This window comes from Bacillus haynesii (genome assembly GCF_014042035.1).
In the GTDB taxonomy this organism is placed as follows: Bacteria; Bacillota; Bacilli; order Bacillales; family Bacillaceae; genus Bacillus; species Bacillus haynesii.
Map to the genome: position 1 here is coordinate 3464045 of NZ_CP059494.1, position 461373 is coordinate 3925417.

Consider the following 461373-nt stretch of genomic DNA (forward strand, 5'->3'; position numbering starts at 1 on the left):
TTCGGGATGTAGTCCAATTTTTCGATGACTTCCAAAACCCGCTTCCTTTTTTCTTCAGATACATAGGGATGATCGTTCAGTACTCTTGAAACAGTTGTTTTTGACACATTACTTAATTTTGCTATTTCGTCAATCGTAGGCATAAAGTCACTTCCTGAAAAAAAGAGTTGTTATGGTATCGATTCCATCATTTAACATATGTCATGAAATATGACAGTTTCCCAAAATAATAAAAATGAGGTGGAATTGATGAAAACCGCAAGTGAAAACATGACTTGCACAAGCAAACAGCTATTTGTCCTTCTGAATGATTTGAAGGAAGGGAAGCTCGCTGGTGAATGCCGTATAGACGACACACTGGCAAATCAAAAATTAAAAGAGATTTTGCAGCAGGACCAATTCAACATGAGCGCCAATTTGTTGAACAGAATGGATTCCCTGCCCTCCAGAGTTGATTTTATGCCGCTTCATCGACTGATCACAGATGAAGAAGTAGAAGATGTGATTCATGCGGTGAAAGACGTGCTACCGACCGGGCAATTTACAAGTGGTTCTTATGTTGGCGTATTTGAAGCTGAAATAGCCGCTCTTTTGAGAAAAAATCATGTCATGGCTTCCTCCAGCGGAACCGATGCCATGATTGTCGCACTAAAGGCTGCAGGTGTTGGACAAGGTGATGAAGTCATTATGCCTGCAAACAGCTTTGCTGCAACGGAAAACGCCGTGCTTGCAGCTGGAGGCACTCCGGTTTTCTGCGATATTGACCCTGTTACATTTTGCATGGATCCTTCTGAAATTGAAGCATGCGTCACTTTGAAAACGAAATGTATTTTGCCTGTACACCTTTATGGAAAGCTGCCTGACATGGAAGCCATAGCAAAAATCGCTGATAAATACGGCATCCCGATTATTGAAGACGCCTGCCAGTCGATCGGCGTTTCCGATCTGGGAAAAAACAGCCTTTGCTCCATATTAAGCTTCAATCCGTATAAAAATCTCGGCACTTGCGGAAAAGCCGGCGCAATTGTGACGGATGATCCATCATTTGCATCCGCATGCATGGAATATATGTATCACGGCTTTGAACTGAATCAAAAAAATAAAAAGGCGGCTGATTACGGCTTTAACGCTAAGATTGATAATCTGCAAGCCGCTATTGGACTGGCAAGGATGAAATATCTTTCATTAAATAATCTGAAGCGCTTATATTTAGCAGATCGTTATATTGCGCATTTGCAGCAGTATGAAGACAGAGGTCTGATCAAATTGCCTCAAATGACCGATGATCATGTGTGGCATTTGTTTACAATTAAAATATTAAACGGAAACCGAGACCAAGTCAAAGACATGATGCTTAAATTTCACAATGTCCAAACAGATATATACTACCCGGTTTTATCCCATCATCAAAACACACCGCTTGTAAAAGCCAATTATCAGCACACATCTCTGCCGGTCACTGAATCAGTGCATAAACAAATGCTTCAACTTCCTCTCTATCCGGGACTCACCGTGGAAGAACAAGACAAAGTAATGGAGGCTTTAATTGATGTCGTATCATGAAACACTTTCTTTTCACACTTTGCAGCATGTAAACAAGCCGAAGTACGCCGTATTTTGCGATTTTGATGAGACATATTTCGCCCACAGCATCACCGATGAATCGAGAAAAGCGCTCATGGACCTTGAAACATTTATTCATTCGCACCATCTTGATCACAAGATTTTGCTCGGCTGGGTGACCGGGAGCAGCCTGTCATCCGTTCTTGCAAAAATGAAGCGGGGAGGCTTTCGATATCTTCCGCATTTTGTCGCCAGTGATCTTGGCACTGACATCACTTATTTCTCTGGAGAAGGCCAAGTCTCTGATAAAGATTGGGAAGCCCGATTGCAAGAATCAAATTTCTCCCATGATCTGGTCGAAGAAATCAAGCAGACTCTCTCTGAAAAATATGAGATTGCGCTTGTGCCTCAGACTCAGCATGGTTTTTCCCGCTATAAAATCAATTATTACTATAGATCGTCGGATGAGAGCACAGATAAGAGGGCGCTTGAAGCCATCAGGCGACTTGCAAGAGAGTATGAAATAGGAGTAAATATCAATCGCTGCAACCCTTTGGCAGGCGATCCGGAAAACAGCTATGATGTGGACTTTATCCCCTTGCGGACAGGCAAACCGTACATTGTGGATTTTATATTGGATAAATTCGCGATAGAGAGGGAGAATTCATTTGCTTTCGGCGACAGCGGAAACGATGTGGATATGCTTAAAAAAACCGGACATGGTTATCTGGTGGGGAATGCGACAGCAGAAGCCAAGTCGCTCCATTCCCGTATGACAGAAGGCAGCTATACGGCTGGAATTTTAGAAGTGCTAAAAGCCCATATCAAACGATAAGGAGTGTCCTTAGATGAAAATCGGAATTATTGGAGCCGGAGGAATTGCAAAAGCTCATGCGAAAGCTCTTTCAACAGTCAAAGGTGCCGAGCTTTCCGGGTTTTTTGATATCAACTCGCTTGCCTCGCGTAAATGTGCGTTTGAATACGGAGGAACTGTATTTAACAGTATGCAGGAGCTGCTGAATCAGTCGACGGCAGTTATCGTTTCATCGCCGAACTTTTGCCATAAAGAACATGCGCTTGAAGCGGTGGCCGCAGGTAAGTATGTATTGTGTGAAAAACCGATGGCTGTCTCAATGGAAGAAGCGGAGGAGATGAAAAAGAGGGCGTCTCAATCTGCTTATATTCCGATCATGGGCTTCAATTACCGCCATCTCACATTTGTTCAGCGCCTAAAAAATATGATATCCGGCAATGAACTTGGAGATATTTTGTCCATCAATGTCCATTTTAAGAAAAACAGCGCCTTGAGAAGAAAAAAATATACTTGGCGCGATCATTCGAAAAGCAACAAAACGAGCGGGGCATTAGGAGATTTGGGTGTGCATTTAATCGATCTCATTCTCTATTTGTTCGACAGCCCGTTTAAACTGGACAGTTTAAAAGTCAAAATGATGACGGTCGTCAAAGAAAAAGAACAAAAACAGGTATATGTTGATGATCATTCTGAAGTATACGGTCAGCTTGAAAATCATGTGTTTGTCAATATGATTACGTCAAAATGCACAAAAGCGGATGAATGCGGCTTTAGCATCGAGGTCAATGGCCAAAACGGCGTATTTTACTATCATTCACGGCAGAAAAATCAGTTTTTGCTGAGAACGGGATTGACGGAGCAGATGATAACAATGCCGGACACGTGGCTGACAGACCCTGAAAATGAATTTTACGGATGGGCCGATTCCTTCAGAGTTCAGCTGATCCAATGGATGAACGGAATTCGGGATCGCAATTTCGCATCTCTTGCCACTTTTGAAGATGGATACAAGACGCAGTTTTATTTAAATGGATTTTTCAATAAAGGTCAGCAGCTGTCCCTTTCAAAACAAGCAAACTAGCATTGGGAAAAACCCTTGCCGGCCGTGCCAAAAGCCGCAAGGGTTTTATGGTCTGCAACGAAGGAGTGAATCTAATGAAAAAAACATTTCTATTCGGTTGTTCGTTTTATTTTCTTGTAGGGATTATCCATATCCTGCTGGGGAGCCTGTCACCGTATATCATTCAAGAATATCATCGGGATCTTCATGATCTATCCTTCCTGATCTTTTTCCAATTTACCGGTTTTCTAATCGGCGTCCTGCTTGCGCCGATATTTGTCAGACGCACCTCTCATATGGCTGTATTGACGTTTGGCCTTCTTCTTATTCTCGTTACGCTTTTAGGCGTTTTTCTTTTTGATGTGTTCATCTTTTTTGTCATCATGGGGTTTTTGCTCGGCTTTGGCGCGGGTACTTTAGAAACGACGATGGGAGCGTATGTGATTGCACAAGATAAAAATGCGAAAGGGATGAATATTTTAGAGGTTTTTTTCGGATTAGGCGCTTTGCTGTTTCCTTTTCTTATTTATATCCTTACGGAACGATATGCCTGGCATTTCCCCTTGTATGCTTTATTTATCTTCGTTTTTGTGCTTGCGTGTATGTGGGTGGTTTATTTGCGCAGAAAAACCCCCGACACTGCTTCTGGTCAAATGGCTTATCAGGAAAAACCGACTGTGTCAGCCATATTTGAAATCGGAAGGAAAGAAAAAAACATTTTCCTCTTTCTCATATTCGCTTTTGTATATGCGGGTATCGAGACCAATTTCGCAAACTTTTTGCCGGCGCTGATGCTGGAAAAAGGAGCAGAAGAAATCAGCGTCATCAGCGTCACGTTTTTTTGGACGGGAATGGTGTGCGGACGTTTATTGACAAGTATTTTTGGCGGACGCTTAACTTCCGTTGCCTTTTTGATCTTCAGTGCCGGAGCCTTGACTGTTTTGCTTTTGATTCTGGCGTGGTTTCCGGTTCATCAATTACAGCTGCTCCTCGTATTTTTCATCGGGCTGTCGGCAGCCGGCATTTTTCCGTGCGCCGTCACTCTGGCCTCGTTGGCTGGAAAGCCTTTTACAGAGGAAATCACCAGTCTCTTCATTTCATCCGCAAGTCTGGGAGGAGCGCTTCTTTCATTCTTGATCGGCTGGGCGATTGATGCAAGCGCAGCCGCTGTTTTTCCGTTTCTGCTGTTCGGTGGATTGGGGGGCTTGCTGCTGGTGATCAGCGCGGTGATTTTTTTATCCGGCCTGCAAAAAAACAAGCAGAGCCATTTGGAGATGTAGACCTTTTAGGAAGAGATTACAAGCTTAGTAGGATTTTTTTCAGCATCCGTTTAAACCGTTCCATCTTTGACCATAATGTTGCTAGAAAAGGTTGAAGAACGGAGAGGAACGGTGGGGAAAATGAAGAAATCAAACATTGCCTGTATGTATATTTTTCTTTTATTAATAGGAGCGCTAGCAAATCTCACGACGGAAGAGACGGCCCAATCATCAGGCGGGAAGCCTGCCGTGATTCCTGATGAAGCGATTCGGCTGCGGATTTTGGCAAACAGCGACAGCGTGAGCGACCAAAGCGTCAAACGCAAAATCAGGGATGAGGTCAATAAACAAATTACCAAATGGGTGGAAAACCTGACCTCGGTTGAGGAAGCGAGACAAGTCATCAGGTCGAAGCTGCCCGAAATCAAAGAGGTTGCCAAGGATGTCATGAAACGCGAAAATGTCCGGCAATCCGTGTCTGTCCGTTTTGATCGAGTTTCATTTCCGACAAAGCTATACGGCAATATGGTGTATCCGGCCGGAGAATATGAGGCTGTTTTAATTACATTAGGCAAGGGAGAGGGAGCCAACTGGTGGTGCGTCCTGTTTCCGCCGCTTTGCTTTCTTGATTTTTCCAATGGGGAAGCCGTAAAGTCGCCTGAAGACGAACAAATCGCTGCCGGGGAAAAAAGCCGGGAAGAAAAAACAGACGCGGCGGATGTAGCGGTATCTGGCAAAGATAAAGAAGACAAAGAAGACAAAGAAGTGAAGTTTTTTCTTGTCGAATGGATTACCGGGCTTTTTTCTTAAAGGGACCGCCTTGCTTTCGTGCAGGGCGGTTTTTTACTGTTTGTTTTTTCATGATGGTTATTCACGCTTTTGAATATGATATAATTTTCCAAAATGGTTCGGGGGAAATACTGCTTTTCGGATATACACCTTTTGCCCCTTTCTGATGCGCTAATCACATTGCGCGGCAGAAGAGAAACTGTCTTATCACCAGTACGGAGTTTATTTGCATACTCATTCAAAGCGTTAGTTCCTGCTAATCAAAATTGAAAAATGAATAGCCGGCTTTCTTCCAAATCAAAAGGTATATTTTACTGTCGCCCTCATAGATTGGATAGAGAAGTTAAAAAACGGGGTGAAAAGATGTTCTACCAATTGAGGTTAGCGGAAACGAAAGACATGAATGCGATCGAAGCATTTTTAAAAAAGGCGGGGACAAGCCATAAAGGTCTTGAGGAAGCGAAGAGCCAGTTTATCATGATGGAAGACCCTCCCGATGAAATCGTCGCCTGCCTCGGAATGGAGGAATTTGAAAACAAAAAAGGGCTGCTGCGCTCGCTTGTCGTGTCTGACAAGCTCAGCCAAGGCCACATCGTTTCCTTGTTTCAAAGCATGCAGGTATTGTGCGAGAAGCGGGGAATCCAAACCCTTTATTTAATTGCCAATAAGCGAACATCGATGGATTTCCTTGAAGTGCTCGGTTTTAAACAAGCTGCGGCAATTCCTGAAGAGCTTGATGGCTCTGAGCATGTTTCAGACTCACTGAACGTAAATGGAGCCGTTTTAATGGAGAAAACGTCAAGTTAGCCGTTAACTTATACACAGGGATATCCACGGATTCAAAAGCGTTATCCACAAAATGTGGACAACGCTTGTTTTCTTTTCTTTCATCTTTTATACTTTCAACATGATTTACATGAATTATTAACGTTTTTAGTGTTTTATTAAGGGAGTTTTGATGTTAATGAAAACAAAAGTATGGACTGTGGATGTAAAACGCGATTTGTCCACAAACTGTCCACAAATTACACAAGCTGCAAGACTGCTTCAACAAAATGAAACGGTTGCTTTTCCGACAGAGACTGTGTACGGACTTGGTGCAAACGCCAAACACAGCGAAGCAGTAGCTAAAATATACGAAGCGAAAGGGCGTCCGAGCGACAATCCGCTCATTGTCCACATCGCTGAAATTGAACAGCTCGCAGAATTTGCAGAGGTTGATTCGCCTCAGGCCGAAATGCTGATGAAGCGTTTTTGGCCCGGGCCGCTGACCCTTGTGCTGCCGTGCAAGCCCGGGGTGTTATCCACAAGGGTGACGGCGGGGCTCGACACGGTCGCGGTCAGAATGCCTGATCATCCTGTGGCGCTTGAGCTGATTAGACAGGCCGGCGTTCCGGTGGCGGCCCCGAGCGCCAATCTGTCCGGGAAACCGAGTCCGACGAAAGCCGAGCATGTCGTCCACGATTTGAACGGACGGATTGCAGGTGTCGTTGACGGCGGTCCTACAGGAGTAGGGGTCGAATCAACGGTTGTTTCATGCACCGGTGAAATCCCGGTCATTTTGAGGCCGGGCGGCGTCACAAAAGAGCAGCTCGAAGAAACGGCCGGCCCCGTCTTGATTGACCAGGGCCTCACCGACGAAAAAAAGGCGCCTATGTCTCCCGGGATGAAATATACGCATTATGCACCGGAGGCCCCGCTTGCCATTGTGAACGGGGGCGTTGAAGATATTCAACGGCTGATCGACCAATATCAGAAGGACGGCATGAAAGTCGGTGTCCTCACAACAGAGGAACGGGCCGGTGCCTATCAGGCGGATGCCGTCCGCATTTGCGGCAGAAGAGACCGGCTGGAAACCGTTGCCGCAGGGTTGTATGACGCTCTCCGCAGCTTTGATGGCGAAGATCTCGGTTTTATTTTTGCGGAGTCTTTCCCTGAGGAAGGGGTGGGCCGGGCGATTATGAACCGGCTGTTGAAAGCGGCAGGCCACCGCGTAATCGAGGCATAGCCTGAGCAGGTTTGTTCTATCCGCCTTTGGACGTGCATAAGCTAGAAAAGCTGGCGTGTCCAAGGGGGAATTGCATGAATGTTGATGTGTTAATAGGCGAAATCCTGACGCTCTCGATCATGGCTTTTGCACTCGGCATGGATGCCTTTTCAGTCGGTCTTGGAATGGGAATGGCCAAGCTGAAAAGGAACCAAATCTTTCAAATCGGCGTCATTATTGGATTGTTCCATGTCATCATGCCGCTTGGCGGAATGATTGCGGGACAGTTTCTTTCGGGTGCGCTTGGTGCGCTTGCGGGGTATCTTGGGGGAGCACTTTTATTGGTGCTGGGCATTCAGATGATTGCCGCATCTTTTAATAAAAGCGGGGAGCAGATCATCTCTCCGCACGGCTTCGGCTTATTCATTTTTGCCGTCGGTGTCAGTCTCGACAGCTTTTCAGTCGGTCTCAGCCTCGGCCTTTACGGGACGAAACCGTTATTAACGATCTTTTTGTTCGGTTTGTTCAGCATGGTGTTAACTTGGGCCGGCCTTCTGCTTGGAAAAAAGGTTCAAACATGGCTTGGCGCCTACAGTGAAGCGCTCGGAGGAGCCATCTTGCTGAGCTTCGGCCTGAAGCTTTTGCTGCCAATTTAATTGAAAGAAGAAAATCTTTTTTCTGTTTTGCATAACATAATGGAACTTAGAAAAAGAGGGGGCGAGCTCCCTTCTTTTTTGATTTCTGGAGCGGATTTTATTATTTTCCGGCTGAATCCTTTATAATATGAACAAAGGAGTGAACAAGATTGAACATATTATTTGTCTGTACTGGAAATACGTGCCGCAGCCCGATGGCCGAAGCGCTTTTTAAATCTGCGGCTGCCGAAAAGAATCTGAACGTCTCCGTCAAATCTGCCGGGTTGTTTGCTCCTGAAAACGGAAAAGCTTCTTTATATGCAGTCGAAGCGCTTTTTGAAAAAAACATCGCCCTGAATCATACATCTTCACAGCTTTCCGAGGAGAAGGTGGAATGGGCGGATCTTGTACTGACGATGACAGAGCAGCACAAGCAGCTGGCAGCACATGAATTTTCAGAGAGCCGAGATAAAATCTATACGCTGAAAGAGTATGTCAAAGGAGAAAGCGGGGACATCATTGACCCGTTCGGCGGTTCCCTCAGCGACTATCAAAAAACGAGGGATGAGCTGGAGCAGCTGCTGAGCAAATTGGCAGAGATGCTGGCGAAGAAATCTCAGGAATAGAAGCGGGCTAAGGAGCGTTTGCAAATCAAGCGGCAGCGGGTACAATAGACATGATCAATCAGAAATATATATCGGCTGTATACTGCTTAACGGTCTCCGCGAGACTTTTGGCGGCACATCAAACGAGGAGGAGTCATTCCAATGAAAGTAATCATTGCTTCAGATCACGGCGGAATCAATATCAGAAAAGAAATTATGGCATTGATGGATGAATTGAACATCGAATACGAAGATTACGGCTGCGAATGCGGTTCAGGATCTGTGGACTACCCGGATTATGCGTTTCCGGTCGCGCAAAAAGTGGCGGACGGGGAAGCCGACAGAGGCATTTTAATATGCGGAACAGGAATCGGCATGAGCATTTCCGCCAATAAAGTAAAAGGCATCCGCTGCGCCCTTGTTCACGACGTTTTCAGCGCGAAAATGACAAGAGAGCACAATGACACGAATGTTCTTGCGATGGGTGAACGGGTGATCGGCCCTGGTTTAGCGAGAGAGATTGCAAAGGTTTGGCTTACGACTGAGTTTTCAGCTGGGCGGCACGCCGTCCGCATCGGAAAAATCGCCGATTATGAAGACAAGCATGAATAAAGGGTGTCGTCAATCATGAAAAATCTCGAACAGACATGGCGTTCTATATTAGATGAATTTCATCAGCAGGCGAATTTGCGCGACGGCCAAATCGTCGTCATCGGCTGCAGCACAAGCGAGGTGGCCGGAAGGCGCATCGGCACTTCGGGAAGCGGGCAAATCGCTGAAGCGGTCTACAAAGGTCTTGAAGAGCTCCGGAACAAAACAGGAATTGCTCTCGCTTTTCAATGCTGCGAACATTTAAACAGGGCGTTGGTCGTCGAGGAAGAAACGGCGAAAGCATACCGTCTTCCCGTTGTTTTCGCTGTTCCTGTTCCGAAAGCGGGGGGTTCGATGGCTTCATATGCCTATAAACATATGAAGGCTCCTGTTCTTGTTGAACAAATAGAGGCTGATGCGGGGATCGACATCGGCGACACGTTTATAGGGATGCATTTAAAGCCTGTGGCGGTTCCTGTCCGCGTCTCTCAAAAACAGCTGGGCGAAGCGCACGTGACGCTTGCGCGGACAAGGCCGAAGCTGATTGGAGGCGTCCGCGCCGTGTATGAAGCGGAGTAGCGGAAGGAAGAGCCGGACAGGCTTTTTTCTTTATCAGAATAATTTTTAAACAAATGATATGTCGAACTATATGATTTGTCTATTCGTTTAATATTCGGTTTTTCCAATAATAAAAAACGATTTTTAAAAATAATCTCTTACATTTGCATGAAAAACCGTGTACAATGAGATGGTATAATTAACGAAATGGAAACAGATAGGAGAGGATCTCGCTGATGAAACATTTACCTGCGCAAGATGAACAAGTTTTTAGCGCCATTCAAGATGAGCGGAAACGTCAACAGTCGAAGATTGAGCTGATCGCTTCTGAAAACTTTGTAAGTGAAGCGGTTATGGAAGCTCAAGGCTCGGTTTTAACAAATAAATATGCGGAAGGATATCCTGGAAAACGCTACTATGGCGGATGTGAGCATGTAGACGTGGCAGAGGATATCGCGCGCGACCGCGCCAAGCAGATCTTCGGCGCCGAGCACGTCAACGTTCAGCCGCATTCCGGTGCACAAGCGAACATGGCGGTATACTTCACGATTTTGGAGCACGGTGACACCGTATTGGGAATGAACCTCGCTCACGGCGGACATTTAACGCACGGCAGCCCTGTCAACTTCAGCGGTGTTCAGTACAACTTCGTGGAATACGGCGTTGATAAAGAGACGCAGTATATTGATTACGAAGATGTCCGTGAAAAAGCGCTCAAACATAAGCCTAAGCTGATTGTGGCCGGAGCAAGCGCATATCCGCGCACCATCGATTTTAAAAAGTTCCGCGAAATCGCTGATGAAGTCGGAGCCTATGTGATGGTAGACATGGCGCATATCGCCGGACTTGTAGCAGCAGGTCTTCACCCGAATCCTGTTCCTTACGCTGACTTTGTGACGACGACAACTCATAAAACGCTTCGCGGACCGCGCGGCGGCATGATTCTTTGCCGTGAAGAGTTTGCGAAACAAATCGACAAGTCGATCTTCCCTGGAATTCAAGGCGGACCGTTAATGCACGTGATCGCTGCAAAGGCTGTTTCCTTTGGCGAAGCTTTAAAAGACGAATTCAAAACATATGCCCAAAATGTCATCAACAATGCGAAGCGCTTGGCTGAAACATTGAAAAAAGAGGGTATCGAGCTCGTATCCGGCGGAACGGATAACCATCTTGTGCTGGTCGACCTGCGCTCTCTCGGCATAACCGGAAAAGTGGCTGAAAATGTACTTGATGAAGTCGGCATTACCGTCAACAAAAACGCGATTCCTTATGATCCTGAAAAACCTTTCGTAACGAGCGGAATCCGCGTCGGCACAGCAGCCGTGACAAGCCGCGGCTTTGATCTGGAAGCGATCGAAGAAGTGGGAGCGATCATCGCGCTCGCTCTTAAAAACCATGAAGACGAAGCGAAGCTTGAAGAAGCAAAACAGCGTGTAGAAGCGCTGACAAACAGATTCCCGTTGTATACCGGGCTTGATTACTAAGATATTTGTGCCGCTCCGAAAAGGGGCGGTTTTTTTCATAAAATTGTCTCCTGATTTTTGTTGAAACAAGCTGTTTTTTTATGTAGAATCAATAGAAGTGTGTGAAAAAAAGGAGCTGAAAACGGATATGGGAAAGGTATATGTGTTTGATCACCCTCTTATACAGCATAAGCTTACATACATCCGGGACGTAAAGACCGGAACGAAAGAATTCAGAGAGCTTGTTGATGAGGTTGCAACGCTGATGGCATTTGAGATTACGCGAGACCTGCCGCTGGAGGAAGTGAATGTAGAAACTCCTGTGCAAATGGCAAAGTCAAACGTCATCGCCGGAAAAAAACTCGGGGTTGTTCCGATTCTGAGAGCAGGGCTTGGAATGGTAGACGGAATTTTGAAGTTGATTCCTGCTGCAAAAGTCGGACATGTCGGGCTTTACCGTGATCCTGAAACATTGAAGCCTGTTGAGTATTATGTCAAGCTTCCATCCGATGTTGAAGAACGCGAATTCATCGTCGTCGATCCGATGCTGGCAACCGGAGGTTCGGCGGTAGAGGCGCTGAACAGCTTGAAGAAACGCGGCGCAAAAAATATCCGTTTTATGTGTCTGATCGCTGCTCCGGAAGGTGTGGACGAAGTGCAGAAGCATCATCCTGATGTTGACATTTACATTGCCGCTCTGGATGAAAAACTAAATGAAAAAGGATATATCGTTCCCGGATTGGGCGACGCTGGAGACCGCATGTTCGGAACGAAATAATGTAAGAAAATCCTGAAAAAGGGTTTTCTTTTTTTGTGTTTTATACCATAATTAAACATGTGTGCGTCTTAAATGAGGCGAATTTGTGAACATTTTGTGAGAGCTGCTGTGAATATGAATAGTTTTTTAACTTTAAACAGATTGACACCTCAGGGGGGCTATTGTATGCTAAAATAGGCTATTATGATAAGGTTTTCATAGCGGTTATCATAATGACCAGTCCTCTGTTAAAATCCTTTGAAAACCCCATATTTGCAGGCGACAGACAGATCACCGGCCCGTGAATTTTCGGACTGTGTGAAGTCTTGAGCAGAACACTACGTTCTGTAAAATGGTCAGACCGCCTAGTTTACCGTAATCGTAAGATAGATTTAAAATTTTCACATCAGGAGCGTATTTGATGACCGATGCGAGTCTTTCATTCCGTAGGCAACAAAAATATGTCTTATATATTTTAGCAGTCTGCGTGTTAGGCTATGGGTTTCTGCCATATCAGGCGATTTTTTTAGGCCTGATTACAGGCACTGTTTTCAGCTATTTCAATCTCTGGCTGCTGACCAAAAGGATGCAGGCCTTCGATAAAGCAGTGGCAAAAGGCAAAATGATCCGTTCTCTCGGGACTGCTTCCAGATTGTGCAACGCCATTATCGCGGCGGCCATTGCTTATAAATACCCTGAATATATTCATTTGGCAGGCGTCATTGTGGGGTTGATGACAATTTATCCTGTCATTATGATAGATTCCTTTATCCAGCTAAAACGTTCATCAATGGAAGAGAGGTGAAAACCCTTTGCACGAATCAAGAGTTGTTAACTTTTTAGGCCTTAACTTTGATGTATCAAGTATCTTAATGATTACTGTGACTAGCATCATCGTCTTTCTGATAGCGGTGCTGACCACAAGAACACTCGCGATCCGGCCGACGAAAGCCCAGAACTTTATGGAGTGGATTGTCGACTTTGTTCGCAATATTATCGGCAGCACAATGGATCTTAAAGTCGGCAGAGACTTTCTCGCCCTTGGCATAACCCTGCTGATGTACATATTTGTTGCCAACATGCTCGGCCTTCCGTTTTCCATAACAGTAGGCCACGAATTATGGTGGAAATCCCCGACGGCCGATCCGGCGGTTACTTTAACCCTCGCCGTCATGGTAGTAGGCCTCACTCATTACTACGGAGTGAAAAGAAAAGGGTTGGGGGAGTATACCAAAGATTTCTTCAGACCAATTCCATATTTAGTGCCGCTGAAAATCATTGAAGAATTTGCGAATACATTAACATTGGGATTGCGTCTTTACGGTAATATTTTCGCCGGCGAAATTCTGCTTGGCCTTCTTGCCGGACTGGCAACCAACTTCTATTCTCAAAGCATTTTCCTGGGGCTGGTTGGAACCATTGGAGCGGTTGTGCCGATGATCTTATGGCAGGCGTTCAGCTTGTTCGTAGGTACAATCCAGGCATTCATTTTCACGATGTTAACAATGGTTTACATGTCTCACAAAGTAAGTCATGAACACTAAAAATAAGACATATCCGATAAGGATAACAATTTAAAGGAGGAACTTTTTCATGAGTTTAATAGCAGCTGCAATCGCAATTGGATTAGGTGCACTTGGTGCAGGTATTGGTAACGGACTTATCGTATCACGTACAGTAGAAGGAATCGCTCGTCAGCCTGAGGCTGGAAAAGAATTGAGAACCCTTATGTTCATCGGGGTTGCGTTGGTTGAGGCCCTTCCGATTATCGCTGTTGTAATTGCGTTCTTAGCGTTCTTCAGCTAAAAGCGAATATTAAACTGGTAAATGGCGAAGATCACTGCAAGAGGCCTTCGCCATTGCTTTATGGTTGCTTGAACTGTCATAACGGCCGGAAGAAACATCCTCCTGAAAAAAGAGGGAGAACATTTTTCGATGGCCTCGGAGAGATAATCTGCAAGAAGGGAGTTGCCGTATTCGATGTCTTTTTTACCACAGGTTATGGGTGCTGGAGTAGGGTTTAACGCCGGAACAATGCTGTTCCAGCTTGTTGCCATGCTGATTTTGTTAGCGCTCTTGAAGAAATACGCTTTAGGGCCGCTATTAAATATAATGAAAGAGCGTGAAGACTACATTACCGGAGAGATCTCCTCTGCCGAGAAAAAGAATGAAGAAGCGAAGAAACTCATTGAAGAGCAGCAGGCGCTTTTGAAAGAAGCACGCGAAGAATCCCAGTCTCTGATTGAAAACGCGAAAAAACTGGGTGAACAGCAAAAGGATGAAATCATCAAGGCTGCGCGCCAGGAAGCAGAACGCATGAAAGAATCAGCCAGAAGCGAGATCGTCAAAGAAAGAGACCAGGCTGTCAGCGCGCTGCGCGAGCAGGTTGCATCATTGTCTGTGATGATCGCTTCTAAAGTGATCGAAAAAGAGCTGGACGAACAAGCCCAGGAAAAATTGATCCAAGACTATCTTAAAGAAGTAGGAGAAAGCCGATGAGCCAATCAGCTGTCTCCAAACGCTACGCAGCCGCTCTGTTTGACATTGCCCTTGAATCCAAGCAGGTCAATGAAATAGAAGAAGAGCTGACCGTCGTTAAGAAGATATTTATTGATCATAAAGACCTCAATGCCGTTCTGAGTCATCCTAAAGTGCCCGCTGAAAAGAAAAAGCAGATTTTAAAAGACTCGTTCGGATCCGTTTCGACTGCAGTCTTACATACGCTTTATCTTCTCGTTGACCGCAGCCGCACGTCAATCGTCCCGGATCTCGCGGACGAATATGTCAAAATGGCGAACAGGTACCGCGGGACGGAAGATGCGATCGTATACTCTGTAAAACCGCTCAGCGAAGAGGAAATTTCCTCTTTTTCTCAAGTGTTTGCAAAAGAAGCAGGCGCCGCTTCACTGCGCGTTAGAAACGAAGTGAATCCGGATCTGATCGGCGGTGTGAAAATCCGCATCGGAAACCGTATTTATGACGGCAGTGTAAGAGGAAAGCTTGACCGGATAGAACGTCAATTAGCAGGCGAAAATCGAAAGAAGGGGTGAAACCTAAGTGAGCATCAAAGCTGAAGAAATTAGCACTCTTATTAAACAGCAAATTGAAAATTATCAGTCTGAAATAGAAGTTCACGACGTAGGTACGGTAATTCAGGTCGGTGACGGTATCGCACGCGTGCACGGCCTTGATAACTGTATGGCAGGTGAGCTTGTCGAATTTTCAAACGGTGTGCTGGGCTTAGCTCAGAACCTTGAAGAATCAAACGTAGGTATCGTTATTTTGGGACCTTACAAAGACATCCGTGAAGGTGACGAAGTCAAAAGAACCGGCCGGATCATGGAAGTTCCTGTCGGTGAAGAGCTGCTCGGCCGCGTTGTCAATCCGCTAGGTCAACCTGTAGACGGAATGGGCCCGGTTCTCACAAGCAAAACCCGTCCGATCGAAAGCCCGGCACCTGGTGTTATGGATCGTAAATCCGTTCATGAACCGCTTCAAACGGGAATTAAACCGATCGATGCGCTGATTCCAATCGGCCGCGGCCAGCGTGAGCTGATCATCGGTGACCGTCAGACGGGAAAAACATCGATTGCGATTGATACGATCCTGAACCAAAGAGATCAGGACATGATTTGTATCTATGTTGCGATCGGTCAGAAAGAATCGACTGTTCGCGGTGTCGTTGAAACGCTGCGCAAAAAAGGCGCGCTTGACTATACCATCGTTGTCACAGCTTCCGCTTCCCAGCCTGCACCGCTCTTGTATCTTGCGCCGTATGCGGGTGTTACGATGGGTGAAGAATTCATGTACAACGGAAAACACGTGCTGGTTGTGTATGATGACCTTTCAAAACAGGCGACGGCTTATCGTGAACTTTCCTTGCTGCTGCGCCGTCCTCCAGGCCGTGAAGCATTCCCAGGGGATGTATTCTACCTGCACTCCCGCTTGCTTGAGCGCGCTGCAAAACTGAGCGACGCAAAAGGCGGAGGATCTTTAACAGCATTGCCGTTCGTTGAAACGCAGGCTGGCGACATTTCAGCTTACATTCCGACAAACGTTATCTCAATCACTGACGGACAGATCTTCCTGCAGTCTGATTTGTTCTTCTCAGGCGTGCGTCCTGCCGTCAACCCTGGATTATCGGTATCCCGTGTCGGCGGATCTGCGCAAATCAAAGCGATGAAAAAAGTAGCCGGTACGCTTCGTCTTGACTTGGCATCTTACCGTGAGCTTGAGTCATTCGCACAGTTCGGATCTGACCTTGATAAAGCGACACAGGCTAAGCTGAACCGCGGAGCCCGTACAGTTGAAGTTCTGAAGCAGGATCTGCACCAGCCGCTCCGCGTCGAAAAGCAGGTTGCCATTCTTTATGCCCTGACTCGCGGATTCCTCGATGATGTGCCTGTAGAGGACATCAGACGCTTTGAAGAAGAGTTCTTTATGTATCTTGATCAAAACCATAAAGATCTCCTCGATTCAATTGCTCAGACAGGAAACCTTCCTGACGACGAAGACATGAAGGCTGCGATCGAAGGCTTTAAACGTACGTTTGCACCTAGCAACTAAACATTTGAAGTGAGAAAAAGATCTTCTTTTTCTCTCTTTTTCACGTAAATTCGAAGTGAATTTGAAAACAAAAAGGTGGTGAAACCTTTTGGCCTCATTACGGGATATTAAATCCAGAATTACTTCAAATAAAAAGACGAGTCAAATCACCAAAGCTCAGCAAATGGTTTCTGCCTCAAAGCTGAACCGCGCTGAGAGTAAGGCGAAATCGTTCGTTCCATACATGGAGAAAATGCAGGAAGTCGTTGCTGATATTGCGCTTGGATACACGGGAACGCACCCGATGATGTCGAGCCGTCCCGTAAAGCGGACCGGCTATCTGGTCATCACGTCTGACCGCGGGCTTGCCGGCGCTTTTAACGCAAACGTTCTCCGCAAAGCGTACCAGAAAATCCAGGAGCGCCATCAGTCAACAGACGAATATGCGGTCATCGCGATCGGGAAAATGGGGCGCGAGTTTTTCAAAAAACGCGGCATCCCGGTCATTTCCGAAATGACCGGAATCAGGGATGAAGTGTCCTTTCCGGAAATCAAGGATTTGGCGAACAGTACGATACAAATGTTTATCGATGAGACCTTTGATGAACTTTACTTGTTCTACAACCACTTTGTCAGCGCGATTTCTCAAGAGGTGACGGAGAAAAAGCTGCTGCCATTATCAGATATAGCGCCAAACAAAAAAAGAACTTCCTATGAATTTGAACCGGACGAAGAAGAAATCTTGGAAGTGCTTCTGCCACAGTACGCTGAGAGCTTGATTTTCGGCGCGATTCTGGACAGTAAAGCGAGTGAACATGCTGCGCGGATGACAGCGATGAAAAACGCAACGGACAATGCGAAAGAGCTTATCGCTGACCTCGAGCTGTCTTACAACCGTGCTCGTCAGGCGGCGATTACGCAGGAGATTACGGAAATTGTCGGCGGTGCAGCTGCCTTAGAATAGAAAAAGCTTGTCAGGAGGGATAGAGATGAAAAAAGGACGCGTTAGCCAGGTATTGGGACCGGTCGTTGACGTTCGTTTTGAAGACGGTCACTTGCCTGAAATATATAATGCGATTAAAGTTACACATAAAGCGCAGAACGAGAATGAAGTAGATATCGAACTTACCCTTGAAGTAGCGCTTCACTTGGGTGATGATTCAGTTCGTACGATTGCAATGGCTTCAACTGACGGTGTTACGCGCGGAATGGAAGCCATCGACCTGGGAGAGCCGATCTCCGTTCCGGTCGGAAACGTGACACTCGGACGCGTATTTAATGTACTCGGGGAAAACATCGATTTGGATGAGCCGCTTCCGGCTGATGCTACCAAAGATCCGATTCACAGAGAAGCTCCAAAATTTGATCAGCTATCAACAGAGGTTGAAATCTTAGAGACAGGTATTAAAGTCGTCGACTTGCTCGCTCCATATATCAAAGGTGGAAAGATCGGCCTTTTCGGAGGAGCGGGAGTTGGAAAAACCGTCCTGATTCAGGAGCTAATCAACAACATCGCTCAAGAACACGGCGGTATCTCTGTATTCGCAGGTGTCGGCGAGCGTACGCGTGAAGGAAACGACCTTTACTATGAAATGAAAGATTCCGGCGTTATCGGGAAAACGGCAATGGTCTTCGGTCAGATGAACGAGCCGCCTGGTGCGCGGATGCGCGTTGCCTTGACAGGACTTACAATGGCAGAGCATTTCCGTGATAAAGAAGGCCAGGACGTATTGTTCTTTATCGATAACATCTTCCGATTCACTCAAGCCGGTTCTGAAGTATCTGCACTTCTTGGACGCATGCCGTCAGCGGTTGGTTATCAGCCGACGCTTGCAACTGAAATGGGTCAGCTTCAGGAACGGATCACTTCTACAAATGTCGGTTCTGTTACATCGATTCAGGCGATCTACGTTCCTGCCGATGACTATACTGACCCGGCACCGGCAACAACGTTCGCTCACTTGGATGCGACAACAAACCTTGAGCGTAAGCTGTCTGAAATGGGTATTTATCCTGCGGTTGACCCTCTGGCTTCAACTTCTCGTGCACTTGCGCCAGAAATTGTCGGAGAAGAGCACTATCAAGTGGCCCGCCAAGTACAGCAAATCCTGCAGCGCTATAAAGAGCTTCAGGATATCATTGCGATTCTGGGTATGGATGAGCTTTCTGACGATGATAAGCTTGTCGTCAGCCGTGCGCGCCGCGTACAGTTCTTCCTATCGCAAAACTTCCACGTAGCTGAACAGTTTACAGGACAAAAAGGTTCTTACGTTCCTGTCAAAGAAACGGTAAAAGGCTTTAAAGAAATCCTTGAAGGTAAGTATGATCACCTTCCAGAGGACGCTTTCCGTCTTGTCGGCCGAATCGAAGAAGTTGTCGAAAAAGCGAAAGAAATGGGTGTAGAAGTATAATCTGGTCCTAGGAGGGTAAAAGCATGAAGACCTTAAAAGTCAATATCGTTACTCCCGACGGCCCAGTATACGATGCGGATATAGAAATGGTAAGCGTTAGAGCAGAGAGCGGTGAGCTTGGTATTTTACCCGGCCATATTCCGACGGTTGCTCCGCTAAAAATTGCTGCAGTCCGTCTGAAAAAAGACGGTCAAACTGAGCTGGTTGCCGTCAGCGGGGGGATAGTGGAAGTCCGCCCTGACCATGTCACCATTCTGGCCCAGACGGCGGAAACATCTGAACAAATTGACAAAGAACGCGCCTTGGCCGCAAAACGGCGTGCCGAGGAACGTTTGCAGAAGCAAACTCCAGATGTTGACATTATTCGGGCAGAGCTTGCTTTAAAACGTGCGATTAACCGGTTGGATGTTGCGAGATAAAGATAAGGATCCTTCCCATATTTAAGGATGGGAAGGGTTCTTTTATATTCATGATCAAACAGAATTGAAAATGTTGAAAAATGTTCACAAATTGTTCGCCTTTTTAGTTTGAATCTATCAAAATAGTAAGCTATGTTCTCTTCCACCAAAAAGAGGACGTAAGACATTCAAGTAAGCTCCTCAACATACGCCTCAGGCAACAGAGGATACTCCATCTATGGGAAAAAGTTCTATCCCTGAACGTCTTAACATGAAACATCAAAACTGTTAAAATGACTTGAAATGACCGGCATCATTCCTTTACCCTACAGCAGAAGAGACTAGGCAGGCCGGAAGCACCAGAACGGCTGAACGTAAGGAGGCGTCATCAATAATGGAAGAGATCGGACAACAGGCTGCTGTCAGTATCATCGTTCATCTTTTTTTTATTGCATTGACTTGGTGGGCTCTTCTGGCGGTCAATATTGATCCGCTTATCAGGAAAGGAAAAGTCATTCAGGCGAGGGTGTTAATGATCATCATTACAATCGCCGTTGGCTCCACCGTCAGCAATTTTTTCTTGGACTATCTTTATTATTCCAGACAGCTTCAAAATTTATTTTCATGATTGAGTAAAAGAATTTTTGGGAATGGACGAATGTGGGTAACGCCGCGTTCCGCAAAATCACCTGGGACCTTGTTTTTCCACGTATGCTTTTCCTGCGATCCGTCAACAATGGAGAGTAGGAGAGGATGATGCGGAATGAAGACAAAACAAACGGTTAATGCCCTCATTTTTATTGTGGTTTTATTTTTAATTGTTCATGTCTTTCAATCGCTTGAAGCAGCGGGCAATACGCCGCTGGAACAGCTGGCTGAAGGTTTGAGCCGCCATGATGTCGAGCTTGAAGAATGGACCCTGCATACAAAAAAGCAGCTTACCCTAAGTGAAAAAGATTTTTTTGCAAAACTGAAACATTTCAAGAAACAGCATCGACAATATCAATGGACTTTAACTCGGGAAGACGATGATACAGTTAAAGCGACAGGTGTTTTTCAGGACAAAAAAAATCACATCAATTCCAAAATACATTTGGTATCCACCCACAAAAACCAGAGACTTGTTTCGTATTTATTGTATGAGCAAAAAGGCGCGGGACCACGGGAAAACTGGAATGCTACATATAAGCAGTTTGAACGGGATGCATTCGACATAATGCGAGAAAAGACCGCAATTTTTACTTGTCTAAAGGGCCATTTAAATGGTATGATGAATGTTGTTTTGCAAAAAAAAGCAAATGAACTAGTACATGAATTTGATGCAAAGTCAGTTGAAGATTTAATCGAACCAAATTTCGTTTCTATTTCTGCTTACACTAACGAGTGGAAAGAATCCATCAAGACAGAAAAACACCTTATGAATCTGCAAGTCTCGCTTAGAAATGCGGGAATGGGCGAAAAACTTACCGTCACGGTTGGCACACCAATCGTCACGACTGAATATTAATATAGAGAAATTGGGACGCGGAGGGGAATACCTTGGAAAAAATCATCGTCCGCGGCGGTCGAAAGTTAAACGGCACAGTCAAAGTTGAAGGAGCAAAAAATGCCGTTTTACCAGTTATCGCTGCATCTTTATTAGCCAGTGAAGAAAAAAGCGTAATATGTGATGTGCCTACGCTCTCCGATGTATATACGATTAACGAAGTGTTACGTCATTTAGGCGCAAATGTACATTTTGAAAATAATACAGTAACGGTTGATGCATCTCGCACTTTGTCTACGGAAGCTCCGTTTGAATATGTTCGTAAAATGCGCGCATCTGTATTGGTGATGGGTCCGCTTCTTGCTCGCACAGGTCATTCGAGAGTGGCTTTGCCTGGAGGATGTGCAATCGGTTCAAGACCGATCGATCAGCATCTAAAAGGCTTTGAAGCAATGGGGGCAAAAATTAAGGTTGGAAACGGCTTTATTGAAGCGACTGTAGAAGGCCGTCTTCAAGGAGCGAAAATTTACCTTGATTTCCCTAGTGTCGGAGCAACTGAAAACCTGATTATGGCTGCAGCTTTAGCTGAGGGCACGACAACGCTCGAGAACGTTGCTAAAGAGCCTGAAATCGTTGATCTGGCTAACTATATCAATGCAATGGGCGGTAAAATTCGGGGTGCCGGTACAGGCACCATTAAAATTGAAGGCGTTAAGGCGCTTCATGGTGCAAAGCATACCATTATTCCTGACCGGATTGAGGCGGGAACGTTCATGGTTGCCGCGGCGATTACCGAAGGGAACGTACTGGTAAAGGGAGCGGTTCCTGAGCACTTAACATCTTTAATTGCGAAAATGGAAGAAATGGGCGTTCAAATCTTGGAAGAAGGAGACGGTCTTCGGATTATCGGTCCTTCTGAATTGAAGCCTATTGATTTAAAAACAATGCCACATCCAGGTTTCCCGACTGATATGCAGTCACAGATGATGGCTCTTTTGATGCGCGCAAATGGAACCAGCATGATCACAGAAACCGTCTTTGAGAACCGCTTTATGCATGCGGAAGAATTCCGCCGTATGAACGGAGATATTAAAATCGAAGGCCGTTCTGTCATCATTAATGGTCCCGTGCAGCTTCAAGGTGCTGAGGTGGCCGCAACGGACCTTCGCGCCGGCGCAGCTCTTATCCTTGCTGGTCTTGTCGCTGACGGTCATACACGCGTAACCGAATTAAAACATTTAGACCGGGGATATGTCAACTTCCACCAAAAACTTGCCGGTCTTGGCGCTAATATTGAACGCGTTAACGATGAAGAAGCAGTTCATATTGAAAATAAAGAAGTTGTATCCGATTTAAATGCATAAATCAACGTGAAATCAGTATGTCATACGGCATACTGATTTTTACGTTTCAAGTATTCTATATCAGTATGCCTCCCATATCTATCATTATGCACAAGAATGGCTTTTAAAATACGCAGCCGCAGTTGAAAAGTACAGTCATATTAGCTTGTCCCCGCCCATAAAATGAAAGAGACAAAACAGAAATGGGGGCACTGATTTGAAACAGCTATTTATTGTACTAGCAGGAATCTGCATGCTGATTTTACTCATACCAACACTGCTTGTCCTCCCTTCTCACGGGGGGCCGGGGACAATCAAAACAGAAAAACACGCTCAGCAACATGAGGAAAAAAAGAAAGTCACCTTAAAAGAGTCTCCCGTTTCAATTCCGGTCTACAGAACGGCTGACCGGAAAGTTGAAGACATTCCGCTTGAAGAGTATGTCATCGGTGTCGTTGCCTCGGAAATGCCGGCTGATTTCGATATCGAAGCTTTAAAAGCACAAGCGCTCGCGGCCCGCACATATATTGTGAGGCAAATGGTATCAGAGCAAGCCGTACAATCGCCGAAAGGCTCGCTCGTCGATGATACGCAGATGTTCCAGGTGTATAAAAACAAAGAGGAACTCCGCAGGCTGTGGAAGAAGGATTACGATTGGAAAATCAAAAAAGTGACCGACGCTGTAGCCAGTACGCAAGGCAAAATTTTAACCTATGAGCATAAGCCGATTGACGCTTCATTTTTCTCGACGAGCAACGGGTACACGGAGAATGCAGGGGCCTATTGGACAAGTGATATTCCCTACCTGCAAAGCGTGAAAAGCTCCTGGGATACAAAGTCGCCGAAATTCCTGAACCATAAAACGTTTACTGTCGCTGAATTTGAACAAAAGCTTGGAGTCAAACTGCCCAGCACAAACAGCATCGGGGAGATCACTGAAAGAACGCCGGGAAAACGCGTAGCGACTGCCGTCATCAATGGAAAGAAGCTTGAGGGAAGAGATATTCGGGAAAAGCTCGGCCTCAAATCGGCAGACTTTGATTGGAAACGCGACGGGAATCAGATTACCGTCACGACAAGGGGTTTTGGACATGGAGTAGGAATGAGCCAATACGGAGCGCATTATATGGCGAAAGATGGCAAGAAAGCAGAAGAGATCGTCAAGTATTATTACAAAGGAACAGCCGTAGCCAATGCTGATGAATTTTTAAATAAATACATGGCGAAAAAATAAAAAAGAGACGTCTGCCTGATTGGCGGCGTCTTTTTGAATGTCATCAAAATTTGGCATTCTCATGAAGTTGAAGTACGCCAAAATATTATACAAATATTTCAAGAATCTGTGCCGGAGGGCTTGCTGAACAGCGTCAAAAGGCCGTGAATTCCGTGTCAACATAAGGGTTCACAGGTTATAAAGTCTATTTTATCCGCTTGTTGTATGCTGAAATGAATAACGAGGAAAAGGAGACATGCCCTATTTATTTCTCCCTGGTGTTCTTCTACGATATTAATGTGTTAACGACTTTATTTCAGAAAGGGGAAAGGGAGAAATGAAGAAGAAACTGACATTGGGCATTTTGACCGCTATGGTTCTTAGCCTTGGTTCGCCTGCTTTCGCAGCTGAGAAAAAACAGGAGGTAACAGTTGCCGAAGATTCGCCTAACGTTGCGATTATGCTTGATGCAAGCGGCAGCATGGCTAAAAAGATCGGAGGGGTCTCAAAATACGAGCTTGCCAAAAATGAGGCGTTCAGCTTTGGTTCTAAGCTTGAAAATGCAAACGTGCTCATGAGAGTTTTCGGTTCAGAGGGAAACAATAAAAATTCCGGAAAGGTACAATCCTGCAATGCAATCAGAGGAGTGTACGGGTTCCAAACGTATGACGAGCAAAGCTTCCGCAACTCATTAAACGGCATCGGACCGACTGGATGGACACCGATCGCAAACGCGCTGCAAGATGCCAAAAACGCGCTTGACCAGCTGAACAACAACGGGAAAAACGTTGTTTACCTGCTGACAGACGGTGAGGAAACATGCGGAGGCAATCCGGTAAAAGTCGCAACAGAACTGCGCAAAGCTAATGCGGTTGTCAACGTGATCGGTTTTGATTATGAAGGAGATTTTCACGGACAATTGACAAGCATCGCAGCAGCCGGCGGCGGTGAATATTTCCAAGCAAAAACTAAAAATGACATCAAAAGAATCTTTACTCAGGAAGCCATTGAGCTTTCTAAATAAACTGGAAAAAAGCTGTGGACATGTTTCCGCAGCTTTTCTTTTGTGATGAAAAGATTGTCAAAAGTCAAGCAAAACACTTTACAAATATTAAGTTATTGTTTCAGAACGTTGAACCCTGCTGAATCCTTTGGAGGGGTAATTTGTCGTAACTGTGATGTTATTGGGACGAAAACAGTCTTTTAGCGGACTTTTTTGATAGGACTTAAGTGAAAGTGTCGATCGATTATCGTAAGTATTATGAAGAATTTGTGAATTTGAAAAGGAGATCCGGCCTATTTATTTCTATCAAGCCTTCTTTTACGATGTTGGTGGACTAGATCTGACACGGAAAATCGGTCCGAAAACAAATGCGGAAAGGAAAGTGAGAAAGGTGAAAAAAAGGTTTACTCTGTTAACAACGTTCACCATGCTTTTGTCATTGGCGCCGGCTGCTGCTTTCGCGGCTGAAAACGGAAATGCAGACAACAGCAAAAAAGATGTCAATGTTGCAGTTGTGCTTGATGCAAGCGGCAGCATGGCACAAAAGGTTGAAGGAGAAAGAAAATTTGATATTGCCAAAGAATCCGTAACCGATTTTGCTGACCTGCTTTCAAGCGATGCGAATGTTATGTTGAATGTATTCGGACATAAAGGCAACAATAAAAACTCCGGAAAAGAAGTATCATGCGGTACGACGGAAACCGTCTATGACCTGAAGCCGTTTTCTTCAAACTCATTCGAAAACGCTTTAAGCGGAATCAAGCCAACAGGCTGGTCTCCGATTGCAAAATCTCTTTATGATGTAAAAGAAGATCTAGCCGATAAAGATGGTAAGAATTATGTCTACATCGTGACAGACGGTGAAGAAACATGCGGAGGAGACCCTGTTCAGGCAGCAAAAGATCTGCGCAAATCCAACATTAAAACGATCGTCAACATCGTTGGGCTGGATGTAAAAACCGTGAAAGAAAAAGCAAAGCTTAAAAAAGTAGCTGATGCTGGCGGCGGAAAATTGATTGAGGCTGACTCAGCTTCTGATTTTAAAAAGGTATGGAAAGAAGAGGGCGTAAAACTGTCTCAGTAACTCTATACGAGAGCGGGACGGCAGCAGTGCCGTCCCGACCTTCTGTTAAGCTAATCGGTCGACATTTCGAGTTCCTTGATGCGTTTTTCTGCATAGCGCGAATCTTTTCTTGAATGGAATATCTCCGCCTTTTCAATCATGACTGCCGTGTTGTATTCCGGAATATGGGCATGGTTTTCGTATACGCCTTTAGGGATCAGGACATTTCCTTCCGGCCAGTAGACCGCCGTGTTTCCGCGTTGTACGCCGGCATATTTTGCCCGTCCTTGGAAAGTTCCGTAGCGATTGAATAGAACGATCGCCTCTCCATCTTGAATATAAAGTTCCTCGGCATCTATTGGATTGATCATGACATCCCGGCGATCTGCCGCATTGAAAGGATCTTTTTCACTATAAATCATCGAGTTGAACTGTTTTCCACGCCTTGTCGTAACGAGAAAGCGTCCTTCAGTTTGTCTGTTTTCAGGAAGATCGACGGGGATTAGGTTACCCCTGCCGTCTGCTGTCGGACAAATCCCGCCTTCACAAAGCCAGGCGCCGCCCCATTGAAAGACATCTCCGCGTTTTTTCAACTGCTGAATCCCGTCATAATTCCGGTTGGCAGCAGCGATTTCTTCACGGATTTCCGCAGCATCGTCAAAATGGATCAGTTCTTTGTCTTCGGGCCGGACCCGTTTGGCAAGATCCACGTAAATTTCCCATTCTGAACGTGCTTCTTCGATGCGAGGTCCTTTAATTTCGGGGCTGAAATAGACCATCCGTTCCGTACTGGTCGAGGTTCCTCCGCCAGGCTGTTCATACCTTGTCATCGCCGGAAGAATGATGACTTCCTCTTTGGCATCGACAAGGGTAGAAGTATTGAAGATGATGTCCTGATGGACTCTCATTTCAACTTCCTGTAATGCTTTTTTGATAAAATCGGGGTTCGGCATCGTCTCCAAAAAGTTGCCTCCGCTTGTATAAAACACTTTTACTTTTCTTTCGCTTTCGCTCGGCAGCAGCATGTTTTCGATCGTCTGGCCGATCGTATCGCCTTGCCAAGTCGGTATGTGGAAGCCCCAAACCTTCTCGATCCGTGCGGCGTTCTCTTCGTCAAAATCACCGCCTGGAAGAACGAAAGGATCGGCACCCATTTCTCCAGAGCCCTGCACACCGCTGTGCCCTCTGATCGGCATAAGGCCGCAATGCTTTCTGCCGATGAATCCTTGTAAAAGGGCGAGATTTGCCACCTGTGAAATGTTGTCGGTTGCAAAACGGTGCTGTGTGAGTCCCATGCTCCAAATGAAAACGCCGGTTTTCGCCCGAGCCAGCAAGACGGCGAATTCTCTCATTCTCTCTTTTGATATACCGGATGACTCTTCAAGCGTCTTCCAATTTTGTTTTCCGATATGCTGCTTAAGCTCAGTGAACCCGTTTGTGTGTGCTTCGATAAAGGCGCGGTCAATGCTTGAACCTGGAGCCTCCTGCTCCATTTCAAACCAATGCTTCATCACCCCGTTCATAAAGGCAATGTCGCCGCCGATATTGACTTGGTATACATCATCGGTGATTTTGGTGCCGAAAAGGGCGCTCTCAGGTATCGATGGAATCCAGTATTTCTCCATCGAAGGCTCCCGGTACGGGTTGATCATAATGATTTTCGTTCCCGCTTTTTTGGCGGCATACATGTATTTTGTTGACACCGGCTGGTTATTGGCGGCGACAGATCCCCAGAAGACGAGGACATCCGTCCCGATCCAGTCTCGGTAGCTGCAGCTTGAGGCACCGATGCCAAGGGACCTTTTTAAAGCCGTTTTGCTTGGCGAGTGGCAGATCCGCGAGGCGTTGTCAATGTTGTTTGTGCCGATAAACCGTGCCGCTTTTGCGGCCGTATAGTAGACCTCATTCGTAATACCTCTGGCTGTTAAATAAAAGGCGAGCTGTCGTTTATCAATCGATTTAATTTTGTCCGCAATTCGGCTGAGCGCTTCATCCCATGAAATTCTCGAGAACGATCGTTCTCCTTTTTTTCTCGACAGCGGATAGGGGATGCGTCCAAGCTTTCTCAGCTCGGTACTGTCCAGCTTTCTCAGCTGTTCGATGTCGGCGGACAGCCATTTGTCCTCGATCGCAGGCATTGTATTTAAGCGGAGGACGTTCAGCCGCGTCGTGCAGAGATGAGGCCCTGTGAGCGTCTGATCGCGGAGTCCGGACACACCGAGCGCACAGCCGTCGCACACGCCTTGCGTCAAAATTCTGTAGGCGTAAGAAAGGCTGTCTTTATTGTCCCACGCTGTTTTCATCGTATCTCTGATATGCTTTGGCTTTATCTTTCCGAGTCCCATCGGCGCCCAAGAGGCCCACAGTTTTGGCGCGGGTTTTTTATTCAGCTTCATCGGACCTTGATGCTTTGTTCTTCCCATTACCTTCTCTCCTTTCCAGCGGATAATGCCAGATCATCCTTTTATCGAGTTTGAGACATGAACCGCCGCTTTTTTCCGCAACTGTTTAATGTCGGTTCTAATGAATATCGAAACGAACAGGCCGATGGTGAACAGTGCCGCAAAAACCGTCAGGCTCTGGCTGTAGCTTCCTGTTGCATCGCGTACCCAAGAAGAGAACATCGGGCCTGCAAGCCCTGCCGCCGCCCAAGCCGTTAAAATGTATCCGTGGATTGCACCGAGCTGCTTTGTTCCGAACAAATCCCCGATATAAGCCGGGATTGCGGCAAACCCCCCGCCATAGCACGTATAGATCAACGCCATCAAAACAGAGAAGACGGCCTTGTCGGAAATGAACGGCAAAAGCGGAAAGGCGATCAGCTGTATGGCAAAAAAGATGGTATACGTATTCGGCCGTCCGATGTAATCAGATACGGAGGCCCAGCCGATGCGGCCTAAACCGTTAAATGCACCCAAAACGCCGACGAGCGCGGCGGCGGCGGCAGCGGACATGCCTGCACTTTCCTGGGCCAGCGGTGAAGCGATTGATATGATGGCGATTCCGCACGTAACATTAATAAAAAGCATCAGCCATAAATAATAAAAGCGTTTCGTTTTAATCGCTTCATTTGCCGTCAGCTGGGAAATATCAGTGCTTTGCGCCCTTCCGCTCTTTCCAGCTGAAAATCCTTCAGGCCTCCAGCCGTCTTCCGGTGGAGCGAGGTAAAGCGAAGACAGCATCATCACAAGAAAGTAGCAGATGCCGAGAATAAAAAAGGTGTTGGCTATACCGACTGCTGAGATCAGCTTCTGCATGATCGGGCTGCTGATCAAGGCCGCAAATCCGAAACCCATAATGGCAAGCCCTGTGGCCAAGCCGCGGCGGTCAGGAAACCATTTAACAAGCGAAGATACGGGTGTAATATAGCCGACGCCGAGTCCGATCCCCCCGAAGACTCCGTAAAACAAATAGAGAAGGGGGAGGGAGCCGATCTGAACGGCGAAACCGGAAAACGTTACGCCTGCTCCGAAGAAAAGAGCGGCGAGCATGCCTGCTTTTTTGGGGCCGTGCTTTTCGACGAAGTGTCCCAAAAATGCGGCTGAAAGCCCGAGAAATAAAATAGCGATGCTGAACGTCAGGCTGATCTGGCTGAGGCTCCAGCCGAATGTTTCAGCGAGCGGGTTTGTAAAGACGCTCCATGCGTATACAGATCCGATTGACAAATGAATGCCTACAGCACATAAAGCAATGAGCCACCTGTTTTTCACTTTTTTCATGTGAGAACCCCCTGGGAAAAGAAAGGCTGTGATAAAGATGGAAGGCTGCCGGGGAGCGATTGTTTGAAATTTGAAAGCGGTTTCAGAAGTTGTTTCGAAGAAAAGGCAGTCTGTTTAAAAAGTGTATATTTTTTGAACTTTTAAAAAATAATATCATGTTTTCAAGCAATCAACAAGATGAAGCTTCCAAATTTGACCTGACAGTTGTGAAACGGCATGATAGACGAGTATAGTAATAGATATGATTAGAAACATAAGAAACAAAGGGGCGGGGTTATTCATGGGGAAAAACATCACAACAAGCCGAAACATTTTCCGTTATGATAATGGAGAACTGGCGCAGCAAGAAGATCAGATGGCGACGGAATTCCCCCTGACTGTCATGGTGAACGGCGAGGAATTTGTCACGCTTGTTTGTTCGCCGGACAGCCTGGAAGAACTGGTGATCGGATTTCTCGCATCTGAAGGGGTGATCCGATTTAAAAATGAGATTAAAAGGTTTACAATAGACGAAAGTCTCGGGTTCGCATATGTCGACCTTGTCAGCTCAAAAAAGCTGCAGCTGAAGGATTACACAAAGCGGGTAATCGGCTCCTGCTGCGGAAAAGGGCGGCATTTTTATTTCCAACAGGACGTCAAAACCGCAAAAACGGCGATTGACGGCGTGACCATTAAGCCTGAGAACTGTTTGAAGCTGATGCGCGACATGCAGAAAAACAGCAAGCTTTTTCACCATACGGGGGGCGTTCATAATGCCGCTTTGTGCACCACCGACAAGCTGATTGCAGTCAGATCTGATATCGGAAGGCATAATGCGCTTGATAAATTGTACGGATATTGTTTGCTTCATCAGGTTCCCGTGCGCGACAAGCTGATCGTATTCAGCGGCAGAATTTCTTCGGAAGTGCTGCTTAAAGCCGCGAAAATCGGGGTTTCCGCGGTCATTTCAAAGTCGGCGCCGACCGAGCTGGCCATTCAGATGGCGGAGGAGCTGAATATCATGACGATTGGTTTTGCGAGAAACCGGTCATTCAATGTATACACGCATCACGAACGAATTCAGTTAACATAAAAGGAGGCAACAGGCGTGAGCACCAACAGTGAACAAGTTTTGGATCAGAAAAGCCGGCCGCTTCGGGATTTAAGAATTTCTGTCACCGACCGCTGCAACTTAAGATGTACGTATTGTATGCCTGCCGAAATCTTTGGACAGGATTATCCGTTTTTGCCAAAAGGCGAACTGTTGTCCTTTGAAGAGCTTGAACGATTGGCCAAGCTGTTTGTTCATCAGTTCGGGGTGGAAAAAATCCGCCTTACCGGCGGCGAGCCGCTGATGAGAAAAGATATGCCTGAATTAGTCGGGAAGCTTGCAGGGATTAAAGGGATTCGCGATATTGCGATGACGACGAACGGCGTTTTGCTGCCGGTTTACGCTGACAAGCTGAAAAAAGCGGGGCTGAAACGGGTGACGGTCAGCCTGGATTCCCTGGATGACGAGCGTTTCAAAGCGATCAACGGCAGAGGTGTCTCCGTCAGCAAGGTGCTGGCCGGAATTGAAGCGGCGAAAGAGGCTGGACTCGGCGTCAAGATCAACATGGTCGTCCAAAAAGGGGTAAATGAAAAGGATATTTTGCCGATGGCCCGCTATTTTAAAGAAAAAGGCCATATTTTGCGGTTTATAGAGTTTATGGATGTCGGAAACACAAATGAATGGAACCGTCAGTCAGTGGTGACAAAAGCGGATATCATCCGGATCATCAATGAAGACATGCCGGTTGAACCGATCGACCCTAACTACAAAGGAGAAGTCGCCAAACGGTACCGATACGTGGACGGCTCAGGAGAAATCGGTTTTATCTCTTCTGTATCCGATGCTTTTTGCAGCACATGCAACAGAGCAAGACTATCGGCGAAAGGCGAGCTTTTCACATGTCTTTTCGCATCAAGCGGGTTTGATTTAAGAACCCTGATCAGAAGCGGGAAGACCGATCAGGAGCTGGCTGAGGCGATCAGCACCGTTTGGCGGAATCGCGATGATCAGTATTCGCTCGACCGCGCTCTTTCAAAAGCGGCTCCGCGGAAAAAGGTTGAGATGTCCTATATAGGAGGATAATTGACTGCTTTTGGGAAGGCCGTCCATTGAAAAGATGGGCGGTTTTTTCATGCTCCGGAGGTATGTTTGACTTGCATATTGACAGGTTTGATACGGGGGAAAAGCGGAAACTTTTTAAAAAACATGGCCTGAAACAGAAAGGATGATTGAATGTTCGGACTGCAGGATATTGTCAAGTTCTTCTGGTCGTTCTTAATCGTTTTTCCCGCCGTGTCGGTGCTTCATGTCTTGGGCCACAGCGTCATGGCGGTGTTGTTCGGCGGGAAATCTTCGCTTGAAATCGGGATGGGCAAAAAATTGCTAAAAATCGGCCCCGTGCAAATCAGAAGTGTTTACTTCATGGATTCCTTCTGCAAATACGGAGATCTAAAATACGATAACCGTTTTACGAATGCGATGATTTATGCCGGCGGATCACTGTTTAACTTAATGTCTATTTTTATTATCAATTTGCTTATTATCAAAGACATCATACCCGAAAATATTTTTTTCTACCAGTTTGTTTACTTTTCAACCTATTATGTATTTTTTGCTTTGATTCCCGTGAGATATTCCGAAAATCATCTTTCTGATGGAATGGCAATTTATAAAGTGCTGAGGTATGGGGAGAAGTACGAGATTAATAACTGAGCATGCCGGCTGCGGGCATATCCCGGAGCCGGCGTTTTTCAGACATGCATCATGTCTTCAGGCAGCTTCTTTAGCTTTCGAACGGATTCGATGAATGTTTCCAAAGGATCACAACCGCTAAAATATTGAAATGCTTCTCGATCCCCGTTGTTCATCACGACGAGATGATCGCCTCTTGTTACCAGCCCTTTTTCGCGGCGAAACGAGGAGATGGTATCATAGCGGATGTCAAGGTGAAAAGGGGCGCCAAACAGAGAAGAGTAAAACATGAGCCGCCTGTCAGTGGCCGCAAGCACGCCTCTGTAAGGAGTGTAACGTGCAGACAGTCTCGCGTTATAAGCGCAAAGAATAATAGATCTGATCTCTTCATTCGGCTCAAGCCTGGTATGCAAAGCTGCTTTTCCTTCTGCTATCTCTTTCATTGAAAAACACTCCTTTCATCAGTAAATACGAAAGAGCCTGTGAAAAAGTTCCGAAGTGAGACGTGAGGGTGATTTGAAAAAAATTTTATTTATTCTTATGATCATTAAGGATATGATAAGAGTTGACAAAAAACTTCCCCTGTAACTATAATAATTACATCGGTGGTGAAAACTTATGGTGAACACCCGTCTTTCAGTGGCCATTCATATTTTGTCTTTAATCGCCGCAAATCCGCGGGAATCTTCGGAAATGATCGCCGGGAGCGTCAATACGAACCCGGTTGTGATCAGGCGCATGATCAGCCAGCTCAAAAAAGGCGGTATTCTGACGTCGCGGCCGGGAGTGGCCGGGGCAACCCTGAAAAGAGATCCTGAAGATATATCTCTGCTGGATATTTACCGCGCGGTTCAGCCACAAGAAGAATTGTTTGCGATTCATGACAAGCCGAATCCAAACTGCCCGGTTGGAAGACAAATTCAAACAACGCTTGACCAAACGTTTCACAGCGTTCAGCAGGCGATGGAGAACGAATTGGCCAGCAAGTCTCTTAAAGACGTCTTAACTCATCTCTTTTAAACAAGAGATGATGTTTCATCATCAACATGTAACTAATTTTGTTACAAATAATCAAATTATTGGAGGAAGCGATTATGAAAATCGGTATTATCGGTGCAAGCGGTAAAGCGGGCAGCATGATTTTAAAAGAAGCGTCAGAAAGAGGACACGAAGTGACGGCAATTGTCAGAAGTGCGTCAAAAGTGGCGGACAGCGGTACAGCTGTCGTTGAAAAAGACATTTTCAACCTGACAGCGGCAGACATCAAAGGACTGGATGTTGTCGTCAATGCATTCGGCGCGGCTCCAGGGCAGGAGCATCTCCATGTTGAAGCTGGAAGAAAGCTGATTGAATTGTTTAAGCAGGTTCCTGAAACAAGATTAATAGTTGTAGGCGGGGCAGGCAGCCTTTATGTTGATAAAGAAAAAACAACCCAGCTGTACGATACGCCTGAGTTTCCTAAAGAATACTTGCCGACGGCTAAAAATCAGGGGCAGAACCTTCAGGATTTGAAAGAAGCGGGCGGACTAAAATGGACGTTCATCAGCCCGGCGGCATTTTTCAACCCGGAAGGAAAGCGGACAGGTTCATATCAAAAAGGTCAGGAAAACTTCATCGTAAACACCGCCGGAGAAAGCTACATCAGCTATGCAGACTATGCTATTGCAGTGGTGGACGAGGCTGAAAAAGGCGAGCATATCAATGAGCGTTTCACCGTTGTCGGAGAAGCCGAATAATAAAAGCCTGTCTCGGTCAATTCCCGAGACAGGCTTTTGATCATCATTCGTAATAATAAGGATCGTATCCGCTGTGTAAATCGGTAAGAATACCTAAAAAGATCAGGAAGAAAAAGGCGACTATGCATAAAATGAAGATCACAATATTGGATAGTAAGAAGAAAAATTGCCATTTCATAAACTTCACATAGTTATCAAGCAAGGCTTCATGCGGTTCTTGCGGCATGTCATCACTCATTTTCTGAGCGGCGTTTGCCGATTTTAGAAGGTAGATCCCCGAAAAAATCATCAGCACACCTGGAGCGGCTCCGATGATAAGCAAAGAAATTCCGAAAAAGGCATAGATGCCTCCGCCGATAATCATAAAAACCCCGGTTATTTTTCCCCATTTTGCAATCGCATCAAGCGATTTTTTCATGCTGTCTGTCATTTCCAAAATAAGAATTCACGCCTTCCCTGTAAATATAGTAATTTCTCTATAGTTATACACTAGGCAAAAAGATATTGAAATGATAAGTATTGATTTTTTATTATATTTTAAAGTGTACATTGGGCAGATGGCCGCTCTGACAACATTATTCCACAATAAAAGCGACTGTGTTATAGTAAATCGTAAGAATCATATCAGCAATAAGTGATGTGAAATGCACCTTGCAAACTGGTATTTTGTGCCGGACCAGAACCCCGCAACCAATTTACCATATTGTTTTAGGGGCATTTTTATTTTTGTGATATTACTGGTGTTAAGAAAGGCGGTTTTTCTATGAAATCTTCTTATTTCTATCGTCTCTTACAAATCGATCATATAAGAAAGCCCGGCGATCTTCCGGATGAACAGCAGCTGGCAGACTCTTTCGTTTTGATCTTTCACTTGAAGGGTGAAGGGAGAATCGATATACAGGCATCAGGCAGGCCGCTCCAAAAAGAAACGCTGTATATTGTTCCGCCTTATGAAACATTCGGAATCACAGCTTCAACAGCTGAAATCAGCGGGTATCTCATCAGGCTGCAGCCCTACAGCTATGACGACCGCCGCCTGACGCTTGAAGCAGACACCGACCCTGACGCTTTTTCCGAACTTCAGATGATGAATGTCCATTCTGTCGGAAATCTGGCTTCCCGCCTTCAGGAACTTTCCGCCTTATGGCCGGCTTCTTCAGCGCTCCAGGAGCTGAAATGCCAAGCAGACCTGCAGCAGCTTTTGTACGATATCTATTCGGCTAAACTGACTCATCCCGAAAACACCGCATCAGCCATAGGAAAAACAAAGGAGTATATTGAAGAGCATTCAGATGCACACCTGACGCTTGATCAACTCGCGCAAATGGCCGGAATCAGCGCGAAGCATTACAGCGAAACGTTCAAAAAGCTGTACGGTCGAAGCGTGACAGAGTTTATCACTGAGACGAGGATGACGAAAGCGAAGCAGCTGATGGCGAAAGCAACCTACAAGCTGAGGGAAATCTCAAGCCAAATCGGGTATCAGGATGAATTTTATTTCAGCAGGACATTTAAGAAGCATACTGGTTTATCCCCGACCGTTTATATGAAAAAAAGGCGCAGGAAACTGGCGGCCTACGGCCAGAATACGATCGGACAGCTTATACCGCTTCACCTCATTCCTTACGCCGCTTCCCTGCATCCGAAGTGGACATCGTATTACTATAAGCATTACGCGGCAGATATTCCGATCCATCTGAGCGCTTACCGCTTTCACGAGCCGTGGGAAGAAAACCTGCGGACATTGTCATCGGCTGCCCCTGAGCTCATTATCAGCATGGACAGCGTGTCTCACGAGGAACGGGAACAACTCCAGTCGATCGCCGATGTTTTCTTTTTGCCTTCACAGGAACAATGGAGAAGGCATTTTATGCTGACCGCATCCCATTTGGATGAAGAAGCGGAGGCTCAGAAATGGCTGCTGTCTTACCAGCGTCTCACCGAGACCGCGAAAGAAACGCTTTATCCGATCTGCGGACGCCGAAGCTTTTTGTTTTTGCGCCTGCATAAACACGAGATTTATCTGGCGCATAACCGCTCTGTTCAAGATGTATTTTTCGGCGACCTTGGCTTTGAATCGGCTGTATCGCTGAAAGAACCGACTGACCGGTCCGTGTCGATCGAAACGATCGCGGCATATCAGCCGGATATCATCATGATTTTCGTTTTTAAAGAGCCCGAGACGCTGGCATTCTACCGGGAGCTGCAGCAGTCGGCTGCATGGCAGGATTTGAAAGCGGTGCGGCATCACCGGGTGTATCAGGTGAATTCGGATCCTTGGCGGGAATACTCCGCATGCAGCCATGAACGAATCATTCGCCAGGCGGTTCGGCTCTTGTCCGGAAAAAATCCATTTTAATTGCCGGATATTATCCATGGTGTTATCGGAGAGGCTTACCTATAATTTTAATTGATAATAGTTATCAATTAAATCAGGGGGTCTCAGTCAGATGAGAAAAATATCAATCTTATTATTTATTCTCCTTCTTGCGTTTAGCGCAGCGGGATGCGGGAACAGCAAAGAAAAGGCGGGCGGCGATGGCAAGAGCACAGCGTCAGCTGAGAAGAGCATCGAGTACCTCGATCATACATACAAGGTGAAGATCCCGGCCGAACAAATCGTCATTACGGGAAGCGTGGAATCGATGGAAGATGCCAAGCTTCTGGATGTTCACCCAGCCGGTGCCATTTCCTTCTCCGGAAAGTTCCCGGACCTGTTTAAGAGCATTACTGACAAAGCAACCGCTGTCGGCGAAAAAATGGAGCCGAACCTGGAGAAAATCCTTGAGCTGAAACCGGATGTCATCCTGGCTTCAACGAAATTTCCCGATAAAGTGGTGAAAAAACTCGATAACATCGCGACGACGATTCCTGTTTCCCACGTTTCTTCAAACTGGAAAGACAATTTAAAGCTGCTGGCTGAACTGACAGGCAAAGAAGATAAAGCGAAGCAGATTATTTCGGATTATGAAGCAGACCTTAAGGAAGCTAAAACAAAGCTTGAGAAAACGGCAAAAGATACAAAAGCGCTCGTAGTCAGAATCAGAAAAGGCAATGTCTTTATCTATCCGGAAGACGTATTCTTCAATTCCACATTATACGGTGAGCTCGGCTTCACAGCTCCAAAAGAAGTCAAGGCGGCAAAAGCCCAGGAGTTAGTTTCTTTAGAAAAACTGAGCGAAATGAATCCGGACTATATGTTTGTCCAATTCTCAGACGATGAGAATGCCGACAATCCGAATGCGCTGAAAGATCTAGAGAAAAATCCAATTTGGAAAAGCATTTCTGCAGTGAAAAATGACCGTGTATTTGTCAATGCTGTAGACCCGCTTGCGCAGGGCGGCACGGCATGGAGCAAGGTTGAATTTTTAAAGGCTGCAGCTGAGAAATTAGCGCAGAACAAATAGAAAAGGTTCCTTGAGCTATGCATTCAAAGCAAATGACCCGCGTCATTATGATCGCCGCTCCGTTTGCCATACTGCTGTCTGTTTTTCTATCGGTATGTTACGGTGCAAAACAGCTTGAGCCCGAGGTGATTTTTTCGGCGCTGCTGCATTTTGATCCGGGCAACACAGATCATCAAATCATTTGGCATTCCCGCCTTCCGCGCGCTGCCGGCGCTCTTTTAATCGGAGCGGCGCTGGCGGTGTCCGGTGCGCTTATGCAGGGTGTCACCCGAAATTACTTGGCTTCCCCGTCGATTATGGGCGTTTCCGACGGGTCAGCGTTTGTGATCACGCTGTTGATGGTGGTGATTCCGGGTTCATCCTCTCTGGAGATGATGGGCTATTCGTTTATCGGATCAGCCGTCGGCGCCGGCCTTGTCTTCGGTCTCGCCTCGGTGATTCCAAACGGTTTTATGCCGGTTCAACTTGCCATAATCGGGACGGTAACAAGCATGCTGCTCAGCAGTCTGTCTGCGGCGATATCGATTTACTTTCAAATTTCCCAGGACGTCAGCTTCTGGTACAGCGCGAGGCTGCATCAATTGAATCCCGAGCTGCTGAAGTATGCCGTGCCGTTTTTTGTGATCGGCATCATTCTGGCGCTCTCTCTCAGCAAAAAAGTGACAGCTTTATCATTGGGGGACGACATTTCCGAAAGCCTCGGCCAGAAAAAGCAGGCCGTCAAATGGACAGCGATGGCAGCGGTCGTCGTTCTGACAGGCTGCTCCGTCGCCATGGCGGGAAAAATTGCTTTTGTCGGACTGGTCGTGCCGCACATTACGCGTTTTCTCGTCGGATCGGATTACAGCCGGCTGATCCCGTGCTCCTGCGTTCTCGGCGGCGTTTTTTTGACGCTGGCCGATCTTCTCAGCCGGCTGATCAACTATCCGTTTGAGACACCGATTGAAGTCGTTACTTCGGTGATCGGCGTTCCTTTCTTCCTTTATTTGATCAAAAGAAAAGGAGGGGAGCAGCGTGCCTAAAAAGGTTGCAGTCATCTATGCTGTTTTTATTGTGCTGATTCTCACAATCTGTTATCTCAGCATAACAGTAGGATCGTTTGCCGTACATCCGGCTGAGCTGTTATCAACATTGCTTCACATCAACCCGAATGAGCAATACGCCATTCTCCTGTTTGAGCTGCGTCTTCCAAGGATTGTGACGGCAGCACTCGTGGGTCTTGGGCTCGGCATTGCCGGTTCCGTCATCCAGGCGATGACAAGGAACGGACTGGCTGACCCGGGAATCCTGGGGATTAATGCAGGTGCGGGGGCGGCGATCGTCGGCTACATGCTGATCTTTCAAGGCCAGACCGAAACGACAAGCCTGCTCGCTGCAATGGGGATGCCATTCTTCGGCTTGATCGGGGGCATTTTGGCGGCAATATTCATTTTTATCTTTGCCTGGCACGGCGGCAACTTGGATTCGGGCAGGATTATTCTCGTTGGAATCGCGATTAATTCGGGTTTCAGCGCTGTTTCGCTGTACCTGTCATTGAAGATGAATCCGAATGACCACGAAATGGCCATGGTTTGGAAAAACGGAAGCATCTGGTCGGCGAATTGGACGTATATTCAAGCGGCACTGCCGTGGCTGCTGCTTCTCATTCCATTCCTGCTGACAAAGTCCGGCCTGCTCGATACCATTCGCTTTCATGAAGATACGGTGAAGAGTCTCGGCGTATCCGCGAATGTTGAAAAAGTAGTGCTGCTAACGGCTTGTGTCGGCATCATCAGCGCCTGTGTGGCTATCTCGGGGAGCATGGCATTTGTCGGCCTGATTGCTCCGCACATTTCGCGGAGGCTCGCCGGCGTCCTGCACCGCCACTCATTGCTGTTAAGCGGATTGATCGGGATGTTTCTCGTATTGTGCGCCGATTTTGCCGGAAAGCTGCTGTTCCAGCCGTCCGAGGTGCCGGCGGGTATCATTCTTGCCATTTTCGGTGTGCCGTACTTCTTATTTTTACTGTTTAAACAAAAAAAGACGGTTCATTAGACGGTTTTTAGCTCTACAAAGAGGGGAAGGGAGAATGACATGGCTCAAGAAAAACTTCAGCAGTCTGTCAATGCTGCTGAATGTATTCCGGTGGCGATACCGGGGACAGAACAGCGGTGCATGCGTTCTCCGGATGGGAGTCGCACATACCGGATTTTTATTGCGAAACCATTTGGGGAAAAGCCGCCCGCAGGATATCCCGTGATTTATCTGCTTGACGCCAATTCCGTGTTTGGAACGATGGTGGAGGCATTGCGGATGCAGTCGCGCCGTCCCGATAAAACCGGCGTCGTGCCGGCCGTTATCGTCGGCATCGGCTATGAAACCGACGCTCCCTTTGACCGGGGGCGGTATTACGATTTTACTCTGCCGGATTCGGGCGCTGAGCTGCCCAGGAGACCCGATGGAGCAGACTGGCCTGAGCCGGGCGGGGCGAAAGCTTTTCTGTCCTTCATCGAACAGCAGTTAAAGCCGGAGATCGAACATGAATTCCAGATTGATATGAAAAGGCAGGCGATTTTCGGTCATTCCCTTGGCGGACTTTTTGTTCTGCAGACCCTGTTTACAAAACCGGCCCTATTTCAAACATATATCGCCGGCAGCCCGTCCATCCATTGGCATCCGTCATTTTTTGATGAAGAGCATGACTTTATATCGAAATTGCAAGAAGCGGATGGCGATGTAAAGGTATTGCTTGGGGCCGGAGAGCTTGAAAAGACGCATAAAAGCGGGATGAACGACAATGCAAAAAGGCTGGCCGACCGCTTGGCCTCCTTGGAAAACCAGGGGGTTCGCGCGGAATACCATGAATTTAAAGGGGAAGGTCATATATCGGTTCTGCCTGTGTTAATCAGCAGAGCGCTCCAGTTTGTCTTCAAGCCTGATTGACAGCGGGGCGCTTCCGGCGCCCCGAGCTTTAAAAAAGATAAGAATGGATAACAGATAATATACCATGAGCATTGATACGGATAAACAATCGAAAACGATTTGACCGTTTGCATTTATTGGTATATTATATTTTTAAACGATAATGATTATCATTATCAATTAGAATTTTAGCCGGCAGAGACTTTTTAAGACTCGGGCGCTGCCGCTTTTTAGAAAGGAAATGATAAGAGTGAAAGGCAAGGTTGCTTTGGTGACTGGGGCTTCGCAAGGAATCGGCAAAGAAGTGGCCCTGTCGCTTGCTGAACGCGGGGTGTTTGTTGCAGCAGCTGATCAAAATCGAAAAGGGCTGCTTGAACTTGAAGCCGAACTTGAACAAAAAGACCTGCAGGGTTCCGGTTTTGCCGCGGATGTGGGCGGCAGTGCCGCCGTCGAGCAGCTTATCGCCCATGTTGAACGCGAGATCGGTCCGATAGACATGCTTGTCAATGTAGCCGGCGTTCTCAGAACAGGTCTGATCCATTCATTGAGTGATGAAGATTGGGAGAAGACGTTCAGCGTCAACTCCACCGGGGTTTTTAACGTATCGCGTGCCGTCGCCCGCCGGATGATTCCGCGCAGGACTGGAGCGATCGTGACTGTCGGATCAAATGCGGCCGCTGTGCCGCGGATGCATATGGCCGCCTACGCGGCCTCCAAGGCTGCTGCTTTAATGTTTACGAAATGTCTCGGCCTTGAACTTGCCGAGTACAACATCCGCTGCAATATCGTATCGCCCGGATCAACGGATACGCCGATGCAGCGGTCGCTATGGCAGGGTGAGGAAGCTGCGCAAGGCGTCATTGAAGGATCGCTTGAAACATTCAAAACGGGAATCCCGCTCGGAAAATTGGCTTCGCCGGCAGATATTGCAGATGCTGTAGTATTTTTGCTGTCTGACGGGGCTCGTCACATTACGATGCACGATTTGCGCGTCGATGGCGGAGCAACGCTTGGAGCCTGATTCAATCTAAAGGAGGTTTTAATGATGATAGAACGTCATGTCGTGTCAGAAGCGCTTGCAGATCAGCTGTTAAAGCAATATCAGGCCGGTGCTTCATTCTTTTTCTCTTCCCCTGAGCGGACCATTCTGGCGGAAGGTGTCTTGGCTTCTGTTTCTCAAACGGAAGAGCAAAGCCTTGCGCAGCGGGCAGAGGAAGTTCTGAAAAAAGCTAGGGAGAACGGGCAGAAAAACCCGATTGTGGTCGGAGCTGTGCCGTTTGATGATGCAAAGCCGGCGCAGTTAACCGTGCCGGTCGAAGCGTGGCATGCAGGGCCGCTGACATGTGAAGAAGATGGTAAAGAGGAGCCTGAACCTGCCCTGTACCCTTATGATATCGAGCAGATTCCAAGCCCGGAAGCGTATATGACCGGGGTCAGACAAGGATTGGCAGGTATAGCAGCAGGAGAATTCAGCAAGATCGTCCTTTCCCGGTCATTGCTGCTGACCTCGCCGATCAAAGTCGATATCGGTCAATTGCTGCGAAATCTTGCCCGCCGCAATACAAGCGGGTACACCTTCGCCGTTGACTTAACCGGGCAGACATCTGAAGCGCCTCGTACCACTTTGATAGGCGCAAGTCCCGAGCTGCTTGTATCGCGGTCCGGGTTCCGCGTTACGGCAAATCCTTTAGCAGGCTCAAGACCTCGGAGCGATGATCCCGAAGAAGATCGAAGACGGGCGGCTGAACTGCTTGCTTCTCCTAAAGACCGTCACGAACATGCGGTCGTTGTCGAAGCGGTTGCTTCCGCGCTCAGGCCGTTTTGCCGAAAGCTGGAGGTGCCGGAACCGTCTCTCATCAGCACGCCGACGATGTGGCATCTTTCAACGGAATTGAAGGGAGAGCTTACAGACCTTTCTGTATCATCATTGGAGCTCGCCTCTGCCCTTCACCCGACGCCCGCTGTCTGCGGCACGCCAACGAATGCGGCGAAAGAAGCGATTAAACAGATTGAGCCGTTTGACCGCGGGTTTTTCACAGGTATGGTCGGCTGGTGCGACGCGGAAGGTGACGGAGAATGGGTCGTAACGATTCGCTGTGCTGAGGCGGAGGAACACGCGTTGCGGCTGTACGCAGGAGCCGGAATTGTCGCCGGGTCGAAGCCTGAAGACGAACTTGCCGAAACGTCTGCAAAGCTTCGGACAATGCTTCTTGCAATGGGAATGAACAGTGAATAACGGAGGGATAAAAGATGTTGAAAGGATGCCCGACATGGCCGAAGGAGTTTGCGGATAAATATCGGAAGGAGGGATGCTGGCGAGGTGAAACATTTGGAGGAATGCTGAGGGAGCGGGCTGAAAAATACGGCAGCCGCATTGCCCTTACATACGGAGATACCCATTTAAGCTATCGTGAATTAGACGAGAGAGCTGACTCTTTGGCTGGCGGTCTATTAAAGCTTGGGATCAAAAAAAATGATCGCGTCGTTGTCCAGCTGCCGAATATCATCGAGTTTTTTGAAGTTTGCTTTGCGCTCTTCCGGATCGGAGCTCTGCCTGTCTTTGCGCTTCCATCGCACCGGCATAGCGAGATCACGTATTTTTGCGAGTTTTCTGAAGCTGCTGCCTACATTATTCCCGATCGTCACGCAAGGTTTGACTACCGCAAGCTGGCAAGGCAGGTAAAGGGAAAGCTGCGAGGGCTTCGTCATGTCATTGTCGCCGGCGAACCGGAGGAGTTTGAAGCGCTGGCGGGCCTTTATGATCAGCCGGCACCTCCACAAAACGTCCATTCAGAAAATGTCGCCTTTCTTCAGTTGTCAGGGGGAAGCACAGGTCTGTCCAAACTGATCCCGAGGACACATGATGATTATATTTACAGCTTGAGGGTCAGCGCAGAGATTTGCAGGCTCGATCACAACAGCGTGTATCTTGCCGCTCTCCCGATCGCTCACAATTATCCGCTCAGTTCGCCGGGAGTGCTCGGTACGCTGTATGCGGGAGGCCGAGTCGTCCTTGCGTCAGGAGGCAGCCCGGATGAAACCTTCCCTCTGATCGATAAGGAGAGGGTAACGATCACGGGACTAGTACCGCCGCTGGCGCTAATCTGGCTTGAAGCTGCTCCGTCACGCCGGGACGACTTGTCAAGCCTCCAGGTCCTTCAAGTCGGCGGAGCGAAATTCAGTGCCGAAGCTGCCAGACGCGTCACATCGGTGTTTGGCTGCAAACTGCAGCAGGTTTATGGCATGGCAGAAGGTCTGGTCAACTATACCAGACTTGATGATCCTGAAGACACGATCGTTCACACCCAAGGCAGACCGATGTCTCCGTTTGACGAGATTAAAATTGTGGATGAAGAAGGACGCGAACTTGGACCCGGACAGACCGGGGAGCTGCTGACTAGAGGTCCTTATACAATCCGCGGCTATTACAAGGCTGAGGAGCATAATGCGAAAGCGTTCACTGAAGACGGATTTTACCGTACGGGAGACTTGGTCAAAGTCAACTCATCAGGCTATTTGATTGTTGAAGGACGAGCTAAAGACCAGATTAACAGAGGCGGGGAGAAGGTTGCCGCGGAAGAAGTGGAAAACCACCTGCTCGCACATCCGGCCGTACTCGATGCAGCGGTTGTCTCAATGCCGGATCAATTTCTCGGCGAAAGATCGTGTGCATATATTATCCCTCGCGACGCTGCACCGACTCAGGCTGAATTGCAATCGTTTTTGAGAGAAAGGGGCCTTGCAGCCTACAAAATACCCGATCGGGTGGAAATGGTTGAAGCATTCCCGCAGACAGGCGTAGGAAAAGTCAGCAAAAAAGAACTGCGTACAGCGATTGCTGAAAAAATGTCTGCAGCTGAGAATGTCAGATGATAAAAAAATGAGAGGATGTGATTTGATGGCCATTCCTGCCATCTTACCGTACCAAATGCCAGAAGCATCAAATATGCCGAAAAACAAGGTGTCATGGACTCCTCATCCGAAGCGTGCTGCCCTTCTCATCCATGACATGCAGCAATATTTTCTCAACGCTTACCGTTACGGCGAGTCTCCGGTAACAGATCTGCTTGCTAATATCAAGAAGCTTCGGAAGCGATGTGCCGAGCTTGGCATACCGGTTATTTTCACGGCTCAACCAGGCGCCCAGACACCGGAAGAAAGGGGGCTTCTCCAAGACTTTTGGGGACCCGGAATCGGTCCTGATCCCGATGAGCAGAAGATCGTGGATGAGTTGAAACCGAATGAAGACGACATCGTTCTGACAAAGTGGAGGTACAATGCTTTCAGAAAAACCAACCTTTTAGGTGTGCTAAAGGAACAAGGTCGGGATCAGCTCATCATCACCGGGATCTATGCCCATATCGGTTGCCTGATGACGGCATGTGATGCGTTTATGCAAGATATTGAAACGTTTTTTGTCGGCGATGCGGTGGCAGATTTCTCATTAAAGCATCATGAAATGGCCATCACATACGCAGCTGACCGCTGCAGCGTCACAATCACTGCGGAACAGCTTCTGAGCCAACTGAAAGATGACGGAAGCGATGAACACGCAAAAGAAAGCTCTCACGCACTGACAAAACAGATCATTCGCGAACAGGTTGCATCGCTTCTTCTTGAATCGCCGGAAAAGATAAGCGACAGCGAAAATTTGATTTACAGGGGACTTGATTCCGTGAGAATCATGAGCCTCGCAGAGCGCTGGCGCCGAGCCGGGCGGGAGGTATCATTTGTGGAGCTTGCGGAGGACCCTTCGATTGAAAACTGGTGGAGACTGTTGTCCTCTTCTAAAGAAGCACCCTTGCCAAATGCAGACTATCAATGAAGGAGGTCACCTTAATGCTTGAATGTCAACATAACCGAAAGCCATTATCAGGAGCGCAAGCCGGCATTTGGTTTGCTCAGCAGCTTGATCCGGAAAATCCGATCTACAATACAGCTGAATACGTTGAAATTAAAGGCCCGCTTGATCAAGAGCTTTTCGAGAAAGCGCTGCGCCATGTCATTAAAGAAGCTGAATCACTGCATGCCAGATTTGGAGAAGATCAAGACGGACCGTGGCAAGTGATCGTTCCGTCGCCAGATTTTCCGCTTCATTACATTGATGTCAGCTCAGAAACCGATCCGGAACAGGCGGCTAAAAGCTGGATGAAGGATGATCTTTCCTGTCCGGTTGATCTGACTTGCGGCCCGCTTTTTACAGAAGCGCTTTTCAAAGCTGCGCAAGATCATTACTTCTGGTATCAACGAACTCACCATATCGCAACAGACGGGTTCAGCTTTACATTGATCGCCGAGCGGCTGTCAAAAATATATACCGCATTGATGCAGAACAAATCGATTGACCAGAGTGGAGCCTTTGGCTCCCTCGATTTGATTTTCGCGGAGGAAACGGCTTACCTTGCATCAGAACAGTATCAGGAGGATCGGCGATTTTGGCTAGAGCGTTTCAGCGATGAACCGGAGGTGGTCAGTCTTGCCGAAAGGGCGCCGCGCACCTCTTCAAGTTTTCTTCGCAGGTCTGAATACCTGCCAAGTGAGCATGCTGATCGTCTTCTGTCTGCCGCAAGCAGAATGGGGGCAACTTGGCACGAAACCGTGATGGCAGCAGCCGCAATTTATGTTCATCGCCTGACTGGGGCAAATGACGTCGTTCTCGGGATGCCGATGATGTGCCGCCTCGGGTCAGCCGCTCTCCATATTCCGGGAATGGTCATGAATCTCCTTCCGCTTCGGATTGGCATGCAGCCGGAAATGAGCGTAGGAGAGCTAGTCAAGCAAATCTCAGCGGAGATGATGAAGCTGCGGCGCCATCAGCATTACCGCCACGAAGAACTGCGCCGGGATCTCAAGCTGCTTGGCGAAAACCAGCGGCTGTTCGGTCCGCAGCTTAATTTGATGCCTTTTGAGAACCGCTTGAATTTTGCCGGCTGTCAAGGCATCGTGCATAATCTTGCCACAGGACCTGTGGACGATCTGTCAATCAACATTTACGGCCGCCCGGACGGAGGCGGATTAAAAGTAAACATGGATGCAAACCCTGCTGTTTATCATGCGGATGAACTTGAACATCACGCTCATCGTTTTCTTACTCTTCTGAAAACGATTGCCGATTGCGAACAAACTCAGCCGGTGGGGACGTTGGACATTCTTCTCCCGGAAGAACGCGCTCAAATATTGATCGAATGGAATCTAACAGAACACGTTCTTCCCAATGAGAGTCTTCCGCAACGATTTGAAAGGATGGCGAAGGAGTGCCCTGAATCTCCGGCAGTTGTTTGCAATGATGAGGTTCTCACCTATTCTGAATTAAATAAAAGGACAAATCAACTGGCTCATCTGCTGACCAATCAGGGGGCGAAACCCGAGACATTCGTTGCTTTGGCGTTGCCGCGCTCAGCGGAAATGGTTATCAGCATGCTCGCCGTTCTCAAGACTGGAGCGGCTTATTTACCTATAGACCCCGATTATCCAGCTGACAGGATCGAGTATATGCTCAACGATGCACAGCCGTTGCTTGTCATCACCAGCAAGGAAGCACAAGACACGATCAGTTCCCAAATGCCGAAGTTAATCCTCGATGAACAAACTGTTATGGAGAAAATCTCCGGCTGTTCTGAAGAAAATCCCGGCAGACAGACTTCCGGTGCTCAGCCGGCATATATGATTTATACGTCGGGATCAACCGGCAGGCCTAAAGGCGTGGTTGTACAAGCTGAAAGCTTATTCAATTTTTTGCTGTCAATGCAGGATATGTTCCTGCTTAATCAAGATGACCGACTGCTGGCCGTCACTACAATTGCATTCGACATCTCAGCACTCGAAATTTATTTGCCGCTGATCAGCGGGTCAGCAGTCGTTCTTGCCGAGAAGGAAACGGTACAAGATCCGTCCGCACTGGCCAAAATGATTGAAACATACGGAATCACAATGATGCAGGCTACACCGACCCTCTGGCATGCTTTGGCCTCAAGCGCCCCGGAAAAGCTCAAAGGTCTTCGTGCGCTTGTCGGCGGTGAAGCTTTGCAAGCGAGCCTGGCCCGGCAATTGCAGCAGCTCGGATGCACATTAACGAACCTTTATGGACCGACGGAAACAACGATTTGGTCTACAGCCGCCGCGCTGGAAGGCAACTGCACAGAACCTCCGGGGATCGGCCGTGCGATTTGGTATACGCAGCTGTATGTTCTAGACGCCGGATTGCAGCCCGTGCCTCCGGGAACGGCTGGAGAACTTTATGTGGCAGGAACAGGGGTAGCGCGCGGCTACTTGAACCGCCATGCTCTCACGGCTGAACGCTTTATTGCGAATCCATACGGGCCGCCTGGATCGCGGATGTACCGGACAGGCGACCTCGTACGCTGGCGCGAAGACGGGTCGCTTGATTATATCGGCCGTGCGGACCATCAGGTCAAAATTCGCGGATTCCGCATTGAAATGGGAGAAATAGAAGCGGTGCTTGCAAATCATCCGGTTGTTAAACAAGCTGCTGCTATCGTTCGTGAAGACCAGCCCGGTGACCCGCGTATATTTGCGTATGCCGTTCCCGCTTCGGGAGAAAGCCTTGATCCTGCCGAGCTTCGCCGCTACGTTGGTGAGACACTGCCCGACTATATGATTCCGTCTGCATTTGTCATACTTGATGAACTGCCGCTTACGCCGAACGGAAAGCTTGACCGCAAATCCCTGCCGGCTCCGGCGTTGAGTATGCATACAGGCGGACGCGAGCCAAGGACTCCGCAAGAGGAAATATTGTGTGATTTATTCGCTGAGGTGCTGGGGGTGCCGCGAGTCAGTATTGATGACAGCTTTTTTGATCTCGGCGGACATTCGCTTCTGGCAGGCAGGCTCGTCGGTCGTATTCGGGAAACGCTCAGCGTCGAACTCGGGATCGGCCGTTTATTCGATGAACCCACAGCCGCCGGACTTGCCAAACAGCTTGATCAGGCGCAGAGCGCCCGTCCGGCATTGCGTAAAAGAGAGCGCCGGCAGGAGATTCCGCTGTCCTTCGCCCAGCGGCGCCTATGGTTTTTGCACTGTTTGGAAGGACCGAGCCCGACCTATAATATTCCGGTTGTCGTTCATTTAACCGGAGGTTTGGACCAAGAGGCGCTGGCAGCCGCTCTGGGTGATGTGGCAGCAAGACATGAGCCGCTTCGAACAATTTTCCCGGATCAGCAAGGGACAACACACCAGCTGATATTGGAAGCGGATCAAGCGCGTCCCGAACTCGCTGTATCCCATGTCAGCGAACATGAGTTGGAAAAAGTTCTGGCTGAGGCCGTCCGGCACCGTTTCCATTTAGAAAAGGAACCTCCGTTTCGCGCCCAGCTATTCGTACTCGAACCGGACAAATTTGTTCTTCTTCTGCTTTTGCACCATATGGTTGGCGACGGCTGGTCTTTAATGCCGCTGACCCGTGATTTGGAAACCGCCTACAATGCGCGTTTGCATGGTGAGGCACCTGTTTGGGAGCCGCTTTCTATACAATATGCCGACTATGCCGTATGGCAGGAACATCTGCTTGGCAGTGAGAACAATCCGGACAGTCTGATTGCCAAGCAGCTCGAGTATTGGTCAAAGGCATTGGAACATCTGCCTGATCAGCTGGAGCTCCCGACTGATCACCCGCGTCCGTCGGAATCAAGCTACAGAGGCGGCACGATTGATCTCAGCATTGACGAACAGCTGCACGGCCGTCTGCTCGGTTTGTCCCGCAGCACCGGAGTCAGCATGTTCATGATATTGCAGTCGGCCCTTGCCGCACTGCTGACACGGCTCGGAGCAGGTCATGACATTCCGCTCGGCAGTCCGATAGCGGGAAGAAACGATGATGCATTAGGCGGAATTGTCGGATTGTTCGTTAATACGCTTGTGCTTCGAACGGATACATCGGGTAATCCAAGTTTTCGGGAGCTTCTGAACAGGGTTAGAAAAGTAAACCTTGCAGCATATGAGCATCAGGATCTTCCGTTCGAGCGCCTTGTTGAAGTGCTCAATCCTCGCAGGTCTAGAGCGAGACACCCGCTGTTCCAAATCATGCTCGCCTTTCAAAATACGCCTGAACCTGAGCTTCACCTTTCCGGCCTCAAGTCAGACATTGAAATTCGCAGCGTCGGCGCAGCCAAATTTGATTTGACGATTGAGCTTCGCGAACATCGAAAAGCGGACGGAACACCTGCAGGTATCGGTGGATTTCTGGAATACAGCACAGATTTATTTGAACGAAATACGGTTCAAACATTGGCGGAACGCCTTGTCACGCTGCTCGATTCAGCAGCAGACGACCCTGATCAGCCGATCGGAAGACTCGATATTCTCCTTCCAGCCGAACGTGAAAACATGCTGGCTGATTGGAGCAAATCGTCCAACAACGTACCTTGTTCATCTTTGCCCGTTTTGTTTGAAAAACAGGCGGCAAAAGACCCGGAAGCCGTTGCGGTTATTTGTGAAAATGACGCGCTCACATACGGAGAGCTCAATAAACTCGCCAACCGGCTTGCTCATTTCCTGATCGCCAAAGGGGTCGGTCCCGAACAATTTACTGCCCTGGCGCTGCCAAGATCTTTGGATATGGTTGTCGGATTGCTTGCAGTGCTGAAAGCTGGCGCGGCATATGTGCCTCTAGATCCGGACTACCCGGCAGAAAGGATAGCGTTTATGTTGAATGATGCACATCCTGCCTGCATTGTAACGAGTTCAGCGGTTGAATCAAACCTTTCTGTTCCCGGATCTGTTGAACGGATTGTACTTGATGATCCTTGTATACAAGAGGAGCTGAAAGGATGTGCTGCTGGGAATCCGAGTGATGCCGACCGCACCGCGCCTTTGCTGCCTCTTCATCCGGCGTATGTCATTTACACATCCGGTTCGACCGGAAAGCCGAAAGGGGTGGTCGTTCCGCATCAAAATGTCGTGCGGCTGTTCGGAGCGACTGACCAATGGTTCCATTTCGGTTCTGACGACGTTTGGACGATGTTTCACTCTTACGCATTTGACTTTTCGGTATGGGAAATTTGGGGAGCGTTGCTCAATGGGGGCCGGCTTGTCGTGGTGCCTCATACAATCAGCCGCTCGCCGGCCGAATTTCTCAATCTTCTTGTTCGCGAGGGAGTAACTGTGCTCAATCAAACCCCTTCCGCATTTTATCAATTGATGCAGGCTGATCGGGACAATGCTGAGACTGGAAAGCTCCTTTCTTTGCGTTTTATTATTTTTGGAGGGGAAGCGCTCGAGTTGAAGAGGCTTGAAGATTGGTATGAACGCCACCCGGATCATTTCCCGCGGCTGATTAATATGTACGGAATTACAGAAACGACTGTACATGTCAGCTATATTTCCCTCGATCAGCAGACTGCAGCACTTCAAGCGAACAGCCTGATCGGTCAAGGGATTCCCGATTTAGGTGTATATGTGCTTGATGAATACCTTGAACCGGTGCCCGCGGGCGTCACCGGAGAGATGTATGTATCCGGGGGCGGTCTCGCACGGGGTTACTTGGGCAGACCCGATTTGACGGCAGACCGCTTTGTCGCTGATCCGTTTGGTCCGCCGGGAACCCGGATGTACCGTACCGGTGATCTTGCCCGCAGGCGCCAAGACGGCTCTCTTGATTATATGGGGCGGGCCGACCAGCAGATCAAGATTCGCGGTTTCAGAATCGAACTCGGCGAGATAGAAGCAGTGCTTGTCCGCCATCACAGAGTGAATCAAGCTGCTGTAGTTGTAAGGGAAGACCAGCCCGGCGACAAACGCCTGATCGCTTACGTTGTCCCGGCGTCTGAAGAAGAAACCGATCCGGCTGAGCTGCGCCGGTTTGCAGCAGGCACTCTGCCGGAGTACATGGTGCCTTCCGCATTTGTGAAAATTGCAGAACTGCCATTGACTCCAAATGGCAAGCTGGATCGAAAAGCGCTGCCTGAGCCTGATTTTGCCGCGGCTGTTAAAGGGCGGGGGCCAAGAACACCGCAGGAAGAAATCTTGTGCGATCTTTTTTCAGAAATCCTCAATGTGCCGCGAGTTGGTATTGATGACGGATTCTTCGAACTCGGCGGGCATTCTCTGCTCGCGGTACAGCTGATGAGCCGCATTCGTGAAGCGCTCGGAGTCGAACTTGGCATCGGCGACCTGCTTGAAGCGCCTACTGTCAGCGGACTTGCTGAACGGCTTGAATCCGGCGGCAGGCAAAGTGCGCTGGATGTACTGCTTCCGCTGAGAACCGGAGGCAGTCAAGATCCCCTGTTCTGTGTGCACCCGGCCGGGGGACTCAGCTGGTGTTATGCAGGTTTAATGACGGCACTCGGCAAGGAATACCCGATATATGGCCTTCAAGCCCGCGGGATCGCAAGGCAGGAAGCGCTTCCTGATACGCTCGACGACATGGCAGCTGATTATATCCGGCACATTCGTACGATTCAGCCAACAGGCCCTTATCGTCTTCTCGGCTGGTCGCTCGGAGGGAATGTTGTGCATGCGATCGCAACTCAGCTGCAGGAACAAGGGGAAGACATATCGCTTCTTGTCATGCTTGATGCTTACCCGAATCACTTCCTTCCAATTAAAGATGCGCCTGATGAGCAGGAAGCATTGATTGCCCTCTTGGCATTGGGAGGATACGATCCGGACAGCCTTGACGGGGAACCGCTGAACCTTTCCAGTGCGATCGATATTCTGCGCCGCGACGGCAGTGCGCTTGCCAGCCTGGATGAGGCTGCGATCTTGAATTTAAAGGAGACGTATGTGAATTCCGTCCGGATTTTAAGGGAATATAAGCCCCGCGTCTTTCATGGCGATATCCTGTTTTTCAAATCAACCGTGATACCGGAATGGTTTGATCCGATCGATCCGGAGTCGTGGCTTCCTTATCTGAACGGAAACATTGATATTCATGATATGGATTGCCGGCATAAAGATTTGTGCCAGCCGGAGCCGCTGGCACAAATCGGACGTCAGGTTGCGGAAAAGTTGGACGACTTGAAAAAAGATACGGATAAGTAGGGAGAGATAACGATGACAAATCCTTTTGAAAATGAACACGGCACATATGTTGTGTTAATGAATGAGGAAGGCCAGTATTCACTCTGGCCCGCCTTCATTCATATTCCGGCAGGATGGGAGATTGTCTGCGGGAAAACGAGCCGCAGCGCCTGTATGGACTATATCAGCTCGAATTGGACCGATCTCTCGCCGAACAGCTTAAAACAGGCTGCAGAAGTACACGGCGGTCAGCAATGAATAGAAGGCCGTTCAATCAAAGGACGGTAGTCAGCATTGTATATGTAACGGCCATGTTTATGGCTGCAATGGATGCGAGTGTCATCAACATGGCATTGCCTGCCATCATGAACGAATTTCAAACATTACCGTCTGCTGCAGGCACAGTTAACATCGGATACTTAGTCAGCTTGGCGGTCTGTCTTCCCGCAGCCGGCTGGCTTGGGGACCGCTTTGGGACAAAGCGTGTTTTCCTAGCCGCACTTTCGATATTTACGGCTGCATCCGCATTATGCGGAATCGCTGACAATCTGGCGGCATTAAACGTATTTCGCGTGATCCAGGGAGCCGGCGGGGGGTTGATTACACCGGTGGGAATGGCGATCTTGTTCAGGACGTTTCCTCCGCATGAACGGGCCAAAATCTCGAGAGTTCTCGTTCTTCCGATTGCTGTCGCGCCTGCGGTTGGGCCGATCATCAGCGGGTTTCTGACAGATCAGCTGTCATGGCGCTGGATTTTTTACATTAATATTCCGATCGGGATGATCATTCTGCTGTTTGGCCTGTTGTATCTTCATGAACATTTGGAGCCGGAAGCGGGCAGATTTGATTGGCTTGGATTCCTTTTGGCGGCGCCGGGAATGGCCTTGGCAGTTTTTGCACTCAGCCAGGGGCCTGTGCGCGGCTCCAGCTCTCCGGATGTGCTTGCTTCAGGAGCCGGGGGAATGATTCTCCTCGTCATTCTCGTTTTTGTCGAGCTGAAGGCTGAGCATCCGTTGATTGAGCTGCGCTTATTGAAGGACCGGGTTTTTGGAATGATGAGCGTCATTTCGCTTTTGACAGCAGGCGGACTGCTTGGCATGCTCTATATATTTCCGCTGTTGTGTCAGGAAGCACTCGGCTACTCTGCGACCGATACTGCCCTGATCACGTTTCCCGAAGCATTAGGCTTGATGCTGGCATCCCAGCTGATGCCGAGGTCGTTGGCAAAGCTCGGGCCGCGGCGGGTTATTTCCGTTGCGCTGTTAGGTGCTGCAGTGCTGTTTGGGCTGCTGAGCCTGACTGGATACGGGTCAAATCTCTGGCTTCTCAGGCTGCTGCTGTTTTTGGCGGGCTTCTTCCTGGGGCATGCGGTTGGTGCGGCGCAGGTTGTTTGTTTTGCCAACATTTCATCATCCTCAATGGGCCGGGCCACGACGCTGTTTAATGTACAAAACCGGCTCGGATCTGCTTTTGGAGTTGCCGTCATGTCGTGCGTCCTTGCCGTGCTCAGTCAGCCCGGCGCAGGCATAGAGCCTGATTTATCAGCCTACCGAACCGCTTTGCTCAGTGCAGCCGGCTTCCTCATAGCAGCATTTTTCATCGCACTCAAGCTCAAGGACGCTGACACAGGCCGCCAAATGGACAGGCATGCTGCAGCATCCAAAGGTGTGGCAGCTTCCGGTAAGTAAAGCAAAAATCCTCCCGTTTCCGGGAGGATTTTTTTAACAGCATGAATTGTACGCTATAAAATCGGCGACAGCAGGATCGAAATGGCTTCTTTGAAGCGGATCGATTTGCTTCTGTTTAAATATTCCTCAAAGGTCAGCTCCCTTGACACTTGCAGATCTTTTTCAAATGATAGGACAAGGCTTCTCGCAATTTCCTCATCATATAAAAAAGCATTGACTTCAAAATTGAGCTTGAAGCTTCGCATATCAATATTTGCCGTGCCGACCGATGAAATTTCTTCATCTACAACGATCGTTTTCGCATGGATAAACCCGTTATCGTAAATAAATACGGAGGCGCCGGCTTTTAAAAGTTCGCCGATGTAAGAATAGGTTGCCCAGTACACAAACGGATGGTCGGGTTTGTTAGGAATCATGATTCTGACGTCAACGCCGGATAGACAAGCGATCCTGAGGGCATCGAGCAGGCTTGCGTCCGGAATAAAATAAGGCGTCTGTATAAGAATGGACCGCTTTGCCGTTGATATCATTTTAATATAGCCGTTTTTAATCTGCTCCCATTCTGAATCGGGGCCGCTGGTGACGATTTGCATGCCGATGTTTCCGTGGGAATCGATGTCAGGAAAGTGGTTTGGCATATATGTAATGTCGTGATGGTGCGAGGCCTGATTCCAATCCAGGATAAAACGCGTTTGAATCGAATGGACCGCCGTTCCTTTGATTCTCAGGTGCGTGTCCCGCCAATAGCCAAAGGCCGGATTCAGACCGAGGTATTCGTCCCCGACATTAAATCCTCCGACATAGCCGATGACGCCGTCGATAATGACGAGTTTGCGGTGGTTGCGGTAATTCATGCGCAAATTGATAAACTTAAAGCGCGACGGGAAAAAGACTTCGACAAATCCTCCCGCCTTTTTCAGCTCTTTGAAAAAGCTTTTCCTGAGGCTTCTTGAGCCCAATTCATCATACAAAACGCGGACTTCAACGCCTTCTTTAGCTTTTTTGATCAACGCGTCCCGCAGCTTTTTGCCAATCTCATCGCCTTTATAAATATAATATTGAAGATGAATATGGTCTTTGGCGTTTTCAATGTCGCGAAGCAGTCTGTCGAATTTCTGGCGTCCGTCCGTTAACAGCTCGACCGCATTGTCTTCCGTAAAAACGGCGTGGTTATTCAGAATGTGCATATAAATCAAGTCTTTGCTGTCCGCCGTCGCTTTATTGCGAAATTCAAACTCGCGGTTTTTCAGCTTGGTCAGCTGCTGTTCCAATATTTTTTCCATCCCGATCCTCTTTCGGTCTTCCCATTGAAAAAGGTGATTCCTGCTCAAATTGTGGCCGAAGAGCAAATAAAGGATAAAACCGAGAACTGGAATAAAGAAGAGTACCAAGAGCCAGGCCCAGGAGGAGCTTGCATCCCGGCGTTCCCTAAAGATCACAACGATTGCCAATAGCGTGTTTAAAACTAATATAAAGCCGAGAAATATCGATGTGATGCTGATATTTTTAATAATATCCATATTGAACCTCACAAGACGGATTTGTATTTATACATTCCATTTATAACAGTTACTCCCCTTTCAAGCAACTATCTCATGTTATACGGGGCGGCAGCCGGAAAGTTTCTAAGAAAAAGGGAGGAAGGCAAAAAACTGTAAAACATGTTGGATCTAAGTTACGATATACATATAAAAAGCGTGATTTAATTAGCGGAACAACGCCTCTTTAACCAAAACGGGAGGGATTGATAATGGATATGGAACGTTTCCATCAAATGCCGGCCTTTATGAAAGAAGAAATGGATAACCTCAAGCGCGTGGCGGCGCCGTTCTTAAAGAAAAGGCTGATTTTTCTTTTTATCGCGATTCCGCTGCTTCTTGCTTCATTGGTTTATCTTTCCTCTTTTTGGGGCCAGGCTTCTTATGGAACCGATTCAATGATAAAAATCGGCTGCGCTGCCGCAGGTGCAGCTTTCGGTATGGCGCTGTTCAGAGAGTCGTCTTACCAAAAAAGAAATGTTCAGCAATCGGTGATGAAATATATATTGGAACGGATGCAAACAAGCGAAGTGCTTTCCGATGAACGGAAAAGCCGCTACGTTCGGGCGGTCAAAGAAGAGCCGTTTACTGTGATGAGAAGCTTTTTGGAATTTTTAAATGAAGAAGAGATCAGAAGGCGCAGGCTGGCTGAATGATTATGGAAAAAAGAGCTGCATGACAGCTCTTTTTTTCGTGCCATGATGATCAGGCTTCATTCAATTCTTTTCCTAATATTTTTAAATCGTACCGAATTCCGTCCATCTCGGCGATTCCGGGAAAGTGTCCCCACTCGGTAAAGCCGTATCTTTTGAAAAGCTTCATGCTCGGTTCATTGTGGGCGAAAATAAACGCCATTAAAGAACGGATTCCAAGCTTTGGAGCAGCTTCAAGCGCTTTTTCAAGCACCGCTGAACCCGCTCCTTTGCCGCGGTGGTCTTCATGAAGATAAATGCTGACTTCGGCAGTTTTGGCGTAGGCGGGCCTTCCGTAAAATGATTCGAAGCTGATCCAGCCGACGATATCCCGTTTTTCATTTTCCACAATATAAAGAGGCCTTGCCTCGGTATGGTTCAAAAACCAGTTCAGCCTTTCTTCAGGTGTGACGGGTTCTGTATCTGCCGTAACCATTCGTGACGCAATGGTGGAGTTGTAAATATCGACTACTGCGGGAAGGTCTTCCCGATTGGCGATCCGTAGTTTCATTCTCTCTATCCTTTCTTCATATGTTATATCTTCGGCGTTTTTTCGGTTATCATGCATAGCGGTCAATTTTCAGGTTTTAGGGCGGTTTTCACATAAAAACGAAGCAGCCGGTGCAGACTAATTTGAAAAAAAGTTTTTTGTAAATGTATATATTTTCTGAAAAGTGTTCAGAATGTTGCTGAGGTGATGAGTAATGAAAGAGGAAGAAAAGAATCGTACTTCCAAAATCACAAAGCTGCAACAGTTTTTTCGTAAACGCTGGGTATTTCCGGCCATCTATTTGACAAGTGCCGTCGTTGTATTAACCGCCGTTCTTTGGTATCAATCGGCTTCTAACAACGATGTAAAAGATCAGCTTGCTGACGATGGTAAGAAATCAGCCTATGATAACCGGGATGACGCGGTAGAAGTAGGCAAACCAGTCGAAAATGTCGCAATGCCGGTTGCTGATTCTGAAAATGTTTCTGTCGTTAAAAAGTTCTTTGAAACTGACGCAACTAAAGAAGAGAAAGAAGCAGCACTTGTAAACTATAATAACACGTACAGCATGAGCAAAGGTATCGACTTGGCTGAGAAAGACGGAAAAACATTCGATGTTTCCGCATCTCTCAGCGGTACGGTCATCAAAGCTGCAAAAGACCCTGTACTGGGCTACGTTGTTGAAGTTGAACATGAAAATGGTTTATCAACTGTGTATCAGTCTCTTTCTGAAGTAAGCGTCAAACAAGGTGACAAGATTGAACAAAATCAAGTCATCGGAAAAGCAGGCAAAAACCTTTACAATGAAGAAGGCGGAAACCATGTGCATTTTGAAATCCGCAAAGACGGTGTTGCGCTAAACCCGCTGAACTTCATGGACAAGCCGGTCTCCAGCATTGAAAAAGCAGTGGAGGAACAAGCGGCTGAAATGAAAGAACCTGCTCAGCCTTCTGTTGAAGAAAAGTCAAAAACAGAAGACAAAGCGAAAGATCAAACAGATGGAAAAGATGACAAAACCAAACGGGAAGATTCGTCTGAAGGGTCAGAAAATCAAGACGGAACCCAGACTGACGATTCAAGCCAGTCATAAGGCACGCTTCCCTCAGGGCGCCTATCAAATACGATAGGCGCCTTTTTTGTTACAATCATAAAAAACCCGTATCAAATCGGCGGAGCCAGCCGTTTATTAAGTAAGAGGCCTCTTTTAAGGAGTGTGAATGCATTCATGAATGAGCTAGAACAGCAAGCGCTGATGAAGTATTGCATGAGAATGACAGGCGATAAATGGGATGCTGAGGATTTAGTTCAGGATACAATCCTGAAGTTAATGGAAATCAATCGAACAGACGCCTCACATGCTTATCAAAAGACGGTGGCAAAGCATAAATGGATTGATCTGCTCAGAAAAAGGAAGCGCGAAAGCTTTCTGTCTGAAGACAATCAGGTAGACGGGCGGGCAGAGCGCATGAAGGCGGCCGATGACTTCGAGCACCTGCTGAAACAGCTTTCCGGTATTTTAACACCGAAGCAATTAACGATTTTTCTGCTCAAAGATGTGTTTTCCTTTCAGCTGCACGAAATCGCCGAGACGCTCGGTAAGCCCGAATCATCCGTCAAGTCGCTTTTATTCAGATCGCGTCAGCGATTAAAAAGGCTTTCACCGGATGATCTGCAAAGGGAAGCAGCGGACGGGGATGACGAACACATTGGCCTGCTTGTTCGGGCGATATTGTATCACAACCCCGATGATCTGCTCGAATTTGCCAAACAGACATGGCTTTTCGGCGCTTCACAGCCGTCCTGCATCAGCATGATGAGGTGTGCTGCCTAGGAGGAAAAAGGCTATGAACACCATTCCTTACGTCATTGAGAAAACGGCTGCGGGAGAAAGATCGTACGATATTTTTTCCAGACTTTTAAAAGACCGGATCATTATGATCGGCTCTGAATTCAACGATGACCTCGCCAATCGGGTCACCGCCCAATTGCTGTTTTTGTCAGCGGAGGACAATGAAAAAGACATTTCGATCTATATCAACAGCCCAGGCGGATCAACTTCAGCGGGATATGCGATTTTGGATACGATGGATTATGTGAAGCCGGATGTCCGCACGATCTGCGTCGGAATGGCAGCTTCTATGGGAGCGATTCTCCTCGCCGGCGGAGCAAAAGGCAAACGGTATGCGCTCAAAAACAGCGAAATCATGATCCATCAGCCGCTCGGCGGCGTCAAAGGACAGGCGACAGACATGGAGATTTCAGCGAAGCGAATCATCAAACTGAGGGAAAAAATCGAGCGCTTCTTTCACGAACGAACGGGCCAGCCCATTGAAAAACTAAAAGCCGACATGGAACGCGATTACTTTATGGATGCGGACGAAGCGAAGGCATACGGTGTTATTGATGCTGTTTTGTAAACTATATTGAACCACAGACTTAGAAACAATAATATATTTGGATTGTTCATATTATTAGTTGTAAGGGGGTTTATTGAATTGTATATTAACAAATATCGTTCATATTTTTCTCCTTAATAATTTGAATGAACTTCCTTAGTTATGGTTTTGTGTAGACGTTCATTATTAAACAATAGAGAGATTTCATGATCATTATTGGATTAATCCAACTTTAAAAACAATTAAGTTTCATGATTGATTAAGTCTTAGAAGATTAGTATTTGAATACGGATTAGCCAAAGCTAGAAAGCTGAAAAGTAAAAGAGATGCATAGTAAAAAGTCAAAGCTTTTACTATGCATCCTCCATTTTTAGGTTTAATCATAAAATGCAGATTTTTGAGCGGTCCAATGATTAAACTTCATTTTAAATAAAATTGAATTTAATTTAATGTTGTACTGTTATATAGTGTTTTAGCTCTCCTACTAAAGTGCGGGTTCCCCAAGTCGTTGCTACGTGCACGTCATATTTGCCTGCTGGAATATTTCTCGTTGAAAAGCTTACTCTAAAGCTGCGTATATTACCACGATCGCTAGCTATAGATTTGACTGTTTCGCCTTTTTTGTTTACAAGAAAAACTGTAACACCGTTATTTAGCTTAGAATATTTCTTGGGCATAGTACCTGTCACAACAATTGAAGTAGCACGTTTTGAATATGTATTAGCATCTGTCTGAAAGTTAATAGCTCCTTTTGAAGTCATTGCAAAAGCTTCTGAACTTCCGGCGAAAAATACAAACATTAAGAGAGTAGTTGTAAACAAAGTCATTACAATTTTTTTCAATTTGAGACTTCCTTTCTTTATTTAATTAGAAACTATTTCCTATATTAATAGATGTTTTTAGAAAAATCAACAGTATAAGGGGAAATTATACATTAACAATAGACTTATATTTGCTAGGGTTATATTATTTTATATGAGGAAACTGTTGCTTTTGGATGGAGAAAAATAAAATTTCATATGCTTAAAAAGCTCCCGGCTTAACTACAGCCGGGAGCTTCGATCTTTTTTATAAAGCGTCAGGACCTTCCTCGCCTGTGCGGATGTTGATGGTGTTTTTAATTTCGTATATGAAGATCTTACCGTCTCCGGGTTCCCCTGTTTTCAGGACGTTTTGCGCCGTCTCGGCCACCTTTTCGACAGGCACTTTGCTGACGACGATTTCGACTTTTAACCTTTCATATACATTGCTTTCGCGTTTGACCCCGCGGTAAAGCTCAGTATGCCCTTTTTGCAGGCCGCATCCGTGTACATTGTAAAACGTAATGGACGTTACGCCGATTTTGGCCAGCTCCGTTTTCAGCTTTTCAAAGTTTGTAGGACGAGTTACAATTTCCACTTTATACATTTGACCGCTCATACCATCACTCCTGACAAATTAATCTTGATACGCTTTTTCGCCGTGCAGCGTCAGATCAAGGCCCAATGATTCTTCATCCTCTGAGGCACGGAGTTTAAAGAAGATACTGACTATCTTAATAATAGCGTATGTGACGATTGCGACAAACAAATATGTTGCAGCAATCGCAATCAGCTGTTTCCAAAGGAGACTGATGTCTCCGTAAAAAAGCCCGTTAGCACCGTCTGCGTTGACTGATGTCGTCGCGAACAAGCCTGTCGCGATTCCGCCCCATGTTCCGCCGAGCCCGTGAAGTCCGAAAGCATCAAGCGCATCATCGTACCCGAATTTTTTCTTGAGCGAAAACACGCCCCAGAAACAGATGATTCCTCCGATGAGCCCGATCCATACAGATGAGAAAGGCGTAACAAAGCCTGCGCCCGGTGTAATCGCGACGAGTCCCGCAATCGCTCCCGAGACGGCGCCGAGCATCGTCGGCTTTTTATTGATCAGCCATTCTGCCAAAATCCAGCCGATCAGCCCTGCAGCCGCAGCCGTATTCGTGTTGATAAAAGCGGTCATGGCGACTTCATCGATCGTCAGCGCGCTTCCGACGTTGAACCCGAACCATCCGAACCAGATCAAAGTCGACCCGAGCAAGGTCAGAAGGAGGTTATGAGGGGCGGTGTCGCTCATATTTCTTCGCTTGCCGAGAACAATCGCAACGACAAGGCCGGCTACCCCGGAAGAAATGTGAACGACGTTTCCGCCGGCAAAATCAATCGCTCCCAGCTCATCAAGCCAGCCTCCGCCCCATACCCAGTGGGCGACCGGCGAATAAACGAAAACCGCCCAGAGCACCGAGAAAAGAATAAAGGCCGGAAAGCGCATGCGCTCCGCAAAGCTTCCGGAAATAATCGCAGTCGTCAGTACGGCAAATGTCAATTGGAACATCATATAAAGCGTATGCGGGATCGTCTCCGAATAATCGGCATTGGGTTCAAAGCCGACACCGTGCAGTCCGATCCAATCCAAACCCCCGATCAATGGGTTTCCGGGAGCGAAAGCGAGAGAATAGCCGAACAAAATCCATATGATAGAAACGATGGCAATTGAAGATAAACTGTGCATAACGGTGCTGAGCACATTTTTGCTCCTTACAAGGCCTCCGTAAAATAAAGCGATGCCCGGCGTCATCAGCCACACGAGCAAAGCGCAAAAGAACATAAATACTGTATCCCCCATCTGCATGTTTCATTCCTCCGTAGTCATTTAGATTGAGAGCAGATCTCTGTTTCTTTCATTATAGTGACAAAAGGGAGATATCATGATGAACATGTCAGATTTCCTTACATGGTTTTTGGGGAGAAAAGCGGACAGGGAGAGGCTGAAATATCCGACAGAAGGGGGATTAAGCGGTTTTTTCAACCTCAACTGCAACGATTCGATGTCCGTCCATTTCTTTTACTTTAAAACGGTACCCTTCACTTTCGATCGTCGTTCCGGGCTTGCTCTCAATATTCTGCGTCAGCATCCAGCCGCCGATTGTATCAATCTCCTCATCTGATAAATGAATCCCGAGCAGGTCGTTTACATCGCTGACCAGTACTTTCCCGTTGAGGAGGTAATGGTCATCCTCGAGTTTCTGAACAGCTGATACTTCTTCAGTATCGAATTCATCGCGAATGTCGCCGACGATTTCCTCGACGATATCCTCAACCGTCACAAGGCCGGATGTTCCGCCATACTCATCTACGAGAATCGCCATATGTGTATGCTCTTTTTGCATTTTGACGAACAGCTGGTAGACGGGAATCGTTTCAATCACATGGATAACCGGATGGATATATGGCTTTAACGGTTTTGTTTCTAAAAAAAATCCGCCTGCAAGCTCCGCCAGCAGCAGTTCTTTTATATTGATCATTCCCGTGATGTGATCCTTGTCTTCCTCCATGACGGGGAAGCGGGTGTGCTTCGTTTCTTTGATGAGCTGTTTCACTTTTTTTACACTGTCGTCAAGAGATAAGACGGTCATTTCATTGCGGGGCACCATAATTTCTTTTGCCGTGCGTTCGTCGAATTTAAAAATATTGTTTACATATCTCAATTCATTTTGGTTAATCTCCCCGCTTTGATAGCTTTCAGATAAAAGCGTTCGCAGCTCTTCTTCCGAATATGCCAATTCGTGTTCACCGGTCGGTTTCAGGCCGAACAGACTTGTGATCATGCGGGCTGAATGATTGAGCAGCCATATAAAAGGAAACATGATTCTATAAAACCAGATCATCGGCTGTGCAAAAAGCAGAGTAACGGCTTCCGCTTTTTGAATGGCGATCGTTTTTGGCGCCAGCTCTCCGATCACAACATTGAGATAAGTGACCGATAAAAAAGCGGCCAAAAATGAAAGAATATGTGTCATCGACTCGTTCAAGCCGATTTTCGAAAAAAGGGGATGCAGTAAGGTCTGCATCGTCGGTTCACCAAGCCAGCCCAAGCCCAATGCCGTCACGGTGATTCCAAGCTGGCAGGCTGACAAGTATTCGTCAAGGTGTGAGGTCACTTCTTTTGCGGCAAGCGCGCCCTTTTTTTTCTGAATGATCAATTGGTCGATCTTTGTCCGCCTTACTTTTACGATGGCGAATTCGACCGCGACGAAAAAACCCGTTAATGCGATTAATCCTGCCACTGCAATCAGCTTCAATAACTCCAATGCCCCGCCTTCTCAAAAAAGAAGGCGCCACCTCCTTTTCTATGAAAAACTCATACTGGCTTCATACCACGTGCCGCAGATCGGCAAACATCATGTTTATTTACGCGGAGGGCGGGCAAAGAAATATAAAACGAATGGGACGGAAGAGGAGGAGACGAAATATGAGAGTTTTTCAGGGAGAGGGTTGGACATGGTATCAGCTTGGCCCTCACGAAAAAGCGACAGCACAAGGGCTGATCCAGCCCGATCATTGGCCGGAATGCCGAAACTGGTTTCAAGGCGTTCCTTCGGCAAACATCAATTGCATTGATATCAATGCTGCCGTTCAAGGCAAGGAAGCAATCTACGGTTCATATATTTACGACCAGGAAGCGGAAGTTCAACAAAACCGGACTGCATTTCATTTTTACTTAACGAAAAACTATTTTTTTACAATGAATTTAGATATCTCGCAATTTGAGGAGGCAAACAGGAGGCCGATCGATCAACACTTGAAGCGTTGTAAAGACGCCCCTGAAGTGTTCCTGGTTCTGCTGGGCGAACTGATGAGAATGTATTTGAAGGAACTGGAGCACTTTGAAGTTCACCTTGGAAAAGTAAGATGGGGGTTTCACCATGACAACAATAAAAGCATCATTGAACTGATTCATAAGCGGCGTCACGAACTGCTCGTCATAAGAAGTTTAATTTTATCGATGAAAAAGGTAGCAATGGGCCTTAAAGAAACTTTTTTAACCAAATCGTTCGATGAAATTGAACAGCGCAGGACGTTTTACGAAATCGACAGAGGCATGTCATTGATCAAAGAGTATGCGAATGAAATCAATTATTTGCTTCATTCCGAGGAAGTCGTGACATCCCACAGAGGCAATGAAATCTTTAAAGCGCTGACAATTTTTACGACGATCTTTACGCCGATGACGGCTTTCGGCGCCCTGTGGGGAATGAACTTCGAAGTCATGCCTGAACTCTCATTAAAGTACGGCTATTTATTTTCGCTGATTTTAATTGCCGTTTCTACCATCCTTGTGTATTGGTATTTGAAAAAGAAAGGATGGACCGGCGATTTATTGAAGGATAAAAAACGATATATGAAAAGGAAAGGGCTCTTTTAAATAGGTTTAAGCCCGGAGTATATCGGAAAAGCACATAATAACCCCATCATAAAGGAGGAATTCCGAATGAAACTAAAGGACATCATGACAACCAATGCCGAATGCTGCGAGCCTTCTGCTCCGATTGCGGAAATTGCCGGTAAGATGCGTGATTACAATGTAGGTTCAATTCCGGTCTGCGAGAACGGAAAATTGACGGGGATCGTTTCAGACCGGGATATTGTCACAAGATGTGTAGCCGAAAATGAAACAGATGCAGCTGCTCGGGATATCATGAGCACCCGGATGGTGACCGGACGCCCGGATATGTCGGCTGAAGAGGCCGGCGATTTGATGGCGGAACACCAAATTCGAAGGCTGCCGATAGTTGAAGATGGCCGTCTCGTCGGAATCGTTGCTTTGGGGGATCTCTCCGTCTCACATGCAGATGAGAAAGCGGGAGAAGCATTAAGCGAAATTTCAAAAACAGCTTAAACAGGTGGAAGGAAGAGCATTTTCAGCTCTTCCTTTTTTTATGGTGCAATATCAAAGCTCCGACTAAGTTTTATTAGTGATTAATCAATAACTTGACTTTAGGTTAAGTTTTCATTAAGAATGTCAATGTTTCTTTCAATCCCTCTTGATAAGGTGTCGCGGGAATTTTTCCTATTCTCTTTTCATATTTTTCCCCGTTTAGAATGAATGCTTCTTCAGTTAAGTACATGATTTCTACTACTTCTTTCATTACTGGATCAAATAATCCGCTTATACGAATGGCATGTTTATTTAATGGCATGACTAATTTATTATTGCCGGTAATTTGGCGTGCGATTTTTATGATTTCTTTACCTGAAATCAGTCCGGCGCCGGGAATGTTCCAGTTTTCACCATAAGAATCGTCTTTACTTGCGATTTCCACAATCATTTTTGCGGCATCAGGTAAATATACGTACTCTCGGGGAGTTTTTAGATTGCCGATAAAAACAGCTATTTTATTTGCTGCCATTCCGGTTAATGTAGGTTGTAAATAAGAATTTTGCGAAGTTTTTCCATAATAGTCCGGCAGTCTGACGATTAATGGTTTGGCATTTTTCCATTTCTTATCGAATATTAAGTTTTCAAAATCTACTCTTATCCTTCCTTTTTTTGTATGGGGCAGTTTCGGATGATTCTCATCTCCTTTGGCAACTTGTCGACCGTAAACATATATTCCATCGACAATCACGATTTTCTTGCCTAAAATATTTGCAGCCTTCATTACACTTTCACCGAGAAGTAGGAGTTTATCTGCCATTTCATGATATTGAACATTGGCACATTGAAATATCACATCTGCATCTTTTGCTGCTTCACTGATGGTCTTTTCATCAAAGACATCACCAAGCTGATAAGTTAATAGCGGTGTAGAATGATGCTCATGTATAAGATTCCTTAGTTTATTTTCAGAACGGCCGAAAGCGATAACCTGAATATTTCTTGACAGCAATTCTGAAACAATGGCTTGACCAGTTCCACCTGTTGCGCCTAAAACAATTGCTTTTTCCATTGAAAATTCCTCCTTGGATTTGTTATTAATCAATCAATAACTAATGCTCAAATAAAAAACCGAAACGAATCGGTTATTTTATTCTGTTTGGCCGTGCATGATCTCCGGCAAATCTAAGAAATAGGAAATGTTGCAAAGTATCCCTCTCGCCAAGAAAGTCGTTACTTCCCTCTCTGCATTCGGTACATTCGCTTCCTGGAACCTTTCCAGCGTATAGCTTCTAATACGAGATAAGCCCGTTTTTGAACAATTTTTTATCGATTCCTCAGTAACTGATAGTCCGATGACCTGTAAGGCCATTTCATTAGGGTGTGATACAGACAACTCTTCATATGCTTTGACCATGTTTGCTACGATTTGTTCGGGGCTGGATTCGACATTTTGAAACGTTTGGAGTATCCTTTCAAAGGCCCGATCGAGTGCGGCAACGAACAACTCTTCCTTCGTCTTGAAAAACCTAAATATATAGGGCTGAGAAATACCGGCTTTTTCAGCAATGAGTGCTGTCGTGGTATTATAATATCCCTTTTCTGCAAACACCTCTAATCCAGCTTCAAGTATTTGCTCCTTTCGGTTTTCCTTACTCTGTCTCATGATATGCCGCCTCCTTTCATTTTGTTATTGATTGATTACTTACTGAGATCGTAACAGATTTCTTTTTAAGATTCAAGCACGTCATTTTAAAAAATGTATGATATGGCGCAGCAGTTTTCCAATCAATCAGAATAGATACGCGGATTCCATCACCGGTCCCGCTGCAGAGGCCAAAATAAGACGTGCTGCCGCTTGGCGTAATGGAGAAGCGGAGCGGTATCAGGCAATATGAGCCCGCTTGCTCCGGTCACCGTGTTTTGTCGGATTTCGGCTTCGGCCCGTTGCAGCGCCCATGGAGAATGATGAATGTCTTCATAGTAGACCCGGTTGTTGTGCGTGGTGTACAGGCGGTATCTTTCAGTCAGCCAGTATTCGATGGACCCTTTTTGGGCGGTGAAGGAATCTGACAGCGGGCGGTAGCTGGCGCGGAAGACCGCTTTTGAATCATCCCTTCTGCTGGAAAATTCAATATGGTTTTCTTCTTTTACAAAATTTATCCCGGCGTGAAAATAAGGCAAGTGGAACATTGTGCGCGCGCCGGCGACGGCTAAGCGCGAAGCGGCGTCAAGACTGAAAAAATAAATACCCGGTACGCCTTTATATGATACATATGTCCGGACATTCAGCTCGGGAAATCTGCTGATGAAAGGAAAGGGCGGCAAAAAACGGGGACGCATATTTGTCAGCAGAAAAGGCAAGATGCCGATCCACGCTTTTCCGTTGAATGTCTCCAATTCCAAGGCCGCCGGGACTTGTCCGCGAATGGTTTCAGGATCAACAGCCCAATGGGCAAATAATACATGATTCCATGTTTGAGTCATCATCCACGGTCCTTCAGGCGGCGGAAAAGGGCGGTGTGAAGTATTTTTTATCATAGAACAGCACTCCTTTGATTCAAATTTTGACACGCTTACAAACACATCCCGAGCCTGGTGTACGGTTTTATGATTTCCCTTTTCGGTTAAATCAAAAACGAGGATACAAAAAACGGAGGAGTGATCTGATTTGTTCAAGCATACGAAAGTGCTGCAGTACCCTGTTAAACCTGAAAGACCCGACCCTGTCTTCGCAAAGAAAATGCAGGAGATACTCGGCGGTCAGTACGGAGAAATATCTGTGGCGATGCAATACCTTTTTCAAGGGTGGAATACGCGGGGAAATGAAAAGTATAAAGATTTGCTGATGGATACGGCGGCAGAGGAAATCGGACACGTCGAAATGATTGCGACGATGATCGCACGGCTGCTTGAGGATGCTCCGGTTTACGAGCAGGAAAAAGCAGCAGATGATCCTGTCATCGGCGCAATTATGGGCGGAATGAACCCTCATCATGCAATCGTTTCAGGACTGGGAGCCATGCCTGAAAACAGCACCGGTGTTCCGTGGAATGCAGGCTATATCGTAGCGAGCGGCAACCTTTTGGCCGATCTGCGTGCAAATGTCAACGCTGAATCGCAAGGCAGACTGCAAGTCGCACGGCTGTACGAAATGACGGATGACAAAGGTGTACAAGATATGCTCGGCTTTCTTTTGGCAAGAGATACGATGCACCAAAACCAGTGGATCGCCGCGATCAAAGAATTGGAAGAAAAAGAAGGCGTCATAGTGCCCGGTACGGTTCCGGCGGAATATGAAAAAGAAGAAGTTTCGCACACTTTATACAATTTTTCGGATGGAGAAGAAAGCGCACAGTTTGATTGGCTGAAAGGGAAGGCGCCGGACGGGGCGGAATTTCATTATGAAAGCGGTCCTGTCGCATATGGAGAAAAACCGGTCTTAAAGCCCGCTCCAAAACGAAGCCACAATACACCTGACTATGGAGAATAAAAAGAGCCGAAACGGCTCTTCAGCGTGTCGACAAACCCTCGCATTCGTTGTCAGGTCTGCGCGTCGGTGCTCACGAATTCCAACATTCGCTCCGCTCCGATGCTCGGCCTTCCTAGACTGCAGGGGCTTTCAATCACGCTGAAAGGATGACAAAAACCCAAAACAAAAAGCCGTTTTGGGTTTTTGTCAACAATCTGTAGAGCCGAAACGGCTCTTTTTGTATTTTTTAAAATGACAAAACACTCCGTAAATATTAAAATAAGTGACAGATTTGCAGATTTTTTTATTGTCAGGTAAGCTTACTATAAAAACAACAGTAAGGAGTTATATCATGAGTAAAGTACTTATTTTTGGCCACAAAAATCCGGATACGGATACGATTTGTTCAGCGATTGCATATGCCGAATTAAAAAAGGAGCTCGGCATGGACGCAGAACCAGTCCGCCTCGGCGAAATCAACGGCGAAACTGAATACGCGCTTGAGAAATTCAATACAGAAGTACCCCGCCTTGTGAACACTGTCGCGAATGAAACAGACAGCGTGATTCTGGTTGACCATAATGAGCGCCAGCAGAGCGTCGATGACCTGGATCAGGTTCGCGTGCTTGAAGTCATCGACCACCACCGGATCGCCAATTTTGAAACGAGCGACCCTCTGTATTACCGCGCAGAGCCTGTAGGCTGCACGGCAACGATCTTAAACAAACTCTATAAAGAAAACGGCGTCGAAATTAAAAAAGATATCGCAGGACTGATGCTGTCGGCGATCATCTCAGATTCCCTCTTATTCAAATCTCCGACTTGCACGGATGAAGATGTCAAAGCTGCAAAAGAATTGGCTGAGATTGCCGGCGTTGATGCTGACAGCTATGGACTCGACATGCTGAAAGCCGGAGCTGATTTGAGCGCAAAAACGATTCCTCAGCTTCTTTCTCTTGACGCAAAAGAGTTTGCGATGGGAAGCCATAAAGTGGAGATCGCGCAGGTTAACACTGTCGATACAAACGACGTTCTCTCCCGCAAAGAGGAAGTTGACGCAGAACTTGCAAAAGTGGTGTCTGAAAAAGGATTGGATTTATTTGTGTTTGTCGTAACTGACATTTTAACAAACGACTCGGTTGTCGTCGCTTCAGGACAAGCTGCACAAGCAGTGGAAAAAGCGTTCAATGTCACATTGGCAGACAACACAGCGACACTGAAAGGCGTTGTATCCCGGAAAAAACAAATTGTTCCGCCGTTAACCGAAGCCCTAAAAGGTTAAGGGAATAAAACACCCGAATCATGAGATTCGGGTGTTTTTTTATACCGTTCTGGATACCGCTTTCCGCAATTTCCGCAAGATTGATTCGTAGAGTGAAATGATCCGTTCAAAAAGCGGCTGCACATACGTTGAGAATCTAAACATAACAAGTGATACGAATAAAGCGACCAAAATGCTGCCTAAAACGTCAACAGGGTAGTGGTGTCCGACCCAAATACGGGAAAAGCCCGTCAATAACCCGAAAGCAATCAGGCAGCTTCCAATTTTTCGATGATAAAGCCAAAAAGCGATCGAAATGGCTAACGCCCCGGTTGTATGATCGCTGGGAAATGAGGCGTCGGCAGCATGGTGAATCAATACGTCCACATGGTGAGCGACAAATGGCCTCGGCTCATAGTAAACCAATGACAGCAAATAGTTTGCCGCCAATCCGAGAATACCCGTCACACCGGCCTGAAGAACGCTTATTTTATAAGAACGGTTTCCGAATATCCAGATCAAAAGCAAAATGAGCGCATACATGTAAATTGCTTTTTCTGTAATCAAAATCATGGCGCTGTCCAGGATGTGGTTGTGGTTTGATAATTGATGAATACGTGTAAAAAGCCAATAGTTCAAAAAATCACCTTTTTAATAGAGTAGTAGTTTTTGGTCAGACAGTTAGGAGACGTATTTGATTTTGTAAAAGTTTCATTGAATAACAGATCGGACTGTATCAGCCTGCATGAAAAAAGCCGGGCATTCCCGCCCGGCGAGGTTGAACAGCTTATTCGGCCATTGATATATCCCGCTTCTCCTTTGCGAGTGCAGGTTTTTGGCTCCACGTGTACAGAAACAAGTTGATGAGCACGAAAACGCCTGAGAATAAATAAATGTTTGAAAAACCGGTTTGTGCCACAACCAATCCGAAAACATAGGATCCGACTGCGATCCCGGTATCAAACAGCGTAAAATAAGTCGCTGTGGCATAGCCGCTCCGGTGAGGCGGCGAAGCCTGAATCGCCAAGGTCTGAAGGCACGGCGTGATAGATCCGTAGCCGATGCCGATGACAGCTCCGGATAGCAAAAGCATCCCGCTGCTGTTTGTAAAGGCAAGCAGGAAAAGCCCGGCGCAAAAAATGATAATGGACGGATAAATGACGACTCCCGGGCCGACTTTATCATACAGTTTTCCCGTAAACGGCCGCGTGATCATCATTGTCACCGCGAACACCATAAAGAAATAGCTGCTTGCTTCAATAAGGCCGAGAGATTTGGCATAAACGGAAATGAAGGAAATCACGCTTGAATAACAAAACGACACGAACAATCCAACCGTTGCAATCCGAATCGCGCCCTTTTCAAACATGTTGGAAAAAGACAGCCTGAACACAGCTGAACGGATGTCGCTTCCTTTAGGAATCCGGACCAGTGCCGTGCAGAGGATGGCCACAGTGACGATTCCTGAAAATAAAATAAACAGATCGGAAAAACTCATTTTATCCAGCAGATTCAAGGCGATAAACGGACCGATGACAACCGCCAAATTCATCGACATGGCAAAATAGCCCAAACCTTCCCCGCGGCGGGCCGGCGGAATTAAATCGGCTGCAATTGCACTCGTCACCGTGGTGATGATGCTGAACCAAATGCCTTGGAAAAAGCGAATGCCAAGAAGCAGGTAGATATCATGAATGAAGATATAAAGAAATGATGCCAAAGTAAACAGCACGACGCTGATGAGTGCCATTCTTTTTTTGCCAAAACGCTCAATAACCGCTCCCGAAAACGGCCTTGCAAAAATCGCGGACAGCATGAAGCCGCTGATCAAAAGGCCGCCCTCTGACTCGGAGCCGCCGAGCTCCTGCATCGCATAGACCGGAAGTACGGTCAACAGTGCGTAAAAATAGACGAATATAAACAAATTAATCAAAACGACCATGATAAAATCCCTGGTCCAAATGGGCTCAGCTTGCTTCATAGGCTACAACTCCTCCTGATGTCCTTCTAATAATTGATTTAACAGCCTTTGGAATATTTTTTTATCCCGTTCTTCAAATACGGAAAGCATTTCCTCTTCAAATTCTTTCATTTTTAATTGAATGTCATCATATTTAATTTTGGCTTCTTCTGTCATCTTGACGACTTTTTCCCGTTTGTCATCGCCCTGTATCCGTTCGACCCAGCCGTTTTTTTCAAGGCGGCTGACGGTTCTCGTCACAGTCGGCGCCTCGACGTGCAAGTAAGTCCATATGTCTTTTTGCGTCATCGGTCCGTAGGTGTGAAGACAGTATAGGATCGACCACTGTGAACCGTAAAGGCCGTACGCTTCGAGCTGTTCATTCGTTTTTTTCGCAACCATCCGCGTGCTTTGATTGAGCTGGTGAATAATCTTTCGATTGATATGTTCCATTCCCGGACTCCTTCAAAATAGTTACCTAGGTAAATAATAAACTTTATTCATTTTACCGGAAGTCAAGATTAGTGTAAAGTTAAAATTTTTGAAGCCCGAAATAAAATTATCAGAGAAACCCCTTGTCCTCCTTGAGTTTTTAGCATAATCCCATTTGAATGCTAATACACTGATACAAACCTAACAAAGAGAGTGTTTGAGGTGAGGGATCGTGGGAGTATTTCAAAATTCTACTTGGAAAAGCATAAAACGAAGAAGCTGCGCAAATAGCGAATTTTTTCACAAGACGGATCTCATTTCACACTTCTCACATCCATTTTAGGGAGGTCGAGTGGTGTGCACGATTACATCAAAGAGCGAACAATCAAGATAGGGAAGTACATCGTGGAGACGAAAAAAACGGTTCGTGTGATAGCGAAGGAGTTTGGTGTTTCCAAAAGTACCGTTCACAAGGATTTGACAGAAAGGCTGCCTGAAATTAATCCTGACCTGGCCAATGAAGTAAAAGAAATTCTTGATTATCATAAATCAATCAGACATTTGCGGGGCGGAGAAGCGACAAAACTAAAATACAAGAAAGAGGAAATCTTTGAAAGAGAACCCGTGCAATAAGGTATAACGGCTCAGAAACGAACAGCGTTTATCAGAATTTCCCGGTATCCTCCGTAAAAAGCCACAAAAATTTTATGAAGAACTTTAATAAGCTCTCTTTTTTTTCTAATATTTATGATAAAATATATAATTAGGGCAGAATGTGGACATTGCTGTGAAACAGATTTCGAGGAGGATATAGATAGATGTTTGCAAGGGATATTGGTATTGACCTTGGTACAGCGAATGTGCTGATCCATGTCAAAGGAAAAGGTATTGTCTTAAATGAACCATCAGTCGTTGCTCTTGACAAAAACAATGGGAAAGTGCTCGCTGTCGGTGAAGAAGCAAGGAGAATGGTAGGACGTACACCTGGGAATATTGTTGCGATACGTCCATTAAAAGACGGCGTCATTGCCGATTTTGAAGTAACAGAAGCCATGCTGAAGCATTTCATTAACAAGCTGAATGTAAAAGGTCTTTTCTCAAAGCCGCGCATGCTGATTTGCTGCCCTACAAATATTACTTCTGTAGAGCAGAAGGCTATTAGAGAAGCTGCCGAAAAAAGCGGCGGAAAGCATGTGTATTTGGAGGAAGAACCTAAGGTAGCCGCAATCGGAGCGGGAATGGATATTTTCCAGCCAAGCGGAAACATGGTAGTTGATATCGGCGGTGGAACGACAGATATCGCAGTCATCTCAATGGGCGATATTGTCACCGCCTCTTCTATTAAAATGGCTGGGGACAAGTTTGATCTTGAAATCTTAAACTACATCAAACGCGAGTACAAGCTGCTCATAGGCGAACGGACAGCCGAAGACATTAAGATTAAAGTCGCAACTGTTTTCCCAGACGCACGTCACGAGGAAATTTCCATCCGCGGCCGCGACATGGTTACAGGATTGCCGAGAACCATTACGGTAACGAGCAAAGAGGTGGAAGAAGCGCTGCGCGAATCTGTATCTGTCATTGTGCAGGCTGCCAAGCAGGTGCTCGAAAGAACGCCGCCTGAGCTGTCAGCAGACATTATCGACAGAGGCGTTATCATTACAGGAGGCGGCGCATTGTTAAACGGTCTTGACCAGCTTCTTGCCGAAGAACTGAAAGTGCCGGTTCTCGTTGCTGAAAATCCGATGGATTGTGTGGCAGTCGGTACGGGTGTCATGCTTGATAACATGGACAAGCTTCCTAAGCGCAAACTGAGCTGATCAGAAGCCTCATTCTTTTTGAGAATGAGGTTTTTTTATGTGAAATGCTTTAAAGGAGCTGAACGGCTGCCGATAAAAAGAGTAGTATGTTTGAATACCATTATAGAACAAATGTTCTATATTAGCAAATATAAATTGCAAGCCTTTCGCAAAAGAGGTTTTTTCGATAGGAAACTCTGGAGCATGACACATATTTGAGGTGAAATGATGTTAAAAGGACTTTATACAGCAACTTCAGCAATGATCACCCAGCAGCGCCGCACAGAGATGCTGACGAATAATATCGCGAATGCAAATACGCCGGGATATAAAGAAGACCAAGGGTCAATCCGTTCTTTCCCGGAAATGCTTTTGAGCCGGATTGAATCCGATTCTTTCAAGGCCGGCGGCGCTTCGCGTTCGTTTTCAACACAGACACCAATCGGTTCTATCAATACAGGGGTTTATATGCAGGAACTGAAGCCCCAATTCTCGCAAGGCGATCTGCAAAGCACGAATGAGCCGACAGATATCGCAATTAGCGAAACTGAAGTTCCGGTTAACGGGGAAACAAACGATAAAGCAGCACTTTTCTACGCGGTCCGGCTTGAAAATGGGGATGTACGCTATTCAAGAAGCAGCCGTTTTTCTTTAAACGAAAATAATGAATTGACAATAAACGGCCGACTCGTCCTTTCAACGGAAAACCGGCCGATTACGGTGGGAAGCGAGAATTTTCAAGTCGCTGAGGACGGAACGGTGACTGAAAACGGCCAAAACCTGGGAAGGATCGATGTCAGAATCGCGCTCGATACGAGAAATTTAGCAAGAGAAGGCGATGATCTGTACCGTACTGAAAACGGTGAGGCGCTGCCAAGCGCAGTCGGCAATCCTGAAGTCACTTATTCTGTCAAGCAGGGGATGACCGAACGGTCGAATGTCGACGTGACGAGAGCCTATACGGAAATGACCGCTGCCTACCGCTCGTTTGAAGCCAACCAAAAAGTTCTTCAGGCTTATGATAAAAGCATGGAAAAGGCGGCCAATGAGATTGGAAGGATCGGATAAATGACCGATCGCGATCAGCGTAAATGGAGGATGTGGAAAAACGATGCTTAGATCCATGATCACCGCTTCAAACACAATGTTTGAACTGCAAAAACAAATTGATAATATCAGCCATAATCTTGCAAACACCGATACAACGGGATATAAGGCGAAAAACACGAGCTTTTCGGAGCTGATCAGGCAGCAGATTGAACAAGTAAACGAGAAAAATAATGAAGTAGCGGCAAGCAGAAAGACGCCGCCCGGACTTCGCCTCGGCGTCGGAGCCGTCATGACCGACCGGCTGACGCATAAACAGGGAAGCCTTAAGGAGACGGGCCGCGATCTTGATATTGCACTGACTTCTCCTTATCAGTACTTCCAGGTCAATGTCGACGGGGAAGTGCAATATACAAGAGACGGGGCATTTTACTTAACGCCTGCGGCGGGGAACGCCAACCAGATGCAACTGGTGACGAAAGAAGGGCATGCCGTGCTTGATGAAAACGGAAATGCCATCCGCTTCAATCAGCGCTATAAACACATCAAAGTCGACGATTCGGGAAGTGTCACCGTTTCGTCAGACAATCAGGGAGAAGCGCCATTGCGTTTTAACCTGGGGATCGTCCGGGCTGTCAAACCTCAGGCTCTTACGGAGGAAGGAAGCAATCTTTTTTCTGTCAGCGATGAATTGAGAGCAACAGCTCTTATCAATCTGAACGGAGCCGGACGGCAGGACATTTCTTTAAAACAGGGGTTCCTCGAAGCATCAAATGTCGATGTATCGAAGGAAATGACCGATCTGATCTCTTCGCAGCGTTCTTATCAAATGAATTCCCGCGCCATCACGATGGGCGATCAAATGATGGGGCTGATCAATTCAGTACGTTAGCACAGCAAAACAGGAGCCGGCCAAACGACGTTTGGTTCAGGCTCTTTTTTATTTTCATTTTCAGCGTTATAAACCGGTTGTGTCTCATCTTTTGTTGAAAAAGATTCCGTTTCATAATATACTTCCAGATGTACAGAATAAGGCACTGACATATCATTCTATACATATTTTTCGAAAAAGGAGATGTCAAGGCAATGCTTGATGCTCAGCAAATTAAAGAAATCATTCCCCACCGCTATCCCTTTCTGCTGGTAGACCGTGTGACAGAAGTAGAGGAAGGAAAACGGGCCGCGGGTTATAAAAATGTGACAGTAAATGAAGAGTTCTTTAACGGACACTTTCCGGATTATCCGGTGATGCCTGGCGTTTTAATTGTTGAAGCGCTTGCGCAAGTGGGTGCCGTGGCGCTTTTGATGAAGGAAGAAAACCGCGGAAGGCTCGCGTTTTTTGCGGGAATTGACAGCTGCCGCTTCAAAAAGCAGGTAAAACCGGGCGATCAGCTTCATCTTGAGCTTGAAGTGCTTCGTTTCCGCGGTTCCATTGGCAAAGGAAAAGGAGTCGCAAAAGTAGACGGAGAAGTCGTGTGTGAAGCCGAATTGATGTTCTCTCTTGGTGAAAAGCAGGAATAATGTAAACAGAATGGGTTTTCGTAAAAGCCCATTTGTTTTTTTATCATGAAAGCGAAAAGGTGATCATTCATGTGGAAAGAATTTAAAAGCTTTGCGATTCGGGGAAATGTAATCGATCTTGCAATTGGTGTCATCATAGGGGGCGCTTTTGGTAAAATCGTAACTTCGCTTGTCAATGATTTGATGATGCCGCTCCTCGGCCTTCTGCTTGGAGGCCTGGATTTTTCCGCGCTGTCGTTCACATTTGTTGATGCTGAAATTAAATATGGGTTATTCATTCAGTCGATCGTCAATTTCTTTATTATTTCGTTTTCCATTTTTCTATTTATCCGATATATCTCGAAGCTGAAGAAGAAGGATGCCGAAGAAGAAAAAGCTGCTCCTGATCCGCAGGAAGAATTGCTTAAGGAAATACGGGATCTGTTAAAAGAGCAGACGAGACATTCTTAGAACTATAAATGAAAAGGCTGTCCGGCGAAGACAGCCTTTTCTATATATTTTGCTTAAATGCTTCAAGAAGCCGGTCTCCGGAATATCCTTCTTTCATTAAATCTTCCAAAATCTTGTCGGAGCCTTTCCTCAGCTTTGAGCTGACCATTTTGCCGTCCAATAAGACGGAAACATGCTCGCCAAGCACCGTGATCTTTTTGACCTTCGCTAACAGCTGTGCGGGGCGGTTGCTTTTTTTCGTGATCGTTACATATGCTTTCACTTCTTTGCCTTCCTGAAGGAGGTATTCGAAAAAATACCGGTATTCTTTCGAAACCAGCCCTTCAACCATCCAGTGGTTTTCTCCGTCTTCTTTATTAATGATAAGGCCGTCGATCAGCGGGAACTCCTCAAGCCGCTTTGATGTTTCATCCTGGCGGACAATTTTTAAATCAATAAGCCTAAAGGTTTTCACTAGTATCACCTCACAAGCTTCCATAGTTGTATAACCATTATAGCACATTCGCTTGGGAGAACTCTTACCCTGGTTTGCTTCTGCAATAGGAGCATATTCATATTTTAAATTTTGCAAAAAGTATTTTATAATGCTTTATTTTTATTTATACTTTAGGTGATATTGAGCAGGAGGTGACTTATGAACCATTTTTACTTAAAGGAAGTATTTGTGATCGCAAGCAATCCAGCTGCTGACTGCCGTCAATATATGCCTATGATTTGCTTTTCAGCCGGTAACAAAAAGCACGAAATCAGCACGTATGCGAATGAAGGCATCGTGTTTCGCTATGAAACAAAGGACAGAATGGAAATATACGAATTTCAAGTAACGCTTAAACAGAAAGAGTTGTCATTCCGTCTGTATGCTTGGGACGGGGGCTCATATGTCCGCGTATACTCAGAGCGGTGGCTGTCATCTCCTGTTTTTTTTCAGTTTCTGAAAAATACGTATTTCTCTAATAACAAAGAAATGATTTTTTTGATTAATGGCAGAAAAAAGCAAAAATTATGACATGAACTCGGGTTTTTTCCGGGTTATTTTTCTTTTATGAGGATTTTGCTTAAAAACCGATCTCTTATAAACTGGGGATACCCGAACAGGAAGGGAGGGACGAAATGTTTAATGAGATCATGCTGGTCGGGCGTTTGACAAAAGACCCCGAACTTCGGTATACATCTGACGGTGTCCCTGTTGCAAATGTGACGCTGGCTGTCAGCAGGCCTTTCAAAAATGCAGCAGGCGAAATTGAAGCGGATTTTGTCAATTGCACGCTGTGGCGCAAAACTGCCGTGAACACAGCCGAATATTGCGAAAAAGGCTCCATCATCGGGCTGAGCGGAAGAATCCAAACCCGCCAATACGTCAATTCAGAAGGCGAAGGCGTCTTTATTACAGAAGTTGTCGCCCGGTCAGTCAGATTTTTGGGAGAAAGCCGAAAAGCGCATGAGCCGGCGGATGCTTAAACCGCAAGATTCCTTCTATAAACGCCTTTCTTAAAAAAAATCAATCAATATCCCCTTTTTTATCCCCCTTTATGGCCGGTTTTCAATGACCGGTTTTTTTATTTTAGACAAAAAATAGACAAATTTAAATTGACGTCCAAAAATTCCGAATGTATAATGTAAGCGAATACAACTACAAATGACTAATACTTGCACAAATGTGCAAAAGAAGGGTGATCTTATGGAAATAAAGGATGATAAACGCCTTCTGATCAAAGTCTGCAAAATGTACTACGAAGAGGATATGACACAGAGCCAGATTGCAAAAGCAACAGGGATATACAGAACAACGGTCGGACGCATGCTGAAAAAAGCGCGTGAGGAAGGAATCGTTAAAATCACGATCGATGACCATGTCGGGACACACTATGATTTGGAACGGGAGCTCGAACAGCTGCTCGGGCTTAAAGAAGTGTACATATGCGAAGCAAAACCGGAACAAACAGCTGAAGACAAGAAGAAACTCGTCGGCAAAGCCGGAGCCGAAATCTTAAAACGCGTTGTGAAAGACGGGGATACGGTAGGCTTCGCATGGGGGACGACGATGGCGGGAATGATCGGGGAGTTTCACGGCGTCAAAAAACGGAGTGCTTCATTCGTGCCGCTTGTCGGCGGTCCGGGCGCCATGGATACGAAATATCACGTGAACAGCATCGTCTACAGCATTGCCGGTGACTTTGGAGGCACGCCCTACTTTATAGATGCGGCAGCCGTTGTCGAAAAAAAAGAAACGAAAGAGGAAATCGTCAAGTCCCACTATTTCAAAAAAATAGAAAGTCTGTGGAACGGCCTTACCGTGGCAGCCGTCGGAATCGGGGCGCCGCTTAGTTCTTCAAATATGATCTGGACAGGATTTTACGGCGACCAGGATATCGAGCGCCTTGAAGAAAAACATGCAGTCGGAGATATATGCTCGCGCTTCTTTGATCGTTCGGGAGCATTAGTAGAAACAGAGATTCATGACAGAACCATCGCGATAGACATCAACCGGTTAAAGGATTTGGAGTATTCCATCGGTCTTGCCGAATCCCATGAAAAAGTTCCTTCCATTATTGGGGCTGCAAAAGGCCGCTATATTAATATTTTAGTGACAACTGCCGAAACAGCCAGAGAAATTGCCGAGGAGGTGAGAAACCAATCATGATCATTTACTTTATCATCGCTCTTGGAGCTGCATGGCTTCTCCAAAGCGTTTTGGGTTTCTGGCAAATCAGGCATTTCAACCGAACATTCGCCGCGTACAGACGTATGGGGAGAGTCGCGGTCGGAAGAAAGACCGGCTTATTCAGAGCCGGAACGGTCGTCCTGTTTGTCATTGACAAACGCAATAAAATTTTGAAGGCATCAAAAATGCAAGGTGTCACCGTCTTTTCAAGAATCAGGCCTTTAAAAGGGTTTGAAGGAAAGTATTTGCTGAAGATCGGACAAGCGGAGCTTGCCCGGCACGACCGCCTCACACGTCTTGCAATTGAAGATGCCTTGAGAACATTCGACATCATCACGAAAGGGGGTGATATCCCGCAGAAGAAAACACGGCTTCAAAAACTAATGAGCTTTCAAATTAAAAAAAGAGGTGAAATATGAAAAACGTAACATGGCTTGCGGAAAAGTTTATGGATTTATTCAGGCATGGCGGAGAAGTGTTTGTCAGTATGCTTACAGACATCGTTCCTTTATTGATTATGCTGCTTGTTGCCATGAATGCCCTGATACGCCTGATAGGAGAAAAGCGCGTCGAAGCGCTCGCGAGGAAGTCGGGAAAAAATCCATTGACCAGATACATGGTTTTGCCTGTCATCGGTACGTTCATGCTTGCAAATCCAATGACGCTGTCGCTTGGCAGGTTCTTGCCTGAAAAATACAAACCGAGTTATTATGCGGCTGCATCTTATTCCTGTCACACGCATAACGGACTTTTCCCGCACGTGAATCCGGGCGAGCTGTTTGTTTTCCTCGGGATTGCCGCAGGGATTACGACGCTGGGGCATGAAACGACAGAGCTTGCTCTCCGCTATCTTTTGGTCGGGATTGTGACAAACTTTCTCAGGGGCTGGGTAACGGATATGACAACGGCTTATGTCGCGAAACAGCAGGGCATTGCCTTGAAAGATTCGATTGATCTTAAATAAGAAAGGCGGGTATACAGATGAGTTCCTATCGTTCGGTTGAAGTTTCAAAAGGGCCGGGAGGGTTTGGCGGGCCTCTGGTGATCACGCCTGATGAAGAGAGAAATAAAATCGTGTACGTTACCGGCGGAAACAAACCAGATTTTGCGGATCATTTAGCTGAGCTGACGGGATGCACCCTGGTCGACGGCTTTAAAACGACTGTACCTGAAAGCGAAATGGCTGCTGTGATCATCGACTGCGGAGGGACGCTGCGCTGCGGACTTTATCCACAAAAGCGAATTCCGACGATCAATGTGATGGCGACCGGGAAAAGCGGACCGCTTGCCGCCCATATTACAGAAGATATATATGTTTCCGGAGTAAAAAAAGAGAATATTAAACTGCTGGGAGCTGTGGAGGAGCCTGAACAGTCTAATATTCCAGAAGAAAAACAAATACAAAATAAACACAACCATTATAGCACAGAGAAAAAAATTAGTGAACAGCAGTCGCCGAAAGGGATGATGGCGACAATCGGGATGGCCATGGGATCGGTCGTCAGCACGTTTTATCAAGCGGGACGGGAAGCAATTGAAACCGTTATCAAAACAATTCTTCCGTTCATGGCTTTTGTGGCTCTATTGATCGGCATCATTAAAGAGTCAGGTATCGGAGACATTTTTGCCAAATATCTATCACCATTTGCAGGCTCACTGCCCGGATTGCTATTAATCTCGCTTGTTTGTTCATTTCCGCTGCTTTCCCCGTTCCTTGGACCGGGGGCGGTGATTGCACAAGTTGTCGGTTCTCTGATCGGCGTCGAGATTGGCAAAGGAAACATTCCGCCGAATTTGGCGCTGCCGGCGTTATTTGCGATCAATTCGCAAGCCGCTGCCGACTTTGTTCCAGTCGGTCTGGGTCTTGCGGAAGCGGAAGTCGAAACGGTTGAAGTCGGGGTGCCGTCGGTGCTGTATTCGCGTTTTCTGACGGGGGCGCCAACCGTTTTCATTGCTTGGCTGGCCAGCTTTGGCATGTATGACAGCTGAGGTTTTCTTAAGGAGGGAGAATAATGGTCATGCTGTATGAAACAAAAATAAACAGAATAGGAGTTCAAGCAGCGGCATTTTCAGATGAAAAGATGCTCATCTTATTTGGCGAAGGTGCTCCGGATGAATTGAAAGATTATTGTTTATCAATTGATATAAATCCTGTAGAAGCCGAATTCAAGGAAGGCGATGAGCTTTTGCTTGGCGGCGAGTCCTACAAAATCACAGCCGTTGGCGGAGCCGTTCGTCAGAACCTGGCGAATCTCGGGCATATTACGCTGAAATTTGACGGGTCAGCTTCAGCCGAGCTGCCGGGAACACTGTACCTTGAACGAAAAGAACAAATGCCGGAGGTTTCAGCAGGAGACTGTATTCAAGTTAAAAGATTCTCATAAGGAGCGGGTGCTATATGGAGATGAATAAAGGAAAAGTGGCATTGATATGCGGCGGCGGACAAAGTCTCGGAGAAGCGCTGTCCTACCGCATGGCAGAGGCGGGATATGACATCGCGGTCGCAGACATCAACGGCGAGAACGCCGAAAGAACGGCTGATTATGCAGCCGGTCAATACGGGGTCAAATCGCTGTGGATTCAAGCGGATTTTACAAAGGAAGCCGATGTAAAAAAAATGATCGACAGGGTCACGGACGAATTCGAAAAAATCGATGTGATGGTGTACAGTGCGGGAATCGCCAAAAGCAATAAGATCACAGATTTTGAGCTAGAAGACTGGGAACGGACCATCGAAGTCAATTTGACCGGGTATTTTCTTTGCGCGAGGGAAACGTCAAAGGTCATGATTAAGCAGGGAAGCGGGTCAATCATTCAAATCAACTCCAAATCGGGAAAAGTCGGCAGCAAGCATAATACAGCTTATTCAGCTTCCAAATTTGGAGGCGTCGGTCTCACTCAAAGCCTCGCGCTTGATCTTGCCGAACACAACATTCGCGTGAACAGCATTATGCCGGGGAATTTGTTGAAATCGCCGATGTTCCAAAGCTTGATCCCGCAATACGCGAAAAAGCTCGGCATTCCGGAGAGTGAAGTAGAGCGCGTGTACACCGAAAAAGTGCCGCTTGGGCGGGGCTGTACGTATGATGACATCGCCAATGCCATCTTGTTTTATGCTTCTGACCAGGCATCCTATATGACGGGTCAATCGATCAATGTAACCGGAGGGCAGGTCATGCATTAAAACACGAAGGGGGACGCAATAATGAACATGCTGATTGATTCAGCGCATATACCGGAGATTGAAAGATTGCTGGATTCATTTCCCGCTGGCGGCGTCACAACAAACCCGACGCTGATCGCAAGGGAAAAGCAGCCCTTTAAACAGCAGATTCAAGATATTCGGCGGTTCCTTCCCGAACAGCTGCCTCTCCATGCCCAGGTGATCGCCGACCAATGGCGGGATATGGTCGATCAGGCGAAGGCGCTCTATAACTGGCTGGATGGAAACGTGTCGGTGAAAATTCCGGTGACAGCTCAAGGACTTTACGCGATCAGAAAGCTTGCGGCTGAAAACATCCAGACCACAGGGACAACGGTTTATACCGCTGCACAGGCTGTACTGGCGGCAAAAGCCGGCGTCTCCTATGTCGCGCCTTATGTCAATCGTATTGATCAGGAGTATGGTAATGGGGCGGGCGTTGTCAAATCGATTGTCGGCTTATTCCACACATACCGTTTAAATTGCAAAGTGCTTGCGGCAAGCTTTAAACATAACCGTCAAATTCTTGCCGTCATGGAAGCGGGGAGTCATGAGGCGACAATCAGTCCCGAGCTTTTAAGCCATTTGGCTGATCATCCGGCTGCAGACCGCGATATCCATGTGTTTCGTGAAGTTTGGCACTCTCAATATGGAACATTTTCAATTTAGCGTACGAGCCTGAGGGCCGGGAAACCGGCCTCAGGCTTTATTTTTGCTTACCATTACTTATATACTCTTGATTTATTCGGCGGAATTGCTTATAATCACTTATAAATAATGAATTTTACTTGCGTAAAGAAGGAATGATCGAGTGTATCAAGAGGAAAGGCTAATTTCCATCATCGACTATTTAAAAGAGCATAAACGGATTTCCGTTGAACAAATTTGTTCTTTATTCGGAGTTTCAAGAGATACGGCAAGGCGGGATCTGGTCAAACTGCAAGAGCAAGGTGCTATTATCAGAACAAGGGGAGGGGCGATTCTGCCTACCGTTCATGATGAAGTCAAAGACTATTCGGGCAGGCTGGGCATGGTTTCCGAAGAAAAAAGCATGATCGGAAAAGCAGCTGCTTCTTTAATCAGAGAGGGCGACCGCATTATTTTGGACGCTTCCACGACTGTCCAATCATGCGCCGAGCATTTGCCGGATGTCAATTGCACGATCATCACCAATTCGATTAACCTTGCAGATGTTCTTTCCTCTAGAAAAGGGGCTGATATCCATCTGCTTGGAGGAAAGCTTCAAAAAGAGCACCGCTTTTTGTACGGCGCATCCGTCATTGAAAAGCTGTCATGCTATCATGTTGATAAAGCACTGATCGGCGTGGTGGGGGTTTCTGAACACGGGCTTACAATCGCCCATGAGGAGGACGGAATGGTGAAGCGGAAAATGATTTCCCAAGCGAAGCAAGTCATAGCGCTTGCCGACCATTCGAAAATCGGGAGAACGGATTTTTACCGGTATGCTGAACTAGGTGACATCGACCTTCTCATTACAGACCGGCTGCCGTCGAAACCGTTTCAGAAGCTGCTTGATGAGCACGATGTGGAGCTGCTCGTGGCTGAACATCACGATACTTAAGGGGGAATACAGCAGATGAAAATGATTGCTGTCGATTTAGACGGGACGTTGTTAAACAGTGAAAGCAAGATCTCAAAGGAAAACATCGATGCGATTAAAAAAGCGCGGGAACACGGGATTGAAGTAGTGGTTGCCACGGGGAGAGCATCCTTTGATGTGCAAGCGATTTTTGAGCCGACAGGTATTAAAACATGGATTATCAGTGCCAACGGAGCGGTGATTCATGATCCTGAAGGCCGTCTTTACCACTCGGTGCCGCTTAACCGGAAACGGGCGGAAGGAATTCTTCAATGGCTTGAAGAAAAGAATTACTATTATGAGGTATTCAGCGATGAAGCGATCTTCACGCCGCAAAACGGCCGCGAGCTGCTTGACATTGAGCTGGACCGCTTGAAAAGCGCAAATCCCGAGGCCGATCTTTCAAGGCTGGAACTCGCGGCTGAACAGCAGCTCAGCCAAAATGGATACGCGTACATCAGCTCCTATACCGACCTGTTTTTAGCCGGAAAGGATGTCAATGTATATAACATATTAGCTTTTTCTTTTCATAAAGAAAAACTGGAAACAGGCTGGCAGCAATTTGAAGATGCACAAGATATTACACTTGTCACTTCAGCCGAGCATAACTTTGAAATTGAGCATCTTCAGGCGTCAAAAGGGCTTGCATTGGAGAAGCTTTCACGCAAGCTCGGCATTTCCCTTCAGGAAACAGCTGCCGTCGGAGACAGCCTCAATGATTTTTCGATGCTGAAGATCGCGGGGAAAAGCTTTGCCATGGGCAATGCGCGCGAAGACATTAAAGAGATGGCTGATGAGGTAACGCTCACTAATGATGAAAATGGCGTCGCTCACATCCTGCATCAGCTGATTGAACAGCAAGTCAAACCGGTTTAATTCGTACATCCTTTCAAATCGGCGTGATGCCGTACACGGCAGCGTAACGATTGAAGGAGTGCGGTTAAGCAGCGGATGTTATTGATCCGCGGGCCGCCGACAATGTCGGCGGCCTTTATTTATTTTAACGCTGCCTCGTGAACGTGGGATATTATTTTCGTTACTTTTTATTCATTGTTTGATCTGGTGATGTTTGTTACTATTTAACTATTATTTCAAATTGTAAGAATGGAAGGTGACTTTTTGATTAGTTTAAATCCTCTTATTAGAAAAAGATACTAGAACTCATTGAAAAAGAGTAAATAACAGGTGATCGATTTGGATAATCAAATGAGTATAATGTATGAGAAAGCAGAGCGGCTTTCAAAGTGGGGGAAAACAAAGGAAGCCTTGAAGGAAGCAGAGCAGTTTTTATCCAACTACCCCGACTCATACGAAGGCTATCAATTGCTTTCAAATATATATTTTAATGCAAAAGAATATGAAAAAGCGGTACAGTTTGCAAAAGAGGCTTTAAATTTAGATCCGATGAACTTTGAAATTTTGGCTGTCTTGACTCTTGCATACTATGAATTGGGAATGTACGAAGAGCATGAGGAAATAAATGAAATAATGATTTCAGAGTACCCCGATTATCACTACACTTATGCAATGCACGCTCAATTTCTTTTCCATGATAAAAATGAGTATGAAAAATCGCGTTTTTATATAGAAAAGGCAGTGGAATTAGAACCTGACGATCCATTTTCTCTTGTCGTATACAGTGAGATTTTGGCGGTGTTTTTTGAGGATGGATTATCAAGGGCGTGTTCAGACAGAGCGCTCGCCCAAAATGCCGATGATGCCATGATCACGGGAATGGCCGCTTCTGCGGCATATAGAAGAGGAGATTATGCACAAGCATTGACTTTAAACAAAAGAGCTCTACAAATCAATCCGAACAATCCAGGGATTGTACCCAATTTAGCGTTATACAACATGTGTAATTTTTGGTTTATGAAATTCCCGTTGAAAATCAGGCGATTCCATGAAAAACTTCGTGTTAAAAAACCGGTGTTGTTTTGGCCGCTTCTTGTCATTGTGACATTGGTCTTCAAGTGGCTTACGATTCCATACCTGTTTCTCGTCTACAGTACACCTTATATGATGAATGGGCTGGCGGGAGCCTTCATGCAGCGAAAATTGCCCGAACAGATGCGAGGAAGTTCGGTCCTCACATTTTTGAGGTACACACCGATTTGGATCCTTATTGTATTGCTGATGATTGTGATAGGGATCATATCATTCTTATGCAGATTGATATTTTAAATGAATGAAAGAGTGGAAATAATGGAAATACGTAAAGATAAACCGGGAACCCTATTTTTTGTTTTTTTTGGACTGCTTAGTTTTGTCGGCACGATGTCTTTGTATGACCGATTTGGGAATCTTCAAATGAAAATGCTGGCGGCTTCCGACAACATGCTTTTTTGCTCTGATGTAAGCATATTTTACAGCTTGTTGCTGACCTTCATTTGTATACCTTACACCGTTAGAAAAGTGATAACATCCAAAGGCTATCAAGGGCGTTTGCAGCCTCCTTTATCCTTGATTCTTCTAGTCGTAGGGCTGACGCTGCTATGCAATGCCTTTTTTCAATATCAAAATATTGGGAAAAACAGCATTGTCATAAGAGAAGGACTAATCTCCAGCACCAAACATTACGATATGGAGGATGTCACTTCTGTCCATGCCTATTATCAAAAAGGGTTAAAAGGCGCACTTTACCTGAAGTATGATCTGACGCTAAACGACGGAAAAAAAATCGATGCCGCCTTGTCTGACGAGTTTTACAATAAAGCGGACGAACTTGACAAGCTCCTGCAGCGGCAAGGAATACATATTGAAAGAAGCGGAATCAAAAAGAAAGATCAGGCCCAGCTGGAAAAACATGCGGGTTCCAAGGCGAACTATAAAGTGATGAAAAGGATCTTAAACGGTACAAATCATAGATAGGAAGGATAAATATGAAGAGGGATGACACGGATAAACGCGCAAAGGTGAAAGTCATTCAGTTTGATCAACATCAACATGCTTTAACCGAATTAGAACAGCGCTGTGAAACTTTTGCTGATGTCGGCGGATTAGAAGACATTAAAAAGAAAATCAACATGGACTTTATTTTGCCTTTGCAAAATCCTGAGTATTTTAAAGCGTTTGGAAAAGCGACGGGAGGAAGCCTTCTTCTGTTTGGCCCGCCGGGATGCGGAAAAACATTTATCGCGAAAGCGATTGCCGGAGAGATCCAAGCAAACTTTATACACTTGGAGCTTCAGGCGATATTGTCCATGTATGTTGGGCAGAGTGAACATAATCTGCATGACATTTTTGAAAAAGCGCGTGATAACAGTCCTTGCGTTCTTTTTATTGATGAGCTTGATTCAATCGGGGGGAATCGGCAGGGAATGAGCCAGTATCATGACAGGGTGCTGGTCAATCAGTTGCTGATAGAATTAGACGGTTTAGGGTCGTTTAATGACGGCGTGTATGTGATCGGTGCAACGAATACACCGTGGTATTTAGATCCTGCCTTACGCCGTCCCGGCAGATTTAATAAGATGGTATTTATGCCGCCTCCATCCGAAGAAGAACGTGTCGACATTTTAAATTTAAAGCTGTCCGGCAAGCCGCATAATCAGATTGATGCACTGAAAATCGCCAAAAAGACTTGCCATTTTTCGGGGGCTGATTTAGAACAGTTGGTCAGCGATGCTTTAGATCAGGCGATCGAACGGTCGCTTCGGCAAGGAAAGCTGTCGCCTGTCCAACAAACAGATCTTGAAACCAGCCTTCAAGGGAGAGTGCCTTCAACGCTTGAGTGGTTTTCAACAGCGAAAAACTACGCCATGTTTAGTGATGCGAATAAAGAATATCAATCCGTTCTTGATTATATGAAGAGGACCAAGCTGAAATAGGTTACCTCCACATTTTAAAGGATCACCCGATCAAAAGGAGAATGACAAAAATGAAAAAGCCGTTTCAATTACCAGAAAAAATGGCCCGATACCGCAGGCAATTCGAACAATCAGCGCGGGATTTTTTGAAGCTGAACACGAGAAAAGGAAAAACAGGCCGATATGAAAGCAAACTGGCCGGCGATCCTTATTTTCCAAAGTCTGAACAGTATCCTGTGGATTCGCAGGGAAAGCCGATGAAACTGCTTGCGCAAATTAATTTTTCAGACATGCCCCGCCTTGAGAATTTCCCGGAATCCGGGATTCTGCTTTTTTTCATTTCGGTCAGTGATGATGTTTACGGTTTGAATTTTGACGATCCGTGTGAACAGTCGAGTTTTTGCATCAAGTATTTTGAGAATATCACCCAAAATGAAGACGAGCTTGTCGACGACTTTTCGTTTGTGAAGCTTGAGGATGAGCTGGCTTTTCCGATTGGATGCGAAGCTTCAATCACGCCTGACATAGGGTTTGAACTTGTCTCTGCGTCTGACTTTCAATTTGAGCGATACGCAGGAACGGATGCTTGGACATTCTTTGAGCAATTCGGCGATCAAGAGGAAACGGTGTTTGATGAATACCATGAAATGCACGGCGGCTTTTCCCATAAGATCGGGGGCTATGCAGCCTTCACGCAAGATGATCCGAGAGAAGGCGATTATCAAGAACATACCGTTCTGCTATTGCAAATTGATTCTGATGAGGACATTGATGCCATGTGGGGAGATGTCGGGATTGCCAATTTTTTTATAAGGCCTGATGATTTAAAGAATAAGGACTTTTCAAACGTATTGTATAATTGGGACTGTCATTAACGAAAAAAACAGCTGTCTATAGCAGACAGCTGTTTTATTTAACCCGTAATAGCCGAAGCGTTCAGGGTAAATAACTCCTCGAGTTCATGCTCAGAAAGCTCGGTGATCCAATTTTCGCTTTGGATGATTTGATCGTTGAGCGATTGCTTCGATTCGAGCATTTGGTCGATTTTTTCTTCAATTGTGCCGGTGGTGATCAGTTTATGAACGTGGACGAACCGTTTCTGTCCAATTCTGTAGGCGCGGTCTGTCGCCTGATTTTCAACCGCGGGATTCCACCATCTGTCATAATGGATGACGTGATTGGCGGCCGTCAAATTGAGGCCTGTGCCCCCGGCTTTTAATGATAAGATCAGAATCGGAAATTCCTTGTTCTGAAACTGCTCCACCATTTTGTCCCGTTCAAGCTTGGATAAACTGCCGTTCAGAAACTTGACCGGTTCGCCGAATGACTTCTCGAGCAGGCGCTTCATCATATCTCCCATCCCGAGATATTGGGTGAAAATCAGGCAGCTTTCATCGCTTTCGCGAATCGTCTTCGTCAGCTCCAGCAGTTTTTCGAGCTTGACTGACCTTCCGTTAAGGAGCTCGCTCCCGGTCTCTTTTAAGTAAAGGGCAGGGTGGCCGCAGATTTGTTTGAGCTTGCCGAGCATGCTTAAGATGAGAGCTTTGCGCTGCATTCCGGCAAGGCTTGACATATGTTCAAACGTATCTTTGACAAGCTGTTCATATAGTGAAGCCTGTTCTGCGGAGAGCGGGATGAACTCTTTTTCTTCCTGTTTTTCAGGCAGGTTGAGCGCGACTTCCTTGTCCTGCTTTGTCCGTCTTAATAAAAATGGTTTGATCAGCTGCTGGAGCTGTTCGATCCGTTTTTCGTCGCGGTCTTTTTCAATCGGCAGGACAAAACGCTTATGGAAGCTGCCGAGGCTTCCGAGATAGCCTTTGTTCATGAAATCGTAGATCGACCACAGCTCCGTCAGGCGGTTTTCCATCGGAGTCCCGCTGAGCGCGATATGATGCAGGCCTTTCAGTTTTCTGATTGAACGGGATTGCTTCGTGTGCGCATTTTTTATGTTTTGGGCTTCGTCAAGGCAGATGCAGTTCCAGGCGACGCTGCTGAGATCGTCAAAGTCGGATTGGGCGAGGCCGTATGACGTCAAGACGATATCGGCATCTTTGTAAGATTCCTGAAACGCTTCACCTTTAGGGCGTTTTGGCCCGTAATGGAGCGCTGCCGTCAGGCCGGGCGCGAAGGTCTCAAGCTCGCGCTGCCAGTTCCCGAGGACGGAAGTCGGTGCAATGATGAGAGACGGCGTTTGTTGCCCCTGTTCTTTTAAATAGGCGAAATAGGCGATCATCTGAATGGTCTTTCCGAGCCCCATATCATCTGCCAGGCAGGCCCCGAAGCCGCAGTTTCTGAGAAAAATCAGCCAGTTCAAACCGTCTTCCTGATAAGCTCTGAGCGTTCCGTGAAAATATTTGCTGACCGGGTATGACGGGAGATCATCGCGCTGGCTCAGCTTTCTGATCATGTTTTTCAGCTGATAGGACAGTTCAAACCGCACATCGCTGAATGCGGAAGCATCGAACAGATCATCATCCTCGCGGGTTTCGCTCCGCTCCGTCAGCTCGCGCGCCAGGATGTCAGACATATGAAGCCCCTCTGTTTCTGCTCGCTCCATCAGCTTTTTCATTTGTTTGATAAAATTCGGATCGATTTTGATCCACTGTCCGCGTATGTTGACAAGCCGTCTTTTATTGGCGACAAGCTGCTCGAATTCTTCCTCTGTGAGTTCGATTCCATTAGTAGCAAAACGCCAGTTGAAGTCCATCAATGCATTCATTCCGACAAAAGACTCGCCGCGGGGAGCCGATGACACTTTCGCTTTCAACAGCATATTGCTGTCTCTCACGATTTGCCACCATGACGGCAGCAGAATTTCAATTCCCATGCTGACAAGTGTTTCGCTTGCTTCTGATAGGAAGATCCATGCTTCTTCTTCCGTTAAAAGCATCGTCCCCGATTCGATCGTCAGCCAGGGCACGATTTGGCGGAATCTGTCTTGTTCACGGGCGATTTTATCAGCGTATGTCTGCCAAGATTTTTTCAGCCTGTTCAAGCCTTCAAAGAACTGAATGGCGCCGCTTTTTTTGTCGCGCAAAAACAGTTCGATTTTCCAATCGTCTCCGTCAAAGTCAGGTTCATTTAAGCGGAGTCCGACAGTAAACGGCACAGGGTTTTCATGCCAGCCGATCGTTTCAAGAAAATCGTCTTCATCGAGAAAGTGTCCCTGAAATGTAGTGACGGCGGGAGAATGTGCGACAATCGATTCCCATTTTGCTTTTAACTCGTCATTGTAGTTGATGTAGTCTTCGACAGCGTGTGAAAACCATTCAGCTGTATAGCCTTCCAAAATCCCTTCTTTATCTTTCCAGCGCAGCACCTCTTGCTTCCATGCTTCATAGTCGGGAAGAAAGTCTTCATCTGCGATAAACTCATAAATGGTGGAAGCCGTTTTCATCAAAGGTTCAGTTTCCTCGGTGAGGATGATGTCGCTGTAAGAATTAAATGAGTTTTTGCCGAGAAATTCGACCGCCATCCACGGGGACAGCAGAACCGCCGGAGTATCTAAATCGGCATCTTCGAGAAACGTTCCGTAAAAAGACGATTCGTGCCACTGAAACAAATGCCTTTCCATTTCATTCCGCGCGAGAAACTGATGATCCCCGTCATGACAAGATAAAATGAATGTATAGTCTTCTGATTGTTCGACATGTATCACGATTTCCTTAAGACTCGCCATCGATCAACTTTCCTTTCTTAAGCTCCTCCTGGAAGGCTCTCAGCCGTTTATAGCGGGCTGAAAACTGCTCCATAAACCGGTTCCAGACATCCTGTTTTTTCGATTTTTTATAAAGGGTGCGCAGCTTTTTTAATTGTTTGACGGCTTCTTTGTAGCTTGAGCGGTTTTTTTGTTCAACCAGCCCGGAAATTTCTCTGTGATAGGAAGGAATCAATGCTTCAGGAGCCGCTGCTGCAATATCTTTCAAGGCGTTCTGCCCGATCTCAGAGATTGAAAAACCGACAAGGCTGTGGATCTCCATCCACTCCGTAAAGCGGTTTTTGTTATATAAAAAATGGCTGTATTCAGTAAACGTATAAGGAAGACACTTTTTGCAATACCGTTCATATACATGCTCTTCTTTTGCGTTTTTGCTGTAATCGCTCAGAAACAGGAAGAATTCGCTTAATACATCGCGTATTTCCCGGTACGGCTTATCCAGTCTGCAGAAGCCGGCTGCAAGCTGCTCAAGGTATTCATACCATTTTTTCAAGCGCTTCCAGTCTTTTTTGGCGGTCATGACACTGAGCCATTGAAACGTATAAGGAAGGATCTCCGGTGAAAACGATCCGGCCTGATCGAGAATTACATCGTCGTTTTTCAGCAGAAATTCAAGATGCAGCCTGCCGAATTGTATTTCAGGGGACGGCTCCCTATCGTTGAGCACATCGAGCTCCTGCTTCAGCCAGTTTGGCCGGGACAGAAGCGCACTCCAGATTTCCCCGAAAATCCGCAGCCTTTCATACTGGAAAATGTCTTTCTTGAGCAGCAGTTCCCGAATCACGCCGGGGGTTTTTTCTAAAAACGGGTCAAGGGAGAACGATAGCGCATATGTTTTCAGTTCATCGATCGAGCTGTAGATCGTATCCATCAGCTGTTCGATATAAGGATTCAGCGTGTAAAAATCCTTTTCCGGATCTATGCGCCCTTTCTCGACGAGCGAATGCATGGCTAGCCATGTCGCGAGAGCCGCGTGTATTTGATACATTTTTTTCAGCTCCGGCTCCGCAGGCGTCCGCTTTTTTAAAGCTGAAAAATACCCGTAGTAAAGGTATTGCATCGTTTGCTGGTTTTTGGGCGTTTGCTCCTCCCATCGTCTGAATTCCGTTTTGAAAAACGAGGTCCATTGATCGAGCGTGTGGCTGCGGGGCTTCATTCCGCGCTGAAGCTGTCCGAGAATCTCCCGGTTTTCGCGGTGTTTTTGCGCTTCTTTCCAAAACTCCGTAAACGTTCCCAATCGATCATATTGTGCATATAGATATAAGTAAACGGCAAGCACATGCCGGCAGATGTTTTGAGCAGGGCAGGAACAGCTGCTTTTTTTAACGTCGGAGAGGTCGATGAAGACCTTTACCGGGACCACGTCCTGGACGTAAGCGTTGACCGTATGCCCGCTCATCGGCTTGACCCGATAGACGGAATCCTGTCTGTATAAAATAAGGGCTTTTTTCATGAGCTGAATGTTTTCTTCTGTGCACGGCAGTACATGCTTAAACTGTTCAGCTGCATCCATGACAACCGTTTTTGAGATCATGTCTTGAAGCATGTCTATCGCTCCTAACCGAATGGCTTTTAAAAAGTTTCCAATCTCTCTATTATAGCTTAATCAATCCGTCCAAAAAAGATTTTCTCTGGAAAAGGACATAAAAACGGACGGGTGTCGAATAATGTAATAGACTATGGCAAATCGATTCTTTACATCATATAATTTGAAATATAATCAGAAATGTTTTAATTTATGGAAGCTGAAAGGAAAAGGATATGGATGACAAGGAATTGAATCAGGAAGAATTTTTGAGAATTCTTATGCATGCGTATGACGTTGGTGAAAAATCAAAAGACATAACGACGAAAGAACTTCTTGAAGATCTCATTCTTCATATCAAAAATGGATATACGACGTAAAAGGTGTGCAAACTGCGGTTTGCACACTTTTTCGTTCAGCAAAATGTGCGCAGGTCCTGCAAAAGTCGATATTTAATACCATATAAAGACGCGGTTTCCCCGGTATCTCCCGTTATTTGTCAGGATTCATTTCTTTCGGAAACGAAATAACCATGTATAATCAAGGGTAGGTGTTTAATTTGCTGAAAATTTAAATAAATACGCGAATTAAAGGGAGGTTTTTATGAGAGATCATATCGGCTTTAAAGATGTGTTCATCATTTTGAAAAAAAGATTCGTTCTGATCGCACTGATCACCATTGCGGCCGCTCTGTCCAGCGCTGCCGTCAACTTTTATTGGCTCACACCCGTCTATCAGGCATCCGCCCAAATCCTCATCAACGGCCGTCAAACATCGAACTTCACCGACATTCAGACCAACCTTGAACTTATCAACACGTACAACGTCATTATGAAAAGCCCGATTATCTTAAACAAGGTTAAAGACGAACTTAACCTTCCGGAAACCGCTGAAGACTTGAAGCAAAAAATCACAGTTATCAGCGAAAATGAATCACAGATTGTCAGTATCTCCGCGACTGACAAGGATTATTCCAAGGCGGCGGACATCGCGAACACAGTCGTTGCCGTATTCCAAAGGGACATTGACGGCATTATGGGTGAAAATACTGAAGTCAGCCTTGTTGCGAAAGCCAATCCCGATCATACGCCTGTTCCCGTCAGCCCGAACAAGAAGTTCAACATCGCTGTTTTTACAGGATTCGGCCTGCTGTTTAGTGCAGGGCTTGCATTTTTGCTCGAGCTTTTGAAAAATACCGTTCGAAATGAAGAAGACATCGAAAAAGAGCTGAACGTTCACGTGTTGGGAAATATTCTGTATGTGAGACCGAAAAAAGGACAGGCCCCGAAGCTGGAAAGCTTTGTCGGCAAAGATCATACGTTCTAAAACGGGAAAACACGGGGAGGTCGCCTATGATCGATATTCATTGCCACATTCTTGCGGACATTGATGATGGAGCAGCATGTATGAATGACAGTATAGAAATGGCTAAACAAGCTGCCCGTCAAGGGATTCATACGATTATCGCCACACCTCACCACCGAAACGGTGTATACGAACATCAAAAAGAGGCCATTCTTGCAGCTGTTTCGGATTTAAAGACGAGGGTGCAAAAGGAAAACATCCCGGTTCTCATTACCCCCGGACAGGAAATCCGCCTGTACGGCGAATTGAAGCGCGATCTTGAGCGCGGCAGACTGCTCAGTCTCGCCGGCACAAAATATTTGCTGATTGAACTTCCTTACCACCATGTTCCGCGGTATGCCGAAAAGCTGCTGTTCGATCTCCAGTTAAATGGTTACATTCCGATTATCGCACACCCCGAGCGGAACCTTGAATTGATGGAGAATCCCGATCTGCTGTACCGCCTCGTCAAAAACGGCGCGTGCGTCCAGCTAACATGTTCAAGTCTTGCCGGCCGCTTTGGCAGAAGTGTCAAACGGCTCGCCCGCCGCTTTCTTGAAGCGAACCTCGTCCACTTTATCGCATCAGACGCCCACAACCTCACGACCCGATCTTTCTTTTTTGATGCAGTAGAAAACGATTACGGCCGCGATTTTTTGAACGTGTTTACAGAAAACGCGGGCCTGCTCCTGGAAAACCGGGATATTCATAAAGAAACACCGCGTCCCGTCAAAAAGAAAAAGCTGATGGGCCTGCTGTGAAAGCTATTCACAAAAGCCCGTCAGCCAAAATGTCAGCGCCGGTTATGCGGCGCTGATTTTTTATATCATCCGATAGAAAGCGGCCGGACGTCCCTCTCTACAACAGCGGAATGACAAGCCCGCCGTAAGCAAAGGCGGCCACGATTAGGAAAGCTGGATGGACGCGGAACTTCGTCAAGGCCACCAAAGAGATTAGCGCGATGACAAGTGATTGAACAAAGCCGATCGACTTGATCGCATCACCGCCGATTTCCCACGTCAAAAGAAGCATCATCATGGCGATAACCGGCTGAACCGACAAGGTCATTCCTTTGACGATTGGCGACTGGCGGTAGCGGCCGATCAGCTTGAGCAGCAAAACGAGCGCGATGGCCGAAGGCAGTACAGTTGCGGCAAGAGCAATGAAGACACCGGGCCATCCGAGCACGCTGTAGCCGACATAAGCGGCGATTTTTGTGGCGATCGGGCCCGGCAGAGCGTTTGCAAGCGCAAGCATGTTTGAAAATTCCTCTTTTGACAGCCAGTGAAAATGCTGAACAACTTCTTCAAAATTAAGCGGAATTGAAGCCGGCCCGCCCCCGTAGCCCAATAAGTTTGCAATAAAGAAAGCCCAAAACAAATAAAAGATGATCATGAAGCGGACACTCCTTTATCCTTTTCCCGGGCCGCTTTTTTTCTTAATTTAAAGTGGAACGCGCCATACGTTAAAAACAGGATGACAATGATGCCGGGGTGGATGGAAAACACTTGAAGACCCAAAAACGCAAGAATAAAGAAAAGCACGCCGGTCAGCAAGCCGAAGCCTTTCAATGCTTTTTGCCCAAATTCGTAAGCCATGATGCCGAGCATGACGGCGATGACAGGGGTGACAGCGCCGATCATGCTGCTTACGATTTTTGAGTGGCTGAGCACATTAACGGCTGCGAATAAGGCGGCCATCGCAGCGCACGTCGGCATGATATGGGCGGCTGTGGCAACGACAGCACCCGGAACGCCTTTGACTTTATGACCTAAATATGCCGACATTTTCGTGGCGATCGGCCCGGGCAGCGCATTGGCAATCGCCAAAATTTCCCCGAATTCATCATCATCGATCCATTTGAACTTAGAAACGGCTTCATGACGGATCAGTGGGATAACGGACGGGCCGCCGCCAAATCCCAATATCCCCGTTCTTGTCATTGCGATGATCAGTTCCCGGTAAGGGTGCTTCATTTTGCGTTTCCTCCTATTCAGTTAAAGCTTCATTCCCATTCGGCTCTTATATCGTTTAATCAGCATCTGGCAGTCGACGCTCACAACGCCTTTCAGGGGATACAGGCGCTTCGTCAAAAATTCCTCCATCTCCTGATCATTTGCGAAAATGCCGTGCATATGCAGCTTGCTCGGCCCTGTCATATGATAGAGGCTTGTCACGGCAGGCTCCTTTTCCAAAGCAACAGCAACAGCCTCTAAATATTGGGGTTCGACTTCAACGTTGAAAAACACCGATACGTGAATCCCGACCTTGACTGGATTGATGACGGCTGTGAATTTTTCAATGATGCCTTCTTCAATCAAGTTGTTGATCCGCGTCTGTACAGCAACTCTTGAGAGTCCCACGCGCTTTCCCAAATCGGTATAAGAGATTCTTCCTTCCTCATGCAAGATCGAAAGGATTTTTTTATCCGTTTCATCAAGAATTAAATTTGGCATATGGTAGTCGAGGCTCACAAATGTCCCTTCCTTTCTGTTTGGTCATTATCATTCGAAATTGCTTGTCAATCGCATTATAAATGAACATTTTGTAAATTGTATCATAATACGGGTTTCGATATGAATCATTTTAACGTTTTTTTAATACTTATTGAAAAAGGGTGTTAGTTTTTCTTCCCTGAAAGTAGCGCCTCTTTTAACGGGCCACTATACTTCAAAAGACAAATGGATGCTTGAAAGGAAGGAAGGAGCTATGGAGAAGCTGAAGATCGGTTCGAAACAAATGGTTGTCAGTCCTCATTATCTCGCTTCGCTTGCAGGCAGCAGCATCATGGAGAAGGGAGGAAACGCGTTTGACGCGGCTGTTGCAGTAAGCGCGTGCCTTGCTGTTGTCTATCCGCATATGACAGGACTCGGAGGGGATGCCTTTTGGCTGATGTATCACAGTGGCAGTGGTGAGATTAAAGGGTACAATGGCAGCGGGCGGTCGGGGCGGAAAGCGGACCGGGATCAGTATAAAGGAGAGCATGCCATTCCGGTCAGGGGCATAAGGAGTGCGATTACCGTGCCGGGGATGGTGGACAGCTGGGCCGAAATACTGGCTGCGTACGGCCGTTTATCGCTTCGAGAGGTGCTGAAGCCGGCGATCATGTATGCAGAAAAGGGTTTCCCGGTCTCGCCTGATCAATGTCAAAACACGGTGAAAAACGCTGAATGGCTTTCCGGTATGCCGATAACTGCAGATATTTATCTTCCGGGAGGAAAACCGCCCTCTCCGGGTGAGCGCTTTGTGCAAAAAGAGCTCGCGCGCACTTTGGCGATGATCGCTGAGAAAGGAAGAGACGCCTTTTATAAAGGAGAAATTGCCCAAGCTTCAGCAGCCTATCTGCAAAACAACGGAGGTATCTTGACCCTTGAAGATTTCGAGCGGCATCAAGGGGAATGGGTGTCTCCGCTTTCATCCACATACAGAGAATATGCGATCTATCAAATGCCTCCGAATTCACAAGGATTTACCGGTCTTATGACATTGAATATTTTAGAAAACTACGACTTTGGCACGATCGAGCACGGTTCTTTCGAGTATTATCATCTGCTCATCGAAGCATTGAAATTAAGCTTTTCCGACTGCAACAAAGTATTGACTGACCCGGAATTCTCCCAAATACCGCTTGGACGACTGCTGGACAAAGGGTATGCGCGGGAGCTGGCCGCAAAAATCGGACTGCCGGCGCTTCAGGTGGAGAGCCAGCCGCTCGGCAGCGATACAGCTTATGCAGCAGCAGTAGATGAAGACGGGAATGCTGTTTCGTTTATTCAAAGTTTGTATTTCGAATTCGGCTCTGGGGTGACAGTTGGAGATACCGGCGTCATTTTGGAGAACAGAGGGTCGTTTTTCTCGCTTGATCCTGACCATGTCAATACGCTGGAGCCGGGAAAAAGAACTTTTCATACGCTGATGCCCGCCATGGCGTTCAGGGGCGGGAAGCCGAAATTCCTTTACGGAACGCAGGGGGGAGAAGGACAGCCGCAGACGCAGACGGCTCTTATTACGAGAATGATAGATTACGGGATGGATCCTCAAACAGCCGTTCATGAACCGAGATGGGTATGGGGCAGAACATGGGGAGAGCGGGTGGAAGGTGTAAGAATAGAAAGCAGAGTGACGCCTGAAGTGATCGCAAAACTGCGAAAGCATGGGCATCATGTAACCGTTGTCGGCGACTTTGACGGTGTGATGGGTCATGCCGGTATCATTGAGATTGATGATCAAGGTTTCCTGAGAGGGGGAAGCGATCCGAGAAGCGATGGGGCAGCAATCGGCATTTAACTACGTTTTCAAAACGCGCAAACGTCAATACGAGGAAAAAACCCCGTGAACAAGGAGGATTTGTCCACGGGGTTTTTTCTATCCGGCTATGAGCGTTGATCCGAGATTTCGATGAAATGCTTAAGCGCCGGATTGCGGTTGTCCTTTCGATGCGCGGTAATCCATTCGGCGCGAAGGGGAAAGTCTTCGATTTCTTTGTATACAACATCAAGGTTAAATAATCGTTTAGCCGCCGTAGGCACGACGGCGATTCCCATTCCGGCCGATACGAGGCCGATCACCATTTGGTATTCTGTAGCTTCCTGGGCGATGTTGGGGATAAACCCGGCTTTTTCACACAAGAAATTGAATTCCGTGTATAAAGAGGGCCACGCTTCTTTGGCAATGACAATCAGTGATTCGTCTTCAAGATCTTTCAAATAAACCCGGGGTTTTTCTGTCAGCGGGTGGTGTTTCGGAAGTGCAAGGACACAGTGGCTTTTCTTCACCGTGTATGACTTCAGTTCGTCGTTTCCCAACGGGGGGTGCAGCACCCCGATGTCAATATGTCCGTTTAGCAGTGCATCGACCTGATTGGGGGTTGAAAGCTCCCGAAGATCAATCTGCACGGACGGGAACCGGTTTCGGTATTCCCTGATGATAGGAGGCATGATCTCGTATGTTGCGGAGCCGACAAAGCCGATCACGAGTCTGCCCAGCTCCCCGCGGGCCGTCCGCTGAGCCATGTCGACGGCCTGATCAATCTGGGAAAGTCCTTCCTTGATTTGTTTTAAAAAGACCCCGCCTGCCGCCGTCAGCCTGACAGCTCTTTTTGACCTCTTCAGCAAGGTGACGCCTATTTCACTTTCTAGTTGTTTAATCTGCTGGCTGAGCGGAGGCTGAGTCATGTTCAGCCGAAGAGCTGCTTTTCCGAAATGCAGTTCTTCGGCAACAACCATAAAATAACGAAGATGGCGCAGCTCCATTAATCACTCATTCCTTTCTGAATGCGATTTCAGTCGTTTTACATATTAATTGTAAGACAAAGAAGTATTGGAAAACAATTTCCACAAGATGTATATTTAATAATACAATAATTTTATTAAAAATTCATTGTAAATGAATGAAAATGGAGGAGTGAGGGCTTTGAATAATGTAGCCGCTAAAAATGAAACTCTTACTGTAAGAGGAGCAGAGCTTGTGGTGGATAGTCTCATTCAGCAAGGTGTCACTCATGTTTTCGGTATTCCGGGAGCAAAAATCGATGCGGTGTTTGACGTATTGAAAGACAAGGGGCCTGAATTGATCGTTTGCCGTCACGAGCAGAATGCAGCATTTATGGCGGCGGCAGTCGGACGATTGACTGGAAAGCCCGGTGTTTGCCTGGTGACTTCAGGTCCGGGAGCGTCTAATTTAGCGACCGGTCTTGTAACAGCCAATACAGAAGGAGATCCGGTTGTTGCCCTGGCGGGTGCTGTAAAAAGAGCGGATCGTCTCAAAAAAACTCATCAATCGATGGATAATGCGGCGTTGTTTCAGCCGATTACGAAATATAGCGCAGAAGTGGAAGATGCGAACAACATCCCTGAGGCTGTAACCAATGCATTTAGAGCGGCGGCTTCTGGACAGGCTGGCGCAGCGTTTCTCAGCTTTCCGCAAGACGTTACGGCCGGTCCGGCAACTGCCAAGCCGGTAAAAACCATGCCGGCGCCGAAGCTGGGCGCGGCTCCGGACGAACAAATCAGCGCGGCCATCGCCAAAATTCACAATGCGAACCTTCCTGTCGTGCTTGTCGGAATGAAAGGCGGAAGACCTGAAGCGATTGAAGCTGTTCGCCGTCTGCTAAGGAAAGTGAAGCTGCCGTTTGTTGAAACATACCAAGCAGCGGGTACGCTGTCTCACGATTTGGAAGATCAGTACTTCGGCCGGATCGGATTATTCCGCAATCAGCCCGGAGATCTTTTATTGGAAAAAGCAGATGTCGTTTTGACGGTCGGCTATGATCCGATTGAATACGATCCGGTCTTTTGGAATGGAAAAGGCGAGCGAAGCGTGATTCATCTTGACGAAATACAAGCTGATATCGATCATGACTATCAGCCTGAAATCGAATTGATCGGCGATATCGCAGAGACGTTAAACCATATCGAACATGATTCTTTGCCGGTTTCTATCGATGAGTCATTTGCACCTGTGCTTGATTATTTGAAGAAAGCGCTGGAGGAGCAAAGCGAGCCTCCTAAAGAAACAAAAGCGGATCTTGTTCATCCGCTGCAAATCGTTCGCGATTTGCGTGATTTGCTGAGTGATGACATAACGGTGACATGCGACATCGGCTCCCATGCGATTTGGATGTCAAGATATTTCCGCACCTACCGTCCGCATGGACTGCTGATTTCCAACGGCATGCAGACGCTTGGCGTGGCTTTGCCGTGGGCGATTGCAGCAACGCTAGTCAATCCGGGACAGAAAGTCGTGTCTGTTTCCGGGGACGGGGGCTTCCTGTTCTCCGCGATGGAGCTTGAGACAGCGGTCAGATTAAAAGCGCCGATTGTTCACATTGTCTGGAATGACAGCACATACGATATGGTTGCTTTCCAGCAGGAGATGAAATACAAGCGGACGTCAGGAGTCGACTTCGGCGGAATCGATATTGTAAAATATGCTGAAAGCTTTGGAGCAAAAGGTTTGAGGGTCAATTCGCCTGACGAATTGGCAGAGGTGCTTAAAGCTGGTCTTGATGCAGAGGGGCCGGTTGTCATTGATATTCCGGTTGATTACAGTGACAACATTCATTTGGCCGATCAGCGTTTTCCAAAAAACTTTGAGGAACATTTTAAAAAAGAAGCCTCTAAGCAATCTTGATCACAGCATGTCCAGTCACAACGAACAAAATCAAGGGAGTGAAAAGAGGAAAATGAAAAGTGCAAGCAAACAAAAAATCATTCAGCCCGTTGATAAGAACCTCGATCAAGTCTATCAGGTCTCAACGATGGTATCTTTATTGGACGGAATTTACGACGGGGATTTTTATATGTCCGAAGCGAAGGAGCACGGAGACTTCGGGATTGGGACGTTCAACCGGCTCGACGGCGAGCTGATCGGTTTTGACGGTGAGTTTTACCGTCTCCGTTCCGATGGAAAGGCCTATCCTGTTCAAGGAAGCGATTGTTCTCCGTTTTGCTCGCTGGCTTTCTTCCGGCCGGATATCTATCACGAAATCAAGCAGCGGATGCCGCTTGAGGCGTTCGAAGAAGAAATGAAACGGATCATGCCGAGTGAAAACCTGTTTTACGCGATCCGCATGGACGGAACCTTTAAGAAAGTCAAAACGAGAACGGTTGAACTTCAGGAAAAACCGTACGTGCCGATGGTTGATGCGGTAAAATCGCAGCCGATCTTTGATTTTAATGATATTAAAGGGACGATCGTCGGCTTTTGGACACCGCAATATGCCAACGGAATCGCAGTTTCCGGTTTTCATCTTCACTTTATTGATGAAGACCGCAATGTCGGCGGACACGTTTTCGATTATGAAATCGAAGAATGCACGGTGCAAATTTCTCAAAAACTCAATATGAATCTCAGATTGCCGAATACGCAAGATTTCTTTAAAGCGGATCTCAATAAACACGATCTTGCAGCCGGAATTGAAGCGGCCGAAGGCAATCCCGAGTAAATGAAAAAGCCCTCTTTGAAAAGAGGGCTTTTTTGCTTTCGCTGAGCTTCCTTAAACCAATGACTCGTATGCTGAGGACCGGAATCCAACGGGCCGTTTTGCTAAAGGGGTCTGACAGGATCGTCTATGTTCCTTTGCAATCCGATCCGTCCCGGACGCTTGTGTTTGCTTATCCGGAAACATGCTATTTGAGTTGGGCGGCAAGGGCTTTTATGGAGATGGTCAAAAAAAATCAGACCTCCGTATATGAAGAGGTCTGATTTCTTCGTTACTTTTTCGTTTCCAGTTTGAGCGGTGCGGGTATCGTTTTTTCAACTTTTTTGCCGTTCAAAATATCGCGGGCCGCTTGTACTGCGAGCTTGCCGATCAATTCGGGCTGCTGGGCGATCGTGGCCGACATGTCTCCGGCCTGAACCGCTTTAACCGCATCTTCATTGCCGTCGAAGCCGACGACAAGAATCTCTTTTCCTGAACTTCTGATCGCTTCAATCGCGCCGAGCGCCATTTCGTCATTATGGGCGAAAACCGCCTGGATATCAGGGTTTCCTTGAAGGAGGTTCTCCATGACGTTCAACCCTTTTGTCCTGTCAAAATCGGCTGTTTGCTTTGCGATGACATTCAGCTTGTCATCAGCGGTCTTATGAAACCCTGAGCCCCGTTCCCTTGTTGCTGATGCACCGGGGACGCCTTCAAGCTCAGCCACTTTTGCGCCTTTACCGAGCTGCTGCACGATAAAGTCCGCTGCCATTTGTCCGCCTTTTACGTTATCTGACGCGACGAGCGTTTCTACTTTTCCGTTTTCAGCGGAGCGGTCAAGAGTGACGACCGGAATGCCAAGCGAATTGGCCGATTGGACTGCCGTTGAGATGGCGGAGGAGTCCGCCGGATTGATCAATAAGGCGTCAACGCCTTGCTGAAGAAGATCTTCGACATCATTCGTCTGCTTTGCCGAATCGTCCTGTGCATCCACGACAATCACTTCAATTCCTTGTTTTTTGGCTTCTTTGACAACTCCGTTCTTTAATGAAACGAAAAACGGATTTTTCAAAGTTGAGACAGATAAACCGATTTTGATATCCGTTCCTTTTTCTTTATTCGGTTTTGCCCATTCCGGCGGCTCGAGCGAGCAGGCGGACAGAAACAGAAGCGCCAATGCGGTGAAAACCGTTAATGTTTTTTTCATCAGTATAGCCCTCCTTAAGCGGATTTCTTGCGGTCCAGCAGGACTGCGATCAAAATGACGACACCTTTGACGACCATTTGGAAAAAGGAAGAGACGCCAAGCAGGTTCAAGCCGTTATTCAACGTTCCGATAATCAGGACGCCGATGAGTGTGCCGGCAATTCGTCCTCTTCCTCCGGCAAGGCTTGTACCGCCTAATACGACTGCGGCAATGGCGTCGAGTTCATAGGAAGTGCCTGCCGTCGGCTGGGCTGAGTTAAGCCGTGACGTCAAGATGGCTCCAGCCAACGCGGATAATAGGCCGGCAAGAGAATAAATCATCATTTTGACGCGCGGAACTTTAATGCCCGAGATCAGGGCCGCTTTTTCATTTCCGCCGATTGCATACGTGCGGCGGCCGAAAGGCGTTTTGTGAAGAATCACCCAGAGGATGATAAAGGCGGCCGCCATTGTAATCGCAGGGACGGGGATGCCTAAAAAGTAGCCGCGCCCGAAAAGCTGGAAGCCGTAGTGATTGCCGAGCCCTGTAATCGGATTTCCGTCTGTGTAAACCATCGTCAATCCGCGGAAAATCGTCATTGTGGCAAGCGTTGCGATGAACGGGGCCATTTTACCTTTCGTGATTAACAGCCCGTTGACCAAGCCGAGCAGGGCTCCGATCAGGCAGCCGATGATGACGGCGAAAACAGGATCGATGCCGCCGGCGATCATTCCGGCGATCAATGCGCTCGACAGCGCCAAAATCGCTCCGACGGAAAGGTCGATGCCGCCGGTCAAAATGACAAAGGTCATGCCAAACGCGATCAGCGCATTAATAGCGACTTGTCTTAACAAGTTTAAAATATTTAACGGTTCTAAAAAGCTCGGATTTAATAATGATACGATGACGACGAGAATGATCAGGCCGAGAAACGGACCGAGCTTTTGCATTACAGAATCGACATTAAGGCTTTTTCTCACAGCCGGTTGAGTTTTCATGTTACCGCCCTCCTGTAGCGAGTGTCATAATTCGTTCTTGCGTGGCATCATTTCTTGATAGTTCACCGCTTAGCGTTCCTTCATGGATCACAAGGACGCGGTCGCTCATCCCGAGAATCTCGGGGAGCTCTGAAGAGACCATGACGATCGCGACGCCGCGGTCTGTCAGCTCGTTCATCAGCTGATAAATCTCCCTTTTCGCGCCGACATCGACGCCTCGGGTTGGCTCATCCAAAATCAGCACTTTAGGACCGATGCCGATCCATTTGGCGATAACCACTTTTTGCTGGTTCCCTCCTGAAAGGTTTCGCGCGTGGGTTTCCGGCGATTCCGTTTTGATTGTCAGCCGCTTGATCAGAAGGTCGACAAATTCCTGCTCGCTTTTTTTGTCGATCCATCCTTTCGGTGAAAAGCTGGCGAGATTCGGAAGGGCGATATTTTCCTTGATGGACGTGTCGAGCACAAGTCCTTCATCCTTGCGGTTCTCGGTAATAAAGCCGATTCCCTTTTGAACGGCATCGCTCGGTTTTTTGAGCGTCGCTTTTTTGCCTTCGATGAAAATGTCTCCCGAGTCAAGCGGATCGAGCCCGAAAACCGCCCTCATCAGCTCGGTGCGCCCGGCTCCCATCAGTCCTGAAATCCCGACGATTTCGCCAGAGCGGACGGTGAAGCTGATATTTTGGAAGACTCCTTTTTTGGATGCATGCTTGACTTCGAGGACGACGGGTCCCGGATTTGGCTGTCTTTCAGGATAGCGTTCGGTCAGCTCCCGTCCGACCATCTTTTTCACCACTTCATGAAAGTCGGTGTCGGGAATCCGTTTCGTGTCCACCGTTTTTCCGTCGCGCATCACCGTGATCCGGTCGCAAATCGTGAAGATTTCTTCCATGCGGTGGGATATATAGACGATGGAGACGCCGTTTTTCTTTAATGATCTGATGACGCCGAACAGTTTTTCAATTTCTCTTTCTGTCAACGCTGCCGTCGGTTCATCCATGATGATCACTTTCGCGTCTGTCATGAGCGCTTTTGCGATTTCGATCATTTGCTGTTGGCCGACGGAACAGTCTCCGGCTTCTTTTTCAAGAGAAATCGAGACTCCGAGTCTTTCAAGTTGTTCTTTTGCTAGCGCTTTCATTTTCTTGTTATTTAAAAATCCAAGTTTGGAAGAAAGCTCTCTGCCGATAAATAGATTTTCCAAAACGGTCATTTCAGGCCAAATGTTCAGCTCCTGATGAATAAAGGCGATGCCGTTCTGTTCGGCTTCCTTTGGATCTGAAAAATACGTTTCTTTTCCGTCGATCTCGATCGTTCCGCTGTCCAGCCTGTGAAGTCCTGTCAACAGATTCATGAGTGTCGACTTTCCGGCGCCGTTTTCTCCCATTAAAGCGTGAACTTCACCTTCCTGAAGTTCGAAAGAAACGCCGGACAGCACCTGGTTTTGGCCAAAAGCTTTAAAAATGTCCTTCATTTTAATATGCATGGGCTATCCCTTCTTTCCAGATGTAGAATGTAAACATCTAAAAGATCACTCCCGCGTGCAAGATGCAATTTGCATAAGGTGTTGCTTCCCCTGTGCGAATGACCGCTTTTGCATGGCTCGTCGCCTTTTTGAATGCTTCGTGCGGGATATAGTCAATTTTCCGGTTTGAAAATTCCGCTTTTAAAAATGCGGCCTGTTCGGGATTGACGCTTTCTATTTCTTCGGCTGCCGTCACTTTTTCGACGGCCATTTCATCGGCGATAAGCTTTGTGACCTCTTGAAATCCGGGCGTACCTAATGTCAGTGCGAGATCGATTTTAGGGACGCCGGGAGGAACGGGCAGACCGGCGTCCGCGATGACGATGGTATCGGTATGCCCGAGATCGGCCAGCAATTTTGCGATATGGCTGTTTAAAATCCCGTGTTTTTTCATGACAGTTCACGCTCCACTTCATTCCGTTTTGGCATGCCGCCTTGTGCGCCGAATTTCAGAACCGACAGGGAAGCCGCCCGGTTTGCAAAGCGCAAGGCAGATTCGATGCTTTGTCCTTCGGAAAGCGCAACGGCCAATCCCGCATTGAAGGTGTCTCCGGCTCCCGTCGTATCAATCGCGTTGACGGGGAATGAAGGAACGACCCTTTCTTCCAGACCATTGTGATAGCGGACCCCGTTTTTCCCTTCTGTGATGAACAGCTTCTCCGGATAGCGCTTTAACGCTTCCTCCCGGGACATGCCCTGAAACAGTACCGAAGCTTCATGCTCGTTTGGTGTGATGTAGGCCGCATTCTCGATCGTTTCCGGGCGAATCGGACGGGCTGGTGCCGGATTCAGCAGGAGGGGAATGCCGAGCGAGCTGCACAGTCCGCTGGCATAATCGACGGTTTCTTCCGGAATTTCCTGCTGAATCATCACGATATCAGCCTGTTTAATTGCAGGCAGCGCCTTTTGAACGTATTCAGGTGTGACATGGTCATTTGCCCCTTTGACGACGATGATACTGTTGTCGCCGTCTGCGAGAACGATATGTGCGGTGCCGCTTTCCTGACCTGTAACCGGTTCCACATAGTCTGTCAAAACACCATTGGCTTGAAAATTGTCGAGGATGGCTTTTCCGTAATGGTCATCGCCGACGCAGCCGATCATATGGACCTCTGCACCAAGCCGGGCCGCCGCGACCGCCTGGTTGGCACCCTTTCCGCCCGGAACCGTTTTAAAAGATTCGCCAAGCACCGTTTCTCCGGCGGCCGGCCGCTTGGGCGATGTCACGACTAAATCCATCGAAGAACTGCCAATCACGCATATTTTACTCATTGTCATTCCGCCTTTCTTGTCGTTTGTCTTTCAATAAAGGCAACCGGCATCTGCACTGCCGATTGTTCAATATATTCATTTTTCATTAATCTCAGCAACAGTTTTGCCGCTTCTTTTCCCATTTCATAGGCGGGCTGCCTGATCGTTGATAAAGAGGGGAAAAGCAATTCGCTTTGCGGAATGTCATCAAAGCCGATAATCTGCAATTCGTCGGGAACTTTGATCTTCCGTTTTAAGGCTTCATGCAAAACGGCTGTCGCCACAATGTCATTGCTTGCGATCACGCCGTCTGTTTCCGGATAGGTGGCAAACAGCTCCGCTGCCCGTTTTTGGGCCTCCGGAAATGAAAATGTCTCGGTTTTCATGACATGAAAATCGATATCGGCCCCGCTTAGCATCTCCAGCGCTCCGTTGAAACGGTCTCTAGCAGTCTGAAGGTTGGCCGGTCCTTTAATCAGCGTAATCTTTTTCGCGTTCCTCCTGACCATTTCAGCCGCTGCGATTCTGCCGCCTTCACGGCTGTCCGCGAATACAGCTGGTGCATTTTCACCCGTCCGGTCAAGGAAGACGATCGGCATGGACAAGTCCTGATAATTTGGTGCATCCGGATAATTGGTCGCTGAAATGACTCCGACCACATGATTTTGTTTAAACGTCTGCAGATAATCAAGTTCTTTTTCCAGATTTTCATCGCTGTTTCCGAAGATGAGCCGAAAGCCGAGGCGGTGAATCTCATCTTCAACACCGCGGGCAAGCTGAGGAAAGAACGGGTTTGTGATATCCGGCAGCAGCAGTCCGATCAGTCTGGACTCCCTTTTATAGAGAGACCTGGCTACTTCATTCGGGTAGTAATTCAGTTCTTCCATCGCTTTTAACACGCGTGTCCTCGTGTCTTCATGGACGTATCCGGTCTCATTTAATACCCGGGAAACCGTAGCGACAGATACTTTTGCGGCAAGTGCGACGTCTTTAATCGTAGCCAAAAAAGACTTCTCCTCTCTATTTGTGTAACCGTTTACATAAAGATTATCATGATCCATTTAAAATCACAATAAAAAAAGACTCAGACACTGAAATTTTTAGCCGGGTTGGGATATAGAGACATATACAAGTGTGTTGAATAGAAAATAACCTTCATTCGGCATAAATTGGCTGATACAGTAACAATGAGAATAGTAAGAAAAATTAAAAATGTTAAAGTTTGATGAATTATCGTTGAAAAAAATTAATGGCTTTTTAAATCTTAGGATTTTAACCTAAAAACTGAAGAAATAAGGTGAATCGAACGGCTCACAAAAAAATTGGATTTGTCAATGAATCCCGCTTTATGCTAAAAGAGATTTTCATTTTTTGATAGGTGGTCTGATTGTCATAGGACGTATTTGTTTTGAAGAGGGAACATTGGTGACTTTTTAACCTGTTGGAAAAGAGCGAAAATACAAAAAGAAGGGAGAGATACCGGTTAAAAGCCCATTTATAGGGGATTCCAGACGGGGGAAAAAAGAGATCCTGAATCCATCCTTCAACCTTTCATCAGAACTAGGGAGAAAAGTACAAAAATCATAATGTCGAATTTTGAAAGCGCATACTTAAAACGCTGGCAAAAAACTGATAGGAATTAAGAACTTTAGATTTCCAAAAATATCAACAAAAAGATAGGCATTAATGACTCGGGTGAGGTGATCTTTGTCACGGAAAATTTCGTCGTCTTCTGTTACATAATGCCGATTGTGATTTCATAGTGAACCTATATACTGATGAATGAATTTACATATCAGATTCCAAGAAGGAGATGTAGACAAACAATGTGGGTAATGCTATTAGCCTGTGTGATCGTTGTTGGGATCGGCATTTATGAAAAAAGGCGCCACCAGCAAAACATCGATGCGCTGCCTGTCCGAGTGAACATCAACGGGATACGCGGAAAGTCCACGGTGACAAGATTAACAACAGGGATATTAATCGAGGCAGGCTACAAAACAGTAGGAAAAACAACCGGGACAGACGCAAGGATGATTTATTGGGACACACCGGAAGAGAAGCCGATCAAAAGAAAGCCTCAAGGGCCGAATATCGGAGAGCAGAAGGAGGTTATGAAAGAAACGGTGGAAAGAGGGGCCAATGCAATTGTCAGTGAGTGCATGGCCGTTAACCCTGATTACCAAATCATCTTTCAGGAAGAATTGCTTCAGGCTAATATCGGTGTGATCGTGAACGTGCTGGAGGATCACATGGATGTGATGGGACCGACTTTAGATGAAATTGCAGAAGCTTTCACAGCAACCATTCCTTATAATGGACATTTAGTTATCACTGATAGTGAGTATACCGATTTCTTTAAGCAAATTGCAAAAGAAAGGAACACAAAAGTCATCGTCGCAGACAATTCTAAAATAACAGATGAATACCTCAGACAGTTTGAATACATGGTATTCCCTGATAATGCGTCTCTTGCGCTCGGTGTGGCTCAAGCGTTGGGCATTGACGAAGAAACCGCCTTTAAAGGCATGCTGAATGCGCCGCCTGATCCGGGAGCCATGAGAATTCTGCCGCTGATGAACGCCAAAAATCCCGGACATTTCGTCAACGGCTTTGCGGCTAATGACGCAGCTTCCACTTTAAATATATGGAAGCGTGTAAAAGAAATAGGCTATCCTACGGATCAGCCGATCGTCATTATGAACTGCCGCGCCGACAGGGTAGACAGAACACAGCAGTTTGCGGAAGATGTCCTTCCTTATATTGAAGCAAGTGAACTTGTGCTGATTGGAGAAACAACAGAGCCGATCGTCAAAGCATATGAAGCAGGCAAAATTCCTGCGGACAAGCTGTTTGATTTTGAGCACAAATCAACGGAAGAAATCATGTTCATGCTGAAAAATAAGCTTGAGGGCCGCGTCATTTACGGAGTCGGAAATATCCACGGAGCAGCGGAGCCTCTCATTGAAAAAATACAAGATTACAAGATTAAGCAGCTCGTTAGCTAGGAGGAAGAAAACACAATGTTTGGATCAGATTTATATATCGCCCTCATTTTAGGAGTCTTACTCAGTTTGATTTTTGCAGAGAAAACGGGAATTGTACCAGCCGGACTTGTCGTACCGGGTTATTTGGGACTTGTGTTCAATCAGCCGATTTTTATGTTGCTCGTTCTTTTTGTCAGTTTGCTGACGTACGTCATCGTGAAATTCGGACTTTCAAAAATTATGATTCTATACGGACGCAGAAAATTCGCAGCGATGCTGATTACGGGAATTCTGTTGAAAATCGGTTTTGATTTTATATATCCGGTGATGCCGTTTGAGATTGCCGAATTCAGGGGAATCGGAATCATCGTGCCGGGGCTGATCGCGAATACCATTCAAAGACAGGGATTAACGATTACGCTTGGAAGTACGCTTTTATTAAGCGGAGCAACATTCGTCATTATGTATGCTTACTATCTAATCTAAAGTTAGGTGTGTCAAATCGATGAAAAAACAACTGAACTTTCAGGAAAAACTGCTGAAGCTGACGAAGCAGGAGAAAAAGAAAACAAATAAGCACGTCTTTATCGTATTGCCCGCTATTTTCTGTTTAATGTTTGTCTTCACTTGGGTCGGAAGCGCCAAAACTCCTTCGCAAATGGGCAAAAAAGAAGATGCCAAGCTCACAGCTACCTTTATGGGCGATATCATGATGGGAAGAAACGTAGAAAAAGTGACAAACTTACACGGTTCGGAAAGTGTCTTCAAAAATGTGAAGCCGTACTTTAATGTGTCAGATTTTATCACAGGAAACTTTGAAAACCCTGTAACCAATGTAAAGGACTATCAAGAGGCAGAAAAGAACATCCATCTGCAAACGAATCAAGAATCAGTCGAAACATTGAAAAAGCTGAACTTCAGCGTACTGAACTTTGCCAACAACCATGCGATGGACTACGGGGAAGACGGTTTGAAGGATACGCTGAATAAATTCTCAAATGAGGACTTGGAGCTTGTCGGAGCAGGCAATAATCTCGAAGACGCGAAACAGCACGTATCCTATCAGGATGTGAACGGTGTAAAAATCGCAACGCTCGGTTTTACAGACGTCTACACGAAGAACTTTACAGCCAAAAAGAACAGAGGTGGAGTGCTGCCGCTCAGCCCGAAAATCTTTATTCCAATGATCGCGGAAGCATCCAAAAAAGCGGATCTTGTCCTTGTTCATGTGCACTGGGGACAAGAATATGACAATGAACCGAACGACAGACAGAAGGATCTGGCCAAGGCGATTGCAGATGCCGGAGCAGATGTCATCATCGGCGCTCATCCCCATGTTCTCGAACCGATCGAAGTGTATAACGGTACTGTGATTTTCTACAGCCTCGGTAACTTTGTGTTTGATCAGGGCTGGTCAAGAACACGTGACAGCGCGCTTGTACAATACCATTTAATGAATGACGGCAAAGGGCGCTTTGAGGTAACGCCTCTCAACATTCGTGAAGCAACGCCGACGCCTTTAGGCAAAAGCGATTTCTTAAAACGAAAAGCGATCTTCCGCCAATTGACAAAAGGAACAAACCTCGACTGGAAAGAAGAGAACGGAAAATTGACGTTTGAAGTCGATCATGCGGACAAACTGAAAAATAACAAAAACGGAGTGGTGAACAAATGAAATTTGTCAGAGCCATTTGGCCGTTCGTAGGTTTAGTTTTGATCATTGCATTTATGTCTGCTTTCAAGTATTCTGATGAATTGTCAAACGATGAAAAAGCTAAAATCTCAACGGAAATCCAAAAAGTGAATCAGCAGGATCAAACAACAGAAAACAAGCAATAACAGTGCAAAAGAGAGTGCCGCCAGCACTCTCTTTTTGTGTGCTGATTCCGGTTATAAAAGACCTGTGAAAAGCGGCCGGTTTGAAAAGGAAACACGACAATTTTCTTAACCGTTCAGTGTATAAAGTTTTATAGAAAATCAGGAGGATATATACATGGTTTTGGGGTTCATGTTTATTGTATTCTTTTGAAGGGAATAAAAACTGACAAATTTCGACTGAAGCAAGATTTAAAAATGCATCACCTTACCAATTCGGGATGGGAACTGCACCTCATGTTCATGACCTCTTTAGAACATTTCCCTTCATCTATTTAATCCGCGCTTAGGTGAAAAAGCTGATCATGCTGTGCTGCGCGTTTCTTCTCGCTATGACGCTGCTGTACACGCAAAAAAAAGCCCTTTAAATATCCCAATTGAATGACGATGAAAGAGGAAAGAAGAGGAGGAACAGATCAATTGATAAAAAAAACGGCAAACAAAAAGTTGATTTTGTTTTGTGGAATTGCGGTGTTTTGGATGTCTTTATTTTTAACGAATCACAATGACGTACACGCCGATACGATCGGCGAGAAAATAGCAGAAACCGCCAGACAGCTTGAGGGTGCGAAATACAGCTACGGCGGAGAGAAGCCGAAAACGGGGTTTGATTCGTCCGGCTTTGTACAATACGTGTTTCAATCGCTCGATATTACGCTTCCAAGAACGGTAAAGGAACAATCGACCCTTGGAAACATTGTCAGCCGTCAGCAGCTCGAAAAGGGGGATCTTGTCTTTTTCAAGAATGCCGAGCTGGAATCGGACGGACCGACCCATGTCGCCATCTACATGGGGAATGATCAAATTATCCACAGCACAAAATCAAACGGAGTTGTCGTGACGAAGCTTGAAGGCAGCTCTTACTGGAGCTCTGGATATCTTAAAGCGAAAAGGATCACAAAAGAGCCTGAGATTTCTATGGACCCTGTCGTCCAAAAAGCAAAAAGCTATGTCGGTGTTCCTTATGTATTTGGAGGCAACTCTCCGGATCTCGGATTTGACTGTTCAGGGTTGACCCAATACGTTTTCAGAGAGGTGCTCGGTGTTTATTTGCCAAGATCGGCGGAACAGCAATGGGCGATTGGTCAAAAGGTGAAGCTTGAAGATATCCGGCCGGGTGATGTTTTGTTTTTCAGCAATACGTACAAACCGGGAATATCCCATAACGCCATCTATGCCGGGGGCGGGCGGTTTATCCATGCGAGCCGTTCAAATAAAGTGACGATCTCTTATTTGTCGGCTTCCTATTGGCAGAAGAAGTTCACTGGAGTCAGACGTTTTGACAACATGTCCCTGCCGAAAAATCCGATTGTATCCGAAGCCATCAGGCATATCGGCGAAGTCGGCTATCAAAAAGGCGGCACATCGCCTAAAGAAGGCTTTGATACGGCGGGGTTTATCCAATATGTTTATAAAACGGCGGCAGGAGTTGAGCTTCCCCGGTATGCTGATAAACAATACAGTACAGGTAAGAAAATTACAAAACAGGAGCTTGAGCCTGGAGACATCGTGTTCTTTAAAGGAACCACTGTTTTGAATCCCGCCATCTATATCGGAAACGGCCAGGTCGTTCTTGTCACCTTGTCTGCCGGTGTAACGACAGCAGATATGGAGACGAGCGCCTATTGGAAAGATAAATACGCCGGAAGCGTAAGGATTGAGTAGCAGAAACAGCAGAAAACCGCTCGAAGATGGACTCGAGCGGTTTTCTTATTTATTGATATTCATTTTCCAGCAGTTTGTTAATGAAGTAAGCGACGCCGTTTTCGTCATTGCTTTTCGTGATAAACGTGCTGATATGCTTTAGCTCATCGATTGCATTGCCCATCGCAATCCGATGGCCGGCTTCCTCAAACATTGACAGGTCGTTCGGGCTGTCGCCGATCGCGTAGATGTCTTTTTTCTCGATTCCATAGTGGCGGGCCAGCTCTTTTAAAGCGCGGCCTTTGCCGGATTCATCAGGCAGAATCTCGATGATATGTCTTCCGGAAGATGTGAGTCCCAGTTTTGGAAAGGCGGAAAGGTCTTCTTTTGCCTTTTTCAGCTTTTCCATATCAAATGAGAAGCACAATAGCTTATAAATATGTTCGTCTCCGTTAAAGATCTCGCGAATGTCGGGCACGGGTTTGATGCCGAATTGTTTAAACTGAGTCAGTGCGCCCTGCCAAAGCGTATCCCTGTCTTCGTCAGGGTTGGCGCTTGTGACGATATCGAGCTCTGCTTCAAGCTTCCGTTCTCCGTCATCAGGAGAAAGCAGCGCATCGTCCGTATAAACCTCAAAATAAATTTGATGATCTGTTAAGTATTGGGCGGCCTTTTTTCCGGCTTCCTTGTCCATTAACGTTCTGCTTAGGAGTTTATAGTTGAAATCGTGAACCGTTCCCCCGTTTGCGGCAATAATCGGAATATCCAAATCGTTCAGAAGCGCTTTTACGTCAAATGTGGCCCGCCCCGTGCAAATGGTTACGATGCAGTCTGAGATGAGCGCCTTTTTGATAGCGGCCCGGTTTTCTGCGGATATTTTGCTTTCGGTATTTAAAAGAGTCCCGTCTAAATCGATCGCAATTAACCTCATTATGTAAAGATAACCTCCTGTAAGAGCAGTTTGCTGTTTTCCGGGAGGTGAAAAACAGCTCTCTTCGGCAGTATTCCCTAAAAGGACATGTTATGTAAAAGGCTAAACCTAAATTTAGATTTTTTCAATAGTAAATCTTGAGTTTCATTAAATAGAAAAAGGATGAATGATATTCATCCTTTTTCAAATTATACATCTAACTGCTGTTTTAATTCCTGCTTGATTTCGTTGAGATTTTCCTGATCAAGCTGGAAATAGTAGACTTTGCCCGGTTGATAATCGCTTCCTTTCAATTGAAGGGTATCGACCGTTTGAATGGACGTCATAAACGGGATCAGTCCGATTGCATCATTCAGCGACAAGTTCATCGATACGTTCTTTCCGACTGTATCAAGGATATCATCGTAAGCCGGAATGGAAGTAAGCGATTTGGATTTGTTGATAATCGATTTGATGACTTCCATCTGGCGCTCGCCGCGCTTCAAGTCCGTATCGGCTTTTCTCGTTCTTACATAAGCGAGGGCTTCTTCTCCGCCCAGCGTCTGCTCACCTGTTTGAAGGTTGACTTTGCCTTTCGTATCCTTTTTAATCTGCCGGACAATATAGTCTTCTTTGATCGTGATCGGTACACCGCCGAGTTCATCAACTACTTCCTTGAAAGCTGAAAAATTGGCTTCCATGACGTAATCAACCGGAATGTCGAGCAGGTTTTCGACGGTTTCTGTACTGAGGTCGCGCCCGCCTAATGAGTGGGCATGCGTGATTTTATCATGGCCGCGTCCAGGGATGTTAACATAGGAATCCCGCGGGATGCTCAATAGTTTCACCGATTTGTCTTTTCTGTTGAACGTGGCAAGAACCATCGCATCGCTTCGTTCTTTGTCCATGCTTTGTCCGGGACGGGCATCAATCCCCATCAACAGGATGGAGAAGTTATCTTTTTTAGGGTTGAACTCTTTAATCCGCTTGACGGACTGTTCTCCTCTGGAAAGGGTGACTTGCGCATCTTTGGAGGCGTTCGCCACTTTGTAGTACGCATAGCCGCCTGCGGCTGCTGTCGCCGTCAGGATTAAAGCAATGAAAAACAATGAGTATTTCACCCATTTTCTTAGTCTCTTTTTCTTCGTTCGCTGCGATCGTAGCATGTATAAGCTCCTCTTTTATATATATTGAAACGTACAATTGTTGAATAAGTCTAAATTTTGATAAAAAAATGGTTTCCCAATCTTGGATTTTACAAGATATTTGCTGTTTTGCATATGGGGATTCTCTGGAAATTCCGCGGGAACTGATCATTTTGCCGCCTTTAATAAGACGATAAAACAGATAAAATGTTTCATATTTTTAAATTCCTTTTAATGGTACTCTGAGTTTCTTGAGGTTTGAAGAAAGCAAGACAAGGTTAAAGATTATAAAAGACGAGCCTTGGAGGAGGATATACTGATGAAAGGAAAAAGATCGAATGCCTGGCTTTATTTTTTTGGAGCCTTGGGCGGTGTGCTCTACGGTTATGATACAGGCGTCATTTCCGGGGCGATTTTGTTTATGAAAGATGAGCTTGAGCTCAATGCCTTTACAGAAGGGCTGGTTGTCAGCGCAATTTTAATCGGGGCGATTTTCGGATCGGGTTTGTCCGGCAGGCTGACAGACCGCTTCGGCAGAAGAAGGGCGATTATGTCAGCGGCTGTGCTGTATTGCATCGGGGGGCTCGGAACGGCCCTGGCACCAAGCACGGAATATATGGTGGTTTTCAGGATCGTGCTCGGCCTTGCGGTTGGCTGTTCCACGACCATTGTTCCCTTGTACCTTTCAGAGCTTGCGCCGAAGGAATCTCGGGGCGCGCTTTCTTCATTAAATCAGCTGATGATTACGATCGGGATTCTGCTCTCTTATTTAATCAACTACGCATTTAGTGATGCAGGGGCATGGCGCTGGATGCTGGGCTTGGCTCTTATTCCGTCAATCGGTCTTTTAATCGGTATCTTTTTCATGCCGGAAAGCCCGCGCTGGCTCTTAACAAAAGGAAAAGAAGAGAAAGCAAGAAGGGTTTTGTCCAAGATGAGGGGAGGAGAGCAGGTCGATCAGGAAGTTAAAGAAATTAAGGAAGCGGAAAAGCAGGACCAGGGGGGCTTGAAAGAGCTGCTGGAACCGTGGGTGCGTCCGGCGTTAATCGCAGGAGTCGGACTGGCATTTCTGCAGCAATTTATCGGAACCAACACGATTATTTACTATGCCCCAAAAACGTTTACGAATGTCGGATTTGAAGATTCGGCGGCCATTTTGGGGACGGTCGGCATCGGAACGGTCAATGTCCTGATGACGCTTGTGGCGATCCGCTTTATTGACAGGATTGGCCGGAAGCCGCTTTTATTGTTTGGAAATGCCGGAATGGTCATCAGTTTGATCGTGCTTTCTTTCACCAATATCTTTTTTGGCAATACCGTTGGTGCGGCATGGACGACTGTCATCTGCTTAGGTGTGTTCATCGTCGTATTTGCCGTCAGCTGGGGGCCGATCGTCTGGGTGATGCTGCCTGAGCTGTTCCCTCTTCATGTCAGAGGGATAGGAACCGGAGTATCGACTTTAATGCTTCATGCAGCGAACTTAATTGTGACATTGAGTTTTCCGGTCCTCATGGAAGCGATGGGCATCAGTTACTTGTTCCTGTGCTATGCGGGCATCGGAATCGCAGCCTTCCTTTTCGTTTTCTTTAAAGTAACAGAAACAAAAGGCAAAAGCCTTGAAGAGATCGAGCAGGATTTACGGGACAAGCACGGCGGAATCACAGAAACCGACACACAGCCGGTTGAACGATAGACCAAAGGATGGGCATGGACCCATCCTTTTTTTGTGAGGAGGCCAGACGATCATGGCTGATCTCTGTTTTCTCCGTCTTCTGGCTGCGAATCGTCATGGCGCGGCAGATTACCCGTTCTGATCGCCCGAAACACGAGAAAGAAAATAACGAAAACAACCAGCCCTCCGACTAGTATTTGCAGCAGCATCTCAACACCTCCGTTTCCTTCTATGTATGAATCATGGCCGCTCTACATGACGGTTAATGAAACGTTTGTTTAAAAAACTGAATAAGAACCGGGGTTTATCTCACACTAAAGTTAACTGAACAATAATGGGAGTGTGACGATTTGAAAGCTGTAACGTTTCAAGGACCTCAGCATGTTGAAGTCAGCAAGGTGGAGGATGCCAAAATTGAAAAAAGCGATGATATCGTTGTCAGAATTACTTCTACGGCGATTTGCGGGTCAGACCTCCATCTTTATCAAGGGAATTTTCCGCTTCCAAAAGGCTTCCAGCTCGGCCATGAACCGATGGGAATTGTAGAAGAAACCGGACCTGATGTAACAAAGGTGAAAAAAGGAGACCGGGTCGTCATCCCGTTTACCGTTGCCTGCGGACATTGCTTTTATTGCGAAAACAAGCTGGAAAGCCAGTGCGACAATGCCAATCCCCATTATGATTCAGGCGGATACTTCGGTTACTCGGAAAAGTTCGGAAACCACCCTGGCGGACAGGCTGAATATTTAAAAGTGCCGTTTGGCAACTTCACGCCGTTTGTCATCCCTGAATCATGCGAGATGGAGGACGAGTCGCTCCTGTTTTTATCAGATGTCCTGCCCACCGCGTATTGGAGCGTGCTTCACGCTGGCGTCAAAAAGGGGGACACCGTCATTGTTCTCGGCTGCGGACCGGTCGGATTAATGGCGCAGAAGTTTGCCTGGATGGAAGGGGCGAAGCGGGTCATTGCAGTAGACTACTTGGACTACCGCTTAAGACAGGCTGAAGCTTTAAACCGCGTCGAAGTATTTGACTTTACAAAATATCCAGATATGGGCGAGCATTTAAAGGAGATTACAAAAGGCGGGGCGGATGTCGTGATCGACTGCGTGGGAATGGACGGCAAAAAATCTCCGCTTGAGTACCTGGAGCAAAAACTGAAGCTTCAGGGCGGCACGCTCGGACCGATTCAAATTTCTACAAAGGCGGTCAGAAAGTGCGGAACCGTACAGATTACGGGGGTGTATGGAAGCAATTATAATATGTTTCCGCTCGGCGCGTTCTTTGTTAGAAATGTTACGCTGAAAATGGGGCAGGCCCCGGTCATTCATTTGATGCCTGAGATTTACAAGAAGATCGAAGAGAATCAATTTGATCCGAAGGAAATCATTACACACCAGCTTCCCCTTGAAGAAGCCGGCCGCGCTTATCATTTGTTCAACGGCCATGAAGATGATTGCATTAAAGTGATTTTGAAGCCATAGCGATGATAAAGGCTGCCGAACTACCGGCAGCCTTTATCGGTGCATTATCTTGCCAGCCATCCGCCATCGACGGCTAACACATGTCCATTCACATAATCGGCTGCCGGCGACGAAAGGAATACGGCGGCGCCGGCAATGTCATCCGGCTGACCCCAGCGTTCGGCCGGAATCCGTTTTAAGATTTCGGCATTGCGGTTTTGGTCCTCGCGGATCTGCTTTGTGTTGTTCGTTGCGATATAGCCTGGTGCAATCGCATTGACCTGGACATTGTGCGCTGCCCATTCATTGGCAAAAGACTTCGTCAATCCCGCTACTGCATGCTTGCTTGCCGTATATGCAGGGACGAGAATGCCTCCTTGAAATGAAAGAAGGGAGGCAATATTGATGATTTTCCCCTGCTTTCGTTCAATCATCTGCCGGCCGATAGCCTGCGTCAGCAAAAATAAGCTGTTCAAATTGACATTGATTACCGCTTCCCAGTTCTCCCGGGAAAAATCAGCCGCTTTTTCTCTGCGGATCGTCCCGGCATTGTTAACGAGAATATCAATCTGATGGCGATCAAGCACCTCTTTTGCAAAAGCCTCAACTTCGTCAAAGTTGCCCATATCAAGCTGATAAGACGTAAACGTTTTGCCGGCTTCTTCGATCAGCTGCTTTGTTTCATCAAGTCCGCTCGTATGTGAAGTGCCGATAATATCCGCTCCCGCTTTTGCAAGCGCTTCGGCAATCCCTTTGCCGATTCCCGTTCCCGGGCCTGTGACAAGCGCCGTTTTGCCTTCAAGTGAAAAATACGATTCAAGATATCCCATCTCACGTTCACGTCCTTACCGTATGACATTCATCGGGACAGCATCCATGTCCTTAAATGTGTAGTTTTCTCCGGCCATCGCCCATATAAAGCAGTAGTTGGATGTGCCGGAGCCCGAATGGACAGACCATGCGGGTGAAATGACAGCCTGTTCGTTGCCGACGACAAGATGCCGTGTCTCAGTCGGTTCGCCCATGAAATGAAACACCTTTGCATCTTCAGCAAGGTCAAGATACAGGTAAACCTCCATCCGTCGGTCATGAACATGCGCCGGCATCGTGTTCCATGTGTTATTGGGTTCAAGAAACGTGATGCCCATCATCAGCTGGCAGCTTTGGATGCCGTCTGCATGAATCACTTTGTATAGATTACGGACATTTGAAGAGGCTTCTTCTCCTAAATGATCGTATGGAAGCTCTGAAAGCGAAGCTTTTTGCACCGGATATTTTTGGTGTGCCGTCGCCGAGATGAAATAAAATTTAGCCCCGCCTTCATTCAAGCTTGAGAAGGAAACGTCTTTATTTCCCAGGCCGATATACAGAAAATCTTTGTGCTCCAGTACGTATTCTTCATCACCGACTTTAACCGCACCGGGCTTGCCGACATTCACAATCCCGATTTCACGCCGCTCCAGGAAGTAGTCCGTTTTCAAAAAATCGCCGGCAGCGAGCGCTAATGACTCCTTCACTGGAACGGCTCCGCCGATCACGACTCTGTCTTCATGCGAATAAAACATGTTCAGTTTGTTTTCAACAAACAATGACTCTATTAAAAAATGCTCGCGAAGCTCTGCGGTTGTGAATCGTTTCGCTTGTTCTGGATGAACAGAATAACGATTTTCCATACCTTCTCCTCCTTGAATTGGACGTTTTAGACTGACTTGAATGAAGTGTCAAAAGTTTTTGGTAACGGTTTCAAACATGAATTTTAAAGTAAATAATGGAAAGCGTCAACAGTCTTTTCATTTTTTTCTGAATATTGTCAAGGTCAATCTTGAAATATTAAAAAATACTCTTCCAAATTTTAAAGGATGTGATATGCTGATGATATAAAGTTTTTGAAATCGGTTTCAAATCATAAGGTTATAGGAGTACTTGAATGAAGGATAAGCAAACAGCGAAAGTAACCATCAACGAAGTAGCCGCACATGCAGGCGTATCAAAATCAACGGTTTCCCGTTATATCAACGGGAAGATTGATGCCATTTCACCGAAAAAGGTGAAAAGCATCAAAAAAGCGATCGAGGAGCTTAATTACCGCCCCAGCCAGATGGCACAGGGGCTGAAGGTGAAAAAAAGCAAAGTTATCGGATTTTTGGTCGCCGATATTACAAACCCGTTTTCAGTTGCCACCTTGAGAGGGGTGGAAGAGGTTTGCGATCAGTACGGGTACAGCATCATGGTCTGCAACACGGACAACAGTCCTGAGAAAGAAAGGGAGATGCTGCACAAGCTGAACGCGCATTACATTGAAGGGCTGATTATTAATACGACGGGAAGGAACAACGATGTGCTCATGGATTTAATCAGCCAGGATGTATCGATTGTGCTCGTTGACCGGAAAGTGCCCGGGCTCAAGATCGATGCAGTTACAACGAACAACCGCGAAGTGACAAGTCAAATCGTCAATCTCATGTACGACAAAGGCTACGCCCAGGTCGGTCTGTTTACCGAGCCGATTAAAGGGATCAGTCCGAGGGAGGAAAGGGTTTCCGCCTATACAGAAATCGCGCTTGAACGCAATGCCGGCGGTACCCCTCTTGTATATGAGGCTGACGTTAAAGACAAAGAATCTCTTTTAAAGTCCGTCAAAAGCTTTTTGGAAATGAAAGAAGGGAAAAAAGCCATTCTTGGAAACAACGGGCTTCTGATGCTGAAAATCATCAGCTGCCTTTATGAGCTTGGCATTTCGATTCCGGAAGACGTCGGAATTGCCGGATTTGATGATACGGAATGGTATAAATTGATCGGTCCGGGCATCACGACCATCGCCCAGCCGTCGCATGAAATGGGGAGGGTCGCCATGGAGCGGATCATCAAACGGATTGAAGGGGATGAAAGTGCACCGCAAACGATTCAGCTTGAGGCGGAGCTTATTCTCAGACAGTCGCTGTAGAACTTGTCAAACGGAAACACTCATGCACCCGAAAACTAAGGGGAGAGTGTTTTTTCGCAATTATTTTTGAAACCGGTACCATTTTGAAAGGAGAGTGAAATCATGTCGCTTGATGTGATGACCTTCGGAGAATCGATGGCTATGTTTTACGCAAATGAAACAGGCGGACTGCATGAGGCTTCTTCGTTTTCCAAGGCTCTTGCCGGAGCGGAAACAAACGTTGCCGTCGGACTGTCGCGCCTGGGCTTTCGGGTCGGCTGGATGAGCAAGGTCGGTGCCGATTCGCTTGGAACCTTTATTTTAAATGAATTGAAAAAAGAAGGCGTCGACATCTCTGAAGTCAAACGCACTGCAGACCGGCAGACGGGCATACTGCTTAAGTCAAAGGTTGAAAGCGGGGACCCTGATGTCACGTATTATCGGAGCGGATCAGCCGCAAGCACGATGAGCATTGATGACTACCCGGCAGAGTATTTCAAGCAAGCCAAACATATGCATGTGACAGGCATACCTCCTGCCCTTTCAAGAGAAATGCGGGGCTTCGCACGCCACGCCGTTCACCAGATGAAAAAAGACGGGAAGACGATTTCGTTTGACCCGAATCTCCGCTTCCAGCTTTGGCCGGACCAGCAGACAATGGTTCATACGATTAATGAGATCGCCGCGCAGGCGGACTGGTTTCTGCCGGGGATCAATGAAGGGAAACTCCTGACAGGCTGCAATTCTCCCGAGGATATCGCTAAATATTATGTGATGCAGGGGGTCAAGGTAATTGTCATCAAGCTTGGAAAAGAAGGGGCTTATTACCGGACGCCGGAAAAAGAAGGTTATGTACCGGGTTATCAGGTGGAGAAGGTTGTTGATACCGTTGGCGCAGGTGACGGTTTTGCCGTCGGCATGATCAGCGGCCTTTTAGACGGACTTCCGCTGGAAGAAGCAGTTCAGAGGGCAAATGCGATCGGAGCGCTGGCCGTCATGGCTCCGGGGGATATGGACGGTCTGCCGTCAAGGGATCAATTGAAAGCTTTTATGGCCGCAGAGGAAAACAACCAAAAAATAGGAGGTTGACCGTAATGGAAATGTCTATGATCGGAAAAGTGCAAGAGCAGCTGGCCGAGGCCGGGCTGATCGCAGTCGTCCGCGCAGGCGATAAGGAGGCTGCTGAGGAAGGCATTCACAGACTGATCGACAAAGGGATTACTGCGATTGAAATCACATATACGACGCCGGGAGCGTCTGAGCTGATTGAAAAATTTGCAGGAAAAGACGGTCTCCTTGTCGGAGCCGGAACAGTGGTTGAAAGCGAACAGGCGAGGGAAGCCGCGGCAGCGGGGGCAAAATTCATCGTCAGCCCGGGCTTTTCGGAAAAACTGGCTGAGGAAGCCGCCTCATTGCATACGTTTTTTATTCCTGGCGTATTAACACCAAGCGAAATTATGGAAGCGGTCTCAAAGGGTTTTCGGATTCTTAAACTGTTTCCAGGAGGGACTTCCGGGATTCCTTACATGAAGAACCTCGCCGGTCCCTTTCCGAAGGTTCGATTCATACCAACCGGAGGGATCCATCCCGGCGATGTGGAGAAATGGCTCGATGCCGGAGCATTGGCAGTAGGAGTGGGAAGCCAGCTGAACAAAGTGTCAGAAGCGGATCTCCAGCGCATCTTTCAGCGGCGGGTTCGGCAGAAATAAAGTGTGCGCAGCGTGAAAAGACTTCAAGTTTTGCAAGATCGACAGCTTTGCTTTTTCATTAATTTTTAGAATGGGAGAAAAAATGATGAAAATTAAAGCAACGATTGAACGTGTGCCGGGCGGCATGATGATCATTCCGCTCTTTCTGGGCGCAACGCTGAATACGTTTGCTCCGGGAACCGCGGAGTTTTTCGGCGGATTTACAGGCGCCCTGATTACCGGAACGCTGCCGATTTTAGGGGTATTTATCTTTTGCGTTGGCGCAACAATAGATTTTCGTTCTTCAGGATATATTGCGAGAAAGGGACTGACGCTTCTGATCGGCAAAGTCGGCTTTGCCGCATTATTGGGTTTGATCGCAGCACAGTTCATTCCAGACGAAGGCATTCAAAGCGGTTTTTTTGCGGGACTGTCCGTGCTGGCGATTGTAGCTGTTATGAATGAAACGAACGGCGGTCTGTATTTGGCGTTAATGAACCATATGGGAAGAAAAGAAGACGCCGGTGCTTTTGCCTTTATCAGCACGGAATCGGGCCCGTTTATGACGATGGTCACTTTCGGTGTGACAGGGCTCGCGGCATTTCCTTGGGAGACGCTGGCTGCAACCGTCATCCCGTTTTTACTCGGCTGCATTCTCGGAAACCTTGACCCTGAATTGCGCGATTTGTTCGGAAAAGTCGTACCGGCGATCATTCCGTTCTTCGCATTTTCACTAGGAAACACGCTCGATTTTAAAATGCTGATCCAATCCGGCCTTTTAGGCATTGTTGTCGGCGTATCAGTCGTCGTTCTCTCGGGTGCTACTCTATATCTGCTGGACCGTTTTGTCGCAAGAGGAGACGGTGTCGCGGGTGTCGCGGCATCATCAACGGCAGGGGCTGCGGTAGCCGTGCCGTACGCGCTTGCCGATGCAAACCCCGTGTTTGCGCCGGTGGCTGATTCAGCGACCGCGATCATCGCCACAAGCGTCATTGTCACCTCGCTTCTGACGCCGCTTGCAACCGTCTGGATCGAAAAACGGACGAAACAAAGAAAACCTCCGAAACAAATGACGATCGATTACAAGTAATTTTGCCGCAGGCGCACCCGGGACATTTTGTCCGGGGCGTTTTTTTATGACTGTTTTCGAATAACGTCACCAAATTGCTAAATTTGACGAATGTAATTTGTGCTAATATCAATATATAGTGTCTGGTCGATAAACCAACACTATATATGCTACTTTTTAGGAGAGATTAGGATGAAAACAGGCTTTAAAGAACAGGGATTATTACAATTGACAGAAACATTTCATGATATCGTCGGGTATGGAGATCACGATATTATGCAGGAAAATGCCAACGTAGACGGCCGCTCTCCGATGGGGCAAATGAGCCGGTTTGCATCCGAAAGTTCCAGACATTATGCGCTCCATTACTTAATGTCGCCGGAAATCAAGAAAGCAGTCGAAGAAAACTTTATATACCCGCACGATTTAGACTATATGCCGAGCGGGACAACGACTTGCTGCCAGATACCTTTGGGCCGGCTGTTAACAGACGGATTCCACACAGGCCACGGCTCCCTCAGGGAACCGAAGGACATTATGAGCGCATTGTCACTCGCATCCATCATTTTTCAATCGAATCAAAATATGCAGCATGGCGGCCAGTCATTCCCGATGTTCGATTACGACCTTGCGCCTTACGTCCGCAAAACGTACGAAAAGCATCTCGCGAAAATCAAACAATATCCGACAACTTTGACAGAAGAAGAGACAAGGGAAAGAGCGTGGGAAGAAACGGACAACACAACTTACCAAGCGTGCGAAGCCTTTATACATAATGCCAACAGCATGCATTCGCGGGGCGGCGGACAGGTTCCGTTTGTTTCAATTAATTACGGTACGGATACGTCAAGGGAAGGCCGCCTTTTGATCAAAAATATTCTTAAGGCGACAAAAGCAGGTCTCGGCAAGGGTGAGACGCCGATTTTTCCGATTCAGATCTTCAAAATGAAAGAAGGCGTCAACGTCGATCAAACAGACCCTAACTATGACCTGTACCGGCTTGCATTGGAAACGAGCGCTGAAAGGCTGTTTCCGAACTTCAGCTTTATCGATTCGCCCGTGAATAAACCTTTTTATGACGGAACGCCGGAAAGCGAAATCGCTTATATGGGATGCAGAACGCGCGTCATGTCCAATATTCATGGAAAAGAAAACAGCGTCGGCAGAGGGAATTTGTCATTCACATCGATCAACATTGTCAAAATAGCGCTGCTGAGCGAAAACGTTGAACAGTTTTTTGCCTTGTTAAACCGCTACATGGATTTAACGATTCAACAGCTGCTTGAACGGTACGCCTTTCAATGCAAAAAAAGAGCAAAAGACTTTAAATTCCTGTATTCGCAAGGCATCTGGCATGAAAGCGAGAAGCTCGATCCTGAGGACACGCTCGGGGATGTGCTAAAGCACGGAACATTGAGCATCGGATTTATCGGGCTGGCTGAAGCTTTGACAGCATTGACCGGAAAACATCACGGGGAGAGCGAAGAGTCGTTTGAACTCGGCAAAAAAATCGTTCAATTGATGAGAGATAAGGCGGATGAAGCCACAGAACAACACAAGCTGAACTTTTCCTTGATCGCCACGCCGGCAGAAGGACTTTCAGGGAAATTTGTCAAAAAAGACAAAGGGGAGTTCGGTTCGATCCACAATGTCACAGACCGGATGTACTATACGAATTCGTTTCACATCCCTGTTCACTATAAGCTGACTGCAATCGAAAAGATCAGAAAAGAAGCGCCGTTCCACTTGATGTGCAATGGCGGGCACATCAGCTACATCGAGCTGGACGGAGACCCGAAAAAGAACATTAAAGCGATGGACATGCTTGTGACCGCCATGCGCCGGTCAGGTATGGGCTATGCATCGATTAACCATCCTGTCGATCACTGCAAGGCGTGCGGATTTACCGGAATCATAGATAACGAGTGCCCTCAGTGCAAAAACCGGGATGAGACTTTGATTGAACGGATCAGACGGATTACAGGATATTTAGTCGGAGATATGTCAAAGTGGAATTCGGCGAAAAGACAAGAAGAAAAGGACAGAGTGAAGCATCTATGAAAGTGATGAATATTATCCATGACAGCATCGTAGACGGAGAAGGACTGAGAACAGTCGTGTTTTTGGCGGGCTGCCCGCATATGTGTGAAGGCTGCCATAATAAACAAAGCTGGAATATCAATAACGGATTTGATATGAGTGTAGACGAAGTATTTGAGGAAATTATGAAAAACCCGCTTACAAACGTCACCTATTCAGGAGGGGAGCCGCTTTTGCATGCAGGCGAACTGATCGAACTGTCTGAGAAAATTAAGCAGCATTCCGAAAAGGACATCTGGCTTTACAGCGGCTATACGTACGAACAAATCTTGAAGAATGAAAAACACAGCGCCTTGCTGGCCTATTGCGATGTCCTGGTAGACGGCCCGTTCGAAATCAAAAAAAGGGACTTGACGCTCCTTTACAGAGGAAGCTCAAACCAGCGCATTATTGAGCTTGCATAATCAGAAACAGAAGCCTGAGGGGCTTCTGTTTTTCCTTTCCGGCATTGACTTCTATTGAGATAACGTCATAATGAATATGAAAAGGTTTATATTTTATCATACATGTCTATCAATAAAAGAAAGCGTTTTATTTACATAAGACAATCGTGAATTAAGGGAGGAGATGGCTTCATGCCGCAATCACCGATATTTCTGCAGCCTGAGTTTAAAGAGAGGATCTGGGGGGGAACGGCTTTGCGCGAAACATTCGGCTATGACATTCCCTCTGATTTGACAGGTGAATGCTGGGCCATTTCCGCCCATCCAAACGGGCCAAACACCGTTGCTTCGGGTCCTTACAAAGGAAAAACGCTTGCCGAGCTTTGGGACGAGCACCGCGAATTGTTCGGCGGTGCAGAGGGAGACCGTTTCCCGCTGTTAACGAAAATACTTGATGCCAATCAGGATCTTTCCGTTCAAGTCCATCCGGATGACTATTATGCGGGAGAACACGAAAACGGGGAACTCGGTAAGACAGAATGCTGGTATATCATCGATTGCAAAGAAGGAGCCGAGATCGTTTACGGCCACACGGCAAGAACGCGGACAGAGCTGGTCACCATGATCAACAGCGGTGATTGGGACAACCTGTTAAGGCGGATCAAAATCAAGCCGGGCGATTTTTATTATGTGCCAAGCGGCACGATTCACGCTCTCTGCGAAGGGACGGTCGTTTTGGAGACACAACAGAGCTCTGATACGACGTACAGGGTATATGATTATGACCGGACCGATCAAAATGGAGAAAAGCGCAAGCTTCACCTGACACAGGCGATCAATGTCACAACAGTACCGCACGTTGACAGCTATGTTGACGAATCGACAGAAACTCAAAAAGGCATTACCATTAAGACCTTTGTTGAAGCCGAATACTTCTCCGTATACAAATGGGAGATCGACGGTGCCGCTGAGCTGACCCAGGATGCCCCTTTCCTGCTATGCAGCGTGATTGAAGGAGAAGGAAAGCTCACTCAGGGCGGCGAATTATTTCCGATCAGCAAAGGAACAAATTTTATCCTGCCGGCGGAAACCAATGACTTCACAATAGAAGGAACATGCGAACTAATCGTGTCACACATATAAAAAGCTTGACGGTCTGTGAAAAAAGGCCGTTAAGCTTTTTTATTGTAAAAAAATATTCCGGCTCGCCGATAAAAAGAGAAAGAAAGTTTTTGAAATTGGGAGGCTCATAGGCGAGGGGAGTAAAGAATGTGAAAAACATTAGAAAAACCGTTATTTTTGCTGCAATCATTTTGCTCGTACATACGGCAGTCCCGGCAATCCCTGCTTTAGCAGCATATACCGATACTTCCGTCTACAAACTTGAAACAACAAAAGAGTTTAATAGCGAAAGCGAAGCGCTCAAAGCAGCCGAACAACTGAAAAAAGACACGGGATGGAAAACCGAGGTCAAACCTTCAGGAAAAAACGGCACAACATACGTTTTGACATCAGGAGGTGTCGAAGGGGAGAGCAGAGCAAAAAATCTGCTTTTGCAGTTTGAAAAAGAAACCGGCCTGAAGGCGACCTATGGTCCAATTGGACAGAAAGAACCTTTTTCCAAAGCGATATCAAAGGAATTTGCCGGTGAAGAAAAAGCCAAGGAATGGGCGCTCCAATTTGAAAAGGAAACCGGTCTGAAAGCAACCTATACACTTGCTGGAAACAGGGAAGCTTACATAAAGGTCACCACGGGAGGAATCGAAGGCGAAGACAATGCGAAAGCCATCCTCGATCGTTTTCAAAAAGAGACCGGCCTCAAAGCGTCGTACGCACCATACGGAGCGGGACAAGCGATCGTCAAGCTTTATTCAGGAGAAATCGCAGATGAGAGCAAAGCGAAAAGCCTGCTAGTCCAATTTGAAAAAGAAACCGCCCTTAAAGGAACGATAGAAACAGTAAAGAAACAACAGACCAGATATAAAATTGTGACAGGTTCAATACAAGGCGAAACAAACGCAAAAAATCTGCTGAAGCAGTTTGAAAAAGAGCTCAAGGTCAAAGGGGCATATGAAGCTGCCGGTCAGCCGGCACAGCTTTACAATGTGAAATCTGGATATTTTAATGACGAAAAGAGTGCGAAAAATGCCGCCGGACAAATTAAAAAGAATACCGGTCTCACCTCAAGCACAGAAAAGGTAAAAGGTACGCGCTTCTGGATCGTAAGCATGAAAAATGTAGACAGTCAAAACCTCAAAAAAGTCGACGCCTTTTTCAAAAAGAAAACGTGGCGTTATACTGCTGCAAAGGCGGGAAAAAAGCAGACATCTTTCAGAATCGTTTCCGTCCCGCTTTCAGATCAAATGAAAGCAAACGACGGCATCCGGTTTTTTAAAAACAAAAACATTCAGGCTTCTGCTCAAAGCGCCGGCAGCACGACCGTCAGCCGCTTTCGGATCGCGTCCGGCGACACAGCCGTCCAAACGCGAATCAATAAAGGACTGGAATTCTTTAAGAAAAACGGTGCGGCGGGAACGGCCGGACCAACAGGAAAAAAAGCGTACAGCCATTATCAGCTGACAACGGAATCCGTTTACGAACAGGACAAAGTGACAAAGGCGCTCAATTTCTTTAAAGAAACAGGCATTCACGCAGAGGCCGTCAAGACCGGCCAGTATGACAGCCGGTACAAATTGAGTTCCGAAGCTCTGATCGGCACGGAAAAATTACAGCAAGCGCTCGGATTTTTCAGCAAGCGGAATATACCGGGCAAGATTGAACAAACGGGTGAGTACGGCTACAGGCAGTACCGGGTGACGACAGGTCAGATCACAAGCAAAGCAGATCTCGACAAGGGATTGAATGTCTTTAAGAAGAACAATGTCAGCGCAACTTATCAAACAAAGTCGGTCAGCCTGTTTCACATCTCGATCAATGAACAATTTACAGGGAAAGACCGTGCGGATGCTGCCGCCAATCGAATCAAAACGAATTACGGCTGGCCGGTGAATGTCGTCAAAGTGAAAAACGGCCCGCAAATCACAACGACTGATTACGGAATCACGCTCAGCCAGATGGTTGACAAACAGATGAAAGTCAGCCCGCAAACGGATGCGCCGGCCTATGTTTCATTGAGCTACATCAATACGGCGAACCAAACAGTAACGGCTGATCTGCTGAATATCAGGTCAAGCCCCCTTGTGACAGGCGGCAACATCATCGGACAGCTGCAAAAAGGGGATAAAGTCAACATCATATCCCAGGAAAACGGCTGGGCAAAAATCAGAATGAATTGGCGAAATGCCAGCAGGGATGAAGTCGAGAGATATGTCAATCCGGAAAATTTCACACAAGACAGCTCGGCATACTTCCAATTTTTAAAACTGTCGCAAACGGCCGGATTGAATGCTGCCGAGGTCAATGCAAAAATCCTTTATAATAAAGGGATTTTGACAGGCAAAGGGCAAGCGTTCATCGACGCGGCGAGAGCATACAGCATCAATGAACTGTACCTCATTTCACACTCGCTCCTTGAGACGGGCAACGGAACTTCCGAGTTGGCTAAAGGAACGATGTTCAACGGCAAAAAGGTTTACAATATGTACGGCGTCGGGGCTTACGACAGCAACCCGCTTTACTACGGCGCCAAATACGCCTATGATCAAGGGTGGTTCACACCTGAGGCCGCTATTATGGGCGGAGCCAAATTCATCGGTGAAAAATACATTCACCACCCGACTTACAAACAGGACACCCTCTATAAAATGAGATGGTCTCCGAATGCCCTTCACCAATATGCGACAGATGTCGGTTGGACTTATAAGCAGGTGGGGAGAATGTACAGTCTTTATGTATTGCTTGATGATTACACATTGTATTATGATATATCGGTTTATCGTTAGGGAGCAGGGACCTGCTTCCTATTTGTTTAGGGGTGTAATGCAACGAAATACCTAAAAAAGGAGGGAGAATTGTGTCGAAATTCACGAACTGCTGTTGCAATTGTCGTTTTGTAAATATTATAATCGTAAATAGACTGACAGAATTATATGAATCTGTTTCATTTGGTGATTCGTTTTCATTTTTTACATTTAAAGGAAACCGATTCATTCGTAGCGATTATTTTTAAATATTTGTGGAAGTGCGGGGAGTTTATTTGAAAATTTTAATGATTACACAAAATTTTTATCCTGAAATCGGCAGTGCAGGTAACCGGATGAAAACCATTTTTCTCATGTTGAAGCAAAAAGGTTATCATGTAGATGTTTTGACAACGGAGCCGACGTATCCTTCCAGAGACATTTATTCTCAAGAAGATTTCTGGAACGAAAAAGATATCGATATAGACCGAAATCGAGTTACACGATTGTCAGTTCAGAATAAAAAATATTCTTCCAACTTCTTTAGCCGCCTTTTCTATTATCTTGAGATAATGCTGAAAATGTTTTTTTACGTTCAGAAGGATAAAAATCAATATGATATTGTGTTTGTAACTTCTCCGCCTATTTTTGTAGCCTTTGTCGGCTTAGCCGCTAAATATCGTTACAATGCAAAGCTGCTGTTGGATGTCAGGGATTTATGGCCAGAATCATTAAAAGGCGTTGGCGTATTTAATCGTTCTTATATTATTTGGTTGTTTGAAAAAATGGAATCTACTTTATACAAAAAAGCTGACCATATCATCATCAACAGTGAGGGATTTATAGACCATTTTAAAAATAAATGTGATGGTCTAACAAAAAAGTTGATATTCCTGCCAAATGCTGCAAGAAAAAAAGAAACGATGCTTGAAAAACGAAAAGGGGACTCAATGTTTAATGTTGTTTATGCAGGCAATATTGGACTGGCTCAAGATGTTACAATTTTAATGCAGCTCGCAAAAAAGCTGAGTGAACATCATATTTCATTAAACGTGATTGGCTATGGAGTGCAGAAACAGGCTTTTACAGATTTTGTCCGGCGCCATAACCTTATAAATGTAAAGCTTATCAAGCCGATGGGAAGACAAGATTGTTTAAACCGGATGTCACGCTGTGATGTGGGAATAGCAACTCTGAATAATTCTAGTGTCTTTGAAACAGTACTTCCGGGTAAAATTATTGACTATTTAACATGCAGACTTCCCGTTGTCGCTTCTTTATCCGGATATTCTAAACAGCTCATTGAAAATGAAAAAATCGGGTTTGTCACAAGCCGTCAATCAGTTGATGAAATGGTAGATTATATTTTAAAGCTTTACAATGATCCAGCACTGCTAGAGGAGATGCAGTCAAATTGCAGAGAATTTATTGAAAAAAAATTCTTGTGGGAAAATAACATTAACAAATTAACGAATTTGTTAGATAAAATGGCTAAAGGTTGATTATGATGAGAACAAAAGTTTGTATGTTTGTTTGGAACCATTTCACAAATGATGCAAGAGTTATGAGGGAATGTACTGCACTGTCTGAAGATGCCTATGATGTTGATTTGATTTGTATCCACGACCCGAAAGATCCTAATCTTAAAACTTTTGAAGAATACAATAAACATTTTAGGGTGCATCGCGTCAAAAGATATCCGGAAAGCCTTCTTTTTTTTCAAATGATCGCTAAGAAGTTAAGGCAGAATAAATTTTTATTGCTGCTGGCAGTTCTCTTATTGCTGTTGTTAGTATATTTGATGCCGATTCCTGTTATCATCTGTACTCTTTTTGCTTTAATTGTTCTCAAAACGAAACTGAAGACAGCGATTGTTAGAGGAAGCATCATTTTAAGAATGATTTTAAAAGGCACAAAGCGGAAATATGACATTTATCATTCAAATGATTTAAATACACTTCCGCAAGGTTATATATGTTCAAAGTTCCGCTTGAAGAAAAAACAACTGATTTATGATTCTCATGAAGTACAAACAAGCAGAACAGGCTACGACAGCAGCTTTTACGGAAAACTGGAAGCTTATTTGATTAAAAAAATAGACGCTATGATAGTCGAAAACCATACAAGAGCGAAGTATAATGAGGATCTTTACGGTTTTTATCCGCATGTTGTGCACAACTATCCATTTAAGCAAACAGAAGTAAATATTGAAAAAATCGACCTCCACAGTCTATTGAACCTTACGGAAAAAGATAAAATCCTTTTGTATCAAGGTGGCATACAAACGGGGAGAGGACTTGAAAACCTTGTTAAAGCGGCTCCGAAATTTATCGAAGGAATTCTTGTGTTTATTGGAGACGGCCGGATAAAACGCGATTTGGAAAAAATGGTTGATGAAATGGGAATCGGGGACAAGGTTAAATTTTTGCCAAAAGTCCCGTTGGCTGAACTTCCGAAGTATACAAGAAATGCCTACTTGGGATTTCAAGTATTAAATAATGTGTGTTTTAATCACTACTCAGCTTCTTCGAACAAATTGTTCGAGTATATGATGGCCGGGGTTCCGGTGGTTGCTTGTGATTTTCCAGAAATCAGAAAGGTTGTTCAAAAAGAAAAAACGGGGATTATAGTAGACTCACATGATCCTAGTTCCATTGCTGAAGGGGTTAACAAACTGCTCAGCTTCCCTGATCTACGAGATGAATTAAGTCAAAACAGTTTTAGAGCCAGAGGTTTATACAGCTGGGAACAAGAAAAAGACGCTTTTTTAACGGTGTATAGAAACCTAAAAATTTAGCGTGTGAAAGTTTTTACTATAATTAATTCATTAGAAATAAAAAGGAGCGTATAAAATATGAAAATTTGCACGATGGGTCTCGGTTATATTGGTCTCCCTACATCTATTATGTTCGCAAAGCACAAAGTAGAAGTCGTAGGAGTTGATATTAAACAGGAAGTCATTGATTCTTTGAACGCAGGAATCATACATATTGAAGAGCCGGGTCTTCAGGAAGCTTTAAATGAAGTCATCCAGGGTGGCACTTTTAAAGCATCATTAATGCCAGAGGAAGCAGATGCATTTATTATTTCGGTGCCAACCCCTAATCGCAATGATGAACATAAATCCTGTGATTTAACTTATGTACTGGATGCGGTTAAAGCGGTCCTTCCTTTCATTAAAAAGGGCAATGTCATTATTGTTGAATCAACAATCGGGCCGCGGAGCATGGATGACTTCCTAAAGCCTCTTGTCGAAAAAGCGGGTTTTGTGATTGGAGAAGATGTGTATTTGGTTCACTGTCCTGAAAGGGTGCTGCCCGGTCAAATTCTTCACGAATTGATATATAATAATCGTATTGTTGGCGGAATTACGCCTGCTTGCACAGAAGCCGGAGCAAAGGTATACAGCACCTTTGTCAAAGGGGAAATTATCAAAACAAACGCAAAAACTGCGGAAATGTCAAAGCTGATGGAGAATACGTTTAGAGATGTCAATATTGCTTTAGCGAATGAGCTTACAAAAGTATGCAACGAACTTGAGATAGATGCACTTGATGTGATTATGATGGCAAATAAGCATCCAAGAGTTAATTTGCATACGCCAGGGCCTGGTGTAGGAGGACACTGCTTAGCCGTTGATCCATATTTTATTGTTGCAAAGGCGCCAGAAACTGCTAGATTAATTGACCTTTCACGTTCCATTAATACTTCAATGCCTTATTATGTAGCTGAGAATGTGAATACTTTAATGGAAAAGAGAGAAGGAAAGATTGTAACTGTGTTTGGCCTCACTTATAAGGGAAATGTAGATGACATTAGAGAAAGCCCGGCCATGGAAGTATTAGAAATTCTACAAGAGCAAGGGAAATATGAAGTAAGGGCATATGATCCGCATGTGAAAAAGGATTTTGTCTTCGACAATATTGAGGAAGCTGTTAATCAATCAGATTTGATTTTAATTTTATCTGATCATGATGAATTTAAAGAATTAGACTGGTCCCGATTGACTAAAATGTCAACTAAGCAAATCTTTGATACGAAAAATATCGTAAAGAATCGTTCAAACGAGTTTAAATATATCAACTTTGGGAACCTCCATGAGTCATTAAATGAAGAGACAATATTGGTATAGCCATAGCTAATAAAAAGTATTGATATGATGCAAAGTAAATCGTAACAACTGGGAGTGAAAGCATTGAAAAAAATAAAAGTTATGACTATATTCGGGACTCGGCCGGAGGCAATCAAAATGGCTCCTCTTGTCCTTGAACTCAATAAATATCCAGATCGCATCGAGTCTTTGGTCACGGTTACCGCTCAGCATAGGCAGATGCTTGATCAAGTTCTTGAAGCTTTTGGAATTCAGCCGGACTTTGATTTGAATATCATGAAAGACCGGCAGACACTTGCAGATATTACTACACGAGCATTATCGAAATTAAATGAATTGTTAATAGAACAAAAACCGGATATTGTGCTTGTGCATGGTGATACAACAACGACTTTCGTCGGCAGCCTCGCCGCGTTTTATAATCAAATTTCTGTAGGACATGTAGAAGCAGGGTTGAGAACCCGAAACAAATACTCTCCTTTTCCTGAAGAAATCAACCGACAAATTACAGGAGTGATTGCCGATTTGCACTTTGCCCCTACAGAAAAATCTAAACAAAACCTTTTAGAGGAAAACAAAGACCCTGCACATATTTATGTGACAGGCAATACGGCGATAGATGCTTTAAAAACGACTGTTCGGGATGATTATCACCATAAAGTACTCGATCAGCTGGGCGATGACCGGATGCTTCTTTTGACTGCTCATCGTAGAGAAAACATAGGCGAACCTATGGAAAATATGTTTCGGGCGATCAAGAGAATCGTTGAGGAGCATGACGATGTTCAAATCGTATATCCCGTTCACTTAAATCCCGTTGTAAGGGAAACAGCTCAAGAAATTTTGGGAAGCATGGACCGTATTCATTTAATTGAACCTTTGGAAGTGATTGACTTCCACAATTTCGCCTCAAAATCATATCTGATTTTGACCGATTCAGGAGGAGTGCAAGAAGAAGCTCCTTCTTTAGGGAAACCCGTTCTTGTTTTGCGGGACACAACGGAAAGACCTGAAGGAATTGAAGCAGGGACATTAAAGCTTGCCGGTGTAGAAGAAGAAGTGATTTACAAGTTGACAAATCAGCTATTAACAGATGAGGAAGAATATAAAAAAATGTCAAAGGCTTCTAATCCTTATGGAGATGGACATGCGTCTAAACGCATTGTCGAAGCTCTTCTCCGATATTTTTCTTGACCTTGTGATACAAGAATAGTCTGCCATATGGCAGACTATCATCGTTGCTTGGAATTTAATTTATATATTCCCTCACTTATACAGAAAGGGAGGAAGAATGATTTGAAACCTGTTTTTTCAGAAACAGCTCCGAATGAAGACGAAAAAGCCACCGAGTTTTTAAAATTAGACGATAATAATCCAATAAAATGGGAATATACAACAGCTGTAGGGGATCGAGTTTTAATTGCAATAAAATCAAGTAATCTAGGCGACGAATACTTGTCTGCTATTGGAAAAAAAGTGATGTATTTAAGAAATGACCTTGAAGAAGAGAGAGAAGTAAATGTTGAAACTTTTGACACTATTCTACTGGGAGATCTTCTAAAAGTCGTATTTGATGCAGAAAGATATATTGAACGGCTCACTCCATATTTATCATCGAACGGAAGCTTCGTGCTATGGACTTTTATAAAAGATCTAAATTTAGAGCATCTCCTAAAATTGGTCATAAAATCTTTTCAGCTTGGATTGCACGTTAAAGTTCACAGAGGGAATAAGTGGCTTGGGTTGAAATTAGAACATTCAAAAGACACGGCCGTAAGCGATATTTCAGAGGCAATATGCAATGTGATCGATACCCTTAATCTTCATGACAAAAAGAAAGTTCAGCCATACGAAAAACAGATATCTTCGCTTTTGAGTGAAGTAGCTGCTCTAAAGAAAGAGCTTGTTGGTGCATATAAAAAAGAAGAAAAATTACTGCAGCAGCAAAAGAAGATGGACAAGCAAACAAAGTATCTGGAGAAACGCTATCAAGCACTTTCTTCATCAAAACTTGGACGCTTAACCCTTTTATATTGGAAAATTAGAAAAAGAAGAGGTAATCGTTGATGTCGAATATTGACCAACGTCTGATGACCATAAAACAAAAAGTAAATAGATTAACAAAAGAAATCGAGGTGGATAGGGCTGCTCTAAACGAATTTAACAGCAAAAAGAGCTTATCTGTTTTAAATTCTAGAAAAAATAAGCTTTCAAGCTTAAGAAATAGCCAAACGGCTAAAAGCACCCCTGTTTCTAGTCAAAACAATATCATGACGCAAACGGAAAAAGAATCCTATTTGAAGTTTTTGGATGAAAACCACAAAAAAGGGTATTATGATGAAATTCAGGAACAAATTAAACAACTTCCTGAGAGCAATGGTTCAAGGTATTACAAGAAACTTGATCTTCAAATAGGAATCATTGCAGATGAATTCTTATTTAAAAGTTTGGAAGACGCCGCGGACTTTCATTATATAACGTATGAAAACTACAAAAACTTTGGCGACAAAATCGACGTTTTTATACTTGCCACCGCTTGGAGAGGACTTGATGGGACATGGAAAGGCCTTGGGAATCCAAAAATTAAAAAAATACGGGATCGAATCCGGAGTATTATTGGGTTTTACAGAAATAAACATATTCCGATAGTCTTTTATTCAAAAGAAGACCCGGTTAACTATCAGTATTATATAGACTTGGCTCAGCAAGCGGATCATATTTTTACTACATGCCAAGAGGTCCTTGATGATTACCGAAGGGATTGTCCTTCTGCAAAAACATTTGACGTATTGGAGTTTGGGGTCAACCCAATCTATCATAACCCAATTGGAACAAGAATGTTCAGAAGGCAGGATATACTGTTTGCAGGATCGTGGTACCACAAGTATCCAAGTAGACAGCATGACAGTCGGATTCTTTTTGACGGCGTATTAAATGCGGACCGTGAATTGACCATCATAGACCGTAATTTTTCATTGCAGCTCCCGGCCCATTTTTATCCTAAGGAATATGTTCCTTATGTAGTCCCGGAGACAGATCATAAAACGTTGCAAAAGATTCATAAAATGTATGACTTTACCCTGAATTTAAATTCTGTAAAAGACAGCAATACGATGTTTGCAAACCGGGTATATGAGCTGCAGGCAATGGGAACGGTTGTGCTGTCCAACTACAGTATCGGAATAAACAGTAAATATCCAAACGTTTTTCTGGCTCCTTCTAAAGAAGAATTGACAGGTTACTTAAACTCATTATCTGCTAAAGAAATTTATGAACTGCAGATGCACGGCGTCAGAAAAGTGCTGAATGGCGAAACGGCCTTTGACAGAGTGAATAAAATAGCGGGGATTACAGGTCTTGAAAAATATGAATTCAATAAAAAGGTGCTTGTAGTTGCACAAGAAGATACATCTGAAATGAGAGAGCAGTTTAATCGTCAATCTTATAAATACAAGACATTCATATTAGAAAAAGATGTGAATGAACAGATTTATGCAGGGTATGATATGGTTGCATTTTTCAGCAGCGATTACCATTACGGAGAATATTATCTTGAGGATATGGTCAATGGTTTTAAATACACGGATTCGGATTTTATTACAAAAGATGCTTACTATCGTTCGCCGCAAGAATATGTATCCGGTGTTGAACATCACTTTGTAAACGAAATGAAAGACCGTTTTCGTACATTGTTCTGGAGAGATTCGTTTGAGTGGCAAGAATTAAAAGATATACAATCAGGAGAGCTTTTAAACGGATACAGTGTCGATCCTTTAGAGATATTCACAGCTCCAGAACGTGAGTCGAAGAAAAACAGCAAGTCCTATAAGCTTTCGGTTATTATTCCGACCTATAATAATGGAGAGCATCTAAGATATAAATGTTTTCAGAGTCTTTCCAGGAGCAGCATATTTGAGGATATGGAGATTATTATCGTTGATGACGGATCAACGGATGAGTATACACCTTATGTCGCAAAAAGACTTCAAGAAAAGTATCCCAATGTAAAAACGCATTTTTATCCACAGGGGGGAAGCGGAAGTGCTTCTAGGCCAAGAAATAAAGGGCTGGAACTGTCAACCTCTGAATGGGTAACATATCTCGATCCAGATAATGAAGCAATAAATGACGGATATGCTATTCTTCTAAATGAGGCTAAAAGATCTTCGTTTGACATGGTAATTGGAGATATGGTGCGTTTATCAGATCAAGAACAGCTGTTTTCCTACTATAAAACAATGATGGGCTTCAATAATGGGAAGGCATCCCGTAAAGGGCCGCATGAGGAATTTCTTAAAAAAACATATTTTAAGGCAATGAGCATCCAGGCACTTGTCGCTAATAGAGAATGGCTTATAGACTCCGGGATTAAGATGGTTGAAGGTGCAATAGGTGAGGATACACTCGTTTTCCATGAAATGATTCTTTCTTCAAAGGCGTTTAAAGTCATTGATTTACCTATTCATATTTACTATGCAATGGTAGAAAATTCTTCAGTAAACAATATTAATAAGAGATTTTTTGAACGGTATGTTCTTCTTGAAAAAGGAAGGATTGACTGGCTTAAGAAAAAAGGCCTTTTGGAAGACTATCAGAATATTAGATTGGAAAACTATGTTAAAAATTGGTATATGACCAAATTATCCATGGTGAAGGAAGAAGAAAAAGATGAAGCAAAAGAACTTCTACTTCAAATATTGAAGCTCTATGAAGGAATGAATTGGAAAGACGAAGATATTTTAAATTTGCTGAATTCAGAAGCTTAAAGGGAAGCTTTTGAAGGATGGGCTGAAAATGTGCTTTTACATAAGAAAACCAGTTTTGATACTATTGTCGCGGTTTTCTTCCTATTTTTTAATAAGCAATAGAGATTGCTCGAAATTTTGATATACTCGTATTTGTCGGCTAAACAAATTCTTTTGTCGGCCGATAAAAGAAAGTGAAAGATTAGAATAATCAAAGAAGAAAGGAGGAAATAAGTGAGAAAAGTATCTTTAAAATTAGCTGTAGTTATACTTTTTATCGGAATGATGAGCTCGCTCTTCATCAATAAGTCTTCAGGTTATACTGATAATTCTACATATAAAGTAGAAACGACGGCCGCATTTATTGGACTGGAAGATGCACAAAAGAACCTGCAAAAGCTTAGAACAAGCACCGGCTGGAATGCGACATATCAAAAAACTAGCGATTATAAAAATGTGTATAACTTGTATTCGGGTGGCTTTCCAACTGAATCTCGTGTCAAGTCAAATGTAGCTGAGTTTAAAAAGGCCACAGGATTAAACGCCGACTATGTTCCCACCGGATCAAAAGATTATTACTACTACGTGTCAAGCGGGGGGTTTCCAACCAAGTCGAAAACGGAGTCGGTAGCTCAATCTTTTACAAAGTCGACCGGCATTTCTGCATCGGTTGTACCGAACGGTACAACCAAAGACTATTATTATCAATTGGTTAGCGGCGGTTTTGTGAGCGAGTCAAAAGTCAAGTCTATTATAAGTGATTTCAAAAAACAAACTGGAATCGATGCAACTTATAAGCCGACTGGAGATCTTGAGAAGTATTATACGTTGACAAGCGGCGGGTTCAAGGGCGAATCGAAAGTGAAGAGCATTTTAAGTGATTTCAAAAAACAAACTGGAATCAATGCAACTTATAAGCCTGTCGGCGATCCTGATAAATATTATATACTGACAAGCGGCGGTTTCAGCAGCGAGTCTGTCACAAAAAACAATCTTGAGAAATTTGAGAGTGAGACAGGCATAAAAGGAAATGTAGAGCCTGCCGGTGATCCAGTCGCATACTTCAATATTAAAACCGGCGGGTTTAGCAATGTGTCTGTCGTGAAAAAGTATATTCAGGAAATCAAAGAGGCTACCAATCTAACTGCTGAATATGAACAAGTGCCAAATTCAACATCTTATAGAATTGTATTTAATAATCTCAAATCTACAGATGCTGAAAAGGCTCAGAAGTATTTAACAGAAAAAAAATGGTGGTTTTCAACGCAAAAAAGCGATAAACAGACGTATGAACGATACAAAATCGTTTCCGAGCCTGTGCTGGGAATGGATACCCTCAATAAAGGGGTGGAATTCTTTAAAAAGAACTCCTGGTATGTGTCATATAAAGAAAACGGGGAAGAGGCATATCAAACTTTTAAAATATACTCTGATCCGATTCTTGGAAAATCTCTGCTTGATAAAGCTTTAGCATTTTTTAAATCACATAATTGGTATGTGAGCTATCGAGATACGGGAAAAGAAGGCTATACCAGCTTCAAAATATATTCTAATCCGGTGCTTGGCATGGATCAAGTCAACAAAGGTCTGGATTTCTTCAAAAAGAATTCCTGGTATATAAGCTATAAAAAGACTGGAGAAACCGGATATTCCTCATATCAGGTAGTATCTAATCAAGTATTGGGAAAGACACAAGCTCAAAAAGGACTGGAATTCTTCCAGAAAAATAATTGGTGGGCGAAAATCGTTAACACTGGAGAAACCGGATATTCTAGCTATAGAATTGAAACCGGAATGAATCTATTTTATAATGACTTGCTTAAAGCTCAGTCATTCTTTAAGGAAAAAGGGTGGTGGAGCAGTTATACGAGCGAACGCCAATACCTTTATAAAATCGTATTAGATAATATCCAAGGATATAACAATGCTTCTGCAACAGCTGATAAAATTAAAAAGGATTTTGGATGGACTGTCAACATCGTCAAAACAAAAGACGGCCCTCAAATCATGTATACAAGTTATGGCCTTACCCTTGCAGAAATGCTGAAAAAGCAAATGAGCGTCAACCCGCAGACAGACTCTCCGGGCTATGTATCGCTTTCTTATATCAATACGGCCAACAGTACCGTAACGGCAGACTACCTAAATGTAAGATCTTCTCCGCAAGTGGCTAGCAATAACATTATAGGTATGCTAAATAAAGGTTATAGAGTCAGTATTGTCGGCACTGAAGGGAATTGGGCAAAAATTAACATGGGCTGGAGAAATGCAAGTGAAGTTGAGACCGCATATTATATTAATCCGAATAACTTTTCAATGGATAGCAAATATTACTTCCAGTTTTTGAAACTGTCTCAATATGCAGGTCTATCAGCCAGTGAAATTAACAGCAAAATATTAAAAGGTAAGGGAATTCTTGAAGGAAAAGGAGCAGCTTTTGTTGAGGCATCTAAAAAATACAGCATTAATGAACTGTATTTGATCTCTCATGCTCTTTTGGAAACTGGAAATGGAACTTCTCAATTAGCCAAAGGTGTCAAATATAACGGAAAAACGGTTTACAATGTGTACGGATATGGTGCATATGATTCTTGTCCGTTGGAGTGCGGATCAAGAACAGCCTATGAGCAGGGGTGGGATACTCCCGAAAAGGCAATCATCGGCGGAGCCGAATTGATCGGCAAAAACTATATTCACAGAAGCGGCTTTCAGCAGGATACACTGTTTAAAATGAGGTGGGCCCCAACGGCCAGCCACCAATATGCAACAGATATCGGCTGGGCTTATAAACAAGTGAATCGGATGTACAGTTTATATACGCTGCTGGATAACTATACGTTATATTATGACATTCCTAAGTATAAATAGGAAAAAAGAGATCAGACGCTACAATGCGAATGGTCTCTTTTTTTACAAGTTTTAAAAAAGCATGTGAAACATCATAATGGCTTAAAGATTATATTTCATCATTTTTTATCATTAATGTGTGGTTCTCGTTATCGACTACAAACAGCTGTTTCTTAGTTTTGAAAAAGTATCGCTTATGGTCTTTGTCAAAACTGAATTCATCATCAGAGAGAGAAAGAGAAGCCGGTTCAACAACTTTAAGGTCATGGAACACGATAGCCGCTGCTTTATGCTTTTCCACCACATAGTCGACCTTTTCATACTCCAGTTGAAGGCCGCTACCTCCACCATCAAATTTGGCTTCCTTTATTCCCCGAAGTTTCTGCAAGTTTTGTTCCTCTTCACCTAAAAATGAAAGAAAATACTGGTAGGATGACTTTGCTGTTTCTGAAAAATAAGGTGAAAAAGCATTTGCAGTCAATGAAACGTTTTTTAAATCTTTTGTCAATAATAGGTCATTCTTTTTCATAAAATAGTTTTTGCCGTTTAATTTGATTTGTGCAACTTTGGAATTCTGCGCTACAAGCGTCACTTTTGTTCCAAATGTCAAAGAAGCGGGTTTTTCCTGTTTTAAAGATTGATCCCCGTAAGTTGAAATCTCCGTTGATTTGACATATGCGGGCTGATTTACTTTTGTTAAACTTTCAGATTTTAATTCGGTTTGCTGCTCTTCGGATTTTTTAGCGTCATGCCCTGGAATCGCTCCGAAAGAAGCAATTGTTCTTAGCGGAGTACTCACAAACATCGTGGCTGCCAATGCTACTAGTAAAATTGAAAGGAAAGCAATTTGAATCATATTGGTGACCGCTTTTGGATTTCTTTTTGAATAACGGCTTTTTCTTTCTTCTTTTTGTTCCTTTTTACGTTCTTCAACATGTTCCAGTTGATATTTTTTCTTTTCCGTTTTAGAAAGTTTATTGAACCAGTCAATAAACTCGTTATATTCTTTGACAACTTTTTTTGTCTCGTCAAACATCCGCATTTCCCCATAATGCATCCAGGCAACGCGATCACACATTTTTTCAACTTGGCCGATGGAATGGCTGACGAAAAAAATCGTTTTTCCTTGCTTTTTAAATTCTTTTATTCGATCAACACATTTTTGATAAAAGGTTTTGTCACCGACCGATAATGCTTCATCAATAATTAAAATATCGGGATCAATATGAGCTGATATCGCAAAACCAAGGCGTGATTTCATCCCGCTTGAATAACTTTTGACTGGCTGATTGATGAAATCCCCAATATCAGCAAATTCGACGATTTGATCGTAAAGCTCATCAATCTCCTTGTTGGTCAGCCCCATCATCAAGCATTTAAGCCTGATGTTATCCTTCCCGCTAAGCTGGTTGTTCAATCCCGCAGCAATCGCAATGAGGGAAGGCTGGCCATTCATTTCAATTTCCCCGCTTGTCGGAGGAATGACCTTCGCCAGCAAATTCGACATCGTCGATTTGCCGGAACCGTTGATGCCGACAAAGCCAATCGTTTCCCCTTCATATACATCAAAGGAAACGTTTCGTATGGCATAAAAACCCTTATCATTATTGTTCGGCAAGAACAGTGATTTTATCTTATCAGACTGTTTCTCATATAGATGATACTTTTTTGAAACATTTCGAAACGAAACTTTTAGTTTCATCGTATAATCTCCTTACTATATTAAAGAAAGTCAACAAACTTATCCCTAAATTTCATATGCAATATTGAACCCACTGTCAATAACAGCAATGTGAAGACCCAGAAATATAATGTGTATTTAACATCCTCAAAAAACCAATGGCCGTTTAAAAAGCTGTTTCTAAAGCCATCTATTATATAAAAGAGCGGATTTAATTTAAGAATCGCCAATACATGCGGCCTGTTGGCCAGTGCGTGTGATACATCCCAAAAAATCGGGAGCAGGAAAAACAGCAGCCTTGTCCCGGCTTGAAGCAAAAATTGATAATCTCTCACCAAGACACTGATTGTCGAGTTAAGCAAACTGAATGAAAACATAAACGCAATCATACAGAACAAATAATAAAAATATTGCAGCCAATGCAACGTGGGAAAAAATCCACTTCCTATAAGTATAAAAATATAGATCAACGTCATCCCAAAGTAGCTGAATAAGTTGGAAGCAATAACAACGGCAGGCAGAGAGCTAACCGGAAAATTCATTTTTGATACTAAATTAATTCTTCGGAAAACACTGTTTGATCCGTCAAGAATTGTCGGGCTGATAAAAAACCATGGGATGATGCCGGCAAGCATCCAAATAATAAACGGATAGTGGTCGATATCTGCCCTGGTGCCTTTTATACCAGTTCCAAAAACAAACCAATAAGCTAAAATCTGTATTAACGGATTTAAAAACTGCCAAACAACCCCTAAATAATTCATTTGATACTTTGACTTTGTTTCATAAACCGCCAGCCGCATAATCAGCGGAAGCGAAGAAAATACTTCTTTAAGAACTTTTACCATAGCATTCATTCTAATCTTCCTTAGAGTTAAAGTTTTGTCTTTTTTTATAGCACCGCTCATTATTGTAACAGATCACGCGCTTTTTTTCACTTTTGACATCGACTCAAAATCGCATTTTCCAGTATATCCAGATTAAACCGATTCGAAAAATTTTTTTGTCAACCATTATCATCTTTCTATACAATTTGCTAATTCTTTTTAGCAATTGCTGTTTCACAATATCTACTATAATAATTAAAATGTTGAGGCGTTCGCCTCAACATTCGTTAACTCAAAACTTTATAGAAGGAATTCATAGCTGTTTTATTATATTCAATGTAATCAAAAGACTGTGAGCTATCTACAGGTTCGGTTCGTACTTTAACTAAGCCTTGTTCAAGTCCGGTAACGCTGTCTTCAACTAAAGTTCCGTATTTTCCGTTTTCTAATACCGTTCTATTCGCAACAATATCAGTCGCCAAAATTTTCATTCCTAGCGTCATCGCTTCTAGTAATACCATCGGCTGTCCTTCATAATGGGAAGACAGAACAAAGCAATCGCACATCTTCAAAAAGCCGAATGGATTGTCTAGCTGGCCAACTAGATATGCATGCTCTTCCAGATCCAAATCGATTATTAATTGTTGAAGATCTTTTCTTAAAGGGCCTTCGCCTAAAATATATAACTTACTGTTTGGATAAGTTTGAACATGTGTATGGAAAGCCTTGATAAGGTTATCCTGAGCCTTTTCTGGAGAGAGTCTCCCCATATTGACAAAATTGAAGTCGCTTTCTGATGGATAAGGAATTAAAGTTTTTCCAACCTTTAAACCAAGAGGTTCAACTTTCTCTAAAGCGTTGCGCTCTATCCACCCTAGCTCTCTATCATGATAAATAACTTTGCAATAAGTACCATGCTGCGTTGTTGCCTCTTCAACGACTTTTACTTCTTTATGATTGAATTTTTTATAATCCTCTATTATACTGCAACCTTTTACATCATATGGCTTGTTAAAAATAAATTCCGTGTCACCTAAATTGATTTGGGCCTCATATTCTACTTGCTTCTCCTCTATAACGACTGTCTCGTCTATAGTTTTAAAAGCATTACAGTCCAACCATCCGATGACTTTTTCATCTATTGAGAAAAGATAGTACGTGCCTTCTTTCGTTTTATGACTCTTTATGACTTTTGCAATTAAACCGTCGAACTCTTCAGCAGTCGATATTTTTTGGCAGCCATTATTGGGATACGCCTTAGACCAAATCATGTAGTCTTCTCCACTTGTTATCGTTGCTAACAAGTTCAACGTTTTTTCCTCTAATGTTCTGTTGTCCAGCCCTTGGATGATATCAGAATGTTTTTTGTAGTTTTTAAGTTTAATCTTATTTTTTTCCTTATTTATAATTGACTGCTGTTCATCCGCACATTCACTATCCAATTCATACTCTTTTACAATTTTCAATGCTGAACTGTCAATCCATCCTATCAAAACATCATTAATGTATATTCTGCTATAGAAAGAGTGCTGTGTTCTAACCTCTTTGTCTACCTCAACAATAATTCCTTTATATTCTTTGCTCGAACTTACTTTTTCAACATCTAAAACTTTGTATGGCTTATTCCAGATGTCGTTTCCTTTAGGGTGCTGAATAATCGCCAGTCTATTCACTTCTTTTTCAGTCAATATACTGTCCGGCAATATTTCAAGAGCACCTTCTTCCAGCCATCCGATGGTACTGCCGTTGATACTCAATTTATATAGTATTCTTCCGTCATTTGTATGGGCTTCTCTTAATATCAAGACTTCCTCATTTTCAAATTCCTTAGCTGGAGTGAGTCTGGTATTTGCCTTATCAATTAAGGTATTTACAACAAAGAAGCCATCGGCATTTACAATCTTTGCTCTTGCTTTAAACCTTTTATTATCCACGATGTCAACATGATTCTTGGATCCATTCTCATGGGGGTTCACCGACTTCGCAGAATCTGATTCAGTATGCTCAATCCCTAGAATTCTTTCGGGATTAATAGAGTTCATAATATAATCAAAATGATCCTCATCAGCATAAATGGATAGATTTTTTTTATTTAGTTCCATTGTTCCTTTTGAAACACTTACCAATTTGTCAAATTTGTTATAGATCGAGAATAGCCCTCTTAAATTGATTCTATGCGGGCGACGCCCGTTAACTAATCTCTCACTATCTGATAGAAGATCATTGTGCATATAGCAAATTTTCTTTTTTGCATCTGCGCAAACTAGGAACTTGGCCCAATATAAACTGTAACCACTAAAGTCAATGACATAATCAAATTTGGATTTTCCAAACAGTCTTTGGTGCTCTCTTACATAAGCATCATTTGGATATAGCTCTTTAAGTCTTCCCTTTGCACCCCTATTATGAATCAGTTTGTCTTTGTATACCTCTGATAATGTATAGACAGGCAAACCAGGTTTAAATATGAATCTGACATTTTTATTCACCTTGTCGATATTATTGAGCACTTCTTTCTGATGGGGTGTTGCCATAAAACAGCTCACATCATATTTTTCAAAATCGATGTTACTCATTAAGTTAATGAAAGAAGTCGTAATACCGTTATTCTTCATTCCGCCGGGGTATATGAGAATCTTTTCTTTTCCTTTATTCAGATCTTTTATCACATTTACTTGCCCGCTATTTTTGAAAATCTTATCAACAACTCTTTTTGTAACATTTCCGTCGTCATAATTTGTGAATTTCGCTTTGTTTTCTTGATATTTTTGTTCAAATTCCGAACTCACTTTATTTATATCTTCGATTGCCTCTGTTAGTTCCCTAACGTTATATAAAACCGGACCCGGAAGGTCTTCATTTTTTATATACTTTCCTCTTTGTTCGTTGTAATCATCTGCATCCCACATGTAAAACAAAATTGGTCGGTTGGTAACGAGAAAATCAAAAAATATGCTGGAATAATCTGTTATCAGTATATCAATAGTACTTAACAGCTGATTTGTATCCACAAAATCTGGAACAAGTTTTCCTTTAAGTTCTTCTGATTTGACAGCCGTACTATATAAGAAAGGATGAACTTTTATAAGAATATTATATTCAGTACCAATTTTGTCTTCCAGATAATTCATGTCTGCTACGATTTGAAATACATCATTTTTTACTTTTGAGACACTTGTCCCTTTCCAGGTTGGGGCGTATAAAATTGTTTTCTTTTCAGTCTCAATCTGTAAATCCAATTCCTTCAGAAACCTTTTGAAGTTTTCAGGAACTGTATTAAGTGTCAAATCAATTCTTGGATAGCCTTCTTCAATAATTTCGCCTGTGTACAACCCTTTTAGTTTATAACTGTTGACAAACATATTTGTAGTATGTTTATTGGGACTTAATAAATAATCTGTACTGATAAAATTCCTTACAACATTTTGCGAATGCGCGGGATTCCCCGGAATATCAAAACCCATGCTTTTGAGCGGTGTTCCATGCCATGTATTGATATACACTTGTTCTTTTTTACATGTGAAAAATGACTGAAAAGTGGAGTTGTTAATCAAATATTTTACTGAGGCTAAGTACTTTAAATATTGCGTTGAATTTCTTTTAACAAATTCAACATTCGGCATATCTTTATACTTCGAAATAACAGGTTCAAGTGCATTAAAATCTTCTACTGACCAAATATGCTTGTAATCCTTAAATTCCGGATTTTTTGTTAAGTATTTAAAAATCGCAAAAGGGCTGTCAGTAATGCTCTTTCCATCTCGGCTTTCGTATAATATTGTGTGATCAATAACATTCAGCTTTTCGTAAAATTTAGCATACTGATTATTTCTTCTATGATTTGTTTTCTTCAAATAGTTTTCGAGAGGATCTTTAATAAATTTGACTTTTCTTTTCAAAATTTTTTTATTCATTCGTTCTCGTATCTCCTTGCTCCTTCAATATTACAGAGGTATTCTTTATGTAACCTTCATGTCATTAAATTAAGCATTTACTGTAATTTTCACACCTTAAGCATTTATGTGCCCTCCAACCCTTATATTGATATATATATAAACGTCTCAGTATAGAGTGAAATTTGGATATGTTGATGATTGACAAGAAAAAAAGAAGTAACAAACATCACTTCTAATAAAAAACTCCAACTTTAAATTCAATGTAAACCTCATAGATAGTATTTCGCTATTTTGAAACCAGATTTTTTGACTATTGAAGATCTGTATGGTAGAACTTATAATAGCATAAGTTTGTTTAAAAGTTAAGACTATTTATTTTGTCAACAGTTATTCAATGGCTAACTGATCAGTTTAAGAAAGTTCCATCATTTTTTATTAACCTTTAGGTTGAAAGCCACTGTATTATACAGTGGCTTTTTTTATTACTTAAAAATCTTCTCTACTACTTTTTCAGACGATCTGCCCTCTTCCAAGTAGCAAAACCTCTGATAAAAAGGCTCAAATATATCAGCCAGGCGATAGCCGGGTGCTTCCGTTTCCCTGATCTTTTCGATGACGGCATCCGTCGTTTTGACGAGCGGGCCTGGAGCTTCTTTTTCAAAGTCAAAGTAGAAGCCGCGCAGCTTGTCGCGATACGTTTCAATGTCGGGAACAAAGAAAATCATCGGACGCTTCAAATTCGCAAAATCAAAGAAGACGGAAGAGTAGTCCGTGATCAGCAAATCAGACACCATGTAAAGCTCGCGGATGTCCTCATAGGATGAGAAATCGTATGCAAAACCTTGGTATGGCTCAAGGTCGAAGTTTTCGGCAACCAAGTAGTGCATCCTGAGCACGATCACATAGTCATCGCCAATTTCCTGTCTCATTTTCGCCAAATCCAAATCAAGGTCAAATTTGTATTTTCCTTTTTTATAAAACTGATCATCACGCCATGTCGGCGCATAAATGATCACTTTTTTGTCAGCCGGCAGCTTCATTTTCTCTTTTAATGAGCGAACCGTTTCGGCATTGTTGTCCGTGTGGAGAAAATCGTTTCTCGGATAGCCTGATTCGATCATCGTTTTATTGAATTGGAATGCACGGGCAAAGATTTCGGTAGAATATGCGTTCGGTGAGATCAAATAATCCCATTTTGATGCTTCCGTCGTGAAATTCTTTTTGTAATTTTCCGTGTTGGTGCCAGGCATATGCACTTCATCCATATCGACGGCAAGACGTTTCAGCGGTGTGCCGTGCCATGTTTGAAGATATGTGGTGTGCTTCGGCTTTGGAATCCATAAAGGCATGCGGCTGTTTACAACCCAATATTCGGCTCTTGCCATGGCAAACAGCCACTTCAGGGTAAACCTTTTGATGTAAGGAATGCCTTTTTCCTCAAAGATATCCGTGTAATCCGGATTTACGCTCCAATACATTTCGTAATCCGGTTTGTTCTCTGTCATATATTCGTAAATCGCGCGCGGATTACAGCTGTACTGTTTTCCGGCGAAGCTTTCAAAGATAACGGTCTTCTTTTTCACTGGTAATTTTCCGGCCAGTCTAAAGGAGAAATAATACGCTTTTTTCAAGCCGTTGCCTATCTTTTTCTTTAGCTTATTTTTTCTCCTGCGGAAAAAGGAAACAGTCCGGTTCTTTTTCCCAACAACGAAATAAACAGCCCTTGTTTTAAATGTATAATCATTCATTCTTAAGCGCATACATCTCTTTTTCTTTTGCGGGTAGACATGAAAACGCGCCGGGCCTTTTTCCGTTTCAATGACCGTAAACTGGCTATTTTGCGGGTTCGTTTTGTTTTTCAGCATTAGCGGTTTTGTTCTCTTGATAGCTTTTTCGCCCGTTTCAGGGTCTTCACCGATAAATTCGATGTGAAACTGGAACATGACAGGCATAGCGTTTTCTTCATAAAGCTTTTTGAGATTGATGTGTACCTTAAAGTTTGCTGTTTCATCATCCTCTAATGGGTATTCGAAAATTTTTTTCTCTTCGGCATCGCCGACCTCTTTTAGAATAAGGCATCTTTGCTTGGCAGTTACCTTTCCATCCTCATTTAGCAAAAAAGCGTATCCTGCAAGGGTGAGTTCTCCATCAGTGTTTAGATCGATATCAGTTATTTCAGCTATTGTTTTTTGGGGCAGAACTTTTAATGAGAGATTTCCTTTCTTGGTTGTATAGGGAAGGAAAAATACCTGCTTTTGCTCATCCCATTTCCAAGATAGTTCAATTGGCTGAAACTTCGTCTGTATTCTTTTCTTTAAAAGGTCAGCTTCCGCTTCACGGATTACTACGTAGAAGTCGATGCATCCTCTGTCTTCGACGTGTTTAGAAAGAGCAGTTAAATGAAGTTCTGCACGGTATATTGCTTTTTCTTTGTCTATCCTTTCACAAAAAGCCGGCAGCTCCGCTTTTGTTTTGCGGTTCACTGCCAACAGACTGATATTATCGGCGGATACTGAATGATCTAAAGAGAAATCGAGGAGAAGCTGCCAATCCTCAATTTTCAGGTTTACTAATTTGAATTCTATTGGAACTTCCTTAACCATAAAATAAGTCTACTCCTCTTTTTTCAAAATCATCGACAGATAATCTTCTGATTATTATACATAAGATGAACTGAATATTCATCCCGCATCAAACAGTTGTCAGGGATTACCTTAGGAGGGCATCCTCCGGCTCTTTTTGCAATGTCCATGAATAGTTGCCTTTTACGGTAATATAAGGTTCAACTTTATATTTTTCCACTAAGAAAGGAGAGGGCATCTCTGCTTGGTCAACAGACAGCCGTTTTAATATTGTAACTTGTTCACGGTTGCTGATAGCCAAATAAAAATCAATTGTTTTAGTGTTATTTGCTCTAATTGTTTTAACATGAAAATGTCGATTAAGATCAATATTAAATCCGTAGACATCTGACCTTGAAACGGGTTTCTCAGGAGAAGAAGCGCATATAACAACGGCATTGTTTCTTCTGTCAAGCCCGACAAGCTTTAAATTGTAGCCTTCATCAACCGGAACCTGAGCCTTGAATTCAATGATCAAATTTGATTCATCTATTTTATGCTCTCTCACAGAGAACGCTTGTTTGCTCGGGAAAGTCCCTTTTAATTCTTGTTTTTCTTTTTTGACCTCAATCATTTTTTGAAGCGCGTCAGACCAACGCTTCATATAATGTTTTGTCGTATACTTATCTGCTGTCTCAAATGCACACTTCGAAAATTTTTCATGAAGTTTTTCGTTTTTCATAAGCAAAACTATTTTTTCAGCAAGCTGTTCAATATTATACTTCTCGACGACGAAGCCGTTTGCATTATCCTTAACAAGGCTTCTTGCACCGTAGTCATAGTCGTAAGTAACAACAGGGCAACCGTTACCGAGAGCCTCCATATTAGAAAGGCCGAACCCTTCAAAATGAGATGTTGAAATTGTAAGCCACGCCTTTTGAAACTCGTTATCTGGGTTATTGGTATAACCTTTTAAAAAGACGTTTTTCTGCAAGTTGCATCTTTCAATTTCCGCTTTTATTTTATTTTCCGCTCCTCCTGAACCGAAAATTTCCAATCTGGCTTCAGGAATTTCATCTACAACAAGCTTAAAAGCTTTAATAGCATGAGTCAGATTTTTCGATTCAACTAATCTTGAAATGATCACCGCTTTATTCTTTTCACTTTGGATTTTTAAAACCTTTTTATCAAGCGATTTGTCCATTGTATGTGGAGTATAGAAGAATGTTCTATGCTCTCCGACTATCCTCTGGAAATCTTCTTTCTGCTCTTCAGTGATAAAAAACACTGCATCAAGATTATATAAATGACTAAATAATTCTCGGTAACGCGGCTTTACGTGAAGTGGATTATCTCCATAATGTTTGCTGTGTATAATTGCAGCGTAATAAGAGGAAGCTGCTTTCTTAACTCTAAATACATGTTTATCTTGCCGTCTACTATCAACCAGGAATAGCTTTGGGTGATCTGTCTCTAATTCAAGAACTTCAATCCAATGCCGCCGCAATTCTGATTCATCGGAAAACTTTAATACGCCATTTTCTGAATACCAGTTAATACTTTTCAGTTGAAGCTCGTTTTGACCTTCGAAAAACTCATAATGTTTATCCAGATAAACATAATTATTATCATTAATAAATTCCTGGCAGTACAAACGGCCGGTCTCTATATTAAAATAAGATACACGGCACAATAACCCTTGTCTTGTATACTCTTCTCTTTTAAATCGTTTTTTTTCATTATTCAAGTAATCTATACTACAAATTGATTTTCCATCTTCGTAAAAGTTAAAGTTAAGGTTGTTTTTTTGTTTGCGGAAAATTTTGCTGAATTTAGCAAAAAAACGATTTTTATTGTGATTTTTTATTTCGTTTAAGCTGGTTTTTTCAGAAAATAAGCGACCACTAGTATTTTTGCTAAGAAAGTCATTATACATATTTAAAATTCGAGTGAATTTCGGGTGGACTTTCTTATTTTCATAAAGCTGGTTTTTTTTAGTTGAAAACTCCTTGTCAAATCCAAATGTTAAAAAGGTTGTAGGCGTCTGAGATAATTTTCCAAACAACTTGGAACGTAGCAGTAGCGACTTTGTCAATCCTCCATAATCGTGAGGAAGATTTCCTGAAATAAAATAATAGGTCATATTAGGAATAGCTATTCCCTCATTCTTCAAGGGATCACTTTGTTTTTCGCCCAATTTTTTTCTCCCTTTCACTGTAAGCTGTCAATTCGAACTTCTCATTTTAATTCAACAAAAAGTACTTCTTAAAAAAAGATAAGAAGTACTTTTCGAAAGAATTATATAACTTACAGTGGCAAAATGCCAGAATTTATAGGCCGGCGATTTCCTCTTTGATTTTCGTCGTCGAAATCCCTTCAGTTCTTGGCAGGTAGACGACTTCACAGTGTTCTTTTAAGAAATCAAATTTTCCTTCCCAGTCATCCCCCATGACAAAAACGTCAATATCATGGTCGATGACATCCTGAACTTTCTGATCCCAGCTTTTTTCCGGGATGACTTCATCGACGTAACGGATGGTTTCCAGGATAAGTTTGCGGTGCTCATAGCTATGGTAAGCTTTTTTCTGTTTTTGAAGGTTGAATTCGTCCGTTGAAATCGCTACGACAAGATAATCGCCTAACTGTTTGGCGCGCTCCAATAATTTGATATGTCCCCAATGCAATAAATCAAACGTTCCGTATGTGATGACTTTCTTCATGTTAAATTACTCTCCTTCCTAATCTATAACTTCACAAACCACTATGATTAACTTTCAAAATTGCTCTATCCGAAAAACACGTATACTCTTCACTAAAAAATTTTTCCGCATGTCTTCACTGATCATTTATTATAGCACATTGCCTATTAAACGTTAAGCATTGTAAATAGCAAATGAAATTCCAAATTTTGTTTTAAGATTTATCTCTTTTCATCTGATTTCTGAAGACAGCGTAAAAAATCTTAATCTGTTGTAAAGTTATTGTTAAGCTTTTATGAATCATCTATGTTAAAATATACGTTAGACCAATGGGATTTTTGGGCTGACCCACTTTCCTAAGACATTCATTTCGTTTAAACATAAATTTGAACTTTTAAATCGGGAGGAGGAGTTGATGTTGCAAACGGAGCGTATTTATAACCTGTCATATGTAAACGCCGATTTATCCGGCTTTTTGCATCATCTTGAGAAATCATACATTAATCGACGGGTTGGGGCTTATATAGCCACCGTCAATCCTGAAATCGGATATGCAGCAGCAAAAGACAGCAGCTACTGCGACGTGTTGTCAGCAGCGGATTTTATTCTGCCCGACGGAATCGGCGTCGTGATGATGTCAAAGCTGACGAATAAGCGATTAAAATCAAGAATTGCAGGCTATGATGTGTTTATCAACCTGCTGAAGATCGCCAACGACAAAAAGAAAAGGATCTTTTTGTACGGCGCGAAGAAAGAGGTCAATCAAGCCGTCGTGGACCGTATCTCATCTGAATTCCCGGACATCACTATTGCCGGTTGTTCAGACGGCTATGCAAATGACAAAGAAGCGGTTGCTAAACGCATTGCGAAAGCCAAACCTGACATGGTGTTCGTAGCCCTTGGTTACCCGCATCAGGAAAGGTTTATTTATAAATATAAGCATCTGTTTCCAAAGGCCATTGCAATCGGGCTTGGTGGAAGCTTCGACGTTTTCAGCGGCACGGTAAAACGTGCGCCGAACTTGCTGATTCGTCTGAACCTTGAATGGCTGTACCGACTCGTGACAAATCCCTCAAGATGGAAGCGGATGCTGAATATCCCGAAATATGCTTTTACCGTTCTGAAAGAAGAAAGGGTTCAAAAACAGAGCTACTATCCTGAACAGGTAAAAGAGCGGTCAAAACAAATTGATGCATAGAAAGAGATTAGGTTGAATCATGAAGATACGTTCTTTGTTTGTCATGTTTTATTCGGGTGTTCTTTCGATGGTCAGCTTTATGCTGACATGGGTAAGACCCCGAAACAGAGCTGTTCTTCTCGTTTCCTTCCCGGATAACGCAAGAGCGCTCCTAAATGAATATAAGGAAATGGTCTGTCCGTTTGAACTGGAAATGCTTTATACACGGCATGCGGTTTCCCTTGCAAATGAATATCCGTCTGTGTCATCATGCTTCATCAATGAAAAAAATCCCTTTCATTTGATGCGGGCCGTTTATAGCATGTTCAAAAGCAAATGTGTCATTACGGATAATTATTTTTTGCTGACAAGTGTGCTTCGTAAACGGCCGCAGACAAAGTGCATCCAAGTTTGGCATGCGAACGGCGCGCTGAAGAAGTTCGGTCTTGAGGATATCGGAAATTGCCGCAGAACATCTGCAGATATCAAGAGGTTTAAAAAAGTATACGCCTCATTTGACTATATTACCGTCGGATCGGAAAAGATGGCGGACATTTTCAAGCGTTCATTCGGCGTTAAGGATGAGCGCATTTTGCGGACGGGAGTTCCCTTGACTGATCAATATTTTAAAGATGAGACGCGTCCTTATGAATCTTTGGACCAAAAAGTCATCCTTTATGCCCCGACATACAGAGACTATAATATGACGAGTGTGAAACTCCCTTTTTCAAAAGAGCAGCTATCTAAAGACTTAAAGGGAGAATTTTTGCTTTTGGTTAAGCTGCATCCTGCTGTCCGTGAGAATATCAGACTTGAAGAATATGAAGGTATGATAAAAGACGTTTCAGACCTTCCGTTAAAAGATCTGCTGCATGTAAGTGACGTGCTGATATCAGACTATTCCTCGATCCCTTTCGAGTACGCCCTGCTCGATAAACCGATGCTGTTTTACACCTATGATTTTGAAGAGTACGATAAAAAACGCGGTTTGATTGACGACTATGAAGCGGTGATCCCGGGGAAGGCCTGCCGCAACCGCGACATTCTTCTTAACGAATTAAAGAACATTCACCATACGTATGAAGAGGTTAAACGGTTTTCAAATGAGTGGAATGAGTATTCAAGTGGTGATTCCAGCAAGAAGCTGCTGAATTTTATTAATGAATTGTGCAGATAAGAATCAAACCGAAGTGTTTAGCATGCATTAAAAAACTGGCATATGAGTGTGCCAGTTTTTTGCGTTATTATATTTCTTCTTTATTCAAAAGGTTTTCTATAAAAGGAACAAGTTTAGTTTTAAGTTCAGGATCCTGCATAGCGAATTCAAGCGTCGTTTGAATAAAACCAAGCTTTTCACCGACGTCATACCGTCTGCCCTCAAAGTCATATGCAAAAACGCGCTGAATTTCATTTAATTTTTGAATCGCGTCCGTCAATTGAATTTCTCCGCCTGCTCCGACTTCCTGCTTTTCTAAATACATGAAGATTTCAGGAGTGAAGATATAGCGGCCCAGGATCGCCAAGTTGGAAGGGGCAGTTCCCGGTTTTGGTTTTTCAACAAAGTTCTTCACTTGGTAACGGCGTCCTTCTTTTGTGAGGGGATCGATGATTCCGTATCGGTGTGTTTCGTCTTCAGGCACCTGCTGAACACCGATGATGGAAGAAAGGGTTTTCTCATATTCATCCATGAGCTGGCGAAGCCCCGGCGTTTCAGCTTGAACAATGTCGTCCCCGAGCAAAACGGCGAAAGGCTCATTACCGATGAAGTTGCGCGCACACCATACGGCATGTCCGAGTCCTTTTGGCTCTTTTTGTCTAATATAATGAATGTCCGCCATATTGGATGCTTTTTGAACCTTTTCAAGTAGCTCTTTTTTTCCTTTTTCCTCAAGATTACGTTCCAGTTCCGGCGCGTGGTCAAAATGGTCTTCGATGGCGCGCTTTCCTTTACCGGTTACGATAATGATATCTTCAATACCGGAGTCGATTGCTTCCTCAACTATGTACTGGATTGTCGGTTTGTCGACAATGGGGAGTATCTCTTTTGGCATTGCTTTTGTTGCCGGCAAAAAGCGGGTTCCAAGACCTGCCGCAGGTATAATGGCTTTTCTTACTTTTCTCATTAATAAAGCACCTTCCTTAAAGTGGATGTGATCATACAATAAACTTTACCACAATTCGAGCATTTTCACACGTATCATAGAACAAAGCAGAGTATGTTTGTTTAGGAAAAAACGTTGATTAAATGGTTTATGTTGCACGGTACGGGCAAATTGCTTGATCAAGTGCTTGATGGATTTCATATTGGCCGATATACTTCAAATGCACTGACAAAACTTGACCAACTTTGTCCTGATCATGTTTTCGTACACGGCGATATGACAGGCCTGAAGGTGTAAAAACCGGAACGTTAAAGCTGGTCATAACGAATGAAGCTACTGAATGATTCTGACGAGTATCAAAGAATGTCAAAAGCCTCAAATCCATACGGTGACGGAAACGCATCTAAGCGCATCGTTGGCGAGATTCTTTATCGTTTTGGCTATCGGCCGGACAAGCCTCTTCCATTTTATGAACATTAAAAAACGAGCTCCGCATGCTATGTGCGGAGCTCGTTTTGTTAATTCTTAAGCGCAAGGCTTTCTTTTAATTCTTTTGAAATCGATTCACGGTCGCTTTCGTCGACCTTATAGTAATAGATTCCGTCAATTTTGGTTCCCTGGCCTTTAAGTTGATGTTGCACGACATTGTTTCGAGCTGATTTGTAGTTTGACTGAATATCCCACATATTGTCAAACGTAAGGTTTGTTTTCACGTTGTCTTCGATGACCTGGAACATATCGCTGAATTTCGTTACGGAAGAGATATTGGCCCCTTTTTTGATGATGCCTTCAATGACTTGACGTTGACGTTCCTGCCTTCCGAAATCTCCTCTTGGATCCTTTTTTCTCATCCGGGTGTAAGCAAGCGCTTCTTCCCCGTTCAACGTGATTTCGCCTTTGCTGAATGAATGCCCGTCATAATTGAAAGCAAATGTGCTGTTCACCGTAATTCCACCAAGCGTATCAACAATATTCCTGAAGCTTTCCATATTCACTTTCACAAAGTAATCTACAGGCACGTCCAAAAAGTTTTCAACCGTATCAACGGTCATTTGGGTACCACCGAAGGCGTAGGAGTGGTTAATTTTGTCCATCTTTCCTTTACCGATGATTTCGGTGTACGTATCACGCGGTATGCTTACCATTTCTGTTGTATTCGTTTTTGGATTCACCGTCATGTAGATGAGTGAATCAGCCCGTCCTTTATCGCCTTCCCTTTCATCAACTCCCATGATTAAGACTGCGATTGGTTCTTTGCTGTTAACATCCACCTGCTTGTCCCGTTTATCAGATTTTCCAATATCCTCATGAATGCTGGCGATGGTTGAAGCTGCCTTATTCCAAAGGTAGTAGGCATAGCCGCCGGTACATAAAACGAATAAGCCAATAATCGTTAAAATAATGAAAAGGACTTTTCTTTTCTTTTTTCTTTTTTCAGCTCTCATCATTTTCCTCACTTTATAGTTTTTATCATCTGATTTGATTATAAATTTTAAAAATAATAGAAACAACTAATTTTTTTCATATCTCTAGTTTTAATATTACAAGTAAATTAAATAGCACTTAAGAATGTTACAAAGAGGCGCTTCCTTCTATAAAATTATAAATGTTTGTCGATAAAAAACAAGAGGTGATGAAAAATGAAAAAACTTGCGGCATTTATGTTCTTTATGCTTCTTCTGGCCGGATGCGGTACTGCCGAACAGGCAAAACAAGGCGAGCAAACCGACCAGGTTCAAACGGAGGACGGTACGTTCGTTGGACAGGCAGACACTCATACGATTGAGGTGAAGATAAACAACGAGCCTGTCAGCTTAAATATTGCCGGTGACTATGAAGGTGACATTGACAAATTAACAGACGGACAAAAAGTAAAAGTGACTTACAAAAAGACCGAGAAAGGACAACTTGAATTAAAGAAAATCGAAAGCGAGAAATAATTTAAGTTTGTCAATGAAGAGAGACTTTTTGGGGTCTTGAAGAAAACGAAGCAAGCAATGCTGTTGACATTTTTCATGATGTTGTTGATCACGCCTTCCGTTTCTTTCGCTGTGAATTCCATATCCGTTAAGCTGACCAACTATGTCATAAGCCTAGCATGGATATTACAAAGTGGGCTGTCAACACATTATGATATCAGCGGCAAGAAAATTTATACCGTGGAGTCTGGGTATACGTCAAACCAATCAATATCAACATTCCTTTCGAGGACTAGCTGGCTGTTAAAAGCGCAGGCTGTAGCGGCTCGTACATATTCGGTCAGGAAAATTGGGAAAACGGTTGTGAATACAACGGTGTTTCAAGTTTACGGCAGATACAGTTGTCTTCAAACTCTTGTAAGGTCGTGAATTAAACGAAAGGAAAGTACTGAAATATAGTGGAAGCCTGATCATAGCGGTATATTCTTCAAGCTATGGGGGGTTACACTGAAGCGAGCGATGAGGTGTGGAGCTTTAAAGTCCCTTATCTCATTGCCAAAAAAGTGAACCCGCAAAGCGAGAGCCGGATCGGGGAATTCATAAGTTCTATTATAAAATTCTATTATTCGAGAACGACTTTAACGATCTATTAAATTAAAATTCAAATCGGAAACAGGAGGCAGCCTCGTCTCTTGTTTTCCTTTTTATTGCCGAATGATTTGAAATATTTGGAGGGGAAGATATTGCGATCTTTATTAAAGGTCCTAACATTTAGTTTTTTAGGACTTATCCTTTTTATACCTTCTGCTCTTGCAGACAACACAGCAACCAGAATTGCAGGAAAAAACCGATACGATACAGCGGTGCAAGCGTCAAAAAAAGGCTGGTCAACCGCCGGCACTGCAGTCATTGTAGGCGGAGGAGCTTATGCGGATGCTATTTCTGCGGCGCCGTTTGCCTATCAAAAAAATGCACCGCTTTTATTGACAAATGCAAATAATCTGTCAAGCGAGACAAAATCTCGTTTAAAAGAATTAAAGACAAAAACCGTTTATATCATTGGTGGGACATCTACCGTATCTAATACAGTAGAAAATCAAATTAAAAGTCTTGGAATCACCGTCAAAAGAATTGTTGGGAAAAACCGGTATGATACGGCAGCAAAAGTGGCAAAATCCATGCCAAGCACTTCAAAAGCGATTGTCGCAAATGGCTTTTTGCATGCTGAACCGGTAGCCATCATACCTTATGCGGCTAAAAATGGCTATCCGATCTTGTTTACAAATAACAGTACACTTAATAGTTATACAGCTGATGCGCTCAAAAGCAAAGGGATTAAACAGACATATGTTATCGGAGGAAATGGCAGTATAAACAGCACATTATATAAAAGACTCCCATCGCCGATCAGAATCGGAGGAGTAAACCGATACGACATTTCTGTGAATATTGCAAAAAAGCTTACTCTAAATACAAGCAATACTTACGTTAGCAATGGGTATTCTTATGCTGACTCTATTGCAGGAGCAGTTCTTGCCGCGAAACAAAATAAAGCGATCATCCTGACAAACGGGGAAAATTTATCAAAAGAGCCGAGAGCTTTTATCGGCAATAAAAATATCAAAAACTTCTCTGTTATTGGGGGAACTTCTTCTGTCACCTCAAAGGTTGTGAACCAACTTAAAAATCCGGCTGTCGGTAAAACGATCTTTATCGATCCGGGGCACGGGGATCAGGATCCTGGTGCAATCGGCAACGGCCTGCAGGAAAAGGACGTCAACCTGGATATCGCCAAACGGCTGAACAGCAAGTTGAACAGTGCAGGCGCTATTCCGGTAATGTCACGGTCAAACGATACGTTCTATTCGCTTGAAGAACGGGTGAAAAAAGGTGCCAATGCGAATGCCGATCTGTTCATCAGCATTCATGCCAATTCATATACATCTTCATCACAAGGCACTGAAACGTATTATGACAAAACCTATCAAAGCGCCAACAGCCAGCGGCTTGCTGAATTAGTTCAGCCGAGGATCGTCAGCGCATTCGGAACAAGAGACAGAGGCGTGAAAACAGCAGGGTTCTATGTGATTAAGTACTCGAAAATGCCGAGCGTTTTAATAGAAACCGCCTTTATCACGAATTCGTCTGACGCAAGCAAATTAAAAACCGTTACACTAAAGGATAAAGCAGCAAAAGGAATCAATGATGCTGTTTCAGCATACTATAGATAAAAGGGGGCTTGCGAGTCCTTTATGTGAAAAAAGAAGCCGAACTTCGGCTTCTTTTTTTATAAATTGAAATATAGTATGATTATTCCATTAATTCAACAAAAAGGAGCGGACGGTGATTAATGTTTAAAGAAAAATAAACAAACTTACCGAAAAATCACACAATTAATACTCTTTAACAAGCCCTTTACAATGGGTTTACGTTCATATGCTACACTGACGCAGAGATCACAAAGAAGAACCAAACCAATCGTGAGGTGTATGTCAGTGAGTATGGACAAAAGCTTAAGAATGTATAATGAATACTCAAGCCAGCATATCTATTCTTGTGCTCTATCTGAAAAAGCAGTCCGGTATTTGAATATAAAACGGGCAATGGATATCGTCCTATCACTCATCGGTCTCGCCATTACACTGCCGGTGATTCTGTTATTCTGTATTTTGATTTCTATAGAGACTCCTGGATCGCCTTTTTACCGCCAAGAACGCGTTGGAAAAGACGGGAAGCACTTTAAGCTGATTAAATTGCGCTCTATGAGAATCGATGCCGAAAAATCCGGTGCGAAATGGGCGCAGAAGGATGATCCGCGCATCACTGCAGTCGGGTCTTTTATAAGAAGAACAAGAATCGATGAACTTCCGCAGTTGATCAATGTGCTGGCCGGAGATATGAGCCTTGTGGGGCCGAGGCCTGAAAGACCGATGTTTACCGCTCAGTTTCACCACGAAATTCCGGGATTTAAAAACCGTTTAATCGTTAAGCCGGGTTTAACGGGACTTGCGCAGGTGAACGGAGGCTATGATATCAGTCCGAAAGAAAAGTTGGTGCACGATCTGTATTACATTCGGAATTTAACGTTTCTGCTCGATTTGAAGGTTATGCTGAAAACGATTAAAGTAGTATTGACTGGCGAAGGAGCCAGATAATACGAGGAAGTTAGGAATATGCTATGTCTACCATTACGAAACAAATATTAAGCGGTGCAAAATGGACAAGTGTTTCAACATTGATCGTCACGGTCATTCAAATTATACAGTTTGCACTGCTCGGCAATATCATGACAATTGCCGAATTCGGTTTGGTCGGAATGCTGACCACCGTAACGATTTTTACACAAATTGTACTCGATATGGGATTCGGGGCCGCTTTAATTCAAAAGGAGAACATCAGTGAACGCCAATTATCGACCTTGTATTGGCTGAATATCCTAACGGGCATCCTTTTGTTTATCGGCCTCTTTTTCCTGAGTCCGTTCATCGCAGACTTTTATCAACGGGACGAACTGGTTTTCCTAGTGCGGATTTTGGCTGTCATGTTTTTAATCGCCCCGGTCGGCCAGCAGTATCAATATATGCTGCAAAAAGATCTGAAGTTTAATGTGCTGAGCAAAATAGAAGCGGGAGTCACCGTTTTGTCATTTGTGCTCCTGCTCGTTTTGGTTTTTCTGATGGATCCGATTGTGGCCTATGCCTTGTCACAAGTTTTTCTTAATTCGGTTAAAGGCATCATGTTTTTTGTTGTATATTTAAAAAAATGGCGTCCTTCTTTCGTTTTTGCATTAGGGGAAGTGAAAGAATTTTTCTCTTTCGGTGCTTTTCAGCTTGCTTCCAGGCTTGTAAACAGACTTGGCGCCAATATCGATATGATTTTAATCGGGCGTTTTCTCGGTGCGGAAGCATTGGGAATCTATAACCTGGCGTATCAGATTATTACGATTCCCGTATTAAAAATCAATCCGATCGTGACGCGGGTAGCGTTTCCTGTCTTCTCAAAGAATCAAGGGGACAACCAAACGTTGCGCGAAGGCTTTTTAAATATGACAAAGCTTCTCGCGCTGATTTCATTTCCGCTTCTGATCGGACTGACGACTGTTTCAGATTTATTTGTTGAAGTCGTCTTCGGAGAAAAATGGCTGCAGGCCGTACCGGTTCTGAACATCCTCGCGATTGTCGGGCTGCTCAGGGTTCTGATGAATCCGAACGGATCGGTTTTGCTGGCGAAGGGGAGAGCAGACCTGGCATTTTATTGGGACAGCGGAGTCATGCTCCTTTATGGGCTGTCTCTTTATGCGGCGGTATTAACGAATGATTTGACGATTACCGCCTGGACCTATGCAGCGATCAGCCTGATCAATTTCTTTATCGGCAGATGGCTGCTCAAATATGTCATCCAGCTGAAGCTGGGCGAATATTTCAAAACCGTTGGAAAACCGCTGGCCTTGACACTGCTCATGGCATTGCTGGCTCTTGTCTTGAGCGTCGGCAGCAGACATCTGCTTCACGGCGCCATGCTTCAGCTGGCAGTTTCCGTCGGGATCAGCGGAATTTTTTACAGTTTTCTGGTCAGCAAGTTTTATCGGCGGGCTATGAGGGCCCAATTAGGAAGATGACAGCAGAAAGGGCGTTTCATCATTGAAGGTTCTTTGGATTACCAGCGTTTATCCAAGCAGTCAAAAACCGGGAGAAGGCGTTTTTCATGAAACACAGGCTCAGGCGCTACAGATGCAGGGCGTTGATGTGACGGTCATATGTCCATTGCCTGTGAACCCTGCTCCCCTCAGGCTGCTGAAAAAAAAATACCGCCAAGTACGAACAGTCCCGGAATATGAAGAAAGAAAAGGCATCCCGGTCTACAGACCGCCGTATACGGCTCTGCCTGGACAGCTAAAATGGGCTCAACCGCATCGCCGGATCGCCAAGTCCGTATTGAGAACGATCGAGAAGCACGGGCTTGCGCCGGATCTTATCCATGCCCATTTCGCGATGCCATCCGGGGGTGCCACTGCCGTTGTTTCACAGAAGCTGAAGGTTCCTTATGTTCTGACTTTGCACGGAAGCGATGTCAATATTTATCCCCATTACAGCAAAGGCGCTTTTCGAGCATTTGAAACAGCTGTGCACTCCGCAGCAAAAGTTTTGGCTGTCAGTGATGCACTGAAAGCCAAAACAAAAGAAATGACCGGTGCTGAAAGCACGGTGCTTCCTATTGGCGTCAACCTGGACCGGTTTCAAAAACCCTCCGCTTCAGCACTTGAATTGAGGGAAAAATTCGGCTTGCCGAAAGACAAAAAATTGCTGACGTTCGTCGGCCGCTTGGTGAAAGGAAAGGGAGTTGCCGAGCTTGCAGAAGCAGTCAGGCAGCTTGATGACAGCTACAGAGCTGTATTCATCGGCGACGGACCGGAGAAGCAGCACATCCGTCAAACCGCCGGCGAAAAAGCGATATTGACGGGGCAAGTCGCAAACCATGAGATATCAGAATATCTGGCTGCATCAGATCTGTTTGTGCTCCCTTCGTATTCTGAAGGGATGCCGACGGTTGTCATTGAAGCGCTCGCCCTCAAGGTTCCGGTGCTTTGTACGGCGGTCGGAGGGGTTCCGTCTTTATTTGGAAAGTACGAGCATCTGCTGATCAAACCGCGCTCTGTCTCCAATATAATAAAAGCAGTTAAGGTATATATGGAGGAGGGAGAATGGAGGGAAGACATCGCTGAGGAGCTGTATCAAACCGTGTGCAAGGATTATGATGCAAGTAAAAATGCTAAAGCATTAAAAGAGAAGTATGAAAATTTATGGCGTCGGGAAAAAAATTAAATCTGTACGAGAAATCTAGAATAAAATCTAAGAAAAGCTTTGTTTAAAGCAGCAACATTGCGTCCATGATGAAAAATATAAAAGAAGAGAGACGCCTGGTTTTTATTAAGATAGAAATAAAAATCATCGCCTAATAAAGCTATTGGATTGAAGGGTTAGCTTAAGGAAGGGGAATGATGATATTGAAAAGAATCGCTGTTATTGGAACAGGATATGTTGGGCTGGTATCTGGAACTTGCTTTGCTGAGGTTGGAAATTCGGTTGTCTGTTGTGATATAGATGCCGAAAAAATTAGGAGTCTCTCTGCCGGTATTATGCCAATTTATGAGCGCGGACTGCAAGAGCTTGTGGATAAAAATGTGAGTGATAACCGTTTGTTCTTTTCAACTGACATTCCCAAGGCGATAAAAGATTCGGAAATTATCTATATAGCAGTCGGGACACCGATGTCAGAAAACGGAGAGGCAGACCTGAAATACGTAAAAGAAGTTGCTGAAACGATTGGAAAATATTTAAACGGATATAAAGTCATTGTTAACAAAAGTACTGTTCCGGTTGGGACAGGAAAGCTTGTCCAATCCATTATCGAGCAGCATACCAATGGCAAACATCCGTTTGATGTCGTTTCAAATCCTGAGTTTCTTCGTGAAGGAACAGCTATTTACGATACGATGAATATGGAAAGAGCCGTCATCGGTGCGACAAGCGAAAAGGCTGCTGCGATTATTGAAGAGCTCCATAAGCCTTTTCAAACGAAAATTGTCAAGTCTAACCTTGAAAGTGCAGAAATGATTAAATACGCTGCAAATGCATTTTTAGCTACAAAGATCTCGTTCATTAATGATATCGCAAATATTTGCGAAAGGGTCGGAGCTGATGTATCAAAGGTGTCTGAAGGTGTTGGACTGGATAGCAGAATCGGCAATAAATTTTTAAAAGCCGGAATCGGTTTCGGCGGCTCTTGCTTCCCTAAAGATACAATGGCTTTACTGCAAATCGCGAAATCAGTCGGCTATCCTTTCAAAATGATTGAAGCCGTCATTGAGACGAATCAAAAGCAGCGCGCCCACATTGTGCAAAAGCTCCTTGATGTGTTCGGCGATTTAAACGGCATGACCATTTCGGTTCTTGGGCTGGCATTCAAGCCAAATACAAATGATATGCGCTCGGCGCCGTCTCTGGATGTCATTCCGATGCTGAGAAGCCTCGGTGCTCATATTAAAGCATACGATCCAATTGCAATTCCGGAGGCAGAACGCTTATTGGGAGATCAGGCCAAATACAGCAACGATTTGTATGATACTGTAAAAGATACTGATGCTTGCCTCATTTTGACAGATTGGCCACAGGTTAAACAAATGGATTTTAAGAAATTGAAAACATATTTAAACCGTCCTGTTCTAATTGATGGACGTAACTTGTTTAAACTTGAAGATATGAGAAGAGAAGGATTTATTTATCATTCAATTGGCCGCCCTGGAGTACAGGGAGAGAAAAGCTTAACAAAAGTATAAAACGCGGGGTGTTATCAATGGAAAAAGTACTAGTGACAGGCGGATGCGGATTTATCGGCTCGCATATTGCTGAACAGCTTCTGAAAGAAAATTACCAGGTTTCAATTCTTGATAATTTAACTACGGGACACCGCTCCAACATTGACGGTCTCCCGATTGACTTTTATGAGCAGGATATAACAAAGCCGGAAGTCATCGACGTCATCAAAAGCATTGATCCCGATTATATTATTCATTTAGCTGCACAAGTAAGCGTAGCGGAGTCTGTCAGCGATTTTTTAAATGATGAAAACATCAATATCAGGGGATCGCTCCATATCATTAAGGCAGCGGGTGAATGCAACGTGAAAAAGATCGTTTTTGCATCATCAGCAGCTGTTTATGGAAATCCGGATTATCTGCCTGTCGACACCCGTCATCAAACAAATCCAGGCTCACCCTACGGGCTGACGAAGCTTACGGTGGAGAACTACTTAAAGCTGGCCTATGATTTGTATGGAACCGAGTATTGCATTTTGCGGTACAGCAATGTATACGGGCCGCGCCAGGACGCAAAAGGAGAGGGCGGCGTCGTATCGATTTTCTCCGATTTGCTGACAAGCGGCAAGGCTCCGGTGATTTTTGGAGACGGAGAACAATCGCGCGATTTTATTTATGTCGGTGATGTGGCTTCTGCCAACGTTAAGGCGCTCAAAGCTCAATCAAACGTTTGTTTAAACGTTTCGAACGGCTTTTCGATCACAGTAAATGAGCTGTTTGCAGAGATGAAAAAAGCGACGAACTCGGCGCTGTCTCCGATTTATCAAGATGAAAGACCAGGGGATATCCGCCACAGCACACTGTGTAATGAAGAAACAAAGAAAATTTTAAACTGGGAACCAAAAATGTTGCTCGCTGAAGGACTGGAAAAGACCATTTCATATTATAAAAAAGAAATGAATACGTAAATCACTGGCTGCTGGCTGATGTCGGCAGCCCTTTTCCAGAAAGAAGCGGAAGGAGGGGGAAAAATGAGTCTCAAACGTTCCGCGGTCAATGTTCTGGTTTGGCTCGCCGCATTGACCGCAGGGTTAGCATTCGTTGTATTGGCCCAATCCAATGCAAAAAAAATCCTGCTGGCGTGTCTAATTTTGATTGCGCTGGCTGTGATCGTTGTGCTCCGGAAGTATTTGTCATCCGAGCAATTGCTGATGCCCGTATTATATCTGCTCATCGCTGCAACTTTTGCCAACAATGCTTTTTTTGCGATTAAATTGGGCTTTTTCAGCCTGTTTCCATATCGAATTCTTCTGATTCTGGCAGGATTCTTATTCATAGCGGAAATGTTGAAAGGCAGCCAGCACCTTGAAAAGTGGAAGCAAGTGCATGTCAAAGGGATCCTGATGTTTTTCGCGTTTTGGTTCTGCTATGGAATGATTTCGCTGCTTTGGGTCAAGTCTGCTACTGATGGCATAAAATATCTGTTCCTATTGGCAATGGGAATGTTTTTTGTTTTTCTGATTGTCATGTTTTTTCAAAAAATGGATCGTATTCTTGCGTTTTATTACATATGGCTGGTCATGACCGTATTTTTAATGGTCATCGGGTTTTACAACCACTTTACGTTCAACCACCTGCCGAGCTCGACCCTTTATAACGGGCCGCACTATAAACAGCACTATCCGACATCCGTTTTTTTCAATCAGAATGACTTTGCGACATTTCTGTCCATTAGCTTTTTCTTTTATTTATCTTTTTTCAAAAACATTAAAAACAGCTACTTAAAAATAGCGGGATTGATCCTTGCGTTCTGTTCGGCCTACTTGATTTTCCTGACTGGATCAAGAGCCAGCATTCTGGGAGTCATAGCCGGACTTGCCGTTTATGCGTTCATTTTGCTGCCAAAGGTGCTTAAAAAATGGGCGCTCATCGCCGCAGCTGCAGGATGTATCGCTTTTGTCACACTGTTTGCAGGAAAGATTACCGGAGCTTTTTATACATACTTTTTGGCTCCGCAAACCACACACGATTTCAGCGAGCCGCTGCCATCCAATGTTGCAAGGGCGAATTTGTTGAAAAACGCCGGGCATTATGTGCTGGATACTTACGGATTTGGCGTCGGCGCCGGCAATGTGCCTTATTATTTGGAGCATCATGCATTATTCGATACGGACCAGGTCGTGGAGGTTCATAACTGGGTCGTTGAGATCATGACGAACTTTGGAGTTGTGATGATGCTCGGTTATTTAACGATGTACATTTATTTAATAACCGTGCTTTACCGATTTTATAAAAGATCGCTTGGAAGGCGGCCAAAGCTTCTCATTGAAGGTTTGACAGCCGCTCTCGTTGCCTTCCTTGTGTCAAGCATCAGTCCGAGTTCCGTCTCGAATTTATATTTCCATTGGGTGTTTCTCGCGCTTGTGATTGCGACGGTTAATACCTTTAGAATCAGCGGAACGGATGACACTGAACAGTATAGATGATTTTTGAAAATCGAATTTAAAAACAGGGAGAAATTCATGTGATGAATTTAATCAAACGTATTGTTGGTAGAGTGAAAAAGTTTATTGTGGCGATTATTGCGCTTCCTCTTATTCTTGGTCTTGTCGGCTATTTTATGCCGAAGGGGAGCGTTGCTCCGTCTGATTACACGGCTACTGTAACGATATCAACCGGGAACTACGGAGAAGCGAAGTACAACAATGCAAAGCAAGTGCCGCTGCTGTTGAAAAACGAAGCTTTTTTAAAGGACATTTTCCCGGAGATGCCGGAAGAGGATCTGGCGCAGTTGAAAGACGATCTGGCGATTGACATCAGAACGGACTCACTTTTTAACTTAAGCTATACAGGGTCTGACAAACAGGAAACATTGGACACTTTAGGTAAAATCAAAGATGCCTATATGAAAGGCGATAAGGCGCTGTTCTCAAAAAGGGAAGAAGTCATCGAAAAGAATATTAAAGCGCTTGAGGGCGAAACAGTCAGCGCTGATTCCAAAGTTGATAAACAGCGGTTTTTGTATGAGCTTGAAACAAGCAAGCTTGATATGAAGGCTGGTGAAGAAATTGAGCCTTTGATCGTGCTTGATAACCAGGCTGCCGGCATGTCGCCTAAAAAAAGAGCGGTATTGGGCGTACTGATCGGTTTGGCGCTGTCATTTTTTATCATTGTCGTTCCGGAAGTTTTCAGAGAACGTTAAATTTTTAATTGGGGATGTGGATCAGGACCATGACGAGGCAAAAACCTTTAATCTCTGTCATTACGCCTTCCTATAACGCGGAGGAATTTATCGAAAAAACCATTCAGTCCGTCTTAAATCAGACGTTTTCCGACTGGGAATTGATCATTGCCGATGATTGCTCAACAGATGGGACAAGAGACATTTTGAAGCGCTATGAAGAAGATGATGAGCGGATCCATGCCATTTTTCTGAAAGAAAATCAAGGCGCTGCAGCGGCGCGAAATGCGGCACTCAGCAAAGCCGAAGGGCGCTATGTCGCCTTTTTGGATAGCGATGATGTGTGGAAAGCAGAAAAGCTGGATAAGCAGCTTGCCTTCATGAGGAAGCATCAGCATGCTTTTACATTTACGGCATACGAGCTGATCAGCCAAGACGGCGAACCGCTTCATAAAACCATTCATGCACCCGTGAGCCTTACATATGATGATGTATTAAAAAATACGATCATCGGCTGTTTGACGGTGATGATTGACAGAGAGCAAACAGGTGATATCCGGATGCCGAATATTAGAACCCGTCAGGATTTGGCGACATGGCTGTCCGTATTAAAGCGGGGGTTCAAGGCATACGGACTGAACGAACCACTCGCCGAATACCGCATCGTTGAAACATCGATCTCCAGTAACAAATGGAAGGCGGCGCGAAAAACCTGGTATGTGTACAGGGAAATCGAACGCCTTCACTTGATGAAAGCGACATGGTGCTTTTTCCATTACGCTAAGAACGCAGTAAAGAAAAGATTATAACGGCATTGACAGAAAAGGTGATTGAAAGTGAAAGCAGATCAAATCATACACGTCATAGTAGCAACAGGTGAATGGGGGCAGGATCAGCTAAGATACAGAAGGCACCGCCTTGCTGAGTTTTTGGCCGGCCGCAAGGAGACGAAGGAAGTCATTTGGGTCTGTCCGTCTGAAAATCCTTCCCGCGAGACATTTACATTGCTTGACAACGGAATCAAGCAATTTGCAGTCAAAGATTTCTTGAAAAAGAAAATATTCAGGTTTGCCCGCTACAAGGATGTTTTCTATCAAAGCAAGCTGAAGCCGCTGCTTGACCGGCTGAAAGAAGACGTTCAGGGGGAAAAGGTGTGCTTATGGTACACATTCCCCGGTTTTCCGCAGCTGTCATCGCTTTATCAATGGGATCAGGTCTTCTATGACTGCAGTGACCTGTGGGCGGCACCGATCAGCGGAAAAAAAAGCCTTGTCTCAGGATTCAGGCAAAAGGTCATTTCTAAAGCCGAAGGCAGAATCATCAATGCAGCCGATATGATTTTTTGCACTTCCGAATATTTGAACCAAAACATAGCTGACCGGCTTCAAGGAGAGACAAAGCCGGTTTTTACAATCGAAAACGGTGTGGAGTACAGCTTGTTTGCGAAAAATAAGCAAAAAGCGGATGTATTGAACGGAAGGGAAGGCACCGTCCTCGGCTTTATCGGCGGAATCAAGCCGAAGCTCGATTTTAAGCTCGTCAAAGAAGCTGCCAAAACCAAAAAAGAGTGGACATTTTTATTTGTCGGTCCTGACGGGACAAACGGAGACGAAGATTTTAAAGCGCTTCTTGAAGAGGATAATGTCATTTGGACGGGCCCCGCCGCGCCGTCGGAAGTACCAGCTTATATGAATGTAGTCGATATCGGTATCATGCCGTATAAACCGTCGCCATATAATAATGCGGTATTTCCTTTAAAGCTGTATGAATTTTTGGCTGCCGGAAAGCCTGTCGCCGGTATGAACCTCCCTTCAACGAAAAAGGTTGAACAGGAACATGTTTACCGTCATCTAACAGGAAACGACCCCGCTGAATTTACAGCGCTGTGTGAAGAGCTGGAGCTTGCGCATGATGATGTCTCCCATGTGGAACTGCGCAGAAAGATCGCACGTGAAAGAGACTGGCATCATCTATTTTTAACGATGCTTGATAAATTGAACTTGAATAAAGATGCATAATTTGCGGCGGGGGATATTAATTCGTGATGTTTCTTTTGGCTGGAGCTTGTTATAATAAATAATGAAATTGTATAATGAAAAGGTATGATCTTTTATACGACCAGACTTCATTTAAAAAGGAGACTTCCTTATGTCTTATGAACGCACTATACTTGCGTTTTTTGTCTCTCTCATTACTGTTTTAATTATTACTCCGCTTGTCAAACGTCTAGCAATCAAATCCGGGGTCGTGGATCAGCCGGATAAACGAAAGATACATGATAAAGTAATGCCGAGAATGGGCGGTTTAGCCATTTTTATAGGAGTATTGACCGGTTCGTTTGCCGGCGGCCTTTATGAAAACAGAATAACAGCAATTACACTCGGTGCTTTTATGATCGTCATTTTAGGCATTGTAGATGACAAATACAATTTAAGCGCGAGAATTAAATTTATCGTTCAAGTATTAGTAGCCTGCATCATCGTCAGTACAGGCTTAAAAATGGAATTTTTATCGATTCCGTTTTGGGATCTTCGCTTTGATTTGGGGTGGCTTGCATACCCACTGACAATTTTATGGATCGTCGGGATCACCAATGCCATCAACTTAATCGACGGATTGGACGGACTGGCTGCGGGTATATCCGTCATCGGCCTTTCGACGATTGCCGTCATGGCTTTTTCTGCCGACAAAATCTTGATCTTCTCTTTGTCGCTGGTTGTCATCGGAAGCACGGTCGGTTTTCTGTTCTATAACTTCCACCCGGCGAAAATCTTTATGGGAGACACGGGCTCGCTGTTCTTGGGCTATGTGATCTCGGTTCTGTCGCTGTTGGGGCTGTATAAAAGCGTGACTCTGTTCAGCGTCGTCATTCCGATCATTATATTAGGAGTGCCGATATTTGACACGACATTTGCGATCATCAGGCGGATTTTAAACAAGCAGCCGATTTCCGCTCCCGATAAATCGCATATTCACCACAGGCTGATGGCCTTTGGCCTGTCCCATCGGAAAGCCGTCATCGTCATTTATTTAATCGGCGTCGTCTTCAGCTTGAGCGCTATTCTTTTAAAAACCGCAACGCTCTGGGTGTCCATCTTCATCATCTTCGGCTTAATCCTGTTCATGCAGATCATCGCAGAAGTGACAGGCCTTGTAAATGAGCAGTACAAGCCTTTTACGAAGTTTTACAGGCGGATGGTGAAGAGGAATTAAATGTGCACAAAAACCCCTGGTTTCCAGGGGTTTTATTATTGCCGCATCTCAGGAAGCCTCATAATAATGGTTGACGTTTTTAAGTTTAGTCCTTGCTTGACTAAGACTCTATGAAAAGGAGAATTTTTTATGGATGATCGTCACCTTGGACAGATCGAACAAATAATGAAAGCACTGTATAAATCCTGGTCTTCAGATTCAAGTTCAAAATGGAGTCAGGATAACCCTGCAAAGGGACAATGCGGCGTAACCGCCTTAGTCGTAAATGATATATTAGGTGGAGAAATAAGGAAAACAAAGCTGCCTGAGGGGTGGCATTTTTATAATTTTATCAATGGTAAAAGATATGATTTAACGGTTTCTCAATTCAAAGAAGACATCCTGTATATGGATATTCCCTCAAATAGAAACGAGGCATTCTCAGATACCAACGAAAAACAGTATAACTATTTAAAGCAAAGTGTTATCAATCATTTGTCGTTTTCAAATAGTAAGTTACATTAGTTTAATAAGAAAGGGGAACCTTTAATATATAAAGAGTTCCCCTTCATTTTATTCAATTTTTAATATTCAACAGAGCAGATCAATAAGAAGAAGCAGACGATTCAGCTGAGCTGTCCGTCCCGTCAGCGGTTGCTGAAGATTCAGACGATGTTCCGCTCGAATCAGCAGTTGAGTCCGGATATAAATGATGGGTCAATTCATTTTGCACGTTTGCCAGGTTTTGCTGGTCAGGCTCAAAGTAGTAAACATCTGCAATCGTAAGATCTTGTCCTGTGATGTTTAATGTTTTGATATCATCGCCGGCAAAGCCGCTGTAAATTTGCTGAAGCGCCAGCGCCTGTGTGATTCTGAAATTCGTCTGAATGTTTTTGCTTGCTTTTTGGGCAATTGTATCAATTTTAGCGAGGTTTTGCGGTTTTGAGATTTGATCAAGAGCGGCTTTTAAAATTTGCTTCTGTCTGTCGTTTCTCCCGAAGTCTCCCCGCTTATCCTGTTTTCTCATCCTTGCGTAGGCAAGAGCTTCCTCTCCATTTAGATGCATGTTTCCTTTTTTAAAATAGATTCTCTTCGATTTGGAGACATCGCTTTTTTCACTAAAGTCAAACGGCACGTCGACATCGATTCCGCCGATTTCATCGATGACATCTTTGAACCCGTCAAAATCGACCGTTGCATAGTAATCGATCGGAATTCCGAGGAAGTCCTCAACGGTCTCGATCGTTTCATCCTTGCCGCCTTTTGCATAGGCCGCATTAATTTTTGTTTTTGTACCGGTTGTGTCGCTGGCCAAATGAACTCTTGTGTCCCGCGGAATGCTCAGCATTTTCATCGACTTCTTTTTAGGATCGAGCGTCACGACAATCAGGGAATCCGTCCGTCCGTGCTCGCCGTTTGTCGAATAATCTTCAACACCCATAAAAAGAATCGAGAACGGCTTTTTTTGAATATTAACGACATCGTCCCTGAGCTTTGACTTCTCTCCACGCTCAAGCTCATCATAAGTGCCGTCAGCCGCGGAAATCGTGTTAATAATTTTATATATGCCCACTCCGCCGACTATGAGAAGTGCGAGCAACATAAGGACTATAAACCGTTTAATCAGCTTTCTCTTTTTATTCTTTTTTTTCCGCACTTTCACTTTAATACGCTCAGCCATATGATGATTCTCCTTTAATTGTTAAAAGCTTCTTCCAAATAGACTTGAATGCCTTCTCTATTCTCACTCTTGCCATTTGTTAATTCGGTTATCCATTCCGTAAATGCCTGTTTTTCGCTTTCCTTGACATACGTTTCAAATTCGACATCGTCGGCATAATGAATGTCTTTTATTTGATAAGGGGACTCGCGAAGCTCGTTTTCAAGCTTGCCGATCCATGTATAGTTCACAGTCGTGTGCATGACCCGCATCAGCTTTCGTTCGACAACGCCGACATGGTTCAGCCCCTCTGACACGGATTTTCCGTAAGCCCGTATCAGTCCTCCTGCGCCGAGTTTAATACCGCCGAAATACCTCGTCACAACGGCGCACGTATCTTTAAGATTGCGTTTCTTCAAAACTTCAAGCATCGGAACTCCAGCTGTCCCGCTCGGTTCTCCGTCATCATTCGCTTTTTGAATTTGATCATTTTCTCCTATGACGTAAGCCGAGCAATTATGAGTTGCATTCCAATGCTGCTTTTTTATGTGATTGATAAAGTTCTGTGCTTCTTCTTCAGTACTGACGCGGCTCAAGTGGCATATAAACCGGGATTTTTCAATCACGATTTCATGGGTCCCTTCACCTGCAACAGTGAGATAACTTTGCAGCATGCCTGCTTACCTCCTGACAAGCCATGCGGCTGTTCTCCTAAATATCGAACAGACTTAGAATTTTGGCGCATATTTTGTTATGATTAAATAGAAATGGATCGGTAACCATAAAAAAACCAAAAAACCAGAATACGCATTCTTTCATTATAATTCGACACGAATTTCAGTTCAATGAAATTTATGATAAAACTAAATGACAATGCTGTTACGGAGGGAAAATGGGTGAGTGTTTCCAAAATGGACTCCAAAGTTTTAGATTCAATCATTATGAAGATGTTAAAAACGGTTGACGGGAGCAAGGATGAGGTCTTTCAAATCGGAGAGCAGTCCCGTCAGCAATACGAAGGCTTGGTAGAAGAGCTGAAACAGATTAAACAGCAGGTCAACGAAGTCATCGATCTTGGAGACAGGCTGGAAGTGCATGCCCGCCATGCGCGGAACCGCTTGTCAGAGGTCAGCAGAAACTTTCATAAATTCAGTGAAGAAGAGATTCGCGAAGCTTATGAAAAAGCCCACAAACTGCAGGTTGAACTGACGATGATCCAGCAGCGGGAAAAGCAGCTGAGAGAGAAGCGTGATGATCTGGAACGGCGCCTTTTGGGGCTTCAGGAAATCATCGAGCGTTCAGAAGGGCTTGTCAGCCAGATTACCGTAGTCTTAAACTATTTAAATCAGGATCTGCGTCAGGTCGGTGTTCTCCTTGAAGATGCGCAGGCCAAACAGGACTTCGGCCTGCGGATTATCGAAGCCCAAGAGGAAGAAAGAAAAAGGGTCTCAAGGGAAATCCACGACGGTCCTGCGCAAATGCTGGCCAACGTCATGATGAGATCTGAGCTGATCGAACGCATCTTCAGAGACAAAGGAACAGAAGAAGGCTTTCAGGAAATTAAAAACCTCCGGCAAAACGTCAGAAATGCTCTTTATGAAGTCAGAAGAATCATTTATGATTTAAGGCCGATGGCTTTAGATGATTTGGGATTGATACCGACGCTCAGAAAATACTTGAACACGATCGAAGATTATCATGGAAAAGCAAAGATTCATTTCCAATGCATCGGAGAATCCGAAGAAAGAAGAATAGCACCGCGGTTTGAGGTGGCACTATTCCGGCTTGCACAGGAAGCAGTGACAAACGCCTTAAAACACTCCGAATCAACTGAAATTCATGTTAAAGTAGAAGTGACAAAAGATTTTGTGACGCTGATTATCAAAGACAATGGAAACGGCTTTGACTTAAAAGAAGTAAAAGGCAAGAAGAACAAATCTTTCGGTCTGCTAGGTATGAAAGAAAGAGTCGATTTGCTCGAAGGCTCAATGACAATCGATTCGAAAATAGGTCTTGGGACATTTATTTTGATTAAAGTTCCACTGTCTTTGTAAAGATAATTGTAAAATAGAGACAAAAGACATATTGACCATAAAAGCGGTGTGTTTAACAATGAGAATGGGGAGGCGTAGCTTGTGACTAAAGTAAATATTGTAATCATTGATGATCATCAGTTATTCCGTGAAGGTGTCAAACGGATTTTGGATTTCGAACCTACCTTTGAGGTAGTGGCCGAAGGAGACGACGGAGATGAAGCGGCTCGCATTGTCGAGCACTACCATCCTGATGTTGTCATCATGGATATTAATATGCCGAATGTGAACGGAGTAGAAGCGACAAAACAACTGGTCGACTTGTATCCGGAATCAAAGGTTATTATTTTATCCATCCATGATGACGAAAACTATGTTACACATGCATTAAAAACAGGAGCCCGCGGCTATCTGCTGAAAGAAATGGATGCCGATACGCTGATCGAAGCCGTGAAAGTTGTGGCTGAAGGCGGATCTTACCTGCATCCTAAGGTTACGCATAATCTTGTGAATGAATTCCGCCGCCTTGCAACAAGCGGTGTATCATCTCACGCTCAGCATGAAGTGTATCCGGAAATCCGGAGACCTCTTCACATTCTTACAAGAAGGGAATGCGAGGTTCTCCAGATGCTGGCGGACGGAAAAAGCAACCGCGGAATCGGCGAATCATTATTTATCAGTGAAAAAACGGTTAAAAACCACGTCAGCAACATCCTTCAAAAAATGAATGTAAACGACAGAACGCAGGCTGTCGTTGTAGCCATTAAAAACGGCTGGGTAGAAATGAGATAAAGGTGGACTTGCCATAAGGCAGGTCTTTTCTTTTGGCAGAAAATCAAACTTTATAATGAAAAAAGCTGCTTTTTCTTTTAGAATAGAAAAGAGTATCTTTCATAAGGAAGGTTTATTTCATGAAAACAGCAGTAGTAACAGATAGCACGGCATATATACCTAAAGACCTGCGTGACCGCTACAATATTTATATGATACCTCTCAATGTGATCTTTGGAGAGACTTCATACAGGGAAGAGATCGATATGAGCTGGAAGGACTATTACAAAGAAGTAAAAGCTCACGAAAATCTCCCGACGACTTCCCAGCCCGCGTACGGCGAGCTGATTTCTCTCTATGAAAAGCTCGGAGAAACATATGATGCGGTCATCAGCATCCATCTTTCCAGCGGCATCAGCGGAACATTCAACAGCGCTGTATCAGCAAGCGGTATGCTTGATGGAATTAAAGTGTATCCGTTTGATTCGGAAATCAGCTGCATGGCTCAAGGTTTTTATGCGATCGAAGCGGCTGAGATGGCGGAAAAAGGAGCGGTTCCGGAAGAAATCATTCGCCACTTGGATCATATGAAAACCTCAATGAGGGCTTATTTTATGGTTGACGACCTTTCACATTTGCAAAGGGGAGGACGTCTGAGCGGCGCCCAGGCTTTTGTCGGAAGCCTTTTAAAAGTAAAGCCGATTTTGCATTTTGAGAACAAGCTGATCGTTCCCTACGAAAAAATCCGGACGAGAAAAAAAGCGATGAACCGTTTATTTGAGCTTTTTGGTGAAGATGCCGAAAAAGGAAAGCCGCTAAGAGCGGTTGTGATTCATGCCAACCGTGAAGAAGAAGCCGATCAAATAATCGAAGAATTGTCGCAGAAATATGCACATGTCGAATTTTATAAAAGCTATTTCGGGCCTGTGATCGGCACCCACCTTGGTGAAGGAGCAATGGGTATCGCCTGGTATACAGTATAAAAGCCAATCTCCGTTTTGCAAAACGGAGATTTTTTCTTTTTCAACGGTTTTGGAGGGGGATTTTTAGATTTTGACTGTTTTACAAGAAAACATCGATGATAGATACTGGATGGCAGATTGGAGGTGATTCATATCGAACATCCGGCAATCTATTCCCGTGAATTGCGGTCATGTATTGAGCAGCGTCACCTTCTGAAAAGTGAACTTCCTTTTCCGGAATCTGTCATTGATTGGCATATCCAAGAAGGCTTGATAAAAACGGAGGAAGGCATTAAAAAAACGAAGAGGGGCTTTATTTGCTTGAGGTGCGGCCAGCACGAACGCTCATGTTTTGCTCGATATCCTTGCTATAGGTGCAGTAAATGTTGCGTGTACTGCCGGTCCTGCGTCATGATGGGCAGGGTGAGCGAGTGTACGCCTCTGTTGACTTGGCACGCGCATGGCAGACATGAATGGGCGCCTGTTCACAAAGAGTGGAAAGGCACGCTTTCAGCAGGTCAGGAAAAAGCGGCCAAATCCATTATCGATGCTATACGAAGGAAAGAGGAGCTTTTAATCTGGGCGGTTTGCGGGTCGGGGAAAACAGAACTTCTCTTTCAAGGGATTGAATTCGCGCTGAACAACAGCTTGAGAGTATGTATCGCCACTCCGAGAACAGACGTCGTGCTCGAGCTTGCTCCGCGGTTTCGCCAAGCCTTTCCAGGGGCGGAAATTGCCGCTTTATACGGAGGGGGCTCAGACGTTGGGGCCCTCTCGCCGCTTATCATTTCAACTACCCACCAGCTGCTCCGCTATAAAGAAGCATTTGACGTGATCATTATAGATGAAGTGGATGCTTTTCCGTATTCTATTGATAACACGCTGCAATACGCTGTTAAAAAATCGGCAAAACGGCAAAGCGCACACATCTATTTGACCGCCACGCCTTCTGCGGATATGAAGAAAAGGGCTGAGAGCGGAAAGCTGCACACCGTCTGTATTCCCGCGAGATTCCATCGCAGCCCGCTGCCTGAACCTATATTGATTTGGTGCGGAGATTGGAAAGGGAGTTTGAAACGAAGAAAAGTTCCTTTTCGCCTCAAAAAATGGCTTTTTAAGCACCAGGAACTGCAGCATCCGGTTTTTTTATTTGTTCCCTCTATCCCTGTTCTTAAATCCGTGGTCAGTCTGCTGAAAAAGGAAACATTTCGCGCTGAAGGAGTTTATGCCGAAGACCCTGACAGAAATGAAAAAGTGAACCAATTTAGAGAAAGTAAGCTTGAGGTGCTCGTGACAACAACGATTTTGGAAAGAGGAGTGACCGTCAAAAAAGCGCAGGTTGGAGTATTGGGGGCAGAGTCGGAGGTTTTTACTGAAAGCGCCCTCGTCCAAATGGCCGGAAGAGCCGGCAGGCATCCCGAGCACACAGCTGGGGACGTCTGTTTCTTTCATTACGGCAGGACAAAGTGGATGAATGCGGCACGGCGTCATATTCAAAATATGAATAAAATGTCTAAAAAGGAAATGTTGATTGACTAGTCTGATATTCATGGTAAAGTATACCTATGAATATAAATTGAGGAGCGGTGCCGGATGCTAGTCAATGCCAAAGAAGCTGTTTTGGAAGAGTTGTTTGATCAGTATATCGATCAGTTGCACATGAGCTGTACGTGCAGCAGGTGCAAGGAGGATGTGCTCGCCTTGGCTTTAAATGCAGTAAAACCGCAATATGTAACAGATGAGTCGAAGCTGGCTTACATAAAAGCAGAGCTCGTTGACAAACAAAAGAATACATCAATGCTCGTCACCTTGGCTGAAGCTGCCAGAAAGGTGAATGACAACCCGCTTTGCGAAAGCAATCGAAAAGGGAGGGAATAAACTGAATTGCTTAATTTGTGAAGCGCCTCTTTTAGATTCTCTCTCATGGCATGCTTTTTTCTTTTTACGATCAGAAGAGAAAATATGCAGGGCATGTAAAGAGAATTTTATCAAGATTAAAGGAACCGTGTGCCCTAAGTGTGGACGGCCCCAGGAGAGCGAAGAGCTGTGCGGTGACTGCGCAAAATGGGAAGCTGATCCGTTAACCCGCTCTCTTTTGAGGCAAAACCGCTCTGTCTATCTCTACAATACCTTCATGAAAGAAGTCCTTGCCCGTTTTAAGTTCAGAGGTGATGCTGAACTGGTCTTCGCTTTTGCTCCTTCATTCATCAATGCTTTCCATCAATATTGTCGCCGCACCCCTGCTGTTTTGGTTCCGATACCACTCAGTGAAGAACGTAAAGCGGAGCGGGGATTTAATCAGGCGGAGCGGCTTGCTTCCTTATTAAAAAGACCCGTTATTCATCCTTTGATCAGAATCGAAAATGAAAAACAATCCAAAAAAAGCAGAAAAGAGCGGATTAAGCCAAAAACCGTTTTTAGAACCGAAAAGGGATCAGTAAAGAATCTGGATATCATATTGATTGACGACTTGTATACGACAGGGGCGACCCTTCATCATGCCGCTGATTGTCTGATGACATCCGGAGAGGCAAAATCTGTATCATCATATACATTAATTAGAAGCTAAATCATTTTTCTTCCCTGCCGATATAAAAGATAGAATTTAAGGATAGGGGTCAAAATTTATGAATCAATTGGCGAATTGTCCAAGATGTAACGCATTGTTTATGAAAAGCAGTTTTCAAACCGTTTGCGCTTCATGCGTGAAAGAAGAAGAGCGTGCGTATGAAACCGTTTATAAATTTCTGAAAAAACAGGAAAACCGGCAGTCTACAATGTTTCAGATCGTAGAAAAAACAGGTGTCGAAGAAGAGTTAATATTGAAGTTTATCAGACAGAAACGCATTCAAATCTCCAATTTCCCGAATCTCGGCTATCCGTGCGAAAGGTGCGGCACGCTTATTCGGGAAGGGCGTTATTGCATGTCATGCGAGCAAGATTTAGCATCGCAAATGAGTCAATTAGACCAGCTGGAGCAGCTTGAAAAACAGAAAAACAATAGTTCTAAAGGCACGTACTATACCTTTAAGCCTAAAAATGACTGATTCCCTAAACTAACTTGAAGCTCAGACGATAAAATGAGTATGATCATAGATAACTATGGCGGAAAGTGAGAGGAATCCCATGAAGATCAACCAATATGGAACACAACCTGTTAATCCTTATCATAAATCATTTGAAAAACAAACAGCTTCTTCACAGGGTGCAGCCCAGCCGGAAGATAAAGTTGAGATTTCTGCGAAAGCAAAGGAGCTGCAAAAAGGCCCTGATTTAATGAAGGAGCGTCAGGAGAAAATTGCCCAGCTGAAAGCAGCCGTTGAGAATGGAACGTACAAAGTGGACGGCAAAGGCATAGCTGAAAAAATGGTCAATTTTTATAAACAGCAATAAAAGGAGGAAGTCAGTTCAGTGAAACGGGTGATTGAAGAGCTGGAGCGCTTATGCGTGCTGCATGAACATCTGCTGTCTCTGTCGGAACAAAAAACGGAGGCCCTGAAGACGAACGAAATAAAGGCACTTTCAGAAATCGTGACGAAAGAACAAAAGTATGTGCAGGCCATTGAACAAACGGAGCAGTCCCGCATTGAAGCAACTAAAAGCTGTATCGGCAGCTCGGACGCGACCATCAGCGCATGTATCAGCAAAGCTGCGGGCGGCGAGAAAAAGGTGCTGGAACAGCTGTATGCCAAGCTCTCACAGCTCGTCATCCGTTTAAAGGATGTGAACGATTTGAACAAGCAGCTGACTTTTCAGTCGCTTCAATTTATCTCGCTTACATTTGATATGCTCCTTCCGAAAGAAGGCGGTTCGAATTACGGAAAAGAGCAGCAGTCAAACCAGACAGGCGGGACAAAACGGCTTTCTTTATTCGACTCAAAAGCTTAGAACGGAGTGAAAAAGATGACAAACCCAACTTTTTTAGGGCTGGAAATCGCCAAAAGAGGCTTGTCCGCGCAGCAATCAGCTCTGAGCGTGACAGCAAACAATATATCTAACGCCAATACCGAAGGGTATTCAAGACAGCGTGTCACATTTAAAGCGTCAACCCCTTATCCGTCCGTTTCAAGAGACTCTGTCGGGCTTGCCGGTCAGATGGGTACAGGCGTTGAGATCGGTTCGGTTGAACGGATCAGAGACAGCTTTCTGGACTATCAATACCGGACGCAGAATACAAAGGCCGGCTATTACAATGCAAAAGTGGACGCTTTTAACCAAATGGAAGGGATTATGAATGAACTGAACGACACCGGACTAAACAAAGTTCTGAATTCATTCTGGAATTCCATTCAGGAATTGACGAACAACGCCCACGAGCCGAGCGCTGCTTCTGTTGTTGGACAGAAAGGGCAGGCAGTCGCTGAGACATTTAACACTCTGTATGAATCGCTGACAACCGTTCAATCAAATTTAGGCGACCAGATTGATCAAAATGTGATGACGATCAACTCGCTTCTGTCACAGCTGAACAGCTTAAACGAGCAAATCGCCAAAGTCGAGCCGAACGGCTATCTCCCGAATGATTTGTACGATAAGCGTGATCAGCTCCTTGATGAACTGTCTTCAATGGTTAATATCAAAGTCAGCTATACGAAAACCGGCGGCAATCCACTTGCAACCGCTGAAGGCATTGCGTCAATAGAAATCCTTGACGTAAACGGCCAGTCTCTGGGCAAGGTTCTTGACGGACCAAACTTTACGACTGAAACTGTCAAAGTGAATTACGACAACGATACAGGCCTTGTGACGGGCGTTTCCCTCGGCGGGACGGATATCGGGATCGATTCGTTTACTGGCAAAGGGTCCCTGCTCGGTTTAATCGAATCTTACGGATATATGTCAAACGGTGAAGAAAAAGGTTTGTATCCTGAAATGCTCGCAGATCTGGATACGATGGCGCTTGCTTTTGCGAAAGAGTTTAATGCAGTCCATCAAAGCGGGTTTACTTCATCGGGAGAACCGGGAGGCATCTTCTTTGAATTTACCGGGGGAGAGGCTGAGCCTGCAAAGGGAGCTGCCGGCAAAATTAAAGTAGCCGATGAGATCATGAATTCAAAAGGCGACAAAATTGCAGCATCGCTGAATGGTGAAGCGAGCGACAACGCCAACGCGACAAATCTCGCTAATGTCTTCACCAAGAAAATTCAAATCGGCGACAAAACGACGACCGTTTTAGACTATTACGCAGGCATCATCGGTGAAATGGGCGTAAAAGCTCAGGAAACCAACAGGCTGGCCAAAAATACAGAAACGCTTGTAAACACGGCTGAATTGAACAGACAGTCTGTTAGCGCCGTATCATTAGATGAAGAAATGTCGAACATGATCCAATTCCAGCATGCTTATAACGCGGCTGCGAGAATGATTACGCTGCAGGACGAAGTCCTTGATAAGATTATTAACGGCATGGGTGTCGTAGGAAGGTAGGTAGAGTTTCATGCGGGTAACCCAAGGGATGATCGCAAAAAATTCTTTGCGCTACATCAATTCAAGCTATGGAAAGCTGGATAAGCTTCAATCCCAGATTTCTTCAGGAAAAAAGATCACAAGGGCATCTGACGACCCAGTCGTCGCAATGAAAAGCCTGAAGTATAACACACAGTTGTCCCAGGTTAAACAATACCAAAGCAATGCCTCGCAAGCTTTTACATGGCTTGAAAACACGGAAACGAACATTACTGAAGGCATTGATATCATGGGGAAAATCAGGGAGCTGACCGTTAAGGCTCAAAACAGTACAAACGGCGAGGATGAATTAAATGCGATCGGGGTCGAAATCGGCCAACTGAAAGATCAACTGATTCAGATCGCCAATACGCAGGTCAACGGCCGCTACCTTTTTAACGGAACGAACTCTGACGTCGCTCCGATCACAAAAAACGCCGATGGTACTTACACATACAATTTTGAAAACTATACAAGCAGCTCTGACGTTCTCATCAATGTTTCGCCAAACGCAACCTTAAATGTAAACTCAAATCCGATTTCGGCTTTCGGCGGACAGTCAAGCAGCGGACAAAACGTCTTTGAAATGATCGAGTCTCTCGAGAACGCTTTAAAAGCGGGAACAATGGAAGGGATGGAAGACGCACTCTCAGATATTGATCAGTTCTCCAATCAAATGAGCAATGAGCGGTCTGATATCGGAGCGCGCTACAACCGGCTTGAATTGATCAATGCGCGGCTGAGCGAACAGGAAGAGACGGCGACAAAGGTATTGTCAGACAACGAAGATGTTGAGCTTGAGGAGATCATTACCGAATTTATTACACAGCAATCGGTTCACAGAGCTGCACTTGCCGTCAATGCGAAAATCGTTCAGCCGACACTGGTTGACTTTTTAAGATAAAAGCGACTCTACCCGAGTTGCTTTTTTTTCAGCAAAAGGAGGATATCATAATGGAGATGCCGAGGCTGATCATGCAAAATATCCCCGGCCGCATCGGTTTAACTACAACGCCACCGGACTTAAAAATGGAACAGCCGCAAGCCGACTTGAAAATCGAGCAGCCGCCGGCCGAACTGGAGATGACAACCACCCCTTCAAAGCTCACGATTGACCAGACAAAAGCTTGGGAAGACTTAGAAAGAAAGCATATATTTAAAAGGATTGAAGAAGGGGCGCAGCAAGGCTATCAAGATTGGCTCGCCGGAATGGCGCGGACCGCTGAAGAAGGAGACGAAATGATGCGGATCGAAATCGAAGGCAATCCGCTGGCAGACCAGGCGAGGCGGAACAGCGAGCCTGAACCGATTCAAATCGGCGTTCATTTTACGCCGTCATTTGACAGGGTGAAGATCGCCTATGAACCTGCTAAAGTGAACATTGAAGCGACGCCGCACAAGCCAATCATCGAAGCAACGCCGAATAAACCGGTTGTTAACTATATGCCAGGCAGTGTGAAGGTTGACATGCTCCAATATCCGGAGGTAAAAATAGATGTGGAATACCCAAAACAAAAGTAATTCAGCAAAGGATCGTGAATGATGATCATTAAAACGAAGTATCACGGAGAAACGCAAATTCAAGAAGACCAGACAATCGTGTTTAAAAACGGCCTGCCCGGATTTACAAGCGAGAAGAAGTTCGTCATCCTGCCGCTGTCCGAGGATTCGCCGTTCGTCGTCCTTCAGTCGGTGCAGTCGGAAGAGCTGGCATTCATTGTCGCCAGTCCGTTCGTCTTTTTCAAAGATTACGGCTTTGATCTTGATGAAACGACGGCTGAACTTCTTGAAATCGAATCTGCCGAAGACGTTGAAGTGATGGCGATTTTAACGATCGAGGAGCCATTCGAAAAATCAACAGCCAATTTGATGGCCCCGATAGTGGTGAACCGCAGAAAAATGCTTGCCAAACAAGTGATTTTGCATGACTCTTCTTATCAGACAAAGCAGCCGATAGGAGGGGAAGCATGCTAGTCTTATCCCGCAAGCTCAATGAAGCGATTCAAATCGGAGACGACATTGAAGTGAAAATCATATCCGTTGACGGAGACCAGGTGAAAATCGGCATCGACGCGCCGAAGCATATCGAAATTCACCGCAAGGAAATCTATTTGGCGATCCAGGAAGAAAACAGCCGCGCCGCTTCCATCTCAAACGATTTGCTTGCGAAATTATCCTCACAAAAAAAGTGAGGATTTTTTTATTTTTGCTATAAACAATTTTAAGGCACCTCCGATATAAAGTATGTAGCAGGAAGGACAGCCTGAATGCTTCAAACATGCACATGGACGTGCAATTAAACACATTTCAAGGAGGAAATACACAATGAGAATCAACCACAACATTGCGGCGCTTAATACGCTGAACCGTCTGTCAGCAAACAATGGCGCAAGCCAAAAGAACATGGAGAAACTTTCTTCAGGTCTTCGCATCAACCGTGCTGGAGATGACGCAGCAGGTCTTGCAATCTCTGAAAAAATGAGAGGACAAATCCGCGGTCTTGAAATGGCTCAGAAAAACTCTCAAGACGGAATCTCTCTTATCCAAACAGCTGAAGGTGCATTGACTGAAACCCACGCGATCCTTCAACGTATGCGCGAACTTACTGTTCAAGCAGGAAACACTGGAACACAGCAAGCTGAAGACCTTAGTGCAATTAAAGATGAAATGGATGCACTAATTGAAGAAATTGATGGTATTTCAAACCGTACTGAATTTAACGGTAAAAAATTGTTAGATGGCACTTTCAAAGATACTGGTGATCCGGCAACTACAAAAAGCTTAGTGTTCCAAATTGGTGCTAATGCTACTCAACAAATTTCAGTAAACATTGAATCAATGTCAGCTACAGATCTAGGAACAGATAATACTGCTCTTAACATCAAAAATCTAGACGTAACAAAATTTGCTACTAACGAAGCTGCTGCACCTAATGACGGTTTCGACGCACAATTGAAAGTCGTTAACGATGCGATCAACCAAGTTTCTACACAACGTGCTAAACTTGGTGCGGTACAAAACCGTCTAGAGCACACAATCAACAACCTTGGTGCTTCTTCTGAGAACTTAACAGCTGCTGAGTCTCGTATCCGTGACGTTGACATGGCTAAAGAAATGAGCGAGTTCACTAAGAACAACATTCTTTCTCAAGCTTCTCAAGCTATGCTTGCTCAAGCGAACCAACAGCCGCAAAACGTTCTTCAGTTGCTTCGTTAATTGCTTAAAAAAGACCTTGGTTTTTGCCCAAGGTCTTTTTTTTTGTAATATCAAACCAAGTAAATTATTAAATCCTTTTTTGTAATATTAGAAAAGAGACACTCAATCATTGACCTTAGAGTGTCTGAACACAGAATGTCTATTAATTAGTGAATTCGCTAATAATAAGTGTTCTTGTACCACTTAGTGCAGAATTCTTCCCTTTTATATAGTAGAGGTGATCCGGTTCGGTATAAACTGTTTGAATTTCTTGTTGTAGCGAGTAATCTACACTGGAAGAGGCAACTACTCTATTTCTTCCATCCGGAGTAATTTCGTAAAGTGAACAAGTACCACCACCTAGACGTGTTGCATAATAAAATATGCACCGGAAATCGCCTTCCCCAACGCCACGAAAAATATCAGCGCTTTGGCGAACTTCACCAGGGTATACAGCTACTCGAGCCAAAACTGCTGCCTTCGAAGACGAGTAAAAACTAAATGACAATACAAAGGCTATTGCCAGCGACACAAATATTTTTTTCATGAACAAATCCCCTTTCTTGTAGATATTGTCAGTTCAATTATAACATTATAATAAATGACAAATTTGAATATTTATTGAAAGATATTTTCGTATCCAAAAGGATTTTATAATGGCTATCATAAGGAAGTTTTATCATGGTCTTTATTCTTAAAATATACTGTGAGTGGCTAGTTTCTATCTACCTTAATTAATTTTTTTCCATAAAGATATTTAATCTCATTCGCCCTTAGCCGATATAAGTTTTAGATCATAGCATAGGGGATGGTAAAAATTGTCGATCGGTAGATTGTCATCTTTAGAACCCATAATTGATGCTTACAAAACACAGATGATGAATAAACAATCTGAAGCTGTGGAACGCCCGCAGCAGACGGACGCTGCAGAATTTACATTTGCTCAGCTTGAAAAAACCGTACAAGGTGCAAACAACCTTTTGGAGCCGTCGCAAGTCCACCTTCAGTTTGTGCTTCACGAAAAATTGGGAGAGTATTATGTGAAGGTCGTGGACAATCGGACGGAGGAAGTCGTTCGTGAGATCCCGCCAAAAGAGTGGCTCGATTTTTATGCAGCGATGGCGGAGTTCATGGGATTAATTGTCGATAAAACTACATAGAACAGGAGTGTTAGATGATATGGCGATCAGAATATCAGGTTTAGCTTCAGGGATGGATGTAGACGATATTGTCAGCAAATTAATGAAAACGGAGCGCGTCCCGCTCGATAAGCTTACACAAAAGAAACAGACTTTGGAATGGCAGCGTGACAGCTATCGTGAAATCAATACGAAAATTAAAGATTTGCAGGAATCAATCAACCTTATGCTCCGTCCCAGCACATACGGCGCGAAAAAGGTGACAAGCTCTAACGAGTCGGCTGTTACGGCAACAGGTACCACGAATGCGGCATCAGGCACGATCCAAGTCAACAAGCTCGCAACTGCTGCCACCTATAAATCTTCTAGCCTTTCAGGGTATACGGGGAGCGATCAAACGTTAACTTTTCAAGTGACATCTCCTGGAGAAACGACTGCGAAAAAGGTTGAAATCAGCGTCAGCAGCACAGATACGCTGGATGACATCGTTTCCAAAGTCAACAAATCAAATTTGGGCGTAACCGCTATGAAAGAAAAGATTTATAACGGTTCTGAATATGTGGAAACGATCGCTTTTACATCAAAAGCAACCGGGGCAGGGGGCAGCATACAGGCAGCTGATGATGGTACGGCGAACTTTATGTCCAATCAGCTCGGATTTTCGCTTGACGCCGATAACAAGCTGACAGCCAGCCAGGTCGGTCAAAACGCCGAAGTTGTCATCAACGGATTGCAGATTGAGAAGACAACGAACAACTTTACCGTTAATAATGTGACATATCAGCTGAAAAATACGACGACCAGCCCCGTTTCGCTTGATGTAGCGACTGATGTAGACGGGATTTATGATAAGATCAAAGACTTTGTCACAAAGTACAACGAACTGATCGATATGGTCAACGGCAAGCTCACGGAAAAGAAATACCGCGACTATACACCGCTGACAGAAGAACAGAAAAAAGATATGACGGAAAAGCAAATTGAGCTTTGGGAAGAAAAAGCGAAAAGCGGATTGTTAAGGGGCGACACGATTTTAAGCGGCGCCACCAACCAAATGCGGACTGATTTTTATTCAAATGTGTCTGTGAACGGCGAATCGCTGCAGCTCACTCAGTTTGGAATTACGACATCAAGCGTTTACAGTCAGCGCGGTCATTTAGAGATCAATGAAGAAAAGCTGAAAGCGAAAATTAAAGAAGATCCGGACAGTGTGGCAAATCTCTTTATGGCAGGAACAAGCAGCACTGAAAACTATAATGAAAAAGGTATCATGAGAAGACTTCAGACTGTTTTGACCGATACGAAAAAGCAGATTGAGGATAAAGCCGGAAATTCAGCAATGACAAACAATCAATTTACAATCGGGAAAAACTTGAATACAGTTGAATCTGACATTTCGTCAATGAACGCCCGCCTGAAACAAGTCGAAAATCGCTACTACACAAAATTCACGGCGATGGAAAAAGCGATTCAAAAAGCGAACGAACAATCGACATACTTATTACAAATGCTTGGACAATAATATTGTGGAGGATCAAGAATGGCTTTAAACAACCCGTATGCAGCTTACCAGCAAAATTCAATCAACACGGCGACCCCTGGAGAATTGACGCTTATGCTATTTGACGGCTGCCTTAAATTTATGAAGCTGGCGAAACAGGCGATTGAACAAGAGGATATGGAAACGAAAAATACGAACCTTGTCAAAGCTCAAAAGATTATCCAGGAGCTTAATATCACCCTTGACCGGAAAGTCGAATTGGCTGCGTCAATGGGGGCGATGTACGAGTATATCCACCGCCGCCTGGTTGAAGCGAACATTCACAATGACAAAGATATCGTGACGGAAGTCGAAGGGTATGTTAAAGATTTACGCGATGCCTGGAAGCAGGCGCTTCAAATCGAACGGCAGGGCCGGTTCGGATCGGGCGGGCTGGCATAATGGAAAAGATTGAGCTGCTATACAGCGAAACAAAACAAATGCTCGCTCAAATAAAAGACGCCCCGGAAAGCGATGAGCTGGTTCAGGCAATTGAAGATTTTCTTGAAAAACGCGATGGCTTGATCAAAGAGATCAAGCCGCCTCTTTCTGAGACAGAAAAGCAGCAGCTGCGGCAAGTGACGGATATGGAGCCATTGCTCATGGCCGAGCTGAAAAGGCTGCAGCAGGCTGTCAAACAGGAGCTGCTTCAGGCGAAGCAGAAGCGTGCCATGCATCATTCTTATATCAATCCGTACGCCAACATGACGATTGACGGCACATATTATGACAAGCGCAAATAGGTGATCGCTTTGACAAGCACCGACGATTACATGCTCTTAACGACTTATTATCAGCTTTTGTTTACGATTGAAGAGGGGTTTTGCTATTTAATAGAAGCGAATCAAGATTTGGCAAAGACAGAAGGAGAGCGGATTTTTAACGATTTAATCTATGCTTTTTTTCAGTTGGATTCGTCGCACGCTGTTTTGCTGTCGATTTTGGAGACAAGCTGTGCCAAATCTTCGATTCGCTTTTTTGACAGAGTCTTTCGTGAATTTGACAGCTTGATTTACTACAATTATCCGTCTGCCGAATTTCAGCATGACTTAACCCATCATTTTTTACCGCTTTATCGGGAATGGATGAACACGATCCACCAATGCATGAAACCTTACGTCATCCATTAATGGCATACATCTGAACGGCTTGTGCAGGTGTATGCCTTTTTTTTATAAAGTAAAAGTGGCGTTCTGATTTTATTCGCGTGTGAATATATTTAAGATTTAATAAAGGGGGTCAGATGGAAGGAGACAATCTTCGTCAAAATTCACGGATTTTTCACATAATTTTTACGTTTATGCAGGAATTCAGCAGGGAAAAGACGAAATGTATTTACATATCCTTAATATAAAGGAGGCGTTCTTTTGATGGAGTACAACGTCAGAGGAGAAAACATTGAGGTAACACCAGCGTTAAGAGAACACGTCGAGAAGAAAATTGGAAAGCTTGAACGTTATTTTGAAAATAACGTTGATGCGATTGTTCACGTCAACTTGAAATTCTACAACGATCAGGAATCAAAGGTGGAAGTGACAATTCCAATGACAGACCTCTCTCTCCGTGCGGAAGTTCACCACGAAGATATGTACAATGCAATCGATCTCGCAACGAACAAATTGGAACGTCAAATACGCAAGCATAAAACAAAAGTTAACCGGAAATTCCGCGAAAAAGGTTCTCCGAAGTATGTTTTTGCAGAAGGAAACGGCATCGGAACGGCCGTGCAGGATGACATTGAAGATGAACAGCCGCAGGTTGTCCGTCAAAAGCGCTTTAATCTAAAACCGATGGATAATGAAGAAGCGATTTTACAAATGAATATGCTTGGACACAGCTTCTTTGTATTCACGAACGCCGAAACCAATCTGACCAATGTGGTCTACCGAAGAAACGACGGAAAATACGGTTTGATCGAGCCGAACGAATAAATATATCAAGTCCCCTCCCGGATCTTCCGCAGAGGGGATTTTTTCCGTTTCCCCGCGGTAAATTGTTTGGAAATGACAAAAGGTATGATATGATATTGCATATATAAAAATTACTGTTTACTCATACTTAAACAAGGAAATTAAAGAGGAGCGTTATTCTATGCTTGGAATTTTAAATAAAGTGTTTGATCCGACAAAACGCACGCTCAGCCGTTATGAAAAGAAAGCGAACGAGATTGATGCGCTCAAGGCAGATATGGAGAAGCTTTCAGACGAAGCTTTGAAACAAAAGACAATCGAGTTCAAAGAGCGCCTTGAAAAAGGCGAAACGGTTGACGATCTTTTGGCTGAAGCGTTTGCCGTTGTCAGGGAAGCTTCCCGGCGTGTGACAGGCATGTTCCCGTTTAAGGTTCAGCTGATGGGGGGCGTTGCCCTTCATGAAGGGAATATCGCCGAAATGAAAACTGGGGAAGGTAAAACGCTGACTTCCACAATGCCCGTTTATCTGAACGCTCTGTCAGGGAAGGGCGTTCACATCGTGACGGTCAACGAATACTTGGCGAGCCGCGATGCTGAAGAGATGGGAAAAATCTTTGAATTTCTTGGGATGACAGTCGGTTTAAACCTGAACAGCCTGTCAAAAGACGAGAAGCGCGAAGCCTATGCAGCAGATATTACGTATTCAACGAATAATGAGCTTGGCTTTGACTACTTGCGCGACAACATGGTGCTTTATAAAGAGCAGATGGTTCAGCGTCCGCTTCATTTTGCGGTCATCGATGAAGTCGACTCCATTTTGATCGATGAAGCAAGAACGCCGCTCATCATTTCTGGACAAGCGGCCAAATCCACTAAGCTGTACGTTCAGGCCAATGCGTTTGTCCGCACGCTAAAAGCGGATCAGGACTACACATACGACGTGAAAACAAAAGGCGTTCAGCTGACTGAAGAAGGGATGACAAAAGCTGAAAAAGCATTTGGCATCGAAAACTTGTTTGACGTTCGCCATGTCGCCTTAAACCATCATATTGCCCAGGCCCTGAAAGCCCATGCGGCGATGCATAAAGACGTCGATTACGTCGTCGAAGACGGCCAGGTCGTCATCGTCGACTCTTTCACAGGCCGTCTGATGAAAGGCCGCCGCTACAGCGACGGACTCCACCAGGCCATTGAAGCGAAGGAAGGCCTTGAGATCCAAAATGAGAGCATGACGCTCGCGACGATCACCTTCCAGAACTATTTCCGAATGTATGAAAAATTAGCCGGAATGACGGGTACGGCAAAAACGGAAGAAGAAGAATTCCGCAACATCTACAACATGCAGGTTGTAACGATTCCGACCAACAAGCCGATTGCCCGCGATGACCGCCCTGATTTAATTTACCGGACCATGGAAGGGAAATTTAAAGCTGTTGCAGAGGATGTCGCCCAGCGCTATATGGTCGGCCAGCCGGTTCTTGTCGGTACGGTTGCGGTTGAAACATCTGAATTGATTTCAAGGCTGCTTAAAAATAAAGGAATTCCGCATCAAGTGTTGAACGCGAAAAACCACGAGCGGGAAGCTCAGATTATCGAAGATGCCGGGCAAAAAGGCGCGGTTACCATCGCGACGAACATGGCCGGACGCGGTACGGACATCAAGCTTGGCGAAGGCGTAAAAGAGCTTGGCGGACTGGCCGTCATCGGTACGGAGCGCCATGAATCACGGCGGATTGACAACCAGCTGCGCGGACGTTCAGGCCGTCAGGGGGACCCTGGTATCACCCAATTTTATCTTTCCATGGAAGATGAATTAATGAAACGCTTCGGCGCAGAACGGACGATGGCGATGCTTGACCGCTTCGGAATGGACGATTCGACGCCGATTCAGAGCAAGATGGTTTCAAGAGCGGTCGAATCTTCACAGAAGCGTGTGGAAGGCAACAACTTTGATGCCCGTAAGCAGCTTCTGCAATACGATGACGTGCTTCGCCAGCAGCGTGAGGTCATCTATAAACAGCGGTTTGAGGTCATCGATTCCGATAACCTTCGCTCCATCGTCGAAAATATGATTAAAGCTTCACTTGAGCGGGCTGTTGCTTCATACACGCCGAAGGAAGATCTCCCTGAAGAGTGGAATCTTGACGGCCTTGCCGAGCTTGTAAATGCGAATTTCCTTGATGAGGGCGGAGTCGAGAAAAGCGACATTTTCGGAAAAGAGCCTGAGGAGATTACAGAGCTCATTTATGACCGCATCAAGACGAAATACGATGAGAAAGAAGAGCGTTACGGCTCTGAACAAATGCGCGAATTTGAGAAAGTCATCGTTCTCCGCGAAGTGGATACGAAATGGATGGATCACATCGATGCGATGGATCAGCTCCGGCAAGGAATTCATCTGCGCGCTTACGCTCAGACAAACCCGCTCCGCGAATATCAGATGGAAGGCTTTGCAATGTTTGAAAACATGATCGCGGCCATCGAAGATGATGTAGCCAAATTCGTCATGAAGGCTGAAATCGAAAACAACCTTGAGCGCGAAGAGGTCATTCAAGGACAGACGACAGCCCATCAGCCGAAAGAAGGCGATGAGGAAAAACAAGCGAAGAAAAAACCGGTCCGCAAAGCGGTGGATATCGGACGCAATGATCCTTGCTACTGCGGAAGCGGAAAAAAATATAAAAACTGCTGCGGAAGAACAGAATAAAAAGAGGTGCACGCCTCTTTTTATTTTGAACCGGCTGAAATATTTGATGAGGTGAAAGAATAATGGAATTGGCAGAAATCAGACAGGAACTTGAAAATATGGCTACTCGGTTAGCGGACTTCAGGGGGTCTCTTTGACCTCGAAACAAAGGAAGCAAGAATCAGTGAACTAGACGAGCAGATGGCTGACCCTGACTTTTGGGGAGATCAGCAAAAAGCACAGACGATCATTAATGAAGCGAATGCGTTAAAAGACTATGTCAACACGTACAAAAGTTTAAGCGAATCTCATGAAGAACTGCAAATGACACACGATCTTTTAAAAGAAGATCCTGACCAGGACCTGCAAAATGAACTGGTAAATGAGCTGAAAAGCTTAACAAAGCAGTTTAACGAATTTGAGCTGCAGCTATTGTTAAGCGAGCCGTATGATAAAAACAATGCGATCCTTGAGCTTCACCCGGGAGCCGGCGGCACCGAATCACAGGATTGGGGTTCAATGCTTCTCAGAATGTACACCAGGTGGGCAGAGCGCCGCGGATTTAAGGTGGAAACCCTTGATTACCTTCCAGGAGATGAGGCGGGAATCAAGTCTGTCACTCTCCTGATCAAAGGCCACAATGCCTACGGTTATTTAAAAGCCGAAAAAGGCGTGCACAGACTCGTCAGAATTTCTCCGTTCGACTCTTCAGGGCGCAGGCACACGTCGTTTGTGTCTTGTGATGTCATGCCTGAATTCAACGAAGAAATCGACATTGAGATCCGCACGGAAGATATTAAAGTCGACACGTACAGGGCAAGCGGCGCCGGCGGCCAGCACGTCAATACGACAGACTCCGCCGTCAGGATCACCCACCTGCCGACAGGCGTCATCGTCACTTGCCAGACGGAGCGGTCACAAATTAAAAACCGCGAACGTGCCATGAAAATGCTGAAATCGAAGCTGTATCAGCGCAGAATCGAGGAGCAGCAGGCACAGCTTGACGAAATTCGCGGCGAACAAAAAGAAATCGGCTGGGGAAGCCAGATCCGCTCATACGTTTTCCACCCGTATTCTCTAGTGAAGGATCATAGAACGAACACGGAAATGGGGAACGTGCAGGCGGTCATGGACGGAGACATTGACTCTTTCATCGACGCATATTTGCGTTCCAAGCTTTCCTAAATTGAAGAAAGGCACATCCATATTATGCGGATGTGTCTTTTTTGCGGGTAAATCTCCTGAATATGTACAGCCTAAACCTTAAAAAGCTTTGTGCCTCTGCCGCTTTATCCGTTTAATACGTTATTTGGCTGTTATTTACTTACAATAAGCTAAATGCTATACTCTCGATTGGTAACGAATCGTGCGGGGGATGACAGGTATGAATATGGATAAAACGAAATATCAATTGTTTACGGCGCTGCGTGACTACGGCTATATCCTGTTTGGATCGGCCGTCGTCGCTGTGACATTTAATATGTTTCTGCTTCCCAACCGGATTGCAGCCGGCGGAGTCAGCGGCATCAGCACCATTTTGCAATCGTTCGGCTTTGAAGCCGCCTATGTGCAGTGGGCATTTAATATTCCTTTATTTATTGCCGGGGTACTCATACTCGGAGGAAAATTCGGCATCAAGACGCTTGTCGGGTCTGTTTTTCTCCCGTTTGTCGTATATGTGACGCGGGACCTTGCTCCGGCGACAGAGAATCCGCTCTTAGCTGCCATTTTCGGCGGTGTCGGCATCGGAGTCGGGATCGGGATGGTCTTTCTCGGAAGAGGCTCGACGGGCGGAACTGCGCTGGCCGCGCAAATCATTCATAAGTACACCGGGCTTTCGCAAGGCAAATGTTTAGCGCTGATTGACGGAACGATCGTCCTGTCCGCGATGTTTGTGTTTAACATCGAACAGGGATTGTATGCGATGCTTGGCGTTTATATATCAAGCAAAACCATCGATGTTATCCAGGTCGGATTGAACCGTTCCAAAATGGCGATGATCATTACCAACCGGGAAGAGGAAATCCGACATGCGGTACTGAATAAAATCGACAGGGGGATTACGAAAATATCAGCGGTCGGAGGCTATACAGATGATGAGCGGCCCATTCTGATGTGCGTGGTCGGCCAGACCGAGTTCACAAAGCTGAAACAACTTGTGAAACACATTGATGAGTCTGCATTTGTCATTGCGATGGATGCTTCAGAGGTGCTTGGCGAGGGTTTTAAACGCGCGTAATCGAGGTTATAATAAAGGTTGACTTGTTAAAGGAGCTGACTTAAAAAAATGAAAATGAAGCTGTTTACTCTGTTTATGGCTGTTTCTTTTGTTCTGGCTGCCTGCGGCGGCAATAACAACGAAAGCAAAGAGAAAAACACAGGCGGGCAAGCAACTGCAACGGACGGGGAAGAGATTTACCAGCAAAACTGCACAGGCTGCCACGGTAAGGATTTGGCCGGCGGTTCGGCCCCGAGCTTGAAAGAAGTTGGCGGCAAGTATAAGGAAGGCGAAATTAAGGACATCGTAGTCAACGGCCGCGGCGGAATGCCTGGCAATCTTGTAGACGAAAAAGAAGCTGAGGCGGTCGCGAAGTGGCTTTCAGAGAAAAAATAAGAATGCCTTGCCAGTCAGGAGGCGATGAGAACCTTCTTCACATACAGGTGAAAAAGGTTCTTTTTTTGTTTAAGAGGTCTTTATGCCTATTGGAAAACCGAGAGAAATAAGATCTTTTGTCTTAAAAAAGGCCCAAAGTACAAATTTTTTGGCTGATTTTGCGTTTTTCCTATAACTTAGGTCGGCATTGAAACAAAACTGTAATATCATTTTGTCTAATCTTGACGTATAATGGGTGTTGTTGAAAAAGGGCTTGTATTATATTACTTACCGTGAATTTGGCAGGGACACAAAACGACATGCCCTTTCGAAGAGTATGACCGTATAAACATACATAAAAGATTAGGTGATTACATGATCGAAATAAAAGATGTATATAAGACTTATTCCAACGGGGTATCAGCGCTGAACGGAATAAGCATCTCTATATATCCCGGAGAATTTGTTTATGTTGTAGGACCAAGCGGAGCAGGTAAATCAACCTTCATTAAAATGATATACCGCGAAGAAAAGCCTTCCAAAGGAAAGATTGTCATAAACAATAAAAATTTGGCGGACCTCAAAGAAAAAGAGATTCCTTTCATCAGAAGGAAAATCGGCGTTGTATTCCAAGACTTTAAACTGCTGCCGAAGCTGACCGTGTTTGAAAATGTTGCATTTGCTTTAGAGGTCATCGGGGAGCGCCCAGAGGCGATCAGAAAAAAAGTGCTTGAAGTGCTTGACCTTGTTCAGCTGAAGCACAAAGCAAGGCAATTCCCTGATCAGCTGTCCGGAGGAGAACAGCAGCGGGTTTCAATTGCACGGTCAATCGTCAACGATCCTGATGTCGTGATCGCTGACGAGCCGACGGGAAACCTTGACCCTGAGACGTCTTGGGAAATCATGAAGACGCTCGAGGAAATCAACAACCGCGGAACAACAGTCGTTATGGCGACTCATAACAAAGAAATCGTAAACACCATGAAGAAACGGGTCATCGCAATCGAAGACGGGGTCATTGTGCGTGATGAAGCTAGAGGGGAGTATGGTTCTTATGATTAGAACTCTCGGACGGCATTTGCGCGAGAGCTTAAAATCTCTCGGGAGAAACGCGTGGATGACTTTCGCATCCATCAGTGCTGTAACTGTTACACTTATCTTGGTCGGCGTGTTCTTAGTCATCATGCTGAACGTATACAATATGACATTAAAAGCCGAACAAGAAGTCGAAGTCAAAGTACTGGTTGACTTGACGGCCAACCAGGATCAAAAAAATACATTGGAAAAAGAAATTAAAAAAATACCAGAAATCAGCAATGTCAAATACTCATCTAAAGATGAAGAGCTTAAAAATCTGAAAGACAGCTTTGGCGAAGACGGGAAATTCTTTGCGATGTTCGAGCAGGAAAATCCGCTGAACGATGCGTTTGTCGTTAAAACAACAGACCCTCAAGATACGCCGAAAGCTGCCAAGAAGCTTGAGAAGCTGACTAATGTCTATAAGGTGACATACGGGCAGGAGCAAGTAGACCGCCTGTTTAAAATCAGCAATGTCGCCAAAGTAATCGGGATTGCATTGGTCATCGGCCTGCTGTTTACGGCGATGTTTTTAATTTCTAATACGATCAAAATTACGATTTTTGCGAGACGCAAAGAAATCGAGATTATGAAACTTGTAGGCGCGACAAACTGGTTCATTCGCTGGCCTTTCTTCATTGAAGGTCTGCTCTTGGGCGTATGCGGTTCTATCATTCCGATCGCTATTTTGCTCGGAACGTATCATCATGCCGTTCAGTGGATCGCTCCGAAAGTTCAGGGCACATTCATACAGCTCTTGCCGTACAATCCGTTCGTCTTTCAGATTTCAGCGATCTTGGTGCTGATCGGAGCCGTTATCGGTGTATGGGGAAGCTTGATGTCGATTCGCAAATTCTTAAAAGTTTAAACCGGCGTTTTCGCCGGTTGTATCATGTTTAAAGCTGGGATGCCTGCAAAGCGCCGGGCTCCCTTGATTCTGAAGGCAAGGAGGAACCAAGGTTGAAAAAAAAGCTTATGACGCTGGGGCTGACCGCTGTGCTCGGATCGTCGGCATTGCTGATCCCCCTAAAAAGCAACCATGCTTTAGCTTATGAAGACTTGGAGAAAAAAAAGAGCGACGTTCAAAGCAAAAAATCTGAAAACGAATCAAAGCTCGAAAAAAAGAAACAGGAGCTTTCAGAGCTTGAATCAAAGGAAGCAAGCCTGAAAAGCGAGATCGAGAAAATCGACCGTCAGATGACGGACACGAATGAAAAGCTGGAAAAGAAAAATGAAGAAATCGATCAAACAAAGAAAAGCATCGAAGAGCTGAAAAAGCAAATCAAAAAACTTAAAGAAAAGATTGAGAAACGCAATAAAATATTGAAAGACCGGGTTCGCTCCATGCAGGAAAACGGCGGTTCCGTTCAATACATAGACGTGCTTCTCGGCTCGAAAAGTTTTGGAGATTTCATCAGCCGCGCGGGTGCGGTTTCGACAATTGTTGAAGCTGATAAAGATCTGATGGAAGAACAAAAGCGCGATCTTCAGCTTGTTGAGGAAAAGGAAACAAAGCTGAGCAAGGACCTTGAAAGCCTTGAAAAAGCGCTTAAAGACCTGGAAGATTTAAAAAAGACGCTCGACAAGCAGCAAAAAGAAAAAGCAAACGTCATGAAAAAAGTGAAGCAAGATAAAGATCACGCACATGAAGAACTTGGTTCACTTGAAAATGAAGCAGAAATTTTAAAGCGTCAGAATGAAGCGATCAAAGCCGAAGAGGCGCATCGGAAAAAGCAGGAAGCGGAAGCGAGCCGCCGGGCTTCAAGCGGCCAATCGGAAGCCTCTTCATCTAAACCGTCGGCACCAAGCAGCTCAGGCTTTATCCGTCCTGCTTCCGGCACATTTACTTCCGGGTTCGGGAATCGTTCGCTCGGGAATCACTTCGGCGTAGATATTGCCAAGCGCGGTTCAGGTGTTCCAATTTATGCGGCAGCCGCCGGAACGGTCTATAACGCCCATTACTCGTCCAGCTACGGCAATGTTGTGTTTATTACCCATAACATCAACGGGCAAACATATCAGACGGTCTACGCTCACATGTCTTCAATTAAAGTGCAGACAGGCCAGCGTGTTGAACAGGGGCAAGTGATTGGAACGATGGGAAATACAGGCCAATCCTACGGGCAGCATCTTCACTTTGAAATTCATAAAGGCCTTTGGAACAACGCGAAATCCAATGCTGTTGACCCGGCCAATTATATACCGCTTTAAAAATGAAAGCCGATTCGTCCGGAAATGGACCGAATCGGCTTTTTGTCATTCAAATTTGGGTTATCCCAAAATTTATTCTTGTCAGAAAATAACACAAGGTATAGAATGAAAGTGACATCTGTCGACAGTCGACAATTTGGAATAGGGGATGATCCAATGAAAGTATTCAACATTGCCAGCATACCCGGTGACGGTGTAGGAAAAGAAGTCGTACCTGCTGCACAACGAGTTTTGAAAGCGGTTTCGGATGTTCACGGGGGACTCTCATTTCGATTTACGGAGTTTCCATACAGCTGTGAGTATTATTTGGAACACGGGGAAATGATGCCTGATGACGGCTTGGAGCAGCTGAAAGAGTTCGACAGCATCTTCCTTGGGGCGGTAGGAAACAGCAAGCTTGTCCCCGACCATATTTCCCTATGGGGGCTGCTCATTAAAATCCGCCGCGAATTTGAACAGGTCATCAACATTAGACCTGCGAAATATTTGCAAGGTATCAAGTCTCCGCTGGCCAATCCAAAAGATTTCGATCTGCTTGTCGTCAGGGAAAACAGTGAAGGGGAATACAGCTCGATCGGAGGCAGAATTTTCAGAGATGAAGATGAAATCGCCATTCAAAATGCCGTTTTTTCAAGAAAAGGGGCGGAGAGGGCGATGCGCTTTGCGTTTGAGTTGGCGGCTAAACGGAAAAAGCATGTTACAAGCGCAACAAAATCGAACGGAATCGTTTATTCAATGCCTTTTTGGGATGAAGTCTTTGAGAACACTGCAAAAGACTACCCCGATATTACCGCTGATTCGCAGCACATTGACGCCCTGTCGGCCTTTTTTGTAACGAAGCCAGAGAAGCTTGACGTCATTGTTGCCAGCAACTTATTCGGTGATATTTTGACCGATATCGGGGCGGCGATTATGGGAAGCATAGGTGTGGCGCCGGCCGCTAATATCAATGTAAACGGCAAATATCCGTCCATGTTTGAGCCTGTGCACGGGTCTGCTCCGGATATCATCGGCAAAGGAATTGCCAATCCGATCGGCCAAATTTGGACGGCTAAAATGATGCTCGATCATTTTGGGGAAGAAGAACTCGGTGCAAGATTGCTTGACGTGATTGAAGATGTTCTAAAGAGCGGCTGCTTAACGCCTGATATCGGCGGTTCAAGTACGACGGATGAAGTGACAGAAGAAATCATCAAGCGCGTGAGGACCATATAAGCGAAAGCTGCCGGCACTCCGGCAGCTTTTTTTTTTGCTGTGCAATGGGAAATCGATTACATGATACGGGCGGTTTTGGCGCATACTACATCAAGCAACAAAACATAGTGCAGGCAGAAGAGGAGGTATAGGATGAATCAGAAGATTGCACGGCTGATCATTGCGCTCAGCCTGTTATGCGGCTTGGTAACAGGCGCCGGCCCGATTCCGTTTCATGATGTCGTTCCAAAAGCATCAGCGGCTGAAGAAGCTGCAGCCAAAAGCGCCGCTAGAAACGAATTGGAGAAATTTGAGAAAGCATATGACCTGATTTCAAATGAATATGTGGAGCAGGTCGACAGGGAAAAGCTGTTGGAAGGAGCCATACAGGGCATGCTTTCAACATTGAATGACCCATACTCGGTTTATATGGATAAACAGACGGCAAAGCGGTTTTCAGATTCCCTTGATTCCTCTTTTGAAGGAATCGGCGCAGAAATCGGAATGGAAGACAGGAAAATCATTATCGTCTCTCCTTTTAAACAGTCTCCGGCAGAGAAAGCCGGATTAAAGCCGAACGATGAAATCATCAGCATCGACGGGGATTCCATGGCCGGAATGGATTTGAATGACGCCGTATTAAAGATCAGGGGCAAAAAGGGATCAACGGTTACGCTGAAAGTTCACCGACCAGGCATGAAAGACCAGCTGACATTTACGATTAAGCGCGATGAAATTCCGCTGGAAACGGTGTTCGCTTCCATTAAAAAAGTACAGGACAAACCTGTTGGCTATATCGCAATATCTTCCTTTTCCGAACATACGGCAAAAGATTTTACTGCTGAACTGAAAAAGCTTGAGAAAAAGGGAATAAAAGGGCTCGTTTTGGATGTAAGAGGAAATCCGGGCGGATACTTGCAAAGCGTGGAAGACATTTTAAAACATTTTGTGACAAAAGATCATCCTTATATACAAATCGCCGAAAGAAACGGAAATAAAAAACAATATTTCTCGAAATTAAAAGAGAAAAAACCATATCCTGTGAGCGTGATCACGGACAAGGGCAGCGCTTCGGCGTCAGAAATTCTTGCAGGTGCATTAAAAGAAGCCGAGGGCTACCACGTGGTTGGCGATCCTTCCTTTGGGAAGGGAACCGTCCAGCAGGCGGTCCCGATGGGAGACGGAAGCAATATTAAGCTGACGCTGTACAAATGGCTGACACCTAAAGGAAATTGGATCCATAAGCAAGGAATTCAGCCGACCGTTCCAGTTACACAGCCTGAATATTTCTCGGTGGGGCCTGTACAGCTGAAGGAGCCCCTCAAGCCGGATATGAACAACAGTGAAATTAAGCGGGCGCAGCTCCTGCTGAAAGGACTCGGGTTTGCCCCCGGCCGGGAAGACGGCTATTACAGTGAAAGCACAAAAAAAGCCGTCATGGCGTTTCAGGCAGAAAACAAGCTGAAACAAACGGGGATCATTGACCAAAAAACGGCAAATACAATGAACCTGCGGATTGAAGAAAAAAAGATGAAAGAAAAGAACGACCTTCAGCTGCAATCCGCATTAAAAGTGCTGTTTAACAAAAAGTGAGGGCATGGGATGTCCTCACTTTTTTTATTCTCGGAAAATAAATTCTCAATCTTTTTACCTAAAATTTTTGTTTTTTCATAAAAAAAACATTCATAATGAATAGAATTGACCCGATAACATAAGTGTATGGGAGACTTTATAAGGATGTAAAGATGCAGTAAAAATGTAACTTTTGCAAGTTGTATAACAAAGGAAAACTTTTTAAAATAGAACCAAAGCTTTTTCAAGAATTATAATGTGTGCATTTTTTTTGCGGAGAATGTTAGCGCTGTTTGCGTTCTTCGTCTCTGTTGGTGGAGTCGTCTGACGCTTGCGCTTTTCTTATATATAAATAATAAATGGGGGTACACGATTGAAAAGGGCAAGTATTGTGAGAGAGAAAAAATACTATGAATTAGTGGAGCAGTTAAAAGTTCGATCACAAGACGTTACGTTTTCCGCTACAAAGGCAGTAGGATTGCTTATGCTGTTCAGCAGATACCTCGTGAACTACACTTCGGTCGAAAGTGTGGAGGATATCAATGAGGATTGCGCGGAACTTTATTTCAACTACTTGATGGACAACCACAAGCGGCTCGGCATCAATCTGACCGATATCAAGCGGTCAATGCAGCTGATAGGAGATATTCTTGATGTCGAAGTCAATCATTACCTGAAAGACTTTTCTTTGTCGAATGTAACGCTTTGGATGAGCCAGGAGAAATAAACCTCACGTTTACCATACCCAAGCATTTTATTATTTGTTAGAATAATAATAAAATGCACCAGCTTGCCTAAAGGTGCCAGCATTTGTCGTCACGAATGCGCTTGAAAAGCACCGGCGTTAAAGCATCATGACGAAAGTTTCTGCGGCTGACGGCTCAGGCATCCCGCCTGAACGGCCGCCCGTCATTTCCTCGTGCCGACGCTTTAGACAAGCTGGGATTCCCTAAAATATCCAACGTTAAAAAGCTGTCGTATTTAAGGCGGCCTGAAATGCTTGGCTGAGGCGGTGAACGTTCCCTTGTCTGTTGAAGAAAGCTTAATTGAACTTTTAAAAGGAGCAGGATTGTTCTTTTTGCACCCGCTCTTCTATTTTATGATGATCATGAGCCTTGCTTACGGCTATGCCCGGATCAAACGTGAAAGAAAGACATTCCATACGCGTATTGAAGATATTTATGACGAGTTCAAGTTTACATATTCCAAGGGACTATTGGCAGGACTCGTGCTGTCCATTGTTTCGTTCGGCTTAGGGCTGTATCTCCCGGTGGGCATGCTGGTTTTAATAGCGGCGGTCAGCGTTGTCGCAGCTTTAACTTTCAGACAGAGTCTGCTGTCAGCGGCGTATACGCTTGGCGTTAGCATTGTCGCCGGTTTATGTATTGAATACACCGGTTTCGGAGTGCTTGACGCGTTTCTGCCGCAGCTGTCCCTCGCGAATTGGCCGGCTGCTGCCGTCCTGCTCGGACTTCTGTTGGTGGCGGAAGGAGTGCTTGTCTACAAAACGGCACATATCAAAACTTCCCCTGCAATCGTCATGAGCAGAAGAGGGCTCCCAATCGGACAGCAGATTGCGGGCAGAACCTGGCTTCTGCCGTTGTTCATTCTCATTCCGGGACATGCGATCGAATCATCGGTTCCGTGGTGGCCCGTTTTGTCATTTAACGGCGGCTTTGAGCTCCTGTGGATTCCGTATTTCATCGGCTTCGGGCAAAGGGTTCAAGGATCGCTTCCGATTGAAAGCATTAAAATTACAGCGAGGCGCATCAGCGTGCTTGGTATCATCATTCTGCTGATCGCGGCAGGAAGCGTATGGTGGACGCCGCTTGCCGCTCTTGCAGCCGCAGCAGCGATCGCAGGAAGAGCCTTTTTATCCTGGAAACAGCGGATGAACGACAATTCCGCCCCTTTCCATTTTTCAAAGAGAGACCAGGGGCTGATGGTCCTCGGGATTATTCCGAACACGCCGGCAGCCGGTCTCGGTCTCAAGATTGGCGAAATCATCACGAAGGTCAACGGGATTGAAGTGAAAAATGCTGCGGACTTCTACGAAGCGCTTCAGAAGAACCGGGCTTTCTTCAAACTTGAAGTCGTCGGTTTAAACAATGAAATTCGTTTTGAACAAAGAGCTTCATATGAAGGGGAGCATCATGAGCTCGGCATCATCTTTGTAAAAGAAGAGGATGCGGTGATGAAGCATGCCGAGGCAGCAGCCTCAGCGGAAACAGAATAATTGATTTTAAAAAAGCGCCGCTTTCAGGCGCTTTTGCTTTTGCCTTGTGCGAAACTTTTTGGTTGTCTTTTACAAAACGTTCCGCTAGGATGATGGATAGAACTGATTGAAGGAGAATGATTGATGAAAAAGGCTTTTCTCGCCGGAGCTTTCATTTGTTTGATTGCCGTATTGGTTTCGGCTGCGGCCGGAGATTGGACGTTGATTTTCAAAGTTTCAGGAGCCGCCGGCCTAGGCGCAATTCTGTTGTCTGCTTTATGTTCGGGCGTATTTGTCAGCGGTGACCGTTTCAGGGGAAATCACGATTCGGAAACGAAAGAGCACAGGGATTGGAACGGCAAGCTGGCAAACGCGCTCGCCATTTTTGCGATGCCGAACCTCCTGGCTGCCGGAATCTCGTTCTTTTTCGCCTTTTAACGTCTGATTCCGAATAACGCGGCATGATGATGGACAAAATGAATGAGTGTCCATGTTTGTCCGTTTCTTTGTTCTTTAATATAATCGAATAAGATCAAGAAACGTGAGGAGGGTTTTTGTGTTTACAAAAGCCGTTTTTGCACTGATATTTCCTTTCTTGCTTGTCTTGTTTTTTACAAGGGTGACCTATAACCATTACGTCGGGATTGCGCTCACTGCAGCGCTGTTGTTCGCTTCATATTTAAAAGGTTATACGGAAACCTTTTTTATTGTAGGACTTGATATCGCCTCGCTCGTGGCCGGTTCGCTCTATGTGGCGAAAAAGGTGGGCGAAAAGAAGGAAGACTCATAGAACCGTAAGGATGATTGCCGTGAAGCCCTGCTTTTGATGCCAAAAAGGAGGGGTTTTTTGATAGATCAGGAATGGCCGGCTTTTGTGGAAAAACACAAAAACCGAACTTTAGTTCGTATTTTTGCTTCGGGTGTGTTAAAATAATAAACAGGAAGATTTCGTAAAGAAACGGAGGCTTTTTTGTGAAAGACCGCTTTGAATTAGTCTCGAATTATCAGCCCCAGGGGGATCAGCCGAAAGCGATTGATCAGCTTGTCAAAGGAATTAATGAAGGCAGAAAGCATCAGACACTTTTAGGGGCAACCGGTACAGGAAAGACGTTTACGATGTCAAACGTGATTAAAGAAGTCAACAAACCGACTCTTGTGATCGCCCACAACAAAACGCTCGCCGGGCAGCTGTACAGCGAGTTTAAAGAATTTTTCCCCAACAACGCAGTCGAATATTTTGTCAGCTATTATGACTATTACCAGCCTGAGGCTTACGTGCCCCAGACTGATACATTTATCGAAAAAGATGCCAGCATTAACGATGAGATTGATAAATTAAGGCACTCTGCCACGTCTGCTCTTTTTGAACGCAAAGATGTCATCATTGTGGCGAGTGTCTCTTGTATTTACGGCTTGGGTTCTCCGGAGGAATACAGGGAACTGGTGCTTTCGCTCAGAACGGAAATGGAAATCGAGCGCAATGAGCTGCTCAGAAAGCTCGTTGACATCCAATATGCGCGGAATGATATCGACTTTCAGCGCGGAACATTCAGGGTGCGCGGCGATGTCGTCGAGATCTTTCCGGCTTCAAGGGATGAGCACTGCATCCGGGTTGAATTTTTCGGGGACGAAATCGAACGGATCAGAGAAGTGGATGCCCTGACAGGCGAAATTTTAGGGGAGAGGGAACACGTCGCGATCTTCCCGGCTTCCCACTTCGTCACACGCGAAGAAAAGATGAAGAAAGCGATCATAAACATTGAAGAGGAGCTGGAAGAGCGCCTCAAAGCGCTTCGTGAAGAAGGCAAGCTCCTTGAAGCGCAGCGTCTGGAGCAGCGAACGAGATACGATTTGGAAATGATGCGCGAAATGGGCTTTTGCTCGGGCATCGAAAACTATTCAAGACATTTGACGCTTCGTCCGGCAGGATCGACTCCATATACGCTGCTCGATTACTTTCCGGATGATTTCCTGCTGGTCATAGATGAGTCGCATGTCACCATGCCGCAGATCAGAGGAATGTACAACGGAGACCAGGCGAGAAAACAAGTTCTCGTCGATCACGGATTCAGGCTTCCTTCCGCTTTGGATAACCGTCCGCTCAGGTTTGAAGAGTTTGAAAAGCACATTCACAACATCGTGTATGTGTCGGCTACGCCGGGGCCTTATGAACTTGAGCATACGCCTGAAATGGTAGAGCAGATCATCCGACCGACAGGGCTGCTCGATCCGATCATTGAAGTGAGGCCGATTGAAGGGCAGATTGATGATCTGATCGGTGAAATCCAGCAGAGAATCGAGCGGAATGAACGCGTCCTCGTCACTACGCTGACGAAAAAAATGTCCGAGGATTTGACGGATTATCTGAAGGAAATCGGAATCAAGGTCACGTACCTCCATTCTGAGATTAAAACGCTGGAGCGAATCGAGATCATCCGCGATCTTCGTCTCGGCAAGCATGACGTTCTCGTCGGCATCAACCTGCTGAGGGAAGGACTCGATATTCCGGAGGTTTCACTTGTCGCCATCCTTGACGCAGACAAAGAAGGCTTTTTGCGTTCTGAGCGTTCGCTCATCCAAACGATCGGCCGCGCCGCCAGAAATGCCGAAGGCCGCGTAATCATGTATGCCGACAAAATCACCAACTCGATGGAAATCGCAATCAATGAAACGAAGCGCCGCCGCGAACAGCAGGAGGCCTATAATGAGAAACACGGCATTACGCCGAAAACGATCAACAAAAAGATCAGAGACGTCATCCGGGCAACTCATGCTGCTGAAGAACAGGAAGAATATCAAGTGAAAGAGGAGTCGAAGCTTTCGAAGATGACGAAGAAAGAGCGGGAAAAAGTGATCGCTCAAATGGAAAGCGACATGAAGGAAGCCGCAAAAGCGCTTGACTTTGAACGTGCCGCTGAGCTTCGCGACTTGCTCCTAGAGTTAAAATCGGAAGGATGAATAGAGAATGGCAACGAAACGAATTGAGGTGAAAGGTGCAAGGGCCCACAATCTGAAAAATATCGATGTCTCTATTCCGAGGGATCAGCTTGTCGTGCTGACAGGTCTTTCGGGATCAGGGAAATCATCCCTTGCGTTCGATACGATATATGCAGAAGGGCAACGGCGCTATGTCGAGTCTCTCTCCGCATATGCCCGCCAGTTTTTAGGACAGATGGACAAACCCGACGTCGATGCGATCGAAGGCCTGTCGCCGGCGATCAGCATCGATCAGAAAACAACGAGCCGGAACCCCCGATCGACAGTCGGAACGGTGACGGAAATCTATGATTATCTCCGGCTGCTGTTTGCCAGAATCGGAAAGCCGGTTTGCCCGGTTCACGGCATTGAAATTACCTCGCAAACGATCGAACAGATGACGGACAGAATTTTGGAATATCCCGAGCGCACGAAGCTCCAGGTGCTCGCGCCAATCGTCTCTGGAAGAAAAGGTTCGCATGTGAAAGTGCTCGATCAAATCAGAAAGCAAGGCTATGTAAGAGTCCGGATCGACGGCGAAATGAACGACCTTTCAGAGGACATCGAGCTCGAAAAGAATAAAAAGCATTCGATCGAAGTCGTCGTCGACCGCATCGTCATAAAAGAAGGCGTAACCGCCCGTCTCACAGACTCGCTCGAAACGGCGCTCCGCCTCGGCGAAGGCCGGGTGATCATCGATGTGATCGGACAGGAAGAGCTGCTTTTCAGCGAACATCATGCCTGCCCGCACTGCGGTTTTTCAATCGGTGAACTGGAGCCGAGAATGTTCTCTTTCAACAGCCCGTTCGGCGCGTGTCCGAGCTGCGACGGCCTCGGGTCCAAGCTGGAAGTCGATGTAGAGCTCGTCATTCCAAACGATGAGCTGTCGTTAAAGGAGAATGCGATTGCACCTTGGGAACCGCAGAGCTCCCAATACTATCCGAAGCTGCTTGAAGCGGTATGCAGCCACTATGGAATCGATATGGATGTTCCGGTCAGAGAGCTGCCGAAGCATCACCTTGAAAAAATCCTCTACGGCAGCGGAGGCGAGCAGATTTATTTCAAATATGAAAACGACTTCGGACAAGTCCGGGAAAACTACATTGAGTTCGAAGGCGTCATCCGCAATATCGAAAGGCGCTATAAAGAAACCAGCTCGGATTACGTTCGTGAACTGATGGAAAAATATATGGCCAATCAGCCGTGCCCTTCATGCAAAGGCTACCGTCTGAAAAAGGAATCCCTTGCCGTGCTGATAAACGGCCTTCACATCGGTAAGATAACCGAAATGTCGGTTTCTAACGCCCTTCAATTTTTCCGTGAACTTGAACTTTCGGAAAAAGACATGAAGATCGCCAACCTCATTTTACGGGAGATTGAAGAGCGGCTCGGATTTTTGAATAATGTCGGGCTTGACTATTTGACGCTCAGCCGCGCAGCCGGTACTCTGTCGGGGGGAGAAGCGCAGCGGATCAGGCTTGCAACGCAAATTGGCTCAAGGCTGACCGGTGTCCTCTATATCCTTGATGAGCCGTCAATCGGTCTTCATCAGCGCGATAACGACCGTCTGATTGAGACGCTCAAAAATATGAGGGATATCGGAAACACATTGATCGTGGTCGAGCATGATGAAGATACGATGCTTGCTGCCGATTATTTAATCGATATCGGACCCGGCGCGGGCGTACACGGGGGAGAAGTGATCTCCGCCGGAACACCGGAAGAAGTGATGAACGATGATCAATCGTTGACAGGGCAGTACCTCTCAGGGAAAAAATTCATTCCTCTTCCTGCCGAGAGAAGGAAGCCTGACAACCGTTTTATCGAGGTAAAAGGAGCAAAGGAAAACAACTTGAAAAATGTTTCCGTGAAGTTTCCGCTCGGCGTGTTCACAGCTGTTACCGGAGTATCGGGATCAGGGAAAAGCACGCTCGTCAATGAAATTCTCCACAAAACGCTGGCTCAGAAACTGCATCGGGCGAAGGCAAAACCGGGAGAGTTCAAAGAAATAAAAGGCATCGAGCACCTCGATAAAGTGATCGACATCGACCAGTCTCCGATCGGCCGGACGCCGAGGTCAAACCCGGCCACATATACCGGTGTGTTCGATGATATCCGCGACGTGTTTGCCCAGACGAATGAAGCGAAAGTCAGAGGATACAAGAAAGGGCGCTTCAGCTTTAACGTCAAAGGCGGACGCTGTGAGGCCTGCAAAGGCGACGGAATTATCAAAATCGAAATGCACTTCCTGCCCGATGTATATGTTCCTTGTGAGGTTTGCCATGGTAAGAGATACAACCGTGAAACGCTTCAAGTCACGTACAAAGGTAAAAATATTTCTGACGTGCTTGAGATGACGGTCGAGAATGCCGTTCAATTTTTTGAGAACATCCCGAAAATCAAGCGCAAGCTGCAGACCCTCTATGATGTCGGTCTTGGCTATATTACGCTCGGACAGCCGGCTACAACGCTTTCCGGGGGAGAAGCGCAGCGGGTCAAATTGGCATCTGAACTTCATCGCCGTTCAACGGGAAGATCCCTTTATATTTTGGACGAGCCGACGACAGGACTGCATGTCGATGATATCGCAAGGCTTCTGGCCGTTCTTCAGCGCCTGGTCGATAACGGAGATACAGTGCTTGTGATCGAACACAATCTCGATATTATAAAAGCAGCTGATTATTTGATCGACTTGGGTCCTGAAGGCGGAGACGGCGGTGGGATGATCGTGGCTGCAGGACCTCCCGAAGAAGTCATGAAAGTCGAAGGGTCATATACCGGCCGCTATTTAAAACCGATCATTGAACGCGACAAAAACAGAATGAAGAAGCGGCTTCAAGAAAAAGAAGCTGTCAAACCGTAAAAAACATGCTGCCGATGTCACATCGGCAGCTTTTTCAATGGCCGAATGATCAGCGGCAAGCTTCGTTCAAAAGATTTTCATTGCTCTTTTACTCAATAGCTGTTATAACGTAAAAAAACAAACAATAAAGGGGGATGGGGTGATGAAGATCGATCGCATGGATCATCTGGTCCTGACGGTAAAAGACATTGATGCGACATGTGAATTTTACAGCCGTGTGCTGGGGATGGACGCGGTCACTTTTCAAGAAGGAAGAAAAGCGCTGGCATTCGGCAGGCAAAAAATAAACCTCCACGAAGCCGGAAAAGAATTTGAGCCGAAAGCACAGCACCCGGTGCCCGGATCCCTAGACCTGTGTTTCATCACAAATACAGGCATTGATGATGTGATTCGTCATTTGGAGGGGCTGTCCATTAAGATTGAAGAAGGCCCCGCAGAGCGTACGGGCGCTGAAGGGCCGATTATTTCGGTTTATATCAGAGATCCCGACGGAAATCTGCTTGAAATATCAAACGAACTTCGCCAGAACGATTAACGTTCAGTCCGGCTGATGTGTTTGGTCGCTTCAATCATACTGTTTAAAATGTGAGTGCTGCTGCTGTTCAGCAGAACCTTTAAATAGCGGATTTCGCTGGAAAGCGGAGGAGCGGAATTGATCGCTTCCAATCGGTTCACGATCTCCTGATTCATCCTTTTTTGTTCCTGAATCAGACTAAGAAGCTGGGAGGCGGATGAGGCGTATACTTCCGATTTCTGTTTCATAACGCTCGCTCCTTTTCATTGGCTTTGCCACATATTTTAAAGGGTTATAAAAAAAGAATCTATTCATAAAATCTAAAAAAATCAATTCGCGAAGTTTGACGCACGCCGATCGAATGAAAATGAAACCTAAAGGCCATGATACACGTAAACTGAGTATAAGGTCACTGTACATTAGACTTACAAGAACGGTTTACATCGATAAGGAGTGTTACGTATGACGAGAAACAACGCGCTGATTTCAGCAATTTGTTATTTTAGTGTTTTTTTTGCCCCGCTTATTTTGCCAATCGCTGCGTATTTTATAACAGATGATCAAGAAACAAAAAAGCATGCGATGCGTTCGCTTATTTCGCATATTATTCCGTTTATAAGCGTAGTCATATTGGCAGCAGGCGCGATCAGCGGTACGCTTATCTTTAATGATGGCGGTTATTTGGCGGTCATTTTCATGATCGGAGGTTTCGTTTTTTTCGGGATCATCAGTTTGATTATTGTGGTCTGGAACGTTGTTCAAGGGATTAAAATGCTGACTCAGGCCTAAAAGAAGGAGAACGGGGGAGCTTTTCATGAAACAGGAGAAAGAGCGAATTTTAAAATTGGTCGAGGAAGGAAAGCTGTCTGCGAAAGAGGCGCTGATCCTGATCGAAAAACTTGAAGAAGACTACAGGGAAACCGAGAGCAAGGTGACAGCTCTGTCTGAGGATGTCATTGATTCGGAGGACTTCTACAGCGAAAAGAAAAAAGAACCGAAGCCTTCGATCGGTTCCAAACTGTTCGAATGGATTGATACCGCTGTAAAAAAAGTAAAAGAAGCAGACTTGGATTTGAACTTCGGGCATTCGTTCGATGTCCAGCATATATTCCAGTTCAAAGACACCGATTTTTCGACTCTTGATATTCAGCTTGCCAACGGCAGCGTCAACCTTGTACCATGGAGCGATTCCGACATCAGAGTCGAATGCCAGGCAAAAGTGTACCGGGCCGAAAATCAGGATGAAGCAAGGCAGGCTTTTCTCCAGCATATCGACTGCGGTGTGGAAGGCGATAAGTTCACGATCCGTACGGAGAAAAAAACAATGAAGACCAACCTTACCGTCTATATACCGGACAAAGAGTACGGCAAAATCCGCTTTAAGCTGTTTAACGGCCCGGTCAGAGGGGAACATTTAAACGTAAAAGAGCTGTCCGCCAAAACGACGAACGGTGTGCTGTCGTTCTCTGCTCTCACGGCAGGAAAAGCTTCATTGGAAACTGCGAATGGACAAATCAAACTCACCGACCATACTTGCGGAGAGATTGAAGCGGAAACCATCAATGGATTGATCGATCTTAAAGGTTCATGCGAGGCGCTTGACCTGCAGAGCTTTAACGGCAATATCGCTGCAACAGTCAAAAATTCGCACTGCCGGACGGCATATGTGAAAACAACGACGGGAAGCGTAGAGTTGAATGTTCCCCGGGACTGCGCTGTAACAGCGGAGCTGAAAAGCAATCTCGGTTCTCTGTCTCATGATCTGTCAGATGCGGAAATTTTAAAAGAAAAAAACGAGACAATCCAGAAAGAAATGTATCTAAAAGCAAATCAAAATCATGATTATAGCATGACCGTGTTTTTGGAATCGAAGACAGGATCGATCCATTTAAATCATACACAGGAGTGATACAATGAAAAGGCTATTTCGATCCGAAACAGACAGAAAGATTGCCGGGGTCGTCGGGGGTCTTGCTGAATATTTAAATATGGATGCGTCATTGCTGAGAATCATTACGGTTCTATTATTTATATTTTCGACCGGATTTCCCGTCCTGCTGATATATATAGTCTGGGTATTCCTAGTACCGAATGAAGGGGAAGTCGACAGATGATACGATGGATCATAAACGTTCTTGTCAATGCCTTATTATTAATCGTCATTGCCGGTTACTTTGATGCGGTTCACGTCAGAAGCATCGGGGCAGCCATTACGGCAAGCTTGATTTTATCCATCTTAAATATGTTTGTGAAGCCGGTGCTGGTGATTTTGACGCTGCCTGTCACAGTGATTACGTTAGGTTTATTTTTGTTTATCATCAATGCGATCACTCTTTATATGACGGCATCCATTATGGGGGACAGTTTTGACCTGGACGGCTTTGGGACAGCCATTTTTGCGTCGATTGTCCTGTCGGTTTTCCACTTGCTCATTCAAAAAGCAATTATCGAACCGATGTCCAAAAAATAAGCTGAAGTCTGATGAATCATCAGGCTTCTTTTTTTTTGTCCGAATGTCTCTTTCATAAAAATGATCTGTAAAGGCAAAATACGAAAGGGAGGTAGACGATGAAAAAGTACAGAAATCGCCAAACCCTTTTGTTGTTGGCCGCAGTTTTACTTTTTGCCTTGCAGATGCCGCTTTCGTCCGCATCGGGAAAAGAACATATTCAGCCTCGTTCACCGGTCATCAGTCATACTCCTGTTGAACAGGTGAAAAAAGGAGACGACTTATATTTTTCCGCGCATGCTGCGGCCGCCGACACGGTCATTCTGTATTACAAGCAGCATGCCGAATTGCCGTATCGGGCGATTCCGATGGAAGTAGAGCCGGGCAAACAGAACGGCTATATTGCCAAATTGGAAAGCGAATCCATAGCATCCGACAAAGTCCAGTATTACATTGAAGCTCAAGCCGGTGATTTCTCTGTGAAGACCGATGTGTATACTGTCGCCCTGAAAGGCATGCGTACGGATACACAAAAGCTTCCGGAGCTGCTGATCACGGAAATGGTTGTCGACACGTCAAACACCGGTGCAAAAGACGGCTATGAATTTATTGAAGTTTATAACAATACCAATAAAGCTGTTCATCTGAACAGCTACAAAATCAAATACAGACATCCCGAAAAGGGCAAGGAATCAGATGCCATCTGGCCTTTTGAACACGATGATGTGACGATTCCTTCCGGCCAAACACACGTGTTTTGGGTAAAAAACCGCTCAAACGGGCATTTGACAGAAGAGGATTTCAATCAGCATTACGGTGTTCACCTTCGTAAAGGGAAATCGCTATCTGTTCTCAAAGGGAGCGGCATGGCGAATACCGGGCCGAGGGAAGTGATCATCTGCACAAACAGCGGGGAAGAGGTCGCATCCGCCCGTTATCAAAGCGAGCAGGATAAAACAGATGTCGCTAAAAATAAAGCGCTTCTTTATCGATATCCGCTGGACGGAACGAAGCATATGAAAATCATATCGGCCGGGGAAGAAAAACCGTCGCCTGGTTCGCTTCTGAAGGCGCAGGTTCCTTCACAGACGGTGACGGTTATGCCGGATAGAGAAAAACCGGAGATCCATGATATGACGGATCATCAAGCGGTAAAACCAGGTGAAACGATCCAGCTCTTAGCCGATATGAAAGACAATCGGCAAGTGAAACAGGCGCAGTTTTTCTACCGCATGAATGATGATGAGCCGTTTACTGAAGTCCGTGTTGAAAAAAGCCGCAATGACGGCCTGTACCGCCACAATATCTATTTTGCCGAACTCATTGGCAAAGAAAAAGTGGAGTACTATATGCGGGCAGGTGATGGATCAAATGTTACGGCGACTGAAAAGAAAACGATACCGCTCGAACAGCGCATTTTGAAGGGACTCAGGCTGAATGTAAGCGAAGGCGGAACCGTTTCCGGAAAAATGCTGCTGAAAGCCACATCAGAAAAGCCGCCTTCTGAAACGACAATTCGTATTGACGGGATTGAACAAAAGGAAGGTGAACCGGCGCTTGAAAAAAAAGCCTACTTTGCTTTCGATGTCAATCAAACGAATCTGTATTTTAAAAATGCTGTAACGATCGGCAAGAGGATTCAAAAAGTTTTTGACGATTCGCGCCGCCGGTATGCGACAATCACGGTCCCGGTTTCTCCGGAGGAATTTAAAAAAGGAAAGCCGTTTGCGATTAAAGTTCGTTCAGGCACGAAATCAACACCATTTGAACAAACTGCAGAAGAAAACAGGGATGATTTTGTCCTCAAGAATCCCCGCCTCATACTAGCGGATGGGACCATCATCCGCGATGAGCGGTACGACGATCCGAAAGCCGAGCTTCCGGCCGGTGACGGCCCTGGAGCACATGAATGGTATGAATTCCATTTTTCGATTCCGGAAGCCAAGTTGGCATCGCTCGCCAGTCAATGGCATACACGCGCCTGGGATGAAGGGCAGCACATCGTTGAAGCGGAGAATGGCGAAGAAAGGCTCATCCGCAGGGTGACGGTCGATAACACAGGTCCTGAGATCAAGACGTCATTAGAAGACGGCAGGACATATAAAGGGTCGTTTGAGATCAATGCGGCCGCACACGATAAATGGAGCGGGATGAAAAGCATAAAAGCCTTTCTTGACGGCAAAAAGATTGCGCTTCCCTATCTCGTATCTTCTGCCGGCCTGGATGCGGGAAAGCACGAGTTGAAAATAAAAGCGGAGGACAGCGCCGGCAACCTGTCAATCGTGAAAAAGGCATTTTATATTAAAGAGGAAAAGCCGGACAAGCCCGCCCGGGTCAAAAATGCACCCGGCAGCACACATGCTAAGCTGGCTGTCCGCGTCAAGGACCCGACAAAAGATAAGATGAAAGTGTCATTTCATCAGGGATTTCAGTACACAGTAAAAGACGAAGAGCATGTTGATGTGTCAGCGAACGAAAGCGGGACGGAACCTCCGCAAAGCTTTGCGGTCAGGGGGGAAAAGGCGCTGACAAAAGAAGAGCGCAGCGGCATGTCCGCACTTGACGGTAAAGGTTTTGAAACCTCGTCAACAACAAAGTTTCCGTACCATCGCTTTGATGTAAAAGTGGATGAAAATACGGGGCCGAACGACAAGGTGGAAGTGCTGTGGCGCGGGAGTTCACTCCCCGGCAGAAAAGTCTCCATGTTCGCCTGGAATTGGACCAGCAAGAGATGGGAGACGCTGACATACCATGTTGCAAAGGATGACAAACCTTTTACCCTCAAAGGAAGCATCAAAGCTGCCGATTATATTCGCCAATCCAAGGCGAGCATCATCATTCAGGATCAAATTCAGCTTTCGCAAAATGACTATACATTTGTGTGGATGTCTGATACGCAATATTATTCGGAAAGCTATCCGCACATTTTTGAACGTCAAGTCAAGTGGATCGCAGAACAAAAGGACAAGCTGAACATTCAGTACGTCTTTCATACGGGGGATCTTGTGGATGAAGCGGATCAGCCGCTGCAATGGAAGCGCGCCGACCAGTTCATGAAAGTTCTCGACGACAATCAAGTTCCATACGGCGTGCTGGCGGGCAATCACGATGTCAGCCATAAAGACCGCTCTTATTTGAAATTCGGCAAGTACTTCGGGGAAAGACGCTTTAAACAAAAACCGCATTACGGCGGGTCTTATCAGAATAACAAAGGCCATTACGACCTCATTTCCAGCGGGGGCAACGACTATATCATGGTGTCGATGGGGTGGGGAATCGGAAAAAAAGAACTGCAGTGGATAGATGATGTTCTGAAACGCCATCCCGACCGAAAAGCGATTTTGTCATTTCACGAGTTTTTGCTTGTCAGCGGAACCAGAAGTCCAATCGGGGAGAAAATATTTGAACAGATCATCAAGCGGAATCCGAATGTGATCGCCGTGTTAAGCGGTCACTATCACAGCTCAAACTTAAAAATCGACAAGCTTGATGATGACGGGGACGGCAAAGCGGATCGCAAGGTTTATCAAATGCTTGCCGACTATCAGGGCGGTCCTGAAGGAGGCCAAGGTTATTTACGAATTCTCCATGCGGATCCGAAGCATGACACGATCCATGTCAAAACGTATTCGCCATATCTTGACGACTATAATTTTTATGATCCGCACCAATTCGGCCCGAAAGACGAGTTCAACATCAAAACGGATCTGAAACCGCGGAAGAAAAAGGTTAAAACCGATTATTTTGAGCTGAATGTCTTTTCAAACAAGGAGATTGGAAAAGCGAAAACGGTGAAAAGCGGAAAGACAGCTTCAGTGATATGGAAGGATTTACAGCCGAATACAACCTATTTCTGGTATGCCGCAGCTTCTGATCAATACGGCGGCAAAAGCAGGTCTCAGATGTGGAAATTGACGACAAAAGATGACGGCATGAAATCCTTTTTAATAGATCAAACAGCCGGGGCGGGCTCAGCCCGGCGGCAATTGTCGGGGAGCCTCCCGCCGGCCGGCATGATTTTAAAGCAAGGGACACTTGAGCCGTCATCTGAAAAAAACATCCCAATTGTTGAAATCGGCTTTTGGCTGGCGGCAGTTTTCATTTGCGAACGTAAAAAGCATTTGTTTTCCTAAGGGGAGCAAATGCTTTTTAGTTTGTCACGTCTTTTTCCAGACGGGTTGCCGTGTCGGTTTGTTTTTTTCTATAAAGCGATAAAACGCTGACAGAAGCGATGACGGCAAGTGAAAGGACGGCGGCAGTAAAGTAGAGGTTGAAAAACCCCGCTCCCACACTTTCATGGATCGCTTCGCTTATGATATCTTTCACTTTCGGGTCGGGAATTTGGCTGAGTGATTCGTTCAGACGCGATACGTCCGTCTCACCGCCTGTAAACCCCTTGATTGGCATCCCTGCATCATTCAGCTTATGTTTGATAAGTGTGCCGATATTTTCATAGCCGGCCGTTATATATCCTGCATACAGTGCGGGCGCCAAGGTCATCCCCATCTGCCTGACGAGTGATAATGTACCGAGGGCTGTCCCGTAATCCTGTTTTGCTGTCTCGGATACAAGCATATTTAACGGCGCGCCTAACAGAAAACCAAAACCGACCCCTGCGATGATGCTTGCCAAAACAAATTCCCACTTCTCTGTCACCCAGACGGATAAGAGTAAAAACCCGGCGAACGAAATGACTCCCGAGAGCCATGCCGCCTTTACCGGTCCTTTTCGGTCGGCGATGATTCCGCCGAGCCCCGCTCCTATCCCTGAAGCCAGTGCCAGAGGCGTCATCCAGTACCCCGCTTTTTCAGGAGCGACATGCAAATATTGTTCCGCATATGCAGGAATAAAAATAACAGCTGCCAAGAGTCCGCCGGATAAAAATCCGATAAAAAGCGTCCATTGAAACACCTTGTTTTTTAATAAGCTGTAGGCAAGTATCGGGTCGCCGCCCTTCAGCTCTATGCGTTTTTCGTAAAAAATGAGTCCCGCAAAAAGCGCGCAGCCGATCAGAAGAAAAAAGTAAACCTTTGGATCGGACAGGACGGCAGACAGGTTCTGTCCATTAATATTTGTTATTCCGTACATGACAGCTAAAATCGCAAGAGACAACAGCACTGTTCCGGCCAGATCGAGCGGCTTCTGTGTTCCGCCTTTTGTTTCCTTCATCAATGGAACGCTGAGGATGATCAGCGCTGCGGCAATCGGAAGGTTGATCAAAAACAGCCAGTGCCAGCTTCCCGTCATATCTAAAATAAAGCTGCCGATATTCGGACCGAGCACTGCCGCGATTCCGTTCATCGCACCTAAAAGCCCCAGAGCGGTTCCCTGTTTTTCTTTAGGTAGCGCAGTGAGAATATGCGAGCTTCCGATAATAAAAATTCCGCCGCCGCCAAGCGATTGAATCAGCCTTGCCAATAAGAACATCGGGAAGTTTTGGCTCAATGCAACCAGCAGCGAACCGATGCCAAACAGCAAGACCTCGATAATAAACAGCTTTTTGCGCCCGTACCGGTCAGACAGCTTTCCGACGATCGGAACGCTCACTGCCAAACCGAGCGTATAAAGCGTGATGCCCCATGCTCCCCATGAGGGGGATACTTGAAAGGAATCGTTGATTGTTGTCAGTGCGGCTGAAATGATGCCGTTGTCTAAAGCAGCCATAAACACGCCGATCGTAAACAATAATACGGCCCACTTTTGGTTCACACCATTTATCCTCCTTTTTCATTAACTTAAAATAAATAATTCACTTTGAATGAACTATTTTAATCATCCATAAAAAAACACGTTTTGTCAAAAGAAATTTTTCAACAAAAAAAGCTGCGCCGGTTTCCGGGCAGCTTGTCTATTCATCGTCAGCTTTTAACGCTTTTTCAAGAATTGTAAGGCCTTCATTCACTTTGATTTTTTCCTGTTCATTCAGCTTCAGCAGCGCTTTTTTGAGCTTTTCGTGCCCTTTTTTGTAAAGGCTTCGAAAAATCCCCTTCGCATCTTCGGTTAATTCAACAACAATCGTTCGCCGGTCTTGCTCTGAATGTGTTCTTTTGATGAAGTTCGCCTGTTCAAGGCGGCTGAGCAGTCCGGTCATATTCGAAAGGGAAGCTCCCATTTTTTCGGCAATTTCGGAGACTTTCAATGTGCCGTGGTTGTTCAGAAGCATTAAAACCTTCATTTGCGGCATGCTGAGATCGAGCTTCATCCATTCGGAGACATCCCCCAAGCCGGCAGCGGTCAGCACTTTCATATAAAGAACCCATGTCTCTTTCTCTTCCGGGGTCAAAATGTCTTCGTTCAGCACGGTTGTATCATGAATATTGTATTTCAACGGTTCTTCACTTCCTTTTCACGTTCCTCTTTACATACTACTGATTTTTCGCTTTGAAAGAAAGCACTTCATCGAAGTGTCAAGGCGCCATTTTCAAAAAATGTTTTAGGTTCATTTTGAAAGTGATAGAATAAAGCTGAATGTCTAGTTCTTCATCTGAGAAGAGGAGGGTGCATCAATCGTGCCGAAAGTTCGAACAAAAGATGTGATGGATAAATTTAAGCTTGAGCTCATCAGCGGAGAAGAAGGGATCAACCGCCCGATTACGATGAGCGATTTATCAAGACCGGGCCTTGAAATGGCTGGTTATTTTACATACTACCCTAAAGAGAGGGTTCAGCTGCTGGGGAAGACCGAGATTACCTTTTTTGAAAAGCTTCCAGAGGAAGAAAAAAAGCAGCGGATGCTGTCGTTATGCACGGAAATTACACCGGCGATCATCCTTTCCCGTGATTTGCCGATTCCGCCTGAACTCGTGGAGGCTTCCGAAGAAAACGGCGTGCCTGTGCTTCGTTCCCCGTTGAAGACGACGCGCCTGACGAGCCGTCTGACAAATTTTCTTGAAAGCCAGCTGGCTCCGACAACTGCGATTCACGGCGTCCTCGTGGACGTTTACGGCGTCGGGGTGCTGATTATCGGAAAGAGCGGCGTTGGAAAAAGCGAAACGGCTTTGGAGCTTGTCAAAAGAGGCCATCGTCTTGTGGCTGATGACTGCGTTGAGATCAGACAGGAAGACCAGGATACATTGATCGGAAGCGCGCCTGAATTAATTGAGCATCTCCTGGAAATCAGAGGTCTTGGCATTATCAATGTCATGACGTTATTTGGCGCGGGGGCGGTCAGAAGCTTTAAGCGGATTACCCTTGTGATGAGCCTGGAGCTTTGGGAGCAAGGAAAGCAGTATGACCGCTTAGGGCTTGAAGAAGACACAATGAAAATTATTGATACAGACGTTCCGAAGCTGACAATTCCGGTTCGTCCGGGAAGAAATCTTGCCGTCATTATCGAAGTAGCCGCAATGAACTTCAGACTGAAGAGAATGGGGCTGAATGCCGCGGAGCAATTTACTCATAAGCTTGCGGATGTGATTGAAGATGGTGAGCTTGAAGAATAGGAGTTGACAATATGAATGAAACGATTGAACCTTTAAATCCGATTGCTTTTCACCTGGGGCCGATCGCTGTCCATTGGTACGGCATTATCATCGGCCTTGGCGCTTTGCTGGGCTTGTGGCTGGCGGTCAGGGAAGGCGAACGGAGGGGACTGCATAAGGACACCTTTGTCGATTTGGTGCTTTTTGCGATCCCGATTGCGATTTTATGTGCAAGGGCATACTATGTCATTTTTCAATGGGGTTATTACAGTGAACATCCGGACCAGATTATTCAAATATGGAACGGCGGCCTTGCGATCCACGGCGGACTGATCGGCGCCGTGCTGACGGGTATCATTTATGCGAAGGTCAAAGGGCTTTCGTTTTGGAAGCTGGCTGATATCGCTGCTCCAAGCATCCTGCTGGGTCAGGCGATCGGCCGCTGGGGAAACTTTATGAACCAGGAAGCGCACGGTGAGGCGGTGTCAAGAGCGTTTTTAGAAAACCTCCACCTGCCTGATTTTATCATTAATCAAATGTATATTGACGGACAGTACTACCAGCCTACCTTTTTGTATGAATCACTGTGGAGCTTCACGGGAGTCGTCGTTCTGCTTCTTTTAAGAAAAGCGAATTTAAAGAGAGGCGAGCTGTTCTTAATCTACGTCATTTGGTATTCGATGGGACGCTACTTTATCGAAGGGCTAAGAACTGACAGCCTGATGCTGACGGAGAACCTTCGCATCGCACAGGTTATTTCGATCGTACTGATCCTCTGTGCGGCTGCGCTGATAGCCTACAGACGTTTCAAAGGCAGAGAGATTAAACGTTATCAGGAGATGTAGCGATTTTACAAAGGGGAGACAGCAATGAAGGGAACTTTAAAAGCCGGTGCTGTAGCGGGGCTGAAAACGACGTGGACGCTCGGAAAAGTGATTTTTCCTGTCACGCTGATTGTCAGCCTGCTGCAGCATACACCGGTGATGGACTGGTTGATCAAGCTGATCACGCCGGCGATGGGAATTTTCGGGTTATCAGGGGAAGCGGCGATACCGCTTGTGCTCGGCAACATGCTGAACTTGTATGCCGGAATTGCAGGGATTTTAACGCTTGATCTGTCGGTTAAAGAAGTGTTTATTTTAGCGGTGATGCTGTCGTTTTGCCACAATTTAATTATCGAATCGACCGTTGCTTCAAGGGTCGGAATTAAAATATGGCTTATTTTACTGGTGCGCATCGGTCTCGCTGTTTTTTCGGCCATTATCATCAATCTTGTCTGGCATGGCGGGCAGGATGCGGCCAAATACGGCTTGATCTCAGCGAAAAGCGCTGCGCCTTCCGGCTGGTTTGAAATTGCGCTTGAAGCCGTGACCAAGGCGGGTCTTGGTGTCCTTCAGCTTGCAGCCATCGTGATACCGCTGATGATCATCATTCAATATATGAGAGACCTCGGCTGGCTGAATACTTTTTCAAGGTGGTTTGCACCGCTGACGAGAATGCTCGGAATGAAAGAGAACACTTCAATGACGATGGTTGCCGGGCTGACGATCGGCCTTGCATACGGGGCCGGTGTTATGATCAAAGCGGTCGAAGAAGACGGCGTCAGCAAAAGGGATGTAACGCTTGCTTTTATTTTTCTCGTCGCCTGCCACGCGGTTGTTGAAGACACACTCGTATTTATCCCGCTCGGCATTCCGGTCTGGCCTCTTTTGTTGATCAGGCTTATAACCGCGATTCTGCTGACGATCGCGATATCGCGCATCTGGAGAAAGCCGGGTTATTCCGTTCGCAGAAAGGAAGCTTTGTATGAAAGTTAATACGGTTTTATTTGATTTGGATGGAACGCTCATCAATACAAATGAGCTGATTATCGCCTCATTTTTGCACACGCTCGATCATTATGCACCGGGACGCTATAAACGGGAGGATGTCCTTGCTTTCATCGGACCTTCCCTTTATGAAACGTTCTCAAGCATTCAAAAGGATAAGGCTGAAGAAATGATCACCATGTACCGGACATTTAATCATCAGATGCATGATGAACTGGTAACCGAGTATGAGACGGTTTACGAGACGCTTGAACGCCTTGCGGAAGAAGGGTATAAGCTCGGCATCGTCACGACAAAGCTGCGGGACACCGTCATCATGGGGCTTAAACTGACGGGGCTTGATGCCTTTTTCGAGACGGTTGTGACGCTGGATGACGTCGAGCGGCCGAAGCCTGATCCCGAGCCTGTTTTGCTTGCCCTTTCCAAGCTTGGCAGCCGTCCGGAAGAAGCCATCATGATCGGTGATAATTACCACGATATTTTAGCCGGGAGGAATGCCGGAACGAAAACAGCAGGCGTTGCATGGACGATTAAAGGAGAAGAAAGCCTGGCCAAACACGAGCCTGATTTTATGCTTCAGCAAATGAGCGATCTCCTTCACATTCTTGGAGTGGAGAAAGTTTGAGAAAGACGAAGCGCTACCCGGTGTCCGGCGCTAATTCCTTATGGCACATCTATCAGACTGTTCCGTTTTTTAAAGTGGTCAAAAACTTTATCATCATTCAGGCGGCGCGCTATACGCCGTTTCTTGGAATGAAAAACTGGATGTACCGGACGTTTTTGCGGATGAAAATCGGAGAGAAATGTTCATTTGCTTTAATGGTCATGCCGGATATCATGTTTCCTGAAAAAATCTCAGTCGGGCGAAACACCGTGATCGGCTATAATACGACCATTTTGGCGCACGAGTATTTAATAAAAGAATATCGGCTCGGCGAGGTTATCATCGGCGATGAAGTCATGATCGGAGCCAATACGACGATCCTTCCAGGCGTCGAAATCGGAGACGGCGCAGTCATTTCTGCCGGTACGCTCGTTCATAAAGATGTGCCTCCGGGCGCTTTTGTCGGCGGCAATCCGATGCAGCTGATCTATACAAAAGAAGAAATGGAAAAAAGATTGGAGCCCCCCGCTAAATAAAGAGCGGGGGCTTTTATTTGCAATCAGCGTTAAAATTCATGATTGTTCCTTTCCGTAATATGCTTCACACCGATCCATTTCTTTCCGACTTTTGAGTACCTTGTATTTGTCATCGTAACGGAACTTGTACTGCTGTCGGTTCTGAAGATGGCCTCTTTCATGTTTGTAATCGTACAGTTATCAATATTGACCACGGCTTTAAATGTCGAGCCTCCGAGCTGGCGAATGAATTTACCTCCTTGATCGGCAGTGAAATTTTTCACGGTAAATGTGCTCGCTTTATTAATTTGAAAGATTTTGTCCGCGGCAAGCCGGGCCGATCCTCCGTTAATCGTGACACTTCCTTCGCTTTTGACAGTCAAGGCATCTTCGCCGACATCTTCCCAAACAACATTGTTTATGGAGGCGTTTCCATAAGTGTGAACACCATCAGCAGCAGGAGCGCCTAGCACGACATTTTTGAGCGTTGCACCATCCTCCACTTTGAAAATCGGTTTTTGATCTTCGCGCTGGCTGCCGTCCCCCAGCTCCGGACCTGCAATCAGCCGCTTGCCTTTTCCGTCATACGTTTGGCCTTTCCCGACTACGATCGTTTTGTGAACGACCTCGGCGGCCAAAGCTTTTTCAGGCAGAGCCTGTCCAAACCCGCATACGAGCAAACCAGACAAAATAATTGTACCTGCTAATCTCTTCATCATTTCCATCCTCCTCAAGAAATATTTTTGATACAGATGTTTGTCTCCCTTAGATGAAAATAATTTCTGGTCCTTTTGCAATAAGATGAGACACCTATTTCGGTACTATCATATATGCGAGTTTGCTGAATGTAAACAAATAATTTGAATATTATGAAAAAACAGTAAATTAAACACACGCGATAATGTTATTTTCTGTATGTTGGATTTGTCAAAAGGGTAAAGCGGCTTATTTTATTGAGGGTTGAAAGAACTAAAAAAAGGCAGGGATTAATCTGCCTTTTTAGGCGGCGATCACGATCGCCTGACTGCCCATCTGTTTCCATGATTTCTCGAAATTTTCTCTGTCTGTTTTTCTGTTTTTATATCCGTACGGATCATTCAAATAAACGTAATCCTCATCATAGCCTGTCACGGCAACACTGTGAACGCTGTACGTCACATCGACTTTGCCTGACGGTGTATTCCATGTTTCCATATCGTTGACTGGGGTGAAATGTACAGTGGTGATGACCCAAACCGGTCTGCCCTGATTCAGCTGTTCATAAATTTTTCCCGGCTCACTCCCCGTCAAATCGACCGCTTTAGTACCTGCGTATGAATAGGCCAAATCGTAAATCGGACCATGGTAGACACTCAGTCCGGGTCCGTTTTCCATATCTCCGACAAAGCCGTCGTTAGGATTTCCCTTTAAGCCGTTTTCATATTGCAGAGGCACTCTTTTCACCTCATTGGCAAGTTCAGTTTTTGTGACACTATATCCGCTGTAGTTTAAGATCATTGCCAGGCTGGCGACTTCACAGCCGTTATAAAGCTTCGGCGAGTCCATTTGGTTGATCAGCGGAACGTCAAGCGGCTGACGCTCTCCTTTATTGTTCCCATTGTCAGCAGCAGTTTTATGGCTGCTGTGCAACATTTCGGCTAACGGGCTTAACGCATCTTTAGAAAACAGAATAAGAACGGCGGTCATAAGAACTGCTACGAAAAAAATATAAAAAAGAGTTTTGAAAAATTTCATTCTGAGTCTCCTGTCTTCCCGTTGCTGGTTTGGTTAAGGCAAAGATTTGCGATCGTATATATATTATAACATCAAGATGTTTATTACATAAAAGTTATCATTTCCTATACGGTGTCAGAGTCTATTTTAAGAGAGGCTGTTGATTTTGATTCTTTTATCTGTTAGCATATTATCATATTAGCGAACTAAAGGATTCGGAATTTTCCTTCAAACCGTTATGGGGGTGCAATTGTAAATGTTTATGTTTGAAAAACCGCATGGCATGCGGGATACGCTGCCTGTGCTTTACGAAACAAAGAAAAAGGTGCGCTCTTCATTAACAGAGGTGATGGCCTTGTGGGGGTATCAGTTCATGGAGACTCCGGCCCTTGAATTTTATGATACGGTCGGTGTGCAGTCGGCCATATTGGACCAGCAGTTGTTTAAACTCCTCGATCAGGAGGGGCAGACGCTCGTGTTGAGGCCTGACATGACGGCTCCGATCGCCAGGGTGGCGGCCTCAAAGCTTCATAAAGATGATCATCCGCTCAGAGTGGGCTATGCTGCAAATGTGTTCAGGGCACAGGAGCGTGAAGGCGGGCGCCCCGCCGAATTTGAGCAAGTCGGCGTTGAACTGATCGGCGATGGATCTACAAGTGCTGACGCTGAAGTGATTGCGCTCGTCATTTTTTCGCTTAAAAATGCCGGCCTGACTTCATTTAAAATCTCAATCGGCCATGTCGGGATTTTAGACGCCCTTTTTGTGGAGGTTTTAGGGAATGAAGAAAGGGCTCATGTCCTACAGCGCTATTTATACGAGAAGAACTATGTCGGCTACCGGGAGCATGTAAAATCCCTCAATTTATCCTCAATTGATAAAAGCAGGCTGCTGGAGCTTTTGGAGCTGAGGGGCGGTATTGAAACGTGCATCAGAGCGGCATCCATCATCGATTCTGAAAAAGGAAAACGTGCGGTTTCAGAACTGGAGACGCTTTGGGAGACGCTCGGCGACTATGGTTGCACGGACGACATTAAGTTCGATTTAGGCATGGTCAGCCATATGAGCTACTATACCGGTGTTTTGTTTGAAATCTATGCTGAAAACGTCGGCTTTCCGATCGGAAACGGCGGCAGATATGATCAGCTACTCGGCCGCTTCGACTCACCCGCTCCGGCAACCGGTTTCGGCATCAGGACTGACAGGCTGCTGGAAGCATTGAAGCCGGCGGAAGAACAAGAAAAAATCGATGTCGTCATCTTCAGCACGGAACAGAGAAAAGAGGCAATCAGATTTGCCGAAGAAGAACGAGGTAAAGGCAAAAAAGTCGTCATGCAGGACTTAGCGGGAATCGGAGATATTGATCAAATGACGAAGTCTTTTCAAAACGTGACCTATTTTATCGGGGCCAGAAAGGAAGAGAAGCATGGGTAAGGAATTGACGATTGCGATGCCGAAAGGGCGGATATTTGAGGAAGCGGCCGATATGCTTCGAAAAGCAGGCTATCAGCTTCCTGAAGAATTCGACGATTCGAGAAAGCTGATCATTCAAGTGCCTGAAGAAAATCTTCGCTTTATCCTCGCCAAGCCGATAGATGTCACAACATATGTCGAGCACGGGGTGGCCGATGCCGGAATCGCCGGCAAAGATGTCCTGCTAGAAGAAGAACGCGATGTCTATGAGGTTCTTGATTTAAACATCAGCAAATGCCGTCTTGCCGTAGCCGGCCTGCCCGAGACAGCGGCCGACAGCGTTGCGCCCCGGGTTGCGACCAAGTACCCGAATGTCGCATCAAGCTACTTCAGGGAGCAGGGGGAACAAGTGGAAATCATCAAGCTCAACGGTTCGATTGAACTTGCTCCGCTGATCGGGCTTGCCGGCCGAATCGTTGATATCGTATCAACAGGGCAGACTTTGCGGGAAAATGGGCTAGTTGAAACCGAAAAAATTTGCGACATCACGTCCCGCTTAATCGTAAATCCTGTCAGCTACCGAATGAAAGACGCAGTCATCGATGAAATGGCTTCAAGACTTTCTCTTATTGTGGAAGGGGAAAAAGCAAAATGAAGATCAAATCCATCAGCGGAAATACGCCGGTTTCATTAAAGCGCACCATTGACGCCGGAACGGAGGAACAAAGAAAAGCAGTCCGCGGCATTATCGAAGAAGTGAAAAAGAACGGGAATTCAGCTGTTTCCGCATTCACAAGGCAATTTGACGGAGCGGATGTGGCCGACTTTCGCGTTTCCGAAGAGGAAATCAAGGAAGCATATAGCACGCTCAATCAGCGTGATCTCGAGATTATTCAGGCGGCGATTTTCAACATTAAAGAATATCATGAACGGCAGCTCACAACATCATGGTTTTACCACCGCAAGGACGGAACGATGCTCGGCCAAAAAATTACGCCGCTTGATTCAGCGGGGGTGTACGTGCCCGGCGGAACGGCTGCTTACCCATCATCCGTTCTGATGAATGTCATTCCGGCGCTTGTTGCAGGCGTCGATCGCATTGTCCTTGTTTCACCTCCGGGAAAAGACGGCAAATTGTCGGCGGGAGTGCTGGCGGCGGCTGCAGAGCTTGGCGTTACAGAGATTTACAAAATGGGTGGTGCCCAGGCGATTGCCGCATTGGCTTATGGAACGGAAACCATTTCCCCCGTCGATAAAATAACGGGACCCGGAAATATTTACGTCGCCTTGGCTAAACGGGAAGTATTCGGCCAGGTTGATATCGATATGATCGCAGGCCCAAGTGAAATCGCCATACTTGCTGACAGTACGGCAAACTACCGGGAAATCGCCGCTGATCTACTTTCACAGGCTGAGCATGATGCGATGGCATCGAGCATTCTTGTCACCAATTCAAAGACGCTTGCCGAATCCGTTTTAAAAGAGGTTTACGAACAGCTCGAACATCTTCCGAGAAAAGAGATTGCACGGCAGTCGATTGACAACTACGGCCTGATCTATGTTACAGAGACGATGAATGAAGCAGTTTCCGTCATCAATGAGCTCGCTCCTGAACATTTGGAAATTTTAACAGCTCAGCCTGATGCGCTGCTCGGACAGATCAAACACGCGGGCGCCATTTTCCTGGGCCGCTACAGTTCAGAGCCGGTGGGCGATTATTTTGCAGGCCCTAATCATGTCCTGCCGACTAACGGTACAGCCAGATTTTCAAGTCCGCTAAATGTGACAGACTTCCAAAAGCGCTCCAGCATCATTTCCTACAGCAGGGAAGCTTTCCGCGCAAATGCTGAGAACATTGCGGCCTTTGCCAGATTGGAAGGGCTTGAAGCCCATGCAAGAGCAATTGAATCCAGAAACCGGGAGGAAGACTGATGAGAAAAGCCGAACGGGCAAGAAAAACCAATGAAACTGATATTAAATTATCCTTTCATATTGACGGAGAAGGAAAAGCTGATATTCAAACGGATGTCCCGTTTATGACACATATGCTCGATTTATTTACAAAACACGGGCAGTTTGACCTTTCAATTGAAGCGAAAGGCGATGTTGAAATTGACGACCATCATACGACGGAAGATATCGGAATTTGTCTCGGACAGGCGCTTTTGGAAGCGCTCGGAGATAAACAAGGAATCAAACGCTACGGTTCGAGCATGGTGCCGATGGATGAAGCGCTCGCCCAGGTTGCGATTGATCTGAGCAACAGGCCGCACCTCGAGTTCAGAGCCGAATTCCCGAGCCGGAAAGTTGGAACATTTGATACAGAGCTTGTCCATGAATTTTTGTGGAAGTTTGCCCTGGAAGCACGAATGAATCTTCATGTCATCGTTCATTACGGTACGAACACCCACCATATGATCGAGGCGATTTTTAAAGCGCTGGGACGTGCGCTTGATGAAGCGACATTGATCGATCCGCGGGTCAAAGGAATTCCATCAACGAAAGGAATGCTGTAAATGATCGGTGTCATAGATTACGGAATGGGAAACCTGTACAGCGTTTCTAAAGCGCTTGAACGGATCGATGCCCCTTATTTCGTGTCCGAGCATCCGGATGAACTTAAGAAAGCGGACAGTTATATCCTTCCGGGAGTCGGCGCTTTTCGGGATGCAATGAAGATTTTAACCGAAACCGGCCTGAAAACATTTATTCAAGATACTGCAAGCGAAGGAAAACCTCTTCTCGGCATATGCCTCGGCATGCAGCTTTTATTTGAAGAAAGCGAAGAACGCGGGGCGTCAGAAGGGCTCGGCCTTTTGAAAGGAAAAGTCGTTAAACTGAAAGACTGTGATCAAGCGGGAAATCGCTTAAAAGTGCCTCACATGGGCTGGAATCTTCTTACGGTCCACCGCGACTCGCCGCTATTGCCAAAAGCGAAAGAAGGATTCGCGTATTTCGTTCACTCGTATTATGTCAGCGGAATCGAAGTGGAGGCTTTGCTTGCCAGCGCCGAATACGGTGTGCGTGTGCCCGCTGTCGTCGGTCTTGGCAATGTATACGGCGCCCAGTTCCATCCGGAAAAAAGCAGTACGGTCGGCATGTCGATCTTAAAGCGGTTCAAGCAGTTTACACAAGAACAGAAGGTGAAAAAATGAGCGAGTTTACTGTATACCCTGCCATTGATATGAGAAACGGCAAGTGCGTCAGGCTCCTCCAGGGAGATTACGAAAAAGAAACGATTTACGGTCATTCCCCTCTGGAGATGGCCTCCCTGTTTGCTGAAGCGGGGGCAAACTGGATTCATCTTGTCGATTTGGACGGGGCAAGGGAAGGCAAAAAAGTGAACGACAGCCACGTCATAAGCATTGCAGCTGAGCTCAACGTTAAAGTGCAGATCGGCGGCGGCATCAGAACTGAAAAAGACGTCTATGACTACTTGTCGCAAGGCGTTGAGAGGGTGATCCTAGGCAGCTCTGCCGTATCAAATCCCGAGTTTGTCAAAAAAATGCTGAAAGCCTACGGTCGGCATATCGCAATCGGTCTTGACGCAAGAGACGGATTTGTTTCGACTGAGGGGTGGCTTGAGACCTCCTCCGTTAGAGCGGAAGAGCTTGGCCGTGAGCTGGCAAATGAAGGTGCAGAAGTTTTTATCTTTACTGACATTGCAACTGACGGAATGCTGTCAGGACCGAATATCAACAGTACAGTAGAGCTTGCGAAGGCAACCGGCAAACAAGTCATTGCCTCCGGCGGCGTCAGCTCTCTCGCCGATCTTGAGGCGCTCGCTTCCCGCGCTTCGGAAGGCGTCTGCGGCGCTATTGTCGGAAAAGCTCTTTATACCAACCAATTTACTGTGGCTGAAGCGCTTGAAAGGGTGGCCGCAAAGTGATCACAAAACGAATTATCCCGTGTTTGGACGTAAAAGACGGACGCGTTGTCAAAGGTGTACAGTTTGTTGAATTGAAAGATGCCGGCGACCCCGTTGAACTGGCGGAAGTATATGATCATGAAGGCGCCGATGAGCTTGTTTTTCTCGATATATCGGCTTCCCATGAAGGGAGAAAAACGATGGTTGACGTCGTTGAAAGAGTAGCGGCCAAGCTGGCGATCCCGTTTACCGTCGGCGGCGGCATCAATCGTTTGGATGATATGAAAACGATCCTGCGGGCCGGAGCCGATAAAGTTTCCGTCAATACGGCTGCCGTTCTCCGTCCGGAACTGATAACGGAAGGCGCTGACTTTTTCGGCTCTCAATGCATTGTCGTCGCGATTGATGCAAAATACGATCCGGAAGCTGATCTGTACTATGTTTATACACACGGCGGACGGAAAAAGACGGACCTTGAGGCCGTTTCATGGGCGAAGGAAGCCGTTCAGCGAGGAGCTGGTGAAATCCTGCTGACAAGCATGGATTCTGACGGAGAAAAGAACGGGTTTGACTGCAGACTCACAAAGCTTGTGTCAGAAGCTGTTTCAGTCCCGGTCATTGCATCCGGAGGCGCAGGTCATGCGGACCACATATATGATGCGTTTGCAGAAGGCCGGGCGGACGCGGCTCTTGCCGCATCTATCTTTCATTACAAAGAAACATCTGTAAAAGAAGTAAAAGCTTATTTAAAAGAGCGCGGGGTGAATGTAAGATGATCAAGGCAGACGAGTTGACATTTAATGAAGCCGGCTTGATCCCGGCGATTGTTCAGGATGCAGCGAGCAAGGAAGTGCTGACACTTGCTTATATGAATAAAGAATCGTTTGAAAAAACGCTGGAAACAAAGGAGACATGGTTTTTCAGCAGATCGCGCGAAGAGCTCTGGCATAAGGGAGCGACGTCAGGAAACATTCAGCGTGTGAAAGACATCAGGCTTGACTGTGATCAGGATGCGCTCATCGTGCTGGTCGAACCTGCGGGGCCGGCCTGTCATACAGGAAGCTACAGCTGTTTCTCGCCCGGCGAACATATCAGACAGACTGATGGCGGCCGCTTTGACATCATCAATGAACTTGAAACCGTCATTGCCAAACGGCAGGCTGAAATGCCTGAAGGCGCATATACAACATATTTGTTCCGTGAAGGCGTTGACAAGATTTTGAAGAAGGTTGGCGAAGAGGCAGCAGAAGTCATCATCGCTGCAAAAAACCGTGATCCTGAAGAGCTGAAATGGGAAGCGGCTGACCTTCTTTACCATCTGCTCGTTTTGCTGAGGGAGCAGTCCCTTCCGCTTGATGATGTGCTTGGAGTCCTGAAAGAGCGCCATGAAGGATCTGAATCATAAGCACATTGCTTACAACCAAAAGGCAGTTTGCCTTTTGGTTGTTTTCCCGATAGGGGAGCTATTTGATGTTTAATTTCATCACGATTTGCTCTCCGATCGGCCCCGTTTTTCTTTCCCCTGTGTCGGCAAATCCGGCTTTAACATACAGGTGCTGGGCCGCGGTGTTTTTCACGTTCACAACCAGCACGACTTCATGACAATGGGTGAACTCCTTGGCGACAAACTCAGGAAGTTTAAGCATTCCTTCTTTTGCAAAACCTTTTCCCTGGTGCTTTCTGTCGACGGATAACGCCGTTAACAGCATGGCGTCCGGGTTGTCCGAATAATCTTTTACCCGCTCGGTCGCATGCAGGATAAAGAATCCGACAGGCTCGCCTTCGCTTAAAATCACGATTGGAAACTGACCGTCCGTCCGTTTTAAAACCTCTTTCGGAAGCGCGGTAAATCGATGCTGTTCTTCAGGAAGCTCGAATTCGAGAAGCGCAGCTGAATGTTCTTCTGAGAAATGCTTCAATTCTATTGATCCGCCTTTTTCCATCTGATGAACCCCCTTTCTATTATCATACAATGAGAACATACATTCGTCACCATCAAGTGCTAAAAAAAGATTTTGCGAGGGTTAAATTGAAAAGCGTACTTCCGATATAAAACGCACCTTGAGCCTTCTGAAAGCCCTATGCGATCCGGTGCTCCAAACGTCCGGAATAGAATGGTGAAAAAACCATATGTGGAAAATGAAGAGAATTTTCTCGAAACTTGTTTTTGGCCTGTTAAGCCTGCTGGAAACTATGTTATACTACTCACGGTATATAGTTTGAAATGGAGGGTATCTGTGGGAAAGTACACTTCTGAACATCATAAAGATTCGAGAATTGTCCAACTGTTCCAAGATGGGCAATATTTTTATCATAAAGGGCTCAAAGCATACAGAGAGCGAAATTTATCCCGCGCGAGCAAGCTCATTCAGAGAGCGATTTTTCTTGAACCTGAAAACACGGGAATGCTGTCCCAACTTGCGGTTATTTATACGGAAATGGGCTTTTATCAGCAATCAAATGAACTTTTGGACTTTATCCTGAAGAACATCAATGAAAAAATGACTGAATGCTACTATTTTAAAGCGAACAACTATGCGCACCTCGGTCTTTTTCACGAAGCCTATAAAGCAGCGGAGACTTATTTAAAGGAAGATCCTGACGGCGAGTTCAGCGAGGAGAATGCGGAGCTCCTTGATTTATTGGATATGGGAGAGGAAGATCAGGGCTATTCGCAGTTCGATCAGGACGACCTGATTTTGAAACAGGATCGGGCGAAATCACTGCTGGAAAATGGACAGCTTCAGGAATCGATCGCGATGCTTGAAGAAATCATTTCCGATTACCCTGAGTTTTGGTCGGCTTATAACAACCTTGCACTGGCATACTTTTATGCCGGCGACGTTCAGAAAGCCAAAACGACGATTTTTACGGTCTTGGAAAAAAGCCATGGAAACCTGCATGCTCTTTGCAATCTTCTCATTTTTTATCACTATGAACGACGGGACGATAAGGTCGAGGCGCTTTCCGAACAGCTTTCCAATATTTATCCGATGCTGTTTGAGCAAAGGTATAAGCTCGGCGCCACGCTATCCCTCGTCGGCAGATACGATCTCGGGTTTAAATGGCTGAAATCACTCTACCGTATGGGATTTGAAGGAGATGAAACCTTTTATTACTGGCTCGCCTGCTCGGCTTATTACACCGGCCGCGCTCAATTTGCCCGGTCTGTATGGAAAAAGATGCAGGAAGAGTATCCGGATGACGCCCGCATGGAGCCGTGGAAAGAACGGAAGGAAAAGAAACCTGTCCAGCGTCCGCTTGAAGAGCGCCTTGCCGCATATTATATCAGCGGAAGAAAAGGGGAAAAAGCTCAGCTGAAAGCGGTGCTTGATTCACAGATGGCAAAAACGCCGTTTGAAGATCAGTTTGTCAGACTTGTGCTTTACGGGGAAAGCGGTGCAGCCGTTGATTCAAAAGACGCGCTTCTTGCTTACAGGACTGCAAAAGCAATTGAACAAGCGGATCAGTCAGCGATTGAGCAGGAGGCCATGTGCTTTTGGATTTTCTATGTCATTCAGCAGATCAGGGCTTACGGCCTTCAACTGAAAAATGCCGGCGGGCTTGCCGCGGCGATCTATTATATTTGGAAGACGGAGCATCAGGAGCGCCTGACAAAAGCTGAAACTGCGAGAATTTTCCAGATTTCGCCCGGAACGCTTTCAAAGTATGAACGTACATTAAAAGAACATCTATAGAAACAGGTGTGAACTTCAATGTTCAGCCTGTTTTATTATGTGAGCAAAAAAATAGCGATTATTCATGATATTTTATAGGATATGGGTAAGGAAGATATAAGAAGGGAATCTTATTTAACAGGAATGGACTGCTTGCCAGCATAAGATTCATGAAGGAGTGAACATTGTGTCAGAAGAAAAAATGTATGACGTCATTATTATAGGAGCAGGTCCTGCGGGAATGACGGCAGCCGTTTATACGTCAAGGGCGAACCTGTCGACTTTGATGGTTGAAAGAGGCGTTCCGGGCGGACAGATGGCCAATACGGAGGATGTCGAAAACTATCCGGGATTTGAAAGCATTCTGGGACCCGAGCTTTCAAATAAAATGTTTGAACATGCGAAAAAGTTCGGTGCAGAGTATGCGTACGGCGATATTAAAGAAGTCGTCGATGAAGGAGACTATAAGATCGTCAAAGCAGGATCAAAAGAATTTAAAGCGCGCGCGGTCATCATCACAGCAGGCGCCGAATATAAGAAGCTCGGCGTACCTGGCGAAAAAGAGCTGGGCGGCCGCGGTGTTTCTTATTGTGCGGTTTGTGACGGCGCATTCTTTAAAAACAAAGAGCTGGTCGTTGTCGGAGGAGGAGACTCCGCTGTTGAAGAAGGCGTGTACTTAACCCGTTTCGCTTCGAAAGTAACGATCGTCCACCGCCGCGATAAGCTGAGAGCGCAAAGCATCCTTCAGGCGCGGGCGTTTGACAACGAAAAAGTCGACTTTCTCTGGAACAAGACGGTCAAGGAAATTCATGAACAAGACGGAAAGGTCGGCAAAGTAACACTGGTCGATACGGTGACGGGTGAAGAAGAAGAGTTCCGGACTGACGGGGTCTTTATCTACATCGGCATGCTGCCGCTTTCAGAGCCGTTCAAAAACCTCGGCATTACAAATGAAGAGGGCTACATCGTGACAAATGAACGGATGGAAACAAAAGTAGAAGGTATTTTTGCAGCGGGCGACATCCGCGAGAAAACCCTTCGCCAAATCGTAACGGCAACAGGCGACGGAAGCATTGCCGCACAGAGCGTTCAGCACTATATCGAAGAGCTGAAAGAGAAAGAAAAGGCTGTAAAATAACGCATTTTAATCGTCATCATGATTTAACCGCCCTGTAACACCAGTGAAACAATTATTCGTTATGATAGGTATAGTAATTGACCCCCTTTTATAATGAATTTTATTGGCACGGATGATCTTATCCGTGTCCTTTTTTTGTTTTATTTTTCCACAAAGAGAATTTTTTACAAATTTCACAAGTTGTTCAAATTTCAATATTGAAACGGCCGTTTTTGCTGTAAAATAGAATAAAAGAACGGTTTTCGCAAGCGCTTCCATTCGCTGAAAAAGCTGTTTCTTTAAGTTTTACCCGGAAAAAGCCTTAAAACAGCCCGGAAAAAGGCGATTTTCGCGGCGGAACTGCATGTTCATTGTGAGCGGGGACAGGAAACGGTATAATAGAAAAAAGAATTGAAGGAATAAAAGGATGGGTGACAGACTTTGCAAAGAGTGACGAATTGTGTGCTGACTTCAGGTGATAAAGTCCTGTTGCTGCAAAAACCCAGACGAGGCTGGTGGGTAGCCCCCGGCGGCAAAATGGAAAGCGGGGAAACCGTCAGGGACGCCGTCATCAGGGAATACCGCGAAGAGACGGGACTGTATGTGCTGAACCCGCAGCTGAAAGGAATATTCACCTTTATCATAAAGGAAAATGATCAGGTCGTATCTGAATGGATGATGTTCACATTCGTCGCCGATCATTATACAGGCAAGCATGTAGAAGAGTCAGAAGAAGGCATTATCAAGTGGCATCAGGCGGGGGACGTCGGAAGCTTGCCGATGGCGCCGGGCGACGTCCATATTCTTGATTTTATGCTAAAAGGCAAAGGACTGCTTCACGGCACCTTTACGTATACGCCTGACTTTGAATTGCTGTCCTATCGCCTCGACCCGCAAGGCGAATAAACATAAGAGGGGGAGAGAAGCATGAATGCGAATGGAGGCCATGATATACAGCTTGTGATCATAACCGGAATGTCAGGGGCAGGAAAAACAGTGGCGATTCAAAGCTTTGAAGATCTCGGTTTTTTCTGTGTCGATAATCTGCCGCCATCTTTGCTGCCGAAATTTTTGGAGCTGATGAAGGAATCAAGTTCAAAAATGAGCAAAGTCGCCCTTGTTATGGATTTGCGCGGCCGCGAGTTTTTTGACAGCCTGATTGCAGCGCTTGACGAAATCGGGGAAACGTCCTGGATCACCCCGCGAATTTTATTTTTAGATGCCAAGGATTCGGTTCTCGTTTCAAGATATAAAGAGACAAGAAGATCCCACCCCCTTGCGACAACGGGCCTGCCGCTTGAGGGCATCCAAACGGAACGGGAGCTTCTCGAAGAGCTGAAAGGCCGCTCTCAAATCATTTATGATACATCCGATATGAAACCGAGGGACCTGCGCGAAAAAATCGTTCAGCATTTTGCGGCAGATCACGGACATACCTTTACGGTGAATGTGATGTCATTCGGGTTTAAATACGGATTACCGATCGATGCGGATCTAGTGTTTGACGTAAGGTTTCTTCCGAATCCGTACTATATCGACAGCATGAGGCCGCTGACGGGGAAAGATCAGGAAGTATCTTCGTATGTGATGAAATGGAACGAAACGCAAAAGTTTCTTGAAAAACTGACCGAGTTGCTAAGCTATATGCTTCCGTCATATAAGCGCGAAGGAAAAAGCCAGCTTGTCATCGCGATTGGCTGCACCGGCGGACAGCATCGTTCTGTGACGCTTGCTGAATACCTTGCCGATTATTTTAAAAAGGACTACTACACTCATGTTACTCACCGGGACATCGAGAAGAAAAGCAGAAAATAGCATGGCAGATCAGAAAAAAATCGCAATCTTTGGCGGAGGAACAGGCCTTTCGGTATTGCTCAGAGGATTGAAGCAACAGCCGGTTGACATTACGGCGATTGTGACGGTCGCAGATGACGGCGGAAGCTCGGGGAGGCTGCGCGATGAGCTTAAAATTCCCCCGCCGGGGGATATCAGAAATGTGCTCGCTGCACTGTCTGATGTCGAACCGCTTGTTGAAGACCTGTTCCAGCACCGCTTCTCTAAAGGCGGCGATTTAATCGGCCATTCATTGGGAAATTTGATTTTGGCGGCGATGACGAATATAACCGGTGATTTCTTTCACGCCGTCACTGAAATGAGCAAAGTCTTAAATGTGAGGGGAAGGGTTCTGCCCGCGGCTAATACCAGCGTTGTCCTTCACGCGGAAATGGATGACGGACAGATCATATCCGGGGAATCGACGATTCCGTCTTACGGGAAGCGGATTAAACGGGTGTTTTTAACCCCTGAAAAAATCGAACCCGTTCCGGAAACGATTGACGTGATCCGCGGCGCCGACCTGATTATTCTCGGCCCAGGAAGCCTGTATACGAGCATCTTGCCAAATCTTCTCGTTCCGAAGATAAGGGAAGAGATCTTAAACGCCCCGGCAAAAAAAGTTTATATTTGCAATGTGATGACCCAGCCGGGAGAAACGCTGTATTACAGTGCAGCCGACCATGTAAAAGCGCTTAACCAGCATATGGGCGGTCCGTTTATCGATACGATCCTCGTCAACAATGAGGAAATCCCGGACAACATTCGGGAACGCTATGCGAAGGAGCAGGCTCAGCCCGTTCAGTTTAACATTGATGATCTGTCTGCGATGGGGCTTGAGGTCATCAAGGACCAGATTGTGACATACGAGAATGGCGTGATCCGTCATGATACACATAAAGTCGCTTCGCTACTTTTTGATTTGTTAAAAGAATAGCAGGCCTTGGAATGGGGGTGTCTATAATATGTCATTTGCATCGGAAACGAAAAAAGAACTTACAAACCTTGAAGTAAAGGATTGCTGCGCGAAAGCAGAGCTCTCTGCCCTCATTCGGATGAACGGTTCATTGTCTTTCTCTAACCGAAAAGTGGTTCTCGACGTCCAGACCGAGAATGCGGCCATCGCCAGAAGAATTTACACATTGCTGAAGAAACAATACGATGTTTCCGTTGAACTGCTCGTTCGAAAGAAAATGAGACTGAAAAAAAACAATGTCTACATCGTACGCCTGATCGAAGATGCCAAGCTGATTCTCGAGGACTTGAAAATACTCGGAGACAACTTTGTCATTGCCCGAAACATCTCTGAAGACTTGGTCAAAAAACGATGCTGCAAACGGTCTTATATGAGAGGGGCATTTTTAGCCGGGGGTTCTGTCAACAATCCCGAGACATCTTCTTACCACCTCGAAATTTTTTCGCTGTACAAAGAGCATAATGATTCATTGTGCAGGCTCATGAATCAGTTTCATTTAAACAGCAAAACGCTTGAGCGGAAAAAAGGATACATTACGTATCTGAAGGAAGCCGAAAAAATCACCGAGTTTTTGAATGTGATCGGCGCGCATAATTCGCTGCTCCGTTTTGAAGACGTCCGGATCGTGCGCGATATGAGAAACTCGGTCAACCGACTCGTCAATTGCGAGACCGCCAATTTAAACAAGACGATCGGCGCTTCTCTGCGGCAGGTGGAAAACATTAAGCTGATCGACGAAAGAATCGGGCTTGATGCGCTACCGGAAAAGCTGAGGGAAATCGCCCAGCTCCGCATTGATTATCAGGAAGTAACCTTAAAGGAACTCGGGGAAATGGTGTCGAGCGGAAAAATTAGCAAATCGGGCATCAACCACCGACTTAGGAAACTGGATGAAATAGCTGAGCAGCTGCGTTCAGGACAATCTGTCTCTTTAAAATAGGGAATGGGGGAGATCGTATGGTTCAACAAAAAGTGGAAGTTCTTTTAAAAACGGGGCTTCAAGCGCGCCCGGCGGCATTGTTTGTTCAAGAAGCCAACCGTTTTCAATCAGATATTTTTCTGGAAAAGGGAGATAAAAAAGTGAATGCCAAAAGCATCATGGGGCTGATGAGCCTTGCTGTCAGCTCCGGATCGGAAGTCACGCTGATCGCAGACGGATCCGATGAACAAGATGCCCTTGATGCACTGACTGCATATGTTCAAGAGAAAAAAGCTAAACCTTTATGAGGTTTGGCTTTTTCTCATCAATTCAAAGCGGAAAAGGAGAATAACCGATGACGACGATGCTCAATTCGCTGTTTAAAAGGATCGGATACAAGCCCGGTCAGCAGGTGACATTTGCTGACTTGCCCAAGTTTTTATCCCTGCTGGCTTTACAGTTTCCTTTTGAAAACGGCGCGGTTTTAAGAAACGAACGGATTGCGATGACGAAAACAGGGCTGACGGAAGCCTTGCTGAACAATAAAAGGGGCGGTTTATGCTATGATTTGAACGCTTTTCTTTACTACGTGCTGACAGAGCTCGGCTTTTCCGTTCACATGGTCCGCGGGACGGTTTTTAATGCAAAAGAGCAGGCGTGGGCGCTGACGGGAACGCATGTCGCCGTTATTTTGCGGGAAGGTAATGAAACCTATTTGCTGGATACTGGATTCGGCATCAACCTGCCGCTTGCACCCGTTCCGTTCTCAGGTGAACCCATCACCTCAAAAACAGGAGCTTACCGTATCAGGAAAACAAAGACAGATAAAGGAGATTACCTTCTTGAAATGGATAAGGGAGAGGGATGGCAGATCGGCTATGCATTTTCGCTGACGCCAATCGATGAAACAGGGCTTACGTGTGTGCGGGATGCAATTTTCGATGAGGAAGCGTCGCCCTTTAATAAAAACCCGCTCGCTTCCAAGCTGACAAAGGACGGAAAGTTAATTTTGTCGAAGGATCACTTCACAAAGCAAACCGGGAGCGGTTTGACGAAAGAAGATGTGAATGCCGGAGATTTCCAAACGATTTTCGTTCAAGCATTTTTTGACTGAAGAACCGCTGTACGCATCAATTAAAATAAGCGGACGCCTGTCTGAAGCGCCCGCTCGTTTTCTGTTTCACTCTTCTATTTTCAGCTGAAAGCCGTCCAGTGTTTCTTCGGCTTCGCGAAAAAGCTGCAAATATGCTTCGGCTTGATCGCCCAAGTAAATCCGGCTTTTCTCGACATTCTTCCACTCGATCAGCAAAGGCATGCCGACCCAGCCGGTCAGACAATCCCACAGCGCATCAAGATTTTCGCCATAGTAGTCCGGAAGCTCCAGCTGTTCTTTTAATTCTTTGTGAAGATCTGATACACTCGTGATCTTTTCTCCGTATAAAATGACTTGTTTCATATGATCATCTCATTCTCGTAAACGTTTTATAGTGGTCAGTCGTTTTATAAACCAGTCTGTCGTTAGAATAGACGATCCGGTCTGACCCCCGGAATCCCGATGTATAGTTGATGTCGGCTTCTCTCCATACGCGTCCGGAAGCATCTGGAAGCAGCTTTTCCCTGTTTTGAAAGATATCGCCGCCGATGCTTTTTCCAGGCGCTACTTCTGCCAGATTGCCTTTTTGCGGATCCCAGCCTAATTTTGCCGCCTCGGCTTTTGTGATGAAGTTGTCAGGCAGCCTGCCGTATTTCACGATATAGTCGGCAACGCCTTCAAACGTATTGATGATTTCATTTGACTGAACGGTGCCGCCTTTTTCTGCCTGCGGAACTTCAGCTGAGCTTGTAAAAAGGTTCCCTGCCAGAAAGCCCAGCGCGAGAACAATCCCAAGCGCAAGTGTTGATAATATTTTTTTCACGGATAAAGTCCTCCCTGTCTTTAGACTTTATAACATAAACATGAAGAATGTGCCTTCATGGAATTGAACAGCCTCATTTCCATATTTCGTCTGCAATCATATTGAATTGTACCTCAAAACATGCTTGAAATCATTATATGATTGTAAATTTTCCATGAAGCCGAGGACGTGAACAGATCGCCGCGTTGACTCCCGGAATGTTAGAAAACTATCAAGATCTGAAGAAAAAAAACTAACTGTTTTTCGTCAGTTCTTTTCAATGGAAATATGAAATAGGCGGTAAAGTTCCTTTGCGCCGGCGGGTGTTACAGCAACCGCTCGTGTGCGCGGGCGCCGCTCGATCCAGCCCATGCGGATAAAGGCTTCAAGCAATGCGGAGCCTAAGGCGCCGGCAATGTGATGCCGCCTTTCACTCCAATCCAGGCATTTATGGCAAAAAGAGCGCCGTTTCTTTTTGACTTCCCCAACATCGATGCCAAGCTCCTTCAAAAATACCTCCCCTGCTTCAGTCACTGTAAAAGCCGTCTCTTCTTCTTTCAACACGCCCATCTCCACGAGCCGCTCCGCAAGTATGACGCCGAGCGATCCAGCCAGGTGATCATAGCATGTCCGTGCTTTTCTGACCGCCCGATCTTCGGCTGACTGCCGGAAAGAGCGAATTTCCGCAGGGGGCGCTATGTTGAGCAAGGTTTCCAGCGATTGTGCAATCTTTTCATTTTTGAGCCGGTAATAGCGGTGGCGTCCTTGTTTCCGGCATGTCAGCATCTCGGCGTCAAGCAGCTTGGAAAGGTGAAAGCTTGCTGTCTGCTGCTTGATTCCCGCATAACCAGCCAGCTCGGTAGCCGTATAAAACCGGTCATCAAGCAATGCGGTTAAAATCGCTGCCCGCGATGGATCGGTGACAAGTTTGGCGACCTCGGCGATATTCGGATTCACGTTCATTACACTTCCTCCTAAAATGTAATCCATACTTCGATGTTAATTGAAGTATTGAAGAATTACAATAAAAGCATAAAAGGAGGAGACGCATATGCATCAAGACAGCAAAATTATTCAGCCAAGCATTTTATACTACGGAACACCCGTCATTTTGCTCAGCACACTGAACGAAGACGGTTCCACGAATCTCAGCCCGCTATCATCTTCTTGGGCGCTCGGAGATTCGATCGTACTCGGTGTCGGCATCGATGGTAAAGCTTTGGAAAATTTAGAGAGACAAGCCGGATGCGTCATCAATGTGCCGGATTCATCTTTATGGAGAAATGTAGAACGGCTGGCTGCCTATACAGGAAAACGATGCGTTCCGGAAGAAAAAAAGCGGCACGGCTTTACATACCTAAAAGAAAAATTTGCAGCCGGCGGATTTACGGCAGCGGATTCCCTGGCTGTGAAACCTGACAGAGTCGCCGATTGTCCGCTTCAAATTGAAGCGGAAGCCGTCAATATCCGCATTCCGGAACATTCCCCGTATTTTGCCGTCATTGAAACAAAAGTGCTTCATGTGCATGCACATGAAGCGATTATAAAAGGGGAACACCACATCGATCCTCAAAAATGGGGGCCTTTAATTTATCTTTTCAGGCACTATTTTGGTTTAGGACGCGAGCTCGGCAAAACATTCCGCGCCTGAATGTAAAGATTGCGCGTTATCTCAGTTCTTTGACTATATTCTTTGGCTGTCTGCCCTCAAGGCCGTCAATCAGGTTTTGGACGGCGCTTTTCAGCATGTTGACGTGTGTGACAAGGGTGGATGATCCAATGTGGGGAACGAGGGTCACATTGGAAAGGCTTAGGAGCGGATTGTCTTTTTCAATCGGCTCCTTTTCAAATACATCAAGTCCGGCTCCTTTAATCCAACCTTCTTTCAGCGCTTGAATCAATGCTTGTTCGTCAACGGTTTTGCCGCGGGAGATGTTGATGAAAATGGACGACGGTTTCATTTTTCTGAATTCAGCTTCGCCGATGAGGCGGTATGTCTCATCTGTGAGCGGTGTGATCAGAACAATGAAATCTGAGCGTTCCAACAGTTCATGAAAGCCCGTATAAACCGCGCCGGTTTTTTTCTCTGTATCGGGTTTGCGGCTGCGGCTGTAATAGAGTACTTCCATATCAAAACCCAAGGCCGCCCGTTTGGCGACTTGTTCGCCGATTCGTCCCATTCCGATGATGCCGAGTGTCCGGTGATGGACATCGCATCCGAACAAGCTTTCATCATCCTCTGATTTGGTCCAATTTCCATCGCGGACGTAGCGGTCGAGCTCAGCGATTCGCCGCGCTGAGGAAAGGATCAGACCGAAAGCGAGGTCTGCGACTGTGTTGTCAAGAATATATGGCGTGTGAGTGCCGATGACCGATTTTTCTTTCATTGCTTCAATGTCAAAGTTGTCATAGCCGACGGAGTTGTTGCTGACGATTTTTAACTTCGGTGCATTGCATAATAATTCATGGTCAATTTTTGTTCCTGAGGTCAAAAGGCCGTTCGCTTCCTTGATTTTTTCGAGCAGGGTTGATCTGGGAATACGCTCGCGCGAAGTCCAAATTTCATATGTGCAATGTTCGGCGAGCATTTCTTCGATTTCTTTTGGGACAGGTTTTGTGACATATACAAACGGTTTCATCTGCATTCTCCTTCCGCGTTATCGTCTGCTTCCATTATAGAGGAAAAACGGTTTCTATAAAAATCAAAGATTGTTCCGGGTAAACGCAGGACTATCAGCTCAATTATCGTTGTTTAGAAAATCATAGAATCTTATTTCAGTTTTTTAATTTATTTTAATGCATTTTTATAACTATAAATCCAAATATTTGATATTCCATTTTGCTTCCAGTTATATTTTTATAGGTGAAGAACAGTGTAGATTTTATTATTTTAGAAAGATATAAAATTAGATTTTTTAAAATATTCAGTACATTTTTAGTGAATTTTTTGATTCGAATCCAAATCAGAAATCCATGTGCTATAATTCGGCTGTAACAATATCAAGGTCATATGACTATGAAAAGGAGTGAGAGAAAAATGGCGATTTTAACTTCCATTTTGAAGCACAATCAGTCTTTTGTAGAGGAAAAGGGGTACGAGTTTTACGAAACGACAAAATTTCCTGAGAAAAAACTTGTGATTTTGACATGCATGGACACACGTTTATTAGAACTGCTCCATCATGCAATGGGTTTAAGAAATGGAGACGCAAAAATCATTAAGAATGCGGGGGCCGTTGTTTCTCACCCTTTTGGAAGCGTCATGCGCAGCATTCTTGTGGCTGTCTATGAGCTGCAGGCTGAAGAAGTCTGCGTGATCGGCCACCATGAGTGTGGAATGGCAAGCCTGGACGCTTCATCTATCCTTCAAAAGGCCAAACAGCGGGGTGTCGATGATGGCTGTCTCGAACTCCTGCAGCATTCAGGCATCGATTTGGACACATGGATGACCGGCTTTGACAGCGTTGAAGACAGCGTCAGCCACAGCGTGAACATGGTTCGGAATCATCCGCTGATGCCTTCAGACGTTCCGGTGCACGGATTGGTGATTGATCCAAAGACCGGCCGTTTGGATGTTGTGGAAGATGGTTATTCACGTGAAGACGTTTCGCTTTCGGAAATGGGATGATTAAATGGGGAGGATAGATTGAATGTTACGTTTTTCAGGCAGATTTGAAGGATACAGCCTTAAGCGGTTTCAAAAAGATATTGTAGCAGGAATGGTCGTTGGAGTCGTCGCGATTCCGCTTGGCATGGCTTTTGCCATAGCCTCAGGAGTGAAACCGGAACACGGTCTTTATACAGTGATTGTCGCCGGTATTTTGATTTCGCTTCTCGGCGGGTCGAAATACCAGATTGGCGGGCCGACAGGCGCCTTTGTCCCGATCCTGTTCGCTATTGTACTCCAATACGGATTTGAGAATCTGCTGATTGCCGGTTTTATGGCCGGAGTGATTTTGGTTATATTAGGGCTGCTAAAACTCGGTAAGATCATCAAATTTATTCCGCGGCCGGTGATCATCGGATTTACGGCCGGAATCGCGGTGATTATTTTCACCGGAGAAATCGCCAAGTTTTTAGGATTGAGAAATGTTGAGAAGCATGAGAGTTTTTATATGAATATGAGAGAGGTTGTCATCAACCTGAATACACTCAGCTTTTACAGCATTTTGACGGCTGTCGTATCGCTCTTCTTTGTGCTGTTCACGCCAAAGATTCTGCCGAAAGTGCCGGGAGCGCTCGCAGGCTTGCTTATATCGACGGTCATGGCCACGATGCTGTTTCCTGAACAGGTGGTGACGATCGGCTCAGCTTACGGCGAAATTCCGCGCAGCTTGCCGAGCTTTCAATTTCCTGAATTGTCATTGGAAAAAATCATTTACCTGCTGCCTCCCGCTCTTGCGATTGCGATGCTCGGCGGAATCGAATCGCTGCTTTCCGCGATGGTGGCAGACAATATGAAGGGGACAAGGCATGACAGCAATAAAGAGCTTGTCGGCCAGGGGGTTGCGAACATTGCCGCACCGCTGTTCGGCGGAATTCCGGCGACAGGTGCGATTGCTCGTACGGCGACCAATATTAAAACGGGTGCCGCTTCTCCGATTTCAGGTATCGTACACGGCGTGTTTGTTTTATTGGTCCTGCTTTTGTTTGCGCCATACGCTTCCCTTATCCCGCTTGCAAGCATGTCGCCGATTTTGATGGTGGTCGCTTGGAATATGAGTGAGCGGAAAGAGTTTGCAAATATTTTGAAAATTAGGAATTCTGATTCGGCCGTGCTTGTCGTTACATTTCTTTTAACAGTTTGGCAGGACCTTGTGTTTGGGGTGGCGGCCGGGATCCTGCTGGCGATCATCACCTTTATCGCCAAAATGAGCAAATCGTTCCGCATTAAAAAGGATGTGTCTGAATCGATCGTCCAGTCGGCTGCTGCAGAGGAAGAAAAGAAATTTCACCGCTCTGTCAGCATCTATTCGGTTGAAGGCCCGCTGTTTTTCGGCTCATCGAATTCATTGGAGGATTCAATTTTGGACAAAGGCCACCCGCCAAAACTCCTCATCCTGCTTATGAACAAAGTAGACTACATGGATTCTTCCGCAGAAGGCAGCCTGATGACGATCGTCAACCGTGTCCACCAGCAAAACGGCAAAGTGATGATCGTCGGACTTCAGCAGCAGCCGCGTGAGCTACTTCATAAAACAGGGCTGTTTCATAAAATCGGCAAAAAGCATTTTGTCGACAGGCCTGAACAAATATTTGACGTGACATAACCGTAGAAAAACCGCCTGTTCCAGCCGGACCGAAGCAGGCGGTTGCTTTTATTCGGCAGCTTTTACATATGTGCCTTTTTTCATCGTGGCTATTGCCGTTTCTTTCATCAGAAGGACGTCCTTTGAAAGTGTGGAGGCGGGGACTTTTCTTCCGTTAACGGCGACTTTTGGATCGATCCATCTCACCTTTAATGTTTGATGAAAAGTAAAATCACCTTCGTTTCCTTGTTTAACGTGCTGGTTCGCTGTGCTGAGCTTTTCCAGCGTTTCCCGGAAGCGCGCTTTTTGCTTTAGCATCGCAAGCAGTTCCGTGTCGGTTTTGAAAAAATCGCGTCCCGTGATCATTCGCATATCAAGCGCCTCTTTTAGCATTTGGCTGAGCGTACAGAGCGCATATACATTGAGGGGATTCATAAAGAAGTCAATCACTTCTTGATAGTAAAGGCTGGCGAACCATTCGGCATGCTCCACCGAAGTGCAGCAAATTTCGCCTTCAACAACGGTCAGTCCCGTTTCTAAAAATCGTCCAATCTCTTCTTGATCGCCAAATCCATAGGCTAAAGAGTCGCGAAGCGTGTAATCGATGCGATCCGCGCATAATGAAGGAGCCGGCTGCTCCAGCAGCGTCCATTTTTGCTCGTCATATAAGATGGCTTCATCTTTGAATCCGTATGTATGCAGAATCCGGGGGATATCAGATTGTTTAACCCATTGCCGAAACATCTGTTCATGGTAATCTTCGTTTTCCATGTTAAATACATCATCAGCCACATGGGAAAATGCCGTATGGGAAACATCGTGAAGCAATCCTGCAATTTGCTCTTCCAGGCTTCCGCCAAGCCTGCGGATCAAAAGCATAACCCCGATGCTGTGTTCGCAGCGGCTGATGTTCCATGCGGGATTGACGAGAAAGCAAGCCCCGCCCTGATGAATCCCTTTCAGACGCTGAACGGCTTTTGAATGAATGAGGTCTGTCAGCACAGGCTCCAAATCTGCCTCCCCGTAAAGGCGGTCATTAATCTTCATGATGCTCTCCTGGAAATCGTTCTGTCAGTTTGCAGCGGTGGGCATCCATCATGTCTTCCAATGAAACATCGTATATGCCGGCAAGCATGATCAAATTACCCATCACATCGCCCATTTCTTCGATCAGGTCTTTTTTCAGCTTAGCAGCCGGCTGTTTTGCTTCGTCAGGACGGTCCCTTCCGATTTCGTATGCTCTGACCGCTCTCGCCAGTTCACCAGCCTCTTCCATTAAAAATCCCATCCGGATGAAGGGGCCGTATTCGCTCCATCCCCTTTTCCGGTAAAATGCCTTTGTCCATTGCTCCGTGTCTGTGATTGTCATAAGTCATACACTCCCATTTAAAAATTCAATTATATTATCGCACACGGAACAAACAATATATAGTACAATGTTAATTGCTTTTATCAATATATGGAGTTGGAGTGAGCGGAATGAAAACGGTATGCGTATATTCAGGATCAAATATGGGGGCGGATCCGGAGTACAAGAAGAAAGCTGCAGAGCTTGGCTTTTATATTGCCGAGAAGGGGCTTCGCCTTGTTTACGGCGGATCGAGAATGGGATTGATGGGCGTGATTGCGGATACCGTATTGGAAAACGGAGGAGAAGTCGTCGGCGTTATGCCGAAAGGCCTTTTTACAGGGGAAATCGTTCATCAGCAGTTGACGGAGCTGATCGAAGTGAGCGGCATGCATGAGCGCAAAGCGAAAATGAGTGAATTAGCTGAGGGCTTTATCGCGATGCCCGGAGGCTTCGGTACGTTTGAAGAGCTGTTTGAAGTGCTTTGCTGGGCGCAGATCGGCATCCATCAAAAGCCGATCGGCCTTTACAATGTGAACGGCTATTTTGAACCCCTTCTTAAAATGCTTGAATACAGCGTTCAAGAAGGCTTTTCGAACGACTCACACCTTCAGCTGATTCATGCTTCGGCAAGCCCTGCGGAATTGATCGGGAACATGAACGATTATCGATACCCTGTCCTCGAGAAAAAGTGGAAGGATTTATAGAAGCCTTTACATATAGCGAATGGGACAACATAAAAAAAGCTGCCGGAGTCACCGGCAGCTTTTTGGCTGTTTACTTCTGTGCGTCGATATTGCGTGTGAGCACTTTATCGATCAAGCCGTATTCTTTTGCTTCTTCAGCCGTTTTGAAGTTGTCGCGGTCTGTATCGCGCTCGATCACTTCAAGCGGCTGTCCAGTGCGCTCTGCAAGAATTTTGTTCAGCTTGTCGCGCAATGAAAGAATGCGCTTCGCCGCGATTTCAATTTCAGTCGCCTGACCCTGTGCTCCGCCAAGCGGCTGGTGGATCATGACTTCGCTGTTTGGAAGAGCGTAGCGCTTCCCTTTCTCGCCGGCTGCAAGAAGGAACGCACCCATAGATGCCGCCATTCCCGTACAAATCGTAGAGACTTGCGGTTTAATAAACTGCATGGTGTCATAAATCGCCATACCGGCTGTGATGGAGCCGCCAGGGCTGTTGATATAGATGCTGATATCTTTTTCTGGATCTTCGGCTTCAAGGAATAGAAGCTGAGATACGATGGAGTTCGCAACATTGTCATCGATTGCTGATCCCAGCATAATGATACGGTCTTTCAACAAGCGTGAGTAAATGTCATACGCTCTTTCCCCGCGGTTCGTCTGTTCAATGACTGTAGGTATTAAATTCATAATGCTCCTCCTTCACCTTAAAAGGTAAGTATGTAGTTTAATCATACATTTTTGGTCAATAAAGGTCAAACAAAAAGCAGCCTTCATACAAAAGACATACTGGGGTTTATTTTTCCCATTTTAAAGGACGTTCAAACAAAAAATCAACTTTATATAGAAAATTCGAGTCTAAGTCCGTTGGAAAGAAGGAAGTCGGTTATAGGGTATGTGAACTTGGACAAGAGCAGCCTGGCAGATCAGCAGAGACTTGAGCTCCAAAATAAGAAGAAATCGAAGCTGATGGTATTTCTTTAATGGTGGTTTCTCGGAGGCGTTGCCGCTCACAGAATTTATCTGGGCGAGAGAAAAGGCTGCGCTGTAGCCATGTTGCTTCTCGGCTGGATTAGATTATTCATTTGGCCTTTTATTGACGGCATTATCTGCCTTGTCAAAACGACGGACGAAATAAATGAAGAAATCGAACAAAAGATTATAGCTTCTGTATGATCTAAACCTGCATCATGATGATGCGGTTTTTTCGTTTCGTGCTAGAGATTGTGATTGACTTTTTAAAGAACAGCCCTTATAATATGAATTGCTGACGTTAAAAAATTATATTGTGCGCTCGTAGCTCAGTTGGATAGAGCGGTGGTTTCCGGTACCACGTCTGCCGGGGGTTCGAATCCCTCCGAGCGCGTTTTCAAGACAAGGGTTTGGCATTTGCCGCCCTTGTTTTTTTGTGAACACTTTAGTCGTATTTGACTCACCCGAAGCATATATCAATTGGAGTCACTCGTAATGATTAGACGAAGGGGCGGGGTTAAATGGACAAAAAACACAATTATTTTATACCATCAGGGCTGTTGATTGGATTAGGCATCGGGATATTATTCGACCATCCGGCTCCGGGGCTTTTAATCGGCCTCGGTGCGGGGATCTTGTTGTCTGCTGTTGTGCCGAAACGAAACGAAGAGTGAGCTGTAAAGGCTCACTTTTTTTTGCGCTCTCAAAAAAAGGCGGCTGTTTGGCCGCCCGTTGTTGTTTAATGTTTAATCATGGATTGAACGCATATGTTTGATCTTAAGATTTTCAAAGACGGCCGTTCCATTTTCGGTAAAGAGCGTGATGCCTGTATCATTCAGGTCGGGAAATGCAAGGTTTGAGTGCGTCGTTTCGCCGTCATCAATAAATGCTTCGACAGTGTTTTGATCTACGATGATTGTGAAATGTACCCGCTTTTTTTCCGGATCAAACGGTGCTTTGCTTTCCAAATAGGTGCTGGTGCTGTCAGGCTGTCCCGTAAACCCTCTATTCACAAAAGAATATCCGCCTTCAGCAGAAATTCCTACATCGATATGGCGTTTCCGATCCGCAGATTCTCTGAGCCTGAATCCCGCATTTTTAAGATCGGCCCACGAGATATCCGCCTCAAGCTGATAGGTATTTCCCTTAATCTGAAGCGTTTTTGATCCGTTTACTTCGATGCGCTCAAACTCATCGGTTGATTCGGTTAATTCATCCAATTGACCGATTGGCTGAGAGGCGAGGCTGTATTGATCTCCGCCTTTATGTTTAAGCTGAATTTGCCGGACGATCGAATCGGTTCCGTTAAAACCGTCTTTCCATGTTGGCGTCCGGTTTGCATAATCCCAGTTATTCATCCACGCCAGAGCATAGCGTTTCCCGTACGGATCGTTTGTTTCGCCATCCTCAAATGTCACGCCCGCATACCAGTCAAATCCGTAATCAAGCCACTGGGGTTCTGCTTCGTCTGCCCTAAATTCGTTGCCGTTGAAGCTGCCTGTCCAGTATGCATAAGTATTCGGCTTGCCGGCACCTTTCCCGTTTGCGCTTGCTCCGAGAACCCATTTATATGTTCCGTCATCCGCCCGCATCCTGAACAGATCCGGACATTCGATGATGCCGATATTTTCTGTTTGAAAACTACTTGTATAACGCCATTCCTTCAGATTTTGTGATTCGTAAAAGCCGACTTTCGTTCCTTCAGCCAGCGCCATCACCCATTTATCATCCTCTTCATCCCAGATCACTTTCGGATCTCTGAAATCGACGGTGTCCGGATTAGGCAAGACCGGCTCTTCACCGTAAGGTTTAAATGTTTTTCCCCCATTTTGGCTGTACCATAAAAATTGTTCTTCCTTCCCGTCATTGGCCGACGGCTGCGTCATAATCGCCACGATCGCCCCTTTGCCGAAGCCGGCTGTGTTTTGTGAGTCGACAACGACAGAACCGGACCAAGGATCGCCATTTTTATTCGTATATTTCGGAATGGCAACCCCTTGATCCTGCCAGTGGACGAGATCATCTGATACAGCGTGGCGCCACTCTGTTCCATTGCCATCCGGATAGTCCCGGTTATAGAGGTAGTAGTAATGATATTCTCCATTGAAATAGACGGGCTTTTGAGGATCGTTTTTCCATTTGTCAGGGGTTGTCAAATGGAAGGCCGCACGGTATTCCGGTGTTTCCGGGGCTTCGCCCTTTTTTTCTGTTTCCCGGACTGAAGCCAATATTATGATGAAGATTCCAAGACAAACAGTTAAAATGCTAATCCGCTTATATACTGTCTTCTTCAAGAAAATTCCCCGCTTTATTCTAAGATGACACACGAAAGAAAATGCCGATGTTCACCGGCATTTTCCTTCGTTCGTTTTATTTGTTTACCGTTAATTGTCCTTGTTCAAGGATGCTGTTTTTGACAACGGATGTTTTTGATCCTTTGATTTTCAGCAAAAAGCTTGGTGCAAATGTGGCGTGATGCTCGTTCGAAATCCCTCTGTTTGTGATGTAGCTCGTGATGACGACTTCGTCGCCTTTTTTCTGCGGTACGGCAAAGTGTGAATAAGTAAATGTGATGTCATTGTAATCCAGGTCCATGTGTAAAACAAGTCCGGATTTGTTTAAAGGCTTGAATGGCCCGGTTAGTGAACCTGATACATAGCCGAGCATATAAATGTCTTTTGCACCAATGCCGTCAATTGTCATTTTTGATCCTCTTGAATCTGTGAACAGATACCATTTTCCGTTCATTTTGAAGAGATTGGCCCGTTCGATTTCATCAGTCACCGTATTGGAGGTGATCAAAGGCTTCATGACTTTTTTCAGCGTATAATCGTTATTTAATTCGATGATTCCGAGTGCGCCGTTAGCCAATGAAGCGTTCTTTTTGTTCGCTCCTTGAAGCAGCTTGCTGCTTTCTTCTCTAAAGAACTTCTTGCTGCCGCCGTAGTAGGCTCTGTTGAATAGAGAGTCTTCTCCCTGATAGCCGGTTTTTGTTCCCGTATTGGCTTCAAATACGAGATATTTGCGGCCGTGATCTTCCACATAATGCGGGTCTCTCAACGTATGGTTGTCGCCGGAGCTGTAGTTTCCTTCATCAATGAATTGCTGAACGTTTTGGTACACTGTGCCGTCGGCCCCGTCAAAGACCGATTTATGATCTTCTACACCGTCAATTTTGAGCGTGTCCGAATCCGGCTGAGAGAAATTGACTTGAGCTGTTGTCAGCGTCTGCTTGCCGTATTGCGTGCCGGAGAAAGCCGTGTAAAACAGTCGGACTTTTCCGTCTTTTGTCAGCGTGGCGGAACCTGACCACTCTTGTGTTTGATACTTAAGGTACGGATCGTTAGGAGCGAATTTGTCGCTGTCTTTAAACACTCTGCCGGCGTTTTTCCAGCTGTCGATGGAAGTTTCGCCTTTCTTTTGATAGAACAAGTAGATGGATGTGTCATCGACGTCTTTCGGATCGCCCGCCAACGCGAAAACAAGATTGTAGCCGTGGTATGTAGCGACTGTCCCGTCGGCATTTTGCAGCGGCCAGCTGTCCCATACGTCTAAATCTATCAGCTCTCCCTTTTTGTTATAGCCTTTTGCTGAAGGGATGTTTTTGATCGTTTTCGGATCGAATTGAGGAACTTTAAATTGTTCACTCTTTTGCTGCTCGGGAATTTTCAGCATGTCATGTCTTGTGATATGAGAAAATCCGTAGCTCTTCTTGTAATCTTGCGTTTCTTTTGCAAAGGTTTGTGGCGCACCTCCAGCAAGCAGAGCCGCTGCAACGGTTAAGGCTGATGCTTTTTTAACGATGTTTTTGATGTTCATCAATATTTCCTCCCTTTTTCAATATGTTAATAGATTGCTCCTGATAACATGAACGTTCCGAGTTATCCCTCCTAACTGTGGCATCGTCCTGAAGAACAGAAAAAAGACCTAAAATGTGCAAGGTCATATAGGCAAAAGATAGATTTCGCCCTTCACACATTTTAGGTCTTGCCTGCTTAGACAGTAACAATCCCGACGATATTGAATTACCATCATTCTAATATACTTATCTCTGGGACTCAACTGGTCTAAGATCCTCTTTTCTCATCCATTTTTATGCAATCGACACCGATTTTAAGCGAAAAGACACCTTTTTTATATGAATCTATAGTCTGTATAAGGGGGGAATCGTCAATCATTGAAATCAATATACATCGGTATAGTTTCCCAAAAGGCATCTGGAATTGCGAGCTTCCGCTGATCATGTCTTGACAGGGTTGTTTGAATATCGTCCTCTTTTCCGGCTAGAACTTTTTGCAGCCAATCCGGATCCATCAGGAGACCCCGGCCGATTCCGATGAGATCGGCTCCTGTTTCCAGCGCTTGAAGGGCGTCTTCCGGTGTGCGTACTTGCCCGGCTCCGATCAGTGGGAGACGGTCTTGGACTGCTTCTTTGATCAGTTCCATTCGTGTATGGGATTTGTCTGCACCACGGCGCGGCAAGGACCGGAAATCAATTAGAGAAACGTGCAGGTAATCCAATGCTTGTTCCCGCAGTACATTGACGAAAGACAACGTTTCAGCCATTGTAATTCCAGGTGTTTCCGGCTCTTCGGGCGAAAACTTGTAGCCGATGATAAAGGATGGTTTATGGCAGCTTTCCGCAACGCGTCTGATTTCTTCTATGATCTGAAGCGGAAACCTCATCCGTTTCTCTAAAGTGCCGCCCCAGCTGTCATTGCGCCGGTTGTAATAAGGGGAGAAGAACTGATGGATGAGAAACCCGTTTGCGCCGTGAATTTCGACTCCGTCAAACCCGGCTTCTATCGCTCTTCGCGCCGCCTGGCCGAAAGAATGGATAAGGTCTTGAATTTCTTGATCAGACAGCGCCCTTGGCACCGGTGCATTCGGTTGATTCGGAGCGACAGCGCTGGCGCTGACTGTTCGTTCTATACCTTTGGCACCGGAATGGAAGAGCTGCAGGATTGCTCTCGCTCCGTGTTTCTTTAAAGTGGCTGCAAGCCGGGTTAGTCCTGGGATTTGATCATCGTTCTCAGCTCCGGGGATGCCGGGAAATCCGGTTCCGGGCTGTACGGTTGTCGCAGATGTGATGACCATGCCGACACCTGTTGCCCGCGCGGCATAATAGACCAGTTCGTCGTTAGAAATGAATCCTCCCGGCATAGAGGATGAATGCCCCATTGGCGGCATGATGATCCTGTTTTTCAATTGGATTCCGTTTTTAAAAGTAAACGGGGCGAATAAAGAAGCGTATTGTTTTTTCATGTTTTTTTCTCCTTTTTGATATAACAATAGCAACCACTGTGAGGCTCCACAAGAACGCAATTTTTTTATATATGCTTTATAAAAATAAACCGTAAGATCATTCTCTTGAATGCTCTGGCGTCCATATGGTAGGATCAAGTCAAAATTGGCGAATGAGGCAATGGAGGAATTGCTATGAATTCAGCTGTCGACCATAAAGAATGCTCTTCTTTAATTCAGGGAGTATTGAAAATTTTCTCTGGTAAATGGTCATTTTTGGTTCTCGCCGAACTCATTCAGGGCAAGCGGCGATTCAACGAGCTTAGAAGGAACTTGGGAAACGTCAACACTAAAGGATTAACTGACACATTAAGACATCTTGAAGAAAGCGGTATGATTTCCCGGAAGGTGTTCCCCACGGTTCCTATTACTGTCGAATATGCCTTAACAGAAAAAGGTAAAGCGTTCCACAGCATTTTTAAAGAGATGGCCGCGTGGGGGGAAAAGTGGATGGATGAACGTGAATAATAGCCGAAGAAATAACGAAACCCGACTTGTCAGAGTCGGGTTTTTTTCGATTTAAAATGACTTCAAAACATGCTCTTTGTACGTTTTCGCGCTTTTGGCGAGCTCGCTTTCGCCGGTTGAGCCCGCCCCGTAAAACACGTACGGCGGAAGATAGGTTGTGCTGATAAAATTGCTTGTCGCCTGAAAAGGGCGTAACAGTTCGCTGATCGTATAGTGATTTGACCCGCCGGCCTGATAGGCTTCTTCGGGAGCGCCTGCTGATACCGCGACCATGAATTCTTTGCCGCGAAGCGCTGTGCCGTTTGTTCCGTATGCCCAGCCGTAGAGAAGAACGTGGTCCAGCCATTTTTTTAAGAGCGGCGGCGAGCTGTACCAATAAAGAGGGAACTGGAAGACGATCCGATCGTGTTCTTCACAAAGTTTTTGTTCTTTTTCCACATCAATGGCCTCGTCAGGATATTCCTGATAAAGGTCGCGAAAAGTAATGCCGGGTACGTCTTTCAATGTGTCTGCAAATGCTCTGTTCACGACTGACTGCTCCATATTCGGATGAAATGCGAGCACCAATACTTTCATTTTTCCATCTCCTTCTTCCATTTTATTCATCTTAAACGAACAGCAATCGCGGATTCAACAAAAATGCTCCGTCCCCATTCAATCAATCGTGCCGTGACAAAGGTCTGATGTAAGCCGAGAGACACAGAATTTGCATGTGATGGAGGAAGGTGCGAAAGGTCAAAATCCGAGTTTCTTCATTTATATATAAACATAAGCAAAAAGTCTCTAACCTCGGGTTTAAAGACTGCCATGAAAAAATAAGGCAAACAGGTGAAAACGGAGCTATAGACATGTATCATCATGATCGTGCGATATCTATTAATGTGATTATTCCGAATTTTTGGCAAGTTGAAATGGAAATGTTGATCTACAGCCGGATGAATGGTTTAAGTCAGAAGCTTCCGTTATCTTCTAATAACAAATATGAATGCAGGATGAATTAATGATTTTTTGTCCTCATCAAAAACGCTTCTACTTCTTTGACGGTCAGTCCCATTTCTTTGGCTTCCAGCATTAGGGCTCTCCATTCATCGATATTGGCTTGGGTCAGCTCCCTGTTTCGATAAAACGCCCGTTCTTTCTTTTTCTGCTTGAGGCGGTGTGTGAATTGGAACAGTTCTTCCTGGTTCATCCCCGCTTGCACGGCCTGTACAAGGTGGGTTCTCCACTCGTCTTCATGCTCAGTCCGGCGATAAAGGATCACTTCGGTATCAAACAATTCCTTTAATTCGACTTTCAGCGCACGGGAGATTTTTTTCAGGAATTCGACTGACGGATTTCTGTGAACACCGCGTTCAATTTTGCTCAAATATGATTTTGATACGCCTGCTATATCAGCAAGCTGGTTAATGGAGTAGCCTTTTCTTTTTCTGTACATTCGGATGACTCTTCCGATCATACTGATTCCTCCCCTTCCCCTTGCCATTCATATAAAAACGCTTTCCTGTTCATTATAAGAAATAATTTGTTCTTTATAAAATTCAAAAATTTAAGATATCGACAGAAAACAAAAGAAAACGAACGAATTTGTTCTCTAAAAAGAACTATATAGCTAAATTCAGCATTTTTCAATTCAAATTTTTTCTTTTATAATCCAATCATTAACAAACGGCAATTCCTGAGGAGGCAGTCAAGCATGAAAGAAAATATTGATTTTAGAGAACTGATTGCAATCTTACGAAAAAGAACGGTTCTTATTCTCGTTTTGACAATAGGTGTAACATTGACGACCGGAATCATTCAGTTCTATGTGCTGACACCTGTCTATCAGGCATCGACGCAAATTTTGGTGCATCAAGTAGGAGAGAAAAAGGGGAGCGCCACGTACAGCGATATTCAAATCAACCTTCAATACACGCGGACATTCCAAGCGCTTTTGAAAAACCCGGTGATTTTGGAGCAAGTCAAGAGAGAGCTTGATTTACCTTACTCTGCCGGCCGGTTGGGTGAAAAAATTGCAACGAGCAGTGAAAGCGAATCAGAGATTATTAACATTTCGGTTCAAGATGAAAATCAGAAACGGGCGGCCGATATAGCGAACACTCTAACAGCGGTACTCAAAAAAGAGATTAAGCAAATTATGAACACCGATCGGGTAACCGTCCTGTCAAAAGCCGACATCGTCGATTCGCCGACCCCTGTCAGACCGAATTACAAAATGAATATTTTGCTGGCATTCGGCGCCGCATTAATGACCGGAATCGCTTTGGCGTTCTTTTTGGACTTTATCGATGATACGGTTGCAAGGCCGTCTCAAGTTGAAAAGGAAGCAGGATTTATTTATTTGGGAAGTATTGAGCAAATGAAACATAAAAAAAGTCTGTTTCGCGGGGACCCCGATATGAATATCCGCGTGAAAGCAGGAAGGAGTGAGCCGCTTGGGTATTAGAAAAAAACGCTCTCGCAAATATCAATCGGCGCTTGTCGCATTGCATCAGCCGAACACACCGATTGTCGAACAATATCGGACGATCAGGACGAACATTGAGTTCTCATCTTTTGAGAAGCCGTTTAAGTCATTGCTCATCACATCGGGCCTGCCGGGAGAAGGCAAATCATTCTCGGCTTCAAACTTGGCGGTCGTATTTTCGCAGCAGGAAAAAAAGGTCCTTCTGATCGACGCGGATTTAAGAAAGCCGACGATCCACAAAATTTTTGAGCTCGATAACCATTCAGGCGTCACAAATGTATTGATGAAAAAAACGACGCTGGAAAATGTGGTGCAGCAAAGCCAAGCGGAAAATCTCCATGTGCTGACAAGCGGTCCGATTCCTCCGAACCCGTCCGAGCTGTTGTCATCGCAGGCGATGGAGGACCTGCTTGCGAAAGCGTACAACCAATACGATTTAGTCATCCTTGATTCACCGCCGCTTTTGCCGGTCGCAGACGCGCAAATATTGGCGAACCAGGTGGATGGAAGCATCCTTGTCATCCTCAGCGGAAAAACAAAGCTTGATAACGCGATCAAGTCTCGGGACGCGCTGAATTCTTCAAAAAGCGAACTGCTCGGCGCCGTGCTGAACGGGCGGAAAGTGAAAAAAGCGCGCCAATATAATTACGCAACCATGTAATCTTTTGAAGCGGCTGCACCGCTTTAGGTGATGTCTCCTTGCCTTTACCGATGGAGGCACTCGGCTCTACCGTGGGCAGACTTCCCGTCTGCCTTAGACGCAAGTCGTCGATGGCGGGGCGTGAGGACGGGTTAAATGCCCATTTTTATTTGATGTATGTGCTCGGTTTAGATTTGAAAATCGCACGTATCTTTTTAGCTGATGGGATTTTGCCCTGAAAGATCCCATCAGCTAGAAAGATACATTAGGAGGTAGGAAATTGACATATCGGAGAAGGCTTTCCATTATTACCGCACTCGATTCGTACTTGGTTTTGCTGTCCATCTTTATCGGATATCAGCTGATTTTGCCATCATATGATTTATACCCTTCGGAAATGCTGCTGATGACTTCACTGATACTGCTTGGCGCTCAGCATTTATTCGCCCATTGCTTCCACCTTTACAAAAAAGTGTGGGAGTACGCAAGCATCGGTGAATTGTATGTGCTGCTTAAATCGATTACATTGTCCCATCTCGTGACGGTGGTCCTCGAACTGTTTTTCTTTCAAAACGTTCCGGTTCGACTTTTATGTTTAAGCTGGCTGTTTCAGCTGATCTTGATCGGCGGGTCGCGGATGATGTGGCGCATCATCAGGGAACAGGTGAACAAAGAAAGCAAAGGATCTCTAAGGGCGCTAATCATCGGAGCGGGCTCTGCCGGCAGTTTGATCGCAAAACAGCTTGTGCAAAAGCCGGAATTGAACATTAAGCCCGTCGCATTTATCGATGATGACAAAACGAAATACCGGCTTGAAATCATGGGTCTGCCTGTTTTAGGCGGAAAAGAGCAGATCATGCAGGCGGTCCGTCAATGGAGCATCGACCGGATCATCATCGCCATTCCATCTTTAAGCGTCACTCAGATGCAGGAAATGTACAAGGCGTGTGCGCAAACGGGTGTCAAAACGCAAATCATGCCGAAAATAGATGAAATTTTGCTTGGCAGACATCCTGTCGGCCAGCTTCGCGATGTCAAAGCAGAAGATTTGCTCGGAAGGGAGCCTGTCCAGCTTGATACAAGCGAAATCTCCAATACGGTCACGGACCGAATCGTTCTAGTGACGGGGGCCGGAGGTTCAATCGGCTCGGAAATCTGCCGACAAATCAGCAAATTTAAACCGAAATCGATTATTTTAGTCGGGCACGGAGAAAACAGCATCCATTCGATCCTGCTTGAACTGCAGGAGACGTTCGGAAAGCATGTCGACTATTATCCTGAAATCGCTGACATACAGGACAGAGAAAAAATGTTTTTGCTGATGGAACGCTACAAACCGAATGTCATTTATCATGCAGCTGCACACAAGCATGTTCCGCTGATGGAAAAATGCCCGAAAGAAGCTGTCAAAAACAATATCCTCGGCACGAAAAACGTTGCTGAAGCAGCCGACGAAACCGGAGTAGAAACTTTTGTCCTGATCTCGTCAGACAAAGCGGTCAACCCTGCCAATATCATGGGGGCAACGAAGCGGTTCGCGGAAATGCTGATCATGAATCTCGGCAAAACGAGCAAAACCAAATTTGTCGCCGTCCGCTTCGGAAATGTTCTCGGCAGCAGGGGAAGCGTCATTCCGATTTTCAAAAAACAAATCGCTAAAGGCGGCCCGGTCACTGTCACACACCAGGACATGACGAGGTACTTCATGACGATTCCGGAAGCCTCAAGGCTGGTTATTCAAGCGGGGGCGCTTGCCAAAGGAAGACAGATTTTCGTGCTCGATATGGGTGAACCGGTCAAAATCGTCGATCTCGCCAAAAATCTCATCCAGCTTTCAGGCTATACGACAGACCAGATCAAAATCGAATTTACAGGCATTCGGCCGGGAGAAAAAATGTACGAAGAGCTGCTGAATCAAAATGAAGTGCTGGCAGAGCAGGTTTTCCCGAAGATTCATATCGGCAAGGCGGTCGACGTTGAATGGACGGTGCTGAAGACATTTATGGATGAATTTATGTATTTGTCAGACCGCGAGCTGAGAGAACGCTTGTTCAAAGCGATCGGCCAGCATGAGAAAAAGCTGGTGACAGCGCACTAGGGGGAAGGACATGACAAGAACGGTTTTATTTTGCGCTACTGTGGATTACCATTTCAAGGCCTTCCACCTCCCGTATTTAAAATGGTTTAAAGAGCGGGGGTGGAACGTTCATATCGCCGCAAAAGGAGATATGACACTGCCTTATACAGACAAAAAATTTGATATCGATATCAGGCGTTCTCCTCTGAATGCAAGCAATATCGCAGCCTATAGAGAGCTGGCCCGCATCATTGACGCAAACCGGTACAGCATCATTCATTGCCACACGCCAATGGGAGGCGTGCTGGCAAGGCTTGCGGCCCGGAAACAGAGAAAAGAGGGAACGAAAGTGATCTATACCGCTCACGGTTTTCACTTTTGCCAAGGTGCACCTTTGAAAAATTGGTTGCTGTATTATCCGATTGAAAAAGGGCTGTCCGCTTTGACCGATTGCCTGATTACGATCAATGAAGAAGATTTTGTCCTTGCAAAAGGCTTACGAAAGGGGCTGCGCACGGAAAAAATCCACGGCATCGGCGTCGATACGGAGCGGTTTCATCCTGTCAGCGAAACAGAGAAAATGCTGCTCAGGAAAACATACGGTTTCAAAGAAGAGGACTTTATTCTCATATATCCCGCTGAGCTGAACGCGAATAAAAACCAGGCGCTGCTCATCGAAACGGCGGCTGCTTTAAAAGACAGAGCTCCGAACTTAAAGCTCGTGTTTGCAGGAAAAGGGCAGATGGAGGAAAAATACCGGAGTCTCGCTGAACAAAAAGGCGTTTCTTCGCTCGTCACGTTTGCCGGTTTTCAAAAAAACATCCACGAATGGATTCAGCTTGCAGACGTGTCTGTCGCTTCAAGCATCAGGGAAGGGCTCGGCATGAACCTCCTTGAAGGAATGGCGGCAGGAAAGCCCGCCGTTGCAGCGGACAACCGCGGACACCGGGAAGTCATTCAAGAGGGTGTGAACGGATTTTTGATTCCGCAGGGAGACGCCGGAACGTTCAGCGACCGGATTTTACAGCTGTACCGCCTGCCTTCTTTGCGAAAAAAGATGGGAGACGCGGGGAGACGAACGGCCGCCGCTTTTTCCCAGCAGCGTACCGTCAAAGAAATGGCGGGCATTTACTCTTCCTTTATGGATAACGAAACAGTTGAAAGGAGGCTGAAAGGATGACAGGGGGTCAAAAGCCGAAAGTTTCTGTCATTATGGGAGTCTACAATTGTGAAGACACGATCGCAGAGAGCATCGAGTCGATTTTAAATCAAACCTATAAAAATTGGGAACTGATTATATGTGACGATGCTTCGACAGACGGGACATATGCTGTTGCCAGGCGGTATGCCGATCATTACGCAGATAAGATCAAACTGATCAAAAACGAGAAGAATCAGCGGCTGGCTGCTTCGTTAAACCACTGTCTCCAATATGCCGGCGGGAAATATATCGCGCGCCAGGACGGAGATGATATCTCTTTACCAAGGCGTTTTGAAAAGCAGGTCGCGTTTCTGGAATCACAATCTCATTATCATGTCGTCGGAAGCGGCATGATGGCCTTCGACGAAAACGGGACCAGAGGCGTCAGAATGCTTCCTTCCTCTCCAGGACCGAGAATCATGGCGAAAGGAACGCCGTTTTGCCATGCGACGATCATGATGAGAGCGGAAGTCTATAAGGCGCTGGACGGCTATCGGGTCAGCCGGAGAACAAGAAGGATGGAAGATATCGATTTGTGGCTCCGTTTTTTCGAGGCGGGCTACACGGGCTACAACCTTCAGGAAGCTTTATACAAAGTAAGGGAAGACGAATCGGCGTTTAAAAGGAGAAAGCTCAGCTACTCGATTGATAATGCGTTTATCGTCTTTGCCGCCTGCAGACGGCTGAAGCTCCCGCTCTCAGACTACATTTATATTATGAAACCCATCATCAGGGGGCTCATGCCTCCTTTTATCATGAACAAATATCATAAAAGAAGATTGATGAATGAAGGCGGAGGGGTCGTAAAACATGAATGACGGAAGCGTGAGACCAAAACGGGTGCTTCACATCGTAAGCGGAATGAACCGCGGCGGCGCGGAGACGATGATTATGAATATATACCGCCATACAGACAGGCGGCATATTCAATTTGATTTTATTTCCCACCGGGAAGAAACGTGCGATTATGATCCGGAGATCATCACGCGCGGCGGCCGTGTGTTTTATGTACCGAGCATCGGGCGGTCGGGACCTGTCGCCTACATCAAAAACATCAGAAGGATTTTGGTTGAGAAAGGGCCGTATGCCGCCGTACACGCCCATACGGATTTTCAGACGGGGTTTGCCGCATTGGCGGCCAGGCTCGCCGGCGTTCCGGTCAGGGTCTGCCATTCCCACAACACGGCCTGGAAGCCTAACCCCCGGTTTTGGGATACATGGCAGCTCCTTGCATTCCGACGCTTGATTTTCTCCAGTGCTACGGCTCTGTGCGCTTGCGGCAAAGATGCCGGGCGTTTTTTATTCGGCGGAAAAAAGATGGGCGAAAACGCGGTCCATCTTTTGCAAAACGGGATTGAACTTGACCGGTTCAAAGAAGCGAGCGGCGTTTCGAAGACGGATGCAAAAAAGAGCTTCGGCATCAAGGAAGACGCACTGGTCATCGGGCATGTCGGCCGTTTTTTTGAACAGAAAAACCACGCGTTTCTGCTCGGGCTTGCCGCTCATTTTAAGAAATCGGGCACGCCTTTTCAAGCGGTGTTCGCAGGTGACGGTCCGCTGCGCAGACAGATCGAAGAAAAAGCCGCCGCTCTCGGTGTAAAAGACGACATTCTGTTTCTCGGCGTTGTCGAAGATATCCCGGTTCTCATGCAGACGTTTGATGTATTTGCCATGCCGTCTTTGTTTGAAGGGCTCCCCCTCGTTCTCGTCGAAGCGCAGGCGTCAGGTCTTCCTTGTATTGTGTCAGATCACATTACGGAAGAAACCGATTTGGGACTCGGCCTGGTGAAACGTCTCAGCTTAAATGCCGGTTTTGAACGGTGGGCTGAGGATATCAGCCGTGCTGCTCAGGCGAAAAAGCCTGCATGGCCGGAGATTGAGAGAAGCCTGGCAGAGAGAGGCTATGATGCAAAAGCAAATTTGGCGAGACTGATGGACATCTATTCAATCTCCGCAGCAGAAGGACAGTGAGTGTATGGCTGTTTACATGTTGAATATGGGGATTGTTTTCATCTGGTCATGGTTTGCGAAAATGTACGGCAGGGAAGATCACAGGCTGCCGACGGGCTATCGTCCGAATGCGCTCCTCACCGTCGTTCCGCTCGCGGCTTTGATTATCGTTGCCGGCTTAAGATACAAGGTCGGAACGGATTACCACACATATATGCTGCTTTACGAATTAGCCGGAAAATACAACAACCTTTGGGAGATCTTCGGTTTCGGAACAGACAAGTCGTCGACTGATCCCGGATTTACCGCACTCTTATGGACATTAAACCAGATTTCAGCTGATCCGGCGCTCATGTTTGCCGTCGTTGCCGCGATTACCTATATCTATATCGTCAAGACGCTTTATGTGTATGGAAGGCCGTTTGAGTTGAGCATGTTTCTCTTTATCGGCATGTTTCACTACTATGCTTCCTTTAACGGCATTCGCCAATACATGGCGGCAGCCATTCTGTTTTGGGCGGTCCGGTATCTGATCGATGGGAAGCTGGTGCGCTATATGATCGTCGTGCTGATCTGTTCGCTTTTTCATTCTTCGGCTTTGATCATGATTCCGGTTTATTTCATCGTCAGAAGAAAAGCGTGGTCGCCTGTCCTCTGGTGCCTCATGCTCTTATTTTTGGCCGGGACTTTTCTGTATCAAAAATTTCTGTCCGTATTCCTTGTCGTGCTTGAAAACAGTCAATACGGACATTACGAAGAATGGCTGATGAAAAATACGAACGGCATGAACGCCATTAAAATCATCGTTCTTCTTCTCCCGCTCGTACTTGCATTCTGCTTCAGGGAGCAGCTTAGAAAGCGCTGGCCCGAAATCGATTATATCGTCAACCTTTGTCTGATCGGTTTCCTGTTCGGAATTTTGGCGACAAAGGATGTCATTTTTGCGAGGTTCAACATTTATTTCGGGCTCTATCAGCTGATTCTCGTTCCTTATTTTGTACGGATTTTCGAACCGAAATCGAACGCCCTTCTTTATGTTTTGATTTTGATCTGTTACTTCTTATACAGCTTTATGCTCATGCCGTTCGACTCGTCGGTATTGCCGTACAGAACGATTTTTGAACGTTGAATAGCGGAATAGGCCGTTTAGGTCTTGTGAAAATTTCGACAAAGGAGTCATCACATTGGAAAATCCAGCAGTTAGTCTACTGGTCGCTGTTTATAATACAGAAGCTTTTTTGCCGAATTGTTTGCAGTCGCTGATCAGCCAGACCTTAAAAAATATCGAAATCATTATCGTCAATGACGGTTCAACAGACGGAAGCCAGAAGATCATTGATCATTATGCCCGAAAGGACGGGCGCATCAAAACGATTCAGCAGGAGAATCAGGGCCTCGGCGCTGTCCGCAATAAAGGCATTGAAGCGGCGTCAGGCGAGTACTTGGCATTCATCGACTCCGATGACTGGATTGAGCCGGACTATTGCCAATCTATGTATGAAAAAGCGAAGGATAAGGATGCCGATCTTGTCATCTGTGATTATGCCGTCGAAATTCAGGATACCGGAAAAACGGTCTGCCCGGACATCGGGAAAAACTATGAAGGAAAGCCGAAAGAGGCATTCATGAAAGACTTGTTAAAGGGTAAAGTAAGCGGCTTTTCCTGGAACAAGCTCTACAGACGGGACCTGATTGAGCGGCATAAGCTCGTTTTCCCACTGCGCGACGAGCTGGAAAACATCGAAGATCAGTACTTCAGCTTCAGATGCCTTTTATATGCGAATACCGCGGCGTTCGTGACAAAGCCGCTTTATCATTACAGGGTCCACCTGTCATCCATCGTCCAAAAGTATCAGGCGGGGCTGTTTGAAGACGGACTCGCTCTTTATGAAGCAAACCTGGACTGCCTGACAAAGCACGGAGAGCTCCCGGCTTTAAAGGAGGCGCTGCACGTCTTTATCGTCAACCACGGCTGCATCAGTATTTTAAATGAATGCAAGAGTCGCAACAAAAACCCTTCAATAGAAAAATACAAAAATATCCGCAGCATATGCGCCTGTCCGGAATTCAGGGGGAAAATCCCCGCGGTGGACATGTCGGCATTCGATTCCAAGAAGAAGCTTCTCCTTATGCTGATTCGCTTGCGGTTGATGCCGGCAGTGTATGGATTTGCGGCAATTTACCAGAAAATGATCGAGCACAGAATGAAGAAATAGGCGGTGAGGAAATGACCTTTCAGGAACTGAAGATCAATCTTGCAGAATGGCTTTTGCTCAAGGTGAAATATCCTTCTGAATATGTGATGGGAACGCCGGGTTTAAGGCGCTTTGATCAATATAAAGGCAAGAAAAAAATCATTCTGACTTTAATTCCGTCCCATGATAATTTGGGAGATCACGCGATTGCCCTGGCAAGCCGGACATTCATAGAAAACGAGTTTCCCGATTTTGAATTAATTGAAATCGGCATCAACGATATTTACAAACATGCAAAAGCGCTCATGCGCATCCGCCACCCCGAGGATATGGTGTTCATCATCGGCGGAGGAAACATGGGGGATTTGTACCGCAATGAGGAATGGACGAGGCGCTTCATTATCAAAACATTCAAGCATTATAAAATCGTCCAGCTCCCAGCAACCGCGCACTTTTCCGAGACGCCCCGCGGTAAAAAGGAACTGAAAAGGGCGAAAAGAATCTACAACTCCCATCGCCGGCTGTTCATGATGGCGCGCGATGATACAACCTATCAATTCATGAAACAGCATTTTTCAAACCAAACGATTGTGAAGCAGCCTGATATGGTGCTTTATTTAAAGAAAGAACAGCAGTCTGCAAGAGAAGGTGTGCTCGTTTGTTTAAGGGAGGATAAAGAAAGCTTTCTCAGGCCGGAAGAGCGTAAAAAGCTGCTGAAGGCTGTCGGTGACGAGTATGGCGGTGCAACAACTTTTACAACGACGATCGGCAGGAGGGTCAGCCGCGTGTCCCGCGAGAAGGAGCTGAACAGGCTTTGGGATCAGCTGAGAGGTGCGGAGGTCGTTGTGACAGACAGGCTGCACGGCATGATTTTTTGTGCGATAACAGGAACGCCATGCGTTGTGATCCGCTCTTTTGATCATAAGGTGCTTGAAGGCTTTCGCTGGCTGAAAGACATTCCTTCGCTGAAGCTTGTGGAAAATCCCGATGCGGCAGAGGTTCTCGGCGCAATCGAAGAGCTGATCAAGACCGGTGATTCGCATCGTGAGACTCCGTCAAGGGATCATTATTTCGCAGATTTAAGACAGAAAATTATGGGTGATATCCAATGAAGCCATTTATCAGTATCATTGTTCCGATGTACAATGTCGAAGATTATATAGAAGAATGCGTCGATTCGTTGCGCAGGCAGACGCTGAAAAATATTGAAATCATCCTTGTCGATGACGGCTCTCCCGACAGATGCGGGGAGATAGCCAGAAAGTACTGCAGCATGGATGCCAGAGTGAAAGTGATTCATAAAAAAAACGGCGGGCTGAGCTCGGCGAGAAATGCCGGTCTTCAAGCCGCGACAGGAGATTATGTCGGGTTTGTCGACGGTGATGATTTTGTATTGCCTGCCATGTTTGAAAACATGTACGCCACTGCCAAAAAAGACGACCTCGATATCGTCATGTGCGGGTATCATAAACATTCCGATACGGAAGACACCTACTTCCCGCCGCCGCTGCCGAGCGATCGCCTCTTGTTGAGCTGGGATATTAAACGCGAGCTCAAAAAGGCGCACGAAACCCGCTTCATCTGGTATGTGTGGCGGAATTTGTACAGGCGCGACCTGCTGAAGAAAAACCAGCTGTACTTTTTTGAAGACATTCGTTTTGCAGAGGATTCGCCGTTTAATTTGTACGCCTTTTATGCAGCGAAGCGGGTGAGAGCGATCGATGACGGCTACTACATGTACAGGTGCAATCCGGATAGCCTGACAGAGGTGCCGTTTAAACCGTACATGGATGAAAGCCTGAAAAGGCAGTACCGGGCGAAAAGGAGATTCTATGAGACGTTTCAGCTTTTGGATGAATGTGCGGACGATCTGGAAACGTACACATGCAAACATCAAATTCCGATGCTTTTAGCCAATGCCTGTGCGGAACCGAAGCCTTCAAAGCAGGTGAGGCGGCATATTAAAGACATTTTGTCTTACCGGATGGTGCAGTCGTGCGTCAAAGCCACGTCTCTCCGCAGCCGCAACCTGTTAATCGGCCAGCGGCTCGTTTTATTGCTATGCAAGCTGAATATTCCGATTCTGCTCGAATTGTTTTTTAAACGAAATCTGCCCAGTAAGGGATGAGCCTTTTGAATAAGACATTTGTTTTGAATCTCGGCGCCAATGTGGCGTCTTTTTTACTATCGGTGCTGTTTTCGATGTGGCTGACGCCTTATGTCATCAAGAACCTCGGTGTTGAGGCGTTTGGGTTTGTCCATCTCACGCAGAATATGATCAATTACTTTTCAATTATTACGGTCGCCCTGAGCGCGGTCGTTGTCCGGTTTTTTTCTGTTTCCGCCCACAGGGGAGCACTTGACGAAGCGAGAGGCTATATGAATACCTATATCGTTTCATCACTGGTGCTTTCAGTCATCTTGTTTTTTCCGCTTGGCGGCACGGTGTTTTTTATCGATCAGATCATTCGCGTTCCCGCCGGTCTTTTGGGAGATGTGCAGATCGCACTTTTGATCGGGAGCCTGCTGTTTCTATTGACCTTTGTGATGTCGGGATTTGCCGCCGGTCCGTTTTTTGCCAATAAAATCTATATTACGAGCATGATCCAAGCCGTCCAAATGCTGATTCGCGTCTTGAGCGTATTGTTGATTTTTGCGTGGTTTGCACCGAAGATCTGGCATATTCAGCTTGCCGCTCTCATCGCAACCGCTTCGGCGTGCATCCTGTCGATCTTTTTCTTTAAGAAATTGATTCCATGGTTTACGTTCCGGGTGAGGGATATGTCGTTTGCAAAGTGCAAAAAACTGCTCCAGGCGGGAGGATGGAGCTCCGTCAGCCAAGTCGGCATCCTGCTGTTTCTGCAAATCGATTTAATGGTGGCGAATGTGATGCTGGGGGTTTCCGAATCCGGCATGTACGCGGCGATCATTCAGTTTCCGCTGTTATTGCGGACGCTTTCGGGAACGCTTGCGGCCGTATTTTCACCTACGATTACACTCTATTATTCAAAAGGCGATAAAGAAGGGCTTGTCCGCTATGCCAACCAGGCCGTCAGGTTTAACGGCATCCTGCTCGCTTTGCCGGCGGCGCTTCTGGGCGGGCTAGCAGGCCCGTTTCTGTCGCTGTGGCTCGGCCCTTCATTCGAACATTTGAAATGGCTTTTACTGATACATGCGGGTTATTTGGTTGTTTCATTAAGCCCGGCGCCGCTGTTTTATATCTTTACCTCCTATAACAAGCTGAGAACACCGGCGCTGACCACGGTTGCCTTCGGCGTTGTCAATTTGCTGCTTGCCATCGTGCTGAGCGGCCCGGCGGGTCTCGGCCTTTACGGAATTGCGCTGGCCGGTGCGGCAGCTTTAATGCTGAAAAACGTCGTCTTCACTCCGATTTATGCGTCAAAGATTACGGGTGAAAGAAAAAGAGTTTTTTATAAAGGCATATACAGGCCGGTTGCCGGCGCTTCATTTACCTTGGCTGTCTGTTACGCTCTTCAATACTTATTTGCGATCGACAGCCTGCTGTCCCTGTTTGTCACGGCGCTGGCTGCGACGGGGGCATACGGCCTGTTTGCCTATTTCGTCATGTTGACGAAAGCGGAACGGCATATTGTCACAACGAAGCTGCAAGCATTTCGATGCTCTTTATCCTTCCCGTTTCAAAAGGGATTTTTTAAATAAAAGAAAGGGGTGCGTTTTTCGTGCTAGCGAAACGGTTTTTCGATCTTGCATTGTCGGTTATTTTGCTGGTCGCACTCAGCCCGGCCATGATCCTGACGGCTTGCCTCATCAGATGGAAAATCGGCTCGCCTGTTTTATTTCGCCAAACCCGGCCGGGGCTGAATGGCGAGCCTTTTACATTATATAAATTCAGAACGATGACTGATGAAAGAGATGAAGCAGGCAATCTGCTAAGCGATGAAAAACGGCTGACAAAGACGGGGCGGCTGATCAGAAAAACGAGCCTTGACGAGTTGCCGCAGCTGATCAACGTCATCAAAGGAGACCTCAGTCTCGTCGGGCCGCGGCCGCTTTTGATGGAGTATATTCCCCTTTATACGAAGCGGCAGTGGAGACGGCATGAAGTCAAGCCGGGCATCACGGGCTGGGCGCAGATCAACGGGAGAAATAAAGTGACATGGGAGGAAAAATTCGAACTCGATGTCTGGTATGTGGATCATCGTTCTTTTTTGCTTGATCTCAAAATCCTTTTGTTGACTGTCGTAAAAGTCTTGAAGTCGGAAGGCGTCAGCCAAGACCGGCATGTGACAGCAGAAAAATTTAGGGGGAGAAGGAATGCCTGATGCAAAACGTGGTGATCATCGGAGCCGGCGGCCATGGGAAAGTCGTCCGGGATCTTGTAAAAGAGCGGCCGGATACGGCGCTTGCCGGTATTCTTGATGACCGGTATGAGGAGCTTCATGTCGAGAACGGTCTGTATCGAGGGCCTTCAGCCGCCGCAGAAGAACTTGCGCGATTGCATCCGGACGCGAAGTTCGTCCTAGCTGTCGGCCAAAACGGCATCAGACAGCAGCTGTATGATCGCCTTGGGCTTCCGCTTGAGCGGTATGCGGTCTTGATTCATCCGTCCGCTGTGATCAGCGGTTCGGCCCGGATTCAAAACGGCACCGTTGTCATGGCGTCGAGCGTCATCCAAGCGGATGCCGACGTCGGCATCCACACGATTGTCAACACAGGTGCGATCGTCGAACACGACAACCGGATCGGCAATTACGTTCATCTTTCGCCGGGAACGGTGTTGACAGGCGGCGTGACAGTTATGGAAGGCGCTCATCTCGGAGCGGGAACGGCGGTCATTCCCGGAAAGACAATCGGACGCTGGAGCGTGACGGGAGCGGGATCAGCCGTGATTCACGACATTCCTGATGATTGTACCGCTGTCGGAGTCCCTGCAAGGAAGATCAAATAACAGCAGTAAAAAGGGTGAAAAACATGAGTCAGAGTAAGCGAATTTATTTATCTCCGCCGCACATGAGCGGAGACGAGGAGCGCTATGTAGCTGAAGCGTTTCGGACAAACTGGATCGCGCCTCTCGGTCCACTTGTCGATACATTTGAAGAAAAGCTTGCCGCCTATGCGGGGACGTCCGGAGCCGCGGCAGTCAGCTCAGGAACAGCCGCAATCCATCTGGCCTTGAAATTGCTCGGCGTCGGCAAAGGCGATAATGTCTTCTGTTCTTCTTTTACGTTTGTAGCGAGCGCCAATCCGATTATATATGAGCAGGCCGAACCGGTTTTTATCGATTCTGAACGGGATACTTGGAACATGTCGCCCGAAGCGCTTGAACGGGCGCTCGACGAAGCGGAGCGTGCCAGGAATCTCCCGAAAGCCGTCATCGTCGTTAACTTGTACGGCCAAAGCGCGAAAATGGACGAGATTATGGCCATTTGCGGTCGATTTGCTGTGCCTGTCATTGAAGATGCGGCTGAATCGCTCGGTTCTGTTTATAAAGGCAGAAAAAGCGGAACCTTCGGACGCTTCGGCATCTATTCGTTCAACGGTAACAAAATCATCACCACATCGGGCGGAGGAATGCTTGTCAGCGATGATGAAGACGCTTTGAAGAAGGCACGCTTTTTAGCCACTCAGGCGCGCGAGCCAGCCATTCATTATCAGCACGAAAAAGCGGGCTACAATTACCGGATGAGCAATGTCCTGGCCGGAATCGGCATCGCTCAGCTTGCCGTTCTGGATGACCGGGTCCATGCCAGACGGGCGGTCTTCAAGCGCTATCAGGAGGCGCTCTCCGGTATCGAAGGTATAGAATTCATGCCTGAAGCCGGCATGTCTAACCGCTGGCTCACGACATTAACGTTTGACACAGCAAAGATTCAAACAACACCGGCGGACATCATTGAACAGCTCGCAAATGAAAACATTGAAGCCCGGCCGTTATGGAAGCCTTTGCACAGACAGCCCCTTTTTAAAGGTGCGGCCTTTTATCCGCACGATGACAAAGGCTCTGTCTGCTGCGACTTATTTCAGCGCGGGCTCTGCCTGCCGTCAGGATCAAGTATGACACCGGCAGAGCAGGATCGGGTAATTCAAATCGTTGCCGACCGGATTAAATATAAATGAGGTGCTAAACATGGCGATTACATATTCCATGGACAGCTTAAAGGATAAGCTGGCAGAAATTTTGGATGTCATTCCAAGGCATTCATCAGTCGTTTACTTGGACTACCCGCTCTACGGAAACGTCGGGGATCTATTGATTATGAAAGGAACGGAAGCTTTTTTTGAAGCATACGGCATCAAGGTGCGCGAAAGATGGAATGCAGAAAATTTCATTCCGGGCCGCCGGATTCCAAAGGAGGCCATCATTGTTTGCCAGGGGGGCGGCAATTTCGGTGATTTGTACCCTCACTTCCAGCAGTTCAGGGAACGGGTGGTCGAACATTACCCGGACAACCGGATCGTCATTCTGCCGCAGTCGATTTATTATGAACATGAAGAAAATGTTAAAAAAACGCGTGACATTTTAGCGGCTCACCCGGATCTGCACTTATTCACGAGGGAAAAGGCATCATTTGAATTTGCCGTCAAGCATTTCGAAGGGGTGAAAAACATCAGAATGATGCCCGACATGGCTCACCAGCTCTGGCCGATTGCAGCGCCTGCCGAAAAGCCGTCTGAGTCCGTTCTGCGTCTGATCAGGACCGACAAAGAAGCAAACAGCAGCCTCCAGAAAGCAGGGGAGCCGGACACGTACGATTGGAACGTCATCTTATCAGAAGGCGACAAACGCGGAATCAAACGCCTGCAGACGATCAATGTCCTCAACAAAAAAGCGGGCAATCCGCTGCCGATCGCTTCTTATTGGAAACGCTATTCTGACAGCCTCGTCGACAAATCAATCCGTTTCTTCAGCCGCTATGAATCAGTCGTTACTTCAAGGCTGCACGGCCACATCTTATCGTGTCTGCTCGGAAAAGAAAACGTAGTAATTGACAACTCCTACGGAAAAAACGCAAATTACTACAACACATGGATGAAGGACATCCCGAATACAAAACTGATTCAACACAATCCGGCAGAAGCAGAAAAACCGCCTGTTCACGTATGACAGGCGGTTTTTTTGCTATGCTTCTTGGCGCTTTACTTTGTTGTAGGCTTCATCCAAATGCTGAATCCGTTTTAAGACGACCGCGTTTTTTGTCAGCTGGTCTTGGACAAGCGTTGACACGACTGAACGGTAGTAGCTGTTCATCGCGTGGATTTTATCCTCATTTGGATGCATTTCAATATGGGTTTTAAAATTTTCTATGAAATAGGGCACAGAGAAAAGTTCTGTCAATGGTAACACTCCTTTTTTAAGTCTATACGGTACGGAACCGATCGTGTAAACTAATAGTGGGAGGGGAGATATGATGAACTTGCATGTACAGCAGCAGCAAACGGCAAAACTTCACTTGACGCAAGGGCTTGCCCAAGCCATTCATATGCTTCAGTATTCGTCGGCCGAGCTGAACAGCCGGATTGACGAACTCTCATTGGAAAACCCCCTGATCGAACGAAAAGACCTCGATATTCCCCGATCATTTTACCATAAAACGAATCGTCATTTGCAAAATGAAGGAATAAGCCATTCTGAGACGGCGCATTCCCGAGAAGATGTCAAAAGCGCCTTGAAACGGCAGGCGCTCGATCTCCGGCTGTCAAGCCGGGAAAAGCGGATTTTTAGCTATTTGGTCGATTCCCTTGATCCAAACGGATATGTGACAGAGGACATCGCCTTTATCGTTTCTGAGCTGGCTGTCACCAGAGAAGAAGCGGAAGAAGTCTTGGGCAAGCTGCAGACTCTTGATCCGGCAGGCATCGGAGCGCGGTCGCTTCAGGAATGCATTCTGATTCAATTAAAGCGTCTGCCAAAGGAGACGGCAAAAGCGGAAAAAGTCATTTCCTCATACTTTGACCTGTTTGCCAAAAAGGGATGGAAAGAGCTGTCGGAGAGAGCGGGGCTTTCGCTTTCAGAGCTTCAGGACATACAAGACCTTGTCGCAGAACTGTCGCCTCGTCCCGGATTGATGTATGGCACGGATGAAGGCGAAGTCTATATCGAGCCTGATTTAATCATTTCAGCAGAGGATGGAAAGTTGGTACTTGAGCTCAGCAGCCGTTCTTTTCCCGACATCCAGCTTAACGCGTTTTACGAGCCGTTTTTGCAGCGTCAGTCAAAAGACGAGGCGACCGCTTATATTTCTGAAAGGTTCAAGCAGTGGAAATGGCTCGACAATGCCCTCAGGCAAAGACGGGAAACGATGCGGAAGGTGATGGCGGAAATCATGGTGCGGCAAAAAGATTATTTTTTAAAAGGGAAAGACGAACTGAAGCCGCTCACATTAAAAGAGATCGCCGATGCCCTCGGCGTTCACGAATCAACAGTAAGCCGCGCAGTCAAAGGAAAAATCGTGCAGACGCCTTTTGAGCTTTGCGAGCTTAAACGGTTTTTTTCGGCGAAGGTAAAGGACGCTGCTGACGGGCATACGTCAAGTCACACAGTCAAAGCGCATCTGCGCCGGCTGATCGATGAAGAAGATAAAATGAAACCGCTTTCAGACCAGAGGCTGGCCGACCTTTTAAACGAAAAGCATGGCGTCGTCATATCGAGGCGGACTGTCGCCAAATATCGTGATCAGCTCAATATACTGCCTTCGTCTGTCAGAAAGAGATATCAATAAAGAAGCCGTCCGGCACGAACACCGGCGGCTTTTTTTTTTACGGGATCATCCACGAAAACAGATGATGCTGCAGGAAAGTGATCATGCAAACCAAGAACAGAAGAAACAGACTGTGTTTTAGTGTAAAGCGAAGCAAGTCGGATTCTTTTCCTGCCAGTCCGACGGCTGCGCAGGCGACCGCAATCGACTGCGGAGAGATCATTTTTCCTGTGACACCGCCTGAAGAATTGGCCGCCACAGACAGCACCGGCTCCATTCCGACCGACTGTGCTGTCACTTTTTGCAGACTGCCGAACAGCAAATTGGCCGACGTATCTGAACCGGTTATAAACACGCCGAGCCAGCCGAGAACGGGAGAAAAGAATGCGAACATTGAACCCGTCATCGCAAGGGACATGCCAAGTGTTGTGCTCATGCCCGAAGAGTTGGTGACATAGGCAAAACCGACAACGGAAGCAATCGTTAATATCGGCTTGCCGAGCTCTTTCAGCGAATCTGTAAACACGGCACCCCATTCCTTCCAAGGCATGCCTGTGACAAACTTTGTCAGTACGGCGGCAATCAGGATCGCCGTTCCCGCCGATCCGGCGAGATCAAGTTTATAAAGTGCTTCAAGCGGTTTTCCGGAGCCATCGAGAATTTGATTGTGCAAAAAAGGCACGCCGGGTGCAAACGTCAGCCTGCCGCCGATGTCATTGATGAACAGCAGCAATGGATTTGAACCTTCATAATGGCCTGTCAGCGCCTGTTTGACAGCTGGAATTCCCCAGACGGAGACCATTGCGGTGAGCAGTAAAAACGGTGTCCACGCCTTGAAAATCTGTCCCGCCGAGTATGAGGCCTTTTGATGTTCAAGCTGATGAGCCTCCGCCGCAGCGGCCATTTCCTTTTCGTGCGAAAATCTGAATGTCGTCTTCGGTTTCCAAAATTTTAAGAAAACAGCGAGTGCGATAAGCGATACGATGGCTGACAAAATATCCGGGAGCTCAGGTCCCAGGAAGTTTGAGCTTACATACTGCGTAACGGCAAAAGAGACACCCGACACGAGAATCGCCGGCAGCACTTCCCATGCCCTTTTGAAGCCGCTCATGATGATGATCAAATAAAACGGGATAAAAACAGATAAAAACGGCAGCTGGCGTCCGACCATTTTTGAAATGTCCATCGCAGGAATCCCCGTCGGCCCTTCAACCGCAATAATCGGGATGCCGATCGCCCCGAAAGCGACAGGCGCCGTGTTGGCGATCAGGCATATGCCTGCCGCATACAACGGATTGAAGCCGAGGCCGACAAGCAATGCAGCCGATATCGCGACAGGGGCGCCGAAGCCTGCCGCTCCTTCCAAAAATGCCCCGAATGAAAACGCTATCAAAAGTGCTTGCAAACGCCGGTCATCTGTAATCGACAATACCGAGCTCCTGATGATTTCAAATTGGCCGGTCTTCACTGTAAGCTTGTACAAAAAAACTGAAGTCACGATAATCCAGCCGATCGGAAGCAGGCCGTAAACCGCGCCTTGCGAAGCCGACATTACAGCCTGATGAGCGGGCATGCCATATACGAAAACGGCCAGCACGAGCGCAATCAGCAAAGTCGTCACACCCGCTGTATACCCTTTCATTCTTTTGATTGCCAGAGCCCAGAAAAAATACAAAATCGGTATAAGCGCTGCAAGCGAAGAAAGCAGCAAACTGTTCCCCAATGGGGTATAATCTTGCGTCCATCCCATCTCCAATTCCCCCTTTGTTCGTCAAAAAAAGCCTCATCTAATCATCTGATGACATGATGATAAGACTGATCATTTAGCATTATATTTCTCAATGTCATAAATTACAATCTTTTTTTGCATGAAGCCGAAGGCTATATGTTCCGGACAGAAAGAACGGTATAATAAAAAATAGCGCATCATGCCCAGTCTGGTTACGAGGTGAAAAAAGTTGAAATACAAACAAATCAAGACGAAAAAAATATACGAAGAAGTCGCAGAAGCGCTTCTAGAATCGATTAAAAGCGGAGAGCTTGAGCCCGGTGACAAGCTTGACTCCGTCCAGGCGCTCGCCGAAAGCTTTCAGGTCAGCCGTTCGGCCGTCAGGGAAGCGCTGTCTGCGTTAAAAGCGATGGGGATGGTCGAGATGAAGCAGGGGGAAGGGACGTATGTGAAAAGGTTTGAGCCTGAGCAAATTTCCATCCCCCTTTCGGCAGCGCTTTTGATGAAAAAGAAAGACGTCGCTGAACTGCTCGAAGTCCGTAAGATTCTTGAAATCGGGGCTGTTTCCAGTGCGGCTCAAAAACGCACGGAGGATGATCTCGGACGCATGCAGGCAGCACTTGAGGATATGAAGCTGGCGGACGGGAACGGCGAACTTGGCGAAAAAGCCGACCTCGCGTTTCACCTTGCGCTTGCCGGCGCCTCGCAAAACGATCTGCTGAAAGGCTTGATGAATCATGTGTCATCGCTCTTAATTGAGACGATGAGGGAGACGCGCAAAATTTGGCTGTTCTCGAAGAACACAACCGTTAAGCGCCTTTATGAAGAACACGAAGCCATCTATCAGGCTGTGAAGGAAAAAGACGGCCAAAAAGCAGAGCAAGCGATGCACAATCATCTGACAAATGTGGAAAATGTGCTGGCCTCATATTTTGAAGAAACGAAACAGGCCGACGAGCCGGCCATATAAGCAGCTGCAAGAGTGAAAACGAAAAAGAAACCCCTTTCAAAAAATTTTACCAAGGTGTAAGATGGAGAAAGAGGGTTTTCTAACCAAGTCATCAGATGACCTGATTTATCGGGTTGGAGAGGGGATCAAGATGAAAGTATCACTGTTTATCACGTGTTTGGTTGACATGTTTCAGTCAAATGTCGGAAAAGCGACGGTTGAACTGCTGGAGCGGCTCGGATGTGAAGTGGATTTTCCCGAAGGGCAGATCTGCTGCGGCCAGCCTGCGTACAACAGCGGCTATGTCAAAGATTCCAAAAAAGCGATGAGACGGATGATTGAGACGTTTGAATCAGCTGAATACGTCGTCAGCCCTTCAGGATCGTGCGCTTTTATGTTCAAAGAGTACCCGCACCTTTTCCGGGATGAGCCGGCCTGGGCGGAAAAAGCGCAGCGGCTGGCTGACAAAACGTATGAGCTGACCGATTTTATCGTCAATGTATTGAAGGTTGAAGATGTCGGGGCGACACTCGAGAAAAAAGCGACTTATCATACGTCATGCCATATGACAAGGCTTTTGGGCGTCACGGACGCGCCGATGAAGCTGCTTCGGCATGTGAAGGGACTGGAGTTCACGCCGCTGCCGCGCAAGCATGACTGCTGCGGATTCGGGGGGACTTTTTCGGTGAAGATGTCGCAAATATCCGAACAGATGGTCGATGAGAAAGTGGCGTGTGTCGAAGAAACAGCCGCAGATGTGTTAATCGGGGCGGACTGTGGCTGCTTGATGAATATCGGCGGGCGGATCGGGAGAAAGAACAAGCCGATTGAAGTCATGCATATCGCAGAAGTGCTGAACAGCAGATAAACAGACATCCGGTCATTTCACAGATAGAGGGGGACATTCGTTATGGCAATGAAGATCGGAACGCAGAAATTTAAAGAGCGCGTGTCAGACGGGCTCGATAACGAGTTTATGAGGGGGGCTGTTTCAAGTGCGCAGGAGCGCTTGAGAGCGCGCCGTCTTGAGGCGGCAAAAGAGCTCGGGAACTGGGAAGAATGGCGGTCTCTGGCCGAAGAAATCAGGCAGCACGTGCTGGAAAACCTGGACTACTACCTTGAACAGCTCGCCGAAAATGTCGCCAAAAAAGGCGGGCACGTATTCTTTGCACAGACGGCTGAAGAAGCGACAGGCTACATCCGCGACGTCGTAAAAAAGAAAAACGGAAAAAAAATCGTTAAATCAAAATCAATGGTGACCGAAGAAATCAACATGAACGAGGCACTTGAAAGCGACGGCTGCGAAGTGGTCGAAACCGATTTGGGCGAATACATCCTTCAAATCGATGATCACGATCCGCCGTCTCATATCGTCGCACCTGCTTTGCATAAAAACAAAGAGCAAATCCGCGACGTCTTCAAAGAGCGGATCGGCTACCGCAACACCGAAAAGCCGGAAGAGCTTGTCATGCACGCGCGCGCCGTGCTCAGAAAGAAATTTCTCGAGGCTGATATCGGCATTACGGGCTGCAATTTTGCGATTGCCGATACGGGATCTGTCAGCCTTGTCACAAACGAGGGAAACGGGCGTCTCGTCACGACCATTCCGAAGACGCAGATTACCGTGATGGGGATGGAGCGGATCGTCCCCTCATTCGACGAGTTTGAGGTTCTCGTCGGCATGCTCACGAGAAGTGCGGTCGGACAGCGGCTGACGAGCTATATCACGGCGCTGACAGGGCCGCGGCTGCCCGGTGAAGTGGACGGACCCGAAGAATTTCATCTCGTCATCGTTGACAATGGGCGTTCGAACATTCTCGGAACGGAGTTTCAATCCGTCCTTCAATGCATCCGCTGTGCGGCCTGCATCAATGTCTGCCCCGTTTACCGTCATGTCGGCGGGCATTCTTACGGTTCGATCTATTCAGGTCCGATCGGGGCCGTATTGTCGCCGCTGCTCGGCGGATATGACGATTATAAAGAACTGCCGTACGCCTCTTCGTTATGTGCGGCTTGCTCTGAAGCATGTCCGGTGAAAATCCCGCTTCATGAGCTGCTTCTAAAGCACAGGCAGCGCATCGTTGAAAAAGAAGGGCGCGCGCCGATATCCGAAAAGCTGGCGATGAAAGCGTTCGGCTTGGGAACTTCTGCGCCATCCCTTTATAAAATGGGCTCCAAATGGGCGCCGGCAGCCATGAAGCCGTTTAAAGAAGACGGCAAAATAACGAAGGGACCGGGTCCTTTAAAACAGTGGACCCAGATTCGCGACTTCCCCGCACCGAACAAGTCAAGGTTCCGCGACTGGTTTGAAGACAGACGGAAAGAGAAGGGGGAAGACAGATGAAAAACGGAACAATCCAAAACAAAGACGGCTTTTTAAACCGGATTGCGGAAAGGCTCGGCCGCAACAGGCGCTCGGCAGGCGTCACCGTTCCCGATTATACCTACCAGCCGCAGCACCGGGTATATCAAGGCTATACACAGGATGAGCTTGTCGGCGTCTTAAAAGACCACTGCCGGAAAATTCATACGGAGCTGATTGAAACAGATGTCATCGGCTTGCATGATGCCTTGTATGAACAGGCATCGCGATTTGGAGGCGGGCCTGTCATCATTCCGAAAGATGACCGTTTTAAAGAGTACGGACTGTCAGGCCTGTTAACAGACAAGTGGCCGAATGAGGGGACAAAAGTGTGGGAATGGAATGCAGAGGCCGGAGATGAAAATATCCAGCGGGCCGAACAGGCTAACATCGGCGTGACATTCAGTGAGATCACGCTTGCTGAATCCGGAACGGTCGTCCTCTTCAGTTCAAAAGACAAAGGGCGTTCCGTCAGCTTGCTGCCGACGACATATATCGCGATCGTGCCGAAAAGCACCATCGTCCCACGGATGACACAGGCAAGCGCAATCATCAAACAAAAGGTTGCAGACGGCGACGTCATCCCGTCCTGCATCAACTATGTCACTGGACCGAGCAATTCAGCCGACATCGAAATGGACCTTGTAGTCGGCGTCCACGGCCCGGTAAAAGCGGCATATATTGTCGTGGCGGACCGGTAACTAAACGATAACAAAAAGATTAGCCTCATGAGCTAATCTTTTTTATTTTGCGATATGACAATTCTGGTGCATACTGTTTTAACGCATCGCTCCACTTTTTTTGCCGGTCATAAAATAGCTGTAGCTCGTTATATTGAAATGCCATTTTTATCGGATTGCCGGCTCTGCATATCCCATTTCTGTTGCTGGTTCCAGCCGCTTGCATCTCATTTATCATTCTCGGAAACACCCTGAAAGAAAGAGTCTATTAAAAATTTAAGGTAATGTTAAGGATAAGATTATTTCCCGATAATGTTCACTCACTATAATGGAGAATAGTGAAGGAGTGACTCGTATGCGGGCAGTGTGTCTGAACGAATTTATCAGTCTTTTTAAAAGCGTCAAGTCGATTATTGTCATTATTATTATGTTTTGGGTGAGCTATAAGACTGCGGGATTGATTGAACAGGCGCCTGCGGACTTCGTGCGCGAATTGGATTTAGGTAGTGATGCAAACGCAATCGGAACGGCCGTTATCGTCTTTGCTCTCGGTTTCCTGTTTATCTCGGGGCTTTCCCATGACATGATCAACCGCGAAGTCCATACCCGGACGGTCAGATTTCTCGTGACGAAAACGTCGCGGATCAAGATCATTCTGGGAAAGTTTTTTGGCGTCTGGCTGTTTTGGTTTTTCTGCATGCTCGTTTCGTACACCTTGGTGATGATCGCTTCAAAAGAATTTTTATGGATGAGTTATGCAGACAGCGTGGCTTTTCTTACAGCTGCAATCTCTTTGAACCTTTTATTTTCGATTGTGATTTCAAGGCCCGCCATGTCCATGTTTTTCGGAATCGTGTTTGCCCTCGTTTTTCCCGCGGTCAGTTTATGGGCTGTTTATTCAGAGAACGGCATGATCACCTGGTTTAAATATTTAACGCCGTACTATTACTCCGTACTGGGCGGTTCTTTTATTTTCATCAACTTTGTCTACGCCGCCATCGTTCTGTGCGGTGCGATCGTTTTGTTTAAAAGGAGAGATTTATAATGAATGTGGTGATCGAGGCAAAAGGGCTGATGAAAAGCTACGGCGCTAAAACCGTCGTCAACCATGTCGACCTTCAAGTTGAAAAAGGAGAGATTTACGGATTCCTCGGCCGCAACGGTGCGGGGAAATCTACGTTCATGAATATGATCACAGGCATTATCCAGCCGACAGCCGGCAGTTTTCTGCTGTTAAATGAAGATTCGATTGAAAACGTCAAGCATCGCATCGGCGTTTTACCCGATTATTTGACCCTCTATGATTCAATGACAGCGGTCGGGCATTTGAAGTATTTTGCAAAGCTGAACGGACAAGCCGTATCGACTGAGCGGTGCGAAGAAGTCTTAGAGAGAGTAGGGTTCACTGAGCATACTGAAAAAAAAGCGGGCGCGTATTCATTCGGTATGAAAAAAAAGCTCGGCATCGCCCAGGCGATCATCCATGATCCCGAACTCATCTTTTTGGATGAACCGACATCAGGTGTTGATGCCGAATCGGCCCTGCACATTCAAAAGCTGATCATAGATTTGCAAAAAGAAGGTAAGACGGTATTTATGACGTCACACAACCTGCATGAAATCGAGAAAATCTGTACCCGAATCGCGATTATGAAAAACGGCCGCATTTTAATGGAAGGCACGCTCGATGAATTAAGAAGGCATTTCATGTCGAACATAAGCGTTCACATCCGCCATTCGAATATTCCCGAGCAGCATTTCGGCCTGATCGACAGTTTTCTTGAGTCAGCTGGTGAAAACGTTCAATTTAAGCATCATGAGATTTCGATTAACGTCAATTCGGAAGAAAAAATTCCCGCCATTGTCAGAGTATTAACGAATTGCAAGGTGGGAATCTACAGAATCCACGTCGATGAACCGTCGCTTGAAGACATCTTTATGGACAGCTCAGAGGAACGCGTTGTTTCTTGACACCATGGCAAAATAATATTTCAGAAAGACTTTGATTGGCATGAGTTTGGGATTGTTTCCGGCATCATGCCTTTAATCTTGCTGACGCGAATGGCGTCGGTGGATAGATCCATTTATGAAAACAAAAAAACGCCTTTGAATAAAGGCGTTTTTCATAAGAGGCGCTCGGTTTCTAGTATTTCCACAAAATCGACATGTCGCCGGTCGTTTCTTCATCAATGACATTTCCGTCTTGGTCCATCTTGACGAAATACCTGCCTCCGTTTGTTACGTTTTTGTACTCGGTTTCCGATGTACCGTCATCGTTTTGTGTGAATTCAAATTGAACATCAGCGATAAGAGTGTTGCTGTTGAGGTCGACATAGTAGGAATGGAAGCTGACATGGCTCCAGTCATCTTTTTCGGCAGGAATGTCTGATATGACGCCGATTTTTTCAGCAGGATCATTGGCAATCACACCGTAATCCTTCTGCAAATTGCCGGTTTCGATATCAGCGTCGTTTAAAATCTCTTTCATCTGGCTAAATTCAGCATCTGTAGGTGTTGTATACCTGTCTTCAGGAATGTCTTTCGCAAAGCTTACGGACGATGAACCAAAGACGAGCGTCAATACGGACAAGATCATCATAAACGAAAGTTTTTTCATGTTCTCTTCCTCCTTTAGCTGATGTTATGATTCGGTTCACACTTTATCATCGTTAAAATATTTTGTAAAGTTTGAATAGTATTTCAATTTAACTATTTTTTTCGGGGGATATCCGCCGATTTTTACATTTTTCCTCTTTTGGAGAATGCTCCATCATCATGAAAGTTGTGCATATATTCCCTTGCATTATCCAATAGAAAAGGCAATTTCCCTTGAAAAATGAGAAAAATTTTAATTTTTATTTTTTGGCATTGGATTTGATGTTGACAAAGTCAAGATCGGCACGTATATTATATGAATATATTTCAGGCAGAAGAAAACACAAGGAACGGGAGCAGTAAAAGATCGACATTGGCAAAGAGAGCTGCGGGTAGGTGCGACGCAGACCAATGAACCTTTGAACTCGCCCGGGAGTGGACTGGCTAAAGGATGGACATCAATTCCTGAGGACATTACGATTAACCTTCGTTAACAGGTTTGCACAGCATGGCTGTGCTTCGGAAAGCTGGATTCTTGGCATAGAATCAAAAAGAGTGGTACCGCGGTAAGCTTCAAAGCTCATCGTCTCTTTATCTTCAAATCGAAGAGGGAGACGGTGAGCTTTTTTTATTTTAATAGAGGAAGTGAACATAGATGGAGAAAGACATGCAGAAGCTCGAGCGCACGATGACATCGCGGCACATTATGATGATGGCATTGGGAGGAGCAATTGGAGCAGGGTTATTTAAAGGAAGCAGCAAAGCGATCGATTTGGCGGGACCTTCGGTTATGATCGCTTACTTGATCGGCGGCGTAATTTTGCTGTTTATTATGCAAGGGCTCGCTGAGATGGCTGTCCGAAACAGTGAAGCCAGAACATTCAGGGACCTGGTTCAATCAATATTAGGGCCGTATGCCGCTTATTTTTTAGACTGGATATACTGGAAAATGTGGGTTCTCAATATTGCGGCAGAGGCTGTTGTCGCCGCGATATTTTTGCAGTATTGGCTGCCGGGGCTGCCGATCTGGGTGCTGGCGCTGTTCGTTTCACTCGTCATTACGAGCGTGAATTTACTTTCTGTCAAAAGCTTTGCCGAGACGGAATACTGGCTTGCTCTACTTAAAATCACAGTGATTGTCGTCTTTATTATATCCGGATTTATCTTGTTATTTTTCTCTTTTGGACAACATTCAGCTGTTGGTTTTACTCATTTGACAGACCATGGCGGCTTCTTCCCGAATGGCGCCGGAGGGCTGATTACAGCCATGCTTGTTGTGATCTATTCCTACGGTGGAACCGAAATTATCGGGGTGACCCTGGCGGAAACTAAAAATCCTGAGAAGGTCGTGCCTAAAGCCGTGCGTGGAACGTTAACGCGCATTATTGCTTTTTATCTTCTGCCGTTTTTCGTGATCGTCAGCTTGATTCCATGGAATCAAGTCAACGGAGTGTCGGAGAGTCCTTTTGTCATGGTCTTTAAGATGATCGGCATTCCCGGAGCGGATCATTTGATGAATGCGGTCATTTTACTGGCGGTCATTTCTTCTATGAACTCAGGGCTTTACGGCGCCTCCCGAATTTTGTATACACAGGCGTCAGACGGAAGAATGCCGAAAATCTTTTCGAGGCTTTCCGTGAGAAAGGTGCCGGTTTATTCGATTCTTTTATGTACTTCTTTCTTGTACTTGGGCGTATTATTTTCACTGTTTGCCGGCAGCCAAACGTTTGAATATTTGATGGGGTCTCTCGGCTATACCGTCCTTGTGATCTGGATGCTGATTGCAGCCGCCCATTTGAAATCGAGGAAACGGTATCAAACAGCGGGGAACGGCTACTATGTTAAATGGTTCCCTTATACGACTTGGGTGGCAATCATTTCGCTGACAGCGATACTGATCGGTGTCATCCTGACCACGTCGATTGTCATTACATTGGTGACGGCGGGGATCTATTTGCTCATTAGCGCTGCTTATTTCTTTAAAGGAAGGAACCAGACAGCCAGCTAAACGCCCGCTTCTTAAAAAAAGGCTTGCCTCCGCAGGGAGGCAAGCTCAGCGTGTCGACAAACCCTCGCATTCGTTGTCAGGCCTGCGCGTCGGTGCTCACGAATTCCAACATTCGCTCCGCTCCGATGCTCAGCCTTCCTAGACTGCAAGGGTTTTCAATCCACGCTGAAGGGATGATAAAATCCCAAAACAAAAATCCCGTTTTGGGATTTTGTCAACAATCTGGGCTTGCCTCCGCAGGGAGGCAAGCTTTTTATACATTAGTTCGATTTTTTTCGAACTAATTTCTTTCATTCACCGGAACGATTATGTTATCGTCTAATTACATGACCACTACACTTCAGGAAGAAGGAAAGACAATGTCAGAACAGCATTTCAAAAATACGAAGTATTCCGTATTAAATCTGTCTCCTATCGTACAAGGCGGAAATGCGGGACAATCTTTTAAACAATCTATGGATTTGGCGCAGCATGCCGAAAAATGGGGATACCACAGGTTCTGGCTGGCTGAGCACCATAATATCGAAGGCGTGGCAAGCTCGGCCACCTCTGTTTTGATCGGCTATATCGCCGGGGGCACTAAGAAGATGCGCATCGGTTCGGGAGGGATTATGCTGCCGAACCATTCTCCGCTCGTCATCGCCGAACAGTTCGGAACGCTTGAATCCCTTTATCCCGGCAGAATCGACTTAGGACTGGGGCGCGCTCCGGGGACGGATCAATTAACCGCCCGCGCATTAAGAAGAAACATAAGCAGCGGGGAGGATTTTCCCGAGCAGCTTGAAGAACTCCGGCAGTATTTTAAGCCGTCCGGCAATGTAAGGAATCACGTGCGCGCCATACCGGGTGAAGGGCTTGATGTGCCGATTTGGCTTCTCGGTTCAAGCGGATTCAGCGCCCGGCTTGCCGGGGAACTCGGTTTGCCGTTTGCATTTGCGGCTCATTTTTCGCCGGCCAATACGCTGCCTGCCTTGGAGCTTTACCGGAGTTCGTTTAAGTCCGGCGTCTTGGAGGAGCCTTATGCGATGGTCGGGGTTACCGTTATTGCAGCCGATACGGACGCGAAAGCGCAGCGCCTTGCCACGTCGCACTATCAGAAGTTTTTGGACCTTGTCCGCGGCGCCCCGACACAGCTGAAGCCGCCTGTTGATGATATGGAACAGATTTGGACGCCGCGTGAAAAAGCGATGGTGAATGAGCAGCTCAGCTCAACGATCATCGGCGGGCCGGACAGTGTGAAAGAAAAGCTCGAAGAATTCATTCGGACGACTCAGGCGGACGAGATCATGATCAATTCAGAAACATTTGACCATGCTGACAGACTTCGCTCGTTCGAAATCATTGCAGATGTATGGAAAAACGGATAAACGCAAAAAAGCAGCGGAACAGGAAAAACCTGTCCGTTGCTTTTTTTATTGGTGAATACTTATTTTAGCAATATATTTATTTTTGAAAATAGACACAATATAATCCAGAAAAACGCCTGGAGGAAATCGAACAGCTTTGAACAAAATGAAAGCGCTTTAAAATCAAAAGCCCTTTTCAGAAAAGGGCTTTTTTTCATGAGGCACGTTTTTATGAAATATGTATAATATAGAAATCAGCAGGGACAATAATTCAAACAGAAGTGTGAACATTCGCGCGAATGTTGTCGATGAATTGATTCTTAACAGTTGAATAAACAATTTAACCCTGTTACAATAATGAATGTAAGCAGGAGCAATTTTTTTTGGCTGAGGTGGGACGTTTTCAGTCACTGCGGGACATTATTTGTCCAGGACGAGATGAAAGGAACGTTTTGTCATGAATCAACTAATACAGGCTCAAAAAAAATTATTGCCGGATCTTCTCGATGTCATGCAGAAAAGGTATAAAATTTTGCAGTACATAAGGCTGACTGAACCGATCGGCAGAAGAAGCCTTGCCGCCAGCCTCGGCATCAGCGAGCGGATTTTAAGGGCGGAGGTTCAGTTTTTAAAAGAACAAAATCTACTAGAGATTAAAACAACCGGCATGATATTGACACTTGAAGGATCCAACCTGCTGAAAGTTCTCGAAGATACGATGAAGGACGTTTTAGGTTTAACCCATTTGGAAAATACATTAAAAGAGAGGTTGAACCTCGACGAAGTCATCATTGTATCGGGAGACAGCGACCAGTCCCCATGGGTCAAAAAAGAGATGGGGAGAGCGGCCGTCGCATGCATGAAAAACAGGTTTACGGGGGAAAATATCGTCGCCGTAACCGGAGGTACGACACTTGAGGCCGTGGCAGAAATGATGACGCCTGACTCGAAAAACCGCAAGCTGCTTTTTGTTCCGGCAAGAGGCGGGCTCGGCGAAAATGTCAGGAATCAGGCCAATACGATTTGCGCCCATATGGCCGAGAAAGCTTCCGGTACATACAGACTGTTATTTGTGCCGGGTCAGCTGAGCAAAGAAGCATATTCTTCTATCATTGAGGAACCTTCTATTAAAGAAGTGCTCCAGACGATTCAATCGTCCAGTATGGTGATCCATGGAATCGGGGATGCTAAAACAATGGCAGAACGAAGAAATACACCAAAGGAAGATTTGAAGAAAATAGAAGAAAATGAGGCCGTTGCAGAAGCGTTCGGCTACTATTTCGACCGCCACGGGGAAGTCATTCACAAAGTGCACAGCGTAGGCATTCAGCTCGAAGATCTCGATTCGATCCCGAACATCATTGCGGTGGCGGGAGGCTCGTCAAAAGCGGACGCCATAGAGGCGTACTTCAAAAAGCCGCGCAACACGGTTTTGATCACTGATGAAGGAGCCGCAAAACAGTTATTAAGGGAAGCTTCTTCCCTCAATATAAATTAAATATCTCTTATTTACTTAAAGGAGGAAATCATCATGGCAGTAAAAGTCGGTATTAATGGTTTTGGTCGTATTGGACGCAATGTATTCCGCGCAGCATTAAATAATCCTGAAGTTGAGGTTGTGGCAGTTAACGATTTGACAGACGCTAACATGCTTGCTCACCTATTACAATATGATTCAGTACACGGAAAATTGGACGCAGAGGTTTCTGTTGACGGAAACAACCTTGTTGTTAACGGTCAAACAATCCAAGTTACAGCAGAGCGCGATCCTTCTAAACTAAGCTGGGGAGAGCAAGGTGTTGAAATCGTTGTTGAATCAACTGGTTTCTTCACAAAACGCGCAGATGCGGCGAAACATTTAGAAGCCGGTGCGAAAAAAGTTATCATCTCAGCTCCTGCGAGTGAAGAAGATATTACAATCGTTATGGGTGTTAACGAAGATAAATACGATGCGGCTAACCACCATGTTATCTCTAACGCATCTTGCACAACAAACTGCCTTGCGCCGTTTGCAAAAGTTCTTAACGACAAATTCGGCATCAAACGCGGTATGATGACAACTGTTCACTCATACACAAACGATCAGCAAATTCTGGATCTTCCGCACAAAGACTATCGTCGTGCGCGTGCGGCAGCTGAAAGCATCATTCCTACAACAACTGGTGCAGCGAAAGCCGTTTCTCTTGTACTTCCTGAACTGAAAGGAAAACTGAACGGCGGAGCAATGCGTGTTCCAACACCAAACGTATCACTTGTTGACCTGGTTGCTGAACTTGACAAAGAAGTAACAGCAGAAGAAGTAAACGCAGCGTTTAAAGAAGCAGCAGAAGGCGAACTTCAAGGCGTTCTTGGCTACAGCGAAGAGCCGCTTGTATCTAAAGACTACAACGGCAATGCAAACTCTTCTACAATCGATGCTCTTTCTACAATGGTTATGGAAGGCAGCATGGTTAAAGTTATTTCTTGGTATGACAACGAAAGCGGATATTCTCACCGTGTTGTTGACCTTGCCGCTTACATCGCAAAACAAGGTCTTTAATCCGGAAACCAGAATCAGACTTGGTTCTTGATGAGAGAAGCGCTATAATGAAAGCGGACAAGGGAAGGGGACACACACTCCCTTTCCCTTTTTCCATATCGGCGCCTTTTAAGCCGCCCCGGGGATTTCCGTTTTCAGGCTTGTAAAACATTAAAAGGAGGATCTCCTAAAAGCCATGAACAAAAAATCAGTAAAAGACATTGATGTAAAAGGCCGCGTTGTTTTCTGCCGTGTTGACTTTAACGTTCCGATGAAGGACGGAAAAGTGACGGATGATACGAGAATCCGCGCCGCACTTCCGACGATTCAATACTTAACAGAGCAGGGAGCGAAAGTTCTTCTTGCAAGCCATTTGGGCCGTCCGAAAGGCCAGGTTTCAGAAGAGCTTCGCTTAACGCCGGTAGCCGCACGCCTTGGCGAACTAATCGGCAAAGAAGTGAAAAAAGCGGATGAAGCTTACGGCGACGCCGTCAAAGCGCAAATTTCCGAAATGAAAGACGGAGATATTCTCGTATTGGAAAATGTCCGCTTCTATCCGGGAGAAGAAAAGAATGATCCTGAGCTGTCTAAAGCGTTTGCCGACCTGGCTGACGTTTATGTCAATGACGCATTCGGAGCGGCTCACCGCGCCCATGCTTCAACAGCAGGTATCGCTGAACATCTTCCGGCTGTTGCAGGCTTCCTCATGGAAAAAGAGCTTGAAGTGCTGGGCAAAGCACTGTCCAACCCTGAGCGTCCGTTTACAGCGATCATCGGCGGCGCAAAAGTAAAAGACAAAATCGGCGTGATCGAAAGTCTTCTTGAGAAAGTAGACAACCTGATCATCGGCGGCGGTCTTGCTTACACGTTCGTCAAAGCGCTGGGCCATGAAGTAGGAAAATCCCTGCTTGAAGAAGATAAAATTGAATTGGCTAAATCTTTCATGGACCGCGCCAAAGAAAAAGGCGTGAACTTCTACATGCCTACTGACGTGCTTGTTGCTGACGATTTCTCAAACGACGCCAACACGAAAATCGTGCCGGTCAGCGAAATCCCTAGCGACTGGGAAGCGCTTGACATCGGCGAAGAAACAAGAAAAACATATGCTGACGTCATCAAAAACAGCAAGCTTGTCGTTTGGAACGGACCGATGGGTGTATTCGAAATCGACGCGTTCGCTAAAGGAACAAGAGCTGTCGCTGAAGCTTTAGCAGAGGCAAAAGATACATACTCTGTCATCGGCGGCGGAGACTCTGCAGCTGCTGTAGAAAAGTTCGGCCTGGCTGACAAAATGAGCCACATTTCAACAGGCGGCGGAGCTTCCCTTGAGTTTATGGAAGGAAAAGAACTTCCTGGCGTCAAAGCATTGAACGACAAGTAAGCAAAATATACAGCATAAGGAGTGGAGCACATGAGAAAACCAATTATAGCCGGTAACTGGAAGATGAATAAAGTGCTTTCAGAAGCTGTCAGCTTCGTTGAAGAAGTGAAATCTTCCATTCCCGCAGCAGATAAAGCAGAAGCTGTTGTCTGTGCGCCTGCACTGTTCCTTGAAAAGCTTACATCAGCTGTAAAAGGCACAGATCTGAAAGTCGGCGCGCAAAACATGCACTTTGAAGAAAGCGGTGCTTTCACGGGTGAAATCAGCCCTGCGGCTTTGAAAGACCTTGGAGTTGAATACTGCGTCATCGGCCACTCCGAGCGCCGCGAAATGTTTGCTGAAACGGATGAAACGGTCAACAAAAAAGCGCATGCTGCATTCAAATACGGCATCGTGCCGATCATCTGCGTAGGTGAAACGCTTGAAGAGCGCGAAGCAAACAAAACAAACGAGCTTGTTGCAGACCAAGTGAAAAAAGCACTTGCAGGCTTAACAACTGAACAGGTAGCTGCTTCCGTGATCGCTTATGAGCCGATCTGGGCGATTGGAACCGGCAAGTCTTCAACTGCACAAGATGCAAACGAAGTATGCGCGCACATCCGCAAAACCGTTGCATCAGAATTCGGACAAACTGCAGCAGACAGCGTCCGCATTCAGTACGGCGGAAGCGTAAAACCTGCGAACATTAAAGAATATATGGCCGAATCCGATATCGACGGCGCTCTTGTTGGCGGAGCAAGCCTAGAGCCGCAGTCTTTCGTGCAATTACTGGAGGCAGGTCAATATGAGTAACAAGTTAGCCGCGCTCATCATTTTAGATGGGTTTGGACTAAGGGACGAAACCGTCGGAAACGCCGTAGCCCAAGCGAAAAAACCGAACTTTGACCGCTATTGGAACAAGTATCCGCACCAGACGCTGACAGCTTCAGGAGAAGCGGTAGGTCTTCCAGACGGCCAGATGGGCAACTCGGAAGTCGGCCATCTGAATATCGGCGCAGGCCGGATCGTTTACCAAAGTCTGACGCGCGTGAACGTTGCGATCCGCGAGGGAGAATTCGAACAGAACGAAACATTCCTTGCCGCGATGAAGCACGCCAAAGAAAAAGGCACAAACCTCCACTTGTTCGGACTGCTGTCTGACGGCGGAGTTCACAGCCACATTCACCATTTGTACGCACTCTTGAAGCTTGCGAAAAAAGAAGGCGTTGAAAACGTCTATATCCACGGCTTCCTTGACGGCCGCGATGTAGGCCCGCAAACAGCCGAGAAGTACATCAAAGAGCTTCAGGAGCAAATCGAAGAAATCGGCGTCGGCGAGATCGCAACATTGTCAGGCCGCTACTATTCAATGGACCGAGACAAGCGCTGGGACCGCGTCGAAAAAGCGTACCGTGCCATGGCATACGGAGAAGGACCGAAATATCAAAATCCGCTCGATGTCGTGAAAGATTCTTATGAAAACGGAATTTACGATGAATTCGTCATTCCGTCAGTCATCACGAAAGAAAACGGCGAGCCTGTTGCGACAATCAAGGACAACGATGCGGTCATTTTCTACAACTTCAGACCTGACCGGGCGATCCAGATTTCCAACACGTTCACCAATGACGACTTCCGCGACTTCGACCGCGGAGACAAGCATCCGAAAAACCTTCATTTCGTTTGCTTGACACATTTCAGTGAAACGGTTGACGGATATGTGGCATTCAAACCGGTCAATCTCGACAACACTGTCGGCGAAGTTTTATCCCAAAACGGGCTGAAGCAGCTTCGCATCGCTGAAACTGAAAAGTATCCGCACGTTACATTCTTTATGAGCGGCGGACGCGAAGAGAAATTCCCGGGTGAAGAGCGAATCTTAATCGACTCGCCTAAAGTTGCAACATATGACTTGAAACCTGAAATGAGCGCATATGAAGTAAAAGATGCGCTTGTCAAAGAAATTGAGGCTGAAAATCATAACGCGATCATCCTCAACTTTGCCAACCCTGACATGGTCGGACATTCAGGAAAAGTCGAGCCGACGGTCAAAGCAATCGAAGCGGTTGACGAGTGCCTCGGCGAAGTCGTTGATGCGATTCTTGCAAAAGGCGGCCACGCGATTATTACGGCCGACCACGGTAACGCAGACGTGCTGATTACCGAAGAAGGCAAGCCGCACACCGCACATACGACAAACCCGGTTCCTGTCATCGTCACAAAAGAAGGCGTGACATTAAGAGAAGGCGGAATCCTCGGGGATCTGGCGCCAACTCTTTTAGACTTGCTGGATGTTGAAAAACCGAAAGAAATGACAGGATCGTCATTAATTCAAAAATAAGCATTGAAGGAGAGAAACAAACATGCCATACATTGTTGATGTTTATGCACGTGAAGTATTAGACTCCCGCGGTAACCCGACGGTTGAAGTTGAAGTATACACTGAATCAGGAGCTTTTGGACGCGCGCTTGTTCCAAGCGGAGCATCCACTGGTGAATACGAAGCTGTTGAGCTTCGCGACGGCGACAAAGACCGCTACCTTGGAAAAGGCGTTTTAACAGCCGTTAATAACGTGAACGAAATCATCGCACCTGAGCTTATCGGCTTTGATGTGACAGAGCAAGTATCAATCGACAAATTGCTGATCGAACTTGACGGAACTGAAAATAAAGGCAAGCTCGGCGCCAACGCCATCCTTGGTGTATCAATGGCCGTTGCCCGCGCAGCTGCAGATTTCTTGCAAATTCCTCTATACCAATACCTTGGAGGATTCAACTCTAAAACGCTTCCTGTACCGATGATGAACATCGTAAACGGCGGAGAGCATGCGGACAACAACGTTGACATTCAAGAATTCATGATCATGCCTGTCGGTGCGGAAAACTTCCGCGAAGCACTTCGCATGGGAGCACAAATTTTCCACAGCCTGAAATCAGTCTTGAAAGAAAAAGGCTTGAACACAGCTGTAGGTGATGAAGGCGGATTCGCTCCAAACCTTGGTTCTAACGAAGAAGCGCTTCAAACAATCGTTGAAGCGATCGAAAAAGCAGGATTCAAACCTGGCGAAGAAGTGAAATTGGCAATGGATGCTGCATCTTCTGAGTTCTACAACAAAGAAGACGGCAAATACCATCTTTCTGGCGAAGGCGTTGTAAAAACGTCAGCTGAAATGGTTGACTGGTACGAAGAGTTGACTTCTAAGTACCCAATCATCTCAATCGAAGACGGCCTTGACGAAAACGACTGGGAAGGCCACAAACTTCTGACTGAGCGTCTTGGCTCAAAAGTTCAGCTTGTCGGTGACGACCTTTTCGTAACAAACACGAAAAAGCTTGCTGAAGGAATCAAAAACGGTGTCGGCAACTCTATCCTGATCAAAGTAAACCAAATCGGTACATTGACTGAAACGTTCGATGCGATCGAAATGGCGAAACGCGCAGGCTACACTGCCGTTATCTCTCACCGCTCAGGTGAAACTGAGGACAGCACAATCGCTGACATCGCTGTAGCAACAAACGCAGGACAAATCAAAACAGGTGCTCCGTCTCGTACGGACCGTGTTGCGAAATACAACCAGCTTCTTCGCATCGAAGATCAATTGGCTGAAACTGCGCAATACCACGGTATTCAATCTTTCTACAACTTGAATAAGTAAGCATAAAAAAAGCTTGGCTGCAGATGCGGCCAAGCTTTTTTACTTGAAGTTCCATAAAAACCCTGACAAGAGCTGTCGGGGTTTTTGATTATAATAGGCTGTATCAATTACGATTGGAGTGTTATTGGATGCAGTCGAAAACAGTTTATCTTTATGCATTTCATACAATGTCAGATTGGGAATATGGATATTTAATGGCTGAACTGAACTCGGGGAGATATTTCAAAAAAGATGCAGCACCTTTAAAAGTCATGACAATAGGAGTGAATAAAGAAATGGTGACTACGATGGGAGGGCTGCGCATAAAACCGGATATCTCCCTTGATGAGTGGACGCTTGAGAGTACGGATCTATTAATTCTACCGGGAGGGAATACTTGGGGCGAAGAGATTCATCAGCCGATCTTGAAAATGGCCGGCGAAGCTTTAAAGCTTGGCGCGATGGTTGCCGCAATTTGCGGTGCAACAGTGGGACTGGCGAATAGCGGATACTTGGATTCAAGAAAGCATACAAGCAATGACTTGGCATATATGAAAAAGGTCTGTCCTCATTATAAAGGAGAACCATTTTATGAGATGGGACCCGCGGCATCTGATGGGAATCTTGTTACTGCATCAGGAGCGGCTCCTCTCGAATTCGCGAGGGAAGTACTGAAAAAATTAGACGTGTTTTCATCGGATACATTGGATTCATGGTATCAACTCAATAAGACCCACCAACGTGAATACTTCTTCAAGCTAATGAATTCAATCAATAAATGAGCTGAAAGACCAAGAATTTAGTCGATGTCGAAGCAAGGTTTTTCGGCGGAAAAGCTAAATTTCATGAGTGAAAAAGGTTTTTTCCTTAATTTTATGTTCTCCTTGATATGGTATAATCTACCTCGTATAAAAAGCTTTGCTCACTCAAGGGAAGTCTTGCTCATCCCCTTCTGAAAGGGGGTGATAAAAATGACAGCATATGAAACAATCTCTTTAATGATTGCTTTTGGCATGCTGATTGCCATGTTGTCAGAGAACAAAGAAAAATAGACCGCCCCTTGAGCCTGGAAAGTGATAGGGAGTGGTCTATTTTAGATCAATCTGAGCAAGCCCCTTCGAAGGGCCGGCTTTTTGTACAAGCCGAAGTGTTGGAGCACTTCGGTCTTTTTTTAGTATATGCATCATGCTTCCTTGGATATCTATATCATAAAGAATTTTCATTAATTTGTAAATGGCGATAGCAAATTGTTGTTTTAATGAATCGGCAAATTATTTTCTATCCCAGGAATAAAGCATATACAGAAGCACAAGCACCATTTTATCTAGCACTGTTTACAGCCTTGGGCTCCAACAACCCTTCAGCCTAAGAAAAAACCCACCGTCATCACAGATTTTTCACAGGCTTCAGAAACCAGGCGGGAAGAAAACCGCTGATGCCAATGATCAAAAAACCAATGATCGACAACAGCGCAATCGAGATGGGGGAGAGCGCTTGCTGAAGGCTGTAAGCCGTACAGGAAAGCAGCACGCCCAATCCTAAAGCAATGAGGAAGACTTTTTGATTCGTGAAAAACAGCGTTTCAGATCTGTTGAATTTGATATAAATTAAAGGAAGACCTGTATAGCCTCCGACAATAAACGTAAAAAGCACCGCTCCCGCTAATTGAAAAACGGCTGAATCGCCGGCTCCAAATATTTCGCCAAAAGAAATCGACCAATTGCTCAGCATGACAAGTCCGAAAAGGTAGAAACCACTCAATAAAAACTTAGTCAAATCACCCCTCCTTACTATGGTAAAAAATCATATTCATACAAAATTATGTTAACCCAATGAATTCAAAGTGTCTAGAAGGGTGATCACCCCGGTTTGCGGAATTGTAAAGTGGCTGCCGAGCGCGGTTCTCTTTATCCGGATGCAACTGAAACAGGCTTTTTCAATGGATAATCCCACCTGAAACAGAGCAAAAAACGGTCTTTAGCACAATCCAAAGCTGATTTATAGGAATTTCATATTGACTTTGGGTTAATTCATTATATAATCTAATTGATAATGAAAATCATTTGAGAAAAGGGGATCAAACATATCATGAAACGTTTTAAATGGTTTGCACTGTTCGCTGCGCTTATCCTTTTATTAGCTGCCTGCGGAAATCAAGATAAAGATCAATCTGCGGAGAAGAACGACAGCAAAGATTCCTATACTGTAAAGCACGCAATGGGAACAGCGACAATTGACGGCACACCGAAAAAAGTCGTCGTACTCACGAATGAAGCGACAGAAGCAGCGCTGGCACTTGGCGTTAAACCTGTCGGCGCCGTTCAATCCTGGCTGGGAGATCCATGGTATGACCATATTAAAGATAAAATGAAAGGCGTAGAGAACGTCGGAACGGAGGCTGCGCCGAATATTGAAAAAATCGTGAGCCTGAAGCCTGACCTAATCATCGGCAACAAAATCCGTCAAGAAGAAGTATACGACAAGCTGAAAGCAATCGCGCCGACTGTATTTGCCGAGACATTGTCAGGGGAATGGAAAAACAACTTTAAGCTTACAGCCGAAGCGCTCAATAAAAAAGCTGAAGGCGAAAAAATCATCGCTGACTTTGACAAGCGCGTTGAAGACATTCATGAAAAACTCGGCGATAAAGTGAAGCAAAAAGTCTCTCTCGTCCGCTTTACAGATGCTGATACCCGCATCTATCACAAGGGATCATTTGCCGGAACGATATTAGATCAACTCGGTTTTGCAAGGCCTAAAGGCCAGGAAGCCAACGATCTAGGACAAATGGAAGTGACAAAGGAACAAATTCCTGATATGGACGGGGATGTGCTTTTTTATTACACGTATGAGACAGGCGATGACAAAGCAAGCGCCATTGAGAAAGACTATGTCAACGATCCGCTCTTTAAAAACTTAAGCGTCTCCAAAAAAGGAAACGTCCATAAAGTGAGCGATGCCGTCTGGAATACAGCCGGGGGCGTCCTTGCAGCGAATCTGATGCTTGATGATATTGAAAAATACTTTTTAAAATAATCAAAAAAGCCAAACGGATCAACGCATTCGTTTGGCTTTTTTTTGATGCTGCCTTAATATTAAATCCCTTCTTGCGATAAATATAGTATAAAATGACTAAGAGTGTTTTCATTTGATAGGAGGAAAGTCATGAATTTTTGCAAGGAATGTGGAAGGGAACGAACAAAAAATGCGCTGTATTGCAAGCACTGCGGCGCGCGGACGGACGAGGAACGAGCTTCCGGCCCGACGGCAAGGTATCAGCGTGCGATGACGCGAAAAAGAATCATCACCATGGTGGCAATCGCGGCCTGCTTGATTTTATTGTTTGCCGGCTATAAAACCGGTGAAGCACTTACTTCAAAGGAGAAACTGATTTCTGAGTTTGAAGCTGCTCTCGATCAGGAAGATGCCAAGAAGGCAGCAAAACTGCTGCAATCATCAGACGTTGATCTGACGGTCACGGAGAAAAATGTCAAGCCGCTCATTGATTACTTAAAGGAACACCCGGATGAAGAAAAAGAATTGATCACATCTTTAAAGAACGGTACCGGCCATCCATTGATGACGATCGAAAAAAAGGGCAGGCGTTTTTGGATCTATGACCGCTATGTCCTGAACACGGCGCCTGTCTATTTAACGGTTAAGACAAACTATAAAGATACCGGCCTGTTTGTTAACGGCGAAAAGGTCATAACGACAGAAAAAGAAAACTTCGAAAAAAAAATCGGTCCGTTTGTTCCTGGTATATACGAGGTGAAGGCAAAGCTGAAAAACGGAATCGCCGACCTTGAAAAAGCGGAAAAGGTCGTTGCCCTCCAAGGCGATGTGAAGGTGAATGCGGACCTTGACGGGCACATGGCAAAGCTCGTCTTTGGAGAAGGCTATGAAAACTTGAAAGGAACGCTCTGGATCAATGATCAGGAGATGAAGATCAACCCATTCAAAGGAACTGAATTCGGCCCCGTGCTGACTGACGGTTCAATGTCTGCTGCGGTTGAGGCGCAATTTCCGTGGGGGAAGCTGAAAAGCGAAAAAACGCCGATTGAAAGCGGGGAAATTGAAGTCAATCTTGCATCAGACAAAGGATTTATGGATGACATGATGACCACGGTCGTCAGTCATACAAAGGAAGCAGCAAAAGCCTTTGCAAGCGGCAATGTCAGCGGCATGACACTGGCCGCGCCATCTTATCAAACCCGCCTGAAAGAGGTGACGGACGGGCTGAAAAGCAGCAGCACCTACTATAAAGGCACCTACTTATCTACCGTATTTGATCTTGATTCGTTCCGGTTATACAAAGAAGACGGGCAATGGAAAACAGAGGTCAAAGGGATTGAAAAACACAAATCGGCCTATTATGACGACTACAGTGGGCCTGAACTGGAAGAAAACGATAACGGCTATACGTACATATTGGTCTATTCCGAAGGCAAGAAAAAGTGGTTTGTCGAAAAAAGTGATCCTGAAGCCGTTATCGATATCGAGCATCAAAAAGAAATCAAAAATGACAATCCGAAGGAATACACATCGGCATGGGCCTCGGCAAAAGGGGCTGTGAACAATGCATCAGCAGGCGAAGAGCTTACTGACCAAAAGGTTGCTTCCGCCATTGAATCGTATTTATACGGTCTTCAAGACGCCATCAATTCAAACGATTTCGGCCTTGTCCGTGACAGCTTGAAAGAAGGAAGTCCGCTGTACAATGATCAAAAGAAGCTTGTCGCTAAACTGTACAACAGCGGGACAGAGGAGGAAATTGTCCAATTCAACGTGAAGAGCTGGAAGCAAAACGGACGGGAGGCAACGATTCAGACAACGGAAAAAATCAATATCATTAAAGGCGGAAAAGAACAGGTAAAAACGTATCATTGGACATATCATGCCGCCATCGAGGACGGCAGATTGCTCTTGACGTCAATAGAATAAAAAAAAGCCTTTTTCCTTTGAGGAAAAAGGCTTTTTACTTCACTAAAACAGCCGTCCCAATATAGAGCCTCCGATCCTTCCGATATATTCAAGAAACAAATCTCCCATGATCCGGACAGACATAAATGTCAGCAAATAGACGATCAGTGTCGCGTAAATCGTATCAACAGCGCCTGCCGCTTTTTCGTGATAGCTCGAGATGACAGCCGGCGGAATTAAAAAGGCGATGCCGCAGAGGGCAAAGAAAAGAACGTATATAAACAAACCCGTTTGCATGAATGATAAAAGCAAAGCGGCGAGCAGAAGGACCACGAAAGGAATAAGCACTGTTCCGAACCGTCCGAGCACTTCCTTAAAAGTGACTTGCACACCCCGAATGCGCACACCTGCGTATGTAAAAGCAAATAATAAGAAAATATAAATAGCAAAGGTAAAAGCGGGCTTCACGACGATATCAAAAAATGTCGGCATTGCATAGGAGCGGGCGAATATTCCGGAATAGTCCCCCAGGGAGTCAAAAAAGCCTTTGAGTCCGAAATAAAACATCAGCGGCACGGCAAGCGCAAATATCACCATTGTGATGATGCTGTTGAGAACGTGCTGTTCTCCAGCGTTTTTCATTTCGACATAAGGTCGTTTCAGCACCTTTAAACAATAGGAAAAGTACATGGAAGACGCTTGTTTCGCCGCCTCCGTATACCTCGCCGCCTGCGGCGTTTCAGCTGCCCCTTTGCTGCCATCACTGCCGCCGGCCAAACTTGTCCCGCACTGCTCGCAAAATTTTCCGCCATCTGTATGATGGCCGCACTTTGAACATGTCATAAAAATAAAATCTCCTTTAAAAATAGTTATTTTGACCTATAAAGGTTCATTATAAATGAAAGTGCTGGAAGATGTCATTGTTTTTTGAAAGTTTAAGCGGTCAGCGTCGGAGGTAAAAATCGATTACCTGCATTTTTACATAGAGGAAGGAGTGTCAAACTGTGTTTGCTTTTATCATCCACGTTTTTGTATCATTGTTCGCCGTCACAAATCCGATCGGCAATGTTCCGATCTTTTTGGCGCTCACAGAAGGCTACGAAGCAAAAGAACGCACTGCAATGGCGAGAAAGGCTGCGATTTTATCGTTTCTGATTCTGATCGCGTTTCTCATATTCGGAGAGTTCATCTTCAGGCTTTTTGACATCAACATCCATGCGCTGCGAGTTGCCGGCGGCATTTTTATATTCGGAATTGCTTACAACTTGCTGAATGCAAAGCAGTCCCATGTTCAGTCGCTCCATCATGATGAGCATCGCGAGAGCAAGGAAAAAGAGGATATCTCGGTGACGCCGCTCAGCATTCCGATCATTTCGGGGCCCGGAACGATTGCGACGGTGATGAGCCTTTCGGCCGGCAGCCGCAGCTTTGTTCATTTTGGCGGTATGATCATCGGTATTGCAGCCGTCCTCTTGCTGACGTTTGCGTCCTTTCATTATTCGACGCTGATCAGCAACAAATTAGGGCAGACGGAGATGAATGTGATCACCCGGCTGATGGGCCTGATTTTGGCTGTTGTGGCAGTCGGCATGATTGGCACGGGTTTGAAAGGGATGTTTCCGGTTTTGGCAGGTTGATTGGAGGAATAGAAAAAAAGCTGCTTCATCTTTGCAGCTTTTTTCTGTTTATAAAGGTTTTGGCACATGCTTAAAGATCTCATCGCTTTCCAAAAACGCGATCAGATTATCAAGCCACTCGCAGTAATCGATCCATTGTTTTGTTTCAGCCAGCAGCTCGTTGATTTTAGCTTCGGTTTCGGGTGAAAGGCCTTCTTCCTCAAGGGCTTCCAATAGCTCTTTTCTGATTTTCTTCCCGATCATCCGGTTCTTTTTGACGACTTTGCTCCAGTTGGCCGTAAACAATGAAATAAACGTTTGATAATAGTCTTGTTCGACATCGTACAGATCTTTGCGAACGCCTTTTTCAAAAACTTTTTCAGCGATATTTAAATCGAGCATTTCGCGGACGACCTGGCTCATTCTCGTTTTGCTCATGCCCGTTTCTTCTGACAATTCATTTAAAGTCATCGGCTTTCTGTTCATATAGATGATCCCGAGCACGCGGCCGACAGTTGATGATATACCGTACGTATTCATGTTTTCCGCGATTTTTTCTATGAAATGTTCTTCCGCTTGTTCAATCACTTTTAAAGCGTTTTCCTCCAAAGCACCTCATCCCTTCGGGCAGCCAATTTTATTGTCAATATATCATAATTTTATTAGCGGTTGAAAACACTAAGACGATAGCAAAACAAAGAAATCAGCCGTAATTTTAAGAATAACCGGCAAATGGATGCCATGAACATATTTTTTTATGTCTTATATATATAATTTAAACACTTTGTAAACTTTTTATTTTATAAAGTGTATTTTATAATGAATGAGATGTTGAAATTTTAAAAAAACAATTGGAGGTGTGCGTTTTGCTGAAGCTAGAAAATGTATCAAAGGTTTATAAAGGCGGAAAAAAAGCAGTCAAGGACATTAACCTTGATATAGCAAAAGGTGAATTTATCGTCTTTATCGGACCGAGCGGCTGCGGGAAAACAACGACGATGAAAATGATCAACCGTTTGATTGAACCGACTTCAGGAAGCATTTACATCGACGGAGAAAACATAATGGATCAGGACCCGGTGGAGCTGCGCCGAAAAATCGGCTATGTCATTCAGCAAATCGGACTCTTTCCCCATATGACGATTCAGCAGAATATCACGCTCGTTCCAAGGCTTTTGAAATGGCCGGAAGAAAAACGGAGGAAGCGGGCGGAGGAACTGCTTCAGCTCGTTGATATGGGGCCGGAATATTTGAACCGCTATCCACATGAACTAAGCGGCGGACAGCAGCAGAGAATCGGCGTGCTGCGGGCGCTTGCGGCAGAACCGCCCCTCATTTTAATGGATGAACCGTTCGGAGCGCTGGACCCGATCACCCGTGATTCGCTTCAGGAAGAGTTCAAAAAGCTGCAGAAAACGCTGGACAAAACGATTGTCTTTGTGACTCACGATATGGATGAAGCGATTAAGCTAGCCGACAGAATTGTCATTCTTCGCGCCGGCGAGATCGTTCAAGTCGGAACGCCTGACGACATTTTGCGGAATCCGGCGGATGAATTCGTTGAGGAGTTTATCGGAAAAGAACGGCTTCTTCAGTCCCGCCCTGACATCGAACATGTCGAACAAGTGATGAACCCGAATCCGGTCACAATTACGAGTGAAAAAAACCTGACTGAAGCGATTCAAGTGATGAGGGAGCGCCGCGTCGATTCACTGCTCGTCGTGGACGAACGCAATGTCTTAAAAGGATATATCGATGTTGAAATCATCGATCAATACCGGAAAAAAGCCGTCACGGTCGGAGAGGTTGTCAATGAGAATGTTTACTCCGTTCAAAAAGGCACGCTCATCAGAGATACCGTCCGAAAAATTTTGAAAAGGGGATTCAAATATGTTCCCGTTCTTGATGAAGAAGGGCGCCTTGTCGGAATTGTCACAAGGGCAAACCTTGTCGATATCGTGTACGACTCGATTTGGGGAGACGAAGAAACCCTTGTCCAACGTTAAATGCAGGGAGGTGCATCAATCATGAATCAGATTGTCCAATTTCTCCAGCACAACGGCGGGGAAATGCTTTATAAAACATGGGAGCACTTATATATATCCATTGTCGCGGTGCTGCTCGGCATCATTGTCGCGGTTCCGCTCGGTGTCATTTTAACGAGAATGAAAAAAGGGGCCGGCATCGTGATCGGCGTTGTCAACATCATCCAGACACTGCCGAGTTTGGCGATCCTGGCGTTTTTTATTCCGCTCCTCGGAGTGGGAAAGATTCCGGCGATTGTCGCGCTGTTTTTCTATTCAGTCCTACCGATTCTGAGAAACACTTACACGGGCGTAAAAGGCGTCAATCAAAATTTGCTTGAATCAGGAAAGGGAATCGGTATGACTGCATGGGAACAAATCCGCCTGGTCGAACTGCCGCTGTCGGTGCCGGTGATCATGGCAGGCATCCGGACATCGACCGTTTACTTAATCGGCTGGGCGACGCTCGCGGCTTTTATCGGCGGCGGCGGTCTCGGCGACTATATTTTTATCGGGCTCAACCTGTACCAGCCTGAGTACATTATTGCCGGAGCGGTGCCGGTTACGTTACTGGCCATCGTGATCGACTATATGCTGTCGAAAACCGAAGACAAAGTCACGCCTCAAGGATTAAAAGGGATGAAGGAAGTATCATAAGGAGTTGGCTCTTATGCAAACAAAAAAACTGAGACGGCTCGGCGCCGTCATGCTGGTCCTCTCGCTTTTGATCAGCGGCTGTGCGCTGCCGGGTCTTGGCGGGGCTTCCGATAAAACGATCAAAATCGGGGCGCAAAACCTGACCGAATCCGAAATTCTTGCCAATATGATCTCGCTTTTGATCGAGCATGATACAGATCTCAATACGGTGCTTGTCAAAAACCTCGGCTCAAACTATGTGCAGCACCAGGCTATGCTCGGCGGAGACATCGACATTTCAGCGACGCGCTATTCGGGAACCGACCTGACAAGCACGCTTGGAAGGGAAGCGGAGAAAGACCCGGAAAAAGCGCTTCGCATCGTACAGCAGGATTTTAAAAAGAAATTCAACTACAAATGGTTCGATTCTTACGGATTTGACAATACGTACGCTTTTACAGTCACGAAAGAACTCGCTGAAAAAGGGAACTATGAAACGATATCCGATCTAAAAAAAGACGCGGATAAACTGAAGCTTGGCGTTGACAATGCCTGGCTGAAACGAAAAGGAGACGGATATCCGGGATTTAAACAGGACTATGGATTTTCATTCGGCTCGACCTTTCCAATGCAGATCGGACTCGTTTATGACGCCGTCAAAAACGGCAAAATGGATATCGTTCTTGCCTATTCAACGGACGGCAGGATCAAAGCCTATGATTTAAAGCTGTTAAAAGACGATAAACGCTTTTTCCCGCCGTATGACTGTTCGCCGGTCGTGCCGGAAAAAGTGTTGAAGGAACATCCAGAGCTTGAAGGGACCATCAATAAACTGATCGGAAAAATCGATACTGAAACGATGCAGGAGCTCAATTACGAAGTCGATGGAAAACTGAAAGAGCCTTCTGTCGTCGCAGCCGAGTTTTTAAAGAAGCATAATTATTTTGAGTAAAGGAGGGGCTGACAAATGGAAGTGCTGCAGCAGCTTTGGACGTATTACGCGCAAAACGGTGGCTATGTGCTGGGGGAATTTTACCGCCACTTTTTAATGTCGGCATACGGCGTATTATTCGCCGCCGTCGTCGGCATTCCGGCCGGTATTGTCATCGCCAGATACCGGAAAATCAGCAAATGGGTCTTTTCCATCACCAATGTCATTCAAACGATTCCGGCGCTTGCGATGCTCGCCGTCTTGATGCTTGTCATGGGACTCGGCGCCAACACGGTGATTCTTTCATTGTTTTTGTATTCGCTTTTGCCGATCATTCGAAACACATATACGGGAATCGTCAGCATTGAGCATGCCTATCTTGAATCAGGGAAGGCGATGGGTATGACGAAATTTCAAGTGCTCCGGATGGTGGAGCTCCCTCTCGCCTTGTCAGTCATTATGGCGGGGCTCAGAACCGCGCTCGTCATCGCGATCGGTATCACGGCCATCGGCACGTTTGTCGGCGCAGGCGGCCTCGGGGATATCATAGTCAGGGGAACAAATGCGACCAACGGAACAGCGATCATTCTGGCAGGCGCGATCCCGACGGCGCTGATGGCGATCATCGCCGATCTGTTCATGGGCTGGCTCGAGCGTGCGCTGAGTCCCGTTAAACATCATAAAGGCAAGACGCCGAATCCGGATGCCGCTTAAATGGCAGCCGAAAAAAGCCGAATTTCTGCTAAAAGGAAATTCGGCTTTTTATGATTGGCGCTTTTTCGCTTCATTGACCAAAAAATGAAAATACTGTTCGAGGGTGAGCAGGTCTTCGCGGGACAAACAGTCCCATTTCCCGGGCTCAAACAGCCACAGGTCTTCGACACCGTGCTTGGCCGCGATGTCCTGCATCGTGACATAGCCGCGCGGCTGTTCGCGAATCTCGTCAGCCCTCATATAACCGGCGATATCCATGAGCTGCTCGTACGGCATTTTCAGAGCATCGGCCAATTTTCTGATCGTCGCGGGCTTAGGAACGCCGCGGTGGCCGTTTTCAATTCTGGATATGGCTGCGGCGCTCACACCGGCATACATGGCAAGCTGATTAACCGACAGGCTTCTTTGTTCCCTCAGCTCTTTGAGCCGCTCGCCGAACATTGTCATCGCCATCCCCCCGCAAATTCATGATATGAACATTTTAATACAAATGTTGACTAAAGGAAATACTTAGGCAGGAAAAATATTGACAAAAGTTAACGGAAGGGATAAAATAACAGCAGGATCGTAAACAGACGAAAATGAGGGGAGTGCGCTGCGGAGAAGGTATTCAGTTTTTGTTTCGGCTGCTTGCTTCCTGCACGAGAAAGTCGAAATATTTGTCCAGGTTTTCGATGTCTTTTTTTGAAAGCACCTTCCACTTTTCGCTGTCAAACAAAGAAAGGTCCTCTAAATCGTACCGTGAAACGATGTCGTAAATGGAATCATAGCTGCTTCTTGCTTCCTGAACTGTGGACGCGCTGATGTAGCCTGCAGTTGCCATCAGTTCCTCATACGGGACTTTCAAAGCGTCCGCCAGTTTTCTGATCGTCGCCGGCTTCGGGACGCCGCGCTTTCCGTTCTCAATTCGCGAAATGCCGGCCGAACTGACGCCGGAATACATCGCCAGCTGATTGACGGTCAGTTTTTTCCGTTCCCTTAATTGTCGTAAATGGTTTCCAAAGTTCGTCATGGCCAAAACCTCGCAATCTCTTATTATAAAATATTTTAGTACGAATATTGCCTATAGGAAACATATGGATGATAAAAGTATTGACAAAAGTTAACAAATCATATATGTTCAATGTAGATAAAAAGAAACATAAGAGATTAGAAAGGGGAGTAATCATGGTAAAAAAGATTCATATCAAAAGAGATTTTGTTCTCCAGTATATGATTGAACACAATCTCTCCTTAAATCAGCTTGCCATTGAAATCGGCGTATCCCCAGCGACACTCAGCAGAGTTTTGAATGGCGAAAGGAGGCCCGGACAACTTGTGATCGGAAAGATGATTCAGTATTTCAACAAAAAATTTGAAGATCTCTTTTATTATAAAGATGTTGACAAAAGTCAATAAATAAAGGAAAAAAGGAGGCTTTTCAAACGTGAAAAATACGGGAATTGTCCGGAGAATCGATGAGCTCGGCCGGGTTGTTCTCCCGGTCGAAATGCGCAGAGTGCTGAATATCAATGAAAAGGATCCACTCGAAATATACACCGACGGAGAAAACATCGTTTTGACAAAATACGCCGCCAACATGGCATGCTTGATGACCGGCGACATCACCACGAAAAATAAAACGTATGCAGGCGGCAAAATCGTACTCAGCCCGCGGGGAGCGGAAATGCTCCTGGAAGATATGATGACAGCCTTGTCAGAAAAGAAATAAATGTGTTTACATATTCCGCCGGAAAGGGAGCATAGCCGCTCCCTTTTTTTGTATACCTTATTCCGGCGCTGGGAAAAAATAAGAAAAGCTGTTCGAAACGCTCGTGACATGCGCTTGCTTTTCATGTAAAATAAAACTATTGTCAGCCAGTTTGTCTGGAGGTGTAGGTTATGGCCGCATTTTTAACGGTCTTATTAGTGATTGTAAGTATCGTATTAATCGTTGTCGTTTTACTGCAATCAAGCAAAAGCGCCGGATTATCAGGCGCGATTTCCGGCGGAGCCGAGCAGCTTTTCGGAAAGCAGAAAGCAAGAGGACTTGATTTGATTCTCCACCGGATGACGGTCGTTTTAACCGTGCTTTTCTTTTTCTTAACGATTGCGCTTGCTTACTTTGTATAAGACAATGAAGCATGAGGTCTGATGTTCAAGTCAGGCCTTTTTCCTATTTGCAGGTCTTGGTATGACGGGACCGGCCGATTGATAAAGTTTGTTTCAAGACTAAACGTGGAAGAATACATATGAAAAGGAGACAGTGAATCATGAAAATCGTCAAACCACAACCTTTCACATTTAAAGGCGGAAAAAAAGCCGTCCTGCTGCTGCACGGATTTACGGGCAACACGGCGGACGTGAGAATGCTCGGAAGATATTTGAATGAAAAAGGCTACACATGCCATGCGCCCCAATATAAAGGCCACGGCGTGCCTCCGGAAGAACTTCTCTCCACAGGTCCGGAAGACTGGTGGAAAGACGTCATGGACGGGTATGAATTTCTGAAATCGGAAGGGTATGAACAAATCGCCGCTTGCGGACTGTCTCTCGGAGGAGTTTTTTCATTGAAATTGGGTTACACTGTACCCATAAAGGGAATTGTTCCAATGTGCGCGCCGATGTACATCAAAAGCGAAGAGACGATGTACGAGGGTGTGCTTGAGTATGCCCGCAATTATAAGAAATTTGAAGGCAAGACAGCGGAGCAGATTGACGCTGAAATGGAAGAATTCAAAAAAACGCCGATGAACACGTTGAAAGCACTGCAGGATTTGATTGCCGATGTAAGAGAGCATGTGGACATGATCTATTCGCCTACATTTGTCGTGCAGGCGCGCCATGATCATATGATTAATACGGACAGCGCAAACATTATCTACAATGAAGTTGAAACAGATGATAAGCAGCTGAAATGGTATGAAGAATCCGGTCATGCCATCACATTGGATAAAGAACGCGAAACACTGCACGAGGATGTGTATCAATTTTTAGAAACGTTGAATTGGCAGACATAAGGAGGTCTGGTTAGTGGAAAAAGAAGAATTTATGGATAAGCTTCTCTCCTTTATGAAAGAAGAAGCGTATAAACCTCTTACAGTTCAGGAACTGGAAGAGATGCTGGAAATCACCGATTCTGACGAATACAAAGAGCTTGTCAAAGCTCTTGTTACCCTTGAAGAAAAAGGGCTTGTCGTCAGAACGAGAAGCAACCGCTACGGTTTGCCCGAAAAAATGAATCTGATCAAAGGGAAGGTGTCGGCGCACGCGAAAGGCTTCGCGTTTGTCCTCCCCGAAGATTCCTCGCTTGACGATGTCTTCATTCCGCCGTCTGAGCTGAACACGGCAATGAACGGAGATACGGTGCTCGTCCGCTTGAGTACAGAGACCGGCGGTACAAAAAAAGAAGGAGCCATCATCCGCATCATTGAGCGCAACATTCAGAAGATTGTCGGCACATATACAGAGACGAAAAACTTTGGCTTCGTCATTCCCGATGATAAAAAAATCACGAATGACATCTTTATTCCGAAGCACGCCAAAAATGGCGCCGTCGAGGGGCATAAAGTCGTCGTCCGCCTGACAAGCTATCCTGAAGGCCGAATGAGTGCAGAAGGGGAAGTCATCGAGATTCTCGGTCATAAAAACGACCCCGGAATCGACATTCTTTCCATTATTCATAAGCACGGCCTCCCGGGAGACTTTCCGGCTGAGGCGATGGAACAGGCCGGCAATACGCCTGATACAATCGATGAGAAAGATCTTGAAGGCAGACGGGATCTGCGCGATCAAACGATCGTCACGATCGACGGTGCAGATGCCAAAGACTTGGACGATGCCGTTACCGTCGCAAAACTCAAAAACGGCCATTATAAACTCGGCGTCCACATTGCCGACGTCAGCCATTATGTAACAGAAGGGTCTCCAATTGACCAGGAAGCGTATGAACGCGGCACGAGCGTCTACCTTGTCGACCGGGTGATTCCGATGATCCCGCACAGGCTGTCCAATGGAATCTGCTCTTTAAATCCGAAAGTCGACCGGCTGACATTGTCGTGCGAAATGCTCATTAATCCTCAAGGGCAAGTCGTCGAGCACGAAATTTTTCAAAGCGTCATCAAAACGACCGAGCGGATGACTTATTCTGACGTGAACAAAATTTTAGTCGATGATGATGAAGAGCTGAAACAGAAGTATGAGGCGCTTGTCCCGATGTTTAAAGACATGGAAGACTTAGCTGCGATTCTGCGCGGCAAGCGGATGGAACGCGGAGCCGTCGACTTTGACTTTAAGGAAGCGAAGGTTCTCGTTGACGAAGAAGGAAAAGCGAAGGACGTCGTTTTGAGAGAACGGTCGACTGCTGAAAAGCTGATCGAAGAATTTATGCTTGTCGCCAATGAAACGGTCGCCGAGCACTTTCATTGGATGAATGTTCCGTTTATTTACCGGATTCACGAAGATCCAGATCAGGAAAAACTGCAGAGATTTTTGGAGTTCGTTACGACATTCGGCTATGTCGTCAAAGGGACGGCCGGAAGCATCCATCCGAAAGCGCTGCAAAGCGTGCTTGAAGAAGTCAGGGACCGTCCTGAAGAAGCCGTGATTTCGACGGTTATGCTCAGGTCGATGAAACAGGCGAAATACGATCCGCAAAGCCTCGGACACTTCGGCTTGTCGACTGAATTCTACACGCATTTCACGTCTCCGATTCGCCGCTACCCTGACTTGATCGTCCACAGGCTGATCAGGACGTATTTGATTCAGGGCAAGACAGACGAAGCGACAAGGGAAAAATGGGCCGAGAAACTGCCTGAGATCGCCGAGCATACGTCAAATATGGAACGCAATGCCGTAGATGCAGAGCGGGAAACGGACGATCTGAAAAAGACCGAATTTATGCTCGATAAAATCGGCGAAGAATTTGACGGCGTCATCAGCTCCGTTACGAACTTCGGCATGTTCGTCGAGCTACCGAACACGATCGAAGGGCTTGTCCACGTCAGCTTTATGACGGACGATTTCTACCGCTATGATGAACAGCACTACGCGATGATCGGCGAGCGCACGGGCAATGTCTACCGGATCGGCGATGAGATTACAGTCCGCGTCGTTGACGTCAATAAAGACGAGCGGAACATCGATTTTGAAATCGTCGGCATGAAAGGCTCCCGCCGCCGGCAGAAGCCGGAGCCAAAACAGAAAAAGGCTCCAAAAAAGGATGCTCCAACGGCTGACAAAGGGGAATGGTTCACCAAGCCGAAAAAGAAAAAAGTAAAGAAAAAACGCGGTTTTCAAAACGCGCCGAAACAAAAACGCAAGAAAAAGAAAAAATAGACGGCACACGTCAAAAAAAGGGCGGCGAAATTGTAAGACGAACGTTCATTTGATAGAATAATACGTATTCGCCGCCCTTTCGAATGTGAGATTGAAGGCGGGAGGAGGTTGCCGTATGCCAAAGGGAGAAGGGAAGGTTGTTTCCCAAAATAAAAAAGCAAATCACGATTATTTTATAGAAGAAACATACGAAACAGGCATCGTGCTTCAAGGTACGGAAATCAAGTCCATTCGCGCCGGACGAGTGAATTTAAAGGACGCGTTCGCCAAAATTGAGCGCGGAGAAGTGTTCCTTCACAATATGCACATCAGCCCGTATGAGCAGGGGAACCGCTACAATCATGATCCGTTGCGGACGAGAAAGCTTTTGATGCATCGCAAGCAGATCAACAAATTGATCGGTTTGACGAAAGAGCAGGGATACTCGCTCGTACCGCTCAAGATTTATTTGAAGAACGGCTTTGCGAAAGTGCTGCTCGGACTCGGAAAAGGGAAGAAGAAATTCGACAAACGCGAAGACTTGAAGCGCAAAGACGCCAAACGCGAAATCGAAAGAGCGTTCCGCGATAGGCAAAAAGGCTTGATCTAAAGCCAGAACTCATGTTATCCTATAGAAACGTGATCACAGACATTACCATTTGGAATTGACTCGTGATCTTGTTATAATAGTGATGCAGCCAGTTATCCGGCTTCCTTTTCATCCAAGGGGACGTTACGGATTCGACAGGGACGGATCGAGCTTGAGTTGCGAGCCGAGAGGCGATCTCGTAAAAACGCACCTAAATATAACTGGCAAATCTAACCAGAACTTAGCACTAGCTGCCTAATTAGCGCAGCGAGCTCTTGCCCGCATCGCCTATGTGCCGGTTAAGAGCCCATAACGAAGTAGGCTACGCTTGCGCTCCCGTCTGAGGGCGCAGGAAGAGACTTATCAGACTAGCTCTCCGAGGGCCTGCCCGCAGGCACGAAGATGAGCGAAACTAAATATGCAGGGCTACGCTCGTAGACGCTGGAGCAATCGACGTTTCTGGACGTGGGTTCGACTCCCACCGTCTCCACCATACATATGATGGTGGTTTTTTTGTTTTTTGGGGAGTTTTTTTTGTTTGTGTAAGGGCGGGGAACGGCTTAATGAACATATGAATGATACTGCGGAATACGTTGGGCTTGACGGCATCGGTCCTTATACCATGAGAAAAACGTTTGGTTACTGGAACTATAAAAAGCTTTATTGAAATAATCAAAAAGGCCCTCTTGAAAGAGGGCTTAGTTTATAAATTCCAACTTTTTAATTGTTATTCATCATCATCATTATCCATTTCCCATATTTTCTGACCGTCTGCTAAATATACTGCACTTGGTGGATCATCATAAAGGGAAATTTCAACCAAGGAGCTTTCCCCTTGCCTTAACCAGTCATATACACTGCCTTCGTTATTCGTAGGGTGGGATATAATGTTATTCACTATAAAGGCAACTGCATAATATTCTGTGTAATTGATATCATCATCTTCTAATCCATTATCTGTCTCGTAAAGTGTGTCTGGATTTCCGATAATTTTTAATCCATTTTTCCATTCTAATCGCAGTTCTCTACCACCATATTCATCTAATGTTTTTATTAATGAGTTATATTCCATGAGTATCAATCCTTTTCTTATGGTTCTAATGGTTTTGCAGGAACTATGTGAGCACCGTCTTTTGAATAATGTATTGTTCCTCTGGTAGTTTCAATATATTTACCAGTTTTCATGTCATATGCTTTACCTATTTTTTGGCCGAAGTCAACAACTTCCCTTCCTTGGGAATTCTCCCGTGCCAGCATATTTATCAAGCAACTCTTGAGCTTTTTTATTATCCCCATAGAAGATACTCTTGGTTCTGCCATTTGCAACTTCTTGTTTGTAGTTTGGTGTTCCTGGAATATGTTTTTCTTGGGCTTCTGGTTTAACTTTTGCAGAAAACCATTTACTTCTCGGTACGGACCTTTTGGTACGGATTGTTTGCCGTAGGAAGATGTTTTATCTACCTTCGCAACTTTCTTTCCCGCCACAAGTTTACCACTATATAGAAACGAATTGGTGAGTAATCCCTGGATATCCACGAATGAATCGAATGGAATAGGTTATTTTTCCTGTTCTGTATTGAGATAAGGCAAGGAGTAGATGAAAATTGAAGGAATGCAGAATGTCATGTCGAATTTAGCTGGTATATACGCTGGCCAAAAGGAGGACTACCATGCTCATCATTGAATCGCTAATAGGATACGTTTGTTTTTTTACTGTTAATGCTATTTATGATACATACATTAAAAAAGCCAAGACTCCGTTTGGACACTTGGCTGTGATTTCGCTTGTTCAGACCGCGATTGCATTAGGTCTTTTCTTTATTTTTTCATGATCGTGAAGAGGCGGGCGCACACCCACCCACCCACCCATTCTGTGGTTTTCGGTTTATTCCTTCGGAAACTTCACCTCCGGATATGACGGATTCGGCTTGCTGATTAAGTCGCCGCCGGTTCCTTTTAAATGCTTGTTGAAGAAATCCAAAACGTACCGGTTCACGATGTCCGCGCTTCGTGCGCCGTCGATGTCGCCCGTCATGCCGAGCTGCTTCAAAAGTTTTGAATAAAGCTGCAAGTCGGTGAAGTTGTAATGCTCCGTTTCTTCAATATAAACCATTGACGCTTGATCGATGATTTTGTATTCCTTTTTTCTTTCCTCAATCATCTTGTTGAATTCTTCTTTTGTTAAGCCTGAGTTTTTGATTTCTTCATCAGAAATTTTTCCGCTGAGCGCCTTGTTTTTGATGTTCATAAAGCTGCTCGATTCCATGAACAGAAACGGCTTTGAGATCGCCTGCTTGCCGTTGACATTGTACAGTGAGCCGTCCATGTTGATTCCGGCTTTGATTCCGGGATTTGAATATGCGGCGTTAAACGCCGTGGCGCCGCCGAATGAGTGGCCCATCATCCCGATGTTGTCCATATCGATTTTTCCCTCAAAGGCATCGCGATTCAGTTGATCCAACTGGCGGATGACAAAGTCGGCGTCCTGCGTCCAAATGTTCCCGAGCTTGCTGCTGTTTTCGGAAATTCCGTTCATAAATTGCTCGGTTGTTAAGCCTGTCACCCGTCCGTCGGGAAAAGCCGTTGCCATCGTACTGTATGTATGATCGATCGCAACTGCGATATATCCGTGGCTTGCCAGGTGCTCGGCTTGGGAAGCGTGCAGCAGCCGGCTTGTTCCGAAGCCGTGGCTGATCACGACGACTGGATACCGGTCTTCAGCTGATGAAATCGTGGCGTTTTCGTATGAGTTTGTTTTGATGTAACGCCAATAGTCCAAAGCAAACGCGGGAAGGCCGAATCCATCGGCGAACCTCTCGATATATTCGTGAAATGTGCTCGAATCTTCGGGAAAGAGAGGTGCCTGTTTCTGTCCATTCAAACCTTGGGCGGGGTACCATACTTGGATTATCAGTTCTCTTTTATCGTGCGGAGTTTTTGTCAGCGTTTCTTCTCTGCCGCGGTCAGTCAAATGGAACGTTTTCGTCCCGACCGAATAAGCGCCGTCAGGCTTAGGCAAATTGAAAACGGGCAGGTAGACAGACAGGAAGAGGGAGACCGCCAGCATGGCGAATGTTAGAGCATACAAGCCATATTTCAGCGGCTTCCACACCCTGATGTGAAGCCTTTTTCCGAAGATCGCAAAGAAGGCGAGGGCGGCGGAGGTCAGATAGATCAAAATCATTTGCCATCTGTATCCCTCAAAAAAAAGCTGTCCCGCCAATACGCCAATGCTCGTAAAGCCGGCTGCTGCCGCAAGCTTTCTCGGCATTTTTTGCTGAAACAGCATGACAAAAGACAGCAGAGTTAATAATATTTCGAAAGTTCTCATGATTTTCTCCCTTATGTAAGATGTGGGTCTTATACATAACGAATGTGTGGTTTGATTGGTTGCAAAATATTCCTTGGGCTTCATTAAAAAAAACCGCTGGATTCCCCAACGGTTGCAGCTTATGATTTTGTGGATCGCAATAAGCTAGTTGTCCTTTATCTGTTTCACGTGAGCAACAATTCTGTCTCTCTCCGTTTCTTCCAATGTGTAAATCTGCGGGGAGAGAGGCACATCAAACCCGGCGTGAGAGTGATAAAAGTCAAAGAGCAGCGTCCCGGCCGGCTGTTTTTGCTGATCGGAGATGACGACCCAAAACACACGTGAGCGGCAGTTGTCAGCGCCCCATTTTTCCATGGACTGTCTAAAGTTCAAGCCTTTTCCGATAAAGAAATCGCCTTTTCCCGCTTCTTGAATCGTTGTAAAACCGGACTGTTCGAGACTTTCAAATACAGGAGGCAGCAGGTGGTCCAAGTAGACCCCGTAAGTCGCGTCTTCCAATTCGGGAAACACCTTTAAAAGCGCGTCGCGATGATCGTCAAGCGTTTGTTTCCAATTTGCGGCGACGTAGTCTTGTACCTGTTCGCCAATTTCTTTCATCGACATGTCGGGTCTGAAACGAACCTGATCCATGAACAAAAACCTCCTTTTAATCACTGAAAATCAAGTATATAACATTTTTGCGAATCCATTGAGTCCTGCAATGAAAAAAATTCGGTTTAAAATGGATTGTCAATATAAAAGCGAGCCGGACCTCTGCCGCGAATAAAGGATTTTATCAATTGTAAAAAACGAAACGGCAATCATGATTTCAGCCGAAGTCGTCAGCAGAACGTCGTCCAGCAATTCGTCCGCTGTAAAAATGGCGGCCCATAAACATCCGATTGTGATCATTTCGGCGGCAAAAAACGTGATCCGCCGATTGATGCCCAGCAGCTTCATACTGTGGATGAGCAGCTTTTCAGCCGGTTCCAGGACAAAGGTCAGCGCGGAATAACATAGCGTAAACAGTAGCAGTGATCCGACTGTTTGGTAAAAAGCGCCCGGCAGATGAAACAGGATCGAAATGCCGAGAAAGTGGGCGAAAAAAACGAACATAACCGATAAGCAGCAGATAATGAAATGTTTCATGATACAACTCCTTTAACATATGTACACAGCAGCCGAAGGCCTGCAGGATATGTCTCCTGCAAGCCTGGCTGGTTATTTCTTATCAAATTTCACGACCGGATGCTTTTCTTTAGAGAGCATTTTCGTAAACTCGCTGCCGACGTCAAGGTGCTGACGGACAAGCTCTTCCGGAACGAGCGCGAGCCATTGGTTTAACGAAACGTCAGCATAGTGGTCGTCTTTGAAAATTTCGAGGAAGCGAAGCGGTTCGTCTCCTGTATTTTGGACGTAGTGTCCCATTGCAAACGGCACATAGCCGACATCTCCGGCCTGGTAATTAAATGTTCTGGCATGCCCGTCGGACGCGAAAACGGTCATTTTCGCTTGTCCGGAAATGTAATACTGCCATTCGTCTGTATTCGGATGCCAGTGCAGTTCCCGGATGCCTCCAGGTTCGACTTCCACTAACGCAGAGGCGATCGTTTTCGACGCTTTGAAATTCGTGGAATCGGCAATCCATACTTTGCCGCCGCTAGATACAATCGGTTCCTGTTCAAGCAAATTGTAGCTGAAAGATTGAGGAACCGTTCCGTTCGGGCTTTCGACTTTGTCTTTCTCAAGACATCCAGGGATCGCTTCTTGGAAAATATACTTTTCTTGATCTGGGAGAGAGGCGACGACGTCTTTTGAAATGCCGAAGTTTGCGGCAATGACTTCATCAGGCGTATGGGCCAGCCAATCTGTCACCTGGAAGGTGCTGTTTTCAGAGAAAGAACCGTCATCGAAGACCAGCAGGAATTCACAGCCGTCTTCAAGTGCTTGGATTGAATGCGGCAGACCTGACGGGAAGTACCAGAGATCTCCTTCTTTCACATCTTCAATAAAGTTTCTGCCGTCTTGGTCAACAGACGTAATCCGTGCTTTTCCGTACAGCATGTACGCCCATTCGGCTTCCTTATGCCAGTGCAGTTCCCTGATGGCTCCAGGTTTCAGCCTCATGTTGACAGAAGCAAGTTTGTCTGAAATCGGCAGCTCGCGAACCGTGACTTCCCGTGCATATCCGCCTTTTTCAAGACGGTTATGGACATCGGAAAATGAAAATTTCATGTTTGGCACCGTTCCGTGGTCGGTTTCAGGCGGCACGAGCATGTCCGGATTTTGGCGGTCGCGCTCTACATTGTGCGGAATTTTCGTTTCCGCCCCTTTTTCTCCTCTGATCGGCTGTGGAATTTGTTTGTTTTTTTCCATGTGATATCCCCTCTTTCTAAAAATGTAAAGGAGAGCTGAAAGGCCTTTCGTTTTTCCCCTTCTGTCATGTTAAGTGAAAAAAGTGAGGCCGATGTCAATCATCGGTGTCATTTTTTTCTTTGATCAATTCGATCAGTTCATCGATTTTCTTTTCAAAACGCGTGAGCAGGTAAATTGCCAATACAGCTGGAAAGCCGACATTGCCGATTTGTTTCGCTGCCTCCTCAATGAATGCACTGTCCATTCTTACCACCTCCTATGTTAAGAAGTGACGAAAGTTTGAAAAATGTAAGCAAAGAACTATTTTCTCTGGATGGGAACTTATGTTTGCATGTTAATAGAAGAGATGAGTTTACTTTTTTTTCATTTCTTTCATCTAAATAAATAGGAGGCGGTTTTTATGATTGATCAAACGTTACTGCGTGCGAAAATCAAGGAGATTACAAGGCATCCGCTTGTGAAGCATTTTTTGAGCAACCCCCGGTATGAGCGGCTTTTCAACCACGTTTTGGAACATCCGGATTCTGAAGAGGCAGAGTGTCTCGATCGTGAATTTAAGCGATTTTACAAAAACATCCGCATGATCAAATACATCAACTCGATGATCCGGATTTTCTCCGTCGACTTTGATAAAAGAGTCCGGAAAAACCGAGAGCGTTTTCCATTGATGATCGACGACAGTCCGAATTTGCCCGAGCCGCCCCGAGGGGATCTGTTAGACGATGTCTTGGAACAGGAAGAGGATTTAAGCGAACATCTGCAAGACCCGATGCTTTATGAAGCGTTTTTGCAATTGACGGACAAGCAGAAAAAAGTGCTTGCGCAAATTTATATTCATGGGGTATCCATGCAGGAAATTGCTGACTCTTTGGGAGAATCAAGGCAAAATATTTCAAGAATTCATAAAAGGGCACTCGAAAAGATAAGAGAGCTGCTGAATTCTAAAGCAGAGGGGAATGATAACAGTGAGTCTGCACGATGAAAAAGAGATCGAGAAATTGCTGGAAAATTTCACGCCGATGATCAAAAGCAAATTAAACAACACATCCTATCAAGAGAGGGAGGATCTTGAACAGGAGCTGAAGATGAAGATTTGCGAAAAAGCGGAGATGCTTTTATGTCAAGAAGTGCCTGGATTTTGGGAGTTTATAACAGAATTGCTGAAAGTCCTTTAACCTGAGCTGTTTTGCTTGCGTAAAGCCGCCGGAAGTGGTAAAATTTCTAACATTTGATTAATGGAATGTTCAAGCTGCTTCATTGAAATCATGATGATGATTTGTTTTAATATGAATGAAGGTTTGACAATGTAAATGGATGGAGATTCCATTTTTGATCTTATAAAAACATGCATCAGATAGGTGGTAAGATATCATGAGTAATCAATACCGAGTATTGTTGTATTATAAATATGTTCATATCGACAACCCCGAGCAATTTGCCGAAGATCACCTCAAGCTCTGCAAAGATTTGGGCCTGAAAGGGCGCATCCTTGTGGCGGGTGAAGGAATAAACGGAACCGTGTCAGGAACCGTAGAGCAGACAGAACGCTATATGAGTGAAATGAAAAGCGATCCCCGCTTTGAAGATATGGTGTTTAAAATCGATGAATCAGAAGGGCACGCTTTCAAAAAAATGCATGTCCGCCATCGCGATGAGCTGGTGACGCTCCGCCTCGAAGATGATATCGATCCGAATGAATTAACAGGAAAATACCTTGAGCCAAAAGAATTTTATGAGGCGATGCAGCGGGAAGATACGATAGTTGTCGACGCACGGAACGACTATGAGTACGATTTGGGACACTTCCGCGGCGCGGTCAGACCGGACATTAAAGCGTTCCGCGAATTGCCTGAATGGATTCGCGATAACAAAGAAAAGCTCGAAGGCAAGAAAATATTGACTTACTGCACTGGGGGAATCCGCTGCGAAAAATTTTCAGGATGGCTGAAAAAAGAAGGATTTGAAGACGTGTCCCAGCTTCACGGCGGCATTGTGACGTACGGAAAAGACCCTGAAGTTCAAGGTGAACTGTGGGACGGGCAGTGCTATGTTTTCGATGAAAGAATCAGCGTTCCGGTCAACCAGAAAGAGCATGTCATTGTCGGCAGGGATTATTTCACCGGCGAGCCTTGCGAGCGCTATGTCAACTGCGCCAACCCTGAATGCAACAAGCAGATCATCTGCTCTGAAGAAAATGAACACCGCTATTTGCGGGGCTGCACGCACGAGTGCCGGGTTCATCCGCGCAACCTGTATGTCAAAGAGCACGGCCTTTCAGAAGAAGAGGTGCAAGAGAGACTCGAAAAGCTGAAAGAAGAGGAACATGCAGCGCAGTCATAAAAGCTGTAAACAAAAGTATTATATAAAAATCGAAGGTGCCGCGAGCATCTCCGAAATGGCATTGCTCCTTCAAGGGAGTCGGCTGTTGTTTTAAATGAAGGAACGCCTTGGTCTGAAAAATCGGGGCGTTCCTTTTTTTATTCGTGAATTGCAAGCAGAATGAAAATATTGCAGGCGATCAGACTGCTGAACGAAAGTATCAATTAACGCTTTTGATCGAGCCCTGCGTCGTAAAACTTCCGTATGGGAAGTTTGCATCCTGTCTGCAAGCATTATTCCCGGCTATAGTTTATTGGAGCGGCTGAATCATGGGATGATCCAGCATAAGCCGAGTTTTTCTGAATATTTGCCTGAAAACGTCCCATACTATCCAATAACAATACAAAAAAGGCAGGTAGCAAAAGAGATGACAAAAACCCTTTACATTACCGCTCACCCGCATGACGAAAGGGCATCATACAGCATGGCGGCGGGAAAAGCTTTTATCGAATCTTACAAAGAAGCTCATCCGGATGATGAAGTCATACACCTTGATCTTTATCGGGAAAACATTCCGCAGATTGATGCAGATGTTTTCAGCGGTTGGGGAAAATTGCAGTCGGGATCGGGCTTTGAACAGCTTTCTGAACACGAAAAGGCAAAAGTCGGCCGTTTGAATGAGCTGAGCGAGCAATTTATCGCGGGAGACAAATACGTGTTTGTCACGCCGCTTTGGAATTTCTCTTTTCCGCCGGTGATGAAAGCGTACTTTGATGCGGTTGCTGTAGCGGGAAAGACGTTTAAATATACCGAACAGGGACCAATCGGCCTGTTAACCGATAAAAAAGCCCTGCACATTCAGGCGAGAGGCGGCTACTATTCAGAAGGGCCGGCTGCGGAACTTGAGATGGGGCACCGCTATATCAGCATTATGATGCAGTTTTTCGGAGTTCCGGAATTTGAAGGTTTATTTATAGAAGGTCATAATGCAGAGCCGGATAAAGCTGAAGAAATTAAACGAAATGCGATTGCCCGAGCCAAAGAATTGGGCCGGACCTTTTGAAAAAACCGCGGAAGTGATCCGCGGTTTTGTTTTATTTGTTTAAGAACACCGTTTGATTCGTTTCGCTGCTTTTTTGCGCGGCTTCGATAATGCGGATGACGTCGCGTCCTTCTTCCGCCGTGACAGGCAGGCTGCCGCCTTCAAGAATACTTGAAGCAAGCTGCTTGTAATAGGTTAAGTATGAACCCGGGAGCGTTTCCACGTTTTCCTTAATGAACTCGTCGCCTTCGACTGTGGCCAGTTCCCCGTAATATTCGGGTTGATCAGCTCCCCACTCATCGCCTTCAGGTTTTTGACCCGCTCTGAGTGCATCCTCCTGGCCGTCAATACCGTATTTAATAAAGCTTCCTTTTGAGCCGTGGATTTGATAGCGGGGGCCGTTGGCCGGAACAATCGAGCCCGAGTGGAGAATCACTTGGCGCTGATCATAGTGAAGGACGACATGGAAGTAATCGTCTGTTTCCGCATTGGCTCTCTGCGCGGTCACTTGAGCGGTGACGCCGTTCGGCATGCCGAATAAATGAAGGGCTTGATCGATCAAGTGTGAACCCAAATCGTACAGTGCCCCTGAGCCCGGTCCTTTCTGTTCTCTCCAACGCTGTCTGACATTCGGCCGGAACCGGTCGTAGGAGGCGTGGAATGTGTTGACCTCTCCAAGGCGCCCTTCTTTGATGAGCTGTTTGATCGTCAAAAAGTCGTTATCCCATCTTCGGTTGTGGTAGACGCTGAGAAGCACGCCTTTTTCTTTCGCGGCATTGATGAGCTTTTCCGCTTCTTCCGCCGTGGCTGTCATCGGTTTTTCAAGGACGACATGCTTTCCGGCGCGGATGCACTCTTTCGCCATTTCGTAATGAAGGCCGCTCGGCGTCGTCACGATGACGAGATCAATGTCCGGGTCATTTGTGATGTCTTCGATCGTACTGACAGCTTCCGCTTCGGGAAGGTCCTGTTTGACTTGTTCTTTCCTCGAAGTCATCACCTTTCGAATCTCATAATCTTCTAACACCGATAATAAAGGCGCATGAAACACGGAACCTGACAAACCGTATCCTAATATCCCTGTGCGAACCTTGTTCACCATTCATTCTCCTCTCCCATGTTTGTTTTTAATATGTAATCAACACACCTTTATTTTACCCTGTTTGCCTATAGGAACAAACCTAAAGACCTTGTTAAACATGAGAACGGAAGATTTTGTCACCATTTTGTTCATTTAAAAGAGGCGTCAGGTTATCGTTAAATACAAAAGGTGATGGGGGAACTTTGAAAATGGAGCTTGATTGGGGCGTTTTTTATGAACCGGCATCCGCTGAAGGAAGCTTGAAAAACCTTTCGTTTGCGGTAAAGGTGTTTGCTGTAGAGGGCCATACAAATGCGGCGGGAAACCCTGATTGGCCAATGCTTCCGCAGCTCACCGTTCCGTTACCGGCAAAAAACGGCGAGCCTTTGGGGCTTTCATTCATCGCCGGCCGTAAACAGGATCTGAAGCTTCTGGCTTGGACTGAAAAGCACATGTTATCTCTACAAGTATGAGAGTAAGCATATGCTGCGGATCTTTGCTGCATCATATGCTTTTTGCTTGCTTCCATTATCGTTAACTGGTAAACTATTAAATAGTTAACCGGTTAACGATGATGGAAAGGATATGATGACAGTGGAAAACAAAACGTATGAGCAGGCATTTCAAGCCGTTCAGGATTTTATTCTCAAGAGAGAAAAGCGGGCTCAGCATGAACAGCAGGCGTTTGCCAAGGAAGCTTTTCAAGAAGACGACAGCATGCGGAAGCATTGGACCCTGACCCAGCTTCACATTATCTCGCTTATCGGCGAAAGCGAAGCAGACGTCAACAACGCTTTCCTGGCAGCGAAGCTCCAAATATCAAAGGCGGCAGTGACAAAAGCGGTCAATGTGCTCACAAAGCACGGGATGATCGAATCGCACAAAAAACCGAACAACAACAAAGAATTGTATTACACATTAACAGACGAGGGGAAAAAACTGGCCGACGTTCATGACAGGATGCACGAAATTGCAAAGCACCGCTACATCGAGCTGTTTGATCGGTTTTCCGAATCCGAGCTGGAAACCGTCATCCGCTTTTTAAACGAATGGTCAAAACACATTTAATCAAAAGGAGCAGCGAATGAATAAAAATGAAGCCCAACAGTTTTTAAGCAACATGTATCAGGACATCGTGTCGGAAATGAATACTGAAAAAATTCCCGATTATTTCAGCGAGGATTATGTTCAAGTAACCGACGGCAGTCAAATTGACCTTGTGCAGTTTAAAGATCACATGCGGACGCTGAAAAAGGTTGCCCGCGCCATAAGGGTATCGCCTTTTCATGAGTTTTTGTATGACGAGCGCCTCGAAAGTGCAGCGGTCAGGTATACGGTCGAGGTTGTCAAAAAGAATGGAGACCGGGGGAGAATTGATATCATCGCGATATTTAAAATGAATGGTTTTAAAATCGTTCAATGCCACGAACTTTCACATGCGAGCGAAGGTAAGGAGGGGTTTGAAGAGCTGGCGAAGATCAGTGAGGCGGCAATTGAAAAAGCCTCCTCTCGGGAGGAGAAGGCTTTTTCACAAGATTAATGTTTGGCATCAAACGTGATATTGAGCGACAAGGGTCCGCGTGTGTAAAGCCCTGTCTCGCGGTAAACGAAATTTTCCTCCAGCTTGATATTTTTCAGCTGATCCAGGACGATATTTGCGACAAGCTCGATTTCCGTCTTCGCAAACCCCGCTCCGACACAGTTGTGGACGCCTGAACCGAATGCGAGATGTCTGGCTGCGCCGCTGAATGCGCTTTTGACTTCCAGGTCGCTGCGATGGATGTTGAACTCGTCGGGATTCTCAAACGCTTCAGGATCGCGATTTGCCGCGCCTATCATGCAAAATACAGTCGTCCCTTCTTTGAGCTCGACCCCGGCAATCACCGCGTCTTGTGAAAGCTGGCGCGGAATAAGCTGCACAGGCGGCTTGTAGCGCAACGTCTCTGCGATGGCCTGAGGCAGGAGCGTGCGGTCTTCCAGCACGTCATTCATTTGATCGGGATGATGAAGCAAATGATAAATCATTAATGCGAGCGTCTTGTCCGCCGGTTCTGTGGCGGCAAGCAATATATTGAGAATCAGCGCACGGATGTCCCGGTCAGACATCGCCACTCCCTCGTATTCGGAAGTGCAAAGGATGGATATTAAATCATGTCCGGGATTTTTGCGCCTTTCCTCGATAATCGGATTCAAATATTCAGCGAGCTGTTCACTGCATTTGAGGGACTGTTCCCGATCCTCAGGCGCCTGATTCAAACTGGTAATGAAATCGGCGACGCCGCTGTGCCAGTTTCTCACCGTTTGGTGGTCGTTCTTTTCCAAACCTAAAATGTCCATCGTCACGCAAACGGCGAACGTTTTGCCGAAATCATTGACAAGGTCGATCCGTCTTTTCTCAAGATGAGGGGCCAAAAGCCTTTGTGCATTTTCTTTGATGAGCGGTGTGAGGTGATCAAGGGATTCCCCGATAAAACGGCGCAGAACGATTCTCCTTTTCGCCGTGTGCTCTTTGCCTTTCATCTGGGCGAGCACAGGTCCGCGCATGACGGGCTCGGCTCGTTTGGCAAGCGATTTCGTTGTAAAGACATCCTGATTCTGGAGCACGCGGCGCACATCCTGGTAGCGGCTGATAAAATAGCTGTCCAGCGACTCTTCATAATGGACGGGATCAGATTCCCGAAGGTATGAGAAATATTGATACGGATTCTCGTGATATTGTTCTGACAACACGCTGAATGTTTTTAGCGATTGATTCATACTCGTTCCTCCTGCATGCTTTTAGATTCCACACTTTCGTCCGCTTCGGAAACCATAAGATATCCTTGATTCGGGCGCATTTTGACGGCAAATTCGTTACGGGAGATCTGTTCGCCGAGCCTCCATGGGCGGTGATAAGCAAGAAGCGTCTCTTCGACGCCTAATATATCAGGGGCGGCGATGAAAAACGGAAGTTCAGCGATGACGTATTCAACAGCCAGCTCCAGCATGTCTGCGCTGACCTCCCGGACATCCATCCGAATACCCCGGGCCCTTCCGAGGATAGCCGCATGCGACATCTCCAGGCAGGCTTTCCGAAAATGCGGCTGGTCGAAAAAGGCATCTTCGACTTCCATCCGCAAACGCTGGTATGCGGTCTGGTTCGTGAAATCGGAAAATGTATGGATGGCCTCGGGGTTGCCACCATGCGCTTCCAACGCCTTTTCGGCGAATCTTCGGTTCCGTGAGACTTCTTTCCTGACTTTCCGTTCGGCCTTCCCAATTGGGGTACCGAGCGCTTCGAGAAGGTTGGCTGCTTCCCTTCCCGCCAAAAGCACGGATACATGTTGAAATTCACGGACGGCCCAGCCGATAAGCCGATAAATATAATCTTCGGAAAATCGGCTGTTAAACGGGCTGATGCCAACGAGAACATGGCGTCTGCGTTTTAATATTTCATTGCAGTTTTGGGTAAGAGTTTCGGTTTTGAATGGCCGGTGTTTGCTCTCCATTATAAGCTCTGTCATTGATTTCCTCCTTAACGGACATAGAATGACTTCTTTTGCAATCAATGATGGATACGTGCGGCTTATCGAGCTGGGAATAGGCTGGTTTCACTTCGGTATGAATCGAGAAGAAAACAGCGATGGTGCGAGTCGTGATGAGGGGTGTAGCATTTGTTCAATTGTTAAAGCAGGGCAAGAGTTTAAGCTCAAAATCAGGCAAGGTACAACATAAAAGTTTACTAGTAAACAATAGTCATTTTATCCCTAACTTTTCCAACTGTCAACACAATTCAAATTCAAAATATGAAAATATTCGTAACGTTTTTTGTGAATCTGAGGAATTGTGATCAGAATAGAAAGGGTAAAACCTTTTTTATGGCATTTTTCGAGTGAAGGAACCCGATAAGTAAAAATATGTAAAAAACTTTAAAGCTCCAATAAGAAATGTTCGTTGACAATAATAAAGGGGTCATCTACAATTAATATTGTTAACTGGTGAACGATATTAACAAGATTGTTAACTGATAAACAAAAATAAGGCAGGCGGTTTGACATGAGACCAATGAAATTAAATGCTTCTTTCATTATGTATTTTGTGTGTATCAGTGCCTTTTTCGCATCATTGAATCAAAACATTTATTCACCCATCATTCCGTTAATCAGAGACTCGTTTCACGTTTCCGTTTCGATGGTAAACCTGTCCGTCTCGCTGTTCATCTTCATTACAGCTGTGATGCAGATCATTGTCGGCTCAATTGTTGATTTTAAAGGGGCGAGATTTGTGATGTTGGCGAGCATGATCGTAACGGTCATCGCCACAATTGGCTGCGCAGCCGCCCGGGACTTTGGCCTGTTTCTTTTTTTCAGGGTGCTGCAGGCTTTGGGGACGGCTGCGCTTCCATTAATCGCGGCAACCACAATCGGATCTCTGTTCCAGGGAACGAAGCGGGGCAGTGCGATGGGGACTTATCAAATGCTGCTTTCCCTTGCACCGGCAGCGGCGCCTATTCTCGGCGGTTTTATCGGGGAACGTTATAATTATCCGGGTATTTTTTGGTTTTTAACGGTAATGTCTGTTCTTTTGCTTTTCGGAAATGCGTTTTGCTTTCCGCAGAGTCATGCGGAGAAAAAGACCAATCTCAGCATGGGCAGCCTGTTGTCGCATTATAAGGACATATTTAAAAACGGGACGGGAAATGCCGTTTTGGTATTAAGCTACCTTATTTTCTTTATTTATTTTTCAATTATCGTGTATTTGCCGATTTTGCTGACCGATCATTATCACCTTGATCTGCAGATCGTCGGCTTGCTGTATTTGCCGATAGCGGTCAGCACGATTGCCGGCAGCGTGCTGTTTAAGTGGTTACAAAAGAGATTATCGCTCAGACGCCTGTTTTTGATCGGTAATCTGACCGCTGCAGGCAGCGTCGTCTGTTTTGGCATTACCCATTCGTTTTCGCTTGTCGCCATGTCGGCGGCCCTCGTTCTTTTCGGCGTCACGATGGGGCTGATTCCGCCGCTGTTCTCGACGATGATGGCGAATGAATTTGAGGAGAATCGCGGCAGTGCGATGGGCATGTTTAATTTTATCAGGTATACGGGAATGGCCTGCGGTCCCGTTATATCAGGCGTGTTATTGGGAATGTCATCTTCTGTTTTCGTTTTCGGCTGCTTCGGTATCGTCTATGCCGCGGCCGCCCTTTTGATGATCGCGGTCATGCGAAAAGCAGCTCACACAAAGACGCTGCAAGAACCAAACAAAAAAGCTGCCAGGTCTTAAAACCGGGCAGCTTTTTGATTACAGGTCCGTTCTCCACATTTCTTCTTTCACTTGCCTTTTCTCAGACACATAGGCGAACATCGTTAGCGTCAGTCCGCACATGGTCATAAGTGCACCGCCTGTGGCAAGGTATGTGTAGGACTCTGACGCATTAAGAATGAGTCCGCCGATCCATGCCCCTAGCGAGTTGGCCAAGTTAAATGCAGCGATGCTGACAGAGGTGGCGATCGTTGTTCCGTGTTCAGACGCAGCCACGACTTTTGTTTGCAAAAGAGGTACTGTTCCGAACGCGCCAGCTCCGAATAAAAATGTCACGATGATGGCGCCGGCAGGATGTCCGCTGACAAAAGGGAAGGCCGCAAGAATCGCCATGAGCGCGACCATCACGCCGATCATGGAGCGGGTTAACAGGTGAAACGGAACCTTTCCGGCGTAGAAATTGCCGACGACCCCGCCAAATCCATAGGCGAAAAGGGCGGCTGTAATGCCGAGGCTGCCGAAACCGGCAGAATGCCGCAGCATCGGTTCAATAAACGTGTAGGCGATGAATACGCCTGAATAGCCAAAAATCGTAATAGCAAAAGAAAAAAGAACTTGTTTATTTTTAAACACATCCCATTCATGGATCAATTTAGGGACAACTTTCGGTTTTCTGTGCGGTACCGTCAGCCAAATGCCGGCGAGGCCGATCAATCCGAGGGAGGCGATCATCAGAAAAACGATCCGCCAGTTGAAAAGGTCGCCTAAATAAGAACCGAACGGAACGCCGAGCATCAGGGCGATGGTCAAGCCGCCGTTCATTGAAGCGGCAGCGGCGGCCCGTTTTTCGGGCGGCACCATTTCGCTGACGAACACCATCGTCGTTGCAAAAAATGCACCATGAATGGATGCGGATAGAATTCTTGAGATCAACAAAACGGTGAAGTTCGGTGCCAGGAAACTGAGCGCATTCGACAGTACAAACACACTCATCAAGCCGAGCAAGACCGGTTTGCGCGGCATTTTTACCGACAATATGGTGACGATCGGCCCCGTCAAACAGACGCTTCCCGCGTATGCCGTTACCAATAAGCCGGTAGACGAAATCGGAACAGAGAGATCCTTTGAAATGGAAGTCAATATACCCATAACGACGTACTCTGTAAAGCCGATGGAAAATGTGCAAATCATAAAAATTGCGATGATCAGTTTGACTGGTGCGTGCAGTGTTTTTTTCATCCTGACCCCTCCTTTTAAAAAACATGAGTTTATATATTAAAAGATCAAAAGACGAATTTCAACCGTTTTTTGCGAATCAATATGTTCCTCAAACGGTATGTCGGCGACACAAAAAGCGCCATCATCATGATGCCAGCGCTTTCGTAAAATCTGACATTTTATTTTCAAAATCAAAGGTTAAACATTCCCACATTCTTGACCCCGACGGCCGCCAGCTGTTGGCGGTTTTTATTTATCGTCCGATTGAACAGCTTCTATCCTAAATGGTTTTTGAAAAAAGCGCTTACAAAGAAAATCAAAATATGTTACTCTTAAAACAAACATATTCAAAAATAAACAAACGAAAACGGAGTGATACGCATGGTGAAATATTTATGGTCAGAGGCTGAGGCTGCATCGCTGCGTCCCGGTCTTGACGAACTCGTCTACCGTTCCAACCTGATCGGCTCTGACCGCTCGGTCTGCAACTGGGGCGGGGGAAACACATCGATGAAAACGACAGAAAAGGATTTCAGAGGCAGGGACATCGAGGTGATGTGGGTGAAAGGCAGCGGCTCGGACTTGGCGACGATGTCAGCGGGCCAATTTACCGGGTTGAGGCTGGATGATATTCGTCCGCTGATGGAACGGAGCAGCATGACCGATGAAGAAATGACGGCATATTTGTCCCATTGCATGATGGATGGAAAGCATCCGCGGCCGTCGATCGAAACGCTTCTTCATGCTTTTTTGCCGTTTCCGCATGTCGATCACACCCACCCCGATGCGATCATCAGCATCTGCTGCGCTGATAATGGAAAAGAGATCGCAGAGGAGATATTCGGCAGCCGATTTGTATGGGTGCCTTATGTCAGACCTGGCTTCACTTTATCGAAGATGATAGCAGAAGGCGTAAAAAACAACCCGAATGCAGAGCTTGTTTTAATGGAGAAGCACGGGCTCGTCACATGGGGGGAAACGGCGAAAGAAAGCTATGATCAGACGATTGCCGTGATTCGCGAAGCGGAAGCATACATTAAAAGCCGTTCGGAAGATCATCAGCCGTTTGGCGGACATATGGTCGAGTCGTTTGCACAGGAGGAGCGAAAACGGATTTTAGCCGATATCTTGCCGGTTATCCGCGGCGCTGTCAGCGGAGAAAAACGCATGCTGCTCACCTGGTGCGATGCAGATGATGTGCTCGAATTCGCGAACAGCAGGCGCGCTCCGTCGCTTTCACAGGTCGGTGCCGCTTGTCCGGATCACCTCGTTCATACAAAGCGGGTGCCTGCCTATATTCCGTGGAATCCCGCTGAACAGGACACAGAAGAGTTAGTCGAACTTATCAAAACCGAGATTACTGGATTTAAAGAGTCGTATGCAGCCTATTTTCAACGAAACCGGCATGAAGGAGACGAGATGTTTGAACCGGCGCCGCGCGTGATACTGATCCCGGGAATCGGCATGGTGGCAGCAGGAAAAAGCCTGGCGATGGCGAAGGTCAGCCGAGATTTATACCGTCGGGCGATTGCCGTCATGAAGGGAACGGAAGTCCTTGGAAACTTTGTATCTCTCAATGAGGAAGAATCCTACAATGTTGAATATTGGCCGCTTGAGCTTTATAAATTAACGCTTGCTCCGCCGGAAGCCGAGTTTTCCCGCAAGATCGCATTTGTAACGGGGGGAGCGGGCGGAATTGGCAGCGAGACCTGCCGCCGCCTTGCTTCAGAAGGTGCGCATGTTGTGGTTGCTGATATTAATATGGAAGGTGCAGAAAAAACAGCCGCAGAGATTAATGAACAATATGGTACAGAACGAGCTTTCGCCGTCCGCATGGATGTGACGAAAGAAGAGGACGTTCAGGCGGCCTTCGAGGAAATGGCCCTCAAATACGGCGGGATTGACATCCTTGTCAACAATGCGGGGCTTGCGACATCCAGCCCGCTTGATGAAACGACTCTCGAAGAATGGAATCTGAATATGAATGTACTCGGAACAGGATATTTCCTCGTCGCCAGAGAAGCTTTTAAGCAAATGAAAAAACAGGGTTCAGGCGGCAACATGGTGTTTGTCGGCTCGAAAAATTCCGTTTATGCAGGCAAAAACGCTTCGGCATACAGCTCTGCAAAAGCGCTTGAAGTTCATTTGGCGAGATGCATCGCCGCCGAAGGCGGACCGTACGGAATCCGTGCGAATTCAGTTCTTCCGGATGCGGTGCTTCAAGGGTCGGCCATCTGGGACTCCAAGTGGCGCGAAGAAAGAGCTGCCGCCTATGGGATTGAACCTGACCTGCTTGAAGATCATTACCGCAAACGTACGGCTCTTTCCGTCAACATTTATCCCGCTGACATTGCCGAGGCGATCGCTTATTTTGCTTCAGAAAAAACGGCAAAAACGACGGGATGCATGCTGACGGTGGACGGGGGAGTGCCGGCCGCATTTTCAAGATAATAGGAAAGGAGCGGCTTCGGCCGCCCTTTCAGAAAACAAAGGGGGAAAAGGGAGATGAAGGGCGAGACCCATTGGATCATACCGGACGGTTTTATTCCTCCGGAAAGTTCCGGAAGCTTAACGAGCCATGAAGCCATTTGTGTTTTAAATTGCCATGAAGAAGACGCAAACCTTGCGATCACAGTATACTTCGAAGATCGTCCGCCGCTCGAAGGCATTTCCGAGACGGTTCATGGCAGGAGAACGAAGCATATTCGCACAAGTTCTTTACACAGATCAGGAGAACGCATTCCTGAAAATATTCCTTATGCGATCGAGATCGCAAGCGATGTACCTGTGATCGTCCAGTACAGCCGGCTGGACACAACCCAGCCGGAACTTGCGTTAATGTCAACCATGGCATATCCGTTAAAAACAAGGGGGATGGGCGTACATGATGAATGACCGGGCCTACGCTTTATTTGAAGAACAACAGAAAGACAGGGGAATCAGACTTTCTGAAGCAAAGGAAAAATTGAAAGCGCTTAAAATCGAGACGCCTTCATGGGGATACGGGGACTCGGGCACGCGCTTCAAAGTGTTTCAGCAAGAGGGCGTACCAAGGGATCCGTTTGAAAAAATGGAAGATGCATCAGTCGTTCACAAATTAACCGGAACATGTCCTTCCGTCGCCATCCATATTCCGTGGGATCAAGTTGATGATTACGGAAAGCTGAAAGCGCACGCCGAGCAGCTTGGCCTTGCCATCGGCGCCGTGAATCCGAACTTGTTCCAGGACGATGACTACAAATTCGGAAGCGTCACAAACGTTAAAGCGGACATTCGCCAAAAAGCGACTGAGCAATTGCTCGAATGCGTCGGTATTGCAAAACAAACAGGCTCTAAGGAAATCAGCCTCTGGCTTGCCGACGGAACCAACTATCCCGGTCAGGGCGACATCAGAAAACGGAAAAACTGGATGTATGAGTGTCTGGCCGAAGTATACGAAGCTCTTGACGATGATATGCGGCTCTTAATTGAATACAAGTTTTTTGAACCGGCTTTTTATCATACAGACTTGGCGGATTGGGGGATGGCTTACAATTTGGCGCAAAAGCTCGGGCCGAAGGCTGAGGTGCTCGTCGACACCGGCCACCATGCCCAGGGGACGAACATCGAGCACATTGTCGCTTACTTGCTTGACGAAAAACGTCTCGGAGGCTTTCATTTCAACAGCCGCAAATACGCTGATGACGATTTGATCGTTGGCGCGCACAACCCGTACGAACTGTTTCTCATTTTTTCTCAAATTTTGGACGCCTGCCGTGATTCTGACCCGAACGTCCGGAAGACGGCCGAACATATTTCGTATATGCTTGATCAATGCCATAATCTTGAACCGAAAATCCCGGCTGTGCTGCGCTCGGTCATGAATGTGCAGACTCAATTTGCAAAAGCGCTTTTGATCAACTTCGATGAAGTGAAGAAAGCGCAGGAAGATCATGACGTGCTTGCCGCAGAAGCTGCGATCCGCGAAGCATTTGAAATCGATGTCAAACCGCTCCTTTACGCCGTGCGGGAGGAAATGAACGTTCCGCTTGATCCGCTCAAGGCTTATGAGGAAAGCGGGTATGTGGAAAAAATACTGGCACGGGGCAAAGGCGGTGCAAGCTGGTGACAATTCTCGCTTTTGATCTTGGTGCGTCGAGCGGCAGAGCTTATGCAGGTCATGTAGACGGCGGTCTGATCAAAGCTGAGGAAATTCACCGTTTTCCAAATCAGCCCGTTCAGGCAGGAAAACACCTTTATTGGGACATTCTCAGGCTGTATCATGAAATCAAACAGGGCATTTTAAAGGCGAAAAACGGCTGCGGACGAATCAGCTGCATCGGAATTGATTCATGGGCGGTAGATGTCGGTTTTCTCGATCGGAACGGAGAGCTGATAGGGAACCCTTATCATTACCGCGACCCTTACACGGACGGAATGATGAGGGAGGTGTTGAATGAAATCGGAAAAGAAGAGCTGTTTTCCAGAACCGGTATTCAGCTTTTGCCGTTCAACACCATCTTTCAGCTCCGGGCGCTGAAAAAAGCGAATTCACCGCTGTTGGAACACGCGGAAACGCTTTTAATGATTCCTGATTTGCTGCGCTATTTTTTAACGGGCGAGAAAAAAAGCGAATTTACAAATGCGACGACAACTCAGCTGTTCAACCCGAAAACGTCTGACTGGGATTGGGATCTCATCAGCCTTCTGAGGCTCCCGGCCTCGATTTTTCCAAAGGATATAGCAAAACCCGGAAGCGAAGCGGGGAGGCTGTCACAATCAGTGTGCAGCGAATTGTCGGTGTCTGCCGTACCGGTCATTGCCGTCGGCGAACATGACACGGCTTCTGCAGTCGTCGGCGTTCCCGCTGAAACGGATGACTTTGCATATTTGATATGCGGCACCTGGTCGCTGATCGGAACCGAACTTGACACTCCGCTGATGACAAAACAGGCGCTCGATTGGAATTTTACAAATGAGGGCGGTGCCGGCGGCACATTCCGTTTTTTAAAAAACATTATGGGATTGTGGCTGTTCCAGCGCTGCCAGGCGGATTGGGAAAAAGACGGGAGCACCTATTCGAGCGCCGAGCTTGTCAAACTTGCCGGACAGTCAGAAGCATTCAGGTCGGCTGTTGACCCGGATGACCCGGTGTTTCTCAATCCCGTGCATATGCCTGAGGCGATCAGGGAGTACTGCCGTGCAACAGGGCAGCACGTGCCGGAAACGCCCGGACAGATCATCCGCTGCGTGCTTGAAAGCCTTGCATTTAAATACCGGTTCACGCTTGAACGGATTGAAACATTGACAGGAAAAGAATATGACGGACTTCACATGGCGGGCGGAGGGATTCGAAATGAACTGCTGTGCCAATACACGGCGAATGTACTGGCCAGAAATGTATGGGCCGGACCGGCAGAGGCAAGCGCCATCGGCAACATTGCCGTACAGGCCATCGCGCTCGATATGTTTTGGGATATTCAGAGCGCCCGGAAATCAATCAAGGCTTCCTTTCCTCAAAAAACGTATGTACCGGAAGATACAGAAGCGTGGGAGGCGGCATACCGCCGCTTTACAAGTCAGGTTATCGGCGCCGCTTCCCGCTGAAAACATTTCCTGTATCGGCGCTGATGCGCTATCATGAAAGTAACAGTGACTTTTACCAAAAAAGGAAGGAAGTAAACGGATGCTTGTAGCTGAAAGACACCAAAAAATCGTCGAGCTTGTCAATCTGCGGTCGAGCGTACGCGTCACAGAACTGAGCGAGCTTTTTTCCGTCACGGAAGAAACGATCAGGCGCGATTTGGAAAAGCTTGAGAAGGAAAATAAGCTGAAAAGAAGCCATGGCGGCGCAGTCAGCGTGCAGACTGAAGAAGCAGAGGTGCATTTTCGCGAGCGCGAAATTACAAACGTAAACGAAAAAAAGATGATTGCATTTGAAGCCGTCAAGCACGTGAAAAGCGGGGAACGGATTATTCTTGATGCCAGCACGACGGCGTGGTACATGGCAAAAGCGCTTGAAAATATCCCGCTGACCGTCATCACCAATTCAGTCAGAGTAGCGATTGAACTCAGCAAAAAAGAAAAGGTGACGGTCATTTCAACCGGCGGGATGCTGCTGCCGCAATCGATGTCATATGTCGGCCCTTTGGCTGAGCGCTCCCTTGACATGTATCACGTCAACAAAACATTTCTGTCTTGCAAAGGCGTCGACCCTGCGAGCGGCTTGAGCGATTCAAACGAAATGCAGGCGCTGTTGAAAAAACGAATGATCGAGATTGCGGACGAAACAATTTTGATGGCGGACAGCAGCAAATTCGGAACCCGTGCTTTCTCGCAAATTGACCGCCTTCATGACGGATACAGGGTCATCACAGATTCAGGGATTGACAAAGAAAACCTTGCCCTCTTGAAAGACATAACAGAGAACATCACGATCGTCGGCTGAAATCAAGCTTTTCAAGCACTTGATTTTAAAATCAGGCGCAAATGGGATAAAATAGAAGAGTAAAAAAGGAAAGGAGATGTTTTTGATGGCGAAAAAGATTTTGATCGTAACGGGCGACGCAGTTGAAGCGCTGGAAGTGTATTATCCTTATTACCGCTGTCTTGAAGAGGGCTATGAAACGACGATTGCCGCACCGAAAAAGAAAAAGATTCATACGGTTGTTCATGACTTCCTGGATTGGGATACATACACCGAGAAGCCGGGCTATTTAATTGACGCGCATGCTTCATTTGATGAGATTGATCCGTCCGAATACGACGGCATCATCATTCCGGGCGGACGCGCACCGGAATTTATCCGAATGTACGATTCCCTGCTGAAAATCGTTGCTCATTTCTTTGAGGAAAATAAACCGGTCGGCGCGATTTGTCATGCGAGCCTGATTTTCACAAGCCTGAGAGAACATCTGAAAGGCCGGGAGCTGACGGCTTACATCGCCTGCAAACCGGAAGTCGAAGCCGCGGGCGCGACTTATGTCGAGGAGAAGCTTCATGTGGACGCCAACCTGGTCTCAGGTCATGACTGGTCCAATCTGCCGGAGTTTATGAGAGAATTTTTTAAAGCGTTAAACAAATAATATGCAGGGATGACCCCGCAGCAGTTCGGGGTTGTCTCTTTTTTTAGACATGTTCCGCTTCGCATTTTATAATGGTACCAATGGGGATCTTGGACAAAATATAAAGGAAAGAGAGGTGTTCCGATGGCAGATCATCATGAACACGCGTTAAATCCCAAAAGCTCTAAAGGAAAAGAACAAATCACAAACCGCTTAAAGCGGATTGAAGGACAGGTCAGAGGCATTCAAAAGATGATTGAAAATGACCGCTACTGCGTCGATATTCTCGTTCAAATCTCAGCTGTGCAAGCCGCGATGCAAAAGGTGGCTTTCAGCCTGCTTGAGGATCATACCCACCATTGCGTCGCAAACGCGATTAAAAGCGGTGAAGGCGAAGAGGCCATTGAGGAACTGCTTGATGTGTTTAAGCGGTTTTCAAAATCATGAACGAAAAAGAGAAAATCGTTTTCTTGAAATACCCTACAGGGGTATGGTAATATAAAACCGATCGATATCATCAAACCATAGGAGGTTTTCAATATGGAACAAAAAACACTGAAAGTCGAAGGCATGTCTTGCAACCACTGTGTTCAGGCAGTAGAAGGAAACGTCGGAAAGCTTGGCGGAGTAGAGTCTGTTAAAGTGAATTTAAACGAGGGCAAGGTCGAAGTTTCGTTTGATTCAGGCAAAGTATCGCTGAAGGAAATCATCGATACGATCGAAGATCAGGGGTATGATGTCGCAGGCTAATGTATACCTATAAGGGGTATATAAGGAGTGAAGGATATGGACGGACAAAAAGAAGCCACCCTCCAAATCTCTGGCATGACCTGTGCCGCCTGTGCGGTGCGGATCGAGAAAGGGTTGAAAAGGCTTGACGGCGTTCAGGACGTAAATGTGAACTTGGCGCTGGAAAAATCAAAAATCGTTTATGATCCGGGGCAAATCGAAGTCGGACAGCTGGCTGAGAAAGTCGAATCGCTCGGCTATCAAGTTCCTGCGGAAAAAACCGAATTTGCGGTTTCCGGCATGACATGTGCGGCTTGTGCCAACCGGGTTGAAAAGCGCCTCAACAAGCTGCCGGGCGTCAAAAACGCCGCCGTCAACTTCGCCATTGAGACTGCGGCAGTCGACTATCATGCCGGTGCGGTTTCGCCGGAGGAGATGATCGAAGCCGTTGAAAAGCTCGGCTACAAGCTCGAACTGAAAAAAGACCGAACTGCGGACGGTCGGGCGGAACAAAGAGAAAAAGGCATTCAGCGTCAAACCGGCAAATTTATTTTTTCAGCCATTTTGTCGTTTCCGCTGCTCTGGGCAATGGTCAGCCATTTCAAATTCACGTCATTTATATGGCTGCCGGCGATGTTCATGGATCCCTGGGTTCAGTTCGCTTTGGCGACACCGGTTCAATTTATCGTCGGGAAGCAGTTTTACACAGGGGCTTATAAAGCGCTGCGGAACAAAAGTGCCAACATGGATGTGCTGGTCGCTCTCGGCACGTCTGCCGCCTATTTCTACAGCTTGTATTTAAGCGTTGAAAGCCTTGGTACGAACCGGGATCCGGGCGGCCTTTATTATGAAACAAGCGCCATCCTCTTAACTTTGATCATTTTAGGAAAGCTGTTTGAAGCGAAAGCGAAAGGGCGTTCATCCGAAGCAATCAAAAAGCTGATGGGGCTGCAGGCGAAGACTGCGACCATCGTCAGGAACGGCGAAGAGATGACCGTGCCGATTGAAGACGTTTTGGCAGGCGACATCATGTACGTGAAGCCAGGTGAAAAAGTACCGTCAGACGGAGAGATTGTCGAAGGGCGTTCTGCGCTGGATGAATCGATGATCACCGGTGAAAGCATTCCTGTTGACAAGACGGTTGGAGATCCGGTTATCGGTGCTACAATCAACAAAAATGGATTTTTAAAAGTAAGAGCAGAAAAAGTAGGCAAAGATACTGCGCTGGCGCAGATTATAAAAGTCGTGGAAGAGGCGCAAGGTTCAAAAGCGCCGATTCAGCGGCTTGCAGACCGGATTTCCGGGGTTTTTGTGCCGATTGTCGTGGCGATCGCGGTCATCACATTTTTCGTCTGGTATTTGGCGGTTAGCCCCGGCGAGTTCGGCACGGCGCTGGAAAAGCTGATTGCGGTGCTTGTGATCGCATGTCCGTGCGCGCTCGGTTTGGCAACGCCGACATCGATCATGGCAGGATCGGGCCGTGCGGCTGAATTCGGAATCTTATTCAAAGGCGGCGAACATTTGGAGACGGCTCACCGCTTGGAGACGATTGTGCTAGACAAGACGGGGACGGTTACAAATGGAAAGCCTCAGCTGACAGATGTGCGCCCTGAACCATGGATCGATGAAACATCGTTTCTCAAGCTTATCGGTGCTGCAGAAAAAAGCTCTGAACATCCGCTTGCTGAAGCCATTGTCGAAGGCATCAAAAGGAAAGGGATAGAGCCGGCCTCAGCAGACAGTTTTGAAGCGGTACCCGGCTATGGTATCGAAGCTGCAGTCAACGAAAAACGGATTTTGATCGGTACAAGACGGCTGATGGAAAGCCGTAATATTGACATTCGAGAGGCGCACAGCGAAATGGAAGCGCTCGAAACGCAAGGAAAGACGGCGATGCTTGCCGCCATCGACGGTCGGTTTGCCGGGCTGATCGCCGTCGCCGATACGATTAAAGACACGTCGAAGAGAGCTGTGAAAAGGCTGCATGATATGGGGCTGGAAGTCGTCATGATCACCGGGGACAACCGGCGGACGGCAGAAGCGATTGCTGCAGAAGCCGGCATTCAGCACGTTATCGCCGAAGTTCTGCCTGAAGGAAAAGCGGATGAAGTGAAGAAAATTCAGGCAGAAGGCAAAAAAGTCGCGATGGTCGGCGACGGCATCAATGATGCGCCGGCACTGGGAGCGGCCGATACCGGAATGGCGATCGGAACGGGGACTGATGTCGCCATGGAAGCCGCTGACGTCACCTTGATCCGCGGCGATTTAAACAGCATCGCTGATGCGATCCTCATGAGCAGACTGACCATCAAAAACATTAAACAAAACCTTTTCTGGGCGTTTGCCTACAACAGTATCGGCATTCCGTTCGCGGCCGTCGGGCTTTTGGCCCCGTGGATCGCAGGTGCCGCGATGGCGTTCAGTTCAGTTTCAGTTGTTCTGAATGCACTCAGGCTGCAAAAGGTGAAGCTTGATTGGAGGAATCCGTCTTGAAGGATAAGACAGTGCTCGTTTGGACGGTTTCAGCGGTTGTTTATGTAGGAATTGTCATGCTCGTTTACAGTTTATTGGCGGGTCAGGAACCGATACCCGATGAAAAGCCTCATGACGGTCATGTTTTAGAAGAGCATAGCAAATGATTTGCTGAGAAAGCCGGATGTTAAAGAACATCCGGCTTTTTGTATTAATATCTGTCATTGCTCATACACATCAAAATCTTTTCCTGGACGATTTTTTTCATGGCTTCTTTGGCGGGGGCCATATATTTTCTTGGATCGCTTGCTTCGGTGTGTTCATGCAGATAACGGCGCAATTTATCTGAAAAAGGAATTTTTAATTCAGTCGCGATATTTACTTTTGCACATCCGAGCTTGATACACTTTCTTACATCTTCTTGAGGAATTCCTGAGGCGCCGTGCAGGACGAGCGGAACTGAAACCCGTTTTTGAATCGCGGCCAGCCGGTCAAAATCGATATTGGGTTCTTTTGAGTAAAGCCCGTGGGCTGTACCGATTGCCACCGCCAGCGAATCGATTCCGGTTTTCTCGACGAACTCTTTTGCTGCATCGGGATCGGTGTAATAAGCGTCGGCTTCATCCACGATCAAATCGTCTTCCTGTCCGCCGAGCCTTCCGAGCTCGGCTTCTACAGTGGCATCTTTTTGCCGGGCATATTGAACGACACTCGCTACAATTGCGGTATTTTCGGCAAATGGTCGGTGCGAAGCATCAATCATGACAGATTTTGTCCCTAATGATAAAGACTCGCGAATATCTTCAATTTCTTCATGATGATCGAGATGGAGGGCGACCGGGATCGAGCAGCGAGCGGCGGCAGTTTCTGCAATCGCTTGAATATAATCGCGGCCTGCATAGCTGAAGGTTCCGGGAGTAGCCGCAAGAATCACGGGGGACCTTAAGGCTTCAGCAGCTTCTGTCACGGCCTGCACGGTTTCAAGGTTGTGAATGTTAAAGGCCGGCACCGCATAGCCGTTTGTCTGTGCGTCCAGCAGCATTTTCTTCGTATTTGTCAGCATATCGATTCCTTCTTTCTAATCAAAATTAGGATATATAGCTCGAGAAGGTGCTCAGAATGTCGTCAGGACTCGAGGCATCAAGCAGCTGCTGCCTCGCATCTCCGTGAACAAGCATGCGAGACACCGATGATAATAGATTGAGATGTGTGCTGCCTGCCTCGGCATCGGGTATCAATAAAGCAATGATAAATGTGACAGGCGTTTGATCAAGCGCGTTCCATTCGATTCCTGCCTGGTTTTGAATGATGATGACAGATGCTTCTGTGATGTCCTTCAGTTTTGCATGGGGGATGGCGAAGCCGTCGATAAAGCCGGTCGTGCTTTCAGCCTCTCTTTGTGCCAATCCGTGAATGACCGCTTGTTTTGTTTTGGCGGCTCCCGATTCATATGCGATCTGAGCCACCCGGTCAAAAGCTTCCGCTTGGGAAGATAACGTTTCTTGAAGATAGATGTGCTCTTTTTTGATTAAAGCTGCTGTGCCCATGTTTGATCAGCCTTTCTCTTTTTCATATGTCCGTTTTTGGTAAAAGCCGAATAAGAAGGCGCCGATAAGCGATCCGATGATAATTGACAGCACCCACTGAAAGGCTCCTGTTACAACGGGAAGTACAAGGAATCCGCCGTGCGGGGCAGGTACTTGAACTGCGAATGAGTATGTTAATATCGCTGAAACCGAAGAGCCGATCATCAAAATCGGAATGACAGGGATCGGTTTTTTTGCGGCGAACGGAATAGCGCCTTCGGTAATATGAGTGGCGCCGAGAATAAAATTGACAAGCCCTGCATTTCGGTCCTGCTGGCTGAAATATTTGCGGAAAAGCAAAGTGGCAAACGCAATGACGAGCGGCGGTGTGATACACGCGGCGGAGACGCCTGCCATGAAATATTGGTTCCCTTCAGCGAGAAGAGCAGTTCCGGTGACATAGGCTGCTTTATTGACCGGACCGCCCATGTCAAATGCGCTCATACAGCCGATGATCAAGCCGAGAATGATGGGGTTCGCCCCTTGAAAATCGGCTAAAAAGTCCTTCATCCCTTCATTGATGGCCGTCATCGGCTCCACGAGGAAAAACATGACCGCACCGATCAGAAAAATGCCGATAACCGGATAAAGAAAAATTGCTTTCAGCCCTTCAAGGGACTGAGGCATTTTTTTCAGTGCATACGAGAGACCATAAATAATCAGTCCCGCCAAAAAACCGGATACGATGCCGCCCAGAAAACCCGCTCCACCCGTACTGGCGATCATGCCGCCGATAAAACCGACGATCAGGCCGGGGCGTTTAGCCATTGAATCGGCGATATAGGCAGATAATATCGGAACCATCAGCTGGAAGCCGAAGGCGCCCGTTTTATTCAGTAATTCGGCAAAAGCGTTGTAGCTTGGATGTTCAGGATCCGCTGAATGGATGCCGAATAAAAAGGATAGTGCAATCAAAACCCCTCCGCCGACGACAAATGGGAGCATGTGGGAAACCCCGTTCATCAAATGTTTATATATTTTACGGCCGATAGAAGTGGCTTCGCCTGTTTTAGGTTCATCCTCTGTTTTTGCCGCTGTTTGTCCGCGGTAAATCGGCGCTTCGCCGTTCATCAGCGTCCGAATTAAAGATTCTGCATCACGGATGCCCCGCGCAACCGGGACGTCAAGGACACGTTTACCTGCAAAACGCTCGGCGCCTACATCCTTGTCTGCCGCGACAATGACCCCGTCGGCTTGTTTAATGTCTTCTGTCGATAGTTCGTTTTGAACGCCGATTTGCCCGTGTGTTTCGACTTTGATTTCTACACCCAGTTTGGCGGCAGCCTGTTTTAAGGCCTCTTCAGCCATAAATGTATGGGCAATTCCTGTTGGACAGCCGGTTGCCGCGATGATTTTAAACTTTTTCATAAGAAAACCCCCTTTATAAATGAGTGATTTGAATTTGTGAAGCTGTTTGATCGAGTTCGGACACATCACCGAGTCCTTTCGAGAATGCCGTCAAGGACCCGGCGGCAGAGGCGTACTTAAGTGCTTCAGGAACGGAACAGCCAAGCTCCTGTTTTCCGACGAATACGGCAAGCATGGCATCGCCAGCACACGCGGTATTGACAACTTTGCCTTTGGCAGCAGTCGCTTTTAAGGTTCTTTGGCGGTCCAAATAAAGGGCGCCATCTTTGCCGCGGGAAATGAGAACCCTTTCAGCGCCGCGGTCGAGAAGCTCGTTTCCGTAATGGATGATGTCTTCTTCGGACAGCGCTTTCTTCCGGCTGAAAAAGGCGGCCAGCTCCTGTTCATTCGGTTTAATCAGGTAAGGATGGTATGAAAGACAATCTAATAGGATGGGAGAACTGATATCCAAGATCAATTTCAGATTGTTTTCGGCGGCAATCTCGGAAAGCGAAAGGTACATGTCATCGGGGACTCCTCTCGGAAGACTGCCTGATATAAATAAGAAACGGCCGGGCGGGATTTGACGGATTTTGTTGATCAGCTCCTGTTTTCGGCCTTCAGATATGAGCGGTCCTTTGTTTACGATCTTAAATTCCCGGGTGGCATTGATAAAAATATTGATCCGTGAGATGCCTTCCACTTCGACAAAGTCTGTGACGATTTTTTCATTCAGCAGTTCGTTTTCAATAAAACGCCCTGTAAATCCGCCTGTAAATCCAAGCGCAGTATTGTCAAGACCGAGGCGTTTGAGCATAAATGAAATATTGACGCCTTTTCCGTTTGGCTGATAATCTTCATCTTTAGTGCGGTTGACGACATCGGGAAGCAGCTCGTCGGTTTCAACGAATAAGTCGACTGCGGTATTCATCGTGCATGTATAGATCATGCTGTATCCCCCCTTTATCTGTGGCTTCACAGACATTATGTCACAGATAAAAGGGGGGATGTTTACAGGTTGTGTAAAGGTTTTCAGCTATGAGCGGTGCGGATGACGTATGAGTCCAGCATGATGCGGGAGAGGACTTGCAGAGGGAGGCGAGAGCGGACTTCATAATCGGGAAAAAATGATTGTTCACCTTTAAACCCGACCAGTACGATCTCTGATAATTTCGCAAGACGCGAATCAATCCTGGTCGTTAATGTGATGGTGGAAATGGCTTGCAATTTGAAATTTTGAGCGGCTTCAACAAGCTCTTCTGTCTCACCGTTCAGGGAAACAAAAAGGCCGAGGTCTTTTTTGGCAAGTGTTTTTGACTTGCCTCTGATAATATTCGGGTCGCTGTGCATCTCGCAGTTTTTGCCGAGCAGCTGAAGCTTGATCGTCATCTCGGTCCCAATCATTTCAGACAATCCTCTTGCGAAAATATAAACTTTTTCGGCATTGCTGATTTTTTGAATGGCATCTTCGATCAACCCGATATCAAGCATTTTAATCGTATCCAGAACTTCTCTTTCATTCTTTAACACGGCCTGTTTAATTTGGCTGTCAATATCATCCATTAGCGGAGCGTGCCCGAGGTGGTGTTTCTCTTTTAATGCATACTTAAAAGAAGTGTAGCCGTCATATCCGAGTTTTTTCATTAACCTGACAATCGTGGCTGTTGAAACATTTGCATCCTCGCTTAATTTGACAATCGATAAAGTGGCGATGACATCCAAGTGCTGATAAATGTACTCGAGCAAATGCCGTTCTGAATCACTGAGCGACTGATATGTGTCAGAAGTCATTTGAAACACGCTGTCTTTCATAATAAAACCCCCTTTTATAGTCATATTGTATCAGTTTAGCAAGGGGGGAGGAGAAAAAATAAACATTTCCGACATAAGAACATCCGGCCCGAGAGCCGGATATTTCAAGTTAAGAAGCGATTTTTCTGCATGCTTCCGCACATGCAAAACAGCTTTCAGCACAAAGCTGGCAGTGGTCATGCTTGTGCAAGCTGCATTCATTGCCGCAAGCTTCGCAAACCTTTGCGCAAAGCTGGCAAATGTCTTCGGCATACGGGCTGTTGCGCGTCATGGCTTGAACTGCGAAACCGCACATCTCTGCGCATTCCCGATCAAGACGGATGCATTCGGCCATCATCCCCGCGTCTTCTTCCATCAGACATTTGTCAAAGCAATGATTGCAGGCTTCAAGACATTCCCGGCAGGCTTTGATGCATTCCTCATATACAGATTCCACGAAACACACTCCTTTTTCTGCGTTTTTCCTTCGTTGTACCCTGCTTTAAAATCGGGAAAACATACGAAAAAACTGCTGTACATCGTGTACAGCAGTTCGTCGGTTATTCGGCGAGACCTTGATGGATCCGGTCAAGGTTTTCTTTCATCATCTTATAATAGGAATCTCCCGCTTCACCGGGCTTTCCGATCGAGTCGGTGAAGACTTTTGCTTTAATCGGCACGCCCGTTTCCGCTGACAGGCTTTCCATGCTGCGCGGGTCAACGCTTGTCTCCACGAATAAGGCCGGAACGTCCTTTTTCTTCACGGTGTCAACGATTTTTTTCATCTGACCGGGAGTTCCTTCATTTTCGGTATTGATTTCCCAAATATACTCTCCGTCGACGCCGTAGGCCGAAGTGAAATATTTAAAAGCCCCTTCGCTTGTCACAAGGATGCGGCGCTCTTTCGGTATATCTTTAAAGCGGTTCACCGCTTCATCATGAAGCTTTTGCAGCTTGCCGATATAGGCTTCCGCGTTTTTCTCGTAGTCTTCTTTATGGTCGGGATCGTTTTTGATCAGCGCATCTCTTGCGTTTTTTGCATATTGAATCCCGTTTTCTATATCGAGCCATGCATGAGGATCTTCTTCCGTTTCTTTTCCTTTAGCGGTGAGATGCTTTGGCTTGACCCCTTTGCTCAGCTTGTAGACAGGGGCGCCATCACCGTCTTTTTCAGCTGTTTCCAGCAGCTTGTTAAACCAGCCGTTCCCAGTCTCCAAATTCAGGCCGTTGTAAAAGACGACATCGGCGTCCGTCGTTTGTTGCACGTCTTTAGGCAACGGATCATACTCGTGCGGGTCTGTTCCGACAGGTACAATGCTGTATAAATCGATGTGATCCCCTCCGACTTGTTTGACGATGTCATAGAGAATGGAGTAGGTGGTGACGACCTTCAGCTTTCCGTTTTCTTCACTGCTGCTTTTCGAGGAGCAGCCGGCGGCGAGAAGCAGAATCAATGCCGCCGCAAATGCTAGTGTTTGCTTCCATTTCATGTTTTGTTTTCCCCCTTTATTTGGCGGTTATTGTTGAAGTGCTGCCCGTTTTCTTCTTGATTTCACTGCTCTCCAAAGTACGCCTTGTTTCGGTGAAAACGTAAAGGAAAGTCCGAATAAAATCGTAGCCACGAGCACGATTGCCGCTCCTGAGGAGAGGTTGTACGTATAGCTTAATCCAAGGCCGATGACCGCTGACAAAGCGCCGAGGAAAGCGGACAAATAGATCATCACCCACAGCCGGTCTGTCAATAAATAAGCGGTTGCGGCAGGCGTGATCAGCATCGCGACGACGAGGATAATGCCGACGGTCTGAAGCGATGCGACCGTAACCATTGTTAAAAGCGTCATTAAAAAGTAGTGGATCAGCCGGTTCGGCAAACCGTAGACGGCCGCCATCGTCGGGTCGAAAGAGGTGATGAGCAGCTCTTTGTAAAACAAAAAGACAGCGGTAAGAATAATGACTCCGATGACGAGCGTGATCCACATGTCTGATGAACGAACGGCCAGCACATTTCCGAATAAGATGTGGTACAGATCGCTTGAGCTTTTGACAAGCGTGATTAAAATGATCCCGACGGCGAAAAAGGCCGTGAATACGATGCCGATGGCCGAATCGTTTTTAATCCGGCTGTTTTGGCTGACATAGCCGATTCCGAGAGCCGTCAGGATGCCCGTAAAGACGGCGCCGAAGAAAAAATTGACGCCGAGCATATAAGAGATGGCGACGCCCGGAAGAACCGCATGTGAAATCGCATCTCCCATCAGCGCCATTCCCCTGAGAATGATAAAGCAGCCGATGACGCCGCAAATGATGCCCACCATAATCGAGGTGAACAGCGATTTTTGCAGAAACGAATATTCCATCAAACCATGGATAAACTCCATCACATCGCACCTCTTTTCGATTGCAGGAACGGAAGCTGAGATTCGTAGGCTTTCATCATCACGTCGGGATTGAGGATGTCGGAGACAGGGCCTTTTTGAATCAGCTCTTTGTTCAGCAAAATTAATTCATTGAAGTAGCTGTCCGCTTTGCTTAAATCGTGATGGACGACAAGAACGGTCTTTCCTTCATCACGAAGTTCCTTTAAGATGCTGACGATCATTTCTTCGCTCGTCACATCAATTCCGACGAACGGTTCGTCAAGACAGAACAGCTCTGCTTTTTGGGCGAGCGCCCGGGCGAGAAAAACGCGCTGCTGCTGCCCGCCTGACAGTTCACCGATCTGGCGCTTGGCATATGCTTCCATCCCGACTTTTTCAAGACAGTGATATGCCCAGTCTTTATCGCGTTTTTTCGGACGTCTGAAAAGGCCGAGTTCAGGATATGTGCCGAGGATGACGGTGTCGAGGACATTGATCGGGAACGTCCAATCCATATCATTCCGCTGCGGAACATAGGCGATTTGCTTGCGTACATCTTTGAGCGGTTTTCCCAGCAGACGGACGTCGCCTTTATCTTTTGGAATCAATTGGAGCATGGATTTTAGCAGCGTTGATTTTCCTGCGCCGTTCGGTCCGATAATGCCCGCCATCATTCCTTGATCGAGCGAGAAAGTGATATTGTGAAGCGCTTCTGCGCCGTGATAAGAAACATATAAATCTTTTACGGTAATTGCGGGTTTCATAGCTTCATTAACCCCTTTCTATGTCTATATGAAAGTTAACCTGCATACAATATTTTTGTTTCGGCAATTTTTTATTACCTAGTGACATTTTTTTTACCTAATGCAACTTTTGATTGAATTCTAATATATCATTTCTAAATTGTAAAGCGCTAAAATTGCTGAAAAACGGTAAAAGCCATGCAGATCAAGCTGCATGGCTTTTAAAAAATTTCTCATTTGCCGATTTATCGTTCAAATTGAAATGCATCGATTGCAACTTTCCCTTTGAAGACAAAATAGACGCGGTGGGTGCCTGCAGATTTTCGGACGGAAGCTTTTACCGTTTTCCAGTTTTGCAATCCGGATGTGTCAGGCACTTTTAACGAACCGATTTGTTTTCCTTTTTGAGGATGGTCGAGGAAGATGCCGATTTCGCCGCCGCTGCTGCTTGCAACCTTTGCTTTTATCCTTTTTTCGCCTTTGAAGCGGACATCATGGAAGGCGATCCACGCGTTTGTTGTACTGTTTTTTACCGCATCCCCGCCGTATTTGGATTCTTCGGTGATGAGCACGCCTTTGTAGTCGTCGTAGTTTTCAGCATTTGTCTGCCGGCGCAAGTTCCGTTCCCGAATCGTTTCACCCTGGACGAAAATCCGCTTTGTCTTGCGGATGTCCGCCGCCGAGCTGCCGACTGATATTTTGTAAGCCCCTCTTTCAACGGCAAACGTTTCTCTCGTCACATCCCAGAAGGTAAGGTCTGTCTGTTTCAGCTTGAATGTCACGGTTTTCGTTTCTTTCGGTGCCAGTTCAACCCGCTGAAAGTCTTTCAGATCCAGATTCGGTTGTTTAACACGCGTTTTAAATAGGGGAGAAGTATAGAGCTGAACGACTTCCTCCCCTTTTCTCCCGCCTGTGTTGGTGACGTTAACGCGGATCGTGACAGATCCGTCTTTTTTGATGCTGTCAGAGGAAACGTTTAAACCGCTGTAGCGGAACGCTGTATAGGATAACCCGTGGCCGAACGGATACAGCGGCCTGCCTTCGAAATATTTATAGGTTCTTTTCCCTTTGATGATATCGTAATTCATCATATCCGGAAGTTCTTTGACTGAGGTGTGCCAAGTTTGCGTCAGCCGTCCGCCCGGATTTTCATCTCCAAAGAGAATGTTCGCCAATGCGCTTCCCGCTTCCTGGCCTCCGTGAGCGGAATATATGATCGCAGGAATGTGCGCTTTAGCCCAGTTGAGAGCGAACGGATAGCTGCCCGTTACGACAAGCACCGTATTGGGATTGGCTTTAGAAACGGCTTTCAGCAGATTTTCCTGGGCGGGAGGGAGTGTAATGTCTTTCCGGTCTTCGGTTTCCCGGCCGTTGATGTAAGGATTGTTGCCGACGAACACGACGGCTTTGTCCGCGGCTTTTGCCAGCCGAACCGCTTCATCCGTACCGCTCTTGATGATCGTCTTTGAAAACTTTTCCGCTGCTGTTGCCGGCTTTTCGGCGGCGGCTGTTAATGTCCCGTCTTTTCCGGCTGTGAGATATTTGCCGTTTGCCGTATTTTTGATGGCAAATGTCCCGTCAGGCTGCTGTTCAAACTGGAAAGTTTCTTTGACAGTCCAGCCGTTCGGCTGTTTCTGATCAGCGATCAGCTTGCCGTCATCCTGAAGCGAGACATAGAGACCGTTCGCTTGGGCACGAAGGGTGAAGATGCTTTCTCCCCAATCCGCCGCATCGAATGCCGCGCTTTTCTCAAGCTTGTCAGCCGATGCTGTGAGCGGTTGTTTGCCGTCCCGGCCTGCGGTTACAAACTTTCCGGTCAGCGCGGATTTGAATCCGCTTTGTTCCAGCCCTTCGGCAAAGGAGACGCGGTCTTTGCCGATTTTGTCCGCGATTCCGTCAAGCGGGGTTTTCCGATATGGCATCGTTCCGCTGTACCAATCTTCGTAAAGCGCATCTCCGAACGGACCGATGACTGCGATGTTTTCATTCTTACGGGTATTGAAGGGAAGCAGGTCCCGATCGTTTTTCAGTAAAACGATGGCTTTTTCAGCCGCTTTTTTCGCCAGCTGCTGGTGCTTTGGACTGTTGATGACGTCATCTGTCAAGCGGCTGTACGGATTGAGTTCGTCCGGATCGAATTCGCCCGTGCGAAAACGGATGCCGAACGTGTTGGCCAAGGCTTGATCGAGGTCTTTTTCAGAAATAAGGCCTTGCTTTAAGGCGCCAGTTAAGGCGCTTTTCGTCAGCTCGGGATTTTCTCCCTGATCCGTAAAGTTGTCAATGCCGGCTTTTACGGCATGGGCATGCGCTTTTTCGTGGCTGTCATAATACCTATGATCATTGACGATTCCTGAAGGATCAAAGGCATCGCTGACGATGAAGAAATCGTCTCCGGCCCATTTTCGTTTGACTGTGCTGTTGAGCAGCGGGCTCAAAATGGCCGGTTTATCGTTGACAGAATTGTAGGCTGGCATCAGGCTGTATGCGGCTTTTGCGGAAATTGCTGTTTCGAAGGGCTTCAAATAATACTCATGCATGTTCCTGGGATCAATGCTTGAGGAGCTGAATCCCCGGTCTGTTTCGTTGTTATAGGCAAGAAAATGTTTTAAGGTTGGTACTGTTTTCAAATAGAAGGGATGATCACCCCTTAACCCGGAGGCATAGGCGGTTGCTATTTCCCCTGTTAAAAAAGGGTCTTCGGAATAGCCCTCTTCATTTCTCCCCCACCTTGGATCCCGCAGTAGATCGACGACAGGCGCCCAGACGTTGACGCCGTTTGCCGCAGGATCAAGGTGGTGGAAGCCGCGGACTTCATCACCGACCGCTGAGCCGATTTGTTTGATTAACGAGCGGTCCCATGTATGCGCGAGCCCGACAGCCTGCGGGAAAACGGTCGCTTCCCCAAGCCAGGCGACGCCGTGAAGCGCTTCTGTGCCCGTTTTAAAAGCGGGAATGCCGAGCCGGGGAATGGCAGGCTGATATTGATGCATCAGTGACACTTTTTCCTCAAGGGTCAGCCGTGAAAGCAAGTCGCTGACCCTTTTTTGAACAGGGAGACTGGGATCTTGAAAGGGATACTCATATTGATCAGCTTGGGTTTTAGCGGCCGCGGGCTGCGGCGGATCAAAACCGGCGGCGGAAAGGATCATGCACATTGCGACCAACATGATGATGCGGACCTTTTTCAGCATCCTGATCACTCCTTTTTAGAAATAAATGAAGACATCCCGATCCATTTCTTTTGGCTGAATCGCTGTTCCCTCCTGAAGCGCTTCCGCAGCTCCGTTAATAACCGAGGTGACAGAAAGACCGCGGATGAGCAGCTTCCATTTCTTTTGGACGCCTGTTGTTTTTACGGTAATCGTATTTTCATGTCGTGAAGCTCTGACTGTCATTGCTTCGCACTTTTCATTGTAAATCGTCTGTTCGGCTGTGCAGCCGTCTTTTAATTGGTAAAGGCAGAACGTCACATCGTCGAGATAATCATAATCAGGTCGCCCGGATTCCTGCCCGAGCGGCAGCAGCGTGTTTTCCCTGACAAACAGGGGAAGCCCCATATAACCGTACTGTTCTTCTTTCCATTCTCCGCCTTCCGTCTCCTTTCCCGTCAAAAGGTGTGTCCAAGTGCCTTTTGGCAAATAATAACGGACAGCGCCGTCTTCCTGAAAAACGGGCGCGACGAGCAGCCTTCCGCCGAGCATGTACTGTCTGTCAAGCCAGTGGCAAGTGTTATCTCCGGGAAATTCGAGGAGCATCGCCCGCATCATTGGAATGCCTTCAGCGTGCGCTTCATGTGCAGCGGCGTACAAATAAGGCATCAGCCTGTGCTTCAGTTTGACAAAATACCGCATGACATCGGCCGCTTCTTCGTCAAACAGCCACGGAACGCGGTATGATTCGCTCCCGTGCAGGCGGCTGTGCGTGGACAAGAGGCCGAATGCGGTCCAGCGCTTATACAAATCGGCTGTTGCCGTGCTTTCAAATCCGCCGATATCATGGCTCCAGAAGCCAAAGCCTGAAAGGGAAAGCGACAGGCCGCCGCGTAGGCTTTCAGCCATTGAATCATAGCTGGCAAAACAATCCCCGCCCCAGTGTACGGGAAATTGCTGGCCGCCGGCCGTCGCCGACCTTGCAAACACGACCGCTTCCCGTTCGCCGCGCTTTTGCTTCAACAAGTCAAATACGGTCTTGTTGTATAAAAAAGAATAATAATTGTGCATTCTGTCGGGGTCTGATCCGTCAAAGTAAACTGCGTCTCTCGGAATCCGTTCTCCGAAATCGGTCTTGAAGCAGTCGACCCCCATGTCGAGCAGGCTTTCAAGCTTTGAACAATACCAGTCACGCGCTTTTTTATTGGTGAAGTCGACGATTGCCATTCCGGCCTGCCACCGGTCCCACTGCCACACATCTCCGCGGCTGTTTTTCAAGAAGTAGCCGTTTTCTTTTCCTTCCTGAAAGAGCTTCGATTTTTGAGCGATGTAAGGGTTGATCCAGACGGATATTTTCAGACCCTTTTCTTTCAGGCGGCTGAGCATGGCTTCAGGCTGCTTAAAATATCGTTCATCCCATTCGAAATTGCACCATTCAAATTCTTTCATCCAGAAGCAGTCAAAATGAAACACGCTGAGCGGGATGCCGCGTTCCTTCATTCCGTCGATGAAGCGGGTCACGGTCTCCTCAGAATAGTCGGTTGTGAACGATGTTGACAGCCAGAGGCCGAAAGACCAGGCCGGGGGAAGCGCCGGTTTTCCCGTTAACGCCGCATAGCGTTTCAAAACATCCTTTGGTTCGGCGCCGCTGATGACAAAATAGTCAAGCGATTCTCCTTCGACCGAAAACTGCGCTTTGGATACGACTTCAGAACCAATTTCATATGAGACGAGCTCGGGATGATTGACAAAAACACCGTACCCTTTGTTTGACAAATAGAACGGCACATTTTTATACGCCTGCTCCGTGCTTGTTCCGCCGTCCTGGTTCCAGATGTCTACGGTTTGGCCGTTTTTCACGAAAGCCGTAAAACGCTCGCCTAGGCCGTAGATCAATTCGCCGACGCCGATGTTGAGCTGTTCCCTCATAAAGGTGCGCCCGTCATCGCTCGTGATATAGGCGAGGCTGCTCGATTCGCTTGCGGTCAGGCTCTGTCCATTACGTGAAAATTGGTAGCCCCATCCGTTTTTGCTCACTTCGACGCATAGGCTGCCGCTTTGGAAGGTAAGCGCCTCATCGTGTTCGGAGATGACCGGTTCAACGTCTGTCATATGCAGCTGAAAATCGGGTTTCCGAGGCGTTTCCCCTTGAAAATGGAACACTTGCACACGGATCACGTCTTCAAGGGGACTCGAAAATCTCACGGTGAGCATGCGGGTGTCCAGCGTGTCTCCGCGCTTTTGAACCGCTTTGACAGGCCCGTATACGGTCAATGATTGCTGATCAATCCTTCGGTCGTAGGCTTCTTTTGGCGTGTTGATGTGATATCCTTCCCGCGTCAGCCAGTAGCCGTCTGAAAATTTCATGATCGAAAACACCCTTTCTTTTTACTTGATGGATCCGTTGATAAGTCCTTTCACAAGCTGCTTTTGAAGCAGTATAAAAATGATGATGACAGGCAGAACCGATAAAACGGCAAATGCCATCAGATCATTCCACTGGATTCCGTATTGGCTGATCACATTGTAAATGCCGGCCGTCAGCGGCCACAGCTCCTGATTTCGGTTGAATGTCATGCTGTAAATCAAATCTCCCCATGTGAAAAAGAAGGAAACCGCTCCGCTGACGGCAATCCCGGGCACACTGATAGGCAAAATAATGCGGATGAATGCGGTAAAACGGCTGCAGCCGTCGATTTTGGCCGCATCCTCAAGGTCCTTGGGGATTCCGAGAAAAAAGGTTCTGAGCATTAAAACCGAAAAAGGAACACCGAGCGTTGCCCCCGTCAAAATCGGTCCGATATACGTATTTAACATGTTCAGTTGATTAAAGGCGATAAACAGCGGAGTCAAAACAACGGTGGCAGGCAGCATTTGCGTGATGAGAAACAGTAAAATAAACATTTTTTTGCCCTTGATCCGAAAGCGCGCCAAGCCGTAGGCGGAAGGAACGGCCAATATGAGAACGATGACGGCAGCAGTCCCGGAAATCAGCAGGCTGTTCAAAAAGTATCCGGCGATGCCTGAAGTGAACACAGCTTCAAAACCGGCCGTCCGGAATGTCTCGGGCCACAATAAAGGCGGTGTTTTAAACAATTCTGCATCGCTTTTGAAAGCCGTGGCGATCATCCAGTAAACGGGGAATAAAAAGCCGGCCGTAATGAGGACGCCGATGATGTTAAAGAGCCATTCCTTTTGCTTCGTTTTCATGACATCACCTCATCTTTTTTGATCAGCCGCAAATAGACAAGACTGACCAAAAGAAGAATAAAAAACAGGACATTGGCGCTTGCTGCTCCCATGCTGAATTGAAATTCGTCAAAGGAGTAGCGGTAGCTGACGGTTGACAGGACTTCAGTTGCGTGCACCGGGCCGCCTCCAGTCATCACAAACACAAGGTCGAACACTTTGAACGTATAAATGAAGCCGAGCATCATGACGACAGTGATTACCGGCCGCAATAAAGGCAGGGTCAGATGGATGAATTTCTGAAAAGCATTTGCGCCGTCAAGGCTTGCGCTTTCATAGACGTCTTCCGGAAGGGAGCTGAGACCGGCGGATATGAGCAGCATGTTAAAGGGAATGCCGACCCAGATGTTGGCGATGATAACGGACCAGATGGCAATGTTCGGGTCTGACAGCCAGGGGATTGGATTGTCGATCACTCCCCATGATAGGAGGAGTTGATTGAACACTCCTTCATTTGAAGCCATCATAAACTTGAATAAAAGCGCCGTAACCGTCAGCGGAATGAGCCAGCTCACCATCATCAATCCCCTGAGAAACGGGGCAAGCCGGAACTTCATGCTGAAAAACAAAGCGAGCAAAAAGCCGATTGCAAACTGAAAAACGACGCTTCCGGCCGTGTAAAGCAGCGTGTTTTTTATAGATGCCCAAAATACTTTATCCTGGGCAAGCCGCTGATAATTGTCGATTCCTATAAAACTGATATCCTGTGAGGCTATATTTGCAAGCGACACGTTTTGAAAGCTGAGAATCATGTTGTAGATGAGAGGATAACCGATAAGAGCAAGCATAAAAAGAACTGCCGGAAACAAATAGAAGTACCCTTCCCATTTACGGACGATGGTTCTGATCATGTCAAAACTCCTTCGTGCGCTTAAAGCTAGTTTAAGGCACTGATTTTTTGTGCGGCCTCATCCAGCGCTTCTTTCGGCGTTTTGCTTTCGCTCAATGCTTCCTGCAGGGCCGTCTGCAAAGCTTCCGAAATTTTCGGCCAGTCTTTCGAAGGGCCGCGGGCTGATGCGATCTCCATGATCGGAATGAAGGCTTTTAAATTGTCATCTGTTTTCCAATGGCTGGATGATTCGAGCAAATCCTTACGCGGCGGGAATACACCTGTTTCCACTGTCAGCGTTTCGAGCCGCTCAGGGTCGATCAGCCAAGTGATAAAATCCCAGGCGCCGTCGGTGTTTTTTCCTTTAACGACCGCAATGTTTTCCCCGCCGAGGGCGGAAGCGAATGTTTGATCTTTCGGGATATAGGTAATTCCGTAATTTAAGTGCCCGGCTTCTTTCAGCCGTTCAATGTTCCAGGAGCCGTTGATCATCATGGCGAGCTGACCTGCTGCAAACTGTCTGGCCAGATCATCCTGGGTGGCGTTTAACACTTCCTTGCTCATTGCGCCTTCCTTTACCAGGTCCGTTAAAAACTGCAAAGAAGAGGCTGCTTCTTTTGAATTCAGTTGTTTTAGATCTGCTCCGGAAGACAAAAGAAACGGATAAAATTGAAAAGCGCTTTCCTCTGATTTGACAGCTGACAGGGCAAATCCTTTCGTTTGGCCTTTGCTCGTTTTCTTCGCTGCTTTTTTCAGGTCGCTCCACGTTTCAGGCGGCTCGGAAATCCCTGCATCCTTCAAGAGGTCTTTGTTGTAAAACAAGGCAAGCGCGTTGCTTGCGAAAGGGATGCCGTAGTACTTCTCTTCATATACGGCTGATGATAGCGGCCCCTCATAAAACTGGTCATCCTGCCCCCATTGATCGATTTTCTCCGTCAAATCTTCGAGCACGCCCATGGCGGCGAATGAGGCATTGTCGACATTGTCAAGGAAAACGGCGTCAGGCATAGCATTGCCGGCTGCCCCGACAGACAGCTGCTTTTTCACTTCATTAAAAGGAATGTACTCCGTTACAACTTTGTACCGGTCCTGAGACCGATTGTACTGTTCGACAAGCTCATGATAAAGCTCCTGCTGCTTACCGGTGAAGTAATCCCAGACTTTTATTTCTTCCGCATGCTTTGCGCCGGTGCCGGTGTCGTTGCCGCTTTTGCAGCCTGCCGAAAAAACGAGAAGAAAGGCGAGGCAGATGTTCATCAGAGACGATTTTTTCAAAAACGTTCACTCCTTATGCAAAAAGCTTGTTAGTTTAGTAGCTAAACTAAGTATATTTGGGCATCGCTTCCGATATGCCAGCAGAGTTTTGCACAAGCGAAAAGCAGGGTAAACACGGAAACAGCCCTGATGCGTATGAGAACAAAGATCGATTGACACATTTTTCGGATGAAGCATATAATAAGGGTATATAATATATGCGTATATGCTCATATATAAAATAAAGCCCGGCGCTGAAAAAGAAAGGTGAGAGAGATGGAAAAGGTGAAGCAGGAATACATGTTAAACGGTCTCGACTGCGGCAATTGCGCACAAAAAATCGAGCATGAAATAGCCGGTATGAAGGGGATTGAAGCGTGTTCTGTCAATTTTGCAACAAGCACGCTGACTGTCAAAGTCGACCAAAACAGCGGCGAAGACATTCCTTCAAAAATAAAGAAAAAAGTAACCGAGATTGAGCCGCACGTCAATGTGACGTTGAAGGAAGGGACAAAACAGGCTCCCTCCGAAGGCGATGGACGGTTTAAAAAAACGGTTGCAAGACTGGTTGCAGGAACCGTTCTCGGTGCGGCGGGCTTTCTGCTTCCCGGCGGGTCCGCAGCTGAGTGGCTTCTCTTTTTCCTTGCTTATCTAATCATCGGCGGTGATGTCGTATTAAGGGCCGTCAAAAACATCTTTCGCGGCCGGGTTTTTGATGAGCACTTTTTAATGACGATCGCCACTCTGGGTGCATTTATTATTCAGCAGTATCCCGAGGGTGTGGCGGTTATGCTGTTCTATCAAATAGGCGAGCTGTTCCAGGGAGCCGCGGTCAGCCGCTCCCGGAAATCGATCAGCGATTTGATGGACATTCGTCCCGATTATGCCAATCTTCAAACAGAAGGCGGAACGGTCAAAGTATCTCCCGATGAGGTCAAAGCGGGCGATGTCATCATCGTCAAGCCCGGAGAGAAAGTGCCGCTTGACGGCAAAGTGCGAGCAGGCAAATCGCTTGTCGATACGTCCGCATTAACCGGAGAATCCGTTCCGAGAGAAGCCGCGCCAGGCGCAGAGGTACTGAGCGGATTTGTCAACAAAAACGGCGTGCTTGAAGTGGAAGTGGACAAAGAATACAGTGAATCAACCGTTTCAAAGATTCTTGACCTCGTCCAGAATGCCAGCAGCAGAAAAGCGAAAACAGAGAATTTTATCACCAAATTCGCCAAGTACTACACACCTTTTGTTGTCATAGTCGCGCTTCTTCTCGCTTTCGTCCCGCCGCTGATCATTTCCGACGCCATGCTGTCGGATTGGGTGTACCGCGCTCTCGTCTTTTTGGTCATTTCTTGTCCGTGCGCGCTCGTCGTTTCCATTCCGCTCGGCTTTTTCGGTGGCATCGGAGCGGCGTCAAAAGCAGGTATACTCGTGAAAGGCGGCAATTATTTAGAAGCGCTGAATGATGTCAAATACGCCGTTTTTGACAAAACAGGCACTTTAACAAAAGGCGAATTTGCCGTTGTTAAACTGTCGCCGGCAGGCCGTGTCAAAGAAGATGAACTCCTTGAATATGCGGCGCTTGCCGAACATTTCTCAGGCCACCCGATCGCCGAGTCGATCCGGGAAGCATACGGGAAGGAAGTCCAAGCGGATCGCATCAAGGATTACAGTGAGACGGCCGGCTTCGGCGTCAGAGCGGTTGTAGACGGAGCCGTCATGTTGGCCGGCAATGCCAAGCTCATGAAGAAAGCCGGTATACAGTATCAAGAGGAACGCGAAATTGGAACCGTTGTTTATGTAGCCGCCGGCGATACGTTTATCGGCTCGATTGTCATCGCAGATGAAATCAAAGAGGATGCCAAGCGTGCGATCTCTGCTTTGAAAAAAGCGGGTATTAAAAAAACGGTGATGCTGACGGGCGACGCGAAAGAAACCGGCGAGGCGGTCGGCTCGGAACTGTCCATTGATGAAGTGCATGCAGAGCTTCTTCCGCAGCACAAAGTGGACCGCATTGAAGCATTTGACAAGCAAAAGCTTCCAAAAGAAAAGCTGCTTTTCGCAGGAGACGGCATCAACGATACGCCGGTTTTGGCGAGAGCGGATATCGGAGTTGCCATGGGAGGCCTCGGCTCTGATGCGGCAGTCGAAGCGGCTGATATTGTGATCATGACCGATCAGCCTTCAAAAATTGCTGAAGCCATCAACATTGCCAAGCGGACGAGAACGATTGTCTGGCAGAATATTATCTTTGCACTCGGTGTTAAAGGCATTTTTCTCATCCTGGGTGCTTTTGGTATCGCGACGATGTGGGAAGCCGTCTTTTCAGACGTCGGTGTTACCCTTCTGGCCGTTTTAAATGCGATGAGGGTATTAAAAGTGAAAGAAATGTAACTTTTTTACCACCTAATGAATTGGAAATTCCTTTTTTAGCATCTTCACGAATGCGGCTTGTCTTGTTAAAATGAAAGAGGTTATCAAACTGGCATACTAAAAAATAAGAATAATGAGGTGTCTAAGTGAAGAAGAAACAGCAGTCACCGATGAAATTTGCAGTGATTATGACAGTCGTGGTCGTTTTTCTGATCGGCGCACTTGTCGTAATCAACAATCAAACCCAAAATGCTTCGCAAACCTTTGATGACAAGCCTTCAACTGAAGGACAGCCGCTTCTAGGCAACAAAGATGCGACTGTAACGATCACGGAATTCGGAGATTACAAATGTCCCAGCTGCAAACAGTGGACTGAGACCGTCTTTCCGGATTTGAAAAAGGATTACATCGATAAAGATCAAGTTAATTTTTCATATATTAACTTCGTCAATGAACAGCACGGCAGAGGCTCTGAATTGAGCGCCCTCGCTTCCGAGCAAGTATGGAAGGAAGATCCGGATTCATTCTGGAAATTCCATGAAGCACTGTACAAAGCACAGCCTGACAATGACACGATGGAAAACGAGTGGGCGACACCTGCAAAATTGGCGGACATCACGGAAGCGAATACGAAAATCAAACGCGATAAGCTTGTCAGCAGCTTAAATGACAAAACGTTCTCTGAGCAATTAAAAACGGACAATTCGCTCATCAGCAAATACAGTGTAGACTCGACGCCGACGATCTTTGTCAACGGCATAAAAATCGACAAACCGTTTGATTATGACAAAATCAAAGAAACGATCGACAAAGAGCTGAAAGGCCAGTCTGATGAAAAATAAACTGTTTTTTCTGTACGGCGCTTGGATCGTCTCATTAACGGCGACGCTAGGCAGCTTGTACTTCAGCGAAATCCGTAAATTCATTCCTTGCGAACTGTGCTGGTATCAGCGGATTATGATGTATCCGCTCGTGCTGATCCTCGGAATTGCGACATTTCAGGGCGATGCCCGCGTGAAAAAATACGTGCTGCCGATGGCGGTGATCGGCGCAGGCATTTCCCTGATGCATTACATGGAACAAAAAATTCCCGGATTCAACGGCATTAAACCGTGTGTCACAGGAGTGCCTTGTTCAGGGCAGTATATCAATTGGTTCGGTTTCATCACGATTCCGTTTCTCGCCCTTATTGCATTTATTTTGATTATCATTTTTATGTGCTTTCTCAAGGGGAAAGACGAGTAAAAAGAGCATTGTCTGACAATGCTTTTTTTTTTACATGTTCAATAGAATAAATGTTATAATATTTGGAAATTATCAAATGGATGAGAAGGATGATGAGGGTGGAGTTTAAGATTCGTAAAATGAAAAAGCAAGACATCCGTCAAGTACAGCGGATTGCCAAAACAAGCTGGAATCATACGTATGAAGGGATAATCCCTTTCGATATTCAAGAGAAATTTTTGCAGAAAGCGTACAATGATGAGAGAATGCAGCAGCGTTTGGAACACTCGTTAATGCTCGTTTCAGAAGCGGACGGAAAAATCGTCGGCTTTGCCAACTACTCCTTTGCCAGAGAAGGAGGGGAAGCCTATCTCGCGGCCATTTATTTAGCTCCGGAATACCAAGGAAAAGGCATCGGAACCGCATTACTGGAAGAGGGGATAAAACATTTGGAGGGAGTGAAAAAGATCTTTGTAGAGGTTGAAAAAGAAAACCGCACCGGAAAAAACTTTTACAAGGCGAAGGGTTTTGAGGATGTCTCCGAATATGATGAAGACTTTGAAGGGCATATCCTCAAAACGGTCCGAATGGCCTTGCACGTATAATACCAGCTTTCACTTCGTGACTTGGACATAGTAGTATAACAAAACCGCCATAATGAAGGCGATGGCTATTGTAAGCAATTTATGTTTTGTCTTTTTCAGCATGCGGGCCGCTCCTTTCCAAATGTTTTGCTTTCTCAATCAAAGCTGTGATGAACGCCTCTTTTCCTTTTGTGTAGGAGGTGCGGTCATATGGAAAACGCCGCGCCAAGGTTTTTTTCAATGTTTCATATTCTTGCCGTTCGACGGAGTGCTTTCTTAAATAATTTCGGAATCTCAGCTGATTTTTCCATTCTTCGCTTTGAAAAACGTATACGTGCAGATGGTGTGTGCCTGCCCTCCACATTCCTTTTCGAAAAAAGCGCCTGGCCGGGAAGGCTTCGTGAAATACATGCTCATAACCGAGCTGCTGAAGCGGTTTGATCCATGCTGAAGCTTCGCTGAGACTGTTGATGCCGGCCATCAGATCGAGCACCGGTTTTGCAGCAAGGCCGGGAACAGAGGTGCTGCCGATGTGTTCGATTCCGAGAACTTTTTTTCCGAGGACATCCGTGAGCCGCTGTTTTTCAGTTTCAAATTCGTGCGCCCACTCGGCTTTCGCTTTTTCGATGATGATCTCCTGTTCCATGTTTCCACCCCTTTAAAAACGTCTTTCTATATTATAAGATATTTTGATTCAGATAGGGTTGATTTAAAGGTTGTAGAAGTTATAAAATCAAAAAGATTGAAGTTTAGTATGGAGGACATCTTAGATGGCTTGGGAAGTGTTGAGCATCATCGGAACCGTCGCTTTTGCGATCAGCGGAGCGATCGTTGCAATGGAAGAAGAGTATGATATTTTAGGAGTTTATATATTGGGGATTGTGACGGCGTTCGGCGGAGGGGCGATCAGAAATCTGCTCATCGGAGTCCCGGTGTCCGCCTTGTGGGAGCAGGGGAGTCTGTTTCTAATCGCTCTTGTGTCGATCACGATCGTTTTTTTGTTTCCGAAGCTCCTGTTAAAGCATTGGAGCACCTGGGGGAGCTTTTCAGACGCGATCGGTCTTGCCGCATTTGCGATACAGGGAGCGCTTTATGCCGTTCACATGAATCATCCGGTCAGCGCGGTGATCGTTGCGGCGGTCTTAACAGGAAGCGGCGGCGGAATGATCCGTGACCTTTTGGCCGGAAGAAAGCCGCTTGTGCTGAAAACCGAGATCTACGCCGTTTGGGCCGCTTTGGGCGGATTCATTATCGGCATGGGCTGGGCGGAGAAGCCGCTCACGTTGTATATCCTGTTTGCTTTGCTGGTCGCTTGCCGTGTATGTTCGTACATGTTTAACTGGAAGCTGCCGAACCGTTCGTTGCGGTCCCACAGCTGAAATAGAAAAAAAGCCGATTTTTCGTTGATTGAAAAATCGGCTTTTTATATTGATTTGACCAAAGGTTATATGATAAGATGAAGTGTATTTTAACATAAAATTTCAATTATTATATTATTATCCAATTTTATTTTATCATGAATCTTTTTAGATGTCAAATCTTTTTAGGGAGTGGTCAGCGTGCAGGAAAACGGTCAGGAATGGCTGGAAGAGGAAAAACGAATCCGGCTTGTTTTAAAGGAATTGGATCAGAAGCTTCATTCTCTAAAGGGAAAGACCGGCGGATTGAAGGAGGATATCATCGATTTACGGAAACATTTCTGGAGCGATGTCACCGTAAACTTAGCCGATGAAAATGAAGCGGTTGAAACATTTTTTAGCATTAAACAGCAGGCTGAGGTTTTGGCTGAAAGGGAAAGGAGCCATAAGCAATTTTACAGCCAGTTGAAAAACCTGTTAAAAGTGAAAGAGTCGCCTTATTTCGGCCGCGTAGATTTTTTGGAGGACGGCGAAGAAAACGCTGAATCCGTCTACATCGGACTCGCCTCTTTAATGGATGAAAAAGAAGAGCGGTTTTTAATTTATGATTGGAGAGCGCCAATTTCCAGTCTGTTTTACAACTATGGTCCCGGAGCGGCTCAATACGAAGTTCCGGACGAGACGGTCAGGGGAACGATTGAGCTGAAAAGGCAATTTCTCTTCAAAAACGGCCGGCTGAAAGCGATGTTTAATACGGATATGGCGATTGGGGATGAAGTCCTTCAGGAAGTGCTGGGGCAGCAGGCCGATATCCAGATGAAAAGCATCGTCGCTACGATCCAAAAAGAACAGAATCAAATTATTCGGAACGAAAAAAGCCGCTTTTTAATTGTTCGGGGAGCGGCGGGCAGCGGAAAAACGTCGGCGGCATTGCAGCGGGCCGCATATTTGCTGTACCGCGGCCGCGGGCAGATCGAGTCGAGCCAGATGCTGCTATTCTCTCCAAACCTGCTTTTTAACAGCTATGTCGCCAATGTTCTGCCTGAGCTCGGAGAGGAAAACATCCAGCAGACGACGTTCCAGGAATTTGTGGCGAGTCGCCTTGGAAAGCAGGTATCGTGCGAGACTCCGTTCGATCAGCTCGAATATTGTTTAACCGCTTCAGACGATGAGAAGCAGCGCATCCGGATGAAATCGATTGAATTGAAATCCAGTCTGGCCTTCAAAGGCATTATCGATGATTATGTCAAATGTTTGGCAAAAGGGCATCTGGATCTGGTGTTTAAACATATCGCCTTTCGCGGAAAAAGGATCATCACAAGCGATCAGATACGGGAATTTTTCGCTGCTCTTGATCATGAAGACACGCTGTCCAACCGGATTGAACAAACGGGAAAATGGCTGTTACAGCTGCTGAACAAATATGAACGCCAAGAAAGAAAAAAAGACTGGGTCATCGAAGAAAGCGAGCTGCTGGATAAAGAGGAATACTTAAAGGCCTATAAACGTCTTCAGGAGGAACAGCGCTTTACGGAGAATACATTTGACGATTATGAAAGGGAACGAAACCTCCTCGCCGCCATCATTGCCGAAAGGGAGTTCAAACCGCTCAAGCAAGCGGTAAAAGCGTTCGGCTTTATTGATTTTAAGGGAACATACCTTCAGCTTTTTTCCGGACGCTATGCCCCGCAAACGCGGCCTGATGACTGGCAAAGCATTTGCACATTCACTCAGAAAAGCTTTCGTTTTGAGAAGCTGCCGTATGAAGATGCCGTCCCTTTTTTATATATGAAAAACCAGCTGAAAGGCGGGGGAAAAAACATGGCAATCCGCCATTTATTCATCGATGAAGCCCAAGATTACACGCCTTTTCAGCTTGCTTTTTTGAAGAGCTTGTTTCCAGCGTGCAGCATCACGATGCTGGGAGACTTAAATCAGGCAATTCTTGCCCATTCCTATCACGACAAGACGCTTCTATCGGGAGGTGTGTTTGAAGGCGAAAAAACGGAGATCATCACCTTGAAGCGCAGCTACAGGTCGACGAAAGAAATTGTTGAATTGACAAAGCACATCATCGAAGGGGGCGAAGAGATCGAAGCCTTTAACAGGAACGGCAAAAAACCGACTTTGACAATATCAGCCGACTCTCATGCACACCATAAAGAGATGGCTTCCCTTATGACTGCCCTTCAAAAAGAAGGACTTGAGTCGATTGCAGTCATCTGTAAAACCGTCCGGGAATGCAGGGATGCGTTCCGGCATCTTCAGCAGCATACAGAGCTTAAACTGATCGATAAAGAAACGAGAACGTTTCAAAAAGGCGCGGTCGTCATTCCCGTCTATTTGGCAAAAGGAATCGAATTTGATGCCGTCGTCATTTATGACGCTTCTGAAAAGCAATACAAAAAGGAAAGAGAGCGGACTTTATTTTATACGGCGTGCACGAGGGCGATGCATGAGCTCCATCTCTTTTCTCTTGGAAAGGAAACGCACTTTTTAAACGGTGTTTCAAATGATATGTACACGAAAAGAGAGTGACGCTGTCACTCTCTTCTTCCATCATATATATCAGTCCTGACGTCCAGCACGTTGTTGTTGATGGACACATGGTATTTGTCTTGCCATTCGATTTTGGCATGTTCTTCTTCGTATCCCCAATAGATATTCTTTCGTTCACCGGTGGCAACCGTTGTCAATTCCCCCCTGACAGAAGGGGAGTTCGTTCCCCCGCCTTGATTCACTCTATACAAATTCAGGTTGTATGCTTGATTCGGCGAAGCGGAAGACTGAAACCAATTTCCTTTCGGCAGATGATTCATCGAGTAAAAATGCGTATACACGATATATCCAATGGTAATGGCGGACGCAAGCAAAACAGCCAAAATGGCAAACAAGGCGCTTCGGCGCGAAGGCTTCCTCTGCTCTTCTAATCCGTCAATATAAAGCTCCAATTTGTCTCATTCCTTGATGAAAATTGTTTTTTTATAGTTTAAGGAAAAAATCGCATTCTGTCTATTTTGAAGCCGGCTTAGCCCAAGAGTGCCGCGATCTCATCCATCACAAACCCTATTTCCTCCTTTGTGTTGTAAAAATGCGGAGCTATTCTGATGATGTTGTTTCGTGCTGAGACGATGATATGTTTTTCCCGCAAGAGGGATTCAATACGGCCCGCTTCTTCGGCATACACCGAGATCAGGCTTGTTCTGTTATGTACGGTCCCGGGTCCTTTGATCTTCAGCCCTTTTTTCGCACCGTATTGCAAAGAGAATGCCGCGAGCTGCCGCAGGTAGGGCTCGATCCTGTCGGGCTCTGCTTCAAGCAGCAGCTTCAATGCCGCGTCTGCCGCATAAATGCTGATAAATGCCGGTGTCCCCGACTCGAAGCGTTTCGCACCTTCCGCAAAGCCTGAATTTAAGGCAAATGGTGTGTTCCTTCCGAACCAGCCGGCCGTTTTTGGCTCAAATTGTCCGCAAAGTTCGCGTTTCATATACAAAAAAGCTGTTCCGGGAATGCCGAGCATGTATTTGCGCGTCCCCGCGGCAAGGATGTCGATATCCATGTCTTTGACATGAATCGGAATGTGGCCGGCGGTTTGATAGGCGTCGACGAATAAAAGCGACCCTTTTTGATGGACAATCTCGGCAATCTGTTTTATGTCTTGCTTAAACCCGTTCCGATAGCCGGCATGAGGTACACACGTCAAGAGCGTCTGATCGGTAACGTCTTTTTCGTATTGTTCCAAGTTGATCATTCCGTCTTCGCTCTGAATGATGATGAGGTGATCCTTGAAGCGGTCTTGCGCAAGCCAAATTTGGCCGACAGCAGGAAAATCGATATCCGTGAAGGCGATCTGCCTTCGGTGCAATGGCTGCGGCAATGAAGCGGCAACAGCAGCCACAGCGTCAGATACTGACGGCAAAACGGCTATCTCTTCTTTTTCGGCGCCGATCAGCCGGGCGAATTTTTCCTTAGCCTCATCTATCTTGCCGAGATGTGCTTTCCAGTCTGCACCAGAAGTTAAAAGGCCGTTCTGATACTCATCAATCGCTTTGGCAACAGGCAGAGCCAGCGCGCTTCCAGAGCATGCGGCAAGGTGAACATGATCAGACAATATCGGGAATAAAGAACGGAAATTGTGGAATGGATGCTTCATGATATCCCTCCTCATTATTAAAGCTTCGTGCCGGGCTTTAAAAAACCTCTTTTTCACGGTTGCCATAAAGCGGTCAGAAGCCTTTTTAAGGGAATGTTTTTAACGCGGCAGTTGTTTGAAAACTGCCACATTTTCGGGAAGCAGTATTCCGGGGGCGTCAAAAGCCCCCATGCTCCGGTGAATCAGTGTTCAGTGTGATTGCTTTCTTTCATTGTCTGATTTATGATTCAATTAAAGCAGTTCAAACAGATGAAAAGGAGCCGAGAGGATGAAACATTACGGTGCAATAGAAGCAGGAGGCACAAAGTTTGTTTGTGCAGTTGGAACAGAAAACGGAGAAATCATAGACAGGCTGACGATCCCGACAGAGACGCCTGAGGAGACCATTGGAAAGCTGACCGATTTCTTCAGCAAATATCAGCTCACATCAATGGGGGTGGGTTCTTTTGGACCTATATCCGTTGCAAAAGATAAAGAGGATTACGGATACATAACCAATACGCCGAAATTAGCCTGGAAGGGGTACCCGTTTATTCCCGAATTGGAAAAAAGGCTCGGCATTCCGGTTTCGTTTACGACTGATGTAAACGCTGCCGCGCTTGGCGAGCTGACGAAAGGAGCGGCGCAAGGCTTGGAAAGCTGCTTGTATATTACAGTCGGCACAGGAATTGGAGCAGGAGCGATTGTCGGCGGCCGGCTCGTGCAGAGCACGCTCCATCCTGAAATGGGTCACCTTCTCATTAGACGGCATCCGCAGGATACGTTTGAAGGAATCTGTCCGTATCACAAGGACTGCCTTGAAGGGATGGCATCGGGTCCGGCGCTAGAAAAGCGATGGGGGAAAAAGGGCAAGGATTTGGCTGAAAACGAGGAAGTTTGGGAGCTTGAAGCCGACTATTTAGCACAGGCTCTCATGCAATATATTTTGATTCTGTGCCCTGAAAAAATCATCATGGGCGGCGGTGTCATGAAGCAGCAGCAGCTGTTCCCGTTGATTCGCAAAAAGCTTGCCGAATATATGAACGGATATGTCGACCTGCCTGATCTTGAAGAATACATCGTGCCGCCGGGTCTCGGCGACGATCAGGGAATCACAGGAGCGCTCGCTTTGGCTCATACAGCCGGTTGAGCAAGTTGTTTTGTAAAATCCACCCAGTGTGAGATAATAAAAGCGGTGCGTTTAAAAAGCATCTAGAAAAAAGGAAGGTGGTCGTTCAAAATGGTAAGCAGTTTAAAGGACACTGTAACATTACATAACGGTGTGAAAATGCCATGGTTTGGACTTGGAGTTTTCAAAGTTGAAGAAGGCAGCCAAGTCGTTGAATCTGTGAAAGCAGCCATTAAAAACGGATACCGGAGCATTGACACAGCCGCTATCTATCAAAATGAAGAAGGCGTCGGCAAAGGGATTAAAGAATCAGGCGTTCCCCGCGAAGAGCTTTTCATCACGTCAAAGGTATGGAACAGTGACCAGGGATATGAAAAAACATTGGCGGCTTTTGATGAAAGCCTTCGAAAACTCGGCCTTGACTACCTTGATTTATATTTGATTCATTGGCCTGGAAAAGACAAATATAAAGATACGTGGCGCGCGCTTGAAAAGCTGTACAAAGACGGCAGAGTGAAAGCGATCGGCGTCAGCAACTTCAATGTGCACCATTTGGAAAGCTTATTGGAAGATGCGGAAATTAAACCGATGGTCAATCAGGTTGAATTCCATCCGCGGCTGACTCAGGCTGAGCTTAGGGACTACTGCAAAAAGCAGGGCATTCAGGTGGAAGCATGGTCTCCGCTCATGCAGGGAAAACTCCTCGATGATCAGGTGCTGACTGACATCGCTAAAAAATACAACAAATCCGTCGCTCAAGTCATCCTGCGCTGGGATTTGCAAAGTGAAGTCGTCACCATTCCGAAGTCAATCAAAGAACACCGCATTATTGAAAATGCCGACATTTTTGACTTTGAATTGTCAGCGGAAGATGTCGAAAAAATCAACGCTCTTAACAAAGATGAGCGCGTCGGTCCGGATCCTGACACAATGGTTCACGGATTCGAATAACCATAAGAAAATCCCGGGTTTTTATGAACCCGGGATTTTTTTATTTCTCATGAATGGCCAAACGGCCTTTCGCTTGTTTTCTTCTGCTGCCGTCAAGCCGTCCGCGTCGGTGCTGCTTAATAAAGAATGAGAGAACCAATCCGATTCCCGACAATGCGGCCGCGGTCATAAACGCCAGATTGACGCCGTGAATCATCGCCGTATCCGAAGACGGACCGGCAGGATCGGTAAGCGCACGTTGTGTCATGATGGTGATCAGAACAGCCGTCCCGATCGATCCTGACATCTGTCTCATCGTATTGTTCATGGCCGTTCCGTGAGGAATCAAATGGCGCGGGAGCTGGTTCAAGCCGGCTGTCGTAACAGGCATGAGCACCATCCCCATGCCGACCATCCGAATCGCATAGACGGTAGACAAATACGCAAAAGGCGTCGTCTTTGTCAGATGGGTCAAGAGCAATGTGGTCACGAAGATCGCTGTCAAACCGGTGATACTCAAGATCCGTGCGCCGATTTTGTCAAAAATTCTTCCGGTAATCGGAGACATCAGCCCCATCACTACTGCTCCCGGAAACAGCATCATTCCCGATTCCATCGCTGTGAAATGGCGCATATCCTGCATATACATCGGCACGATCGTCGCCGCTCCGATCATCGACATAAAGACGACCATCCCGATAATCGTCGCCAGGGTAAACATCGGATATTTAAATACCCTGAATTCCAAAATCGGTTCTTCCAAATGGAGCTGCCTCCAAATGAACCAAAACAGCGCAACGCTGCCGACCGCAAAGCCAGCCAGCACGTCAGCACCCGTCCAGCCGGCAACACCGGCGCTGCTGAAGCCGTACAAAATGCCGCCGAAGCCAAGCGAAGACAATATGATGGAAGTAACGTCCATCTTAGGCGATGTCTGTTCGGTGACATTTTTTAAAATAAAGTGTGCGGCAATCATGTCGATAACGGCGAACGGAAGCAACAGGTAAAACAATACTTCCCAAGGATAGCGATCGACGATCCAGCCTGACAGGGTCGGTCCGACAGCGGGAGCGAAGGCAATTACAAGCCCGACCATTCCCATCGCTGATCCGCGTTTTTCCTTTGGGAAAATCAATAAAAGCACCGTCTGCATCAATGGCATCATAATGCCCGCACCGGCCGCCTGCACGACGCGTCCCGCAATCAGCGCCGGAAAGCTGAATGACAAGGCGCAGATCAGCGTCCCAGCCGTAAATAAAGACATTGCCGCCATGAACAGCTTTCTCGTCGTGAATTTTTCAATTAAAAAAGCCGTAACTGGAATCATGATCCCATTCACGAGCATAAAAACGGTCGTCAGCCATTGGGCAAGCCCCGGCGTAATGTTTAAGTCCCTCATGATCGGAGGCAGAGCCGTCGTCAAAAGCGTCTGATTCAAAATGGCGATAAATGTCCCCATAATCAAGACGGCAACAATCGGCAATTGATTTGTCTTGTGCTGTGTTTCACTCATATTAAAACCTTCTTATTTATCATTTTTTATAACACTTTATGAAATAATCGGTACTCGAAATAACTTCTCTTTTCATTTAGGGTAACGAAGGAACTGCAAAACCGCAAGTTCATTTTTAACATTCGGTATATAATACCCAGCTGTCCCTCAATTTAAACAGCCCCTTTAAGCCGGGGAGAATCCGGCTTAAAGGGGACGGATTATTTTTTGTAAAATCTCAGCAAATCACCGTTAATAATCTTATCGGAAAGGGAAAGCTCTTCATTCGCTTTCTCTATGAGAGGGCCGCATTTGTCCTCTCCGTCGTTGATCATATCCCCGGTTTTTTTGCTGTAGCACGTATTTTTCGTGTAGATATAATCATCTGTAATAAAGCTGCCGTTTCTTAACACAGCGAAAGGCATTCTTTCTTTCGAAAACAGGTCATTTCCGAATTGAATCATGCCTTTTGTATCAATTCCGAGCAAGTGGAGCAATGTCGGTTTGACATCAATCTGGCCGCCTGTTTCAGATATCGTTTTCGGGTCTTGATCCGTTACCCCCGGAATGTGGATAATCAGCGGCACCCGCTGCAGCTGAACGGTATCGTAAGGGGTGATTTCGTCTTTGCCCAAAAATTGAGCTAACGCATCGTTGTGCGCTTCTGATATGCCGTAGTGATCTCCCATGAAGACGATCACAGAATTGTCGTAAAGGCCGTTTTTCTTCAGTTTTGCAATGAAATGCTTCAATGCTTCGTCTTCATAGCGTACAGTCGTGACATACCGGTTTAAAATCTCACTCTCCGAATCGTATTCATCAATCAGCTTATCCTCATCATCAATTTGAAACGGAAAATGGTTCGTCAATGTGATCAGGTTGCTGTAGAAGGGCTGCGGCATGTCTTTCATCAAGTCGGCCGATTGCGTTAAAAACTCCTTGTCCTTCAGCCCCCAGCCCGTTGAATTTTCAGGTGTCACATGAAAATGGGAGACGTCATAAAAGCTGTCGATGCCAAGGGCTTTGTACATGACGTCCCTGTTCCAGAATTTTTTATGGTTGGCGTGGAAAACCGATGTTTTGTAATCGTGATTCGCCAGTGTTTTATACATCGAATTGTACGCATTTTCGCTCTTCGTAAAAAACACTGAACCGCTCAGAGACGGATAGAGCGAATTGGCGACAATGAATTCCGAATCGGACGTTTTCCCCTGTTCGGTCTGCTGATAAAAATGGTCGAAATAATAGCTTTTTTGAATGAACTTGTTCATGAACGGCGTGATCTCCTGGCCGTTCACCTTTTCATTGATGACAAACGTCTGGGTGGATTCAAGCGTTACAAAGATGACGTTTCGTCCTTCAGCAATCCCGAACATATCTTGGTTCGGTTTGCTGTAGTCGGCATTTGTGTAGTTTTCGATCGTTGCCAGGCTGTTTTCATCAGCGACCGCTTTTTGTGTCAAATTAAAGGTCTGTGAAATGCCGTCCAACAGATGAAACTGATATAAGCCGATATTTTTTACAAGCACTTCCCTGTCGTAGGAGTAGCTTAAAAACTTCGGCTGATCCAGCTCTGACAGGGCGAGATTAAACAGCACCGTTCCGGCGGCTGCCACATAGTAGATCTTAACGGCTTTAGCGGAAAGCTTTTTGCCGGTTCTTTCGCGCGTTTTTGCCAGCCAGACCATGAGAGCCAGGTCCAGGAAAAGCGCGATGAAAACCGGATTGAACAGTTCCTGAAAACTGCTTCCAAGCCCCCCGAGGTTTTTTGCCTGGAACAGGACGGGAATGGTGATGAAATCGATGTAGAAACCATAAAAAATGCTGTTTGCAATCAAGATGCCCGTCAGGACGACATTAGCCCCGATTAAATAGAGGCGCTGCGTTTTTTCGCGAAAAAAGAGGCTGATGCCGAGTACAGGGATGAGAAAGCTAAGCGGGTTGATAAACAGGATCAGTTCCTGAAGTGCGTTGTCGATTTGTAAATTAAAGCCCAGCTTGTAGATGAAGTACGTCTTCATCCACATAAAAAATATGGATAGGCATAAAAACCACTGCTTTTTAAAAAATTGTTCTTTCATATAAATAGCTCCTCACATATAATCCCCGCAGGTAAAGAACACCAAGATAAAATGACTAAAAAAAGCATAATATAGCAATCGGTCAAACCGTCTCTTTCGTCAGGCGATCAAGTTCGCAATAAAATAGCACGAAACAACGGTGAGCACAGCAAGAACGCCTTGTTCTGCCTTCCCGCCGGTTTTAATATAAAGGGGCAGCCGAACCTTAATGGCGGACGGAAAGAAAAGTTTGATGCCGTTTACAGTCCCGGCATCAAGGAGCAGATGGCTCGCCATTCCGGCCATCAATCCGAAAAGTATGCTCTGATCTGTAAAATATAAATGTGCCGCAAATGCCGTAATGAGCAAAAAGAGCAGGCTGTGTGTAAACGTCCTGTGCCCGAAGACAGAACTGATCACTGCTGATAAAATCGGAAGCCTTCTGCCTATCTTGCTTTTTGTATGGCAAATATCCGGAATCAATGCTCCGATAACACCAGAAGCTGTCATGAACACCGGATCATATCCGTAAAAATAAGCAGCAGCCGTACAAGAAGCGACCCCTCCCATGATGTGTGTTTTTCCTGTCATATCGCTTCTCCTTTAAGACCTATAACAATTTCCTAATGAAAACTATATCAAGAGTTCTGACGGCCTTCAAGACAGATGGTGACAACTTGTCAGCTAAAAAACCGCATTTTCTTGAGGCAATCGGCACGTTTTCATCTAAAATATGGTGTTTTCAGTTAAAAAACACCTTCCAAGGTTCTGCATAATTTTAAAATGATAAGCCAAATTAAAATTGTACCACATTTTTAAAGAGGTGATTCATTTGGGTATTCTCTTCAATAAAGATAGAGGAAATAAGGAAAAGAACCAAAACGCCGTTCGGGGGGCGCTTGAAGATGCAGGGCAAGCGCTGAAAGGAGACCCTCTGCAAGAGGCGGTCAACAAAAAGAAAAATAACCGATAAATGACAGATGGAAGGGCCCGTCTTCCATTCTTCAGAAGGCTGCCAAAAAAGGCGGCCTTTTGTCGCGGCTGTCCGCTTTTTTCCATCACTTCCCTTTGACAGATTAAAATTTCTCTGGTAACCTCTTTTCAGAATATGTGATAAATCCTCACTCTTAACTCTTAGTGAGGTAGAGGTTGCGCGGATGATGAGTCGCATGTGTGAGGCTGATGGGGCCGATGATCATATGCAAAAGGCATCAGCGCCGAAGCATAAGGAAGCCATTCATTCTTTATGCTGGGTCTGCATTGAATAAGTGCAGGACTGCCGCGGTTTTTTCCCGCGGAGGGCTATCCGGAGATCAAGAGTGTATGTTTAACCAAAGCATGGACTTTTGTTCATGCTTTTTTTATTTTGAATGATCTCACGGTCTGGTCCGGCATATTTTTTATAAAATGCTCGGAGGTTATATTTTATGGAACAGACAAAAAAATGGGGCTTCTGGCTTCTTACGGCTTTTGTTGTCGGCAATATGGTCGGCTCAGGGATTTTTATGCTCCCCAGCACACTCGCTCAGACGGCAAGCCCGCTCGGCGTAACGGCGGCATGGCTGGTGACGGGCGCGGGGGTGCTGATGATCGCCCTTGTATTCGGTCATTTATCCATTCGCCGCCCGGATCTTAAAGCAGGTCCGCAAAGCTATGCAAGAGCTTTATTCTCAGACCCTAAAAAAGGGAATGCGGCAGGTTTTACAATGGTTTGGGGGTATTGGGTGGCAAGCTGGATCAGCAACGTGGCCATCATTACAAGCCTTGCAGGCTATATGACGACTTTCCTGCCGATCTTAACTGACGGACGCGAGCTGGTTGAACTCGGCGGACACTCTGTCACACTTGGCCAGACCTTGACATTTATCGTGTGTACGATTTTGTTATGGGGGACGCATTTCATCTTAGTCTCCAGCATAAATGGAGCAGGCAAGCTGAACTTTTTAGCGACTTTTTCCAAAGTGCTTGGGTTTGTCCTGTTTATTGTTGCAGGTTTATTCGTTTTTCAAACGGCATTATTCGAATCATTTTATTTTCCGATCGAATCAGAAGGCAAAAGCATAGGGCTGGGCGGACAGGTTCACAATGCGGCGATTTCAACGCTGTGGGCGTTTGTCGGCATCGAGTCTGCGGTGATTTTATCAGGGCGCGCATCATCCCAGCGCGATGTGAAACGCGCGACGATTACCGGACTGTTAATTGCGCTCGGTATTTATATGATCATCACTTTAATTACGATGGGCGTCATCCCGCACGATCAGCTCCAGGCATCAGATAAACCGTTCGTTGATGTGCTGCACGTGATCATCGGCAGCTTTGGCAGCGTGATGATGGCGGTCTTGGCAATCGTTTCTTTGTTCGGATCGATGCTCGGCTGGATTTTAATCGGCGCAGAGGTTCCGTATCAGGCGGCAAAGGCCGGTGATTTTCCTGTTTTCTTTGCGAAAACGAACAAAAAGGGAAGCCCAGTCAATTCATTGATCGTCACAAACGTGATGTCGCAGATCTTTATTTTCTCAACGATTTCGGGAACGATCAGCGAGGCCTTTACGTTTTTAACAACGTCGGCGACGCTCGCTTACCTTGTGCCTTATCTCGTAGCGGCTGTTTTCAGCTTGAAGCTCATCCTCAAAGGGGAGACATACGGCGAGCTGAAAGGGTCAAGAACAGGGGACGGCATTATCGCCTTGGCCGCTCTGGCGTACTCTTTATGGGTCATCGTTTCAGGCACGTCTGACTTGACCACCTTTATCTTGGGAATCGGGCTGTTTTTCGTCTTAGGTCTATCATGAAAATGATAATCGTTATCGGTTAAAAAGATCGAAAGGAATGGCATCGAGTGAGCTCTTACAAAAACATACATCATATCAACAGCGCGGATGGCCCTGATGAAGAACAGAGACCGATCAGCCGTCCGCTCGGAGCTGTTTTTGTCCTGACCGGCGGAATCATGCTGCTGCTTTTTGGCGCCGCATTATCGATTGCGCTCGGTGCGGCTGATATAAAGCTTGGAACGGTATGGGACGCTATTTTTCATTTTGATGCGAAAAATACGGCCCATCAAATTATTCAGGAACTAAGACTGCCAAGAACGGTAAGTGCGGCTCTTGTGGGCGCCTGCCTGGCGGTTTCCGGTGCGGTGATGCAGGGGATGACGAGAAATCCTCTCGCATCGCCGGAAATTATGAGCGTCACGCACGGGTCAGCTTTCGCAATTGCTGTCGCGTTTGCTTTTTTTCCAGGAACCACATCGGTCGGGCTGATGATCTGGTCATTTGCCGGTGCAGGTCTTGGAGCGGGGCTCGTTTTTGCGATCGGAATGTTTTCAAAAGGCGGTCTTACGCCTGTAAAGCTGGCTTTGGCTGGTACGGCTGTCGGCACGTTCCTGAGCGCTCTTTCTACGGGCATCGCGATCCATTTTGATGTGGCGCGCGACGTCAGTTTTTGGTATGCCGGAGGTGTCGCCGGTACGAAATGGCTCAGCATTCAGTTGTTGATTCCGGCGGCAGCGCTCGGTTTGGCTGTCGTTTTTGTCATCGCACGCTCCATTACGGTTCTGAGTCTGGGAGAGGAGCTGGCGAAAGGGCTCGGTCAATATACGAAGACGGTTAAAGCGATCGGCATCGTGTCGGTTGTTCTGCTGACGGGTGCTGCTGTATCCGTTGCCGGGGCGATCGGTTTTATCGGATTGATCATTCCGCATATTACCCGCTTTCTGGTCGGGGTTGATTATCGCTGGATCATTCCATGCTCAGCGGTGCTTGGCGCAGTTCTTCTGATCTATGCGGATATTGCGGCAAGGCTGGTCAACCCGCCGTTTGAAACACCTGTCGGAGCAGTAACGGCGCTTGTCGGCGTACCATTCTTTCTCTATCTGGCCCGCAGGGAAAGGAGTGGACTGTAATGCTCAGGAAAAACAACAGACGGGCGGCTGCGGTGATGCTCGTCATGGCCGTGCTGACGGTCGCCGTGTTTTTATTAAGCATGAACATGGGAGAAATCCGCATCGCACCGCTTGATACATTGAAAACACTGTTCGGCTTCGGAACGCCGCAGGATGAACTTGTATTATTTGAATTCCGTTTGCCGCGCATGGTCCTCGCCATGCTGATCGGTGCGGGGGTTGCTGTCTCCGGAGCCGTCTGGCAGGGGATATCCCGGAATGATCTGGCCGATCCGGGGATATTGGGCATCAATACGGGAGCAGGTTTTGCCGTTGTGCTGTTCATCTTCTATTTTCAGGGAGACGTTGGCAACCTGCAAAAAGGATTCGTTTTTTCCCTGCCGATTTTCGCGTTTTTGGGAGCCTGTTTTGCAGTCGTTTCCATCTATTTGCTGGCGTGGAAAAAAGGCTTGAATCCCATTCGCCTCGTTCTGGTCGGCATCGGAGTGAATGCGGCGTTTTCGGCGGCCATCTTAATGCTGCAGCTTAAAATGGACCCGAATGACTTTATGCAGGCGGCTGTTTGGCTGTCAGGAAATATATGGAGTTCAAACTGGAGCTTTGTCTCGGCCGTGCTGCCATGGATCGTCGTGCTGATTCCTTTTATCCTCTATAAAGCGCGCTATTTAAACGTGCTGAATCTCGGTGATCAGCTCGCAACAGGGCTCGGAACGGCAGTTGAAAAGGAGCGGCGCACACTGCTTCTGTCAGCAGCCGCGCTGAGCGGCGCGTGTGTAGCGGCTGGAGGAAATATTACGTTTCTCGGTCTCGTGGCTCCGCATATTGCCAGAAGACTTGTCGGGCCAAAGCATCAGCTTTTAATCCCGGCTTCCGCGTTGACCGGAGCATTGCTCTTTTTACTGGCGGACTTAATCGGAAGAATGATACTGGCGCCTTCGGAAATTCCCGTAGGGCTTGTCATTGCCGCTTTAGGCGCGCCGTACTTTATCTATTTGCTCATGAAAACAAATTGAAGAAGGGAAGGGTGCAAGGTGTCTCTTTCAACAAACAACCTGGGGATCGGCTACGGCGAACAGATGATTGTCGAAAACCTAAACCTCCACATACCAAAAGGAAAAGTGACGACCATGATCGGTCCGAACGGGTGCGGCAAATCAACGATATTAAAAACGATGGCGCGCATACAGCGTTCGAGAAAGGGCGCCGTTTATTTAAACGGCAAAGCGATCCACCAAATGTCGACGAAGGATATAGCCAAACAGATGGCGATTCTTCCGCAGACGCCTGAGGCGCCAGGCGGTCTGACCGTATATGAGCTCGTTTCTTACGGCCGTTTTCCTCATCAAAAGGGAATGGGCAGGCTCTCGGCCGATGACCGCCGCATGGTTGAATGGTCTCTCGAAGTGACAGGAATGATGCCTTTTTATGACCGGCCGATCGAAGCCCTTTCTGGGGGACAGCGCCAACGCGTCTGGATTGCGATGGCTCTTGCCCAGGAAACGGAGCTCTTGCTGCTTGACGAACCGACAACCTATTTGGACTTGGCGCACCAGCTTGAAATTCTGCAACTGCTGGAAAAGCTCAACAAAGAAGAAGGCCGAACGATTTTGATGGTTATTCACGACCTCAACCATGCCGCCCGCTTTGCCCATCATATGGTGGCGCTGAACCGCGGTGCGATTGTCAAAGAGGGCGCTCCTCATGAAGTCATGACATCAGAAGTATTAAAAAAGGTGTTTCAGATTGATGCTGAAATTATTTTAGACCCGCGCACGGGAAAGCCGGTGTGTCTGACTTACGATCTATTGAAAAAAGAAGAGGATCAGAGGCTGGCAACCGGATGACAGACATCGGACAGATGTCTGTTTTTTTATTCCATGATTTCGTAAAGTAAAAAATCATTTCTAAAAAAGTTTATTTTTACTTTAAAATCAGAAAACGGGTGCCGATAAAGATATAATAGATGGTAAGATGAGGATATCAAAACATGATATAGACAGAAAGGAAAGAAGGATTTTGGAAAATGCGACAATTTTGATTGTGGATGACGAAGACGCCATTGTTCAAATGGTCAAGCGCGTCCTCACGAAGGAAGGATTTTCAGAAGTTCTGACCGCGAGCAGCGCAGAAGAAGCGCTCGACATCGTGAAAAAGGACACCGTACACTTAATACTTCTCGATGTCATGATGCCGGGACAGACAGGATTTGATGTATCCCCTGAAATCAGGCGGCACACCAACGCCCCGATCTTCTTTTTAACGGCGAAGACATCTGACCTCGACAAACTGTCAGGTTTTGCCTACGGGGCCGATGATTATATTACAAAACCTTTTAATCCTCTGGAATTAATCGCCAGGATTAAAGCGCATTTAAAAAGAACGTATATACATAAGGAAGTCGCAGCTGCTTCGATATCTTCAGCCTACGAATATGAACGCTTTACATTTCACCCCGACTTTGCGGAGCTGATCGTGGACGGAGAAACGGTCAGCTGCTCGGCGCAGCTGCTCCAGCTTCTCCAATATTTTTGCGATCATCCGAACAGGGTGCTTTCCAAGGACCAAATTTATGAAAAAGTGTGGGGCGTTCCATCCTACGGAGACAGCAACACCGTCATGGTACATATCAGAAAGCTAAGGGAGAAAATCGAAAAAGACCCGAGCAGTCCCGAATATATCGTCACGATTCGCGGTCTTGGATATAAGTTCGTTCCCAATCCTGGAAGAAAAGAGAGCGAAGGATGAAGCTCAGGGGTAAGCTCGTTCTCCATTTTGTCAGCCAGATTTTCCTGATTCTCGGTCTTGTCCTCGCCACTCTGCTGCTATCCTTCATCTTTTTCGCTCTCCGGTTAAGCGAGAGCGAAGCGGATACAGGCTTGGCAAAAGCCACATCAGACACGTTTGAAAGCTGGGTCAGCGTAGACGACAATAACAATTGGCAGATTGAAGATATCTTGAAATCGGCTATCGACAAACAGGGAGGATGGCTTCAAATATTAGACGGCAAAGAGAAAACCGTTTATTCCTACCGTCTTCCTTCGGAAATTCAGAGGCAGTACCACAGGGAAGACCTGGTATCAGTTTTTGACAAAAAAAGAATCAAAAAATATCAAGTCAACTTCTGGTCTGCCAATTTCAATGATGAAGACTACGTGATTTTATTCGGCTGGGAATCGAAAAGCGATACGATCCTGTCCTATTTGGATAAAGAAGAAAAGGATATGGCGGACCTTTCTTCCTATAAAAAAAGCACGCTTGATTTCATTAAGAAAAACAAAGGGTCCGTCTATCTGTTCAGCGAAAAAGGGAAAATGTTGGACTCGATCTACCAGGATATAGACTACAGCCAGGGAATCAATGAGCTGGAGCTTTTAAAATACGGATCAAAGCCATGGAACTACGAGCACGAGTTTTCATACAGGCGCTTAAGTGCGACAGAATGGCTGATCGCCGCTACGCCGAACCCGATTTTTAATCCGGATCATGAGTTCAACAGGACGATGATCGGACTCGCTTTAAAAATCGTGCTGCTCGTGATCGGCGTTCTGATCGTATTGATGTCTTCCATGACCATTTGGTATTCTTTCAGATTTGGCATGCCGATCATCCATACGATTAAATGGATCGTCAACCTTTCAAAAGGGCGATTTGAAGAACCGAGAAACCGGAAAGGCCGCCCGCAAAGCCGGAACAAAAAAGGAAAGCGAAAACAGCCGTATCGACTGTTCACAGAAGTGTTTGAATCGATGGAGCAGCTGACGGAAACGCTGAAAAAAGACGAGCAAAACCGCAAGAAAATCCAAACGACCCGGGAGGAATGGATCGCAGGGCTCTCCCATGATTTAAAAACGCCGCTTAGCACGATTTACGGCTACAGTATGATGCTGGAGTCTCCAAACTATGAGTGGTCAAAAGAAGAAATCCGCGAAATCGGCCAGGCGATGAAAGAAAAGTCGGACTACATGTCACAGCTAATCGAAGACTTGAACTTAACGTACAGGCTGAAAAATGACGCCTTGCCGATTAAACGCCAGACAGTGAGGCTTGTGCCATTTTTAAGGAGCTTCGTTGAAGAGTTTAAGCGCCATTCGTTTTCGGAAGGGTACAACGTGTCTTTTGAATACAAAGAAGAAGATACCGAGTTTGCGATAGACAGAGGCTGGTTCAGAAGAGTCTTGGAAAACCTCCTCGCCAACGCCGTCAAGCATAACAAAAAAGGCACTGACATCAAGGTGATCCTTGAAGAATCCAAGCAATATATTATTCTTAAAATTCAAGACAACGGAAGAGGCATGGACTCTGAAACCGTCTCAAATTTATTTAACCGCTACTACAGGGGAACGCATACAAAAGATGCGACAGAAGGAAGCGGTCTCGGCCTTGCCATTTCTTTGGAACTTGTCCATCTGCACGACGGCTGCATCGCAGTTGACAGCCGGACAGGCCGCGGGACGGAAATTACGATGGAATTTAAGAAAAACCCTAAAGCCGCCAAATAAGCGGTAAGAAAAAGAAGAAGCCGAAGGCAGTTGCCTTTAGGCTTCTTTTATGTTGAGAAAATAATGGAAAAGAAGGCGCGGTTAGTATAAAATAAGATTAAATGTTAACGTTCACATTATATTGCAAACAAAAATGTTAACGTTCACATTTATAAAAAAAGAAAGGTGGAGATTCTGTGAAGCCGTTTTTGAATGACGATTTTCTTTTAACGAATGAAACGTCGAAAGTGTTGTACCACCATTATGCAAAAGGGATGCCGATCATCGACTACCACTGCCACTTGAGTCCGAAGGAGATTTACGAAAACAAAACGTTTAAAAACCTGACCGAAGCATGGTTGTACGGCGATCATTACAAATGGAGAGCAATGCGGGCCAATGGAATATCCGAAGAGTTTATTACAGGAGATGCGTCAGATGAAGAGAAATTCAGCGCCTGGGCAAGAACGGTTCCGATGACGATTGGAAACCCGCTCTATCATTGGACCCATTTGGAGCTGAGTAGGTTTTTCGGCATCGATGAACGGCTTGATGAAAAGAGCGCGCCGCATATTTGGGAACGGGTTAACGAACAGCTGGCCGGAGAAGGATTCGGCGCCAGAGACTTAATCGAAAAATCAAACGTTGAAACGGTTGTCACGACAGATGACCCGGCAGACAGTCTTGAATATCATGTAAAGTTGAAAGATGAAGGCTTTAATGTAAGCGTTTTACCCGGATTTAGGCCAGACAAGGCGCTGGAAATCAATCAAGAAGGCTTTGCCTCCTGGGTGAGCAAGCTTGAAACAGCAAGCGGCATGAAGATAGCAAATTATGACGATTTTTTGAAAGCGCTTAAAAACAGAATTGACTTTTTCCATGAAGCAGGCGGACGGATATCGGATCATGCCATTAATCAAATGATGTACACGGAAACAGATGAAAGCGAAGTGCACCCGATTTTTGCAAAGGTGATGAACGGGGAAAGCGCCTCGCCTGAGGAAGAGTGCAAATTCAAATCCTTTACCCTGAACTTTTTGGGAACATGCTATGCAGAGAAGGGCTGGGCGATGCAGCTCCACATTAACGCCCTCCGCAACAACAGCAGCAAAATGTACCGGAAGCTCGGGCCTGATACGGGATATGATGCGATTAATGATCAGGACATCGCAAAGCCTTTGTGCAGCTTCCTCGATTCTCTTGACCGAAAAGATGCGCTGCCAAAAACGATCTTGTATTCTTTAAATCCGCGAGACAATGTCGTGATTTCAAGCCTTTGCGGAAGCTTCCAGGACGGCCGGATACCGGGGAAAATCCAGCACGGTACCGCCTGGTGGTTCAACGATACGAAAGACGGCATGCTCGAACAGATGAAATCGCTCGCCAACATCGGACTATTGAGCCGTTTTATCGGTATGCTGACTGATTCGCGCAGCTTTCTTTCCTACACAAGACACGAATATTTCAGGCGCCTGCTCTGCGATGTCATCGGCACATGGGTTGAAAACGGCGAAGCACCGGATGATATCGAGCTGCTGGGCCGGATCGTCAAAGGGATCTGCTACGAAAATGCAAAACACTATTTCCAGTTTGAAGTGAAAGATCGTTTGAAAGCTTAGAATCACAAAATGGCTAGCAGAGGAGCTGCTTTTTCATGGAAATATCGACGAACAAACAAACCGAAACAGTCGCCGTCACTCAAGAGAAATTAAGTTTAAAAGAAAAGGTTTCTTACGGTTTTGGAGATTTTGGGAACGGATTTATGTTTGACCTTGGACAGCTCTATCTTCTGAAGTTTTTTACGGATGTTGCCGGCATTCCGGCGGCGGCAGCCGGAGGCATTTTTCTTGTGAGCAAACTTTTTGCCGCTTTTGTCGATCCGATTGTGGGAACATCGATCGACTACAGGAAGAATATCGGCCCGAAAGGTAAATTCAGGCCGTATCTGCTATACGGAAGCTTTGTGCTCGCGATTTTGACGATATTGACCTTCATCTCGCCGAATCTGTCACCGACGGGCAAACTCATATACGCTTATGCGTCATACATGCTTTGGGGTCTCGGCTATTCCTTTGTCAACATCCCTTACGGCTCGCTCGGGGCGGCCATGACGCAAAACTCGGTGGAACGAACTTCACTTGCTTCCTTTCGACAGGCCGGCTCACTGGGCGCCCTGTTTGTGACGAGCATCGTTGTCATCCCGATGATTGTCAGGTTTGACAACCCTGCGGTTGCTTATCCGGTCGTCATGGGACTGATGTCTTTTCTAGGTGTGTTGTTTTTCTACATTTGCTACAGGAACTGTCAGGAACGGATTGTCGTAAAAGATGAGAAGTACAAACAGGAAAAAGTGACATTCAAAGCGATATCAAAGACGTTTTTTACGAACAAACCGCTCCTTACGCTTATATTCATGACAATTTTCACGATTTCAGCCTATAACCTTAAATCCGCGATGCTGATTTACTTCGCGCAGTATAACCTCGGCAACGCCGAACTGATGGCTTACATGAATTTTATCATCATCGGCTCATCCTTTATCGGCGTCATCATGCTGCCGAAGCTCGTGAAGCTGTTCGGGAAAAAGCATACCGCCATTTTGGGGCTCGCGGTTTCCGTCTGTGCTGATCTGATTAATTTTTTCGTGCCGGGCAATGTCTTTGTTTTTACGATTCTCGCAAGCATCGCCTTTATCGGCATCAGCATTCCGAACGGAATCACCTGGGCATTCGTATCAGATGCGATCGATTACGGCGAGTGGAGAACAGGGGAACGGAAAGAAGGAACGGTATATTCGCTGTTTAACTTCTCGAGAAAGCTGGCTCAGTCGCTCTCCGGCTTCCTGTCAGGGATCGGTCTCAGCATCATCGGCTATGTGCCGAATGCGGCCCAAAAAGCGGGGACGCTGCTCGGCATTAAAGCGATTCTCCTTTTGTATCCGGCAGCGGCGCTGACGGCGGCCATTCTCGTTCTCGGCTATCTGTACCGTTTGACAGACCAGAAGCACGCCGAAATGATCGCGGAAATCGAAGCGAGATCATAGCGGAATTTCACTTTCTAAAAAGCGCTTTTGATATGGTAAACTGATGGTAACAACAGCAGGAAAAGGCGGGTAAAAAAACAATGTCAGTAACGATTAAAGATATCGCCAGGCTGGCGAATGTATCGCACACCACAGTATCCAGAGCGCTGAACAACAGTCCGCTAATAAAAGAGAACACGAAAAAGAAAATACTCGACATCGCAGCCGAAATGAATTATAAACCGAATTTTAATGCGAAAAGCCTTGTCACGCAAAAGTCTTTTACGATCGGCCTGTTTTTAACAAGCCTGACAGACGGGACGTCTTCCAGTTTCTTTGCAGACATCCTGCGCGGCGTCAACAAGGTGATCGATGAAAACTATAATATGGTTGTCAGAGGGATCGACGATTATCATGATTTGTCATCCATTCACCGCAACCGCTATGACGGCATGATTTTAATCAGCCAAAGCGAACAGGATCAGGCTTTTATTGAGCATGTCCTCAAACAGAATATTCCGGTCGTCGTGCTGAACAGAAAAATCGAAGGGCACTCCGTCGTCAATATTTTGGCGAATGAACACGAGGGCGCTTTCCTCGCTGCTTCATACTTGATTAAAAACGGCCACAGACGGATCGCCATGGTGCAGGGGAAAGAAGGTTTTAAATCCTCTCAAGAAAGGAAAGGAGGATTTCTTCGCGCGCTTCGCGACTCTAACCTTGACATGCCCGGCGAATACCTCGTTCAAGGCGATTATACGATGCAAAGCGGTTTTCGCGCGGCTGAAACGCTGCTAAAGCTGAAGAACCCTCCGACAGCCCTGTTTTGCGCCAATGATGATATGGCGATCGGCGCGATGAACGCCCTTTATGCAAACGGGAAACGCTGTCCTGACGATATGTCGATTATCGGCTTTGACGATAGCGGATTTTCGGCGTATACGACACCGTCATTGACGACGGTAAAAAAGCCGACGGAAAAAATCAGCATGCTTGGTGCGGACAGCCTGTTGTCACTGATCGAAAACCCGCAGGCAGAAGGCAGGCAGACGCTGATCAGCACGGAGCTGATCATTCGCAATTCAGTTAAACATCTATAGCATCATTTTTGATGCGCTGCAAAATGTGAACGTGTGCAAAAATGAGGAGGGATTGAAATGGAGAGGCTGTCCAAACGGATAAGGTCTAAGCCGAGCCGCCCCGAAAGGATTTTGCAAATCGGGGAAGGAAACTTTATGAGGGGGTTTATTGACTGGCAGATTCATAGATTGAATGAAGAAACCGATTTTAACGGCAGCGCCGTCGTTGTGCCTCCGCGCCGCGGTTCTGTAACGGCCTTTCAAGAACAGGATGGACTTTACACGCTTTATCTTGAAGGTTTCCGGGAAGGGCGGGAGGTTCGCGATTCTGCTGTCATTACATCAATCAGCAGAGTCGTCAGCAGCTATGAGCACTATAATGAATTTATAGAGCTGGCCGATCTGCCGGATTTGCGGTTTGTATTTTCAAATACGACAGAGGCCGGCATCATTTATATCGAGGAAGACCGGCTGTCCGATCGTCCGCAGAAAAGCTATCCAGGGAAGCTGACTGCACTGTTATACAGACGATACCTGACTTTTCAGGGAAGCAGGGAAAAAGGGCTGGTGATCCTCCCGTGTGAGCTGCTTGAAGATAACGGGAAAAAACTGAAAGACATTGTGCTGCGCTATACAAACGCGTGGGCGCTTGAACAAGGGTTCATCGATTGGCTTGAAGAGGCAAACGTGTTTTGCAATACGCTTGTGGACAGGATCGTACCGGGCTTCCCGAAAGAAAACGCACACCGGCTTGAAGAGGCGGCCGGCTATCATGATTCCTTGATGGTGACGGCGGAGCCGTATCATTTGTTCGTGATTGAAGGGCCGAAATGGCTGCGAGACGAGCTCCCGCTTCATGAGGCGGGCCTGAATGTCGAGTTTGTCAAAGATGTGACGCCGTACAGGGTGAGAAAAGTGAGAATCTTAAACGGCGCCCATACCGCGATGACGCCGGTCGCTTATTTAGCAGGTCTTGAGACGGTTCGTGAAGCAGCTGAAGACGAGCTTATCGGATCATTTGTGAAAGAGCTGATCCAGCGGGAGGTACTCGAGACGATCGATATGCCCGGCAGTGAGCTTGACGCCTATGTGGAAGAGATTCTCGACCGCTTTAAAAACCCGTTTATCCGTCACAAGCTTATCGATATTTCCTTAAATTCCTTTGCAAAATTCAAAGTCAGAAATTTGCCCGTCTTAATGGAATATGCGGAACGAACAGGCAAACTTCCGGCTCGAACCGTATTTGCTTTAAGCGCTTTAATTTATTTTTATCAAGGAAGACGGGAAGATGAGGCCATACCGCTGTCTGACGACGATGAGGTGCTGGCTTTCCTCAAACGGCTCTGGACAGAAGAGACAGACGTTTCGAACATCGCATTCCATGTTCTCGGGTTTGAAAAAGTGTGGGGGCAAAACCTGAACGACATGCCCGGATTGACGGACAAGACGGCTGAATATTTAAGGGACATGAAACAAACGGGAATGTGGAAGGCACTGAAAAAAATGATGAACAGCCAAATGGCTGAGCTGGGGGACATGTGATGAAAGACTGCTTGATGATCAATCCTCAAGATAATGTCGGCATTGCGTTAAGAGAATTGCAGACCGGTGAAACGATCTCTGTCGGAGAACGGATCATCGTGATCAAGGAACCGATTTTGAAAGGCCATAAGTTTGCTTTAAAAGACATCGTTGAAAATGAAGACGTCATCAAATACGGCTTTCCGATCGGGCACGCCACTGAAATGATTCAGACGGGAGAGTGGGTGCACACGAAAAATGTGAAAACGAATTTGGGCGGTGTCGAAGAGTACAGCTACAAGCCGAAGTTTACGGAAAACCGCTATCAAAAAGAACCGCTCACATTTAAAGGCTTTAAACGAAAAAACGGAAAAACGGGGATTAGAAACGAGCTATGGATCGTGCCGACCGTCGGCTGTGTAAATGGCATTGCAGAGCTGATCATCAAAGAATTTAAGGCTGAGGTCGGCTCCATCGCCCCTTTTGAAAGCGTTCACGTATTAAAGCATCAGTACGGCTGTTCACAGCTTGGCGACGATCATATCAACACGAGAACGATTTTGGCGAATGCCGTCAAACACCCGAATGCAGGCGGTGTCCTTGTGCTGGGACTCGGCTGTGAAAACAACAGCATTCACGAATTCCGCGAAGCGCTCGGCGATTACGATCACAGCCGGGTCAAGTTTCTGCTTTCCCAAGAGGTATCAGACGAAGTCACGGAAGGCGTCAAACTGTTGAAAGAAATTTATGAGCATGCAAAAGGTGACCGGCGGGAAGATGTTCCGCTTTCTGAACTGACAATCGGTTTGAAGTGTGGCGGATCTGATGGATTTTCCGGCATTACCGCGAATCCGCTGCTCGGCCGGCTCTCCGATTTTCTGATCGCCCAAGGGGGAACGGCGGTTTTGACAGAAGTGCCTGAAATGTTTGGGGCGGAAACGCTTTTGATGGAACGAGCTGAAAATGAGGAAGTGTTTCATAAAATCGTCCGCTTAATCAACGATTTTAAACAATACTTTATCGATCACAAGCAGCCCGTCTATGAAAACCCGTCTCCGGGCAACAAAGCGGGCGGCATTACGACATTGGAGGATAAATCGCTCGGCTGTACACAAAAAGCCGGCACCTCAAAGGTGACGGATGTCCTTGAATACGGGGATGTTTTGAAAAAGAAAGGGCTGAACCTGCTGAGTGCTCCGGGAAATGACCTTGTTGCTTCATCCGCACTGGCTGCTGCAGGGTGTCAAATCGTTCTATTTACGACAGGTCGGGGCACACCTTTTGGCACCTTTGTGCCGACGATGAAAATTTCGACAAATACAGCGATTTATGAGGCGAAGCGCCATTGGATCGATTTTAATGCGGGAAGGGTGCTCGAAGACCGATCAGAAGATGACGTTTTGAAGGAGCTGACAGCATATTTGATCGAAGTCGCGGGCGGCAGGCAGCTGAACAATGAGATAAACGATTTCAGGGAGCTTGCGATATTTAAAACAGGCGTCACATTGTAAAGGGGGAGGTAACGTGAGTCTGCAGAAAATAAAAGACGAGATTCTAAAGAAGCTGAAGGTTCCGGTATTTCCTAATCGCTCATTTGATGTTACAGCGTTTGGGGCTGACGAAAGTGGAAAAAACGATTCGACGGAAGCGATACAGAAGGCGATTGATCAAGCCCACCAAGCCGGCGGTGGAAGAGTAGCGGTTCGTGAAGGCGTGTTTATTTCCGGTGCGCTCAGACTGAAAAGCAATGTGGAGCTTCATATTGCACAAGGAGCGGTGATCAAATTCAGTCAGAACCCTGAAGATTATCTCCCCGTTGTGCTGACGAGGTTTGAAGGAGTCGAGCTCTATAATTATTCACCGCTCATCTACGCTTATGAAGCTGAAAATATTGCGATAACCGGAAAGGGCACGCTTGACGGCCAAGGAGATGACGACCATTGGTGGCCGTGGAAAAGGGGAACGAACGGCCAGCCTTCACAGGAAAAAGACCGGAATGCTTTGTTTGAAATGGCTGAGCGCGGTGTCCCAGTCACTGAGCGGCAGTTTGGAAAAGGGCATTATTTGCGGCCGAATTTCATTCAGCCGTATCGCTGCAAACATATATTGATTCAAGGTGTCACCGTGCTGAATTCGCCGATGTGGCAAGTTCATCCTGTGCTTTGCGAGAATGTGACAGTGGACGGCATCAAGGTCATCGGACACGGCCCGAATACCGACGGAGTCAACCCGGAATCGTGTAAAAACGTGGTGATCAAGGGCTGCCATTTTGATAATGGAGACGACTGCATCGCCGTCAAATCGGGAAGAAATGCCGATGGCCGAAGGATCAACATTCCGTCAGAAAACATCGTCATTGAACATAACGAAATGAAAGACGGGCACGGAGGGGTCACGATCGGAAGCGAAATTTCCGGCGGCGTGAAGAACGTCATCGCAGAGGGCAACCTTATGGACAGCCCGAACTTGGACCGAGCCCTCCGCATTAAAACAAATTCAGTGCGCGGCGGCGTTCTTGAAAACATCTACTTTCACAAAAATACGGTCAAAAGCTTGAAGCGTGAAGTGATCGCCATCGATATGGAATACGAAGAAGGAGATGCCGGAGATTTCAAGCCAGTCGTCCGCACCGTTGATGTTAAGCAGCTGAAAAGCAAGGGCGGACAATATGGGATCAGGGTGCTGGCATACGACCATTCTCCGGTCACCGGACTGAAAGTGGCTGATTCCGAGATCGACGGCGTCGATGTTCCGATGGAACTGAAACATGTGAAAGACCCTGTTTTTTCGAATCTGTATATTAACGGAAAACGCTATGACTCACACGAATCATAAACAAAAATCCTCTGCCGATCGGCAGAGGGTTTTGTTAAATGGAGCGGATAATTCCGCCTTCCACTCTTTGAGCGGAACCGTTGATGGCCGCAGCTTTTTCGGAAGCGAGATAGACGATCGTACTCGCCACTTCTTCCGGTTTTGCATAGCGCTGAATCAAAGAAGTCGGCTCATTCACTTTGAAATAATCTTTGACAAAAGTGTCTAAATCGGTTTTCTCCTGAGCTGCGGCTCCCTCCATATAATTGGCGACGCCTTCCGTCCAGGTAGGTCCCGGAAGGACGGAGTTGACCGTCACATTTGTCCCTCTCGTCATTTCGGCCAAACCTCTTGATAAACTGATCAGAGCGGTTTTTGTCATCGAATAAGGGATCATGTGGGGAAGCGGTTTGATGCCGGCTTCGCTTGCCAAATTGAGAATCCTCCCCTTATTCCGCTTCAGCATGGCTGGCAAAAACGCGCGGCAAAGCCTAACAGCGCTTAGAACGTTTACTTCAAAATAGTTGAGCCACTCTTCGTCTGTCACCTCTGTAAAATCCTTCACTTCAAAGAAGCCCATATTATTGACGAGGACATCAAGCTCCCCGATTTCAGCGGTTTTTTCGACCAGTGCCCTGCTTTCTTCAGGATCGGATAAATCAGCGGCAATTCCGTGAACATTTCCGTGCCGGGAAAGCTCATCAACGACCGACTGGACCTTTTCTTCTGTCCGTCCGTTTACGATGACCTCGGCGCCTTCCGCCAAAAAGGCTTCCGCCGTTGCTTTTCCAATACCAGCAGTAGAACCCGTTACGAGCACGAGTTTGTTTTTCAGCTTTAAATCCATATGCCATCAATCCTTGTTTCAGAGTTAAGATGAAAAAAACATCTAATAAACAGTATATCGCAGCTGGATACCGCGGTCGAAAATCGTGCTTGGCGCTTTATTGTTCCCTGCCTTTTAAAACTTTATGAATATCTTCCATCGGACGGAGCCAATTCCTTTTCATCACTTCAGCCGCCAATTTCGAATCGTTTTTTTCAAAAGCGGCGATGATTTCCCAATGCTCGGCGGCGGACTGCATTTTCGGAGCAGCCGGCCGATTGAAAAACACATACTTCATCCGTCTGACATGAAGCTGCAGCACGGCGGAAAATTGAAGAACATACGGGTTTTTAGCCGCTTCTGTAATCAAATGGTGGAACTGTTCGTCGAGTTCAGCAGCATCGTGATTCCGCTCCTCCTTAAACGCGGCTTCGTATTGAGCCGCGAGTTTTTTCAGCTCGGCAATCTCTTCTTCGGTCAAAAGCGGCGCGGCCAGTTCCGCCGCCAGAGCCTGAAGGTGTGCGAGCGGGGGATAGACGGCCAGCGCATCATCGGGATGAATGAGCGTGATCTTTGTTTCTTTTCCTGGCTTCATTTCTACAAAGCCCTGCGATTCCAAGAGCTGAAGCGCTTCTCTGACCGGTGTGCGGCTGACGCCGAGCGCTTCGGCCAGATCGACGTCCGTGACTTTTTCGCCGGGTTCAAGGGTTCCGTCAACAATCCAGCGCTGCAATTGGTGAAACGCTTTTTCCTTTGCTGAAAGTCTGACCTGAGGCGTATAGTTTTTCGGTATCGGCATAAAACCACCCTTTCTCTATATGCAATATATCGTAAATGATTTAGAAAAAACAACGTTTTCGGTTGAAAATCTCCTTTTCAGAATCTCATATACAGACCTGTGTCGATTATAGTATAATAATTCCGAAATTAGGATACGAATGAGTCAGAAAGGTGCTGCCGATCAGCAGCTTAAGAGGGGAAGCCGGCGAGAGCTCCGCGAGCAGTTCGGACAGGCCGGGAGCGATGAACCAAAAGCCGGAATAACCGCCTGGATGATGACCGCGTAATCTGCAAGGACAGATGCGGTATAAACGATGTGCACTTTTTTGTACGTTCTTGGTTTGCTGCATCTTTACTGAGTAGAGATGTTTTTATTTTATCCCGAGGAGGAAGCAGGATGAAGAAGTTAGGGCTTTTATTGCTGTCACTGCTGTTGGCCGCCGGCGTCCTTAGCGGCTGCGGTCAAGCGCAAAAACCGGCAGACCAGCAAAAACAGGAGAAGGCGGCTGAAGCGTTTCCGGTCACCATAAAAGATGCCTCAGGGCAAGAGGTCAAAATTGAAAAAGAACCGAAGAAAATCGTCTCTCTGATGCCGAGCAATACCGAAATTACATATGCCCTCGGCCTGGGAAAAAAAGTCGTCGGCGTGACGGATTTTGATACATATCCAAAAGAAGTGAAAAACGTTGAAAAAATCGGGGGCATGGAATTTAACACGGAAAAAATCATTTCGTTAAACCCCGATTTGGTTCTGGCCCACGCTTCCGGCATGCAGAGTGCCGAAGAAGGGCTGAAGCAGCTAAAAGGTGCAGGAATTACGGTGGTGACTGTAAATGATGCGGCCTCTTTTGAAGAGGCGTACCGGTCGATCGAAATGATCGGAAAGGCTGCCGGCGCAGAGGATCAAGCAGCGAGCCTGGTCAAGAGCATGAAATCTGACCTGGCTGACATAAAAGAAAAAGCTGCAGGCATATCTAAAGCCGGTCAAAAGAAAGTGTTTGTTGAAGTGTCTCCGGCTCCGGACATTTATACGACCGGAAAAGGCACCTTTATGGATGAAATGCTTGAAGCGATCCATGCGGAAAATGCCGCTTCCGCGCAGAAAGGCTGGGCCAAGATAACGGAAGAAGCGATCGTCAAGCTAAATCCCGATGCGATCGTGACGACAAACGGTGAATCCGCTGTCAGCGAAATTAAAAAACGAAGCGGCTGGAGCGGTATAAAAGCCGTCAAGAATAACGAAGTATACGACGTGGACCCTGACCTCGTGACCCGTCCGGGGCCGCGATTGATCAAAGGGGTCGAAGAGCTTGCTGAACATATTTACCCTGACGTTTTTAAGAAATAACCGCATCGCGGCATATGCCTTCAGCCTGATGTTTTTGTCGGCAGCTGTTCTTATGGGAATCTCTATCGGATCTTTGGAGATTCCCATTCCTTCTATTATCAAGGTTTTTTTGGACGAATGGTTTGGTATTCAAGGGTTAAATCCCGATCCGACGGAGGCGAACATCATCATGAAAATCAGGCTGCCGAGAGTGGTATTGGCCGCTCTTGTCGGCGCGGGTCTGGCTGCAGCGGGGGCCGGGTTTCAAGGGCTTTTGAAAAACCCGCTCGCAGATCCGTATACGCTCGGCATTTCGTCAGGCGCAGCCGTCGGTGCAGTGGTCACGTTGTTTTTTGGGATTCAGCTGCCGGTGATCGGAAGTTTTACATTGCCGTTTTTAAGCGTTGCCGCGGCTGTTGTCGTGATTTTTTTGGTTTTGTTCTTTGCGCGGCTCGTACACCCTTCGTTGACCTTGTCCGCTTTGATTTTAACAGGGATCATCTTCAGTTCGTTTTTGGGTGCGCTTATTTCTCTCATGATCGCTTTGACCGGCGATGATTTAAAACCGATCGTCCACTGGCTGCTCGGCAGCGTATCGATGAGGGGCTGGGGCTATGTCGCATTGTTTCTGCCCTTTTTTGCTGCGGGCGCTGCCGCGCTTTTGATCAGCGGGAGAGAACTGAATGTGATGACGTATGGCGAGGAAAAAGCGAGACTCCTCGGCGTGAATGTGAAGCGCAGTAAATATGTCGTTTTGTTGGCGGGAGCTATTTTAACTGGCAGTGCGGTTGCTGTGTCTGGAACCATTGGCTTTGTCGGCCTCGTCATTCCGCATTTTATCCGGCTTCTGTCGATTACGGATCACCGTCATCTTGTGCCGCTCTCGATGCTGAACGGCGCTTCGTTCCTTGTGCTGTCAGATCTTTTGTCGAGAACCATCATTGAGCCGTCCGAGCTGCCGATCGGCATTATTACTGCATTGGTAGGAGCACCTGTTTTCGGCTTTATTTTGATTCGGCGCTACAGGGGAGGGCGAGTTCATGATTGATGTCATCCGTGTGTCCGGCGGCTATGGAAAAACGGATGTCTTACAGGACATCAGCTTTGCTGTAAAGCCGGGTGAATTTTTAGGAATTCTTGGTCCGAACGGCAGCGGAAAAACGACTTTGCTGAAAATGTTGTCGGGAACAATTCCCCCTCGAAGCGGCGAGGTGCTGCTTGAATGCCGTTCAGTCGGGGCGTACGAAACGAAGGAGCTCGCTCGCAAAATGGCGGTCCTTCCTCAAAAAACGGAGCAGGCCTTTTCCTTTACAGTGGAGGAAACGGTACAGTTTGGCCGCTACGCGTATCAATCAGGCCTTTTTCGGCAGCTGACAGCGGAAGACCATGATATCGTGAAGAGGGTGATGAAGCAGACAGACACACTTCGCTTCGCCCAGAAATCCATTCATGAGCTGAGCGGTGGAGAGCAGCAGCGGGTGTATTTAGCGCAGGCACTTGCCCAGGAACCCGAATATTTGCTGCTTGATGAACCGACGAGTTTTCTCGATTTGTCATTTCAAAAAAGTCTGCTTGATTTAATGAAACAAGAAACGGCTGCATCCAAACTCGCAGTGGTCGGGGTGTTTCATGATGTGAATATTGCGAGTTTATACTGTGACCGCCTGCTGTTGTTGAAAGATGGAAAAGCGGAAGTTCTTGACCGCCCGGAAGCTGCCCTTTCTGCCGAGCGTATCGGACGAGTGTATGATACGGGTATCACAGCGCTGGACCATCCTCAGCGTGAAAATCCGCAGTTTACGATCAAGGCGAAAACCATCCCGCAGAAAACCGAGCCTCTCTTTTTAAAAGAGCGAATTGAACTATATTTGCCGCACGGCATCGCATTTTTGGCAGACCGCCCGCTCCGTCTTCTGTCCTCTGAAGGGGGCTTTGCTTGGAGACGAAAACTTGTTTTCGTAAGCGAAAATAACTCTGGATGGCCGCATGACCTGTCAGCCTTTGAAGATGAAACGCTGTTTATCCAACATGATGCTGAATTGGCTGACTGTCATATTGTGTCGGAAAGCGGTGATCTTTGCATCGTCGGTATGAAAGATACGGTGGGGCGTTTGATCATGTGGGTGTTAGTTGACGGCTGTTTGCAAGATGGTCAATTTGTGAAGGCGATAAACGCTGCAGCAAATGCCGCAGCCCAGCACCATGTGCTGTGCAGTGATGTGCTTGTAGCGGCCACTCAATCTGGCCGGGCAGCGGATCAAACCGCTTTTTTGACACAAATTCAAAATAAAACAGCGGCTTGTGTGAAAGCTTTAAAAGATTAATTTGACCTGTCTTTGGACAGGTTTTTTTATTGTTTTAAAACGCATCAGCTGAAGGTAAGATTTTATTCTTTTATCCCAAATCTAAAAAATGTGTTGCTTAATGAATCATAACACCTTTATAATAAAGTTTGTGAAAGCGTTTTACTATTTTTCTGTTTAAAAATGCAACAGAGGGGAGCGAAGCCACTTGAAAGTAGAGGGAATTATCCCTGCCATACTGACACCGCTTACAAAAGAACAGGCTTTTCATCCGGGTGCAGCAGAAAAGCTGGTGAATCATTTAATTGATTCAGGCGTCCATGGCATTTTTGCTTTAGGAACAAATGGCGAATTTCATTTATTTTCGCAAGAGGAAAAGCTTCAAATTGCCGAAACAGTTGTAAAAGCGGTTAATAAACGAGTGCCGGTTTTCATCGGAGCTGGAGAAAACAGTACTGAGGCGACCATTTCCTTATCCAATCAAATGGCGGATATCGGAGCGGATGTTCTTTCGATTATTACGCCATACTTTGTCGCACCTTCACAGGAGGAATTGTATCAGCATTTCCGGACGATTTCTGAAAATGTCGCGCTTCCTGTCCTGCTCTACAACATTCCGGCGAGAACAGGCGTATCATTGGAGCCCGAAACGGTTGAAAGGCTGGCGGCATTGCCGAACATCATCGGCATTAAGGACAGCAGCGGCAGCTTCGCCAATATTAAGGCGTATCTTGAGCGTACAAAGGAACAGTCCTTTTCCGTCCTGGCAGGAACCGATTCATTGATTTTGGACACATTGAAGGCGGGTGGAACAGGAGCTGTAGCTGCCACAGCCAATGTGCTTCCGCAAACCGTTGTTTCAATCTATGAATCTTTTAAACAAGGAAACATTGAAGAGAGCGAGCATTATCAACAGCAACTGCAGCCGCTTCGTGATACGTTTTCATTCGGTTCACTGCCGGCGCCGCTAAAAAAAGCAGCGGAGCTTGCCGGCATCGACGTCGGACCGCCTAAAAGTCCGATTGCAGAGCTGTCGGGAGAGCAGTTACTAAAAGTGAAAAAGATGCTGGAAGGCTACGGAATTGTAGCAAAACTGGCAAAGGAGCAGTGAGGTTATGAAGACGCTTTATCATTTTCAAACGGCCGCCCGAATTGAGGCTGGTGCACATTCACTCAATTTGCTTGGTGATCACTTAGATCAGATCGGATTGAATCAGATTCGTTCGGTGTTTATTTTAACTCAGCCGTCGATCGTTTCTCTCGGCTATGCAAACCAAATCAAAGACATACTTGCCGAAAAAGGCATCTCAAGTGAAATCAACACGGATATACAGCCTGAACCGACGGAACAAAATATCGAAGAGGTTTTTCAGCTTTTTTCTAAAGGAGTCCATGACGCGATTTTAGGAATTGGCGGAGGCAGTGTGCTTGATGCGGCCAAAATCCTCTCTGTTCTGAAAACAAATGAAAAACCGATTTCAGCTTTGATTGGCACAAATCTCGTTGAAAAGCCCGGCGTTCCGCTTGTGCTGATTCCGACAACATCCGGAACAGGGTCAGAGGTGACGCCGAATGCGATTGTGACGTTCCCGGAGAAAGAATTAAAGATTGGTATGGTCAGTTCCTTTCTGCTGCCGTCGCTTGTAATTTTAGATCCGGTTTTGACGACCGGTCTTCCAAAGGCGATCACAGCTGCAACCGGAATGGATGCATTTACACACGCACTCGAATCCTATATTTCCAACAAAGCAAATCCATTCAGCGACATGTTTGCGCTTGAATCGATGAGACTGATTTCCTCCAGTATTCAGGAGGCCTACCATCATGGAGATAACCTGGAGGCGAGAGAAAAAATGCTCATTGGCGCCATGTATGGGGGAATGGCCTTGACAAGCGCAGGAACAGCGGCGGTTCATGCGATGGCTTATCCGCTCGGGGGGAAATACAAAATTTCGCACGGTGTAGCCAATTCAATGCTGCTTCCGCATGTAACGGCCTTTAATGCGGATCATGTGACTGACCGCCTTGCGGATGTGGCTGGCGTGATTGGAATCGAGTCAGAAGGTTCGAAGGCCAGCCAAGCAGAGCAGGTCATACGGAAAATTGAAGAGTGGACCGCCGATTTGGATATTCCGCAAAATTTGAAGACATTCGGGGTATCAATAGAGGATGTACCATCGCTTGCTGAGGCGGCAGCCGACGTCAAACGGCTCATGGATAACAATCCAAAGCCAATGTCCATTGCGGAGATTGAAGCTGTCTATTTGAAATTGCTGGATATGTAGGCTGCCGGGATCTGTATATGGTTTTCACCATGGGCCTGTAAGAGGCTCACAAACAAAGGGGGAGTTTGGGTGGATGTCTTAAGCGCTTCGGTCATAACGTTTATTTTGGCAGTGATTGTGGTTTACATTCTCTTTACGACATGGCTGACGATGCGGTTTCGCAGTAAATCCAGTTCGGAATTCAACAATGCTGCCAAAACGCTGCCGGCGATTGTTGTCGGCATTCTGCTGATGAGTGAATTCATCGGCACCAAATCGACAATCGGGACCGCTGAATCAGCTTATACACATGGTTTGGCAGCTTCATGGTCGATTGTAACGGTCTCGATTGCGTTTTTTATTTTTTCCTACTTCTTAGTAGGGAAATTTTATAAAACAGGCCAATATACGATCTCTGGGATTATTAGTGAAAAGTTTGGCCGTTCGACCAAGCTTGTCGTTTCTATTATTATGATTGGGGCCCTTTTACTTGTGAATCTTGGAAACTATTTAAGCGGATCGGCGGCCATTTCGTCTATTTTAGGTCTTCCGCTGATGACGTGTGCGATCATTACAGCGATTGTCAGTACCTTTTATTTTACGTTTGGCGGAATGAAAGGCGTTGCCTGGGTGACGATTCTGCATTCTCTTGTTAAATATGCGGGAGTTCTTATCACTTTAGGGGTTGCACTCTATTTGACAAAAGGCTGGGAGCCGATGACGCAGCAGTTGCCGGAGCATTTCTTCACTTGGGACGGCAGTATCGGATGGGGGACAATCGGCGCCTGGTTTATCGGCAACATGGGGGCGATTTTTGCGACTCAGTTTATTATACAGGCTATTACCTCATCGAAAAGTGAGAAAGATGCAAAGAAGTCGACACTGTATGCAGCGCTGCTTTGTCTGCCGCTTGCGATTGCCATTGGAGTCATCGGCGTTGCTGCACGGTATTTGTACCCGGATATTGATCCAATTTACGCATTCCCGGTGTTTATGCAGCACATGAATCCTGTGCTGAGCGCGGTTGTGGCGACATCCCTTGTGGCGTCTATTTTCGTTGGCGTTTCGACGGTTGCGCTGGCGACAACGACGCTGATCATTGATGACTTTTATGTACCGAAAGCAAAACCAACGCCGGAACAGCGCATGAAAATCACGAGATATGTTTCTATTATCGTCGGTTTTATTCCGCTGCTCGGGGTTGCGCTGGCACCGGAATTGTTAACGCTTTCTTTCTTTACGAGGGCGCTTCGGACATCAATTGCCGTTGTAGCGGCGATGGGCTTTTATTTGCCATATTTTAATTCAAACCGCGGAGCAACCATTGGCTTGGCGCTTTCCGGCATATCGACGACGGTATGGTATTTGTTGGACAATCCGTTTGGCATCGATAACATGTACATCGCCATCATTGTTCCGTTTATTGTGCTCGTATTAGACCGTCTGATCAGCTCACCTGCGAAAAAAGAGTCAAATGTGGAGGAGGAATTGTGATGAAACAAAGTGAAGTTTCCCTGCCGATAGATGGGCGCATCAGAGAAAATAAAACCGACTCGGCCAGAAAGGATGCGTTTTTGCCGACAGACTGCCCGCAAAACCATGCAGCCAACCTGCTGGAGCTGGATAATGGCGATCTGTTGTGCGTCTGGTTTGGTGGAACGCAGGAAGGCATCCCGGATATATCGGTTTTCATGTCAAGGCTTGAAAAAGGAAGCGGTGAGTGGACACAGGCAGAAAAGCTGTCAGATGATCCTTCCCGCTCCGAACAAAACCCTGTGCTTTTCCAAGAGCCTGACGGCCGGCTCTGGCTTATGTATACGGCGCAGCTTTCCGGCAATCAGGATACAGCGGTTGTCAGATACCGGACATCGGATGACAGAGGCCGGACATGGAGCGAGATTGGTACGTTGTTTGGCGAAGCCGGGACTTTTATCCGCCAGCCGCTCATTGTTCTGGATAACGGCGATTGGCTGCTGCCCGTCTTTTACTGCATCACTCTGCCGGGCGTGAAATGGACTGGAAACCGTGACATCAGCGCGGTGAAAATTTCATCTGATAAAGGCAAGTCGTGGGAGGAAGTGAAGGTGCCGGGCAGTACTGGTTGTGTTCATATGAATATTGAAAAACTGCAAGACGGCACATTGCTTGCGCTGTTTAGGAGCCGTTTTGCAGACTCGATTTATGTGAGCCGGTCTATTGATAACGGCCGCACCTGGTCAGAGCCCGAGCCGACCGAGCTGCCGAACAACAACTCTTCGATTCAATTTACAGCGCTTCAAGATGGGACGCTTGCTCTCGTATACAATCATATGAATGCGAATGAAACGACCGAAAGAAGAGCATCTCTATACGATGAAATTGAGGATGAGGATGATACAAGAACAGGTGTTGACACAGAAGCGCGTCCAGCCTTCTGGGGAGCGCCAAGGGCGCCGATGACATTGGCGCTTTCACGGGACGGCGGCATCACATGGCCTGTCAAAAGAAACATCGAAGTCGGCGATGGTTATGCGATGACGAACAACTCAAAAGACAAGCTTAACCGCGAGTTTTCCTATCCGTCGATCAAGCAGGGGAAAGATGGTGATCTGCATATTGCCTTTACGTACTACCGTCAGGCGATTAAATATGTACGTGTCCCGAAAACGTGGGCCTCAGCCGGCCAGGAATAAAGCCGTTTGAACGAGCGCGCGGCACTGGAATGAATTGTATCCCTATATCGCATCATTTATAATTTAAGTTCGAGGGGGCTGTCCCAATCGTTTGAACGGACTCCCTCACTGTCTCTTTGACCTGAGAGAGAATGAAAGAGGGGATCCATTTCATGAAAATTAAAGTGCTTGGCATTGCGCCGTATAAAGGCTTAGGGGATTTATTGACAGAGCTCGCGAAGGAAGAACAAGACATTCAATTTCAGCTGGAGGTCGGCGATTTGCGCTCCGGCGTTGCGATTGCAGAACAAGCTGAATCGCAGGGAATCGATATTATTATGAGCCGCGGCGGTACAGCCTCGCTCATTCAGCAACACGTGCACATCCCTGTCGTGGATATCCCTGTTTCCGGGTATGATCTGCTGCGGGCGCTGACGCTCATCAAAGATTATCAAGGAAAAACAGCCGTCGTCGGCTTTGAAAATATTACCCAAGGGGTTCGCACCATCAGCGAGCTTTTCGGAATAGAAGTTGATTTATATACGATTAAAGAAGAAATGGAAGTATGGGATCTGCTGAGGGACATTCAGCAGCAGGGAACACAAATTGTATTGGGAGACGTCATTACCGATAAAGCGGCAAAGGAGCTGGGTATGCAAAGCATGCTGATCACGTCCGGCCGTGAATCCGTTAAAGAAGCGTTTCACAGTGCAAAGCAAATGTACCGGCTCTTTAAGGAGGCATCCGAGGAGCAGCGGATGTTTAGAGAGATGATCGATCAGGAAGAAAAAGGGATGCTCGTTATTGGTGACAACAGCCGGATCCGCTTTGTGAACAAAACGGTGAAAAATTGGATTAATGAGGGGCTTCTTGAACCTATAGCACCTGCCGATGCCATCCATGAATGGTGGGAAGAGCTGGCTTTTGCCGTACAGTCAATAAGAGAGGGCAAACAAAGCGGGTATTTCCAATTAGAAACAGGAGAAGTTGTCTGGCATATGAAAGGCTCCCTTCTTTCAAAAGGGGAGCTGCTGATTGCCATTGAACAATCAGCGTCATTCTGCCGTGATCATCGGCATCTTGCATGGTCGCTTGCAGCGCCCGTACATTCACTGCAGCCATTTTCATCATTTACACAACAAAGCAGGTCCATGAGGGACACGGTTCAGCAAGCGCAGGCATTCAGCCAGACGCATAAACCTATTTTACTGTACGGAGAGGAAGGAACGGGTAAATCAGATCTCGCCTTTGCGATTCATCAAATGAGCCCTCGGCAGCAGCATACGTTTGTGACCATTCACTGCAGCAAGGTGAAAGAGTACGCATTGCTGAAAGACCTTCCGGCTGTTCAGCACGGGACGATTTTTCTTCGAAATGTCGAGCATCTGCCGCTCGAAGTCCAGCATGATCTCTTCGTGCAGTGGATGAAGCCGGATCAGCAAATCCGCTGGCTCGCCTCTTCATCTGCCGATTTATTTGAAGAAATGAAAGCAGGGCGATTTGACCCTGATTTATACAGCTGTTTACAAGGATTGACGCTCTATGTCCCGTCGTTATCAGAGAGGGTGGAAGACATGGAGGACATGAGCAGACTGTTTATTGCTGAATTTAATTCAGCTTATGGCACACAAGTGGTCGGACTTGCGCCTGAGGTGATGGACGCGTTTCACAAGCAGACATTTCGGGAGAATGTCCGGCAGTTTAAGCGATTACTTGAAGAGCTTGTGCTGACGGTAAAAAGCGGATATATCACATTGGCTGAAGCCGCACCGCAGCTTGACCGTCTGTCCAACGAGAACAAGGAAGAGAGCTTAAAAGGCTATTTGGAAGGAACGCTTGAGGACATCGAACGGCGCATCATTCAAGCGGTGCTGCAGGAGGAGAATATGAATCAATCCAAAGCGGCGAAGCGATTGAATATCAACCGCACCACCTTGTGGAGAAAACTGAAAGAATAGCATGAGACCGAGGTGTCGATATGACAAACGTACGATGCAAAAAAGGAGCGGACATCATCCGAAAAATATTGATTGTCGCTGACGATTTGACGGGTGCCAATGACACAGGCGTTCAGTTTGTTAAAGCCGGACTGAGCGCAGCTGTTCTTTTTGACCAGTCCGGTGCAAATCCAGTGGATATCAAAGAAGATGTCATGATTTTAGATACGGATACGCGCGGTGCGTCGCCGAGCGAGGCTTACAAAGAAGTCAGTTCAGCATCGCATCCGTTCGCACACCTTGAATCACACCTTTTTTTAAAGAAAATTGACTCCACATTAAGGGGAAACATCGGGGTCGAAATCAAAGCGCTGATGGATTTGGGGCGTTTTGATGCAGCGGTCATCGCCCCTGCTTTTCCTGATGCAAGGCGGATTACTGTGGATGGCGTGCATTATGTCAATGGGCTGCCTGTCCATGAAACTGAAGCAGCCATTGATCCGAAAACACCGGTTGCAGAATCACGGATCGCTGAATTGCTTTTCAGGCAGACGCAAATTCTGCCAAAAGCGGTAGGCATCGAAACGCTTCGCAAACCTGATGAACAAGTGCAGAAAGACCTTAAATCGTGGATAGCCCAAGGGCATGAATGGTTTGTCTGCGATGCAGAGACAAATGAGGATTTGCGCCGCATCGTGCAGGTGTTCATGAACAGCGGCCAGTCCATATTATGGGTCGGCGCTGCCGGACTGGCCGGTGCACTCGCCCCGCATGTCAGAAAGAAGCCGCTCAAGACAGACAGACGGAATGAGCCGGTGATGATCGTATCCGGCAGTGCATCGAACACAACAAATGGACAGCTCGCATATTTAAGAGGGCAGCAGGATCCCGTTGATGTGTGCATTAATCCGCTGAACGTATTAAATGGATGTGAAGCACGGGAGCAGAAGCGCGCGCTCGATCAAGTGCTGGCTCATCAAGGGAAAGATGTTCTGCTTTATACTGATGCGAAGCCGGAAACTGTGCAGCGCATCATCGCTTTTGGGAGAAGCCAAGGCCTTGACCGGCAGACTGTAGGCGAACGGCTCTCCCGTTTTCTTGGTGCAGTTACAACTGAAATCGTCAAGATGACAGGGTTAAAACGCCTCGTTTTGACAGGCGGAGACACAGCGCGTGCGATTTGCAACGAGCTTGGTGCAGACGGCATTCAGCTGCTTGGTGAAATTGAAGCGGGCATACCGCTCGGCAAGCTGCTCAACACAGATATATATGCGGTGACAAAGGCGGGCGCCTATGGTCAAATCAATTCTGTTCTAAGAGCCGTTGAGGTGCTGAGAAATTTAGAGGAGGAAGACAGATGGCAAAACCAATCATTGCGTTGACGATGGGGGATGCGGCAGGTGTCGGCCCGGAAATTATCATCAAGGCATTTGAGCAAAACAGTTTGCATGAAAACGGAACATTGTTTGTGATTGGGGATTACAGCATTTTAAACAGAGCGAAGACGTTCATTGGCTCAGACGCAGACATTGTAAAAATCAGCGAGCCGGAAGAGGCAGCTGATGTAAAGCCCGGCGTCATTCCTTGCCTGGACCTTCAGCTGCTGACAGATGATCTGAGAGTCGGCGAGGTGTCGGCTGAAGCGGGAAATGCAGCGTTCCGCTATCTTGAAACGGCGATTGCCCTTGCCAACGAGAAGCGGATTGACGGCATTTGCACAGCGCCTTTAAATAAAGAAGCCCTCCATAAAGCGGGGCACATGTACCCGGGCCATACCGAAATTTTAGCGGAATTGACGCAAACAAAGGACTATGCGATGATGCTGGCTGCACCGAACCTGAAAGTGGTCCATGTCACGACCCATGTCGGTCTGCTTGACGCCATTCATCTCATTGATGCGAAACGGGTGTACACGACAATTCAACTGGCGCATGACACGCTCATTCGCGCAGGTATTCCACAGCCTAAAATCGCCGTGTGCGGCATTAACCCTCACGCCGGTGAGAATGGTTTGTTTGGACATGGAGAAGAGGAAGAGAAAATTGTCCCTGCTGTTGAACGCGCACAAAGTGAAGGTATACAGGCATTCGGCCCGCTGCCCGCTGACACGCTTTTCTTCAGAGCAGTGAGAGGCGACTTTGATATAGTGGTGGCGATGTATCATGATCAAGGACACGGCCCGATTAAGGTGCTTGGCCTTGAAGCAGGTGTGAACATTACAGTCGGCCTGCCGATTATCCGTACGAGTGTTGACCACGGAACAGCCTTTGATATTGCGGGAACCGGCAAAGCCGATCCTGCCAGTTTAGAAGAAGCGGTGAGACAGGCGATCATGCTGTCCGGTACGCGTGAGCGGCTTGCATAAAAAAGAAGAGCCTTCAAAAAGGCTCTTCTTTTTAGTTCATGTAGGTGCCGCCGTTAATATTAATGGTTTCGCCCGTCATAAAGTCAGATTTGTCAGAGGCTAGGAAGGCGACAACGTTTGCGACATGCTCTGGTGAGCCAATCATTTTCAGCGGAATCCGTTCGACGACTGCTGCACGATACTCCTCGCTCCACTGCTTGCTCATATCCGTTTCAATCGGCCCCGGGCAGACGGCGTTGACATGAATGCGGTGTGAAGCGAGCTCCTTTGCCAAATGCATCGTTAAATAGTTGATGCCTGCTTTCGATGCACCGTATGCAGGAGAGGCATTGTGATGCGGTGTTTTGCTCGTCGTTGAGCTCATGTTCACGATTTTTCCGCCGCCCTGCATGATCATTTCCGGGATGATAGCCTGACACATGAGAAAGGTGCCGGTTAAATTCAAATCTATCACTCTTTTCCACTCTTCAAGCGACGTATCAACGGTCGTTTTGCGCAAATTAATGCCGGCATTGTTGACCAAAATATCGATTCGTCCAAACTGCTGTTTTGCCTCAGCGATGAGAAGCGAGGCTGTTTCTGGCAAACTTGCATCACCTGCAACATAAGAAGCGCACTTTCTCTCGGTATTCAATTGTGTGCACAGGGACTTGAGCAATTCTTCGTTTGTCCCATTGATGACGATATTTGCTCCTTTATCCGCAAGCGTCTCTGCAATGGCTCTGCCGATGCCGCGGCTTGCACCGGTGATAATGGCCGTTTGCTGATTCAATTCCATCCTCATCCCACCTGTCTTTGAATAAAACCGTTTACATTTCTATTATAAAAGTGAGTGTTTCTTTATTCAACAAAACTTTGTTTTTGGATGATTGTTCCTGAATTTTGTGTTTCATAATGAAACGATCTATGCAGCTGTTATAAACAGGGTATACTATAAGGAAAAGTGATCAAGAGAGGAGTATGAAATGAAACTATATACAAAAACAGGCGATCAGGGAAAAACGAGTTTAATTGGCGGAAAGGCGGATAAAGATCATCTTAGAGTGGAAGCGTATGGCACACTGGATGAAGCAAACAGTTTCATCGGGCTGGCTCAGTCTTATTTAAAAGCGGAAGAAGCGCTGTTTCAAGATATTCTGTCAGAGTTGATCGCCATCCAGCATGAGCTGTTCGACTGCGGCAGTGATTTAGCGCATGTCAATGTTCAGGAAGAAGGCAAGCTGAAGGCTGAATCGATCACGATGCTTGAAGAACGGATTGACGCCTATGTCGAGGAAGCGCCGCAGCTGACCAAGTTTATTCTTCCGGGCGGAACAGAAGCGGCATCATTTTTGCATGCAGCGAGAACGGTCATCAGAAGAGCTGAACGAAAGATTGTCGCTTTGGCCAAAGAAGAAGACATTCCGCCGCTTGCGCTGCCATACGTCAACCGGCTGTCCGATTATTTATTTGCGGCGGCGCGCATTGTCAACCACCGGCTCGGGGAAGTCGATGTTGAATATGAACGAAGCGCTGACGTATTCCGGACAAAGAAAAAATTATGAATGAGCCATTCACCAATTGTTATCGAACAGAAACGGGCCAATTGATCAGATCAAGCCGTTTTCCGGCAGGGGAAAACGGCTTTTTGTCGTAAACTTTAAGTAAGCGTTTTCAAAGAGAGGGAGTGTTCAAGTGGTCAATCGGGAGGCAGCTGCTATACGGCTGACGGTTTCGAAGGATGGAGACGGCGAATTTCAAACCGTTCAAGAGGCGATCGATGCTTTGCCAGAGTACAGTCGGGAACAGAAAGTAATATTCATCAAAAAAGGGGTTTACAAAGAAGTCGTTCATATTCCGGCTACAAAGCCGTTTGTGAAGCTGATCGGCGAAAATCGTTACGAGACTGTGATTACGTATGACAACTATGCGGGGAAAGAAAAGGAAGGAGGAGGGAAATACGGTACGACCGGAAGTTCAAGTGTGTTTATATATGCGGATCATGTTGAAGCCGAAAATCTGACGTTTGAAAACTCGTTCGACCGCACAAAAGTCGACACGACCGGCACGCAAGCGGTGGCGGTTTATACGAAAGGAAACAGGATGACGTTCAAACATGTCAGGTTTATAGGAAGACAAGATACACTGTTTGTCAATGACGGTACGCAATATTTTTATCAATGCTATATAGAAGGTGATGTCGACTTCATTTTCGGAGGAGCAAGAGCTGTATTTGAAGAGTGCCAGATTCATAGCGCTGACCGGGGGTCCGCTACCAACAACGGTTATGTGACAGCTGCGAGCACGCATATCGCGAAGCCGTTCGGCTTATTGTTGACAAACTGCAGACTGACAAGCGATGCCGCGGCTGGAACGGTATACCTCGGGCGTCCTTGGCATCCGGGAGGAGACCCCGACGCCATCGCCAGTGTGTTATATCACCGCTGCGATTTAGGCGCACACATCAAGCCTGAGGGATGGACGGATATGTCAGGCTTTTCTGCAGCCGATGCCAGATTGTACGAATACGGGAATACGGGTCCGGGTGCGATTTCGCATGAGGCCCGAAGGCAGCTTGCCGATCATGAGGCTGAGAAATGGACAGTTGAAAATGTACTGGACGGCTGGAATCCTAAGGTGAAATCATAGCAGAAGAAAGTGCAGAAAGACCGCTCTCTGGCTGGGATGAGCGGTCTTTTTATGCGAGCGGGTCCGATGTGCCATACGACCCTGGTCGTACGGCAAAATCAATCTGTGACTCGTTTTGTCGAAGCCTGAAATTGACTATAGTGAAGACATGAACGAGAAAGGAGGAGCAAATATGAATATAAATGGGAAGTCCATCATCGGCTTTTTTCTAATCCTTTTTGGCGTCTCCATGTTCTTCGGCGGAGGCCATTTCGGCGGATTGGTTACAGGTGCTATTGGGGCATTGCTTCTATTCTATTCCGTGAAAAAATGGAAGGAAGGCCGCCAGTTTGCCGCGGTACTGGCTGCGATCTTCGGCATCATGTTTTTGGGAGGGTCATTGCCGTTTCTGATCGGCATCGCGCTTGCTGCAGCCATGGTTTATTTCGGATGGAAAATGATGAAGCAGGATGACAAACAGGATGACATCCTTTATTCAGAGAAAACGGAGCCTGCCGCTGCTTCATATGACACAGGCTTTGATGCAGAGTGGGAAGAGTTTTTGAAAAAGAATAAATAAATATTTTTGGGAGGACGAGATCATGGCTTTAAAAAGAATCAGAGACATGTTTGTCGCATCAGTAAATGAAGGATTGGATAAACTTGAGAACCCCCGGGTGATGCTGAATCAATACGTACGCGACATGGAAAGCGATATTGCCAAGGCGAAGCATACCATCGTTAAGCAGCAGACAATTGAACATAGTTTTAAAGGAAAAGTGGAAGAAGCCGAAAAGCTTGTTGTCAAGCGAAGAAACCAAGCTCAGCTAGCTTTCGATGCAGGTGAAGAAGAACTTGCTAAAAAGGCGCTCTCAGAAATGAAGTATTTTGAAGAAAAAGCTGCTGAATACAAGGACGCTCACCAGCACGCGAAAAAGCAGCTTGCCGAATTAAAGGAACAGCTGGAGACACTTGAGGTTAAACTGCGCGATATCAAAGACCGCAAGCATGCGCTGATTGCCAGGGCAAACGCGGTGAAAGCGAAAGAACATATGAATGCATCATTTAATAAAATCGACAGCGAAAGTGCCTACCGGGAATTTATGAGAGTGGAAAACCGCATTGAAGAGATGGAAACAAAGGTGAACAGCTATGCTGAATTATCCGCTTCATCAAGCAGCCCATTCGGCCGCCTTGAGTATGCAAGAGAGGTGGAAGAAGAGCTGGAAAAAATGAGGGCTGAAAAGACAGGCTTGGAGAAGCAGACACATGCGGGAAATGCATAAACGAATAGGGGCTCTCACAGGCCCCTTATGCAATTTTTGATTTCTTTCAAAGTTCATTTTCCTTATAATAAGGAGCATACACTTATTAGCCGAAAGGATTATCCACATGAAAAAAACGGTTGGAAAACTGCTGATCATCGCCGGCATTCTCATCCTTGCCGGCATGATGTTTAATGGGCGTGAAGGCTTTTCTTTCTTCGGCTTCGATGACGAGTCAGCCCGCACATACCATGCACAGGCAAAAGACATCGATAAAATTGACATTGATGCAAAGAGTATAACAGTCAACATTCAAGCTGAAAACCGCGATGATATAAAAGCCGAGATTTCAGGGAAAAACGTCCGGCTTGATTCGTCAGAACAGGGGCGTACACTTCAGCTTTCCGCTCATTCGAAAGGCTTTTGGCCGTTTTTCTGGAAGAAAAATGAGCTGATTGTCAAGGTCCCTTCTGATTATCAAGATGATCTGGCGATTTCTTCGGGAAGCGGAAATGTCAAACTGTCCGGCGGCGGTCTGCATTTGCGAAATGTAGCCTTAAAGTCGGGAAGCGGCAGCCTCAAGGCCGATGACCTTCAGGCGCAAAACCTTTCTGTAAAAGGGACGTCAGGGTCGGTCAGGCTGGAAAACGTTCAAACGGCAACTGCTGACATCCGCTCCACATCCGGTAATACAAAACTTGAAAATGTCACCGGCAGACTCAGCATCAAACAGACTTCGGGCAATTTGCGTGCTTCTTTTACAGAGATTAACGATCCTCTGAGCATCAAACAGACATCCGGAAACACCAAGCTCAAACTTCCCGATGATGCTGATATCAGTCTTGAAGCCGAGTCGACAAGCGGGAACATCAATCATTCCTATTCATTTGACAAAGTGACCAATGAGAAACGGACGCTGACTGGAAAAAAAGGAAATGGAAAAAATAAAATCGACATCTCCATCACGAGCGGGAATGTCTCAATTGAGTAATCGACAAGAAGAAAGGGGGCTCGAGTCAGCATGCGTCTTACAAAAAACCAGTTGATCGGACTGATCATTGTTCTCTTCGGAATCAGCATATTTTTGCAAAACAGCGGGCTTGGAGACGCGTTATTCTGGCCGCTCGCTTTCCTTTTTGCCGGGTATTTTCTCCACAAATATTCCCGCCGCTGGCTCGGGTCTGTCATGTATATTTTTGCAGGCTTTCTGCTGTTAAAAGACATCTTCAGCATTACATTCAGCCTGTTCGGCTTTTTCTTTGCCGCTTTCTTAATTTATGCGGGGTACCGGCTGGTGACAAATCAGCCGGTATTTGACCGTCATAAGCCGAAAGGAAGAGGAAAGGAAAAGGCGGATTCCAAGCCGCTTCAGGAGAAGAACAGCCCGGGACAGCGCAGCTTCTTTTTCGGTGATGTAAAATTGATGAAAACACCTTTTGACTTAAATGACTTGAATATCTCCGGGTTTATCGGTGACGTGAAAATCGATTTGTCAAAGGCGATTATTTCAGAGGGAGAAAACACCATCGTCATCACGGGGTTGATCGGAGATGTCGATATTTACATTCCGTCCGATCTTGAGGTGTCCATCAGCTCTTCTGCATTCGTTGGAGACATTGACGTCATCGGCGGCCGAAAAAGCGGCATCGGTAATCAAATCTATACCGAGACAGAGAATTACGAGCAGTCGGCACGACGGGTCAAAATTTCGATTTCGCTGTTTATCGGCGATGTGGATGTGCGGTTCATATGAGAACAAACAGACTTGCAAACATTCAATGGCGCGCCGTCCGCTTATCCCTTGGTGTCAGCTTTACGATTTTTATTGCAGTATTGGGCTTTATGCTGTTTTACTACCAGCTGGATCCGAGTGTACTTATCGTTTCGAGGTGGTTCGGGATTCCGTTTATCGCGCTTCTCGCATTGATCAGCGCCGCTGTTGGATTCGGCTCAGGTTATATGTTCGGCAATCAGCTGAAAAAACGGCTTGAAAAGCTGATCGAGTCTATTCTAAAGTACGAAAACGGCAACTTTGCCTACAGGATTCCGTCGCTTGGAGACGATGAGATCGGGCTGGCCGCCGACCAGCTCAATGAGATGGCCAAACGGATCGAAAGACAGGTTGCCTCTTTGCAAAAGCTGTCCAATGAGAGAGCGGAATGGCAGGATCAAATGAAAAAATCGGTGATCTCCGAAGAGCGGCAGCGTCTCGCGCGCGAATTGCATGATGCGGTGAGCCAGCAGCTGTTTGCGATTTCCATGATGACTTCAGCCGTATTGGAGGGAATCGACGCTGCCGCTGACGAAAAGCTCGCCCAAAGGCTGAAAATGGTCGAAAAAATGGCGGCCGATGCCCAGAATGAAATGCGGGCGCTGCTTTTGCATTTACGACCTGTTACGCTTGAAGGGAAAGGTCTAAAAGAAGGGCTTGCAGACCTTTTGGAAGAATTTAAAGCGAAACAGTCGATTGACATCGATTGGGAGATCGAGGATGCGGGCAAACTTCCGAAAGGTGTGGAAGACCACCTGTTCAGGATCGTTCAAGAAGCGCTCTCAAACGTGTTCCGGCATTCAAAAGCGACAAAAGTCACCGTCAGACTTCTGCTCAGGAACAATCAGCTCCAGTTGAAAGTCATTGACAATGGTGAAGGATTTAAGATGGACGCCGTCAAAACATCTTCGTACGGGCTGAACTCGATTAAGGAAAGAGCCAGCGAAGTCGGCGGAGTGGCCGAAATCATTTCATTTACGGGAAAAGGAACACAAGTTGATGTAAAGGTTCCGATTTTTGAACAACAAAAAGGAGAGGCTTAAAAGGTGATTCGAGTATTGTTAATTGATGATCATGAGATGGTAAGAATGGGGCTGGCCGCTTTCCTGGAATCCCAGCCTGATATTGAAGTGATTGGAGAGGCTTCAGACGGAAAGCACGGCGTTGAATTGGCGCTTGAAACCAAACCCGACGTGATTTTGATGGATCTTGTAATGGAAGGGATGGACGGAATTGAGGCCACGAAAGAAATCTCCCGGCAGCTTGCCGATCCGAAAATCATCGTTCTGACGAGCTTCGTTGATGATGACAAGGTCTATCCGGTCATCGAAGCCGGAGCGCTCAGCTATTTGCTGAAAACGTCGAAAGCGAGTGAAATCGCCGATGCGATCAGGGCTGCGAGCGTAGGAGAACCAAAGCTTGAAGCCAAAGTCGCAGGAAAAGTATTGTCCAAGCTGAGACACTCAGCCGGCGAACAGCCCCTTCATCAATCGCTGACGGCAAGAGAATTGGAAATCCTCAAACTTGTAGCAGAAGGCAAAACAAACAAAGATATTGCCGAAGAATTATTTATCACCATTAAAACAGTTAAAACGCATGTGACGAACATCCTTTCCAAGCTTGAAGTCGACGACCGGACACAAGCCGCAGTCTACGCCCACCGAAACAAACTTGTCGACTGATCAAACAAAAAAACAGCTTTCTCAAGAAAGCCGTTTTTCAGCCGTTCCAGTATTTTCGGTCCTCAGCGGCAGGAAGAGTGAATGAATCTGTTTCAACCGTGCGGGCGGTAAGTTGGGCGGTCTCGTTTTCTTCGCGTGCATGTTCGCCAGCTGTGCCATTTTGGCAGATGATGTCGAGCCGCTCGGCCACTATGGCGTTGTGTTTCTCCTGCAAGTCGATCAATTTGCCGATGCCTAGCAAAATGAATCCGCCAATGAAGCAAAAAAACGGAGTGGTGAGGTATGTGCCGATCGTAAAGAAAAGCATCGACTGCGAATCCTCCATAAACGGATCATAAGCGACATCACTGATAATGAATCCGGACAGAATGATAGCCGCTGCAATCAAAAAAATGCCTGTCATGTGCAATATCCGCTTCAAGCTCATCACCCTTTCAAACACATTCTATCAGAAAAACGGGCCGCTATCTGCTTTTTGTCGCACCTTTTGTCCCAAAGTCCTGAATCGTCGCTTTGATATGATAGTCGATATAGGCTTCGCTGAAGTGCTTATCCCAATTGGATCTGTCTCTTTCCCATTCCTTCGGAAAATTGATCCGCGCATTGTCGGAAAGATCGGTGACGTCCGTTTTGATATCGTGCTGCAGGACATGGATCAGCTGTTCAACCCGCTTTTCGATGTCTTTTTGAACCGATTTTTCTATGTTTTTAATATATTGATCATTAAAAGAATCCTCTCCAAGATACCAGTCCTCTGACAGCCTTCCTTTAATATTGGCATTGATGACAAATTTGTACTTTCCGTTCTGCCTCATCGTCCGTACACGGTGGGTCATCGAAAACACTTCATACGAGAACAAATGTCCATCATGACTTGAGTCGATCACCCCGCCGATGACATTACCCGTTAATAAATTCAGCGCTTCGATCTGAGGGGGCGAAAGGTTTGCATGGTATCTGTTGTTTTTGATGACGGCGCCGCCTTCAAGCTGGAGCTGCCCTTTCTCGGTGACAACCTTCGGCATGATATAAGATAAATCAGACTGCATTTTGATCGAAATGTCGTTCAATGTGACAGGCTTCAGCAGCTTGATCGTTGAAGCTCTGTTTTCAGAGATGCTGTGGATCACGTCAGACGCGGGATCACCTGCATCATCAACCTTCAATATGCTGTCGGCAGCTCCGGGCGTCATATAGACTTCACTGCTCCTTCTGATGCTGTTGTCCCTAATAAATTGATTGATCAACGCTTCCAGCGAAATTTCGGATACAAGCTCCTCCGAGAAAATCAGGACTTGCAGATGCTGCGAGAATACCGGGAAATTTTTCAAAGCGGTGGAACGGATGGTTTGATGAACCGTGTTTCCTGAGGTGGACACCACTTTGGTCGGGTCCTGAGCGCTGCCGTCTTGTCCGATTTTTTTAGGAACAATAAACTGATACGTTAATTTCACCTTTTTATCGTTCTCGCCTTTATCCACACCAAGACCGATGGCAATGCTGAGCTCTTCGATCTGCCTGCTGTCCCAGCAGCCTGTTAAGAGGAGAAGCAGGGACAAGGCTGCTAACATTCCCTTTTTTTTCACGAAGATGTAAACCTCCTTTTGACGGACACGAGCAAAAAGATCAGCAGCGGGAGCGCACAGAAAACAACGATAAAGATATACCCAAGGTAATCGCTGAAGGCGACCACCTGATTGGTGTCCTGGGGTACAAGAGATGCCAGATAGATAATGGCGCCGATGAAGAGGACATTTTTTTTCACAGGCCATCCGAACACGTTTTCAAGTCCTGAAGCGGCAAAGTACGTATAGACGACAAACGTTGTGAAAAACTGGATCGTCCAAATGACGAGCAAAAAAGATTCGAACCGTTCGATGAAAATTCCTCTTATCTCAAAAGACTGAAATAACGAGATCGTCGGCCATGTCAACGTCATAACCTCAGTCGCGGTCAGCGCCCCGACAACGACCACAAAGGTGAGGGTATATAAGAAAAGCGGGATCCCAAATCCGATCGCAGATGCCTTAAAAAGCTTTTCTTTGTTTTTGACGTATTTCGGCAGAAACATCATCAGCTCCACCCCTAAAAATGAAATGGAAACCACCGTCAAAGCTCTGCTGACCGGTTCCAATCCAAGGCCGAGGACCGGCCGCAAATGGTTCAGCTGAAACATATTCAGGCTCAGTCCGTAGACGATTAAAAGAATGACAATGGTAACGGACAGGAAGAACGGGAATATCTTTGACATATCGCTGATACCCCCGACGACCAAATAAATCGCACAGACGATAAAAGCAAAAATCGTCACGCTCATCGGCGTGAACTGAAGAAGGAAAAACTTTGCCATTTCCGCCATTGCTCTCGCTTCAAAGCTGGCCACGCCCATGAAGTATAAAACGATTAAAAGGTTGAGAATATTCCCGATCATAAAGCCGCAGCCTTCTCTTGTGTAATCAAAAAAAGACAGGACGTTGTGTTTTTTAACGATTTTGGCATTGATGTAGATAATGAGAAAAAAGACGAGCCCTTCTAAGAGTAATACGATCCATCCGTCGGGCGACAGCGTCTTTTGCGTCAGCGCCCTGGGCAGCGTCAGCAGGCCTGCACCGAGCATTGTGCTCGTAATGATCGAAGCGGCTTCATACGTGCTAATCCGATCGTGCTGATTTTTTGGATTCATTTTTAGGGTTCACCTCCCGGTCTTTTGTTGGCAGACGAATGATGGCTTCATCCGTATGTTTTAAGCTGAAAAAATGGTTCGGGTTAAAATACGGGATGCCGAAGCTTCTTTGCCTGACCAAATGGGTGAAGATGACGAGCATGCATAATATAATCCCGTAAAGCCCGAACACGGCTGCAGTCACCATGGAAATAAAACGAAGCACACGAAACGACAGACCCATGCCGTACTGCGGCACAGTAAAAGAAGCAAGGGCGATAATGCTGACGATGATCACCATCACGGAGCTGACGATATTAGCTTCGACCGCCGCCTGGCCGATGACGACGCCTCCCACGAGGCCGATCGTCTGGCCTAGCGGATTGGGAAGCCGCAGCCCTGCTTCCCGTAAAAGCTCAATCGTCACTTCCATAATCAGCGCTTCAAGGAGCGGAGGAAACGGCACATTTTCGCGCGTGCTTGCGATCGTAACAGCGAGAGCCGTCGGCAGCATACCTTGATGAAAAGACACAAGCGAAATATAAAACGCCGACAGGAACAGGGTGATGAAAATTGAGCTGAACCGGAGAAATCGAATCAAGGTGGTAGCGATCCACCTTTCATAAAAATCGTCCGGGGACTGCATCACCATTCCGAAAGAAGCAGGCACGATCAAGGCAAATGGCGAGTAATCAACAAAGATTGCGATCCGTCCATTAAACAACGCTGAAGAAACCTTGTCAGGCCTTTCGGTGTTCTGGATCTGCGGAAACGGCGAGTACTTATTATCCTCGATTAACTCTTCAAGAACGCCCGAATCTTGAATATCATCCAGCCGAACCTTCTTCAGGCGTTTTTTAAGATCTTTAATGATCGAATCGTCCGCTTTGCCCTGGATATAGAGAATGGTCGCGTCTTTAAACTTGCTCTTGCCGAGCGGGACTTTTTCAACGGTCAGTTCTTTATCCGGGACACGCTGCCTGACCAGGGCCACATTTGTATCGACATCCTCGATAAAACCGACTTTCGGGCCTCTGACGACGTTTTCCGTATTCACTTCTCCAAGGCTTCTTTTCTTTTTCTCGGCTGTCGGCAATGTAAAAATAACATTCATGCCATTGATCAAGAGCAGGCACTTTCCTTTGAAGATCGCGTTGATTGCGTCTTTCTCTTTTGTGACAGGTTCCGCATTCAGCTTATTTAAACGGAGCCGGACATCCTCCAATGAATAAGAGCTGTCATCGGAGACCAGCAATTTCGCAGCTTTCTGGATTTTCTTGTCGTCATTCAAATCTTTAAAGTACAAAAAATAAAAAATAATTCCGTTTTTCAGCATTTTTTTATTTTGAATCAGATCATCGTTGTGCTCGAGATGGGGAAGGAGCATTGCGAGATTTTCATGGATGTGTTCTTTGAATTCCGACTGAGTCATGATCGTCACCTACCCTGGTGTTTCTGGAGTTTGATATAGGTTATCTTTTCCTGTTAAAAAAACAATATACTGTGTTACAGTAGTGTTTGGTGAAATTTTCATTGAACAGAGACGGAGTGAGAAAAGTTGGCGCAGATCAGGCTTACGGGGAAACCGGAAGAGATTGAACGCATTATCCAATCTTTTTCTAAGCATTATGAGGTTTCATATGTATCGAAAGAATACGGCAAGACAAACCCGAAATATAAATATGCAAAAGATTCCCGAGTTTATATTGAGCTAAAATTAAAATAAAGATAAAATTTAAATGGAAGGGTTTTATCGATTTTTATCGAACTATAGAATATCGCAGATTTATAGAAGGAAGGGATACGAAAGTGGACTACAGAATTGAAAAAGATACGATGGGTGAAGTCAAGGTTCCCGCTGATAAGTTTTGGGGAGCCCAAACCCAAAGAAGCAAGGAGAACTTTAAAATCGGTTCTGAGAAAATGCCGCAGGAAATTGTGTATGCGTTTGCAATCTTGAAAAGAAGCGCTGCGATTGCCAATGAAAAGCTTGGAAATCTTGAAGCGGAAAAAAGGGAAGCGATTGTTTCCGTATGCGATGATATTTTAGAAGGAAAGTATGACAGCCATTTTCCGCTCGTCGTCTGGCAGACCGGCAGCGGAACACAGAGCAACATGAATATGAATGAAGTCGTGGCAAACAGGGGAACGGCTTATTTGCAGGAAAAAGGATCAAGCTTGAAGATTCATCCGAATGATGATGTCAACCGCAGCCAAAGCTCTAACGACACATTCCCGACAGCGATGCACGTGGCTGCTGTCCTCGCCATTCACGATAAACTGATCCCGGCGATTGACCGCTTGAGAAGCACGTTGCATGAAAAAGCTGAAGCGTTCAAAGACATTGTCAAAATCGGCCGCACTCATTTGCAGGATGCGACACCGCTGACATTGGGACAGGAAATCAGCGGCTGGGTATACATGCTGGACCGCTCTAAAGAGATGGTTCTTGAAGCGGCTGAAAAAATCCGCGACCTTGCCATTGGCGGAACTGCCGTGGGAACAGGCATTAATGCTCACCCTGAATTCGGAAGCACCGTTGCCCAAGAGATCAGCGCCCTGACCGGACAGACATTCAAAAGCTCGCCTAATAAGTTTCATGCGCTGACAAGCCATGATGAACTGACACACGTGCATGGGGCACTAAAAGCGCTTGCGGCAGATCTCATGAAAATCGCCAATGATGTCAGATGGCTTGCAAGCGGACCGCGCTGCGGAATCGGCGAACTGCTTATTCCGGAAAATGAGCCGGGAAGCTCGATTATGCCTGGAAAAGTCAACCCTACGCAAAGCGAAGCGCTGACAATGGTCGCATCCCAGATCATGGGGAATGACGCAACGATCGGCTTTGCTGCAAGCCAGGGGAACTTTGAGCTAAACGTCTTTAAACCGGTGATTATTTACAACTTCCTGCAATCCGTTCAGCTTCTTGCCGACGGCATGAATTCATTCCATGACAAGTGTGCGGTAGGAATCGAGCCTAATCGGGAAACAATTGAAAAGAACCTAACCAACTCTCTCATGCTGGTTACGGCTTTAAACCCGCATATCGGATACGAAAATGCGGCGAAAATCGCGAAGCTGGCCCATAAAGAGGGGCTGACACTGAAAGAAGCAGCTCTCAAGCTGAACCTTTTAACAGAGGAGCAGTTCGACGAAGTTGTAAAACCTGAAGAAATGGTGAAACCGAAAGCATAAACAACAAACCGGCTGCATGCATTGCAGCCGGTTTTGTTTTGCGGATCATCCGTGCGGATGGTGCATGTCTTTTTTGATCAATTCAGCGAGTTTGTCCGTTTCTTTTCGAATCGCGGGATATTCCTTCAAGTTGGATATCATGCCTTTGATGATGACGTTTTTGCGCTTTTCTTTTCTCAGCTCTTTCTCCAGAATATCCAGGCTTTCGGCAAGGTCGGCAGGAGGAGCGCCGTTGTACTGCTTGTTCGCTTTGACGCGCATTTCATTGAGCAGGGCGTCCTTCAGCGGATCAAATGTGTAAAACGGGCCGAACCATTCGTCTGCTTTTTCGAACGAGATCAGCGGCTGGTCATTGCGCTTGATCATCCCCTTCGCCAAATCATCGAGGCGGTTCAGCATGTGGTCGGCAAGAGACTGCAGGTCGAACGAATGGTGCAGCAAAATCATCAGCTCAAGGTAGACATCGCTCATTCCGTTGATCATAAAGCACAGTTCGGCGCTGTACGGTTCAATGTCTTTGCCGTAAATGTTCTGGATGTTTTCGATGTGCAGCCTGAGCGTGGTTCTCCGCATTTTTTTCGCAAACGCTTCAATTTCTTCATTGATCGGCATTGACCGCTCATTAAACTGCATCGTGATAAACTCTTTATGCTCCAAAATGTTTTCGAAAAAAACGACGAGCTGCATCCGGTACACATCGCGCGGATTGTTATGCTCCGTTTTGATTTTCTGGATTCGGGTAAAGATTCTTTCATAGTAGTAGTGAAGGACTGAAAGGAGGAGCGCTTCCTTTGATTTAAAATAAATGTAGAAAGCTCCTTTTGACATTTGGCACTCTTTTGCAATCTCCTGGACTGAAGTAGAACTGTATCCTTTTTTTGCGAAAAGTTTGATGGCTGTTTCAATAATGACTTTCTCTTTTTGTTTCATGGCTTTCACCTTCCTGAAAGATCGAACCCGAAAGCGGCTTTCGGCGAACCGGGGTGACTGATGGGTCACTTTTTTTGCTCCGTTATATTTTTAACTAGATTGTAACTTGTTTTTTTGTTTGATATTATTTATATTATAAAGTAAGGTGACCGAGTGGTCAAAATTTGTGGAGAAAGGGTGAATGTTGATGAAAGAAATCGATGACATGATCAGGCGCCTGCGCAGCAGGGGAATTAAGGTAGACAAAGTCAAATATCCAAAGCACGTCCTGTGCGAAAAGAAATGGATGAAAAAGCCAAAAAACACGATGAAGCCGAGCTACCGGGATTTCAACGGCTATTCGTTTATATGAAAAAAGACTGCAGCGTCTACAGTCTAATTTCGCGGAACGGATATTGAGTAGCACACACCGGTTTGATCATTCCGAATGGTCATGTCAGCATGGTGGAGCGTTAAGATTCGTTTAACGATGCTGAGTCCAATGCCGAATTCGCCTTTCTTCCCTTTATTAAAAGGCTCATATAGGCTGGAAAGCATCTCTTCTTCAATGTGTGGTCCGTCATTTTTAATGGTGATCAACGTATGTTTTTTCGTCGACCTGACGCTGATTTCAATGCATGACTCCGCATAGCGGATCTGGTTTTCAAGAACGTTTTCCAACAGCTTGCTCCATTGTTCTTGATCGCCCGTCAACATTGTTTCCTCTTCAAGATCAATCTTCCAGTTCAATTCTTTTTTGGACCATCTCAAGCGTTCAACAACTTCTTTAATGACCTCTTGTATATCAAAAGTTCCGTACTGTCTTTCTTGTCTCAGCAAATAATCAAGCTTTGTTAAATAAAGAAGATCTTTGATTTTCTTTTCGAGTTTTTCCGCTTCGCCTTCAATGACTTCAATCGTGTTTTCCAAATCTCCTTTAGGGTAAATGCCGTCTTTGATCGACTGGGTATACCCGCGGATGACCATGACCGGCGTTTTCAGATCGTGGGAGATGTTTTGCAGGAGCGTGCGTTCTGTCTCATCTTTCTGGATGAGCTTTTGCCGCATGTCTTCAATAGTGTGCCCCAGCTTGCCGATTTCGTCTTCCCTGTCGACAATCACGGGATCATCCCAATCCTGTTTAGAGATTTGTTTGACGTGCTTTTCGAGCGTGACGAGCGGTCTTGATAAATATTTCGCCAGCCAGATTGAAGGAATCCAGCTCAGCAAAATGACGACGATCAAAATAAACAGCAGCTGCTTAAACAGCGTATGTGACAAATCGTCCCTGTATGAATCAAGCGCATAGGACAACAGCAGAAACGTCTGGTCCTGGGTCTGGATTTTTTTGAGCACAAAGAAAACGTGCTCTCCATTGACATTCTCCGAATACCTTTTCGATGACTCGTCCTGTCTTTTGCCGAGCTTCTGAACCTTCTCGATAAATGAATCGGGGAGAATCTGCGGGCTCTGATAGACGGTTCCTTTCTCAGGCAGCAGGACGTGCTGAACGTGGCGGTTTGTACTTCGCGATCCGCCGCTTCCGCCGAAGCCTCTTTCCGGTGAATCGGAAAATCCGTATTCCGTCAGAACATGCTGTTCATTTTCAATGTTTGTATAAATTTCATCAGTAAAAAAGTTCTGCAGTGTCGTCGAGAATAAAAACGTCAGCAAAATCGAGACCGTTAACAGGATGCCGCAAATGACACTCCAAATTTGAAAGGCGAGTGACCTGTTCTTCATGATTTCAACATCCTGTAGCCGAACCCGTAGATGGTTTCCACTTTCAGTTCGGGCATTTTCTTGCGCAGCCTTCTGACAAGATCGTCGACGACGCGGTCGGTTCCGAAGTAATCATCTCCCCAGACGCTGGTGAGGATATCCTCCCTTGAAAAGGCGCGGCCCTGGTTGTTTATAAATAGAAGCAGAAGATCAAATTCCTTTGACGTCAAATTGATCATGCTGCCATTTTCATAGACTTCTCTCAAGTCTTCATAGACTTCATAGCAGGAAACCGGCGTTCCTTTTTTCTTCTCTCTCGGTTCTTCTTTATATATCAGCTTGAGCAGCTTTTGGACGCGGATGATCAGCTCCCTGGGGAGAAACGGCTTAGATATATAGTCACTGCTTCCCAGCTCAAGCCCCAGCACTCTGTCAATATCGGCATCGCGCGCAGAAATGAAGATGACGGGGACTTCCGGATCTTGTTTTTTTATTTCTTTTATTAGCGTATACCCGTCGATATCTGGTAACATGATATCGAGAATCCATAAATGAGGTGACTGGCCTATTTTTTGCCTGGCACTTTCGCCGTTTAGAAAAGAAGTGACGTGCCAGCCTTCACTCTCTAAGTATTTTGTCAGCAATTCATTTAAATTCTCTTCATCTTCAACTAGATAAATGGAGTATGACAAGGGCGGTTCACATCCTTTCTACGTCATTATACTAGTTTTAACATAAGACTGGTCAATTTTCATAATTTCACATATTCTTTTCATTTTTATCCCACAATGTTTTCGTAACATATTTATCAGGGAAGAAAGGGAATGAACACAGAGTGAACGACGGCCGGGTCTCTTTTTTTGTGGATGTTAAAGCTTTTATGCCATTTGCGATAGTTGAAGACAAGAAAAATAAAGGAAGTGTACGCTTATGGATTTTAGACGCGATGACGAACAAAAACATGCAAATGAAGAGCAGCTTCACGAAGAAGCGCAGACGCCGCAAACGGCAGGTTCTGAGGAGCAGCAGTCAGAACAGCCGGCAAAGGAGCCCGAGCTGATTTTAAAGAAGGATACAGACGATCAGTCAGATCTTACGAATAAAGAAACCGCTGCAGCCTTGGAAGATGCCAGGGAAACGAGAGCGGTAAAAGAAAAACGGCGTAAGGCTTCGTGGCTGAGCCCGATTTTGGGCGGCATCATCGGGGGCGGCTTAGTGCTTGGAATCTCCCCGTATCTGCCGGGCGATCATCCGAGCGAAACCGCCGGAACCGGACAGACAGAGCCAAAGCAGTCGCAGAATTTCACCACAAAACCTGTCACGAACGCAGATAACGTTCCTGATATGGTGGAAGATTTGGAACCTGCGATCGTCGGAGTTTCAAATATTCAAACGAGCTTCGGCTTCTCTGAAGACGACGTGGAGGAGAGCGGCACGGGATCAGGCGTCATCTTTAAGAAAGACGGCGGAAAGGCCTACATTATCACAAACAACCACGTCGTTGAAGGCGCTTCGAAGGTGACCATCTCCTTATACAACGGTAAGACCGCAGATGCCAAGATTATCGGCAGCGACGCTTTGACTGATCTGGCCGTTTTAGAGATCAGCAGTAAAGGCGTTGATAAGGTTGCAAGTTTCGGAGATTCCGCAAAACTGCGCGCCGGCGAAAAAGTAATTGCGATCGGGAACCCTCTCGGCCTGCAATTTTCAAGAACGGTTACAGAAGGCATCATCAGCGGTGTCAACCGGACGATTGAAGTCTCCACATCTGAAGGGAATTGGGATATGAACGTCCTTCAGACAGATGCGGCGATCAACCCTGGAAACAGTGGCGGGCCTCTGATTAACAGCAGTGGGCAGGTCATCGGTATCAACAGCCTGAAGATTAGCCAAAGCGGTGTTGAATCGCTTGGTTTCGCGATACCGAGCAATGATGTTCAGCCGATCGTTGACGAGCTTTTGGAAAAAGGAAAAGTGGAACGGCCTTTCCTAGGTGTGCAAATGATCGATATGCAGCAGGTGCCTGAACAGTATCAGCAAAATACGCTTGGCCTTTTCGGAGACCAGCTCAATAAAGGCGTGTACATCGATAAAGTATCGCCGAAATCGCCTGCGGCTGACGCGGGTATGAAAGCCGGCGACGTCATCACCAAAATGAACGGCAAAAACGTCGAAACCACTTCAGACCTCAGAAAAATTCTTTATACAGAAGCAAAAGCAGGAGATACTGTCACATTTGAGGTGCTGAGAAATGGAAAGCAAACAACAATGAAAGCAAAACTTGCGAAAAGCAAATCATAAATAAAAGCCATGGCGTCTGCCATGGCTTTTTCATATTACTTGTCCAAAAATGAAGAAAGCATCCAAATTTGCTTATCAATTTCCTCTGTCAGGGCGATATAAAGGTCAGCGGTAGAATGATCTGATTTGTCTTCCGCCAGTTCGATGGTATGCTGAATTTCATCGCGGATTTGACGGTAATCGCTGACAAGTGCGGAAACCATTTCTTCGGCCGTTTTTTCGGAACCGTTTTCCGCGATTGTGCCGTGGTCAAGGTATTCTTTCATTGTGGCGAGCGGCTGTCCGCCGATGGCCAGCAAGCGTTCCGCGACTACATCTGCTGTTTCTGCGGCATGGTTGTAAAGCTCTTCGAATTTTTCATGAAGGGTAAAGAACTGCGGCCCTTTTACATACCAGTGAAAACGGTGAAGCTTCGTGTAGAGGATGAACCAGTTTGACAAATTCGTATTCATTGAGTTTTCAAGTACAGGATTTTGCTGTTTTAATTGTTGAGAGATCATGTAACATTTCCTCCTCGTGTTTTTCATTTGTTAATTATATTATAACAAATATAAAATTAAAATCAATACTAAATTATAATTATTTTAAATAACCTTATTTAAACAATTTTTTAATGACCGCACGTTCCCAAATTCGCCAAGGCAGGGCGCTGTGGAGAAGGATCAGGAGGCGGACGCCCTTGCCGATCGGATAGCGTAGCCTGTTCAGCCGCTTTTTTGCAGCGAGGCGGCAGATCAGTTCAGCCACATCATCAGGGTTTCCGTAATGTTTGCGGCTCGCCGCAATGTAGGAAGAGATCCGCTCAAAATATGTACTGTACCGTGATTCGGCTTCAGGTTTAGTGACCTGCGCGGCAAACGATGTCTCCCAAATCGCCGTCTGATACGATCCCGGCTGAACGACGGCCACATCGATCCCGAATGGACGGAGTTCGAGACGGAGGCTTTCTGAAAAGCCTTCAACCGCATGCTTTGATGAAGCATATGCCGAGAAAGCGGGGAAAGCGATCCGCCCGCTGATGCTGCTCAGATTGATGATTTTGGCGCCGCTGTGTTTCTTCATATAAGGAAGGACCGCTTTCGTGACCGCCAGCAGGCCGAAAACATTTGTCTCATACTGTTTTCTGTAGTCGTCAAGAGAAAGCTCTTCAGCAAATCCGCCGTATGCCGTTCCTGCATTATTGACGAGAACGTCGATCTGTTCGTACCGTTTCAGCTCTTCGGAAAATGATGAAATCGATTGTTCGTTTGTGACATCAAGTTCAGCGACGGCAATCGATGACTCGATCGAAAGCTCTGCTATGCGGTTCCGCAAAGCTTCCGCTTTTTCCGGATGGCGCGCCGTTGCGATTACGAAATGAGTGCCGGCGAGTTTTAAAGCGGTCAATAAACCAAATCCGCTTGTCGCGCCCGTTACGATGGCGATTTTATTGTTCAATGAGTTTCCTCCATTCAAAATTTTGGTTTGTTGACAATAAAAGGCTTGTCAGCGACAGTTTATCATTGATAAAATTTAAAAAGTGCTAAAAGACCTATTTTTATAAAAATTGCAAGCGAGAAAGAAGGCAGGGTGACACGATGAATGTTAAACGATCCCTCCTGTTCATTATTGTACTATGTCTGACGCTGTTTTTTCATAGTTCGGCTCAAGCAGGAGAAAAAAACAAACCGGAAATCAAAAGCGTTTCCGCCATATTGATCGATGGGAAATCGGGGCAGGTCCTCTATGAAAAAAACAGCCGCAAAAAAATGTATCCAGCCAGCATTACCAAAATTGCCACGGCGATTTATGCAATAGAAAACGGAAATTTAGAAGATCGTGTGAAAGTCAGCAAAAATGCCGCTCAAACAGAAGGATCAAGCGTATATCTGGAAGCGGGGGAGTCGGTACCGTTAAAACGGCTGCTCCAAGGGCTGCTGATGAATTCGGGAAATGACGCCGGTACGGCGATCGCGGAACATGTCAGCGGAAGCGTGAAACAGTTTGCGGATGATTTGAACGCGTTTATCGCTGAGCATGCCGGAGTGCATGACACTCATTTTATGAATCCTCACGGACTGTTTGACAAAAATCATTATACGACGTCCGCCGACATGGCGAGAATTACCGAGTACGCCATGAAAAACAAAACGTTTCGAGCGCTTTTTTCGGAAAAGCAAACGGCTTGGCACGGACAGACGTGGGACACAACGCTGAAAAACCATCACCGGATGCTGACAGGTGAGATTCCTTACCAAGGTATAACCGGCGGCAAAACAGGGTTTGTGAATGAATCAAAGCATACCCTTGTCACGACGGCAACGCGGGGCAGCCTTGATTTAATCGCGGTCGTCATGAAGGCCGACAGCAAGAAAATGATGTACAGCGATACAAAAACGCTTTTGGATGAGGGATTTCGCAATTACGAGACACAAGAACTCAAAAAGGGAGAAGCGTTTACTGATCAGAACGGGACGAGCCATGAACTGAAGGGCCCTTTATACGTTACGAAAAAGAAAGGCGAAGTTCTGAGCGAAAATGTAGACAGCGACGGAATCCTTAACATTAAAGGGGAGGACGGCAGGCTGCTTCAGGCCCTGCAAATCGCAGAACCATTCAGCGCGGAAATGACAAGCGGTACAGATGGTGTTCACGGTCAACCGCAAAGTAAAGGCGGATTGTTTTTATTTGTGTTCGGCCTAATCGGCTTATTGACGGCAAGCTATGCGGTCAAGCGGATGAGGCAGCTGTAATATGATAAGGGAAGAGGCGCGCCGGCTCACAAGCCGGCCGTTTTTTATTTGCCCTGAAAAGGCAAATTTATCTTATAATGGAAACAAGCCAATGAAAGGGGACGGGAACAATGACATTTCATCAACTGAAGGATACGTGGGATCTTGAGGTTTTCTTTAAAGGCGGGAGCGGCTCCGCCGAATTCCGCCAATATTTAAATGAGATTAAAACACTGCTTTCAACTTTTAAACGCTCTGCCGAGGCTCTTACCGTTTCAAAAAGAAGCCTTGATGAATTGAAAGAAACCCTGGCGCTTTTTGAAACAATTGATGTTAAAATCCGCGAAGCAGACGCTTTTGTCGGATGTCTCCAAGCCCAGGACATCACGGATTTAAAGGCGAATGCCCTTAATTTTGAGGTCACCCAGCTCGCTGCCGATGCGCAGAAGGCGCTGGTCGTGCTTGACAGCAAATTTGCCGTTGTCCCAAATGAAGAATGGGAAGCGATCCTTCAAGATGAAGGCATTTCCGATATCGCTTATATTTTGAATGAGAGAAGAGAGCGGGTAACGGAAAAGCTTAGTTCCGAACAGGAAACATTGATTCAAGGCTTGTCTGTTGACGGATATCATGCCTGGGGCGATATGTATGACAGCATCGTCGACCAAATTCAAATTCCGTATGAAGAAGATGGCGAGACGAAAATTCTGTCTGTCGGACAGGCACAGAACCTGACATCTAAACCTGATAGAAAGATCCGCCGCTCTGTATCGGAAAATTTGGACCACGGTTGGGAACAGCACGCTGATTTGCTTAGCAGCACCCTGAATCACCTCGCCGGTTTCAGACTGAACGTCTATGAGGCGAGAGGCTGGGACAATGTATTGAAAGAACCGCTGGACATCAACCGCATGAAGCAGGAAACCCTTGATGTCATGTGGCAGGTCATTATTGATCATAAAAAGCCGTTTGCAGACTATCTTTTCCGGAAGGCGTCTATGCTCGGGCTGGATAAACTGAGCTGGTATGACGTCGAAGCGCCGCTCGGTTCAGCAGCAAAGGAATATTCGTATTCAGAGGCAGCAGCTTTTATTACCGGGCAGTTTAAAACGTTTGGAAAAAAGCTCTCCTCCTTTGCCGAAAAGGCGCTCAGAGACAGATGGGTTGAAGCTGAAGACAGGGGAGGCAAACGCCCGGGCGGCTTTTGCGCCAATTTTCCGGACAGCGGGGAATCGAGAATATTTATGACATTTTCAGGAAGTCAGTCGAACGTTTCCACCCTGGCGCATGAGCTTGGCCATGCCTTTCATCAGGAATCCATGCTGGACGTCAGGCCGCTGAACAGGGCGTACGCGATGAACGTGGCGGAAACCGCGTCCACTTTTGCAGAAATGATCGTGGCTGATGCGGCGTTAAAACAAGCCGGTTCAGATGAAGAAAAACTCGTCCTTCTGGAAGATAAGGTTCAGCGGAGCGTCGCCTTTTTCATGAACATTCACGCAAGGTTCCTATTTGAAACCCGCTTTTACGATGAACGAAAAAACGGCGTCGTATCCGCCGGAAGGCTGAACGAGCTGATGGAAGAAGCGCAGAAAGAAGCGTTTTGCGGTGCGCTTGGCGAGTATCATCCGTATTTTTGGGCATCAAAGCTTCATTTTTATATTACGTCTGTCCCGTTCTACAATTTTCCTTATACGTTCGGCTATTTGTTTTCGCTTGGCATTTACGCGCAAGCGCTGAGAGAGGGGGCGGCATTTGAAGAAAAATATATCGCCCTCTTAAAAGATACAGCCTCCATGTCTGTTGAGGAACTGGCCATGAAGCATCTCGGCGCCGATCTGACAAAGCGGGATTTCTGGGAAGCGGCCATTCAGCCGGCTGTCCGCGATGCAGAAGAATTTTTAGCGATGACATAAAAGGCTTCCGCTAAGAGATTGAATGAGTTTCCGCAAAGTGGACATAGCTAAGAATAATGTGCATAGAGGAGATGAACGGTATGAACCAATTTCGGATGGCCGTTATCGCTCTCGTCATGATCCTGATGACCGGCTGCCGTTCCATAGCGGAAGAACATGCAGAAGGCAAGGAGGCCGTTCCCGATAACGCCCCTGTTTCAGATGCGGAAAGCGTGCCTTACGATACATTTGCATTGGAAGTAAGCTATGGCCGTGGAAAGCACAATACGTTTGAAGCCGTATACGACAAACAGGAGCGGGAAGAAGCATCAATTAAAGACCATCTGAACGGAGCGGACCGCGAAGGGGAAGAAGCTTTAAACGAAATGAAAATGGTTTTAAGCGAGCTTTCGGTCGCCAAATCCGATTCAAAGCAAGACGTGATCAGCAATGTGCTCGAGGCTTTCAATCTTGACGAACGATATGACCGGTTTCATCTGCGGGTGAAATGGCCGGATGGTACGTCGAGAATCTATAACGGAAAATAAACAAAAGAGCATTTCCGCCATTGGAAATGCTCTTTTTTGCTTACGATTTTAAAAAGTATTTTTCGATGTCATCTAGGAACAGATACGCTGCTTTTACACCGCCGGCCGTCGTCCAGATCGCATCGTCGACTTCATGGGCGTTTCCGGTTTTTACAGCGTTCAATTTTTTCCAAAGCGGATCGCTTGTCCAATCGTTTTGCCACGTTTCAGCTTCTTTTTTGCTTTCGGCAGGTTTATATGTGAAATAGAACAGGACATCCCCATCCATGTCAGGGATCGATTCTTTATTTTCCGTCATAAAAACAAATTTGTCGTCTTGTTTCTCAAACAGTTTTTCCTGTTTTTCAGGATACTTGAATCCGAGCTGATCCAGGATGATTCCCGGGAAAGAATCTTTATAGTAAATCCTTGATTGGCCGGCCATAAATCTGACAACCGACACCCGTTTCTTTTTCTTGTCGCCGAGCTTGTCGCTTAATTCGCTGACTTTTTTATCGAAATCTTCTAAAACTTCTTTGCCCTTTTCTTCTTTGTTTACAGCTTTCGCGTAGAGGGAGAAGTTGTCTTTCCATTCGCCGCGCAGTGTTTCAGAAAAGACTGTCGGAGCAATTTTTTCAAGCTTGTCGTATATTTTTTCATGCCTCATTTTATTCCCGATAATTAAATCAGGCTTCAGCTCGGCAATCGCTTCGATATTCGGTTCGCCTTCGAGTCCGACTTGCTTAACGCCTTTCATATCGGCTTGAATATGCTTATACCAAGGGTCACCTGTCCAGGATTTGACTGCACCCACAGGTTTGATTCCGAGTTCCAAAAGCGCTTCGGTTCCTTCATTTGTCAGGACGACGACTCTTTTTGGGTCTGCAGGCACTTGGTCTTCCGTACCCATTGCATGTTTAACGGTGATCGTATCTTTATTCTCTCCGCCCTTTGCAGAGTCATCCTTGCCTCCGCCGCAGGCTGCAAGAATTGAAATCGCTAACAAAGCGATAAATCCAACAACTGACCATCTCTTCATGTGTGTCCTCCTTATGTATGTAAGTCATTCAACCTGATCATAATTTTTGCTCAGAATTTTGTCAATTGTTAATTGAAAATGATTTTCAAGATCATTGTTATCTGATACAATAACCAGTAGATGTTTCAGTCAAACTAGGAGAATTTTAATTTATGCTCTTAAGAACGAATAAATATAGAACAATCGCACTACTGTCGTTTATTTTGGTGCTGGTTGCCGCCGTTTGCGCCAGTATCGTATACGGTTATACGAATACTTCATGGTCGATGGCTTACAAGGCTTTTACCGACTTCAGCGGCTCTAATGAACATCTGGTCATCAAAAACGTGCGTTTGCCGCGCGCGCTGATTGCTGCAACTGTCGGCGCTTCCCTCGGGGTTGCCGGCGCTTTAATGCAGGCGATGACAAAAAATCCGCTTGCTTCCCCTGGAATTTTCGGTGTGAACGCAGGTGCCGGTTTCTTTGTTGTAGGAGCGCTGTTCTTCTTTCACGTCGGTTCGCTTCAGGCGATTGCATGGATCTCGTTTTTCGGTGCAGCCTTTGCCGCGATTGTTGTCTATTTTGTCGGCTCTCTCGGAAGGGAAGGGCTGACGCCGGTTAAGCTGACGCTTGCAGGGGCGGCGATGTCAGCGCTGTTCTCCTCCCTGACGCAAGGCATGCTTTCCGTTAATGAAGCAGCGCTTGAGCAGGCATTGTTTTGGCTTGCGGGCTCTGTCCAGGGGCGCGATCTCAGCCTCTTGGTCTCCGTCCTTCCTTATATCTTACCGGCATTTATCATCAGCTTTTTACTCGGATCTAAAATCAATGTCTTAACGATGGGGGAGGAAGTGGCCAAAAGCCTCGGCCAGAAAACGTGGCTGATTAAAGCGCTGATGGCGGTTTCGATTGTCCTGCTTGCCGGGGGATCTGTCGCCGTGGCCGGGCCGATCGGTTTTATCGGTATTGTCATCCCGCATTTTGCAAAATTTATCGTCGGCCACGACCATCGCTGGGTTCTTCCGTACTGCGCCGTGCTGGGAGCGATCCTGCTCGTATCAGCAGACATTGGTGCAAGGTACCTGATCATGCCTGAAGAAGTACCTGTCGGTGTCATGACGGCCATCATTGGAACACCCATTTTTGTCTATATCGCGAGAAGGGGGTTCCAAAAATGAAAAATTACCGCACGCTGAGAATCGGAAAAGGCGGCATTTCACTGTTGATCGGCAGAAAAGCGCTGTTTTCGTTCATGATCCTATCGGTGTTGACGGCTTGTGCCGTCGTCCTCAGCGCCGGCATCGGTGAACGTTTTATTTCTCCAGGCGCCGTCGCGAAAACGTTTTTGGGCATGGGTGATCCGGGCGATGACCTGATCATCATGTCCTTCAGGATGCCGCGGATTTTGGTCGCTCTGTTTGCCGGAATCTGTCTGGCGGCAGCCGGGTCGATCCTCCAGGGTCTGATCCGCAATCCGCTCGCTTCGCCGGATATCATCGGTGTGACCGGCGGGGCTTCAGTCGCCGTTGTCTTGTTTTTAATGCTGTTTTCCGATAAAAACAATGCGCTTACGGTCAGCATCAGCTGGCTCCCGGTCGCCGCATTTATCGGCGCGGCTCTCGCCGGAATGCTCGTTTATTTTCTTTCATATAAAAATGGCTCTTCGACTTTCAGGCTCGTTTTGATCGGAATCGGATTTTCGATGCTTGCCCAGTCGCTGACGACATTGTTTATGATAAAAGGACCGATATACAGAATGTCCCAGGCGAACGTCTGGATTACCGGATCAGTATATGGGTCCAACTGGCAGGATGTGAACATTTTATTGCCGGCTGCGCTTGTCCTTTTGCTGATATCCGCAGCCGCTGCCAGAAACGTCAACATCCAGACGCTCGGCGAAGAACTGGCGACAGGAGCGGGCAGCTCGGTTCAGCGGAACCGCTTTTTGCTCCTGCTTCTGAGCACGGCTTTTGCCGGAATCGCCGTTGCCTTTGCCGGAACTGTCGGATTTGTCGGTTTGATGGCCCCGCATATCGCAAGAAGGCTTGTCGGATCATCATTCGGCGCCCTCTTGCCGGTTGCCGCGCTGATCGGAGGATTGCTCGTGCTGATTGCCGACATCATCGGACGCACGCTTTTTTCTCCCGTTGAAGTGCCTGCCGGTGTGTTTACTGCAGCGATCGGCGCCCCTTACTTTATCTACTTGCTGTATAAAAGCAGAAACCAATAAAAGGAGAGATTTCATTTATGAGTGCCATTTCAACAGAAACGTTAAGCTTAGGTTATGGAGAAACAATCATTATTGATGAGTTAAACTTAACGATCCCAAAAGGTGAAATCACCGTATTTATCGGCAGCAACGGCTGCGGTAAGTCGACTCTCCTTCGGTCTCTCGCACGTTTGATGAAGCCAAAGGGCGGTTCAGTGCTCCTCGAAGGCAGCTCCATCGCCAAACTTCCGACCAAAGAAGTGGCAAAGGAGCTGGCCATTCTTCCTCAAGGTCCTTCGGCTCCGGAAGGCTTGACCGTTCTCCAGCTCGTTAAGCAGGGGCGGTATCCTTACCAAAACTGGCTGAAGCAATGGTCAGCAGAAGATGAAGAGGCCGTGCAAAGGGCTTTGAAAGCGACAAGAATGGAAGAACTGGCTGAGCGCACAGTCGATTCCTTGTCCGGAGGCCAGCGGCAGCGCGCCTGGATCGCGATGACGCTCGCCCAGGAAACGGATATCATTTTACTGGATGAACCGACGACATACTTGGATATGACGCATCAAATCGAAATTCTGGACCTTTTGTTTGAATTAAATGAACACGAAAAGCGCACGATCGTGATGGTGCTGCACGATTTAAACCTCGCCTGCCGCTACGCTCATCACCTCGTCGCGATTAAAGATAAAAAAATATATGCCGAAGGCCGGCCTGAATCAATTATCAACTGCAAACTTGTACAGGACGTTTTTGAAATGGACTGTGAAGTGACGAAAGATCCGCTTTTCGGAACACCGCACTGCATTCCGTACGGAAGAGGAAGATGCATCGTCCAGCAGGTGGTTCAGTCCCATGCTTAATTTAACAAAAGAGGAGCTTGAGTCATTGCTTCGTTTTCGCCTTGGAACGAAGCAGACCGGCTCCTTATTCTCTGTTAAAGGAAACATGCTCCTTGATGAGGATTTTTTAGGACGTTATGTAGAAGATATTAAAGACAGGCTGAACGCTCCGAATCAAAAAGTTGCGGCTTCAATGCTCGTCAAGCGCAGCGGTATGCTTGCTGCGCTGCATTTCTATCTGTTTACGGTTTGCGGAAAACGCTTGCCAGCCGCTCCTGCTTCCGTATCGTGGGAGCTAGAAGCCGATGATCAAGGTTGGACGCCGTCGTTTTATTTTCACAAAGGTGCTGAGCTTATCGAAGCGGACCGAACCGAAGAACTGAAAAAATTGACCGAAGATATCTTCAGGCGTCATCTTGGCGGCCTGATCGCGGCCTGTCGGCGGGCATTCTCTATTTCAAAGCACATTCTTTGGGAAAATATTGCGGTTTATCTGTATTGGATGTATGACATGCTTCAAGAAGACCCGAAGCTCAAGGCACGGGCGGCGCAAGATTTTCATTTTCTTCTTTATGAAGCTGAGCCCGGCCTTTTTGAAGAAGGTGCGGACGAAAACCCTCTCAAAAGGTTTTATCCCGGACAGCATGCGGAGGATCGGACACGCACGACTTGCTGTCTGTATTATGCAACAGACAAAAACGGCGTCAAATGCAGGACATGCCCGAGAAATAAACGTAAAGAAAGGGTGTCGTGAGTGGAAAAACTCAGGGAGCAGCTGGACGGACTTGTTGAGAAATATACGGAGCTGCTTTTGGGCGAAACGGACGAAGAACTGAAAGAACAGGTGAAGATGTGGATCATCTACAGCCATATCGCCAAAAGCATGCCGCCCCTCGCCAAGCATTGGAACGGCGCTTATCCGGATGCAAAGCAGGAGATAAAAGAAGTAATCCGCCAGATTAAAGAACGAAATGAGGCGCACCGGGCGGCAAATCAGAAAAAATAAGCAGAGAGATTCCTCTGCTTATTTTTTGTTTATTGGTTTTGCTGATATGGCGACTGGTCTTGCAATGTAGAATGGAACTGCTGATAGGACTGCTGGATTTTCTGGGCATCTTCAGCCTCTACCTTGTACCATCCGTTTTGAAACATCACCTGGTACAATCTGCGCTGAACGTTTTGAGCCTCGTTAAACAGCGGCTGAACGGCCTGGTAAAGCGATTCATGGCTTAATTCATTAAGCGCCGTCGAGTATGCTGACGTCATATATTTTTCGGTTGTCAGCAGTTCGTTGACAAAATCCCTGTCGTTCATCGCGCTGGTCTTCGGGACAGGGGTTTCCTGATTGCCGATTTTCTGTTGGTTTTGCTGATTCATCATTGACCTCCTATTGCATGTATGCTGACGGATTTTGCGTTTGATTTTGACGAAGCTGCTCCAATATCACATTGTAATGGTGATGGTGCATTTGTCCGACCCTGTCGAGTTCTGTTTTAAGAGACTGATCCTGGCATTGATCCGCCATAAAATGCGCTTTTTTCATCGCGAGCAAGTTCCAGTTCAGCATATCCTGCAAATACAGATGATCCTTTGTTGAAATGACCGGCGGCGGTGTTGTCATTCCTTGCTGATGTTGCATGCGTCTGCCTCCTTTTAGCATTCGTTTATTTTTAGATTTCCTAACACCAGGAAAATTTATACCGGATGCTTAAAGGGGCTTAATGATCTTCAGGAACATCCATATTATGCTTTTTATATTGCTGGTTTTGGCTTGTCCGTTTTCCGCCCGCATCCGCCTTTTTATAATCCGGACCTGCATTGCCTTTTATGCTTGCGGCGCTGACTGCGGCTGAAGATGGATTTTTTCTTTCACGTACCAAGGCCTTCACCTCCTCTCTATTGGTTTGTCCCAAAAGCGGGGAAACATGTAAACGCGGCAAAATGATACCCGATGAAAAAATTTCAGAAATTTTGCACCAAGTTATTGAACTCGCTTCCAAAATCTTTTAAGATGAAAGAAGACAGGAGAGTTTTATTTTTTTGGAGTAAAAATGAATGAGTATTCATTCAAAGGTGGGGGAGGATCTTTCATGGTCAAGCATATTCGAAAAGCCGCCGTTATCGGTTCAGGTGTAATGGGTTCCGGAATCGCGGCTCACTTAGCCAATATCGGGATTCCTGTTTTACTGCTCGATATGGTGCCGCGTGAATTAACAGATGAGGAAAGGAAAAAAGGCCGCACCCTTGAAGACCCGGATGTGCGCAATCGGCTGGCACGGTCAGCCGTACAAAAGCTGCTAAAGCAAAAACCGGCTCCGCTGACATCAAAGAAGAATATCAGCCGTATCAGCACAGGGAACATGGAAGACGATTTTGAAAAAATTAAAGATGCCGACTGGATTATTGAAGTTGTTGTCGAAAACCTGGAGATTAAGAAGCAAGTGTTTTCAAAGGTCGATCAATACAGAAAACACGGAAGCATCGTCAGCAGCAATACATCAGGCATCTCCGTCAGGCAGATGGCGGAGGGAAGGTCCGCTGATTTTAAAAAGCACTTTTTAGGAACGCACTTCTTCAATCCGGCCCGCTATTTAAAGCTCCTTGAGGTGATTCCGATTGACGAAACGGATCCCGGCGTGCTGGCCTTTATGAAGAAATTCGGCGAAGACGTTCTTGGCAAAGGGGTTGTTGAAGCGAAAGACACGCCAAACTTTATCGCCAACCGCATTGGAACCTACGGCTTGCTTGTGACGGTTCAGGAAATGCTGAAAGGCGGCTACACGATAGGCGAAGTCGATTCGATTACAGGTCCGCTGATCGGACGCCCGAAAAGCGCAACCTTCAGAACGCTCGATGTCGTCGGCCTTGATACATTTTCACACGTAGCCAAAAATGTCTATAACCAAGTCACGGGCGAAGAAAAAAACGTTTTCAGGCTGCCTGAATTTATTGAACAAATGCTCGAAAAAGGCTGGATCGGAAGCAAAGCGAAACAAGGTTTTTATAAAAAAGAAGGAAAAGACATCCTTGAGCTTGATCCGATGACGATGAATTACAGCCCACGTCAAACATTAAAAACATCGGGACTTGAAGCGGCCAAGCAAATGAAAGGCGCAGGAGCGAGATTGAAAGCGCTTATTTACTCCGATGACAGAGCGGGAAGCCTCCTTTGGAACATTACAGCTCCGACGCTTGTATATTCGGCAGAGCTGACAGGAGAAATCGCTGACAGCATAGCGGCGGTTGATCAGGCGATGAAATGGGGATTCGGCTGGTCGGCAGGGCCGTTTGAAATGTGGGACAGCATCGGTGTGAAAAACGCGGTGCAAAAGCTTGAAGCAGGGGGCTGGAAGGTCGCGGACTGGGTGAAGGAAATGCTCGCAAAAGGACATGAGACCTTCTACCTTAAGGAAAACGGAAAGACGTTCTATTACTGTTTTGAAAGCGGCGAATACAGGGCGCTTCAAGAAAACAAGAAAACGATCCATTTGTCATCACTCAAAGAAACAAAAGGCGTCATCAAGAAAAACAGCGGGGCAAGTTTGATCGATTTAGGCGATGATGTCGCACTGCTCGAATTTCATTCGAAAAGCAATGCAATCGGCCTTGACATCATCCAAATGCTTAAATTTGCTCTCGAGGAAGTAGACGCCAACTATAAAGGGCTTGTGATCGGCAACCAGGGCAAGAATTTCTGCGTCGGGGCCAATCTCGCGATGATGCTGATGGAAGCTCAAGACGACAACTATATGGAAATTGATATGATCATCCGTCAGTTCCAGGAGACGATGATGAAAGTGAAATACAGCTCCAAGCCGGTCGTCGCTGCCCCATTCGGCATGACGCTTGGCGGGGGGACTGAGCTTTGTCTGCCTGCTACCCGTGTTCAAGCCTCAAGCGAGTCATACATGGGCCTCGTTGAAACAGGCGTCGGTCTGATTCCGGGGGGCGGAGGCAATAAAGAGCTTTATTTAAATTACTTGAAGGGGCTGCCTGAAGGCGTTAAACCGGATATCCAAGAGGCCGCCATCAAGACGTTTGAGACAATTGCCCTTGCAAAAACGTCGACTTCGGCTCAAGAAGCGAAAGAGCTGAACATCTTAACCGCAGAGGATCAAATCAGCATCAACCAGGATCACTTGTTATACGATGCCAAAAAACTCGTCCTGACTCTTTCCGAAAGCGGCTACCGTCCGCCGGTGAAAAAGAAAGTCCCGGTGACGGGCGAAACCGGCTATGCGGCGCTCCTGCTCGGTGCTGAATCGTTAAAACTGTCCGGCGCCATCTCTGAACACGATATGAAGATAGCGAAAAAGCTGGCGTTTGTCATCGCGGGCGGCAGGGTTCCATTCGGCGCTGAAGTAACGGAAGAATACTTGCTCAATTTGGAAAGGGAAGCATTTTTGAGCCTTGTAAGTGAACCGAAATCACAGGCGAGAATGCAACATATGCTTGTGAAAGGCAAACCTTTGCGTAATTAAGGAGGGAAAACAATGAAAGAGGCAGTTATTGTATCGGGAGCGAGAACCCCGATCGGAAAAGCAAAAAAAGGCTCATTGAGGACTGTCCGTCCCGATGATTTAGGCGCATATGCCGTGAGAGAGACGCTGAAAAGAGCGGGCGGTTATGAAGGGAATATCGATGATTTAATCATCGGCTGCGCTACGCCGGAAGCTGAACAAGGCTTGAATATGGCACGCAATATCGGCGCGCTTGCCGGTCTGCCACACACAGTTCCGGCCGTTACGATCAACAGATATTGTTCATCAGGACTTCAATCAATCGCTTACGGGGCCGAAAAAATCATGCTTGGAGCAGCCGACACAATCATTGCCGGCGGCGCTGAATCGATGAGCATCGTGCCGATGATGGGGCATATCGTCAGACCGAACGCGGAGCTGGCGGAAACGGCTCCTGAATATTATATGGGAATGGGCCATACGGCTGAACAGGTTGCCGTCAAATACGGCGTTTCCAGGGAGGATCAGGATGCATTTGCCGTCAACAGCCATCAAAAAGCAGCCAAGGCGATTGCGGAAGGAAAGTTCGAAGATGAAATCGTCCCGGTGGACGTCACCATCAGAGAAGTGGATGAACATCACAAGCTGAAGGAGCGGACGTTTACTTTCTCTGCCGATGAAGGTGTACGCCCGGGGACAACCAAAGACGTTCTGTCAACGTTAAAACCGGCGTTTTCGGCGGACGGATCGGTTACGGCAGGGAATTCATCTCAGACGAGCGACGGGGCTGCCGCAGTGATGATCATGGACAGGGAAAAAGCGGACGCACTCGGGTTAAAGCCCCTCGCAAAATTCCGTTCGTTCGCAGTCGGCGGCGTTCCGCCGGAAGTGATGGGCATCGGGCCTGTTGAAGCAGTCCCAAGGGCGCTGAAGATGGCGGGACTTGAGCTGTCAGATATCGGTTTATTCGAATTAAATGAGGCGTTCGCATCACAAGCGATCCAGGTCATCAGGTCGCTTGGCATCGATGAAGAAAAAGTCAATGTCAACGGCGGAGCGATTGCGCTCGGACATCCGCTCGGCTGCACGGGAACAAAGCTGACGCTGACATTGATCCACGAAATGCGGCGCAGAAGCGAGCAATTCGGCGTTGTGACAATGTGTATCGGCGGAGGCATGGGAGCAGCAGGGGTATTCGAATTAGTTTAATCACAAGGGGGATGGAACAATGGAACAAACAAAAGATCATATGAAAAAAGGCGGCGCCTTTCTAATTGAAGAGGTAACAGCTGATCAGATGTTCACACCGGAAGATTTCACAGATGAACATAAAATGATCGCCAAAACGACTGAAGATTATATTCTCGGAGATGTTCTGCCGTACATCGACGAAATTGAAGAGCACAATTTCGATCACTCTGTCAGGCTTTTGAAAAAAGCCGGCGAACTCGGGCTTCTCGGAGCTGACGTTCCTGAAGAATATGGCGGACTCGGACTCGATAAAATCAGCTCGGCGCTGATCACCGAAAAATTCTCAAGAGCGGGGAGCTTTTCGTTATCGTACGGGGCACACGTGGGGATCGGCACGCTTCCAATCGTATTTTTCGGAACCGAGGAGCAAAAGAAAAAGTATCTGCCGTCCCTTGCAACAGGGGAAAAATTTGCAGCCTATGCCTTAACAGAGCCGGGCTCCGGGTCTGATGCATTAGGGGCAAAAACAACGGCCGTTTTGAATGAGGCGGGAACCCACTATATATTAAATGGCGAAAAGCAATGGATTACAAACTCAGCCTTTGCTGATATTTTCGTCGTCTATGCGAAAATAGACGGCGAACATTTTTCGGCCTTCATTGTAGAAAAAGATTACGCAGGCGTTTCCACAGGGCCTGAAGAGAAAAAAATGGGCATCAAAGGCTCATCGACCCGCACGCTCATCTTAGACCAGGTCCAAGTTCCGAAAGAAAACCTTTTAGGGGAACCGGGAAAAGGGCATGTCATCGCCTTCAATATTTTAAATATCGGCCGCTATAAGCTGGCTGTCGGGACAATCGGCGCTTCCAAACGGGTCATCGAGCTGTCCGCTTCATACGCCAATCAGCGCCAGCAATTTAAGACGCCGATTTCAAGATTCAGCTTAATCGGGGAAAAAATCGCCAATATGTCAGCCAAACTTTATGCGATGGAAAGCTCTGTTTATCGTACGGTCGGGCTGTTTGAAGACAAAATGGGCACTTTGAGCGAAGAAGAGCAAAAAGACGGGCGCCAAGTCGCGAAATCGATCGCTGAATATGCAATCGAATGCTCTCTTAACAAAGTATTCGGATCTGAAACGCTTGATTATATCGTTGATGAAGGCGTTCAAATCCACGGCGGTTACGGATTCATGCAGGAATACGAAGTGGAGCGGGCTTACCGCGATTCACGGATCAACCGGATTTTTGAAGGCACAAACGAAATCAACCGCCTCATCGTCCCGGGCACCTATATGAAAAAAGCGATGAAAGGCGAGCTTCCTCTGTTTGAGAAAGCAAAGGCACTTCAGGAAGAACTGATGATGCTCATGCCTGAAGAACCAGGTGACGGCGTTCTCGAACAGGAAAAGTATCTGCTGAGAAACGCCAAAAAGACCGCGCTCATGATTGCGGGACTCGCCGCGCAAAAATACGGAAAAGGGCTCGACCAGGAGCAGGAAATCCTCGTTAACATCGCCGACATTGTCAGCCAGGTCTACGCGATGGAAGCAGCTATTTTGCGTACTGAAAAAGCCATCAAGGCAACCGGCGAAGACAAGAACGCCCAGAAAATTCTTTATACGCAGATTTTTGCACAGGAAGCTTTTCAGGAAATTGAAAGCCATGCCAAGGAATCGCTCATCGCGATGGAATCAGGCGATTCGCTGCGCATGATGCTGTCCGCGCTCCGCAAATTGACGCGCTTTACGCCTGTCAACGTCATTGAGAAAAAGCGCCAGGCAGCTAAGGAAGTCTTTGAAGCTGAGAAATATATCGTATAAACGAAAGCCCTGCTTTAGGCGGGGCTTTTAAGCTTCTATAGAATCAAGCACTGTTTTAGGTTTTTCATTCGATCTATGTTAAAATTACCTCGATTAAATGAGAGGGGTGTATGTATGGCTTTGGATTTTTACTGGTATCCGAAATGCGGGACATGCCGCAAAGCGAAAAAATGGCTCGAAGACCACGGAAAAGAAATCAATGGGATACATATCGCAGAACAGCCGCCGAGCAAGGAAAAACTGAAAGAGCTCTACGAGAAAAGCGGGCTTGAATTGAAGAAGTTTTTCAACACGAGCGGCCAAAAATACCGCGAACTCGGCCTGAAAGACAAGCTGCAAAGCATGTCTGAAGATGAGCAGCTGGAACTGCTTGCATCAGACGGTATGCTGATCAAACGCCCAATTACGACAGACGGCAGTAAAGTAACGGTCGGTTTTAAAGAAGATCAGTTTAAGACATACTGGTTATAACACATCAAAATATGATATCTTCAATGTAGGATCGATTAAAACACTTTATGGAGGGGTTAGCATGAGCACACCGAAAGAGTTGCGTTATTCAGAAGAACACGAATGGGTGAAAACCGAAGGAGATAAAGTCAGAATCGGCATTACAGACTTTGCACAATCTGAGCTTGGAGACATCGTATTTGTCGAGCTTCCTGAAGTGGGAGACGAAATCAAGGCGGACGAGCCTTTTGGCAGCGTTGAATCCGTAAAGACCGTTTCTGAGCTGTATGCCCCGATCAACGGAAAAGTGGTCGAAGTGAACGAAGATTTGGAAGACAGCCCTGAATTCGTCAACGAGTCTCCGTATGAAAAGGCATGGATGATTATTGTCGAGCCGTCTGATGCTTCTGAAATCGAAAATCTGATGACAGCCGAGCAATATGAGGACATGATAAAAGAAGACTAAGGATTATTCAGGATAGCTGTTCGTCGTTTGGATACTCTATATCAAGAGGGGGTGTCCAAATTGACGCTGAAAAAAGAACGTATTGATATTACAGAACATGTGGAAAGCCGATTAAAAAACGGTGGAACGCAGCTGTATCATGAAAATGAGCTGATCGGCCGAATGACCGGCAAGGATCAATACGAGTTGAAATCTGGATATTCATTCCAAGATGAAAAGTTTTACAAAATGGCGGATACCGTAAGCGGACCGGATGCTAAATATGTAGACTGTGATGACCACCAAGGCTGGTGTTAATCAAGTCAGGCGGTGAATATTCACTGCCTTTTTTTACAAGTAAATCTTTAAAGGTGATCCATATGCCGGAAAATGAAAAAGTCATGATTGTCGAAGGGAAATCAGATAAGCAAAAAGTGAAGCATGTCATCGAAGAGCCCGTGGACATCATTTGCACAAACGGAACGATCAGCCAGGCAAAACTCGATGAATTCGCCGAGACGCTGTTTGATAAAGACGTTTATATCCTGGTGGATGCCGATGAATCAGGCGAAAAGCTCCGCCGTCAGCTGAAGAGGGAGCTCCCCCAAGCTTCGCATCTATACATCGATAGAGTATACAAAGAAGTCGCTTCCGCCCCGAGTCAGCATGTTGCAGAAGTATTATTTCGTTCAAACATCCGGGTACATACAAAATATCTATTATAAAAAGTATTGAGGTGCGGTTCAACAGATGCAAGAACTTCAAGAAAAAGAGCTAAAACGGCTTGAGCATGAAACCTGTCTTCTATATGTATACACGCCGTTCTGCGGAACGTGTCAACTGGCCGGAAGAATGCTGGAAGTCGTTGATGAAATGATGAAGGACGTTCCTTTTTATAAAAACAATCTCAATTATTCCCCGTCATTTGCCAAGGAGCAGGAAATAGAAAGCGTTCCGTGTTTTATCCTTTACAAAAACGGGCGAGTCGTCAAAAAAGAATACGCTTTTCACTCCGTTTCCTACTTATATGATACGATTAAACAAAATGTTGTGGATTAAGGGCGGTTTTGACATATTTCTCGGGAAATAACCAGCAAAAACTTGTCGAGCAATTCCTAAAGGAACTCCTGCGGCAGACAGAGAATCTGTAAGTATGACCAATTTACAGGAGGTTATACAGTTGGAGAAAATGGGATTGATAGAAAGAGAGGACAAGGCTCTTTTTTTAAAACCTCTATTATCTACAACGGCTTTGCTGATTACGTTTCAAGGCGAGAAAGAAGCTTTTACGTTAGCGATCAACGAAAAAGGGGAAATGGAAAAATCTTCTCCTGTAGAAAAAGCTCATTTGACCTTTTTTGGAGAGCAAAGCGAGATTATTGACCTTCTACACGGTGACATTTCGTTGCAGCATCTCGTACAGCGCGGCACTGTTAAAGTTAAAGGCTCTTTCAGAGCTTTATTGAAGCTTGAAGCGATTTTATGGCTGACGGACGGCTTCTTTAAAAACAGCGATCTTTATTCATAGACTTATTAAAAATTTGAAAAATCGGCACATTCCGTGTATAAGTCAGACAGGGACGGGCGTTTGCGTTCGTCTCTTTTCGCCGTAGGCCGATTGTCTTAAGAAAAATAGTTGACAACTATTTTTCCGCATGATATCCTACTTTAAGAATTCCGATCATAATAATCAAAAAATAAATATATGTTTCTCTTATCCAGAGAGGTGGAGGGAAGTGCCCTATGAAACCCGGCAACCATCAACACGTGTTGAAATGGTGCCAATTCACGCGAAGCATTATGCTTTGAAAGATGAGAGAAAGGCCCAGACTATTCAAAAGCCTTTCTGCTCATGTGTGCAGAAAGGCTTTTTTCATTGTTTGATCAGGAATTTAGACAACTATGAGAATTGAGCAAGAAAGCAGGTGATGGCTTTTGATAAATCTTCAAAATGTTTCAAAGATTTATCGGTCAAAGCATGGAGATGTCAATGCTGTCCAAGATGTCACCCTTACGATTAAAAAAGGTGAAATCTTCGGAATTATTGGATATAGCGGAGCTGGAAAAAGCTCCTTGATCCGTCTCTTGAACGGACTTGAACAGCCGACTTCAGGTACGGTTGAAGTAGCCGGCAGAACAATCAGCGAGATCAAAGGGAAGAAGCTGAGGAATGCAAGGCAGGAAATCAGCATGATTTTCCAGCATTTCAACCTCTTGTGGTCAAGAACGGTGCGCGACAATATTGCGTTTCCGCTGGAGATCGCCGGTGTCAGCAAAGCAAAACGTCTGAAAAGAGTCGCTGAACTGATTAAGCTTGTCGGTCTTGAAGGCAAGGAAAACGCCTACCCTTCACAGCTTAGCGGAGGGCAAAAGCAGCGCGTCGGCATCGCACGGGCGCTCGCAAACAATCCGAAAGTTCTCTTATGCGATGAAGCGACATCAGCGCTTGATCCGCAGACGACTGACTCGATCCTGGGTCTTCTGTCCGATATCAATGAAAGGCTCGGGCTGACCATTGTCCTGATTACTCATGAAATGCATGTCATCAGGAAAATCTGCCACAGAGTGGCCGTCATGGAAAACGGAAAGGTCGTAGAAGAAGGCGATGTGCTGAACGTATTCCTCAAGCCGAAGGAAGAAATGACAAAGCGCTTTGTTCAGCAGGTAACAGAACCGGTGGAAACAAAGGAAACGCTGAAGCATTTCCTCGAAGAAACGACATCCGGACGGACGATCAAGCTCACCTTCGTCGGTGAAGCAGCCGAATCGCCGCTGATCACGCAGATCATTCGGAAGTTCAATGTTGAAGTCAACATCCTTCAAGGCAAAATCTCGCAAACTCAGGACGGCGCATACGGTTCATTGTTCATTCATGTCGACGGACATGAAAACGAGGTCAATGATGTGGTCGATTTCATCAAGAGCCGCCAGGTAGAAGCAGAGGTGATCACGAATGTTTGAAAAACTGTTTCCAAACGTAGATATGGAGCAGCTGTGGGAAGCTACGTATGAAACGATATATATGACAGGAATTTCCCTATTGTTTGCTTTTATCATCGGAGTGATTCTCGGTATGCTGCTGTATTTGACTTCAAAAGGAAACATTTGGCAGAACCGGGTCGTTAACGGTGTAATATCGGCAATTGTCAATGTGTTCAGGTCTATTCCTTTTATTATATTGATTATTCTGCTGCTCGGTTTCACAAAGTTTTTAATGAACACGATCCTGGGGCCGAACGCCGCACTTCCGGCTTTGATTATCGCATCGGCTCCGTTCTATGCCCGCCTAGTTGAAATCGCTTTGCGCGAAGTTGATAAAGGTGTGATTGAAGCGGCGAAATCAATGGGAGCCAAAACATCGACGATCATATTTAAAGTGCTCCTGCCCGAATCGATGCCGGCGCTGATCTCAGGCATTACGGTTACGGCGATTGCACTGATCGGTTCGACGGCGATGGCCGGAGCAATCGGTTCAGGCGGACTCGGGAACCTTGCCTATGTAAACGGTTTTCAGATGAACAATCCCGATATTATACTCATCGCCACTATTTTCATCTTAGCTATTGTGTTCATCATCCAGTTTATCGGGGATTTTATAACAAATAAATTAGACAAACGTTAGGGAGGACATCAACATGAAAAAAGGTTTATTAACAGCTTTATTCATCATTTTTGCAGGCGTTTTGGCCGCTTGCGGATCTTCCAGCAGCGAAGGAGATAAAGACAGCAAAGTCATCACAGTCGGAGCGACGCCGACGCCTCACGCTGAAATCCTTGAAGAAGCAAAGTCGCTTTTGAAAGAAAAAGGCTATGAGCTTAAAATCAAAAATTTCACGGACTACAAACTGATCAACAAAGCGCTCGCAACGAAAGATCTCGATGCGAACTACTTCCAGCACGTCCCGTATCTTGAACAGGAAATGAAAGAAAATAAAGATTACGATCTTGTCAACGTCGGTGCAGTACACCTTGAGCCATTCGGCATTTACTCTAAAAAGTATAAATCTTTAAAAGACCTTCCTGACGGTGCAAAAATTATTATGAGCAACAACGCCGCTGAACAGGGCCGCATGCTTGCAATGCTTGAAAATGCGGGACTGATCAAGCTGAAATCAGGCATTGAAAAAGTGGATGCGACAGTAAAAGATATTACAGAAAACAAGAAAAACCTAAAAATCAAAAACGATGTGGCGCCTGAAATGACGGCAAAAGCATACGAAGCCAATGAAGCTGACGCAGTGTTCATCAACGTGAACTATGCGATCCAAAACAAGCTGAATCCGAAAACTGATTCAATCGAACTTGAGTCTCCAAAAGACAATCCTTACGCTAACATCATCGCCGTCCGCAAAGGCGACGAAGATTCTGACAAAGTGAAAGCTCTGATGGACGTATTGCGCTCTGATGACATCAAAAAGTTCATCGACAAAAAATATCAAGGTTCTGTCATTTCTGTATCTGAATAAATAAAAGAACACCCCGGTTTCCAGAAAACCGGGGTTTTTTCGCGTATTTTTTGAAAAGAGGCTCATAATAAAAAAAGACTACCAACTGAAAATGGAGGAACAAAACGTGAATCAGCATGAATCAGAAGGCATTATCGAATCCGCACTGCACGAATATAAGGCGGGGATTGGCATCTTTTCCGAAAAAATGCCCGGAATTGCCGCCAAATACAACGAATTTACCGAAGAATGCTTTAAAAAAGGCGTGCTCAGCGAAAAGGATAAGCAGCTGATCGCACTGGGCATCAGTGTCAATACGCAGGATGAATATTGCATTATTTATCACATCAAGGGCTGTCTGGATTGCGGAGCGTCGGAGGAAGAAATTCTTGAAGCAGTCGGTGTAACTGCAGCATTTGGCGGAGGCGCGGCCATGAGCCAAGCCGTCACGCTCGTTCTGCAGGCGATGGAAGAATTCCAGCAAATGAAGCATTGATTTTTCGTCCGTGAAAGCATATTGAAAGCACACACATCTTTGCAGAGTTTGTATATAACTGGTACTATGTAAGAAAATCTCTGAAAGGATGATTCATTATTTGTTCAAGCCAAGATCAGCTTGACCTTGAATTCACGGCCGAAATGGAAAAAGCGATGCACAAGTCGCATGGAATGGGATATGAGGAGTACAGCAGAAGCCATGTGAACCGGCTTGAAGTTGAGAAAAGGCGCGAAGAGCAGTATCAAAAAAGCAAGCAGATCATATCAGACTTACACATGATCGGATAAAACGCGGAGGGCGGATGTCAATCCGTCCTTCTCTATGTTCCAGAAGCCGCTTGACCATAATTGCAGGAAAAGGTAAAATTTAAATATGAATACATGATCATATATTTAAAGGGGGGATTTATGATGGCTCATTCTCACGGTCACACAGGCCACAGCCACCATGGCAGCCGATCAGCAAATCAAAAAGCGCTGTTCATCAGCTTCGGTTTGATTTTTACTTTTATGATGATTGAAGTGATAGGCGGGATATTGACGAACAGCCTCGCTTTGCTGTCAGATGCGGGACATATGCTCAGCGACGCTGCAGCGCTTGGTTTCAGCCTCTTGGCGTTTAAAATTGGGGAAAAGGCCGCAAGCGCGAGCAAAACATTCGGCTACAGGCGCTTTGAAATTTTGGCTGCGTTTATCAATGGCCTCACCTTGCTTTTGATTTCACTTTATATTTTTTGGGAAGCATATAATCGCTTTTTCAGCCCGCCGGAAGTCGCCGGGAGTGGTATGCTCGCGATTGCAACGATTGGTTTGTTCGTCAACATTGCTGCAGCCTGGATATTAATGAGAAGCGACACAAGCGGGAATTTAAATATGCGGAGCGCTTTTTTGCACGTCATCGGCGATATGCTGGGCTCTTTCGGGGCGATCATCGCGGGCCTACTTATGCTTTTCTTCAATTGGAATATTGCCGATCCAATCGCGAGTGCCGCCGTCGCGGCTTTGGTTCTTGTCAGCGGGTGGCGGGTGACGAAAGAATCGGTGCATATATTAATGGAAGGAAAACCGAAAGACATTGATGCGGAAGCTCTTAAAAACGGCCTGCTTTCCATTCCGTCAGTCAGGGAGGTTCACGACCTCCACATTTGGTCGATCTCATCTGATATGCCGTCATTAAGCTGTCATATCGTGGCAGACGAAAACAGTGACAGGGATAGAATCTTAAAACAAGTATCAAAATATCTAAAGAAAGAATGCAACGTGGACCATGTGACGGTTCAAATAGAAGGGGAGCGCTGTTCCTGTCATGAGCCGTGCAGCCTGGGAGCAAACCGTTCCCGCTCGTAATGACGGATATGCCGCTGTTTTTCAATAGCTTGGTAATTGTAAGGTCCGCATCTCTGACTCGGGAAGTTTTCTTGCCCCAATCTCTTTAAGAACAAAACGTTTTTTGTTAAACTTGAGAACATGTACACGAAAGATAGGAAGACTATTGTTGTATTCAATTTTCATTTGTTATAAAATTAGAATGAGAATAAATTGAGAATGATGATTATATATATTGGAGGTATATTTCATGGCTGCTTCGACATTAACAATCAAAGATCTTCACGTTGAGATTGAAGGAAAAGAGATTTTAAAAGGTGTAAACCTTGAAATAAAAGGCGGGGAATTCCACGCTGTAATGGGACCGAACGGAACGGGTAAATCAACTTTATCCGCGGCGATTATGGGACATCCTAAATACGAAGTGACAAAAGGAAGCATCACGCTTGACGGCAAGGATGTTCTGGAAATGGAAGTGGACGAGCGCGCTCAGGCCGGTCTGTTTTTGGCTATGCAGTATCCGAGTGAAATCAGCGGTGTTACAAATGCCGATTTTCTCCGTTCAGCGATCAACGCGCGCAGAGAAGAAGGCGACGAGATTTCTTTAATGAAATTCATCCGCAAAATGGACGAAAACATGGAATTTCTTGAAATGGACCCTGATATGGCGCAGCGCTACCTGAACGAAGGTTTTTCAGGCGGTGAGAAAAAACGCAACGAAATCCTTCAGCTGATGATGATCGAACCGAAAATCGCGATTCTTGACGAAATCGATTCAGGTTTGGATATCGACGCCCTTAAAGTCGTTTCAAAAGGAATCAACAAAATGCGCGGCGAGAACTTCGGCTGCCTGATCATCACGCACTATCAGCGCCTCTTGAACTACATTACGCCTGACCACGTGCACGTCATGATGCAGGGACGCGTTGTGAAATCCGGCGGACCTGAACTTGCACAGCGCCTTGAGGCTGAAGGATATGACTGGATTAAGCATGAGCTTGGAATCGAAGACGAAACTGTCGGTCAAGAAGCGTAAGCGTTAGGGGGATAAACATGACATTGGAAACTAAACTATCTGTAGATCGGGAATATGTCAAAAGCTTCTCTGAGAAGCACCAGGAACCGGCATGGCTGCAAGATCTACGCTTAGAAGCGCTTGCAAAAGCAGAAGATCTGCCGCTGCCGAAACCTGATAAAACAAAAATTGCAAATTGGAATTTTACACGGTTTGATAAGCATACTGTAGAAAATAAACCGCTTGATTCTTTGGATGATCTTTCAGATGAGGTCAAATCGCTGATCGATCTTGGAAATGAAGACAAAACGCTTTATGTCCAAAGAGACCAGACGCCGGCTTACCTTTCTCTTTCAAAAGAGCTGCAGGATAAAGGCGTCATCTTTACAGATATTCATACTGCGTTCCGCGAACACGGCGAGCTTGTCAAAAAATACTTTATGAAAGACGGCGTAAAAGCCGATGAGCATAAATTAACTGCATTGCATGCAGCGCTTCTGAACGGCGGAGCCTTCCTTTACGTTCCGAAGAACGTCGAACTGGAAGCTCCGGTGCAAGCTGTTTATGTCCATGAAAGCAATGATACAACGCTCTTCAACCATGTGCTTGTCGTTGCAGATGACAACAGTTCAGTCACATATGTAGAAAACTACATCAGCACGGTGAACCCTAAGGAAGCGGTCTTTAACATCGTGTCAGAAGTGATCACAGGCGCGAATGCCCGCGTGCAATACGGTGCAGTCGACAACCTCTCCGCAGGGGTAACGGCTTATGTCAGCCGCCGCGGAACTGCACTTGGACGCGACAGCAAAATTGAATGGGCGCTCGGTTTGATGAATGATGGAGACACCATTTCTGAAAACACGACAAATCTGCATGGAGACGGCACATTCGGCGATACGAAAACGGTTGTCGTCGGCAGAGGAGAACAGACTCAAAACTTTACAACGCAGATCATTCACCACGGAAAGCATTCAGAAGGCTATATTTTAAAACACGGCGTTATGAAAGATTCCGCATCTTCGATCTTCAACGGTATCGGAAAAATTGAGCACGGCGCGTCAAAATCAAATGCAGAGCAGGAATCACGCGTTCTTATGCTGAGTGAAAAAGCGCGCGGCGACGCAAACCCGATCCTTTTAATCGATGAAGACGATGTAACGGCAGGACACGCTGCATCCGTCGGCCGCGTCGATCCGGTTCAGCTCTACTATTTGATGAGCCGCGGAATTCCAAAAGAAGAAGCAGAGCGCCTCGTCATTTACGGCTTCCTCGCACCGGTTGTCAATGAACTTCCGATCGAAGGCGTGAAGAAGCAGCTGGTCTCTGTGATTGAAAGGAAAGTAAAATAATGAATGCTAAAGATATTCGCGAACAGTTTCCGATTCTCAGTCAACAGGTCAACGGACATGATCTCGTTTATTTGGACAGCGCGGCTACCTCGCAAAAGCCGCGCGTCGTCATCGAGACGATTGATGAGTATTACAACTCTTACAATTCCAATGTCCATCGCGGCGTTCATACATTAGGAACGAAAGCAACGGATGGTTATGAAGGAGCACGTGAGAAGGTCAGGAAGTTTATAAACGCGAAATCGATGCAGGAAATTATTTTTACAAGGGGTACGACAACGGCCCTGAACACGGTTGCGCTCAGCTATGCCCGCGCAAACCTCAAGCCCGGTGATGAAATCGTCATTACACCGATGGAGCACCATGCGAATATTATTCCGTGGCAGCAGGCTGTCAAAGCAACCGGCGCCACGCTGAAGTACATTCCGCTTCAGGAAGACGGAACCATTTCCCTGGACGATGTCAGGGAAACGGTGACGGAAAATACAAAAATCGTCTCAGCTGCGCATGTTTCAAACGTTCTCGGTACGATCAACCCGATTAAGGAAATGGCCAAAATCGCGCATGACAACGGCGCGGTCATGGTCGTAGACGGTGCGCAAAGCACGCCTCACATGAAAATTGACGTCCAGGATTTGGACTGCGATTTCTATACGTTTTCAGCCCACAAAATGTGTGGTCCGACCGGAATCGGGGTATTGTATGGAAAAAAAGCATTGCTTGAAAACATGGAACCTGCAGAATTCGGCGGAGAAATGATCGATTTTGTCGGTCTTTACGAATCGACTTGGAAGGAGCTGCCTTGGAAATTCGAAGCCGGCACACCAATTATTGCCGGTGCGATCGGATTGGGAGCGGCGATTGACTTCCTTGAAGACATCGGACTTGACGAAATATTGGCGCATGAACACCGTTTGGCGGCATACGCTCTGGAGCGCTTTAAAGAGCTTGAAGGCGCTACTGTCTATGGTCCGGCTGAACGTGCAGGACTTGTGACCTTCAACCTTGAAGACGTTCATCCGCACGATGTGGCAACCGTACTTGATGCAGAAGGGGTCGCCGTCAGAGCCGGCCATCATTGCGCACAGCCTTTGATGAAATGGCTGAACGTTTCCGCCACTGCAAGAGCAAGCTTTTATCTGTATAATACGGAAGAAGACATCGACAAACTGATTGAAGCTCTTCAGAAGACAAAGGAGTATTTCACAAATGTCTTTTAATGTGAACTTGGATACACTGTATCGCCAGGTGATAATGGATCACTACAAAAACCCGAGAAACAAAGGGGTTTTAAATGACAGCATCGTCGTTGACATGAACAACCCGACATGCGGGGACCGAATCAGACTGACGATGAAGGTAACGGACGGTAAAGTAGAAGATGCAAAATTTGAAGGTGAAGGATGCTCAATCTCAATGGCTTCTGCGTCCATGATGACCCAGGCGATCAAAGGGAAAGACGTGGAGACCGCCCTTCAGATGTCACAGATCTTTTCAGATATGATGCAGGGCAAAGACTACGACGATTCGATCGATTTAGGCGATATTGAAGCCCTGCAAGGCGTTTCAAAATTTCCGGCCCGGATTAAATGTGCAACATTGTCATGGAAAGCCCTTGAAAAAGGTGTTTCCAAAGAAAACAGCGATAACGAATAAAGATTGGAGTGAAAATGGATGGCTAAGAAAATGCCGGATATCGGCGAATATAAATATGGTTTTGCCGACAAAGACGTTTCCATTTTCCGTTCAGAGCGGGGATTGACAAAAGAAATCGTTGAAGAAATTTCACGCATGAAAGAAGAGCCAGAGTGGATGCTCGACTTTCGCCTGAAATCTCTTGAACACTTCTACAATATGCCAATGCCGCAATGGGGCGGAGATTTAAACTCATTAAACTTTGATGAAATCACGTACTATGTAAAACCTTCTGAGCGTTCAGAAAGATCATGGGACGAAGTTCCTGAGGAAATCAAACAGACATTTGACAAACTCGGAATCCCTGAAGCTGAGCAAAAATATTTGGCCGGTGTATCCGCGCAGTATGAGTCAGAAGTCGTTTACCATAACATGAAAGAAGACCTTGAGTCTCAAGGGATCGTCTTCAAAGACACAGACAGCGCCCTCAAAGAAAATGAAGACATTTTCCGCGAGCATTGGGCAAAAGTCATCCCGCCGACTGACAACAAGTTTGCGGCCTTGAACTCAGCGGTATGGTCAGGCGGATCATTCATCTACGTGCCAAAAGGCGTAAAAGTTGATACTCCGCTGCAAGCATACTTCCGCATCAACTCAGAAAACATGGGGCAGTTCGAACGGACGTTAATCATTGTAGACGAAGGCGCTCACGTTCACTATGTAGAGGGATGTACAGCACCTGTATATACAACGAATTCCCTTCACAGCGCGGTTGTTGAGATTATCGTTAAAAAAGGCGGATACTGCCGTTATACAACGATTCAAAACTGGGCGAACAACGTCTTCAACCTTGTGACAAAGCGTGCGGTCTGTGAAGAAAACGCGACGATGGAATGGATCGACGGAAACATCGGCTCCAAGCTGACAATGAAATATCCTGCCGTTATCCTGAAAGGCGAAGGTGCGCGCGGTATGACGCTTTCTATCGCCCTTGCAGGAAAAGGACAGCATCAGGATGCCGGTGCGAAAATGATTCACCTTGCACCGAATACGTCATCCACAATCGTTTCAAAATCGATCTCAAAACAAGGCGGAAAAGTCACATACCGCGGAATCGTCCACTTCGGACGCAAAGCCGAAGGCGCCCGCTCAAACATCGAGTGCGATACGCTGATCATGGACAACAAATCAACTTCTGATACAATCCCATACAATGAAATTTTGAACGACAACATTTCATTGGAACACGAAGCGAAAGTATCAAAAGTATCTGAAGAGCAGCTATTCTACTTGATGAGCCGCGGTATTTCTGAAGAAGAAGCAACAGAAATGATCGTCATGGGCTTCATCGAGCCGTTCACAAAAGAACTGCCGATGGAATACGCAGTCGAAATGAACCGTCTTATCAAGTTTGAGATGGAAGGGTCTATTGGTTAATAATTAAAGATAAAATTTGAAATCGATTAAGATTTGATTGCTAGCACAGGAAATATAGTATGACCGTAGATATAATAAACTCCATTGATCGGCCTTTAATCTGCAGTGGAGTATGTATCTGCGGTCTTTTTTTAGTTGAGTGCCTCGATTTTAGCCCTCCTCTTAGATTCCTTTTAATGCAAAACAATTTATTTTGATAGTAGAATAGTAATCTAAAACACCTTCTGATAAGATTAGGATTAGATATTTAAGGGGGAATTAGGATGCAGCAAGCAGAAAGAAAAAACCGATATCACGAATTAACTTATAAAAGAGGATTTTTAATAACAGATAAAGAGGTATCCCCGCCAAATGATTATTGGAAAAAGAAAAAATTTGATAAATTCTTAATATATTTCGATCCGTTAAATGATTTAACTCATTTTCAACAAAACGGCAAATGGATAATGGTATTAGGACATGTTATTGATGTTTTAAATAATACTATGGATAAACATTTTATATGTGGAAAGTTACTGCAGAAATTAAGCCTGTCTGAAAACGATTTTTATGATTATTTAGATGAATTATCAGGAAGGTATTTTATTATGTTTCATAATAGAGGAACAACGAAAATCCTTTCTGATGCAACGGGTATGAGAAGTATAATCTATTCAAACAAACAGACTGTAATCGCTTCCCATGTGAAAGTTGTGGAATCGATTATTGGTTCAAATCCTTCACAAGTAATAAAGAGAGATTGGAAAAAGAAATTTTCTAGCTATGCTTTTCCAGGCCATTTCACTCCTTTTGAGGATATTTATTTTTTGACACCTAACACATTATTAGAAATAGAGACTAAAAGAGTGAAAAGATTTTTTCCAAGAGAGCCATTGGAATTGAAAAATGCGAATGATATTGCAGCAGAGGTTTCAGCTCTTGTTAAAACACAATTGGCTCAACTATCTAAAGGAAAAAATAAACTTATTTTTTCTCTCACTGCAGGAATTGATAGTAGATCAACATTGTCTTTAACAAAAAACTTCATCGACAAGATTCAATTTTTCACTTATTATAAGTTATCGAAGAACCTTCCAGATGGCGTTAAATCATTGGAAATTGACAGGAGATTAGTGGGGGATATTGTTAATAACCTTAATTTGAACCATATATTTATCCCCTTAAGAGAAGATGAAAAAACGGAAGATTATTTGGAGTTTATCGAAATGATGAAGAATAATACGATTAGCCCCCATAGTTATAGGTTGGCTAAATTTTATTATGATAATTTTCCAAAAGAAGCACTGCATATCCGATCAAATATTTTAGAAATAGGCAGATATTTTTATAGGAATAAGCTTGATTTGCCTGAAATCGCCGATGCTAAAGCCCTTGCGCGATGTTATTCTCCAGCAGCTTCAGATGATTTGGAAGTTCAATCTTTATTTTCTGAATATTATAATGTTGTTGAAATGGAAAATATCTTTAACTATGATCCATTTGATATATTCTATTGGGAGTATAGGATGGGGGTTTGGCATTCGCAGATTCTTTTGGAAAGTGATGTAGCACACGATACATTTATACCATTTAACTGTAGACGAATTTTAAAATTAATACTCTCTGCTTCTGCTTCAGATAAGAAAAATAACACTGTTTTCCATCGGATGATTTCAACCAATTGGAATGTTTTGAACTATTGGGGAGTTAATACATTAGTAAAACCTATAGATAGACTTGATAAACAAGCTGATGACTATGGGCTGTCCCTTGAAAGCTTAGAACTAAATAGCAGTTCAATACTTGGTGGCCATAGTGTTGATTTTAAATATAAGAACCTGGGCTATAAGGCAAAGTTTTATATTGACAAAAGCGACCCGAAAAAAGGAGATCACGTTGATGCGAGCGTCCCTTTATATACACCAGGAGATAGTCTTTATCATTGTATAGTTCAGATACGGTCACCCTATGAAAATAGAAAAAATCAAGGAAGGCTAAAGTATCAATTGTTGTTAAATGATAACATGATTCTAGAAGAGGATATTGCTTTGTGGAAAGAAAGCAATCAAATAAATATTCATTTTAAAACCCTAAATGAAAGGTCAACACTTACTATTAGGATAATTGCAGTAAAAGACTGTGAAAAATGGAACTGGGGAAAAGCAGGAGCTATTATAATTGAGAGAGTCGTATTAAGAAAAAGTGACAAAAAAATCGAATTAATAGATGCAACGAGCCCATTTTCAAATATTATAAAAAAATAGAGATTATTTGATTACTATTACCGGCAGTCGAAGAGATTCATTGTTTAAGCCTGCAAACAATTAATACAGTTCATGAAGGGGGATCATGTCCCCTTTACCATCGATTTTCATTTTTGTTTCTTTCTTGTTAAAAAGGCAAAGTGTTTTTTGATCAGGTTATGGTTATTAGGCATAGTAGTTAACTGTTGCTAAAAGATTAAAAGGAGAAGTTTTGTACATTAAAATTAAGGATTCCGAGTACTCAAAGAGCTATACATTTTTATAACATGGCTTTCTGACAGTCTGGAGAAGATAAAAGAAAACCAAAAAATCTCCACTCCGCCCAAACCTTTATATTTGAAAAGCTTAACTCAAGAACGTTTAAAATTCTTTATAAATGCACGCCTGAAGATATCGATATATTCTTCAAAGTAAATTTGCAATTATTCAATTATTTGAAAACCGAGATTTATAACCAAGGAATTTTTGAATGTTTAATGCAGAAAATACCAACTGATGGAGGCTGCACACAAAGTTGGTAATTTACATTCTTACCACTTACAACGGCAGGAATTTTAACTTAAAGGGATGTTGAGTTCGCTGTTTTTATCTCTGTTATTTATGCTGATTTTTAAATATTGTAGGTTGGTTTACTTACTTCTCTGACCATTTTAATCATCTGATATTTACAATTATTGGAAATTATAAATATTTTCATTAAGTGAAACTCCTACTATTAATCAGAAAGGGTTTTTTCATGAAAGTAGCTATAAGGGCTTTGGTCTTAGCCGTGATTTTAATTGGGCAGTTTTTTTTTGACAGTACAGAAGCCTTTGCTATGCCTTCCAAAGGCGCGGTGAAGTTCAGGACGGATGCCAATACATATACGAAATCAGCCACTTCGATCGTTGTGACGGGAAAAAGTCCTGTTACGGGGACGATGATTGCCGTCAGGCTGATCAATAAAAAAGGAACTGTCCTGATCTATCGAGATGTTCATTTAACACGCGGAAAACCTCATTTTCGGGTGAGCTTCCCGACGAAAAAGCTGAAGCCAGGCAAGTATGACGTCTGGGTGGATGCCGTCAAAGGAAAGAAGTGGCACGGGGAATTGAAGCGCTACATTGTCATCAAACATTGAGCTCCTTTATGATGAACGGAGGGCTGTGTAATGACTGTCGTGGGTTTTTGCGTATTATTATGTTCTGCATTTATCCATGCATCGTGGAACTACCTTTCTAAAAAAGCCGATGGAGGCGTTCCGTTTATCTGGCTGTTCACAGCGATTGCAGCCGTTGTCTACACGCCTCTGGCCATAGGTGTTGTCATATATGAAAAGCCTGAGATTGGCATCTGGCAGCTTGTCATCATCATGGCGAGCATCCTTGCTCACTTGGGCTTTTTTCTTGTTCTTCAAAAAGGGTACAAAAAGGGCGATCTTTCTCTCGTCTATCCGATTGCGAGGGGGACAGGCCCGCTGCTAACCTGCGTGCTGGCGGTCGCCGTTTTTGGCGAGTCATTGACGCCGCCCGCTATTATAGGGATTCTTTTGATTGTGATCAGCATTCTTTTTTTCACGGGGGGAGTCAAGCGGTTGAAAGAATCAGGCTCGCTCACACCGGTTTTTTACGGGCTGGCGGTCGGCAGTATTATTGCCGCATATACCCTCCTTGATAAAGGAGCGGTCAGCCGGTTTCTCATTCCGCCATTGCTGCTGGATTATTGCAATACGCTCGGCCGTCTCATCATCTTGACTCCTTTTGCCGCGAAAAGCTGGAGTGAAGTCCGGTTTGAGTGGAAGCATCACCGGATGGAAGCGGTCGGGGTCGGGGTTTTTAATTCTTTGGCTTATATTTTGGCGCTGAGTGTTATGGTATTTGCTCCGGTCAGCTATGTGGCACCGGTTCGGGAAATCAGCATTTTAATCGGAACGGTGATGGGGGCGGTTCTTTTGTCTGAAGGTTTCGGACGACTGAGGATCATCGCGGCTGTCTTAATGGTGCTTGGCGTGATATCGGTAGCCGTTGGTTAGGTTGTGTTCCATCGGTGTGATCCGTTATATTTGTAGAATAAACAGAAATGAAAAAGGTGTTAGTCATGAAATCTTTTATTGTAGTCGGAGCGGGCATCCTCGGTGCTTCAGCCGCTTATCATCTTGCAAAAAAGGGCGCGGATGTGACGTTGATCGACCGCGGAGAGCGGGGAAGGGCTACAGATGCCGCGGCTGGAATCGTCTGCCCCTGGCTTTCGCAGCGCAGAAACCAGGCATGGTACAAGCTTGCAAAAGGCGGTGCGGCGTACTATGCCGATTTAATCAAGCAGCTTGAAGCTGACGGAGAATCGGAGACGGGGTATAAACGGACAGGCGCTATCAGCTTGCATACAGACGAGCGAAAGCTGGAGAAAATGGAAGAACGGGCGCATCTAAGACGCAAGGATGCGCCTGAAATCGGCGAGATCACCCGTTTATCCCATGAGGAAACGAAGCGTTTATTTCCGCCTTTGGCAGAGGGGTACGGCTCGGTTCATATCAGCGGAGCCGCGCGCGTGAACGGAAAATTGCTGCGCCGCTCACTTGTGAACGCTGCACAAAAATACGGAGCCTCTGTTGTAGCAGGAAACGCTTCATTGCTCTATGAAGGAAACCGGGTAACAGGAATCTCTACAGCGGAAAAGAAAATATACGCTGATCAGGTGCTGATCACAGCGGGAGCATGGGCGGACGAGCTTTTGAAACCGCTCGGCGTTCGTTTTTCAGTCAGCCATCAAAAAGCGCAGATCGTTCATCTTCGTCTTCCTGATGCGGATACCGGCAGCTGGCCTGTTGTGATGCCTCCGAATGACCAATACATACTGGCATTTGAAGACGGCCGGATCGTTGCCGGCGCTACTCACGAAAATGAAGCGGAACTGGATGATCTGCGGGTAACGGCCGGCGGCCTTCACGAAATTTTTTCAAAGGCGCTTGCCGTTGCGCCGGGTTTGGAATTGAGCGAGCTGCTTGAGACGCGCGTAGGATTCAGGCCATTTACACCGGGCTTTCTCCCCGTGATCGGCTCATTGCCGAACATTTGCGGGCTGCTCGTTGCCAACGGTCTCGGCGCTTCAGGGCTTACGTCAGGTCCATACCTTGGCGCGGAATTGGCAAGGCTCGCCTTGGGAGAAGAGCCTGAGCTTGATATCTCTTTATATGATCCGGCCGGCGCGCTTGAAAGTTAAATTATCATGCAGAAAAAAGTTCACTCGAAGCTAGAGTGAACTTTTTTTCTTGTTTACAGTTTTAAAATAGAAAATTTTTCAATATAAATCCATGGAGGAAAATTTTAGAAAACCATCTGACTTTCTTCGAAGTGCATGCAGTTTTTTTGGAGCGGCAGGCGTTCCGTTGAATCGGCTGCCTCTGATTCCCGAACAAATTTGGAAAATGAAGGAGGGTTGCCATGATCCAGTTTGACTTTGAGTATTACAGGCCCCAATCTGCGCAGGAAGCGGTAAAGCTCTTTCAAAGCCTGGAGCGGGATGGGAAAAAGCCGGCGTATTTTTCCGGCGGAACAGAACATTTGACGCTCGGACGGCTGAATGTGATCCATACAAATGCCGTTATCGATATTAAAGACATACCTGAATGCAGGACTTTGCAATTTGAACGGCATCACCTTGCTTTAGGCTCAGCATTAACATTGACGGAGGTTACGGAAAACGGCGGCTTTCCGCTGTTGAGCAAAGCAGCGAGAGAAGTGGCCGACCATACGGCGCGCAATAAGATTACGCTTGGCGGCAATATTTGCGGGCAGATCTTTTACCGCGAAGCGGTGCTGCCTTTTTTATTAACCGACAGCAAAGTGGTGACAATTGGAGACGAGGGGGAAAAGCGCTATTTGATTCACGACGTATTTGATCAGGAGCTGAAATTGAACAAGGGAGAAATCCTCATTTCGCTTTTGATTGAAGAACGCTATCTTCATCAGCCTTTTGCAAGCATAAAAGTGAGGCAGCAATGGGATACGGGATATCCTTTGGCGACGGTTTCGGCTCTCGAAATAGACGGACGCGTCCGCTGTGCATTCAGCGGTGTCTGCCCTTTTCCGTTTCGCTCCACTGAAGTGGAATCTGCGTTGAATGATGAGGCACTCCCTGTCGATCAAAGGGTGGAAGAGGCGATCAACCGCTTTCCCGGCCCTGTTTTGGACGATGCGCAAGGTTCCGCTGAGTACCGCAAGTTTGTCATCAAACATACGCTGTTTGACATTCTCGGCATGCTGAAAAAGGAGACGTTTTGACAAGCGCTTGAATCCAATATTTGCAGGTCCGTGGGAATCCATGAATTTGAACTAGCCGTAAAATCGTGCTGAACAAAAAAAAGAGCGCCGGGCAGGCGCTTTTTTTGTTCAATTCAAAACGCCTGAGCCCCAAATATCCTCCGCCCATTCAGGGTGATCAATGAATGGATTGCGGTTATGCTGGTATTGCTGATAGATGATGTCGTTCCGCTTTCTTTCGAGGGCATCGACAGGGTCTTCATGGTGCCATTTCAATAAAACCGACATTTTTCCGTGGTACGGTTTAGATCCGTTGTTCGTTGTGTCGTTCATTTCAAGATCCGGATGACCGTCGTCCCCTTCATAGCGGACCGCCATATAGAAAATCATTCTGGCGACATCGCCTTTAATGCTTTTGTCAGGTTCCCAGGAATCGCCGTCATAGCGGTTTCCGGGGGAACCGGGATATGGACTGCCGCCTTCGTCAAAATCAAGGTTTCCGCGGGCGGCGTTTATTTGCACATCGCTGGGCCTGAGGTGATGCAAATCTGTTCCGGGTCCTTTGCTTGTCCCAAAATCGCCGTGCGATTTTGCCCATACGTGCTCGCGGTTCCAATCGCCCGTTTGCCCCCCGTTCGCCTGTTTAGAGCGCGACTCCCTGGAATATAAGAGAATCACGTTGTTTCGATTGGCCGGATCTTCGTCCGTTGTTTTCAGCGCTTCCCATACCTCGCTGTAAGACAGCTCTCTATGATCGTCGATCGTGTCGTGAAGCGCTTGTTTTAAAGCTTCACCTGTTTTGCCTTGCGCCTGTTCGTAGTAATCCGCCGGAGCCGAGGACTGGGCGTGTAAGGAAAACAGCTGAAAGGCTTCTGCGTTTTGGGTGGGCGCGCACATCGCTGACAACATCAAAATAAACGGTATGAGACACTTTCGGTTCATCTTTCGATTCCCTCCTTTTCATTTCTTTCATTATCCAATCTTTTCATGAAAAGGAAATATCATTTTGGTTACGGTTTTCTTACGGTCTTGTAAATGAAGCTTTCCACCTTTCGAGGGCTTCCAGACCGGCTTTTTCTTTCAGCTGTTTTTCCGCTGTTCGGACGCCTTCTTCGATGGCCGCGCAGTGTCCGAATAAATAATAGCGCAATGCGGCATTCATGATCACTTGTTTTCTTTCGTATTCGGTATCTGCCGATTCGTCTCCGGCGAGAACGGCGGTTATTTTTTCCGCCTGCTTCTCAGCAGACAGCGGTTTGTTGAGCTTTGCTTCATCTGCGTAAAGTCCGTATTCTTCCGGTTTTAATATAAAGGAATCGATCGCGCCGCTTTTTATCGCAAACACAAAGCTGCCTCTGTGGACCGGCACGTCTTCCGAGCCTTCCGCCCCCTGGACAATGAACACTTCTTTGTACGTCAAGCGCTGAAAAACGGGATGCATTTTCTGAATGGCCGTCCGGTGAAACGCGCCCATCATGAGCTTGTCGGCATCAGAGAAGTTGACCAGTTTTTCTGCTGTATTCAACACGGTGCGGACGCCGATTTCCTCCCGGATTTTCCTCATCCGAACAAACGGTTTACAAAATGTTTCGGCGGCGGCGAACCCGATTGAGGCCTCTTCCAGTGAGTGTGCCGTTTGCACCGGATTGGTCTCAGAAGGGATTCCGAGCTTGTCCAGGACATCTTTTATGCTCGTTCCATACTTGGGCGGCAATGCATCACTGCCGTGAAGAAACGCAGGGATCCCGTTTCCTGCGAGAAGGAGCGAGACGGGAATGGTTGCTAAAAAAGAAAGTCTTCCTGTGTAAGGTCCCGCAAAATCGATGACCGCATCTTTTACAGCTTTGGAAAGGCTCAGTGTTTCCGAGCTGTTCCGCAATGCTTCGGTAAACGCGAGCAATTCCTCAGGGGACTCTGTTTTGATCCGCTCCGCTATTAAAAATGCGGCGGTCTGAGCGGGGCTGGCATTTCCCGTAACCATCGCTTCTGCAGCCTGTTTGGCCTCTTCATAAGTTAAATCGCGGGCGCCCCTTTTTCCTCTTGCGACTTCTTTAATCCACTGCTGCAATGTGAACTCTCTCCTTTACATGCTGATCTTTCTTATGACTTTACATGAAAATGCAGAAAAGGAACAGTGGAGATTGTCAGCTTAATGATTGACAGAAAATGTGACGATTTTCTGGATGAGTCGTGTTAATTTAGGTATTTTAACTGAAAACATGCTGAAATTCAGAGGATTTTTCAATGCTATCCGTGCTGTGATCATTTAATATGTTAAAAAAGTTAACGCGAAAGAAGGGGATGAACGAAAATGGGAATGCCGGCTTACAAAGCAGAAGAGGTGAAAAAGAACGAAAAACGCAAAAAAGAATTTCCGCATATTTATGTCATTCTTGCTGTCATGATTGGTCTAATGGCGCTTATGACATATGTTATTCCAGCAGGCGAATATGAACGGGTGGAAAGTCCGGACGGCAGGGAAATGATCGATCCAGCGTCCTACAAACGGGTCGAACAGACGCCGGTTGATATTCTTGGCTTGCTTACGGCGGTTCCGAAAGGGATGACGGAAGCGGCTCCGATTATTGTGTTTACATTTGTGATCGGCGGTGCATTTGCCGTTCTGAGGAAAGCGTCTGTCATTGAGCTCGGTGTCCATCTGCTGGCCGATCAGTTCAGGAACAAGCCGGTTTTCGTTACGCCTGTCTTAATATTCGTTTTTTCGGGCATTTCCTGTTTTATCGGGACGCCTGAGCTTTCCATCGTTTATGTCCCTGTCATTCTTCCTCTGCTGCTGTCCTTCGGATATGACCGGATGACAGCAGCAGCAATCGCATTGTGCGGGACGATCGCCGGCTTTACGAGCGCTTTGACAAACCCTTTTACGGTGGGGACCTCACAAATGATTTCCGGTCTCCCGCTTTATTCCGGGATGGGGTACAGGGCGGTCATCTTTGTTGTCATTACGGCGATTGCCGCTGTATATGTGCTCAAATATGCAGAAAAGGTCAGGGCGCATCCTGAAAAAAGCCTGACGGGCAAGGAAGCAGTCGAACAGGTTCCGGCTTTTAAAGCAGGCGGACGGGTGAAATGGGCCGGCATCGCGGCGCTTGGGTTGTTTGTAGGCTTGATTGGCTGTGTGATTTATTTCAGGTGGGACATGCTGACAATGGCGGGCTATTTCCTGGCGCTCGGCATCATTCCTGCTTACATTGCCGGTATGAGCTCGAGAGACATTGCCGAGTCCTTTAATGAAGGTTTTAAAGAAGTGCTCGTCGGTGCGATGATTTGCGGCATTGCAAGAGCTGCAGCGGTCGTTATGGCGGACGGGCAGATTATGGATACGATGGTTTACGGCTTGTCCCATGCGGTCTCACAGCTTCCTTCTTATTTAACGGTGACGGCGATGCTATTGACGCAGATGCTGTTTAACTTTTTTGTTCCAAGCGGAAGCGGACAGGCATTAATTATGATGCCGATTATGGCGCCTTTGGCTGATATCGTCGGAATTACGCGGCAGACGGCGATTCTGGCCTTCCAATTCGGAGACGGTTTTTCAAACATCGTCTTTCCGACATCAGGTTACTTTATGGCGACGCTTGCGATCAGCCGGATTGCCTGGAACAAATGGCTGAGATTCATCCTTCCGCTGTTTTGCCTCTGGATGGGAGCGGCCATGATTTTCCTGATGTTTGCTAATGCCGTTGGCTGGTCGTAAATGGATAAAAAGGCGGGGAATCCTCCGCTTTTTTTATTTTCCTATTCTCCCTTGAGAAGAAAAAATATGCAAAAATATGAAAAAACTAGACTTTAAACCTATCTGTGGATATACTAATTTAGTAATTGTTCGAATTTAAGATTGTCCGGTATTTCCGGGCTGAAGGAAGGTATCCGCGGATGAAAAAGATGGCCAGACTGTATATTCTCATGCTGAACGTATTCATCGTTATGCTTGGTATAGGCTTGATTATTCCACTCATGCCTACGTTTATAGAAGAATTCGGCGCGTCAGGCAGCACGCTCGGATTGCTGATTGCGGCTTCGGGGATTACCCAGCTGCTGTTTTCGCCCGCTGCCGGGGAAATGACTGATAAATACGGAAGACGGAAAATGATCATTTTAGGCATCGGTGCGTTTGCGGTTTCCCAGCTGCTTTTCGCCTTGGCGAGCCAGATGTGGCTGCTGTTTGTTTCCCGCCTTCTCGGCGGAGCGGGAGCCGCGTTTTTGGTGCCGGCCATGTTTGCCTACATCGCTGACATCACGTCAGAAAAGGATCGAAGCAAAGGGATGGGGCTGATCAGCGCCGCGATGTCTCTAGGCTTTGTCATCGGTCCGGGAGCAGGCGGATATTTGGCGGCGTTCGGGCTCACCTTCCCGTTTTACGTGTCAGCCGGATTAGCCGGCTTGGCGACGGTTTTATCGCTTCTTGTCCTTCCGGAAACGCTCAGTCAAGAAAAGATGCTTGAAAAGCGCCGCTCCGCTCAAAAGCGCGAACCGCTTCCTAAGCAAATGGCGCGCGCGCTGCGATCGCCGTATGCTTTTCTGTTTGTCCTCGTGTTCATCTTGAACTTCGGAATCATGAATTTCGAGGCGGTATTCAGCCTTTATGTCGATCATAAGCACGGCTTCACACCGGGAGACATTGCCTTTGTCATTACAGCGGCAAGTTTGATCGGCGTATTCGTCCAGGCGGTGGCTCTCGGGATGCTGACGAACCGCTTCGGCGAAAAAAAGCTGATGAACATGACGCTGATCGGTTCTGCCGGAGCGCTTGCCGTCTGCTCGATTGCCGGTTCGTACTGGCTCGTTTTCGGAGCAACGATTGTTTTCTTCATGCTGACGTCCATCCTCCGTCCGGCGATTAATACGCTGATTTCAAAAATGGCCGGTGATGAACAGGGCTTTGCCGCAGGCATGAACAATGCGTTTATGAGTCTTGCCAACATCGTTGGACCGACGGTGGCCGGTCTGTTATTCGATGTGAACGTAGAAATTCCATATATTTTTGGTGCGGTCGTTCTCGTGCTCAGCTTTTTGGCGGCAGTCAGCTGGGGACGGAAGCAGCAGGCACGCACAATTCCCGAAAAAGTATAAGGGAGCCGGCACATATGCCGGCTTTTTTCTATAGTGAAATGCTCAAATCACCAGCTTTACATCCTCCGATTGCCGCGCGGAAAAAAACTGTTGAAATTTCTTATAACCCAAACAGCATTTGAATTCTGAGCGCCAGTCTCAAGCGCAGGGTCGTGTCCGCATCTTTCAGACTTTTCCCGAGCAGTTCCTCGCATTTTTCAAGCCTGTAGATGACGGTGTTTCTGTGGATGTACAGGCGCTTGGCTGTTTCAGAAATCTGACAGTGCGTTTCCAGATAGACGGACAATGTTTGCAGGAGCCCTGGGTCATCCTTCGGCAGGCTGGCAAGCTGATGCAGCGCATGCGTGTAAAATGTCTTCAAATCATCAGCCGGAATCATGCGCAAAAGCTCTGACACGTCTTTCATATGATACGTCTGAATGAACTCGGTGCTGCCTGACAAATGGCCGGAGTGGAGCGCGTCGACGGCTTCTTTGCAAATGTGCGGAACGTCGCTCAGCTGATGGCTGAGGTTGCTGATTCCGAAAGAGATCGTCCGCTGAAAATGCTCATATGCATGGCGCTGAAACGTCTTTAAAAATCCGCCCACGGCTGCATTCATTTCAGCCCAGCTGTCCGTCGCCTCGGCCAGCAGGAAGCATACGTTTCCTTTTGTGAAAAGGTGCGGGGGAAACGGGAACTCAACCAGCTCTTCTTCCAGGCGCTCGAACACGGAATCTGATTCAAGCTGATTCTCCGTGAAGCTGAGTGATTTTTCGCGGCGGTCCAATTTGCCGGCGATGCACACATATTTTTGATCCCACTTGAGCTGAAATTCTTTGGCCCGGTTTTTGATTTCTTCAGCCGAAGAAAAGGCGCCGTCTAAAAAATTGCTGAAAAACTCGTTCCGCGCTCTTCGTGAATATTGCTTGAGCGCATTTTCCTTCATCAGCTCAAAGGCGATGACATTGGCGGCTTGTTCGAGTGTTAACAGCAAGCCTTTGTCTGAAGCGGTAATCATTCCACAGATAACGAGGAAGCCGCTTTTTTTTTCATGAGTATAGATTGGAAATACCGAATAGGTTTGTTTGTCGGAAAGCGTTGAAAAGCAGGAGAACCCCGTTTTGCTTCCTTTTTGAAATATTCCTTCATAAAGCGAAAACGTCCCGGCTGCTTCCGCTTTTGAGGAGGCGATCGGCTTGAGGTGCTGATTGAATAAAAGAACGGGAAGGTTCAAAATAGCAGAGACGTTATGCAAGAGCGATTGAATGCTTTTTCCGCTCATAATATGGCTTGTGAACTTTTTTTGGGCGGTGATGGCCTGTTCGAGTTCTGCCGTCCGTTTGTCTAAAATATGGCTCAGTGTATGATTGACAATATCACCGAGGCGGACATCTTCATTTAGCTCGATGATCGGAAAAGACTGCTCGTCGGCAAGCTTGATCACCTCTTCGGGTATTTCCTGCAAAAAACGCGTTTTGATGCCGAGTCCGGCGCAGCCCCGCCTGATCATCTTTTCAATCAATTCCTTCAATAAAAAAGGCCGGTCTTTCAAATGATAAGCGGTCGTGACGAGGAGCTCGCCATGATGCAGATAATCGGCAATATCTGGTGCATCCATCATATTGATGTGTTCGATGTTCCGGGTCCCGCCCGTTTTTCCGGCGGCAAGCATTGCGCCATTA

The 461373-nt window shown here is 46.2% G+C and carries 452 protein-coding genes, 1 tRNA gene, 1 other RNA gene, 2 pseudogenes, 2 riboswitches and 1 other annotated feature (2 of these 459 only partly in view); of the genes and pseudogenes, 334 read left to right on the forward strand and 122 right to left on the reverse strand.

What is annotated here, in order from left to right; translation table 11 throughout:
• Nucleotides 1-143, reverse strand: partial view of a LacI family DNA-binding transcriptional regulator gene (locus H2R00_RS17105; RefSeq protein ID WP_154998377.1) — the 5' end (the start) only. The gene continues 847 nt to the left of window position 1, outside the view; 143 of the gene's 990 nt are visible here — the first part of the coding sequence; it begins with the start codon at nt 141-143; the stop codon falls past the left edge of the window.
• A gap of 106 nt (nt 144-249) precedes the next feature.
• On the opposite strand from H2R00_RS17105, the gene H2R00_RS17110 reads away from it, so the two are divergent.
• The 28 genes from H2R00_RS17110 (at nt 250) to H2R00_RS17245 (ending at nt 25564) form a co-directional block, all read left to right on the forward strand.
• Complete coding sequence (locus H2R00_RS17110; RefSeq protein ID WP_182069917.1) at nt 250-1563, forward strand: DegT/DnrJ/EryC1/StrS family aminotransferase; 1314 nt, start codon at nt 250-252, stop codon at nt 1561-1563.
• Nucleotides 1550-2398: an HAD-IIB family hydrolase gene (locus H2R00_RS17115; protein ID WP_154998373.1), complete on the forward strand. Its 849-nt coding sequence runs from the start codon at nt 1550-1552 to the stop codon at nt 2396-2398. Before H2R00_RS17110 ends, H2R00_RS17115 begins: the two co-directional genes overlap by 14 nt.
• Nucleotides 2399-2411: 13 nt before the next feature.
• A complete protein-coding gene (locus H2R00_RS17120) occupies nt 2412-3458 on the forward strand; it encodes a Gfo/Idh/MocA family protein (protein ID WP_182069918.1) in 1047 nt (348 codons plus the stop codon).
• 74 nt (nt 3459-3532) lie between these two features.
• Complete coding sequence (locus H2R00_RS17125; protein WP_182069919.1) at nt 3533-4717, forward strand: MFS transporter; 1185 nt, start codon at nt 3533-3535, stop codon at nt 4715-4717.
• Nucleotides 4718-4837: 120 nt separating this feature from the next.
• Entirely contained in the window at nt 4838-5506 is a 669-nt protein-coding gene (gene spoIIR / locus H2R00_RS17130; RefSeq protein WP_182069920.1) for a stage II sporulation protein R, read from the forward strand.
• Nucleotides 5507-5848: 342 nt separating this feature from the next.
• Nucleotides 5849-6292 carry a GNAT family N-acetyltransferase gene (locus H2R00_RS17135; protein WP_154998365.1) on the forward strand — a complete coding sequence of 148 codons (444 nt, stop codon included), beginning with the start codon at nt 5849-5851 and terminating at the stop codon, nt 6290-6292.
• A gap of 157 nt (nt 6293-6449) precedes the next feature.
• The gene (locus tag H2R00_RS17140; RefSeq protein ID WP_182069921.1) at nt 6450-7493 is read left to right on the forward strand and encodes an L-threonylcarbamoyladenylate synthase; all 1044 of its coding nucleotides are present in this window, start codon (nt 6450-6452) and stop codon (nt 7491-7493) included.
• Between the two features lie 74 nt (nt 7494-7567).
• On the forward strand, nt 7568-8128 hold the full coding sequence (locus H2R00_RS17145) for a manganese efflux pump MntP (RefSeq protein WP_023857078.1): 561 nt from the start codon (nt 7568-7570) through the stop codon (nt 8126-8128).
• 149 nt (nt 8129-8277) lie between these two features.
• Nucleotides 8278-8733 (forward strand): low molecular weight protein arginine phosphatase, encoded by a 456-nt coding sequence (locus H2R00_RS17150; RefSeq protein WP_182069922.1) that lies wholly within the window; start codon nt 8278-8280, stop codon nt 8731-8733.
• Between the two features lie 141 nt (nt 8734-8874).
• Nucleotides 8875-9324 (forward strand): ribose 5-phosphate isomerase B, encoded by a 450-nt coding sequence (rpiB, locus tag H2R00_RS17155; protein ID WP_020453266.1) that lies wholly within the window; start codon nt 8875-8877, stop codon nt 9322-9324.
• Between the two features lie 15 nt (nt 9325-9339).
• Nucleotides 9340-9882: a TIGR01440 family protein gene (locus H2R00_RS17160; protein ID WP_154998359.1), complete on the forward strand. Its 543-nt coding sequence runs from the start codon at nt 9340-9342 to the stop codon at nt 9880-9882.
• Nucleotides 9883-10097: 215 nt separating this feature from the next.
• A complete protein-coding gene (gene glyA, locus H2R00_RS17165; RefSeq protein ID WP_003186018.1) occupies nt 10098-11345 on the forward strand; it encodes a serine hydroxymethyltransferase in 1248 nt (415 codons plus the stop codon).
• A 127-nt stretch (nt 11346-11472) separates the two neighbouring features.
• Nucleotides 11473-12102 carry a uracil phosphoribosyltransferase gene (gene upp / locus H2R00_RS17170; RefSeq protein ID WP_003186017.1) on the forward strand — a complete coding sequence of 210 codons (630 nt, stop codon included), beginning with the start codon at nt 11473-11475 and terminating at the stop codon, nt 12100-12102.
• A 400-nt stretch (nt 12103-12502) separates the two neighbouring features.
• Entirely contained in the window at nt 12503-12886 is a 384-nt protein-coding gene (locus H2R00_RS17175) for an ATP synthase subunit I (RefSeq protein ID WP_152846752.1), read from the forward strand.
• A gap of 7 nt (nt 12887-12893) precedes the next feature.
• A complete protein-coding gene (atpB, locus tag H2R00_RS17180; RefSeq protein WP_182069923.1) occupies nt 12894-13625 on the forward strand; it encodes a F0F1 ATP synthase subunit A in 732 nt (243 codons plus the stop codon).
• A gap of 49 nt (nt 13626-13674) precedes the next feature.
• Nucleotides 13675-13887 carry a F0F1 ATP synthase subunit C gene (gene atpE / locus H2R00_RS17185; RefSeq protein ID WP_003186014.1) on the forward strand — a complete coding sequence of 71 codons (213 nt, stop codon included), beginning with the start codon at nt 13675-13677 and terminating at the stop codon, nt 13885-13887.
• A 174-nt stretch (nt 13888-14061) separates the two neighbouring features.
• On the forward strand, nt 14062-14580 hold the full coding sequence (atpF, locus tag H2R00_RS17190; RefSeq protein ID WP_043925150.1) for a F0F1 ATP synthase subunit B: 519 nt from the start codon (nt 14062-14064) through the stop codon (nt 14578-14580).
• On the forward strand, nt 14577-15131 hold the full coding sequence (locus H2R00_RS17195; RefSeq protein WP_152846291.1) for a F0F1 ATP synthase subunit delta: 555 nt from the start codon (nt 14577-14579) through the stop codon (nt 15129-15131). Before atpF ends, H2R00_RS17195 begins: the two co-directional genes overlap by 4 nt.
• Before the next feature lie 7 nt (nt 15132-15138).
• Nucleotides 15139-16647 (forward strand): F0F1 ATP synthase subunit alpha, encoded by a 1509-nt coding sequence (gene atpA / locus H2R00_RS17200; protein ID WP_154998356.1) that lies wholly within the window; start codon nt 15139-15141, stop codon nt 16645-16647.
• Between the two features lie 88 nt (nt 16648-16735).
• Complete coding sequence (gene atpG, locus H2R00_RS17205) at nt 16736-17590, forward strand: ATP synthase F1 subunit gamma (protein WP_043925147.1); 855 nt, start codon at nt 16736-16738, stop codon at nt 17588-17590.
• A gap of 25 nt (nt 17591-17615) precedes the next feature.
• Nucleotides 17616-19037, forward strand: a complete 1422-nt coding sequence (gene atpD, locus H2R00_RS17210) for a F0F1 ATP synthase subunit beta (RefSeq protein ID WP_154998354.1) — start codon at nt 17616-17618, stop codon at nt 19035-19037.
• Between the two features lie 23 nt (nt 19038-19060).
• On the forward strand, nt 19061-19456 hold the full coding sequence (locus tag H2R00_RS17215) for a F0F1 ATP synthase subunit epsilon (RefSeq protein ID WP_003186004.1): 396 nt from the start codon (nt 19061-19063) through the stop codon (nt 19454-19456).
• 373 nt (nt 19457-19829) lie between these two features.
• Nucleotides 19830-20063 (forward strand): DUF1146 family protein, encoded by a 234-nt coding sequence (locus tag H2R00_RS17220; protein WP_003186001.1) that lies wholly within the window; start codon nt 19830-19832, stop codon nt 20061-20063.
• A 135-nt stretch (nt 20064-20198) separates the two neighbouring features.
• The gene (locus H2R00_RS17225) at nt 20199-20942 is read left to right on the forward strand and encodes a YwmB family TATA-box binding protein (protein WP_154998352.1); all 744 of its coding nucleotides are present in this window, start codon (nt 20199-20201) and stop codon (nt 20940-20942) included.
• Nucleotides 20943-20974: 32 nt separating this feature from the next.
• Complete coding sequence (murA, locus tag H2R00_RS17230) at nt 20975-22285, forward strand: UDP-N-acetylglucosamine 1-carboxyvinyltransferase (RefSeq protein WP_154998350.1); 1311 nt, start codon at nt 20975-20977, stop codon at nt 22283-22285.
• 196 nt (nt 22286-22481) lie between these two features.
• Nucleotides 22482-23498, forward strand: coding sequence for a stage II sporulation protein D (gene spoIID / locus H2R00_RS17235; protein WP_182069924.1), 1017 nt, complete (start codon nt 22482-22484; stop codon nt 23496-23498).
• 316 nt (nt 23499-23814) lie between these two features.
• The gene (locus H2R00_RS17240) at nt 23815-24501 is read left to right on the forward strand and encodes a VWA domain-containing protein (RefSeq protein WP_043925142.1); all 687 of its coding nucleotides are present in this window, start codon (nt 23815-23817) and stop codon (nt 24499-24501) included.
• 370 nt (nt 24502-24871) lie between these two features.
• Complete coding sequence (locus H2R00_RS17245) at nt 24872-25564, forward strand: VWA domain-containing protein (protein WP_182069925.1); 693 nt, start codon at nt 24872-24874, stop codon at nt 25562-25564.
• A gap of 50 nt (nt 25565-25614) precedes the next feature.
• On the opposite strand, the gene H2R00_RS17250 is transcribed toward H2R00_RS17245, so the two are convergent.
• On the reverse strand, nt 25615-27966 hold the full coding sequence (locus H2R00_RS17250) for an FdhF/YdeP family oxidoreductase (protein ID WP_182069926.1): 2352 nt from the start codon (nt 27964-27966) through the stop codon (nt 25615-25617).
• A gap of 33 nt (nt 27967-27999) precedes the next feature.
• A complete protein-coding gene (locus tag H2R00_RS17255; RefSeq protein WP_182069927.1) occupies nt 28000-29262 on the reverse strand; it encodes an L-lactate MFS transporter in 1263 nt (420 codons plus the stop codon).
• Between the two features lie 280 nt (nt 29263-29542).
• Between H2R00_RS17255 and fdhD the strand changes: the two genes are divergently transcribed.
• The 3 genes from fdhD (at nt 29543) to H2R00_RS17270 (ending at nt 32005) form a co-directional block, all read left to right on the forward strand.
• Complete coding sequence (gene fdhD / locus H2R00_RS17260; protein WP_182069928.1) at nt 29543-30334, forward strand: formate dehydrogenase accessory sulfurtransferase FdhD; 792 nt, start codon at nt 29543-29545, stop codon at nt 30332-30334.
• A gap of 15 nt (nt 30335-30349) precedes the next feature.
• On the forward strand, nt 30350-31375 hold the full coding sequence (gene moaA / locus H2R00_RS17265; RefSeq protein WP_182069929.1) for a GTP 3',8-cyclase MoaA: 1026 nt from the start codon (nt 30350-30352) through the stop codon (nt 31373-31375).
• A 150-nt stretch (nt 31376-31525) separates the two neighbouring features.
• Nucleotides 31526-32005, forward strand: a complete 480-nt coding sequence (locus H2R00_RS17270; RefSeq protein ID WP_182069930.1) for a hypothetical protein — start codon at nt 31526-31528, stop codon at nt 32003-32005.
• A 38-nt stretch (nt 32006-32043) separates the two neighbouring features.
• Here H2R00_RS17270 and H2R00_RS17275 read toward each other — a convergent pair whose 3' ends face one another.
• On the reverse strand, nt 32044-32427 hold the full coding sequence (locus tag H2R00_RS17275; protein WP_234112364.1) for a GRAM domain-containing protein: 384 nt from the start codon (nt 32425-32427) through the stop codon (nt 32044-32046).
• Nucleotides 32428-32602: 175 nt separating this feature from the next.
• Between H2R00_RS17275 and H2R00_RS17280 the strand changes: the two genes are divergently transcribed.
• Both H2R00_RS17280 and H2R00_RS17285 read left to right on the forward strand, forming a co-directional pair.
• Complete coding sequence (locus tag H2R00_RS17280; protein ID WP_020453242.1) at nt 32603-33004, forward strand: Rrf2 family transcriptional regulator; 402 nt, start codon at nt 32603-32605, stop codon at nt 33002-33004.
• 74 nt (nt 33005-33078) lie between these two features.
• The gene (locus H2R00_RS17285) at nt 33079-33720 is read left to right on the forward strand and encodes an NAD(P)-dependent oxidoreductase (protein WP_154999355.1); all 642 of its coding nucleotides are present in this window, start codon (nt 33079-33081) and stop codon (nt 33718-33720) included.
• A gap of 43 nt (nt 33721-33763) precedes the next feature.
• On the opposite strand, the gene H2R00_RS17290 is transcribed toward H2R00_RS17285, so the two are convergent.
• Nucleotides 33764-34150 carry a DUF5362 family protein gene (locus H2R00_RS17290; RefSeq protein ID WP_234112363.1) on the reverse strand — a complete coding sequence of 129 codons (387 nt, stop codon included), beginning with the start codon at nt 34148-34150 and terminating at the stop codon, nt 33764-33766.
• Nucleotides 34151-34483: 333 nt separating this feature from the next.
• Here H2R00_RS17290 and btr point away from each other — a divergent pair, with 333 nt between their 5' ends.
• The 12 genes from btr to H2R00_RS17350 all read left to right on the forward strand — a co-directional run bounded on the left by btr (nt 34484) and on the right by H2R00_RS17350 (nt 53692).
• Nucleotides 34484-36079: a bacillibactin transport transcriptional regulator Btr gene (btr, locus tag H2R00_RS17295; protein ID WP_182069931.1), complete on the forward strand. Its 1596-nt coding sequence runs from the start codon at nt 34484-34486 to the stop codon at nt 36077-36079.
• Between the two features lie 91 nt (nt 36080-36170).
• Nucleotides 36171-37127: an iron-hydroxamate ABC transporter substrate-binding protein gene (locus H2R00_RS17300; RefSeq protein WP_154999352.1), complete on the forward strand. Its 957-nt coding sequence runs from the start codon at nt 36171-36173 to the stop codon at nt 37125-37127.
• A 17-nt stretch (nt 37128-37144) separates the two neighbouring features.
• Nucleotides 37145-38149, forward strand: coding sequence for a FecCD family ABC transporter permease (locus H2R00_RS17305; protein WP_182069932.1), 1005 nt, complete (start codon nt 37145-37147; stop codon nt 38147-38149).
• Entirely contained in the window at nt 38142-39161 is a 1020-nt protein-coding gene (locus H2R00_RS17310) for a FecCD family ABC transporter permease (RefSeq protein WP_154999350.1), read from the forward strand. Before H2R00_RS17305 ends, H2R00_RS17310 begins: the two co-directional genes overlap by 8 nt.
• Nucleotides 39162-39200: 39 nt before the next feature.
• Nucleotides 39201-40049 (forward strand): alpha/beta hydrolase, encoded by an 849-nt coding sequence (locus tag H2R00_RS17315; protein WP_182069933.1) that lies wholly within the window; start codon nt 39201-39203, stop codon nt 40047-40049.
• 220 nt (nt 40050-40269) lie between these two features.
• Complete coding sequence (locus H2R00_RS17320; RefSeq protein WP_234112361.1) at nt 40270-41049, forward strand: 2,3-dihydro-2,3-dihydroxybenzoate dehydrogenase; 780 nt, start codon at nt 40270-40272, stop codon at nt 41047-41049.
• A gap of 24 nt (nt 41050-41073) precedes the next feature.
• Nucleotides 41074-42264, forward strand: a complete 1191-nt coding sequence (gene dhbC / locus H2R00_RS17325) for an isochorismate synthase DhbC (RefSeq protein WP_244958339.1) — start codon at nt 41074-41076, stop codon at nt 42262-42264.
• Between the two features lie 14 nt (nt 42265-42278).
• Complete coding sequence (locus H2R00_RS17330; protein ID WP_182069936.1) at nt 42279-43901, forward strand: (2,3-dihydroxybenzoyl)adenylate synthase; 1623 nt, start codon at nt 42279-42281, stop codon at nt 43899-43901.
• Between the two features lie 25 nt (nt 43902-43926).
• Nucleotides 43927-44853: an isochorismatase family protein gene (locus H2R00_RS17335; RefSeq protein WP_154998282.1), complete on the forward strand. Its 927-nt coding sequence runs from the start codon at nt 43927-43929 to the stop codon at nt 44851-44853.
• 14 nt (nt 44854-44867) lie between these two features.
• Nucleotides 44868-52025 carry a non-ribosomal peptide synthetase gene (locus H2R00_RS17340; protein ID WP_182069937.1) on the forward strand — a complete coding sequence of 2386 codons (7158 nt, stop codon included), beginning with the start codon at nt 44868-44870 and terminating at the stop codon, nt 52023-52025.
• Between the two features lie 12 nt (nt 52026-52037).
• Nucleotides 52038-52262, forward strand: coding sequence for an MbtH family protein (locus tag H2R00_RS17345; protein WP_154998286.1), 225 nt, complete (start codon nt 52038-52040; stop codon nt 52260-52262).
• Nucleotides 52259-53692: an MDR family MFS transporter gene (locus H2R00_RS17350; protein WP_182069938.1), complete on the forward strand. Its 1434-nt coding sequence runs from the start codon at nt 52259-52261 to the stop codon at nt 53690-53692. The genes H2R00_RS17345 and H2R00_RS17350 overlap by 4 nt, the downstream gene beginning before the upstream one ends.
• Nucleotides 53693-53745: 53 nt before the next feature.
• Here H2R00_RS17350 and cls read toward each other — a convergent pair whose 3' ends face one another.
• Complete coding sequence (gene cls / locus H2R00_RS17355) at nt 53746-55194, reverse strand: cardiolipin synthase (protein ID WP_182071105.1); 1449 nt, start codon at nt 55192-55194, stop codon at nt 53746-53748.
• A gap of 248 nt (nt 55195-55442) precedes the next feature.
• Here cls and H2R00_RS17360 point away from each other — a divergent pair, with 248 nt between their 5' ends.
• Nucleotides 55443-55886: a YwnF family protein gene (locus H2R00_RS17360; protein ID WP_154996080.1), complete on the forward strand. Its 444-nt coding sequence runs from the start codon at nt 55443-55445 to the stop codon at nt 55884-55886.
• Nucleotides 55887-55935: 49 nt separating this feature from the next.
• Here the strand turns inward: H2R00_RS17360 and H2R00_RS17365 are convergent, their stop codons facing one another.
• Nucleotides 55936-56433 (reverse strand): GNAT family N-acetyltransferase, encoded by a 498-nt coding sequence (locus tag H2R00_RS17365; RefSeq protein ID WP_154996078.1) that lies wholly within the window; start codon nt 56431-56433, stop codon nt 55936-55938.
• Between the two features lie 193 nt (nt 56434-56626).
• Here H2R00_RS17365 and spoIIQ point away from each other — a divergent pair, with 193 nt between their 5' ends.
• The 3 genes from spoIIQ (at nt 56627) to H2R00_RS17380 (ending at nt 58829) form a co-directional block, all read left to right on the forward strand.
• The gene (spoIIQ, locus tag H2R00_RS17370) at nt 56627-57502 is read left to right on the forward strand and encodes a stage II sporulation protein SpoIIQ (protein WP_154996076.1); all 876 of its coding nucleotides are present in this window, start codon (nt 56627-56629) and stop codon (nt 57500-57502) included.
• 135 nt (nt 57503-57637) lie between these two features.
• Nucleotides 57638-58243, forward strand: a complete 606-nt coding sequence (locus tag H2R00_RS17375) for an RNA polymerase sigma factor (RefSeq protein ID WP_182069939.1) — start codon at nt 57638-57640, stop codon at nt 58241-58243.
• Between the two features lie 13 nt (nt 58244-58256).
• Nucleotides 58257-58829, forward strand: coding sequence for an ATP-dependent Clp protease proteolytic subunit (locus H2R00_RS17380; RefSeq protein WP_003185937.1), 573 nt, complete (start codon nt 58257-58259; stop codon nt 58827-58829).
• A 425-nt stretch (nt 58830-59254) separates the two neighbouring features.
• Here the strand turns inward: H2R00_RS17380 and H2R00_RS17385 are convergent, their stop codons facing one another.
• The 4 genes from H2R00_RS17385 to H2R00_RS17400 form a co-directional block, all read right to left on the reverse strand.
• Nucleotides 59255-59650: a hypothetical protein gene (locus H2R00_RS17385; protein WP_182069940.1), complete on the reverse strand. Its 396-nt coding sequence runs from the start codon at nt 59648-59650 to the stop codon at nt 59255-59257.
• 226 nt (nt 59651-59876) lie between these two features.
• The gene (locus tag H2R00_RS17390; protein ID WP_003185936.1) at nt 59877-60227 is read right to left on the reverse strand and encodes a P-II family nitrogen regulator; all 351 of its coding nucleotides are present in this window, start codon (nt 60225-60227) and stop codon (nt 59877-59879) included.
• Between the two features lie 18 nt (nt 60228-60245).
• Nucleotides 60246-61457: an ammonium transporter gene (locus H2R00_RS17395; RefSeq protein ID WP_154996072.1), complete on the reverse strand. Its 1212-nt coding sequence runs from the start codon at nt 61455-61457 to the stop codon at nt 60246-60248.
• A gap of 160 nt (nt 61458-61617) precedes the next feature.
• The gene (locus H2R00_RS17400; protein WP_182069941.1) at nt 61618-62916 is read right to left on the reverse strand and encodes a hemolysin family protein; all 1299 of its coding nucleotides are present in this window, start codon (nt 62914-62916) and stop codon (nt 61618-61620) included.
• Between the two features lie 161 nt (nt 62917-63077).
• Between H2R00_RS17400 and H2R00_RS17405 the strand changes: the two genes are divergently transcribed.
• On the forward strand, nt 63078-64031 hold the full coding sequence (locus tag H2R00_RS17405) for a magnesium transporter CorA family protein (protein WP_182069942.1): 954 nt from the start codon (nt 63078-63080) through the stop codon (nt 64029-64031).
• Nucleotides 64032-64097: 66 nt separating this feature from the next.
• Nucleotides 64098-64505, forward strand: coding sequence for a CBS domain-containing protein (locus H2R00_RS17410; protein ID WP_154996067.1), 408 nt, complete (start codon nt 64098-64100; stop codon nt 64503-64505).
• A gap of 103 nt (nt 64506-64608) precedes the next feature.
• Here H2R00_RS17410 and H2R00_RS17415 read toward each other — a convergent pair whose 3' ends face one another.
• The 3 genes from H2R00_RS17415 to H2R00_RS17425 all read right to left on the reverse strand — a co-directional run bounded on the left by H2R00_RS17415 (nt 64609) and on the right by H2R00_RS17425 (nt 67025).
• Entirely contained in the window at nt 64609-65556 is a 948-nt protein-coding gene (locus H2R00_RS17415; RefSeq protein ID WP_182069943.1) for an SDR family NAD(P)-dependent oxidoreductase, read from the reverse strand.
• A 78-nt stretch (nt 65557-65634) separates the two neighbouring features.
• The gene (locus H2R00_RS17420; protein WP_182069944.1) at nt 65635-66150 is read right to left on the reverse strand and encodes a TetR/AcrR family transcriptional regulator; all 516 of its coding nucleotides are present in this window, start codon (nt 66148-66150) and stop codon (nt 65635-65637) included.
• A gap of 149 nt (nt 66151-66299) precedes the next feature.
• Entirely contained in the window at nt 66300-67025 is a 726-nt protein-coding gene (locus H2R00_RS17425; protein WP_154996061.1) for a YqjF family protein, read from the reverse strand.
• Between the two features lie 130 nt (nt 67026-67155).
• On the opposite strand from H2R00_RS17425, the gene H2R00_RS17430 reads away from it, so the two are divergent.
• Both H2R00_RS17430 and H2R00_RS17435 read left to right on the forward strand, forming a co-directional pair.
• On the forward strand, nt 67156-67977 hold the full coding sequence (locus H2R00_RS17430) for a manganese catalase (protein WP_182069945.1): 822 nt from the start codon (nt 67156-67158) through the stop codon (nt 67975-67977).
• Nucleotides 67978-68308: 331 nt separating this feature from the next.
• Nucleotides 68309-69238 (forward strand): manganese-dependent inorganic pyrophosphatase, encoded by a 930-nt coding sequence (locus H2R00_RS17435; RefSeq protein ID WP_154996057.1) that lies wholly within the window; start codon nt 68309-68311, stop codon nt 69236-69238.
• A gap of 39 nt (nt 69239-69277) precedes the next feature.
• Here H2R00_RS17435 and H2R00_RS17440 read toward each other — a convergent pair whose 3' ends face one another.
• The 3 genes from H2R00_RS17440 to H2R00_RS17450 all read right to left on the reverse strand — a co-directional run bounded on the left by H2R00_RS17440 (nt 69278) and on the right by H2R00_RS17450 (nt 71630).
• Nucleotides 69278-69856 (reverse strand): undecaprenyl-diphosphatase, encoded by a 579-nt coding sequence (locus H2R00_RS17440; protein ID WP_154996055.1) that lies wholly within the window; start codon nt 69854-69856, stop codon nt 69278-69280.
• A 148-nt stretch (nt 69857-70004) separates the two neighbouring features.
• A complete protein-coding gene (locus H2R00_RS17445) occupies nt 70005-71198 on the reverse strand; it encodes an MFS transporter (RefSeq protein WP_154994719.1) in 1194 nt (397 codons plus the stop codon).
• A 3-nt stretch (nt 71199-71201) separates the two neighbouring features.
• Nucleotides 71202-71630, reverse strand: a complete 429-nt coding sequence (locus H2R00_RS17450; protein WP_076793628.1) for a MarR family winged helix-turn-helix transcriptional regulator — start codon at nt 71628-71630, stop codon at nt 71202-71204.
• Nucleotides 71631-71966: 336 nt separating this feature from the next.
• Between H2R00_RS17450 and spoIIID the strand changes: the two genes are divergently transcribed.
• From spoIIID to mscL, 6 genes are all read left to right on the forward strand, one after another.
• Complete coding sequence (spoIIID, locus tag H2R00_RS17455; RefSeq protein ID WP_003185911.1) at nt 71967-72242, forward strand: sporulation transcriptional regulator SpoIIID; 276 nt, start codon at nt 71967-71969, stop codon at nt 72240-72242.
• 185 nt (nt 72243-72427) lie between these two features.
• Entirely contained in the window at nt 72428-73429 is a 1002-nt protein-coding gene (gene mbl / locus H2R00_RS17460) for a cell shape-determining protein Mbl (RefSeq protein ID WP_003185909.1), read from the forward strand.
• A gap of 207 nt (nt 73430-73636) precedes the next feature.
• Complete coding sequence (locus H2R00_RS17465; RefSeq protein WP_182071106.1) at nt 73637-74476, forward strand: flagellar hook-basal body protein; 840 nt, start codon at nt 73637-73639, stop codon at nt 74474-74476.
• A gap of 43 nt (nt 74477-74519) precedes the next feature.
• Nucleotides 74520-75347 (forward strand): flagellar hook-basal body protein, encoded by an 828-nt coding sequence (locus tag H2R00_RS17470; protein WP_154994717.1) that lies wholly within the window; start codon nt 74520-74522, stop codon nt 75345-75347.
• Between the two features lie 194 nt (nt 75348-75541).
• On the forward strand, nt 75542-75976 hold the full coding sequence (fabZ, locus tag H2R00_RS17475) for a 3-hydroxyacyl-ACP dehydratase FabZ (protein WP_003185902.1): 435 nt from the start codon (nt 75542-75544) through the stop codon (nt 75974-75976).
• Between the two features lie 69 nt (nt 75977-76045).
• A complete protein-coding gene (gene mscL, locus H2R00_RS17480) occupies nt 76046-76426 on the forward strand; it encodes a large conductance mechanosensitive channel protein MscL (protein ID WP_154994715.1) in 381 nt (126 codons plus the stop codon).
• Nucleotides 76427-76466: 40 nt separating this feature from the next.
• Here mscL and H2R00_RS17485 read toward each other — a convergent pair whose 3' ends face one another.
• Nucleotides 76467-76880 (reverse strand): YwpF-like family protein, encoded by a 414-nt coding sequence (locus tag H2R00_RS17485; RefSeq protein WP_154994713.1) that lies wholly within the window; start codon nt 76878-76880, stop codon nt 76467-76469.
• A gap of 180 nt (nt 76881-77060) precedes the next feature.
• Between H2R00_RS17485 and H2R00_RS17490 the strand changes: the two genes are divergently transcribed.
• The 15 genes from H2R00_RS17490 (at nt 77061) to H2R00_RS17560 (ending at nt 88574) form a co-directional block, all read left to right on the forward strand.
• Nucleotides 77061-77432, forward strand: a complete 372-nt coding sequence (locus H2R00_RS17490) for a hypothetical protein (protein ID WP_154994711.1) — start codon at nt 77061-77063, stop codon at nt 77430-77432.
• A 104-nt stretch (nt 77433-77536) separates the two neighbouring features.
• A complete protein-coding gene (gene ssb / locus H2R00_RS17495) occupies nt 77537-77884 on the forward strand; it encodes a single-stranded DNA-binding protein (RefSeq protein WP_154994709.1) in 348 nt (115 codons plus the stop codon).
• A gap of 220 nt (nt 77885-78104) precedes the next feature.
• Nucleotides 78105-79067: a sugar-binding transcriptional regulator gene (locus tag H2R00_RS17500; protein ID WP_154994707.1), complete on the forward strand. Its 963-nt coding sequence runs from the start codon at nt 78105-78107 to the stop codon at nt 79065-79067.
• A complete protein-coding gene (locus tag H2R00_RS17505; protein ID WP_154994705.1) occupies nt 79064-79507 on the forward strand; it encodes a transcriptional regulator GutM in 444 nt (147 codons plus the stop codon). Before H2R00_RS17500 ends, H2R00_RS17505 begins: the two co-directional genes overlap by 4 nt.
• Entirely contained in the window at nt 79504-80052 is a 549-nt protein-coding gene (gene srlA / locus H2R00_RS17510) for a PTS glucitol/sorbitol transporter subunit IIC (RefSeq protein WP_043925087.1), read from the forward strand. The genes H2R00_RS17505 and srlA overlap by 4 nt, the downstream gene beginning before the upstream one ends.
• 17 nt (nt 80053-80069) lie before the next feature.
• A complete protein-coding gene (srlE, locus tag H2R00_RS17515; protein WP_176276682.1) occupies nt 80070-81077 on the forward strand; it encodes a PTS glucitol/sorbitol transporter subunit IIB in 1008 nt (335 codons plus the stop codon).
• Between the two features lie 23 nt (nt 81078-81100).
• Nucleotides 81101-81472, forward strand: a complete 372-nt coding sequence (locus H2R00_RS17520) for a PTS glucitol/sorbitol transporter subunit IIA (protein WP_154994702.1) — start codon at nt 81101-81103, stop codon at nt 81470-81472.
• A 14-nt stretch (nt 81473-81486) separates the two neighbouring features.
• Nucleotides 81487-82272: a sorbitol-6-phosphate dehydrogenase gene (gene srlD, locus H2R00_RS17525; protein ID WP_154994700.1), complete on the forward strand. Its 786-nt coding sequence runs from the start codon at nt 81487-81489 to the stop codon at nt 82270-82272.
• A 21-nt stretch (nt 82273-82293) separates the two neighbouring features.
• Complete coding sequence (locus H2R00_RS17530) at nt 82294-82959, forward strand: transaldolase family protein (RefSeq protein WP_182069946.1); 666 nt, start codon at nt 82294-82296, stop codon at nt 82957-82959.
• A gap of 142 nt (nt 82960-83101) precedes the next feature.
• Entirely contained in the window at nt 83102-83872 is a 771-nt protein-coding gene (locus H2R00_RS17535; RefSeq protein ID WP_154994696.1) for a transcriptional regulator GlcR, read from the forward strand.
• A 15-nt stretch (nt 83873-83887) separates the two neighbouring features.
• Nucleotides 83888-84766, forward strand: coding sequence for a Cof-type HAD-IIB family hydrolase (locus H2R00_RS17540; protein ID WP_154994694.1), 879 nt, complete (start codon nt 83888-83890; stop codon nt 84764-84766).
• Nucleotides 84767-85084: 318 nt separating this feature from the next.
• Nucleotides 85085-86074, forward strand: a complete 990-nt coding sequence (locus tag H2R00_RS17545; protein WP_182069947.1) for a tetratricopeptide repeat protein — start codon at nt 85085-85087, stop codon at nt 86072-86074.
• A 21-nt stretch (nt 86075-86095) separates the two neighbouring features.
• Nucleotides 86096-86761 carry a hypothetical protein gene (locus tag H2R00_RS17550; RefSeq protein ID WP_182069948.1) on the forward strand — a complete coding sequence of 222 codons (666 nt, stop codon included), beginning with the start codon at nt 86096-86098 and terminating at the stop codon, nt 86759-86761.
• Nucleotides 86762-86772: 11 nt separating this feature from the next.
• A complete protein-coding gene (locus tag H2R00_RS17555) occupies nt 86773-87720 on the forward strand; it encodes an ATP-binding protein (protein ID WP_182069949.1) in 948 nt (315 codons plus the stop codon).
• 50 nt (nt 87721-87770) lie between these two features.
• Complete coding sequence (locus H2R00_RS17560; RefSeq protein WP_182069950.1) at nt 87771-88574, forward strand: YwqG family protein; 804 nt, start codon at nt 87771-87773, stop codon at nt 88572-88574.
• Between the two features lie 38 nt (nt 88575-88612).
• On the opposite strand, the gene H2R00_RS17565 is transcribed toward H2R00_RS17560, so the two are convergent.
• Both H2R00_RS17565 and H2R00_RS17570 read right to left on the reverse strand, forming a co-directional pair.
• Nucleotides 88613-91378 carry a DEAD/DEAH box helicase gene (locus tag H2R00_RS17565; RefSeq protein ID WP_182069951.1) on the reverse strand — a complete coding sequence of 922 codons (2766 nt, stop codon included), beginning with the start codon at nt 91376-91378 and terminating at the stop codon, nt 88613-88615.
• Nucleotides 91365-92963, reverse strand: coding sequence for an SWIM zinc finger family protein (locus tag H2R00_RS17570; protein WP_182069952.1), 1599 nt, complete (start codon nt 92961-92963; stop codon nt 91365-91367). Before H2R00_RS17570 ends, H2R00_RS17565 begins: the two co-directional genes overlap by 14 nt.
• Before the next feature lie 215 nt (nt 92964-93178).
• Between H2R00_RS17570 and H2R00_RS17575 the strand changes: the two genes are divergently transcribed.
• From H2R00_RS17575 to H2R00_RS17585, 3 genes are all read left to right on the forward strand, one after another.
• On the forward strand, nt 93179-93322 hold the full coding sequence (locus H2R00_RS17575) for a YwzD family small protein (RefSeq protein WP_003185866.1): 144 nt from the start codon (nt 93179-93181) through the stop codon (nt 93320-93322).
• Nucleotides 93323-93545: 223 nt separating this feature from the next.
• The gene (locus H2R00_RS17580; protein WP_154994680.1) at nt 93546-94268 is read left to right on the forward strand and encodes a YveK family protein; all 723 of its coding nucleotides are present in this window, start codon (nt 93546-93548) and stop codon (nt 94266-94268) included.
• 26 nt (nt 94269-94294) lie between these two features.
• On the forward strand, nt 94295-95047 hold the full coding sequence (locus H2R00_RS17585) for a tyrosine-protein phosphatase (RefSeq protein ID WP_154994678.1): 753 nt from the start codon (nt 94295-94297) through the stop codon (nt 95045-95047).
• A gap of 97 nt (nt 95048-95144) precedes the next feature.
• Here H2R00_RS17585 and chrA read toward each other — a convergent pair whose 3' ends face one another.
• Genes chrA through chrS form a run of 3 tightly spaced genes read right to left on the reverse strand, consistent with a single transcriptional unit; the run spans nt 95145 to nt 96742 of the window.
• Nucleotides 95145-95681, reverse strand: coding sequence for a chromate efflux transporter ChrA (chrA, locus tag H2R00_RS17590; RefSeq protein ID WP_154994675.1), 537 nt, complete (start codon nt 95679-95681; stop codon nt 95145-95147).
• Nucleotides 95678-96262 (reverse strand): chromate efflux transporter ChrB, encoded by a 585-nt coding sequence (gene chrB / locus H2R00_RS17595; protein ID WP_154994673.1) that lies wholly within the window; start codon nt 96260-96262, stop codon nt 95678-95680. The genes chrA and chrB overlap by 4 nt, the downstream gene beginning before the upstream one ends.
• Nucleotides 96263-96283: 21 nt before the next feature.
• On the reverse strand, nt 96284-96742 hold the full coding sequence (chrS, locus tag H2R00_RS17600; RefSeq protein WP_202604308.1) for a chromate efflux transcriptional regulator ChrS: 459 nt from the start codon (nt 96740-96742) through the stop codon (nt 96284-96286).
• Nucleotides 96743-96995: 253 nt separating this feature from the next.
• Between chrS and ggt the strand changes: the two genes are divergently transcribed.
• Nucleotides 96996-98573, forward strand: a complete 1578-nt coding sequence (ggt, locus tag H2R00_RS17605) for a gamma-glutamyltransferase (protein ID WP_182069953.1) — start codon at nt 96996-96998, stop codon at nt 98571-98573.
• An 86-nt stretch (nt 98574-98659) separates the two neighbouring features.
• Here the strand turns inward: ggt and alsR are convergent, their stop codons facing one another.
• Nucleotides 98660-99538: an acetoin biosynthesis transcriptional regulator AlsR gene (alsR, locus tag H2R00_RS17610; RefSeq protein ID WP_154999535.1), complete on the reverse strand. Its 879-nt coding sequence runs from the start codon at nt 99536-99538 to the stop codon at nt 98660-98662.
• Nucleotides 99539-99698: 160 nt separating this feature from the next.
• On the opposite strand from alsR, the gene alsS reads away from it, so the two are divergent.
• Complete coding sequence (gene alsS / locus H2R00_RS17615; RefSeq protein WP_154999536.1) at nt 99699-101417, forward strand: acetolactate synthase AlsS; 1719 nt, start codon at nt 99699-99701, stop codon at nt 101415-101417.
• Nucleotides 101418-101469: 52 nt separating this feature from the next.
• Nucleotides 101470-102231, forward strand: coding sequence for an acetolactate decarboxylase (gene budA / locus H2R00_RS17620; RefSeq protein WP_154999537.1), 762 nt, complete (start codon nt 101470-101472; stop codon nt 102229-102231).
• A gap of 268 nt (nt 102232-102499) precedes the next feature.
• Here the strand turns inward: budA and rbsB are convergent, their stop codons facing one another.
• The 6 genes from rbsB to H2R00_RS17650 are packed head-to-tail and all read right to left on the reverse strand — an operon-like array spanning nt 102500 to nt 108168.
• On the reverse strand, nt 102500-103414 hold the full coding sequence (gene rbsB / locus H2R00_RS17625; protein WP_020453176.1) for a ribose ABC transporter substrate-binding protein RbsB: 915 nt from the start codon (nt 103412-103414) through the stop codon (nt 102500-102502).
• 14 nt (nt 103415-103428) lie between these two features.
• Complete coding sequence (gene rbsC / locus H2R00_RS17630; RefSeq protein WP_043926529.1) at nt 103429-104391, reverse strand: ribose ABC transporter permease RbsC; 963 nt, start codon at nt 104389-104391, stop codon at nt 103429-103431.
• Between the two features lies 1 nt (nt 104392).
• Nucleotides 104393-105874, reverse strand: a complete 1482-nt coding sequence (locus H2R00_RS17635; protein ID WP_154999538.1) for a sugar ABC transporter ATP-binding protein — start codon at nt 105872-105874, stop codon at nt 104393-104395.
• Between the two features lie 37 nt (nt 105875-105911).
• Nucleotides 105912-106307, reverse strand: coding sequence for a D-ribose pyranase (gene rbsD, locus H2R00_RS17640; protein ID WP_154999539.1), 396 nt, complete (start codon nt 106305-106307; stop codon nt 105912-105914).
• The gene (gene rbsK, locus H2R00_RS17645; protein ID WP_182069954.1) at nt 106304-107185 is read right to left on the reverse strand and encodes a ribokinase; all 882 of its coding nucleotides are present in this window, start codon (nt 107183-107185) and stop codon (nt 106304-106306) included. The genes rbsD and rbsK overlap by 4 nt, the downstream gene beginning before the upstream one ends.
• A gap of 2 nt (nt 107186-107187) precedes the next feature.
• Nucleotides 107188-108168, reverse strand: coding sequence for a LacI family DNA-binding transcriptional regulator (locus tag H2R00_RS17650; protein ID WP_182069955.1), 981 nt, complete (start codon nt 108166-108168; stop codon nt 107188-107190).
• Between the two features lie 822 nt (nt 108169-108990).
• Here H2R00_RS17650 and pgsB point away from each other — a divergent pair.
• From pgsB to H2R00_RS17675, 5 genes are all read left to right on the forward strand, one after another.
• Nucleotides 108991-110172, forward strand: coding sequence for a poly-gamma-glutamate synthase PgsB (gene pgsB, locus H2R00_RS17655; RefSeq protein WP_003185833.1), 1182 nt, complete (start codon nt 108991-108993; stop codon nt 110170-110172).
• A gap of 15 nt (nt 110173-110187) precedes the next feature.
• Complete coding sequence (pgsC, locus tag H2R00_RS17660; protein WP_003185831.1) at nt 110188-110637, forward strand: poly-gamma-glutamate biosynthesis protein PgsC; 450 nt, start codon at nt 110188-110190, stop codon at nt 110635-110637.
• Nucleotides 110638-110656: 19 nt separating this feature from the next.
• Nucleotides 110657-111826, forward strand: a complete 1170-nt coding sequence (locus tag H2R00_RS17665) for a CapA family protein (RefSeq protein WP_154999542.1) — start codon at nt 110657-110659, stop codon at nt 111824-111826.
• Complete coding sequence (locus H2R00_RS17670) at nt 111823-111990, forward strand: hypothetical protein (RefSeq protein WP_003185826.1); 168 nt, start codon at nt 111823-111825, stop codon at nt 111988-111990. The genes H2R00_RS17665 and H2R00_RS17670 overlap by 4 nt, the downstream gene beginning before the upstream one ends.
• Before the next feature lie 456 nt (nt 111991-112446).
• The gene (locus H2R00_RS17675; protein WP_182069956.1) at nt 112447-113691 is read left to right on the forward strand and encodes a C40 family peptidase; all 1245 of its coding nucleotides are present in this window, start codon (nt 112447-112449) and stop codon (nt 113689-113691) included.
• Nucleotides 113692-113740: 49 nt separating this feature from the next.
• Here the strand turns inward: H2R00_RS17675 and H2R00_RS17680 are convergent, their stop codons facing one another.
• The gene (locus tag H2R00_RS17680) at nt 113741-114601 is read right to left on the reverse strand and encodes a Cof-type HAD-IIB family hydrolase (RefSeq protein WP_154999544.1); all 861 of its coding nucleotides are present in this window, start codon (nt 114599-114601) and stop codon (nt 113741-113743) included.
• A gap of 188 nt (nt 114602-114789) precedes the next feature.
• Nucleotides 114790-115746, reverse strand: a complete 957-nt coding sequence (locus tag H2R00_RS17685; protein ID WP_182069957.1) for an LCP family protein — start codon at nt 115744-115746, stop codon at nt 114790-114792.
• A 298-nt stretch (nt 115747-116044) separates the two neighbouring features.
• Between H2R00_RS17685 and H2R00_RS17690 the strand changes: the two genes are divergently transcribed.
• Nucleotides 116045-117418, forward strand: a complete 1374-nt coding sequence (locus H2R00_RS17690) for a sugar porter family MFS transporter (protein ID WP_154999545.1) — start codon at nt 116045-116047, stop codon at nt 117416-117418.
• A 50-nt stretch (nt 117419-117468) separates the two neighbouring features.
• Here the strand turns inward: H2R00_RS17690 and H2R00_RS17695 are convergent, their stop codons facing one another.
• Nucleotides 117469-117606, reverse strand: a complete 138-nt coding sequence (locus H2R00_RS17695; protein WP_023857161.1) for a hypothetical protein — start codon at nt 117604-117606, stop codon at nt 117469-117471.
• A 141-nt stretch (nt 117607-117747) separates the two neighbouring features.
• Here H2R00_RS17695 and H2R00_RS17700 point away from each other — a divergent pair, with 141 nt between their 5' ends.
• Nucleotides 117748-118881, forward strand: coding sequence for a zinc-dependent alcohol dehydrogenase (locus H2R00_RS17700; protein WP_154999546.1), 1134 nt, complete (start codon nt 117748-117750; stop codon nt 118879-118881).
• 44 nt (nt 118882-118925) lie between these two features.
• Here the strand turns inward: H2R00_RS17700 and kduD are convergent, their stop codons facing one another.
• Nucleotides 118926-119690 carry a 2-dehydro-3-deoxy-D-gluconate 5-dehydrogenase KduD gene (kduD, locus tag H2R00_RS17705; RefSeq protein ID WP_154999547.1) on the reverse strand — a complete coding sequence of 255 codons (765 nt, stop codon included), beginning with the start codon at nt 119688-119690 and terminating at the stop codon, nt 118926-118928.
• A 15-nt stretch (nt 119691-119705) separates the two neighbouring features.
• Nucleotides 119706-120533 (reverse strand): 5-dehydro-4-deoxy-D-glucuronate isomerase, encoded by an 828-nt coding sequence (gene kduI, locus H2R00_RS17710; protein WP_154999548.1) that lies wholly within the window; start codon nt 120531-120533, stop codon nt 119706-119708.
• A 254-nt stretch (nt 120534-120787) separates the two neighbouring features.
• Here kduI and H2R00_RS17715 point away from each other — a divergent pair, with 254 nt between their 5' ends.
• The 15 genes from H2R00_RS17715 to H2R00_RS17785 all read left to right on the forward strand — a co-directional run bounded on the left by H2R00_RS17715 (nt 120788) and on the right by H2R00_RS17785 (nt 142607).
• Complete coding sequence (locus H2R00_RS17715; protein ID WP_154999549.1) at nt 120788-121804, forward strand: LacI family DNA-binding transcriptional regulator; 1017 nt, start codon at nt 120788-120790, stop codon at nt 121802-121804.
• 102 nt (nt 121805-121906) lie between these two features.
• On the forward strand, nt 121907-122872 hold the full coding sequence (locus H2R00_RS17720; RefSeq protein WP_182069958.1) for a sugar kinase: 966 nt from the start codon (nt 121907-121909) through the stop codon (nt 122870-122872).
• Between the two features lie 5 nt (nt 122873-122877).
• A complete protein-coding gene (locus H2R00_RS17725) occupies nt 122878-123492 on the forward strand; it encodes a bifunctional 4-hydroxy-2-oxoglutarate aldolase/2-dehydro-3-deoxy-phosphogluconate aldolase (RefSeq protein WP_154999551.1) in 615 nt (204 codons plus the stop codon).
• A gap of 85 nt (nt 123493-123577) precedes the next feature.
• Nucleotides 123578-124561, forward strand: coding sequence for a 2-keto-3-deoxygluconate transporter (kdgT, locus tag H2R00_RS17730; protein WP_154999591.1), 984 nt, complete (start codon nt 123578-123580; stop codon nt 124559-124561).
• Between the two features lie 171 nt (nt 124562-124732).
• Nucleotides 124733-126601 carry an anaerobic ribonucleoside triphosphate reductase gene (locus H2R00_RS17735; RefSeq protein ID WP_154999552.1) on the forward strand — a complete coding sequence of 623 codons (1869 nt, stop codon included), beginning with the start codon at nt 124733-124735 and terminating at the stop codon, nt 126599-126601.
• Nucleotides 126598-127044 carry an anaerobic ribonucleoside-triphosphate reductase activating protein gene (nrdG, locus tag H2R00_RS17740; protein ID WP_076793671.1) on the forward strand — a complete coding sequence of 149 codons (447 nt, stop codon included), beginning with the start codon at nt 126598-126600 and terminating at the stop codon, nt 127042-127044. Before H2R00_RS17735 ends, nrdG begins: the two co-directional genes overlap by 4 nt.
• A 171-nt stretch (nt 127045-127215) precedes the next feature.
• Entirely contained in the window at nt 127216-128166 is a 951-nt protein-coding gene (manA, locus tag H2R00_RS17745; RefSeq protein WP_182069959.1) for a mannose-6-phosphate isomerase, class I, read from the forward strand.
• A 128-nt stretch (nt 128167-128294) separates the two neighbouring features.
• Nucleotides 128295-130925: an N-acetylglucosaminidase gene (locus H2R00_RS17750; RefSeq protein ID WP_182069960.1), complete on the forward strand. Its 2631-nt coding sequence runs from the start codon at nt 128295-128297 to the stop codon at nt 130923-130925.
• A gap of 254 nt (nt 130926-131179) precedes the next feature.
• Entirely contained in the window at nt 131180-132385 is a 1206-nt protein-coding gene (locus tag H2R00_RS17755) for a glycosyltransferase family 4 protein (RefSeq protein WP_244958253.1), read from the forward strand.
• A gap of 2 nt (nt 132386-132387) precedes the next feature.
• Nucleotides 132388-133680 carry a glycosyltransferase gene (locus tag H2R00_RS17760; RefSeq protein WP_182069961.1) on the forward strand — a complete coding sequence of 431 codons (1293 nt, stop codon included), beginning with the start codon at nt 132388-132390 and terminating at the stop codon, nt 133678-133680.
• 57 nt (nt 133681-133737) lie between these two features.
• Nucleotides 133738-135015, forward strand: coding sequence for a nucleotide sugar dehydrogenase (locus H2R00_RS17765; RefSeq protein WP_182069962.1), 1278 nt, complete (start codon nt 133738-133740; stop codon nt 135013-135015).
• Between the two features lie 63 nt (nt 135016-135078).
• Nucleotides 135079-136188, forward strand: coding sequence for a non-hydrolyzing UDP-N-acetylglucosamine 2-epimerase (gene wecB, locus H2R00_RS17770; protein WP_182069963.1), 1110 nt, complete (start codon nt 135079-135081; stop codon nt 136186-136188).
• A gap of 102 nt (nt 136189-136290) precedes the next feature.
• Nucleotides 136291-137061 carry a hypothetical protein gene (locus H2R00_RS17775; RefSeq protein ID WP_182069964.1) on the forward strand — a complete coding sequence of 257 codons (771 nt, stop codon included), beginning with the start codon at nt 136291-136293 and terminating at the stop codon, nt 137059-137061.
• Nucleotides 137061-139760, forward strand: coding sequence for a glycosyltransferase (locus H2R00_RS17780; RefSeq protein ID WP_182069965.1), 2700 nt, complete (start codon nt 137061-137063; stop codon nt 139758-139760). Before H2R00_RS17775 ends, H2R00_RS17780 begins: the two co-directional genes overlap by 1 nt.
• A 213-nt stretch (nt 139761-139973) precedes the next feature.
• The gene (locus H2R00_RS17785) at nt 139974-142607 is read left to right on the forward strand and encodes an N-acetylglucosaminidase (RefSeq protein WP_182069966.1); all 2634 of its coding nucleotides are present in this window, start codon (nt 139974-139976) and stop codon (nt 142605-142607) included.
• Nucleotides 142608-142695: 88 nt separating this feature from the next.
• Here the strand turns inward: H2R00_RS17785 and tagH are convergent, their stop codons facing one another.
• The 6 genes from tagH to tagD form a co-directional block, all read right to left on the reverse strand.
• Nucleotides 142696-144288: a teichoic acids export ABC transporter ATP-binding subunit TagH gene (tagH, locus tag H2R00_RS17790; RefSeq protein WP_182069967.1), complete on the reverse strand. Its 1593-nt coding sequence runs from the start codon at nt 144286-144288 to the stop codon at nt 142696-142698.
• Between the two features lie 20 nt (nt 144289-144308).
• Complete coding sequence (locus H2R00_RS17795; protein WP_182071108.1) at nt 144309-145124, reverse strand: ABC transporter permease; 816 nt, start codon at nt 145122-145124, stop codon at nt 144309-144311.
• A 257-nt stretch (nt 145125-145381) separates the two neighbouring features.
• Entirely contained in the window at nt 145382-149008 is a 3627-nt protein-coding gene (locus H2R00_RS17800; protein WP_182069968.1) for a CDP-glycerol glycerophosphotransferase family protein, read from the reverse strand.
• 464 nt (nt 149009-149472) lie between these two features.
• Nucleotides 149473-151593 (reverse strand): CDP-glycerol glycerophosphotransferase family protein, encoded by a 2121-nt coding sequence (locus H2R00_RS17805; RefSeq protein WP_182069969.1) that lies wholly within the window; start codon nt 151591-151593, stop codon nt 149473-149475.
• Between the two features lie 106 nt (nt 151594-151699).
• Complete coding sequence (locus tag H2R00_RS17810; protein WP_412056319.1) at nt 151700-153748, reverse strand: alpha-glucosyltransferase N-terminal domain-containing protein; 2049 nt, start codon at nt 153746-153748, stop codon at nt 151700-151702.
• 133 nt (nt 153749-153881) lie between these two features.
• A complete protein-coding gene (gene tagD, locus H2R00_RS17815; RefSeq protein ID WP_023857183.1) occupies nt 153882-154271 on the reverse strand; it encodes a glycerol-3-phosphate cytidylyltransferase in 390 nt (129 codons plus the stop codon).
• Nucleotides 154272-154668: 397 nt separating this feature from the next.
• Between tagD and H2R00_RS17820 the strand changes: the two genes are divergently transcribed.
• Together H2R00_RS17820 and H2R00_RS17825 are read left to right on the forward strand one after the other, a co-directional pair.
• Nucleotides 154669-155448: a WecB/TagA/CpsF family glycosyltransferase gene (locus H2R00_RS17820; protein WP_182071110.1), complete on the forward strand. Its 780-nt coding sequence runs from the start codon at nt 154669-154671 to the stop codon at nt 155446-155448.
• A 19-nt stretch (nt 155449-155467) separates the two neighbouring features.
• The gene (locus H2R00_RS17825; RefSeq protein WP_182069970.1) at nt 155468-156604 is read left to right on the forward strand and encodes a CDP-glycerol glycerophosphotransferase family protein; all 1137 of its coding nucleotides are present in this window, start codon (nt 155468-155470) and stop codon (nt 156602-156604) included.
• 67 nt (nt 156605-156671) lie between these two features.
• Here H2R00_RS17825 and galU read toward each other — a convergent pair whose 3' ends face one another.
• A complete protein-coding gene (gene galU / locus H2R00_RS17830) occupies nt 156672-157550 on the reverse strand; it encodes a UTP--glucose-1-phosphate uridylyltransferase GalU (RefSeq protein ID WP_182069971.1) in 879 nt (292 codons plus the stop codon).
• A 257-nt stretch (nt 157551-157807) separates the two neighbouring features.
• Here galU and H2R00_RS17835 point away from each other — a divergent pair.
• A pseudogene (locus tag H2R00_RS17835) lies at nt 157808-158009 on the forward strand (UDP-N-acetylglucosamine 2-epimerase (non-hydrolyzing)); the annotation flags it as partial.
• Between the two features lie 38 nt (nt 158010-158047).
• Here H2R00_RS17835 and tagU read toward each other — a convergent pair.
• Nucleotides 158048-158974 (reverse strand): polyisoprenyl-teichoic acid--peptidoglycan teichoic acid transferase TagU, encoded by a 927-nt coding sequence (gene tagU / locus H2R00_RS17840; protein ID WP_182071111.1) that lies wholly within the window; start codon nt 158972-158974, stop codon nt 158048-158050.
• A 195-nt stretch (nt 158975-159169) separates the two neighbouring features.
• Here tagU and H2R00_RS17845 point away from each other — a divergent pair, with 195 nt between their 5' ends.
• The 14 genes and pseudogenes from H2R00_RS17845 (at nt 159170) to H2R00_RS17910 (ending at nt 173661) form a co-directional block, all read left to right on the forward strand.
• On the forward strand, nt 159170-159469 hold the full coding sequence (locus H2R00_RS17845; protein WP_182069973.1) for an acidic lipoprotein LytA: 300 nt from the start codon (nt 159170-159172) through the stop codon (nt 159467-159469).
• A 233-nt stretch (nt 159470-159702) separates the two neighbouring features.
• A pseudogene (locus H2R00_RS21320) lies at nt 159703-160011 on the forward strand (SpoIID/LytB domain-containing protein); the annotation flags it as partial.
• Between the two features lie 180 nt (nt 160012-160191).
• Nucleotides 160192-161679, forward strand: coding sequence for an N-acetylmuramoyl-L-alanine amidase (locus H2R00_RS17855; RefSeq protein WP_182069974.1), 1488 nt, complete (start codon nt 160192-160194; stop codon nt 161677-161679).
• Between the two features lie 270 nt (nt 161680-161949).
• The gene (locus H2R00_RS17860; RefSeq protein WP_411809869.1) at nt 161950-162603 is read left to right on the forward strand and encodes a sugar transferase; all 654 of its coding nucleotides are present in this window, start codon (nt 161950-161952) and stop codon (nt 162601-162603) included.
• A 23-nt stretch (nt 162604-162626) separates the two neighbouring features.
• A complete protein-coding gene (tuaB, locus tag H2R00_RS17865) occupies nt 162627-164066 on the forward strand; it encodes a teichuronic acid biosynthesis protein TuaB (RefSeq protein WP_182069976.1) in 1440 nt (479 codons plus the stop codon).
• Between the two features lie 22 nt (nt 164067-164088).
• A complete protein-coding gene (gene tuaC, locus H2R00_RS17870) occupies nt 164089-165270 on the forward strand; it encodes a teichuronic acid biosynthesis protein TuaC (protein WP_182069977.1) in 1182 nt (393 codons plus the stop codon).
• A gap of 182 nt (nt 165271-165452) precedes the next feature.
• The gene (gene tuaD, locus H2R00_RS17875; RefSeq protein ID WP_182071112.1) at nt 165453-166784 is read left to right on the forward strand and encodes a UDP-glucose 6-dehydrogenase TuaD; all 1332 of its coding nucleotides are present in this window, start codon (nt 165453-165455) and stop codon (nt 166782-166784) included.
• A gap of 17 nt (nt 166785-166801) precedes the next feature.
• Nucleotides 166802-167731 (forward strand): NAD-dependent epimerase/dehydratase family protein, encoded by a 930-nt coding sequence (locus tag H2R00_RS17880; RefSeq protein WP_182069978.1) that lies wholly within the window; start codon nt 166802-166804, stop codon nt 167729-167731.
• A 63-nt stretch (nt 167732-167794) separates the two neighbouring features.
• Entirely contained in the window at nt 167795-169249 is a 1455-nt protein-coding gene (gene tuaE, locus H2R00_RS17885) for a teichuronic acid biosynthesis protein TuaE (RefSeq protein WP_182069979.1), read from the forward strand.
• A gap of 41 nt (nt 169250-169290) precedes the next feature.
• Nucleotides 169291-169965, forward strand: a complete 675-nt coding sequence (gene tuaF, locus H2R00_RS17890) for a teichuronic acid biosynthesis protein TuaF (RefSeq protein ID WP_182069980.1) — start codon at nt 169291-169293, stop codon at nt 169963-169965.
• A 29-nt stretch (nt 169966-169994) separates the two neighbouring features.
• Nucleotides 169995-170753, forward strand: coding sequence for a teichuronic acid biosynthesis protein TuaG (gene tuaG, locus H2R00_RS17895; protein ID WP_182069981.1), 759 nt, complete (start codon nt 169995-169997; stop codon nt 170751-170753).
• A gap of 27 nt (nt 170754-170780) precedes the next feature.
• Entirely contained in the window at nt 170781-171962 is a 1182-nt protein-coding gene (gene tuaH / locus H2R00_RS17900; RefSeq protein ID WP_182069982.1) for a teichuronic acid biosynthesis protein TuaH, read from the forward strand.
• 130 nt (nt 171963-172092) lie between these two features.
• Nucleotides 172093-173157, forward strand: coding sequence for a glycosyltransferase family 4 protein (locus H2R00_RS17905; RefSeq protein ID WP_154999577.1), 1065 nt, complete (start codon nt 172093-172095; stop codon nt 173155-173157).
• Nucleotides 173158-173286: 129 nt separating this feature from the next.
• Complete coding sequence (locus H2R00_RS17910; RefSeq protein WP_182069983.1) at nt 173287-173661, forward strand: YunG family protein; 375 nt, start codon at nt 173287-173289, stop codon at nt 173659-173661.
• Between the two features lie 79 nt (nt 173662-173740).
• Here H2R00_RS17910 and H2R00_RS17915 read toward each other — a convergent pair whose 3' ends face one another.
• Entirely contained in the window at nt 173741-174817 is a 1077-nt protein-coding gene (locus H2R00_RS17915; RefSeq protein ID WP_154999579.1) for an LCP family protein, read from the reverse strand.
• 14 nt (nt 174818-174831) lie between these two features.
• Nucleotides 174832-175470: a YigZ family protein gene (locus H2R00_RS17920; RefSeq protein WP_076788730.1), complete on the reverse strand. Its 639-nt coding sequence runs from the start codon at nt 175468-175470 to the stop codon at nt 174832-174834.
• Nucleotides 175471-175692: 222 nt separating this feature from the next.
• Between H2R00_RS17920 and degS the strand changes: the two genes are divergently transcribed.
• The 15 genes from degS (at nt 175693) to hag (ending at nt 187223) form a co-directional block, all read left to right on the forward strand.
• Nucleotides 175693-176850 (forward strand): two-component sensor histidine kinase DegS, encoded by a 1158-nt coding sequence (gene degS, locus H2R00_RS17925; RefSeq protein ID WP_003185733.1) that lies wholly within the window; start codon nt 175693-175695, stop codon nt 176848-176850.
• Between the two features lie 81 nt (nt 176851-176931).
• The gene (gene degU, locus H2R00_RS17930; protein ID WP_003185730.1) at nt 176932-177621 is read left to right on the forward strand and encodes a two-component system response regulator DegU; all 690 of its coding nucleotides are present in this window, start codon (nt 176932-176934) and stop codon (nt 177619-177621) included.
• A 119-nt stretch (nt 177622-177740) separates the two neighbouring features.
• Entirely contained in the window at nt 177741-178583 is an 843-nt protein-coding gene (locus H2R00_RS17935) for a DegV family protein (RefSeq protein ID WP_182069984.1), read from the forward strand.
• 123 nt (nt 178584-178706) lie between these two features.
• A complete protein-coding gene (locus H2R00_RS17940; RefSeq protein ID WP_182071113.1) occupies nt 178707-180101 on the forward strand; it encodes an ATP-dependent helicase ComFA in 1395 nt (464 codons plus the stop codon).
• A gap of 54 nt (nt 180102-180155) precedes the next feature.
• Nucleotides 180156-180440 carry a late competence protein ComFB gene (gene comFB, locus H2R00_RS17945; protein ID WP_182069985.1) on the forward strand — a complete coding sequence of 95 codons (285 nt, stop codon included), beginning with the start codon at nt 180156-180158 and terminating at the stop codon, nt 180438-180440.
• A complete protein-coding gene (locus tag H2R00_RS17950) occupies nt 180397-181131 on the forward strand; it encodes a double zinc ribbon domain-containing protein (protein ID WP_182069986.1) in 735 nt (244 codons plus the stop codon). Before comFB ends, H2R00_RS17950 begins: the two co-directional genes overlap by 44 nt.
• Before the next feature lie 58 nt (nt 181132-181189).
• Nucleotides 181190-181609, forward strand: coding sequence for a TIGR03826 family flagellar region protein (locus H2R00_RS17955; protein WP_154999584.1), 420 nt, complete (start codon nt 181190-181192; stop codon nt 181607-181609).
• 79 nt (nt 181610-181688) lie between these two features.
• Nucleotides 181689-181955: a flagellar biosynthesis anti-sigma factor FlgM gene (gene flgM / locus H2R00_RS17960; RefSeq protein WP_003185713.1), complete on the forward strand. Its 267-nt coding sequence runs from the start codon at nt 181689-181691 to the stop codon at nt 181953-181955.
• 18 nt (nt 181956-181973) lie between these two features.
• Nucleotides 181974-182450 carry a flagellar protein FlgN gene (locus H2R00_RS17965; protein ID WP_106071063.1) on the forward strand — a complete coding sequence of 159 codons (477 nt, stop codon included), beginning with the start codon at nt 181974-181976 and terminating at the stop codon, nt 182448-182450.
• Between the two features lie 15 nt (nt 182451-182465).
• Entirely contained in the window at nt 182466-183989 is a 1524-nt protein-coding gene (gene flgK, locus H2R00_RS17970) for a flagellar hook-associated protein FlgK (RefSeq protein ID WP_176276612.1), read from the forward strand.
• Nucleotides 183990-183999: 10 nt separating this feature from the next.
• Nucleotides 184000-184911 carry a flagellar hook-associated protein FlgL gene (flgL, locus tag H2R00_RS17975; RefSeq protein WP_182069987.1) on the forward strand — a complete coding sequence of 304 codons (912 nt, stop codon included), beginning with the start codon at nt 184000-184002 and terminating at the stop codon, nt 184909-184911.
• Nucleotides 184912-184961: 50 nt separating this feature from the next.
• A complete protein-coding gene (locus H2R00_RS17980; RefSeq protein ID WP_182069988.1) occupies nt 184962-185528 on the forward strand; it encodes a DUF6470 family protein in 567 nt (188 codons plus the stop codon).
• A 21-nt stretch (nt 185529-185549) separates the two neighbouring features.
• Nucleotides 185550-185981: a flagellar assembly protein FliW gene (gene fliW, locus H2R00_RS17985; protein ID WP_182071114.1), complete on the forward strand. Its 432-nt coding sequence runs from the start codon at nt 185550-185552 to the stop codon at nt 185979-185981.
• Nucleotides 185975-186199 carry a carbon storage regulator CsrA gene (gene csrA, locus H2R00_RS17990; protein ID WP_003185697.1) on the forward strand — a complete coding sequence of 75 codons (225 nt, stop codon included), beginning with the start codon at nt 185975-185977 and terminating at the stop codon, nt 186197-186199. The genes fliW and csrA overlap by 7 nt, the downstream gene beginning before the upstream one ends.
• Nucleotides 186200-186332: 133 nt before the next feature.
• Complete coding sequence (gene hag, locus H2R00_RS17995; RefSeq protein WP_146874673.1) at nt 186333-187223, forward strand: flagellin Hag; 891 nt, start codon at nt 186333-186335, stop codon at nt 187221-187223.
• A gap of 142 nt (nt 187224-187365) precedes the next feature.
• Here the strand turns inward: hag and H2R00_RS18000 are convergent, their stop codons facing one another.
• Complete coding sequence (locus H2R00_RS18000) at nt 187366-187749, reverse strand: hypothetical protein (protein ID WP_182069989.1); 384 nt, start codon at nt 187747-187749, stop codon at nt 187366-187368.
• A 271-nt stretch (nt 187750-188020) separates the two neighbouring features.
• Between H2R00_RS18000 and flaG the strand changes: the two genes are divergently transcribed.
• The 22 genes from flaG (at nt 188021) to H2R00_RS18110 (ending at nt 211713) form a co-directional block, all read left to right on the forward strand.
• Entirely contained in the window at nt 188021-188362 is a 342-nt protein-coding gene (flaG, locus tag H2R00_RS18005) for a flagellar protein FlaG (protein ID WP_152846406.1), read from the forward strand.
• A gap of 19 nt (nt 188363-188381) precedes the next feature.
• The gene (locus H2R00_RS18010; RefSeq protein ID WP_182069990.1) at nt 188382-189863 is read left to right on the forward strand and encodes a flagellar hook-associated protein 2; all 1482 of its coding nucleotides are present in this window, start codon (nt 188382-188384) and stop codon (nt 189861-189863) included.
• An 18-nt stretch (nt 189864-189881) separates the two neighbouring features.
• Complete coding sequence (gene fliS / locus H2R00_RS18015; protein ID WP_043926679.1) at nt 189882-190283, forward strand: flagellar export chaperone FliS; 402 nt, start codon at nt 189882-189884, stop codon at nt 190281-190283.
• On the forward strand, nt 190283-190624 hold the full coding sequence (fliT, locus tag H2R00_RS18020) for a flagellar protein FliT (RefSeq protein WP_182069991.1): 342 nt from the start codon (nt 190283-190285) through the stop codon (nt 190622-190624). Before fliS ends, fliT begins: the two co-directional genes overlap by 1 nt.
• Nucleotides 190625-190633: 9 nt before the next feature.
• A complete protein-coding gene (locus tag H2R00_RS18025; protein ID WP_043926677.1) occupies nt 190634-191011 on the forward strand; it encodes a DUF8042 domain-containing protein in 378 nt (125 codons plus the stop codon).
• A gap of 240 nt (nt 191012-191251) precedes the next feature.
• Complete coding sequence (hpf, locus tag H2R00_RS18030) at nt 191252-191812, forward strand: ribosome hibernation-promoting factor, HPF/YfiA family (RefSeq protein WP_043926676.1); 561 nt, start codon at nt 191252-191254, stop codon at nt 191810-191812.
• A gap of 160 nt (nt 191813-191972) precedes the next feature.
• Complete coding sequence (gene secA / locus H2R00_RS18035; RefSeq protein ID WP_154997334.1) at nt 191973-194498, forward strand: preprotein translocase subunit SecA; 2526 nt, start codon at nt 191973-191975, stop codon at nt 194496-194498.
• Nucleotides 194499-194560: 62 nt separating this feature from the next.
• A protein-coding gene (prfB, locus tag H2R00_RS18040; RefSeq protein ID WP_097366454.1) for a peptide chain release factor 2 occupies nt 194561-195662 on the forward strand; the annotation gives its coding sequence in 2 pieces (ribosomal slippage) (nt 194561-194632 and nt 194634-195662; 1101 coding nt in all).
• Nucleotides 195663-195861: 199 nt separating this feature from the next.
• Nucleotides 195862-196716, forward strand: a complete 855-nt coding sequence (locus H2R00_RS18045) for a YitT family protein (protein WP_182069992.1) — start codon at nt 195862-195864, stop codon at nt 196714-196716.
• Nucleotides 196717-196764: 48 nt separating this feature from the next.
• The gene (gene cccB / locus H2R00_RS18050) at nt 196765-197091 is read left to right on the forward strand and encodes a cytochrome c551 (protein ID WP_043926672.1); all 327 of its coding nucleotides are present in this window, start codon (nt 196765-196767) and stop codon (nt 197089-197091) included.
• A 354-nt stretch (nt 197092-197445) separates the two neighbouring features.
• Nucleotides 197446-198132: a cell division ATP-binding protein FtsE gene (ftsE, locus tag H2R00_RS18055; RefSeq protein WP_154997343.1), complete on the forward strand. Its 687-nt coding sequence runs from the start codon at nt 197446-197448 to the stop codon at nt 198130-198132.
• Entirely contained in the window at nt 198125-199015 is an 891-nt protein-coding gene (gene ftsX / locus H2R00_RS18060) for a permease-like cell division protein FtsX (protein ID WP_154997346.1), read from the forward strand. Before ftsE ends, ftsX begins: the two co-directional genes overlap by 8 nt.
• A 92-nt stretch (nt 199016-199107) precedes the next feature.
• Complete coding sequence (locus tag H2R00_RS18065) at nt 199108-200358, forward strand: murein hydrolase activator EnvC family protein (RefSeq protein ID WP_154997349.1); 1251 nt, start codon at nt 199108-199110, stop codon at nt 200356-200358.
• A gap of 156 nt (nt 200359-200514) precedes the next feature.
• Entirely contained in the window at nt 200515-201573 is a 1059-nt protein-coding gene (locus H2R00_RS18070; RefSeq protein ID WP_154997352.1) for a tartrate dehydrogenase, read from the forward strand.
• A gap of 132 nt (nt 201574-201705) precedes the next feature.
• Nucleotides 201706-203145, forward strand: a complete 1440-nt coding sequence (gene ctpB / locus H2R00_RS18075; RefSeq protein ID WP_182069993.1) for a carboxy-terminal processing protease CtpB — start codon at nt 201706-201708, stop codon at nt 203143-203145.
• A gap of 352 nt (nt 203146-203497) precedes the next feature.
• Nucleotides 203498-203851, forward strand: a complete 354-nt coding sequence (gene swrA / locus H2R00_RS18080) for a swarming motility protein SwrAA (RefSeq protein WP_003185659.1) — start codon at nt 203498-203500, stop codon at nt 203849-203851.
• Nucleotides 203852-204148: 297 nt separating this feature from the next.
• Nucleotides 204149-205360, forward strand: coding sequence for a PDZ domain-containing protein (locus H2R00_RS18085; protein ID WP_182071115.1), 1212 nt, complete (start codon nt 204149-204151; stop codon nt 205358-205360).
• Nucleotides 205361-205483: 123 nt separating this feature from the next.
• Nucleotides 205484-205777 (forward strand): DUF5316 domain-containing protein, encoded by a 294-nt coding sequence (locus tag H2R00_RS18090; RefSeq protein ID WP_182069994.1) that lies wholly within the window; start codon nt 205484-205486, stop codon nt 205775-205777.
• A gap of 118 nt (nt 205778-205895) precedes the next feature.
• Nucleotides 205896-206129 (forward strand): CsbA family protein, encoded by a 234-nt coding sequence (locus H2R00_RS18095; RefSeq protein WP_043926665.1) that lies wholly within the window; start codon nt 205896-205898, stop codon nt 206127-206129.
• A 182-nt stretch (nt 206130-206311) separates the two neighbouring features.
• On the forward strand, nt 206312-208297 hold the full coding sequence (gene uvrB, locus H2R00_RS18100; RefSeq protein ID WP_154994620.1) for an excinuclease ABC subunit UvrB: 1986 nt from the start codon (nt 206312-206314) through the stop codon (nt 208295-208297).
• Between the two features lie 7 nt (nt 208298-208304).
• Nucleotides 208305-211178 carry an excinuclease ABC subunit UvrA gene (gene uvrA / locus H2R00_RS18105; protein ID WP_154994622.1) on the forward strand — a complete coding sequence of 958 codons (2874 nt, stop codon included), beginning with the start codon at nt 208305-208307 and terminating at the stop codon, nt 211176-211178.
• 142 nt (nt 211179-211320) lie between these two features.
• A complete protein-coding gene (locus tag H2R00_RS18110) occupies nt 211321-211713 on the forward strand; it encodes a VOC family protein (RefSeq protein WP_220462693.1) in 393 nt (130 codons plus the stop codon).
• On the opposite strand, the gene H2R00_RS18115 is transcribed toward H2R00_RS18110, so the two are convergent.
• Nucleotides 211710-211940 carry a hypothetical protein gene (locus tag H2R00_RS18115; protein WP_154994626.1) on the reverse strand — a complete coding sequence of 77 codons (231 nt, stop codon included), beginning with the start codon at nt 211938-211940 and terminating at the stop codon, nt 211710-211712. The genes H2R00_RS18110 and H2R00_RS18115 overlap by 4 nt on opposite strands.
• Nucleotides 211941-212154: 214 nt before the next feature.
• Here H2R00_RS18115 and H2R00_RS18120 point away from each other — a divergent pair, with 214 nt between their 5' ends.
• The 5 genes from H2R00_RS18120 to H2R00_RS18140 all read left to right on the forward strand — a co-directional run bounded on the left by H2R00_RS18120 (nt 212155) and on the right by H2R00_RS18140 (nt 218274).
• The gene (locus H2R00_RS18120) at nt 212155-212481 is read left to right on the forward strand and encodes a DUF4870 domain-containing protein (RefSeq protein WP_043926660.1); all 327 of its coding nucleotides are present in this window, start codon (nt 212155-212157) and stop codon (nt 212479-212481) included.
• 25 nt (nt 212482-212506) lie between these two features.
• A complete protein-coding gene (locus tag H2R00_RS18125) occupies nt 212507-213601 on the forward strand; it encodes a DUF4097 family beta strand repeat-containing protein (RefSeq protein WP_154994628.1) in 1095 nt (364 codons plus the stop codon).
• 4 nt (nt 213602-213605) lie between these two features.
• The gene (locus tag H2R00_RS18130) at nt 213606-213806 is read left to right on the forward strand and encodes a PspC domain-containing protein (RefSeq protein ID WP_145651223.1); all 201 of its coding nucleotides are present in this window, start codon (nt 213606-213608) and stop codon (nt 213804-213806) included.
• On the forward strand, nt 213803-214162 hold the full coding sequence (locus tag H2R00_RS18135; protein ID WP_182069996.1) for a phage holin family protein: 360 nt from the start codon (nt 213803-213805) through the stop codon (nt 214160-214162). Before H2R00_RS18130 ends, H2R00_RS18135 begins: the two co-directional genes overlap by 4 nt.
• A 98-nt stretch (nt 214163-214260) precedes the next feature.
• On the forward strand, nt 214261-218274 hold the full coding sequence (locus H2R00_RS18140) for a lamin tail domain-containing metallophosphoesterase family protein (RefSeq protein ID WP_182069997.1): 4014 nt from the start codon (nt 214261-214263) through the stop codon (nt 218272-218274).
• 16 nt (nt 218275-218290) lie between these two features.
• Here H2R00_RS18140 and H2R00_RS18145 read toward each other — a convergent pair whose 3' ends face one another.
• Complete coding sequence (locus H2R00_RS18145) at nt 218291-219805, reverse strand: MFS transporter (protein ID WP_483398310.1); 1515 nt, start codon at nt 219803-219805, stop codon at nt 218291-218293.
• 184 nt (nt 219806-219989) lie between these two features.
• Nucleotides 219990-220469, reverse strand: a complete 480-nt coding sequence (locus tag H2R00_RS18150) for a MarR family transcriptional regulator (protein ID WP_154994160.1) — start codon at nt 220467-220469, stop codon at nt 219990-219992.
• A 181-nt stretch (nt 220470-220650) separates the two neighbouring features.
• Between H2R00_RS18150 and hprK the strand changes: the two genes are divergently transcribed.
• From hprK to H2R00_RS18175, 5 genes are read left to right on the forward strand one after another with little or no spacing between them, the layout of a single operon-like run.
• Nucleotides 220651-221583, forward strand: a complete 933-nt coding sequence (gene hprK / locus H2R00_RS18155) for an HPr(Ser) kinase/phosphatase (RefSeq protein WP_043926653.1) — start codon at nt 220651-220653, stop codon at nt 221581-221583.
• Nucleotides 221584-221594: 11 nt separating this feature from the next.
• On the forward strand, nt 221595-222407 hold the full coding sequence (gene lgt / locus H2R00_RS18160) for a prolipoprotein diacylglyceryl transferase (protein ID WP_154994162.1): 813 nt from the start codon (nt 221595-221597) through the stop codon (nt 222405-222407).
• Nucleotides 222408-222431: 24 nt separating this feature from the next.
• Nucleotides 222432-223379: a nucleoside recognition domain-containing protein gene (locus H2R00_RS18165; protein WP_154994164.1), complete on the forward strand. Its 948-nt coding sequence runs from the start codon at nt 222432-222434 to the stop codon at nt 223377-223379.
• Entirely contained in the window at nt 223369-224016 is a 648-nt protein-coding gene (gene ppaX, locus H2R00_RS18170; protein WP_182069999.1) for a pyrophosphatase PpaX, read from the forward strand. Before H2R00_RS18165 ends, ppaX begins: the two co-directional genes overlap by 11 nt.
• Nucleotides 224013-224531, forward strand: a complete 519-nt coding sequence (locus H2R00_RS18175) for an acyltransferase (protein WP_154994165.1) — start codon at nt 224013-224015, stop codon at nt 224529-224531. The genes ppaX and H2R00_RS18175 overlap by 4 nt, the downstream gene beginning before the upstream one ends.
• Before the next feature lie 29 nt (nt 224532-224560).
• On the opposite strand, the gene H2R00_RS18180 is transcribed toward H2R00_RS18175, so the two are convergent.
• Nucleotides 224561-225229, reverse strand: coding sequence for a pectate lyase (locus H2R00_RS18180; protein ID WP_154994167.1), 669 nt, complete (start codon nt 225227-225229; stop codon nt 224561-224563).
• A gap of 280 nt (nt 225230-225509) precedes the next feature.
• On the reverse strand, nt 225510-226244 hold the full coding sequence (locus H2R00_RS18185) for a C39 family peptidase (protein ID WP_154994169.1): 735 nt from the start codon (nt 226242-226244) through the stop codon (nt 225510-225512).
• Between the two features lie 235 nt (nt 226245-226479).
• Here H2R00_RS18185 and H2R00_RS18190 point away from each other — a divergent pair, with 235 nt between their 5' ends.
• The 8 genes from H2R00_RS18190 to hisIE are packed head-to-tail and all read left to right on the forward strand — an operon-like array spanning nt 226480 to nt 232907.
• On the forward strand, nt 226480-227655 hold the full coding sequence (locus H2R00_RS18190) for an ATP phosphoribosyltransferase regulatory subunit (protein WP_182070000.1): 1176 nt from the start codon (nt 226480-226482) through the stop codon (nt 227653-227655).
• A complete protein-coding gene (gene hisG / locus H2R00_RS18195) occupies nt 227648-228289 on the forward strand; it encodes an ATP phosphoribosyltransferase (RefSeq protein WP_182070001.1) in 642 nt (213 codons plus the stop codon). Before H2R00_RS18190 ends, hisG begins: the two co-directional genes overlap by 8 nt.
• Nucleotides 228286-229566: a histidinol dehydrogenase gene (hisD, locus tag H2R00_RS18200; protein WP_182070002.1), complete on the forward strand. Its 1281-nt coding sequence runs from the start codon at nt 228286-228288 to the stop codon at nt 229564-229566. The genes hisG and hisD overlap by 4 nt, the downstream gene beginning before the upstream one ends.
• Nucleotides 229566-230150, forward strand: a complete 585-nt coding sequence (gene hisB, locus H2R00_RS18205; RefSeq protein ID WP_043926643.1) for an imidazoleglycerol-phosphate dehydratase HisB — start codon at nt 229566-229568, stop codon at nt 230148-230150. The genes hisD and hisB overlap by 1 nt, the downstream gene beginning before the upstream one ends.
• Nucleotides 230151-230789: an imidazole glycerol phosphate synthase subunit HisH gene (gene hisH / locus H2R00_RS18210; RefSeq protein WP_182070003.1), complete on the forward strand. Its 639-nt coding sequence runs from the start codon at nt 230151-230153 to the stop codon at nt 230787-230789.
• Complete coding sequence (gene hisA / locus H2R00_RS18215; RefSeq protein ID WP_182070004.1) at nt 230786-231523, forward strand: 1-(5-phosphoribosyl)-5-[(5-phosphoribosylamino)methylideneamino]imidazole-4-carboxamide isomerase; 738 nt, start codon at nt 230786-230788, stop codon at nt 231521-231523. Before hisH ends, hisA begins: the two co-directional genes overlap by 4 nt.
• Entirely contained in the window at nt 231520-232278 is a 759-nt protein-coding gene (gene hisF / locus H2R00_RS18220) for an imidazole glycerol phosphate synthase subunit HisF (RefSeq protein ID WP_182070005.1), read from the forward strand. The genes hisA and hisF overlap by 4 nt, the downstream gene beginning before the upstream one ends.
• The gene (gene hisIE, locus H2R00_RS18225; protein ID WP_182070006.1) at nt 232275-232907 is read left to right on the forward strand and encodes a bifunctional phosphoribosyl-AMP cyclohydrolase/phosphoribosyl-ATP diphosphatase HisIE; all 633 of its coding nucleotides are present in this window, start codon (nt 232275-232277) and stop codon (nt 232905-232907) included. The genes hisF and hisIE overlap by 4 nt, the downstream gene beginning before the upstream one ends.
• A gap of 58 nt (nt 232908-232965) precedes the next feature.
• Here the strand turns inward: hisIE and H2R00_RS18230 are convergent, their stop codons facing one another.
• Complete coding sequence (locus H2R00_RS18230; protein WP_182070007.1) at nt 232966-233445, reverse strand: GNAT family N-acetyltransferase; 480 nt, start codon at nt 233443-233445, stop codon at nt 232966-232968.
• 294 nt (nt 233446-233739) lie between these two features.
• Between H2R00_RS18230 and H2R00_RS18235 the strand changes: the two genes are divergently transcribed.
• The 8 genes from H2R00_RS18235 (at nt 233740) to H2R00_RS18270 (ending at nt 241138) form a co-directional block, all read left to right on the forward strand.
• Nucleotides 233740-235200, forward strand: coding sequence for a tetratricopeptide repeat protein (locus H2R00_RS18235; RefSeq protein ID WP_154999452.1), 1461 nt, complete (start codon nt 233740-233742; stop codon nt 235198-235200).
• Nucleotides 235201-235366: 166 nt separating this feature from the next.
• Entirely contained in the window at nt 235367-236317 is a 951-nt protein-coding gene (gene trxB, locus H2R00_RS18240; protein WP_154999453.1) for a thioredoxin-disulfide reductase, read from the forward strand.
• A 420-nt stretch (nt 236318-236737) separates the two neighbouring features.
• On the forward strand, nt 236738-237202 hold the full coding sequence (locus H2R00_RS18245) for an 8-oxo-dGTP diphosphatase (RefSeq protein ID WP_154999454.1): 465 nt from the start codon (nt 236738-236740) through the stop codon (nt 237200-237202).
• Nucleotides 237203-237223: 21 nt separating this feature from the next.
• Complete coding sequence (rapZ, locus tag H2R00_RS18250) at nt 237224-238111, forward strand: RNase adapter RapZ (RefSeq protein WP_154999455.1); 888 nt, start codon at nt 237224-237226, stop codon at nt 238109-238111.
• 1 nt (nt 238112) lies between these two features.
• A complete protein-coding gene (locus H2R00_RS18255; RefSeq protein WP_154999456.1) occupies nt 238113-239066 on the forward strand; it encodes a gluconeogenesis factor YvcK family protein in 954 nt (317 codons plus the stop codon).
• A 28-nt stretch (nt 239067-239094) separates the two neighbouring features.
• Nucleotides 239095-240045 carry a DNA-binding protein WhiA gene (gene whiA, locus H2R00_RS18260; protein ID WP_154999457.1) on the forward strand — a complete coding sequence of 317 codons (951 nt, stop codon included), beginning with the start codon at nt 239095-239097 and terminating at the stop codon, nt 240043-240045.
• 17 nt (nt 240046-240062) lie between these two features.
• Entirely contained in the window at nt 240063-240332 is a 270-nt protein-coding gene (locus tag H2R00_RS18265; RefSeq protein ID WP_043926631.1) for an HPr family phosphocarrier protein, read from the forward strand.
• Nucleotides 240333-240379: 47 nt separating this feature from the next.
• The gene (locus tag H2R00_RS18270) at nt 240380-241138 is read left to right on the forward strand and encodes an arylamine N-acetyltransferase (protein WP_182070008.1); all 759 of its coding nucleotides are present in this window, start codon (nt 240380-240382) and stop codon (nt 241136-241138) included.
• A 66-nt stretch (nt 241139-241204) separates the two neighbouring features.
• On the opposite strand, the gene H2R00_RS18275 is transcribed toward H2R00_RS18270, so the two are convergent.
• The 3 genes from H2R00_RS18275 to H2R00_RS18285 all read right to left on the reverse strand — a co-directional run bounded on the left by H2R00_RS18275 (nt 241205) and on the right by H2R00_RS18285 (nt 242882).
• Nucleotides 241205-241480 carry a barstar family protein gene (locus H2R00_RS18275; protein WP_182070009.1) on the reverse strand — a complete coding sequence of 92 codons (276 nt, stop codon included), beginning with the start codon at nt 241478-241480 and terminating at the stop codon, nt 241205-241207.
• A 4-nt stretch (nt 241481-241484) separates the two neighbouring features.
• Entirely contained in the window at nt 241485-241940 is a 456-nt protein-coding gene (locus tag H2R00_RS18280; protein WP_154999460.1) for a ribonuclease, read from the reverse strand.
• Between the two features lie 246 nt (nt 241941-242186).
• On the reverse strand, nt 242187-242882 hold the full coding sequence (locus H2R00_RS18285; RefSeq protein ID WP_182070010.1) for an ArsR/SmtB family transcription factor: 696 nt from the start codon (nt 242880-242882) through the stop codon (nt 242187-242189).
• Between the two features lie 88 nt (nt 242883-242970).
• On the opposite strand from H2R00_RS18285, the gene H2R00_RS18290 reads away from it, so the two are divergent.
• The gene (locus H2R00_RS18290) at nt 242971-243570 is read left to right on the forward strand and encodes a flavin reductase family protein (RefSeq protein ID WP_154999462.1); all 600 of its coding nucleotides are present in this window, start codon (nt 242971-242973) and stop codon (nt 243568-243570) included.
• A gap of 16 nt (nt 243571-243586) precedes the next feature.
• Here H2R00_RS18290 and H2R00_RS18295 read toward each other — a convergent pair whose 3' ends face one another.
• On the reverse strand, nt 243587-244558 hold the full coding sequence (locus tag H2R00_RS18295; protein ID WP_154999463.1) for a 2-hydroxyacid dehydrogenase: 972 nt from the start codon (nt 244556-244558) through the stop codon (nt 243587-243589).
• A gap of 398 nt (nt 244559-244956) precedes the next feature.
• Between H2R00_RS18295 and H2R00_RS18300 the strand changes: the two genes are divergently transcribed.
• Both H2R00_RS18300 and H2R00_RS18305 read left to right on the forward strand, forming a co-directional pair.
• Nucleotides 244957-245547, forward strand: coding sequence for a beta-class carbonic anhydrase (locus H2R00_RS18300; RefSeq protein WP_154999464.1), 591 nt, complete (start codon nt 244957-244959; stop codon nt 245545-245547).
• A gap of 22 nt (nt 245548-245569) precedes the next feature.
• The gene (locus H2R00_RS18305) at nt 245570-247189 is read left to right on the forward strand and encodes a SulP family inorganic anion transporter (RefSeq protein ID WP_154999465.1); all 1620 of its coding nucleotides are present in this window, start codon (nt 245570-245572) and stop codon (nt 247187-247189) included.
• Between the two features lie 48 nt (nt 247190-247237).
• On the opposite strand, the gene H2R00_RS18310 is transcribed toward H2R00_RS18305, so the two are convergent.
• Nucleotides 247238-248215 carry an HD domain-containing protein gene (locus H2R00_RS18310; RefSeq protein WP_182070011.1) on the reverse strand — a complete coding sequence of 326 codons (978 nt, stop codon included), beginning with the start codon at nt 248213-248215 and terminating at the stop codon, nt 247238-247240.
• Nucleotides 248205-248537, reverse strand: a complete 333-nt coding sequence (locus tag H2R00_RS18315; protein ID WP_182070012.1) for a MazG nucleotide pyrophosphohydrolase domain-containing protein — start codon at nt 248535-248537, stop codon at nt 248205-248207. The genes H2R00_RS18310 and H2R00_RS18315 overlap by 11 nt, the downstream gene beginning before the upstream one ends.
• A 110-nt stretch (nt 248538-248647) precedes the next feature.
• Here H2R00_RS18315 and H2R00_RS18320 point away from each other — a divergent pair, with 110 nt between their 5' ends.
• Nucleotides 248648-249223 carry an LOG family protein gene (locus H2R00_RS18320; RefSeq protein WP_154999468.1) on the forward strand — a complete coding sequence of 192 codons (576 nt, stop codon included), beginning with the start codon at nt 248648-248650 and terminating at the stop codon, nt 249221-249223.
• 70 nt (nt 249224-249293) lie between these two features.
• On the opposite strand, the gene clpP is transcribed toward H2R00_RS18320, so the two are convergent.
• Nucleotides 249294-249890 (reverse strand): ATP-dependent Clp endopeptidase proteolytic subunit ClpP, encoded by a 597-nt coding sequence (gene clpP, locus H2R00_RS18325; RefSeq protein ID WP_003185550.1) that lies wholly within the window; start codon nt 249888-249890, stop codon nt 249294-249296.
• A 333-nt stretch (nt 249891-250223) separates the two neighbouring features.
• Between clpP and H2R00_RS21325 the strand changes: the two genes are divergently transcribed.
• The 3 genes from H2R00_RS21325 to H2R00_RS18340 all read left to right on the forward strand — a co-directional run bounded on the left by H2R00_RS21325 (nt 250224) and on the right by H2R00_RS18340 (nt 250846).
• Nucleotides 250224-250376, forward strand: a complete 153-nt coding sequence (locus H2R00_RS21325; protein ID WP_234113266.1) for a hypothetical protein — start codon at nt 250224-250226, stop codon at nt 250374-250376.
• Nucleotides 250377-250490: 114 nt separating this feature from the next.
• Nucleotides 250491-250566, forward strand: a tRNA-Arg gene (locus H2R00_RS18335).
• A 127-nt stretch (nt 250567-250693) separates the two neighbouring features.
• Nucleotides 250694-250846, forward strand: coding sequence for a hypothetical protein (locus tag H2R00_RS18340; protein ID WP_182070013.1), 153 nt, complete (start codon nt 250694-250696; stop codon nt 250844-250846).
• Nucleotides 250847-250918: 72 nt separating this feature from the next.
• Here H2R00_RS18340 and H2R00_RS18345 read toward each other — a convergent pair whose 3' ends face one another.
• The 3 genes from H2R00_RS18345 to H2R00_RS18355 all read right to left on the reverse strand — a co-directional run bounded on the left by H2R00_RS18345 (nt 250919) and on the right by H2R00_RS18355 (nt 255437).
• A complete protein-coding gene (locus H2R00_RS18345) occupies nt 250919-252466 on the reverse strand; it encodes a glycoside hydrolase family 32 protein (RefSeq protein ID WP_182070014.1) in 1548 nt (515 codons plus the stop codon).
• A gap of 76 nt (nt 252467-252542) precedes the next feature.
• Nucleotides 252543-253991: a levansucrase gene (locus tag H2R00_RS18350; protein WP_182070015.1), complete on the reverse strand. Its 1449-nt coding sequence runs from the start codon at nt 253989-253991 to the stop codon at nt 252543-252545.
• A 351-nt stretch (nt 253992-254342) separates the two neighbouring features.
• Nucleotides 254343-255437: an NADH-dependent flavin oxidoreductase gene (locus tag H2R00_RS18355; RefSeq protein ID WP_182070016.1), complete on the reverse strand. Its 1095-nt coding sequence runs from the start codon at nt 255435-255437 to the stop codon at nt 254343-254345.
• Between the two features lie 174 nt (nt 255438-255611).
• Between H2R00_RS18355 and H2R00_RS18360 the strand changes: the two genes are divergently transcribed.
• Entirely contained in the window at nt 255612-255944 is a 333-nt protein-coding gene (locus tag H2R00_RS18360) for a winged helix-turn-helix transcriptional regulator (RefSeq protein ID WP_154997063.1), read from the forward strand.
• Nucleotides 255945-255995: 51 nt separating this feature from the next.
• On the opposite strand, the gene H2R00_RS18365 is transcribed toward H2R00_RS18360, so the two are convergent.
• Together H2R00_RS18365 and slrR are read right to left on the reverse strand one after the other, a co-directional pair.
• A complete protein-coding gene (locus H2R00_RS18365) occupies nt 255996-256520 on the reverse strand; it encodes an NAD(P)H-dependent oxidoreductase (RefSeq protein ID WP_182070017.1) in 525 nt (174 codons plus the stop codon).
• Nucleotides 256521-256941: 421 nt separating this feature from the next.
• Entirely contained in the window at nt 256942-257400 is a 459-nt protein-coding gene (slrR, locus tag H2R00_RS18370; protein WP_154997059.1) for an HTH-type transcriptional regulator SlrR, read from the reverse strand.
• A 237-nt stretch (nt 257401-257637) separates the two neighbouring features.
• Between slrR and H2R00_RS18375 the strand changes: the two genes are divergently transcribed.
• From H2R00_RS18375 to H2R00_RS18445, 15 genes are all read left to right on the forward strand, one after another.
• Nucleotides 257638-258390 (forward strand): YveK family protein, encoded by a 753-nt coding sequence (locus H2R00_RS18375; protein WP_043928450.1) that lies wholly within the window; start codon nt 257638-257640, stop codon nt 258388-258390.
• A complete protein-coding gene (locus tag H2R00_RS18380) occupies nt 258380-259072 on the forward strand; it encodes a CpsD/CapB family tyrosine-protein kinase (RefSeq protein WP_182070018.1) in 693 nt (230 codons plus the stop codon). Before H2R00_RS18375 ends, H2R00_RS18380 begins: the two co-directional genes overlap by 11 nt.
• Before the next feature lie 259 nt (nt 259073-259331).
• Nucleotides 259332-261149: a polysaccharide biosynthesis protein gene (locus H2R00_RS18385; RefSeq protein ID WP_154997052.1), complete on the forward strand. Its 1818-nt coding sequence runs from the start codon at nt 259332-259334 to the stop codon at nt 261147-261149.
• A gap of 10 nt (nt 261150-261159) precedes the next feature.
• Nucleotides 261160-262308 (forward strand): glycosyltransferase family 4 protein, encoded by a 1149-nt coding sequence (locus H2R00_RS18390; protein ID WP_182070019.1) that lies wholly within the window; start codon nt 261160-261162, stop codon nt 262306-262308.
• A complete protein-coding gene (gene epsE / locus H2R00_RS18395; RefSeq protein WP_182070020.1) occupies nt 262305-263147 on the forward strand; it encodes a glycosyltransferase EpsE in 843 nt (280 codons plus the stop codon). The genes H2R00_RS18390 and epsE overlap by 4 nt, the downstream gene beginning before the upstream one ends.
• Entirely contained in the window at nt 263140-264300 is a 1161-nt protein-coding gene (locus tag H2R00_RS18400; RefSeq protein ID WP_182070021.1) for a glycosyltransferase family 1 protein, read from the forward strand. The genes epsE and H2R00_RS18400 overlap by 8 nt, the downstream gene beginning before the upstream one ends.
• Nucleotides 264301-264304: 4 nt before the next feature.
• Complete coding sequence (locus H2R00_RS18405; RefSeq protein ID WP_154997045.1) at nt 264305-265408, forward strand: biofilm exopolysaccharide biosynthesis protein EpsG; 1104 nt, start codon at nt 264305-264307, stop codon at nt 265406-265408.
• A gap of 55 nt (nt 265409-265463) precedes the next feature.
• The gene (locus H2R00_RS18410) at nt 265464-266495 is read left to right on the forward strand and encodes a glycosyltransferase family 2 protein (protein ID WP_154997042.1); all 1032 of its coding nucleotides are present in this window, start codon (nt 265464-265466) and stop codon (nt 266493-266495) included.
• An 11-nt stretch (nt 266496-266506) separates the two neighbouring features.
• A complete protein-coding gene (locus H2R00_RS18415; RefSeq protein ID WP_154997040.1) occupies nt 266507-267586 on the forward strand; it encodes a polysaccharide pyruvyl transferase family protein in 1080 nt (359 codons plus the stop codon).
• Nucleotides 267583-268602, forward strand: coding sequence for a glycosyltransferase (locus H2R00_RS18420; RefSeq protein ID WP_182070022.1), 1020 nt, complete (start codon nt 267583-267585; stop codon nt 268600-268602). Before H2R00_RS18415 ends, H2R00_RS18420 begins: the two co-directional genes overlap by 4 nt.
• Nucleotides 268599-270155 (forward strand): MATE family efflux transporter, encoded by a 1557-nt coding sequence (locus H2R00_RS18425; RefSeq protein ID WP_244958254.1) that lies wholly within the window; start codon nt 268599-268601, stop codon nt 270153-270155. Before H2R00_RS18420 ends, H2R00_RS18425 begins: the two co-directional genes overlap by 4 nt.
• A 20-nt stretch (nt 270156-270175) precedes the next feature.
• Nucleotides 270176-270778, forward strand: a complete 603-nt coding sequence (locus H2R00_RS18430) for a sugar transferase (protein ID WP_154997033.1) — start codon at nt 270176-270178, stop codon at nt 270776-270778.
• Nucleotides 270778-271404 (forward strand): acetyltransferase, encoded by a 627-nt coding sequence (locus H2R00_RS18435; protein ID WP_182070023.1) that lies wholly within the window; start codon nt 270778-270780, stop codon nt 271402-271404. The genes H2R00_RS18430 and H2R00_RS18435 overlap by 1 nt, the downstream gene beginning before the upstream one ends.
• Before the next feature lie 23 nt (nt 271405-271427).
• Nucleotides 271428-272573: a DegT/DnrJ/EryC1/StrS family aminotransferase gene (locus H2R00_RS18440; protein WP_182070024.1), complete on the forward strand. Its 1146-nt coding sequence runs from the start codon at nt 271428-271430 to the stop codon at nt 272571-272573.
• Nucleotides 272574-272583: 10 nt separating this feature from the next.
• Nucleotides 272584-273561 (forward strand): polysaccharide pyruvyl transferase family protein, encoded by a 978-nt coding sequence (locus H2R00_RS18445; RefSeq protein WP_182070025.1) that lies wholly within the window; start codon nt 272584-272586, stop codon nt 273559-273561.
• Between the two features lie 15 nt (nt 273562-273576).
• Here the strand turns inward: H2R00_RS18445 and yvfG are convergent, their stop codons facing one another.
• Complete coding sequence (gene yvfG / locus H2R00_RS18450) at nt 273577-273792, reverse strand: protein YvfG (RefSeq protein WP_182070026.1); 216 nt, start codon at nt 273790-273792, stop codon at nt 273577-273579.
• Between the two features lie 70 nt (nt 273793-273862).
• Here yvfG and rpoN point away from each other — a divergent pair, with 70 nt between their 5' ends.
• A complete protein-coding gene (gene rpoN / locus H2R00_RS18455; protein WP_182070027.1) occupies nt 273863-275176 on the forward strand; it encodes an RNA polymerase factor sigma-54 in 1314 nt (437 codons plus the stop codon).
• Nucleotides 275177-275213: 37 nt separating this feature from the next.
• Here rpoN and lutP read toward each other — a convergent pair whose 3' ends face one another.
• Nucleotides 275214-276905, reverse strand: coding sequence for an L-lactate permease LutP (gene lutP / locus H2R00_RS18460; RefSeq protein WP_182070028.1), 1692 nt, complete (start codon nt 276903-276905; stop codon nt 275214-275216).
• 208 nt (nt 276906-277113) lie between these two features.
• Between lutP and lutR the strand changes: the two genes are divergently transcribed.
• From lutR to H2R00_RS18490, 6 genes are all read left to right on the forward strand, one after another.
• The gene (gene lutR, locus H2R00_RS18465; protein ID WP_326096965.1) at nt 277114-277854 is read left to right on the forward strand and encodes an L-lactate utilization/bacilysin biosynthesis transcriptional regulator LutR; all 741 of its coding nucleotides are present in this window, start codon (nt 277114-277116) and stop codon (nt 277852-277854) included.
• Between the two features lie 130 nt (nt 277855-277984).
• A complete protein-coding gene (locus H2R00_RS18470; RefSeq protein ID WP_020453014.1) occupies nt 277985-278701 on the forward strand; it encodes a (Fe-S)-binding protein in 717 nt (238 codons plus the stop codon).
• A 42-nt stretch (nt 278702-278743) separates the two neighbouring features.
• Nucleotides 278744-280177: a LutB/LldF family L-lactate oxidation iron-sulfur protein gene (locus H2R00_RS18475; protein WP_182070029.1), complete on the forward strand. Its 1434-nt coding sequence runs from the start codon at nt 278744-278746 to the stop codon at nt 280175-280177.
• The gene (locus H2R00_RS18480) at nt 280174-280896 is read left to right on the forward strand and encodes a LutC/YkgG family protein (RefSeq protein WP_182070030.1); all 723 of its coding nucleotides are present in this window, start codon (nt 280174-280176) and stop codon (nt 280894-280896) included. Before H2R00_RS18475 ends, H2R00_RS18480 begins: the two co-directional genes overlap by 4 nt.
• Before the next feature lie 334 nt (nt 280897-281230).
• On the forward strand, nt 281231-281920 hold the full coding sequence (locus H2R00_RS18485; protein WP_154997015.1) for an ABC transporter permease subunit: 690 nt from the start codon (nt 281231-281233) through the stop codon (nt 281918-281920).
• Nucleotides 281920-282846, forward strand: a complete 927-nt coding sequence (locus tag H2R00_RS18490) for an ABC transporter ATP-binding protein (protein WP_182070031.1) — start codon at nt 281920-281922, stop codon at nt 282844-282846. Before H2R00_RS18485 ends, H2R00_RS18490 begins: the two co-directional genes overlap by 1 nt.
• A gap of 172 nt (nt 282847-283018) precedes the next feature.
• Here H2R00_RS18490 and H2R00_RS18495 read toward each other — a convergent pair whose 3' ends face one another.
• Complete coding sequence (locus H2R00_RS18495; protein ID WP_154997011.1) at nt 283019-283492, reverse strand: hypothetical protein; 474 nt, start codon at nt 283490-283492, stop codon at nt 283019-283021.
• Nucleotides 283493-283807: 315 nt separating this feature from the next.
• Nucleotides 283808-284064, forward strand: a binding site (T-box leader).
• A 61-nt stretch (nt 284065-284125) separates the two neighbouring features.
• On the opposite strand from H2R00_RS18495, the gene H2R00_RS18500 reads away from it, so the two are divergent.
• The 10 genes from H2R00_RS18500 (at nt 284126) to H2R00_RS21555 (ending at nt 295389) form a co-directional block, all read left to right on the forward strand.
• Nucleotides 284126-285478: an amino acid permease gene (locus H2R00_RS18500; RefSeq protein ID WP_182070032.1), complete on the forward strand. Its 1353-nt coding sequence runs from the start codon at nt 284126-284128 to the stop codon at nt 285476-285478.
• Between the two features lie 359 nt (nt 285479-285837).
• Complete coding sequence (locus tag H2R00_RS18505) at nt 285838-286845, forward strand: LLM class flavin-dependent oxidoreductase (protein WP_154997007.1); 1008 nt, start codon at nt 285838-285840, stop codon at nt 286843-286845.
• Between the two features lie 436 nt (nt 286846-287281).
• Nucleotides 287282-288322 (forward strand): sugar-binding transcriptional regulator, encoded by a 1041-nt coding sequence (locus H2R00_RS18510; RefSeq protein WP_043925534.1) that lies wholly within the window; start codon nt 287282-287284, stop codon nt 288320-288322.
• Nucleotides 288323-288355: 33 nt separating this feature from the next.
• The gene (gene gap, locus H2R00_RS18515; protein WP_154997005.1) at nt 288356-289363 is read left to right on the forward strand and encodes a type I glyceraldehyde-3-phosphate dehydrogenase; all 1008 of its coding nucleotides are present in this window, start codon (nt 288356-288358) and stop codon (nt 289361-289363) included.
• A 175-nt stretch (nt 289364-289538) separates the two neighbouring features.
• The gene (locus tag H2R00_RS18520; protein ID WP_154997002.1) at nt 289539-290723 is read left to right on the forward strand and encodes a phosphoglycerate kinase; all 1185 of its coding nucleotides are present in this window, start codon (nt 289539-289541) and stop codon (nt 290721-290723) included.
• Between the two features lie 30 nt (nt 290724-290753).
• A complete protein-coding gene (gene tpiA, locus H2R00_RS18525; RefSeq protein ID WP_003185464.1) occupies nt 290754-291515 on the forward strand; it encodes a triose-phosphate isomerase in 762 nt (253 codons plus the stop codon).
• The gene (gene gpmI, locus H2R00_RS18530) at nt 291508-293043 is read left to right on the forward strand and encodes a 2,3-bisphosphoglycerate-independent phosphoglycerate mutase (RefSeq protein WP_154996998.1); all 1536 of its coding nucleotides are present in this window, start codon (nt 291508-291510) and stop codon (nt 293041-293043) included. The genes tpiA and gpmI overlap by 8 nt, the downstream gene beginning before the upstream one ends.
• A gap of 22 nt (nt 293044-293065) precedes the next feature.
• Entirely contained in the window at nt 293066-294358 is a 1293-nt protein-coding gene (eno, locus tag H2R00_RS18535) for a phosphopyruvate hydratase (RefSeq protein ID WP_154996996.1), read from the forward strand.
• A 128-nt stretch (nt 294359-294486) separates the two neighbouring features.
• Nucleotides 294487-295119 carry a type 1 glutamine amidotransferase family protein gene (locus H2R00_RS18540; RefSeq protein ID WP_154996995.1) on the forward strand — a complete coding sequence of 211 codons (633 nt, stop codon included), beginning with the start codon at nt 294487-294489 and terminating at the stop codon, nt 295117-295119.
• Nucleotides 295120-295308: 189 nt separating this feature from the next.
• Nucleotides 295309-295389, forward strand: a complete 81-nt coding sequence (locus H2R00_RS21555; protein ID WP_003185456.1) for a putative holin-like toxin — start codon at nt 295309-295311, stop codon at nt 295387-295389.
• Nucleotides 295390-295723: 334 nt separating this feature from the next.
• Here H2R00_RS21555 and H2R00_RS18545 read toward each other — a convergent pair whose 3' ends face one another.
• A complete protein-coding gene (locus H2R00_RS18545; RefSeq protein WP_154996993.1) occupies nt 295724-296113 on the reverse strand; it encodes a hypothetical protein in 390 nt (129 codons plus the stop codon).
• Nucleotides 296114-296425: 312 nt separating this feature from the next.
• Between H2R00_RS18545 and H2R00_RS18550 the strand changes: the two genes are divergently transcribed.
• Complete coding sequence (locus tag H2R00_RS18550; protein WP_154996991.1) at nt 296426-297373, forward strand: ABC transporter substrate-binding protein; 948 nt, start codon at nt 296426-296428, stop codon at nt 297371-297373.
• Between the two features lie 129 nt (nt 297374-297502).
• Nucleotides 297503-299281: a zinc ribbon domain-containing protein gene (locus tag H2R00_RS18555; protein WP_182070033.1), complete on the forward strand. Its 1779-nt coding sequence runs from the start codon at nt 297503-297505 to the stop codon at nt 299279-299281.
• 42 nt (nt 299282-299323) lie between these two features.
• Here H2R00_RS18555 and H2R00_RS18560 read toward each other — a convergent pair whose 3' ends face one another.
• Complete coding sequence (locus H2R00_RS18560) at nt 299324-300103, reverse strand: zinc ribbon domain-containing protein (protein WP_182070034.1); 780 nt, start codon at nt 300101-300103, stop codon at nt 299324-299326.
• 161 nt (nt 300104-300264) lie between these two features.
• Between H2R00_RS18560 and H2R00_RS18565 the strand changes: the two genes are divergently transcribed.
• The gene (locus tag H2R00_RS18565) at nt 300265-300897 is read left to right on the forward strand and encodes an NAAT family transporter (protein ID WP_154996985.1); all 633 of its coding nucleotides are present in this window, start codon (nt 300265-300267) and stop codon (nt 300895-300897) included.
• A 48-nt stretch (nt 300898-300945) separates the two neighbouring features.
• Here the strand turns inward: H2R00_RS18565 and H2R00_RS18570 are convergent, their stop codons facing one another.
• Entirely contained in the window at nt 300946-301485 is a 540-nt protein-coding gene (locus tag H2R00_RS18570; protein ID WP_182070035.1) for a GbsR/MarR family transcriptional regulator, read from the reverse strand.
• 257 nt (nt 301486-301742) lie between these two features.
• Between H2R00_RS18570 and H2R00_RS18575 the strand changes: the two genes are divergently transcribed.
• From H2R00_RS18575 to H2R00_RS18590, 4 genes are read left to right on the forward strand one after another with little or no spacing between them, the layout of a single operon-like run.
• Complete coding sequence (locus H2R00_RS18575; RefSeq protein WP_154996213.1) at nt 301743-302882, forward strand: betaine/proline/choline family ABC transporter ATP-binding protein; 1140 nt, start codon at nt 301743-301745, stop codon at nt 302880-302882.
• Between the two features lie 21 nt (nt 302883-302903).
• Nucleotides 302904-303557, forward strand: a complete 654-nt coding sequence (locus H2R00_RS18580; RefSeq protein WP_154996216.1) for an ABC transporter permease — start codon at nt 302904-302906, stop codon at nt 303555-303557.
• A 13-nt stretch (nt 303558-303570) separates the two neighbouring features.
• On the forward strand, nt 303571-304488 hold the full coding sequence (gene opuCC, locus H2R00_RS18585; protein WP_176276515.1) for an osmoprotectant ABC transporter substrate-binding lipoprotein OpuCC: 918 nt from the start codon (nt 303571-303573) through the stop codon (nt 304486-304488).
• Between the two features lie 15 nt (nt 304489-304503).
• Nucleotides 304504-305181 carry an ABC transporter permease gene (locus H2R00_RS18590; protein ID WP_182070036.1) on the forward strand — a complete coding sequence of 226 codons (678 nt, stop codon included), beginning with the start codon at nt 304504-304506 and terminating at the stop codon, nt 305179-305181.
• A 48-nt stretch (nt 305182-305229) separates the two neighbouring features.
• Here the strand turns inward: H2R00_RS18590 and H2R00_RS18595 are convergent, their stop codons facing one another.
• Both H2R00_RS18595 and H2R00_RS18600 read right to left on the reverse strand, forming a co-directional pair.
• On the reverse strand, nt 305230-305628 hold the full coding sequence (locus H2R00_RS18595; protein ID WP_176277045.1) for a helix-turn-helix domain-containing protein: 399 nt from the start codon (nt 305626-305628) through the stop codon (nt 305230-305232).
• A 163-nt stretch (nt 305629-305791) separates the two neighbouring features.
• On the reverse strand, nt 305792-306193 hold the full coding sequence (locus H2R00_RS18600) for a transcriptional regulator (protein WP_182070037.1): 402 nt from the start codon (nt 306191-306193) through the stop codon (nt 305792-305794).
• A gap of 152 nt (nt 306194-306345) precedes the next feature.
• Here H2R00_RS18600 and H2R00_RS18605 point away from each other — a divergent pair, with 152 nt between their 5' ends.
• The 7 genes from H2R00_RS18605 to ssrA all read left to right on the forward strand — a co-directional run bounded on the left by H2R00_RS18605 (nt 306346) and on the right by ssrA (nt 311558).
• Entirely contained in the window at nt 306346-306579 is a 234-nt protein-coding gene (locus H2R00_RS18605) for a helix-turn-helix domain-containing protein (protein WP_085959538.1), read from the forward strand.
• A gap of 28 nt (nt 306580-306607) precedes the next feature.
• The gene (locus H2R00_RS18610) at nt 306608-306892 is read left to right on the forward strand and encodes an AbrB/MazE/SpoVT family DNA-binding domain-containing protein (protein ID WP_154996226.1); all 285 of its coding nucleotides are present in this window, start codon (nt 306608-306610) and stop codon (nt 306890-306892) included.
• A 170-nt stretch (nt 306893-307062) separates the two neighbouring features.
• Entirely contained in the window at nt 307063-307293 is a 231-nt protein-coding gene (gene secG / locus H2R00_RS18615; RefSeq protein ID WP_154996228.1) for a preprotein translocase subunit SecG, read from the forward strand.
• Nucleotides 307294-307433: 140 nt separating this feature from the next.
• Complete coding sequence (locus H2R00_RS18620; RefSeq protein WP_182070038.1) at nt 307434-308180, forward strand: alpha/beta hydrolase; 747 nt, start codon at nt 307434-307436, stop codon at nt 308178-308180.
• A gap of 13 nt (nt 308181-308193) precedes the next feature.
• Nucleotides 308194-310497, forward strand: a complete 2304-nt coding sequence (gene rnr / locus H2R00_RS18625) for a ribonuclease R (RefSeq protein ID WP_182070039.1) — start codon at nt 308194-308196, stop codon at nt 310495-310497.
• 115 nt (nt 310498-310612) lie between these two features.
• The gene (smpB, locus tag H2R00_RS18630; protein WP_009329604.1) at nt 310613-311086 is read left to right on the forward strand and encodes an SsrA-binding protein SmpB; all 474 of its coding nucleotides are present in this window, start codon (nt 310613-310615) and stop codon (nt 311084-311086) included.
• A gap of 116 nt (nt 311087-311202) precedes the next feature.
• Nucleotides 311203-311558: a transfer-messenger RNA gene (gene ssrA, locus H2R00_RS18635) on the forward strand.
• Nucleotides 311559-311792: 234 nt separating this feature from the next.
• Here ssrA and H2R00_RS18640 read toward each other — a convergent pair.
• Entirely contained in the window at nt 311793-312137 is a 345-nt protein-coding gene (locus H2R00_RS18640; RefSeq protein ID WP_182070040.1) for a YxxD family cognate immunity protein YxxD, read from the reverse strand.
• A 17-nt stretch (nt 312138-312154) separates the two neighbouring features.
• Complete coding sequence (locus H2R00_RS21560) at nt 312155-312550, reverse strand: polymorphic toxin type 50 domain-containing protein (protein WP_268298602.1); 396 nt, start codon at nt 312548-312550, stop codon at nt 312155-312157.
• Between the two features lie 185 nt (nt 312551-312735).
• Here H2R00_RS21560 and H2R00_RS18650 point away from each other — a divergent pair, with 185 nt between their 5' ends.
• On the forward strand, nt 312736-312897 hold the full coding sequence (locus tag H2R00_RS18650; protein WP_176276510.1) for a hypothetical protein: 162 nt from the start codon (nt 312736-312738) through the stop codon (nt 312895-312897).
• Nucleotides 312898-312950: 53 nt separating this feature from the next.
• Here the strand turns inward: H2R00_RS18650 and H2R00_RS18655 are convergent, their stop codons facing one another.
• The 5 genes from H2R00_RS18655 to H2R00_RS18675 form a co-directional block, all read right to left on the reverse strand.
• Nucleotides 312951-314396 (reverse strand): alpha/beta hydrolase family protein, encoded by a 1446-nt coding sequence (locus tag H2R00_RS18655; RefSeq protein WP_182070041.1) that lies wholly within the window; start codon nt 314394-314396, stop codon nt 312951-312953.
• 144 nt (nt 314397-314540) lie between these two features.
• A complete protein-coding gene (locus H2R00_RS18660) occupies nt 314541-315026 on the reverse strand; it encodes a DUF6022 family protein (RefSeq protein ID WP_182070042.1) in 486 nt (161 codons plus the stop codon).
• Between the two features lie 99 nt (nt 315027-315125).
• Nucleotides 315126-315524, reverse strand: coding sequence for a YrvL family regulatory protein (locus tag H2R00_RS18665; RefSeq protein ID WP_182070043.1), 399 nt, complete (start codon nt 315522-315524; stop codon nt 315126-315128).
• 72 nt (nt 315525-315596) lie between these two features.
• Nucleotides 315597-316751: an oxalate decarboxylase gene (locus tag H2R00_RS18670; RefSeq protein ID WP_154996244.1), complete on the reverse strand. Its 1155-nt coding sequence runs from the start codon at nt 316749-316751 to the stop codon at nt 315597-315599.
• Between the two features lie 94 nt (nt 316752-316845).
• Nucleotides 316846-316995, reverse strand: a complete 150-nt coding sequence (locus tag H2R00_RS18675) for a YvrJ family protein (protein ID WP_076788815.1) — start codon at nt 316993-316995, stop codon at nt 316846-316848.
• A gap of 156 nt (nt 316996-317151) precedes the next feature.
• On the opposite strand from H2R00_RS18675, the gene H2R00_RS18680 reads away from it, so the two are divergent.
• From H2R00_RS18680 to H2R00_RS18695, 4 genes are all read left to right on the forward strand, one after another.
• Nucleotides 317152-317733: a sigma-70 family RNA polymerase sigma factor gene (locus tag H2R00_RS18680; protein WP_144654518.1), complete on the forward strand. Its 582-nt coding sequence runs from the start codon at nt 317152-317154 to the stop codon at nt 317731-317733.
• Nucleotides 317708-317926 (forward strand): sigma-O factor regulator RsoA, encoded by a 219-nt coding sequence (gene rsoA / locus H2R00_RS18685; RefSeq protein ID WP_031305046.1) that lies wholly within the window; start codon nt 317708-317710, stop codon nt 317924-317926. Before H2R00_RS18680 ends, rsoA begins: the two co-directional genes overlap by 26 nt.
• A gap of 196 nt (nt 317927-318122) precedes the next feature.
• Nucleotides 318123-319091: an oxygen-dependent tRNA uridine(34) hydroxylase TrhO gene (trhO, locus tag H2R00_RS18690; RefSeq protein WP_154996246.1), complete on the forward strand. Its 969-nt coding sequence runs from the start codon at nt 318123-318125 to the stop codon at nt 319089-319091.
• A gap of 406 nt (nt 319092-319497) precedes the next feature.
• Entirely contained in the window at nt 319498-320133 is a 636-nt protein-coding gene (locus tag H2R00_RS18695; RefSeq protein ID WP_154996248.1) for an FMN-dependent NADH-azoreductase, read from the forward strand.
• Nucleotides 320134-320164: 31 nt separating this feature from the next.
• Here H2R00_RS18695 and H2R00_RS18700 read toward each other — a convergent pair whose 3' ends face one another.
• The gene (locus tag H2R00_RS18700; RefSeq protein WP_182070044.1) at nt 320165-321214 is read right to left on the reverse strand and encodes an oxidoreductase; all 1050 of its coding nucleotides are present in this window, start codon (nt 321212-321214) and stop codon (nt 320165-320167) included.
• 188 nt (nt 321215-321402) lie between these two features.
• Here H2R00_RS18700 and H2R00_RS21565 point away from each other — a divergent pair, with 188 nt between their 5' ends.
• The 3 genes from H2R00_RS21565 to H2R00_RS18720 all read left to right on the forward strand — a co-directional run bounded on the left by H2R00_RS21565 (nt 321403) and on the right by H2R00_RS18720 (nt 322733).
• Entirely contained in the window at nt 321403-321666 is a 264-nt protein-coding gene (locus H2R00_RS21565; protein ID WP_261763406.1) for a hypothetical protein, read from the forward strand.
• Between the two features lie 121 nt (nt 321667-321787).
• Nucleotides 321788-322261, forward strand: coding sequence for a MarR family transcriptional regulator (locus H2R00_RS18715; RefSeq protein ID WP_182071117.1), 474 nt, complete (start codon nt 321788-321790; stop codon nt 322259-322261).
• 16 nt (nt 322262-322277) lie between these two features.
• The gene (locus tag H2R00_RS18720; RefSeq protein ID WP_182070045.1) at nt 322278-322733 is read left to right on the forward strand and encodes a nuclear transport factor 2 family protein; all 456 of its coding nucleotides are present in this window, start codon (nt 322278-322280) and stop codon (nt 322731-322733) included.
• Here H2R00_RS18720 and cypX read toward each other — a convergent pair.
• Both cypX and H2R00_RS18730 read right to left on the reverse strand, forming a co-directional pair.
• Nucleotides 322730-323950 (reverse strand): pulcherriminic acid synthase, encoded by a 1221-nt coding sequence (gene cypX / locus H2R00_RS18725; protein ID WP_182070046.1) that lies wholly within the window; start codon nt 323948-323950, stop codon nt 322730-322732. The two genes, H2R00_RS18720 and cypX, sit on opposite strands and share 4 nt — an antisense overlap.
• Entirely contained in the window at nt 323947-324696 is a 750-nt protein-coding gene (locus H2R00_RS18730) for a tRNA-dependent cyclodipeptide synthase (RefSeq protein ID WP_154996268.1), read from the reverse strand. Before H2R00_RS18730 ends, cypX begins: the two co-directional genes overlap by 4 nt.
• Nucleotides 324697-325228: 532 nt before the next feature.
• On the opposite strand from H2R00_RS18730, the gene H2R00_RS18735 reads away from it, so the two are divergent.
• The gene (locus H2R00_RS18735; protein WP_182070047.1) at nt 325229-326455 is read left to right on the forward strand and encodes an MFS transporter; all 1227 of its coding nucleotides are present in this window, start codon (nt 325229-325231) and stop codon (nt 326453-326455) included.
• An 18-nt stretch (nt 326456-326473) separates the two neighbouring features.
• Here the strand turns inward: H2R00_RS18735 and H2R00_RS18740 are convergent, their stop codons facing one another.
• Nucleotides 326474-327673, reverse strand: coding sequence for an MFS transporter (locus H2R00_RS18740; RefSeq protein ID WP_182070048.1), 1200 nt, complete (start codon nt 327671-327673; stop codon nt 326474-326476).
• 360 nt (nt 327674-328033) lie between these two features.
• On the opposite strand from H2R00_RS18740, the gene H2R00_RS18745 reads away from it, so the two are divergent.
• The 10 genes from H2R00_RS18745 to H2R00_RS18790 all read left to right on the forward strand — a co-directional run bounded on the left by H2R00_RS18745 (nt 328034) and on the right by H2R00_RS18790 (nt 338063).
• The gene (locus H2R00_RS18745) at nt 328034-330103 is read left to right on the forward strand and encodes a bifunctional aldolase/short-chain dehydrogenase (RefSeq protein WP_182070049.1); all 2070 of its coding nucleotides are present in this window, start codon (nt 328034-328036) and stop codon (nt 330101-330103) included.
• A gap of 54 nt (nt 330104-330157) precedes the next feature.
• Complete coding sequence (locus H2R00_RS18750) at nt 330158-330547, forward strand: sensory rhodopsin transducer (RefSeq protein ID WP_182070050.1); 390 nt, start codon at nt 330158-330160, stop codon at nt 330545-330547.
• Nucleotides 330540-331760 (forward strand): L-rhamnose isomerase, encoded by a 1221-nt coding sequence (gene rhaI / locus H2R00_RS18755; RefSeq protein ID WP_182071118.1) that lies wholly within the window; start codon nt 330540-330542, stop codon nt 331758-331760. Before H2R00_RS18750 ends, rhaI begins: the two co-directional genes overlap by 8 nt.
• On the forward strand, nt 331757-333238 hold the full coding sequence (locus tag H2R00_RS18760; protein ID WP_154996280.1) for a rhamnulokinase: 1482 nt from the start codon (nt 331757-331759) through the stop codon (nt 333236-333238). Before rhaI ends, H2R00_RS18760 begins: the two co-directional genes overlap by 4 nt.
• A gap of 79 nt (nt 333239-333317) precedes the next feature.
• Nucleotides 333318-334079 carry a DeoR/GlpR family DNA-binding transcription regulator gene (locus tag H2R00_RS18765; protein ID WP_182070051.1) on the forward strand — a complete coding sequence of 254 codons (762 nt, stop codon included), beginning with the start codon at nt 333318-333320 and terminating at the stop codon, nt 334077-334079.
• An 85-nt stretch (nt 334080-334164) separates the two neighbouring features.
• A complete protein-coding gene (locus H2R00_RS18770) occupies nt 334165-334716 on the forward strand; it encodes a DJ-1/PfpI family protein (RefSeq protein WP_003185255.1) in 552 nt (183 codons plus the stop codon).
• Between the two features lie 123 nt (nt 334717-334839).
• On the forward strand, nt 334840-335142 hold the full coding sequence (gene csoR, locus H2R00_RS18775; RefSeq protein WP_003185252.1) for a copper-sensing transcriptional repressor CsoR: 303 nt from the start codon (nt 334840-334842) through the stop codon (nt 335140-335142).
• A 93-nt stretch (nt 335143-335235) separates the two neighbouring features.
• Complete coding sequence (gene copZ, locus H2R00_RS18780) at nt 335236-335445, forward strand: copper chaperone CopZ (protein WP_003185250.1); 210 nt, start codon at nt 335236-335238, stop codon at nt 335443-335445.
• A gap of 36 nt (nt 335446-335481) precedes the next feature.
• The gene (locus H2R00_RS18785; protein ID WP_182070052.1) at nt 335482-337917 is read left to right on the forward strand and encodes a heavy metal translocating P-type ATPase; all 2436 of its coding nucleotides are present in this window, start codon (nt 335482-335484) and stop codon (nt 337915-337917) included.
• Complete coding sequence (locus tag H2R00_RS18790; protein ID WP_165569694.1) at nt 337914-338063, forward strand: hypothetical protein; 150 nt, start codon at nt 337914-337916, stop codon at nt 338061-338063. Before H2R00_RS18785 ends, H2R00_RS18790 begins: the two co-directional genes overlap by 4 nt.
• Nucleotides 338064-338107: 44 nt before the next feature.
• Here the strand turns inward: H2R00_RS18790 and H2R00_RS18795 are convergent, their stop codons facing one another.
• From H2R00_RS18795 to H2R00_RS18860, 14 genes are all read right to left on the reverse strand, one after another.
• Complete coding sequence (locus H2R00_RS18795; RefSeq protein WP_182070053.1) at nt 338108-338959, reverse strand: tagatose bisphosphate family class II aldolase; 852 nt, start codon at nt 338957-338959, stop codon at nt 338108-338110.
• A 25-nt stretch (nt 338960-338984) separates the two neighbouring features.
• Nucleotides 338985-339443, reverse strand: a complete 459-nt coding sequence (locus H2R00_RS18800; RefSeq protein WP_154995275.1) for a PTS sugar transporter subunit IIA — start codon at nt 339441-339443, stop codon at nt 338985-338987.
• A 6-nt stretch (nt 339444-339449) separates the two neighbouring features.
• Nucleotides 339450-340850, reverse strand: coding sequence for a PTS fructose transporter subunit IIC (locus H2R00_RS18805; RefSeq protein ID WP_182070054.1), 1401 nt, complete (start codon nt 340848-340850; stop codon nt 339450-339452).
• A gap of 13 nt (nt 340851-340863) precedes the next feature.
• The gene (gene pfkB, locus H2R00_RS18810; RefSeq protein ID WP_182070055.1) at nt 340864-341778 is read right to left on the reverse strand and encodes a D-tagatose-1-phosphate kinase; all 915 of its coding nucleotides are present in this window, start codon (nt 341776-341778) and stop codon (nt 340864-340866) included.
• An 83-nt stretch (nt 341779-341861) separates the two neighbouring features.
• The gene (locus tag H2R00_RS18815) at nt 341862-342641 is read right to left on the reverse strand and encodes a MurR/RpiR family transcriptional regulator (protein ID WP_003185233.1); all 780 of its coding nucleotides are present in this window, start codon (nt 342639-342641) and stop codon (nt 341862-341864) included.
• Between the two features lie 109 nt (nt 342642-342750).
• Nucleotides 342751-343077: a four-helix bundle copper-binding protein gene (locus tag H2R00_RS18820; RefSeq protein WP_234112282.1), complete on the reverse strand. Its 327-nt coding sequence runs from the start codon at nt 343075-343077 to the stop codon at nt 342751-342753.
• Nucleotides 343078-343180: 103 nt separating this feature from the next.
• Nucleotides 343181-344110 (reverse strand): metal ABC transporter substrate-binding protein, encoded by a 930-nt coding sequence (locus tag H2R00_RS18825; RefSeq protein ID WP_182070057.1) that lies wholly within the window; start codon nt 344108-344110, stop codon nt 343181-343183.
• A 27-nt stretch (nt 344111-344137) separates the two neighbouring features.
• Entirely contained in the window at nt 344138-344998 is an 861-nt protein-coding gene (locus tag H2R00_RS18830; RefSeq protein WP_003185227.1) for a metal ABC transporter permease, read from the reverse strand.
• On the reverse strand, nt 344998-345741 hold the full coding sequence (locus tag H2R00_RS18835; protein WP_154995265.1) for a metal ABC transporter ATP-binding protein: 744 nt from the start codon (nt 345739-345741) through the stop codon (nt 344998-345000). The genes H2R00_RS18830 and H2R00_RS18835 overlap by 1 nt, the downstream gene beginning before the upstream one ends.
• A gap of 224 nt (nt 345742-345965) precedes the next feature.
• Nucleotides 345966-348911 (reverse strand): glycoside hydrolase family 3 C-terminal domain-containing protein, encoded by a 2946-nt coding sequence (locus H2R00_RS18840; protein ID WP_182070058.1) that lies wholly within the window; start codon nt 348909-348911, stop codon nt 345966-345968.
• Nucleotides 348912-348926: 15 nt separating this feature from the next.
• Nucleotides 348927-351236, reverse strand: a complete 2310-nt coding sequence (gene yicI, locus H2R00_RS18845) for an alpha-xylosidase (RefSeq protein WP_182070059.1) — start codon at nt 351234-351236, stop codon at nt 348927-348929.
• 21 nt (nt 351237-351257) lie between these two features.
• A complete protein-coding gene (locus tag H2R00_RS18850; protein ID WP_182070060.1) occupies nt 351258-352079 on the reverse strand; it encodes a carbohydrate ABC transporter permease in 822 nt (273 codons plus the stop codon).
• Nucleotides 352076-352969, reverse strand: coding sequence for a carbohydrate ABC transporter permease (locus H2R00_RS18855; protein WP_154995256.1), 894 nt, complete (start codon nt 352967-352969; stop codon nt 352076-352078). The genes H2R00_RS18850 and H2R00_RS18855 overlap by 4 nt, the downstream gene beginning before the upstream one ends.
• A gap of 26 nt (nt 352970-352995) precedes the next feature.
• Nucleotides 352996-354222, reverse strand: coding sequence for an ABC transporter substrate-binding protein (locus H2R00_RS18860; RefSeq protein WP_182070061.1), 1227 nt, complete (start codon nt 354220-354222; stop codon nt 352996-352998).
• Nucleotides 354223-354477: 255 nt separating this feature from the next.
• On the opposite strand from H2R00_RS18860, the gene H2R00_RS18865 reads away from it, so the two are divergent.
• The 4 genes from H2R00_RS18865 (at nt 354478) to H2R00_RS18880 (ending at nt 358397) form a co-directional block, all read left to right on the forward strand.
• A complete protein-coding gene (locus H2R00_RS18865) occupies nt 354478-356589 on the forward strand; it encodes a heavy metal translocating P-type ATPase (RefSeq protein ID WP_182070062.1) in 2112 nt (703 codons plus the stop codon).
• Between the two features lie 125 nt (nt 356590-356714).
• The gene (locus H2R00_RS18870; protein WP_154995250.1) at nt 356715-357410 is read left to right on the forward strand and encodes a thioredoxin domain-containing protein; all 696 of its coding nucleotides are present in this window, start codon (nt 356715-356717) and stop codon (nt 357408-357410) included.
• Nucleotides 357400-357813 (forward strand): disulfide oxidoreductase, encoded by a 414-nt coding sequence (locus H2R00_RS18875; RefSeq protein WP_048350388.1) that lies wholly within the window; start codon nt 357400-357402, stop codon nt 357811-357813. Before H2R00_RS18870 ends, H2R00_RS18875 begins: the two co-directional genes overlap by 11 nt.
• Before the next feature lie 98 nt (nt 357814-357911).
• Nucleotides 357912-358397: a GNAT family N-acetyltransferase gene (locus H2R00_RS18880; RefSeq protein WP_182070063.1), complete on the forward strand. Its 486-nt coding sequence runs from the start codon at nt 357912-357914 to the stop codon at nt 358395-358397.
• 79 nt (nt 358398-358476) lie between these two features.
• Here the strand turns inward: H2R00_RS18880 and H2R00_RS18885 are convergent, their stop codons facing one another.
• Nucleotides 358477-359022 (reverse strand): GrpB family protein, encoded by a 546-nt coding sequence (locus H2R00_RS18885; RefSeq protein ID WP_182070064.1) that lies wholly within the window; start codon nt 359020-359022, stop codon nt 358477-358479.
• A gap of 124 nt (nt 359023-359146) precedes the next feature.
• Between H2R00_RS18885 and H2R00_RS18890 the strand changes: the two genes are divergently transcribed.
• Both H2R00_RS18890 and helD read left to right on the forward strand, forming a co-directional pair.
• Entirely contained in the window at nt 359147-359755 is a 609-nt protein-coding gene (locus tag H2R00_RS18890) for a trimeric intracellular cation channel family protein (protein ID WP_076788851.1), read from the forward strand.
• A 180-nt stretch (nt 359756-359935) separates the two neighbouring features.
• A complete protein-coding gene (helD, locus tag H2R00_RS18895; RefSeq protein WP_182070065.1) occupies nt 359936-362272 on the forward strand; it encodes an RNA polymerase recycling motor HelD in 2337 nt (778 codons plus the stop codon).
• A 5-nt stretch (nt 362273-362277) separates the two neighbouring features.
• Here helD and H2R00_RS18900 read toward each other — a convergent pair whose 3' ends face one another.
• Together H2R00_RS18900 and H2R00_RS18905 are read right to left on the reverse strand one after the other, a co-directional pair.
• Nucleotides 362278-362685, reverse strand: a complete 408-nt coding sequence (locus H2R00_RS18900; protein WP_154995242.1) for a DUF5412 domain-containing protein — start codon at nt 362683-362685, stop codon at nt 362278-362280.
• A 77-nt stretch (nt 362686-362762) separates the two neighbouring features.
• Complete coding sequence (locus tag H2R00_RS18905) at nt 362763-363887, reverse strand: aminotransferase class V-fold PLP-dependent enzyme (protein ID WP_182070066.1); 1125 nt, start codon at nt 363885-363887, stop codon at nt 362763-362765.
• Between the two features lie 268 nt (nt 363888-364155).
• Between H2R00_RS18905 and H2R00_RS18910 the strand changes: the two genes are divergently transcribed.
• Together H2R00_RS18910 and H2R00_RS18915 are read left to right on the forward strand one after the other, a co-directional pair.
• Nucleotides 364156-365016: an ROK family protein gene (locus tag H2R00_RS18910; RefSeq protein WP_182070067.1), complete on the forward strand. Its 861-nt coding sequence runs from the start codon at nt 364156-364158 to the stop codon at nt 365014-365016.
• A 90-nt stretch (nt 365017-365106) separates the two neighbouring features.
• The gene (locus tag H2R00_RS18915) at nt 365107-365946 is read left to right on the forward strand and encodes a glyoxal/methylglyoxal reductase (protein WP_154995236.1); all 840 of its coding nucleotides are present in this window, start codon (nt 365107-365109) and stop codon (nt 365944-365946) included.
• A 40-nt stretch (nt 365947-365986) separates the two neighbouring features.
• Here H2R00_RS18915 and H2R00_RS18920 read toward each other — a convergent pair whose 3' ends face one another.
• The 3 genes from H2R00_RS18920 to H2R00_RS18930 all read right to left on the reverse strand — a co-directional run bounded on the left by H2R00_RS18920 (nt 365987) and on the right by H2R00_RS18930 (nt 370068).
• Nucleotides 365987-367438 (reverse strand): MDR family MFS transporter, encoded by a 1452-nt coding sequence (locus H2R00_RS18920; RefSeq protein ID WP_154995234.1) that lies wholly within the window; start codon nt 367436-367438, stop codon nt 365987-365989.
• Between the two features lie 200 nt (nt 367439-367638).
• Nucleotides 367639-369498 carry an LTA synthase family protein gene (locus tag H2R00_RS18925; protein ID WP_182070068.1) on the reverse strand — a complete coding sequence of 620 codons (1860 nt, stop codon included), beginning with the start codon at nt 369496-369498 and terminating at the stop codon, nt 367639-367641.
• 99 nt (nt 369499-369597) lie between these two features.
• Nucleotides 369598-370068, reverse strand: coding sequence for a metal-dependent hydrolase (locus H2R00_RS18930; RefSeq protein ID WP_182070069.1), 471 nt, complete (start codon nt 370066-370068; stop codon nt 369598-369600).
• Nucleotides 370069-370309: 241 nt separating this feature from the next.
• Here H2R00_RS18930 and sspJ point away from each other — a divergent pair, with 241 nt between their 5' ends.
• From sspJ to H2R00_RS18995, 13 genes are all read left to right on the forward strand, one after another.
• Entirely contained in the window at nt 370310-370450 is a 141-nt protein-coding gene (gene sspJ / locus H2R00_RS18935) for a small acid-soluble spore protein SspJ (RefSeq protein WP_182070070.1), read from the forward strand.
• Nucleotides 370451-370612: 162 nt separating this feature from the next.
• Nucleotides 370613-370790: riboswitch (Lysine riboswitch) on the forward strand.
• Nucleotides 370791-370904: 114 nt separating this feature from the next.
• Entirely contained in the window at nt 370905-372269 is a 1365-nt protein-coding gene (locus tag H2R00_RS18940; protein ID WP_182070071.1) for an amino acid permease, read from the forward strand.
• 47 nt (nt 372270-372316) lie between these two features.
• The gene (locus H2R00_RS18945) at nt 372317-373381 is read left to right on the forward strand and encodes a FecCD family ABC transporter permease (RefSeq protein ID WP_154995224.1); all 1065 of its coding nucleotides are present in this window, start codon (nt 372317-372319) and stop codon (nt 373379-373381) included.
• Nucleotides 373381-374394: a FecCD family ABC transporter permease gene (locus H2R00_RS18950; RefSeq protein ID WP_154995222.1), complete on the forward strand. Its 1014-nt coding sequence runs from the start codon at nt 373381-373383 to the stop codon at nt 374392-374394. Before H2R00_RS18945 ends, H2R00_RS18950 begins: the two co-directional genes overlap by 1 nt.
• A gap of 63 nt (nt 374395-374457) precedes the next feature.
• Nucleotides 374458-375225: an ABC transporter ATP-binding protein gene (locus H2R00_RS18955; protein ID WP_182071119.1), complete on the forward strand. Its 768-nt coding sequence runs from the start codon at nt 374458-374460 to the stop codon at nt 375223-375225.
• 172 nt (nt 375226-375397) lie between these two features.
• Nucleotides 375398-376126 carry a response regulator transcription factor gene (locus H2R00_RS18960; protein ID WP_154995220.1) on the forward strand — a complete coding sequence of 243 codons (729 nt, stop codon included), beginning with the start codon at nt 375398-375400 and terminating at the stop codon, nt 376124-376126.
• Nucleotides 376123-377880 (forward strand): sensor histidine kinase, encoded by a 1758-nt coding sequence (locus H2R00_RS18965; RefSeq protein ID WP_154995218.1) that lies wholly within the window; start codon nt 376123-376125, stop codon nt 377878-377880. The genes H2R00_RS18960 and H2R00_RS18965 overlap by 4 nt, the downstream gene beginning before the upstream one ends.
• Nucleotides 377881-378056: 176 nt before the next feature.
• Nucleotides 378057-379478 carry a glucuronate isomerase gene (uxaC, locus tag H2R00_RS18970; protein ID WP_182070072.1) on the forward strand — a complete coding sequence of 474 codons (1422 nt, stop codon included), beginning with the start codon at nt 378057-378059 and terminating at the stop codon, nt 379476-379478.
• Nucleotides 379479-379513: 35 nt separating this feature from the next.
• On the forward strand, nt 379514-380902 hold the full coding sequence (locus H2R00_RS18975) for a glycoside-pentoside-hexuronide (GPH):cation symporter (protein ID WP_154995214.1): 1389 nt from the start codon (nt 379514-379516) through the stop codon (nt 380900-380902).
• A gap of 80 nt (nt 380903-380982) precedes the next feature.
• On the forward strand, nt 380983-381981 hold the full coding sequence (locus tag H2R00_RS18980) for a LacI family DNA-binding transcriptional regulator (RefSeq protein ID WP_154995212.1): 999 nt from the start codon (nt 380983-380985) through the stop codon (nt 381979-381981).
• A 57-nt stretch (nt 381982-382038) separates the two neighbouring features.
• A complete protein-coding gene (locus H2R00_RS18985) occupies nt 382039-383502 on the forward strand; it encodes a tagaturonate reductase (RefSeq protein ID WP_182070073.1) in 1464 nt (487 codons plus the stop codon).
• Nucleotides 383502-384992: a UxaA family hydrolase gene (locus tag H2R00_RS18990; RefSeq protein WP_182070074.1), complete on the forward strand. Its 1491-nt coding sequence runs from the start codon at nt 383502-383504 to the stop codon at nt 384990-384992. Before H2R00_RS18985 ends, H2R00_RS18990 begins: the two co-directional genes overlap by 1 nt.
• Before the next feature lie 13 nt (nt 384993-385005).
• Nucleotides 385006-386316: a glycoside hydrolase family 28 protein gene (locus tag H2R00_RS18995; RefSeq protein WP_154995206.1), complete on the forward strand. Its 1311-nt coding sequence runs from the start codon at nt 385006-385008 to the stop codon at nt 386314-386316.
• 34 nt (nt 386317-386350) lie between these two features.
• On the opposite strand, the gene H2R00_RS19000 is transcribed toward H2R00_RS18995, so the two are convergent.
• The gene (locus H2R00_RS19000) at nt 386351-387142 is read right to left on the reverse strand and encodes an SDR family NAD(P)-dependent oxidoreductase (RefSeq protein ID WP_182070075.1); all 792 of its coding nucleotides are present in this window, start codon (nt 387140-387142) and stop codon (nt 386351-386353) included.
• 97 nt (nt 387143-387239) lie between these two features.
• Entirely contained in the window at nt 387240-387920 is a 681-nt protein-coding gene (locus tag H2R00_RS19005) for a GntR family transcriptional regulator (RefSeq protein ID WP_154995202.1), read from the reverse strand.
• A gap of 139 nt (nt 387921-388059) precedes the next feature.
• Here H2R00_RS19005 and H2R00_RS21400 point away from each other — a divergent pair, with 139 nt between their 5' ends.
• From H2R00_RS21400 to pdxA, 11 genes are all read left to right on the forward strand, one after another.
• Nucleotides 388060-388188, forward strand: a complete 129-nt coding sequence (locus H2R00_RS21400; protein WP_261763380.1) for a hypothetical protein — start codon at nt 388060-388062, stop codon at nt 388186-388188.
• 110 nt (nt 388189-388298) lie between these two features.
• Nucleotides 388299-389249: an ABC transporter substrate-binding protein gene (locus tag H2R00_RS19010; protein WP_182070076.1), complete on the forward strand. Its 951-nt coding sequence runs from the start codon at nt 388299-388301 to the stop codon at nt 389247-389249.
• The gene (locus tag H2R00_RS19015) at nt 389212-390276 is read left to right on the forward strand and encodes a FecCD family ABC transporter permease (protein ID WP_154995198.1); all 1065 of its coding nucleotides are present in this window, start codon (nt 389212-389214) and stop codon (nt 390274-390276) included. The genes H2R00_RS19010 and H2R00_RS19015 overlap by 38 nt, the downstream gene beginning before the upstream one ends.
• The gene (locus H2R00_RS19020) at nt 390269-391552 is read left to right on the forward strand and encodes an ABC transporter ATP-binding protein (protein ID WP_182070077.1); all 1284 of its coding nucleotides are present in this window, start codon (nt 390269-390271) and stop codon (nt 391550-391552) included. Before H2R00_RS19015 ends, H2R00_RS19020 begins: the two co-directional genes overlap by 8 nt.
• A 187-nt stretch (nt 391553-391739) precedes the next feature.
• Entirely contained in the window at nt 391740-392642 is a 903-nt protein-coding gene (dapA, locus tag H2R00_RS19025; RefSeq protein ID WP_182070078.1) for a 4-hydroxy-tetrahydrodipicolinate synthase, read from the forward strand.
• 4 nt (nt 392643-392646) lie between these two features.
• The gene (locus H2R00_RS19030; protein ID WP_182070079.1) at nt 392647-393816 is read left to right on the forward strand and encodes an iron-containing alcohol dehydrogenase; all 1170 of its coding nucleotides are present in this window, start codon (nt 392647-392649) and stop codon (nt 393814-393816) included.
• Between the two features lie 69 nt (nt 393817-393885).
• The gene (locus H2R00_RS19035; RefSeq protein ID WP_182070080.1) at nt 393886-395289 is read left to right on the forward strand and encodes a sodium:solute symporter family protein; all 1404 of its coding nucleotides are present in this window, start codon (nt 393886-393888) and stop codon (nt 395287-395289) included.
• Nucleotides 395289-396467, forward strand: a complete 1179-nt coding sequence (locus H2R00_RS19040; protein ID WP_182070081.1) for a sialidase family protein — start codon at nt 395289-395291, stop codon at nt 396465-396467. Before H2R00_RS19035 ends, H2R00_RS19040 begins: the two co-directional genes overlap by 1 nt.
• A gap of 152 nt (nt 396468-396619) precedes the next feature.
• Nucleotides 396620-398404, forward strand: coding sequence for a sigma-54-dependent Fis family transcriptional regulator (locus H2R00_RS19045; protein WP_182070082.1), 1785 nt, complete (start codon nt 396620-396622; stop codon nt 398402-398404).
• 20 nt (nt 398405-398424) lie between these two features.
• Entirely contained in the window at nt 398425-399765 is a 1341-nt protein-coding gene (locus tag H2R00_RS19050; protein WP_182070083.1) for a four-carbon acid sugar kinase family protein, read from the forward strand.
• Nucleotides 399741-400748, forward strand: a complete 1008-nt coding sequence (gene pdxA, locus H2R00_RS19055; RefSeq protein WP_154998307.1) for a 4-hydroxythreonine-4-phosphate dehydrogenase PdxA — start codon at nt 399741-399743, stop codon at nt 400746-400748. The genes H2R00_RS19050 and pdxA overlap by 25 nt, the downstream gene beginning before the upstream one ends.
• A gap of 31 nt (nt 400749-400779) precedes the next feature.
• Here pdxA and H2R00_RS19060 read toward each other — a convergent pair whose 3' ends face one another.
• The gene (locus H2R00_RS19060) at nt 400780-401526 is read right to left on the reverse strand and encodes an SDR family NAD(P)-dependent oxidoreductase (protein WP_154998309.1); all 747 of its coding nucleotides are present in this window, start codon (nt 401524-401526) and stop codon (nt 400780-400782) included.
• 187 nt (nt 401527-401713) lie between these two features.
• On the opposite strand from H2R00_RS19060, the gene H2R00_RS19065 reads away from it, so the two are divergent.
• From H2R00_RS19065 to liaR, 8 genes are all read left to right on the forward strand, one after another.
• Nucleotides 401714-402292 (forward strand): cob(I)yrinic acid a,c-diamide adenosyltransferase, encoded by a 579-nt coding sequence (locus H2R00_RS19065; protein WP_154998311.1) that lies wholly within the window; start codon nt 401714-401716, stop codon nt 402290-402292.
• Nucleotides 402293-402422: 130 nt separating this feature from the next.
• Nucleotides 402423-403376 (forward strand): pectinesterase family protein, encoded by a 954-nt coding sequence (locus H2R00_RS19070; RefSeq protein WP_182070084.1) that lies wholly within the window; start codon nt 402423-402425, stop codon nt 403374-403376.
• A 172-nt stretch (nt 403377-403548) separates the two neighbouring features.
• Nucleotides 403549-403935, forward strand: coding sequence for a protein liaI (locus H2R00_RS19075; RefSeq protein ID WP_182070085.1), 387 nt, complete (start codon nt 403549-403551; stop codon nt 403933-403935).
• 22 nt (nt 403936-403957) lie between these two features.
• Nucleotides 403958-404641 carry a stress responsive protein LiaH gene (gene liaH / locus H2R00_RS19080; RefSeq protein WP_154998316.1) on the forward strand — a complete coding sequence of 228 codons (684 nt, stop codon included), beginning with the start codon at nt 403958-403960 and terminating at the stop codon, nt 404639-404641.
• 106 nt (nt 404642-404747) lie between these two features.
• Complete coding sequence (gene liaG / locus H2R00_RS19085) at nt 404748-405611, forward strand: LiaG family protein (protein WP_182070086.1); 864 nt, start codon at nt 404748-404750, stop codon at nt 405609-405611.
• 30 nt (nt 405612-405641) lie between these two features.
• Nucleotides 405642-406373 carry a cell wall-active antibiotics response protein LiaF gene (gene liaF, locus H2R00_RS19090; protein WP_043927185.1) on the forward strand — a complete coding sequence of 244 codons (732 nt, stop codon included), beginning with the start codon at nt 405642-405644 and terminating at the stop codon, nt 406371-406373.
• On the forward strand, nt 406370-407434 hold the full coding sequence (liaS, locus tag H2R00_RS19095; protein ID WP_154998320.1) for a two-component system sensor histidine kinase LiaS: 1065 nt from the start codon (nt 406370-406372) through the stop codon (nt 407432-407434). The genes liaF and liaS overlap by 4 nt, the downstream gene beginning before the upstream one ends.
• Nucleotides 407435-407437: 3 nt before the next feature.
• On the forward strand, nt 407438-408073 hold the full coding sequence (gene liaR / locus H2R00_RS19100; RefSeq protein WP_154998322.1) for a two-component system response regulator LiaR: 636 nt from the start codon (nt 407438-407440) through the stop codon (nt 408071-408073).
• Between the two features lie 37 nt (nt 408074-408110).
• Here the strand turns inward: liaR and H2R00_RS19105 are convergent, their stop codons facing one another.
• The 4 genes from H2R00_RS19105 to H2R00_RS19120 are packed head-to-tail and all read right to left on the reverse strand — an operon-like array spanning nt 408111 to nt 412167.
• A complete protein-coding gene (locus tag H2R00_RS19105) occupies nt 408111-408494 on the reverse strand; it encodes a hypothetical protein (RefSeq protein ID WP_154998324.1) in 384 nt (127 codons plus the stop codon).
• Between the two features lie 43 nt (nt 408495-408537).
• Complete coding sequence (locus H2R00_RS19110) at nt 408538-409659, reverse strand: Ger(x)C family spore germination protein (protein WP_182070087.1); 1122 nt, start codon at nt 409657-409659, stop codon at nt 408538-408540.
• On the reverse strand, nt 409656-410756 hold the full coding sequence (locus H2R00_RS19115) for an endospore germination permease (protein WP_182070088.1): 1101 nt from the start codon (nt 410754-410756) through the stop codon (nt 409656-409658). Before H2R00_RS19115 ends, H2R00_RS19110 begins: the two co-directional genes overlap by 4 nt.
• On the reverse strand, nt 410725-412167 hold the full coding sequence (locus H2R00_RS19120) for a spore germination protein (protein ID WP_154998330.1): 1443 nt from the start codon (nt 412165-412167) through the stop codon (nt 410725-410727). The genes H2R00_RS19115 and H2R00_RS19120 overlap by 32 nt, the downstream gene beginning before the upstream one ends.
• A 126-nt stretch (nt 412168-412293) precedes the next feature.
• Between H2R00_RS19120 and H2R00_RS19125 the strand changes: the two genes are divergently transcribed.
• Together H2R00_RS19125 and fumC are read left to right on the forward strand one after the other, a co-directional pair.
• On the forward strand, nt 412294-412461 hold the full coding sequence (locus tag H2R00_RS19125) for a YvzF family protein (RefSeq protein WP_020452898.1): 168 nt from the start codon (nt 412294-412296) through the stop codon (nt 412459-412461).
• A gap of 83 nt (nt 412462-412544) precedes the next feature.
• Nucleotides 412545-413933: a class II fumarate hydratase gene (gene fumC, locus H2R00_RS19130; RefSeq protein ID WP_154998332.1), complete on the forward strand. Its 1389-nt coding sequence runs from the start codon at nt 412545-412547 to the stop codon at nt 413931-413933.
• A gap of 45 nt (nt 413934-413978) precedes the next feature.
• Here fumC and H2R00_RS19135 read toward each other — a convergent pair whose 3' ends face one another.
• Entirely contained in the window at nt 413979-414863 is an 885-nt protein-coding gene (locus H2R00_RS19135) for a TetR/AcrR family transcriptional regulator (RefSeq protein WP_154998334.1), read from the reverse strand.
• A 187-nt stretch (nt 414864-415050) separates the two neighbouring features.
• Here H2R00_RS19135 and spxO point away from each other — a divergent pair, with 187 nt between their 5' ends.
• Nucleotides 415051-415215, forward strand: coding sequence for an anti-adapter protein SpxO (gene spxO, locus H2R00_RS19140; RefSeq protein ID WP_023856228.1), 165 nt, complete (start codon nt 415051-415053; stop codon nt 415213-415215).
• A 23-nt stretch (nt 415216-415238) separates the two neighbouring features.
• Here spxO and cssS read toward each other — a convergent pair whose 3' ends face one another.
• Together cssS and H2R00_RS19150 are read right to left on the reverse strand one after the other, a co-directional pair.
• A complete protein-coding gene (cssS, locus tag H2R00_RS19145; RefSeq protein ID WP_154998336.1) occupies nt 415239-416585 on the reverse strand; it encodes a two-component system sensor histidine kinase CssS in 1347 nt (448 codons plus the stop codon).
• Nucleotides 416582-417256, reverse strand: a complete 675-nt coding sequence (locus H2R00_RS19150) for a response regulator transcription factor (protein ID WP_182070089.1) — start codon at nt 417254-417256, stop codon at nt 416582-416584. The genes cssS and H2R00_RS19150 overlap by 4 nt, the downstream gene beginning before the upstream one ends.
• Before the next feature lie 238 nt (nt 417257-417494).
• On the opposite strand from H2R00_RS19150, the gene H2R00_RS19155 reads away from it, so the two are divergent.
• Nucleotides 417495-418865: a S1C family serine protease gene (locus H2R00_RS19155; protein WP_154998192.1), complete on the forward strand. Its 1371-nt coding sequence runs from the start codon at nt 417495-417497 to the stop codon at nt 418863-418865.
• Nucleotides 418866-418900: 35 nt separating this feature from the next.
• Here the strand turns inward: H2R00_RS19155 and H2R00_RS19160 are convergent, their stop codons facing one another.
• Together H2R00_RS19160 and H2R00_RS19165 are read right to left on the reverse strand one after the other, a co-directional pair.
• A complete protein-coding gene (locus tag H2R00_RS19160; protein WP_154998194.1) occupies nt 418901-419365 on the reverse strand; it encodes a Dps family protein in 465 nt (154 codons plus the stop codon).
• A gap of 94 nt (nt 419366-419459) precedes the next feature.
• Entirely contained in the window at nt 419460-420302 is an 843-nt protein-coding gene (locus H2R00_RS19165) for an oxidoreductase (protein ID WP_182070090.1), read from the reverse strand.
• A 140-nt stretch (nt 420303-420442) separates the two neighbouring features.
• Here H2R00_RS19165 and H2R00_RS19170 point away from each other — a divergent pair, with 140 nt between their 5' ends.
• From H2R00_RS19170 to H2R00_RS19180, 3 genes are all read left to right on the forward strand, one after another.
• The gene (locus tag H2R00_RS19170; protein WP_154998198.1) at nt 420443-421597 is read left to right on the forward strand and encodes a D-alanyl-D-alanine carboxypeptidase family protein; all 1155 of its coding nucleotides are present in this window, start codon (nt 420443-420445) and stop codon (nt 421595-421597) included.
• 110 nt (nt 421598-421707) lie between these two features.
• On the forward strand, nt 421708-423492 hold the full coding sequence (locus H2R00_RS19175; protein ID WP_182070091.1) for a M3 family oligoendopeptidase: 1785 nt from the start codon (nt 421708-421710) through the stop codon (nt 423490-423492).
• A gap of 80 nt (nt 423493-423572) precedes the next feature.
• Nucleotides 423573-424019: a YusW family protein gene (locus tag H2R00_RS19180; protein ID WP_182070092.1), complete on the forward strand. Its 447-nt coding sequence runs from the start codon at nt 423573-423575 to the stop codon at nt 424017-424019.
• 40 nt (nt 424020-424059) lie between these two features.
• Here the strand turns inward: H2R00_RS19180 and H2R00_RS19185 are convergent, their stop codons facing one another.
• Nucleotides 424060-425037 (reverse strand): ABC transporter substrate-binding protein, encoded by a 978-nt coding sequence (locus H2R00_RS19185; RefSeq protein ID WP_154998204.1) that lies wholly within the window; start codon nt 425035-425037, stop codon nt 424060-424062.
• A 152-nt stretch (nt 425038-425189) separates the two neighbouring features.
• Between H2R00_RS19185 and H2R00_RS19190 the strand changes: the two genes are divergently transcribed.
• The 5 genes from H2R00_RS19190 to H2R00_RS19210 are packed head-to-tail and all read left to right on the forward strand — an operon-like array spanning nt 425190 to nt 429064.
• The gene (locus tag H2R00_RS19190; RefSeq protein ID WP_182070093.1) at nt 425190-426191 is read left to right on the forward strand and encodes a FecCD family ABC transporter permease; all 1002 of its coding nucleotides are present in this window, start codon (nt 425190-425192) and stop codon (nt 426189-426191) included.
• Nucleotides 426188-427243, forward strand: a complete 1056-nt coding sequence (locus tag H2R00_RS19195; protein WP_182070094.1) for a FecCD family ABC transporter permease — start codon at nt 426188-426190, stop codon at nt 427241-427243. Before H2R00_RS19190 ends, H2R00_RS19195 begins: the two co-directional genes overlap by 4 nt.
• Nucleotides 427244-427260: 17 nt before the next feature.
• Nucleotides 427261-428079 (forward strand): ABC transporter ATP-binding protein, encoded by an 819-nt coding sequence (locus H2R00_RS19200; RefSeq protein WP_154998210.1) that lies wholly within the window; start codon nt 427261-427263, stop codon nt 428077-428079.
• Nucleotides 428072-428812: an IucA/IucC family C-terminal-domain containing protein gene (locus H2R00_RS19205; protein WP_182070095.1), complete on the forward strand. Its 741-nt coding sequence runs from the start codon at nt 428072-428074 to the stop codon at nt 428810-428812. Before H2R00_RS19200 ends, H2R00_RS19205 begins: the two co-directional genes overlap by 8 nt.
• Complete coding sequence (locus tag H2R00_RS19210) at nt 428813-429064, forward strand: YusU family protein (RefSeq protein ID WP_128823008.1); 252 nt, start codon at nt 428813-428815, stop codon at nt 429062-429064. It begins immediately after the preceding gene.
• A 29-nt stretch (nt 429065-429093) separates the two neighbouring features.
• Here H2R00_RS19210 and H2R00_RS19215 read toward each other — a convergent pair whose 3' ends face one another.
• The 3 genes from H2R00_RS19215 to H2R00_RS19225 all read right to left on the reverse strand — a co-directional run bounded on the left by H2R00_RS19215 (nt 429094) and on the right by H2R00_RS19225 (nt 429938).
• Nucleotides 429094-429435: a spore coat protein gene (locus tag H2R00_RS19215; RefSeq protein WP_043927161.1), complete on the reverse strand. Its 342-nt coding sequence runs from the start codon at nt 429433-429435 to the stop codon at nt 429094-429096.
• A gap of 10 nt (nt 429436-429445) precedes the next feature.
• The gene (locus tag H2R00_RS19220; RefSeq protein ID WP_043927159.1) at nt 429446-429697 is read right to left on the reverse strand and encodes a hypothetical protein; all 252 of its coding nucleotides are present in this window, start codon (nt 429695-429697) and stop codon (nt 429446-429448) included.
• Nucleotides 429698-429776: 79 nt separating this feature from the next.
• Nucleotides 429777-429938, reverse strand: a complete 162-nt coding sequence (locus H2R00_RS19225) for a YuzL family protein (protein ID WP_020452884.1) — start codon at nt 429936-429938, stop codon at nt 429777-429779.
• 210 nt (nt 429939-430148) lie between these two features.
• On the opposite strand from H2R00_RS19225, the gene H2R00_RS19230 reads away from it, so the two are divergent.
• From H2R00_RS19230 to H2R00_RS19350, 25 genes are all read left to right on the forward strand, one after another.
• Nucleotides 430149-432539: a 3-hydroxyacyl-CoA dehydrogenase/enoyl-CoA hydratase family protein gene (locus H2R00_RS19230; RefSeq protein WP_182070096.1), complete on the forward strand. Its 2391-nt coding sequence runs from the start codon at nt 430149-430151 to the stop codon at nt 432537-432539.
• Between the two features lie 12 nt (nt 432540-432551).
• Nucleotides 432552-433727, forward strand: a complete 1176-nt coding sequence (locus H2R00_RS19235) for an acetyl-CoA C-acetyltransferase (protein ID WP_182070097.1) — start codon at nt 432552-432554, stop codon at nt 433725-433727.
• A gap of 19 nt (nt 433728-433746) precedes the next feature.
• On the forward strand, nt 433747-435531 hold the full coding sequence (locus H2R00_RS19240) for an acyl-CoA dehydrogenase FadE (protein ID WP_182070098.1): 1785 nt from the start codon (nt 433747-433749) through the stop codon (nt 435529-435531).
• A gap of 114 nt (nt 435532-435645) precedes the next feature.
• Entirely contained in the window at nt 435646-436002 is a 357-nt protein-coding gene (locus H2R00_RS19245) for an arsenate reductase family protein (protein ID WP_003185068.1), read from the forward strand.
• Between the two features lie 61 nt (nt 436003-436063).
• A complete protein-coding gene (gene gcvH / locus H2R00_RS19250) occupies nt 436064-436447 on the forward strand; it encodes a glycine cleavage system protein GcvH (protein ID WP_020452879.1) in 384 nt (127 codons plus the stop codon).
• 60 nt (nt 436448-436507) lie between these two features.
• A complete protein-coding gene (locus tag H2R00_RS19255) occupies nt 436508-436744 on the forward strand; it encodes a YusG family protein (RefSeq protein ID WP_003185065.1) in 237 nt (78 codons plus the stop codon).
• A 62-nt stretch (nt 436745-436806) separates the two neighbouring features.
• Entirely contained in the window at nt 436807-437151 is a 345-nt protein-coding gene (locus tag H2R00_RS19260; protein WP_003185062.1) for a toprim domain-containing protein, read from the forward strand.
• Between the two features lie 25 nt (nt 437152-437176).
• Nucleotides 437177-437485 carry a thioredoxin family protein gene (locus tag H2R00_RS19265; protein ID WP_182070099.1) on the forward strand — a complete coding sequence of 103 codons (309 nt, stop codon included), beginning with the start codon at nt 437177-437179 and terminating at the stop codon, nt 437483-437485.
• Nucleotides 437486-437606: 121 nt separating this feature from the next.
• Complete coding sequence (locus H2R00_RS19270; RefSeq protein ID WP_043927151.1) at nt 437607-437954, forward strand: SCP2 sterol-binding domain-containing protein; 348 nt, start codon at nt 437607-437609, stop codon at nt 437952-437954.
• Nucleotides 437955-438137: 183 nt separating this feature from the next.
• A riboswitch (SAM riboswitch) is annotated at nt 438138-438245 on the forward strand.
• A 116-nt stretch (nt 438246-438361) separates the two neighbouring features.
• On the forward strand, nt 438362-439387 hold the full coding sequence (gene metN, locus H2R00_RS19275; RefSeq protein ID WP_154998222.1) for a methionine ABC transporter ATP-binding protein MetN: 1026 nt from the start codon (nt 438362-438364) through the stop codon (nt 439385-439387).
• Nucleotides 439380-440048, forward strand: a complete 669-nt coding sequence (locus tag H2R00_RS19280) for a methionine ABC transporter permease (RefSeq protein ID WP_003185053.1) — start codon at nt 439380-439382, stop codon at nt 440046-440048. Before metN ends, H2R00_RS19280 begins: the two co-directional genes overlap by 8 nt.
• A 13-nt stretch (nt 440049-440061) precedes the next feature.
• Nucleotides 440062-440892 (forward strand): methionine ABC transporter substrate-binding lipoprotein MetQ, encoded by an 831-nt coding sequence (metQ, locus tag H2R00_RS19285; protein ID WP_154998224.1) that lies wholly within the window; start codon nt 440062-440064, stop codon nt 440890-440892.
• A gap of 106 nt (nt 440893-440998) precedes the next feature.
• Entirely contained in the window at nt 440999-441367 is a 369-nt protein-coding gene (locus H2R00_RS19290; RefSeq protein WP_003185049.1) for a carboxymuconolactone decarboxylase family protein, read from the forward strand.
• Nucleotides 441368-441510: 143 nt separating this feature from the next.
• Nucleotides 441511-441657: a YuzK family famiily protein gene (locus H2R00_RS19295; protein ID WP_182070100.1), complete on the forward strand. Its 147-nt coding sequence runs from the start codon at nt 441511-441513 to the stop codon at nt 441655-441657.
• 123 nt (nt 441658-441780) lie between these two features.
• Complete coding sequence (locus tag H2R00_RS19300) at nt 441781-442716, forward strand: cation diffusion facilitator family transporter (protein ID WP_182071120.1); 936 nt, start codon at nt 441781-441783, stop codon at nt 442714-442716.
• A 229-nt stretch (nt 442717-442945) separates the two neighbouring features.
• The gene (gene sufC / locus H2R00_RS19305; RefSeq protein ID WP_003185044.1) at nt 442946-443731 is read left to right on the forward strand and encodes a Fe-S cluster assembly ATPase SufC; all 786 of its coding nucleotides are present in this window, start codon (nt 442946-442948) and stop codon (nt 443729-443731) included.
• Between the two features lie 17 nt (nt 443732-443748).
• Nucleotides 443749-445062: a Fe-S cluster assembly protein SufD gene (sufD, locus tag H2R00_RS19310; protein WP_182070101.1), complete on the forward strand. Its 1314-nt coding sequence runs from the start codon at nt 443749-443751 to the stop codon at nt 445060-445062.
• Nucleotides 445062-446282: a cysteine desulfurase SufS gene (gene sufS, locus H2R00_RS19315; RefSeq protein ID WP_182070102.1), complete on the forward strand. Its 1221-nt coding sequence runs from the start codon at nt 445062-445064 to the stop codon at nt 446280-446282. Before sufD ends, sufS begins: the two co-directional genes overlap by 1 nt.
• The gene (gene sufU, locus H2R00_RS19320; RefSeq protein ID WP_182070103.1) at nt 446272-446718 is read left to right on the forward strand and encodes a Fe-S cluster assembly sulfur transfer protein SufU; all 447 of its coding nucleotides are present in this window, start codon (nt 446272-446274) and stop codon (nt 446716-446718) included. The genes sufS and sufU overlap by 11 nt, the downstream gene beginning before the upstream one ends.
• A gap of 18 nt (nt 446719-446736) precedes the next feature.
• Entirely contained in the window at nt 446737-448134 is a 1398-nt protein-coding gene (gene sufB / locus H2R00_RS19325; protein WP_020452865.1) for a Fe-S cluster assembly protein SufB, read from the forward strand.
• 263 nt (nt 448135-448397) lie between these two features.
• Nucleotides 448398-450377 carry a hypothetical protein gene (locus tag H2R00_RS19330; protein ID WP_182070104.1) on the forward strand — a complete coding sequence of 660 codons (1980 nt, stop codon included), beginning with the start codon at nt 448398-448400 and terminating at the stop codon, nt 450375-450377.
• A 736-nt stretch (nt 450378-451113) separates the two neighbouring features.
• Nucleotides 451114-451497, forward strand: coding sequence for a hypothetical protein (locus H2R00_RS19335; RefSeq protein WP_182070105.1), 384 nt, complete (start codon nt 451114-451116; stop codon nt 451495-451497).
• A gap of 30 nt (nt 451498-451527) precedes the next feature.
• Nucleotides 451528-452388 carry an SMR family transporter gene (locus H2R00_RS19340; RefSeq protein WP_182070106.1) on the forward strand — a complete coding sequence of 287 codons (861 nt, stop codon included), beginning with the start codon at nt 451528-451530 and terminating at the stop codon, nt 452386-452388.
• Between the two features lie 65 nt (nt 452389-452453).
• Nucleotides 452454-453575, forward strand: coding sequence for an NAD(P)/FAD-dependent oxidoreductase (locus H2R00_RS19345; RefSeq protein WP_182070107.1), 1122 nt, complete (start codon nt 452454-452456; stop codon nt 453573-453575).
• Between the two features lie 221 nt (nt 453576-453796).
• Nucleotides 453797-454636, forward strand: coding sequence for an FAD binding domain-containing protein (locus H2R00_RS19350; protein WP_182070108.1), 840 nt, complete (start codon nt 453797-453799; stop codon nt 454634-454636).
• Between the two features lie 108 nt (nt 454637-454744).
• Here H2R00_RS19350 and H2R00_RS19355 read toward each other — a convergent pair whose 3' ends face one another.
• Both H2R00_RS19355 and H2R00_RS19365 read right to left on the reverse strand, forming a co-directional pair.
• Nucleotides 454745-455512 (reverse strand): endonuclease I family protein, encoded by a 768-nt coding sequence (locus H2R00_RS19355; protein WP_459536032.1) that lies wholly within the window; start codon nt 455510-455512, stop codon nt 454745-454747.
• 124 nt (nt 455513-455636) lie between these two features.
• Nucleotides 455637-456683: an anthranilate phosphoribosyltransferase gene (locus H2R00_RS19365; RefSeq protein WP_244958256.1), complete on the reverse strand. Its 1047-nt coding sequence runs from the start codon at nt 456681-456683 to the stop codon at nt 455637-455639.
• Between the two features lie 243 nt (nt 456684-456926).
• On the opposite strand from H2R00_RS19365, the gene H2R00_RS19370 reads away from it, so the two are divergent.
• Together H2R00_RS19370 and H2R00_RS19375 are read left to right on the forward strand one after the other, a co-directional pair.
• Entirely contained in the window at nt 456927-458333 is a 1407-nt protein-coding gene (locus H2R00_RS19370) for a YfcC family protein (RefSeq protein ID WP_182070111.1), read from the forward strand.
• 179 nt (nt 458334-458512) lie between these two features.
• Complete coding sequence (locus tag H2R00_RS19375) at nt 458513-459709, forward strand: MFS transporter (RefSeq protein WP_154997986.1); 1197 nt, start codon at nt 458513-458515, stop codon at nt 459707-459709.
• Nucleotides 459710-459809: 100 nt separating this feature from the next.
• Here the strand turns inward: H2R00_RS19375 and H2R00_RS19380 are convergent, their stop codons facing one another.
• Nucleotides 459810-461373 carry the 3' portion of a PucR family transcriptional regulator gene (locus tag H2R00_RS19380; protein ID WP_182070112.1) on the reverse strand. 35 nt of this gene lie beyond the right edge of the window, so the window shows 1564 of its 1599 coding nt (coding positions 36-1599); the start codon falls outside the window, past its right edge; it ends in the stop codon at nt 459810-459812.

What these genes read in the sequence shown, in the direction of transcription:
- H2R00_RS17110 (WP_182069917.1), top strand. Translation starts at nt 250, where the DNA reads ATGAAAACCGCAAGTGAAAACATGACTTGCACAAGCAAACAGCTATTT.
- H2R00_RS17115 (WP_154998373.1), top strand. Translation starts at nt 1,550, where the DNA reads ATGTCGTATCATGAAACACTTTCTTTTCACACTTTGCAGCATGTAAAC.
- H2R00_RS17120 (WP_182069918.1), top strand. Translation starts at nt 2,412, where the DNA reads ATGAAAATCGGAATTATTGGAGCCGGAGGAATTGCAAAAGCTCATGCG.
- H2R00_RS17125 (WP_182069919.1), top strand. Translation starts at nt 3,533, where the DNA reads ATGAAAAAAACATTTCTATTCGGTTGTTCGTTTTATTTTCTTGTAGGG.
- spoIIR (WP_182069920.1), top strand. Translation starts at nt 4,838, where the DNA reads ATGAAGAAATCAAACATTGCCTGTATGTATATTTTTCTTTTATTAATA.
- H2R00_RS17135 (WP_154998365.1), top strand. Translation starts at nt 5,849, where the DNA reads ATGTTCTACCAATTGAGGTTAGCGGAAACGAAAGACATGAATGCGATC.
- H2R00_RS17140 (WP_182069921.1), top strand. Translation starts at nt 6,450, where the DNA reads ATGAAAACAAAAGTATGGACTGTGGATGTAAAACGCGATTTGTCCACA.
- H2R00_RS17145 (WP_023857078.1), top strand. Translation starts at nt 7,568, where the DNA reads ATGAATGTTGATGTGTTAATAGGCGAAATCCTGACGCTCTCGATCATG.
- rpiB (WP_020453266.1), top strand. Translation starts at nt 8,875, where the DNA reads ATGAAAGTAATCATTGCTTCAGATCACGGCGGAATCAATATCAGAAAA.
- H2R00_RS17160 (WP_154998359.1), top strand. Translation starts at nt 9,340, where the DNA reads ATGAAAAATCTCGAACAGACATGGCGTTCTATATTAGATGAATTTCAT.
- glyA (WP_003186018.1), top strand. Translation starts at nt 10,098, where the DNA reads ATGAAACATTTACCTGCGCAAGATGAACAAGTTTTTAGCGCCATTCAA.
- upp (WP_003186017.1), top strand. Translation starts at nt 11,473, where the DNA reads ATGGGAAAGGTATATGTGTTTGATCACCCTCTTATACAGCATAAGCTT.
- H2R00_RS17175 (WP_152846752.1), top strand. Translation starts at nt 12,503, where the DNA reads ATGACCGATGCGAGTCTTTCATTCCGTAGGCAACAAAAATATGTCTTA.
- atpE (WP_003186014.1), top strand. Translation starts at nt 13,675, where the DNA reads ATGAGTTTAATAGCAGCTGCAATCGCAATTGGATTAGGTGCACTTGGT.
- atpF (WP_043925150.1), top strand. Translation starts at nt 14,062, where the DNA reads ATGTCTTTTTTACCACAGGTTATGGGTGCTGGAGTAGGGTTTAACGCC.
- H2R00_RS17195 (WP_152846291.1), top strand. Translation starts at nt 14,577, where the DNA reads ATGAGCCAATCAGCTGTCTCCAAACGCTACGCAGCCGCTCTGTTTGAC.
- atpD (WP_154998354.1), top strand. Translation starts at nt 17,616, where the DNA reads ATGAAAAAAGGACGCGTTAGCCAGGTATTGGGACCGGTCGTTGACGTT.
- H2R00_RS17215 (WP_003186004.1), top strand. Translation starts at nt 19,061, where the DNA reads ATGAAGACCTTAAAAGTCAATATCGTTACTCCCGACGGCCCAGTATAC.
- H2R00_RS17220 (WP_003186001.1), top strand. Translation starts at nt 19,830, where the DNA reads ATGGAAGAGATCGGACAACAGGCTGCTGTCAGTATCATCGTTCATCTT.
- H2R00_RS17225 (WP_154998352.1), top strand. Translation starts at nt 20,199, where the DNA reads ATGAAGACAAAACAAACGGTTAATGCCCTCATTTTTATTGTGGTTTTA.
- H2R00_RS17240 (WP_043925142.1), top strand. Translation starts at nt 23,815, where the DNA reads ATGAAGAAGAAACTGACATTGGGCATTTTGACCGCTATGGTTCTTAGC.
- H2R00_RS17250 (WP_182069926.1), bottom strand. Translation starts at nt 27,966, where the DNA reads ATGGGAAGAACAAAGCATCAAGGTCCGATGAAGCTGAATAAAAAACCC.
- H2R00_RS17255 (WP_182069927.1), bottom strand. Translation starts at nt 29,262, where the DNA reads ATGAAAAAAGTGAAAAACAGGTGGCTCATTGCTTTATGTGCTGTAGGC.
- fdhD (WP_182069928.1), top strand. Translation starts at nt 29,543, where the DNA reads ATGGGGAAAAACATCACAACAAGCCGAAACATTTTCCGTTATGATAAT.
- H2R00_RS17270 (WP_182069930.1), top strand. Translation starts at nt 31,526, where the DNA reads ATGTTCGGACTGCAGGATATTGTCAAGTTCTTCTGGTCGTTCTTAATC.
- H2R00_RS17275 (WP_234112364.1), bottom strand. Translation starts at nt 32,427, where the DNA reads ATGAAAGAGATAGCAGAAGGAAAAGCAGCTTTGCATACCAGGCTTGAG.
- H2R00_RS17280 (WP_020453242.1), top strand. Translation starts at nt 32,603, where the DNA reads ATGGTGAACACCCGTCTTTCAGTGGCCATTCATATTTTGTCTTTAATC.
- H2R00_RS17285 (WP_154999355.1), top strand. Translation starts at nt 33,079, where the DNA reads ATGAAAATCGGTATTATCGGTGCAAGCGGTAAAGCGGGCAGCATGATT.
- H2R00_RS17290 (WP_234112363.1), bottom strand. Translation starts at nt 34,150, where the DNA reads ATGACAGACAGCATGAAAAAATCGCTTGATGCGATTGCAAAATGGGGA.
- btr (WP_182069931.1), top strand. Translation starts at nt 34,484, where the DNA reads ATGAAATCTTCTTATTTCTATCGTCTCTTACAAATCGATCATATAAGA.
- H2R00_RS17300 (WP_154999352.1), top strand. Translation starts at nt 36,171, where the DNA reads ATGAGAAAAATATCAATCTTATTATTTATTCTCCTTCTTGCGTTTAGC.
- H2R00_RS17305 (WP_182069932.1), top strand. Translation starts at nt 37,145, where the DNA reads ATGCATTCAAAGCAAATGACCCGCGTCATTATGATCGCCGCTCCGTTT.
- H2R00_RS17315 (WP_182069933.1), top strand. Translation starts at nt 39,201, where the DNA reads ATGGCTCAAGAAAAACTTCAGCAGTCTGTCAATGCTGCTGAATGTATT.
- H2R00_RS17320 (WP_234112361.1), top strand. Translation starts at nt 40,270, where the DNA reads ATGATAAGAGTGAAAGGCAAGGTTGCTTTGGTGACTGGGGCTTCGCAA.
- dhbC (WP_244958339.1), top strand. Translation starts at nt 41,074, where the DNA reads ATGATAGAACGTCATGTCGTGTCAGAAGCGCTTGCAGATCAGCTGTTA.
- H2R00_RS17330 (WP_182069936.1), top strand. Translation starts at nt 42,279, where the DNA reads ATGTTGAAAGGATGCCCGACATGGCCGAAGGAGTTTGCGGATAAATAT.
- H2R00_RS17335 (WP_154998282.1), top strand. Translation starts at nt 43,927, where the DNA reads ATGGCCATTCCTGCCATCTTACCGTACCAAATGCCAGAAGCATCAAAT.
- H2R00_RS17340 (WP_182069937.1), top strand. Translation starts at nt 44,868, where the DNA reads ATGCTTGAATGTCAACATAACCGAAAGCCATTATCAGGAGCGCAAGCC.
- H2R00_RS17345 (WP_154998286.1), top strand. Translation starts at nt 52,038, where the DNA reads ATGACAAATCCTTTTGAAAATGAACACGGCACATATGTTGTGTTAATG.
- H2R00_RS17350 (WP_182069938.1), top strand. Translation starts at nt 52,259, where the DNA reads ATGAATAGAAGGCCGTTCAATCAAAGGACGGTAGTCAGCATTGTATAT.
- H2R00_RS17360 (WP_154996080.1), top strand. Translation starts at nt 55,443, where the DNA reads ATGGATATGGAACGTTTCCATCAAATGCCGGCCTTTATGAAAGAAGAA.
- H2R00_RS17365 (WP_154996078.1), bottom strand. Translation starts at nt 56,433, where the DNA reads ATGAAACTACGGATCGCCAATCGGGAAGACCTTCCCGCAGTAGTCGAT.
- spoIIQ (WP_154996076.1), top strand. Translation starts at nt 56,627, where the DNA reads ATGAAAGAGGAAGAAAAGAATCGTACTTCCAAAATCACAAAGCTGCAA.
- H2R00_RS17375 (WP_182069939.1), top strand. Translation starts at nt 57,638, where the DNA reads ATGAATGAGCTAGAACAGCAAGCGCTGATGAAGTATTGCATGAGAATG.
- H2R00_RS17380 (WP_003185937.1), top strand. Translation starts at nt 58,257, where the DNA reads ATGAACACCATTCCTTACGTCATTGAGAAAACGGCTGCGGGAGAAAGA.
- H2R00_RS17390 (WP_003185936.1), bottom strand. Translation starts at nt 60,227, where the DNA reads ATGAGCGGTCAAATGTATAAAGTGGAAATTGTAACTCGTCCTACAAAC.
- H2R00_RS17395 (WP_154996072.1), bottom strand. Translation starts at nt 61,457, where the DNA reads ATGCAGATGGGGGATACAGTATTTATGTTCTTTTGCGCTTTGCTCGTG.
- H2R00_RS17405 (WP_182069942.1), top strand. Translation starts at nt 63,078, where the DNA reads ATGAGAGTTTTTCAGGGAGAGGGTTGGACATGGTATCAGCTTGGCCCT.
- H2R00_RS17410 (WP_154996067.1), top strand. Translation starts at nt 64,098, where the DNA reads ATGAAACTAAAGGACATCATGACAACCAATGCCGAATGCTGCGAGCCT.
- H2R00_RS17415 (WP_182069943.1), bottom strand. Translation starts at nt 65,556, where the DNA reads ATGGAAAAAGCAATTGTTTTAGGCGCAACAGGTGGAACTGGTCAAGCC.
- H2R00_RS17420 (WP_182069944.1), bottom strand. Translation starts at nt 66,150, where the DNA reads ATGAGACAGAGTAAGGAAAACCGAAAGGAGCAAATACTTGAAGCTGGA.
- H2R00_RS17425 (WP_154996061.1), bottom strand. Translation starts at nt 67,025, where the DNA reads ATGATAAAAAATACTTCACACCGCCCTTTTCCGCCGCCTGAAGGACCG.
- H2R00_RS17435 (WP_154996057.1), top strand. Translation starts at nt 68,309, where the DNA reads ATGAGTAAAGTACTTATTTTTGGCCACAAAAATCCGGATACGGATACG.
- H2R00_RS17445 (WP_154994719.1), bottom strand. Translation starts at nt 71,198, where the DNA reads ATGAAGCAAGCTGAGCCCATTTGGACCAGGGATTTTATCATGGTCGTT.
- H2R00_RS17450 (WP_076793628.1), bottom strand. Translation starts at nt 71,630, where the DNA reads ATGGAACATATCAATCGAAAGATTATTCACCAGCTCAATCAAAGCACG.
- mbl (WP_003185909.1), top strand. Translation starts at nt 72,428, where the DNA reads ATGTTTGCAAGGGATATTGGTATTGACCTTGGTACAGCGAATGTGCTG.
- H2R00_RS17465 (WP_182071106.1), top strand. Translation starts at nt 73,637, where the DNA reads ATGTTAAAAGGACTTTATACAGCAACTTCAGCAATGATCACCCAGCAG.
- H2R00_RS17470 (WP_154994717.1), top strand. Translation starts at nt 74,520, where the DNA reads ATGCTTAGATCCATGATCACCGCTTCAAACACAATGTTTGAACTGCAA.
- fabZ (WP_003185902.1), top strand. Translation starts at nt 75,542, where the DNA reads ATGCTTGATGCTCAGCAAATTAAAGAAATCATTCCCCACCGCTATCCC.
- mscL (WP_154994715.1), top strand. Translation starts at nt 76,046, where the DNA reads ATGTGGAAAGAATTTAAAAGCTTTGCGATTCGGGGAAATGTAATCGAT.
- H2R00_RS17490 (WP_154994711.1), top strand. Translation starts at nt 77,061, where the DNA reads ATGAACCATTTTTACTTAAAGGAAGTATTTGTGATCGCAAGCAATCCA.
- ssb (WP_154994709.1), top strand. Translation starts at nt 77,537, where the DNA reads ATGTTTAATGAGATCATGCTGGTCGGGCGTTTGACAAAAGACCCCGAA.
- H2R00_RS17500 (WP_154994707.1), top strand. Translation starts at nt 78,105, where the DNA reads ATGGAAATAAAGGATGATAAACGCCTTCTGATCAAAGTCTGCAAAATG.
- H2R00_RS17505 (WP_154994705.1), top strand. Translation starts at nt 79,064, where the DNA reads ATGATCATTTACTTTATCATCGCTCTTGGAGCTGCATGGCTTCTCCAA.
- srlA (WP_043925087.1), top strand. Translation starts at nt 79,504, where the DNA reads ATGAAAAACGTAACATGGCTTGCGGAAAAGTTTATGGATTTATTCAGG.
- srlE (WP_176276682.1), top strand. Translation starts at nt 80,070, where the DNA reads ATGAGTTCCTATCGTTCGGTTGAAGTTTCAAAAGGGCCGGGAGGGTTT.
- H2R00_RS17520 (WP_154994702.1), top strand. Translation starts at nt 81,101, where the DNA reads ATGGTCATGCTGTATGAAACAAAAATAAACAGAATAGGAGTTCAAGCA.
- srlD (WP_154994700.1), top strand. Translation starts at nt 81,487, where the DNA reads ATGGAGATGAATAAAGGAAAAGTGGCATTGATATGCGGCGGCGGACAA.
- H2R00_RS17530 (WP_182069946.1), top strand. Translation starts at nt 82,294, where the DNA reads ATGAACATGCTGATTGATTCAGCGCATATACCGGAGATTGAAAGATTG.
- H2R00_RS17540 (WP_154994694.1), top strand. Translation starts at nt 83,888, where the DNA reads ATGAAAATGATTGCTGTCGATTTAGACGGGACGTTGTTAAACAGTGAA.
- H2R00_RS17550 (WP_182069948.1), top strand. Translation starts at nt 86,096, where the DNA reads ATGGAAATACGTAAAGATAAACCGGGAACCCTATTTTTTGTTTTTTTT.
- H2R00_RS17555 (WP_182069949.1), top strand. Translation starts at nt 86,773, where the DNA reads ATGAAGAGGGATGACACGGATAAACGCGCAAAGGTGAAAGTCATTCAG.
- H2R00_RS17560 (WP_182069950.1), top strand. Translation starts at nt 87,771, where the DNA reads ATGAAAAAGCCGTTTCAATTACCAGAAAAAATGGCCCGATACCGCAGG.
- H2R00_RS17565 (WP_182069951.1), bottom strand. Translation starts at nt 91,378, where the DNA reads ATGGCGAGTCTTAAGGAAATCGTGATACATGTCGAACAATCAGAAGAC.
- H2R00_RS17570 (WP_182069952.1), bottom strand. Translation starts at nt 92,963, where the DNA reads ATGCTTCAAGACATGATCTCAAAAACGGTTGTCATGGATGCAGCTGAA.
- H2R00_RS17575 (WP_003185866.1), top strand. Translation starts at nt 93,179, where the DNA reads ATGGATGACAAGGAATTGAATCAGGAAGAATTTTTGAGAATTCTTATG.
- H2R00_RS17580 (WP_154994680.1), top strand. Translation starts at nt 93,546, where the DNA reads ATGAGAGATCATATCGGCTTTAAAGATGTGTTCATCATTTTGAAAAAA.
- H2R00_RS17585 (WP_154994678.1), top strand. Translation starts at nt 94,295, where the DNA reads ATGATCGATATTCATTGCCACATTCTTGCGGACATTGATGATGGAGCA.
- chrA (WP_154994675.1), bottom strand. Translation starts at nt 95,681, where the DNA reads ATGATCATCTTTTATTTGTTTTGGGCTTTCTTTATTGCAAACTTATTG.
- chrB (WP_154994673.1), bottom strand. Translation starts at nt 96,262, where the DNA reads ATGAAGCACCCTTACCGGGAACTGATCATCGCAATGACAAGAACGGGG.
- chrS (WP_202604308.1), bottom strand. Translation starts at nt 96,742, where the DNA reads ATGCCAAATTTAATTCTTGATGAAACGGATAAAAAAATCCTTTCGATC.
- ggt (WP_182069953.1), top strand. Translation starts at nt 96,996, where the DNA reads ATGGAGAAGCTGAAGATCGGTTCGAAACAAATGGTTGTCAGTCCTCAT.
- alsR (WP_154999535.1), bottom strand. Translation starts at nt 99,538, where the DNA reads ATGGAGCTGCGCCATCTTCGTTATTTTATGGTTGTTGCCGAAGAACTG.
- budA (WP_154999537.1), top strand. Translation starts at nt 101,470, where the DNA reads ATGAAAAGTGCAAGCAAACAAAAAATCATTCAGCCCGTTGATAAGAAC.
- rbsB (WP_020453176.1), bottom strand. Translation starts at nt 103,414, where the DNA reads ATGAAAAAAACATTAACGGTTTTCACCGCATTGGCGCTTCTGTTTCTG.
- rbsC (WP_043926529.1), bottom strand. Translation starts at nt 104,391, where the DNA reads ATGAAAACTCAACCGGCTGTGAGAAAAAGCCTTAATGTCGATTCTGTA.
- H2R00_RS17635 (WP_154999538.1), bottom strand. Translation starts at nt 105,874, where the DNA reads ATGCATATTAAAATGAAGGACATTTTTAAAGCTTTTGGCCAAAACCAG.
- rbsD (WP_154999539.1), bottom strand. Translation starts at nt 106,307, where the DNA reads ATGAAAAAACACGGGATTTTAAACAGCCATATCGCAAAATTGCTGGCC.
- rbsK (WP_182069954.1), bottom strand. Translation starts at nt 107,185, where the DNA reads ATGAGTAAAATATGCGTGATTGGCAGTTCTTCGATGGATTTAGTCGTG.
- pgsB (WP_003185833.1), top strand. Translation starts at nt 108,991, where the DNA reads ATGTGGGTAATGCTATTAGCCTGTGTGATCGTTGTTGGGATCGGCATT.
- pgsC (WP_003185831.1), top strand. Translation starts at nt 110,188, where the DNA reads ATGTTTGGATCAGATTTATATATCGCCCTCATTTTAGGAGTCTTACTC.
- H2R00_RS17665 (WP_154999542.1), top strand. Translation starts at nt 110,657, where the DNA reads ATGAAAAAACAACTGAACTTTCAGGAAAAACTGCTGAAGCTGACGAAG.
- H2R00_RS17670 (WP_003185826.1), top strand. Translation starts at nt 111,823, where the DNA reads ATGAAATTTGTCAGAGCCATTTGGCCGTTCGTAGGTTTAGTTTTGATC.
- H2R00_RS17680 (WP_154999544.1), bottom strand. Translation starts at nt 114,601, where the DNA reads ATGAGGTTAATTGCGATCGATTTAGACGGGACTCTTTTAAATACCGAA.
- H2R00_RS17685 (WP_182069957.1), bottom strand. Translation starts at nt 115,746, where the DNA reads ATGCTACGATCGCAGCGAACGAAGAAAAAGAGACTAAGAAAATGGGTG.
- H2R00_RS17690 (WP_154999545.1), top strand. Translation starts at nt 116,045, where the DNA reads ATGAAAGGAAAAAGATCGAATGCCTGGCTTTATTTTTTTGGAGCCTTG.
- H2R00_RS17695 (WP_023857161.1), bottom strand. Translation starts at nt 117,606, where the DNA reads ATGCTGCTGCAAATACTAGTCGGAGGGCTGGTTGTTTTCGTTATTTTC.
- kduD (WP_154999547.1), bottom strand. Translation starts at nt 119,690, where the DNA reads ATGGGATATCTTGAATCGTATTTTTCACTTGAAGGCAAAACGGCGCTT.
- kduI (WP_154999548.1), bottom strand. Translation starts at nt 120,533, where the DNA reads ATGGAAAATCGTTATTCTGTTCATCCAGAACAAGCGAAACGATTCACA.
- H2R00_RS17715 (WP_154999549.1), top strand. Translation starts at nt 120,788, where the DNA reads ATGAAGGATAAGCAAACAGCGAAAGTAACCATCAACGAAGTAGCCGCA.
- H2R00_RS17720 (WP_182069958.1), top strand. Translation starts at nt 121,907, where the DNA reads ATGTCGCTTGATGTGATGACCTTCGGAGAATCGATGGCTATGTTTTAC.
- H2R00_RS17725 (WP_154999551.1), top strand. Translation starts at nt 122,878, where the DNA reads ATGGAAATGTCTATGATCGGAAAAGTGCAAGAGCAGCTGGCCGAGGCC.
- kdgT (WP_154999591.1), top strand. Translation starts at nt 123,578, where the DNA reads ATGAAAATTAAAGCAACGATTGAACGTGTGCCGGGCGGCATGATGATC.
- H2R00_RS17735 (WP_154999552.1), top strand. Translation starts at nt 124,733, where the DNA reads ATGAAAACAGGCTTTAAAGAACAGGGATTATTACAATTGACAGAAACA.
- nrdG (WP_076793671.1), top strand. Translation starts at nt 126,598, where the DNA reads ATGAAAGTGATGAATATTATCCATGACAGCATCGTAGACGGAGAAGGA.
- manA (WP_182069959.1), top strand. Translation starts at nt 127,216, where the DNA reads ATGCCGCAATCACCGATATTTCTGCAGCCTGAGTTTAAAGAGAGGATC.
- H2R00_RS17760 (WP_182069961.1), top strand. Translation starts at nt 132,388, where the DNA reads ATGATGAGAACAAAAGTTTGTATGTTTGTTTGGAACCATTTCACAAAT.
- H2R00_RS17765 (WP_182069962.1), top strand. Translation starts at nt 133,738, where the DNA reads ATGAAAATTTGCACGATGGGTCTCGGTTATATTGGTCTCCCTACATCT.
- H2R00_RS17780 (WP_182069965.1), top strand. Translation starts at nt 137,061, where the DNA reads ATGTCGAATATTGACCAACGTCTGATGACCATAAAACAAAAAGTAAAT.
- tagH (WP_182069967.1), bottom strand. Translation starts at nt 144,288, where the DNA reads ATGAAACTAAAAGTTTCGTTTCGAAATGTTTCAAAAAAGTATCATCTA.
- H2R00_RS17795 (WP_182071108.1), bottom strand. Translation starts at nt 145,124, where the DNA reads ATGAATGCTATGGTAAAAGTTCTTAAAGAAGTATTTTCTTCGCTTCCG.
- H2R00_RS17800 (WP_182069968.1), bottom strand. Translation starts at nt 149,008, where the DNA reads ATGAATAAAAAAATTTTGAAAAGAAAAGTCAAATTTATTAAAGATCCT.
- H2R00_RS17805 (WP_182069969.1), bottom strand. Translation starts at nt 151,593, where the DNA reads ATGGTTAAGGAAGTTCCAATAGAATTCAAATTAGTAAACCTGAAAATT.
- tagD (WP_023857183.1), bottom strand. Translation starts at nt 154,271, where the DNA reads ATGAAGAAAGTCATCACATACGGAACGTTTGATTTATTGCATTGGGGA.
- H2R00_RS17825 (WP_182069970.1), top strand. Translation starts at nt 155,468, where the DNA reads ATGAAGATACGTTCTTTGTTTGTCATGTTTTATTCGGGTGTTCTTTCG.
- galU (WP_182069971.1), bottom strand. Translation starts at nt 157,550, where the DNA reads ATGAGAAAAGTAAGAAAAGCCATTATACCTGCGGCAGGTCTTGGAACC.
- tagU (WP_182071111.1), bottom strand. Translation starts at nt 158,974, where the DNA reads ATGAGAGCTGAAAAAAGAAAAAAGAAAAGAAAAGTCCTTTTCATTATT.
- H2R00_RS17845 (WP_182069973.1), top strand. Translation starts at nt 159,170, where the DNA reads ATGAAAAAACTTGCGGCATTTATGTTCTTTATGCTTCTTCTGGCCGGA.
- H2R00_RS17860 (WP_411809869.1), top strand. Translation starts at nt 161,950, where the DNA reads ATGGACAAAAGCTTAAGAATGTATAATGAATACTCAAGCCAGCATATC.
- tuaB (WP_182069976.1), top strand. Translation starts at nt 162,627, where the DNA reads ATGTCTACCATTACGAAACAAATATTAAGCGGTGCAAAATGGACAAGT.
- H2R00_RS17880 (WP_182069978.1), top strand. Translation starts at nt 166,802, where the DNA reads ATGGAAAAAGTACTAGTGACAGGCGGATGCGGATTTATCGGCTCGCAT.
- tuaE (WP_182069979.1), top strand. Translation starts at nt 167,795, where the DNA reads ATGAGTCTCAAACGTTCCGCGGTCAATGTTCTGGTTTGGCTCGCCGCA.
- tuaF (WP_182069980.1), top strand. Translation starts at nt 169,291, where the DNA reads ATGAATTTAATCAAACGTATTGTTGGTAGAGTGAAAAAGTTTATTGTG.
- tuaG (WP_182069981.1), top strand. Translation starts at nt 169,995, where the DNA reads ATGACGAGGCAAAAACCTTTAATCTCTGTCATTACGCCTTCCTATAAC.
- H2R00_RS17905 (WP_154999577.1), top strand. Translation starts at nt 172,093, where the DNA reads ATGTCTTATGAACGCACTATACTTGCGTTTTTTGTCTCTCTCATTACT.
- H2R00_RS17910 (WP_182069983.1), top strand. Translation starts at nt 173,287, where the DNA reads ATGGATGATCGTCACCTTGGACAGATCGAACAAATAATGAAAGCACTG.
- H2R00_RS17915 (WP_154999579.1), bottom strand. Translation starts at nt 174,817, where the DNA reads ATGGCTGAGCGTATTAAAGTGAAAGTGCGGAAAAAAAAGAATAAAAAG.
- H2R00_RS17920 (WP_076788730.1), bottom strand. Translation starts at nt 175,470, where the DNA reads ATGCTGCAAAGTTATCTCACTGTTGCAGGTGAAGGGACCCATGAAATC.
- H2R00_RS17935 (WP_182069984.1), top strand. Translation starts at nt 177,741, where the DNA reads ATGAAAACAGCAGTAGTAACAGATAGCACGGCATATATACCTAAAGAC.
- comFB (WP_182069985.1), top strand. Translation starts at nt 180,156, where the DNA reads ATGCTAGTCAATGCCAAAGAAGCTGTTTTGGAAGAGTTGTTTGATCAG.
- H2R00_RS17950 (WP_182069986.1), top strand. Translation starts at nt 180,397, where the DNA reads ATGACAACCCGCTTTGCGAAAGCAATCGAAAAGGGAGGGAATAAACTG.
- H2R00_RS17955 (WP_154999584.1), top strand. Translation starts at nt 181,190, where the DNA reads ATGAATCAATTGGCGAATTGTCCAAGATGTAACGCATTGTTTATGAAA.
- flgM (WP_003185713.1), top strand. Translation starts at nt 181,689, where the DNA reads ATGAAGATCAACCAATATGGAACACAACCTGTTAATCCTTATCATAAA.
- flgK (WP_176276612.1), top strand. Translation starts at nt 182,466, where the DNA reads ATGACAAACCCAACTTTTTTAGGGCTGGAAATCGCCAAAAGAGGCTTG.
- flgL (WP_182069987.1), top strand. Translation starts at nt 184,000, where the DNA reads ATGCGGGTAACCCAAGGGATGATCGCAAAAAATTCTTTGCGCTACATC.
- H2R00_RS17980 (WP_182069988.1), top strand. Translation starts at nt 184,962, where the DNA reads ATGGAGATGCCGAGGCTGATCATGCAAAATATCCCCGGCCGCATCGGT.
- fliW (WP_182071114.1), top strand. Translation starts at nt 185,550, where the DNA reads ATGATCATTAAAACGAAGTATCACGGAGAAACGCAAATTCAAGAAGAC.
- csrA (WP_003185697.1), top strand. Translation starts at nt 185,975, where the DNA reads ATGCTAGTCTTATCCCGCAAGCTCAATGAAGCGATTCAAATCGGAGAC.
- hag (WP_146874673.1), top strand. Translation starts at nt 186,333, where the DNA reads ATGAGAATCAACCACAACATTGCGGCGCTTAATACGCTGAACCGTCTG.
- H2R00_RS18000 (WP_182069989.1), bottom strand. Translation starts at nt 187,749, where the DNA reads ATGAAAAAAATATTTGTGTCGCTGGCAATAGCCTTTGTATTGTCATTT.
- H2R00_RS18010 (WP_182069990.1), top strand. Translation starts at nt 188,382, where the DNA reads ATGGCGATCAGAATATCAGGTTTAGCTTCAGGGATGGATGTAGACGAT.
- fliS (WP_043926679.1), top strand. Translation starts at nt 189,882, where the DNA reads ATGGCTTTAAACAACCCGTATGCAGCTTACCAGCAAAATTCAATCAAC.
- fliT (WP_182069991.1), top strand. Translation starts at nt 190,283, where the DNA reads ATGGAAAAGATTGAGCTGCTATACAGCGAAACAAAACAAATGCTCGCT.
- hpf (WP_043926676.1), top strand. Translation starts at nt 191,252, where the DNA reads ATGGAGTACAACGTCAGAGGAGAAAACATTGAGGTAACACCAGCGTTA.
- secA (WP_154997334.1), top strand. Translation starts at nt 191,973, where the DNA reads ATGCTTGGAATTTTAAATAAAGTGTTTGATCCGACAAAACGCACGCTC.
- H2R00_RS18045 (WP_182069992.1), top strand. Translation starts at nt 195,862, where the DNA reads ATGAATATGGATAAAACGAAATATCAATTGTTTACGGCGCTGCGTGAC.
- cccB (WP_043926672.1), top strand. Translation starts at nt 196,765, where the DNA reads ATGAAAATGAAGCTGTTTACTCTGTTTATGGCTGTTTCTTTTGTTCTG.
- ftsE (WP_154997343.1), top strand. Translation starts at nt 197,446, where the DNA reads ATGATCGAAATAAAAGATGTATATAAGACTTATTCCAACGGGGTATCA.
- ftsX (WP_154997346.1), top strand. Translation starts at nt 198,125, where the DNA reads ATGATTAGAACTCTCGGACGGCATTTGCGCGAGAGCTTAAAATCTCTC.
- H2R00_RS18070 (WP_154997352.1), top strand. Translation starts at nt 200,515, where the DNA reads ATGAAAGTATTCAACATTGCCAGCATACCCGGTGACGGTGTAGGAAAA.
- ctpB (WP_182069993.1), top strand. Translation starts at nt 201,706, where the DNA reads ATGAATCAGAAGATTGCACGGCTGATCATTGCGCTCAGCCTGTTATGC.
- H2R00_RS18090 (WP_182069994.1), top strand. Translation starts at nt 205,484, where the DNA reads ATGAAAAAGGCTTTTCTCGCCGGAGCTTTCATTTGTTTGATTGCCGTA.
- uvrA (WP_154994622.1), top strand. Translation starts at nt 208,305, where the DNA reads ATGGCAACGAAACGAATTGAGGTGAAAGGTGCAAGGGCCCACAATCTG.
- H2R00_RS18110 (WP_220462693.1), top strand. Translation starts at nt 211,321, where the DNA reads ATGAAGATCGATCGCATGGATCATCTGGTCCTGACGGTAAAAGACATT.
- H2R00_RS18115 (WP_154994626.1), bottom strand. Translation starts at nt 211,940, where the DNA reads ATGAAACAGAAATCGGAAGTATACGCCTCATCCGCCTCCCAGCTTCTT.
- H2R00_RS18120 (WP_043926660.1), top strand. Translation starts at nt 212,155, where the DNA reads ATGACGAGAAACAACGCGCTGATTTCAGCAATTTGTTATTTTAGTGTT.
- H2R00_RS18125 (WP_154994628.1), top strand. Translation starts at nt 212,507, where the DNA reads ATGAAACAGGAGAAAGAGCGAATTTTAAAATTGGTCGAGGAAGGAAAG.
- H2R00_RS18130 (WP_145651223.1), top strand. Translation starts at nt 213,606, where the DNA reads ATGAAAAGGCTATTTCGATCCGAAACAGACAGAAAGATTGCCGGGGTC.
- H2R00_RS18135 (WP_182069996.1), top strand. Translation starts at nt 213,803, where the DNA reads ATGATACGATGGATCATAAACGTTCTTGTCAATGCCTTATTATTAATC.
- H2R00_RS18140 (WP_182069997.1), top strand. Translation starts at nt 214,261, where the DNA reads ATGAAAAAGTACAGAAATCGCCAAACCCTTTTGTTGTTGGCCGCAGTT.
- H2R00_RS18145 (WP_483398310.1), bottom strand. Translation starts at nt 219,805, where the DNA reads ATGGCTGCTTTAGACAACGGCATCATTTCAGCCGCACTGACAACAATC.
- lgt (WP_154994162.1), top strand. Translation starts at nt 221,595, where the DNA reads ATGAATGAAACGATTGAACCTTTAAATCCGATTGCTTTTCACCTGGGG.
- H2R00_RS18165 (WP_154994164.1), top strand. Translation starts at nt 222,432, where the DNA reads ATGAAGGGAACTTTAAAAGCCGGTGCTGTAGCGGGGCTGAAAACGACG.
- ppaX (WP_182069999.1), top strand. Translation starts at nt 223,369, where the DNA reads ATGAAAGTTAATACGGTTTTATTTGATTTGGATGGAACGCTCATCAAT.
- H2R00_RS18180 (WP_154994167.1), bottom strand. Translation starts at nt 225,229, where the DNA reads ATGATGAAGAGATTAGCAGGTACAATTATTTTGTCTGGTTTGCTCGTA.
- H2R00_RS18185 (WP_154994169.1), bottom strand. Translation starts at nt 226,244, where the DNA reads ATGAAATTTTTCAAAACTCTTTTTTATATTTTTTTCGTAGCAGTTCTT.
- H2R00_RS18190 (WP_182070000.1), top strand. Translation starts at nt 226,480, where the DNA reads ATGTTTATGTTTGAAAAACCGCATGGCATGCGGGATACGCTGCCTGTG.
- hisG (WP_182070001.1), top strand. Translation starts at nt 227,648, where the DNA reads ATGGGTAAGGAATTGACGATTGCGATGCCGAAAGGGCGGATATTTGAG.
- hisD (WP_182070002.1), top strand. Translation starts at nt 228,286, where the DNA reads ATGAAGATCAAATCCATCAGCGGAAATACGCCGGTTTCATTAAAGCGC.
- hisB (WP_043926643.1), top strand. Translation starts at nt 229,566, where the DNA reads ATGAGAAAAGCCGAACGGGCAAGAAAAACCAATGAAACTGATATTAAA.
- hisH (WP_182070003.1), top strand. Translation starts at nt 230,151, where the DNA reads ATGATCGGTGTCATAGATTACGGAATGGGAAACCTGTACAGCGTTTCT.
- hisA (WP_182070004.1), top strand. Translation starts at nt 230,786, where the DNA reads ATGAGCGAGTTTACTGTATACCCTGCCATTGATATGAGAAACGGCAAG.
- hisIE (WP_182070006.1), top strand. Translation starts at nt 232,275, where the DNA reads ATGATCAAGGCAGACGAGTTGACATTTAATGAAGCCGGCTTGATCCCG.
- H2R00_RS18230 (WP_182070007.1), bottom strand. Translation starts at nt 233,445, where the DNA reads ATGGAAAAAGGCGGATCAATAGAATTGAAGCATTTCTCAGAAGAACAT.
- rapZ (WP_154999455.1), top strand. Translation starts at nt 237,224, where the DNA reads ATGAATGCGAATGGAGGCCATGATATACAGCTTGTGATCATAACCGGA.
- H2R00_RS18255 (WP_154999456.1), top strand. Translation starts at nt 238,113, where the DNA reads ATGGCAGATCAGAAAAAAATCGCAATCTTTGGCGGAGGAACAGGCCTT.
- whiA (WP_154999457.1), top strand. Translation starts at nt 239,095, where the DNA reads ATGTCATTTGCATCGGAAACGAAAAAAGAACTTACAAACCTTGAAGTA.
- H2R00_RS18265 (WP_043926631.1), top strand. Translation starts at nt 240,063, where the DNA reads ATGGTTCAACAAAAAGTGGAAGTTCTTTTAAAAACGGGGCTTCAAGCG.
- H2R00_RS18270 (WP_182070008.1), top strand. Translation starts at nt 240,380, where the DNA reads ATGACGACGATGCTCAATTCGCTGTTTAAAAGGATCGGATACAAGCCC.
- H2R00_RS18275 (WP_182070009.1), bottom strand. Translation starts at nt 241,480, where the DNA reads ATGAAACAAGTCATTTTATACGGAGAAAAGATCACGAGTGTATCAGAT.
- H2R00_RS18285 (WP_182070010.1), bottom strand. Translation starts at nt 242,882, where the DNA reads ATGAACGTGAATCCGAATATCGCCGAGGTCGCCAAACTTGTCACCGAT.
- H2R00_RS18290 (WP_154999462.1), top strand. Translation starts at nt 242,971, where the DNA reads ATGCATCAAGACAGCAAAATTATTCAGCCAAGCATTTTATACTACGGA.
- H2R00_RS18295 (WP_154999463.1), bottom strand. Translation starts at nt 244,558, where the DNA reads ATGAAACCGTTTGTATATGTCACAAAACCTGTCCCAAAAGAAATCGAA.
- H2R00_RS18300 (WP_154999464.1), top strand. Translation starts at nt 244,957, where the DNA reads ATGGCGATTTTAACTTCCATTTTGAAGCACAATCAGTCTTTTGTAGAG.
- H2R00_RS18305 (WP_154999465.1), top strand. Translation starts at nt 245,570, where the DNA reads ATGTTACGTTTTTCAGGCAGATTTGAAGGATACAGCCTTAAGCGGTTT.
- H2R00_RS18310 (WP_182070011.1), bottom strand. Translation starts at nt 248,215, where the DNA reads ATGAAGATTAATGACCGCCTTTACGGGGAGGCAGATTTGGAGCCTGTG.
- H2R00_RS18315 (WP_182070012.1), bottom strand. Translation starts at nt 248,537, where the DNA reads ATGACAATCACAGACACGGAGCAATGGACAAAGGCATTTTACCGGAAA.
- H2R00_RS18320 (WP_154999468.1), top strand. Translation starts at nt 248,648, where the DNA reads ATGAAAACGGTATGCGTATATTCAGGATCAAATATGGGGGCGGATCCG.
- clpP (WP_003185550.1), bottom strand. Translation starts at nt 249,890, where the DNA reads ATGAATTTAATACCTACAGTCATTGAACAGACGAACCGCGGGGAAAGA.
- H2R00_RS18340 (WP_182070013.1), top strand. Translation starts at nt 250,694, where the DNA reads ATGGACAAAAAACACAATTATTTTATACCATCAGGGCTGTTGATTGGA.
- H2R00_RS18350 (WP_182070015.1), bottom strand. Translation starts at nt 253,991, where the DNA reads ATGAACATCAAAAACATCGTTAAAAAAGCATCAGCCTTAACCGTTGCA.
- H2R00_RS18355 (WP_182070016.1), bottom strand. Translation starts at nt 255,437, where the DNA reads ATGAAAAAACAATACGCTTCTTTATTCGCCCCGTTTACTTTTAAAAAC.
- H2R00_RS18360 (WP_154997063.1), top strand. Translation starts at nt 255,612, where the DNA reads ATGAATTCAGCTGTCGACCATAAAGAATGCTCTTCTTTAATTCAGGGA.
- H2R00_RS18365 (WP_182070017.1), bottom strand. Translation starts at nt 256,520, where the DNA reads ATGAAAGTATTGGTGCTCGCATTTCATCCGAATATGGAGCAGTCAGTC.
- slrR (WP_154997059.1), bottom strand. Translation starts at nt 257,400, where the DNA reads ATGATCGGAAGAGTCATCCGAATGTACAGAAAAAGAAAAGGCTACTCC.
- H2R00_RS18375 (WP_043928450.1), top strand. Translation starts at nt 257,638, where the DNA reads ATGAAAGAAAATATTGATTTTAGAGAACTGATTGCAATCTTACGAAAA.
- H2R00_RS18390 (WP_182070019.1), top strand. Translation starts at nt 261,160, where the DNA reads ATGACAAGAACGGTTTTATTTTGCGCTACTGTGGATTACCATTTCAAG.
- epsE (WP_182070020.1), top strand. Translation starts at nt 262,305, where the DNA reads ATGACAGGGGGTCAAAAGCCGAAAGTTTCTGTCATTATGGGAGTCTAC.
- H2R00_RS18400 (WP_182070021.1), top strand. Translation starts at nt 263,140, where the DNA reads ATGAATGACGGAAGCGTGAGACCAAAACGGGTGCTTCACATCGTAAGC.
- H2R00_RS18405 (WP_154997045.1), top strand. Translation starts at nt 264,305, where the DNA reads ATGGCTGTTTACATGTTGAATATGGGGATTGTTTTCATCTGGTCATGG.
- H2R00_RS18415 (WP_154997040.1), top strand. Translation starts at nt 266,507, where the DNA reads ATGACCTTTCAGGAACTGAAGATCAATCTTGCAGAATGGCTTTTGCTC.
- H2R00_RS18420 (WP_182070022.1), top strand. Translation starts at nt 267,583, where the DNA reads ATGAAGCCATTTATCAGTATCATTGTTCCGATGTACAATGTCGAAGAT.
- H2R00_RS18425 (WP_244958254.1), top strand. Translation starts at nt 268,599, where the DNA reads ATGAGCCTTTTGAATAAGACATTTGTTTTGAATCTCGGCGCCAATGTG.
- H2R00_RS18435 (WP_182070023.1), top strand. Translation starts at nt 270,778, where the DNA reads ATGCAAAACGTGGTGATCATCGGAGCCGGCGGCCATGGGAAAGTCGTC.
- H2R00_RS18440 (WP_182070024.1), top strand. Translation starts at nt 271,428, where the DNA reads ATGAGTCAGAGTAAGCGAATTTATTTATCTCCGCCGCACATGAGCGGA.
- H2R00_RS18445 (WP_182070025.1), top strand. Translation starts at nt 272,584, where the DNA reads ATGGCGATTACATATTCCATGGACAGCTTAAAGGATAAGCTGGCAGAA.
- rpoN (WP_182070027.1), top strand. Translation starts at nt 273,863, where the DNA reads ATGATGAACTTGCATGTACAGCAGCAGCAAACGGCAAAACTTCACTTG.
- lutP (WP_182070028.1), bottom strand. Translation starts at nt 276,905, where the DNA reads ATGGGATGGACGCAAGATTATACCCCATTGGGGAACAGTTTGCTGCTT.
- H2R00_RS18470 (WP_020453014.1), top strand. Translation starts at nt 277,985, where the DNA reads ATGAAAGTATCACTGTTTATCACGTGTTTGGTTGACATGTTTCAGTCA.
- H2R00_RS18475 (WP_182070029.1), top strand. Translation starts at nt 278,744, where the DNA reads ATGGCAATGAAGATCGGAACGCAGAAATTTAAAGAGCGCGTGTCAGAC.
- H2R00_RS18480 (WP_182070030.1), top strand. Translation starts at nt 280,174, where the DNA reads ATGAAAAACGGAACAATCCAAAACAAAGACGGCTTTTTAAACCGGATT.
- H2R00_RS18485 (WP_154997015.1), top strand. Translation starts at nt 281,231, where the DNA reads ATGCGGGCAGTGTGTCTGAACGAATTTATCAGTCTTTTTAAAAGCGTC.
- H2R00_RS18490 (WP_182070031.1), top strand. Translation starts at nt 281,920, where the DNA reads ATGAATGTGGTGATCGAGGCAAAAGGGCTGATGAAAAGCTACGGCGCT.
- H2R00_RS18495 (WP_154997011.1), bottom strand. Translation starts at nt 283,492, where the DNA reads ATGAAAAAACTTTCGTTTATGATGATCTTGTCCGTATTGACGCTCGTC.
- H2R00_RS18500 (WP_182070032.1), top strand. Translation starts at nt 284,126, where the DNA reads ATGGAGAAAGACATGCAGAAGCTCGAGCGCACGATGACATCGCGGCAC.
- H2R00_RS18505 (WP_154997007.1), top strand. Translation starts at nt 285,838, where the DNA reads ATGTCAGAACAGCATTTCAAAAATACGAAGTATTCCGTATTAAATCTG.
- H2R00_RS18510 (WP_043925534.1), top strand. Translation starts at nt 287,282, where the DNA reads ATGAATCAACTAATACAGGCTCAAAAAAAATTATTGCCGGATCTTCTC.
- gap (WP_154997005.1), top strand. Translation starts at nt 288,356, where the DNA reads ATGGCAGTAAAAGTCGGTATTAATGGTTTTGGTCGTATTGGACGCAAT.
- H2R00_RS18520 (WP_154997002.1), top strand. Translation starts at nt 289,539, where the DNA reads ATGAACAAAAAATCAGTAAAAGACATTGATGTAAAAGGCCGCGTTGTT.
- tpiA (WP_003185464.1), top strand. Translation starts at nt 290,754, where the DNA reads ATGAGAAAACCAATTATAGCCGGTAACTGGAAGATGAATAAAGTGCTT.
- gpmI (WP_154996998.1), top strand. Translation starts at nt 291,508, where the DNA reads ATGAGTAACAAGTTAGCCGCGCTCATCATTTTAGATGGGTTTGGACTA.
- eno (WP_154996996.1), top strand. Translation starts at nt 293,066, where the DNA reads ATGCCATACATTGTTGATGTTTATGCACGTGAAGTATTAGACTCCCGC.
- H2R00_RS18540 (WP_154996995.1), top strand. Translation starts at nt 294,487, where the DNA reads ATGCAGTCGAAAACAGTTTATCTTTATGCATTTCATACAATGTCAGAT.
- H2R00_RS21555 (WP_003185456.1), top strand. Translation starts at nt 295,309, where the DNA reads ATGACAGCATATGAAACAATCTCTTTAATGATTGCTTTTGGCATGCTG.
- H2R00_RS18550 (WP_154996991.1), top strand. Translation starts at nt 296,426, where the DNA reads ATGAAACGTTTTAAATGGTTTGCACTGTTCGCTGCGCTTATCCTTTTA.
- H2R00_RS18555 (WP_182070033.1), top strand. Translation starts at nt 297,503, where the DNA reads ATGAATTTTTGCAAGGAATGTGGAAGGGAACGAACAAAAAATGCGCTG.
- H2R00_RS18560 (WP_182070034.1), bottom strand. Translation starts at nt 300,103, where the DNA reads ATGACATGTTCAAAGTGCGGCCATCATACAGATGGCGGAAAATTTTGC.
- H2R00_RS18580 (WP_154996216.1), top strand. Translation starts at nt 302,904, where the DNA reads ATGAATCAGATTGTCCAATTTCTCCAGCACAACGGCGGGGAAATGCTT.
- opuCC (WP_176276515.1), top strand. Translation starts at nt 303,571, where the DNA reads ATGCAAACAAAAAAACTGAGACGGCTCGGCGCCGTCATGCTGGTCCTC.
- H2R00_RS18590 (WP_182070036.1), top strand. Translation starts at nt 304,504, where the DNA reads ATGGAAGTGCTGCAGCAGCTTTGGACGTATTACGCGCAAAACGGTGGC.
- H2R00_RS18595 (WP_176277045.1), bottom strand. Translation starts at nt 305,628, where the DNA reads ATGACAATGTTCGGCGAGCGGCTCAAAGAGCTGAGGGAACAAAGAAGC.
- H2R00_RS18600 (WP_182070037.1), bottom strand. Translation starts at nt 306,193, where the DNA reads ATGACGAACTTTGGAAACCATTTACGACAATTAAGGGAACGGAAAAAA.
- secG (WP_154996228.1), top strand. Translation starts at nt 307,063, where the DNA reads ATGGCCGCATTTTTAACGGTCTTATTAGTGATTGTAAGTATCGTATTA.
- H2R00_RS18620 (WP_182070038.1), top strand. Translation starts at nt 307,434, where the DNA reads ATGAAAATCGTCAAACCACAACCTTTCACATTTAAAGGCGGAAAAAAA.
- smpB (WP_009329604.1), top strand. Translation starts at nt 310,613, where the DNA reads ATGCCAAAGGGAGAAGGGAAGGTTGTTTCCCAAAATAAAAAAGCAAAT.
- H2R00_RS18640 (WP_182070040.1), bottom strand. Translation starts at nt 312,137, where the DNA reads ATGGAATATAACTCATTAATAAAAACATTAGATGAATATGGTGGTAGA.
- H2R00_RS18650 (WP_176276510.1), top strand. Translation starts at nt 312,736, where the DNA reads ATGCTCATCATTGAATCGCTAATAGGATACGTTTGTTTTTTTACTGTT.
- H2R00_RS18655 (WP_182070041.1), bottom strand. Translation starts at nt 314,396, where the DNA reads ATGAGAACTTTCGAAATATTATTAACTCTGCTGTCTTTTGTCATGCTG.
- H2R00_RS18660 (WP_182070042.1), bottom strand. Translation starts at nt 315,026, where the DNA reads ATGGATCAGGTTCGTTTCAGACCCGACATGTCGATGAAAGAAATTGGC.
- H2R00_RS18665 (WP_182070043.1), bottom strand. Translation starts at nt 315,524, where the DNA reads ATGAAACATTTCATTATCTGCTGCTTATCGGTTATGTTCGTTTTTTTC.
- H2R00_RS18670 (WP_154996244.1), bottom strand. Translation starts at nt 316,751, where the DNA reads ATGGAAAAAAACAAACAAATTCCACAGCCGATCAGAGGAGAAAAAGGG.
- H2R00_RS18675 (WP_076788815.1), bottom strand. Translation starts at nt 316,995, where the DNA reads ATGGACAGTGCATTCATTGAGGAGGCAGCGAAACAAATCGGCAATGTC.
- H2R00_RS18680 (WP_144654518.1), top strand. Translation starts at nt 317,152, where the DNA reads ATGATTGATCAAACGTTACTGCGTGCGAAAATCAAGGAGATTACAAGG.
- rsoA (WP_031305046.1), top strand. Translation starts at nt 317,708, where the DNA reads ATGATAACAGTGAGTCTGCACGATGAAAAAGAGATCGAGAAATTGCTG.
- trhO (WP_154996246.1), top strand. Translation starts at nt 318,123, where the DNA reads ATGAGTAATCAATACCGAGTATTGTTGTATTATAAATATGTTCATATC.
- H2R00_RS18695 (WP_154996248.1), top strand. Translation starts at nt 319,498, where the DNA reads ATGACAAAAACCCTTTACATTACCGCTCACCCGCATGACGAAAGGGCA.
- H2R00_RS18700 (WP_182070044.1), bottom strand. Translation starts at nt 321,214, where the DNA reads ATGGTGAACAAGGTTCGCACAGGGATATTAGGATACGGTTTGTCAGGT.
- H2R00_RS21565 (WP_261763406.1), top strand. Translation starts at nt 321,403, where the DNA reads ATGGAGCTTGATTGGGGCGTTTTTTATGAACCGGCATCCGCTGAAGGA.
- H2R00_RS18720 (WP_182070045.1), top strand. Translation starts at nt 322,278, where the DNA reads ATGAATAAAAATGAAGCCCAACAGTTTTTAAGCAACATGTATCAGGAC.
- cypX (WP_182070046.1), bottom strand. Translation starts at nt 323,950, where the DNA reads ATGAATCAATCGCTAAAAACATTCAGCGTGTTGTCAGAACAATATCAC.
- H2R00_RS18730 (WP_154996268.1), bottom strand. Translation starts at nt 324,696, where the DNA reads ATGACAGAGCTTATAATGGAGAGCAAACACCGGCCATTCAAAACCGAA.
- H2R00_RS18735 (WP_182070047.1), top strand. Translation starts at nt 325,229, where the DNA reads ATGAGACCAATGAAATTAAATGCTTCTTTCATTATGTATTTTGTGTGT.
- H2R00_RS18740 (WP_182070048.1), bottom strand. Translation starts at nt 327,673, where the DNA reads ATGAAAAAAACACTGCACGCACCAGTCAAACTGATCATCGCAATTTTT.
- H2R00_RS18745 (WP_182070049.1), top strand. Translation starts at nt 328,034, where the DNA reads ATGGTGAAATATTTATGGTCAGAGGCTGAGGCTGCATCGCTGCGTCCC.
- H2R00_RS18750 (WP_182070050.1), top strand. Translation starts at nt 330,158, where the DNA reads ATGAAGGGCGAGACCCATTGGATCATACCGGACGGTTTTATTCCTCCG.
- rhaI (WP_182071118.1), top strand. Translation starts at nt 330,540, where the DNA reads ATGAATGACCGGGCCTACGCTTTATTTGAAGAACAACAGAAAGACAGG.
- H2R00_RS18765 (WP_182070051.1), top strand. Translation starts at nt 333,318, where the DNA reads ATGCTTGTAGCTGAAAGACACCAAAAAATCGTCGAGCTTGTCAATCTG.
- H2R00_RS18770 (WP_003185255.1), top strand. Translation starts at nt 334,165, where the DNA reads ATGGCGAAAAAGATTTTGATCGTAACGGGCGACGCAGTTGAAGCGCTG.
- csoR (WP_003185252.1), top strand. Translation starts at nt 334,840, where the DNA reads ATGGCAGATCATCATGAACACGCGTTAAATCCCAAAAGCTCTAAAGGA.
- copZ (WP_003185250.1), top strand. Translation starts at nt 335,236, where the DNA reads ATGGAACAAAAAACACTGAAAGTCGAAGGCATGTCTTGCAACCACTGT.
- H2R00_RS18785 (WP_182070052.1), top strand. Translation starts at nt 335,482, where the DNA reads ATGGACGGACAAAAAGAAGCCACCCTCCAAATCTCTGGCATGACCTGT.
- H2R00_RS18795 (WP_182070053.1), bottom strand. Translation starts at nt 338,959, where the DNA reads ATGCTGACAAATACGAAGAAAATGCTGCTGGACGCACAGACAAACGGC.
- H2R00_RS18800 (WP_154995275.1), bottom strand. Translation starts at nt 339,443, where the DNA reads ATGGGCACAGCAGCTTTAATCAAAAAAGAGCACATCTATCTTCAAGAA.
- H2R00_RS18805 (WP_182070054.1), bottom strand. Translation starts at nt 340,850, where the DNA reads ATGAAAAAGTTTAAAATCATCGCGGCAACCGGCTGTCCAACAGGAATT.
- pfkB (WP_182070055.1), bottom strand. Translation starts at nt 341,778, where the DNA reads ATGATCTATACATGCACGATGAATACCGCAGTCGACTTATTCGTTGAA.
- H2R00_RS18815 (WP_003185233.1), bottom strand. Translation starts at nt 342,641, where the DNA reads ATGAAAGACAGCGTGTTTCAAATGACTTCTGACACATATCAGTCGCTC.
- H2R00_RS18825 (WP_182070057.1), bottom strand. Translation starts at nt 344,110, where the DNA reads ATGAAATGGAAGCAAACACTAGCATTTGCGGCGGCATTGATTCTGCTT.
- H2R00_RS18830 (WP_003185227.1), bottom strand. Translation starts at nt 344,998, where the DNA reads ATGGAGTTTATCCATGGTTTGATGGAATATTCGTTTCTGCAAAAATCG.
- H2R00_RS18835 (WP_154995265.1), bottom strand. Translation starts at nt 345,741, where the DNA reads ATGAAACCCGCAATTACCGTAAAAGATTTATATGTTTCTTATCACGGC.
- H2R00_RS18840 (WP_182070058.1), bottom strand. Translation starts at nt 348,911, where the DNA reads ATGCTGAAAAAGGTCCGCATCATCATGTTGGTCGCAATGTGCATGATC.
- yicI (WP_182070059.1), bottom strand. Translation starts at nt 351,236, where the DNA reads ATGAAATTTTCAGACGGCTACTGGCTGACGCGGGAAGGATATCACATC.
- H2R00_RS18850 (WP_182070060.1), bottom strand. Translation starts at nt 352,079, where the DNA reads ATGAAAACGAAGCAAAAGGAATGGCTCTTTAACATCATCGGCGTCCTC.
- H2R00_RS18855 (WP_154995256.1), bottom strand. Translation starts at nt 352,969, where the DNA reads ATGATCAGAACCATCGTCCGTAAATGGGAAGGGTACTTCTATTTGTTT.
- H2R00_RS18865 (WP_182070062.1), top strand. Translation starts at nt 354,478, where the DNA reads ATGGAAAAGGTGAAGCAGGAATACATGTTAAACGGTCTCGACTGCGGC.
- H2R00_RS18875 (WP_048350388.1), top strand. Translation starts at nt 357,400, where the DNA reads ATGAAAAATAAACTGTTTTTTCTGTACGGCGCTTGGATCGTCTCATTA.
- H2R00_RS18885 (WP_182070064.1), bottom strand. Translation starts at nt 359,022, where the DNA reads ATGGAACAGGAGATCATCATCGAAAAAGCGAAAGCCGAGTGGGCGCAC.
- H2R00_RS18890 (WP_076788851.1), top strand. Translation starts at nt 359,147, where the DNA reads ATGGCTTGGGAAGTGTTGAGCATCATCGGAACCGTCGCTTTTGCGATC.
- H2R00_RS18905 (WP_182070066.1), bottom strand. Translation starts at nt 363,887, where the DNA reads ATGAAGCATCCATTCCACAATTTCCGTTCTTTATTCCCGATATTGTCT.
- H2R00_RS18910 (WP_182070067.1), top strand. Translation starts at nt 364,156, where the DNA reads ATGAAACATTACGGTGCAATAGAAGCAGGAGGCACAAAGTTTGTTTGT.
- H2R00_RS18915 (WP_154995236.1), top strand. Translation starts at nt 365,107, where the DNA reads ATGGTAAGCAGTTTAAAGGACACTGTAACATTACATAACGGTGTGAAA.
- H2R00_RS18920 (WP_154995234.1), bottom strand. Translation starts at nt 367,438, where the DNA reads ATGAGTGAAACACAGCACAAGACAAATCAATTGCCGATTGTTGCCGTC.
- H2R00_RS18925 (WP_182070068.1), bottom strand. Translation starts at nt 369,498, where the DNA reads ATGAAAGAACAATTTTTTAAAAAGCAGTGGTTTTTATGCCTATCCATA.
- H2R00_RS18930 (WP_182070069.1), bottom strand. Translation starts at nt 370,068, where the DNA reads ATGACAGGAAAAACACACATCATGGGAGGGGTCGCTTCTTGTACGGCT.
- H2R00_RS18940 (WP_182070071.1), top strand. Translation starts at nt 370,905, where the DNA reads ATGGAACAGACAAAAAAATGGGGCTTCTGGCTTCTTACGGCTTTTGTT.
- H2R00_RS18950 (WP_154995222.1), top strand. Translation starts at nt 373,381, where the DNA reads ATGCTCAGGAAAAACAACAGACGGGCGGCTGCGGTGATGCTCGTCATG.
- H2R00_RS18955 (WP_182071119.1), top strand. Translation starts at nt 374,458, where the DNA reads ATGATTGTCGAAAACCTAAACCTCCACATACCAAAAGGAAAAGTGACG.
- H2R00_RS18965 (WP_154995218.1), top strand. Translation starts at nt 376,123, where the DNA reads ATGAAGCTCAGGGGTAAGCTCGTTCTCCATTTTGTCAGCCAGATTTTC.
- H2R00_RS18975 (WP_154995214.1), top strand. Translation starts at nt 379,514, where the DNA reads ATGGAAATATCGACGAACAAACAAACCGAAACAGTCGCCGTCACTCAA.
- H2R00_RS18980 (WP_154995212.1), top strand. Translation starts at nt 380,983, where the DNA reads ATGTCAGTAACGATTAAAGATATCGCCAGGCTGGCGAATGTATCGCAC.
- H2R00_RS18985 (WP_182070073.1), top strand. Translation starts at nt 382,039, where the DNA reads ATGGAGAGGCTGTCCAAACGGATAAGGTCTAAGCCGAGCCGCCCCGAA.
- H2R00_RS18990 (WP_182070074.1), top strand. Translation starts at nt 383,502, where the DNA reads ATGAAAGACTGCTTGATGATCAATCCTCAAGATAATGTCGGCATTGCG.
- H2R00_RS19000 (WP_182070075.1), bottom strand. Translation starts at nt 387,142, where the DNA reads ATGGATTTAAAGCTGAAAAACAAACTCGTGCTCGTAACGGGTTCTACT.
- H2R00_RS19005 (WP_154995202.1), bottom strand. Translation starts at nt 387,920, where the DNA reads ATGCCGATACCGAAAAACTATACGCCTCAGGTCAGACTTTCAGCAAAG.
- H2R00_RS21400 (WP_261763380.1), top strand. Translation starts at nt 388,060, where the DNA reads ATGAGTCAGAAAGGTGCTGCCGATCAGCAGCTTAAGAGGGGAAGCCGG.
- H2R00_RS19010 (WP_182070076.1), top strand. Translation starts at nt 388,299, where the DNA reads ATGAAGAAGTTAGGGCTTTTATTGCTGTCACTGCTGTTGGCCGCCGGC.
- H2R00_RS19020 (WP_182070077.1), top strand. Translation starts at nt 390,269, where the DNA reads ATGATTGATGTCATCCGTGTGTCCGGCGGCTATGGAAAAACGGATGTC.
- H2R00_RS19030 (WP_182070079.1), top strand. Translation starts at nt 392,647, where the DNA reads ATGAAGACGCTTTATCATTTTCAAACGGCCGCCCGAATTGAGGCTGGT.
- H2R00_RS19040 (WP_182070081.1), top strand. Translation starts at nt 395,289, where the DNA reads ATGAAACAAAGTGAAGTTTCCCTGCCGATAGATGGGCGCATCAGAGAA.
- H2R00_RS19045 (WP_182070082.1), top strand. Translation starts at nt 396,620, where the DNA reads ATGAAAATTAAAGTGCTTGGCATTGCGCCGTATAAAGGCTTAGGGGAT.
- H2R00_RS19050 (WP_182070083.1), top strand. Translation starts at nt 398,425, where the DNA reads ATGACAAACGTACGATGCAAAAAAGGAGCGGACATCATCCGAAAAATA.
- pdxA (WP_154998307.1), top strand. Translation starts at nt 399,741, where the DNA reads ATGGCAAAACCAATCATTGCGTTGACGATGGGGGATGCGGCAGGTGTC.
- H2R00_RS19060 (WP_154998309.1), bottom strand. Translation starts at nt 401,526, where the DNA reads ATGGAATTGAATCAGCAAACGGCCATTATCACCGGTGCAAGCCGCGGC.
- H2R00_RS19065 (WP_154998311.1), top strand. Translation starts at nt 401,714, where the DNA reads ATGAAACTATATACAAAAACAGGCGATCAGGGAAAAACGAGTTTAATT.
- H2R00_RS19075 (WP_182070085.1), top strand. Translation starts at nt 403,549, where the DNA reads ATGAATATAAATGGGAAGTCCATCATCGGCTTTTTTCTAATCCTTTTT.
- liaH (WP_154998316.1), top strand. Translation starts at nt 403,958, where the DNA reads ATGGCTTTAAAAAGAATCAGAGACATGTTTGTCGCATCAGTAAATGAA.
- liaG (WP_182070086.1), top strand. Translation starts at nt 404,748, where the DNA reads ATGAAAAAAACGGTTGGAAAACTGCTGATCATCGCCGGCATTCTCATC.
- liaF (WP_043927185.1), top strand. Translation starts at nt 405,642, where the DNA reads ATGCGTCTTACAAAAAACCAGTTGATCGGACTGATCATTGTTCTCTTC.
- liaS (WP_154998320.1), top strand. Translation starts at nt 406,370, where the DNA reads ATGAGAACAAACAGACTTGCAAACATTCAATGGCGCGCCGTCCGCTTA.
- H2R00_RS19115 (WP_182070088.1), bottom strand. Translation starts at nt 410,756, where the DNA reads ATGAATCCAAAAAATCAGCACGATCGGATTAGCACGTATGAAGCCGCT.
- H2R00_RS19120 (WP_154998330.1), bottom strand. Translation starts at nt 412,167, where the DNA reads ATGACTCAGTCGGAATTCAAAGAACACATCCATGAAAATCTCGCAATG.
- H2R00_RS19135 (WP_154998334.1), bottom strand. Translation starts at nt 414,863, where the DNA reads ATGAAACAAAAAGAGAAAGTCATTATTGAAACAGCCATCAAACTTTTC.
- spxO (WP_023856228.1), top strand. Translation starts at nt 415,051, where the DNA reads ATGAAAGAAATCGATGACATGATCAGGCGCCTGCGCAGCAGGGGAATT.
- cssS (WP_154998336.1), bottom strand. Translation starts at nt 416,585, where the DNA reads ATGAAGAACAGGTCACTCGCCTTTCAAATTTGGAGTGTCATTTGCGGC.
- H2R00_RS19155 (WP_154998192.1), top strand. Translation starts at nt 417,495, where the DNA reads ATGGATTTTAGACGCGATGACGAACAAAAACATGCAAATGAAGAGCAG.
- H2R00_RS19160 (WP_154998194.1), bottom strand. Translation starts at nt 419,365, where the DNA reads ATGATCTCTCAACAATTAAAACAGCAAAATCCTGTACTTGAAAACTCA.
- H2R00_RS19170 (WP_154998198.1), top strand. Translation starts at nt 420,443, where the DNA reads ATGAATGTTAAACGATCCCTCCTGTTCATTATTGTACTATGTCTGACG.
- H2R00_RS19175 (WP_182070091.1), top strand. Translation starts at nt 421,708, where the DNA reads ATGACATTTCATCAACTGAAGGATACGTGGGATCTTGAGGTTTTCTTT.
- H2R00_RS19180 (WP_182070092.1), top strand. Translation starts at nt 423,573, where the DNA reads ATGAACCAATTTCGGATGGCCGTTATCGCTCTCGTCATGATCCTGATG.
- H2R00_RS19185 (WP_154998204.1), bottom strand. Translation starts at nt 425,037, where the DNA reads ATGAAGAGATGGTCAGTTGTTGGATTTATCGCTTTGTTAGCGATTTCA.
- H2R00_RS19190 (WP_182070093.1), top strand. Translation starts at nt 425,190, where the DNA reads ATGCTCTTAAGAACGAATAAATATAGAACAATCGCACTACTGTCGTTT.
- H2R00_RS19195 (WP_182070094.1), top strand. Translation starts at nt 426,188, where the DNA reads ATGAAAAATTACCGCACGCTGAGAATCGGAAAAGGCGGCATTTCACTG.
- H2R00_RS19200 (WP_154998210.1), top strand. Translation starts at nt 427,261, where the DNA reads ATGAGTGCCATTTCAACAGAAACGTTAAGCTTAGGTTATGGAGAAACA.
- H2R00_RS19205 (WP_182070095.1), top strand. Translation starts at nt 428,072, where the DNA reads ATGCTTAATTTAACAAAAGAGGAGCTTGAGTCATTGCTTCGTTTTCGC.
- H2R00_RS19215 (WP_043927161.1), bottom strand. Translation starts at nt 429,435, where the DNA reads ATGAATCAGCAAAACCAACAGAAAATCGGCAATCAGGAAACCCCTGTC.
- H2R00_RS19220 (WP_043927159.1), bottom strand. Translation starts at nt 429,697, where the DNA reads ATGCAACATCAGCAAGGAATGACAACACCGCCGCCGGTCATTTCAACA.
- H2R00_RS19230 (WP_182070096.1), top strand. Translation starts at nt 430,149, where the DNA reads ATGGTCAAGCATATTCGAAAAGCCGCCGTTATCGGTTCAGGTGTAATG.
- H2R00_RS19235 (WP_182070097.1), top strand. Translation starts at nt 432,552, where the DNA reads ATGAAAGAGGCAGTTATTGTATCGGGAGCGAGAACCCCGATCGGAAAA.
- H2R00_RS19240 (WP_182070098.1), top strand. Translation starts at nt 433,747, where the DNA reads ATGGAACAAACAAAAGATCATATGAAAAAAGGCGGCGCCTTTCTAATT.
- H2R00_RS19245 (WP_003185068.1), top strand. Translation starts at nt 435,646, where the DNA reads ATGGCTTTGGATTTTTACTGGTATCCGAAATGCGGGACATGCCGCAAA.
- gcvH (WP_020452879.1), top strand. Translation starts at nt 436,064, where the DNA reads ATGAGCACACCGAAAGAGTTGCGTTATTCAGAAGAACACGAATGGGTG.
- H2R00_RS19260 (WP_003185062.1), top strand. Translation starts at nt 436,807, where the DNA reads ATGCCGGAAAATGAAAAAGTCATGATTGTCGAAGGGAAATCAGATAAG.
- H2R00_RS19265 (WP_182070099.1), top strand. Translation starts at nt 437,177, where the DNA reads ATGCAAGAACTTCAAGAAAAAGAGCTAAAACGGCTTGAGCATGAAACC.
- H2R00_RS19280 (WP_003185053.1), top strand. Translation starts at nt 439,380, where the DNA reads ATGTTTGAAAAACTGTTTCCAAACGTAGATATGGAGCAGCTGTGGGAA.
- metQ (WP_154998224.1), top strand. Translation starts at nt 440,062, where the DNA reads ATGAAAAAAGGTTTATTAACAGCTTTATTCATCATTTTTGCAGGCGTT.
- H2R00_RS19295 (WP_182070100.1), top strand. Translation starts at nt 441,511, where the DNA reads ATGGAAAAAGCGATGCACAAGTCGCATGGAATGGGATATGAGGAGTAC.
- H2R00_RS19300 (WP_182071120.1), top strand. Translation starts at nt 441,781, where the DNA reads ATGGCTCATTCTCACGGTCACACAGGCCACAGCCACCATGGCAGCCGA.
- sufC (WP_003185044.1), top strand. Translation starts at nt 442,946, where the DNA reads ATGGCTGCTTCGACATTAACAATCAAAGATCTTCACGTTGAGATTGAA.
- sufD (WP_182070101.1), top strand. Translation starts at nt 443,749, where the DNA reads ATGACATTGGAAACTAAACTATCTGTAGATCGGGAATATGTCAAAAGC.
- sufS (WP_182070102.1), top strand. Translation starts at nt 445,062, where the DNA reads ATGAATGCTAAAGATATTCGCGAACAGTTTCCGATTCTCAGTCAACAG.
- sufU (WP_182070103.1), top strand. Translation starts at nt 446,272, where the DNA reads ATGTCTTTTAATGTGAACTTGGATACACTGTATCGCCAGGTGATAATG.
- sufB (WP_020452865.1), top strand. Translation starts at nt 446,737, where the DNA reads ATGGCTAAGAAAATGCCGGATATCGGCGAATATAAATATGGTTTTGCC.
- H2R00_RS19330 (WP_182070104.1), top strand. Translation starts at nt 448,398, where the DNA reads ATGCAGCAAGCAGAAAGAAAAAACCGATATCACGAATTAACTTATAAA.
- H2R00_RS19335 (WP_182070105.1), top strand. Translation starts at nt 451,114, where the DNA reads ATGAAAGTAGCTATAAGGGCTTTGGTCTTAGCCGTGATTTTAATTGGG.
- H2R00_RS19340 (WP_182070106.1), top strand. Translation starts at nt 451,528, where the DNA reads ATGACTGTCGTGGGTTTTTGCGTATTATTATGTTCTGCATTTATCCAT.
- H2R00_RS19345 (WP_182070107.1), top strand. Translation starts at nt 452,454, where the DNA reads ATGAAATCTTTTATTGTAGTCGGAGCGGGCATCCTCGGTGCTTCAGCC.
- H2R00_RS19350 (WP_182070108.1), top strand. Translation starts at nt 453,797, where the DNA reads ATGATCCAGTTTGACTTTGAGTATTACAGGCCCCAATCTGCGCAGGAA.
- H2R00_RS19355 (WP_459536032.1), bottom strand. Translation starts at nt 455,512, where the DNA reads ATGTGCGCGCCCACCCAAAACGCAGAAGCCTTTCAGCTGTTTTCCTTA.
- H2R00_RS19370 (WP_182070111.1), top strand. Translation starts at nt 456,927, where the DNA reads ATGGGAATGCCGGCTTACAAAGCAGAAGAGGTGAAAAAGAACGAAAAA.
- H2R00_RS19375 (WP_154997986.1), top strand. Translation starts at nt 458,513, where the DNA reads ATGAAAAAGATGGCCAGACTGTATATTCTCATGCTGAACGTATTCATC.